Origin of the sequence: Pseudomonas sp. FP453, assembly GCF_030687495.1 — a bacterium.
Classification (GTDB): domain Bacteria; phylum Pseudomonadota; class Gammaproteobacteria; order Pseudomonadales; family Pseudomonadaceae; genus Aquipseudomonas.
This window is the reverse complement of sequence record NZ_CP117435.1, coordinates 1,321,284-1,774,844: the sequence shown is the minus strand read 5'-3', so window position 1 is coordinate 1,774,844 and position 453,561 is coordinate 1,321,284. Positions and strand designations below refer to the sequence as shown.

Here is a 453,561-nt window from a genome sequence, read left to right as displayed (position 1 = left end):
ACTACATAATGAGTCAAAAGCCGCCTTTGTTTGTCTTAGCCACTACATTTCCTACAAACCGTAATAGGCTCAGTCAGCAACTGACAGACGGCGCCTCGCACCGTTACAATTACCGACTTTGTCGCAACGCTTGGAGCTCAACCTTCCGTGCCCGTCCTGCGTCTACCGCTTCTCCCTGCTGCGGCAGGCAAACAGCACTGGGGCAACCTGCCCGGTGCCGCCCTGAGCCTGGCCATTGCCGAGGCTGCCAGCGCAGCCAAGCGCTTTACCCTGCTGCTGACCGCCGACAGCCAAAGCGCCGAACGGTTGGAGCAGGAGCTGAGCTTCTTCGCCCCCGATTTGCCGGTGCTGCATTTCCCCGACTGGGAAACCCTGCCCTACGACCTGTTCTCGCCGCACCAGGACATCATCTCCCAGCGCATCGCCAGCCTCTACCGCCTGCCGGAACTGGCCCACGGCGTGCTGGTGGTGCCGATCACCACGGCCCTGCATCGCCTGGCGCCGACCAAATTCCTGCTGGGCAGCAGCCTGGTGCTGGATATCGGCCAGAAGCTGGATGTCGAGCAGATGCGCACACGCCTGGAAGCCAGCGGCTACCGCTGTGTGGACACGGTGTACGAGCACGGTGAGTTCGCGGTACGCGGTGCGCTGATCGACCTGTTCCCGATGGGCAGCAAACTGCCCTACCGCATTGACCTGTTCGATGACGAAATCGAGACCCTGCGCACCTTCGACCCCGAGAACCAGCGCTCCATCGACAAGGTGGATTCGATCAAGCTGCTGCCCGCACGGGAATTCCCGCTGCAAAAAGACGCGGTCACCCGCTTCAAGGCGCGCTTCCGTGAACGCTTTGACGTGGACTTCCGTCGCTGCCCGATCTTCCAGGACTTGAGCAGCGGGATTACACCCGCCGGTATCGAGTACTACCTGCCGCTGTTCTTCGACGAAACCTCCACCCTGTTCGATTACCTGCCCCAGGACACCCAAGTGTTCTCGCTGCCAGGCATCGAGCAAGCCGCGGAAAACTTCTGGAACGACGTGCGCAACCGCTACGAAGAGCGCCGCGTCGATCCGTCCCGGCCTTTATTGCCGCCCGCCGAGCTGTTCCTGCCGGTGGAAGACTGCTTCGCCCGCCTGAAAAGCTGGCCGCGCGTGGTCGCCAGCCAACAGGACGTGGACGCCGGCAGTGGCCGCGAACGCTTTCCCGCAGGGACGCTGCCGGATCTGGCCATCCAGGCCAAGGCCACGCAACCCCTGGAAGCGCTGTCCAACTTCCTCGGCGACTTCCCCGGCCGCGTGCTGTTTACCGCCGAATCCGCCGGCCGCCGCGAAGTCCTGCTGGAGCTGCTGGAACGCCTGAAACTGCGACCCAAAACCGTCGACAGCTGGCCGGACTTCGTCAAAGGCAAAGACCGCCTGGCGATCACCATCGCGCCGCTGGACGAAGGTTTGCTGCTGGATGACCCGGCGCTGGCACTGATCGCCGAGAGCCCGCTGTTTGGACAACGCGTGATGCAGCGCCGCCGCCGGGAAAAACGCGCCGACGCCAACAACGACGCAGTGATCAAGAACCTCACCGAACTGCGCGAAGGCGCGCCGGTGGTGCATATCGACCATGGCGTCGGCCGTTACCTCGGCCTGCAAACCCTGGAGATCGACAACCAGGCCGCCGAATTCCTCACCATGGAATACGCCGAGGGCGCCAAGCTCTACGTGCCGGTGGCCAGCCTGCACCTGATCGCCCGCTACACCGGCAGCGACGATGCCCTCGCGCCGTTGCACCGCTTGGGCTCCGAGACCTGGCAGAAAGCCAAGCGCAAGGCCGCCGAGCAAGTGCGCGACGTCGCCGCCGAACTGCTCGACATCTATGCACGCCGGGCAGCGCGTGAAGGCTATGCCTTCGCCGACCCGAAAGCCGACTACGCCACCTTTAGCGCCGGCTTCCCCTTCGAAGAAACCCCGGACCAGCAAACCACCATCGAAGCGGTGCGCGCCGACATGCTCGCGCCCAAGCCGATGGACCGCCTGGTGTGTGGCGACGTGGGTTTCGGCAAGACCGAAGTGGCCATGCGCGCCGCCTTCATCGCCGTACACGGCGGCCGCCAGGTAGCGATCCTGGTGCCCACCACCCTGCTCGCCCAGCAGCACTACAACAGCTTCCGCGACCGCTTTGCCGACTGGCCGGTGACCGTGGAAGTGATGAGCCGCTTCAAGTCGGCCAAGGAAGTGAATGCGGCCATCGCCGATTTGGCCGAAGGCAAGATCGACATCGTGATCGGCACCCACAAGCTGCTGTCGGACGATGTGAAGATCAAGAACCTGGGCCTGGTGATCATCGACGAAGAACACCGTTTCGGCGTGCGCCAGAAAGAACAGCTCAAGGCCCTGCGCAGTGAAGTGGACATCCTCACCCTCACCGCCACGCCGATTCCGCGCACGCTGAACATGGCGGTGTCGGGCATGCGCGACCTGTCGATCATCGCCACGCCGCCGGCGCGCCGCCTATCGGTGCGCACCTTCGTGATGGAGCAGAACAAAAGCACGGTCAAGGAAGCGCTGTTGCGTGAGCTGCTGCGCGGCGGGCAGGTGTACTACCTGCACAACGACGTGAAGACCATCGAGAAATGCGCCGCCGACCTCGCCGAGCTGGTGCCGGAGGCGCGTATCGCCATCGGCCACGGGCAGATGCGCGAGCGCGAACTCGAACAGGTGATGAGCGACTTCTACCACAAGCGCTTCAACGTGCTGATCGCCTCGACCATCATCGAGACCGGCATCGACGTGCCGAGCGCCAACACCATCATCATCGAGCGTGCCGACAAGTTCGGCCTGGCGCAGCTGCACCAGCTGCGTGGCCGGGTCGGGCGTAGTCACCACCAGGCGTATGCCTATTTGCTCACGCCGCCGCGCCAACAGATCACGTCCGACGCCGAGAAGCGCCTGGAAGCCATCGCCAACACCCAGGACCTGGGCGCCGGGTTTGTGCTGGCCACCAACGACCTGGAAATCCGTGGCGCCGGCGAACTGCTGGGCGACGGTCAGAGCGGGCAGATCCAGGCGGTGGGTTTCACCCTCTATATGGAGATGCTCGAACGCGCCGTCAAAGCGATCCGCAAGGGCGAGCAACCGAACCTCGATCAACCGCTGGGCGGCGGCCCGGAAATCAACCTGCGCTTGCCGGCGTTGATCCCCGAAGACTACCTGCCCGACGTGCACGCGCGGTTGATCCTGTACAAGCGCATCGCCTCGGCCACCGACGAAGAAGGCCTCAAGGACCTGCAAGTCGAGATGATCGACCGCTTCGGCCTGTTGCCCGAACCGACCAAGAACCTGGTGCGCCTGACCCTGCTGAAATTGCAGGCCGAGCAGTTGGGGATCAAGAAAGTCGACGCCGGGCCACAAGGCGGGCGCATCGAGTTTGAAGCGCAGACGCCGGTGGACCCGCTGGTGCTGATCAAGCTGATCCAGGGCCAGCCCAACCGCTACAAGTTCGAAGGGGCTACGCTGTTCAAGTTCATGGTGCCGATGGAACGCGCCGAAGAACGCTTTAATACATTGGAGGCGTTGTTTGAGCGCCTCATTCCGAAATCCGTATGAAGGACGCCCCAATGCGCCTGTTCCGCATTTTGAGCCTGTTGTTGGTGGTCGTGGCACCTGCGGCATTCGCCGACAGCCCGTACCAGGTGGAAATGATCCTCGTGCGCCAGAACGCCGAGCCGGTGATCAACAGCCGCGCCGCGCCGGAAAACTGGGATGCCGGGGCCGTGCGCCTGGGCTCCGACAAACTGAGCCCGCCACGCCTGAACAATATCGTCGACAAGCTCCGCGCCGATAACAGCTACACCGTGCTGGCGCACAAGGCCTGGGAGCAAAACCTGGGTGAGCAACCGGTGAAAATCGCCATCACCGACGGCGCGGAACAGTTCGGCCAATTCCCTATCGAGGGTGTGCTCAACCTGCAACTGGGCCGTTTCACCGACATCGACGCGAACTTCTGGATCAACACGTTCGACAGCAACGGCAGCGTGATCGCCAGCGAACACCTGAGCCAGACGGACGTGCGCACCAAGAACAACCAACTCAACTACCTGGACGGCGGCCACCTGGCGCTGCTGATCAAGATCACCTCGCTGACCGCCAAGCCGCCCAGTGCACCACCGCCCGACGTTCAGGACTGATCACGCGCCATGCCCCTGACGTCGCAGTTGACCAAACCCCTGGCCCCGTCGTGGGCCAATCGCTTTAAAGAGCAGAGCCTGGAGCGCGGGCGCCGTTATGCCCTGGAGAACCGCGTGCGCATCGTCGAGTGCGGCGACAGCACCATCGTCGCCAGTTGCGAAGGCTCGGGCGGCAACGTCTACCGGCAGACTATCTCGCTGCGCGAGTCGGCCAAGGGCACGCTGATCCTCGTCGACAGCCGCTGCACCTGCCCGGTGCATAGCAACTGCAAACACATCGCCGCGGTGCTGCTCAAGGTCCAGGAAACCCTGGCCTACCCGGCCGCCGCCCAGGATGCCGAGCTGCTGGAAAAGCTCCAGGCCGTGCTGGACAACCGCGTGGTGTTGCCACAAGTGGTGATGGAGGACGTGCCACCGGTGCCACGCCTGTGGCTGGCCAGCGTCGAGTTCAGCGCGTTTGAACCGCGCAACGGCAAGATGCAGCGCTACATCCAGCACCGTGCGGCGCTGTCGTTCAACTACCTGGGCAACTATGTCAGCGGGCAGAAGAACGCCGACATCATCGTCCGCCAGGACACCCAGAGCCTGCGGATCAAGCGCCATCCCGAGCTGGAACAGCCCTATCGCGAGCAACTGCGCTTGCTCGGTTTCAAGATCGCCACGCGTCAGAGCAAAGCCTTGCCGGAGAGCGCCGGCGAACTGTTCGAGATGGTCAATGACAGCGCCTGGCTGAACTTCACCCTGAACGTATCGCCCACCTTGCGCGCCGAGGGCTGGGAGTTGCTGATCGATGATGATTTCGGCTTTGACCTGAGCGCCGTGGATGACTGGTACGCCACCGTCGACGAGGGGCCGGAGCGCGACTGGTTCGACCTGGAACTGGGGATCATCGTCAACGGCGAGCGCCTGAGTCTGCTGCCGATCCTGTTGAACCTGATGCGCTCCCACACCGAGATCCTCAACCCGGAAAAACTCGCACGGCGGCGTGATGACGAGCTGATCCTGGTGAATATCCCCGGCCTGCCCAATGGCCATGGCCCGCTGCAAGTGGCGCTGCCCTACGGCCGCTTGAAGCCGGTGCTGGCGACCCTCGGCGAGTTCTACCTACAGGAAGCCGGTACCACCACCTTGCGCCTGGCCAAGGCCGACGCCATTCGCCTGAACCCGCTGGAAGATTTGCCCCTGCAATGGGAGGGCGGCGAAAAAATCCGCAACTTCGCCCAGCGCCTGCGGGATATCAAGGACTTCACCTGCGTGGCCCCCGAGGGGCTGAACGCGACCTTGCGCCCGTATCAGCTGGAAGGCTTGAGCTGGATGCAGTCACTGCGCCAGTTGGATGTGGGCGGCATTCTTGCGGACGACATGGGCCTGGGCAAAACCCTGCAAACCCTGGCGCACATTCTCACGGAGAAAAACGCCGGGCGCCTGGACCGCCCGTGCATGGTGGTGATGCCCACCAGTCTGATCCCCAACTGGCTCGATGAAGCGGCGCATTTCACCCCGCAACTCAAGGTCGTGGCCCTCTACGGCGCCGGGCGTAAGAAACACTTCCAGAACCTGCAGGACTATGACCTGCTGCTGACCACCTACGCCCTGCTCCCCAAGGACATCGAACTGCTCGCCGCCCAGCCGCTGCATGTGCTGATACTTGACGAAGCCCAGTACATCAAGAACCCCAACAGCAAGGCGGCCCAGGCCGCGCGCGAGCTGAATGCGCGGCAGCGCCTGTGCCTGAGCGGCACGCCGCTGGAAAACCACTTGGGTGAACTGTGGTCGCTGTTCCACTTCCTGCTGCCGGGCTGGCTGGGTGACGTGAAGAGCTTCAACCGCGATTACCGCGTGCCCATCGAAAAGCGCGCCAGCGAAGTGCGATTGCAGCACCTCAACGGTCGGATCAAACCCTTCCTGCTGCGTCGCACCAAAGAACAGGTGGCCACGGAGCTGCCGCCCAAGACCGAGATCATCCACTGGGTCGATCTCAACGAGGCCCAGCGCGACGTATACGAAACCATGCGCCTGGCCATGGACAAGAAGGTGCGCGACGAAATCACCCGCAAGGGCGTGGCGCGCAGCCAGATCATCATTCTTGAAGCACTGCTCAAGCTGCGCCAGGTGTGCTGCGACCTGCGCCTGGTCAACGACGCCGCCCTGCCCGCCCGTGGCAGCAGCTCGGGCAAGCTCGACAGCCTGATGGAAATGCTCGAAGAACTGTTTGCCGAGGGGCGGCGAATCCTGTTGTTTTCACAATTCACCTCGATGCTCAGCCTGATCGAAGCCGAGCTGAAAAAGCGCGGCATTGCCTACGCCCTGTTGACCGGTCAGACCCGCGATCGGCGCACGCCGGTGAAGGACTTCCAGAGCGGCAAGCTGCAGATTTTTCTCATCAGCCTGAAGGCTGGCGGCGTGGGCCTGAACCTGACGGAAGCGGACACGGTGATCCACTATGACCCATGGTGGAACCCGGCCACGGAAAACCAGGCGACTGACCGTGCGTATCGTATCGGCCAGGAGAAGCCGGTGTTCGTCTACAAGATGATTGCGCGGGGCACGGTGGAGGAGAAAATCCAGCATCTGCAGAAGGAAAAGTCCGACTTGGCGGCAGGCGTGCTGGATGGGCGTACGACGGGGGATTGGCAGTTGGGTAACGAGGATATCGAGGCGTTGTTTGCGCCTTTGCCCAATAAGCAAGAGAAGCGCTGACTGTTAGACCGCTATCGAGGGCAAGCCCGCTCCCACATGTTGACCGCCTTTCAAAATATGTACTCGGTCGAATGTGGGAGCTGGCTTGCCTGCGATGGCCGCGACGCGGTCTTCAGTCGATCAACTGCGCATCCCGCAACGCAGTCAGCGCCGCCAACCAGCGCGGGTCCTGCTTGTAATCCGTCGACGCAATCGCCTGCCCGCGCATCCGCGCAATGCGTGCGGAAGGCTTGACCTTCATCCGCTGCGCAGCGGTCAATGCCAACTCCGCCGCCGCACGATCGTTACACACCAGCCCCATGTCGCAACCCGCCGTCAGCGCAGCTTCAATCCGACTGGCCGCATCGCCGACCACATGGGCACCCGCCATGGACAGGTCATCACTGAAAATCACCCCATCAAACTGCAACTCGCCGCGCAGGATGTCCTGCAACCAACGGCGCGAAAAGCCTGCGGGCTGGGAATCAACCTGCGGGTAGATGACGTGGGCCGGCATGACTGCGGCCAACTGTTTACTCAGGCGCGCGAAAGGCACCAGGTCATTTGCGCGGATCTGGTCCAGGCTGCGCTCATCATTGGGAATGGCAACGTGGGAATCGGCTTCAGCCCAGCCGTGTCCCGGAAAATGTTTACCGGTGGCGGCCATGCCAGCGCTGTTCATGCCACGGATAAAAGCACCGGCGAGCACGGCGGCGCGCTCGGGGTCGCCCTCGAAAGAACGGGTGCCGACCACGGCGCTGCGCTGGTAATCCAGGTCCAGCACCGGGGCAAAGCTCAGGTCCAGGCCCACGGCCAGCACTTCAGTGGCCATGATCCAGCCGCACTGTTCGGCCAGGTATTCGGCGTTGGGATTGTCAGCCAGCGCACGCATGGCCGGCAGGCGTACAAAGCCCTGGCGCAGGCGCTGCACACGACCGCCCTCCTGATCGACGGCCAGCAGCAGGTCCGGGCGCACGGCACGAATCGCCGCGCTCAACTCCCGCACCTGGCGCGGGTGTTCGATATTGCGCGCAAAAATGATCAGGCCGCCCACTTCAGGCTGGCGCAACAGGTGGCGGTCCTCGGCCGTCAGCCAGGTGCCGGCCACGTCAACCATCAAAGAACCTTGCAGGGCAGCAGTCATAAACCTTCCTTAAATAACGCACACAACCCGCTGCACTCACCGGATGCGATAAGCAGGGTGAGCACAGCGGGTTGCGAGTAAATAGCTGAATTCGGCATGGGCGGCTAGCTTAGCGGATGCAAGCGGCCGCGCACACCCGGGTGGGTCAAACCTTGGCGACGGCCGGTGCGGATTTGCTGCGTGGGCGCAATTGCGCGGCAGCCATGGCCTGGTCGGTGACCCCGGTTTCGGCGCGCATGCCGGCGGCGAGGAACGGCACCATCAGGCGCATGACTTGCTCGATGGAGGTGTTCACCCCGAAGTCGGTCTCGGCAATGGCACGCAAGGCCTTGATCCCGGACATGCTGAACGCCGCGGCGCCGAGCATGAAGTGCACGCGCCAGAACAACTCGATGGGCGGAATGCGCGGGGCCGCCTCATTGACCAGCAACATATAGCGACGGAAAACCTTGCCGTACATGTCTTCCAGGTAACGGCGCAAGTGACCCTGGCTCTGGCTGAACGCCAAGCCGAGCAAACGCATGAAGATCGACAGGTCGTTGCCGCTGCGCGGTTGCACCACTAGCGCTTGCTCGACGAGGATTTCCAGCAGGTCTTCCAGGCTTGGCTTGTTTTCGGGCTTGGTCTGGCGGCGCTCCAGCTCGCGGTCGAGACTGGCGCAGAACGGCCCCAGGAAGCGCGAGAACACCGCCTGGATCAGGGCCTTTTTCGAGCCGAAATGGTAATTCACCGCGGCGAGGTTGACCCCGGCCTTGCTGGTGATCAGCCGCAATGAAGTTTCAGCAAATCCTTTTTCCGCGAACAACTGCTCGGCAGCATCGAGAATGCGTTCAACGGTTTCCGACTGGGCCATGGCTACTCCGCCTGACAAACACTTGTTTGAAACATACGTTTCAGGTTGTGTCTTGTCAACCCTGAGGGGCCGTTTTCCGGCCGGGCAGTCATCTATTTCATCGCTATTTAATCACATCCTTCCCGGTCTGTAGGCAGCGCTATCTCCGGCTTGTAGGAGGGGTGCCGAATGACCGTCCAGCGGAGTGGTAGAAAAGGATGATTGCCAAGCGCAGTCCACTGTATATAATCCCAGTCACTGTATAAAAAGACAGAGCGATCAACATGCTAAAACTGACGCCACGCCAAGCTGAGATTCTGGCTTTTATCAAGCGCTGCCTCGATGACAACGGCTACCCGCCGACTCGAGCGGAGATTGCGCTGGAACTGGGATTCAAATCCCCCAACGCCGCCGAAGAACACCTCAAGGCCCTCGCTCGCAAAGGCGCGATCGAGATGACCCCAGGTGCCTCACGCGGCATTCGCATCCCTGGCTTCGAAGCCAAGGCCGACGAATCGACCCTGCCGATCATCGGTCGCGTCGCCGCCGGTGCGCCGATCCTGGCGCAGCAGCACGTCGAGGAATCCTGCAACATCAACCCGACCTTCTTCCATCCTCGCGCCGACTACCTGTTGCGCGTCCATGGCATGAGCATGAAGGACGTGGGCATCTTCGATGGCGACCTGCTGGCCGTCCACACCACCCGCGAAGCCCGTAATGGCCAGATCGTCGTCGCCCGTATCGGCGATGAAGTCACCGTCAAACGCTTCAAGCGCGAAGGCAGCAAGGTCTGGCTCCTGGCCGAGAACCCTGAGTTCGCCCCGATTGAAGTGAACCTGAAAGATCAGGACCTGGTGATCGAAGGCTTGAGCGTCGGCGTCATTCGCCGCTAAAGGAGGCATCATGCAGCTCGTGCACACCCCGCAACACACACAACTGTCGCTGTTCGAGGCCTTTATGGCCCAACCCCTTGCGCCTATCCTCAAGGAAACGGTCGAGGCGCCCTGGAGCGCCGAGCCCGAGGCGTTCAGTGAATTGTCGTTGCGCGGTGCGGCCGGGAGCTGCCTGAGCCTGCTGGCGCCAATCCTGCGCGAACTGAGCGAAGAACAGGACGACGCCCGCTGGCTGACGCTGATCGCCCCGCCCGCCAGCCTGACCCAGACCTGGCTACGGGACGCCGGCCTCAACCGTGAACGCATCCTGCTGCTGCAACCGCGCGGCGCGCAAAGTGCCCAGCAGTTGACCTGCGAAGCGTTGCGCCTGGGCCGTAGCCATACGGTGGTGAGTTGGTTGAATCCGTTGAGTGCAAGCGCCAAGCAGCAACTGATCAGTGCTGCACGTACGGGCGATGCTCAAAGTTTGAATATTCGATTGGGATAAGATCGCAGGCCTGGCCTGTGGTGGGCGCGCTTGCCGTGGCGAGCGAGCTTGCTCGCGCTGGGCTGCAAAGCAGCCCCAAAACCAGACACCGTGGAATGCCTGATATACCGCGTCAATCTATTCAGGGCCGCTTCGCAGCCCAGCGCGAGCAAGCTCGCTCGCCACAAAAAGCCCGCTAGGCCCGCATAGCTACCAAAGACCCTTAACCACAGCTCTCAGTGAAGAACCCGCGGCCCATCATCTTTCTCCGGCTCGCCTTCCGCCAGGCGACCTGCCATCTGCACACCCACGCTCAACATGGCTTTTGCCACTTCCACGTGCTGGCCTTGCAGGAACGCCTTTGCGTCCTCGGAAAAATCCAAAGTCACCAGAGAACCCTCGTCCTCAGCCCGGCGCAGCTCGATTCGGCCGTCAGGCAGTTCAACAATTTCCAGAAAGGACGTTGGCATAAAAGTCTGTTCTCCACGAAAGGCCGCGATTATATCAGTCATCCACCCGGCCCCGCTGAGGATCTGAAGAGGTTTCTTTACAGCATGATGAATGGTGCTCTCTGCTGTGTAACTGAACAATGGGGGTGCCTTAGCACTCGTTCAAGCCTTCACGAAAGCGCAACGCCAGCTTTTTCAGCGCCTGGCGCCAGCCTTCCAGCTCTTCCCGACTCAATGGCTTGGGCTCATCTTCTTCCAACGAAACCGCCACGATCAGCGGCTGGGTCACGTCCCCCTTGGGCACATGGGGAACGCGCGGCGGCTGGAACATATCGGCATGGGCCTTGAGCAAGCGCGCCACCCAACTGTCGGGGCTCTGGGCCATTTCCACCAGTTCGGCAAGTTCGGGGATGGCCATGGTCTCCAGGACTTCGTGGGTCATGATCAGTTCTGCACGCGGCGCACCGGCCTGAGGCAAGCGATAGAACCCGGCGATCTCATGGCACAAGCCCAGCAACGCACCGTAGAGATGGAACAACGCCGCTTCACGCCCCGCCTGGACCAACGCGATGGCATTCATCTCCTTCCCTTCCTCGGCGCGGCCAAGGGCCTCCAGGGACAAACCCGCGAAGTAAATTTTCTGATTGGTACGGGTATAGAGTTCGTTGGCCATAACGGCAGTCTCCACAACGAAAAGAGGCGTGATGCTGGCCCAGCAGTGTCACGGATCATCCAAGCGCACTGCAAGCGTAAAAAAAGGCCGCCCTTGCAGGCGGCCTTTGTAGGTGCAGCTTAGTCGATCAAGCGCCCTGGCGCTTGTCCTCGACCTTCCACTTGCCGCCGTCGTAGAACGCCTTCCAGCCCGTAGGCTTGCCGTCCACTTCGGTCTGCACGTACTGCTCCTTGGTCTTGCGGCTGTAGCGGATCACGGCTGGACGACCATCCGGATCCTTCTTCGGCGCTTCACACAGGAAGTGGTACTTCGGATCGATCTCATCCTTGTGCGGCACAATCTCCATGACCAACGGCGCACGGGTCTCGCGGTTTTTCGGGAACTGGCTCGCGGCCAGGAACAGGCCCGAAGCACCGTCACGCAAGATGTAAGTGTCGTTGACCTTCTCGCACTTGAGCTCCGGCATCTTCACCGGGTCCATCTTCGGCGGCGCCGCATCACCGCTTTTCAGCAGCTTGCGGGTGTTCTTGCAGGTCGCATTGGTGCAACCGAAGAACTTGCCGAAGCGGCCGGTCTTGAGTTGCATCTCGCTGCCGCACTTGTCGCATTCCAGGCTCGGACCTTCGTAGCCCTTGATGCGGTAGGTGCCCTCTTCAATCTCGTAGCCGTTGCAATCCGGGTTGTTACCGCAGATGTGCAGCTTGTGCTTCTCGTCCAGCAGGTAGGCGTCCATCGCCGTGCTGCAGATCGGGCAGCGGTGCTTGCCACGCAGTACCAGCGACTCGGATTCACCCTCGTCGTCAGCCGCAATTTCATCGCCCGGCACCAGGTTGACCGTGGCCTTGCAGCGCTCTTTCGGCGGCAGGCTGTAGCCCGAGCAACCGAGGAACACGCCGGTGGATGCAGTACGGATCTGCATCGGACGGCCACACGTCAGGCACGGGATGTCCGTCATCACCGGCTGGTTGGCGCGCATGCCGTGCTCTGGGCTTTCGGCCACTTCGAGCTTCTTCTTGAAGTCGCCGTAGAACTCGTCCAGCACGCTTTTCCAGTCGCGCTCGCCCTGGGCCACGTCATCGAGGTTCTCTTCCATGCCGGCGGTGAAGCCGTAGTCCATCAGGTTGGAGAAGCTCTCGGACAGGCGCTCGGTGACGATGTCGCCCATCTTTTCCGAGTAGAAGCGACGGTTATGCAGCGCGACGTAGCCACGGTCCTGAATGGTCGAGATGATCGCCGCATAGGTCGAAGGACGACCGATACCGCGTTTTTCCATCTCTTTCACCAGGCTGGCTTCCGAGTAACGGGCCGGCGGCTTGGTGAAGTGTTGGGACGGATCAAGCTTGATCAGTTTCAGCGTATCGCCCTGGGCCATGTCCGGCAGCACGTCGTCGTCGCCTGGCTTGGCGATTTGCGGCATCACACGGGTGTAGCCGTCGAACTTGAGGATACGGCCCTTGGCGCGCAGCTCGAAATCGGAAGCGGCCACCGTCACGGTGGTGGACAGGTATTGCGCCGGCAGCATCTGGCAGGCCAGGAATTGGCGCCAGATCAGCTCGTAGAGGCGCTCAGCGTCGCGCTCCATGCCGGTCAGCTTGGCCGGCGTGGTGTTGGCGTCAGAAGGACGAATCGCTTCGTGAGCCTCCTGTGCGCCTTCCTTGCTGCTGTAGACGTTCGGGTTCTCTGGCAGGTACTTCTTGCCGAACTCGCCTTCAATATACGTACGCGCCATCGCCACCGCGTCTTGCGACAGGTTGGTGGAGTCAGTACGCATATAAGTGATGTAGCCGGCTTCGTACAAGCGCTGGGCCATCATCATGGTTTTCTTCACACCGAAGCCCAGGCGGTTGCTCGCCGCCTGTTGCAAGGTGGACGTGATGAACGGCGCCGACGGCTTGCTGCTGGTCGGTTTGTCTTCACGCTTGACGATGCTGTAGCTGGAAGACTTGAGCTTCTCCAGCGCGGCCATGGCCTGGGCTTCGTTCAGCGGCTTGAAGGCCTCGCCTTTCTCGCGGGCCACTTCGAAGCGCACGTTGGCGCCCTTGGCGGTGCCGAGGTCGGCGTGGACTTCCCAATACTCTTCAGGGATGAACGCACGGATCTCGCGCTCACGCTCCACCACCAGCTTCACCGCAACCGATTGCACACGGCCGGCGGACAGGCCACGGGCGATCTTCGCCCACAGCAGCGGCGAGACCATGTAGCCCACGACGCGGTCGAGGAAACGACGGGCCTGCTGGGCGTTGACGCGGTCGATGTCCAGCTCGCCCGGCTTGGAGAAGGCTTCCTGGATGGCTTTCTTGGTGATTTCGTTGAACACCACACGCTTGTAGCGGCTGTCATCACCGCCGATGGCTTCCCGCAGGTGCCAGGCAATGGCTTCCCCTTCGCGGTCCAAGTCCGTTGCGAGATAGATGGTGTCGGCATCTTTGGCGAGCCGGCGCAGCTCTTCGATGACCTTTTCCTTGCCCGGAAGGATTTCGTACTTGGCCTTCCAGCCATGATCCGGGTCTACACCCATGCGCGAGACCAGCTGCTTGCGCGCTTTCTCTTTAGGCGTGAGCACCGGACCTTCGCCCGCAGCGGCCTTGCCGCGCTTGGCGGCAGGCTCCTTGCTGGCGCTAGCCGAACCGCTGGTGGGCAGGTCTCGGATATGGCCGATACTCGACTTCACCACGTACTCGTTACCCAAGTACTTGTTGATGGTCTTGGCCTTAGCCGGGGATTCCACAATGACCAGCGATTTGCCCATGGATCGGAAAATTCCTGAATTCGAGAAGTGAAAGGCAGTTGGCGCCTGTCGCGGCAACGCTATATATAGTGGCAACAAGGTGAGGTCAAGCGCAGCATTCTGCGCGACCTGCCGTTATTGCCCTGAAAAAAGACTGGCTTCGGCCTGCACCAAAGCAAAGCGCGGGACCTGCTCGCCGTCAACTTCGACGGTCTCGACAAACATGCTCAAGGGGCGTACCCAAAAGCCGTAATCGCCATACAGTGCTTGGTAGAACACCACTTCCTCTTCGGTCTCGGAGTGCCGCGCCACACTGAAAACGCGGTACTGCGGACCTTTATAATGCTGGTAGAGCCCTGGTTCGACTTGCATGCTCTGGCCCTCTTGCAAAATTTGTTAAAAAAAAATTACGAAACCACCCAAAAACAAAAACCGGGGCACTGGGCCCCGGCTTCCGTCAACCCAACGCTTAGACGCGTTCGAAGACGGTGGAAATGCCTTGGCCGAGACCAATGCACATGGTGGCAACGCCAAGGTTGCCGCCATTTTGCTTCATCACGTTAAGCAAAGTGCCGGAGATACGTGCACCGGAGCAACCAAATGGGTGACCCAGGGCAATCGCACCGCCGTGCAGGTTAACCTTCTCGTTCATCTTGTCGAGTACTTTCAAATCTTTCAGCACTGGCAAGGCCTGTGCGGCGAAAGCTTCGTTGAGCTCAAAGAAGTCGATATCGGAGATGGTCAGGCCCGCGCGCTTCAAGGCTTTTTGTGTGGCCGGTACTGGACCATAGCCCATGATCGCCGGGTCCACACCCGCCACGGCCATCGAACGGATCACTGCCAGCGGCTGGATACCCAGGTCCTGGGCACGCTGCGCCGACATCACGATCATGCACGAAGCGCCATCCGTGATTTGCGACGAAGTGCCCGCCGTCACGGTGCCGCCCTTTGGATTGAAGGCTGGCTTCAAGGCCGCCAGGCTTTCCAGGGTGGTGTCCGGACGAATGGTTTCGTCGTAGTCGAACAGTTTCAGGAAACCGTTCTCGTCGTAGCCGTTCATCGGGATGATCTCATCCTTGAACTTGCCTTCCACGGTCGCCTTGTGGGCGAGCTGGTGGGAACGCACGCCGAACGCGTCCTGGGCTTCGCGGGTGATGCCGTGCATTTTGCCGAGCATTTCCGCGGTCAGGCCCATCATGCCCGAGGCTTTCGCCGCGTACAGCGACATGTGCGGGTTGGGATCGACGCCGTGCATCATGCTGACGTGGCCCATGTGCTCCACGCCGCCGACCACGAACACATCACCGTTGCCGGTCATGATCGCTTGCGCAGCGGTGTGCAGCGCGCTCATCGACGAGCCACACAGGCGGCTGACGGTCTGGCCGGCAGCGGTGTGCGGGATCTGGGTCATCAGCGACGCCATGCGCGCGATGTTCCAGCCTTGCTCCAGGGTCTGGTTGACGCAGCCCCAGATCACGTCCTCGACTTCGCTCGGATCGACCTTGACGTTACGTTCCAGCAATTTGCTGATCAGGTGCGCCGACATGTCTTCGGCGCGGGTGTTGCGGTGCATGCCGCCCTTGGAGCGGCCCATTGGCGTGCGACCGAAATCGACAATCACCACGTCTCTTGGATTCAAGCTCATAAATATTCTCGCTCTAGTCGTCTGGGCGCTTAACCGAAGAAGCTCTGGCCGTTCTTGGCCATTTCACGCAGCTTCGCGGTCGGGTGGTACAGCGGGCCCAAATCAGCGTACTGATCAGCCAGGGCAACGAACTCGGCCACACCGATCGAGTCGATGTAACGCAGCGCACCACCACGGAATGGAGGGAAACCAATACCGTACACCAGGCCCATATCGGCTTCGGCGGCGGTTTCGACGATGCCATCTTCCAGGCAACGCACGGTTTCCAGGCACAGGGCGATCATCATCCAGTTGATGATGTCTTCGTCCGACACCTCACGCTGCTCGTAGATGACAGGCGCGAGTACTTCGTGAACCGATGGATCGGCCACTTTCTTCTGCTTGCCCTTCTTGTCAGCCTCGTAGGCATAGAAGCCCTTGCCGTTCTTCTGGCCCAGGCGCTTGGCCTCGTACAGCGCGTCGATCGCCGAGCGGCGGTCGTCTTTCATGCGGTCCGGGAAGCCTTCAGCCATCACGTCGCGACCATGGTGGCCGGTGTCGATGCCGACCACGTCCATCAGGTACGCCGGGCCCATCGGCCAGCCGAATTTTTCCATGACTTTGTCGATGCGCACGAAGTCCACGCCAGCGCTGACCAGCTTGGCGAAACCGCCGAAGTACGGGAACAGCACGCGGTTGACCAGGAAGCCCGGGCAGTCATTGACCACGATCGGGTTCTTGCCCATTTTCTTCGCGTAGGCAACGGTGGTGGCAACGGCCAGCTCGCTGGACTTCTCGCCACGGATCACTTCCACCAGCGGCATCATGTGCACCGGGTTGAAGAAGTGCATGCCGACGAAGTTTTCCGGGCGCTTGAGGGCCTTGGCCAGCAGCGAGATGGAAATGGTCGAGGTGTTCGACGCCAGGATGGTGTCTTCCTTCACCTGGCCTTCGACTTCAGCCAGTACGGCCTGCTTGACCTTCGGGTTCTCGACAACCGCTTCGACCACCAGGTCGACGTGGCCGAAATCGCCGTAGGACAGCGTAGGACGAATGCCGTTAAGCACTTCAGCCATCTTCGCGGCGGTCATGCGACCTTTGTCCACACGGCCGACCAGCAGCTTGGCGGCTTCCGCCAGGCCTTGCTCGATGCCGTGCTCGTTGATGTCTTTCATCAGGATCGGCGTGCCTTTGGACGCCGACTGATAGGCGATGCCGCCGCCCATGATACCGGCGCCGAGTACGGCAGCCTGTTTCACGTCGCGCGCGATTTCGTCGTAGGCCTTGGCCTTTTTCTTCAGTTCCTGATCGTTCAGGAACAGGCCGATCAGGCTCTGGGCTGCCGAGGTTTTCGCCAGTTTGACGAAACCTGCCGCTTCCACTTCCAGGGCTTTGTCGCGACCGAAGTTCGCCGCCTTCTGGATGGTCTTGATCGCTTCAACCGGCGCCGGGTAGTTCGGGCCGGCCTGGCCAGCCACGAAACCTTTGGCGGTTTCGAACGACATCATTTGTTCGATGGCATTGAGCTTGAGTTTTTCCAGCTTCGGCTGACGCTTGGCCTTGTAGTCAAATTCGCCGCTGATGGCGCCCTTGATCAGGTTCAGTGCGGCTTCGGCCAGTTTGTCCGGGGCAACCACGGCATCGACGGCGCCGACTTTCAGCGCGTCTTCAGCACGGTTTTCCTTGCCGGCGGCGATCCACTCGATGGCGTTGTCGGCACCGATGATACGCGGCAGACGGACGGTGCCGCCAAAGCCTGGGTAGATGCCCAGCTTGACTTCAGGCAGACCGATCTTGGCCGTGGCCGACATGACGCGGAAGTCCGCCGCCAGGCACATTTCCAGGCCGCCGCCCAATGCGATGCCATTGATCGCGGCAACGGTCGGTACGTTGAGGTCTTCGAAATCGCTGAAAATCTTGTTGGCTTCGAGGTTGCCAGCCACCAGCTCGGCATCGGGCAGCTTGAAGTTGTCGACGAATTCGGTGATGTCCGCGCCGACGATAAACACGTCCTTGCCGCTGGAAACGATCACACCCTTGACCGAAGCATCTGCTTTGATGGTGTCTACGGCCTGACGCAATTCATTCAGGGTTAGACGGTTGAACTTGTTGACGGACTCACCCTTGAGGTCGAACTTCAATTCGACGATGCCGCTTTCAAGAGCCTTAACCGTGATGGCTTTACCTTCGTAAATCATCAACTGATCTCCACGATATGGACGCTGAACAGTACACATTGGACGCTGGCCTATTGGTTGGACATTGAGCTTTTCGTCAACGTTCAGGCCAATCCGCCAGGCACACCCGCCAATGCGATAGTCGGGATTCTGTATGAGCGGTCTGACAGACAAACGCTCAATTCATACGCCCGTTTGATTTGGGTACGCCACCTTCATCCAATTCCGGGCAATTGTCAATCGCTCGAAAGGCTAGGAAAAACGCGACTTTCCAGTCATTTCAGAACCCGAAGCACAGGCACGCGCCTCGTCAATATTCAAATATTCACGAAATCAATAATGGAAAAGTTCTGGGAAAGGGCTGTACAGAACGGGATATGCGGCTAGGCTAGCCGCAACCGTAAAGCGTCTGGATGAACATCCGACGCGTGCAACACGAAATTACCGGCCTGCCTGGCCAACTCCAGCCCGATGATGATGTCGGGCTTTTTATTGCGTGCTGTTTCTCAGGCCAGTGCCTTGAGCAGCCTGTCGATGTCCTGCAACACGCTCGCCTCACCCTTCTCGCCCCAGTACAAGGCGATCATCTGCTTGTCGGCCTCGATCTTGTAGACGTTGTCCGGCAGCCTCGAAAAATACGGCAACAACTTTTCATCGACGCAGACTTCACGCCATTGGTTGACCCACACCCCCGGCTCCAACTGCCAGTAGCTCCACAGCGCCGGCGTGCTGCCACGGCGTGGCCGACAGTACTGCGCACAGGGGCTCGGCGGCTCCTGCTTGAGCCAGTGCGGCCACTCCTGGGGCGACAACTGCATGGCCAGGCCGATGCGGCGCGCCTCCATACGCAGGGCCATGCGCCCGCTCTGATGGCGCGACGGACGCAGCCATGCCAGAGGGCTCAACACCACCACAAGGATTGACACCACTATCCAGACCGTCATATGTGTACTCCCGAATTTCTAGATGAGCGGATTTGATCTGACGCAACCCCATCCGCTTGAAAGCAGCCATACTGAATTTATTGCAGTCCCTTGGAGGAACGCCTCATGCCCTACCAACATATTCTGGTCGCTGTCGATCTGACCGAAGAGTGCGATCCAGTGATCAAGCGCGCACAGGAATCTGCATTGGCCAATGGCGCCATTCTCTCGCTGGTGCATATCGTCGAGCCCATGGCCATGGCCTTTGGCGGCGACGTACCGATGGACCTTTCCCAGTTGCAGCAACAACAGTTTGATCAGGCCAAAGAGCGTCTTGACCGTTTGATTCTCAAATACCCGCACTTGAAAAAGGAAGACTGCCACCTGACCTACGGCCAACCGCGCCAGGAAATTCACCACCTGGCCAAGGAAAAGGCCTGCGACCTGATCGTAGTGGGCAGCCATGGCCGTCATGGTTTGGCGCTGTTGCTGGGTTCCACGGCCAATGACGTACTGCACGGCGCGCCGTGCGACGTACTGGCCGTCAAGCTGGTCAAAGCCCCTTAAGCCCTACCGAGATCAACCTGTGGGAGCAGGCAAGCCAGCTCCCACATTTTTAGATCGCATTTCATATAAAAAGCCCGGCGCTCATAGGAATGAACGCCGGGCTTTTTAGTGCAGCAAGATCACTCAGGCATCCAACTCAGCCCAACGCTCAACCAGCACTTCCAACTCCTGGTTCAACGTCTCCAGGGAAGCAATGACCTTGGCAGTCTCAGCCGCCGGACGCAGGTAGAAGCCCGCATCAGCCATGTCCGCTTCAACCGCAGCAATCTGCTGCTCCTTGGCCTCGATATCACCCGGCAAGGCTTCCAGCTCACGCTGCAGCTTGTAGCTCAACTTCTTCTTGGCAGCCGGTGCCGCTTCGACAGCCGGCTCAGCAGCCGCCACCGGAGTGACCACCGCCGAGTTCAGGTCGGCCTTGCCGGACTTGCTCTCGGTCACGCCCAGCAGGCGCGGCGAGCCGCCCTGGCGCAGCCAGTCCTGGTAACCACCGACGTATTCCCGCACCTTGCCTTCACCTTCAAAGACCAGGGTGCTGGTGACCACGTTGTCGAGGAATGCCCGGTCGTGACTGACCATCAGCACGGTGCCGTTGAAGGTCAGCAGGACCTCTTCCAGCAGTTCGAGGGTTTCCACGTCGAGGTCGTTGGTCGGTTCGTCGAGCACCAGCAGGTTGGCTGGCTTGCTGAACAGCTTGGCCAGCAGCAGGCGCGCACGCTCACCACCGGACAAAGCCTTCACCGGCGTCCGCGCACGCTGCGGGCTGAACAGGAAGTCGCCCAGGTAGCTGAGGACGTGGCGGCTCTGGCCGTCGATGTCGATAAAGTCGCGGCCTTCGGCGACGTTGTCGATCACGGTCTTTTCCAGGTCCAACTGGTGGCGCAACTGGTCGAAGTAGGCCACGTCGATGCGCGTGCCCTCTTCCACGGTGCCGCTGGTCGGTTGCAGACCGTTGAGCATCAGCTTGAGCAAGGTGGTCTTGCCGGTGCCGTTGGCGCCGAGCAGGCCGATACGGTCGCCGCGCTGCAGGACCATCGAGAAGTCCTTGATCAGGAACGGACCGTTCGGGTGATGGAAGCTGACGTTTTCCAGCACCATCACCTGCTTGCCCGACTTGTCGGCGGTATCCAGTTGGATATTGGCCTTGCCGGTACGCTCGCGACGCTCGCTGCGCTCAACACGCAGGGCTTTCAGGGCGCGTACGCGGCCTTCGTTACGGGTGCGACGGGCCTTGATGCCCTGGCGGATCCAGACTTCTTCCTGGGCCAGCTTTTTGTCAAACAGGGCGTTGGCGGTTTCTTCAGCCGCCAGCGTGGCTTCCTTGTGCACCAGGAAGCTGGCGTAGTCGCCGTTCCAGTCGATCAGGCCACCACGGTCCAGTTCGAGGATGCGGGTGGCCAGGTTTTGCAGGAAGGAACGGTCGTGCGTGATGAACAGCACGGCGCCCTGGAATTCCTTGAGGCTTCTTCCAGCCAGGCGATCGCGCCGATGTCCAGGTGGTTGGTCGGTTCGTCGAGCAGCAGCAGATCCGGCTCGGACACCAGGGCCTGGGCCAGCAGCACACGACGACGCCAGCCACCGGACAACTCGGCGAGGGTCTTGTCGGCCGGCAGTTGCAGGCGGCTCAGGGTGCTGTCCACCAGTTGCTGCAAGCGCGCCAGCCGTCACGGGCTTCGAGGTCTTGCTGGACATGCATCAGCTTGTTCAGGTCGTCTTCGGTGACGCAGTTCTGCGCGAGGTGATGGTACTGGGCCAGCAACTCACCGACGCCGTCGAGGCCTTCGGCAACCACGTCGAACACTGTCCGTCCGTCGGCCACCGGCAATTCTTGCGGCAATTCGCCGATCTTGAGGCCTGGGGCACGCCAGACAGAGCCGTCATCGGGCTTCTGGTCGCCTTTAACCAGCTTCATCATGCTGGACTTGCCGGTGCCGTTGCGGCCGATGATGCACACCCGCTCACCACGGGCGATCTGCCAGGACACCTTGTCCAACAACGGCATAGCGCCGAAAGCAAGGGACACATCGCTGAATTTGAGCAGGGTCATACGCTTCTCCAAAAACTGGGCGCGCATTCTACCTGAGTTAGGGGTGGGATGCGGCCGGCATTTTCTTTATAGACAGGTTATGTAAGACATTTCTGATCAACCTGAACGAACCGGCCGGCAAAGCTTTCGCCTGCGTCGGGCAAAAGGCTAAGCTAGGGGCAATCAGTGTCGGCCGCGCCGGCGCTATTCGTGATTTCTCTGCACGGACGTCTCATGCGCAGTCGCCTTTTCAACTTTTTATCTTGTCTGCTTCTTTCCGCCACTGCCGCCCAATCTGCCCAGGCCGTGGACCTCACCACCCAACGCCAGTATTACGATGAAGCCAAGCGCGCCCTGGCCAAGGGCGATTCCGGCCCGTACATGCAATACAGCCAGGCGCTGGCCGACTATCCGCTGACGCCGTACCTGGCCTATGACGAGTTGACCGCGCGCCTGAAAACCGCGAGCAACGAGGAAATCGAACAGTTCCTCGGCAAAAACGGCGACCTGCCCCAGGCCAACTGGATGAAGTTGCGCTGGCTGCGCTGGCTGGCCGACCGTGGCGACTGGCAGACCTTTGAAAAGTACTACGACCCCAAGCTCAATTTCGTCGAGCTCGACTGCCTGCACGGCCAGTTCCAGCTCACCCACAATCTGAAAGCCGAAGGCTACAAGACCACCGAAAAGCTCTGGCTGACCGGTAAGTCCCAGCCTGCCGCCTGTGATGCCACCTTCGCCCAATGGGCCGCCGACGGCCAACTCACCGAGCAGAAGATCTGGGACCGCGCCAAGCTTGCCGCCGAAGCGCGCAACTACGCGCTGGCCAACAGCCTGGTGAAAACCCTGCCCACCCTGGGCGCCCAAGGCCGCCTGATGGTGGACGTAGCGCAAAAGCCCGACATGCTCGGCGACCCATCGCGCTTCCGACCGGTGAACGAGGCCATGTCTGACGCCGTAGGCCTGGGCCTGCGCCGCCTCGCGCGCCAGGACCCGGACAAGGCCATGGCCCTGCTCGACGGCTACGCCAGCAGCATGCACTTCTCCCGTGACGAAAAAGTGTCGATCGCCCGCGAAATCGGCCTGACCCTGGCCCGTCGCTACGACCCGCGCGCCCTCGACGTGATGACCCAGTACGACCCGGAACTGCGCGACAACACCGTGTCCGAATGGCGCCTGCGCCTGCTGTTGCGCCTGGCGCGCTGGGAAGATGCCTACCAGCTCACCCGCAAACTCCCACAAGACCTGGCGACCACCAACCGCTGGCGCTACTGGCAGGCCCGCAGCCTCGAACTGGCCGAGCCGAAAAACCCGCAAGCGCTGGTGCTGTATAAAAACGTGGCCAAGGAACGTGATTTCTACGGCTTCCTCGCCGCCGACCGCTCCAAATCCCCGTACCAGCTGACCAACCGACCGCTGGTGATGAGCCAGGCGCTGGTCAACAAGGTGCGCAACACCCCAGGCGTACGCCGTGCCCTGGAGTTCTACGCCCGTGGCCAGATCGTCGATGGCCGCCGCGAGTGGTACCACGTCAGCCGCCACTTCAACCGCGATGAAATGGTCGCCCAGGCCAAGCTGGCCTATGACATGAAGTGGTACTTCCCGGCGATCCGTACCATCAGCCAGGCGCAGTACTGGGACGACCTGGACATCCGCTTCCCGATGGCCCACCGCGACACCCTGGTGCGCGAAGCCAAGGTGCGTGGCCTGCATTCGAGCTGGGTGTTTGCCATCACCCGCCAGGAAAGCGCCTTCATGGACGACGCGCGCTCCGGCGTCGGCGCCAGCGGCCTGATGCAACTGATGCCCGGCACGGCCAAAGAGACCGCACGCAAGTTCAGCATCCCCCTGGCCTCCCCGGCCCAGGTGCTCGACCCGGACAAAAACATCCAGCTCGGCGCCGCCTACCTGAGCCAGGTGCACAGCCAGTTCAACGGCAACCGCGTGCTCGCCTCCGCCGCCTATAACGCCGGCCCCGGCCGCGTGCGCCAATGGCTGCGTGGCGCCGACCACCTGAGTTTCGACGTGTGGGTGGAAAGCATCCCGTTCGACGAAACCCGCCAGTATGTGCAGAACGTGCTGTCTTATTCGGTGATCTACGGGCAGAAGCTCAATTCGCCGCAGCCGCTGGTGGATTGGCATGAGCGCTACTTCGACGACCAATAACACTGTGGCGAGCGAGCTTGCTCGCGCTGGGCTGCGCAGCAGCCCCAACAAGGGCACCGCATTCATCCAGACAGAATGCGGTGTCAGGTTTCAGGGCTGCTTCGCAGCCCAGCGCGAGCAAGCTCGCTCGCCACAATAAATCGTTCGCCCTTCCTGCTTAAGGGTGAACCGGTTCCTCCCCATCACTGAACTGCAACGCCGCCAACCGCGCATACAGCGGATTGCTCGCAATCAACTGCTGGTGCGTGCCCACCGCCACCAGCTTGCCCTGGTCCATCACCGCAATCCGGTCGGCGTGCTTCACCGTCGCCAGTCGATGGGCGATCACCAGCGTGGTGCGCCCTTGCATCAGCTGCGGCAACGCTTGCTGGATCAAGTGCTCACTCTGCGCATCCAGCGCGCTGGTGGCTTCGTCCAGCAGCAAGATCGGGGCATCCACCAGCAAGGCGCGGGCGATGGCCAGGCGTTGGCGCTGGCCGCCGGACAGGCCCATGCCGCCGTCGCCCAGGTGGGTCTGGTAGCCGTCGGGCATTTGCAGGATGAAATCGTGGGCGTGGGCAATGCGCGCGGCGGCTTCGACCTGTTCCTGGGTAGCGGACGGGTTGCCGTAGCGGATGTTCTCTTCGACGCTGCCGAAAAACAGCGCCGGGCTTTGGGACACCAGGGCGAAGTGACGGCGCAGGTCCATGGGATCCAGTTCGGTCAGCGGCTGGCCTTCGATCAGGATGCGACCGTGCTGGGGGTCATAGAAACGCAGCAACAGATCGAAGATTGTCGACTTGCCCGCGCCGGACGGGCCGACCAGCGCCAGGGTTTCACCGGGGTTGATCGTCAGATTCAAGCCGTCGATGGCGTAGCTGTCGGGCCGCGACGGGTAGGAAAAGCGCAGGTCTTGCAGCTCCATACGCCCGCGCTCACCCGCTCCGGCAACTGAGCCATACCGGTGGCCGGCGCCTGGATCTCGTTGCTCGACTGCAGCAGCTCACCGATGCGCTCGGCCGCACCGGCGGCGCGCTGCAACTCGCCCAGCACTTCACTGAGGGTGCCGACGGCGCTGCCGACGATCAGGCTGTAGAACACAAACGCCGCCAGCTCACCGCCGGAAATCCGCCCGTTGATCACGTCCATGCCGCCGACCCACAGCATCACGCCCACTGCGCCCAGCACCAGCATGATCACCAGGGTAATCAGCCACGCGCGCTGGAGGATACGCTTGCGCGCCGTGGTGAACGCCTCTTCCACGGTCACGGCGAAGCGCTGTTCGTCCTGCACCTGGTGGTTGTAGGCCTGCACGGTCTTGATCTGGCCGAGGGTCTCGGACACGTAGCTGCCCACGTCCGCGATGCGGTCCTGGCTCTGGCGCGACAGACTGCGCACGCGGCGGCCGAAGATCAGGATCGGCGCCAACACCAGCGGCAACGCCACCACGACGATGCTGGTGAGCTTGGGGTTGGTGACAAACAGCAACACGATGCCGCCGATCACCATCAAGGCATTGCGCAGGAACAGCGACAGCGAAGAGCCGATCACCGATTGCAGCAAGGTGGTGTCGGTGGTCAGCCGCGACTGGATTTCCGAGCTGCGATTGTTCTCATAGAAGCCGGGATGCAGGTAGATCAGGTGGTTGAACACCTGGCGCCGGATGTCCGCCACCACCCGCTCGCCGATCCACGACACCAGGTAGAACCGCGCAAACGTGCCCACGGCCAGGCCCAGCACCAGCAGCATGAACAGGCCAATGGACTGGTTGAGCAAGTGCGGCGACTGGGTCATGAAGCCCTGGTCCACCAGCAGGCGAATGCCCTGCCCCATGGACAAGGTGATGCCCGCCGTGACAATCAGCGCCAGCAAGGCACCCAGCGCCTGCCAGCGATAGGGCGCAATAAAGCGGCTGGCCAGGCGGATCGCACGGCGTTGACGGATCGAGAACATGGAGGGCATCACCTGCGCAAGGAGGATAGGTATCTACACAGCAACATTGGGGGAACTTGGGTAAATAACAATGAGTCAGGTTAATTATGCCCGCCGATATGGGCCCCTAGAGGCTATCGGTCTAATGCCCGGCTGGAAATTTGTAGCGGTTTCTGGTGGACTGAGGGTTCGAACCGGTGATCTTGCAAGGAGTTGTAACAGCGCGGTCACGCGGGGGAATTAGAGTAGGTACACAACCTGATGAGGAGACAGGCCATGACCTTGCACACTAGCAGCACTGACAAAGTAGAAGTCGTCCGCACCGCGCATCAGGCCAACCTGGGTTGCTCGATCATCGACGCCCAAGGCCGCGAAGTGCCGATTACCGAAGACATGATCCAGCAAGCGTGCCGCGAGCTGGAACAGCGACTGGTCACGCCTGCCAAGCAAGGCTGAAGCGCCCAAGCTCTTTCCGACCCGGCCCAGGTGGCCGGGTTTTTTATGGGATCAAATCAGCGTCGCGCCCAATGCCGACACGATGCTTGCCAACGCCGCAGACTCCCCATTGATACGCACCTTCAAGCCATCGATCTCACGGCGTGCCGGGTAATGCTTGCGCAGCAGGTCAAAGGCCTTGCGCTGCTCTTGCACGGTGCCTACAAGGCTGCGGCGGAAATCCGCATCATCGCGGCGCGGGTCGTACACACTGCGGCACAAGGTCGCCAGCGCCCAGGCCGGATCAGTGTCCGCATTCAGATGCACCTCGGCCAGCCACAACGGCGGCAACAGGTCACTCAATTGAATGCTCGGTTCCTGGCCCAGGTGTGCACAGAACGCCTGGTAAATCTGCGCCGTACCACGCTGGCGGCCTTCCAGGCTGTAACCGGCGATATGCGGCGTGGCCAGCACGCACAAGTCAGCCAGGTCGACGTCCACTTCTGGCTCGCCTTCCCACACATCGAGCACCGCTTGCAGGTCTTCGCGCTCCAGCAACACCTCGCGCAGGGCCGCGTTGTCCACCACCGCGCCACGGCTGGCGTTGATCAGCCAGGTGCCAGGCTTGAGCTGGTCGAGGCGCTGACGGTCGAACAGGTGCCAGGTGGAGCCCTTGCCGGACTTGGTCAGCGGCGTGTGCAGGCTGATCACATCACATTGCTCGATGACCTGCTCCAGGCTGACGTAATCGCCCCCTTCGGCGCTCTGTCGGGGCGGATCGCAGACCAGCACGTTCCAGCCCAGGCCCTTGAGGACCTTGACCAGCCGCCCGCCGACTTCGCCGGCACCGACAACGCCGTAAGTGCGTTGATTGAGGTCGGCGCCTTCGATCTCGGCCAGGGTCTGCAGGCTGCCCAGCACGTAGTCCACCACGCCCCGTGCGTTGCAGCCGGGGGCGCTGGACCACTGGATGCCGGCCTGCTTGAAGTAGTCCAGGTCGAGGTGATCGGTGCCGATGGTGCAGGTGCCGACAAACTTAACCGGCGTGCCTTCCAGCAGCGCGCGGTTGACGTTGGTCACCGAACGCACCAGCAGCACATCGGCCTGCTCGACCGTGGCGCGGTCCATGGCACGGCCGGGCACACGGCGGATCTCGCCAAACCCTTCAAAGAAGGCGTCGAGCAGCGGAATATTTTCGTCGGCAACAATCAACATGGCAGGCTCCTTTCGCGGACCCGCAGTGTACAGGCTTGCGATCTGTGTTCCAGCGCAGATCCAGTGGATGAATGGGCTGTTGTGGGAGCTGGCTTGCCAGCTCCCACAGGGGATTGGTGGTGTTTGGGAGAGTGCTTACAAATCGCTAACACAGGATTTTTCCTGACCATCACGTCAAGGCGTAGAATCCGCCGTCCTTGCGCCTCCCTTTATTCCTGGACACCCGTACGTGAACACTGCCACCGCCGCCCTCACCCGCCCCGCCCGCATCAGCCGGGAAGTGCGCGACCTGCTGACGCTCGCCCTGCCGATCATGATCGGCCAGTTGGCCACCACCGCGATGAGCTTTGTCGATGCGGTGATGGCCGGGCGTGTCAGCCCCCAGGATCTGGCGGCGGTGGGCCTGGGCAATTCGATCTGGATTCCGGTGTACTTGCTGATGTCCGGCACCCTGCTGGCCACTACGCCCAAAGTCGCCCAGCGTTTCGGCGCCGGTCACTTCAGCGAGATCGGGCCATTGGTACGTCAGTCGCTGTGGCTGGCAGTGGTGGTCGGAATCATGGGCGCGCTGTTGCTGTTGTGCGCCGAGCCGATCCTGCACGCCATGAAGGTCGAAGCGGACCTGATCGCGCCGTCCATGGGCTACCTGCACGGCATCGCCGCTGGCATGCCGGCCATCGCGCTGTATTACGTGCTGCGCTGCTTCAGCGACGGCCTGGGCCGCACGCGGCCGAGCATGGTCATGGGCCTGTTTGGCCTGGCGCTGAATATTCCGCTGAACTACATCTTCATCTACGGTCACCTCGGCCTGCCGGCCATGGGCGGCGTAGGCTGCGGCTGGGCCACGGCCCTTTCGATGTGGGCGATGGCGATTGGCCTGGCCGTGTGGACACGTTTCGGGCCGGCGTACCAGAGCAGCGAGCTGTTCAAGCACTTCGACTGGCCGCAATGGGCGGTGATTAAGCGCATTCTGGGCATCGGCCTGCCAATTGGCGTCGCGATATTTGCCGAATCGAGCATTTTTGCGGTGATTGCGCTGCTACTGGGCAGCCTGGGGGCCACCGTGGTGTCCGGCCATCAAATCGCTCTGAACGTCAGCTCGCTGGTGTTCATGATCCCCTACTCCCTGAGCATGGCCGTCACCGTGCGCGTCGGCCAGGCCCTGGGCCGCGGCGAGCCGCGTGAGGCGCGCTTTGCCGCCGGGGTCGGCATGGGCACGGCGGTGGCCTACGCCTGCCTGTCGTGCAGCCTGATGCTGGTGTTTCGCGAGCAGCTGGCGGCGATCTACACCCCTGACCCGGTGGTGATTCACCTGGCCTCGACGCTGATCGTGTTTTCCGCGCTGTTCCAGTTCTCCGACTCGATCCAGGTCACGGCGGCCGGCGCCCTGCGTGGCTACCAGGACACCCGGGTGACCATGGTGCTGACCTTATTCGCCTATTGGGGCGTGGGGCTGCCGGTCGGCTATGCGCTGGGGCTCACCGACTGGCTAGGCGCGCCGAGCGGCCCGAGCGGTTTGTGGCAGGGCCTGATCGTCGGCCTGAGTTGTGCAGCGGGGATGTTGCTGGTGCGCCTGGCGCGCAGTGCACGCCGGCGCATTCGCGCAGCAAAAGCCTTGGGTTAAGCGGACTTCTTGCGGATCCAGTACAGGTACGTACCGGCCTGTTCCTGTTGATCCACCAGTTCGTGGTCAAGGAACACGCAGAACTTGGGAATATCGCGACGGGTCGACGGATCGGTCGCGATCACCTTGAGCAAGCCGCCGGGCGGCAGGTCGCGGATGTGCTGATGCAGCATCATCACCGGCTCGGGGCAGTTGAGGCCGGTGGCGTCGAGGATGCCGTCGACCGGCAGATCCTGGGATTGGCTCATATCTCACTCCTGAAAACGGCCCGCTCTTGTGTGGCAGCGGGCTTGCCCGCGATAACCGGGGCACATTCAATATAGATGTCGATTGTTATACCGCTATCGCGGGCAAGCCCGCTCCCACAGGGGGTTTGTGGTCACTTCAACTATTCAGCGGTTCTTGGGTTTCTTCGGGGTTTCCAGGCGGCGCAGGTGGCAGGTCACTTCCTCACGGTCGTGATACAGCTGCTTGCAACCAATCTCCACCCGAATGCCACGTGCCTTGAAGCCCTCTTCAATGCGTTCCAGCAAACGTTTCACTTCGGCATAACGCTGCTTCATCGGCAACTTCAGGTTCACCACCGCCTCGCGGCAATGCCCCTCGCCGATCCAGGTTTCCAGCAGCGCCGCGTTGCGCGCCGGTTTCTCGACGATGTCGCACACCATCCAGTCCACCGGCTGCTTGGGCACGAAGGTGAAACCGTCGGCCATCAAGTGTTGCACCAGGCCAGTGTCCATCAGGCTTTCGGCCATGGGGCCGTTGTCGATGGCCGTCACCAGCATGCCCCGGTTGACCAGTTGCCAGGTCCAACCGCCGGGGGCGGCACCGAGGTCGACACCGGTCATGTCGCCGTGCAGGCGCTCGTCCCACTGGTCGCGGGGAATGAAGTGGTGCCAGGCCTCTTCCAGCTTGAGGGTCGAACGGCTTGGCGCGTCACGCGGGAACTTGAGACGCGGGATGCCCATCGGCCACATTGCCGAGTTGTTCGACTCGGCCAGGCCCATGAACACTTCGCGACCGCTCTTGAAGGTCAGCAGCAGGCGCGGCTTGCTCGGGTCGTCCACCAGCTTGCCGGCGTTGAGCAACGCCTTGCGCAGGTGCACTTCGAATTTCTTGCAGAAGTTCGACAGCTCTTTGCCATCGTTGGTGTCGACCATCTCCAGCCACAGGCTGCCGCACACCGGGAATTCGCGCAGGTGGGCGAGGATCACGCTGATGCGGTCGGTTTCCGGCAGGTCGATGAACACCCCGCGCGCCCACTGCCGCGGGAAGATCAGCTCGGCAAAACGCTGGCCGTGCATCAGGCGCTGGGCGCCGTCTTCTTCGGTGCAGACAAATTCGGCGCAGGCGCTGCCGGTCTTGGCCTTGGCGTAGCCGGAAACGTTCAGGCGCGCGGCGTGTTCCGCGATCTCGGAACAGACTTCGCCTTCAAAACCCGGGCGGCAGTGCATAAAAAGGGTGTTCATCAACTCTCCTGGCAACTGGCTTGCTGTAGCGCAAGGCCTGTCATGAAAACGCGCGCATGATAACTGAGTTCGGAACCTTGGACTTCACCATAGAGTCCAGTTATTAGCCTGCTAATGAAAACAGGGCTAGCTTTATAGCTCTGTCCGTCCCGTCAGGTCCGTAGCCGTGCGGATCATAAGGAGTCGCGTCATGTCATCGCTTGATAGCCTGAAAACCCTTAAAACCCTGGAAATAGACGACAAGACCTACCACTACTTCAGCCTGCCCGAAGCGGCCAAAAGCCTGGGCGACCTGGACAAGCTGCCGATGTCGCTCAAGGTGCTGCTGGAAAACCTGCTGCGCTGGGAGGACGACAAGACCGTCACCGGCGCCGACCTCAAGGCCATCGCCGCCTGGCTCAAGGAGCGCCAGTCCGACCGCGAGATCCAGTACCGCCCCGCCCGAGTGCTGATGCAAGACTTTACCGGCGTCCCCGCCGTGGTCGACCTGGCCGCCATGCGCGCTGCGGTGGCCAAGGCCGGTGGCGACCCGCAGCGTATCAACCCGCTGTCGCCGGTGGACCTGGTGATCGACCACTCGGTGATGGTCGACAAATTCGGCAACGCCGACGCCTTCGAACAGAACGTCGATATCGAAATGCAGCGCAACGGCGAACGCTACGCCTTCCTGCGCTGGGGCCAGAGCGCCTTCGACAACTTCAGCGTGGTGCCGCCAGGCACCGGCATCTGCCACCAGGTCAACCTCGAATACCTCGGCCGCACCGTGTGGACCAAGGACGAGGACGGCCGCACCTACGCCTTCCCCGACACCCTGGTCGGTACCGACTCCCACACCACCATGATCAACGGCCTCGGCGTCCTCGGCTGGGGTGTGGGCGGCATCGAAGCGGAAGCGGCGATGCTCGGCCAGCCGGTGTCGATGCTGATTCCGGAAGTGATCGGCTTCAAGCTCACCGGCAAGCTCAAGGAAGGCATCACCGCCACCGACCTGGTGCTGACCGTCACCCAGATGCTGCGCAAGAAAGGCGTGGTAGGCAAATTCGTCGAATTCTATGGCGACGGCCTGGCCGACCTGCCGTTGGCCGACCGCGCCACCATCGCCAACATGGCCCCGGAATATGGCGCCACGTGTGGCTTCTTCCCAGTGGATGAAGTGACGCTGGACTACTTGCGCCTGTCGGGCCGTCCGTCAGCCACCGTCAAGCTGGTCGAGGCCTACACCAAGGCCCAGGGCCTGTGGCGCCACGCCGGCCAGGAACCGGTGTTCACCGACAGCCTGGCCCTGGACATGGGCAGCGTCGAAGCCAGCCTGGCCGGGCCGAAACGCCCGCAGGACCGGGTGTCGCTGCCGAATGTCGGCCAGGCATTCAGCGACTTCCTCGACCTGCAATTCAAACCGGCCAGCAAAGAGGTCGGGCGCCTGGAAAGCGAAGGTGGCGGCGGCGTTGCCGTAGGCAATGCCGACTTGGTGGGTGAAGCCGATTACGACTTCGAAGGCCAGACCTATCGCCTGAAAAACGGCGCCGTGGTTATCGCCGCGATCACGTCGTGCACCAACACCTCCAACCCCAGCGTGATGATGGCCGCCGGTCTGGTGGCGAAAAAGGCCGTGGAAAAGGGCCTCACACGCAAACCCTGGGTCAAGACTTCCCTGGCGCCGGGTTCCAAAGTGGTCACCGACTACTACAAGGCGGCGGGCCTGACCCACTACCTCGACAAGCTCGGCTTTGACCTCGTGGGTTATGGCTGCACCACCTGCATCGGCAACTCCGGCCCGCTGCCCGAGCCGATTGAAAAAGCCATCCAGAAGGCCGACCTGGCCGTGGCCTCGGTGCTGTCCGGCAACCGCAACTTCGAAGGCCGCGTGCACCCGTTGGTGAAAACCAACTGGCTGGCCTCGCCGCCGCTGGTGGTCGCCTATGCATTGGCCGGCACGGTGCGCATCGACATCAGCCGCGAGCCGCTGGGCAACGACAGGGACGGCAAGCCGGTGTACCTCAAGGACATCTGGCCCAGCAGCAAAGAGATTGCCGACGCCGTGGCCCAGGTCAGCACCGGCATGTTCCACAAGGAATACGCCGAGGTGTTTGCCGGTGATGCGCAGTGGCAAGCCATTGAAGTGCCACAGGCCGCGACCTACGTGTGGCAGAAGGACTCGACCTACATCCAGCATCCGCCGTTCTTCGACGATATCGCCGGGCCGCTGCCGGTGATTGAGGACGTCCAGGGTGCCAATATCCTGGCCCTGCTGGGCGACTCGGTGACCACCGACCACATCTCCCCCGCCGGCAACATCAAGGCCGACAGCCCCGCCGGGCGCTACCTGCGCGAGCAAGGCGTGGAGCCGCGTGACTTCAACTCCTACGGCTCACGCCGGGGCAACCATGAAGTGATGATGCGCGGCACTTTTGCCAACATCCGCATCCGCAACGAAATGCTCGGCGGTGAGGAAGGCGGCAACACGCTGTATATCCCCACTGGCGAGAAAATGGCGATCTACGACGCGTCGATGCAGTACCAGGCGGCGGGTACGCCCTTGGTGGTGATTGCGGGACAGGAATACGGCACCGGCTCAAGCCGCGACTGGGCGGCCAAGGGTACGAACCTGCTGGGGGTGAAGGCGGTGATTGCCGAGAGTTTCGAGCGCATCCACCGTTCCAACCTGGTGGGCATGGGCGTGCTGCCGTTGCAGTTCAAGCTGGATCAGAACCGCAAGAGCCTCAAGCTCAGCGGCAAGGAGCAGATCGATATTCTCGGGCTGACGGGCGCAGAGATCGTGCCGCGGATGAACCTGACGCTGGTGATTACGCGGGAGGATGGCAGCAGCGAGAAAGTCGAGGTGTTGTGTCGGATTGATACGCTTAATGAAGTGGAATACTTCAAGGCGGGGGGGATCTTGCACTACGTCCTGCGCCAGCTGATCGCATCTTAAGCAACGCTGCAAAACCAAATGTGGGAGCTGGCTTGCCTGCGATAGCGGTGGGTCAGCTAATCAAATGTTGACTGGCCTGCCGCCATCGCAGGCAAGCCAGCTCCCACAGGTTTGACCGTATTTCAAATCAGCCGAACAACCACTTCCACAGCAGTACCAACACAACGACGGCCAACACCGGCCGCGCAATCCGGTAAGCCTTGGGATGCTTGCGCTTCCACTGCTTGACCACACCACTGAACTTGTCACTGAAGGTCTTGCTCCAGGCATACGCCTGGTTGATCCCGCCGACGCGCTCGTCATCCAGGTTCTGCGGCGCCGTGGCGCGGCCCAGTTGCTTGCTGACCCAACGGTTGACGCGGGTCATGAAGCCATTGCTCAGCGGCCGTTCGATGTCACAGAACAGGATCACGCGGGTGGTTTCTGTCTCGTTCTTCACCCAGTGCACGTAGGTTTCGTCGAACATCACGTCGTCGCCATCACGCCAGGCGTACTCCTGGCCGTCGACAAAGATGCGGCAGGCGTCGGAGTTCGGCGTGGACAGGCCCAGGTGATAACGCAACGAACCGGCAAACGGATCACGGTGCGGGTTGAGGTGGCTGCCGCCCGGCAACAGCGCGAACATCGCGCCCTTGACGTTGGGAATGCTGCTCACCAGCGCCACGGTTTTCGGGCACAGCGCCTCGGCCGAGGGCAGCGGTTTGTCGTACCACTTGAGGTAGAAACGCTTCCAGCCCTTCTTGAAGAACGAACCGAAACCGGCGTCGTTGTTCTTTTCGGCGGCGCGGATGTACCCCTCGTCGAACAGGTGCATGGCCTCTTCGCGGATCACTTCCCAGTTGTCCTTGAGCACGTCCAGTTCGGGGAACTTGCTGCGGTCCAGGTACGGCTTGGACGGCACGGCCGAGAACAGGTACATCAAGGCGTTATACGGCGCGAACAGCGCCGAATGGTTGACGAACTGGCGCAATAGCGGCAAACGCGCCTTGCCGCGCAGGTGCACATACAGCGTGCTGCCGATGAACAACAGCAACACCGACAGTTTGGCGGCCAAAGAAAAGGTCATGCAGCAACTCCTGAAAAAATGCGCCGGGCATCATAAACACTTGGGCCATTATGCAGAAGGGCCAAGGTATCGGCGCTGACACACATCAAGCCTGGTTTTCCTGATCGGTAAACAGATCGCTGAACAACATGCTCGACAGGTAGCGCTCACCGGAGTCCGGCAGGATCACCACGATGGTCTTGCCCTGCATCTCCGGCTTCTGCGCCAGGCGCACGGCCACGGCCATCGCCGCACCGCAGGAGATACCGCACAGAATCCCCTCTTCCTGCATCAGGCGCAGGGCCATGGCCTTGGATTCTTCATCACTGGCCAGTTCGACACGGTCAACCATCGACAGGTCGAGGTTTTTCGGCACAAAACCGGCGCCGATGCCCTGGATCTTGTGCGGGCTCGGCTTGATTTCTTCACCGGCCAGCGCCTGGGTGATGACCGGCGAGACGATCGGCTCTACGGCCACCGAGAGGATCTGCTTGCCCGCGATGTTCTTGATGTAGCGCGACACGCCGGTGATGGTGCCACCGGTGCCCACGCCGGCCACCAGCACATCCACGGCGCCGTCGGTGTCGTTCCAGATTTCCGGGCCGGTGGTTTTTTCATGGATTGCCGGGTTGGCCGGGTTTTCGAACTGGCCCGGCATAAAGTATTGGGCCGGGTCGCTGGCGACGATTTCAGCGGCTTTTTCAATCGCGCCCTTCATGCCCTTGGCCGGCTCGGTCAGCACCAGTTCGGCGCCGAGGGCCTTGAGCACCTTGCGACGCTCGATGCTCATGGACGCCGGCATGGTCAGCAGCAGCTTGTAGCCACGGGCGGCGGCGACAAACGCCAGGCCGATGCCGGTGTTGCCCGACGTCGGCTCGACAATGGTCATGCCCGGCTTGAGCTTGCCGGTGCTTTCCGCGTCCCAGATCATGTTCGCGCCAATGCGGCACTTCACCGAGTAACCGGGGTTACGCCCTTCGATCTTGGCCAGGATGGTCACGCCACGGGGGGCGATACGGTTGATCTGCACCAGGGGCGTGTTACCGATGGAGTGCGCGTTGTCTGCAAAGATGCGGCTCATGGCGGGTCCTATGTGGGCGGTATTCAGGAAGGCCCCAAGGGTATGCCTCGTGTCGCAACGCGTCCAGTCGAGGAACGTTGCGCGCCTCACAGGAGTCCATTTCCTACAGACATGGAGAACGCCCCAATGAAACGTCGCTACAGCTGGCTGCTATGGACCGTCGCCGGACTGGTGGTGCTGCTGGTCGCCCTGGACCTCGCCCTGCCCTACCTGGTGCGCAACTACCTGAACGACAAGCTCGCCGACATGGGCGACTACCGTGGCCAGGTCAGCGACGTGGACGTCGCCCTGTGGCGCGGCGCCTACAAGATCAATGGCCTGGAGATCATCAAGGTAGATGGCAAGGTGCCAGTGCCGCTGCTCAAGGCGCCGTTGATCGACTTGTCCGTCAGCTGGCCAGCGCTGTGGGCCGACCATGCGGTCGTGGCCAAGGTGCGGTTTATCAGGCCTGAGGTGAATTTCGTCGATGGCGGCGCCAACAAACAGGCGTCCCAGACCGGTAAAGGCACCGACTGGCGTGCACAGCTGAGCAAGCTGGCGCCGATCACCCTCGACGAAGTGCGCATCGAAGACGGCAAGATTGCCTTCCACAACTTCAGCTCCAAGCCGCCGGTGAACATCAACGCCACCGAGGTCAACGCCAGCTTCTACAACCTGACCAACATCGTCGACGTAAAAGGCAAGCGCGACGCCCGCTTCGAAGGCAAGGCCCTGCTGCAAGGCCAGGCGCCGCTGGAAGCCAGCGCGACCTTTGATCCGCTGAGCAATTTCGAAAACTTCGAATTCCGTTTCCGCGCCAAGGATTTGCAGCTCAAGCGCATGAACGCCTTCGCCTCCGCCTACGGCAAGTTCGACTTCAAGGCCGGCACCGGCGACGTGGTGATCGAGGCCCAGGCGGAAAAAGGCCAGCTGACCGGCTATATCAAGCCGCTGCTGCGCGACGTCGAAGTGTTCGACTGGCAGCAGGACGTGGAAAACAAGGACAAGAACATCTTCCGTTCGATCTGGGAAGCCGTGGTGGGTGCCAGCGAGACGGTGCTGAAGAACCAGCAGAAAAACCAGTTCGCCACGCGGGTGGAGCTGAGTGGTAGCGTGCATCAGCAGGATGTCAGCGCGTTCGGTGCGTTTTTGGCGATTTTGCGTAATGGTTTCATCCAGGCCTTTAATGCGCGCTACGAACAACCCAAGCCTAGCGCGGACTGACTGTGGGAACTGGTTTGTGTGGGAGCTGGCTTGCCTGCGATAGCGGTCTGTCAGTTACAGGTGTGTTGTCTGATCCGCCGCTATCGCAGGCAAGCCAGCTCCCACCTGGGTACGAGTACACACTTAGGTCGTGACCGCCCATTCAGAGACTGAATAACCCGTCTGCGTTCACAGTCGCCGGGGCTGCGCGGTATAGTCCGGGCATTGATGAATGCGAGGAAACACCCGATGAAGTTCGAAGGCACCCAGGCCTACGTTGCCACCGACGACCTGAAACTGGCCGTCAACGCCGCCATCACCCTGGAACGGCCGCTGCTGGTCAAGGGCGAGCCCGGCACCGGCAAGACCATGCTCGCCGAGCAACTGGCCGAATCCTTCGGCGCCAGGCTGATCACCTGGCACATCAAGTCCACCACCAAGGCCCATCAGGGCCTGTACGAGTACGACGCGGTGAGCCGCCTGCGCGACTCGCAACTGGGCGTGGACAAGGTCCACGACGTGCGCAACTACCTGAAAAAGGGCAAGCTCTGGGAAGCCTTCGAGTCCGAAGAGCGGGTGATCCTGCTGATCGATGAAATCGACAAGGCCGACATCGAGTTTCCCAACGACCTGCTGCAAGAACTCGACAAGATGGAGTTCTACGTCTACGAAATCGACGAGACCATCAAGGCGAAGAAACGCCCGATCATCATCATTACCTCCAACAACGAAAAAGAACTGCCGGACGCGTTCCTGCGCCGCTGCTTCTTCCACTACATCGCCTTCCCCGACCGCACCACCCTGCAAAAGATCGTCGATGTGCACTACCCCGACATCAAGAAGGACCTGGTCAGCGAAGCGCTGGACGTGTTCTTCGACGTGCGCAAGGTGCCAGGCCTGAAGAAGAAGCCGTCCACCTCCGAACTGGTGGACTGGCTCAAGCTGCTGATGGCCGACAATATCGGCGAAGCCGTGTTGCGCGAACGCGACCCGACCAAGGCGATCCCGCCGCTGGCCGGCGCCTTGGTGAAGAACGAGCAAGACGTGCAGTTGCTGGAGCGTCTGGCGTTCATGAGCCGTCGCGGTAACCGCTGATGCTGCTCAACCTGTTCAATGAAATGCGCGCCGCCAAGGTGCCGGTGTCGGTGCGCGAGCTGCTCGACCTGATCAACGCCCTGAAAATGCGCGTGACCTTCGCCGACATGGACGAGTTCTACTACTTGGCCCGGGCGATCCTGGTCAAGGACGAGCGGCACTTCGACAAGTTCGACCGGGCTTTCGGCGCCTATTTCAACGGCCTGGAAAAACTCGACGACCACCTGCAAGCGCTGATCCCCGAAGACTGGCTGCGCAAGGAATTCGAACGTTCGCTGAGCGATGAAGAACGCGCGCAAATCCAATCCCTCGGCGGCCTCGACAAGCTGATCGAAGAGTTCAAGAAACGCCTGGAAGAACAGAAAGAACGCCATGCCGGTGGCAACAAATGGATCGGCACTGGCGGCACCAGCCCGTTCGGTTCCGGCGGCTACAACCCGGAAGGCATTCGCGTCGGCGACGCGGGCAAGCGCCAGGGCAAGGCGGTGAAGGTCTGGGACCAGCGCGAGTACAAGAACCTCGACGACCAGGTAGAACTGGGCACGCGCAACATCAAGATCGCCCTGCGCCGCCTGCGCAAATTCGCGCGCCAGGGTGCGGCGGAAGAGCTGGACATCGACGGCACCATCGACCACACCGCCCGCGACGCCGGTTTGCTGAATATCCAGATGCGCCCGGAGCGGCGCAACACCATCAAGCTGCTGCTGTTGTTCGACATCGGCGGCTCGATGGATGCCCACGTGAAGATCTGCGAAGAGCTGTTCTCGGCGTGCAAGACCGAGTTCAAGCACCTGGAGTACTTCTACTTCCATAACTTCGTGTACGAGTCGGTGTGGAAGAACAATCAGCGCCGCACCTCGGAACGCACCTCCACCCAGGACCTGCTGCACAAGTACGGCGCGGACTACAAAGTGATCTTTATCGGCGATGCGTCGATGGCGCCGTATGAAATCACCCAGGCCGGCGGCAGTGTCGAGCATTGGAATGAAGAGCCGGGGTATGTGTGGATGCAGCGCTTCATGGCCAAGTACAAGAAGCTGATCTGGATTAACCCGTATCCGAAGGACACCTGGGGGTATACGGCGTCGACGGGGATTGTGCGGGAGTTGGTGGAGGATCAGATGTATCCGCTGACCCTTCGAGGGTTGGAAGAAGGGATGCGTTTTCTGTCCAAATAGGCGGTGTATTCGCTGGCGCTATCGCAGGCAAGCCAGCTCCCACAGGGGAATGCATTCCAGCTTTGAAATGCATTCAACTGTGGGAGCTGGCTTGCCTGCGATGCTTTTAGCCATTCAAAAACCGCTGCAAATAGTCGATGTGCTGCCGATGCGCCGTCTCCTGCACCACTGGCGCCAACCTGACCTTCTCCCCCGGCAAACACTGGGCCAGCCGCGCCAGCGCCAACGGCGTCAACGCGCCCAAGCGCGGGTAACCGCCAATCGTCTGCCGATCATTAAGCAACACAATTGGCTGCCCATCCGGCGGCACCTGGATCGCCCCCAACGGAATCCCTTCGGAAATCAGCGACGGCCCCTGGTACTGCAACGGCGTGCCCAGCAGGCGCATGCCCATGCGGTCGGCGCGGCTGTCCAGGGACCACTCGGTGTTGAACGCGTCGAACAGGCTCTGCCCGCTGAACTGGCCGATCTGCGCGCCGACGATCACATCCAACGGTTTATCGAATCGCAGATCCTGCGCACTCAGTTCCTTCATGGCGCCGCCTGTACCGGAATAGGCCAGGCGCCCGCCTTCGACCAATGCCTTGCCAAAACCATCCACACCGCCCAGTTCCTCACGCACAACCGTGGCGCAACTGCCCAGCACATCTGGCGCGTCAAACCCGCCCGGTGCAGCGAGATACGCCCGCGCACCGTTGCACGGCTGGGTAAAGCGCAAACGCTGACCCTTTTGCAGGATAAAACTGCGGCCGGGGCTGATGGCCCGTTCGTCGATGTATGCACCCAAATCCGCACCGGCCAACGCCAGCAAGCAATAGTCCTCGGCCTGCAGGGTGAAGCCGCCCAGGGTGATTTCCACCACCGGCGCGTCCAGCGGGTTGTCCAGCAGCCAGTTGGCCCAGGCCATCGACACCCAATCCAGCGCGCCGCCCTGGGTCACGCCGAGGTGGCGCACGCCAAAGCGTCCGGCGTCCTGCAACAGGCACAGCGGTGTGCTGGCCTCGATGATCAAGCGGCTCATGCCTGGGCCTCCAACGGGGTGTCGTCGCCACCCAGCCTGATGAATTCGGCGTGGTCGACGGGCGCGAAACGCACCGTGTCGCCGGGCTGCATCAGGCTGTAGCCATCGCGATCACGGTCGAACAGCTTGGCCGGGGTGCGGCCGATCAGGTTCCAGCCGCCGGGCGATACCACCGGATAGGCGGCGGTTTGCCGTTCGGCGATACCGACGCTACCCGCCGCCACGCGTTTGCGTGGCGTACTCAGGCGCGGCGTGGCGAGGATTTCGTCCACCAGCCCCATAAAGGCAAAACCGGGGGCGAAGCCAAGGGCAAACACCTGGTATTCGTGGGCACTGTGCTGGCGGATCACGGCATCGACACTCAAGCCGCTGCGCTGGCTGAGCAAGGTCAGCTCAGGGCCGACACTCAGGTCGTACCACACCGGCAGCACATGGCACTGGCCGCTGCCCTGGGCTTGCGGTTGCAGATCCGTCAGGGCTTGATCAATCAATGCCCGCGCCTGGGCCGGGCTCAACGCGGTGAGGTCGTAATGCACCATCAGCGTGGTGTAGGACGGCACCAGGTCCACCAGCGCCGCGCCAAAGCCCTCGCGCAAGCGCTGGGTGGCGGCGAGCATCCACGGCATATTGGCTTCGGCGATGGCGTCAAACAGACGCACCATCAGGCAGTCGATGGCCACTACTTCAATGCGTGGCTTCATGCGTTCTTCAATGCCTCGCGGATACGCTGCACGGCGGCGACCGAACTGGCGTTGTCCCCGTGGACGCACAGGGTATCGGCCTGCAACACCAGCGGGCTGCCGTCGCTGGCGATCAGCGCTTCGCCACGGGAAATGGTCAGGGACTGCTGCACGATGGTTTCGGCATCATGGTGCACGGCACCGGGCAACTGGCGCGAAACCAGATGGCCCTTGTTGTCGTAGGCACGGTCGGCGAACGCTTCGAACCACAAGGTCACGCCGTACTCATCGCCCAGGGCCTGCGCGGCGCTGTTGTCGCGGGTGGCCAGCAGCATCAGCGGCAGGTCGCCGTACGCGGCAACGGCCTGGATCACGGCGCGCAATTGCGTCGGGTTGGCCATCATGTCGTTGTACATCGCGCCGTGGGGTTTGACGTAGCTCACCCGCCCGCCTTGCGCCCGGCAGATGCCGTCGAGGGCGCCGATCTGGTAGTGCAGCAGGTCCTGGATTTCCTGCGGCGTGTAAGCCATGGAGCGGCGGCCGAAGCCTTGCAAATCCTGATAGGCGGGGTGTGCGCCCACTTGCACGCCGTGCTTGAGCGCCAGGCTGACAGTCTTGCGCATGATGCTCGGGTCGCCGGCATGGAAACCGCAGGCCACGTTGGCGCAATCGATGAACGGCATGACCTCGGCGTCCAGACCCAGGGTCCAGTTGCCAAAGCTTTCGCCGATGTCGCAATTCAGTAGCAGGCGGCTCACAGTGGTCGCTCCTGTAGGTTTTATTTTTTTGTAGTGTGGGATTTTTTACACAGAACTCGCAACTTGTCCTGACCCCCCTACGACGCTTATCGTGGAATAGCTCGATTTTTGGCGCTGGCCCGGTGCGGCGTCCAACTAATAAAAACCGATCCATGCATAAGAAAAAGTTGATCCCATGAATTTGAAGTTCCTCGAAACCTTCGTCTGGGTGGCCAAGCTCAAGAGCTTTCGCCTGACCGCCGAGAAGTTGTTCACCACCCAGGCCTCGATCTCCAGCCGCATCGCGGTGCTGGAGAGCGAACTGGGGGTGAAGTTGTTTCTGCGCGATTCACGCGGCGTGAGCCTGACCCCGGAAGGCGTGAAGGTGCTCGATTACGCCGAGCAGATGATGGTGACCATGCAGGGCTTGAAGCAGTCCCTGGAGACCACCAGCAGCAAGGTCGGGCGCATCCGCATCGGCGCGATGGACACGGTGATCCACACCTGGCTCAGCCCGTTGGTTGCGGAACTGATGGACCATTTCCCCCTGGTGGAAATCGAATTGGTCGCCGATACCGCATTGAACCTCAGCGATCAGCTGCAAAAAGGCTTCCTCGACCTGATCCTGCAAACCGACCTGCTACGCCTCGAAACCGTGCGCAGCCTGGAGCTGTGCAGCCACCCCATGGCCTGGATCGTCGCCAGCCAGTCGATCTACCACCGCGACTACGCGTCCCTCGCCGAACTGGCCCAGGAGCGCATCATCACCTACTCGAAAAACTCCCACCCGCACCAGGACGTGCTGCGCCTGATGCAGGCCAACGGCGTGGCCGCGCCACGGATGAACTGCGTGAATTCGGTGTCGGCGATTACCCGCTTGCTGCGCGATGGCTTCGGCATCGGCGCGCTGCCGCCGGTGCTGGTGATGGAAGAGCTGGCGCGGGGGGAATTGGTGATGTTGCCGATGGCGCAGAAACTGCCGAACTTGCAGGTGGTGGTGTCATGGCGCGTGGGGGTGGAGTTGGTGGAGGAGATTGTCGGGCTGTGCCAGAAGGTGGTGGCCCGCTATGCCGAGGAAGTCGGCCCAGAGCGGATGCAACTGGCAAAACCCGATTGAAAACTGTGGGAGCTGGCTTGCCTGCGATAGCGGTGGGTCAGCTTGCTTATCTGCCACTGATACACCGCTATCGCAGGCAAGCCAGCTCCCACATTTGACAGAGTTGAGCTTTAGAGACCTTTCAGGTCACGCTCTTCAATCGGCCGGCTCTGGCGCAAACGCTTGCCGCCCAACACTACCCAATCAATCAGCCGGAACAGGCATTCCAAACCGAAAGACAACAGCATCGCCCCGCCCAGCCCCCAGCCCATGGCCTCTGGCGTCAGCAGGATCTGGTAGCTGTAGCCGTTCCAGGTCTCCAGGCGGATATCCGGGTCAGCCGCCACCGCCACTTGCAGCACGCGGATGTACCACGGCCCTTGCATCGCCTGGAATTGCTTGTCCAACGCCACCTGGCGGTCAAGCATCGCGCCCAGGCTGTTGGCGTCGCTCTGGAACACCGGGTCATCACTGGCGCGGTAATGCGCCACCAGGGCCTGCAAGTCACCCTTGAAGAACTGCTGCGCGGTCGCGTCAAACCCGCGCAAGCCGGTCTGGGCCTCGATCAGGTGAGCTTCGACGCGCTTGGCGTAGTCGTTGATAAACCCCGGCACCTGTACGCCGACCAACAAACCGATGGCAAACAACACCAACCGCAGATAGCTGAGCAACATGGTCGATATCCTTACTCGGTGATGCCCTGGCTGACGCATTCACCGCGTCGCCACAGGCTCCATTGGCCCGGTTCGTAGCGGGTCCAGTTTTCGTTGTCGGTCAATGGCTCGGTGGCGATCACCGTGACCACGTCATTGGGCGTGGTTTCGGCCTGAAAATCGACGATCACGTCGACATCTTTCAAGCGCGCCGGGCCAAACGGCGCGCGACGGGTGATTTGTGCCAGCTTGGTCGAGCAGTAGCAAAACAGCCAGTCGCCGTCGCTGAGCAGGCAATTGAACACGCCTTTGCTGCGGTATTCGGCGCAGGCGGCGATGAGGTCGGGCAGCACCTGCTCGATGTCCACCGGCTCGGGGAAGGCTTCACGCACGCGGTTGAGCAGGTCGCAGAAGGCCGCTTCGCTGTCGGTATCGCCCACCGGCCGATAGAACGTGGCGCGCGGGTTGAAGTCCGCCAGTTGGCCGTTGTGGGCGAAACACCAGTTGCGCCCCCACAGCTCGCGCACGAACGGGTGGGTGTTGGACAGGCACACCTTGCCCACGTTGGCCTGGCGGATATGGCCAATCACCACTTCACTTTTGATCGGATAACGCTGCACCAGCAGCGCGACTTCCGACTCACTGCTCGCCGCCGGGTCCTGGAACAGACGCAGGCCACGGCCTTCATAAAAGGCAATGCCCCAACCGTCACGATGGGGGCCGGTGCGGCCACCACGCTGCATCAGCCCGGTAAAGCTGAACACGATGTCGGTGGGGACGTTGGCACTCATGCCCAATAATTCACACATGCCAGGGCTCTCGCTACAACGTTAAAGGCGCGGTTCGACGCGCATGCCGCTCACAGGGGCCGGGCGGCGGAAAGGTTCGTCATCATCCTCGGCCGGCTCGGCGGCCAGGGCGGCATCGGCGGCGGCGGCGGCCTTGCGCTCGCGGCGGGCCTTGGCGGCGCGCTCGATGGGCCAGCGGATCAGCACGATCACCAGGTACACGGCAAAGGCGATCATCGTGTACATGAACAAGTCGGAAATGGCCCGCCAGGCGTTGTTGCCGACCTTGAGCACCAGGTCCAGCGCGGTGATGGCCACGGCGGGGGCGAACTGGGTCTTGACCGGGTCGACGATGGTCGGGCTGAACAGCAACACCGCCATCAGCAATTGCAGCGGCTCGCGCAGCCAGCGCCAGATCCAGCGGGTCATGCGCCACCACACCAACAGGCAGCCCAAAGCGGCGAAGGCGTAGAGGCCCCAAGCGGTCAGATAGTCGTTCTCGGTCATGGTGTCCATGGCAACGTAGGCAAACAGGCGGCTATGATAACGGCTTTTGCGTGTCGCGGCTGTAAAGCCTGCCACCGTCCGCCAGATAGAGATTAATCCATGCCTACATCGCCCGCTCCGATTGCCCGCAAGGCCCCAGGCCAGGATCCTTACGCCTGGTTGCAGGAACGCGACAGCACTGAAGTCCTCGATTACCTCAAGGCCGAAAACGCCTGGCAGGAAGCCCAGCTCGCCGACCAGCAGGCCCTGCGTGAAACCCTGTTCGACGAGATCAAGGGCCGCATCCTCGAAACCGACCTTTCCCTGCCTTCACCGTGGGGGCCGTACCTGTATTACACGCGCACCACCGCCGGTGACGAATACGCCCGCCACTACCGCTGCCGCCGCCCGGCGGATGACAGCAACCAGGTGGACGACAGCAGCGAAGAGCTGCTGCTGGACCCGAACGTGCTGGCCAACGGCGGCTTTTTCTCCCTGGGTGCGTTCAGCATCAGCCCCGACCACCAGCGCCTGGCCTACAGCCTGGATACCAGTGGTGAAGAGATTTTCACCCTGTACGTGAAGGAATTGGCCACCGGCAAAGTCAGCGAACTGGAGTTCGAAGACTGCGACGGCAGCATGACCTGGGCCAATGACAGCCTGACCCTGTTCTTCGGCGAGCTGGACGATACCCATCGCCCGCACAAGCTGTATCGCTATCGCCTGGACGGCACGGCGGCGCAGGAAGTGTTCCACGAGCCCGACGGACGTTTCTTCCTGCATTGCTACCGTTCCAGCTCCGAACGCCAGTTGCTGCTGGCCCTGGGCAGCAAGACCACCAGCGAAATCTGGGCGCTGGACGCCGAGCAGCCACACCTCGACTTCACCTGCCTGGCACCACGGGTCGAGGACCATGAATACGACGTCGACCACGGCCAACTGAATGGCGCCTGGACCTGGTTTATCCGCAGCAACCGTGACGGCATCAACTACGCCTTGTTCACCGCGACCGACATTGGCGACGTGCCGACCGAGGCCGAGTGGCAGAACCTGATCCCCCACAGCGACGACGTGATGCTCGACGGCGTGAGTCTCAATGCCCACGCCATGACCTTGAGCCTGCGCATCGGTGGCCTGCCGGTGATCGAAGTGCATCCAGAGGGTCTGCCTGCCTATCGCGTGGAATTGCCCGACGCCGCCTACAGCCTCTACGTACAAAACAGCCTGGAATTTCCCAGCGACAAGATCCGCCTGCGCTACGAAGCCCTGAACCGTCCGGCCCAGGTACGCCAGTTGGAACTGGCCAGTGGCACGCAAGTCGTGCTCAAGGAAACCCCGGTACTGGGCGTGTTCAACGCCGACGACTATGTCAGCCAGCGCCTGTGGGCGACGTCCGCCGACGGTACCCAGGTACCCATCAGCCTGGTGGTCAAGCGTGACCAGCTGGGCAAGCCGACGCCGCTGTACCTGTACGGCTACGGCGCCTACGGTTCAAGCCTCGACCCGTGGTTCTCCCACGCGCGCCTGAGCCTGCTGGACCGCGGCGTGGCGTTTGCCATTGCCCACGTGCGCGGCGGCGGCGAGCTGGGTGAGGCCTGGTACCGCAACGGCAAGCAGGAACACAAGCAGAACACCTTCAGCGACTTTATCGCCTGCGCCGAACACCTGATCGCCGAAGGCTTGACCACCTCCAAGCAACTGGCCATCAGCGGCGGCAGCGCCGGCGGCCTGTTGATCGGTGCGGTGCTCAACCAGCGCCCGGAGCTGTTCCAGGCGGCGATTGCCGAAGTGCCGTTCGTCGACGTGCTCAACACCATGCTCGATCCGGACCTGCCGCTGACCATCACCGAGTACGACGAGTGGGGCAACCCGCAAGAGCCTGAAGTGTACGAGCGGATAAAAGCCTACGCGCCGTACGAAAACGTCCGCGCCCAGGCTTATCCGCACCTGCTGGTGATCGCCGGCTACAACGACAGCCGCGTGCAATACTGGGAAGCAGCCAAGTGGGTGGCCAAGCTGCGCGATACCAAGACCGACGACAACCTGCTGCTGCTCAAGACCGAACTCGGCGCCGGCCACGGGGGCATGAGCGGGCGCTACCAGGGATTACGTGACGTAGCACTCGAATATGCATTTGTGTTCAAGGCGCTGGGGCTGATTTAGGAACTATGCGCGGCGGTCCTGTCTGAACACAGGACCGCCCTACACGATTGACGGACCCAGATTGCCGCTATGCCAGAACCGACCTTACTCAATAACGAAATCCGCGACATGCTCATGGACTGCGGCCTGTTCGATGCCCTGCTGCCGGAAGATTTTCACATCGCCGCCGGCTACTTCAATATCAGCAGCATGGCCCGGGACGAAGTGATCTTCCTCGAAGGCGATGCCGGCACCTTTATGTGCATCCTCCACAGCGGCCAGGTGGCGGTGCAGAAAGCCAACCCCAGCGGCCAGCGCCTGACCATCGCCACCCTGCGCAGCGGGCGGGCGTTTGGCGAAATGGCGGTGCTCGATGGCGAGCGGCGCTCCGCCAGTTGCGTGGCCGCGTCGGATTGTGTGCTGTTGAACCTGGGCAAGGATTCCCTGGAAAAAATGCTCAACGACGCGCCCAGGGTCGCCGCGAAGATTATCCGTGCCATCGCCATTGCCCTGTCCAAGCGCCTGCGCATGGCCGACGGGCAATTGCTGTCCCAGCAGTTTTAACCGCCCGGGGTCTTCGGTTTGCTGTCGTTCTGCTGCAAGCCGGGCACGGTCTGGTCTTTCGGCGGCGTCGGCAACACGATCGGTACCAACGCGGGGGAACCGTTAGCCGTGGCCTTGGGCGCGATCGGCGGGGTGACCTGCGGGTACAACGTCGGCGTGGGCGTGCCCGGTGCACCGGGGGTTGGCGCCGGCGCGACCGGCACGGTTTGCAACTCCTGAGCCTGCGCCGCACCCAATGTGAGCGCGCTCAACACAATGACCGTTAGAATGCTGCACTTCATCGATGGCTCCATGGCCTGACCGGAATGTCGTAAGGCTACTCCCAACCGCGCAAGAATGCCCTTCCCAATGAGATTTCCATGAAACGTTTCGTTCTGCTGGACACCACCCCGATCCCCGACAACGGCGGTGCCTTGTGCCTGTTCGAATACGGCGAGGATTTTGTGATCAAGATCCAGGGCGGTGACGGCGGCCAATTGATGAACACGCGCATGCACGGCTCCGAAGACGCGCTGGCGGAGATCCCTTGCCGCAAGGTCGCCGGGCGCGCGGATTCGCGGGTGCTGATCGGCGGCCTGGGCATGGGCTTCACCCTGGCCTCGGCGCTCAAGCATCTGGGCAAGACCGCCGAAGTGGTGGTCGCCGAGTTGGTACCCGGCGTGGTGGAGTGGAACCGTGGCCCGCTGGGGGAAAAATCCGGCCGCCCGCTGCTGGACCCGCGCACGGTGATCCGCATGGAAGACGTGGCCAAGGTGCTGCAAGCCGAACCCCAGGGGTTTGACGCGATCATGCTCGACGTCGACAACGGCCCCGAAGGCCTCACGCAAAAAGCCAACAGCTGGCTGTACTCCGCCGGTGGCCTGGCCGCCTGCGCCAAGGCCCTGCGCCCCAAGGGCGTGCTGGCGGTGTGGTCGGCCAGTGCCGACAAGCTGTTCAGCGACAAACTGCGCAAGGCCGGCTTCAAGGCCGAAGAGGTGCAGGTGTTCGCCCACGGCAACAAAGGCACGCGCCACACCATCTGGATTGCCGAAAAGCTCAAGGGCTAACTGCGCCGAGAACGGCTAGAATCAAGCCTTACCGTGACCACCAAAATATAGGAGCCATGATGAGCTCAACCAACCCGCCCTCCCACACCGCCAAGCTGGACCGCATCCTCGCCGATGCCCAGCGCGACCGGGAAATGGGCTACCGCGACAAAGCGCTGAAGATGTACCCCCACGTGTGCGGCCGCTGCACCCGTGAGTTCTCCGGCAAGCGCCTGAGCGAACTGACCGTGCACCACCGCAACCATAACCATGATGACAATCCCCAGGATGGCTCCAACTGGGAGTTGCTGTGCCTGTATTGCCACGATAACGAGCACTCGCGGTATACCGACCAGCAGTACTTCAGCGAAGGCTCGACCAGCAGCCCGACGATTGCCAAGGCGACGCATAACCCGTTTGCGGCGTTGGCGGGGTTGATGAAGAAGGACGACTGATCGTTCTTTGTTGTCGGTACTGGCCTCATCGCAGGCAAGCCAGCTCCCACAGTTGACTGCATTTCAACGTTGGAATGCAGTCAACTGTGGGAGCTGGCTTGCCTGCGATAGCGATCCCCCAAGCGCCACAACCCTCAGCACCGTATAATCGCGTTTTTTCCGCCAAGGCACCCTTCCCCGTGGGCAATAAACGCTACAGCTGCATCGGTCTGTACAACCCCAAATCCCCCGAAAACGTCGGCTCGGTGATGCGCGCCGCCGGCTGCTACGGCGTGGCCTCGGTGTTCTACACCGGCGTGCGTTACGAGCGTGCGCGGGATTTCATCACCGACACCAAGAAGGTCCACCACGACATTCCGCTGATCGGCATCGATGACTTGAAAAAGATCCTGCCCCTGGGCTGCATCCCGGTCGCCGTGGAGCTGGTGGACGGCGCCCGCCCGCTGCCCGAATACACCCACCCCGACCGCGCGCTGTACATCTTCGGCCCCGAGGACGGCTCCCTCGACAAAGAGATCCGCGACTGGTGTGAAGACGTGGTCTACATCCCGACCACCGGCTGCATGAACCTCGCCGCCACCGTCAACGTGGTGCTCTACGACCGCCTGGCCAAGGGCAACAACACCCGTTCAGGCCCCAAGTACTGAGTTTGCGGGAACATCCGGCGCCTGCGGGCGGTCAGCTACGTATCACTCGCCTTGTTGGAGACAGATCATGAACGACAGCAAAAACGTGCACGGCTTGGAACGCATCGGCTCCGTGGCCGGTGGCGTGATGATGGTGGGCAAAGGCCTGCGCCGTGGTGGGATTTTCGGTTTGATCCAGGTGGCGATTGGCGGCGTGGTGCTGGCCCGCGGGCTCACGGGGCATAGCTCGCTCAAGGACAAGCTGGAACAGGGGCGCCAGGAGATGAACACGGTTCGCACGAAGATCGAGCGCGTGGGGGCTGAGCTGAAAAACCTGAAGACTCCGGCTGAAGTGGCTGCCGAAAAACCGGTTAAATCAATCGGCTAACCCCAATCCCATGTGGGAGCGGGCTTGCCCGCGATGGCAGTGTGTCAGCCTATACATCTGGCACAGGTCGACCGCTATCGCAGGCAAGCCAGCTCCCACATTGATCATTGCCACATTGGGTTTTGCGTCAACGCAGTAATTTGCTGTCCAGCACCACCGACCCTTCGCCGATCACGCTTTCTGCAAGCTGCACAAACTCGGCAGTGGTGATGCTATTGGCCCGCATCACCGCCTGCGCCAAGTCATCCAGCGAGCGCTTGTTGTGGGTCTTCACGCGAATCTCGCGGTCCAGCTCCTGCAACACCACCACCGCTCGCGACACCGTGGCGCCACTGACCTGCTCACCACGCAAGGTGGTCACGTCCTTGCCTTCCTTCACCAGCCGCGCCTGGATCGCCTGATAACGCTCATCGGTAATGCCGCCGGCACGCCGCACCAGCTCGATGGCGTAATACTCGGCCAGGCCTTCGCTGATCCAGTCACTGGTGTCATGGTCGTTGAAACGCCCGATCGCCTGCACCACTTCACGGATCAACGGGCTGCTGCCGTTTTCGCTGATCAGCGGCGTGCGGCTGTTGAGGTAGATCGAGTCGCGGGCCGAAAACGCGCCACGGCGCATCGGGTCGCTGGCGCCGACAATCAGCAACTTGGCCGGATGCCGTGGGAACGCGGCTTCCACCTGGGGCCAGACGAAGGTCAGCAACGTCAACACATCCATGCGGCGCATGGCCTGGCCCTTGGGCGAGGCCACGGTGACTTCGGTTTCGCCCAGGCGCACGCGGCGGCTGCCAAGGGTGCCGGCAAGCATCCAGCCGGTGGGTCGGTCGAACAGGCGCGAGACGTTGTCGATGCGGAACTTGTTCTTGCCGATGCGCGGCCAGGCGGTCTCGATGCTTTTCCAGCCGGCGGGCAACTCGAACACCAGCCGCGAGACCAACTCGACACCGTCCTGCTGGTCGAGCCGTGCGGTGGGCACCAGGTCTTCGCCGCGAAACAGCGCCCAGCTCGGCGTCATGCGTGCCTCATAGAGGCCCGCCTTGCGCGCGTGGGTGAGGCGTACGCGGTAGGTCAGGCTGGCCTTGTCGGCGCCGGGTTGCCACACGCCTCGGCGGTCCTTTACTTGCCACTGGCCGTCGGCCTTGAAGTCGCTGTAGTCGCCGTCATGGCCCAGGTCAAAGTCCAGGCTGCGCACTGCCGAACCCTGGGACAGGCTCACCCGCACTTCGGCCTGATCGCTCTGGGGCAGCAACTTGACGTGATAATCCAGATCGACTTTCTTCGCGCACCACCCCGGCCCGCTCAGCGCCAGCAACACCAGGGTGGTGGCCAGCTTGCCTGCCATCGTCATAGCGACTCCTTATCAGCCTGCGCGGAAGATCAGGTAATCCTCCCAGTCGTCTTCGGGCACGCTGCCTTCGGCGAGCATGCGCCCGGACTGGGAAATACGTTCGTGGTGCACGGCGTCGCGGTCGCCGCAGACCAGGTGGTGCCACAGCGGCAGGTCCTTGCGCTCGCTGACCAGGCGGTAGCCGCAGGTCGGCGGCAGCCATTTGAACTGGTCGGCCTGGCCGGGCGTGAGCTGGATGCAGTCGGGCACCGAGTCGCGGCGGTTGGGGTAGTCGGTGCACTGGCAGGTTTTCAGGTCGAGCAGTTTGCAGGCGATGCGCGTGTAATAGACGCTGTTGTCGTCTTCATCCTCAAGCTTTTGCAGGCAGCACAGGCCACAGCCGTCGCACAACGACTCCCACTCCTCCTGATCGAGGTGTTCAAGGGTTTTGCGTTTCCAGAAAGGTTCGACTATGGCGGCCATGGTTCTACATCAGTATCGGTCGGTGAAAAGGCCGCCAGTCTAGTGCCCAAGGCCCCGGGAACCAAGCGCTTACGACTGGCGGTGTAACAACACTTGTCAGTCTAGCGGGCGCGCAGTAGCTTTGAACGCCGAATTGACCCTCAGGAAGCGCCCATGACACGTGTTGCCGACTACCCGATCCACACCCAGTTCACCGAACGCTGGTCGCCCCGCGCCTTTACCGGCGAGAGCATCCCGCAGGAAACCCTGCTGAGTTTCTTCGAAGCCGCGCGCTGGGCGCCGTCGGCCTACAACTCGCAGCCATGGCGTTTTCTCTACGCGCGCCGCGACACGCCGGACTGGGAGCGTTTCCTCGGCCTGCTCAATGAATTCAACCGTGGCTGGGCGCAACACGCCTCGGCGCTGGTAATCATCGCCTCGAAGACCGACTTCACCGCCCCCGGCGCCAGCGAAGAAACCCCGGCGTTGTGGCACACCTTCGACACCGGTTCAGCCTGGGGCCACCTGGCGTTGCAAGCCAGCCTCAGCGGCTGGCACACCCACGGCATGGCCGGTTTCGATCAGGAACTGACCCGCAAAGAACTGAAAATCCCGGAAGGTTATGCCCTGCATGCCGCCGTTGCGGTGGGCAAGCTGGGGGACAAGTCGACCCTGCCGGAATACCTGCAAGGCCGTGAAGTGCCGAGCCCGCGTCGGCCGCTGAGCGAGCTGGTTTCCGAAGGCGACTTCAGCCTCTAAGCCAGACGCAATACCCAATGTGGGAGCTTCCACACAGGCCAGCTCCCACATTTCTTACTGTGCGGTGTCAGTAGCCGCGGGCGAAATCTACTTCGCCGCGCAGCGCTTGCTTGGCCTTGTATGCCTGCACATTCTGCAAGAACAACTCCACCATCATCGGCGGCGACGTCGGCGCCGAGCTGTGCCCGGTCAACAGCAAGCCCCAGGCGGTCCAGAACGGATGGCGCTGTGGCAGCGGCTCCTGACGGCATACGTCAATCACCGCGCCGGCCAAATGCCCTTCCTTCAAGGCTTCGACCAGATCAGCATCCACCACCGCCACCCCGCGCCCGACATTGATGAACAACCCGGTCGGCTTGAATTGCTTGAACAGCGCCGCGTCGTACAGGTCATGGGTGTTTGGTGTGTTCGGCAGCAGGTTGATCACGTAGTCCACCTCCCCCACCAAGCGGCCCAACTGATCCAGGCCGGCCACTTCGACAAACGGCGCCTGCTCGCGCACCGTGCTGGCGATGCCATACAGCTTGACGCCAAACGGCACCAGGAACTCGGCAACGCTCTGGCCGATATCGCCGCTGCCGACGATCAACACCTTGCGCCCCGCCAGGCTCTGGCCCATGCGGCTGTCCCACTTGCGCTCGACCTGGCTGACCAGCCGCGCCAGCACTTCGCGCTCGTGGCCGAGCATGTAGGTGAGCACAAACTCCGCCATGACCTGGCCGTAGATGCCCACCGCACGGGTCAGGCGATAGTTGCGCGGCAAGCCCTCGGCCAGCAGCGGCGTGATGCCCGCCCAGGTCGATTGCAGCCACTGCGGCTGATGGCCCTGGCGCAACAGGGTGGCCAGCAGGTCGGGCTGGCCCAGCCAGACCGGGCAATCGGCGGCCAGGCGGGACAATTCGGCCGAGTCGCCGCTGGTCAACACCTCAAGGTCCGGTGCCGCTTCGCCGAGCAATTGGGCGTAGAGCGGGTGATCCTGTTCAGCAATCAGAACACGCATGCTTAAAACCTTTCAAAAACAGTGCAGACGGCCGCCCGCATCCTTACGGCCACCGCCCACCAATACGATTGCATTGAAAAATGTGCCCCGGAGGGGGCACTGACCGATCACATCGGGTCGTTGCGGCGCAGCAATTCTTCGGGCAAGTGTTCGATGTACTCGTCCTCGGGCGGCGGCATTTGCAGGTGATAGCCCTGCTTGTCGAGGTTTTCCAGGACTTGCGCGATGTCTTCCTGTTGCAGCTTGCGCTCAGGCGTCAGCACCAGGTTGAACGCGAGCAGCGGTTTGCCGAATACAGCAAGCAGGCCTTCGGGCACCCGTTCCAGTTCGTCGCTTTTCAGCACGTAGAGGTACATGCCGGCGCGTTTGGAGCTGCGGTAGATGGAGCAAATACGTTTCAAGGCTGTTCTCCGGCAGTGGCCAGGCTGTCGAGCAGCGCCTGGCCCATCAACTCGCGGCGCCAGCCACGCAGCGAGTCTGGCAATTGGTAAGGCCCATCGGGGTAGCCACTTTTGACCAGGGCTTCGAGGGTTTTCTTGCGCAGCATCAGTTCCGGGGCCATGTCCAGGCGCTCGGCTTCGGCCTGGCCGAGGGCGCGCAGTTGCTTGATCAGCGTGGCGGCGTCCACCGGCAACGGCTCGGCCACGGCCGGCGGCCATTGGTCGATGGACACACTGCCGGCACGCTTGATCAGGTCCAGCAGGAACTGGCCGTCCTGACGCACGGTGCGCGGGTGCATGTCTTCGATCTTGCCCAGGGCGGCGAGGTTATCCGGCTGGGTCTTGGCCAGGGGCCACAACGAGTGTTCGCGAATGATGCGATTGCGCGGCAGGTCACGGGCACGGGCTTGCTGCTCGCGCCAGGCGCACAGTTCACGCAATACGGCGAGCTGGGCGCGGGACAGTTTCCACGCCAGCTTGGCGTCGCGGTACACCTCGTACGGGTCGGTTTCGCGGCGCAGGTTGGCCACCAGCTCCGCACCGTCTTCCAGCACCCAGGCGTATTTGTCGTCGGACAGCTGCGGGCGCAGGCGCACGTAGACTTCGGCCAGGTGCACCGCGTCTTCGGCGGCGTAGCTGATCTGCGTCTCGGACAATGGCCGCTGCAGCCAGTCCGAGCGGGTCTCGCCCTTGGGCAGCTCGATATCCAGCACCGCTTGCACCAGGCGCGAATAGCCCATGGAGAACCCGAGGTTCAGGTACGCGGCGGCCAATTGGGTATCGAACAGCGGCACCGGCAGGCTGCCGGTCAGGCGCAGCAACACTTCCAGGTCTTCGCTGCAGGCATGCACCACCTTGATCACCGCCGGGTTCTCCAGCAAAGCGGCCAAAGGTTGCCAGTTGTCGATGGTCAGGGGGTCGATCAGGTAAGCGCGCACGCCATCACCAATCTGGATCAGCCCGGCAATGGGATAAAAGGTGTCGACCCGCATGAATTCGGTGTCGAGGGCGACGAATGGCAACTGCTGCCATTCGGCGCAATGCTGGCCGAGGCTATCGTTGTCGCAGATCCAGTGAATATCGATGGCCACACGGCTCTCCCTTGAAGAATGGCGCGCAGTATATATCGCGAAAGGGCCTCGCGAGCACTCGCAATACCCCCGCCATCATGAAAACTCCGACAAGAGACGAAAGAATAGTCCGACAGGCGGCAGTTATCCTCTCTTACGCAGCACGTAGACCCGCCACAGCTTGGAGCCGGGCATGAATTCCTGGTGGTTGAGCACGCTGAAACCGGCCTGACGAAATTCGTCCTCCACGGCCACGGCCACCGCCGAATTGACCGAGACGATCACCGTGTCGCGGCTGACTCGATGAAACTCGCGCAGCAAGGCCAGGCGCCCTTCGCTGCTGGGCACATGGCGAAACAGCTCCAGGCAGAAAATGCAGTCCACGGCATTCGCCGACAGGCCGATGGAAAACGCCGAGCCCTGGAACGTCTTGATCCGCTTGAGCAGCGCCGCCGGGTGGTGGGTGCGGGCGTGGTCGAGCATGGCCTGGGAATTGTCCGAGGCCAGGATCACGCGGTTGACGTGCTCGGCCAACACCGGCCAGAAGCGCCCCGAGCCGCAGGCCAGGTCGAGGATCAACCCCGGCTCGCCCGCCACCTTCAGCGCGTGGCGCACCAACCGTTCATCACGCCACGCCGCCAGGCGCTGCAACAGCCCGGGCGGACGCGTGTCGCCGCAGACCCGTGCGTGCTCACGGTCACAGCGCTCGGCGTATTCGATCTCGATGGAGGATGGAGGTTGTGGCGACATCACGGGCCCATATGAAGGAAACGATAGTGAACGACCTTATGCCGCAGCTTAACCACTGCAACGTGAAAAAAAGGTCGAAGCCTTCACCACCGCAAACCCGATCAGGCTTGATGCAGATACCAACGCCAATCCTGCTCGCCGACCTCGCCCATGAACTGGCGGTATTCGGCGCGTTTGACCGCCAGGTAGACGTTGAGGAACTCGCGGCCAAACGCGTCCCGCGCCCAGCTGGAAGCTTCCAGCGCACGCAAGGTGGTCAGCCAGTCGGTGGGCAACAGCTCCTTGGCCTGGGCGTAGCCGTTGCCTTCCACCGGTGCGCCGGGGTCGCGGTGTTCGCGGATGCCGCGATGGATGCCGGCGAGGATCGCGGCGGCCGCCAGGTAAGGGTTGGCGTCGGCGCCGCAGATGCGGTGTTCGATGTGCCGGGAGTTGGCCGGCCCGCCGGGCACGCGCAGGCTGACGGTGCGGTTGTCCACGCCCCAGGTGGCGGCCAGCGGCGCGTAGCTATTGGTCTGGAAGCGCCGGTAGGAGTTGGCGTTGGGGCAGAACAGCAACAGCGAGTCGAACAAGGTGCTGAGCATGCCGCCCACTGCCTGGCGCAGCAGCGGCGTGCCATCGGCGGCCTCGCTGGCGAACAGGTTGCGGCCCTCGGCGTCCGCCAGGCTCACGTGCATGTGCATGCCGGTGCCGGCCAAGTCGTCGAACGGCTTGGCCATGAAGCAGGCGGTCATCCCGTGTTTGTGCGCCACGCCCTTGACCAGGCGCTTGTAGCGCACGGCTTCGTCCATCGCTTGCAGGGCGTCGGAGCGGTGTTCCAGGGTGATTTCCACCTGGCCCGGGGCGTATTCGGAGATCGCCGTCCGCGCCGGGATGCCTTGCAGTTTGCAGGCACTGTAGAGGTCGGCGAGGAACGGCTCGATCTGCTCCAGCTCACGCAGGCCGTAAACCTGGGTGGAACGCGGGCGCCCGCCGTCCACATCCCGCGCCGGTTGCGGGCGGCCATGGCTGTCGGGCTTCTGGTCCAGCAGGTAGAACTCCAGTTCGGCCGCCATCACCGGGTAATACCCGTCGGCCTTGAGCCCGTCGATCACCCTCGCCAGCAAATGCCGGGGATCGGCCACGGTAGCGGGTAATCCTTCTGTCGGATGCATGCTGACTTGCACCGCCGCCGTCGGAATCAAGCGCCACGGCATGCGCTGCAAACTGCCGCTGATCGGGTAGGCGCGGCAGTCGATGTCGCCCACATCCCAGACCAGCCCGGAGTCTTCCACGTCATCGCCATTGATGGTCAAGCCGAGGATGGTGCTGGGCAACGGCCGGCCGCTTTCGTACACCGCCAACAGCTCATCGCGGTGCAGGAGTTTGCCCCGTGGCACGCCGTTGTTGTCGAGGATAAACAGCTCGAACATCTCGATGTCCGGGTGTTGCGCAAGAAAGGTGTGGGCTTCGTGCAGGCAGGCAAAGTCACTCATGGGAATTCTCATACGTGTGCGTCAGGCAGGCGCGCAAGTGCACGCCCTACGGGGGGCGGATCAACGTAGGAGAATGGCGTCTGGTGGGCGCGCGTGCCGGCAGTGGAACAGTGCCCAGAAAGCCAGCTCGGGAAGCGTGTCGGGGGAACCGTCCATGGGGGATCACAGTGAGGTCGATGCCCGGCAGCGTCACACGCCCGGATAGTTGGTTAAATTCAGGGTTGACGGAGTTTGGTTGCAGCTTGGCTAAACATTCGGCATGGCCTTGATCAGTTCGACAAACGCCGTGCACGCGGCGCTGCGATAGGCGCCCTGGCGACTCAACAGGGCCACCGTGCGCTGCGGCAACGCGGGGGTGATCGTCACCGCGTGCAACCCCGGATGGGCCGAGGCAATCGCGCTGGGCAGGATGGTGGCCAACGCGGTATTACGCACGATTTCAATGATCGCGCTGATGGAATTGGCCTCCATGGCGATGGGCGGTTTCACCCCCTGCTGGCGGCAATAATCATCGATATAGCGGCGGGTCGCGAAGCCAGGGTTCAACAGCACCATGGGCTGTTCCAGCCACGACGGCGCCTGCAACGCCGGGTGGCTGGCGCTGACGACCACGCTGAGCGCCTCGACGAACAGCGCCTCACACGCGATATCCGGCAGGTGTTCGCCGGTAAAGCCGATGCCGATGTCCAGCACGTCCTCGGTCAGCGCGGCTTCCATGCGGTCCTGGGTCAGCTCTTCGACACTGACCGTGATCCCCGGATACAGGGCGTTGAAGCGCGCCAGCAGCGGGCCGATCAGGTAGGCGGTAAAGGTCGGTGTCATCGCCAGGCGCAGGTGGCCGCGGCTCAGGTCCTGCACGTCATGCATGGCGCGGGTGCCGGCCTGCAGGTCCTGCAAGGCCAGGCGCGCAAAACGCACATAGGCCTCACCGGCGTCGGTCAGGCTGATGCTGCGCCCGGAGCGGTCCAGCAGCGGCGCACCCAGGGTTTCTTCGAGCTGCTTGATCTGTTGCGACAAGGTCGGCTGCGACACATGCAGCGCCTCGGCAGCCCGGGTGAAATTGCGATGCTCGGCAACGGCCAGCAGGTAACGGATATGGCGCAACAACATCAACGGCACTCCAACTATAGGCATGACTTATAGAAACTATAATAAGCCGGTCTTGGACGCTATAGCTGAAAACTTCCATCCTTGCCCCATCAGCGACGCAAGGAGAATCACCATGCAGCATCTCATCGACGGCTTCCGCAAATTCCAGAGCGAAGCCTTTGCCCAACGCAGCGACCTGTTCAAACACCTGGCGACCACCCAAAGCCCCGGCACCTTGTTTGTGTCCTGCTCCGACAGCCGTGTCGTCCCGGAGCTGCTGACCCAGCAGGAACCTGGCGATCTATTCGTCATCCGCAACGCCGGCAACATTGTGCCGTCCTACGGACCGGAGCCTGGCGGCGTGTCGGCCACCGTCGAATACGCGGTAGCGGTGCTGGGGGTCAGCGACATTGTGATCTGCGGCCACTCGGACTGCGGCGCGATGACCGCGATCTCCACCTGCAAATGCCTGGATCACCTGCCGGCCGTGGCCAATTGGTTGCGCCACGCCGAGTCGGCCAAGGTGATCAACGCCGCCCGTGACCACCTCTCGGACGCCGCCCGCCTGAACGCCTTGGTGCGCGAAAACGTGGTGGCACAACTGGCCAACCTCAAGACCCACCCCTCCGTCGCCCTGGCGCTGGAACAAGGCCGGCTGACCCTGCACGGCTGGGTGTACGACATCGAAACCGGCGCCATCGACGCCCTCGACCACCGCAGCGGGCGCTTCGTCGCGCTGCTGGATCAACCCCAGGTTCACGCCTGAACCCCCTTTCCAAACCCAGAGGACATCACCATGTTGCAAGCTCAATTCGCGCAAACCCCACGCCTGGCCCTGGCCGATACCGTGATCGACCTCAAGGCGCGCAAGAACCTGTCCTGGCAGGACCTCACCGACGGCACCGGCCTGAGCCTGGCGTTTGTCACCGCCGCCCTGCTCGGCCAGCACCCGTTGCCTAAAGAAGCCGCCGACGTGGTCTGCGACAAGCTCGGCCTCGACCAGGACGCCAGCCGCCTGCTGCAAAGCGTGCCCCTGCGCGGCAGCTTCCCCGCTGGCGTGCCGACCGACCCGACGATGTACCGTTTCTACGAAATGCTGCAGGTCTACGGCTCCACCCTCAAGGCCCTGGTGCACGAGCAATTTGGCGACGGCATCATCAGCGCGATCAACTTCAAGCTGGACATCAAGAAAGTCGCAGACCCGGACGGTGGCTCCCGCGCGGTGATCACCCTGGATGGCAAGTACCTGCCCACCAAACCCTTCTGAATCGGCGCCGACCGTCTACGCTCTTGGCACACAGACAAGAACGAGGGACGGACCATGAAGGCAATGCTGCGCATCACCTGGCTGCTGCTGTTGTGTTGCAGCCAGGTACACGCCGCAACCGTTGAGGAAGCGGACGCGCAAGCCGCCAAGGCTTTGCTGGAAAAAGCCTTGGCGTATTACCAGACCCAGGGCGACAAGGCGTTCGCCGCCTTCAGTCGCCAGGGCGAATTCATCGACCAGGACCGCTATGTATTCGTGGTCGATACCCAGGGCGTGCTGCTGGCCAGCGGCGGGCCCTCTTCCGCCTTGATCGGGCGTGAGGTGAGCGAAGTGCTCGGGCCGGATCTGCGCCAGTCATTCAAGGACGCACTCAAGGTGCCGGAAGGCCAAGGCATCCAGCAGGCCGACTACCGCTGGCAAAACTGGAACGACGGCAAGGTCGAACACAAACACGTGTTCTACCAGCGCGTCGACGAACGCATCCTCGCTGTGGGTTACTACTTGCCCCGGGCCACCCCGGAACAGGCGCGGGCGCTGCGCAACAAGGCGGTGGACGCGCTGGTCAAGGATGAGGCCGGCACGCTCAAGGCGATCAATTCCTTGCAGGGCGGCTTCCTCCAGGATGACCTGTATGTGTTTGTGGTCGATCTCAACACCGGGCGCTACGTGGCCCATGGCACCAACCTGCGGCTGATCAACACCGACTTCAGCAAGATCAAGGACCCCGACGGCAAGCCGGTGGGCGAACCGATCCTCAAGCTGATGGCCGAGCAGGACCAGGGGGAATACAAATACCGCTGGAAGAACCCGGTGACGGGCAAGGTGGAGAACAAGCATGCGTATTTGCGCAAGAGCGGGCATTTCATGGTGGCGGTCGGGTACTACAGCCCTTAAGCAAGATTGAAATGCGGTCAAAAACTGTGGGAGCTGGCTTGTGTGGGAGCTGGCTTGCCTGCGATGCAGACACCTCGGTACATCAGGCAAACCCAGTTGATGCCATCGCAGGCAAGCCAGCTCCCACAGGGGCCATGTTCCTACAGTTGAATCTTCGTTATGCCTATTATTCGATGGCTTCGTAGGGCAGTCCGACGTAGTTCTCGGCAATGGTCCTACGCCCCGCCTCGGAATGAATGAAGTACTCCAGCTCACTCTCGGCAATCCGCTGGCTGAACCCATCCGCCTCGGGAAACTGATGCAACATTGACGTCATCCACCAGGAAAACCGCTCCGCCTTCCACACCCGCCGCAGGCAGATCGCCGAGTATTTCTCCAACAGATCCACACGCCCCTCGCCATACACCTTGAGCAAAATCCGGTACAAGGTACTTACATCACTCGCCGCCAGGTTCAAGCCCTTGGCCCCGGTGGGCGGCACGATGTGCGCCGCATCGCCGAGCAGGAACAGGCGCCCGTGCTGCATCGGTTCCACCACAAAGCTGCGCAAGGGCGCGATGCTTTTCTCGATGGACGGCCCGGTCACCAACTGCTCAGCCAATTCGCCAGGCAGGCGGGTTTTCAGTTCATCCCAAAAGCGTGCGTCCGACCATTCATCCAGCGGTTCCTCCACCGGCACTTGCAGGTAGTAGCGGCTGCGGGTCGGCGAACGCATGCTGCACAGGGCAAAGCCGCGCGGGTGTTTGGCGTAGACCAGTTCAGCGTGCACCGGCGGGGTGTCGGCGAGGATGCCGAGCCAGCCGAAGGGGTACACGCGCTCGAAGATTTTCAGTGATTCCTGCGGAATCGACTGACGGGCAACGCCGTGGAATCCATCACAACCGGCGATGTAATCGCACTCCAGGCGATAGGTTTCGCCCTGGTGTTCGAAGGTGAGCCACGGCCGATCACTTTTCACATCGTGGGGCTGCACGTTGCGTGCTTCGTAGAACGTGCTGGCACCGGCTGCGGCGCGGGCGCTCATCAGGTCGCGGGTGACTTCGGTCTGGCCGTAGATCATCACCGACTGGCCGCCGGTCAAGGCCTTGAGGTCGATATGGGTAAGTTGGCCGTTCAGGGCCAGCTCAAAGCCATCGTGCACCAGCCCCTCGCGGTCCATGCGCTGGCTCACACCTGCCTCGCGCAGCAGATCGACCATGCCTTGTTCCAGCACCCCGGCGCGGATGCGGCCTTGCACGTAATCGGCGCTCTGGCGTTCCAGGATCAGGGTCTGGATACCGGCGTTATGCAGCAGTTGGCCGAGCAACAGCCCGGAGGGGCCGGCGCCGATGATGGCGACTTGGGTTTTCAGGGTTTTCATTATTTTTATCGCCTGTCCATTCAACCCGAACGGATTGAGTGAAAGAGTTGTCATTGGTCTTGTGGCTGACATTTTTCACTTGAGTGGCCGGCATAAGAAGGTGAAAACTGAGCCAAAGCCTGCGCTTTTTGCCAATCGGGGCGATTACCGCACCACTCTCCTGGGTATCGGATTGAAACCATGACCAAAACCGCGATTCCGGTCTTCAAGCTTTACGGGGAGGATCAGCAATGGCCGACCCCCGATTTGTTGCACTGCGAAACCATTTCCCGGCGCAGTCGGGAATACCAGTGGGAAATCCAGCCCCACCGGCACGCGGATCTGTGCCAGTTGTTGTATGTGCACAAAGGCCAGGCTCACCTGGAAATCGAAGGCCAACGCACCACGATCAACGAAGCGACGCTGCAAGTGCTGCCGCCGCTGTGCGTGCATGGGTTTCGGTTTGCCGAAGACGTCGAGGGTTATGTGGTGACACTGGCGGCGCCACTGGTCAGCCACTTGCAGGCGCAACTGGGGGCCACGGTAGACGGCCTGCAGGCACTGGGAAATTATCCGGCGGGCAAGGACAGCGACTACCTCAACCACCAGTTCGCCCGCCTGCAGGACGAATACGCCGATGAACAACCGGCGCGGGACATGATGATGCACGCCCTGGTCAGCGTGCTGCTGGTATGGATCAGCCGCCAGGCGATCCAGCGCCGCCACCCACGGGCACCGCGCGGGCGCGAGTATTTCCGGCGGTTTACCCAACTGGTCGAACAGCATTACCGCGAGCATCCGAAGATCGAGGATCTGGCCCACAAGCTGGGGATCTCGGTCTCACACCTGAACGGCACGTGTCGGGAGTTGGGTGGGCAACCGGCGTTGCAGATCATGCATGACCGCCAGTTGCTGGAAGCCAAGCGCCTGCTGACTTACACCAGCATGAGTATCAATGAGATGTCCGAAGTGCTGGGTTTCTCCGACCCGACCAACTTCTCGCGACTGTTTCGCCGACGGGTGGGGTTTTCGCCGAAGGCGTTTCGTGAGCAATTGAAGGCCGAAGTAACACCGAGCTAAAAGGTGGGCACTGGCTTGTGTGGGAGCGGGCCTGCCCGCGATAGCGGTGGTTCAGTTGAAACAGCTTTTGCTGGCACACCGCAATCGCGGGCAAGCCCGCTCCCACATTTAGATCTTCATCGCCACAATTTCTAGCGCAACGCGCTGAAACTGCCGGTATGCGGTACACACTGGTCCTGATGACAGCTGATCGCAAAGCTCGGCTGCATGCGGGTTTGCTCGACGCGGTAGGCGGCAGTGCCGTACAGCGCACTGGCAACCGCGCAGAGGGAGAAAATCATCAGGTACTTTCTGGTTTTAATGCTCATGGCACAGACCTCTGAGCGGGACTACAGGGTGCTGTTTAAAGCATAGGCCAGCCAGGGCGAGTTGCCATTATTGGCCCCTATTCAATCTGCTTATATTGGCTCAGAGACCGACGTCCCACGCAGGCTCCTGCGGAAACCTCTCCACCAGAAAATCCAACAGGCTGCGCAACGCCGACGGCATGTGCTTGCGCGAGGCGTATACCGCGTAGATGTTCATCTGCCGGGGCTCGGCCGCGGGCAGCAGGCGCACCAGTTCGCCACGGCGGATGTGATCACCCGCCTGATAACTGGGCAGCATGCCGATGCCGGCCCCGGCCAGCGTCACGCGCAACAGGGTGCTGGCCTCGTTGGCGGTGATATTGCCGTGCACCGGCACCGACACGTGCTCACCGCCCTCTTCGAAATGCCACAGGCTTTTGCCGAAATAGGAGTGGGTGAGGCAGTTGTGCCGCGCGAGGTCCTCGACTTTCTGCGGCGCCGGATGCTCCAGCAGATACGCAGGGCTGGCGCACACCACCGAACGACAGACGGTCAGGCGCCGGGCGATCAGGTTGGGGTCCAGGTCTGTGCTGGTGCGGATGGCCAGGTCGATGCGTTCATCCACCAGGTTCACCGTGCGGTCGAGCATTTGCATGTCCACCGTCACCAGCGGGTAGCGCTTGACGTAGTCGGCGATGGCGTCGGCCAACTGCGCCTGGCCGAACGAGGTGCTCACGCTCAGGCGCAACAGGCCACGGGGCGCGTCATCCGGTTCGCTGACGGCGGCCTGCATGTCGCAGCTCAGTTCCAGCAGTTGCCGGCAACGCGGCAGGGTTTCGCTGCCGGCGGCGGTCAGGCTGAGCTTGCGCGTGGTGCGGTGCAGCAGGCGCGCGCCGACCCAGTCTTCCAGCTCCGCCAGGTAGCGCGAGACCACCGGGCGCGACAGGTCCAGATGATCGGCGGCGGCGGACTGGCTGCCCAGGTCCACCACAGTGACAAACACGCGCATTGCTTGAAGACGATCCATGATCTGCCCGATTTCAGAAACAAACTATGTCCCAGCATCGCATTTTTAGTTGCGTTTGGTGCAACTAAGCTCTGTGCATCCTTTGAATCGACTGCTGGAGCTGCCCGATGCTGTCCACCCTCAAACGCTTGACCCTGGCCACCGCCGCCCTGGCGTTCGCCGCCCATGCGGCCGCGGCCGACCTGACCCTCGACGTGTACAACCCCGGCGAAGCCGCGATCTTCCCGGTCAGCTCGGTGCTGGTCAGCGGCGCGAAAGACGCGATCCTGGTGGACGCGCAATTCGGCAAGGCCCAGGCCGAACAGCTGGTGCAGAAGATCCGCGCCAGCGGCAAGCACCTGACCACCATCTACATCAGCCACGGCGACCCGGACTACTACTTCGGCCTCGACACCCTCACCGCCGCGTTCCCCGACGCCAAGGTGCTGGCACCACAACCGGTGGTCGATCACATCAAGGCCACCGTCGCCGGAAAACTGCAATTCTGGGGCCCGAAAATGGGCGCCGACAAGCCGGCCAAAACCATCGTGCCGGACGTGCTGCCCGGCCACAGTCTGAGCCTCGAAGGCCAGCAACTGGAGGTCATCGGCCTCGACGGCGCGCAGCCGGACCGCAGCTTTGTGTGGATTCCGTCGATCAAGGCCGTGATCGGTGGCGTGGTCGTCGCCGAGAACATCCACCTGTGGATGGCCGACACCCAGGGCGCGCAGTCCCATAAAGACTGGCTGGCGACACTGCAACGCATCCAACAGCTGAAACCAAAGACCGTGATCCCGGGCCACTACCTCGGCACCCCGACGCTGCAATCGGTGGCCTTTACCGCCGGCTACATCAAGGCCTTCGACATCGAGACGGCCAAAGCGAAGGATTCCGCGGCCCTGATCGCGGCCATGAAAAAGCGTTACCCGACCCTCGCCGACGAAAGCTCGCTGGAACTCAGCGCCAAAGTCGCCAAGGGCGAAATGAAGTGGTGAATGGTTTTAAACCCTTAACGAACTGGAGAACGTCATGAGCAAGATTGCAATCATTGGTGCCACCGGCCGTGCCGGTAGCCAACTGCTGGAAGAAGCGCTGCGTCGTGGGCATACCGTCACCGCCATCGCCCGCAATACCGACAAGCTCGCCCCACGCCCGGGCGTCACCGTCAAACAGGTCGACGCGCTGGACGCCGAGGCCCTGCAACACGCGGTCAGCGGCAACGATGTGGTGATCAGCGCCGCACACTTCGCCACCCTGCCCGCCAGCGCCGTGATCGGCCCGGTGAAAAAAGCCGGGGTGAAACGCCTGCTGGTGGTGGGCGGCGCGGGTTCGCTGTTGCTGCCAGATGGCAGCCGTGTGATTGACAGCCCGGGCTTTCCGCCGGAGTACAAGGCGGAAGCCAGTGCGGGTGCTGACTTCCTCGCAGCGCTGCGCCAGGAGCAGGAACTGGATTGGACCTTCCTGTCGCCGTCGGCGGAGTTTGTGGAGACCGAGCGCACGGGCACATTCCGCGTGGGCCAGGATGATTTGCTGGTGAGCAGTGAAGGCCGCAGCTGGATCAGCTTTGCGGACTATGCGATTGCGTTGATCGACGAAGTGGAATCGCCGAAGCACTCGCGCCAGCGTTTCACTGTGGGCTACTGACACAACGCGGTAAAAACCTGTGGGAGCTGGTGTGACTGATTTATCGCCATCGCGGGCAAGCCCGCTCCCACAGGGGATTGGGTTTGCACGCCAGATCAGGTTTGCACCGGTCAAACTGTGGGAGCTGGCTTGCCTGCGATGGCGGTGGGTCAGCTGCCTCTGTGTTGACTGACAGGCCGCTATCGCAGGCAAGCCAGCTCCCACACTTGGATGCTCAGTGTTGTGAAGATTGTGCCTCGCTGACCAACCAATCCATTAAAGCCTCAAGCCCCTCCGACGGCGCCGTCCCCGGCGGGTGCACCAGGTAGTACCCCATCCCCGTCGGCACCCGCAGCGCAAACGGCATCACCAACCGCCCCGCCTTCACATCCTCGCCAATCAGCGCACTGTCGCCAATCGCCACGCCCGAGCCCTGGGATGCCACCGTCATCGCCAGATCCAGGGTTTCAAAATGATGCCCCTGGGCCAGGTTGCTCAAGTGCGTGTTCGCGGCTTTCAGCCACAACGCCCAATCGCGCTCGTCGCGCGTGGGGTGCAGCAGCACCTGTTGCTGCAAATCCAGTGGGCGCTGCAACTCGCCGAGCAGCGCGGGGGCGCAGACCGGGGTGAGTTGCTCATCGAACAAATGCCGCGCCTCGGCCGGTTGTTCGGCGATGGGCGCGTAGATCAGTGCCGCGTCGAATTGTTCGCGGCGAAAATCCACGCTGTAGGCCACGGTGGTGGTGAGTTCCACCGGCACGTCCGGGCGTTCCTTTTGCCATTGCATCAGGCGCGGCAGCAGCCAGCGCATCACGCAGGTGGAGGCCTTGAGTTGCAGGGTCTGGCGGCGACGGCCGATCTGTTCCACGGCGTCACCGATCAGGCCGAATACCTGCTGCGCGCGCAGTGACCATTCGCGGCCTTCGTCGGTGAGGCTCAAGCCGCGCGCCTGGCGTTGGAACAGGGCGTAGCCCAAATGGCTTTCCAGCCCGGCGATCTGCCGGCTCACCGCACCTTGGGTGATGTGCAGTTGCTCGGCGGCGCGGGTGAAATTGCAGCACTGCGCGGTAACCCAGAACGTGTGCAGCGCGGGCAGCGGTGGAAGGCGTTTCATCGCGGTTCAGCCATGACGTGGGGACATGGCTAGTATGACTTTTTATCGATTGTTGCCGCTACCGGCCAACCGCTCCAATACCGCCTCGAATCCCTAACAAGAGCGACCTCAATGGCGACCTGCGGCGAAGTATTGGTCAACCTCCTCGAAGGCTACGGCGTGGACCAGGTGTTTGGCATCCCTGGCGTGCACACCGTGGAGTTGTATCGCGGCCTGGCCCGCTCGGGCATCCGTCACGTCACCCCGCGCCACGAACAGGGCGCCGGTTTTATGGCCGACGGCTACGCGCGCACCAGCGGCAAACCCGGCGTGTGTTTCATCATCACCGGCCCGGGCATGACCAATATCACCACGGCCATGGGCCAGGCCTATGCCGACTCGATCCCGATGCTGGTGATTTCCAGCGTGCAATCGCGCAGCCAATTGGGCGGCGGGCGGGGCAAGTTGCATGAGCTGCCGAACCAGGGCGCGATGATGGCCGGGGTGGCGGCGTTCTCCCATACGTTGATGTCGGCAGCGGAGTTGCCCGGTGTGTTGGCGCGGGCGTTTGCGCTGTTCCAGGCTGGGCGACCGCGACCGGTGCACATCGAGATTCCACTGGATGTGCTGGTGGAAAACGCCGATGCGCTGCTGGGCAGTGAGCCGGTCAGCGTGGCGCGCGCAGGGGCCGCGCCGGCGGCGGTGAAGCAGATGAGCCAGTTGCTGGCGGCGGCCAAGCGGCCATTGATTTTGGCCGGTGGCGGCGCCATCGATGCAGCGCCCGCGTTGACCCAGCTTGCAGATGCGCTTGGCGCGCCGGTCGCGCTGACGATCAACGCCAAGGGCATGTTGCCGTCGACCCATCCGTTGCTGATCGGCTCGACCCAAACCCTGGTCGCCACCCGCGCCCTGGTGGCCGAAGCGGACGTGGTGCTGGCCATCGGCACCGAGCTGGCCGAGACCGACTATGACGTCACCTTTGCCGGCGGCTTCAAGATCCCCGGCGCCTTGCTGCGTATCGATATCGACGCCGACCAGACCGTGCGCAACTACCCGCCGCAGGTGGCGTTGGTGGCCGACGCGCAGATCGCCGCCGAGGCGCTGCTACAGGCATTGAGCAGCCAGCCATTGGCACCGCGCGAAACCCACTGGGGCGCGCAGCGTGTCGCGCAATTGTGGACCGAACTGGCGCCCACCTGGGACGCCGCCACCCGCGCGCAAACCCTGTTCCTCGACACCGTCCTGCAAGAGCTGCCCGCCGCCGTCATCGTCGGCGACTCCACCCAACCGGTGTACAGCGCCAACCTCACGCTGAACCTCGACCACCCGCGCCGCTGGTTCAACTCGTCCACCGGCTACGGCACCCTGGGCTACGCATTGCCCGCCGCCATCGGCGCGTGGCTGGGGCGTGGCGACGGGCAACCGGTGGTGTGCCTGATCGGCGACGGCGGCCTGCAATTCACCCTGGCGGAACTGGCCAGCGCCGTGGAAGCGCGCACGCCGATCATCGTGCTGCTGTGGAATAACCAGGGCTACGAAGAGATCAAGAAATACATGGTCAACCGCGCCATCGAACCGGTCGGCGTGGACATCTACACCCCGGACTTTATCGGCGTGGCCAAGGCACTCGGTTGCACCGCCGAACGCATCCAGGGCATTGAGCATTTGCGCAGCGCCTTGCGCGCCGCCACGGATCGCCAGGGGCCGACGCTGATTGAAATCGACCAGACACTTTGGATGCAGGCGGTGGCGCAATGAACGGTGTGTATATCAACGGTGAGTGGCGTGAAGGCAACCAGGTGCTGGAGGTGATCAACCCGGCCACCGAAGCGCTGCTCGCGCACGTCAGCGGGGGCGACGCCGCAGCGGTGACACTGGCGGTGGATGCCGCCAGTGCCGCCTTTGCCGACTGGTCGAAAAGCACCGGGCGTGATCGCGCCGCGCTGTTGCGCAAGATCGCCGAGGGCGTTGGCGCGCAGCGTGAACAACTGATGCACCTGCAATCGAGCAACAACGGCAAGCCGCTGTTCGAAGCGGGTATCGATGTGGATGACGTGATCGCCACCTTCGAGTACTACGCCGCTATCGCCGAAGACATGGATGCCGAGCAAGACCGCCCAGTGGAACTGCCCAGTGCGGATTTCAGCGCACGTCTGCGCCGTGAACCCTGCGGCGTGGTCGGGCTGATCGTGCCGTGGAATTTCCCGATGGTGACCACCGCCTGGAAACTGGCACCGGCCCTCGCCGCCGGTTGCTGCGTGGTGCTCAAGCCGTCGGAAGTCACGCCGCTGGCCGAACTGCAACTGGCGCGGATCATCGCCGACGCGGGCTTGCCGGCGGGCGTGTTCAACCTGGTATGCGGCACTGGCCTGGCGGTGGGCGCACCGCTGGCGGCGGACCCTCGGGTGGCGAAGATTTCCTTCACCGGCAGCAACGCGGTGGGCGTGCAGGTGATGCAACGCGCGGCCGAAACCATCAAGGGCGTGAGCCTGGAATTGGGCGGTAAATCTTCGCTACTGGTATTGGCCGATGCCGACCTCGACCTGGCCGTGGAGCTGGCGTGTGGCGGGGGCTTTTTCAATGCCGGGCAGATGTGTTCGGCGACCAGTCGTGTGTTGGTGGCTGACAATTTGGCGGACGAATTCCTACTGCGCTTGCAGCTTCGGGCTGAAGGCATTCGTGTCGCCGATCCCTTTGCCGACGACGTGGAAATGGGCGCGCTGATCAACCGCGCGCAGTACCAGCGGGTGCTCGGGCATGTCCAGCGCGGCATCAAGGACGGCGCACGGTTGCTGTGTGGCGGGGAGCGTCCGGCGGGGCTGGAGAAAGGCTTTTTCATTCGGCCGACGGTGTTCACCGAGGTGCCGCTGGACAGTGCGTTGTGGAACGAAGAAATCTTTGGCCCGGTGTTGTGTGTCAGACGTTTTGCCACTGAGGACGAGGCTGTTGCCTTGGCCAACGACAGCGATTTCGGCCTGGTGGCCAGCGTGGTCAGTAGCGATGCCGACACCGCCGAGCGCGTGGCCAATGCCTTGCAAGCCGGGCTGGTGTGGATCAACGCGCCGCAGGTGATCTTCCCGCAGACGGCGTGGGGCGGCTACAAGCAGAGCAGCATCGGGAGAGAGCTGGGGCCGTGGGGGTTGGCGGCGTTTCAGGAGGTCAAGCATGTGATCAGATCCATCTGACACCGAAAATCCCCCTGTGAAATGAGGAACAACTGTGGGAGCTGGCTTGCCTGCGATAGCGGTGTATCAGTCGCTGGAGATGTTGACTGATGGACCGCTATCGCAGGCAAGCCAGCTCCCACATAAACTAGTTTCCACATTTAGAGAGGTGGTGTTTCAGAGACCCGCATTTTTTCAATAGTGCCTGCGACTTTCTCATTTGCCCCCCTGCCTCGCCCATGGCCTGATTCGCCCTCGCTCATTCAAGGCAGGCCCATGGAAAACGTTCAGGCAAAACCCACCACCGCCGTTTGGCTGATGATCAGCGTGGTGCTGGTCGCCCTTAACCTGCGTCCGTCGATGGCGGCCGTGGGCCCGTTGCTGTCGTCGATTCGCGGCGACGTGCCGCTGAGTTTCAGCAGCGCCGCGTTGCTGACCATGTTGCCGGTGATGGCCATGGGGCTGGCGATGTTTTTTGGCATGGGCGTGGCCAGGCGCCTCGGTGAGCACCGCAGCATTGTGCTGTCGCTGGTGGTGATTGGCGTGGCGACGCTGTCGCGGCTGTTCCTGGATTCGGCGCTGGAGCTGATCGTCAGCGCGATTGCCGCCGGGGTCGGGATTGCCTTGATCCAGGCGTTGATGCCGGCGCTGATCAAGTCGCGGTTCAGCGCCAACGTTTCGCTGTTCATGGGTTTGTACGTGACCGCCATCATGGGCGGCGCGGCGCTGGCGGCGTCGTTCGCGCCGTTCGTGCAGGTGCAGACCGGCAGTTGGCGGATCGGCCTGGCGGTGTGGGCGGTGCTCGCCGGGTTGGCGCTGGTGTTCTGGTACGCGCAACGCGCGGCATTGCCGCCGTTGCCACAGGCCGGTTCCGCTCAGCAGGAGTCGTTTTTCGGCAACCGGCGCGCCTGGCTGCTGGCGATCTTTTTTGGTCTCGGTACGGCGTCCTACACCTGCGTACTCGCCTGGCTGGCGCCGTACTACGTGGAGCAAGGCTGGAGTGAACAGAACGCCGGTTTGCTGCTGGGCTTTTTGACCGCGATGGAAGTGGTCTCCGGCCTGGTCACCCCGGCCATCGCCAACCGCCGCCAGGATAAACGCGGCGTGGTCGCGGTGCTGCTGGTGTTGATCATCCTCGGCTTCTGCGGCCTGATCCTCAGCCCGCAACACCTCAGCCTGTTGTGGCCTTGCCTGCTGGGCCTGGGCATTGGTGGCCTGTTCCCGATGAGCCTGATCCTGTCCCTCGACCACCTGGACAACCCGCGCCGCGCCGGCGGCCTCACGGCCTTTGTGCAAGGCATCGGCTACCTGATCGCGGGCTTGTCACCGCTGATCGCCGGGATGATCCGTGACCAGTTGGGCAGCTTCGAATGGGCCTGGTGGGCGCTGACGGCGGTGGTGGTGGTGATGCTGCTGATCGTCACACGCTTCAATCCCCAGCATTACGCGCGGCATATCCGCTGAGGTCGTGTTGCTAACAGTATTTGTCCCACGCCAAACATAGAATCGCCCTACAGAGCTTTCTAATGGCACGACCGTTCCGTTAAGCTTTTGCGCTGTCTTGTACTGAGTTCGGTACAACGGGTTTACGGACGAAACCGATGTTAAACAGTAACTTGCTCAGAAAGCTCGATATGCAGGACCTGATGGTGTTTATCGCCGTCTACGACCAGAGCAGCGTTACCGATGTGTCCGAAACGTTGTTCGTCAGCCAGTCCACCGTGAGCTACAGCCTGAAGAAACTGCGCACCAGTTTTGAAGATGAGTTGTTTATCAACACGCGGGCGGGCATGCGTCCGACGTACAAGGCCACCAGCATGTATGGCCATGTGCAGAAGATCCTCGAAAGCATCAACCTGTGCCACGCCGGTGGCCAGGCGTTCGATCCGACGCAAAAGGCGATGACCTTCAATGTGTGCGCGCCGGAATACTTCGAACAGTTGATCCTGCCGCGCCTGCTGAAGACCTTCGACCGTGCCGACCTGCCGGTGATCGTCAATGTGCAGAAGCTGGAAACCGACATCCCCGCCGACGACCTGCGTGAAGGCCGCCTGGACCTGGTGATCTGCTTCGGCCCGCACTTTCATCGCGCCCATAAAGACTTCAAGACGCAGATGCTGCTGGAAGACGACCTGGTATGCGTGTTCGACAAGCGCTCAGCGCCGAGGGAGCCGGCGTTCAGCCTGCAATCCTTTGTCGAACGGCGCCATGTGTTTCCCACGCCGTGGACGTCCGACACCAACATGATCGACGGCTGGCTGGGGCGCCAGGCCCACAAGCGCCAGGTGATCGCCCGCGCCAACAGCTACGGCGCGGCGCTGAAGATGATCACCGGCACTGACTTCATCGTGACCCTGCCGCGCCGCGTGCAAAAACTGCTGGCACCGGCCAGCGTGTTTGGCCATTGCGAAGCGCCCAACGGGTTGCCGGGGTTCACCCTGGACATGCAGTGGAATGAAACCAGTGAACAGGACAGTGCCAATACCTGGTTTCGTGAGCAGGTGGTGAAGGTGTGCGCGGATCAGGGCTTGTTGTAATCCATCAGCCGATGGCGACTTTGCTGTAGGAATCGCGATCCATGTCTACCAGCAGGACACTCAGCTGAACCTGGATACCCTCTGGCCAGTCGCCCAGATCCTGCAAGGCTGCCAGCAGGCTTTCCGACAACTGCTTCTTGACCTGCGGCGAGCGACCGCTGAGCAGTGACAACTTCACCGCGACAAAGCCGCGTGGATCGAGGGACGTGCCCACCTGGAACGTCTCGACCTTGACCGCTCGACTTTTGATATCGAATTCGGACCCGAACTGGCCAGACACCATCAGCACGTTATTGAGCCGCAACAGGGTTTTCTCAACGGCAAGGCCTGTCAGGTTGGCGGTGTATTCCAGGTGCAGGTGTGGCATGGGTGGCTCCGAGACAAACGTGGGAAGATTCCTAGATATATCACGGATAAAACCCTCAGGCTTGGCTTGCCTGCCCCCGGTCACTCATAAACGCTTCCAGCCGTGAGCGCACCCAGCGCTCGGCCGGGTCGGTGTCCACATGGCTGAGCCAGACCATGGACAAATCCAGGGTCGGCGTCTCGAACGGAAACGGCTCACAAAACAAGTGGCCCGACACGGCCATAGCCTCGGCGGTGTAGTCCGGCAGGCTGGCGATCAGGTCGGTGCCGGCCAGCAGCGCCGGCAACGCGCTGTATTGCGGCACCGACAACACCACCTGGCGCTTGCGACCGATTTCCGCCAGCCACTCATCGGCAAAACCCGACACGTTGGCGGTGTGGGACACCAGCACATGGGGGCGTGAGCAATATTCATCGAGGGTCAGCGGTGTGTCGGACGCGTCGGCACGCAGGATGCGCGGGAGGATATGGCGCAGCAGCTTGCGCTTGGCATTCGCCGGCAGGCCACGGGTCTGGGTGATGCCCACGGTGATGTCACCGGACGCGAGCAGATCGGGAATGCGCCAGTAGTCCACATGCTGCACCACGAACACCACATTCGGCGCTTCCTGGCGCAAGCTGCGCAGCAACGGTGGCAACAGGCCAAACTCGACATCATCGGAGAGGCCGATGCGAAAGGTCATGGTGCTGATGGACGGGTCGAAGTCGTGGGTCAGGCTCAAGGCCGACGACAGCGAATCCAGGGCCGGCGACAGGTGCTGGATGATTTCCTCGGCGCGCGCCGTGGGTTCCATGCGGTGGCCGACGCGAATGAACAGCGGGTCGTTGAACAAGGTGCGCAAACGGTTGAGCGCCGAACTGATGGTGGGCTGGCCGAGAAACAGCTTTTCGGCGACCCGCGTGACGTTGCGCTCCAGCATCAGTGCTTCGAAGACCACCATCAGGTTGATGTCGGCCTTGCGTAATTCATTGCGATTCATCGGCGCCTGCCCCTTCCCCAAGACAAGCCGCAGTTTAGAAAGCCCGTGGGGCTGCGTCTATGTGCACACTGTTCATCGGAGGGCTTTGGGACTATAAATCAGCTTTCCCGGGTCACAGGAACACCATCGTGCTGGTCATTATTGCCTTGGCCATTGTCGTGGCCGGGTTCTGCCTGTGGGTTATCCGATTTGTCGCACACCCCACGGTGAGGACATTGCTGCGGGTATTTGTCGGTTTGTGCCTGGCGGCACTGTTAGCTTTCCTGGTGCTGGCCTGGGGGTTTCCCATTGCGCTGTTGGTCTCATAACCCAACTTACTGTCACTCTTTGAGCAAGGAACGCTGAATCATGAAATTTGCCTACACCATCCTCTACGTGCCCGACGTGGCCGCCTCCCTGGAATTTTTCGAAAAGGCCTTCGGTTTCAGTCGCCGTTTCCTGCATGAGTCGGGGACGTACGGTGAGCTGGAAACCGGTGAGACCACCCTTTCGTTTGCCGCGCATGAACTGGGCGAGATGAATTTCAAGGGCGGGCATGTGCAGGCGCATGCGTCCAAACAACCCTTGGGCATGGAGGTGGGGTTTGTGACTGAAGATGTGCTTGTCGCCCATGCCAACGCTCTTGCGCAGGGCGCCACCGAGTTGTCGGCCCCGAGCGCCAAGCCTTGGGGGCAAGTGGTGTCTTATGTGCGTTGCCCGGATGGCACATTGGTGGAGCTGTGTACCCCGATCCAGGGTTGAACATAGAGCCCCTGTGGGAGCTGGCTTGCCTGCGATGGCGGCGGGTCAGCCAATGAATTCACAGCTGACCCTCCGCTATCGCGGGCAAGCCCGCTCCCACATAAGCCAGCTCCCACAGGTTTGACCTTCGCTGTCTGACGGATCAGGGCTTGAGCGGCCGCTCCTGATCCCGTTCGGAAAGTTCTGTACCGTCATCCGGATGCTTCCAGGTCTGTGGCTTTTCTTCCTCTCGTCGCCGAGGCTGCTCAGCCTTTGGCGCTTCCCGTGGTTTCTGTTCGTCAGTCATGTCCATCTCCCGTCCTTAAGAATGGGTCGCACCTTCAAGCATAGAACAGGGCCGGCCTTTTCGACGGGCCTGGCGATTGATAGCCAATGCGCATTAATCCATCCAAATTTGTCACTTATCATTTCTAAATGTGTCAGCCACTATCCTAGGTCTTAGGCGAAACAAGCACTTCAAAAAGAACGCTGGAGACACAAAACCATGACTAGCCCTACCAGGCCCGACGCTGCCCGCTCGAAAGTTGGCGCGGTATTTCGCGTTACTTCGGGCAACTTCCTCGAACAGTTCGACTTCTTCCTGTTCGGTTTCTACGCCACCTACATCGCTGCCGCGTTCTTCCCCGCCGCTAATGAGTTTGCGTCATTAATGATGACCTTCGCCGTGTTCGGCGCGGGCTTCCTGATGCGTCCGCTGGGCGCGATCATTCTGGGTGCCTACATCGATGACGTCGGCCGCCGCAAAGGGTTGATCGTGACCCTGTCGATCATGGCCAGCGGTACGCTGCTGATCGTGCTGGTGCCGGGTTATCACACCATTGGCTTGTGGGCCCCGCTGCTGGTGCTGCTGGGCCGCCTGCTGCAAGGCTTCTCGGCCGGTGCGGAACTCGGCGGTGTGTCGGTGTACCTGGCGGAAATGGCCACCCCGGGCCGCAAAGGCTTCTACACCAGCTGGCAATCGGGCAGCCAACAGATCTCCATCGTGGTCGCCGCCGCACTGGGTTATGGCTTGAACGTGTGGATGGAACCGGCCGTGGTGGCCGATTGGGGCTGGCGCATTCCGTTTGCCGTCGGTTGCGTGATCATTCCGTTTATCTTTGTGCTGCGCCGCAACCTGCAGGAAACCGAAGAGTTCGCCAACCGCAAGCATCGCCCGACCATGCGCGAAGTGCTGGCCACCCTGGTGACGAACTGGACCGTGGTCATCGGCGGCATGCTCATGGTGGCGATGACCACCACCGCGTTCTACCTGATCACCGTGTACGCGCCGACCTTCGGCAAGACCGTGCTGCAACTGAGTACCTCCGATGCGTTGCTGGTGACGTTGTTGGTGGCCGTGTCGAACTTTGTCTGGCTGCCCATCGGCGGCACCCTGAGCGACCGTTTCGGCCGCAAGCCGGTGCTGATCGCCATGACCACGCTGACTGTTCTGACGGCTTATCCAGCGCTGTCCTACGTGGTCAACGCGCCCAGCTTTGCCCATATGCTGGAGACCCTGCTGTGGTTCTCCTTCCTCTATGGCATGTACAACGGCGCGATGATCCCGGCGCTCACCGAGATCATGCCGGTGGAAGTGCGGGTGGCGGGCTTCTCCCTGGCCTATAGCCTGGCGACCGCGATCTTTGGCGGCTTCACCCCGGCGATCTCCACCTGGTTCATCCACATCACCGCAGACAAGGCCTCGCCGGCCTACTGGATGATGTTCGCGGCAGCCTGCGCCCTGTGCTCGACCCTGGCGTTGTATCGCCGCGCCAACACGCGCGGGCAGGTGATGCAGGAGGCTTCGTAATGAAGCTTATGCCCCTGATGGCCCTGGCTTTCGGCGCGCTGGCGCTGACGGCCCAGGCCGAAGAGCTCAAGGTGATGACCTCCGGCGGCTTCACCGCTGCCTATAAACTGCTGGGCCCGCAGTATGCCCAGCAGAGCGGCGACACCCTGGACACCATCCTCGGCCCGTCGATGGGCAAGGCGCCGGAAGCGATTCCCAACCGCCTGGCCCGTGGCGAACATGCGGACGTGGTGATCATGGTCGGCTATGCCCTCGATGAGTTGATCAAACAAGGCAAGGTTGACAAGGCCTCCCGCGTGGAACTGGCGGACTCGCGCATCGGCCTGGTGGTGAAGGCCGGCGCGGCCAAACCGGCGATCGGCACCGATGCCGAACTCAAGGCCGTGCTCAGCCAGGCCAAGTCGGTGGCGTATTCCGACAGCGCCAGCGGCGTGTATGTGCAGAAGGAGTTGTTCCACAAACTCGGCATGCCGGCCAAGGGCAACATGATCGAACGCATCCCGGTGGCCTCCGTGGTGGCCAAGGGGGACTACGACGTCGGTCTGCAACAGGTCGCGGAATTGTTACCGGTGCCGGGGGTGACTTACGTCGGCAAGATCCCGGAAGACGTGCAATCGGTAACGCGTTTTGCGGCGGGCATTCCGGTGAATGCCGAACATCCGGCCGAGGCCAAGGCGCTGCTGCAATTCCTCGCCTCGCCCGCAGCGCAACCGGTGGTGCAGTCCACCGGGCTGGACTCGGTGTCACGCTGACCGGAACGGCATCTCCCGCACCAACCGCTCCAACTCCAGCGCCGCCGGTGGCAATGTCCGCCCGCGGCGTTTGATCAAGCCCACATTGCGCATCACCTGCGGCTCCACCAGCGGCACGCTGACCAGAATCGGATGCTCGTTCGCCGGCATGGCAATCGATGGCACCATCGCCACCCCAAGCCCCGCCTCCACCAGGCCGATCATGGTGGTCACGTGGTGCGTCTCGCAGATGCTCGGCTTTTTCACCCGCACGCCACGCAGCGCCTGATCCAGCAGGAAACGGTTGCCGGAGGTCTTGTCCACGGTGATGTAGTCGTGCTCGTAGGCTTCGGCCCAAGGCACGCTCTCGCGCCCCGCCAGCGGATGATCGCGACGACAGGCCAGCACATAGCGCTCCTGCAACAGCAACTCGAACTCCACTTCGTCGGCCAGGCTGCCGCTGAAACTCACGCCGAAATCCGCCTCGCCACTTTCCACCGCATTGCACACCTCGCCGGCACTGGCATCCAGCACACGCAGGCGAATCTTCGGATACAGCTTGTGGAATTCGGAGATCACGTGGGGCATGAAGTAGTACGCGGTAGACGGCACACAGGCGATGGTGACGTTGCCCATGCGCGTCGAGGCCACGTTGCTGATGCCCATCAGCGCGATGTCGAGGTCGTCGAGCATGCGCTCCACCTGCGGCAGGAACGCGCGCCCGACCATGGTCAGGCTGACTCGCCGCGTGGTGCGTTCGAACAGCTTGACGTCGAGGGCGGACTCCAGTTTTTCGATGCGCCGGCTGAGGGCTGGCTGCGAAATCCGGATGGCCTCGGCGGCGCCGCGAAAACTGCCCTTGTCCACCACGGCGCGAAAGGCTTGGAGATCGTTGAGGTCGAAGTTGATGATCACGAGGAGGGGCCAGTGAGGTCGATTTGCCGGACAGTATCGTACGAATATCCCGACAACAGGCCTACGCGCATTTAAAAAAACCCCTCACCTGCGTAGTCTGCATGCCGAATCCAATTGACTGAGCGATCAATGACCACCGCATCCAATAACAAAAACCCATTGCGTCTCTGGCGACGCGGGGCCTGTCTTGCAGGTGCTCCAGTGATCGCCGCCCTCGGTTTCTTCGCCTGGCAAAGCTTCTACCCCGTGAGTGCGGCGGCCGGTTGGAACGTGCAAGTGGTACATCGCGACGTGGCGAAAGCGGCATCGCTGATGCCGTTGTCGGACGGTTCGCTGGTGGTCAGCCAGGAACTCGACAAGGGCAAGGGCAGCATCGTGCGCATCCACCCCGACGGCTCGCGTGAAGTGGTGGTGGCCAACCTGTCGAAACCCGACGGCATGGTGCCAACCCGTGGCGGTTGGGTGTTCAGCCAGGAGTCCGCCGACTTGCCCGTCAGCTTCTACAAGGACGGCGTGGTCACCGAACTGTTCAAGGGTGACAGCGTGCAAGGCTTGTGGGTTGAGGGCGATGACCTCTATGCCATCGAAGACCGCAAGCCGGCCGGGCGCCTGCTGCGCTACCGCTGGAGCGACCAGTCGCTGACCGTAGTGCGCGACCAGGTGCAGGAAGGCGAAGCCATCGTGCGCTGCACGGACGGGCGCCTGCTCTACAACGAGAAGAGCAAGGGCGTGGTGCGCGAACTGACTGCCGACGGCAGCGACCCGGTGGTGCTGAGCAACTTGAACCAGCCGACCTTCCTGATGTGCGACGAGCGCGGGCTGTGGATCAACGAAGATGCCACGCACCGGGCGCGGTTGCTGCTGATTGATAAGCAGGGGCGCCAGCAGACCATTCTGTCTTTCCTCAAAGCCCCCCAGTCGATTGTGCCGAGCGGGCGCGGGACGTATCTGGTGGCTGAGGGTGGGAGAAGTCGGGTGTTGGAGCTGACGCCTGAGTAGCGTCTGTCTCGACGCAGATCACGGCGGCTGAAATCGTGACGCTGGCCAGGTACCAGGGCTTCGGTGGCGCAAGTGGGAAATGAGTAGTCATAAATATCAATAGGTTATTTGTGCTACTCACGAGCACAACACCAGCGAACGACAATACTGAGAACGTCGAAAACTTCCCCCCCAAGTCGGTTTGAAATGGAAAAAACTCTACTCGCCTTTGTAGTGATCACCTGCCTGGCTGGCTGTGTCGGTGCGCAACTTTCAGTCCCCGATGAAAAAAACGAAGCCGTTCCAGATCACCGGGAATCATCCGCGAAAGAAACCGAGCGCGAATGGTGTGGGATGACGCTTTGGGTTGGGTTGCCACTGCCGCTGAAACTGCCCGTTTGCCAGTCACGACCGCCTCCGTCATACCTGTACGCATGCGGCCCTTTCATGTTCCTGGGGCCGATCATGCATAGCTACGAGGGAAATTTCTTCTGTGGAAAATTTCTTTGATAGCTACAGGCGACAAGAAAAAAATGGTTGTACTAGCCCCCCCGCTTGCACAAGTCCCATCGCGGGACTAGGATCCTCCCATGAGAATTATCGCGATCAGCCAACTCAAGGCGTTTTGGCAGAAGTACCCTGATTCTGAACAGCCACTACTCGCCTGGATAGACGAAGCAAAAAACGCCGACTGGTCCAACCCGACAGACATCAAGGAGCAGTTTCGAAACGTCAGCATTCTCAAGAGCCGAAGGGTCGTCTTCAATATCAAAGGCAACGATTACCGGCTCGTGGTCGCTGTGGCTTACCGCTACGGCGCTCTCTATATCAAGTTTGTCGGCACGCATAAGCAGTACGACACGATAGACGCCGATACCGTTGAAACGGAGTAACCCATGAATATCCGACCTATCCACACTGAGCAGGACTACAAAGACGCGCTCAAGTCTGTTTCCCCGCTATTCGACAATGAGCCCGAACCCGGCACGCCGGAAGGTGATTATTTTGATGTGATGATCACCTTGATCGAGGCCTATGAAGCGAAGCACTTCCCCGTGGACCTGCCTAATCCGGTCGATGCCATTCGTTTCAGAATGGAACAGTCCGGGCTATCGGCAGCCGAATCTAGTGCCTGCGATTGGTCGCCAAAATCGGGTTTATGAGGTGCTGAATGGCAAACGAGCGCTGACATTGCCAATGATCTGGAAGCTGCATGAAATGTTTGGAATTCCTGCCGAAAGTCTGATCAAGCCGGTAAAACACGTCCCAGGTTAGATGTGAAAACGATGCCCCCGGTTTGTATTGGGTCAAGTCCCCTCCCCAATTACCCATCCAACAATTGGCGCACTTTGCAAGTCAACTGGCCCCCTCTTGCTAGTGTAGAAGCCCCCTCCATCGACCATCCTTCGTGCGCTGGCTAACTCAAGCGTCCCCCACGAAGAGGTGTTCACATGTCCAAGATCTGGTTTATCACCGGCAGTTCCCGTGGCCTTGGCCGCGCCATTACCGAGGCGGCGTTGCGCGACGGTGATCGCGTGGTTGCCACTGCGCGCAATCTGCGCCAACTGGATGATTTGGTAGCCGAGTACGGCACGGCGATTTTCCCCGTGCAATTGGACGTGACCGACAACCAACAGGTCTTGCACGCGGTCGACGCTGCGGTGTCACGTTTCGGCCGCCTGGATGTGGTGGTCAACAACGCAGGCTATGGCGATTTAGCGTCGGTTGAAGATGTGACGCTGGATGATTTCAAGGCGCAGATCGATACCAACCTGTATGGCGTGGTACACGTGACCAAGGCCGTGGTGCCAGTATTGCGCGGCCAGGGCAGTGGGCACATCTTTCAGGTATCGTCCGTGGGCGGGCGTATTGGCATGGCGGGGCTCGCGGCTTACCAGAGCGCGAAGTGGGCCGTCAGCGGTTTTTCGACCGTGCTGGCGCAAGAGGTAAGCCCGCTGGGGGTTCAAGTGACGGTGTTGGAGCCGGGCGGCATGCGCACAGACTGGGCAGGTTCGTCCATGACCATCCGACCGATCAGCGAGCCTTACCAGCAAAGCGTCGGCTTCCTGGTTGACCTGCTCAACTCCCCTGGCATTTTACCGACCAGCCCGGCGCGGGTTGCCGAGATCGTGATTGAATTGGCGCTGAGCAAAGACGCCCCGCTACGCCTGCTGATCGGCAGCGACGCCGTGCACTACGCCGCCATAGCGGCGGAAGACTTGGCCGCCTCCGACGAAAAATGGCGTGACCTCAGCGTGTCAGCCTCTGACTGATTTGATTGTTTGCAACAAAAGGTGACCCATGCCTGACGCACGCCAATCGCGCTTCACTATTTCCGATGTCTTTTGGCAGGCCCTGAAAGCCATCGACCTCGAACCAGCGATGGTGTTGCGTCAGGCGCGGCTGCCCGGCACGCTCAACTTGCATGCACACAGGGAACGTCGCCAGGTCAGTACCGAGGAGTTTTTCCGTCTGTGGGAAGCGGTCGCGACGCTCAATGCGAACCCGGCCGCCGCGATCCTGATGGTCACCCAACTGGATAGCGCCACACTGCCACCCTCCAGTTTTGTGGCATTTATCGCCCGCGATTTTCGCGATGGCTTGCACCGCCTCGCACGCTTCAAACAGCTGTGCACACTTGAACGCTTACAGGTCACAGAAACAGGCACCACCTGCACCGTCACTATCGATTGGCTGCGCACCCAAGCCCCGCCTCCTGCGCTATTGATCGACGCGGCATTTGCCACATTCGTCGAGTTGGGCAGACGAGGCTCCAGGGTGCATATCATCCCGCGCCGTGTCGAACTGGCTCGACCGTACAGCGGCGATAACGCGTTGGCCGATTTTTATGGCTGCACCGTACGCTACGGCGCCGAACGCAACGCCCTGATATTTGACGCCGCCGATCTGAACCGCCCCTTCCCCAGTCATAACCCCGAACTGCTCGACATGCTCAATCCGGCCCTGGTCGCCGCGTTGGCCGAAGCCACCGCGCCGTCCACGATCAGCCTTCAAGTGAAAAGCGCCCTCAAGCGCACCCTTGCCAGTGGTCGCCCGGAAATGGCCGAGGTGGCGCGGGAAATCGGCATGAGCGAGCGCACCTTGCAACGGCGTATGACCGAAGAAGGCACGAGCTTCCGCCAACTGATGCTGGAGACACGCCAAGAGATGGTGCGCCACCTGCTCAGTGAACCCTTGGTTGACATCGACGAGATTGCCTGCCTGCTGGGCTACGAAGACACCAACTCGTTTTATCGCGCGTTTCGCGCCTGGGAGGGCACGACTCCGGCGCGCTGGCGGGCGGAACACCTCGCGACGCCCCACTGAATCAGCCCGCGCGAACACAAAAGCGCCTGGCCAGACGCTTCGCATCGATAGCACTGATGATTACTATCGAAACGAGCGCCTGCTCGATATTCGCAACCGATTCATATAATCCTCGCCTGACTCCCTCCCCTCGCCTGGCTTCAGGCGACATGCACCCTGGAACCCCGACACCATGCCAAGCGCCAGCCAGGCCCCTAGCGGCCTTCCCGAACATAATCAACAAAGCGTCAAACAGCAGTGGCTGGCCATTCTCTCGGTGGCCGTGGGCGCCTTCGCCCTGGTCACCAGTGAGTTTCTGCCGGTAGGCGTGCTCAACGACGTCGCCAGCGACCTCGGCATCAGCGCCGGCCACGCCGGCCTGATGGTGACCCTGCCGGGCATCATGGCTGCCCTCGCCGCGCCTTTGCTGTCGGTGTTTATTGGCACCATGGACCGTCGCTACCTGCTGATCGGCCTGACGCTGATCATGATCATTGCCAACTCGGTCGTGGCGTTCGCCAGTGACTTCAACCTGCTGCTGTTCGGACGCGTGCTGCTGGGCATCAGCATCGGCGGCTTCTGGGCCACGGCGATCGCCCTCAGCGGCCGCCTGGCGCCCAAGGGGGTAGGCGTTGCGAAGGCCACCTCGATCATCATGATGGGCGTGACCTTGGCCACCGTGCTGGGCGTACCCGTCGGCACCTGGCTGAGTGGCCTGATGGGCTGGCGCATGACCTTCCTGGTCACCGCATTGGTGGGCGTGCCGGTGCTGCTGGCACAGGTGTTCCTGCTGCCCCGGCTGACCCCGGAAAAGGCCATTCGCGTCAGCGACCTGCCGGCGTTGTTTATCAACCCACAAGCGCGAGTTGGATTGATCGCGGTATTGCTGATCGGCCTGGCGCACTTTGCCGCCTACACCTACGTCGCACCTTTCTTCAAACAGAGCGCCGGGTTCGATGGGCCGACGATTGGTTCGCTGTTGCTGCTCTACGGTGTGGCCGGGGTATTCGGTAATATTTTTGCCGGCTTCGCCGCCAACCGCAGCGTGCGCAACACCTTGCTGCTGGTGGCGCTGATGATTGGCACCAGCACAGCGTTGTTCCCCCACTTCGCCACCGGCATGACCGGCGCCGCAATGCTGATCGCGCTCTGGGGCTTCGCCTTCGGCGCCTTCCCGGCGTGCGCCAGCATCTGGATGTTTGTCGTCGCGCCCAAGGATGTCGAACGCGGCATGCCACTGTTCGTCGCCCTGTTCCAGGTGATTATCGCCTTGGGCTCGTTCTTTGGCGGGCGCATCGTCGACCAGATGGGCAGCGCGGTGCTGCTGAGCCTGGCCACCGCGTTGGTGGGGGCGGGTTTTGTGACCGTGTTGGTGTTGGGGCGCAAGGTGAGTAATAGCTTGGTGGCTCAGCCGGCCTAAGTAGAAAGTTACCCACTAAAAAGCCTGCTGAGCATTGAGCCCAGCAGGCTTTTTCGGTTTTAGGCCGAAGCAGCATTGCGGCAATCGCGGCTTTGGCAAATCTTCGTAATGAGCCCTCACACAATGGAACGTGTAAGCCCAAGCGCCTGAACTAGCCTTGAAAGAGTCGCCGACGTGGCGACAGGCTGATAAGGAGCTTATATGCCAACGAAGTATCGTGATGCGGTCACCGGCGAGTACGTGACAGAGGATGAAGCAAAGAAAAGACCGAGGGAGACGGTAAGGGAGACGGATAAAAAACCTTCACCAAAGCCGAAGGATAAGAAGTAGGTTTGCGCGGGAGGCGTGGACGCCATATGTCGAATCAGACTTGAAACCCTGACACTCTTGATCCAATGTAATGACAAACGTCATTACATGAGGAGTCTTCCATGGCATCCATAAACATTCGAATCGACGACGACCTGAAAGCTCGCGCCTATCTGGAGCTTGAGAGACTCGGCGTCACGCCTTCCGAACTGATGCGCCAGGCCCTGCAATACGTGGCAGATCGCGGTCAATTGCCTTTCAAGCCGGTCCTCATGACTGAAGACGATGAAGCCTTGATGGCCACCGTGCGGGAACGTTTGGCATCCCCCCAACGAGTAAGGGTTTCGATAGATGACCTATAGCCTTGATTTTGATGCGCGCGCATTGAAGGAATGGCAAAAACTCGGCAACACCATCCGTCAGCAGTTGAAGAAGAAGTTAGTGGAGATACTGAACAATCCACGGATTGAAGCCAATCGCCTGCATGGGCTGCCGGACTGCTACAAGATCAAGCTGCGCAGCAGCGGTTACCGGTTGGTCTATCAAGTCATTGATCAGGAAATCACGGTGGTAGTGGTGGCCGTTGATAAGCGCGAGCGTGATCAGGCTTATCAAAAGGCGGCAGATCGTTTGAGCTAGTCATGCAATGGGTGGCCAATTACAAAAATCACCAAAACAAAAAAGCCCCGTAGCTTATTCAGCTACGGGGCTTTTTCTATGTAATGGCGGAGAGATAGGGATTCGAACCCTAGGTACCGGTGAAGGTACAACGGATTTCGAATCCGTCCCATTCGGCCACTCTGGCATCTCTCCAACGGCGCGCATCATAACAGCGTGGTTCAGGAAAGCAAAGCTCGAAAGGAGATTTTTTTCCGTGCTATCAGATGCTTGCGTCGATTAAAGCGGTACGCCGAGACGATTGGCGACTTCTTCGTAAGCTTCGATGACGTCACCGAGGCCCTGACGGAAGCGGTCTTTGTCCATCTTCTTCTTGGTGTCCTTGTCCCACAGGCGGCAGCCGTCCGGGCTGAATTCGTCGCCCAGGACGATGGAGCCGTCGTGGAATACGCCGAATTCGAGTTTGAAGTCCACCAGCAGCAGGCCGGCGTCGTCGAACAGCTTGTTCAGCACGTCGTTGACCTTGAGGGACAATTCCTTCATGCGCGCCAGTTGCTCAGCGGTGCCCCAACCGAACGCCACGACGTGGGATTCGTTGATGAACGGGTCGCCCTTGGCGTCGTCCTTCAGGAACAGTTCGAACGTGTAAGGATTGAGCTTGAGGCCCTCTTCCACGCCCAGGCGCTTGACCAGGCTGCCGGCGGCGTAGTTACGCACGACGCATTCGACCGGGATCATGTCGAGCTTTTTCACCAGGCACTCGTTGTCGCCCAGCAGTTTGTCGAATTGGGTCGGAATACCGGCCTCTTCAAGTTTCTGCATGATGAAGGCGTTGAACTTGTTGTTCACCATGCCCTTGCGATCCAGCTGTTCGATGCGCTTGCCGTCGAACGCCGAGGTGTCGTTGCGAAACAGCAGGATCAGGCGGTTGGCGTCGTCGGTCTTGTACACCGACTTGGCTTTGCCGCGGTAGAGTTCTTCACGTTTTTCCATGATGGGCTCCGCTTTGAGTGAGGTGGGCTAGGCGATGTGTCGCCAGTCGAGCCCTGAATCTTGATCGGCCAGTTGCAGCCAGTCCGGGTCGCACCCGAGGGTGTCGACAAAACATTGCCGGGCAAGCGTCGGCAGGTTGTTCTTGCTGCTCAAGTGGGCCAGGACCAGGTGTTGCAGGTCTTGCCAGCCCAACTCATACACCAGGTATGCCGCCTGGTGGTTGTTCAAATGTCCCAGTTCGCCGCCAACCCGTTGCTTGAGAAAGCGCGGGTAATGACCACGAGCCAGCAGGTCTCGGCAGTGGTTGGACTCGATCATCAACGCATCGAGGTCGCGGTAGCCGTCCAGTACCTTGGCGCAGTAGGAGCCCAGGTCGGTGAGCACGCCGAAACGTCGCTCTCCGCCGCTGAATACATACTGCGTCGGTTCATGGGCGTCATGGGCGACGGCAATCACATCGATGCCCAGGGCGCCAATTTGCAGTTGCTCGCCACCGGCCAGGAAACCTGTGGGTTCAATGGGTTTGCGCATCCCGCGCAAGGTGCCGCGACTGAGGTACACCGGAAGATTGTAGCGCCGAGACAGCAAACCCACGCCATGCACGTGGTCGGCATGTTCGTGGGTTACCAGGATCGCGCTCAGCTGCGCGGGGTGAACCCCCAGGCGCAGCAGGCGTCGCTCGGTCTCTTTCAAGGAGAAACCACAATCCACCAGCACATACGTGTCGTCATGTGCGACCAGCGTGCCGTTCCCTTGGCTACCGCTGCCGAGAACGGCAAAACGCATCGGATCAGCCCAGGTTGTCCTGAATCACGCCCAACACTTTGCGCGCCGTTTCAGCTGGCGCAACGGTGTTGATGTTTTTCTCGACGGTAACTTGCACGCTTTCGCCAACCTTGCTCAAACGAACCTGGTAACGCTCGGCGCGGGTCTCGACTTCTTCCTTGGTCGGCTTGCTGCCGAACAGCTTGCCGAAGAAACCTGGCTCGTCGTCTTTACGCTCGGCCTTTTCAGCCACGTTGATGTAGTAGAGACCCAGGCTGCGGTTGATGTCTTCAACACGCCAAGGGCCCTGCTCCAGGGCGCGACCTACGCTGGCCCAGGCACGGTCGAGGTCTTCGCCGAGGTTCAGCACCACGTTGCCGCTGCCGTCTTCGGTGAGGCTGACACGGCTCGGGGTGTCGTAGTCACGCGCGGCGAGCAGGGAAACCGAACCGCCCTTCTCGGAGATACGGCTCATGCTGGCCAGCATCTCGTCGACCAATGCCGAGTCGACACCGGTGTTGACCGAACGGTTGGTGAAATCAACATTGGCGGTGCTGCCGGCAGGACGCTCGGCGCTGACCACATAGACTTCACTGGTATTACGCTGCACGCCTGGCTCGATGCGCACACGCACACGGGCTTCGCTGTCGGCGGCTACACCACCGGCTTGCAGGCGCTTGGCCATGGTGGCGGACAGTTCGCTGCCCTGCTGCCATGCCGTGGTGAACTCGCCGGTCTGCGGGCGCTGCTGGTCGATGCGGAAACCGTTGTCCTGGAAGAACTGCACGGCCACCGGCCAGACTTCGGCAGGTGGGCGCTGCGCGACGATCCAGCGCGAATCACCGCTCTTTTGCAGGCTGTAGTCGCTGGCATCCGCCACGGCCGAGATCGGCTGTGGACGTGGCACGACGTACTCACCCTTGGTGGTGTCGTCGGCAACGTTGCGCGGGATCGGCAGCAACGGGTCAAGGCGCTTGGCGACGTTGACGTCCGGCGGCAGTTGCATCGGTTTGGTTGCTTGTGCTTCCAGGTAATCGCTGCCGCGGTCACGGAAGTAGCCTTCCGGGCCCCAGATCCAACCGCAGCCACTGGTGCTGGAGATAATCAAGGCAAGTGCGGAAAGTCCGGCCAATCGCTTCATGCGTAGTGCTTCCTCAATTAAACCAGGACGCCGGACTGGCGCAGGGCCTGTCGCAGCGGTTCGTGACAGGCTTCGCTGAGACGGGTGAGCGGCAGACGGATACCGTCCGGCATCAGGCCCATTTCAGTCAGCGCCCATTTCACGGGAATAGGGTTGGATTCGATAAACAGGGTCTTGTTGAGCGGCATCAGCTTCTCGTGGATCGCACGCGCGGTCACGGCGTCGCCGGCGATGGCGGCGGCGCACATTTCGCTCATGGCACGCGGGGCCACGTTGGCGGTCACGGAGATGTTGCCCTTGCCGCCCAGCAGGATCAGCTCGACCGCAGTGGCGTCGTCACCGGAATACAGCAGGAAATCGCTGCTCACGCCGGCCAGGATGTCCTTGGCGCGCTGCAGGTCGCCGGTGGCTTCCTTGATACCGATGATGTTCGGCACGGTGGACAGGCGGATCACGGTCGCAGCCTGCATGTCGCAAGCGGTGCGGCCTGGCACGTTGTAGAGGATCTGCGGGATATCAACGGCTTCGGCAATGGTGCGGAAGTGTTGGTACAGGCCTTCCTGGGTCGGCTTGTTGTAGTACGGGGTCACCAGCAGGCAGGCATCGGCGCCGGCCTTCTTGGCGTTTTTGGTCAGCTCGATCGCTTCACGCGTCGAGTTGGCGCCCGTACCGGCGATCACGGCAATACGGCCCGCAACGCGCTTGACCACGAATTCGATGACCTGGATGTGTTCTTCCACATCGAGGGTGGCCGATTCACCTGTGGTGCCGACGGCCACAATGGCGTTGGTGCCTTCTTGCAGGTGGAAGTCCACCAGTTTGCCCAGGCTGTCCCAGTCGAGATGACCTTGTGCATCCATGGGTGTGACCAGTGCCACCATACTGCCCGCAATCATGCAACCGCTCCTGCCGGAAAAAGAGAGCCGTAATGGTACTGGCGCCAAGATGCTTGCACAAGCGAAGTACCGCCTGAGGATGCGTTCTGGCGCAACTAAACGACGGGCAATGCCATCATTGGGCCAAAGCCTGCCTTTAAGAGAGTCAAAAACCAGCCGTTCACGCAATGAAAACGCCACCTCCTAGCCCTTGGCTGCGCTTTTCGCTACCCTTCAGCCTTTGATCGATACAGCCCACGCGGTATCGACCGCTCATCGCTTTAGGAAGGCTGCATGTCCACCCCCACAGTTCGCGAACAATTCCTTGTTATCAGTGCCCTCGGCGCCAACCCCATGGAGCTGACCAACGTCCTGTGCCGCGCCAGCCATGAGAACCGCTGCGCCGTCGTGACCTCCCGCCTGACCCGCCACGGCGAGTGCAGTGCACTGGTCTTGCAGATCTCCGGTTCCTGGGACGCCCTGGCGCGCCTGGAAACCGGCCTGCCTGGCCTGGCCAAGAAACACGATTTCACCGTCAACGTGGTGCGCAGCGCCGCCCTGGAAAACCGCCCGCAGGCCCTGCCCTATGTGGCCTATGTCAGCTCGGCCTACCGCTCGGACATCGTCAACGAGCTGTGCCAGTTCTTTATCGACCACAACGTCGAGCTGGAGAACCTGACCTGCGACACCTACCAGGCACCACAGACCGGCGGCACCATGCTCAACGCCACGTTCACCGTGACCTTGCCGGCCGGCGTGCAGATCAGCTGGTTGCGCGACCAGTTCCTGGACTTCGCCGATGCGTTGAACCTCGACGCACTGATCGAGCCGTGGCGCCCACAGAACCCAATGTAAGGAACGCTCCATGCCGGTTGTCATCGACACACCCGTAGCCGATTTCGAAGCCCAGGCCACCAGCGGCCAGACCTTCAGCCTCGCCGCCCTCAAGGGCAAGCAAGTGGTGATCTACTTCTACCCGAAGGACAGCACGCCGGGTTGCACCACCGAAGGCCAGGGCTTCCGCGACCAGTACGCGGCATTCAAGGCGGCCAATACCGAAGTGTTTGGCGTATCGCGGGACAGCGTGAAGTCCCACGAGAACTTCAAGGCCAAGCAGGAATTCCCCTTCGAGCTGATCAGCGACAAGGACGAGGCGGTTTGCCAGCTGTTTGATGTGATCAAGCTGAAGAAACTGTATGGCAAGGAATACCTGGGCGTGGACCGCAGCACGTTCCTGATCGACAAGGACGGTGTGCTGCGTCAGGAATGGCGCGGTGTGAAAGTGCCCGGGCATGTGGATGCCGTTTTGGCAGCAGCCCAGGCATTGAACAAGGCATAAATTGTGGCGAGGGAGCTTGCTCCCTCGCCACAATGGTTACAACATTGGCGCTACCACCGGCTCTTGCCGAGGCCACGCATCCAGCACCGCCTTGAACAGCGTCGCCAGGGGAATCGCAAAGAACACCCCCCAGAACCCCCACAACCCGCCAAACAACAACACCGCGCAAATGATCGCTACCGGATGCAGGTTGACCGCCTCCGAGAACAGCAACGGCACGAGCACGTTGCCGTCCAGGGTCTGGATAATCCCGTAGACCGCCATCAGGTAGATGAACTGGTCGCTCCAGCCCCACTGGAACAACGCGATCAACGTCACCGGCACCGTCACCACCACGGCGCCGACATAGGGCACCACCACCGACAACCCCACCAGCAAGGCCAGCAGCGCGGCGTAGTTCAGGTCCAGGGCGATGAAGGCGATGTAGGTCACGCCGCCACAGATAATGATCTCGATGACCTTGCCGCGGATGTAGTTGGCAATCTGCCGATTCATTTCCTCAGCCACACGGGTGATCAACGCCCGTTCGCGCGGCAGGTAGCCACGCACCCAGCGCCCGATCATGGCGCGGTCCTTGAGGAAGAAAAACACCAGGATCGGCACCAGCACCAGGTAGATCATGATGTTCACCAGCAACGGCAGGCTGGACAGGGAAAAGGTCAGCGCCCATTGCCCGAATTTTCCGATCTCGCCGCGTGCCACCTCAATGGCCTGCAACACCTGCTCGTCCGACACCAGGTGCGGGTAACGCTCCGGCAACAGCAGCAGCAACGACTGCCACTTGGCGAGCATGCCGGGCAGTTCGTTGAACAGGGTGATCAACTGGTGCCACAGCAACGGCAGCACCACCACGATAAACAGCACCAGCAGCCCCATGAACAAGGCGAACACCAGCCCCACCGCCGCGCCGCCCGGCAAGCGCAAACGCTCCAGGGTGGTGACCAGGCCCTGCATCAGGTAAGCCAACACCATGCCCGCCAATACCGGCGCCAGCATGCCGCCCAAGGTGAGCACCGCCGTAAAGGCGAGGAACAGCAGGACCGCCAGCACCACCGCTTCTTCATCGGAGAAGTAGCGCTGAATCCAGTCTCGTAACACTTTGAACATCAATCAACCTCGGCGTGGTGGGGCTAGTTTTTCAGGCCTTGCGCAACCAGTAACGGTACACACCGGCGGCTTCTTCTTCGTGCAACAGGGTATGACCGGCCAACCTGGCAAACGTCCGGAAATCACGCTGGGAGCCCGCGTCCGTGGCGATGACCTTGAGCACGGCGCCGCTGGCCAAACGATTGAGTTCCAGCTTGGCCTTGAGCAAGGGCAACGGGCAATTGAGGCCGCTGGCATCGAGTTCGGCATCGAAGGCTACAGCGTCGGTCATGGTTTTACTCCGGGCATCCGTTTGGGCTGCTTAGAATATCTGGTCCGAAGCTCAGTGTCCGGCTACAGTAAGCTCTTTGTCGAAAGGCTCTGTGCATGACTTTTTTGCGCCCCACCCTGCTGACGCTGGCTTGCCTGCTGGCCTCCCCAGGCTTCGCTGACGACCTGCCGTCACTTGGCGACGCCAGTTCTGCCATTGTCTCGCCTCAACAGGAATACCAACTGGGCCGCGCGTGGCTGGCCTACCTGCGTGGCCAGGTCTCACAGCTCAATGATCCGCAGCTCAAGGATTACGTCGAAACCAGCGTCTACAAATTGGTGGAGACCAGCCAGGTCAACGACCGGCGCCTGGAGTTCATCCTGATCAACAGCCCGCAGCTCAACGCCTTTGCCGCGCCCGGCGGCATCGTCGGGGTCAACGGCGGCCTGTTCCTCAACGCGCAGACCGAAGGCGAGTACGCCTCGGTACTGGCCCACGAATTGGCGCACTTGTCGCAACGCCACTTCGCACGTGGCGTTGAAGCCCAGCAGCGCATGCAGATCCCGATGATGGCCGCCCTGCTCGGCGGCATCATCGCCGCTGCCGCCGGTGCAGGCGACGCCGGCATTGCCGCGATTGCCGGCACCCAGGCCGCCGCCATCCAGGAGCAACGCCGCTTTTCGCGCCAGAACGAACAAGAGTCAGACCGCATCGGCATCCTCAACCTGGAAAAAGCCGGCTACGACCCCCGCTCCATGCCGTCCATGTTCGAACGATTGGGACGCCAATACCGCTTTGACGCCAAGCCGCCGGAATTCCTGCTGACGCACCCGGTGACCGAATCGCGGATCGCCGATACCCGCAACCGTGCCGAGCAAGCCAAGCCTGGCGGCAAGGAAGACAGCCTGCGCTATCAACTGATTCGTGCACGGGTGCAACTGCAATACGAAGACACCTCAGGTCTCGCCGCCAAACGGTTCCAGGCGCAATTGGACGAGAACCCGAAAAACGATGTGGCGCGCTACGGCCTGGCCATTGCTCAGATCAAAGGCTCCCAGTTCAAACAAGCGCGGGAGAACCTCACGGCACTGCTTGCCAAGGCGCCGAACGACATTACTTACAACCTGGCGCTGATCCAGTTGGAAATCGACAACAACCATCTGCCCGATGCCCAGCAGCGTACCGATCGAATGCTGACCCAGTATCCCGGCAATTACCCGCTGAATCAGATCCGGGTAGACCTGCTGCTCAAGCAAAACCGCACCGCCGAGGCGGAAAAGGCCTTGGACGGCCTGCTTAAATCCCGCCCTGATGATCCCGACGTCTGGTATCAGGTTGCCGAAACGCGCGGCCTGTCCGGCAATATCATCGGCCTGCATCAGGCTCGCGCCGAGTACTTCGCACTGGTGGGCGACTTCCAGCAAGCCATTCAACAGCTGGACTTCGCCAAGCGCAGGGCGGGCAGCAACTTCCCGCTGTCGTCACGCATCGATGCGCGCCAGCGTGAGCTGATCGAACAGGAACGCCTGGTGAAAGGGATGATGAGCTAAACCCCCGCACGGTGAGTTTGATCGTTCCCATGCTCCACGTGGGAGCGATCTGAGCCAGCAAATTCCGCCCACAAAATAGCCCCGCCTTCGCTGACCGAAGGCGGGGCTTTTTATTGAGCTAGCGGATTACTCGGCCAGCTTGAAGGTAATGAAGCTGGCACGTCCCTGACGCAACACACGCATCGACACCGAGCGATTCTTCGGCAGCGCCTTGGCGATGTCGGTGAACTGCTTGGTGCTGTCGATCGCCTGATTGTTCAGGTGGGTGATGACATCACCTGGCTGCAGGCCGATCAGGGAAGCAGGACCGTCCTGCACTTCCTTGATCACCACGCCACTCTTGAGGTCGAAGCTTTTCTTCTGCTCATCGGTCAGCTCGACCACGGCAATGCCCAAACGATTGCTGCTGCGCTCGACACCCGGCTTGGCGTTGCCCAGGGCATCCAGCGTGGCGCCCTCTTCCGGGATGGCACCGACTGTCAGCTCAACGTTCTGGCGCTTGCCTTCACGGATCACTTCCAGCTTGGCCTTGCTGCCCGCCTTGAGCGCGCCGACCAGATGGGGCAGATCCGCCGACATGACGATCGGCTGGCCGTTCATGGTCAGGATCACGTCACCTACCTGCAAACCACCTTTGGCCGCAGGGCCATCGTCCTGGATCTGTGCAACCAGGGCACCCGCCGGTTTGTCGAGACCAAACGACTCAGCCAGGTCCTTGTTCACTTCCTGGATCACCACGCCCAACCAGCCACGGCTGACCTTGCCACCGCTTTTCAGCTGGTTGGAAACGTCCATGGCCACGTCGATCGGGATGGCGAACGACACGCCCATGAAACCACCGGAACGGGTGTAGATCTGCGAGTTGATACCCACCACTTCGCCGGCCAGGTTGAACAGCGGACCGCCGGAGTTGCCCGGGTTGATCGGCACGTCGGTCTGGATGAACGGCACGTAGTTCTCGTTCGGCAGGCTGCGGCCAATGGCGCTGACGATACCTTGGGTCACGGTGTGGTCAAAACCAAACGGCGAACCGATGGCGACCACCCACTGCCCGGCTTTCAAGTCCTGGGATTTACCCAGCTTCAGCACGGGCAGGTCTTTGCCTTCGATCTTCAGCAAGGCCACGTCGGAGCGCGGGTCAGTGCCCACCAGCTTGGCTTTCAGCTCGCTGCGATCCGCCAGGCGTACGAGGATCTCGTCAGCGTCGGCAATCACGTGGTTGTTGGTGAGGATGTAGCCATCCGGCGAAATGATGAAACCCGACCCCAAGGACTGGGCCTCACGCTGGCCACCGCCACCGCGCGGGGAACGCTGTTGCGGCATGCCGCGCTCGAAGAACTCGCGCAACATCGGCGGCAGGCCTTCCAGGTCTGGCATCTGCTGGTTGGAGACTTTGCGATCCGGCAGTTTCTGCGTGGTACTGATGTTCACCACCGCAGGCGAGGCCTGTTCAACCAATTGGGTGAAGTCAGGCAGCTCGGCCGCTTGCGCAGGCAAGGCCTGGCCCAGCACCAATACCGTGGCGACGATGGATAGGTAAGACTTCAAACGTGGTATCGACATACAGCTCCCGTTACGACGAGCAGGGTTGAGCGACAGGGTTCAAGAAACGCCGGAAACTGCGACCGACATTTTTGTTCCGCGAACAAAACATGGCCAGGGCCGACAAGCCCTGACCTATAAAAAACATGGGGGATTTTTGCAAGTGAAAATGCTGATCCATTCATTTCATGCTCTCGGCAACCGACCCGGCATGGGCTTCACAGTGAAAGCTCAAGATGAACATAGGATTAACAACTCACGGCTGGGCGGTGGTCTTTTTTTCACCGCGCACGGATAGCGCGATGCGTTCGGCGGTGCCGATGGGGATTTCGCCAACAACGGTCACCATCATCTCGCCATCCACCGTATTCAGGCGGCGCGATACGGCAACCGTAGGGCCCAGCTGGGTACGGGTCTCAGTCACGCTTGCGTCGTTGATCGGCTCAAGGAACACCGAGAAACGCGCCAGGCCGTCTTCATACATCAGGCTATCGACGGTGGCTTTTGTCTGGGTGTCTGTGCGGGCACTGCTGTTGGTCAGTTGAAAGCCTGGCGGCAACCATTCCATATGCCAGTGTTCGGTTGGCGCAACTTCTGACGCGTTACCGTTGGCTGCGGCAATGGGCGTGCATTCGCTGCTGGGTTGTAAATCCCGATCCTCAGGCACGGCCGACGTGTTCAAGCGCGTGAACTGGAAACGCTCCAGCAGCTGCCCTTGGTCATTGAGCAACAGGGACTTGAGCGGCAAGGCGGTTTCACGGTCCAGGTGCAGTTCAAAGCCGTACCGATATTGATCACGCGGCGTGATTGAAACGATCACCGCATTACGACCGGCCACACGGGATTTACCGATGACGGCCAGCTCATAGAATTCATTGAGTTTTTGCGGATCAAGCGCACGTGATGGTGCATCACGCGAATTACCAAGGCCTGCGACAAGGGCGCCGCTGACACACTGGGTACGGCCATCCAACCGCACGACTTCCTGGGCCGAACCATCGAGCTGCAAGAGCCGCTCACGGACCTGACCGTCCTGGACGCGATGCCAGATGTCATGGGTAGAAAAACTGCCATTACGCTCGTAGACGAACGTACCTTGAAAGCTTTGCTGCTGCTCTGCACGCCCAAGTCGAGTCAGCCAGTCTTGGGCTTCATCGGCGTGGGCGGGGAGTGCAAACCAACCACTGAGCAAAAGCGTAAGGAGCGGTATGGCGCGCATAGAGCTCCTTACGGATTAGCGGTTTTCCAGGCTTGCTGCGCGAGCATAGGGCAGAGCGGTTTCAGTGCCTTTCAGAGCTGATTCCTGAGCGTGTTGGCGCAGGTAGCCTGGAAGACGCTGGTCCTGCCAGCCGGATTGCCCTTGCAGAACACCATTGGCCATCGGACCGGTGGTGTCAGAGCTTTCCTTGTAGCCGGCCAGTACCGCTGGGCCTTTGACCTGAGGTCCAGCCATCACCGGTTGCTGAGTCTGCTGGGCCAGTTCGGCGCCGGCGATTTCGTCCTGGTTGTACAGGCGAACACCTGCCAATACCGCGACGGTCACCGAGGCAGCAACTGCCAGGCGACCCAGGCTACGCCATGGACCACGAGCAGCTTTTGCCGGAACGGCTTCATCAGCTAGTGCGGCAGAAACGGCCGCAGCAATATCCAGACGAGGGATTAGTAGATCCTTGTGCATCACCGCCCGAGCGACTTGGTAACGAGACCAGGTATCACGGGTTTCGGCATCATCAAATGCGTTGAGCACTCGACGAAGTTCCAGTTCATCCGCTTCGTTATCCATCACTGCGGACAGCGATTCCTGCAGGGCATCACGACTCATGGCGGTTCCTCTCTTGGCTGTCGCCGCTGTCTTTAGTTTTCCTGCAACAACGGTTGCAAGGCTTTATCGATGGCTTCCCGGGCCCGGAAGATCCGTGACCGTACAGTCCCCACCGGACACTGCATGACGCTCGCAATGTCTTCGTAACTCAGACCGTCGAATTCACGTAAAGTTAACGCCGTACGCAAATCTTCTGGCAGTTGCTGAATAGTGCGATGAACGGTGCCTTCGATCTCGTCGCGCAGCAATGCACGCTCCGGCGACTCGAGATCTTTGAGGCCGTGATCACCATCGTAGAATTCAGCATCTTCTGAACTAACATCGCTATCCGGTGGGCGGCGTCCGCGAGACACCAGATAGTTCTTCGCCGTGTTGATGGCGATGCGGTACAGCCACGTGTAAAACGCACTGTCACCGCGGAAATTGCCAAGTGCACGGTAGGCCTTGATAAAGGCTTCCTGTGCAACGTCCTGCGCTTCATGGGTGTCGTGCACAAACCGCACGATCAACCCGAGAATTTTGTGCTGGTATTTCAGCACTAGCAGATCAAATGCGCGCTTGTCGCCGCGTTGAACGCGCTCGACCAGCTGCTGATCCTCTTCCTGGGTTAGCATGAACACTCCTCGTTGTGCTTGAAGGAGGCTTGCATAACTAAACGATCAGGCTTGCAAACATAGACTAGGACTTTTCGCAAAAGTTCTCCCCCTCAAAGCAAGTTTCCGGCATGCACTGATTTGGCACACACGAAAAACGCAGCACGGGCAACGCCGACTGCGCGAATAATCTTGTCGCCGGTTTTCTGACGCGTCCAATGCACCCGACGGGCCAATAAACTCAACGTTTTCCCAGCTTTCGGGCAACCTGCTATTGAGTCGGGGCTTATGCAAAAAGTTCCCACTTCAATAACCGGCCGATTTTACCCACGCCGTGCACCGTAATCTCACATTGCCACGAATGCCCGGCTATTGTGCCGCTCAGCCCCTCTATATACTAGTAGCCCGTGTGACCCTTTGATTCGCCGATCCAGGCGTCCTGTTTGCGCCAGTCCTTTGGATCGCTTTTTGCGGAATCCTTCAAATGAGCCAACAGTTTCAACACGATGTTCTGGTGATCGGTAGCGGCGCGGCCGGCTTGAGCCTGGCGCTGACCCTCCCCAGCCACCTGCGAATTGCCGTACTGAGCAAAGGCAACCTGGCCAACGGCTCGACATTCTGGGCCCAGGGCGGCGTCGCCGCCGTGCTGGACGACACTGACACGGTGCAATCCCACGTCGAAGACACCCTCAACGCCGGCGGCGGCCTGTGCAACGAAGACGCCGTGCGCTTCACCGTCGAGCATAGCCGCGAAGCGATCCAATGGCTGATCGACCAAGGCGTGCCGTTCACCCGCGATGAACACGCGGGCAGCGACGATGGCGGTTTCGAGTTCCACCTGACCCGCGAGGGCGGCCACAGCCACCGGCGCATCATCCACGCCGCCGACGCCACCGGCGCCGCCATCTTCAAGACCCTGCTCGAACAAGCCCGCCAACGCCCCAACATCGAACTGCTGGAGCAACGCGTCGCCGTCGACCTGATCACCGAAAAACGCCTGGGCCTGGACGGCGAGCGCTGCCTCGGCGCCTACGTACTCAACCGCGCCAGCGGCGAAGTCGATACCTACGGCGCACGCTTCACCATCCTCGCCTCAGGCGGCGCCGCCAAGGTCTACCTCTATACCAGCAACCCCGACGGTGCTTGTGGCGACGGCATCGCCATGGCCTGGCGCTCGGGCTGCCGGGTGGCCAACCTGGAGTTCAACCAGTTCCACCCGACCTGCCTGTACCACCCGCAGGCCAAGAGTTTCCTCATCACCGAAGCGCTGCGCGGCGAAGGCGCCCACCTGAAGCTGCCGAACGGCGAGCGTTTCATGCAGCGCTTCGACCCCCGCGCCGAACTGGCGCCACGGGACATCGTCGCCCGCGCCATCGACCATGAAATGAAGCGCCTGGGCATCGACTGCGTGTACCTGGACATCAGCCACAAGCCCGAAGCCTTCATCAAGACGCACTTCCCGACCGTCTACGAGCGCTGCCTGACGTTCAACATCGACATCACCAAAGGCCCGATCCCCGTGGTCCCGGCCGCGCACTACACCTGCGGCGGCGTGATGGTCGACCAACACGGCCGCACCGACGTGCCCGGCCTGTATGCGATTGGCGAAACCAGCTTCACCGGCCTGCACGGCGCCAACCGCATGGCCAGCAATTCGCTGCTCGAATGCTTCGTCTACGCGCGCTCGGCGGCGGCGGACATCCTCGAACAACTGCCGCGCATCGCCGTGCCAGACGCCCTGCCCCGCTGGGACGCGAGCCAGGTCACCGATTCGGACGAAGACGTGATCATCGCCCACAACTGGGACGAGCTGCGGCGGTTCATGTGGGACTACGTGGGGATCGTGCGCACCAACAAGCGCCTGCAACGCGCGCAACATCGCGTGCGGCTGCTGCTGGATGAGATCGACGAGTTCTACAGCAACTATAAAGTCAGCCGCGACCTGATCGAGTTGCGCAACCTGGCCCAAGTGGCGGAACTGATGATTCGCTCCGCCATGGAACGCAAGGAAAGCCGCGGCCTGCATTACACCCTCGACTACCCCGACATGCTGCCCGAGGCCCGCGACACTATCCTGGTGCCAACCACCTACGGCGACTGAACTTCAAACGCACCCGCAGGCGCCGATGCAGATCGGCAGCCTGCGAATCGGCCGGCACACAGATCGAACGCACCCACCACTGCCCCGGCACGCGATAACGCAGCACCACGATCAACGGCAACGCCAGGCTGTCGGGACGCAACTGCACGCCATGCCAGCCACGCGCCGCGCTCCACAACTGCCAGCCGCTTTCATCGCGGCGCAGGCCACGAACAGACGAACGGTGAGTCAGCAGCACATGGCGCGGCAAAACCCAGGCGGCATGCGCCAGGCACACCAGCACGCCGAGGCTTGAATAAGGCAGGTCGAGGGACAACAGCGCACCCAGCGCGAACAGCTGGGCAAGGAGATACGCCGCCAGCAACAGCCGTGAGGCCTGCCAGCGGCATTCAAACGTATTACTTGGGCTGGACACGATCCAGGATCATCCGAACCATGCGCTGCAGCTCAGGGTCTTCCGATTCGGCGCGTTCCATGAACCAGCCGAACATGTCCTGGTCTTCGCACGTCAGCAGCCGGACGTAGAGGTCGCGGTCCACCTTGTCGAGCGTCGCGTAGACCTCCTTGGTGAAAGGCACCAGCAACACATCCAACTCCAGCATGCCGCGACGGCTGTGCCAGTAGAGGCGATTGATTTCTACATCTTCGACCATGGAGCGCTCCTCAAATAGGCGGCAAGTATACAGGCCCGGCCGCACCGGAACAGTCGGCTTTGGTCGCCCCATACGGAAACTATCCATTTGCCGGGCGCCCCTCTATGATGCACCCATGACTTTTTGACCTGCGATGACCCATGGCTGACTCCGCTTTCTTCTGCCCCCTGTCCCACGAAGGCGTTCTCGCCGTCCGCGGCGCCGACGCTGCCAAGTTCCTGCAAGGGCAACTGACCTGCAACCTCAATTACCTGAGCGACACCCAGGCCAGCCTCGGCGCGCGCTGCACGCAAAAAGGGCGCATGCAGTCGAGCTTCCGCATCCTGCTGCAAGGTGACGGCGTGTTACTGGCCATGGCCAGCGAGCTGCTGGAACCGCAACTGGCCGACCTGAAGAAATACGCGGTGTTCTCCAAATCCAAACTCACCGACGAAAGCGCCGCCTGGGTGCGTTTCGGCCTGATGGATGCGGATCAAGCGCTGGCCGGCCTGGGCCTTGAACTGCCCGCCGACACCGACAGCGTTGCCCGCACTGAACACCTGATCGCCATTCGGGTTTCCCCCGGCCGCGCCGAACTCTGGGTGCCCGTCGAACAGGCCGAGGCCGTACGCAGCCAATTGACTGCACAGCTTAAAGAAGCAGGTCTGAACGAATGGCTGCTGGGCCAGATCCGCGCCGGCATCGGCCAGGTCATGGCGCAAACCCGCGAGCTGTTCATCCCGCAAATGCTCAACCTGCAGGCCGTCGGCGGCGTCAGCTTCAAGAAAGGCTGCTACACCGGCCAGGAAATCGTCGCGCGCATGCAGTACCTGGGCAAGCTCAAGCGTCGCCTGTACCGCTTGCGCCTCGATGGCGCTGAAATGCCCGAGCCAGGCACCCCGCTGTTTTCCCCCAGCCATAACAGCTCGATCGGCGAAGTGGTGATTGCAGCAAAAGCTGACCAGGCGGTTGAACTTTTGGCCGTGTTGCAAGCCGAAGCAGCCGACAGTGGCGATGTGCACCTCGGCACCCTGGAAGGCCCCGGTCTGCACCTGCTTGACCTGCCTTACACACTCGACCGTGATCGAGAGATCCAGCGTTAGTCGCCGTACCTTTTTGCAACACCCTAGAGATCATGAATGAACAAGCTGGCGGAAAAAGTCCAACAGGCTTTGATTACGGCCATCGACAACGATGACCTGGTTCTGCCGACATTACCGGAAGTGGCGCTGAAGATTCGTCAGGCCGCTGAAGACCCGGACATCAGCATCAGCCACTTGAGCAAAGTGATCGGGCGCGACACCGCGCTGTCGGCACGCCTGATCAAAGTGGTCAACAGCCCGTTGTTGCGCGCGACCCAGGAAGTCACCGACCTGCACACCGCCATCACCCGGCTGGGCACCAACTACAGCAGCAACCTGGCCATCGGCCTGGTGATGGAACAGATCTTCCACGCCCGTTCCGAAGCGGTCGAACAGAAGATGCGCGATGTCTGGCGCCGTAGCCTGGAAGTGGCGGGCGTCAGCTATGCGTTGTGCCGCAGCCACAGCCAGCTCAAGCCGGACCAGGCTGCCCTGGGCGGCCTGGTGCATCAGATTGGCGTGCTGCCGATCCTGACCTATGCCGAAGACCACTACGAACTGCTGTCGGACCCGGTGGCACTCAACCATGTGATCGACAGCATCCACCCGCTGCTCGGCGACAAACTGCTACGCGGCTGGGATTTCCCGGAGATGCTCGCCAACCTGCCGGGGCAGTACCTGGATATGGAGCGCGACTCCCCTACCCTCGACTACATCGACCTGGTGCAAATCGCCGTGCTGTATTGCTATCGCGGAACCGACCACCCCTTGGCGAATGTCTCGGCCGCCACCCTGCCGGCCCTCAAGAAGCTGCGGGTCGACCCCTACAGCGAAGCCCTGCGCGCCGAGCTGGATGAAGCACGCTCGATGTTCTACTGATCAACCGGCGATAAAGCTCACCCGCACCTTCAGCCCCGCCCGTTCGCCATCGTGCAGGCTGATCTGCGCCAGGTGCGCGCGGCAGATCTCGCCGACAATCGCCAGCCCCAGGCCCGACCCCAGGCCCTGCTGGCTGCGCCGGTAGAAGCGCTCGAACACCCGGTCCCGCTCATCCAGCGGGATGCCCGGTCCATCATCTTCCACTTCCAGCACCGCCGGCGCTGTCACCCGCAAGATCACGTTGCCGCCCGGTGGCGTGTGCGCCAGGGCATTGTCCACCAGGTTGCTCAACAGCTCGTTCAACAACGTCGGTTCGCCGCGCAGCCACACCGGCTCGTCGGCTTCCAACGCCAACGCCACGCCACGCGCATGGGCCAAGGGCGCCATGGCCATGCCCAATTCCCGGGCCAACTGGCTGAGGTCGAGCAACTGCGCGCCGCCCTCGGCAATCGCCCGCGCGCCGTTTTCGATGCGCGCCAGGGACAGCAGTTGATTGGCCAGGTGGGTCAGGCGGTCGGTGCCCTGGGCGGCGCTTTCCAGGGTGCTGCGCCAGGTCGGCGGGTCTTCGGCACGCAGGCCCAGTTCGAGACGGGCCTTCAGCGCGGCCAACGGCGTGCGCAGTTCGTGGGCGGCGTCGGCAATAAACTGCGCCTGGCGCTCGAACTGCCCGCGCAGGCGTTCAGTGAAGTGATTGAGGGAACGCACCAGCGGGCCAAACTCATGCTGCACTTCCACCAGCGGCAACGGCCGCAGGTCGTCGGGCTGGCGCTCTTCCACGGCGGTGCGCAAGCGCTCCAGCGGGCGCAACGCCGCGCTCACGGCGAACCACACCAGCAGCAAGGCGCCCACCGCGAGCATGCCCAGGCGCAGCAAGGTGTCGGCCATCAGGCTGCGGGCCATGCTGACGCGCGCTTCATCGGTTTCGGCCACGCGGATTTCCGCCATGCCGTTCATGTTCGGTTCGGAGACGGCCTTGAGCAGGCTGACCACGCGCACCGGCTGGCCCTGATACACCGCGTCGTAAAAGCGCGCCAACGCTGGATAATCATCGGTGCGCGGCGTACCGGGCGGCGGGCCGGGGAGGTTTTCGTAACCGGAGATCAGCTTCTGATCAATGTCATTGACCTGGTAGTAAATGCGCCCGGCGCTGTCGTAGGCGAAGGTATCCAGCGCCACATACGGCACGTTGGCGCTGAGGGTGCCGTCGACCTGGGTCAACCCGGCGGCGATGGTCCGCGCCGAGGCGAGCAAGGTGCGGTCGTAGGCGGTGTCGGCCGCCTCGCGCCCGTTCCAGTAGGCACTCATGCCGCTGGCGAGCATCAGCAACACCAGCAACAGCGCCAGGTTCCACAACAGGCGCCAGCGCAGACTGCTGGGTTTATGCATCGCGCGCTTCCAGCAGATAACCGAGGCCACGGAAGGTCACGATGGCGATCGGTTGGCCATCGAGTTTCTTGCGCAGGCGGTGCACGTAGATTTCGATCGCATCGGGGCTGGCTTCTTCATCCAGGCCGAAGACCTGGGACGCCAGTTGCTCTTTGCTCATGACCCGCCCCGGCCGCGCAATCAGCGCTTCCAGCACGGCTTGCTCGCGGGACGTCAACGTCATCAGCTCGCCGCCCACGGTGAAACGGCGAGTGTCGAGGTCGTAGACCAGCACCCCGCACGTCTGCTGGCGCTCGCCGCCCAACACGCTGCGCCGCAGCAGGGCCTTGACCCGGGCTTCCAGTTCAGTCAGTTCAAAAGGCTTGGCCAGGTAATCGTCCGCACCGAGGTTCAGCCCGTGCACACGGTCTTTCACGTCGCTGCGCGCGGTCAGCATCAGCACCGGCAGATTTTTCCCACGCGCCCGCAAGCGCGCCAGCACCTCGAAACCGTCCATGCGCGGCAAGCCCACATCCAGGATCGCCGCAGCGTACTCCTCGCTGCTCAGGGCCAGGTCCGCGGCCACCCCATCGTGCAACACATCGACGGTCAAACCCGTGCTCTTGAGCGCCTGGGCGACACTTTCGGCGAGTTGCAGGTGGTCTTCAACCAACAGGACACGCATGGATTTGTACCTCGTTCAGGGGTGGGCGACGCCACGCTGTGGCGGGCAGTTTACAGGCGCAACCTGCCCTGTGAAGCCCGAAAACATTGAAAGGCCATTGAAAGGTTAGTGAAAGCTTCGCCCTTTAGCATCCCGTCACGGTGGTCTCTGCCCACCGCGCTGCCTGAGCCGCAGCACCCGAAAAACGCCTCGAAGCGTTTTCGTCAAATAAGAACAATAACGGAGTACACCACGATGCTGTCGACACAGCCCCAGGCTCTCACGCCTGTGCGTTTTTCCCGCCTGACCCAGACCGCCCTCGCCAGTGCCGCTGCCCTTGCCGGCTTTTCGCCGCTTAGCCAGGCTGCCTTCTTCGAAGACAGTAGCGGTACCCTGGAAACCCGCAACATGTACTTCAACCGCGACTTTCGCGACGGCACCAGCGCGCAGCAATCCAAGCGCGACGAATGGGCCCAGGGCTTCATGCTCAACCTGCAATCGGGCTACACCGACGGCACCGTCGGCTTTGGCGTGGATGCGCTGGGCATGCTCGGGGTCAAGCTCGACTCCAGCCCCGACCGCACCGGCACCGGCCTGCTGCCCACTCACGATGATGGCCGCGCCGCCAATGAGTACTCCAAGCTGGGCCTGACCGGCAAAGTGAAGATCTCCGCCACCGAGCTGAAGATCGGCTCACTGGCCCCCGAACTGCCGATCCTCAAGCCCAACGACGGGCGCATCCTGCCGCAGACCTTCAACGGCGGCCTGATCACCTCCAAGGAATTCAAGAACCTGGTGTTCACCGGTGGCCGCCTGGACAAAGCCAAGGACCGCGACGACACCAATTACGAAGACATCGCCCTCAACAACAAGAACAGCCGCTTCGTCAGCGGCGCCACCGGCAAGCACTTCAACTTCGGTGGCGTGGACTACAAGTTCGCCGACAAGATCACCGGCAGCTACCACTTCGCCCAGCTCGACGACGTGTACCGCCAGCACTTCCTCGGCCTCGTCGCCGCCCGCCCGATGGGCCCCGGCACCTTCGCCACCGACCTGCGCCTGGCCATCAGCGATGACACCGGCTCAGCCCGTGGCGGCAAGATCGACAACACATCCCTAAACGGCCTGTTCAGCTATGCCCTCAATGGCCATAAGCTCAGCGCCGGCTACCAGCACATGTCCGGCGACAATGCGTTTCCGTATGTGGATGGCAGCGACCCGTACCTGGTCAACTTCGTGCAGATCAACGACTTTGCCGGCGCCAAAGAACGCTCCTGGCAGGCGCGCTACGACTTCGATTTCGTCAAACTGGGCATCCCCGGCCTGAGTTTCATGAGCCGTTACATTTCGGGTGACAACATCCAGCTCAAAAACGGCGACACCGGCAAAGAGTGGGAGCGCAACAGCGAGATCAAGTACGTGGTGCAAAGCGGCACGTTCAAGGACGTGGCCGTGCGCCTGCGCAATGCCACCTACCGCTCCAACTACTCAGCCCGTGATGCAGATGAAATGCGCGTGCTGGTCAGCTACAGCGTCGCACTCTGGTAGTAGCAACTCATAACAACAATGAAGGAGAACACCATGACCCTTTCACTGCGTAAATTGGCCCTCGCCGCCGGCTGCGTACTGTTCGCCGGCCAACTGCTGGCCGCCGAAGAACCCAAGCGCCCGGAATGCATCGCCCCGGCCTCCCCCGGCGGCGGGTTTGACCTGACCTGCAAACTGGCGCAAAGCGCGCTGGTCAACGAGAAGCTGCTGAGCAAGCCGATGCGCGTGACCTACATGCCCGGCGGCGTCGGCGCGGTGGCCTACAACGCCGTGGTCGCCCAGCGCCCGGCGGATGCCGGCACCCTGGTGGCGTGGTCCAGCGGTTCGCTGCTGAACCTGGCCCAAGGCAAGTTCGGCCGCTTCGATGAGAGCGCCGTACGTTGGCTGGCAGCGGTCGGCACCAGCTACGGTGCCATCGCAGTGAAAAACGATTCGCCCTACAAGACCCTCGACGATCTCGTCAAAGCCCTGAAGAAAGATCCGGGCAGCGTCGTGATCGGTTCCGGCGGCACAGTCGGCAGCCAGGACTGGATGCAAACCGCACTGATCGCCAAGGCCGCCGGGATCAACCCGCGTGAGCTGCGCTACGTGGCCCTTGAAGGCGGCGGCGAAATCGCCACGGCCCTGCTCGGCGGCCACATCCAGGTGGGCAGTACCGACATCTCCGACTCCATGCCCCACATCCTCAGCGGTGACATGCGCCTGCTGGCGGTGTTCTCCGAAGAGCGCCTGGACGAGCCGGAAATGAAGAATATTCCGACCGCCAAAGAGCAAGGCTACGACATCGTCTGGCCCGTAGTACGTGGCTTCTACCTCGGGCCAAAAGTCAGCGATGCCGACTACGCCTGGTGGAAAGACGCGTTCGACAAACTGCTGGCTTCCGACGAGTTCGCCAAGCTGCGTGACCAGCGCGAGCTGTTCCCGTTCGCCATGACCGGCCCGGAGCTGGACACCTACGTGAAGAAACAAGTGGCTGACTACAAAGTGCTGGCCAAAGAGTTTGGCCTGATCCAGTAATCGCCCCTCTGTCTCAAGGCCATGCCTGTTGACTCAACGGGCGTGGCCCAGGAGTTTCACATGCTCTTACAACGCATTTTCGCCTCTGTGATGTTGCTGGTCTGTGCCGGTCTTGCGCTGATGGCGTGGCCGTACCAGGCCGCGTTTTCCTACGAGCCGGTCGGGCCGCGTGCCTACCCGTTGCTGATGCTCGGGCTGATGAGCCTGGGCCTGATCTACATGATCATCCGCCCACAGCCGACCAAACACACCGAAGAAGAACCGGCGCTGGACCGCGAAACCCTGATCAAGATCGCCATCTGCGTCGGCCTGTTGATCGTGTTCGCCGGCACCTTCGAGCCCCTGGGTTTCATCCTCAGCAGCATGCTGATCGGCATCCCCATGGCGCGCCTGTATGGCGGCCGCTGGTTGCCGAGCGTGGTGATCGTCAGCCTCATGGCCATCGGCCTGTACCTGCTGTTCGACAAAGCCATGGATGTACCGCTGCCCCTGGGCCTGCTCGACGTTCTGGAGAACTGATATGGATACTTTCGGCTATTTGGGCCAGGGCTTCGGCGTTGCACTGTCCCCGTACAACCTGGTGACCGCGTTGTGCGGCACCCTGATCGGCACCGTGGTCGGCCTGTTGCCGGGCCTGGGCCCGATCAACGGCGTGGCGTTGTTGATCCCCATCGCGTTTGCCCTGGGCTTGCCGCCGGAATCGGCGCTGATCCTGCTGGCGGCCGTGTACCTGGGCTGCGAATACGGCGGCCGGATCAGCTCGATCCTGCTCAACATCCCGGGCGAAGCCTCCACCGTGATGACCACCCTCGACGGTTACCCGATGGCCCGCAAAGGCCTGGCCGGTGTGGCGCTGTCGTTGTCGGCATGGAGTTCGTTCATCGGCGCGTTTATCGCCACCTGCGGCATGGTGCTGTTTGCGCCGTTGCTGGCCAAATGGGCAATTGCCTTCGGCCCGGCGGAATATTTCGTACTGATGGTGTTCGCGATTGTCTGTCTGGGCGGCATGGCCGGTGACAAGCCGTTGAAGACCTTTGTCGCGGCGCTGATCGGCCTGTTCCTCTCGGCGGTGGGCATCGACGCCAACAGCGGCGTGTACCGCTTTACCGGCGACAACATCCACCTCACCGACGGCATCCAGTTTGTCGTACTGGTGCTGGGTCTGTTCTCCATCAGCGAGATCCTGTTGCTCCTGGAAAAAACCCACCGTGGCCAGGAAGCGGTGAAAGCCACCGGACGGATGATGTTCAACCTGAAGGAAGCGTCCGCAGTCTTCGTGGTGAATATCCGTTGCGGCCTGCTCGGTTTCATCATGGGCGTATTGCCCGGCGCTGGCGCAACACTGGCCTCGGCCGTTGCCTACATGACCGAGAAACGCCTGGCCGGTGCCAGCGGTAAGTTCGGTCAGGGCGACATGCGCGGCCTCGCCGCCCCGGAAACCGCGATTGGTGCTTCTGCCTGCGGCGCCCTGGTGCCAATGCTGACCCTCGGCGTACCCGGTTCGGGCACCACGGCGGTGATGATCGGCGCGCTGTCGCTGTACAACATCACCCCCGGCCCGCTGCTGTTCCAACAGCAACCCGACATCGTCTGGGGCCTGATCGCGTCGTTGTTTATCGCCAACATCATGCTGGTGATCCTCAACATCCCGATGATCCGCATCTTCACGCGCATCCTTGCCGTGCCGAACTGGGCGCTGGTGCCGGTGATCGCCATCATCACCGCGATTGGTGTGTACGCCGTTCACGCCACCACCTTCGACCTGTTCCTGATGGTCGGCATCGGCATCTTCGGCTACATCCTGCGCAAGCTCGACTTCCCGCTGTCGCCGGTGCTGCTGGGCTTTATCCTCGGCGGCCTGATGGAGCAGAACCTGCGCCGGGCGCTGTCGATTTCCAACGGTGCGCTGGACATCCTCTGGTCGAGCCCGATCACCTTTGGTGTGTGGGTGCTGACCGCGCTGATGCTGGCCTTCCCGCTGGTGCGTATCTACCGCAAACGTGCCCTGCAGCGTCGTGCCGTGGCCGATGTCTGAGGTCACCTTTAAACATTGGTGGGGAACACCGCTGGTCGGCCTGGCCGGCGGTTACCTGGCCAGCCTTGTCGGCTGGCCTTTGCCGTACATGGTCGGCTCGTTGCTGGCGATTATCCTCGTGCGTTGCCTCACGCCGTGGCAGTTGGCGGAGATTCCCGGCGGGCGCAAATGCGGCCAATGGGTGGTCGGGATCGGCATCGGCCTGCACTTTACGCCGGTGGTGATCGAGCAAGTGATGAGCCACTTCGGGCTGATCTTCTTTGGCGCGCTGGTCACCAGTCTTTCCAGTGTCGTCGGCGTGTGGCTGATGCGGCGCAGCGGTGAAGACCGCGCCACCGCGTTTTTCTCCAGCATGCCGGGCGGTTCCGGCGAGATGGTCAACCTCGGCGCACGCAATGGCGCGGTGCTCAGCCGTGTCGCGGCGGGGCAGAGTCTGCGGGTGTTGGTGGTGGTGCTGTGTGTGCCGGCGATCTTCAAGTATGTGCTTGAGGGCGGCGCGCCGCAGTTTCATCCGGCGCCGGTGAGTTGGCCTTGGCTGTTGGCGTTGTTTCCGATGGGGGCGTTGGTGGCCTGGGGCTGGCAGCGCTTGCGTCAGCCGAATCCGTGGTTGTTCGGGCCGTTGCTGGTGAGTGCGACCGCCAGTGTTGTGTGGGATCTGCATATCGGTTTGCCCGACGGCGGCAGCCAGATTGGCCAATGGTTGATCGGCAGCGGTTTGGGTTGCCACTTCAACCGACAGTTCTTTCGCCGAGCGCCGTCGTTCATGGGCCGCACCTTGATCGGTACGGCGCTGACCATGGCGTTGGCGACGTTGGCGGCAGTCGGCCTGAGTGCCCTGACCCACCTGGACTTGCGCTCGCTGACATTGGGCATGATGCCCGGCGGGATTGCCGAGATGAGCCTGACGGCCGAGACCCTGCAATTGTCGGTGCCGTTGGTGACGGCGATGCAGGTGATGCGGTTGTTGTTTGTGTTGTTTTTGGCGGAGCCACTATTCCGACACTGGAACCGCCAGCCGGAAAAAACTTAACGCTTCAGCGCTCCCCAACTGTGGGAGCTGGCTTGCCTGCGATAGCGCAATGCCTGTGACAAAGATGCCAGCTGGCCCACCGCGATCGCGGGCAAGCCCGCTCCCACAATGTTTAGAGTGGCGGCAACCGCCACTCAATTGCCGTCTCGCCATTCTGCTCAAGAAACTTGTTGGTACGGCTGAAATGCCCGCACCCCAAAAACCCGCGATACGCCGACAACGGCGACGGGTGCACTGAGGTCAGCACCAGATGCTTGGTGGCATCGATCAGCTTCTGCTTGCCCTGGGCATGGGCGCCCCACAGCAAGAACACCAGATGCGGCTGGTGCTCACTGACCACCTCGATAATCCGATCCGTAAAGAACTGCCAGCCCTTGCCCGCATGCGCATTGGCGTTGGCGCGTTCCACGGTCATGGTGGTGTTCAACATCAGCACGCCCTGGTCGGCCCAGCTTTGCAGGCAGCCGTGGTTGGGGATGTCGATGTTCAGGTCGCGCTTGAGCTCTTTGTAGATATTGAGCAGCGACGGCGGCGTCGGTATGCCCGGTTGCACCGAGAAGCACAAACCATGGGCCTGGCCGGGGCCGTGGTACGGGTCTTGGCCAAGGATCACCACCTTGACCTTGTCCAGCGGCGTGGAGTTGAGCGCGTTGAAGATCAGCGGGCCGGGTGGATAAATCTCTTTGCCGGCCGCATGTTCCTCACGCAGGAACTCGCGCAACTGGGCCATGTAGGGCTGTTCGAACTCATCGCGCAGGGCGTGCTTCCAGGTGGGTTCGAGTTTGATACGGTCGCCTTCGGTCATGTTGGAATGGTCTTGTCAAAAAGAATGAGGCGAACCCTAGGAAAGCCGACCCCGCTTGTCAATTGATCTGACACACCACCGGCACTTTCCTACGAAGCGATCATACTGATCCTCTACCTTCCCGAATGAGGTCACGATGAACCTGCACTTCGAAGAGCTGACCGGCAGCGACGGTGCCCGCATCGGTATCGCCAGCCTGGACGCGGAAAAATCCCTCAACGCCCTCTCCCTGCCGATGATCCTGGCCCTGGGCGAGCGCCTGGACAGTTGGGCGAAAGACCCGAATATCGTTTGCGTGCTGCTGCGCGGCAATGGGCCCAAAGCCTTTTGCGCCGGCGGCGAAGTGCGCAGCCTCGCGATGGAATGCCGTGAACAGCCCGGCGTTGTTCCGGCGTTGGCCGCACAGTTTTTTGCAGCGGAATATCGCCTCGACTATCGCCTGCATACCTATCCAAAACCGCTGATCTGCTGGGGCCATGGCTACGTACTGGGCGGCGGCATGGGCCTGTTGCAAAGTGCGACAGTGCGCATCGTCACGCCGAGCAGCCGCCTGGCCATGCCCGAGATCAGCATCGGCCTGTACCCGGATGTGGGCGCCAGTTGGTTTTTGCCGCGCCTGCCGGGCAAGCTCGGGTTGTTCCTCGGCCTGACCGGCGCGCATATTAACGGTCGCGATGCGTTGGACCTGGGCCTGGCCGACCGCTTCCTGCGCGATGACCAGCAAGACGAACTGATCGACGGCTTGCTGCAATTGAACTGGCAGGAACAAACACCGATGCAGCTCAACAGCCTGCTCAAGGCCCTGGCCCAGGAAGCGCACAGCCAGCAACCCGAAGCGCAGTGGCTGCCGCGCCGGACGCAGATCGACGAATGGCTGGATGTCGGCGATGTACGCTGCGCCTGGCGCGCCTTGAGCCAGTTGCGCGACCACAGCGACCCGCTATTCAGCCGCGCCGGCAAGACCCTGAGTGAAGGCTGCCCGTTGACCGCGCATCTGGTGTGGGAACAGATCCAGCGCGGCCGTCATTTGTCCCTCGCCCAGGTGTTCCAGATGGAATACACCATGAGCCTTAACTGCTGCCGCCACCCGGAATTTGCCGAAGGGGTACGCGCGCGGCTGATCGACAAGGACCAGCAGCCCCATTGGCATTGGCCGGATGTGCATGCGGTGCCGGAGGCGGTGGTGCAGGCGCATTTCCACAAAGCGTGGGAAGGCCGGCACCCCCTGGCGGATTTGTCTGAGCGTTAACGGTGCCCGCGATGGCCGCCGTCACCCCGTCCGCCTCGGTCGTGACCACCGCGATTGTCCCAGCCCTGGTTCGGATAAGGCCGGTAGCCAGGCCTTGAGTAGTAACGCGGCGCTGGCTGGTAATAACGCGGTGCCGCCTGGTAGTAGCGTGGCGCAGGATAGTAGCGCGGTGCGGGCGCGTAATAGCTGCGCCCGTAGTAGGAAGAACCGCCGCCGTAGTAATACGCCGGTGCCGGGGTGGTGTAGACCTCGGAGCGATAGTAAGTGCCGCCACCGTCGTAATAGGGCACACACGCGGACAAGGTCAGGGCGAGCAAGGCAGTGAGTAGCAGTCGTCGATACATGGCGGCCTCCTGGACCGCGGAAGAGCTCCTCCAGCGACGCTGGGGGGCGGCATTCAGCTTTCACTGAATGACGAAACATCTGACATCAAAAACCGAATCTGGTGCGTTTTTGACACAGCTTGAAACACGTAGATCGGACGACCGGAGCGCCGGCATTTCCCAGTCTGTTTGGCACGGTCTGCGGCGACGCTGTATCGTGCCACCCCACCGAGATCCAGCCTGAACCGAGCCATGACCACGCCAACCCTCTGCCCCGCCTGCGGCGCCCGCAACGACTGCACCCTGGCCGACCCGCGCACGGCCGACCAAGCGTGCTGGTGCTACGGCGTCACCATCGACCCGGCCGTGCTTGAGGCGTTACCCGATGCACTGCGCAACCAGGCCTGCCTGTGCCCACGCTGCGCCCAGGTGGACGCGCAATTGCGCGGCGCTGAACAGCCGTAATGCGTGTAGATCGCTTCCTCAGCAACCTGCCGCGTTTCAATCGCCAGCAAGTACGCATATTGCTGGTCGAACGGCGTGTGACAGTGGATGACGTGGCAGTCAGCGATCCTCATCACGAGGTGCGCGAATTCAGCCGTGTGTGTGTCGACGATGAAGTGTTGCAGGCCGGCAAACCGGCGCGCTATTTCATGCTGCACAAGCCGCAGGGCTGTGTGAGCGCCACGTCGGACCCACAGCACCCAACCGTCCTCGACCTGCTGGATGTGCCCGGACAAAGGTGAGCTGCACATCGCCGGCCGTCTGGATTTCAACACCACCGGCCTGATGCTGATCACCAATGACGGCCAGTGGTCGCGGCGCCTGACGCAGCCGCAAACCAAGCTGCCCAAGGTGTACCTGGTGGAAACCGAGCAAGCGATCGGCCCCGAATACGCCACGACGTTTGCCGCCGGCCTGTACTTCGCCTTTGAAGACCTCACCACCCAACCTGCCACCCTGGAACTGCTGGGGCCGACGACGGCGCGATTGGGCATTGTCGAAGGGCGCTATCACCAGGTGAAACGCATGTTCGGGCATTTCGACAACAAGGTGATCGGCTTGCATCGCGAACGAATGGGCCCCTTTGGTGTTGGATGCGGACCTTGCGCCGGGGGAGTATCGGGCGCTGACCGACGACGAGATCGGACAGGTCTGACGACCGTTCAGCCGGTGATAGCAAAAAACCAGTTGGACGCCTTGCGAGGTGGCGCCTGTGCTGCTTGAATCAAACCGTCAGCCGAAATATGACTGGCGAGTCGCCCATAACCTCCAAGAAACACTTTGCCCCGCCCGCGCTTGATCTACGGGCCTTCCAGGCAAAACCGCCCGCCATAACAACACCCGTCGACCAGCCGTCATCGGATCGACATGGGCCTCCCTTTTCCAGGCGTATGCCTACCTGTCACAAAGCTCGTGCAGAGTGATCTGCGCGCCCTACCCGCTTGCCAGGAGTCTTACGACATGAGGCCAGAAATCGCTGTGTTGGATATACAGGGTCAGTATCGGGTTTACACGGAGTTCTATCGCGCGGACGCTGCTGCAAAGACCATCATCATGGTCAATGGCTCCATGGCCACCACGGCATCCTTCGCCCAAACCGTGAAAAGCCTGCACCCGCAATTCAACGTGGTTTTGTACGACCAGCCCTACGCCGGCCGTTCCAAAATCCATAACCGCCATGAGCAAATGCTGACGAAGGACGTCGAAGGCCAGATCCTCCTGGAACTCATCGACCACTTCGCCGCCGAACACGTGCTGTCGTTCTCCTGGGGCGGCGCCGCCACCCTGGTCGCCCTTGCCCACCGCCCGCGGCGCGTGGAGAAGGCGGTGATCAGCTCGTTCTCACCGGTGATCAACACGCCCATGCGCGACTACCTTGAACGTGGCGTTGACTACCTCGGCAACCTCGACCGCGACCGCGTCGGGCATCTCGTCAACAACACCATCGGCAAACACCTGCCGTCGTTGTTCAAACGCTTCAACTACAAGCATGTGAGCAGCCTGGCCGAGCACGAATATGGGCAGATGCACTTCCATATCAGCCAAGTGCTCAACAGCGACCGCCTGTGCTACCTCAAGGCGGCCAAACAGATCGACATTCCGGTGCTGTTCTTGAACGGCGAATGGGACGAATACACCAGCGCCCAGGACGCCAAGTTGTTCGGCCAGCATGTGGCCCACAGCAGCTTCAGCACCATCCAGGCAACGGGGCACTTCCTCGACATGGAGCACAAGGCCGCGTGCCGGGACAGCCGGGAGGCTGTCGTCGGGTTTCTGAAATCGGAGCGGCCGGTCAGTCGATTGCGTTATCACCAGGGTCAGACTCAACATGCCTTTGCGATTTGAAGCAGAATGCGGTCTATGTGGGAGCTGGCTTGCCTGCGATGGCATCACCTCGGAGTATCAGGCAAACCGAGGCGATGCCATCGCAGGCAAGCCAGCTCCCACATGCACATTTTTGAAGAAAAACTTCAAATCCGGGTGAACATCTGGTACAAAGTCAGCCGCTCTGAGCGGGTATAGTTTAATGGTAGAACAGTAGCTTCCCAAGCTTCCGACGAGGGTTCTTATAGGACATGTCGTTTTGTGAGCAAAGGAACGTGCAAAACGCGGGTATAGTTTAGTGGTAAAACGAAAGCTTCCCAAGCTTTAGTTGAGGGTTCGATTCCCTCTACCCGCTCCATAAAATTGCTCTCCCCCCCAGTAAACACGGGCTCTCCGCCCCCAGCCTCTCCGATCAGCGCTCTCGCTCATCTAGACCCGCCTTCCAATCAAGCAGTTCTTTCTCCGCGTAAATCAGCGACCACCTGCGCTCACATCAGTTTGTGAACAAAGAAAACCGAGCTTCAAAGCCAAACAGTCATCAACTGTTAGACGCGCTCAGAAGGTCTAAGGCAAGCAGGAATGCATTCGGTCGCGACTCACATAGAACGTCCGCTACGACAAACTTAAACAGCCTCTGCTGACGCACCGCGAGCCCCTAAGCCGAACTCAGCTCTCGCACTGCAGCATGTGCGATGGGTGCCTGGCTGGTCGCGCGAAGGAATCGGACAAGAGACTCGAAGAATGGTGCGGACTTGTCGCCGAGCAACCTGAGAGGTCAATAGGCATCCGCCCTGAACGCAGCGGACTAGGGCAAATCACCCACCATATTCCTGAAAAACATCAATGGATGACTTTTAATTTCGAAATGGAATTACACAACGCAAAATCTAAACGTGTAAAATCCGTCACGATTTTGTACACCATTTAGAAAAGAGTGTCAATACATGATTAAAGTTTTAACCAAGAATTGTCAGTCTTCTCTATCCCTAAAGACAGATGTTCGACTGCCAGCTTGGGGCTCCCAGGCCAGAAGGAAAAGCCTGTGAAGCATGTTTATCTCATTCAGATGGATACACCTCGCCTCTTCGAGACCGCCACAGGGCGTCCGATTGACGCCTTCAACAGGTATGCGGGATACAAAACGAAAGAAGTGGGCCATGCGTTTGGTGAGTCAGTGCCCTACCAGTATTGCAGCTCGGTAGCGCATTTCTTCGACTACTGCTACGAAACAGGTGTGATGGGAGGCACACCCATGCCGCCCGAGGTTGCCCAAAAGACCATCAACCTGTACTGGGAGTTTTTGACCAAAGGGATTAACAGCACTGACTTCATCGTACGCCGAGCTGCTAAAGCCCTGGGAAAGACGCCAGTAAAATCTGGGAGTGCCCAGACATATTTGGCCGGGGTCAATGACTTCCTTCGCACGAGCCAAATGAAGCTCAATGACTTGGCATCCCCCATGCGGATCCTGACCAAGAGTGACGCATTCTCCAATGTCATGTCCCTGCCCCAAACGCAGGACAGACGGCGTACCAAAGCTGAAATGGACAACATTCACAACAATACATTGACGTTCGGAAATACCCCCAAGGATGCCCACGCTTACGCCCCAGGTGGCATTCCTGGCGGTAAGGTCAAAGGCTCTCAGGTAAGTCGGAGCTTCCCCACTGAACATGTTCTGACACTACTCAATGACATTGAAGATCCTGAAAGCCGATGCGCCGCTGTCATGATTGCCGGAGGAGGATTGCGCCACTCCGAAGTTTGGGGGATCCGAAGGTCAGACGTCGATATTGATGCGAGGACAATCAAAATTGAAGATCCCAACTACCATCGCAACCCTGCGGCGGAGAAAGCAGCGCGAAAGCTGCCATTCAAAGGCAGGACACTTGCGTCCATTGTCATGTTTGAGCCTTTCAAAAACATGTTTTTTGAAGCCCTGGCCGACTATCTTAATATCCGCCCAACAACAGACAGTGACTATCTATTCGTTTCGAACGAAAAGCATACTTACGGGGAGCCCTTGCTTTTCTTGAGGAATATGAATTCGCTCAACAGAAGTCTGAATAGAGCCTTGAGGAAGGCGCAGGTGGATCTCGGCACTATGTCTCCTGCGACTGGTGCGCCCTATACCTCTCACAGCCTGAGACATTTTTACGGGGTATGGGCAAGAAACTTTGTTTACATCCCCGGTCGTAATCAGATGGGCCTTACTTTATCCGAGATAAAGCTTTTGATGGGCCACAAGGACATCAGGTCAACGGAAAAGTACGCTCGACTCAGCGAAGAGACTGTGATCGCCGAAATCGAGTCAGCAGAACGCATGAAAGCTTTGTGGGGTAGAAATCCTAACATTGACCAGATCAGATCCGCTGTATACGCAGAGCTTGCCTATGATCTTTCGGAGCGAATTGCCGCATGATTAATACCTCCGAAAAAGTAAACTTAGCACCGAATGTAAACATCCAGAAAGAGGTGCGAGAGGCCTTAAAAAAACTTTGCAAACAAATGCGAATGGAGTTTGGCCATAAAGTTGACCAAGCCTTGGACAGCTCTAGTCGCCAGGATCGGAGCAGGTTTTCGCTTTTCATTCTTAGAAGCTTAACTGGCTTCAAAAAAATCAACAGAACTCACCTTGACCTAATGTATGACTTGGCAATACTCAAAACAGAAGACAATGCCCTCGCGAGTTCGCTTTATGAGAAGATAACTGGATGCCTACCAGCCTTCTTAGAAGACGCTATGGGATTACGGGTATCGTTTCGGGCAATGTTTTTCATCTTGTGGTCGAAAGGCCTAGCGACCTTGCCTCACACATTCCAGCTCCAAGGTGTCTGGTCGAAATTCCCTCTGCTTGAATCATTAAGCAAAGGTTTTATCTATGAGCACTCAGAGGGCTTTCCAGAGACCACCAGAGCTTCAAGAGTTTTCCAATACAGAACTAGCTGGCTAAAAGCTGAGGACGTAAGCCTTGAAGAGCTTTGGGAAGCAGCACCAAGTGTTTGCGACAATAGGGTGCACGACCCAAATGTTTTCCGATATCTGCCATGGATCCAAACATTTGCCGCCAGGCACCCTAATATCATATCTCCTGGAGACGCCTATCATTTAGAGAAGTACCACCAGTATCTACAGGCAAAATCCACTTCGTCGTCTACAGCCCACGACTTTAAGATGACAATTGAAGAGTTCAAGGACTATTTCGCAGTTCCGTTCGAGGACGCCTTGGAGATGACTCCAAAGCAGCGCGAGCGCGCCAGACGACACTACCAATCTAATTGGGCGAGAGAAAAGACTGCGCTTAAAAAACGGGTTAGGGATAACGAGATTGCCAAACAGCTCGCCAATAATTCAGAGCTAAGCATTGAACAACGCTCAATACTCGCACCCAAACCTGATCGCGACACAAAAAATTTTTCTTGGCTAAAGAACAATTTTTATCCTGGTAGCGAGCACATAAACATCGAAAACCTCTCGAGGTTTTGGCTAGCAGCGGCAAACTATTACCTTGCATATCTTGAGCGACAAAGTCACTCGACCCGCTACCGCTCCAAAAAAATACAGGCGATCAATTTTCTTTTAGATTATGTATTTTTTTATCTCCCACTGTGGTTTGAAGAGAATCCTCGTTCGATTGTTCGTTTCCCCGAACGACCATCCGAATTTGAAAGAGTGATTTTCTGGAATAACACGATATCCAAAGAGGATCTCGAAGCCAATCTTTTTGGGGTAGGAAAAAAGCTCGATGGGATCACCGTCCCTTGTACACTGAGCCAGTATTATGACGCCGCATATTCCGCCAAAACAAAGGCAGCATTCGTAGCCAATATTCACGAGTTTTTCGAAGTAATTATTGTTGACAAGGCAGTCATAAAGGCCGAAGTAGAGTTTGCCGTTGAGGCAGGATTTGATAATCCAGTTAGCTTGAAGGTTGATCGCTCTGGAAGCGGCGCACGCGGAAGTACCGACAAGGTGGTTCTTCCTCTTGACTCAACCGTAATCGCTAAAGCATACGTCCAAGCCGTTGATAAAATCGGTCTATCTCTTCAACAGCAGATCCTCACGGGCAGACTCAGAGGCAATCAACTGGATGAAGTCCGACGAGCAGAGTGGATCAACCTACATGAACTTGGTTTGAGCCACGACATCCAGATTAGCAATCCTGACGACGAAGATGACGCGCTAGTTATTTCACTCACGCGTATCATTAACGTCTACTCCTGGTATCCGGGCCTGTATGGAGCCGCTACTACCGAAGTTTATATGCCTTGGATCAGCGTTACAAGGATGCTCTCCGTTGCCCTACATGGTGGATTGCGCCTTCAAAACTGCCAGTGGCTCGATATCAATACATTTGACAACTTACTTAGCAAGCCTGAGCATCGAATACTCAACTCCTGCATTCTTTATGTAAATACAGACAAAGACGGCCAAGATCGTCCAGTCGTAATTCCTGATGACGTCATGAACGCCTTAATCGCCGAACGACATTTTCAGCGCGAGGTGTTCCAACGCCCCCTCCCTCCGACATACTATGAAAATGACCCTACAGACCCTAAAGAGTACGGAAAAATCTACTCCCTATTCCGCAGCCCTTGGAATAGTCATGGGCTTCCCTTTTCTGACTCCAATTACTCCGAAAAATGGGCGCTATTACTTTATGGTGTACAGGACGTTTACAACACTCTAGTCCCCTCAGAGCGCCACCACCAATTCGTCACGTATAACAAACATGGGCAAATTAGGTCTGTCCATACTCCACACTCACTTAGAGCTACCTGGCTCACACACGCCCGGATTTATGGCCACCTTGACATTCGAGTTGCTCAGCAGCAAGTCGCCCATAAAAACGCTCACACCACAGATTACTACACCGTCCCGAATATCTCCGAGTCGATTAAGGCGATATCAGAATCTAATAAACTGATAATGCGTAGCGCTTGGGCGCAAATGACTCCTGCCGCAAGCAACGCCTATATGACGTCCAATGCTATTAGTGTCGGCTGGAGTACAAACCGAACCAAACTATCCCAAGATCAAAACTTCATTAGCGTAAGCTCAGCAGTTATCGAGCATGAAAAGACCGGTATGCAGATTATCGCTACCGACAAAAATCCGGATGTAGGCTTTTATACGAACTGTATTTGCCTTAAAAACGGGAATTGCCCTAAAGGCCTTATCGCCTTCACTGGCCGATCACGAGTATGTGGATTGTGCCCGATTGCCGTGTTCGGCATCGATCACTTGCCGGCGATAAACTGTTTGATCAGAAAACTGACCGGTGAATCGGAAAGTCTTGTGAGCAAATTAAAAACCCTAAAGGCAAGCAAAGCCAACAGACATGAAGTCGAGGCTATCCATCACGAACTGACCGTGGCGAAGCTTGAATTGGGGAGTTACCATTTGGTGAGGCAGGCTTTAAAAGATCGTCTCGACAAAGACGCTTCTGAACCGCGATTGATTACCAGAATGCGAGATCTTAAAGACTTCCAGTCTCATGAGATTGATATGAACAATCCTGCACAACGAGTGATAGCTCAGCTGCTTGACAGTCAGGACTACCCTCAATTCGCCTCACATAACTACCCATACATGATTGAAAAAATCGCAAAGAATCCCGACTTACTTAAGATGGCCATTGCTCAAGGCCCTGACCGGGACAAGTATGTTGGGCAAGTCCTTTCGATCATGGGAACTATGAACCTGTCCGTGGCTGACATTGCTGAACGCATCGACTCTAACTCTCTCTCAATCGGTAGCCAGCTTCAATGAAACGGAAACCAAACTGCGCTGCCTACCAGGCAAACCAGCTTGCCAACACCCTCCGAAGTATCGAGAGCTGTTTAATACTCCTTAAGAAGGGGAAGCCGTTCCCCTCGATTAACCGGCTAACGCTAGAGGTTGGCAGGCAGTTGGACATTGATCCGTCTATCTTTCGAAAGCCTACAAGCGAACATCGAAAGCTACTAAACAAATATATTAAAGATTTAGTTTCAAGAGCCACAAAGGAAACCGACGAGCCTTCAGTCGATGCGCTTAAGATTCGGAATATTGAGCTCACACGAAAGGTATCCATTTTAGAAAAAGAGCTGAAAAGCCCGCACAACAAACTAGCATTGGTGGCGCCTAAAATCGTAAAGTCCGATCCACGGTTATTCGACCTAGATAGCCTTTGCATGCTTATTGATGACATCTTGAAATGCCAGAGAAATCTACAATTCAAAGACGGCGCTCTATATAACTTAGAGACATTCTCGGAGGAAGATGAGCTAGTAACACCCAACAATAATTGCAAAGTCTACCTGGAGTGGAAAAATGGACGTTAAAACGCTTATCAAAACCATATTGAAAATGCCAATTGGCAACACAAAGGCTATAAAGCTCCAGAAGGCCGTAGTTGATATTTTACGCAGCGGCCAGAGCCTGACGCTGCATCATGGCGAAGTCAATCTTTCATCCCTAGCCGAGCTGGTGGGTTGTACGCGCCAATGTTTTTATCCAGGTCGAGGACATGATGATATGCGAGCGATTGTTAGTCTTCTAAACACTCATGCTTCGGTGTTGGCAAACTGCGCGTCATCCTCCACACCGCCAAAACTTGGAAAACTCAACGTTCCGCTCCACAAGGTTTTATCAGATAATGAAAAACTCAAGAGGGAACTACTAAAAAGCCAAGCTCGCTGGAAGGATCTTTACAACCAGCGATTGATAGTGGACTAACTAATGCCGACGTATTTGATCGTTAAAGTGATACACCGCCTTGACGGTACTATAGTTGTCAAAGGTGTATTACCTTGGAATCAACGGCGCGTGGTTCTCAGGCTTGAACGCGCTCCAACGACTGCAATCCTGCCAGGCAAAACATACAGCGTGCACCGTTCTCAAGGAAGGATGGATTTTACGCCTACGTCGATCTCAGCCGCTCATTGGCACCTGCTGGTCAAGCAACACTTCTACTTGCCAGAACTGAACTTACCAAGGCGCGAGCAAGTTAGGCTACTGGCTTTGAGTACCCAGGGTATCTCAGCCGCACTATTGGCGTTGGAACAGCAGGATCACAGAGCTCTGTGCATGTACATCTCTGAGCCGTATGCAAGTCAGCTGGCCTATTATTTCCATCGTCAATCTTGCCTCGTCGATGCAGCCAGCTTCATGCTTGAATCCGGTTTTTGTCACTATCAGGCGCTTAATATATGCCACCTCCATGGCCCCGAAGGCGCTCGTGCACTATTTGATACGCCCGCCAAAGCGTTTCCATTCCTGGGTATTAGACATTTTCAGGACAACTCCTCGACCGCCTGCCAGCTCGCGAGCACTCCCAGTTACCAGCTAATCGCCAAGATGCTCACCGAAGCCAAGCGGGGGGCAACGGTTTTGAATGTCTTAGATCTCCCGGCGTCTCTCAGGTCGGCGCTACCTGATTGCCTGGACAAGCATCTGGTTGTTGGACACCATGATGATTTTCAACTCATGGGCCATCACCTGATCCAGAGTTCAATACGCTCGCAACTCCAGAAGCTAACTCATGCCTTTTTTCCTACATACTCCGACCGCGAGATCGAGTATGCCTACGTCCGGTATTCCAGTTTATATGGAGCCCTAAATCACTCTGACCACGGCCAGCTTGTTGGCGACGCGATTAATTCGCGGTTTTCCATATTTACTTACTCATGTAACGAATCGGCTGCGTCGTTCTGTGACGAGTTTTCTTCCATTCTGCAGATTCTAGGAGGCTCTGAACCGGGTATTGTTCATCAGGGTCTAGCTGGGCGGTATGGCTCCGAAGCTCATCTGGTACATTGGGAATCTATACCTGCCGAACGAGGCGAGTACCGAACCTTTATTGTCTGGGACTTTCAATGTTACAGCGCGGTTGAAGTATCCCTGCTTCTAGGCCACTTCACCCCCCGTGACCGGGTCGCCTTTCTGTGCAACCAAAAAACTGCAGTTGAAGGCAGCTTGAATAGCCGCATTGTCAATCAGCTCCAAGGCTACTTCCCCAGTCACCACATTCAGCCGCCTCTTGACGCTATCTCGAGCCCACCTTCGGATCATTCGTCTCTGGATCGAGCAGTGGCTGGACTGAAGGCTGATCCCACCCTTGTCGCCATATGCGACAGCTACCAGCTGTGTGAGGTGATCAACGAGTTAGTGCGCAAGCGTGGTGAGCCTGCGGCCTTGGAAACGCAATGGGACACCTACTCGAAGGGAGATCGACTGCTCCTTAAACAGACGCTCCCCAAACGGGTTACTTACGCCAGGTTGGTCTCGACCGATGACCGTGGCTTGCGTGTCGAGACTCAGGGGAGGCACTGGAGGATCGACACGGAGACGGTGAGGGAATCTGTATGCGCCCTTGGAGCAGCCATGACTATTGATGATGCGCTGCACGCTGGGGTAAGGCGCGCTATGGTGGTTGCCGGCATGGCCAGAATGACGGGACTTGCTCAGGCTGTCGAAGAGTACGGTGTAGACTTGGTGGGGGCTTTCGCTCATAACTTGCCAGAAGCCGGCGCTTTAGTACCGGGCGTCTCAATGCAACGCATCACGCCAACTGTTGAGTAGGATGCGGCCCAACCTTGGGAGACTACCAAAGTAGCGCTCCTAGGGCTTTTCAAAGCGACAATTCGGCAAGCTTGAGCGACTATCTTAACCCTGCGCACGGTTGTTTCTAAAAGTTCAGCAAAGCTACCAAGTCTTGGCATATCCCTCGCACCGATTGCCGAGCACGCATCGTAGGAGCAATAAATTCAGTGAAAGAATTCACCAACCTGGTATCAAATATTGCCGTATTTCACGATGAGGAAAGACATTTCCTGGAGGCCTTGACACGTTGGAATTATTTTCCAAATCAAAAAGACTCCGCAACCGAATTACCCCCATGCTTTTCAACAAGTAGATTCACTCCAGAAATTGCTGAAGAGCTAGCAGCCATTAATTTGAGCCGAGAGAGAAAAACCTACTGGTTCGATCTTGTGGAATACAAGGCCACACGATTTAACAATGTTCCACGGGTGCTCAGCCTTATACATCCCCTCGCCTACGCAAGGATATATTCAAACCTGAAGAAAAACAGACTAGAAATATTCGAATCGATGAAAGATGAAAACAGCGTCATCACTGCCGAACAGCATAATGATGGCCGCATGTTTATCATGAATTATGAAGACCATGAAACAAAAACAAAAAACACTTTGGAAATTAGTTTTGGTGCGAGTTTTCGAGCTCATGCTGACGTAGCCAATTGCTTTGGCTCGATCTACACACATTCTCTAGAATGGGCCATTCAAGGTTATGAAAAGGCCAAAGAGCGGCTACAAGAACGTGGAGGAGAAAAGCACTGGAGCTCGACCCTCGACATATCGCTGCGCAACGCAAAACGCAACGAGACTTCCGGCCTACCTGTTGGCCCTAGCTCCTCAAGCATTGCGGTGGAAATAGTTCTGGCTGCGGTTGATAGAGAGCTCGCGGGAAAGTTTCGCTTTGTACGTTACATTGATGATTATACGGCCTATTGCGAAACACATATTCAGGCTCAGGAATTCATTCGTGCCCTGAGCATCGCTCTGTCTCGATACCGTTTAACGCTAAATCTCAGCAAAACAAAAATAACCGAGCTACCGGAACCGCTTGTGGAATCCTGGGTTACCAAATTAGCTAATGCCACCCCCTGGAGAACCGATTCCAACGGAGTCTTGACCCTCTTCACTCACGAGGCCATAAACTTTCTTGACTATGCCGTACATTTAAACCGGGCAGTGCCTGATGGCAGTGTATTGAAGCTAGCTGCAGGACTAATTTGCCACAGAGCTCAGGGTGATACAGCCGCCACAGTATTTCAATACATTCTCAGCCTAAGTTGGCACTACCCAATACTCCTGCCACTTCTTGAAAAGATCGACGCCACTTCGGACTACTACGACAAAGAGGCCGTCACTGCAAAACTCAATGGAATCCTCGAAACCAATGCGTTACATCGCCGTTCGGACGGCATGTGCTGGTCGCTATATTATTTGAAGCAGCTAAGCTCACACCCAACTACTGAAAACATCGGATTGGTTATTCAGACGGGTGATGCAACAGCGATTGCCCTGCTCAGTATCTTCGAATCCGCGACAGATGCTGTAGTTGCGTATGCTCGCCAGGTGATTGAAAACTGCACCCTGTACGAACTTGATCAAAACTGGATTCTGCTTTATCAGCTTTTCCTCCATGAAAAGATAGAGAATCCCTACGTGGATGAGCCTACCTTCGAAATCCTTAAAAAGCATGACGTCCAGTTCCTCAACCCACCTAAGAAAGCTTCCAAGGCTGAAGACTACTGTTTCTATTACTCGAACCCATTTAGAGAAGAAAATGAATCACCGGTAGGGTTCCAGGATTTCCTAGATGGGAAGTATTGACCGGCGGCTTTTTTCACAACCAAGGCACGCTTGCCGTGCCCCCTCTGCTGTCAGGCTTGAGCCCGAAGAGGCCTTAACACTCAAGGCTCATGCCAATCTGAGAAGCGCCCTCCCCTGTCGCTTCTCGCCCGACGTTGCCGAGCTGTTAGAGAATTCATCCAATATGGCTAATATTCAAGCTGTCACTCCTCCTCCTGATGACTCAAAAAATCAAAGGAGGTAAGCGTGTCACAGTTAAGGCAGTGGTACATGCTCGATGCGTCTTGAACGTGCATGCCGCAAAAGCTTCCGCAGAATGGACAGCACTCGTTCCACTCCAGGTTACCCCAGTTCCAAACGCCAAGGTACTCAGGCACACCATCCCGATCATGGCCGGTGACCTCAAAGGACTCCCCGGTCGTACCGACAAACCCATCGATGCCAAAGTGTTCGAGGATCGGCAAAATGTCCGACGGATCTAGATCGAACCATTCACCATTGCCACGCAGATGAGAGAAATGCTGATGAATCTCTTTTTCTAGCCGCACGTTATCATCTGTACGAATCCACCCCAGAAGTAAAAGCTTCCTGGGGTTGCCGGTTTGAAGCCCTTTCCTACGGCGCTCGATATCCTTGGCCCGACCTATCTTCACCTTTTCATTACTATCTTCGATGAAAAAATAGATCATTTCCGCTCCTTCCTTACGCCTGCGATTCCCTGCCTTTCAGCATCGGCAAAGAGATCGTATGCCCTGGTGATTTATTAGTGCATGCAGCAGGGCCATCGTCATTATTGGTCGCATTCCATTGCTCAGCGTAATGTACCCAAATAGGGCCATTAAGCCTAAAAATGGTGGTTAATGTGCCATATTGGGGACATTAAATATGTATCTCAGAGCAACGTCGCTCGATTCTAGAGGGCAGTTGATTCTCTGATTCGCTGGGCGAATGGCGAGCCCAGCGCAACGTAGCTATCGACATGAATTGCTTAATAGCCAACGCTCCCCGCTCATTTCTGGCTTTGGAGCCTGGCAAGGTCAAAGCTGCCTCAACCCTGGCACGACTTGCTTCGTACATTGCAAATGCGTTGAACTCTGAGTCAAGCAGCACCAAGAGCACACTATCGAAGGGTTGCCGTAGATCAATTGCGCCCATGCGGCCCGTAATCTTTAGCGGGTTCAAGATACAGCGGCCCTTGATCTGGATTCTCGCGATGCCATCTTCCAGCGTCTCTGTAGCGTCGTAACCGGCCTGCCTTGCAGGATGGAGTAGTAGGCCGAGTCTCAAAGCAGCTTCGTACTCTGCCACCTCGCCGGTCACGCCCAGCGGCTTTCCGGTCAGACGATAGAATCTACGCGCGAGCACCTTGGCTTCTTTCAGAATTTCCAGGATTTCATCCTGTATCAATGCAGCCTGGTGAGGTTCTTGGCCATGACCGAGTTCAGTCATCTGCAAACGCCTCGAGCGCAGCGAGCAGCTTGGCTAGCTCAGCAAGGTTGGCAGTGACGATGTCATATTCTCCTCGACTGCTCAGCCGATACACATCGCGCGCTTTTTTAACGCGTTCAAGAAGAGGGACGACGATGCCGGATGCCCGCTCTAGGAAGTCGTTGATGTCCGCACGTGTCTGGGGAATTTTGTAGCCCTTCGCCGCACTTGTGATGATGACGTCCGCATCGCGGAGTTTGGCAATGCCACTGGAGCGGATTCTCTGGCCGTTGACCTCTCCCAGTCCGCTATCTTTTAGATGGGCCATGATCTCCGTAGTCAGCACGTAATCCTTGGTGACGAATTCGCTCTGGAATCTCAAGAACCTCAAGATGCTTAGCTGCAGTCGCTCATCTTCATCGGGGTGCTTACCAACGCGTTCGCTAAAACGGTCGGCCTGGCGGAGAGCTTCTTGGTGTACTTGGTAGTCTGCATACCCAGATTCATCCGTCGGCGGTGGCAGAAGAGACTGGTACTTGGATGGCCACTCAAGCATTCCAAGAGTCAGGCTGCGTAGGATCTTTTTGTAGGCAAGAACTGCTGCTTCCGAAGCTTTCTCTTCGTAGATCTGAGCGACTGAGCCAGCAAAGAAATCTGCAACCTGAACCAACACGTTGTCCTTACTGGCCATCGTCTGGAAGGCATCCTTATCGCCAAATAGGTCGTCCACGAATCGTTCTGCAACGTAGCTTTTGAGGCTCTCCTGAAACTCCTGGCCACCATGCTCGTCTACGATCATCTGGAGGTCAGGGTATGCGCGGAACAAACGTTCGTAGAGCAACCCGTTCACGTATTTTATGAACGAGGTCTTGATACGGAGGCCGCCGTCTTTGTGAATTCGGGACTTATCAACGACGGTGAAATAGAGCTTGAATGGCAGCTCAGCTAGCTCGTTGAGGATTCGGGCACGGCGATCTGAATCCTTGGGCTTCAGATTGCTGGATTTGATCTCACCTGTTTGGAAATGACGCTTTCGGAGTTCTTCAGCTTGGACATAAGCAGCTTCCAGGTCTTTCTCTGCCACCAGAATGGAGCACACGATGAAGAAATCCGAGCTTCCACCTTTTGACGTGTCTAGGTCGGAATTCCCGGACTCATCCACGAAGGCATACGTTCTGTCCATGAGCTTGCTCCATCAACTACTTACTGAACGCGGTGGGTCGGCAAATAGCAAGGTGGCGACATCAGTTCGTCGCAGTGGTCGTACCAGGCGCAGGGCCCTCGCTGAATGTGTAGTTAATGACCACATCATTTCGGATCAAGACGTCGAGAGTTTTCTGAGTGCCCGTAGTCGTCACCTTCATGGTGACCACGTAGCTCTGGGCATGGGCTGAGCCGTTGGTGTAGGTGTAGATCCACTTCTCATCAGTCTCGCTGACGGCGCTCTTGGCGTAGGGCTCGCCAAATAGGGACTTCAGTTCTGAAGTGGTGGTTTTACCCTTGGTGATGCTCGCTACACTTGCCGAAGGAAAGTCTCGGCCTGCGGTGTAATGCGACGTAGCGCAGCCGCCAAGTGCGACACAGATCCCCATTACTGCGATGAGCTTCTTCATATCCTTCCTTGATCGTAGAAAGCTCCAAATCTAGCTGGCATCAAGGCCAAAAGCCATCGCCATCTTGATCATCTGAGCTTGTGCTCGTCGGCAGAGCACTACGCCTAAAGATAATGCTCTTATCCAAGGTGACCGCAGAGAAAGCCCAGACTATTGAGATCTAAAGCGAGCATGCAAACGTACTACCTACGCTCAGGTTCTTTGCAGGTGCGTATTGTCTGTTTTATCGCTACCTTCCATGGAATCACACGATAGGGATTACGCGCATGGATGTTGGAATGGCTCACGCAATCGAGGCCGCAGAAGCCGAGTATTTGTGCTCCCGCGTTGAGAGCTTGTCGCGGATAAGTGGAAACCCTTTCGGTGCTCGCGTGTTTTTAAACGAAGCTTTTCCATGCTTTCAAGTGAAGGCGTCTCCTAGCCCGATGTTCAATCGCATCTACGGCGACACCACTGGCAGCCCCCAGCCACTTTTGAACTTGCTTAAGAGTTCAACAGAATATTCGACCGTGACGCCTCTTATCGGAAAACCTTCGTCCCTGGAGCAGTTCGCTTTTGTGGGCGAGAGGCGACTAGAACGCCTGAGAGGTTGGACGCACCTGTAACTTGCGTGCGCCATCAAGGACGTGGTCTTGAGCCACAATTCGTTTGAGATCGAAGAGGCCACCTCACACACTCTTACTGAGTTCGCAACTGTTCATGCGAGTGGATTCCATACCAAGCCAGAGCATCGTCAGTTGAGCCAAGCCTCTTTTGCAGGGTTACTGTCAAATGATCGTCTGAAAATCTACGTCCTCAAAGCTAATGGACATGTAGTTGCAGGAGCATTGATGTATCTGGCCAATAATGGAGTCGCCTACCTCGGGACGGCTGCCACCCGAAAAGATGCACGAGGCTTGGGCTATCATGGAGCCCTGATATCTCACCGCATAGAGCAAGCAAAGAAATACGGCAGTTTGGTGATTGCCGCAACTGCGCTTCCCAGTTCGCAAAGTCGCCGTAACTTGCAGCGCGCGGGGCTTGCGACATCTCACGTCCAAGCGCTATATCGCTTGGCGGATAGTTGAGATATGTCGGCACAGGAGCCTCGGTTGGAGCCGATTGAGCCGCCGCGATGGAGCTCGTGTAACGGCTATTTTCGGCCTAGGCTCATCCACGCCTCGCTGCAGGATCCACCTGTTCCGGATGGGAACAGGCCATAGAAGGCCGTCATCCCTATCGTCTGGCTCATTGAGGGCTTCATCATTGGAGTGCTTTACCATCGAACCGGACTTGCTATTGATACGCAGCGAATGGGGCGTCTCCAAGCAATAGGTGAGAGTAGAAGCACCGCAATAAGAAACGCCACCTGCGACAGATAGAAGGACTCCAGCCACTGCTGTTTCAGTGCGACGTAATAGGTGTTATGTGCTACGTCAGCCAAAATAATTGCTGCGGTGAGGACTATTCCCATCCGTGGCTTTTTGAAAAGGAGCAGTACCGCCAGCGGGTCAAAAATAGTTAGTGCCGCCCAGAACACGCGGCTAGCCCAGTAGGCGCTGTCACCGTAGCCGTAGTCCCAGAACAACCCGTGCTGAAAGTCAGCTCGGATGTGATTGGCGGTCGCGATCAAAAGGCAAAAGGCAAACAAAGCTCGGATGGCGAATGACAACCTTGGCATAGCTTGGCCCGCTCTGGTGAAGTGATCCTATGATAGCGGGATCAACCGACGTGGACATTAATGCTCAATGGCGAAGGTGCGTTCGCCAGACGCTCGTCAACGTTCTACCTCATAAGCCAGCAGTCCTTTCTACATCGACTTAACCGAGACCACCTCCACATATTTGTACTTCTTCCTTGCAGACTTCACAGCCTCTTGCTCAGCCAGCAACGAGCTCAACGTGTCGGCGTCGTGGATGAGCTCGCGCATCTCCCCCTCGTATTCGTTTCCAACCCGAAGCGTGACCCTCAGCCTAGGCGTGAACGATTTCGCCGCTTTCTTCCTAGGCGAATGAGTTGATACCGACTTGGTAAAAACGACCTCTGGCGCCGGCTGGGGCGTTGGAGGCGTGAGAGCCTCTTCGGGCTCAGTCGCACCAAACAATGCACGACGCATTTCTTCTTCAGTTAAATCAGAGCTCATGGAAGATCTCAAAAGGGGTGCTAATTATCTCGACAAATTCCACTAGGGTTGTTGCCGACAGGTATCGTAGGGGAGCCTGCCTAGACGTCAAATCCCCAGTTCGATTTCAATACAAGAGCCGCGCAAGGCTCGCGAAAGCTGCACCTTTGGCAGGAGGGTAATGAGCCCATCAGCTAAGTTGCTAGCGTGACGAGCATACAGCGTGACTGTGCCCGCATCCGGCGTTCGACCTGGTACGACAGCACCTACCCTCTGCTGGGCAATTTTAAGAATATTCAAGACTTCCTGACTGACCTCATTGGTGGACAGATGCTCAACGAGTGGTCTGGGCGGAGGGGCGGAACGGCTCCACACATCTATAACCGCTTCGAGCAAGCCGTCTGAGCCCAAATGCTCCAGGGCCATCTCCCACAACTTCCCCTCCTGGGCGATATCCAGGCGTGACCTACTCATTGCGAAATCCTAAAAGCATCAAGCTCATTCCTGATTGCAAATTTTACCCAGCTGTCGGCGAAAGCGACGCTCATACAGCTGGGTTAGTCGCAGAGGACGGGGCGCGAATTCTACGTTGAACGGCAGGCTATTAGATATTCAGACTCGCGGAAGGGTGCTGACTCGGGCACGTAACATCAATCGCTCGCCGCCCCGATGGGAAACACGGCGATTGAACGCAGCCTATTTCGTAGGATGAAAGAAGCTACGAGGAGAAATAGAGCCATACCCACCACATCGGCCACGAAATGATCATACGCATTTATGAACGGAATTCCGTTGGTGGCAGGATCAACAAACATTTCATTTCCGATGGAAAAAAACAGCGTGATCGCAACGCCGATCCAAGGAGTCCAAGGGATCCCCTCGTTAACGTCTCTGACAATCGAGCGGCACAAAAGCCTGGCGAATGAAGAAGGCCACAACAGGAGTGGAATTTTCAGCACATTGCGAATGACTTGAGACAACTTGGGTCGCTGCAGCTTGGTGAGGGGGAATCCGAAGTAGCTGAGCGCGAGTGGGAATGCGAACCCGAACAACGCATGGCAGACATTGTAATTCCAGCCTATGACATCGAAAAGGCGGAGCTGGATGATCCAGAACGTTATGGATATCGCGGTGAATATCGCGATAGGAGTAAGGATTTGAAAGCGTTTTAGAAGCATGGATTTTCCATCATGCGGGCAGGATATCCATTCAGGTTACGACGCGGTCGACAGTCTTCTCAACCGAACCCTGCGCATTTACTCAATACGGAGATTAGCAAGGCTGTGTCGGGAATATTCACCTACCTGGAGTCTGCCTTGCGGCGAATCCCCTCCTCGTTCGCGCATGGTGGATTGACGGAGCTTTGCCTCTGGCTGATTGCTGGATTTTCTCGATCTCTGATCACACCAAATCTCGTACAAACTACAAAAAGTAAACTCAAATACTCGGCTTTTGTTAGCAAAACCGAGCCGGGGCCTACGGCCCCAAATTGACGAGTAGGTTACAAGGTGCGGAGGGGCAACCCTAAGCGATGGTATCTGCTTGAGAGTGAGCTTAAAAAAAGCTGTCAGGTCGAAGAAGTCATATCGAAAAAGCACCCGGCAAACCTGCCTAAGTCCTACAAGGAAAAATATGAAGGTGCAGGCACTGCTGCTTTTCTTTTGAGTTCAAAATATACATCTCCGGTTTTGAAAAACCGTTTCAAGGGCGGGCATTTCATGCTGTCGCATAATCGACACAAATGTCGCCCAAGCATAATTTTCTCTATGCCTGCATTGCGCCTATCGGAAATCTAGGCTCGTTGAGCGATGAGCCAGCCCGGTAGTAACGAAGGGCTTACTGGAGGCGATCAGGCGTTGGCAGATACGTGTCTCCCGCGATGCGCATGAACTCACGCAGGCTACGCCGTCCGACATCACGCCTAAACGTCGCAATGACGTACTTCGAGTTGACCGTATTGATCACCCAAAACCTACCTTCCTTCGTAACGGACTGAATGTCGGATGTCCGAATCAGCCGACCATCTGCAAATCGTTGGTACGGCCCAGGGCAAATGTGACTGAACACAACGCCAACGGCACTACATGCATGAATATGGACATTCACCAGGTAGGCCGTGACCAGCCCGTCGTAGTCTTGATTCACTGCTTTGGCGATGCGAAGGAGGTCGAAGTCCGAGTAACGCTTTACGTGTAAATCGACCGCAACGGTATTGATCTCCGCCATGGCTAGAAACCTCTCGATAGCGGAGTTACTGCAGTGTCTGAAGCAGTCCGGCGGTAGAGCTCCTTCAATCCAGTCAGAGACTCAACATCCAAGTATCGCTGATGAGTATTGAGATACACATCACCACTCTCGACCTCCAAGACGCAGATCGGCACCTCGGCCTGGTTGAATCCCATTGAGAGCGAAGTCAGCATCTCCATCCTCCAACTCGTCCCCTTATTCATCCAGCCTGGGGTGACGACTTGAACATCCTGAACAATCACGCTCTCACTTTGAGAGATCAACAACTCAACCAGACGAGGCTCGTCGTTCAACATCTCCTCGTAGGCCACATACCGGCCTTCGTGCCGGCGTTTCAGACTTACGTGATACCAATGGGTAGCTAGGGATCGCGACACTGCGTGGAAGTGAGCTAGGCCATCCCCGAACATTCCTACGGGGCCGGATTGGTCTTGCGTGCTAATACGGAACATCATGCATCTCGTATGAGGCAGGCCCGTTTGGTGGCACCTGCAATTAACATAAACCGAATATTGTCTTCAGCGAGGCTTTCATCTCGCGTCCCTGCCCCACCAAAACGTAGACCGTGTTTCGCGTCTCGAACAAGCAAACGCCATCGAATGACTTGCATAGGGTCGAGCGCACCCAACCTCCTGGCGGAAACCGGCCATGCCCGTCATGGATCACACAATGTGCATACATGAACATCGGCTCCAGGCCCGTAGCTCGTACTTTCGCGAGCGACTCATGTGATTCGTCAACGTGGAAGATCAGCCAATCCGCGACGGTGCAATACGCCTTGCGGGGGAAGCGCTCAGCCACCAAAGCCTCTATCTCTGTGGGAGACAGCGAAGTGCCTGCGGAGGAGATCCGGCCTTCCTGGAGCAACTCATGCTCAGGACAATTACCCATAAATTGATGATCCTCATATGGCGCTAACAAAAATTTCGGGCGCGCCGAACGCATGAATTGCTCGATGATAAAGCCATAAATCCCACGACAATGACTATATACATTTGAATGGGATCGATCAAACCCTGCATACCGTCTTCTTTTTGGAGAGGACTGCCTGGATGTCTTTGCGCAAGGCATACGCAGCAACATTGCAGTGGCTGAGGATGAGGCGGGGCTTATCGCAAGCAGAGCTCCAAACCCAAACCGACCAAGCTCACATCAGCAGATTGGAAGCATCGAGTAGATCTGCCAGCGTCGACCTCAGTGCCGACCTCGCTCAGGCTCTGGGCGTAACGCCACTGTCCTTTTTCACGTTGGTGGCTGCAGCCCATGAGGGAAAAACTGCGCGCGTAGCATTGAATGATGCGCTCGCCGAATTGGAGCGACTGGGAGTTTTGGACGATGAGCTCCCCGGCGAACCTCAACAGCTCATTCCGCCGAGAAAGCTTGCAGCGGATGAAAAGCTCAAGGCGATACGCAAACTGAGAGAAAAGGGGCTTACTCAAAAGGAAGTTTCCCGACAGTTGAAATTGCCGACAAGCACTGTTGGGCGACTTTGGCACCTTGAAGATTGATCAGAACGTATGCGGACTCTCTATGACATGGGCCGTACAAACTTCGCGGTCTATACCATTCGACGCATCACCCGCTGCAGCGGAAAGGACAGTCTTCGCGCTACCTCTACCGTGACTCGCGGTACGCCCTTGGTCAGGTCGTGTTTACGCCAAAACCGACCATCCTGCCGCAGCGAATCTTCTGTTTCGACGGGGCGCTGACCGTTCCCGCGTGGTGAGCATAGTAATGCTGCCGAAGGCAGCAGACGAAATCATCGGGAGCGGTCAGTGTGGACGTGATTTTTGAGTCAACCAAACGAGTTCCATATCAAATCTGCCTTCCCCCTATGAGTGGTAGGCACGCTTGCCTTCGCCCTGATCTTCGGCGCGGCCTTTTCAGGCTATCGAAAATCATAAGTGACCCAATCTGAAGCGACTAAGGGAAAGCAAAAGCCTTGATAGCCTACCAACTGGATGGTAGCCTTAATTTAATCGCCCGCACCTTCCGAGCTAACCTCGCTCAAGGCTAGGGGCCGCTAAAAAAGGTAGGAAGATTTCGCATGAACAAACAGAAGATCACGTTCCAAAATCCACAAGGGATCAGTCTATCTGGCCTCCTTGAAGCTCCCGAGGCTCCTAGCGCATACGCACTGTTCGCGCATTGCTTTACATGTGGAAAGGATATCAAGGCTGCTGCGCGAATTTCGAAAGCGTTGGTAGACAATAATGTAGCGGTGCTTCGTTTTGACTTCACAGGGCTGGGTAGTAGTGAAGGCGACTTCTCGAATAGCAACTTTTCATCTAACGTCGCCGACCTGGTAGCAGCTGCAGAATTTCTGCGTAATACATACCAAGCCCCCTCGATTTTGATTGGTCATAGCTTGGGCGGAGCCGCAGTGATAGCGGCAGCGAAGCACATCCCAGAAGCGAAGGGCGTCGTAACAATCGGCGCGCCCGCTGAAGCTGCCCACGTAATGAAACAGTTCAGAAGAGACGTTGACTCGATAAGAGATTTTGGCGAATTCAAGGTCATGCTTGCAGGCCGAGAATTCACGATAAAAAAGCAATTCCTCGATGACATCGAAGCTCAGCGGCAGGATGAAAACATCGCCAATCTGCAACGCGCATTGCTTATTTTTCACTCTCCTGTGGATAGCGTCGTGTCGATTGAACAAGCACAGAAAATTTATCTCCAGGCCAAGCATCCGAAAAGCTTCATCTCCTTGGACTCTGCAGACCATCTCCTGACCAACAACAAAGACGCAAGCTATGTCGCTTCATGCATTACAGCTTGGAGTTCCAGATACTTATAAGAAGTTTTAAGTAACCCTAAAGCTCACTATAGGCTCAAATCATATGCGGTACTGCTCGATATTGGCTCTCAAGGCCGCCAGAGAAAGGGAAAAGGATAAGCCGTTTTTTTGCGATAGTGAATTAGCGCGCCGACAGAAAAATGGGAACGGTACGAGTAAAACTCTTCCGATTGTTTTCTTGGTGATGATGGTAGCTTTCTTAGTGTCAGCATTATCAGGAACGCCATAGCATTAATTTAATAGCCCATGATTTTTCTAGCTTTAATAAAGTAAACCAGTACGTACGTTCAACCATGTACCGGTTCCAGCTCATCCGGAGATTAAAATGCCGTACGACTTTGACCTTTATGTAATTGGTGCAGGCTCCGGAGGTGTTCGGGCTGCCCGCTTTTCCGCAGGTTTTGGCGCTAAAGTGGCTGTGGCTGAAAGCCGCTACCTGGGAGGAACGTGTGTAAACGTAGGATGCGTGCCGAAAAAACTCCTGGTTTATGGAGCACACTTCGCCGACGACTTTGAGAATTCACGAGGTTTTGGTTGGACTCCGGGTGAGGCGAAGTTTGATTGGGCGACGCTGATTGCCAACAAGGATCGCGAGATCAATCGCCTGAATGACATCTACCGCAATTTGTTGGTCAACAGCGGTGTGACCCTCCATGAAGGTCACGCCAAGATCATTGATCCTCATACCGTGGAGGTCAACGGAGAGCGTCACACAGCTCAGAACATTCTGATCGCTACCGGCGGCTGGCCGCAGATTCCCGAGATACCGGGGCACGAACATGCGATCAGCTCCAACCAGGCATTCTTCCTCAAAGAGCTGCCCAAACGCGTTCTCGTGGTCGGCGGTGGTTACATTGCGGTGGAGTTCGCCGGCATCTTCCATGGCTTAGGTGCCAAGACCACACTACTGTATCGCGGTGATCTATTCCTGCGTGGTTTCGACGGTGCGGTACGTGAGCATTTGCAGGTAGAGCTGACTAGACGTGGCCTGGATCTGCAGTTCAATGCCGACATCGAGCGTATAGACAAACTAGCTGATGGCAGCCTGAAAGCTACTCTCAAGGATGGTCGTCAGCTTGACGCGGACTGCGTGTTCTACGCTACCGGTCGACGTCCGATGCTCGACAATCTCGGCTTGGAAAACACTGGCGTTAAGCTCAACAAAAAAGGCTTTATCGAAGTAGATGAGCTGTATCAAACGGCTGAGCCATCAGTTCTGGCCTTGGGGGACGTAATTGGCCGCGTACAGCTAACGCCTGTCGCACTGGCTGAAGGGATGGCAATTGCTCGTCGCTTGTTCAAGCCTGAGCAATATCGTCCGGTGGATTACAGAATGATCCCGACGGCAGTGTTCAGCCAACCTAACATCGGTACTGTCGGATTGACCGAAGAGGATGCGCGAGAATCCGGGCATGAGGTAGTGATCTTTGAAACCCGCTTCCGGCCCATGAAACTCTCCCTGACCGAATGCCAGGAGCGCACTTTGATGAAACTTGTGGTGGATGCCAAGACCGATAAGGTGTTGGGCTGCCACATGGTCGGCCCGGATGCAGGCGAGATCGTGCAAGGGCTGGCGATTGCGCTGAAGTCGGGTGCGACCAAGCGCGATTTCGACGAAACCATCGCCGTGCACCCGACGTCCGCTGAAGAGTTTGTAACCATGCGCACGCCCGTCGGGAGCTAATCGATCTTTTGGCACTGGGCGCCCGGCTCTGTCGTAACGGCAGACGCTGGGCGCTAGCGCAATTGCCAGCTTACCCACTTAAAGCAATTTACCCGTGCAGCGCTCTGCTCAGGCCAATTCAAGACCTGCAGCGCTGCATGACAAGGATTGACTCAGTCTGAGTCTAAACCAGACTTCGCAAATACTCCGCGCTGCATTCGAGTCTTGCCATTAGATTGCCTGATAATAATTCTCCTTGTGAAAGCCTACCTCTAGATAGGCAAGCAGCCATAGCTCAGCACCCGCGACCAAATTTTAATTAATGATGGCACATCAAAATTGTCATGCTCTCCATGCCGTAATGACATGAATTAGGCATGACCCCATTGCAAGCCTACCAACTAGATGGTAGTTTATATCTAGATTCAAAAAATCAACCCACACCTACGGGGCGTTAACGCCCATGTGAGAATCCCATGCAAGATTGGAAGCAAGCCCGTAAAGACATCAGCGCTCGTTTGGTAGAGCTCAATGGCCTCTCCCCGGAGACCATGAAAGGCATGGCTGCACTCGGTGCCGCCGGTAGCAAGACCAATCACTTGGATGCAAAGACTCGCGAGCTGATCTCCCTGGCGGTTGCTGTAACAACTCGCTGCGATGGCTGTATCGCCTTCCACGCAGCTGAAGCAAAGAAGCTCGGCGTCACCAGCGAAGAAGTGGCCGAGGCACTGGGTGTAGCCATCAACATGAACGCCGGTGCCGCACTGGTGTACAGCACCCATGTACTCGACGCGTTCGATAAGTCCTGAGCCAAAACTACGACTTTTCTCCTTAAACGATGTCGGGAGCAATCATGAATAAGCTTTTTACACCTTTCGATTTGGCCGGTACTTCGCTAAAGAAGAATCGCGTTGTCATGGCCCCTATGACGCGCACCCGAACCTTGAACAACATCCCAAATGAAGCCAACGCGCTGTACTACGCGCAACGTGCTTCTGCTGGTTTGCTGATCACCGAAGGTCTGCCTATTTCCGACGAGTCACGGGGCTATCTGTATACCCCTGGTATTTACGAAGATGTACATCTGCCCGGCTGGCGCAATGTCACTGACGCCGTACACGCCAAAGGCGGGAAGATCTTTGCGCAACTCTGGCACGTAGGCCGCATGTCTCATGTCTCAGTGCATGGCATCGTGCCGGTCTCCTCGGGCACAGTACCTGCGGTAGATACGACCGTGTATGCCTGGATCGAACCTGGCAAAGAAGGCCCTGTTCAACCTAGTGTTCCACGGGCTCTGGAAACTGAAGAAGTCAAACGAGTCATCGCAGATTTCGTTAAGTCTGCTCGAATGGCGATGGACGCTGGCTTTGATGGTATCGAAATCATGGCGGCCAACGGCTTCCTGTTCGACCAATTCCTGAGCAGCGCCCTGAACACTCGTACTGATCAGTATGGTGGCTCCATTGCCAACCGTCAGCGCTTCCTGCTGGAAACCATCGACGCGATTGCTGCTGAAATCGGCGGATCGAAGATTGGTGTGCGCTTCTCTCCGTTCGGTCGACTGTATGACTTCGGTGTGTACGAAGGCGAAGAAGAAACCTGGATGAGCATGGCTGCTGCCCTCAACGAACGAGAGCTGGCATTTGTTCACCTGAACTACCAGCCGACCATCCTGGCCGCGCAAACACCACCAGGTTTCGGCGCCGCGTTCCGTGAGGCGTACAAAGGCACCCTGATGGCTGCAGGCGGCTTCACCAAAGAGATCGCAGAGTCTGAACTGGCTAAGGGTGAGCTAGACCTAATTGCCTTCGGCACCGCCTACATTGCGAATCCAGATTTGGTCGAGCGTATGCAAAACAATTGGCCTCTGGCCGAGAGTGATCGCACTACCTATTACGGCGTGAGCGGTTCGATTGAGAAGGGTTACACCGACTACCCGGAATACGCAGCGGCTAAAGCCTAATTTCTTCTCACACATTCCGGAGAGCACCATGCCACTTGTAACTATTAAAGGCATCGAAGGCGTTTTTTCCGACGAACAAAAAGCTGAAGTCATACGTAAGGTGACCGACGCGATGGTATCGGTGGAAGGTGAAAACATGCGGGCCCTCACATGGGTCATCTTCGAAGAGGTCAAGAGCGGGGACTGGGGCATTGCCGGCAATCCTGTGACTGCGCAAGATGTGTTGAAGCTACAAAGCGGTCAATAAGGCTTCAACGTTCAGTTTTTAGCTCCCTGATGGTTGAGTGCATTTTTATGCTCAACGATCAGGGGGCTTTTTTCCGTTTTTAGTGAACGCCAGATCTGTGGGGTCTACTCCGTGATTCTGATCATTTATGCCCATCCCTACCCTGAGAAATCGAGGGTCAATAAACTGATGCTCAGGGTGGCCGCCAATTATCCCGAAGTCGTTATTCATTCCTTGTACGACCTATACCCAGATTTCAATATCAACGTTGAAGCCGAGCAGATGGCGGTGGAGAAAGCAGATCTGCTGGTTCTGCAGCACCCTCTGTACTGGTACAACTACCCGCCCCTTATGAAATTGTGGATCGATAAGGTTTTCACTCGTGGTTGGGCATACGGCATCGGTGCGACCGCCCTCAAAAATAAGCATCTACTATGGGTTGTAACCATGGGTGAAGAGCATGATCAATTTGAAGGCGGTGAGTACCCAGGCTTTCCGGTTCTTGCGCAACCTCTACAAGCAACGGCGCATTACTGCGGCATGCATTGGTTAAGTCCAGTCGCAGTTCACGGTGCATACCTAGCTAATCAATCGTCACTTATTAAGCAAATTCGCCGTTACGGCGAGCGCCTAGCCTGCTGGAGGGAAGTTTGAATGGATACTCACAGCCTGATTGAAATGCTCATCTACCTGGGCTCGGCTGCCTTGATAGTCCCAATCGCCGTTCGTTTAGGGCTCGGCCCGGTTCTGGGCTATCTGTTGGCAGGCTGCCTGATCGGCCCGTGGGGCCTGAAGCTGATAACGAATGTGGAGTCCATCCTGCATTTTGCTGAAATCGGCGTAGTTTTGATGTTGTTTATCATTGGGCTAGAACTTGATCCCAAACGCCTCTGGGCAATGCGTCGAATGGTATTCGGTGGCGGCGCATTACAGATGGTTGCGTGCGGAGCAGCCATCGCCGTGTTCTGCGCAGCACTTGGCTTGAACTGGACAGCCGCGCTGTTGGTTGGCTTGACGCTGAGCCTATCCTCGACAGCGATTGCTATGCAGGCAATGAACGAGCGAAACATGACGTCAACCGCCGTGGGTCGTAGTAGCTTTGCCGTGTTGTTATTTCAAGACATCGCAGCCATTCCGCTTGTGGCGATGATTCCACTGCTGGCCGCAAATGGTGGTACGCCTTCCGGTGCTGAGCTGGCACTGTCGATTGCGAAAATCGTTGGAGCCGTCGTCGCGGTGGTGCTTTTAGGTCGGTACGTTTCTCGGCCCGTCCTGCGCTTCGTCGCGCGATCCGGCCTACGCGAAATTTTCAGTGCCGTCGCACTCTTCCTAGTATTCGGGTTCGGCCTCTTACTCGAAGAGGCTGGCTTGTCCATGGCCATGGGCGCTTTTCTAGCAGGCGTTCTGTTGGCCAGCTCGGAATATCGGCATGCCCTAGAGAGCGATATCGAACCGTTCAAGGGGCTGTTGCTCGGCCTGTTCTTCATCGGCGTGGGTATGTCCATCGACTTCGGCACACTGATTGATGATCCACTGAGGGTGCTCACCCTGACCTTGGGTTTTATTGTGATCAAGCTGCTCATAATTAAGCTCCTAGGCCGCGTCCTGAACGTCCCAAGTGACCAGCGTTCATGGCAGGCAGTATTCCTCGGCCAGGGCAGCGAATTTGCTTTCGTGGTTTTTGGTGCTGCGACAATCGCTGGCATCTTGATCGAGCCTTGGGGTAAAAGCCTGACTCTGGCAGTGGCGCTTTCGATGTGTGTGACACCGCTGCTGATTCTGCTGCTCAATTATCTAGAGTCGTCGAAAAAACAGGACAGCAAGGAAGCGGACACCATCGATCAAAGCAATCCTCGAGTGGTCATTGCTGGCTTCGGAGATTTGGTCAGATCGCTGGGCGTCTACTGATGTCTTGTGGTTTTGAAGTCGTGGTATTGGATCACGACCCTGACCACATCGAGACACTGCGCAAATTCGGCGTGAAGGTGTTTTACGGTGATGCAACGCGCCTCGATTTGCTCCACGCTGCGGGTGCTGCACAAGCCGTGGTGCTGATCAACGCTATCGACAATCAGGACGACAACCTACTGCTGACCAAGCTGGCCCAGGAGCATTTTCCGTCTCTGAAGCTCGTGGTGCGCGCTCGTGATATGGGACACATCATTACCTTGCGTCAGATGGGCATTGAGGCCGTAGAAAGGGAAACCTTTTGAAAGCGCTTTATCTCTTGGGCGTCGTGCCTTGGAACATCTAGGCGTTGGGCGCTACGAGGCTCGTGAGCGTGCCGACACATTCCGTAGGCTGAACTTGGAGATGCTGGAGGAGATGGCCGCACAGCCGGTGGAAGATAAGGAATTCAGATATGACGCGTACAAACGGGCTAACGCCTTATTAACGGAACTCTTTAATGAAGATCGCGCCCATCCTATCGATGGTGAAGCCAAGAAAAATGATCCTACAACTCTGCGAAATCGATAGCTGATTTGGCAAGGTCGCGGCGGAGGATACCTGCTTAGCTGGCATCCTCCAGCTCAGTGATGATCGCCTTTTTCAAAGCAGAAACTGATTTAGACCCAGCGAAAATCTTCAACAATCGACCCTCGTGGAATACTGCCAAAGATGGCACCGAGCGAATGCCATACATCTGAGCAATTGTCGGCGATACAGCGATATCAATCTTTCCAAATTCTGCCAAAGCATGGAGCTTCTCCTCCAGCGCCTGGAAGATCGGTCTCATCTCTTTACAGGGTTTGCACCAGGATGCTGAAAACATCACGACACTGCTGCCCTTGGCAACAAAGCGGGCAAATTGGGGAGCGTTTAATTCAACGATACGGCTCATCATGATCTCACGTTTTGAATTAAAGGAAGGCGTCACCTTGTGAGTGCCGCCTATCCATTACCAATCAAATTTTGCAACCATCGATGCCGCAGACTTGCCCCACAAATTCCTCTTCCTTGACCTGTACCTTCGCTTGCATCTTATTCAGCGCTTCGAGAAAAACGGCCTCGGGCTGAGCACCTGACAACGAGAACTCGTTGTTGAACACGAACATCGGCACACCCGACCCCAACTGCGCAGCGAAATGCTCGTCCTCTTGCATCTCAACGCGAAGTTCTACAGATGACCATGCGAGTTGAATTGATTCTTCCGACACGCCTGCTTCCCGCGCGATAGCCTCCAGGCTGGAGCGATCAAACAGTGACCTGCCATGGGTAGTGCTTTGTTCATACAACGCCTCCATGAGACGTTTTTTCACTGCCGGCTCTTCAACCGCCTTGACCAGCACATGAGCGTCAGTGGTATCGCCGAACTGCATGGTGGCGAAACGGTAATCCAGTCCGTCTGCCTTACCGTATTTGAGTACGGTGCTCATCATCGCCTCAGCGGTGTCTGCGTTACCGAGCTTGCGCTTAAGAGCAGCAATCATAGGCTCAGGCGTATGATTCGCCGCCAGACGATAGGCACGCACGTTTATTTGCACTGAGTCCTTTTCGTCAAAGCGATCCAAGGCTTTTTCAAAACGGCGCTTGGCGACCCAGCACCAAGGGCACACAAAATCAGACCAGATATCGACGACATATTTTTTTGAAGGGGTTTGCATAAATTATCCTGCGCAGAGAAATTAAGACCGCATGGCAGCCATTTCAAGCAAATGGTTAAAACCGGCCAAAGGGTCTGTTGTTCGACCTAGCGTCCAATCGATTAGGCTTGCGCCCTCCAAGGAGCTGAGCAGCATGAAGGCGAAGTTTTCAATGGGTGTTTCCAGCGACCAGTTGTGCTGCCGAACTGCCTGACTGAGGGTGCTCTGTAGCCAGTCGAGTTGAGCGTTGAAGAAGTCCCGCGTGAGCCCTTGAAGCGACAAAGGCAGTGCAGCCATTTCGGCAGCCAAGGCACCACATAACGGCAGTAGCCCTTCGTTCGCACTCATTACAAAAAGTTGGGAAAATGCTCGCAGACGCTTTAGCGGGTCGGGATGCATAGATTCGATTGACGCCAAAGTCTCGTTGAAACGATTGATGTAATCGTTGATCAGCTCTGCGCCCAGGCACTCCTTGGTAGGGAAGTGATGGTGAATGCTGGCTTTCCTGATGCCGACTTTCGCTGCGAGATCCGCATAACTGAACGCTGAGTAACCCTTTGAACGCATCTGGGTTTCCGCGTAGCTCAGCAGCGCGGCTTTTGTCGTGACAGACATTTGAAACTCCTACAGCCAGCACCCTTGTCACCGGAGCAGCGTGCTGGAAAGCGCCCCACTGAGAGGCGCTACGCGCAGCGCTTGCGTCGGTGTTTAGGCACGTACCGCCATCACCCCTGCATCAACGTCCCAGATAGCACCAGTCACCCAGGAAGTTTTATCGGAGAGTAAGAACAGGATGGTGTTAGCGACGTCTTCAGGAACACCTACTCGACCCAGTGGATGGAAATCGTTCAGCGACTTCATCGCATCCGGGATCGCTTCCTTGTCCATAAAGCCTTCATAGATCGAGGTGTGAACGATGCCAGGCGAGACGGCATTGACTCGGATACCTGAATGAGCCAATTCAATTGCCAGGTTTCGGGTGACTGCGTGCAGGCCCGCCTTAGCCATCGAATAAGCGGTTGCCGGAGAGCCGGCCAGCGCGGCCTGCGCGCCAATCGACCCTACGTTGACAATGGAACCTTCGCGCTTGGCAGCAAGCATATTTTTGACCACCGCCTGCGTGATAAAGAATGTGGCTCGGTTCAGATCCAGGTACATGTCATAGTCAGCCTCATCGTGTTCGATGAAAGGCTTCGGAATGAATATGCCTGCAGAGTTCACCATGAAGCCGATGTCACTGTGGTTGGCATTGATTTCGTTGCGTACATGATTCATCCCTTCCTCGGTCATGAGGTTGGCAACGATCACTGATACGTTCCCCAGCGGACTCAGCTCGGCGCGCACAGCATCGGCTTTATCCTGTTTGCTGCCGGTGAGAACCACGCTGCCACCCGCCTTTAAAAACTGGCGCGCTGTTTCCAGGCCCATGCCGCTAGTGCCGCCTACGACCAGGAGTTTCTTGCCTTTGAAAAAATCTTTCATTACAGACTCCGATATTCAGATTTCTGAAGGGCGGCACCAGCAGACTTGCTGCCGATGCACGCAGGGCATGGATGTGTAATAGAAGGGAATCAGCCCTCGCGAACTTCGAGAGTTGGCACCATACGAATGGCTCTCGAGAAGTTGGCGTAGTTGACCGAGGTCTTGAGCACCACGTTGTGCAGTTCTTCCACACGCTCACGAGAAGCATCGGTATGCAGGCGGATTACGACACTCACCTCGTCGTAGCCTGGGTTAACGCTTTCTTCGATGCCCAAGAAGCCACGCAGATCTAGAGTGCCGTCGGTCTCAATTTCCAGACTGTGGATCTTGATGCCCATCATCGCGGCATTTGCGGCATAGCCGACCGACATGCATGCGTTGAGAGCAGCCATCAGCAGTTCCTGAGGGTTGGGCGCGGAGTTTTCGCCCAGCAATTCATTCGGCTCATCGGCGATGATTTCGAAATCACGCGAATAGGTCTCCCCAGCCAGGCTGTAACGGCTGACCTTGGCTACAGAGCGAGTCTGGCCTTTCCACTCGGTCTTAACGTTGAAGCTTGCGTGACGCTTGTTGGCATCCTCGGCAACGCCTTGAGCAAATTGTTGCAGGGCAGCTACGTCAATACCGTTCAGGTTAGTGGTCATCTGTTGATTCCTCTGTGCATAACGTTTTGCAGGTGGGTTGTGTTTCTACACGACCACTCTACCAACTGGTTGGTAGGCTTGCAAGGGCATTTTATTGAGACCTTGAGCGAACGGTCAAAAAAGACCCGCCGCCATCAAGCCCGATGTGCTTGGTGCCGGTCAAATCAAGTGATGCCGGCGAACCGAGTGCTAATGGTTGAACGTCAGAATTTACCCGATTATTACTTATGAATTTGAGACAAAAGGAGTTACAGCTGACTACTTAATCAATATTGAAATAAGAATCAGAATGACAATCCCCCAATTTTATAGATGAGAGGCCGCTATAAAAAGGCCTCCCACCTGCATCACCTAGGCTCCGACGTGGCTAGGAGTGCCCTCAATTTCTTCCGAGTTTTTGGCTCTGGATCGAACGGCCTTCGACCAACCAAGCATCAACGCTCCTGCGACTAACGGTATAGAAAGAACAGTGTAAGTTCCGTTGGGGTAATCGAACGCCAAGAGAACCAAAACCACCAGCAAGAAAACAAGAGTTAACCAAGAGGTGAACGGAGCCCCAGGCATTCTAAATGAGACCATTTCGACCTCACCTCTTTTTACAGCATGACGGTATTTTATTTGCGATAAAACAATGAATGCCCAAGTAGAAAGAATCCCAAGTGATACGAGATTCAGCAAGAGCTCAAATAGTTGCGATGGAATCAGGAAGTTAAGCAAAACACCGAATACGTTGATCCCCATGGTGACCAAGATGCCCATGTACGGAACCCCCTGTGTACTCATGCGCTTGAACATTTTTGGTGCCGACCCACCCATGGCAAGTGATCTCAATACGCGACCAGTTGCGTACAAACCAGAATTAAGACTTGAGAGCGCCGCAGTCATAACAACGATATTCATAACCGAGCCAATACCAGGAATACCCAGAGCCTCGAAAAACGTTACGAAAGGACTGACATTAGCGCTATATGCTGTCCAAGGCAGAACAGTCACCAGCAAAAAAACTGATCCTACATAAAACAGACCTATTCGCCAGATCACACCATTGATTGCTTTGGGAATAACATTTTTAGCATCCGCCGTTTCGCCAGCGGCAGTCCCTACCAGTTCTATGCTCGCATAAGCAAAGATAACGCCTTGTACAATGATGATCGCAGGCAGAAGCCCATGCGGGAATATTCCCCCGTTATCGGTAATCAAGTGTAAGCCTGGGATATGCCCAGCAACCTCATGGCCTGTGGCGAAAAAATACGATCCAATCGCCAAGAACACGCTGATAGCAGCGACCTTGATTACGGCAAACCAGAATTCCATTTCACCAAACCACTTAACACCAACCATGTTCATCAATGTGACAACGCCCAAAGCGCTTAATGCGAAAACCCACTGAGGAACATCTGAAAAGACACTCCAATACTTCATATAAATAGCAATCGCCGTTATATCAACAACGCCTGTTAACGCCCAAACCAGAAAGTACATCCAACCAGCAACGAATGAAGCACGTTCCCCCATAAACTCTCTGGTATAGGACACGAAACTACCACTACTTGGACGGTGCATTACGAGCTCACCAAGCGCTCTCAGGATGAAAAAAGCGAAGATTCCGCAGACTAAATAAACCACTGCAAGTGCTGGCCCTGCGATATGTAGTCTAGCTCCCGCGCCCAAAAACAACCCGGTTCCGATTGCTCCACCTAAAGCCATCATCTGCACGTGACGTTTCTTTAATTGTTTTGAGTATCCGCTTTCATGAGAGTCAAGCCAGTTCGATCTATCTTTAAGTTCTTTATTGAATTGAACTTCTAAGGGAGATTTATTTTTTTGTGTTTTCATGTGGCACCCGAACGATTAATTTGCAGTTTTTTTCTTGTCTTTTGCAAACTTAACTTCTTTCTCCCATCCCATGGGACGTGCGGGAAACGCCTTGGACTCCTATGCCGTCAACGACATTAAAGCCCTCCCACCCAATGCCGTAGCATGCTCAGATCATCACCTTTAGGTCGACCAGGTTGCTAAATCCCGAGGCACAAAAAACCTACCATTCACATGGTAGCCGTGCAAACGCTATTTTTTAGTTATTTTCAACCCGTTGTTTTTAGGCGCATTTCTGTAAAAGCCAACCTAGTAGTAGACATTTAGAGATAATGGTATTTAAATCTTGAATCTTAAACGGCTACGCAACCCACCCATCCTCACCATGGTAAGAATTGGATCCGGTATGAAAAAATACAAAACCATACAGACCTTACTCGCCCACGCGTCTATCGAGCCTGATCAACATCACGGATTCGTCAATACGCCCGTTTACCGAGGCTCCACCGTAGCGTTTCCCACCTGCGAGTCGATGCGCGAAGGACGCCAAAAATATGCCTACGGACGTTGGAATAATCCTTCAACGGAGGCACTCACTCAGGCCCTTCAGCACTTGGAAGGATCGGAAGGGACGGTTCTATGCCCTTCAGGGTTATCAGCGTGTACGACTGCGATCCTTTCCGTAGTGGGGACGGGTGATCACATTTTGATTGCCGACAATGTCTATGCACCAGTGAGGGTCTTCTGCGAAGAGGTGGGAAAGCGCTTAGGGATCGGCGTGTCGTTTTACGACCCTACGATAGGTTCCGGCATTGTTGATTTGATCCGACCTAACACTAAAGCCATTTACCTAGAGTCCCCTGGCTCCCTGACGTTAGAGATACAGGACATCCCGGCCATAGCGAATGTTGCCCATGACCATGACATTCTGGTCATCGCAGACAATACGTGGGGCACACCGCTTTATTGCCCGTCGATGGAGCTTGGGGTCGATCTTTCTATCATGGCAGCAACAAAATATATCGTCGGCCACTCGGATGCCGTCCTTGGCACCGTATCAGCCTCCAAGCGTGCATGGGAAAGCCTCAAGCGATTCCATTTCAACATGGGCTTATTCGCTAGCCCGGACGATGTGACGCTGGCCCTGCGAGGGATGAGAACGCTGGACGTGCGCCTGGAGCGTCACTACAAAAATGCGACGATAGTTGCGAAGTGGCTGGAAAGCCGAGAGGAAGTTATCGCAGTTCATTACCCGGCATTAGAATCCCACCCACAACACGACTTATGGAAACGGGATTTCAAAGGCGCATCTGGCTTGCTTTCGTTTACGACAAAGTCTTCCTCGCAGCCAGCAGCAGATGCTCTCTTGGATAATCTATCGCTGTTTGCAATCGGTTACTCATGGGGCGGTTTCGAAAGTTTGGCAATGCTGGCGAATCCTAAACCAGTAAGAAGTGCGACCCAATGGGACACTGACGGTCATTTGGTGCGACTGCACATCGGTCTTGAAGACCCGTATGACTTAATCGCCGACCTGGAAGTTGGCTTCGCACATTTTAATAGATTACGCCGCTAGTTAGACCTGTTAGGCACAGCTCTTGATGGGCTGTGCTATCGGAGAGCAAACCATATCTGTTCAAAAAGGAGCAATGGTGTCACAGCGCATAACTGACATGTTTTCATTCAAAGGGGTGAGACAGGTAGTCGTCCTAACCACGCTAGCAATGTTGGCCTTTGCAGCCAACTCGGTTCTATGCCGCTTGGCGCTTCGTCATACCGAAATTGATCCTACGTCCTTTACACTTATTCGATTGTTGAGCGGAGCCGTTATGCTCTGGGTAATCCTAACAATCAGAGGCAACTCTTCCCGCTCCGCTGGGAGCTGGTTAGGTGCATTCACCCTGTTCGCTTACGCCTTTGCTTTTTCATATGCGTATTTGAACCTGGACACAGGAACAGGCGCGCTCATTTTGTTCGGTGCCGTCCAGCTCTCCATGCTTGGATACGGTTTTTACAAAGGCGAAAGGATGCATGCTGTAGCCATTACAGGCCTCATCCTTGCTATTGGAGGATTGATTGCTCTACTACTACCAGGTGCCACGTCGCCTCCGCTGGCTAGCGCGGGGATTATGTTGTTATCTGGCATCGCGTGGGCCGTTTACTCGTTAATTGGCAAACAATCGAATGATCCACTCGCATCTACTACATGGAATTTCCTGCGAGCCGTCCCAATGATTTTTTTTGCATCGATTCCTTTCGCAAATCAGCTTTCAATAGACATTTCAGGCGTCCTTTGCGCGATTGCGTCGGGGACGATTGCTTCAGGAGTTGGTTATGCTATCTGGTACGCAGCGCTGCGTTCGCTTTCGTCGTTTCAGGCGGCAACCATACAGCTAAGCGTTCCTGTTTTGGCATCGCTCGCAGGTGTGCTCATTTTGAATGAAAGCCTGACTATTCGATTAGCGCTTACATCGCTGGCTGTACTTGGAGGAATTGGGCTGATACTTAGCGATAAGCGCGTAGCAACTCAAGTAAAGTGAAAGGTTGTCCGCGTGTCGTTTTAAATACGGTATCAATAATGGAGCGAATGAGGCGACGAGACACCGTCGCCCCTTCAATGAAGTCAAATTAATTCTTAGCGTCAGAACGCAGAAGTCCGGCCAGAATCAAATCAATTCCAGAGGATTTCTCGTAGTCATCGCTCATCGCCCAAGATACAAAGCTTGCACCTTCCAGGGCATTCAATATGAACCTTGAAACTTTTACCGGATCCAGTTCGGGCTTGAGCACACCCTGATCTTGGCCCTGCTTAATATTATCTTGCAGCCAAGTTAAATGGATCTCGAAGAAATCCTTTGTCATTGCTTTAAGGCTTTCAGGCAACGCCAAAAGCTCAGCGGCCAAAGCCCCGCAGAGCGGAAGCATTCCGTTTTCACTGCTGTGCGCGAACATCAACGCAAACGCCTTCAACCGGTCAACGATGCCAACGTTCTCATCATTGATAGCTTCCAACTGCTTCCTGAATCGGAACAGATAGCTCTCGACGATGGCAATTGCCATGCCTTCCTTGGTGGGAAAGTGATGGTGAATACTGGCCTTCTTGATGCCGATGTCGTCCGCAAGGTCGGCATAACTGAAGGCCGCGTAGCCTTTCGTTCGCAGCAGAATCTCAGCCTGGTCAAAAGGTCTGAACGTGTACTCATGATGCTGCATCCAAATTTATCATTCTGGCATCATAAATTAGTCACACCTCATAAGACAGCGTTCACCGAACGCTGCGCTGAGCTACCTTCCTTCATACCGACTTCGAGTGCACGCCCTAAGCCGCATGAACTTCCTCAAATAGCCAATCTCGAAACGCTTTCAACCTCGGCAGGCTCGCACATTCAGGACGATATACAACGTAGTAGGCCAACGGCGAGGCAACCTGAACATTTGGAAACAAGCGAATTAGCCGGCCTGCAGCCAAATCATCTCTGGCCATAACGCTGCGCGCGAGCGCGATACCTTGACCGTCTATCGCAGCTTGAAGCACAGCTGCACTGTTGTTGATTTTCATACCCCCGGCGCGTCGGTACATTTTTCGCCGCAGCCAAGCTCAGCCAGGTTTCCCAGGTAGTGAATCCGGCGCTTTCGTCCATCGATAGGTCGTGGATCAGCGTTTGATTGGCCAATTCGGCCAGAGTGCTCAAACAATCCGGAGTGTTTTTCAGCTTAGGGGAGCAAACAGGGAAGATGTCCTCGTCCATCAGCTTTTCTGCGGTAAGGCTTGGCCACTCGCCGGCACCATATCGGACGCCGATATCTATTCGTTGAGCCAGGAAATCCACCGCTTTGAGTTGCGTATCAAGTCGAACGTCGGTATCTGGCCAAGCCATATGGAAACGCTCTATTCGCGGCAACAACCATTTGGCAGCGAAGGCAGGACTGACCGTGACGGTTAGAACCCCATTAGGTGAATGCTCCCTCATCCGTTCTACCCCTAACGTAAGCCGCTCGAATCCGGCCTGAATGTCGGGAAGTGCTCGCTCAGCGGATTCCGTAGCCACCAACCGTGCCTTGCCGCTGGTGCCTCGATGAAACAGAGGCGTACCTAACCATTGCTCAAGGGTGCGTACTAGCTGCCCCACGGCTGCGGGGGTGACATTTAATTCCTCCGCTGCAGCAGAAAAGCTTTGATGCCGAGCGCTGGCTTCAAAGGCCCTCAATGCGTTGAGATGAACGGGGGCAACCATAGCGGTAAACCTTTTCTTTATCGTTCTGACACTTTATCTCGTTTGTTCAATTCCCGGTAGATGCCAATAATTCACCCGTACCTCAGCAGCAAATCGGTGGCTAGCCCCTTAGGCGTGAGCCTCTAGGCTGGCAAAAGGCTCTCGGTTTCCTGCATGGCCTCAATCACCCTTTTTGGAGCATTCAAATGAACAAACAATTTATCGGAAAGAAATTGTTAGTCGTGGGCGGCACCAGTGGCATGGGGTTTGAAACCGCTCGCCTCGTCTTACAGCAAGGCGGCAACGTCGTAATTGTGGGCAGCCGCGCAGAAAAAACCGATCAAGCTCGCCAAGAGCTAGCCGCAATAGGGACTGTAAGCGCACTCACAGCAGACCTGACCAATCCAGAAAGCCTCGCGACGTTGCTGCAGGAAATTGATCAGCGCCACACGGACGTCGATCTGCTAGTGAACGCGGCGGGCGTATTCTTCCCCAAGCCTTTCCTGGAGCACCAGGACGCTGATTACGATCAGTACATGCAACTGAACAAAGCCTCTTTCTTCATCACACAAAAAGTCGCTGCCAACCTCGTCGTAAAGGGGAATTCCGGCGCTATCGTTAACATCGGCTCCATGTGGGGCAAACAGGCAATCGCTGCCACTCCGTCCTCTGCCTATTCGATGGCGAAAGCTGGTCTGCACTCGCTGACTCAGCACTTGGCAATGGAACTTGCGCCCAAGCATATCCGCGTCAATGCCGTATCCCCTGCGGTGGTACAGACCCCGATCTACGAAGGTTTCATTCCTAAAGCTGAAGTTCATGCAGCGCTGCAGGGCTTCAATAGCTTCCATCCAATCGGACGAGTAGGTACTCCTGAAGATGTCGCCGAAGTGGTTGTCTTCCTGCTCTCTGACAAGGCCAGTTGGGTCACCGGTGCTATCTGGGACGTAGACGGCGGCGTCATGGCCGGTCGCAACTGATATGAGTTGTGTAAAGCGCGCCACGAACGTTGTCGCCAACTTCCGTATGTCCTTGGGCTTCCACCTGGAGGGTTAGCTCCATGAGCGCAGCTTCGAGAGCGAGCTGATTCTGGTACATCCTTTCCAGAACGTCTGACAGCGAGTATTCACCGGGCATCTACTTGGACTCCTTGATCACGACCCAGCATAGCTCAGAGATGAGTCAGCAAGTGTCTTACGGGTAGCTCCCGGTGCTCAGCAACTTTGAACTAATCATGACGACCATGCCCCTAATCCTGTGCAGATAGCCGCTAGCTCAGGTCAAACCTGAGCGTCCTATTTACACACGAAGGTTTGGTGAATCATGAAGAGCGAACAGGTAGAAGGTGTTGTAGAGAAGGTTGCCGGCAAAGCGCAGAGCGCAGTCGGGAAGCTGTTTGGTGATTCGAAGCTGGAAGCCGAAGGTGCCGGACGCCAGGCTGCCGGTCAGCTGACACAAACCTATGGCGATGCACTGGATAGCGTATCTACGTTCGTAAAAGAAAAACCAGTTGCTGCAATCGCGATTGGTGCAGTAGCGCTGCTGGTGCTAGACCGCCTGCTGCGCCGCTGAGTCAGTAAAGGGGGCTACACAGCTGCCTTTACGCCGCTCTTACGCTCCCCGAGATTGTCTATCAGGAGAGTGATAGGGCAGTAAGCACGCCGTCCTTGGCTAGCAGGCGGAAGTAACACCGACCGCTTACGGAAGCAGGTCGGTGCTGCGTCACGATTAGCTAAATTGGAGATGTCTCCTCGCCTAGCAACAGCCCGATGTCTGCGACTTTGCCATTGAGCGCTAGTTTGATATCGGCTCGCAGTTTTTCATCGGCTTCTTGGCGGAGACGGATCTTTCCAATCGCAAGGGCGGTGATAAACTCCATAGCTGCTTCACCGCGCTCAAACCCATAACCTTGAACAACCCGCAGAATGATATCTGCCATTGATGCACTGTGGGTTTCGTGAGCGCTGTAATCGAGCTCAGTCGGTAGGGCTGCGCGAATGCTCCTTGGATGATGCCGTCGTCGTATCGGGAGAACACTTCTGGTGTAAGCAGCACCTGCTGCAACTCACCAGACTCTAGCCGTTTGGCATCCTTAATCTTGGCGTTCTGCCGCGCGTTTTGGAGAATCCACAAAATGGTGAGAAAGATGTCTGGGCATGTAGCTACGGTTACATCCTCATTGCCGCTCACGAAGGCAAATCCCTTGGTCAGCCTCAGTTGTCCGTTGTGATCGCTGCTCTGCCAGAACGCGTGCTCAGCCAAAACCTCCAGTCTGTGCAGTGTCAAATGCTTCGACACGGGCTTTAACCATCGACGACACGTCATTCCCATCAAAGGTGATTAGGCTACTCAACAATTTGTGTTCTTGGTGCCAATGGTTGTTGCAAGCCAAACTGGCTGCAGGGATCTCCAGGAAAGGCTTGAATACGTATTTTCGACTGCCCTTCGGCGGCTGAGTGAGATTGGCTGATAACTCTTTCATCAGCTCATATGAGCGACCGAGTAGTGCTCCAACCAAGTAGACCCTGGTGCCCGACTCCTGCGCGGATCGGAGGCGACGGCTTATGCTAAGCAGCAACGTACCTCGTTCAGCTGCAGCAGCAACGATGATTACTGAGCCCTTAAACTTTTTCTGCGCGTCGAATTTAGATGCGCTTACCACACTGCATGAAAGTCCTTTCTCATTGAGAAAAGATAGCGCGTTGTTCGCCATACTTTCGCTTGCTGCATCATCGTCGTGAATAATTAGCGAAGTAGAGGCGGGAGACTCTTCTATTAGGGCTTTTGCGAACCATGTTTTGAAGGCCTCGGCAGCAACCAACTTTTCCTTATCAACTTGAACGGTTCGCTGCCTTTCACGGTTTGGAATCTGGCTAAAGCACGTAAATAAACCTTTGCCCATGAAAGAATAGAACTTGGTCTGCAAGCCGTCCGGTAGGTGATCCATGCTGATATTCAACAGCCGTGTCTCGGTGTGTTGGGCGACGAAGCGTTCCCCGTGGATACGGATCATCTGCCTGGCTTCGTTAGCCTCTCCTTCGGCGGGTGATTCAAAGTCTTCCGGTTTCTCGATGGTGTGTAAAACAATGCACGATTCAGATTCAGCCAGGAATGACAAGAAGGTAGCGACCCGGCTTGCAGGTGCTCCAGTGGCCCTTATCCATTCCTTTGCAAGGCCACAATTGGTTGAGGCAGAAATCAAGCAGAGTGCCGAGGCTCCGTCTGGAAGTTGTCCATCCTTCAAACCATCATGAGAATGGAATGACTGGACGCTTCGGATCGTCTGCGCTCCTAACTTCGCCTGGAAGAGCTGAATCGAAAGTGCGATTGGCAGGAACGCCATCGTGTCGAGATAGATGGTGTCGGGCTCACGCATACCGTCACTAGACGCTCCTTTGAGCACACTCAAGCATGAGAATGCCAAGAAGTGAGAATGGAGCGTTTCTGAAAGAAGGTTTTCGGCACGGATGAAGTAATTGGATGCCCTAGAGGAAGGTTTCGAAAAAAGAAATCCCGCAGGGGCTTTAGTCAGTACGGAAGTGCATTTCACCAGTTTTCTCATCCCGGCCTGGATGATTGATCCCACACCACGGGTAATGAGACGACCGATTACTTTCGAGGTGCCTGCAACGATGACATGCTTCGTTATATCGCCGTATTCGTTGAAGAATGAGAATCCATAGGTCGGAGCCGATCCAGTGCCACGACGCTGAAGCGCAATGGCGATAGGTGTGGCTTTGTCAGCACACTGTTCCTTAATCCATTCCCGATAGCACTCCGGTACTAGAAAGGTTACGTGGTCGGGGAGGATGTAGTCTGTAAGCCGCTTCTGAAGCGCTTCAGTAATTTGAGCGTCATCAATCCTTTCTGGGCCCGTGAAAAAAATAACAACCTGAGCGGGTTCTGCATCAGGAGATGGGGTGAGCGAAACTTCGAAATCAAAGAGGTCTGGCATGTCAGTTCACCGGAATGCAGATAGTGAATACAGTGCCTTCAGCTGTCGCTAACTCACGGTCGCCGCTCCAATTTTTGGGGTTGAAGTCAACAACCTGATCATGCCCCTGGAATGCTTGGTAAAGACATAGCCTTCCAGTACGCAGCCGTACATAGGACTTGAGCTTATTCAGGGCTTGTACTGCGTTGTGCAGCCCCATGCCGGATGTCACAGACTCCTTGGTTGTAACGTGTTTTTTAAAACACTCAAGTGTGCTCTTAAGCTCCTCTTCCAGTGGGAGTTCGCGCAGATCGTCTACCGGTACGCCTTTTCTCGCAGAGAGCCAACGCCGTGCTAAACCTGGCCCGCTGTCGATTACTGATATTTCGAGGAAGTCGAGGTAATCTTGATTTTTGACCATGTTCTTCATCACAAATAAAGCGAACTGCGGCTCTTTACTCGAATGAAGATGAATGTCTTGTTTCTTTATCCGACTGGCCTTAACTGAAGCGCCGCGCAAGCCTTTTTTGTACTTAATCCCATGCACGTCGGTAACGGAATGCTGGTCGGCATTTGCAATCAGTTCGGCTAGGACGCTTCCCAATGCTGACAGTCCACCCCTGTGCAATGCGTTTTTGTCATGTCTGGTATGCATCAGTGCAGACGACATTTCGAGCAGGTTCGCGAACGTAGTATGGGAATGGATCTGAGGTGCGCTTTCGCCGTAGTAGAAGGGCTTGATGAACTCCATCTTGGCAAAGTTAATACTGAAGAGATTTATAGCTTTTGGGCGAGCGCCTCTTTCATTTGACGTGTTGCGTAGATCCCCTTCGTACATCGCTTGAATGAGCGGCCTGATGACCGTGAGCGCTATCCGTTTTTCAATGGTTTCATGGGATTCCGTCTCAATCCTAGAGGACATGATCAGAGCCGCCAGTCCTGCGGCGGTTCTACCCAACTGCAAAATTTGGTCTGATGCGTTTTCGGCGTCAGCGAACAAATGAAGTACGCCCTGTTCCTGAGCCCGTGCCCAGGTAATTACCAACTGAGCTAATGCTGCATCTACCCCAAGCAAACCACCGTGGCTCATGCTTACGGGCAGTCGGAGTGACACATCTGTCTGACTGGAGGGGTAAAGGTCTTCGATCTCATAGGTGTTCAGGTTTTTAGTAATCTTCATCAGCGCCTCTCACATTCCATCGTTCCGAGTGCTGAGCCAGGTCGCTGGACACACCCACTCCCCATCATATCGTTCGGCTTGAAAAAGGCGATAGCGCTGCTAGGGCAGAGCTTTTTCACCGTTATAGAATTAGGGGCAGATAGCCGCGCATACACCGTAGCCAAAAAAGAACGAACCTGGTGATCGAGCTTGTCTGCACATGGGACGATTAAAGCCTGCATGCGCAGGGAGAGCTTAAACACTCATCAGTGCTGCAGGTTCCTTGGTAGATCGTGAAGGGGTAGAGATCCATCAGCTCGCTGGGCAGGATTGTAAGTAAATACTTCAAGCTCTTGAATCCATGGCGTCGCGCCTCTATTACCTATAGCGGCATTCTGCCACTCAGGAGGTTTAATGAAGGTTTACACACTGCTAAAAAATGGTGACTCGGAGGAATTCCATTTGTTTTATGGAGAGCTCAACGAAACCGTGAAGCCTCGAACCTGCAGCGTTTCACTCAAGTCCATTTGCAAGAAAATGGACAAGGGCGAGCGTAGCAAGGGGATAGATGGAAAAGTTTCAGCGCCTCCTTTTGCATGCCAAGACGAAGCCGCAGCGCGAATGGAATGCGCACGAAAAGGACGTTCGGTTTGCGGCGTTTGCGTCAGTAGTCTGTACCGCACTCCAGACTGATGAAAGACGGCGACCAATGGTCGCCACGTATCCCGCTCAACTCGCTCCCCCCTTCTAATATTCATTCATTTTAGTTGGACGATACCGTAGAGCGCTCGAATCATTGAGGCAAGCGGAGCGCGCAGGCGTGAGGGATGTGAGCCCGCAGGGTCGAGACACGCCTTGGCGGCGCTCGATTCACGGCAGCCTGATGCCGCAGGCGGCACGCCATCAGCGCCAGCAAGAGGTAACTCAAATGCCCGACGATGAACTCCGCGAACTAGAAGCCAAGAGACGAAAGGCTTTGTGGATGCTTGCAAACATATCTCCAGGCGATTTGAAGGCGTTCGATGCCTTATCCATCCTTGATGACCTTGACCTTCAAGAAGGGAAATACTCCCCCAATGCTGACAAGGCACTTGAGCTCAGCCAGCTTCGGGATTGTGTCACGGTGCAGCATCACTACTCCGGAATCGACATCATCCTGGAGCAGACTATTCCGCAACCCTGGAGGGAGCGGTTCCATCAGGCAAGCATCGGGTCGACCAGAGTTCCTGATGGGCCCTACGCCACAGACTGGGATAAATTTTTGGTTGAATGGGAGCGTGAGATGCAGCATCTGCAAGACCACCGAGTTGCACGGGCTGCTATCAACTAGAACGGCTGGTTCGAGCGATGGCGGCGTGAGCATACAAGCAGTCGGTGTTGCCGCTGAAAATCGCAACCTCAAACAGGAGCAGCAAGGTGGAAGGGCCCTCTTTTTTTATTGATTTTGAAGCCTCTGGAATCGCTCCTGAGAGCTATCCCATTGAGGTCGCCGTCGTGTCGAGTGAGACCTCCTTCAGTTCGTTGATAAAGCCGGCCCGTTACTGGACGCACTGGTCGTTCGATGCGCAAGACATGCACGGTCTCACTCAAGATCAGTTACATCAGGAAGGTGAGACCCCGGTCGCTGTGGCGAGAAATATGAATCAGCTGTTTTCAGGCCAGGTGCTTTGCAGTGATTCACCTCAGGACGGTTTTTGGCTCGATGTGCTCTACGAGGCAGCAGATCTGATACCTACTTTCGAGTTGAAGCCTTTGGAGGTGTTTGTGGGCCGGGAGGCTGCCAGTGAAATATACCGGCGACTGCCGACAACCAGGCGCCACCGAGCTTTGAATGACGCAACTGCTTTGATGAACGCCTGTCGTGCTTTTTCCGAAGCTTGAACTTTCGTAGGGGGGAACCCATGAGCTTTGGATCTAGGTCACCCTGAGTGTCCGCTCGAACCGAATGCAGGTGATCACGCGCTTGGTAGACTTGGCAAGCGGAGCGCGCAGGCGTGTGGGATGGAAGCCCGAAGGGCCGAGATGCCGGCGCTTGCGCCAAGGCTCGGTACACGACAGCCGCTCCCCGCAGGGGCACGCCCCAACTGAAAGCGCAGGGTCATCAAAGCTCCGCATCCCAAGTATCCATAGCCTCGCTCATAGTCGCGTACCACTGGTGGTCACCGAGCTGCAGTGCATTTGCAATTTGCCTGTTGGTATTGCCGTCGACCCAAGTCGGGAGACTCTCTATGGCCTCTGTGAACAGACTGGCTGTAGCGACAACGAATCGCCCCGTACTCGTAGACTGGAGGCACACGTAGCGCACTGAAGCGCCAGTCCGCAACCGACGCCAAGCCACCACCTCAATACAGTCCATGGTGCTCACAGAAGCCTCTATGGTTGCACTCGCTTCCTGTTCCACCCGAATGTCTGCCGCAGCTTCGAATGAGCCGCTAGCCGCTCCTGGTTTGTGGACGAGATGCTTCAACTGCTCACGTGAAGCGACGATCTGTTCGCGAAGCTCTTCAGGATCGATGGACATCCCGCCCCCCGGTGTCACCTTGAGGGTCTTCAAGGAGTTCGCCGCCAGAATGAACTCGCGTTCACGCGCTTTCTCACGCTCGAGGCGATGGTCGGGGCTTATGACGCGCCACAGCGTTGTGAGCAACTTCAATGACATTTTCCTACCTTGAGGCATTGGGCACAGATCCCGCGATCATACGACAACATTGGATCAAGACGGATGATCTGCCAGGCCCATTGAGGTCACTATTCCAACGGCTCCCATTTGGCTATACCGAGCATGGTGGCGAAGTGGTATGTTCACCTCCATAAGCAGAAATTAGGCACACGGAATGTGGAAAGATCTAAAACAGGTAGGTTGCGCACACAGCCAATCGTTGTCATCAGACGCAGGCAGATCGCCACGAAAAGGCATCTCATTGCATAGCCGCTCATTTAAAGGCCACGCCTGCTCACCGCCCTACGCGGCACGCACGCCCTCACTCCAAACGCTCAGATATGAGCCAAGTAGAACTCTACATGGCAATGAGTGGCACGCAGATAATTTAAGTTTGAAAGGTTGAATATGGCGAATGCACGGGTAAAGTTTCACCCCGAAGAGCATAGTATGCTGTACGGAGAGACAGGAGGGGCGTGCCCTCTTTGTACTCAACCAATCATTTTCAGAAAAGCAGGTTCAAAGAATCCATCTAAAGGGTATGAAGTCGCCCATATTTATCCTTTAAACCCTACTGCGCCTCAAGCGCTGGCTTTAACTGGATATATAATTCCCGCAGAGATCAATGGACTAGACAACGTTATATGCCTTTGCCCTACTTGCCATAGAAGGTTCGACAAAGACTTCAAGATCGAAGAGTACACTCGGATACGTGCCATCAAGGATGGTTACATCAGGGACGCAAATGCGCGTAAGGCAATCTCGGAGCATACCCTTAGGGAAGAGGTTAAGGAAATACTTGAACTCATCACCAGCATGCAAACTAATGGGGCGCAGACATTTGACCTTGAACTTGATGCGAAGACCCTTAATGACAAGTTAAGAACAGGAGCAAGCAACTTCCTTAAGCGAAATATTCGCAACGACGTTGTTGACTACTTTGTATCCATACGAGAAGAGATGCGTCTTTTAGAACAGCGCGACCAAGCGTCTGTGAAAATGCTACAAAATCAAGTCAATACATATTTCTGGGAAATGCATAGGCAAAACCCAGAAAACAAAGACGTCGTATTCCAATACATCGCACAATGGATTAGCACCAGAACAGGCAAGTCAATCGACTCTTCAAGAATTTTGACGTCTTTCTTCGTGCAGAATTGCGAGGTGTTTGATGTTAGTCCCTAGTAAATTCACAAAGCTTGAAGAGTCAACAATCTTCAAAATGCTTGTTATTCTTGCCGGCAAACGGCATGGCGAAACCGTAGCTCAAGCTTTGTCTAGGACAAAAGACCACTTTATAGATGCATCAGAATTTCTATCGGCCTTGGATGTATTGTTTTTCCTAGGTTACTTGGATGTAAAGGAAGACTCCGGAGTGATTGAATATGCTTAAGCAAATAAAGTGCGATTTATTCACTCATCAACAAATTGACTTCCAGACTGGCCTCAACGTGATATTAGGCGATGACGAGGCCAAGAACTCCATCGGAAAGTCCTCAGCACTTCTCGCTATCGATTTCGCCATGGGCGGAAGCAGCTTGTTAGTAGACAAAGCCGGCGTTATAAAAAAACTCGGACATCACATCTATAGAGTTACTTTCGAGTTCGCAGGAAAACCTCTGTATGCAAGCCGATCAACAGACGAGCCCGAAATTGTCAAAATATGCAATTCAAACCACGTAGCGCTCAATGAAATTTCAGTAGAGGATTACAAGGCAATTCTTAAAAAGCATTACGGCCTAGAAATGCTAGAGAGCCACTTCCGGTCTATCGTTAGCCCATTTTCCAGAATTTGGAATAAAGGCGAATATGATCCAGATTTTCCGCTAGCAAATGCGCAAAAGGAAAAGCTTAGTGCAGCGATAGTCCGGCTCATTGAACTCTTCGAGCGTACAGGAGATGTTTCCGCTGAGCGTGAGGTGCTTCACTCCTTTAAGGAAAAGAAGGATCTGATGCGCAAATCAATGGCCGCAAAAATAATTCCTGGCGTCACAAAAACACAGTACAACTCCAACCTCAAAGTAATAACAAACAACTCGCAAGCCATTGACGAACTCAAAGAAAACTTCGCAGGCGCACTTAGCGCGTATGAGGCTCTGTTCGACGAGCAGCTAAGATCCATCCAGCAGCAAAAAAATGATCTTATTCAAAAGAAAAATCATGTCTCAGCCAGAAGAGAAAAGCTTCAACGTGATATCACTGGCGTTTCTCCAAGACTGACAGCAAATATTGCCTTGGTGGCAGAGTTCTTCCCTTCAGCTGATCTTGAACGCCTGCAGCAAGTGGAAGCTTTCCACGAAAAAATTGGGAAGCTGGTATCCAAAGAGCTTAAGAGCGAACTGCATAATCTGGTCACCACAGAGGCCGCGCTTAATAGCGAAATCAACGCACTCGACCAACAGATAAAGCTGGCACTGTCAGCGAAGGGAACACCAACTGATCTTTTCGCCAAGGTTTTTGAGATCAAAGAGGTCACTGATAAAGCCAGGGAAGAAAATCGTTTTTACGATCAAAAAGCATCGATTGAAGAAAGCGAAGCGGCTTCCAAAGCCCGACTAGACGTCATTTATAATGAGATTTTTTTAGATTTAGAATCTTCCATCAATCATAAACTAAAAAATTTCAATAGTGTAGTTTACGGGCCAGATCGTGGCCCATCACAACTTCGAATAAAAAGTGCTAGCTCGTACAGCTTCACTTGCCCGATGGATACCGGGACGGGTAAGTCCTACGCCGGACTTGTAGGTTTCGACTTGGCGATGCTATCACTTACACGACTGCCATTCGTAATTCACGACTCCATCATCTACAAAAACATTGAATTGGCCGCCACAGAAAATATTATCCGCATCCTAAACTCAGTAAGAAGAAAGCAGATATTTCTCGCATTTGATGAAGCAAAGAAGTTTAACAAGGAAACACAGCAGACTCTTCAAAGCAATAAGGTTTTACAGCTTCACCGCGACCAGCTTCTCTACAAAGCCGACTGGAGGGAAAAAAAGTGATCCCTCTGCTCCCGAAGGTGAGTGGGATATAAGGACGGTGTCTGTCGTGTTCGTGTCGTGTTCGTGTCGTGTTGCGGCGACCTGAGCGCTTCCATACTTGACCCATCAGATGAGCCAATGGGGCAGGAGAAACGATATGAGCAGCTTCGATAAAATTGAGACACGCTTACTGAGCAAGGGCGAACTGGGTCAGGTGGTCAGATACCTGCGTGAGATTCGCCAATGGTCACAAGAGACGCTTGCGGAGCTTGCCAGGACAACCCCGAGAACTATCCAGCGCGTTGAGGCGGGCTCAGGAGGGAACCCCCACACTTTGAGATCATTGGCCAGCGCCTTCGAGTTTCAAGACATCGACGCATTCACGAAACCGATGGCGATTCCCACCGAGGAGCAACTGCGCGCTGCTCGTGAGCATTTCGATCAGAAATATGTCATGACGAAAGCTTTGAAGCCCGAATCAGGCAGGGGCTTGGCCAAGCTTGCAGCTGAAAGCATCGGCGATTACATCGAGCCCGCCTTCGAGACGTCCAAAGACCAGGCGTTGGCATTCGCGGAGCTGACTGATTACCTAAGGGACTATCGCGACTGCGCCGAGCTTTATTCAAGCACGGCGCGCTTAGAGGTGTTTGAAGAACTCCAAGCCATGATCGAACACCTTGAAGAACTGGGCGTTACTCTGCGCTATGCAACCTGCTCGGTGATCCAGAACACGACCTCGGATTCGCGGGAGGAAGCGCTCCCAGTTGGAGATGTGCTTTATCTGGTTGGATTCAAAGAAGGTGAAGCGCCAGAGGAATTGGCCCTGCCCCGGAAAATGGGTATTTAGTGAGAGGAGGAGTGTCCTATGGAGCTCGAAGAATGGTGGAGGTCGGACACAGCCAAGGGTTGCTGGACTCGAGGTTTTGAGAATGCGGCAACGCCAAGTGAAGAACTCTTTGTTTGCAAATTTCTCAAGTGCTCTCGACAACATCGAAAAAGCCTTTGGGCTGAGTATCGCGAACCCTACGAGGGTATCCGGCTCATAGCGTTCGAACTCGATCCTACGGTCGCTTCCCCTCACGTGGAGTGCAGGGTGTGGATTTATGAAGGGCAGGATGATTTGTGGGCAAAGTTTTCCCGGAGTGGAGCGCTTGCCCTGATCGGCAGCGACTCGGTTCGTTGGATGGGTGTGCCGCCAAGTAGCACCTGGAAAAGAAAGCTTCAAGAGTCAAATACGGTGGTCAAAGGCATACAGCACTACGCCAAACATCCGATCTTTTCCAAGATGCCAACCCCGGGTGAACCGCTTGTCGTCGAGTCACAGCTGGAAGAGACAATGGAACTTCTTGCTGAGCAGTTTCTGGCATGGGTAGACAAGGTTTACCGGGGTGGCGTTGCCAACGACACACCCCCCCCTGGGACGAATGAAGTAACTGAACTCGTCGAGGATACATCGCAGACGCCGGCTCCAAGCGGAAACGAAGAAGGCGAATGGCAGCAGGTTACCGTCACCCAGTATGAAAGAAGCCACTCAAACCGAAAGGCTTGTCTCGATCATTACGGCCTATCATGCCAGGCCTGCGGAATGAGCTTTGGGGATGTGTATGGTGAGCTCGGTACTGACTTTATACATGTACATCATGAAGTCCCTTTGCATACATTGGGCGGCCCCCAGAATGTTGATCCGGTCAACGACATGAAGCCGCTTTGCCCAAATTGTCATGCCATGGTGCATCGTGCCGACCCACCTATCCCGGTCATGGAACTACGTGAGCAGCTAGTTCGTAATGGTTAGCCGCCTAGTCTAAGAACCATGCTGCAAAGTAAGCGGAGCGCGCCGGCCCAAAGGGCCAGAGACGTGAGGATGGAGGCCCGAAGGGCCAAGACTCCTCTGACGGCTTGGTTCACGACAGCCGACCGGCAGGCCACGTTCCAAAAGCTGTGCTCTTGCAGCCGCCTCCGCCACCAAAGAGTCTTCAGGCCAAAAATGCTTCGGTATCTACCAATGAGATTCTTCTTCACCTCTACACAGGTACTACACCACAAATTAGCTAGATCATGGGTGACGGAGCTGTCGGTCGGTGACAGGAGATGCAGCATCGGCGGCTGGTTGGTGTAGTGGCTAATGTGAGAGATTTTTCCAAGCCAAAAGCTTCTGTATCAGGCCTAGAGGATCAGGAGGGGCGATGGCAGGTTTCCTCTTCAAGAGTCACATTGTGAGTCAAAGACCGAGTGGAATAGTCACAACTTTATAACCAACGATTCCAAGGGCGAAAGCCGCTCGCGCACCTACACACCTACACAACATTCGTGCCTCCGTGTCCATTAAAGGTTCGATTCCCTCTACCCGCTCCACTTAATTGTTGGTCCAACGTCTGGATGATTTTGACGGGGGATGCATGAAAAAACCGGCCCTGGTGCCGGTTTTTTTATGCCTGGGATTTGGTGGTTCGACACGCGTGGCAACTTCGCACAGACAAAACCCAGGCGATTCGGATGGCCGCGTAGGCGGTTTCGCTTAATTCAAAACTACGCCTACGAGCCCATTTTCCTAGCAAATTCTGGCAACAGAAAACGTCTTTGAAACCGAAGTGACCCCGCCCCATCCTCCGCAACCTTTCGATCAGTCATTCCTATTGCCAGACAGTATCCACATGGATACAGTTACGGCATGCGAGGTCCTGTGCATTATTCAATCCAGCAAACCCAAGTCTTCGCTGCCTGGCATTCAAGCGTTCGCGACCTGAGAGCAAAGATTGCGATTGGCCGGCGTATTGAGAGAGCAAGCATGGGTAACCTGGGCGATATCAAGACGCTGGGAAACGGCATCTCAGAAATGCGAGTCGATGTAGGTGTCGGTTATCGAGTGTATTTCACCCTACGAGGCAGAGCGCTCGTCATCTTGCTGGTGGGCGGTGACAAGTCATCGCAAGAAGCCGATATCCGACGGGCAAAAAAATTGGCAAAGGAGGTTTGAAAATGGCGCAAACACTGACGACATTCGATATGGCCGAGCTGCTCGACAGTGACGAGGCCATCAGTGAGTACCTCTCTCAGGTGCTGGCCGACGGCGATAACGAAGAGTTTCTGCGTGCAATCGGCTACGTGGCCAAAGCCCGAGGAATGACAAAGATCGCCACTGATACGGGTATGGGTCGCGAGAGTCTTTACAAGGCGTTCTCCCCCGGCGCAAAACCGCGCTTTGAAACAGTCCTCAAAGTACTCCACTCGCTGGGCATTGATTTGTTCGCACGGCCTGGACATGTCACCAATCAGTCAATTATTTGAGCAAGCGGCCCGGCCGGTACAGCGACGACGCCCGTCAAGGCATTGGTACCAGCGCAGGTTTAACAAGCTTCCAACCGACCAAGGCGATAAGCAACGTCATCAACTGGAAAGCGACAATCAGCACCACACACCCCGCCCAGCCCCACCTCTCCCAGATCAATGCCGGGACGATAGCCCCGCAGCTACCGCCCAGGTAGTAGCAGGTGAGATAAATACCCACGGCACCCGCCTTGTTGTCGCCGGCGTTGGCCGTGGTGAACGCATTGGCGGCGGCCTGGGCGAGGAATACGCCGGTGGAGCTGAGGGCCAGCCCCAACACGATGCACCACAGCGTTGGCACCAGGGTCAGCAGCGTGCCCGTGATGCCCAGCACAACGGCAACCGTGAGCAACTCACTATGGGGCCGGGCTTTGCTGAGGCGACCCGCGATGGGGATCACGATCAATGCCAGCAGGAACACCATGTAAAGCATGCCCAAAGCCGCAGGACCGAGATTGAATGGCGGCAGGCCAAGGTACAAACCCACGTAGGTAAACGCCGCAACCTGGGAAAACAGCACGCAAAAACCTACGGCATAAGCCGCCAGCAATGGCTGACGAAGAGCCCCCGATGAAACGGTTGCCTGCGGCACCGTTCGCGCCCGGCTAACCGGCAACAGGAACTGAATGAACCCGCCCACCATCAGGCTCAGCGCCGCGAGCAACTCGAAGGCTTCGCGCCAGCCCACATACTCCGTCATTACCCCGGTGGCGAAGCGCCCGGCAAACCCGCCCAGCACGGTGCCCGCTACGTACAGGCTGGTGACTTCGGTGACCGTGCCACCGCTCCACCGGTCGCCGATATAGGCCACGCTGGTGGCAAACACCACCGGAATCAACATGCCCTCGACAAACCGCCACACCAGCACTTCGGTAAAACTGTCGGCATAAGCCGTCATCAGTGTGGGTACGGCCAACAGCAGCGCCGCCACGCAAATCACCGTGCGCTGCTCGAAACGGCCTGTCAGGCGGCTGACAAATGGGGCCGTGATTGCGACAGCCAAGGTCGTCACGGTAATGCTCCACCCCGCGGCCTTGGCGCTGATCTGAAACTGCACGGCAAAGGTCTGGAGAATGCTCTGGGTCGCATACAGGTTGAGAAAAGCCGCGCAGCCACACAGGAACAGGGCAAGACGGGCACAATGCAGGCGCGGTTTCATGAAACCTCTCGTTTTATTTTGAGCGGTCTTTATAGAATGCCCGGCACGTCTTGAACCAATACCGAATCAGGACCGATCAATACCCGAGGGCCAGGATGCTCGACCTACGCAAGCTGCGATATTTTCTGATGGTCGCCGAAGAATTGCACTTCGGCCGCGCCGCCCTTCGCCTGCACCTGGCTCAGCCGCCGTTGACCCGACAGATCTCGGCGCTGGAAGCCGAGCTGGGTTTCAAGCTGTTCGATCGCACCAGCCGCACGGTGACACTGACGGCACAAGGCCGGTCGTTCTTGCCCTATGCACGTGGTGTGCTGGAGCAGGTGGAGCTGGCGCAGGTCATCGCCGGCAAACTCGCGGCAGGCACCGCCGGGCAACTGACGCTGGGGTATGTCAGTTCGATTGCCTTGTCAGACCTGTTCAGCCAGGCGATCCAGGCGTTTGCCCAACGCTTTCCCGATGTGCAACTGACCCTGGTGGAATGTGCCTCCGGCAATCTCGGTGCGCAGGTGGCCGACGGGCGGCTGGACGTCGGGCTGAGTCGTTTGTTGCCACAGAGCAAAGAGGTGCAAGCGCTGTCGCTGGGCGAGGAGCGGCTGGTGGCGGCGTTATCCACCGACAGCCCGCTGGCGAGCCTGGCGCAGGTCAGCCTGGCGCAGCTCAGTGCTTATCCGCTGATCCTGTTCCCGGCGGATTACGGATCGGGGCTGAACCAGTCCATCGAGCAGCTCTACCGCCGCCACGGCCAGCCGCTGCGACCAGGGCCGACCGGGCGGCAGATCACCTCGATCATCGCCCTGGTCGCGGCCGGCCAAGGCGTAGCGCTGGTGCCGCAATGCACGCAAAGCCTGATGAACAAAGGCGTGACCTACCGACCATTGGTGGAAGTGGATGCGTGTGCGCAGTTGCTGGTGCTGACGCCAACTGAAACAAAAAGCTTCTTGGTTGATGCGTTTCTCAGCGTGGTTTCACAGGCCCTACACACCCGCTAATACCTGCGCAAAACCTCGCAATACCTCTCTCTGGCGCCATGGCTGCGCGTTCATACACTTCAGACACTGCCTGACGAAATACCGGTCATCGACCGTCGGTAGGTAGAGTGTTGATAATTTATTTTTTGTAGTTATAGTCACCACCAACACACACCACAAGGAGGTGTTGTGGATAGCCGATATTTGATAGGTCACATCGTTGCAGACGGTTGGTACCTGGTGCGTACCCGAGGCAGCCATCACCACTTCAAGCACCCGACCAAGCCGGGGCTGGTGACGATCCCTCATCCAAAAAAGGACCTGTTGGACAAGACCGCCAAGAGCATCCTGAAACAAGCTCTGCTGAGCTGACCGTCCCAGGAGGACAACAGACATGCTTTACCCCATCGCAATTTCAACCGGTGACGAAAACCACGCCTGGGGTGTGGAAGTACCGGATATTCCCGGCTGCTACTCCGCTGGCGACGACCTGGACGACGCCATGGCCATGGCCCGTGAAGCCATCGAAGGGCACTTCGAGATCCTCGCGGAAGACGGTGCGCCGATTCCCAATGCGCAGAAAGTCACCCTGCATGCCGCCAACCCGCAATACGCGGGTTGCACCTGGGCAGTGGTGGACATTGATGTCACCAGGTATTTGGGCAAGGCGCAGAAACTCAACATCACCCTGCCGGGCTACCTGCTTAACCGTATCGATGAATATGTGCTGAATCATCCCGAAGAAAAAAGCCGCTCGGGTTTCCTCGCGTCGGCAGCGCTCAAGGTATTGCAACAGGACCACTAGGCGCCCTCAGCAAAATCTGACTGTGGCCGGGCGCTGACACCTTGATCATGTCAGCGCTTGCAGCCCGAGATCGAGACAATGCCCGAATCCAAGCAACACACGCCCAAACCCTTACTGCGTCAAGTGGTGGGCTGGGTGCTGGTCTTGCCACTGCTGCTGTCGTTCGTGAAGCTGCCTTTTCTCCTCGGACCGGTCATGGCGGCGGGATCGGTCGCAGGTTCGGTTTACGGCGTGCTGCTGGCCAGACGCCACGCCAGCCGCCGCGTGGTCATGTTCGCGTTGATCATCACCCTGTTCAATATCCTTTCGTTCGTCGTCCTTCGTACAGGTTCGTTGCTCGTGGCGGGCTATTACACCTTCAGACTGTTTGCCTACCCCCATCTCTACAGCTGGGTCTACTGGAATTTCTGAACGCTGGGCGAATTCAACCGCAAGAAACGCAGTTTGTACGCGGGCGGATGAAACTACCCTGTCGTGGTACCGTTCACGCACTCTCAAGGAGCCCTCCCATGGCCTACGAATACATGCTCATGCCTTCCCCGGTCGGCCAACTCACGCTCGTGGCACGTGACGGCAAACTCAGCGCGATCCTGTGGGAAACAGAACGCGCCAACCGTGTACGCCTGGGTGAACTGCACGAAGCCAACGACAGCCCGGTGCTGCTGGAGGCGCAGCGCCAGTTGCAGGAATACTTCGCCGGCACCCGTCATCAATTCACACTGGACCTGGACTTCACCGGCACCGTTTTCCAGAAGCAAGTGTGGCAGGCGCTGTTGACCATTCCCTTCGGCGAAACCCGCAGCTACAGCCAGATCGCCCAGCAGATCGGCAACCCCAAGGCAGTGCGCGCCGTCGGTGCAGCCAATGGGCGTAATCCGATCTCGATCATCGCGCCCTGCCACCGGGTGATTGGCGCCTCGGGTGAGCTGACCGGGTTTGCCGGTGGCCTGCAAGCCAAGCAATATCTGCTCGCCCTGGAAGGTACCGGCCAGGCGCAGTTAGCGCTCTGATAGCAGCAACAAAAACGGCGACTGGAAACTCTCCAACCGCCGTTTTTCATTTCAGGCAACCGCCTCAGCCGTCACCCTGATGGCCTTTGCCGTAGGTCGATGCCAACGCACGAGCCTTCTGCAAACGCTCCTCCAGCTTGGGCAGCGTTTCATCCACCAACGCTTTTATTTCCGGCACATCCGACGCCGCGCCTTCCTGTTTGAACAGGGCAATGGCGTCTTCGTTTTCCTTGACCTGTTGCGCGGTGTAGGCCGCGTCAAAGGAGTCGCCGTCCTTGAGCTGCGGCATCAGGGTCTCGGCTTTGTCGACGATCTTTTCCCGCGGCGCCACCGGCAGTTCAAGCTTCTTGGCGATGGCCGCCAGATGCTGGTTGGCCAGGGTTCGCTCGTTGATCACCTCAATGGTGTAATCCTTGATTTCCTGGGACGATGTTTTGGCGTGGGCCATGCGACTGGTTTCGATATCGGCCATGCCTTTGGCCGACGCCTGCTCGATGAATTCAGCAGGCGACTGGGCGAAAGCATTGCTGGCGCCGAGGCCCAGCAGCATCGCGAAACTGGCGGTGCGTAACCGGATAGCCATGCGGCTCATGATGGGTTCCTCCAGGGCAAAAATAAGTGCGGGGGAACACTCCCCGCCCTGAATTCGAATTTTCACGGCGGCAAAGGTTTAGAAAATACTTGCCAGTGCGACGAACGGTCGTCCCAGCATCTCTGCATGGGAGCCCAATGCTGAGCACACCACACTTGATCTCTGTTGTTCTCCAGATTCCGCAACTCAAGCTGGCAAATTTAGCCCCTGTAACTGCCCCATCAACCACTGCAACCCCGAATCCCCACCCCGCCGCACATGCCACGCCAACTCCACCGCAAACGAGGGGATATGAAACGGTGGCGGCACCGCCACCAGGTGTGGGTGATCAATGTTGAGCAAACCCCGCGACGACACCGTCAAGATCAGATCCGTGCCCTGGATCAACTGCGGTGCCACGCCCCAATGCGGCAGGCTGATCGCCACATGGCGTCGCTCACGAATCGCCGTCAGCGCCCGCTCGATTTCCGGCGTGCCACTGCCGCGCATTTCCAGCAACACATGGGGACGCGACAGGTAAGTGGGCAGGTCCAGCGTGCCATCGTCCGGCAAGCTGTCACGGTCTACCAGGCAGGTGTAGTGCTCTTCAAACAGCGGCGTAGTACGCAATTCCGCCGGCATGTCAGGAAAAACCCCAGCAGCCAGGTCAAGATCGCCATTGAGCACGCCATCCACCATGCCTTCGCGGCTGGCCTGGATGATTTGCAGGTCGATACCGGGCGCTTCACGGCGCAGCAGGCGCACCAAGTCAGGTAGGAAAATCGCCGCACTGTAGTCCGACATCGCCACGCGAAAGCGGCGCTTGGCCGAGGCCGGATCAAACCGGTTGGGCGCCAGCAGCGCTTGTACCTGGGCCAGCGCCTCGGCGAGCGGTGCCGCCAGTTCCAACGCGCGAGCGGTGGGCACCAACGTGCCGCCCTGGCGCACCAGCAACGGGTCGCCAAGCAAGTCCCGCAAGCGCGCCAGCGCGTGACTGACCGCCGGCTGGCTCAGGTGCACGCGTTCAGCGGCGCGGGTGACGTGTTGCTCGGCGAGCAGGGCGTCGAGGATCACCAGCAGGTTGAGGTCGATGCGGCGCAGATCATTCATTAGCTGCATGCCCGGCATAAGAAATTGGAATTTAAATTTGCACGACGAATACCCTAGAGTCCAGCAAAACCTCTGGGAGATTCGCAATGACGACCTTGCACTGGCTGGGTTTATTGGCGCTGGCAGTGATTGCCGGTGCGGTAGTGCCGTTTCAAAGTGCGATCAACGCCAACCTCGGGCGTGGGCTCGGGCACCCGTTGTGGGCCACCCTGGCGTCGCTGCTGGTCAGCATCATCGTGTTGCTGCCGGTGATTGTGGCGCTGCGCTTGCCGTTACCAAGCCTGGGCTTTATCAGCAAAGCACCTTTATGGATGTGGGCCGGTGGCGCGTTCGGTGTATGTTTTATTTCCCTGGCGTTGATGCTGCTGCCCAAGTTGGGCGCGTCTGGGTTTATTGCGCTGGCCATGGCCGGGCAGATTCTGGCGTCACTGCTGCTCGACCACTTTGGCCTGTTCGGCCTGGCGGAGCGCGAGCTGACAACGCCCCGGGTGCTGGGGGCGTTGTTGTTGATCGGCGGCGTGGTGTTGATTCAGTTCAGCGCAACGCCCTCGGCGATCAGCGCGGCGACATAATCCGGCGCGGCATGCAGGTCGCAATTGCGCCCCGCCTTGGCCACCTGGCCGGGTAACTCATGGCCCAGCAGCGCCGGCAGGCGCCGGGACATCTGCAACAGATGCGGCAGGTCGATACCGGTAGGAATCCCCACCTCCGCGCACAGGTTCACCAGATCCTCCGTGCAGATATTGCCCGACGCCCCCGGCGCAAACGGGCAGCCGCCGAGACCACCGAGGGCCGCATCGAAACGTCGGGCACCGGCTTCGTAGGCGGCCAGCACATTGCACAACCCCAGGCCACGGGTGTTGTGGAAATGCAGGGTCAGGTCGCCAGCAGGCACGTGTTGCAACACGCGCTTGACCAGGCGTTCTACCTGGCGCGGGTTGGCCATGCCGGTGGTGTCGGCCAGCGTGATGCCCTGGATGCCCAGTTCACGATACGCATCGACAATCCGCAGCACGCGGTCCTCATCGACCGCCCCTTCGAACGGGCAACCAAATGTCGTCGCGATGCTGCCGTTGAGGCGCACCGGGTGGTCGGCGGCAAAGCTGACGATCTCGCCGAAGGCCGCCAAGGACGCCTCGCAGCGCATGCGCAGGTTGGCCAGGTTGTGGCTCTGGCTGGCGGACATCACCAGGTTCAACTCATCGGCGCGGGAGCCGATCGCACGCTGGGCGCCCTTGAGATTGGGGATCAGCGCCACGTAGATGACCCCCGGCTTGCGCGCGATGCCCTGGAACACCTGCTCGCCATCGCGCAACGCCGGAATGGCCTTGGGCGAGACAAACGAACCCGCTTCGATCCGCGAGAAACCGGCGCGGGAAAGCTGGTCGATCAAGGCGATCTTGTCGGCCGTCTCCACCCAGGTCGGTTCGATTTGCAAGCCATCACGCGGGGACACTTCCTGCACGATCAGCGCGTCTGAATAATCCTGAATCACCGTCAGCTCCTTCAACGACGCTCGTCAGCCAAGCGACTGATCCCAGCCTGCTCCACCACCGGTTGCGGCGCGCCATGACTGGCCGCCTGCAACATCGCCCGGCCAACCGTCTCGGTGCTCACCACCCAACCCGGTTTGACCCGGCGCAGCAACGTCAGCAGCGGCCCCAGCACGGAATAGAACGCCTGGTACAACGGCGTCTTCGAGCGCACGCCGTGCAAGGGTTGGATCACCCCCGGCCGGAACAGGTACACCGCCTTGAACGGCAAGCGCAGCAAGGCATTTTCGGTCTTGCCCTTGACCCGCGCCCACATCGACTTGCCCGCCTCGGAACTGTCGGTACCGGCGCCAGACACGTAGATAAAGGTCATCTGCGGATTGAGCCGCGCCAGGGTGCTGGCCGCAACCAGAGTGAGGTCATAGGTGAGGTGGGTGTAGTTGATTTCGTTCATGCCAGCCGACGACACACCGAGGCAGAAGAAGCACGCATCAAAGCCTTGCAGCAGGTTTTCCAGGGGTTGGAAATCGAGCATGTCGCTGTGCAATACCTGATGCAGCTTGCCGTGTTCCTGGGTCAACGGCGTACGGCCGACGGCGACGACTTCCTGCACATCGGCGGCCAACAGGCATTCACGCAGAACACCCTGGCCGACCATGCCGGTGGCGCCGAATAACAGAACTCTCATAGGGGGACCTCAGCGGCAAGCCGCAAGCTTCAAGCGACAAGTTGAATGCAGTTCAGCTTGTAGCTTAACGCTTGCGGCGTGTCAGTGCCCCGTCAGAAAGCGCTGCGAAAGATCTCTTCTATTTGCCTTTGATCCGCGCGCCGTGGATTGGTCAGCCCGCAGGCGTCCTTCAGCGCATTGCTGGCGAGCAATGGAATGTCCTGCAACTTGGCGCCAAGTTCACGCAGGCCGGCGGGAATATCCACGTCCTGGGACAAACTGCGGATCGCCGCAATCGCTGCCTGGGCACCCTCTTCCACGGTGACGCCTTTGATATCGGCACCCAACGCGCGGCCCACGTCACTCAAGCGTTTGGCGCTGACGCTGGCGTTGAAGCTCTGCACATGGGGCAACAACACCGCGTTGCACACGCCGTGGGGCAAGTCATACAGGCCGCCCAACTGGTGCGCCATGGCATGGACAAAACCCAGGGACGCGTTGTTGAACGCCATGCCGGCGAGGAATTGCGCGTAGGCCATGTTTTCCCGCGCGGCCTTGTCGCTGCCATCGCGCACGGCCAGGCGCAGGTTGGCGCTGATCAGTTCGATGGCCTTGATCGCACAGGCGTCGGTGATCGGCGTGGCGGCGGTGGACACGTAGGCTTCGATCGCGTGAGTCAGGGCGTCCATGCCAGTGGCGGCAGTGAGGCCCTTGGGCATGCCGACCATCAGTGCCGGGTCGTTGACTGACAGCAGCGGCGTGACGTTGCGGTCGACGATGGCCATTTTCACGTGGCGGGTTTCGTCGGTGATGATGCAGAACCGGGTCATCTCGCTGGCGGTGCCGGCGGTGGTGTTGATGGCCACCAGCGGCAGTTGTGGCTTGCTCGACTGGTCCACGCCTTCGTAGTCGCCAATATGCCCGCCATTGGTGGCACACAGCGCGATGCCCTTGGCGCAGTCATGGGGCGAACCGCCGCCCAGGGACACCACGAAATCGCAGGCACTTTCCTGCAACAGCGCCAGGCCTTTCTCGACGTTTTCCACATTGGGGTTGGGCTTGGCGCCGTCGTAGATCACCGAGTCGATGTCCTGCATCGCCAGTTTCTCGGCGATCATGCTCGCCACGCCGGCTTTGGCCAGGCCCGCGTCGGTGACGATCAGCGCCTTGTGAAAGCCGTAATTACGGATGGCGGTCATGGCTTCGTCGAGGCAGTCGGTGCCCATGATGTTGACGGCGGGAATAAAGAAGGTGCTGCTCATGGCTAATCCTCGTAGGCTTTATGCCTACAGAATCAACCGCTGACGGCCACAGCATCTTGATCAGGATCAACGCCCGCTCGTGATAAAGTCACCGCCCAGCCGAATTCGAGTAGACCCGCCGCAATGAAGGATTTCCAGGATATTGACGCCCACCTTGAAGACTGGAGCGCCCTGCGCGGCGCCATCGACTTCAGCGGGATTCTGATCGGCAACGGCGCCAGTCGTACGATTTGGGAAGACTTTGCCTACGACTCGCTGTTCGAAAACGCGCGCACCGTCGAAGAAAAACCCCTGAGCCCATCCGAACTCAGCGTGTTCGACGCCCTGCAAACCCGTAGTTTCGAGCAGGCCCTGGGCGCCCTGAAAACCACCAGCCGGGTCAACAAGGCCCTGGCGGTCAGCTCGGCGGCGCCGCGCAATCGCTACTACGCGATCAAGGAAGCGTTGATCAACACCATCCACGCCGTGCATATCCCGTGGCGCCTGGTGCAGCCGTCGACACTGGAGACGATCAACCGCGAACTGGCGAGCTACGCCACGGTATTCACGAGCAACTACGACTTGCTCAACTACTGGGCGATCCTGCACACACCGGGCATCGACGACCTGTTCCGCAGTGCCGACGCCAGTTTCGACCTGCGCAACACCCACACCAGCGCCACACGCATCCTCTACTTGCACGGCGGCCTGCACCTGGTGCGCAACCTCGACGGCACCGCGCGCAAACTGCCGACCACCGACAGCACCTTGCTCAGCAGTTTTGCGATCAACAACACGATCAAGACCCTGGACGATGTGCCGCTGTTTGTCAGCGAAGGCAAGGTGGAGGAGAAACTGAAGAGCATCCGCAGCTCGGATTACCTGTCGTTCTGTTATGAACAGTTGCTCGGCCATCAGGGCGCGCTGTGCATCTTTGGCCACGATTTGGGCGCACAGGATAAACACTTGGTGGATGCGATTCGCCAGGCCAAGTTGAGCACCCTGGCGATTTCGGTGTCGGGGCGCAGTGATGGGTTTATTCGGCAGCAGAAGCGGCGGTATTCGGAGATGTTCGAGGGGACGGGCGTGGAGCTGAAGTTCTTCGCTGCGCGCACTCACCCACTGGGCAATCCCGCACTGTCCGTCCCTGTCGAACACTGATCTCCCATACAAAGGAGATCGACTGTGGGAGCTGGCTTGCCTGCGATGCAGACACCTCGGTGTATCAGGCAGACCAGGGTGATGCTATCGCAGGCAAGCCAGCTCCCACAGTGGACTGCATTTCAAGGCGCAATCAGCATCACTCTTCCTTGCTGTGCACCACCACCAGCAACTGCGCCTGCACCGGCCCCACCGACCTCAGCCGATGGGGTTTCTGCGCATTGAAATGCAGCGCATCGCCGCGCTCCAGAATCACCCGTTCATTCATGAAATCCACTTCCACCTGGCCTTCATGCACAAACAGAAACTCCTCCCCCAGGTGCTCCTTGAAGGTCTTGTCGGTGAACTCCGCCGGTGGGTAGATGATGAACGGCAGCAGGCTGCGCTCACTGACCTGATGGGCCAGCACCGCATAACCCGGCGCGGTGTCGGGCCGTTCATGGCTGCGCACCAGGCTGTAGCTGTCGAGGCTGACGCTGTCTTCGCTGAACAGCTCTTCGACCTTCACGTTCAACGCCTTGGCCAGTTTCAGCGCGGCCGCAATCGACGGCGTATTGAGTCCGCGTTCAACCTTGGACAGATAACTCTTGGTCATGCCGGACTTTTCGGCCAGCACATCCAAGGTCACGCCAAGTTTTTTTCTCAATAATTTCAAACGGATAGACATGTGCTGCGGTTAATCCATGCAGGAAACGATAAGCTGCGCTTGCCAATGACACTTTGTGTCATATAGCATCTTTAGTGTCATTTGCGTTCACCCAACGACCTTGCGAGCAGCGGGAGACCAGCAAAACAGACGTCCATTGAACTACCCAAAGGACACCGATATGGCCAAGACATTAGCACTCCCCAAAGACCAACTGGTCAAGCAAGCGCTGGTCCAGATGCAAAACACCCTGGCGGATAATACGTGGACCGACCGGCAAAAGCTGGCGCTCACGTGCCGCATCCTGTTCGAGAACGGCCACGACTCCGGCCTGGCCGGGCAGATCACCGCCCGTGGGCCAACGCCTGGCACCTATTACACTCAGCAACTGGGCCTGGGTTTTGACGAAATCACCGCCAGCAACCTGCTGCTGGTCAACGAGGACCTTGAAGTATTGGAAGGCCACGGCATTCCCAACCCGGCCAACCGTTTCCACAGTTGGGTGTACCGTGGGCGGCCGGATGTGAATTGCATCATCCATACGCACCCCACGCACATCGCGGCGTTGTCGATGCTGGAAGTGCCGTTGCAGGTGTCCCATATGGACCTCTGCCCGCTGTACGAAGACTGTGCATTCCTGGAAGCCTGGCCGGGGGTGCCGGTGGGTAATGAAGAAGGCGAAATCATCACCGCGGCCCTGGGCGACAAGCGCGCGATCCTGCTGTCGCACCACGGCCAACTGTCCACCGGGGCGAGCATCGAGGAAGCCTGTGTGATCGCGCAGTTGATCGAACGTGCGGCCAAGTTGCAGTTGCTGGCGATGGCGGCGGGCACCATCAAACCGATCCTGCCGGAACTGGGGCGTGAAGCCCACGACTGGATCTCCCGGCCCAAGCGCCACGGCGCCGCGTTCAATTACTACGCCCGGCAGAACCTGCGCCAACACGCCGATTGCCTGAACTGATTACCCTTTTTCGAGCGGAGACCTCTCATGTCCAGCCCAACCATCCACGGCATCATCGGCTACACCATCACCCCGTTCAGCGCCGACGGTTCACGCATTGACCTCGACGCCCTCGGCCGCTCCATCGACCGCTTGATCGCCAGCGGCGTGCATGCCATCGCGCCCTTGGGCAGCACCGGCGAAGGCGCCTACCTGAGCGACGCCGAATGGGATGAAGTGAGCGCCTATAGCCTGGCAAAAATCGCCCGGCGCGTACCCACCATCGTCAGCGTGTCCGACCTGACCACCGCCAAGGCCGTGCGCCGCGCCCGCTACGCCGAAGCCAATGGCGCCGACGTGGTGATGGTGCTGCCCGCCTCGTACTGGAAGCTTAGCGAGGCGGAAATCCTCGCCCACTACGCCGCGATTGGCGACAGCATCGGCGTGCCGATCATGCTCTACAACAACCCGGCCACCAGCGGCACCGACATGTCGGTGGCGCTGATCCTGCGCATCATCCAGCAGGTCGCCAACGTGACGATGGTCAAGGAAAGCACTGGCGATATCCAACGCATGCACCAGTTGCATCGCCAGAGTGACGTGCCGTTCTACAACGGCTGCAACCCGCTGGCGCTGGAAGCGTTCGCGGCCGGTGCCAAGGGTTGGTGCACGGCGGCGCCGAACCTGATCCCACAGCTCAACCTGGATTTGTATGACGCCGTACTGGCCAATGACCTGACAACGGCACGCGCGCTGTTCTATCGCCAGTTGCCGTTGCTGGAGTTCATTCTCAAAGGTGGTTTGCCCGCGACGATCAAGGCCGGGTTGCGCTTGACCGGGCTGGAGGCAGGCGATCCGCGACTTCCGGTATTCCCGCTGGGTGAAGCGGCGATCGAACAGCTGAAAACATTCCTGCGCTAACACCGCAGCCCTTGTGGGAGCAGGCTTGTGTGGGAGCTGGCTTGCCTGCGATGCAGACACCGCGGTTCATCCGTGAAACCGAGGTGATGCAATCGCGGGCAAGCCCGGCTCCCACATTGCCCTTCTCCCACATTTTTAATCGCGTACATCCGTTATATAGAGACAAATAGCAATGGTTCTCGATACCATTCGCGACTTTCCTCCGTCGTGCTTCGTCAAGAAGGATATCCATGTCTCGTCCCAAGCCCGACCCGTTGGCGGCCGATGCCTTTCGCGGTTTCTATACAGATATCCTGTATTTCCTGCGCAAACGCACGGACAACGCCAGCGACGCGGCGGACATGACCCAGGATGTCTTCACCCAATGGCTGGACTACCGCGACCGCGCCAAGGTCGAGCAGCCACGGGCGTTTCTGTTCCAGATGGCGCGCAACCTGCTGCGCGATCACTGGCGTAAACAGAAGGTACGGCAGACCGTCCACCAGGATCAGGCCGAAAGGGACGCGGAGCCTGTCACCGACGAGCAAAACGAGCCCATGGCCGCCGCGCAACGCTTGCAACGCCTGGAACAGTTGAAAGAAGTCCTCGCCGAACTCTCGCCCCGCCGCCGAGAAGCCCTTATGCTGCACCGCTTCGAAGGCCTGAGCCAGGCGCAGATCGCCGAACGCATGGGCATTTCCACCAGCATGGTGGAAAAGCACATCGCCTTGGCCCTGCTGCATTGCAAGCGACGCCTTCAACACGAACCCGGCACGGAGCAGCCAGAATGAACCGCCTGAGCGACATCGACATCGAGGACAGCGACTCCATCGACGCCCAAGCCGCCAGCTGGTTTGCACGCAACCACGCCGACACTGATCGCGCCGACCGCAAGGCCTTTGCCGCCTGGCAGACCGAGCCGGCCCATGCCCGCGCCTATGCCGAATTCGAGCAGCTGTGGGCGGACCTCGCCCAGTTGCAGCAACTGAACAAACCCGTGGCGCTGCCCCAACGCAAACCGTCGGTGTGGCGCCCGGCCCTGGCAGTGGCGGCGGCATTGATCTGCGCGGTGCTGGCCACGCACATTGGCGCACCCCGCGCGCTTTATCACAGCCAGGTCGCCGCCCACGCCAAAGGCATGCGCACCCTCAACCTGCCCGATGGCAGCACCCTGTACGTGAATGCCAACACCCAGCTGCGCGTGGACTTCACCGCCCACCAGCGCATCGTGCACCTGGACAAAGGCCAGCTGTACATCGAGGTGGCGCCCGACAAGGAACGGCCACTGTTCGTACAAGCCGGTGAGGCGAATGTGCGGGTGGTCGGCACTGGTTTTGACGTGCGCCGCAGCCAGCAGCAACTGGTGGTCAGCGTTGCCCACGGCCAGGTGGCGTTCGCGCCGGACGCGAAAAACCCGGTCACCTTGCTCGGCGCCCAGCAACGCGCCACCTACAGCTACGCCAAGGGCACGCTGCAACAGCAAACCCTCAACGGCCAAGAGGTGGCCGACTGGCGCAGCGGGCACTTGTCGTTTCGCAATCGCGAACTGGCCAGCCTGATCGACGAGTTGAGCCTGTACCGCCCGCAGGCACCGCTGCAAGTCAGCCAGGCCGTGGCGCAGTTGAAGGTGTCGGGCAATCTTGACGTGAATGACCCCGACGCCCTGCTCAACGCCCTGCCCGCCCTGCTGCCAGTGAAAACCGTGGCGTTGGCTGATGGCGTGGTCAGGATTGAATCGAGCCAGTAAGGCTTATTTGAGAATATTTTGCATTCGCAGGTGTGGATTTGTTGACCAGCCCCGTCTTCCCCCGGTCTGTGTTTGATACGCACACCTTTTTGGCTATTTAGCCGCACCGGGGGATTCCATGTTTCGCGCGCCTTGCCACGCTTCGCACCTGTTTCTTCGACCGACACTCATCGCTAGCTGCCTGGTATTGAGCCCCAGTGCCCAGGCCGAATCGCTCACGCTGCAACTGCCTGCGCAGTCGCTGGCCACGTCCCTGAGCCAGGTGGCGCAGCAAGCGAAAATCCAGCTGCTGTTCGATGAAGAACTGCTCAAGAACGTGCAGGCGCCAGCACTCAACGGCGACTTCACGCCGGAAGTGGCGATTCGTACCCTGCTGAAAAACGGCGAGTTCACCCTGATCAAGGTCGGCAGCACCTACGTCGTGCGCCCCGATGAGGGCAAGACCACCAACAGTGGCGTTGTTCAACTGGATGCCCTGAGCGTGATCGGCACCGGTAGCCAGGTCGACTCCAGCACCGTGGGCCGCTCCACGCTGAGCCAGGCGGATATCGACCGCTACCAGCCCGATAACATTCCTTCACTGTTGCAGACCCTGCCCGGCGTATCCATGGGCGGCTCGCCCAAGCCGGGCGGCCAGACCATGAACATCCGCGGCATGGGCGATGCCGAGGATGTACCGATGACCGTGGATGGCGCAGCCAAAAGCGGTTTCGAGCGTTATCAACAAGGCACGATCTTCATTGAACCCGAGCTGATCAAAAGCATTGAGGTGGAAAAAGGCCCTTACTCGCCATTTACCGGTAACGGCGGTTTTGGCGGCACGGTCAACATGATCACCAAGGACGCACCCGACCTGCTCAAGGACGGGCAAAATGCCGGGGCGATGGTCAAATACGGCTACGCCAGCAACAACCACGAGCAGGTCTACACCGGCGCCGTGTATGGCCGCACCGACGACGGCCGCATGGACGGCCTGGCCTACCTGACCAAGCGCGACGGTGACGACCTCAAGCTCGCCGGCACGCCGCCCGATCCGCGCAATGAATACCCGATCAACCCCAAGCGCTTGCCCAACAGCGCGCAGGATGTCGAAGGCCAGCTGTTCAAGTTCAACGCGTATTTCACCGATGAACACAGCATGGGCCTGTCTTACTCTCGCGCCCAAAGCCAACGTATGACGCCGTTCTCGGCCAAGTCCTACCCATCACCCCCGAAACAACCTGCCATCGACCGTTATGGCTACGCCACGGCGGTGTCTCGTTTCCTGGCCGACCGCGACACAGTGGACACCACCTGGTCGAGCAAGTACGAGTACCACCCACTGAACAACCCGCTGATCGACCTGAAGCTGAGCTACTCGGAGTCCAATACCGACCAGACCGATGAGCGCGCCGAGAATGCCGTCATTAGCCTGGCTACCGGTGGACGCAAGATGGATACGTCCTACAAAGACCGCATCCTCGAACTGCGCAATACCAGCCTGCTGACCACAGGTCCGCTGGAGCACGCGGTGACCACGGGCGTGCAGATCCGCAAGCACAAGCGCGAAACCGAGAGCTGGATGCCGGGCGCCACCTACAACACCGCCAAATACAACTATGGGCATTTCCAGCCGTACTTCATGCCCCACGGCAAGGTCGATAGCAACGCGTTCTACATCCAGGACGCGATTACCCTGGGCGACGTGACCCTCACGCCATCCCTGCGTTACGACCACGTGCGCAACCGCGGCGAAGCCAACGATGCGCCGTACTACAGCAGCCCTGACCCGAAAGTGGGCCACGACTACAGCGACCGCACCTACACCGGTTGGTCACCACGCCTCGCCGCGTTCTGGAACGTGACCCCGGATGTGGCCTTCTTCGCCAGTTGGAACCGTACGTGGCGAGCGCCGGTAATCGATGAACAGTACGAAGTCCAAGGCGCTATCAGCACCCGTAGCGCCACCAGCCTGAACCTCGACCCGGAGCGCATTACGGCGATTACCGCGGGCAACGTCACCAACTTCTCGGGGCTATTCACCCGCGAGGACAACCTGCAACTGCGCACCACGCTGTTCCACAACCGTATTGAAGACGAAATCATGAAAGCCACCGGCGTCGGCTGCGAACGACAGTTGACCGTGTCGGGCAGTATCGATTCGGTATGCAGTGACGCGGCAGCCAGGACCAACTATCGCAATGTGGGTGGCATGACCATCAAGGGCGTCGAGCTGGAAAGCTACTACGACTCGACCTACCTGTTCGGTTCCCTGACGTATTCCTGGGCCACAGGCAAGCGCGACAACCCCTACACCAACCCCTGGGCGACAGACCTGCACGTATGGGCGCGGGATATCCCACCGGCCAAATGGGTGGTGGTGCTGGGTACCAAGATCCCGAGCTGGGACGCGCAGGTGGGCTGGCAGGGCCAGTTCGTACGCAAGACCGATCGCGTGCCCACCGATGTCTACGCGGGCGGTTTGAACTCCACCATCGGCGACTTCATCTACGACCAGACAGAGAACGCCAGCTACGACACACAAGGCTTGTTCGCCAATTGGAAACCACAGCAGGCCGGTCTCAAGGGCACCGAGATCAACTTCACCGTCGACAACCTGTTCAACCGCTTCTACCAACCGGCACTCAGCGGTGAAGGTGTCTACAGCCAAGGCCGCAACGCCAAGATCAGCATCACGCGCTTCTTCTGAAAAAACTGTACGGATAAATCCGCACCCAGCTGTAGGCCCTTGATTGGCGGGGGGTGTGGCTAGATGGGCTTCCCTTGAAGCCCTCTAGATTCTGGTTGCCTTCCATGAGCTCGCGCGAAAACACCGGCATGGCCCTCGGCCTGCTGGGCGTCATCATCTTCAGCCTGACCCTGCCCTTCACCCGCATCGTGGTGCAGGAAATCCACCCGCTGCTCAACGGCCTCGGCCGCGCGCTGTTCGCGGCGGTCCCGGCGGCGGCGCTGTTGCTGTGGCGCCGCGAGCAATGGCCGACCTGGCGCCAGGTGCGCGGCCTGTGCCTGGTGATTGCCGGGGTGATCCTCGGCTTCCCGGTGCTGTCGGCGTGGGCCATGCAAACCCTGCCGGCGTCCCATGGTGCACTGGTCAACGGCCTGCAACCGCTGTGCGTGGCGTTGTATGCGGCGTGGCTGTCCCACGAGCGGCCGTCCAAGGCCTTCTGGGCCTGCGCGGCGCTGGGCAGTGGCTTGGTGTTGAGTTATGCGTTGATCACCGGTGCGGGCAGTATTCAGGCGGGCGATTTACTGATGCTCGGCGCCATCGCGGTGGGCGGCCTGGGTTATGCCGAAGGTGGCCGACTGGCCAAGGAGATGGGCGGCTGGCAGGTGATCTGCTGGGCGCTGGTGCTGTCGACGCCGGTGTTGATCGGCCCGGTGTGGTACCTGGCGGCGCAGCATCAAGGGGCGATTTCCATGGGCACCTGGTGGGCGTTTGGCTATGTGTCGCTGTTCTCGCAGTTCCTGGGGTTCTTTGCCTGGTATGCCGGGTTGGCCATGGGCGGGATCGCGCGGGTGAGCCAGATCCAGTTGTTGCAGATCTTCTTTACCATCGCGTTTTCGGCGTTGTTCTTTGGTGAACAGATCGAGCCGATTACCTGGGTGTTTGCGTGTGGGGTGATTGTGACGGTGATGCTGGGGCGCAAGACCTCGGTGCAGCCTGCGCCCAAGCCTAGCGCGGTCTGACAGTGGAAGGAGATTAGTGTGGGAGCGGGCTTGCCCGCGATAGCAGTCTGTCAGTTGATGAATCAGGTGCTGATCCACTGCAATCGCGGGCAAGCCCGCTCCCACAAGGTTTTGTGTCAGTTCAGGTAGCCATCCGCCCGCAGCAGAGTTTCCAGGCAGTGTTCGGTGATGTGGTAGAACGCCTTCAGTTCCTGGATTTTCTCCAGCAACTGCGCATTATCCACCGGCTCCGCACGCTTCACCGCGAGGATCATCTTGTTCTTGTTGGTGTGGTCCAACGAGATGAACTCGAACACCTTGGTCTCATAACCACAGGCTTCCAGAAACAGCGCACGCAAACAGTCGGTGACCATCTCGGCCTGCTGGCCCAGGTGCAAACCGTATTGCAGCATCGGCTTCAACAGCGCCGGGCTCTGGATCTGCAGGCGGATCTGCTTGTGGCAGCACGGCGAGCACATGATGATCGACGCGCCGGAGCGGATGCCGGTGTGGATCGCATAGTCGGTGGCAATGTCGCAGGCATGCAGGGCGATCATCACGTCCAGTTCGCTGGGCGCCACGCTGCGCACGTCGCCGCACTTGAACACCAGCCCCGGATGCTCCAGGCGCGCGGCGGCGGTGTTGCACAGGGTCACCATGTCTTCACGCAGCTCGACGCCGGTCACTTCGCCCTCGGCCTTGAGGGTGTTGCGCAGGTAATCGTGGATGGCGAACGTCAGGTAACCCTTGCCCGAACCGAAATCCGCCACGCGCACCGGCTGGTCCAGCTTGAGCGGTGAGGTGGTCAGCGCATGGCTGAACACTTCGATGAACTTGTTGATCTGCTTCCACTTGCGCGACATCGACGGGATCAGCGCCTGCTTGGCGTCGGTCACACCGAGGTCGGCGAGGAATGGCCGGCTGAGGTCGAGGAAGCGATTTTTCTCACGGTTGTGCTCGGCGCTCGGCGCCTCGCGCAGTTGCTGCGGCTTGCTCTTGAACAGCGAGCTTTTGTTCTTCTTGCTGTATTCCAGCTGGGCTTCGTCAGTCAGCGCCAGCAGGTGCGCGTTCTTGAACTGCGCCGGCAGCAGCGCGGCAATCGACGCCACGCCCTCGGCGACGGGGAAGTTCTTGGTGATGTCGCGGGTTTTATAGCGATAGACGAAGGACAGGCATGGCTGTTCCTTGACCGTCACCGCCTTGATGATCAGCCGTTGCAACTCGGCTTCGTCACCGACGTATTTGGCCAGCACCAGCTTGATAAAGGCGTTCTGCGCGAGGCTGGTGCCCAGCAGTTCGATGAACTGGGCGTGGTGGTCGCTGACGGGTTGAGCGGTGACGGACATGAACAAAAACGCCTCGGGCAGGGAATGCCGGGCATTTTAGGGGGGATGGGGCTGGAGGGCACGGGCTTATTTGACTAACGGTCGATGAAGCGCCACAAACCAAATGTGAAAACAGGCTGGTGTGGGAGCTGGCTTGCCTGCGATGCAGACGCCTCGGTGAGTCAGATGTACCGAGGTGATGCTATCGCAGGCAAGCCAGCTCCCACACAAGCCAGCTCCCACATGAAACCGTGCCCACATGGAGAACCGTGTCGCCTGGATTATTTGAGGACGACCAGGCGATTCGGCAGCTCGTTACGCGTCTGCGTCACCGGCACATGCACCTTCAACAACTCGCCACAGGCCTCGATGCAGTCGATAAACCCCGCCAGCGTCTGCCCCTGCTTCACCTGCTGGGTAAACGCCTGCACGATGGCATCCCAACTGCCGTCATCCAGGCGCTTGGAAATCCCGTCATCCACCAGGATCTCCACATAGCGCTCCGCCTCGCTGACAAAGATCAGCACCCCGGTACTGCCCAGCGTGTGATGCAGGTTCTGCTCCAGGAACTGCCGCCGCGCCAGGTTGGACGCACGCCAGTGGCGCACCGAACGCGGGATCAAACGGGTAGTGACCTTGGGCAGACGAAACACCAGGCACAACACGATGAACGTCGCCCATTGCGCCAGCAGCAAGGTGTACATGGTCAGGTAGCCCGACAGGTAATGCACCACACCTGGCACTACCAACGCGATGAGGCTGGCCCACAGCAAAGGAATGTAGGCGTAGTCATCGGCGCGGGCGGCCAGCACAGTCACCAGTTCGGCGTCGGTGGTTTTCTCGACGCGGGCAATCGCTTCGGCCACTTGGCGCTGCTCGTGTTCAGTCAGTAATGCCATGGTTGTAGATGCTCTTTTCTAGTTATTGTCATTACCAGCCACCCGATGCCCCGCCGCCGCCGAAGCCGCCACCGCCGCCGCGGAAACCACCGCCGCCGCCACCACCGCCACCGCGACCACTGCTGCTGAGGATCGCCAGAAGGATCGCGCCCACCGGCAGGCCCAGGCGATTGCACAGCCACAACACGCCGATCAGCAGGATAAACAGGCCAATGGAAAACCCCGGATTATCCTTGGCAAAGTTGGCATCCGCCACATGCGCCGGCACCGCCAGCGGTTCACCGCCCACCACCTGCACCATCGCCGCCACGCCATCGCTGATGCCCTGGCTGTAGTTGCCGGCCTTGAACTTGGGCGCGATCACCTGGTTGATGATCACCCACGACTGCGCATCGGTGAGCACGCCTTCCAGGCCATAGCCGACTTCGATGCGCAATTTGCGCTCATCACGGGCGACGATCAACAGCGCGCCATTGTCCTTGCCCTTCTGACCGATGCCCCAGTGGCGGCCCAATTGGTAACCGAAGTCTTCAATCGGCACGCCCTGCAGGTCGGGCACGGTGACCACCACGATCTGGTCGCCCGAGGTCTGCTCCAGCGCCTGCAATTGCTGGGTCAGTTGCTCGCGCGTCGCCGGGTCGATCATCTGGGCGGTGTCCACCACCCGCCCGCTCAGCGCCGGGAACGTCAGCGCCGCCTGGGCCACGCCCACGCAGGCCAACAGCCACAGCGCCAGGCCTATCCTTAATAAACGCATCGACACCTCAATGCAGCGTTATTTGAACTTCACTTGCGGTGCTTTATCGGCATCGGCGCTGGTGGCTTCAAACGTGGCGCGGATCGGCAAGTCGCTGTACATCACGCTGTGCCACAGGCGGCCAGGGAAGGTACGGATCTCGGTGTTGTAGGCCTGCACCGCCTGGATAAAGTCGCGGCGCGCCACGGCGATGCGGTTTTCGGTGCCTTCAAGTTGGGATTGCAGGGCCAGGAAGTTCTGGTTGGCCTTGAGGTCCGGGTAGCGTTCGGACACCACCATCAAACGGCTGAGGGCACCGCTCAAGCCGTCCTGGGCTTGCTGGAACTGCTTGAGTTTTTCCGGGTTGTCGAGGGTGCTGGCATCCACCTGGATCGAGGTGGCCTTGGCCCGCGCTTCGATCACGGCGGTGAGGGTGTCTTGCTCATGGGCGGCGTAACCCTTGACCACTTCCACCAGGTTGGGGATCAGGTCGGCGCGGCGCTGGTACTGGTTCTGCACCTGGCCCCAGGCAGCTTTGGCCTGTTCGTCGAGGGTCGGGATGTTGTTGATGCCGCAACCGCTCAGCACGCTGCTGATCAGTAGCAAAGCCGCGGCTTTCAAGCCCCAGCGGTAACCTTGTGCTGCTTGCATGGTGTTTCTCCTGGCGAACCTTGATGGAATTGGGCAGCCGTGAGGCATAATCCGCTACCACGACTGGATTGCATCGAATCAATCAGCTAAAAAGATGCCCACCGCTAATAAGAGTTCCGAAGTGTGCGGCATTTGTCGGTATAACACTCGAACAACAACATACGTCCCCCACATTTTGGCAGAACAGCGCGTTTTCGCTGGGCAGTGTGCCGAAAAAGGATATTCATGAAAAAGCTGTGTTTGCTCGGCCTTGTTGCCACTCTGGCCAGTCACCCCGTATGGGCAGAAACAAAGCCTGCTGCGCTTAAAGACAAGGACGCGTTTGTCAGCGACCTGCTCAAGCAGATGACCCTCGATGAAAAGATCGGCCAATTGCGCCTGATCAGCATCGGCCCCGAAATGCCCCGCGAGCTGATCCGCCAGGAAATCGCCGCCGGCCGTATCGGTGGCACGTTCAACTCGATCACCCGCCCGGAAAACCGCCCGATGCAGGACGCGGCCATGCGCAGCCGCTTGAAGATCCCGATGTTCTTCGCCTACGACGTGATCCACGGCCACCGCACGATTTTCCCGATCAGCCTGGCCCTGGCCTCCAGCTGGGACATGGACGCGATCCACCGCTCCGGGCGCATCGCCGCCCAGGAAGCTGCGGCCGACAGCCTCGACATCACCTTTGCACCGATGGTGGATATCTCCCGCGATGCTCGCTGGGGTCGCACCTCCGAAGGCTTCGGCGAAGACACCTACCTGGTCTCGCGCATTGCCGAAGTGATGGTCAAGGCGTTCCAGGGCACGAGCCCGGCAAATGCCGACAGCCTCATGGCCAGCGTCAAGCACTTCGCCCTGTATGGCGCGGTGGAAGGCGGTCGCGACTACAACGTGGTCGACATGAGCCCGGTGAAGATGTACCAGGACTACCTGCCGCCGTACCACGCGGCGATCAAGGCCGGCTCCGGCGGCGTGATGGTGGCGCTGAACTCGATCAACGGCGTGCCCGCCACCGCCAACACCTGGCTGATGAACGACCTGCTGCGTCGCGACTGGGGCTTCAAGGGCCTGACCGTCAGCGACCACGGCGCGATTTTCGAGCTGATCAAGCACGGCGTGGCCAAGGACGGACGTGAAGCCGCGAAACTGGCAATCAAGGCCGGCATCGACATGAGCATGAACGACTCGCTGTACGGCAAGGAATTGCCGGGGCTGCTCAAGTCGGGCGAGATCGAACAGAGCGACATCGACAACGCCGTGCGCGAAGTGCTCGGCGCCAAGTACGACATGGGCCTGTTCAAGGACCCGTACCTGCGCATCGGCAAGGCCGAGGATGACCCGGCCGACACCTACGCCGACAGCCGCCTGCACCGCGCCGAAGCCCGCGACGTCGCACGCCGCAGCCTGGTGTTGCTGAAAAACAGGAACGAAACGCTGCCGCTGAAAAAGTCCGCGACCATCGCCCTGGTCGGCCCGCTGGCCAAGGCCCCGATCGACATGATGGGCAGCTGGGCCGCCGCCGGTCGCCCTGCGCAATCGGTCACCCTGCTGGACGGCTTGAACGCGGTGATCGGTGAAAAAGGCAAAGTGATCTACGCCCGTGGTGCCAACATCACCAACGACAAGGCCGTGGTCGACTACCTCAACTTCCTCAACTTCGATGCCCCGGAAGTGGTGGATGACAAACGCGCGCCGCAGGTGTTGATCGACGAAGCGGTGAAAGCCGCCAAGAGTGCCGACGTGATCGTCGCGGCGGTGGGCGAGTCCCGTGGCATGTCCCACGAATCTTCCAGCCGCACCGACCTGAACATCCCGCAGAGCCAACGCGACCTGATCAAGGCCCTGAAAGCCACCGGCAAGCCGTTGGTGCTGGTGTTGATGAACGGCCGCCCGCTGTCGATCCTCGAAGAGAACCAACAGGCCGACGCGATCCTGGAAACCTGGTTCGCCGGCACCGAAGGCGGCAACGCCATCGCCGACGTACTGTTTGGCGACTACAACCCGTCGGGCAAGCTGCCGATCACCTTCCCACGTTCGGTGGGGCAGATTCCGACCTACTACAACCACCTGACCATTGGCCGCCCGTTCACCCCGGGCAAGCCGGGCAACTACACCTCGCAGTACTTCGATGACACCACAGGGCCCTTGTTCCCGTTTGGTTATGGCCTGAGCTACACCACGTTCAGCCTGTCGGACATGGCGTTGTCGTCCACCACCTTGAACAAGACCGGCAAGCTCGACGCCAGCGTTACCCTGAAAAACACCGGCAAGGTCGATGGCGAAACCGTGGTGCAGTTGTATATCCAGGACGTGGCCGGCTCGATGATCCGCCCGATCAAGGAGCTGAAGAACTTCCAGAAGGTCATGCTCAAGGCGGGCGAAGAGCGCACGTTGCACTTCACCATCACCGAGGAAGACTTGAAGTTCTACAACACCCAGCTCAAGTTCGCGGCGGAACCGGGTGAGTTCAATGTGCAGATTGGGTTGGATTCCCAGGATGTGCAGCAGCAGACCTTTGAGCTGCTCTGATTTAAAGCTGTAAATGCAGTCAGTGTGGGAGCTGGCTTGCCTGCGATGGCATCACCTCGGTATGACTGAAACACCTAGGTGCCTGCATCGCGGGCAAGCCCGGCTCCCACACAAGCCAGCTCCCACATTTTGATCTCAGCGGTCTGGTTAGCCGCGTCTATCCAGCAAGTTCACCACCAACCGATCAATCCACCCCCACACCCGCTGCTTCACCCGCCGCCACAACGGCCGCGACTGCCACGCCTCCAGGCTCACCGCCAGGCTCTGGGCAAAATCCCGCTCGAAACTGCCCGCCACTGCCCGCGTCAAGTCAGGGTCCAACGCTTCCAGGTTGGCGTCCAGGTTGAAGCGCAAATTCCAGTGATCGAAGTTGCACGACCCCACACTGACCCAATCGTCCACCAGCACCATTTTCAGGTGCAGAAAGCACGGCTGGTATTCAAAGATCTGCACCCCCGAACGCAGCAGGCGCGGGTAGTACCGGTGCCCGGCATAGCGCACGGATGGGTGATCGGTACGCGGCCCGGTGAGCAGCAAACGCACATCCACCCCACGCCCGGCGGCACGGCGCAAGGCGCGGCGTACGCCCCAGGTCGGCAAAAAATAGGGCGTAGCCAGCCAGATACGCTGCTTGCCACTGTTCAAGGCGCGGATCAACGATTGCAAAATGTCGCGATGCTGACGGGCATCGGCATAGGCGACACGGCCCAGGCCCGGCCCCGTGGCGGGCATCTTGGGCAAGCGTGGCAAACCGAAACGGGTCGCCGGCTTCCACTCCCGGCGCGCTGCGTTGGCGTGCCATTGGCGGTCGAACAATGCCTGCCAATCCTGCACCAACGGGCCGTCCATCTGCACCATCACTTCGTGCCAGTCCGCCGTGTCATTGCCCGGGGTCCAGAACTCATCGGTTACGCCCGTGCCACCGACAAAAGCGCTGCCTTGGTCGATCAGCAACAGCTTGCGGTGGTCGCGGTACAGGTTGCGCATCCAGCGCCGCCAGCTGAGGCGATTGTAGAAACGCAGCTCCACCCCGGCGTCGGTCAGGCGCTTGCGCAGGCCGAGGGTAAACGCCAGGCTGCCGTAGTCATCAAACAGGCAGCGCACCTGCACGCCACGTTCGGCGGCCAGCACCAGCGCTTGCACCAAGGCGTCGGCACAGGCCCCGGCTTCCACCAGGTACAACTCCAGATCCACCTGGCGCTCGGCGCGGGCAATACCCACCAGCATCTGCGGGAAGAAATTCGGCCCGTCGATCAACAACTCAAAGCGGTTGGCGCTGCGCCACGGGAACACTGCGCCGCTCACGGTCAGCGCGCCGTGAAGATCAGCACCGCACCCACCGGCACCGACAAACTGATCGACGCCAGACCGGCCGCCTTGCGCAATGCGGCGACACCCGGCATCAGCTCAAAATCCTCGGCATGCAATACCACAGGCTCCAGGGTCACTACCTGGAAGCGCCGGTCATCCAGGCGCGTGGCCAGCAGCTCGGCGCTGTAGGTCTGGGTCTTGCCGTGCAGGGTCACGCTCAAGGGCAGGCGCAGTTCCAACTGCGCGCCAGGGGCCAGGTCGTTGATCGGTTGCAGGTTGATCTGCGCGCGGATCAGCGCGTCGGGGAAGGTCTTGATCTGGAACAGGTCATTGCGCATACGCTCGTCGCGCAGCGGGATACCACTGTTGACCGACTCCAGCTCCACTTCCACTTGCGCGGCGCCAGCGCCGTCAACCTTGCCGTGCAACACCAAAAAGCGCTGCACCTCGGCGATGTCGGTGTTCTTGGTGGTGACGAAGGACAGGCGTGACGATTCGTTATCCAGGTACCAGTCGGCATGGGCAGGCACGGCAACGGCGGCCAGCAGGGCGAAGGCCAGGGGTTTGATCAGCATTGAGAACTCGCGGGGGAAAAACCTGCACGAACCTTAAGCGCAATGTCACAAGCGGCGCAAATCCGATGTGAATGCAGACTCGTGTGGGAGCGGGCTTGCCCGCGATTGCAGTGTGTCAGCCACTGGAGATGTTGACTGATGTACCGCTATCGCGGGCAAGCCCGCTCCCACAGGGGGTATGAGGTGTGTCAGGGGTTCAGGCGACAGCCCTGACGGTCGCCGAGCCAGCGTGCCGTGTGCGTACGCCCCATGCCGCTGGCAGTCACTTCACTGCGCTCGGGGTTATCGCTGAACGCGCTGGTGGGCACGTATTGCTTCACATAACGCCGGCAATACTCGGCCGGGTTGTTCGCCACATACCGGCACGAGCAATACTCCTTGGCGGTGTACGCTGCAATGATGTCGGGGAAGGCTTGCAGGTTGACGCGTTCGTGCCACGCCCAACCCACCAGCGCGAGCAACAACACCAGCAGCAGACTGGTAAACGGCCGGCGACGGATCATGGCTGCACCGCCGCGAGCACGCGCTTGAGCAATTCGTTGTGGCGATAACTGCCGTCGCGATCATCGCCATAGCGCACGATCACCAGATGTTCATCAGGCATCACGTACAGCGCCTGGCCCCAGTGGCCGAGGGCGGCGAAGGTGTCGACGGGTGCATCGGGCCATGCCCGTGGGGAGCCTTGATTGAGCCACCAATGGCCGCCCGGTACCGCTTCGTCCTGGCCAGCTTTATAGCGGGCGAAGGGTTGGCGATTGAACGCAACCCAGTCTTGGGGCAACAACTGCTGCGAGCCCCAACGACCGTCGCGCGCCATCAACAGGCCGACACGCGCCAGATCCCGAGCGGTGAGGTAGGCGTAGGACGAAGCGACGAAGGTTTCATCCGCATCGGTTTCCCAGGTCGCGTTTCGAATGCCCAGCGGCTTGAACAGCGCATCCCACGGATAACTCATGTAGGCCTTGTGCCCGAGCATGCCTTTAAGGGCAGCGGACAGGATATTGCTGTCGCCACTGGAGTAACGGAACACCTGGCCGGGGGCGCTGGCGGCCTCGGTGTCGGCAGCGAACTCGGCCATATCACACCCCGCCCCCGTGTGTAGAGCATCGCCACCACCGAGGACTTCAGCGGGGCGTATTCGTAGTCTTCCTGCCAATCCAGCCCCGATGCCCAATGCAGCAGGTCGCCCATGGTGACCGTGGGATGCTGCTTCATCGGCGGATAGAAACGTGCGGCGGGATCGGTCAGCTTGAAGCGGTTTTCGCCGTAGGCCACGCCCAACACCGTCGCCAGCAAGCTTTTACTGACCGACCACGTGAGGTGCGGGGTGCTGGCCGAGGTTGGCGCGGCATAACGCTCATAGATGATTTCGCCATCGCGGATCACCAACAGCGCATCGGTACGAATGCCTTGGCGGGTGCTGTCGTCACGCGCGGGAAACGCGTAGGTGTTCAAGGCATCGACAGCGGGGCCTGCGATCGGTGTGCCCTTGGCCCACTCCTTGTCAGGCCAGGTTTCGGCGTGGGCGGCCGCGGTGACAGACAACAGCACAACACACAACAAGCCTCTGACCATGGACGCGGACTCAACGGGGGCATTCAAGCCCGCGAGCCTAGCCGAGGGTGATGACAGATTTGCGACAGGCCGGGCTGTCATTCAAGCGTCACCATAAGTTCATGGAGATGACACCGGGCCTCCATAGCCTGAGTTTGGACAACAAAGTCGACCGGCCGAAATCGTGGCCGGCACTCGGAGACTCGCCATGACTCAGATCGCCCGCATCAGCGACACCGGCAATGAACGCCGTCTGCAAGCCGAACGCCTGGTTGGCGCACAGGCGTTGCAGGAAGCCCAGGCCTTGCGGTTCAACGTGTTCAGCGGCGAGTTCAACGCCAAGCTGAAAGGCGCGGAACTGGGTCTGGACATGGATGACTATGATGTTCACTGCAGCCACATCGGCGTGCGGGACTTGAACAGCGGTCGCTTGGTGGCCACCACCCGTTTGCTCGACCACGCGGCCGCCAGCACCCTGGGCCGGTTCTACAGTGAAGAAGAATTCAGCCTGCATGGCTTGCTGCACCTGCAAGGGCCGATCCTGGAAATCGGCCGCACCTGCGTCGACCCGGCCTACCGCAACGGTGGCACCATCGCCGTGTTGTGGGGCGAATTGGCCGAGGTCCTCAACCAGGGCGGCTACAGCTACCTGATGGGTTGCGCGAGCATCCCGATGCACGACGGCGGCATCCAGGCCCACGCGATCATGCAGCGCCTGCGCGAACGTTACCTGTGCAACGAACACCTGCGCGCCGAACCGAAGAAACCCCTGCCGGCCCTGGATTTGCCGTCCAACGTCATCGCGGAAATGCCGCCGTTGCTCAAGGCCTACATGCGCCTGGGCGCGAAGATCTGCGGCGAGCCGTGCTGGGACGAAGATTTCCAGGTGGCCGACGTGTTCATCCTGCTCAAGCGCGATGAGCTTTGCCCGCGTTACGCCCGCCACTTCAAGGCGGCCATGTAATGAGCCGTCTGCGGGTGTACGGGCGCATTGCTCGCGTGCTGGTGGTGGTGGGGCTGGGCTTGAGCATGGCCAGTGTGTTTGGCCTGTTCGAGCGCCTGGGCATTGCCAACTCGATGGTGCGGCGCCAGCGTTGGTCGCGGTTTTTCATGGCACGGCTGACCAACGCCCTGCCCTTTCGCGTGACCGTGCACGGTGAGTTGCCGCAACAGCCAATGCTGTGGGTGAGCAATCACGTGTCGTGGACCGATATCCCGTTGCTGGGCGCGGTGGCGCCCATGTCGTTTCTGTCCAAGGCCGAAGTGCGCACCTGGCCGGTGGCCGGCTGGCTGGCGGCGAAGGCCGGTAGCTTGTTCATTCGTCGCGGCTCGGGCGACAGCCAGCTGATCCGCAAGCAGATGACCCGCCATCTGGAGCAACAGCACCCGCTGCTGATGTTTCCCGAAGGCACCACCACCGATGGGCGCAGCCTGCGCACCTTCCACGGGCGCTTGCTGGCCAGTGCGATTGATGCGGATGTGTCACTGCAACCCGTGGCGATCCGCTATCTGCGCGACGGCCAGGTCGACCCGATGGCGCCGTTTATTGGTGATGATGATTTGCTCTCGCACCTGATGCGCCTGTTTGCCAATGACCAGGGCGATGTGGAAATTCATCTGCTCAAGCCGATTGCCTGTGCCGGGCAGGAACGTGCGGCGTTGGCGTATCAGGCGCAGCAAGCGGTGCAGAAGGTGTTGTTTGGGCCGGTGCCGGAGGCTGAAGAGGTAGAGGCTCGACCTGCATTTGCAGCCTGATCTCAAAGTGAACACAGTTCAAAATGTGGGAGCTGGCTTGTCGGGTCGCCGCATCGCTGCGATAGCGGTGGGTCAGCAAACATGTTGTGACTGATCTACCGCTATCGCGGGCAAGCCCGCTCCCACACAAGCCAGCTCCCACATTTAGATCTCAGTAATCAGTTGGGTTTGTGCAAACACCTGCAACTCGGGGTAGAAGACTCGGAAGTCTTCACTCAACGGCTCATACAACTCGCGCAATTCCTGCATCGCAAACCCCAACTCCTGCGGCTGCGACAACCGCCGCGAAATCCCGCGCAACACCTGTTCCATCACCGCGAACTCGCGATAAGACCCCAGCCAATCATCCGCCGCCATCCACGGCGCTATCTGCGCCAGCCGCCCCGGCAATTGCGGCTCGGCCGCCAGCACGCGGTACACCTGCGCGGTGAAGCGCTCCAGCGGCTGGTCGGCGTACAGCGCCCAGTCCCGCGCCAGGCAGTGATCGAAAAACACATCGAGGACGATGCCGGCATACCGCCTGCGGGTCAGGCTGAAGCGCGACAACGCCTCCCCCACCAACGGGTGGCTGTCGGTAAACCGGTCGATCGAACGGTGCAGCTGGATCGCTGCTTCGATTTGCGGGTTGAACTGGCCTTGCAGGCGGCCTTTGACGAAATCGCCATAGAGGCTGCCCAGCAGTTGTGCAGGAAGTTGGCCGCCGAGGTGCAGATGTGCGAGATAATTCATGCCGCGCAGTTTAGCACTGCCGTCAACGTATCGTTATAACCCGATATACCGATTTGAACGGCTTTAAGACCCAATTCATATTGGCATATCGGGATATAACGATTTAAGGTTCGCCTCATCGCGATATAACGTTTCAAGACACCGAGCACCTGCCATGTCCATCGACCTCGACGAAATAATAAAAGCCCTGGCGCACCCAGTACGGCGAGACATCCTCAACTGGCTGAAAGACCCAAAAGTGCAATTCCCCGAGCAACTGCACAACCACGAATACGGCATCTGTGCCGGGCAGATCGACCAGCGCTGCGGCTTGTCCCAGTCCACCGTGTCGGCGCACCTGGCGACGTTGCAACGCGCGGGGTTGATCAGCAGCCAGAAGGCCGGGCAGTGGCACTTTTTCAAACGCAACGAGGAAACCATCCAAGCCTTCCTCGATGCGCTCATCACCGAACTCAGCGCACCGCTGTAACAAGGAAACGATAATGCCCCTCTCGCTACTCATCCTGGCCCTGAGCGCCTTCGCCATCGGCACCACCGAGTTCGTCATCATGGGCTTGCTGCCCGATGTGGCGGCAGACCTCGGCGTGTCGATCCCCGGCGCCGGCTGGCTGGTCACCGGCTACGCCCTCGGCGTGGCCATTGGTGCGCCGTTCATGGCACTGGCCACCGCCAAGCTGCCGCGCAAGGCCGCACTGGTAGCGTTGATGGGCATCTTTATCGTCGGCAACCTGCTCTGCGCCCTGGCCAGTGACTACAACGTGCTGATGTTTGCCCGTGTGGTCACTGCGTTGTGCCACGGTGCGTTCTTCGGCATCGGTTCGGTGGTCGCGGCCAACCTGGTGCCGGCCAACAAGCGCGCGTCGGCCGTGGCCTTGATGTTCACCGGCTTGACCCTGGCCAACGTCCTCGGCGTGCCGCTGGGCACTGCACTGGGCCAGGCGGCGGGCTGGCGCTCGACGTTCTGGGCGGTCACCGTGATTGGTGTGGTGGCGCTGATCGGCTTGATCCGCTTCCTGCCGGCCAAGCGTGACGAAGAAAAACTCGACATGCGCGCCGAACTGGCGGCCCTCAAGGGCGCCGGCATCTGGTTGTCGCTGACCATGACCGCGCTGTTCTCCGCGTCGATGTTCACCCTCTTCACCTACGTCGCGCCGCTGCTGGGCGATGTCACCGGCATCTCGCCCAAAGGCGTGACCTGGACCCTGTTGCTGATCGGCCTGGGCCTGACCTTGGGCAATATCATCGGCGGCAAGCTGGCGGACAAGCGCCTGGCAGCCACCTTGATCGGCGTGTTTATCAGCATGGCGGTGATCTCCACCGCGCTGACCTGGACCAGCGTCGCCGTGATCCCGACGGAAATCACCCTGTTCCTGTGGGCCACCGCCGCATTTGCCGCTGTGCCGGCGCTGCAAATCAACGTGGTGACCTTTGGCAAGGCCGCACCGAACCTGGTGTCCACCCTGAACATCGGCGCCTTCAACATCGGCAACGCCCTCGGCGCCTGGGTCGGCGGCAGTGTGATTGCCCACGGTTTCGGCCTGACCAGCGTGCCATTGGCCGCCGGTGCGCTGGCGATCCTCGCGCTGCTGGTGACCTTGATTACTTTCCGTCAGAACGGCGATGCCGACCTGGCCCCTGCGACCCACTGATCAACTTCAAAGAGAAAGGTGTTATCCCATGACGACTATTTTCGACCCGATCACACTGGGCGACCTGGAACTGTCCAACCGCATCATCATGGCGCCGCTGACCCGCTGCCGTGCCGACGCGGGTCGTGTGCCCAACGCGCTGATGGCCGAGTATTACGTGCAACGCGCTTCCGCCGGACTGATCCTCAGCGAAGCCACCTCGGTGACCCCGCTGGGCGTGGGCTACCCGGACACGCCAGGCATCTGGTCCAACGACCAGGTGCGTGGCTGGGCCAACGTGACCAAGGCGATCCACGGCGCGGGCGGCAAGATTTTCCTGCAACTGTGGCATGTGGGCCGTATCTCCCATGAGTCGTACCTGAACGGCGAAACCCCGGTGGCGCCGAGCGCGATCCAGCCCAAGGGCCACGTCAGCCTGGTGCGCCCACTGGCCGACTACCCGACGCCACGCGCCCTGGAAACCGCGGAAATCGCCGACATCGTCGACGCCTACCGCACCGGTGCCGAGAACGCCAAGGCCGCCGGCTTCGACGGCGTGGAAATCCATGGCGCCAACGGCTACCTGCTGGACCAGTTCCTGCAAAGCAGCACGAACAAACGTACCGACCAGTACGGCGGCTCCCTGGAAAACCGTGCACGCCTGCTGCTGGAAGTGACCGACGCCGCCATTGAAGTCTGGGGCGCCGGCCGCGTGGGTGTGCATTTGGCACCGCGTGCCGACTCCCACGACATGGGCGATGACAACCTGGCAGAAACCTTTACCTACGTGGCCAGCGAACTGGGCAAGCGTGGCATCGCGTTCATCTGCTCGCGCGAGAAAGAAGCCGGCGACAGCCTCGGCCCGCAATTGAAGAAGGCGTTTGGCGGCGTGTACATCGCCAACGAGCGCTTCACCAAGGACAGCGCCAACGCCTGGCTGGCCGAAGGTAAAGCGGATGCCGTGGCCTGGGGCGTACCGTTCATTGCCAACCCGGACTTGCCGGCCCGCTTGAAAGCCGATGCGCCACTCAACGATGCGCGCCCGGATACCTTCTACAGCAAGGGCCCGGTGGGTTACATCGACTACCCGACGCTGGCGATCTGATCGCCTGAAACGCAAAAAGCCCCGACTCGCAAGAACCGGGGCTTTTTTATGCCGCTCTAAAGCACACCACCTACCCCCTGTGGGAGCGGGCTTGCCCGCGATAGCGGTGTGTCAGTTACAGATACTTTCACTGATCCACCGCAATCGCGGGCAAGCCCGCTCCCACACAAGCCCGCCACTTTTTCGACTTGCGTGGCCCGAGGGAAACATTCCTTCACACCCCTGCAACAAAATCCCTACAAAATACTTAGCCGGCTACCTATCAACCCCGGGCCAGCGCGTATATAAAGTCACCCCACAAATAAGGCAGAAGGACGATTGACCCTCCTTAAGCTTTACTGTTGACACAACCTGATGCAATTACGCATTTTGTCTCAATTGCGCAGGCTAGGGCTCAGGCGCAGCATGTCGAGCCCGGTATCAACCCAGCGCTCGGCGTCCTGATGCAATTGGAAACTGTCAGGGACCAGCAGCCACTGGCCAATCAGCCCGTTGATATAGGCATGAATGCACACGGCACCACGGGTGGTGTCGAGGTTTTCCGGTAGCTGGCCACGATGCACGGCATTGCGCAGGGTCAAGCCGATACGCAGATTGCACTCTAGGCTGTGGGTCTGGCGCTGCCGGCGCATGTCGCACATTTCATCGGTGAATTCGCACTTATGAAACAAAATCTCATTGATGCGCCGGGTCTTCGGGTCCAGGGCCACTTGATGAAACAGATGGATCAACAGCTTGCGCATGCAGCCGAGCGGGTCGAGTTCGTCCTCGCTCTCGCTGGCGCGGGCCAGTTCGTCCAGCGGCTCGTGCAGGGTGTCGAGCAACGCCTGGAGCAAGTCGGACTTGTTGCTGAAGTGCCAATAGATGGCGCCCCGGGTCACGCCCGCCAACGCAGCGATGTCCGCCAGGGTGGTGCGCGCCACACCGCGCTCATAGAAGGCCTGCTCGGCGGCTTGGAGAATCTGGCTGCGCGTTTCCTGAGCTTCCTCTTTGGTGCGACGAACCATGGCAGTAAAACCTCTATCAGGACACTTGGGACGATTGTTAACGCACAATTAATAGCCGCTAACGATCATCTGAATATTTGTGGGACGACACCATCGTGGGTGCCGAACGTAATGAAATCGAGGCTTTGGGCGTTGCTTTGTCAACATTCCGCGAAGCCTGTCAAGAGTTTACAAACAACCGTGAACGTAAGTATATTGCGTAGCAAGCTACTTATCTACTCACAGCTTGTTTTTTACCCTTCCACATTTCTTGTGCGCACCCTGCGCGCCTGACCCGAGGATCTTCATGCAACTTAAGCCAGCTGTTACCGCTCTGGTCACTGCCGTCGCCCTGGCATCGCTGCTCAGCGGATGTAAAAAGGAAGAAGCGGCTCCGCCCGCTCAAACCCCTCAGGTCGGCGTGGTCACCATTCAACCGCAAGCCTTTACCCTGACGTCCGAGCTGCCAGGCCGCACCACCGCCTACCGCATTGCGGAAGTTCGCCCACAGGTCAACGGCATCATTCTCAAGCGCCTGTTCAAGGAAGGCGGCGACGTGAAGGAAGGGCAACAGCTCTACCAGATCGACCCGTCGGTGTATGACGCCACCCTGAAAAGCGCACAAGCCAGCCTCACGCAGACCAAGTCCATCTCCGACCGCTACAAGCAGTTGGTCGATGAGCAAGCCGTCAGCCGCCAGGAATACGACACCGCCGTCGCCAACCGCATGACCGCCGAAGCCAACGTGCAAACCGCCCAGATCAACGTGCGCTACACCAAGGTGTTCGCGCCGATCTCCGGGCGTATCGGCCGTTCTTCGGTGACCGAAGGCGCGCTGGTCAGCAATGGCCAGACCGATGCCATGGCCGTGATCCAGCAACTGGACCCGATCTACGTCGACGTCACCCAGTCTTCGGCAGAAATGCTGAAACTGCGCCGCGACCTGGAAAGCGGCCAGCTGGAAAAAGCCGGCGCCAATGCCGCCAAGGTCAAGCTGACCCTGGAAGACGGTACCGACTACAACCAGGACGGCAAACTGGAATTCTCCGAAGTGTCGGTGGACCAGACCACCGGTTCCGTGACCCTGCGCGCCGTGTTCCCCAACCCTGACCACACCCTGCTGCCGGGCATGTTCGTGCACGCCCAGTTGCAAGCCGGTGTGAACAGCAAGGCCATCCTCGCCCCGCAGCAAGGCGTGACCCGCGACATCAAGGGCATCCCGACCGCGCTGGTGGTGAACAAGGACAACAAGGTCGAGCAACGCACCCTGGTTGCCAACCGCACCAGCGGCGCCTACTGGCTGGTGGAAAAAGGCCTCGACGCCGGTGACCGCGTGATCACCGAAGGCCTGCAATTCATCAAGCCGGGCATCGAAGTCAAGGTCAAGGACGCCGATAACGCCAAGCCTGCTGGAACGGTTGCTGCGCCTGCTGCCACTACGGGCAAAGGGGAGTAATCCATGTCGAAATTTTTTATCGACCGTCCCATTTTCGCCTGGGTAATTGCCCTGGTGATCATGCTGGTCGGGGCACTGTCGATCCTGAAGTTGCCCATCAACCAATACCCGGCCATTGCGCCGACAGCCATCGACATCCAGGTGACCTACCCAGGCGCGTCCGCACAAACCGTGCAGGACACCGTGGTGCAGGTCATCGAGCAACAGCTCAACGGTATCGACAACCTGCGTTATGTCGCCTCGGACAGTAACTCCGACGGCAGCATGACCATCACCGCGACGTTCAACCAGGGTACCAACCCGGACATCGCTCAGGTTCAGGTGCAGAACAAGCTGAACCTGGCGACCCCACTGCTGCCGCAAGAAGTGCAGCAGCAGGGTATCCGCGTGACCAAGTCGGTGAAGAACTTCCTGATGGTGATCGGTCTGGTGTCGGAAGACGGCAGCATGACCAAGGACGACCTGTCCAACTACATCGTGTCCAACATCCAGGACCCGATTTCCCGGACGGCAGGTGTAGGTGACTTCCAGGTCTTCGGTTCGCAGTACGCCATGCGTATCTGGCTCGACCCGGCCAAGCTGAACAACTACCAGTTGACCCCGGTCGACGTCAGCAGCGCCATCGCTGCGCAGAACGTGCAGGTGGCCACCGGCCAGCTGGGCGGCCTGCCTGCCCTGCCCGGCACCCAGCTGAACGCGACCATCATCGGCAAGACCCGTCTGCAAACCGCAGAAGAGTTCGGCAAGATCCTGATGAAGGTCAACGCCGACGGCTCGCAAGTTCGCCTGCGTGACGTTGCGCGCATCGAACTGGGCGGCCAGAACTACAGCATCAGTGCCCAGTTCAACGGCAAGCCGGCTTCCGGCATGGCGATCAAACTGGCATCGGGCGCCAACGCCCTGGACACCGCCAAGGCCATCCGTGCCACCGTGGCGTCCCTGGAACCGTTCTTCCCGCCAGGCATGAAGGCGGTGGTGCCGTATGACACCACCCCGGTGGTGACCGAATCGATCTCCGGTGTAGTCCACACCCTGGTCGAAGCGATCGTCCTGGTGTTCCTGGTGATGTTCCTGTTCCTGCAGAACTTCCGCGCCACCATCATCACCACCATGACCGTACCGGTGGTATTGCTGGGCACGTTCGGCATCCTCGCGGCGTTTGGTTTCACCATCAATACCCTGACCATGTTCGGCATGATCCTCGCCATCGGCTTGCTGGTGGATGACGCCATCGTCGTGGTGGAAAACGTCGAGCGGGTAATGGCCGAGGAACACTTGTCGCCCAAGGAGGCGACGGTCAAGTCCATGGGCCAGATCCAGGGCGCCCTGGTGGGTATCGCGCTGGTGCTGTCGGCGGTATTGCTGCCAATGGCCTTCTTCGGCGGCTCCACCGGTGTGATCTACAAACAGTTCTCCATCACCATTGTTTCGGCGATGGCGCTGTCGGTACTGGTTGCCCTGATCTTCACCCCGGCCTTGTGCGCCACCATGCTCAAGCCGATCGACCCGGAAAAGCACGGCCAACCCAAGCGTGGTTTCTTCGGCTGGTTCAACCGCACCTTCGACCGTGGCGTACTGAGCTACGAGCGCGGTGTGGGCAACATGATCAAGCACAAATTCCCGGCGTTTTTTGTGTACCTGGTCATCGTGCTCGGCATGGTCTGGTTGTTCACCCGCATTCCAAGCGCGTTCCTCCCGGAAGAAGACCAGGGCGTGATCTTCGCCCAGGTGCAAACCCCGGTTGGCTCGTCGGCTGAACGTACGCAGAAAGTCATCGACGACATGCGCGCCTTCCTGCTGCACGACAAGGAAGGCGAGCCAGGCGAAGGCAAGGCTGTGAAGTCGGTGTTTACCGTCAACGGCTTCAACTTCGCCGGCCGTGGCCAGAGCTCGGGCCTGGCGTTCGTGATGCTCAAGCCATGGGATGAGCGTGACGCGTCCATGTCCGTGTTCGAAGTGGCCAAGCGTGCCCAGGGTTACTTCTTCGGTGCCTTCAAGGACGCCATGGTGTTCGCCATCGTGCCGCCGTCGGTACTGGAATTGGGTAACGCCACTGGCTTCGACGTGTTCCTGCAAGACCAGGGCGGCGTCGGCCACGAAAAACTGATGGAAGCGCGTAACCAGTTCCTCGGCATGGCCGCACAAAGCAAGATCCTGGCAGGCGTGCGTCCGAACGGCGTGAACGATGAGCCGCAGTACGAGCTGACCGTTGACGACGAGAAGGCCAGTGCCCAAGGCATCACCCTGTCTAGCATCAACCAGACCCTGGCGATTGCCCTGGGTGGCAGCTACGTCAACGACTTCATCGACCGTGGTCGGGTGAAGAAGGTGTACGTGCAGGGCGAGGCCGCTGGCCGCATGTCGCCGGAAGACCTCGACAAATGGTTCGTGCGCAGCGACTCCGGGAAGATGGTGCCGATGTCGGCCATTTCCTCGGGCAAGTGGATCTTCGGTTCGCCGAAACTCTCGCGCTACAACGGTGTAGCGGCGATGGAAATCCTCGGCACCCCGGCACCGGGCTACAGCACCGGTGACGCCATGGCCGAAGTCGAGCGCATCGCCAAGCAATTGCCGGCGGGTGTCGGCTATGCGTGGACCGGTCTGTCGTACGAAGAACGCCTGTCCGGCTCCCAGGCGCCGGCGCTGTACGCACTGTCGCTGCTGGTGGTGTTCCTGTGCCTCGCGGCGCTGTACGAAAGCTGGTCGATCCCGATTGCGGTAGTGCTGGTAGTGCCGCTGGGTGTGGTCGGGGCGTTGATCGCCACGAGCATGCGCGGGTTGTCCAACGACGTGTTCTTCCAGGTGGGCTTGCTGGTGACGGTGGGCCTGGCGGCGAAAAACGCCATCCTGATCGTCGAGTTCGCCAAGGAGTTGCACGAGCAAGGCAAAGGCATTGTCGAGGCGGCCATCGAGGCGTCCCGTATGCGTCTGCGGCCGATCATCATGACGTCCATGGCGTTCATCCTCGGCGTATTGCCGCTGGCGATTTCCTCGGGCGCCGGCTCGGGCAGCCAGCACGCGATTGGTACCGGCGTTATCGGCGGTATGATCACGGCCACTGTCCTGGCGATCTTCTGGGTGCCACTGTTCTTTGCAACCGTGTCCGCCGCAGGCGAGCGTAAAAAGACTGAACCTACTGAAACCCATAAAGAGGCTGGCCTATGAGCAAGTCGCTCCTTTCCTTAGCCGTCACCGCATTCGTGCTCAGTGGCTGCTCGCTGATACCTGACTATCAGCGCCCTGAAGCGCCGGTGGCCGCTCAGTTCCCGCAGGGCCCGGCGTATTCGTCGGCCCAGGCGCCGAACCAGGCCGCTGCCGAGCAGGGCTGGAAGCAGTTTTTCCATGACCCTGCCCTGCAACAGCTGATCCAGGTGGCCCTGGAGAACAACCGCGACCTGCGTGTCGCGGCCCTGAACATCGACGCCTATGCCGCGCAGTACCGCATCCAGCGCGCCGACCTGTTCCCGGCCGTCTCGGCCAATGGCAGCGGCAGCCGCCAGCGCGTACCGGCGCGTGCTTCGCAGACCGGCGAGTCGAGCATCACCAGCTCGTATTCGGCCACCCTCGGGATCAGCGCGTATGAGCTGGACTTGTTCGGCCGTGTGCGCAGCCTGAGCGAAGAAGCCCTGCAAAAGTACTTCGCCACCGAAGAAGCCCGGCGCAGCACGCAGATCAGCCTGGTCGCCAACGTGGCCACGGCCTACGTGACCTGGCAGGCCGATAAAGAGCTGCTCAAGCTGACCCAGGACACCCTCGGTGCCTATGAGCAGAGCTTCAAGCTGACCTCGCGCAGCAACGAAGTCGGCGTGGCTTCGGCCCTCGACCTCAGCCAGGCGCGCACCTCGGTGGAAAACGCCCGGGTTGCCCTGGCGCGTTACACCCGCCAGGTGGCCCAGGACGAAAACAGCCTGACCCTGCTGCTGGGTACCGGCCTGCCGGCGAATATCGCCAGCCAGCCACTGTCGGACAACCTGCTCAGCGAAGTGCCTGCCGGCTTGCCCTCGGACCTGCTGCAACGTCGTCCCGACATCCTGCAAGCCGAGTACAACCTCAAGGCCGCCAACGCCAACATCGGCGCCGCCCGCGCAGCGTTCTTCCCGAGCATCAGTTTGACGGCCAACGCCGGCACCCTGAGCCCGGACCTGAGCGGCCTGTTCAAAGGCGGCTCGGGCACCTGGTCGTTCGCCCCGCAGATCAACATCCCGATCTTCAACGCCGGCAGCCTGCGCGCCAGCCTGGACTACGCGAAGATCCAGAAAGAGATCAACGTGGCGACCTACGAGAAGGCCATCCAGACCGGTTTCCAGGAAGTCTCCGACGGCCTCGCCGCGCGTGAGACCTACAAGGAACAGCTGGAAGCCCAGCGTGGTTTCGTCGCCGCCAACCAGGATTACTACCGCCTGGCCGAGCGTCGCTACCGCATTGGCGTGGACAGCAACCTGACGTTCCTCGACGCCCAGCGCCAACTGTTCAGTGCCCAGCAATCGCTGATCACCGACCGCCTGGCGCAGCTCACCAGCGAGGTCAACCTGTACAAGGCCCTCGGCGGTGGCTGGAATGCGCAGACCGCGAAGAACGAGCCGTTGAAAGAAGACGCACCGGCGCTGAAGTTGTTCTGATCGCGCTGCTGTAGCTAGACAAAAACCGCTTCCCTCACCGGAAGCGGTTTTTTTATGCCCTGAATGTGGCGCATGTAGGCACTGGCTTGTGGGACCTGGCTTTTGTGGGAGCTGGCTTGCCTGCGATAGCGGTGGGTCAGCTGAATCATTGCTGGCTGATACACCGCTATCGCAGGCAAGCCAGCTCCCACATGAGTTCAGCGGCGCTCGGCCCAATCCCACCAGGCAACCTCCCCCTAAACCCAACACCTTGCATTTCGTTTAACCTTTCAGGATAAAATTGGTCACAGATTCTTACAGACCACAGAGGGAGCTTGTCGTAATGATCGTAGGAATCGACCTGGGGACCACCAACAGCCTCGCCGCCGTCTGGCGCGGTGACGCCGCCGAGATGGTGCCCAATGCCCTGGGTGAATTGCTCACCCCCAGCGTGGTGGGCCTGGATGACCAAGGCCGCATCCTGGTAGGCCAGGCCGCCAAGGAACGCCTGCACACCCACCCGCACCTGACCACTTCGCTGTTCAAGCGCTACATGGGCAGCGCCACCGAAGTGCGCCTGGGCGACCGTTCATTCCGCCCCGAAGAACTCTCGGCCCTGGTGCTCAAAAGCCTCAAGGAAGACATCGAACGCACCTACGGCCACACCGTCACCGACGCCGTGATCAGCGTGCCCGCCTACTTCAGCGACGGCCAGCGCAAAGCCACGCGCATCGCCGGCGAACTGGCCGGGCTCAACGTCGACAAGCTGATCAACGAACCCACCGCTGCCGCCCTCGCCTACGGCCTGCATCAGCGCGACAAGGAAACTTCGTTCCTGGTGTTCGACCTGGGCGGCGGCACCTTTGACGTGTCGATCATCGAGCTGTTCGACGGCGTGATGGAAGTGCGCGCCAGCGCCGGCGACAACTTCCTCGGCGGCGAAGACTTCGACACCCTGCTGCTCGAACACTTCGTCGACAGCCAGCGCGACGCCGCCGGGTTCCCGCCCACCAGCAGCGTCTTGCACGCCCTGCGCCGCGAAGCCGAGCGCGTGCGCAAGGCACTGGGCCAGGACGACAGCGCCGAGTTCGCCCTGCGCGTCGACGGCCAGCAGTGGGTCAAAACCATCACCCAGCAGGAACTCACCAAACTCTACACGCCGCTGCTGGAGCGCCTGCGCGCCCCGATCGAGCGGGCCCTGCGCGATGCGCGGATTCGCGTCGGCGATCTGGATGAAATCCTCCTGGTGGGCGGCACCACACGCATGCCGCTGGTGCGCAAGCTCGCCGCCGGTCTGTTCGGGCGCTTCCCGTCCATCAGCCTCGACCCCGACCAGGTAGTCGCCCACGGCGCTGCGATCCAGGCCGCGCTCAAGGCGCGCTCGGCAGCGCTGGAAGAAGTGGTGTTAACCGACGTCTGCCCCTACACCCTGGGCATCGAAACCTCGCACCAATACGGCGGCCATATCGAAAGCGGCCACTACCTGCCGCTGATCGAACGCAACAGCAGCGTGCCAGTGAGCCGGGTCAAGAGCGTGGTCACCCTGCACGACAACCAGAGCCAAGTGCTGCTGAAGATCTACCAGGGCGAAAGTCGCCTGGTCAAAGACAACATCGAGCTGGGCCAACTGGACATTGCCGTGCCCAAGCGCAAGGCCGGTGAAGTCTCGCTGGAGGTGCGCTTCACCTACGACAACAACGGTCTGCTGGAAGCCCAGGTAAAGATCCCGCTGACCGGCGAGCAGCACTCCCTGGTGATCGAGAACAACCCCGGCGTACTGAGCCCGGACGAAATCCAGCAACGCCTGCAAGCCCTGGCGCAGTTGAAGGTCCACCCGCGCGACCAGCAGGTCAACACCGTGCTCACCGCCCGCCTCGAACGGCTCTACCAGGAAAACCTCGGCGAGCTGCGCGAACAATTCGGCCACTGGGCCGCACAGTTCCAACAGGTGCTCGACACCCAGGACGAGCGACGCATCCGCGAGGCCCGCACCGAACTGACCCGCCAACTCGAACAGCTCGACAACGGGTTCTGGCGCTGAGGAAACACCCCATGGATTGTTGGACCGTACTGCAACTGCCGGAAGACACCGACGAACGCACCATCAAGCGCACCTACGCGCGCCTGCTCAAAAACTGCCGCCCGGACGACGACGCCGAAGGTTTCCAGCGCCTGCGCGAAGCCTACGAAGAAGCGCTGGCCTACGCCCGCTGGCGGGCTGACTGGGAAGAAGACGACGCCCGTGTAGAAGAGCCCGTGGCGGAACAGGCCTACGGCAACCTCAACGACCTCGCGGAGCTGATGGACGTCAGCGCCCTGCACCCTGCCCCGCTTGAACCACCCAAACCCGATTCGGCCCAGGCGCTGCTAAGCGGCCTCAACCTGCATAACCTCGACGAGCGCTGGGCCCTGGCGCAGCAGCAAGGCTGTAGCGAAGCGTTCCAGGCCGGCCTGTTGCGCCATTGCTTCGACAGCCCAGGCGAGCGCGGTGCGATTGTCAGCTGGGCGGTGCACCACCTGGAATGGCTGACACCCTGGCAACAGGTGGCCATGACCCCATGGCAGCACGACGCGCTGAGCGGCGAGCTGCTCCAGGAATACCGTCGCACCTTGCAGGAACTGCTGGAGCAAAAGGCCGAACGCGAGTTCATCACCCAGCTCACGCAGTACAACAGCCAAGCCTGGCTGCGCGTATTCGACCTGCAACAACAGTGGCAACGCATCGTCCTGCACCTGCTCCACGACACCACCTGGAGCGTGCCGCTGTTCGAGCGCGTGTGCCAGGCGTTCGGCTGGGACGACCAGCAAGGCGTGTACCCGGAACCTGCCTGGATGTGGCGCGAACTGGTCGCGCGTTGCGAGCAGGAAAGTTTCTACGAACACTTGCAAGCCAAGGCGCAGGACCCCACCTGGAAATCCGCCGACGCGATGGCCGCGCGCCTGCTGCTGACGCCCCTGTCCGACACCCAACAAAGCTGGATGACGGCGCAGTTCAGTGACAACGACTGGCAGGCCTGCCAACAACTGGCCGAAACCCTCAACTGGCGTTATCCGCAACTGCTGGAACGCCTGCCCCAGGCCGACGTGTTTTTCTGGCGCAAATTCCTCCCGCGCCCGGTGTCCCATCGCAGCTGGATACGGCTGTGGGGCGCGCTCGCCTTGGCCACGGGGCTGGCCATCGTCCCCGAGACCAAAACACTGTCCACCGAGGCGATCCTGGTGGTGCTGCTGACCGTCATTCCGGCCTTCCTCGCGATCCGTGGCACACAACTGTGGGCCGCCGTGACCTCACGTTTGATACTCCCCGACCTGTGGCTGACCCAGCGCCTGCTGCCCGAACGCTTCAACCCGCATCAGCAGTGGCTGGTGCTGCGCCACGGTGTCCCACAACTGTGCCTGCTGGTGTTCTTCGGCATGCTGCTGGGGGTGATGGGCATGCTGGGGTACGCCGGGATGATCCTGATCCATGTGCTGCACGCCAAGCGCATCGGTCAGGTCAGCGAGCACGTCGAGCACTATTACCCGTGGTTCAGCGGTTTGCACTGGGCGCACTGGAGCCCGTTGCAAGTGGCGTTCCTCGCGGTGATGGTACCTGCCACCCTGCTGTGCCAGCGCTACTTGCCCGAGATCCCCTGGACCAGCCTGACGCACGTTCTCTAGGCACAAACACGCCGGGCCGCAGTGCCCGGCAACTTGCGTGCGATCATCGCCCACAACCCGCCCTCCCCCGATTGAACCGCTTGCACCCCGCCCCGCACCATGGCCCGCACCTGCACAACCTCCAATAACAATAGGTTCAACGCCATGAGCACGTTCCGCCCTCGCCAGCTGTTGCTGGCTGCCGCCGTCACCAGCCTTGCCTTGCCCGTCGTCGCCGAAGAACACGGCTTCCTCGAAGACGCCAGCGCCAACCTCAACCTGCGCAATTTCTTCTTCAATCGCAATTACACCAACCCGACCAAGACCCAGGGCGGCGCACAGGAGTGGACGCAGAGTTTCATCCTTGACGCCAAGTCCGGCTTCACCCAGGGCACGGTGGGTTTCGGCGTGGATGTGCTGGGCATGTACTCGTTGAAGCTCGATGGCGGACGTGGCACCGGCGGCACCCAGTTGCTGCCACTGGACCACGACGGCCGCCCGGCGGACGAGTTCGGGCGCCTGGGCGTGGCGTTCAAGGCGAAGATTTCGAAGACCGAATTGAAGGTCGGCGAATGGATGCCGGTGCTGCCGATCCTGCGCGCGGACGATGGCCGCTCCCTGCCGCAAACCCTGCGCGGCGGGCAGATCACCTCCAAAGAGATCGACGGCCTGACCCTCTACGGCGGCCAGTTCCGCGCCAACAGCCCGCGCGACGACAGCAGCATGAACGACATGTCGATGGTCGGCAAAACCGCCTTCACCTCCGACCGTTTCAACTTCCAGGGCGCTGAATATGCGTTCAACGACAAGCGCACCCAGGTCGGCCTGTGGAACGCCCAGCTCAAGGACATCTACCGCCAGCAGTTCGTCAACCTGATCCACAGCCAGCCCCTGGGCGCCTGGACCCTGGGCGCCAACCTCGGTTTCTTCTACGGCAAGGACGACGGCAGCGCCCGCGCCGGCAGCCTCGACAACAAGACCTGGTCCGGCCTGTTCTCGGCCAAGTACGGCGGCAACACCTTCTACGTCGGCCTGCAAAAACTCACCGGCAACAACGCCTGGATGCGCGTCAACGGCACCAGCGGCGGCACCCTGGCCAACGACAGCTACAACTCCAGCTACGACAACGCCGAGGAAAAATCCTGGCAACTGCGCCACGACTACAACTTCGCCGCCCTCGGCGTGCCCGGCCTGACCCTGATGAACCGCTACATCAGCGGCAGCAACGTGCACACCGGCACCATCACCGACGGCAAGGAATGGGGCCGCGAAAGCGAAGTGGGCTACACCGTGCAGAGCGGCGTGGCGAAAAACCTCACAGTGCGCCTGCGCAATTCCAGCATGCGCCGCGACTACAGCAACAATGAGTTTGATGAAAACCGGTTGATCGTCAGTTACCCGATCAGTCTGCTGTAAACCGTCATCGACCTTGCTGTATGGTGCGCGCCTGCCGCTGCTGAGCTGAATCAGCAGCGGCTTTTTATTTGAGCCCCTGCACACCATGAAATCCTTCGCTTTAGCGTGCGCCCTGCTTGCCCTGGCCTTGAGCCTCAGCGGCTGCATCGGTGCCCCCATCGCCCTCACGCCGCAGACCGAACAACGCCTGCAAGCCCAGGCGCCGATCCGTTTCCTGCTGACTTTCGATGACGGCCCCAGCGCCTCCGGCTACAACAACCCGAGCCGCTCGGTGGTCGCTGACCTGGCGCGCAACCCGACTCTGCCAGGTATCAAGGCGGTGTTCTTCCTGCAGACCGAATCCTCACGCTCCGGTGGCAGCTCACGTGGGCGCAAGACCATGGAGCGCGAGTACGCCGGCGGGCACATCCTGGCCTTCCACACGGCCACGACGTTTCATACCAACCATCGCTGGCTGAACGACGCCGAGCTGGAAAGCACCCTCAGCCAAGGCGCGGCCGACATCGCCTCGATCACCGGCCGCCCGCCCCTGCTGGTGCGCCCGCCGTTCTGGAACTACGACCGCCGCACCTTCGCCGCCTACCAGCGGCATGGCATGCACGTGCTGCTGACCGACTTGAGTGCCAATGACGGCAAGATCTGGGGCTTCAACGGCAGCCCGCGCCGTCGGGCCAACCTGTACCGGCAACTGTCGGTGGTGCGCGAGCGCATTGCGTTGGAGGAATTGCCGACGGTGGACGGGGTGATTCCGGTGGTGGTGACGTTTCACGACATCAACCGCTACACGGCGCGGCACATTCAGGAGTACTTGCAGATCCTGCTGGACAGCGCACGGATCAACGGCATGAAGACGGCGGCCGAGCCGTTCTACACCGACACGGCCCAACTCGAACGCGCCGCACTGGCCCGCACGGTGAAGGATGTGAGTGAACCGGTGCACCTGCCGGGCGTGTGGAACTGGGTGTGGGATGCCGATTCCCACTGACACCCTGCAGTTAATGTGGGAGCTGGCTTGCCTGCGAAAGCGGTGGGTCAGCTAAACAGTTGCTGGCTGATGCACCGCCATCGCAGGCAAGCCAGCTCCCACAGTTGATCGCATTTCAGGTTCAGGAGGGTTGGTGTAAGTGGCATTCGCCGCTGCTGCCCCGCACTGGTTGTAGGACACCAATCCCCACTGACACCCTGCAATTAATGTGGGAGCTGGCTTGCCTGCGAAAGCGGTGGGTCAGCTAAACAGTTGCTGGCTGATGCACCGCCATCGCAGGCAAGCCAGCTCCCACAGTTGATCGCATTTCAGGTTCAGGAGGGTTGGCGGGACTCCACGCCCAATTCATCCCATACCGATTCGGCCAGGTGGAACGTCGCATTCGCCGCCGGTATCCCGCAGTAGATCGCGCTCTGCATCAGCACTTCCTTGATCTCGGCACGGGTCACGCCATTGCTGGCGGCGGCGCGCAGGTGCAGCTTCAGCTCGTCATTGCGGTTCATGCCGATCAGCATCGCGATGGTGATCAGGCTGCGGGTGTGCCGAGGCAAACCCGGGCGGGTCCAGATGTCACCCCAGGCGTGGCGGGTGATCATGTCCTGGAACTCGCTGTTGAACTCGGTCAAGGCATTGAGGCTGCGGTCGACATGAGCATCGCCCAGCACTTCGCGGCGCACTTGCAGGCCGTCGGCGTAACGTTGTTTCTCGTCCACAAAAAACTCCTCAGTGGGCCAGCAGAAATTCAATAACCCGGTCGCTGAACGCAGCGCCGGCCTGGACATTGGACAGGTGCGCCGCATAGAACTCGGCGTATTCGGCACCCTGCACATGGTTCTGGATAAAGTGGCTGCCCTCCGGTGGCGTGACGGCGTCGTCAGTGCCGGCGATCACCAGGGTCGGGGCCTTGATCAATGCCAGTTGCTCGCGGAAATCCGCATCGCGCACGGCGGCGCAGTTGGCGGCGTAACCTGCGGGGGATGTGGCGGCCAGCATATCGGTAATCTGCTTGGCCTGGTGCGGGTTGGCCGCCGCAAAATCAGCGGTAAACCAGCGCGCAATCGACGCATCACGCAGGGCCACCATCGCCGCCGCGCCGTCGCGCAGGACCATCTCGATGCGCGGGTTCCAGATCTCAGGCGTGCCGATCTTGGCAGCGGTGTTGCACACCACCAAACGGTGCAGACGCTCGCCCGCATTGATGCCCAGCCACTGGCCGATCAAGCCGCCCATGGACAAGCCACAGAAATGCGCGCGCGGGATATCCAGCGCGTCCAGCAGCGCGATCACGTCGCGGCCCAATTGCTCGATGCTGTAGGGCCCTGGGGTGACCAGGGATTTGCCATGGCCACGGGTATCAAAGCGCAGCACGCGAAAGTGCTCGGTGAATGCCGGGATCTGGATGTCCCACATGTGCAGGTCGGTGCCCAGGGAGTTGGACAGCACCAGGACCGGCGCGCCCACGGGGCCGTCCAGTTGGTAATGCAGTTCGCCGTCGGCGAGTTGTACAAAGGCCACGGTGGTCTCCTCAAGAGAAGTGTTCGGTGATGGCGCGGCTGACCCAGGTACGGGCCAACCCCAGGTAATGGGCGGGGTCGAGCAGGCGGTCGAGTTCGGTCGCTGACAATTCAGCGGTGACCTGGGGTTCGTCCGCCAGCACCGCCCGCAAGTGCCGCCCTTCGGCGACGGCGCGTTTGCAGCAGTGTTCCAGCAGATGGTGCGCGGTCTCACGGCCCAGGCGCTGGGCGAGCACGATACTCACGGCTTCGGCCAACACCAGGCCTTGGGTCAGGTCGAGGTTTTGCGTCATGCGCTCAGGATCGACCTCCAGACCTTCGCTCACCAGCAGCGCCTGTTGCAGCGCGCCGGACACCAGCCGGCAGATCTCCGGCAGGGTCTCCCATTCGGCATGCCACAGGCCCAGGCTGCGCTCGTGTTCCTGAGGCATGGCGCTGAACATTGTCGCCACCAGCCCGGGCACGCGGGTGGCGGCGCTGATCAGCACGGCGGCGCCCACCGGGTTGCGTTTGTGCGGCATGGTGGACGAGCCACCTTTGCCCGGCGCGGAGGGTTCGAATACCTCGGCCGCTTCGGTCTGCATCAACAGGCTGATGTCGCGCCCCAATTTGCCCAGGCTGCCGGCGATCAGGCCGAGCACGCTGGCGAACTCCACCAGACGATCGCGCTGGGTGTGCCAGGGTTGTTCCGGCAGGCTCAGTTGCAGCTCATCGGCCAGCGCTTGCGCCACCGGCAGTGCCTGTTCGCCGAGCGCAGCCAGCGTGCCGGATGCGCCGCCGAATTGCAGCACCAGCAAGCGCGGTTTCAGCTCGGCCAGGCGTTGACGGTTGCGGGTCACCGCCCCCAGCCAACCGGCGATTTTCATCCCCAGCGTGACCGGCGTCGCATGCTGCAACCAGGTGCGTCCGGCCAGCGGCACGTCGGCATAACGTTGGGCCTGTGCGGCCAGGATATCGCCCAGTCGTGCCAGGTCCGTTTCGATCAGCACCAGCGCCTGACGCAATTGCAGCACCAGCCCGGTGTCCATCACATCCTGGCTGGTGGCGCCCAGGTGCACATAACGTTCGGCGCCAGCGTCTTCACTGGCGATCAACTTGCCCAGCGCCTTCACCAGCGGGATCGCCGAATTGCCCGCCGTGGCAATCGCCACGCCGAGGGCATCGACGTCGTACAGCGAGGCCAGGCACGCCTGGGCAATCGGCGCGACGGCTGTTTGCGGGATCAACCCGACCTTCGCCTCGGCCCGGGCCAACGCGGCCTCGAAATCCAGCATGCCCTGCAAGCGTCCCTGATCGCAGAACACCTCGGCCATGCTGCCCGCCGTGAAGTAAGCGTCGAACAGTTGATTGCTCGTGCGCAGTGTCATAACGCGTCCCTTACAGATCGTGGTGCAAATACGCCGCCTGTTTCGGCAAGCGCAAGCTGAACAGGAAAGCGATGGCCATCATCGCCGTGACGTACCAATAAAAGCTGTTTTCCATGCCGATGGACTTGAGGCTCAGCGCGACGAATTCCGCCGAGCCGCCAAAGATCGCATTGGCCACCGCATACGCCAGGCCCACACCCAGGGCGCGCACCTGGGGCGGGAACATTTCCGCTTTGACCAGGCCGCTGATGGAGGTGTAGAAGCTGACAATCGCCAGGGCCAGGGTGATCAACACAAAGGCCAGGAACGGGCTGCTGACGGTTTTCAAGGTGAGCAGGATCGGCACGGTGAACAAGGTGCCAAGGCCGGCAAACCAGAGCATCGAGTTACGGCGGCCGATCTTGTCCGCGAGCATGCCGAACAGCGGCTGCATGCACATATACAGGAACAGCGCGCCGGTCATGATGTAGCTCGACGTCTTGGCGTGCATGCCGACCGTGTTCACCAGGTACTTCTGCATGTAAGTGGTGAAGGTGTAGAAAATCAGCGAGCCGCCCGCGGTGTAGCCCAGCACCGTGATAAACGCCGCCTTGTGGTCGCGAAACAGCGCGGCAATGCTGCCGGCGTCCTTGTCTTCGCGCATTTCCTTGCTGGTGGTTTCTTTCAGGGTGCGGCGCAGCAACAGGGAGATCACCGCCGCGATGGCACCGATCACAAACGGAATCCGCCAGCCCCAGGCGCGCAGCTCTTCTTCAGTGAGGATCTGTTGCAGGATCACCACCACCAGCACCGCCAGCAATTGGCCGCCGATCAGGGTCACGTATTGGAAAGAGGCGAAGAACCCACGCTGGCCCTTGAGCGCCACCTCACTCATGTAGGTCGCGGTGGTGCCGTATTCGCCGCCCACGGACAGGCCCTGGAACAGGCGCGCGATCAGCAGCAGGATCGGTGCCCAGACGCCGATGTCGTTATAGGTCGGCAAAAAAGCGATGACCAGGGAGCCGGCGCACATCATCAGCACCGAGATCATCATCGAGTTCTTGCGGCCGTGCTTGTCGGCCACGCGCCCGAACAGCCAGCCGCCGATGGGCCGCATCAGGAAACCGGCGGCGAATACACCGGCCGTATTCACCAGCTGCACGGTGGGGTTGTCCGACGGGAAGAAGGCGGGGGCGAAGTAGATGGCGCAGAAGGCGTAGACGTAGAAGTCGAACCATTCGACGAGGTTGCCGGAAGAGGCCCCGACAATCGCAAATATCCGTTTGCGGCGTTCTTCTCCGGTGTAGTGACTGGTGGTTGTTGTCATGATTTTTCACTCAGTGGGAACGGTTATAGCCTAGACATACTTTGCAACAAGCTCGTTCCGCAACAAGACCTTTGGAGGTGGGGGGACTGGGAGGGCCCTATCGCAGGCAAGCCAGCTCCCACCTTTGACGGCGTTCACACATCAAACTGTGGGAGCTGGCTTGCCTGCGATGAGGCCCTCAAGGCCCACTTAATAATCGAAGAACACCGTCTCCTTATCGGTCCCCTGCAAAATCACATTCCACTGATGCACACCCGCTGCATCCTGCTTGGCAATCAAGGTCTCACGCCGCGCAGCCGGCACACACGCCAGCAACGGGTCATCCCCGTTCATCGGCTCGCCGTCAAAATAAATCCGCGTCAGCAAGTGCTTCACCAAGCCACGGGCAAACACCAGCACCACCAGGTGCGGCGCCTGGGTCGTGCCCTTCAGCCCCGGCACGGCGCCCGGCTTGATGGTGGTAAAGCGAAACCGCCCTTCGGCATCCACCGGCACCCGGCCAAAGCCTTCGAAGTTCGGGTCGAGCGCTTTGTCCTGCTCATCTTCCGGATGGTCATATTTGCCGGCGGCGTTGGCCTGCCAGACTTCCAGCATGGCGTCGTTGACGACTTCACCGTTGCCGTCCAGCACTTGCCCGCTGATCGCCACGCGTTCACCCAGGGTGGCGGCAGTGGTCAGGTCTTCGCGGTTCAGCCAGGTCAGGCCGATGTGGTAATACGGCCCGACGGTGTGGGACGTGGTCGCGTTGAGTGTCATCTCATTTCTCCATCGGCGTGGCGTCGCGGCCGCGCAGGACGATGTCCCAGCGGTAGCCGAGGGCATAGGAAGGAATGGTTTTTTCCAGGTCGAAACGGGCGATCAAGCGCTCCTTGGCGCGGGTGTCCGGGACGCAGTTGTAGATCGGGTCGTATTCCAGCAGCGGGTCGCCGGGGAAGTACATCTGCGTGACCAGGCGCGTCAGCACGCTGGGGCCGAACAGCGAAAAGTGGATATGCGCCGGGCGCCACGCGTTGTGGTGGTTGCCCCACGGGTAGGCGCCGGGCTTGATGGTCTGGAACTGGTACCAGCCGTCGGCGTCGGTGACGGTGCGGCCGGTGCCGGTGAAGTTCGGGTCCAGCGGTGCGTCGTGCAGGTCACGCTTGTGGTTGTAGCGACCGGCGGCGTTGGCCTGCCAGATCTCCACCAGGATGCCCGGCACCGGCAGGCCGTTTTCATCGAGCACACGCCCGTGAATGATGATGCGTTCGCCCTGGGGCTCGCCGTCATGCTGGGCGGTCAGGTCGTTGTCCTTCGCGTTGATCCGTTCGGCGCCGATGGTCGGGCCGGTGATTTCCGACAAGGAATGGGGCAGAAACACCAACGGCTGTGACGGCGAACGCACGTTCGTCGACTGGTAGGCCGGGTGCAGGTAATCAGGTTGGGTGCCCGCTTGCGGGCGCCGGTAACCGGGCTTGTCACTCATGGAGCAATCCTCTCTTATTAGATGCGTTCAATCGCCAGGGCCAGACCTTGGCCGACGCCCACACACATGGTCGCCAGGCCTTTGCGGCCAGCGGTTTTTTCCAATTGGTGCAGGGCGGTCAATACCAGCCGTGCACCGCTCATGCCCAGCGGGTGGCCGAGGGCGATGGCGCCGCCGTTCGGGTTGACCTGCGGCGCGTCGTCGGCGATGCCCAGTTCACGCAGCACCGCCAAGCCTTGGCTGGCGAAGGCTTCGTTGAGTTCGATGACGTCAAAGTCGGTGACCGCCAGACCGAGGCGTTCCACCAGCTTGCGCACGGCTGGCACCGGGCCGATGCCCATCACTCGCGGCGCAACGCCGGCACTGGCCATGCCCAAGACACGGGCGCGGGCGGTCAGGCCGTGTTTTTTCACCGCTTCGGCGGACGCGAGGATCAAGGCTGCCGCGCCGTCGTTAACGCCGGAAGCATTGCCGGCCGTCACGGTCTTGTCCGGGCCGTTCACCGGTTTGAGCTTGGCCAGGGCTTCCAGGGTGGTGTCCCGTGGATGCTCATCGTGCTCCACCAGGGTCTCGCCTTTTTTATGGGCGACCCGCACCGGCACGATTTCCTCGGCGAAGAACCCAGCGGCTTGTGCGGCAGCAGTACGTTGCTGGCTGCGCAGGGCAAAGGCGTCCTGGTCGGCGCGGGATACGTTGTAGTCATCGGCAACGTTATCGGCGGTCTGCGGCATCGCGTCCACGCCGTACTGGGCCTTCATCAACGGGTTGATAAAACGCCAGCCGATGGTGGTGTCTTCCAGCGTCATGTCGCGGGAAAACGCCGCGCCGGCCTTGCCCATCACGAACGGCGCGCGGGACATCGACTCCACGCCGCCGGCAATCGCCAGTTCCATTTCGCCACTGGCAATGGCGCGAAAGGCCGTGCCGATGGCGTCCATGCCCGAGGCACAGAGGCGGTTGAGGGTGACGCCCGGAACGCTCTCCGGCAGCCCCGCCAGCAACAGCGCCATGCGCGCGACGTTGCGGTTGTCTTCGCCCGCCTGGTTGGCGCAACCGAGGAACACCTCGTCCACCGCGTTCCAATCCACCGACGGGTTGCGCTCGATCAGCGCCTTGATCGGCAACGCCGCCAGGTCATCGGCACGCACCGTGGCCAGGCCACCGCCGAAACGGCCGATGGGGGTGCGGATGGCGTCACAGATAAATACATCGCGCATCAGGCTTCTCCAGGCGCTTGGCCGTGGGCCGCCGCAGTACGCGCTTCAAGGTCACGCAAAGCAGTCAGTTCCAGGTCTGTCGGTTCGGCGGTGGTGCTGACCTGCTCGGCAAAACGAATCGCCCAGCCAGTGGCGGCCACCACCTGCTCGCGGGTCACCCCTGGGTGCAACGCGGTGACGACAAATTCATGGGTGCCCTCTTCCGGTTCCATGATGCACAGGTCGGTAATGATCCCTACCGGCCCGGCGCCCGGCAGGCCCAGACGCTTGCGTGAATCGCCGCCTTCGCCGTGCCCTACCGAGGTGATGAAATCCAGCTTGTCGACAAACGAGCGCGCCGACTGCTTGAGGATGATCAGCACGCTCTTCGCGGAGCCGGCGATCTCCGGCGCACCACCGGCACCCGGCAGGCGCACTTTGGGCTGGTGGTAATCACCGACCACGGTGGTGTTGATATTGCCGAAGCGATCGACCTGGGCCGCGCCAAGGAAACCGACGTCGATGCGCCCGCCTTGCAGCCAGTAGCGAAAGATCTCACCGGTAGGGACGACGGTGTCGGCGGTTTCCGCCAGCTCGCCGTCACCGATGGACAGTGGCAACACGCTCGGCTTGGCGCCGATCGGGCCGGATTCGTAGATCAGCACCACGTCCGGCGACGAGGTCAGGCGCGCGAGGTTGGCGGCCTTGGAGGGCAAGCCGATGCCGACAAAACACACGGAGCCATTCTTGAGGCGACGCGCGGCGGCGACGGTCATCATTTCATTGGTGGAGTAAGCCATTACTTGGCCCCCTGTGCAGTGGCCAGCTTGGCCTGGAATTCACTGAAGTCGGCGGTGCCATGGATGTATTCGTCGATCCAGGCAGTAAAGGTCTCACGGTCGCGGGCGATTGGGTCCCACGCCTGATAGAAGCGGTTGTCGCGCTCGTTGTAGCTGTGGGCGTAGGACGGATGCGCACCACCGGGTACATGGCACACCGCAGTCAGGGCCCAGGTCGGCAACACGCAGCTGTTCATTGGCGCATTCAAGTCATCGACGATTTCTTCGACGGTGACGATGCAACGCTTGGCCGCCAGGGCCGCTTCCTTCTGCACACCGAGAATGCCCCAGAGCAGCACGTTGCCCTTGCGGTCGGCCTTTTGCGCGTGGATCACCGTCACATCCGGACGCACCGACGGCACGGCCGCCAGTACTTCACCGGTGAACGGGCACGTCACGGTCTTGATCAGCGGGTTGACCTTGGGCAGGTCGGAACCGGCGTAGGCACGCAGCACCGCGAACGGCAGGCCGGAAGCGCCGGCGACGTAGGCGTTGGCCAGGTCGGCGTGGCTGTGCTCTTCGATCTCCAGCGGTTGCGGCCATTGCTTCTCGACCGCGTCGCGCAGGCGATGCAGGGAACCCACGCCCGGGTTGCCGCCCCAGGAGAAAATCAGCTTGCGAGCGCAGCCGGCACCGATCAATTGGTCATAGACCAAGTCAGGCGTCATACGCACCAGCGTCAGGTCTTTCTTGCCCTGACGAATGATTTCATGACCCGCCGCCGTGGGGATCAGGTGGGTGAAGCCTTCGAGCGCAACGGTATCGCCGTCGTTCACGAAACGCTTTACCGCGTCGGTCAGGGTGAGCATTTCAGCCATGGGGTCGGGCTCCCGGTGTGGATCGAAAAAGGCGCAGAGGTGGCGCCGAAGTGCATTGAAGATTAAGTCGGGGAAATGGCTGTAACAATCCGATAATCGACTAAGTGTTCGATAATCGAACTGATTGTTGCCTGGCTAACTTTCCTCAATGCACAGCCCCCCACTGTGGGAGCGCGCTTGCCCGCGATAGCGGTGGATCAGCACCTGATTCATCAACTGACAGACCGCTATCGCAGGCAAGCCAGCTCCCACACAAGCCCTGCCGCCATAAGATCAGCGCTAAGCCTCAAGTCGCATCCGCATGGCTGACCATGCCCTTGATCACCACCGCCGCCGTGGCCAACGCCGCCGGAATCACCAGTGCCGTCAGCACCTGCTCGAAATTCCAACCCAACCCCAACAACGTTGCGCCCATCCACGCCCCGAGAATCGCGCCGAACCGCCCAATCCCGAGCATCCACGACACCCCGGTGGCACGCCCCTGGGTCGGGTAAAACCGCGCCGCCAGCGAGGGCATCGCCGATTGCGCGCCGTTGACACACATCCCGGCGATCAATACCAGGGTCGCCAGTAGCGTGATATTGCCCAGGCTCTGCCCGACCGCGTAGGCAAAGACCCCAGCCAGCAGGTAGAACGTGCCGATGACCTTGTGCGGATTGAAGCGGTCCATCGCCCAGCCCACGCCCACGGCGCTCAGCACCCCGCCAAACTGGAACAACGCGCCGATAAACGCGGCCTGCTCCATGCTGGCGCCGCTGTCGCGCATCAGGGTCGGCAGCCAGCTGGTCAGCAGGTAGACGATCACCAGGCCCATGAAGTAGGTGAGCCACAGCAGCAAGGTGCCGGCGCTGTAGGTGCCGGAGAAGATCACCGCGAACACGTTGCGCGCCTTCACGGTTTTTTGCTCGGGCACGCTGAAGTCGCTGGCTTGGGCGACGATGTTCGGCTCGATGGGTGCCAGGGTCTTGCGCACTTTGTCGGTGCCGCGATTGCGCACCACCAGGTAACGCGCCGACTCCGGCAGCCACACCAGCAATACCACCGCGAGGATCAATGGCAGGATGCCGCCGATCAGCAGCAGGCTGTGCCAGCCAAATGCCGGGATCAGCTTGGCCGAGATAAACCCGCCGCCGGCCATGCCCAGGTTGAAGCCGCAGAACATGCTGGTCACCAGCAGGGATTTGTGGCGCTCGGGGGTGTATTCGGAGAGCAGCGTGGTGGCGTTCGGCATGCCGGCCCCGAGGCCAAGCCCGGTGAGAAAGCGCAGTACCAGCAACTGGTCGACGTTGGCGGCGTAGGCCGAGGCCAGGCTGAACGCACCAAACACCAGCACCGCGCCCACCAACACCATTTTGCGCCCGAACCGGTCGGCCAACGGGCCGGAGCCGAGGGCGCCGAACACCATGCCGATCAGCGCGGCGCTCATCACCGGGCCGAGGCTGGCACGGTCGATGCCCCAATCCTGGGACAGTGCAGGCGCAATAAAGCCCATGGCCGCCGTGTCGAGGCCATCGAGGAAGACGATCAGGAAACACAGGATCACCACGCGCCATTGGTAGCGCGACAGTGGCTGGGCGTTGATGAAGGACTGGACGTCCAGGGTCGTACCAACAGACGATTGATTCATTATTGTTATTTCCACACCGATGGGCGGGCTGACGACCTGGGGCCGTCGTTATTATTGAGTGAGGCGGCGCCCTAGAGCGCTGCCGCACAGTAATAAGCCCGGGGAAACATCGTCAATTGATCAAACCGGGATCTGTGCGATCAGCGAACAGCTTAGGTAAACAACTGCGCGCTCAGCTCGCGGCTGGCGCTGAGCATGCTCGGCAGGAAACGCTGCTCCAGCTCGCTGCGGCTGACGCGGCCGGCGTGGGTGCTGACGTTGAGCGCGGCCAGCACCTGACCGGAGGCGTCATACACCGGCACCGCGATGGAGCGCAGGCCCTGCTCCAGTTCCTGATCGACAATGCACCAGCCCTGCTGCCGCACTTGTTGCAGGCATTCGAGCAAGGCGGCCGGGGTGGTCAGGGTACGGCTGGTCTTGGTTTGCAGGTCGGCGTGGTCGAGGTAGTCCTGCAGGGACGCGTCATCCAGTGCGGCGAGCAGGATGCGGCCCATGGACGTGCAGTACGCCGGCAGGCGCCCGCCCACCGACAGGTCCACCGAGATCAGGCGCTGGGTCGTGGCGGAACGGGCGATGTAAAGGATGTCATCGCCTTCGAGGGTGGCCATGTTGCAGGCTTCGTGGAGTTGCTCGCTCATGCGGTCCAGGTAAGGCTGCGCCGACACCGCCAACGGCGTGGACGACAGGTACGCATGGCCCAGGGTCAACACCTTGGGCAGCAGCGAATACGTGCGCCCATCGGTGGTGGCGTAGCCGAGCTTGATCAGGGTGTAGAGGCAACGGCGCACGGCGGCGCGGGGGATTTCCGTGCGATGGCTGATCTGGGCGATGGTCAGGTGACGCTTGCGTTCCTGGAACGCCTGCACCACGGCCAGGCCGCGGGCCAGGGAGGTCATGAAATCGGGATCGCCGGTAAACGCCTGGATGCGCTTGGCCGGTGACGCCACGATCGGTGGCGCCACTGATGCGAAGGAGTTGCGCAATTGATCGTTCATTTCATGAGTCCTTTTTCTTGTTTTCAACCGTCATCGCGTTTGGCCGCTATTACAAGCCGCACAGGGCGCACTGCACAACGCCAGGCCAGTGACACTGGGCGATTATCGGACACTCTTCCGATTATCGCAATTTACAGCGCCAGGCTCTTGTTCGAGGATGAAAACTTTCTGACGCCAGATTTTCCGCAATCGACTGACGCGCTTAAGTAACAAAACGCTCACACGAAGTTGGCAATTTTTAACTTTATGGTGATAGTGTTCTTAAAATGCGCCGCTATACTGCAACCTGTGCAGAGGTCAACCCGGTTTCATTATCGGGGCCAGAGCTCGCCAGGCGATGCATTCAGTGTGCATCGTCGGTCACAAGTAACCGCTTAAAGTATCGACCTCAGGCCACTCACTCGGACTTGAACGTTAAACCGTTCAACTTCGAACAACCTGTCAGCGACTTTCCGGTACGCCACTGCACAATAATCAAACTCAACTCATATTAGGTAATACAGTGACGAAAGATGAACTGCGCGCGGAACTTGAGCGCCAGGAACAACGTTACAAGGACGTTTACGGCGGGGAAGTCACCACCTACGCCGCGCAGCCTGAACCCGAGCGTAAACCTTGGCGTAAACGCGCCAGCTTGCTCGATCAGGCGTTTGCCCAGGAAATCCAAAAGATTGAACAGGAACTCAAGGCCGAAGAGCCATAAGCCCTTCGACCTGAGCTGCGGCACTTGCCACCTCAGCTGGCGCATTGCCAGCCGAGGGCCGCGATAGATTCGGCACGCGTCCTATCGTCGCAAACGAAATTTCATACAAATGTTTCAGACATGCCGATTCAGTGGCATTCCCCCCCAGAAACGCGCCCTCACTTTATAAATCAAAGACTTGCCAAAGCCCCGAAAACCCTGGGATGAACGCCTCCCGCCCCTGGCATTTCAATGAAGATTGCTACCGATGAGCAGCTAATGCATCGATTACCGAGGTTTTCTGGCATAATCGCGCCCCCTTACGACCGGGTCAGAAAACCTTCATGATCGATTTATTCAGCGGACTGGATGCTTGGGTTCTAGTGAGCCTGCTGCTCGCCCTGGCCTTTGTCCTCGCCTTCGAGTTCATCAATGGCTTTCATGACACCGCTAACGCGGTGGCCACAGTCATCTATACCAAAGCCATGCCGCCGCACCTGGCCGTGTTCTTCTCCGGGGTGTTCAACTTCCTCGGCGTGTTGCTCGGTGGTGTCGGTGTCGCCTACGCCATCGTGCACTTGCTGCCGGTGGAGTTGCTGATCAATGTGAACACGGGCCACGGCCTGGCCATGGTCTTCTCGCTATTGGCGGCGGCGATCACCTGGAACCTGGGCACCTGGTACTTCGGTATCCCGGCCTCCAGCTCCCACACCCTGATCGGCTCGATCCTCGGTGTCGGCCTGGCCAACGCCCTGATCAACGATATCCCCCTGGCTGACGGTGTGAACTGGCAGAAAGCGATCGATATCGGTGCGTCCCTGGTGTTCTCGCCAATGGCCGGCTTCCTGGTCGCAGCCCTGGTGCTGATCGGCCTGAAATGGTGGCGCCCACTGTCGAAGATGCACAAGACGCCGGACCAGCGCCGCAAGCTTGACGACAAGAAGCACCCGCCCTTCTGGAACCGCCTGGTCCTGGTGATTTCGGCCATGGCCGTGAGCTTCGTGCACGGTTCCAACGATGGCCAGAAAGGCATCGGCCTGATCATGCTGGTGCTCATCGGTATCGTGCCAGCGCAGTTCGTCCTCGACCTGGGCAGCACCACCTACCAGATCGAGCGTACCCGCGACGCCACCCTGCACCTCAACCAGTTCTACCAGCGCAACCACGAGACCCTCGGTGAGTTCCTGGCCCTGGGCAAAAGCGTGAAGGACGACCTGCCGGGCAAGTTCCGTTGCAACCCGCAACAGACCGAGCCGACCATCAACGCCCTGCTGGATACGTTGAAAGGTGTGTCCGACTACCACTCGCTGACCGCCGATCGCCGCATCGAAGTACGTCGCTACCTGCTCTGCCTGGACGACACCGCGAAGAAAGTCGGCAAGCTGCCGGGCCTGGAAGCACGTGAGAAGTCCGACCTGGACAAGCTGCGCAAAGACCTGACCGCCACCACCGAGTACGCACCGTTCTGGGTGATCCTCGCCGTCGCACTGGCCTTGGGCCTGGGCACCATGGTGGGCTGGAAGCGTGTGGTACTGACCATTGGCGAGAAGATCGGCAAGCAGGGCATGACCTATGCCCAGGGCATGTCGGCGCAGATCACCACGGCCACCATGATTGGCTTTGCCAACATCTTTGCACTGCCGGTGTCCACTACTCACGTACTGTCGTCGGGTGTGGCCGGTACCATGGTGGCGAACAAAAGCGGCCTGCAAGGCGGGACGGTCAAGACCATCCTGATGGCCTGGGTGCTGACCCTGCCAGCGACCGTTGGCCTGTCGGCCGGGTTGTTCTGGCTGGCGTCCAAGGCGCTGGGCAGCTGATAAGCCGCCTGTATTAAAAAAGGTGCGATCCGCGAGGGTCGCACCTTTTTTTATACCTGTACCTCCCACACAAGCCCACTCCTATTGGAGAGCGGCGTTGTTAGTTAAATAGCGGGCAAAAAAAAGGGCGACCGAAGTCGCCCAAAATGCCTTGCGTGCTCATGTAATCCAGAAAGACTTATTTTTTCCGCTTATTCGCGTCTTTCCAGATAAAAAAACCAAACCCTACAAAAAACAGCACCATGAGGCTGACAGTCAGCACTCCGGCAAAAACCACATTATCGAAAAACATGACCGGCCTCCTGCACTTGCCCTGTTGCGATAGGGCTAAGTTAATCGAGAAGGCGGATTGGAAAATTGACGGGGATCAATGTCGCCCACAACGGGGCGTAAAGAAGGGGAATAACTGACCTGCATCAACAGATGCAGGCTGTTTCAACGCTTTTTCGGTTTGTTCTTTGGTTTCTTCTTGGCCTTGCCCAACGGCATGGCCTGCTCGAAGGCCTGGCGCACTTCGTTCAGGCGCTTGTCGTTAAGGTCGTGCACGCGCTTGGCACGTTCGGCGTTCAGGTCGATCAGCTTGTCGTCATCGCTCATGGCTTGGCTTACGTTGTGGCGGGAATGCCTCAATAATGCGGCCTGCCCCGCCCGACGGCAAATCAGCGGGCGACAAAATGCAGGCCATCGCCCAAAATCGGCCCTTCCCTCAGGCAACGGAGCGCACTCAAGTGGCACTGCACAAGGACCTTCCGCCCTTGCTGGCCCTGCGCGCCTTTGAGGCCGTGGCGCGGCACTTGAGTTTTAGCAAGGCGGCGCATGAGCTGTCGGTGACCCAGAGCGCACTGAGCCATCAAGTGCAAAAACTTGAGCAGCACCTGGGCAAACCGCTGTTTATCCGACGCACCCGGGCGATTGACCTGACGGGCGACGGCCAACGCTACTACGCCGAAATCCGCCCTGCCCTCGACGCCATCGCGGCCGCCACCCGTACCCAGCGCGCCGCGCCCAGCACCACGGTGCTGCGCATCGGCCTGCTCGCCTCTTTCGCCACCTTGTGGCTGGCGCCGCGCCTGGCCGACTTTCTGCATCGCTACCCGCATATCCAGGTGGAGTTGTTACCGGCAATTCAACTGGCTGATGTCGCCGCCGCCGAGGTGGACCTGGCGATACGTTACGGCAAGGGCGATTGGCCCGATGTGCAGGCCACGCGCCTGATGGCGGAAGTGATCTCGCCGGTGTGCAGCCCGGCGTTCAAGACCCGGCATGACAGCCCGTTGCTGATGGCCACCTCCCACCGGCCGTTCGAGTGGACCGATTGGTCCGAGCACCACCACGTCGATCTCGCCAGCCATCCCCGCGTGATGCTGCATGACTACAACATCGTGGTCGAAGCCGCCGTGGCCGGCCAGGGCATCGCCATGGGCCGCCACCGCTTGATCGAGCGTCGGCTCAAGGACGGCAGCCTGGTGGAAGCGTTCGAGTGGCCGCCGTATCACAGTGACATCGGCTACTGGCTGATCGCCCCCCAAGGCCCCGCCAGCGCGGCGGCCGAATGTTTCAGCCAATGGCTGCAGGACGCCTGCCGCGATGCGTGAGTTTTTTCGATGCGTCAGGTGAGATCTATCCGTTTGTCGCCGGCGAACCCGGCCGACATGCTCAAGCCTCTTTTACCTTTGAGGATTGATCATGAGCGACTCCCTGCGCCAACGCGTGCAAGCCCTCGGCCTCACGCTGCCGACACCCAGCCAGCCAGCGGCCAACTACATTAACTACGTGATCAGCGCGAACCAGCTGTTCGTCTCCGGGCAGATTCCGCTGGTGGATGGCCAACCGGCCTACGTCGGGCGACTGGGCGAAGCCCTCAGCGATAGCGAAGGCACCCAGGCCGCCGAACTGGCAGCGCTGGGCCTGCTGGGGCAATTGAGCCATGCCCTGGGGGATGACCTGTCGCGCCTGGTGCGCACGGTACGCCTGGGGGTATTTATCGCCAGCAGCGGCGAATTCACACACCAGAGCGCAGTCGCCAACGGTGCGTCGAACCTGTTGGTGAATGCCCTCGGCGACAAAGGCCGGCATGTGCGCACCGCCGTCGGGGTAGCCAGCCTGCCCGCCGGTGTCGCGGTGGAGGTGGACGGGATTTTCGAGCTGCAACCATGAGCCTGCTCGACACCCAGGCGCTGCGCGACGCCACACCCGGCTGCCAATCCGGCATCGTGCATTTCAATCATGCCGGCGCCTCGCTGCCGAGCCAGGCCACCCTCGATGCAATCATCGCGCACCTGCACCGCGAAGCCCGCGACGGCCCGATGGAAGCCGGCGAACATGGCGCCCTGCTGCTGGAAAACGCCCGCCGCGCCGCCGCGCAATTGCTCAATGCGCCGGCCTCGTCCATTGCCTTCGCCAGCAGCGGCTCGGCCGCCTGGAACATGGCGTTCCAGGCACTGGCGCCGTGGCAGCCGGGCGACCGCATCCTGGTGGGCCGCCATGAATGGGGCGGCAACCTGGCGAGCATGCAGCTCGCGGTGCAAGCCGGCGCCCGCGTGGAGGTCATCCCCTGCGATGCAACCGGCGCGGTGTGCCCGCTGGCGCTGGAGGCGATGATCGACGCCAGCGTGAAGCTGATCGACCTCACGTGGTTGCCAGCCAACGGCGGCCTGATCAACCCGGCCCAAGCCATCGGCGAGATCGCCAAAAAACACGGTATCCCTTATTTCATCGACGCCGGCCAAGCCGTCGGCCAAATGCCGGTGGACGTGCAGGCATTGCACTGCGATGTGCTCAAGTCGGCCGGCCGCAAGCATCTGCGTGGGCCGCGCGGTACCGCGTTGCTGTATGTGCGGCCGGCGTTCCTCGCGCAGTTGAACCCGGCCCAGCGCGACGTGTTTTCCGCACCGTGGACGGCCGACGGCTTCGACCTGCGCAACGACGCCCGCCGTTTTGAAACCAGCGAAGTGTCCTACGCCTTATTGGCGGGATTGGGCAATGCGTTGCAGGAGATAAACCGACTGGGTATCGAGCAGGTGTGGCAAACCATCAGGCAGACCCGTCAGCAGATTCGCGAAGCGCTGGGTCAGATCCCCGGCATTACCGTGCATGATCTGGGCGCCAGCCAATCGGGCCTGATCGCCTTCAACCTGGCTGGTTGGGACGCCTTTGAACTGAAACGGCGGCTGGGCTTGCAGCGCATCAACATCGGCGCCAACGGCGTGGCCTACACCCCGCTGGACATGCAGGCGCGCGGCCTGGCCAGCGTGGCGCGGATTTCCGTCAGCCCGCTCAATAACGCGCAGGATGTCGAGCGGCTGCTGGCCGCCCTGCGGGCATTGCGCGGCTAGACTTCGACGTCCACCCACAAGCCCTGGCGCGGCGCATCTTCAATCAGCGGTATCACCGGCACGGTGTTGTCGGCGTTGAGCACATCCCCCGGAATCGCCAAGTGCTGTTCCGGGTCTTCATCGGCTTCACGCCGGCGTCTTTGCTGCTCTTGCTGGCGGCGCTGTTCTTCGCGCAGCAGCAGGGTCGATTGCTCGGCGTCGCGGTTTTTCAGGTCGATCGTGCTTTCATTGGAGCCCGGTTGTACTGGCACCACGGGCGGGATATCCGGCTTCTGGCGCACCGGATCGAGTTGTGACGTGACCGGCACAACGCTCACGGGCAGCATGGGTGGCAGCATAGGTTTACTCTCCTGATCAACAGGCTGTCGGCGCGCCACAGGGCGACTTGAGCGCGCACTCGCCAAGCTGTGACCCAGTCGACACTCCCAAGTGCCCGCCACCCGTCGATCCGACTCTCGCGCAGCCACGCAAACGGAGTAGTTTTTGTCAGGAGTCCTTTGGCTGAGGGCCGTGTTCCGTTAAGATAGTCGGCTTTTTCACGGCGGGAGTCAGGCAGCATGGCGCAGCAGTATCAACCGGGGCAACGCTGGATTAGTGACAGCGAAGCAGAGCTGGGGTTAGGCACCGTTCTGGCACAGGACGGGCGCTTGTTGACCGTGCTCTATCCGGCCACTGGCGACACCCGCCAGTATGCGCTACGGAATGCGCCCCTCACCCGCGTGCGGTTCTCGCCGGGTGACAGCATCACCCATTTCGAAGGCTGGAAAATGACCGTACAGGAAGTCGACGACGTCGACGGCCTGCTGGTCTACCACGGCCTCAATGGGCAGAACGAGCAGGTCACCCTGCCGGAAACCCAACTGTCCAATTTCATCCAGTTCCGCCTGGCCAGCGACCGTCTGTTCGCCGGGCAGATCGACCCCCTGGCCTGGTTCTCGCTGCGCTACCACACCCTGGAACACACCAGCCGCCAGTTGCAATCCGCCCTGTGGGGCCTGGGTGGCGTGCGTGCGCAACCGATTGCCCACCAATTGCACATTGCCCGTGAAGTCGCTGACCGTATCGCACCGCGGGTATTGCTGGCCGACGAAGTCGGCCTGGGCAAGACCATCGAAGCCGGCCTGGTGATCCATCGCCAGCTGCTGTCGGGCCGCGCCAACCGCGTGCTGATCCTGGTCCCGGAAAACCTGCAGCACCAGTGGCTGGTGGAAATGCGCCGCCGCTTCAACCTGCAGGTTGCGCTGTTTGACGAAGAACGCTTTATCGAAAGCGATGCCGCCAACCCGTTCGAAGACACCCAGCTGGCCCTGGTGGCGCTGGAATGGCTGGTGGACGACGAGAAGGCCCAGGACGCGCTGTTCGCTGCCGGTTGGGACTTGCTGGTGGTCGATGAAGCCCACCACCTGGTCTGGCACGAAGAGAAAGCCAGCCCGGAATACGCATTGGTCGAACAACTGGCCGAAGTGATCCCTGGCGTACTGCTGCTCACCGCCACCCCGGAACAACTGGGCCAGGACAGCCACTTCGCGCGCCTGCGCCTGCTGGACCCGAACCGCTTCCACGATCTGAAAGCCTTCCGCGCCGAGAGCGAGAACTATCGCCCGGTGGCCGAGGCCGTGCAGGAGCTGATGGACAAGGGTCGCCTGTCGCCCAAGGCGCATAAAACCATTCAGGGTTTCCTCGGCGATGAAGGCGAAGCGCTGCTCACCGCCGTCAACGATGGCGACACCGAAGCCAGCGCACGCCTGGTGCGTGAGCTGCTCGACCGCCACGGCACCGGCCGCGTGCTGTTCCGCAACACCCGCGCCGCCGTGCAGGGTTTCCCGGAGCGCAAGCTGCACGCCTACCCGCTGGCCAACCCGGACGAATACCTCGAACTGCCGCTGGGCGAACACGCCGAGCTGTACCCGGAAGTCAGCTTCCAGGCACAACCGGACATCGACGAAGAACACCGCTGGTGGCGCTTCGACCCGCGTGTCGAATGGCTGATCGACCAGCTGAAAATGCTCAAGCGCACCAAGGTCCTGGTGATCTGCGCTCACGCCGAAACCGCCATGGACCTGGAAGACGCCCTGCGCGTGCGTTCCGGTATTCCGGCCACGGTGTTCCACGAGGGCATGAACATCCTCGAGCGTGACCGCGCCGCCGCCTACTTCGCCGATGAAGAGTTCGGCGCCCAGGTGCTGATCTGCTCCGAGATCGGCAGCGAAGGCCGCAACTTCCAGTTCTCCCACCACCTGGTGCTGTTCGACCTGCCGTCCCACCCCGATCTGCTGGAACAGCGCATCGGGCGTCTGGACCGGATCGGCCAGAAACATGTGATCGAACTGCACGTGCCGTACCTCGAGACCAGCCCGCAAGAGCGCCTGTTCCAGTGGTACAACGAAGCGCTGAATGCCTTCCTCAACACCTGCCCGACCGGCAACGCCTTGCAGCACCAGTTCGGCCCACGCCTGCTGCCGCTGCTGGAAGCCGCCGACGATGGCGAGTGGCAAGCCCTGATCGACGAAGCCCGCACCGAGCGCGAGCGCCTGGAGCAAGAGCTGCACACCGGCCGCGACCGCCTGCTGGAACTCAACTCCGGCGGCGCCGGTGAAGGCGATGCGCTGGTCGAGGACATCCTTGAGCAAGACGATCAGTTCGCCCTGCCGATCTACATGGAAACCCTGTTCGACGCGTTTGGCATCGACAGCGAAGACCATTCGGAAAACGCCCTGATCTTGAAGCCGAGCGAAAAAATGCTCGACGCCAGCTTCCCCCTGGGCGACGACGAAGGTGTGACCATCACCTACGACCGCAACCAGGCACTGTCGCGCGAAGACATGCAGTTCATCACCTGGGAACACCCGATGGTGCAGGGCGGCATGGACCTGGTGCTGTCCGGTTCGATGGGCAACACCGCCGTGGCGCTGATCAAGAACAAGGCGCTCAAGCCGGGCACCGTGTTGCTGGAACTGCTCTACGTCAGCGAAGTGGTGGCACCGCGCGCCCTGCAACTGGGGCGTTACCTGCCGCCGGCGGCCCTGCGCTGCCTGCTGGATGCCAATGGCAATGACCTGTCGGGCCGTGTGTCGTTCGTGACCCTCAATGACCAACTGGAAAGCGTGCCACGGGCCAGCGCCAACAAGTTCATCCAGGCCCAGCGCGACCAGCTGACGCCACGGATCAACGCCGGCGAAGAGAAAATCACCCCGCAACATGCCGAGCGCGTGGCCGAGGCCAAGCGTCGCCTGGCGGCGGACACCGACGAAGAACTGGCGCGCTTGACCGCGTTGCAGGCGGTCAACCCGACGGTGCGTGACAGTGAGTTGGTGGCGTTGCGCAACCAGCGTGAGCAAGGGTTGGCGATGCTGGACAAGGCCGCTTTGCGTTTGGAAGCGATTCGCGTCCTGGTCGCCGGCTAAAAAAGAAGGCCCGCGCAATGCGGGCCTTTTTTTTAGGCCTTTCGCGCCTCATCGCAGGCAAGCCAGCTCCCACAGTTGACCGAGTTCCAACGTTGGAATGCAGTCAACTGTGGGAGCTGGCTTGCCTGCGATGAGGTCACCTCGGTCTCAAGCTGTAACCGCCGAACCCGGCACCTCCACCGCACTCAACCCCTCCTTCATCTTCTTGGCATCCCGCACAAAACACCGCGACGCCTGGAACAGAAACAGCATGGTCAAGAACAGCGCCACCGGAATCAGGTACATGGCGTCATGCAACCCCACCGCCTTATAAGCCTCGGTCATCTGCTCCGCCCCGGCCGCATACATCGCCGAATGGGCAAAGTGATCGGACAAGCCCCCCACCACAATTGGCCCCATGCCACCACCCAGCAAGTACAACCCGGCAAAAAACAGCGCCATCGCCGTGGCCCGCAGGCGCGGCTCGACCACGTCCTGGATCGCCGTGTACACGCAGGTGTAGAAGTTATAGGCAAACAGCCAGCCCACGCTGAATACCGCGACGAACACGCCGATCTCAATGCGCCCGGCATGCAAGGCCCAGGCGGTGCACACCGTCGAGATAATCAGGCTGAACGCCGCAAACAACAGCCGGCCATTGGCGATGCGCTGATGGATCTTGTCGGCCACCCAGCCGCCCAGGGTCAGGCCCACTAGCCCCGTCAGGCCGACGATGACCCCGGTGGCCACCGCCGCGTCCTGCAACGGCATCAGGAAGTAGCGCTGCAGCATCGGCACCAGGAACGAGTTGCAGGCATAGGTGGCAAAGTTAAAGCACAGGCCAGCCAGCACCAGCCAGAGGAAGGTCGGCACCGCCAGGACGCGGCGGATCGGGCGGTCCACGCGTTCCTGGGACACTTGCACGGTCTCCGCCGCGCCGCGCTTGGGCTCCTTGATATAGAACATGAACACCGCGAGGATCATCCCCGGCACGGCGGCAATAAAGAACGGTGCGCGCCAGCTGTCGAACGCCTTGACCATCCAGCCGATGGTGAAAAATGCCAGCAACAGGCCCAGGGGCAAGCCAAGCATAAAGATGCCCATGGCCCGGGCACGGCGGTGGGCGGGAAACAGGTCGCCGATCAGCGAGTTGGCCGCCGGTGCGTAGCTGGCCTCGCCGATGCCGATGCCCATGCGCACCAGCAGGAAGGTCCAGAAACTGCCGACCAGGCCATTGACCGCCGTCAGCCCGCTCCAGGCGAACAGGCCCCAGCCCATCAGCTTGCTGCGCGAACCGGTGTCGGCCATGCGCCCGAGGGGCAGGCCGGCAATGGCGTAGACGATGGTGAAGGCGGTACCGATAATGCCGAGCTGGAAGTCGCTCAGGTGCCATTCCATGCGGATCGGCTCGATGATGATCGCGGGAATGGTGCGGTCGAAGAAGTTGAACAGGTTGGCCAGGAACAGCAGGAACAGAATGCGCCAGGCATTCGCCGCTTGGGTCGAGTTCTGCATGGGTCCGTCTCTTTTATTGTTATGAGAGCTGCGATGCCCGATGCATCCTGCCCGGTATCAGCAACATAGTCAGGCTGGCGGCGCTTGTCTGTAATGATTCGTAAAGCTGATAGGGCATGATTTCCCCCAGATTCATGGGACTTCCCCTACGAAAATATATATCTGCGCCCCTCTTCCCAACGGCCATGGCGCAGATAGAATGGCGAGCCTTCCCGTAGTACCCCCTCTTACATTTCTTATCGATGACGTCCATGTCCGAAGCCAGTCCGTGCCTGAATTGTGGTGCCTGCTGTTCACACTTCCGTGTGTCTTTTTTCTGGGGTGAGTGCGCCTCCTCCGGCGGGACGGTACCGGACGATCTGGTGGTGCAGATCAATCCGACGCGCGTGGCCATGATCGGCACCGACCAGAAACCCGTGCGTTGCTGCAGCCTTGAAGGCGAAGTGGGCAAAGGCACCAGTTGCTCGATCTACGAGCAACGGTCGAGCACCTGCCGTGAGTTTGAAGCGTCCTGGCACGAGGGCGTACAGAACGTCGATTGCGATGCCGCCCGCGCGGCCTTTGGCCTGGCGCCGCTGGAGATGCCCTTCGAGCTGGACCTGCCCATCAGCGCTTAGCATCAAACGCTATGGCCGGCATGCCAAAATCGTAGAGATCAAAGTGCCATTATCCATGGCGAATTTCGCAGGCCTTCTATACTCGAGGTCGTAGGCCATCGCTGTAGGCAATGGCGCAACGACTTTTACGGGACATGCTATGGAATGGCTTGGTCTGCATTTTTTTACCGAGCTTCCAGAGAACGGGCACTTATTACTCAATTGCAGTCATAACCCCTTCCTGGTTCTGCTGGCCTACCTGGTCGCGTGTGCGGCGGGTTTTGGCACCCTTGATATGGCCGAGCGGGTCGGCCACGTCGAAGACCCTACCGCTCGTCGCCGCTGGCGCTGGCTCGGTGCCGGTTGCCTGGCGGGTGGCATCTGGTCCACCCACTTCATCAGCATGCTGGCTTTCCAGGCGCCCATCGCCATTCATTACGAATTGATCATGACGTTCGCCTCGCTGCTGATCGCCATGATCGCCGCGCTGTTCGCCATGAAAACCCTCAGCCACACCCATCTGCGGTTCCATCAGTACCTGCTGGCGTCGGTATGGATGGGCCTGGGCATCGCCCTGATGCACTACGTGGGCATGTCGGCTATGCGCTCCCAGGCCGCGGTGTATTTCGAATCCGGGTTGTTCATGGCCTCGGTGGGCATTGCCATCGGCGCCAGCCTGGCGGCGCTTGCTGTCGAGCTACCTGCGCAACGGTGCCGGGGTGTTCCACCAACTCTGCTCAAGTACGCCGCCAGCCTGGTACTGGGCGCCGGCATTCTGAGCATGCATTTCACCGGCATGGCGGCCATGCGCATGCTGGTGCCCACTGGCGCCGATCTATCGCTGCCATTGGACAACAACCCCATTCAACTCGGCCTGTCCGTCGCCGTGATCACGCTGCTGGTGATTGGCAGCAGCGTCAGCGCCGCCCTCGCGGACAAGAAGCTTCAGCATAAGGAACGCGACCTGCGCCGGGTCAACGCCCTGCTCAGCGAACTGGACCAGGCCCGCGCCTCCCTGCAACAGGTGGCGCACTTTGACGCGTTGACCAGCCTGCTCAATCGGCGCGGTTTCAACCAGATCTTTGCCGAGAAGCTCGACGAGAAAACCAGGACTCACGGCATGATGGCCGTGGTTTTCCTCGATATCGATCATTTCAAACGCATCAACGACAGCCTCGGGCATGACGCAGGCGACCAGTTGCTCACCGTGCTCGCCGCGCATATCAAAGGCTCGGTGCGCAGTCATGAAGATGTGGTGGCTCGGTTCGGTGGCGATGAGTTCTGCATTCTGATCAGCGTCCATCACCGTGACGAAGCGCGCCACCTGGCCCAACGCATCATGCAAAAAATGAAAGAACCGATCGAACTGGCCGGGCGGCGCATGGTGATGACCACCAGCATTGGTATCAGCCTGTTTCCCGATGATGGCCTCACCTGTGAAGAGCTGCTGAAAACTGCCGACCTGGCGCTGTACCAATCCAAGGACACCGGGCGCAACAGCCTGACCTTCTTCAGCTCCAACCTGAAAACCCGCGCCTTCCTCGAACTGCAACTGGAAGAAGAACTGCGCGGCGCCCTGCGTGCGCGCAACCAACTGGTGCTGTTCTACCAACCGATCTTCGACATGAAGCTGGGCAAGGTCACGCGCCTGGAGGCCCTGGTGCGCTGGCAGCACCCGGTGCATGGCCTGCTCGCCCCGGACCGCTTTATCGGCATCGCCGAAAACAATGGGCTGATTGCCGACCTGGACCACTGGGTATTGCGCCAGGCCTGTCATGACCTGAGCCTGTTGTCTGACCGGGGCTACACCGAACTGACCATGGCGGTGAACTGCTCGGCCCTCAACCTGGCCCGCGACGAACTGGCCGACGAGATCGAAGACGCCCTGCGCTTCAGCGGCATCGCGGCCCACCGCCTGGAACTGGAAGTCACCGAAAACGCCCTGATGGGCAATATCAGCAGCACCCTCGCCCTGTTGCGGCAGATCCGTGCGCTGGGCGTGTCGCTGGCCATCGACGACTTCGGCACCGGGTATTCGTCCCTCGCCTATCTCAAGCGCCTGCCGCTGAACACCTTGAAGATTGATCGATCGTTTATCCAGGACATCCCCAAGTCCACCGCCGACATCGAGATCGTCCAGGCGATTATCGGCATGGCCCACACCCTGCACCTGCAAGTGGTGACCGAAGGCGTGGAAACCCAGGCGCAATTCGAGCTGCTGCTCAAGCATGGCTGCGATTACGTCCAGGGTTACCTGTTGAGCCCGGCGGTGTGTGCCGCCGACGTGATCGGTGTCATCCAGGGCATTCAGATGCGTAATCCGTTGTACCCATTCAGCGTGGCGGGCACCAAGGACCCGCTGGCCCCCAGAAGTCCCTCCCCGGTCCGTATCGGCCCCACTTCGGTGATTCGGCCAATTCGCTGACGCCGAAACTTTGGCATTTCGCCATCATTTGCTTAAAGAAACCCGACAGACGGCCGATTCATCAGAGTCCGGCCACGATTTCCCTTGAAAAAGCAGGGTTAAACCCACGCGTCCCGGACGAAAACGCGCTGCAAAGTCGCGAACTCCCATTCAGTGATGGCTCCTTGAATTCTTCCAGCCATCCGTCCAAGTACATGGCGCCCAATGACTTCCAAAAATAACTCTGCCACCGTGGTTCCCGACGAGTTGCCGACAGCACCTGCGGAAAAATCCCCAGGTTCAAAGTCATTGAGCAGCGCCCGCCCGCTGGCGACCCAGCAGTACTTGTACTTCACCGAAACCAATACCGACCGCATCCTCGACAACCTCGACGGCCTGCGTGACATGGTGTTCCCGCGCCTGCCCCAACAGGAAGGCGACGGCGACCCGCGCAACGAGCAGGAATTTCCCTCGGTATGCCTGATCGGCCTGGGCCGCTGCGGTTCGAACATCGCGCTGGACGTGGCGGAACTGGTGTACAACGCGCGCAAGTTCTACCTGAACGAATTCAGTAACGAAGACAAGTCGGTGGACAAGGGCTACAGCCCGGCCCAGTGGATTCGCAACAACCTGCGCCTGGGCGGCGGCAAGGCCAGCAAGCCGGTATTCCTGGTGGAACCGCTGGTGATGCTGGGCGACTTGGACAAGGACATCGCCGGGCGCATCCGCTTCTCGCGCAAGGGCGAAAAAAGCGGCTTCTTGCGCGACTACAGCAAGATGAAAATCATGGACCTCTCGGAAGTCCATGCCGGTGGCGCCGGTAACGCGCCGATCCTCGGCCAGTACCTGGCCAAGATCATCCTCAACAAGGACACCCAGCGTTTCTCCAGCCCCGACTGGAAAATGATCCACTCGTACCTGATCGACTCCTGCGGCATCAAGGCCAACCAGTCGCGCCTGTACTTCTCGATCTTCAGCGCCGGCGGTGGTACCGGCTCGGGCATGGCCTCGGAATTCGGCCTGGCCCAGCAGCACTCCTATATGAACAAGACGTTCGACACCAAGCCCGCCGACGAGCACGACAGCAAGAGCGGCCACGCGTTTGTGTTCGAGCCGATCTTCACCAGCGGCATCTGCGTGCTGCCGAATATCTCCGATCACCGCAGCGAAATGTCCGAGGCGCTGCACATCAACGCCGGGCGTTTGCTCTGCAAGTATCTGTCGGAAGAATGGGATTTCTCGTACAACTTCGCCAACGAAGACAGCAGCGAAGCCAGCGTGAAGGGGCGTATCCGGCCGTGGAACGCGATGATGCTGATCTCCAACGACATCATGCGTTACGCCGAAGAAAGCGATGACGGCAATATCCAGAACATTGACGTCAATGCCATGGAAAAACACGCCAACCAGTACATCTCCCAGCAGATCTTCAACATCCTCACCGCCCAGGCGGTGACCACCGACTACGACCAGAACTACTTCCGTCGCGCCGGTATCGACATTGGCGAGACCATCCGCCTGGATGCCAACGACCTGTTCATGAGCCTGGCCGGCCCGGTGGCGATTGCCTACGCCGAATCCGTGGTCCCGGAAACCCCGGCGCCGTCCAATGACAAGTTCAAGGTGTTCGATAAAGAACCGCAGCGCCTGAACATCGACGACCTGTTCTTCCGCTCCATCGACCTGCCGCACTTCAACAAGGTCACCCAGGCCATCGAAGGCATCAGCCTGTTGCCGATCGAGTCCAAGCGCTACAAGGCGTCCCTGGAGCAGTACAAGAATTCCGGCTACGACGCGGCGGCGCTGCATGACCTGCACTTCTTCAAGAACTGCTCGTCGGTGGTGTCCATCGTTTCGTTGCCCAAGGACTACAAGCTGTCCTACATGGACCTGAACCGGCTCAAGACCCACCTCAACAGCCTGTTCCCCAACACCACGCTCAAGCGGTATGCCTTGGTGATCGGCGCTTCGGCCAACCTGTCGCTGACCACCCTGATCGCCAAGAGCCCGTGCCTGTCGGATGATTTCCTCACGCTGATCGTGGCGTTTATCAAGCGCTGTTTTGCGCGCAACCCGTACCGTTTCGATGAGACGCTGGACAACTCGATCCTGGACTTCATCATCCACGAGGACTTCGACGAAGACCGCATCGACGAGTTGCTCAACGAGTTTGAAAACCCGGCGAAGATCCTCGATACCAACTGGTACGCGATCAAGCCGATGTATGAGAAGAAGTACCGCGAGCTGATCAACGACAAAGAGAAGTTTGTCTCGATCAATGACATTCGCCTGTCACGGGATTGCGTGAAGAAGGCGATCAAGTACCTGCGCGAGATCTATCGTCATCGCATCGGCAAGACCAAGGTCATTTCCTTGAACAACTACACCGGCAAGACGTTCTAGGCCGCGGAGGCGGCGCCACTCGGCGCCGCCGCCCTGTTATTGGGCCAGGCGCTGGCGCAGGAAGGCCAGGATGGTTTGCTCGTCCGCCGCCTTGGCGGGCCGGGGCATGTGCTGCGGCCATCCGGCGTCCTTCGCCTGCAGCAGCTTCTTCTGCTCAGCCTCGTCCCAGCGTCGTATTTCCTTGCAGGCGGATTCCCACCAGCCGTGTCGGCACACGTCGTAGTACGGGTGCTCGGGCGCGGAGCTGCCGTAGAGCAAGTCACGGCCGACCTTCTTCAGATGCTTGCGCAGGTTGCGCAACTGCCACTTGATCCACACGCGCTGCAGTGGCGATGGCATCGGCTTGAAGCGCGGCACATCCAGGCAACGTGCGACCAGTTCCGGGCTGAACGCCTCACCGTGCAGGCTGAAAAAGTGCGCCTGCATGGCATGGAAGAAGCGCTTGTCGGCGTAAAAGTGGTGCACGAACTTGCGCGCCTCGCGCACCGGCTTGCCGCGCATCGCGAAGGAAATCGCCACCTGCTCGATGGTGTGGATGTCGAACGACTCGCGGGTCCACTCGTCGATAAAGCCGATCGCCGTTTCGAGCAGCGGTGCGTCACTCGCCCGCACACCGCACAGGCCGCTGTTGTATAGCTTGAAACCATTGCTGGCACTGATGCCATGGGCCTGTAGGTCGCGACCCAATTTGAGGTAGTCCGGACGCTTGCAGACGTAGCTCCAGTCGTATTCGAACTCGTCCATCACATACTGGCCGGGCTCGATCAGCTCGAGTACGCGGTGGGGCGATTTGAGAAACAGCGTGTCGGTATCGACGAACAGGGTCTTGTCCGCCAGCGTCAGCCCATGGGCGATGGCGCAGGCCTTGCGGCGGTGGGTGTAGCCGTTGTCGCCCTGCCACCGGGTCAAGGTCTGCTCATCCAGTGCGAGGGTTTCGACTGGCCAGCCGGTGTAGTCCTGCGGACGATCCGTCATGACCCGAATGCACAACGACTCGCCCTGCTTGAGCTGCGACAGGGCGGTGAGGATGCTGAACTTGGCCTCGCGTCGATAAACATCCTGTTCACCGTAGACAAGGTAGAGCAGCTGGTGCGGGGTTTTTAGTAAGGGCGGCAGCGTGGACGGCATGACGGGCTCCATGGAACAAGCCGCGAACTTTACCGGAATCCACTGACAAATCCGCGCAACCCGCAGATTTATCTTACAAATGACCCTTGTTTATTCACACCAGGAAACAATTCTCCCACCGGTTAGCCGGGCTCAAAACTGTTCCCATGACGCGCACGTCACCCTGCGCTGTGACCTTTCTCTACGGCAACTTGCCATCACGGCGCCAGCGGTTACTCCGCTACACACTTCTGCCAGGGAAAAACATGCACCTTTTTTGTGCGAGGTTTTCTTACGCTGCCCTTTCCTGGATCAGAATCCACGGCGAAACCACCACGGCCCACAGGCTCGGATCACGCTCAACCAGGTCCAATGCCCGCGTCGCAGACACTTCGCCAAGGCTGCCCGAGGCCAGCCAGGCAGCCACTTTGTCACGGTTGTCCTCGGCCATTCCTTCGGCGGCCTCGATCAAATCCAGGCCGGCATCGACCCACAATAGGGCACCCTTGGCAAAGAACGGTTCAAGCTCCTTCCAGGAAATTTCGGCGGTTTCACCGAGCAGCTTGGCATAGAGGGTGCTAGGTTCTTGCGTCATGGGAGTTCACCTTGGGGAAAAAACGGCGCAATCATAACGTCACGCCCTTGGTAGAAAAACCCAGTTGCAAATGAGGCATCGATAGAAAGTGTCAGAAAAGCCAAGGATTGCCTGAAACTCTGGCATAAGCCCGCCGCAATTCTGTCTTTTTCTTTCATTTAAGCGACACACCCGGGTTTTGCCCCCAGCAGCCAGCTTTTCAAGCGATCAACCGGCGCTCTACACTGTACCGGTACAGTTGCCAGGTCGCTGCCGGGGGGATATCCGAGATATCCGATCCGGTTCTGCAGCTCACAAGGCCGCTAGAACTATAAAAAATACAACAGTAAGAGTGGAGCACTATGAATAAGGCTACTAAGCAGATTTCCAAACTGTTTGCCGCTATGGTCCTGGCTGGGGTTGCCGGCCATTCGTTCGCAGCTGATACCATCAAGATCGGTATCGCCGGGCCCAAGACCGGTCCAGTGACGCAATACGGTGACATGCAGTTCACCGGCGCCAAGCAAGCCATCAAAGACATCAACGCCAAGGGCGGCGTAGACGGCAAGATGCTTGAAGCCAAGGAATACGATGACGCTTGCGATCCTAAACAAGCGGTTGCCGTAGCCAACAAAGTGGTCAACGACGGCGTCAAGTTTGTCATCGGTCACCTCTGCTCCAGCTCCACTCAGCCAGCGTCCGACATCTATGAAGATGAAGGCGTGATCATGATCACCCCAGCCGCCACCAGCCCGGACATCACTTCCCGTGGCTACAAGCTGGTCTTCCGCACCATCGGCCTGGACAGCGCCCAGGGCCCGGCAGCCGGCAACTACATCGCCGACCACGTGAAGCCGAAAGTCGTTGCCGTCCTGCACGACAAGCAGCAATACGGTGAAGGCATCGCCACTGCCGTCAAACAGACCCTGGAGAAGAAAGGCACCAAGGTTGCCGTCTTCGAAGGCCTGAACGCCGGCGACAAAGACTTCTCCTCGATCATTCAGAAGCTCAAGCAAGCCAACGTCGACTTCGTCTACTACGGCGGCTACCACCCAGAGCTGGGCCTGATCCTGCGCCAGTCCCAGGAAAAAGGCCTGAAAGCCAAGTTCATGGGCCCGGAAGGCGTCGGCAACGACTCCATCTCGCAAATCGCCCAGGGTGCTTCCGAAGGCCTGCTGGTGACCCTGCCGAAGTCGTTCGACTCCGAGCCTGAAAACAAGGCCATCGTTGACGCCATCAAGGCTGACGGCAAGGACCCAAGCGGCCCGTTCGTGTTCCCGGCCTACTCCGCTGTTGAGCTGATCGCAGGCGGTATCAAGGCTGCGAAGAGCGAAGACACCGCCAAAGTGGCCGAAGCCATCCACGCGGGCACCTTCAAGACCCCAACCGGCGACCTGAGCTTCGACGCCAAGGGCGACCTGAAGGACTTCAAGTTCGTGGTCTACGAATGGCACTTCGGTAAACCAAAAACCGAAGTTTCCCCTCAGTAAGCCAGGCATTACTGGTCCAACAAGCCCACTGTGAGAGCAGTGGGCTTTGTTTTACGAGGTTTATGGGCCTGTCACCCGCGATCCGGGCGCTGGCTCACCTGAAAATCTTAAAACCGTCACCAGCGGTTCGCTGGCAAACGCTTTGTGCAAATGTGCTCATAGAACACAGCGCAGGGCCGGAACATGACTCCACCAGTGAAATGCGTATCGGGTTTTTAGGAGCGCTGTAATGCCTGAGATCTATCATTTTTTCCAACAGCTGGTTAATGGCCTGACCATTGGCAGCACCTATGCCTTGATAGCCATTGGCTACACAATGGTTTACGGCATCATTGGAATGATCAACTTCGCCCATGGCGAGGTGTACATGATTGGTTCCTACGTGGCCTTTATCGCCCTTGCCGGGCTGGCCATGATGGGTATCCACTCCCTGCCGCTGTTGATGACCGCCGCGTTTATCGCGTCAATCGTTGTAACCAGTGCCTATGGCTACAGTATCGAGCGTGTTGCCTACCGTCCCTTGCGTGGCAGCAACCGTTTGATCCCACTGATTTCCGCCATCGGTATGTCGATTTTCCTACAGAACACCGTATTGCTGTCCCAGGACTCCAAGGATAAATCCATCCCCAACCTGATCCCTGGGAGCATCTCCTTCGGCCCGGGCGGCGCGGAGGAAGTGCTGATTTCCTACATGCAAATCCTGGTCTTCGTCGTCACCCTGGTGGCGATGCTGGGCCTGACCCTGTTCATCTCCCGCTCCCGTCTGGGGCGCGCCTGCCGGGCGTGTGCCGAAGACATCAAGATGGCCAACCTGCTGGGCATCAACACCAACAACATCATCGCCCTGACCTTCGTGATCGGTGCCGCACTGGCTGCCGTCGCGGCGGTGCTGCTGAGCATGCAGTACGGCGTGATCAACCCCAACGCCGGTTTCCTGGTGGGCCTCAAGGCCTTTACCGCAGCGGTCCTGGGCGGCATCGGCAGTATCCCGGGCGCGATGCTCGGTGGCCTGGTGCTGGGTGTGGCCGAAGCGTTCGGTGCCGATATCTTCGGCGACCAATACAAGGACGTCGTGGCGTTCGGCCTGTTGGTTCTGGTGCTGTTGTTCCGTCCGACCGGCATTTTGGGCCGCCCGGAGGTTGAGAAAGTATGAGCAGATATCTCAAATCGGCGTTTTTCAGCGCCTTGCTGGTCTGGGCCGTGGCCTTTCCGGTACTCGGCCTCAAGCTGAGCATTGTCGGGATCAACCTGGAAGTGCATGGCACCGGTCCCGTGACCCTGACCATCATCGCCCTGTGCTCGGTGCTGATGTTCCTGCGCGTGCTGTTCACCCAGCAGGTCGGCGCCTTGTTCAAGGGCAACCGTGGTCCGTTGGTATCGCCCAAGGTCAGCCAGTTCCTGACCCTGCCGCGCACCCAGCGCTACATCATCATCGGCCTGATCGTGGCCGCGCTGATCTGGCCGTTCTTCGGCTCGCGCGGCGCAGTCGATATCGCCACCCTGATCCTGATCTACGTGTTGCTGGGCCTGGGCCTGAACATCGTCGTGGGCCTCGCCGGCCTGCTCGACCTCGGTTATGTGGGCTTCTATGCCGTGGGTGCCTACACCTACGCGCTGCTCTCGCACTACCTGGGCTGGAGCTTCTGGATCTGCCTGCCACTGGCGGGCATGGCGGCAGCCACGTTCGGCTTCCTGCTGGGCTTCCCGGTGCTGCGCTTGCGCGGTGACTACCTGGCCATCGTGACCCTGGGCTTCGGTGAAATCATCCGGCTGTTCCTGCGTAACCTCACGGACATCACCGGTGGCCCCAACGGCATCAGCAGCATTCCCAAGCCCACCTTCTTCGGCCTGTCGTTCGACCGCAGCGCCGCCGAAGGCATGCAGACCTTCCACGAATACTTCGGGATCGACTACAACCCGGTGAGCAAAGTGGTGTTCCTGTACCTGGTGGCGCTGTTGCTGGCACTGGCCGCCCTGTTCGTGATCAACCGCCTGCTGCGCATGCCCATCGGCCGTGCGTGGGAAGCGTTGCGCGAAGATGAGATCGCCTGCCGGGCCCTGGGCCTGAACCCGACCATCATCAAGCTCTCCGCCTTCACCCTGGGTGCTGCGTTCGCCGGTTTTGCCGGCAGCTTCTTCGCCGCGCGCCAAGGCTTGGTGACCCCGGAGTCGTTCACCTTTATCGAGTCGGCGATCATCCTCGCCATCGTGGTACTGGGTGGCATGGGCTCGCAGCTGGGCGTGATCCTGGCGGCGATCGTGATGATCCTGCTGCCGGAAATGATGCGTGAGTTCAGTGAATACCGCATGTTGATGTTCGGCGCCATGATGGTGCTGATGATGATCTGGCGCCCTCAAGGCCTGCTGCCCATGCAACGTCCACACATGGAGCTGCGCAAATGAGCCGCGAGATCCTGAAAGTCGAAAATCTGAGCATGCGCTTCGGCGGTTTGCTGGCGGTCAACGGCGTGGCCCTGACCGTCAAAGAAAAACAGGTGGTTGCCTTGATCGGCCCCAACGGCGCCGGCAAGACCACGGTGTTCAACTGCCTCACCGGTTTCTACAAGCCGAGCGGTGGCAGCATCCTGCTGGACGGCCAGCCGATCCAGGGCCTGGCCGGCCACGAGATCGCCCGCAAGGGCGTGGTGCGCACCTTCCAGAACGTGCGGCTGTTCAAGGACATGACGGCGGTCGAAAACCTGCTGATCGCCCAGCACCGCCACTTGAACACCAACTTCCTGGCGGGCCTGTTCAAGACCCCGGCGTTCCGCAAGAGCGAGCGCGAGGCCATGGAATTTGCCGCGTACTGGCTGGACAAGGTCAACCTCACCGAGTTTGCCAACCGCCCTGCCGGCACCCTGGCCTACGGCCAGCAACGTCGCCTGGAAATCGCCCGCTGCATGATGACCCGCCCGCGGATCCTCATGCTCGACGAACCGGCCGCCGGCCTGAACCCCAAGGAGACCGAAGACCTCAAGGCGCTGATCAGCGTGCTGCGTGAGGAACACAACGTCACCGTGCTGTTGATCGAACACGACATGAAACTGGTCATGAGCATTTCCGACCACATCGTGGTGATCAACCAGGGCACGCCGCTGGCCGACGGGACGCCGGAGCAGATCCGCGACAATCCTGAAGTGATCAAAGCCTATTTGGGGGAAGCGTAAAATGCTGCAATTCGAAAACGTTTCCACTTTCTACGGCAAGATCCAGGCCCTGCACAGCGTCAACGTGGAAGTGCGCCAAGGCGAGATCGTCACGCTGATCGGCGCCAACGGCGCGGGCAAGTCCACCTTGCTGATGACCTTGTGCGGTTCGCCCCAGGCCCACAGCGGCAGCATCCGCTACATGGGTGAAGAGCTGGTGGGCCTGCAATCGTCGCAGATCATGCGCAAGAGCATCGCCGTGGTGCCGGAAGGCCGTCGGGTATTTTCCCGCCTGACCGTGGAAGAGAACCTCGCCATGGGCGGTTTCTTTACCGACAAGGGCGACTTCCAGGAGCAGATGGACAAGGTGCTGCACCTGTTCCCACGGCTCAAGGAGCGCTTTAGCCAGCGCGGCGGCACCATGTCTGGCGGCGAGCAGCAAATGCTCGCCATCGGCCGCGCGCTGATGAGCAAACCCAAGCTGCTGCTGCTGGACGAACCATCGCTGGGCCTGGCACCGATCATCATCCAGCAGATCTTCGACATCATCGAACAGCTGCGCAAGGACGGTGTAACGGTGTTCCTCGTGGAGCAGAACGCCAACCAGGCCCTGAAAATCGCCGACCGCGCCTATGTCCTGGAAAACGGCCGGGTGGTGATGGAAGGCTCGGGTGAGCAACTGCTGACGGATCCGAAGGTGCGTGAGGCCTACCTCGGCGGCTAGGCAACACTCAATATCTGTGCTGGCTTATGTGGGAGCTGGCTTGCCTGCGATGGCATCGCCTCGGTGTATCAGTCACACCGAGGTGATGCCATCGCAGGCAAGCCAGCTCCCACATTTGTTTTTGGGTGATCCCGGACTTTTGCAATGTTTGAAATTTTTTCGACCGACCTGTAACGAACCTCCCGCTCCCGTCTCTAGTGGTACAAGCAGGCACCCAAGCCCGCCCACTCAACCCACTGCTGGAGATCCACCATGACCACCAAACTGTCCGCCGCCACCCTCGTCCTGGCCCTCGGTTCCGCCCTGAGCCTGTCCGCCCTGACCTCCACCGCCCACGCAGCCGACGACATGCAGAAATGCTTCGGTGTCGCTGAAGCCGGCAAGAACGATTGCGCCGCCGGGGCTGGCACCTCCTGCGCCGGCACGTCGAAAACCAAGGACCAGGCCAACGCCTGGAAACTGGTCCCGGCCGGCACCTGCACCCAAACCCCAAGCTCCACCTCGCCGACCGGTTTCGGCCAGGAAGCCGCCTTCACCGCCAAGTCCTGAAACCTGCACAGCCTGAGTACTGATGATGACCCTTTCATCCTTGCCAGCCATCTCCCAGGCTCAGGCGCCCGGCCTCCCGCGCCGGGCCGGGCTGGGGCTCAAGTACGAGCACTTCAGCGAAGTGCTTGAGACCGCCCCCGACATCGGTTTTTTTGAAGTGCACGCCGAAAACTACATGGTCGCCGGCGGGCCGTTTCACCACTACCTGGGATTGATCCGCGAGCAGTACCCGCTGTCCTTGCACGGCGTGGGCCTGTCCATCGGCGGCGAAGGCCCGCTGGACCGTGCGCACCTGGCACGGCTGGCTGCGCTGATCGAGCGCTATCAACCCAAGTCCTTTTCCGAGCACCTGGCCTGGTCAAGCCACGGCCCGGTGTTTCTCAACGACCTGCTGCCCCTCGCCTACGATGCCGCGACCCTCAAGCGCGTCTGCGCACACGTGGATCAGGTGCAAAGCACGCTCAAGCGCCCCATGCTGCTGGAAAACCCATCCACCTACCTGCAATTCCAGCGCTCGACCCTGGACGAGACGGACTTCATCAGCGAAGTCATCCGCCGCACCGGTTGTGGCTTGCTGCTGGACGTCAACAACGTCTACGTGTCGTGTATCAATCATCAACGCGACCCGCTGGCCTACATCGATGCACTGCCGTTGCACGCTGTCGGTGAGATTCATCTGGCCGGGTTTGCCGAAGACACTGACAGCCTCGGCGACCGCTTGCTGATCGACGATCACGGTGCGCCCATCGATAACGCCGTGTGGCGCCTGTACGAAACCCTACTGGCACGCACGGGCCCGGTGGCCACGCTGATCGAACGGGATAACCAGGTGCCGGCCTTCAGTGTCCTTCACGCTGAGGCGCAACAGGCCGACTGGCACTTGTCGCAGGTGCTCCCATGAGCCTCTACGACACATTTGCCCGCGCCCTGCTGGCGCCTGACCTGCCCTGCCCCGATGGGCTGTTCAGCAGCAACGGTGCCGACCCGGCCAGCCGCTTTGCGGTGTACCGCAACAACGTCCACAGCGCGTTGATCAATGCGTTGGCGGCAGCACACCCGGTGACCTTGCAACTGGTGGGCGACGACTTCTTTCGGGCCATGGCCGGCCTCTATGTACAGGCCAGCCCGCCGAGCAGCCCGCTGATCAGCGAATACGGCGACACTTTTGCCGCATTCATCCGCGCGTTCGAACCCGCCGCCAGCGTGCCCTACCTGGCAGATGTCGCCCAGCTTGAACGCCTGCGCGTGCGGGCTTATCACGCGGCGGATACGCCGGGCCTGAATCGGCACGCCGTCCTCCACCACCTGCAAAACGGGGCGGACCTGGGGACGTTGCGCCTGCAACTGCACCCGTCCCTCGCGACGCTGAACAGCGCGTATGCCGTGGTTGCCGTGTGGGCCGCGCATCAGATCGAAGGCGCCTTGGCCACCTTGAACCCCTGGCACCCACAGAGTGCGCTGGTATTGCGCCACGGCCTGGGGGTCAAGGTGTTCGCCATCGACGGCGGCGCCGTAGCGTTTATCAACAGCCTGAACCACGGCTCAACGCTGCAACAAGCAGTCGCTCACGCCCTTGAGGCGTCGACCGAGTTCGACTTGCACAAATGCCTGTCACTGCTGGTCAGTCACGAGGCCATCACCCATCTGCACCTGGAACCAAAGGTATCGCCATGAACACTGCCCCCACCGGCCTGATAAATCGGGCAATCGCGCTTTTAGAGAAAATCCCCTACAGCCTGATCGCCTTTCTCGCACGCTTCTCCATCGCGGCGGTGTTCTGGAAGTCGGGGCAAACCAAGGTCGAAGGTTTTGCCGTTGACCTGATCAGCGGCACCTTCCAACTGGGCGAACCACGCCTTGCCGCCTCGACATTGCCGTTGTTTCGCAGTGAATACCACGTGCCAGTGCTATCGCCGGAAGTGGCTGCACACATGGCGGCGTTTGCCGAGCACTTCTTCCCGGTGTTGATCCTGGTGGGCTTTGCCACGCGCTTTTCGGCCCTGGCGCTGATCGGCATGACCCTGGTCATTCAGGTGTTCGTCTACCCGGATGCCTACCCGACCCACGGCACCTGGCTGGCCATACTGTTGTGGCTGGTGGCCAGAGGCCCGGGGCGCCTGTCTATCGACCACCTGATCGCCCGGCGCTACGGCTAAAGACGGTCCAGCGCTTCGCCGCTGCGCTTGAACCAGTCCACCAGGTAATCGGCCAGTACCTGGGTGCGCCGTGGCAGGCCGCCTTGATAGGGGTGGACCAGGTACATCGGCATGCTCCGCGTCTGATAATCGCGCAGGAGCCAACGCAAGCGCCCGTCAGCCAATTCCGCCGGCAGGACGTAGGAAGGCAGACGGGCAATACCGGCCCCCACCAAGGCGGCCTTCTTCAACAGGTTGTAGTGGTTGGAGGCAAAGGTGCCGCTGACCCGCACCCGCAACAACTCATGTTGCTGGTGGTACAGCCACTCTTCGCGGCCGCTGTAGTGGCTGTTGAGCAGACAGGTGTGGGCAGCCAGGTCCGCCGGCGTCTGCGGCTCGCCGTGCTGTTCCAGGTAGGCCGGGCTGGCGCAGGTCATTTCATGCCAGGCCAGCAGCGGCTTGGCCACCAGGCGCTCGTTTTCAATCGCACCCGAGCGCACCCCCAGGTCAAAGCCATCCCGTGCCAGGTCGCGGTAGCTGTTGTTCAACTCCAACTCGATCTGCACCTGCGGGTATTGCTTGGAGAACTCCAGCAACAAGCCATCAAAGAAGGTTTCGCCCAGCGACACCGGACCCGTCATACGCACCGGCCCGGCCAAATCGTCCTTCAGCCGAGCCAATGCCTGACGAGCGCGATCCACCTGCACCACCAGCGCCTGGGCCTGGGGCAACAACGCCGCACCGGCTGCCGTGAGGCTCAGCTTGCGCGTGGTGCGATGCAGCAAGACCACGGAAAACTGCGCTTCCAACTGGCTGATGCGCTTGGACAATTGCCCCTTGCTGCAGCCCAATTGCTCGGCCGCCACGGTGAAACTGCCGGCTTCGATCAGCACGGCAAAGGCCGCCAGGTCATCCATTTCGCTCATGGATTGTTTCCAATAGAAAACCAAAGGTTGCCTATTAGCACGTTTATCCATTGAAAAAGCCACTCTAGACTGAACCTTCACTTACCCCCGGAGGAACAGCCCCATGAAAATCCTATTGATTGGTGCCAGCGGCACCGTCGGCTCGGCAGTCAAGGCAGAACTGGCACAGCGTCACGAGGTCATCAGCATCGGCCGCAGCAGCGGCGACTTGCAGGTCGATATCAGCGACAGCACCTCGATCCGCAAACTGTTTGAACAGACCGGCAAGTTCGACGCCCTAGTGTGCGCGGCGGGTAGCGTGAACTTCGTACCCCTGGGTGACATGAGCGAAACCGACTTCGAGCTGGGCCTGCGCGACAAGTTGATGGGCCAGGTCAACCTGCTGCTGATCGGCCGCGAGTACGCCAACGACGGCGCCTCGTTCACCTTCACCAGCGGCATTCTCAACCGTGACCCGATCCGCACCGGTGCTTCGGCGGCGCTGGTCAACGGCGCACTCGACGCCTTTGTAAAGGCGGCGGCGATTGAATTGCCAAGGGGCCTGCGCGTCAACTCCGTCAGTCCTACGGTGCTGGTGGAAGCCATGGGCAGCTATGCGCCGTATTTCCGCGGCTTCAAACCCGCACCGGGGGCCGATGTTGCATTGGCCTACGCGAAAAGCGTCGAGGGCTTGCAGACCGGCCAGACCTTTATCGTCGGCTGACCTTCACGTCTGACAGAATCGCCTGAAGCTGGCAGGCGGGCTTGTGATGCAGCGTCAGCCTGCGTAACGTGGCGGCACTTGTCTGGAGACCCTCTATGCGTGCCGCTCGTACCCTTGCCCTGTTTGCCCTGCTCCCCCTTTTCGCCGCCTGCCAGATGTTCGAAAGCGAGCCGGCCAAGCCGTCAACTGCCGGCCTGACCCGCATGCAGGGCGAACTCACGGCGGTCAGTGGCAAGCTGCTGTTCCAGCCGTGCAACGACCAACGCAACTACGTGGTCAACGACACCGGCGGCACCAGCATCCTGCAGGAAGCCGCTTCCCTGGCCGGCCAGCAAGGCGCGCTGTTCGCCGACCTGCGCGGCAAGTTCTCCGGTGTGGCCAGCGGCACCCAGGGCAGCGTGGACCTGCAGCAACTCTATCGTGTGGAGCGCTCGACCTCGGCGTGCAACGACCCGGACTTCAAGCGCATGATCCTGCGCGCCAACGGGCACAAGCCGGCCTGGGCGATGAACGTCACGGCCAAGGGCATGGTCCTGGAACGTGAAGGCCAGCCGCCACTGGCGGTGCCGTATGTGGAAGAGCAAATCGGCGACGGCCGCTTCAACCTGATGACCGAGGCCAACAACCAGAAGGTCGAACTGTGGGTCGCGCCGCAGCGTTGCATCGACAGCGTCAGCGGCAGCCTGCAACACATGACCGCCGAATTGCGGATCAACGGTCAAGTCCAGCGTGGCTGCGCGGCTTTCGGCGGTTCGCGGGACGATTGATTACCCCCTGCGCTGTTTTAGCATGACGGGAAACCACGGTTGGGGCTTATAATCGCCGGTTTGCAAAACCGCCGGCCTTACGAACGCCGCACACCGGATCCTGTCATGCTACGAATCACCGAACTCAAGCTGCCCATCGACCATCCCGAAGAAGACCTGCGGCCTGCCATCGTGCAGCGCCTGGGCGTCGCCAGTGATGACCTGCTCGATTTCACCCTGTTCAAGCGCAGCTACGACGCCCGCAAGAAATCGTCGGAGCTGTGCTTCATCTACACCATCGACTTGAACGTGAAAGGCGAAGCCGCCCTGTTGCTCAAGTTCGCCGATGACCGCAACGTCAACCCCGCGCCGGATGTCAGCTACAAGGTGGTTGGCCAGGCGCCACAAGACCTGACCGAACGTCCGATCGTCGTGGGCTTTGGCCCGTGCGGGATCTTCGCCGGGCTGTTGCTGGCACAGATGGGCTTCAAGCCGATCATCCTTGAACGCGGCAAGGAAGTGCGCCAGCGCACCAAGGACACCTGGGGCCTGTGGCGCAAAAGCGTGCTCAACCCAGAGTCCAACGTGCAGTTCGGTGAAGGCGGCGCCGGGACGTTTTCCGACGGCAAGCTGTACAGCCAGATCAAGGACCCGAAATTCCACGGGCGCAAAGTCCTGCATGAGTTCGTCAAGGCCGGCGCGCCGGAAGAGATCCTGTACGTCAGCAAGCCGCACATCGGTACCTTCCGCCTGACCGGCGTGGTGGAAAACATGCGCGAGCAGATCATCGCCCTCGGCGGTGAAGTGCGTTTCGAGCAACGCGTCACTGACGTGCTGATTGAAGACGGCCAGTTGCATGGCGTAGTGGTCGACGGCGGCGAGCAGATCCTCTCCAAGCACGTGATCCTGGCCCTCGGCCACAGCGCCCGCGATACTTTCCGCATGCTCCACGGCCGTGGTGTGTATATGGAAGCCAAGCCGTTCTCGGTGGGTTTCCGTATCGAACACCCGCAGTCGCTGATCGACGCGGCGCGCCTGGGTAAATACGCCGGCCATCCAAAACTCGGCGCGGCGGACTACAAACTGGTGCACCACGCCAAGAACGGCCGCTCGGTCTACAGCTTCTGCATGTGCCCAGGCGGCACGGTGGTCGCTGCGACCTCCGAACCGGGTCGCGTCGTGACCAACGGCATGAGCCAATACTCGCGTAACGAGCGCAATGCCAACTCCGGCATCGTGGTCGGCATCACGCCAGAGGTGGACTATCCGGGTGGCCCGCTGGCGGGTATCGAGTTGCAGGAACGCCTGGAATCCCACGCCTACATCCTCGGCGGCAGCAACTACGAGGCTCCGGCGCAGTTGGTCGGCGATTTCATCGCTGGCAAGCCGTCCACCGCCACTGGCAGTGTGGAACCTTCCTACAAGCCGGGTGTGTCCTGGGGCGATCTGGCCCTCGCGCTGCCGGACTTCGCCATTGAGGCGATCCGCGAAGCGCTGCCGGCGTTCGAGAAGCAGATCAAGGGCTACTCGCTGCACGATGCCGTGTTGACCGGTATCGAGACACGCACCTCGTCGCCACTGCGGATCACCCGCAATGAATCGATGCAGAGCTTGAACGTGAAAGGCCTGTTCCCGGCCGGTGAAGGCGCGGGTTATGCCGGTGGGATTCTGTCGGCGGGTGTGGACGGGATTCGGATTGCCGAGGCGTTGGCGCGGGATATGTTGGGCATCGAGGCCTGACATTCACCCTCCAGCTTCCACACACACACTGTGGGAGCTGGCTTTTGTGGGAGCTGGCTTGCCTGCGATAGCGGTCTTTCAGTTACAAGGCTGTTGTCTGATCCGCCGCTATCGCGGGCAAGCCCGCTCCCACACTGTCCACTTCTAACACGGGTTTTTGCGCCGTATCAGATATTCGCGCGCAAGACGCTGGCCGGCAGCGGCTCCCCCCGCTCAACACTCGCCGCGACAACCGCAATCAAGCCAGCCAGTTCAAAGCCCTGCGCCTCAAGCCACGCCGGATCATAGTAGGTGGTGGCATACCGCTCGCCCCCATCACACAAGATCGCCACGATCGACCCCGACTCCCCCGCCGCCTTCATCTGCTGCGCAGCCATCAACGCGCCAATCAAGTTGGTCCCACTCGACCCGCCGACCCGCCGCCCCAACCGCTCAGCCAGGTAATGCATGGCCGCCAACGACAACGCATCCGGCACTTTGACCATCGCATCAATCACCTTGGGCAGAAACGACGCTTCTACCCGAGGCCGGCCAATGCCTTCGATCCGTGAACCGCAGTCCAGGCGCAAGCTGGCATCGCCACTCAAGTAATAATCAAAAAACACCGAACGCTCGGCATCGGCGCACAGCACGCGGGTGCAATGCTGGCGATAACCCACATAACGCCCCAGGGTCGCGGTGGTGCCACCGGTGCCTGGGCTGGAAATCAGCCAGCTCGGCTCGGGAAAATGCTCAAAGCGCATCTGCTGGAAGATCGACTCAGCGATGTTGTTGTTCGCCCGCCAGTCGGTGGCGCGTTCGGCGTAAGTGAATTGGTCCATGAAGTGACCACCACTTTCCTGCGCCAAACGTTCGGATTCGGCGTAGATCTGCGTCGGATCGTTTACCAAGTGGCTCTTGCCGCCGTAAAAGGCGATCTGCGCGATCTTTTCCTGGGAGGTGGTCGCCGGCATCACCGCGATAAACGGCAAGCCAAGCAGGCGAGCGAAGTAGGCTTCGGAAATCGCCGTCGAACCACTGGAGGCTTCGATCACCGGCGCACCCGGCTTCAGCCAGCCATTGCACAGCGCATACAGGAACAACGAGCGGGCCAGCCGATGTTTCAGGCTGCCGGTGGGATGGCTGGACTCATCCTTGAAGTACAACTCGATACCCGGCAAACCCGGTAACGGCAGCGGGATCAGGTGCGTGTCAGCGCTGCGCTGGAAGTCCGCTTCGATGATGCGAATGGCTTCGCGAGCCCAGGGACGATGGTCGCTCATGAGGAGTTTCTCTAAGGATTTCACCCCCAATCTTAGGAGGTTTCCTACACTCCACACAGATACAGTACCGACTCAATTGGACACACAATTGCTAGGCTTTGGCGCACCGTCACCCCGGGCCATCGCTTATAACAAATAAGAATATAACTTTTGTTTTAACAACTAACGGTACGGGTTAGGGTAACCCCCTATTGAACCTGGATTGGAGAGCATCCCTTGCCTCTGCGTAGCACTTTCACCCGTTTCTTCCAGCTGGAAGCCGCCAGCGGCCTGTTGCTGATCGCCGCTGCCGCGTTGGCGCTGATCATCAACAATTCGCCGTTGTCGCACCTCTACAGCGCCTTTCTCGACGTGCCGGTGGTGGCACAGATCGGCGCCCTGAAAATCGCCAAGCCCGCGCTGCTGTGGATCAACGACGGCCTGATGGCACTGTTCTTCCTGCTGATCGGCCTGGAGGTCAAGCGCGAGCTGATCGATGGGCACCTGTCCAAGCCCTCGCAAGTGGTGCTGCCCGGTGCCGCAGCGATTGGCGGCATGGTCGTTCCCGCGCTGATTTACTGGGCAATCAACAAGGACTACCCCGCCGCACTCTCCGGCTGGGCGATCCCCATGGCCACCGACATTGCCTTCGCCCTTGGCGTGCTGGCCCTGCTGGGCAAGCGCGTGCCGGTGTCGTTGAAGCTGTTCCTGATGACTCTGGCGATCATTGACGACCTCGGCGCAATCATCGTGATTGCCGTGTTCTATTCCGCCGACCTCTCGGGCGCCGCACTGGCGGGTGCGGGCGCATGCCTGATCGCCTTGATCGCGATGAATCGCCTGGGGGTGATCAAGCTCGGGCCATACCTGATCATCGGGCTGATCCTGTGGGTCTGCGTGCTGAAAAGCGGCGTGCATGCCACCCTGGCCGGCGTGACATTGGCGTTCTGCATCCCGATGCGCACCAAGAACGCCGAGCCTTCACCACTGATGACCCTGGAGCACGCGCTGCACCCGTGGGTGGCCTATGGCATCCTGCCGCTGTTTGCGTTCGCCAACGCTGGCGTATCCCTGACCGGCGTCAGCCTGGAAAGCTTCACCCACCACGTGCCGATGGGCATTGCCGCCGGCCTGCTGATAGGCAAGACCGTCGGTGTGTTCGGCCTCACCTGGCTGGCCATCAAGACCGGCCTGGCCGCACTGCCCGAAGGCGCCAACTGGGGCCAGGTGTTTGGCGTGGCGATCCTGTGCGGCATCGGCTTTACCATGAGCCTGTTTGTCGGTTCGCTGGCGTTTGTGCCGGGCGCCAGTGAGTTTGCCGGGGAGGATCGGATGGGGATTCTGACCGGGTCGATTCTGGCGGCGTGTATTGGGTATGCGGTGACGGCGATGGCGAGTCGCAAGAAAGCCTGAACTGACTACCCCAAAAACCAAAAAGCCGCCTCGGTCTAAACCGAGACGGCCCCACTTCTCAGACCTTAGCGGTCATCGAAGCTGTCCCGCAGGAACTTCCATACGTGATATGCACGCAGGCAGTTCACTACGAGGTTCCACGTACGTCGTGCAAACTTAGACATACTCGGCCCTCCGTGAGTTGGGCCTTACCTCCAGCGCACTTACCGGAACATGTGGGCCTTTGGATGCAGGTCGATGCATCTTTGAAGCCGCAAGCCCAGCCACTAACTGGGCTTGCAACAAAAAACCCCAACCGGTCACCCGGTTGGGGTTTTTATTTGCCGACTGTCTAGCGCTTAGCGAGTAACCCGGCTAGTCCCATCAACGGTCATGATGCGCACACGGTCACCAATGCGGAAGATTTCATTCTCCTGCACGGCCTGCACGTAGGCACGCATGCTGCCGTCGTCTTCGCGCACGGTGATTTCCACGCCTTGGGTGCGGGTCAGGCCTTCTTCGGTGGCCGAGCCCAGCAGGCCACCGGCGACGGCGCCGATCACTGCGGTCACGATGCTGCCACGGCCGCCGCCGATGGCGCTGCCGCCAACGCCGCCGATGACTGCGCCAGCAGCGCCGCCGATTGGGGTCTTGGTGCCTTCGATTTTCACCGGGCGCAGGGATTCGATGGTGCCCATGCGCACGCTCTGTACACGACGCGCTTCGTCACGGGAGTACGAGTCGCCGGTCAGACTCGAAGCACAGCCACCCAGCAGAAGTGACAGAGTGGTGAAGCAGGCAACTAGTAAAACGGACTTACGCATAGCATCAACTCCAAAGGACAGGTGATCATTAGACGCTGCGGCTTGGCGCCTGTCACGGCAAGCACCGCAGAAAATAGCTTTCATTCAGCCTGAGTACAGACTGCTAGCACCACAAAACTCGACCAACGGTAGCCCAGCTCTTGTGCCAAGTGATGTCACGACTGTTTCATCATTGTAGTCGCGCAGCCGCACGCGGCCGACGTCTCTACCATAGAGACGTCGGCGCAGCGGAAAACATTCAGGCGGGATGACGAAAGGTGGCGCTCAGGGCGCCAGGCGCTCGCGGGTCCAGTCGGCCCCTTGCAGGCGGTAGTTCAGGCGATCATGCAGGCGGCTGGCGCGGCCTTGCCAGAACTCGATGCGCTCGGGCAGTAAGCGATAACCACCCCAGTGCTCGGGGCAGTCGGGTTGGGTATCGCTGAAACGCTGCTCGGTGGCCTTGAGCAAGTCGTGCAGTTCTTCACGGTCACGAATGACCTTGCTCTGCGGCGAAGCCCAAGCCCCCAAGCGGCTCCCCAACGGACGGACCTGGTAATAAGCATCCGACTCCTCAGGCGACACCTTGACCACCCGCCCCTCGATCCGCACCTGGCGCTCCAGGGTCGGCCAGAAGAACGTCATGGCCGCAAACGGCCGCACGGCAAGCTGTTCGCCCTTGGCGCTCTGATAGTTGGTGAAGAAGGTAAAGCCCTGCGCATCCAGGCCCTTGAGCAGCAGGATGCGACAGTGTGGGCGCCCCTCCTGGTCAACCGTGGCCAGGGTCATGGCATTGGCTTCCACCGGTGGCTGCTCGGTTTTCACCGCATCGGCAAACCACTGGTGGAACAACGCAAACGGCTCGGCCGGGGCCTGGGCCTCGCTCAAACCGTCCCGGGTGTAGTCACGGCGCATATCGGCCAGTGCCTGGGTCATGCGGCTTTATCCTTCTACTTCAACAGGTCAGTTTTTTGCCTGGTCGTTAGCCGGTGCAGCAGCCTTGGCCTTGGCCGGAGCCGCTTTTTTCGCAGCCGGCTTGGCCGGGGCTTTCTTGGCAGCTGGCTTGGCAGCGGCTTTTTTGGCGGCAGGCGCTTTTTTCGCCGGGGCTTTTACAGCCGGTGCGGGTGCAGGAACGTCCTGCACGGCGACCATTTCAGCCACAGGCGGGGTCTTGCCCGAGTTGTACTTGCTCAGCAAGGCCAACATAGTTGTACGCTGAGTGAACATAATTTCCATGCGACGGTTCAGCGCACGGCCCTGGGTGCTGTCGTTGGCGGCACGTGGCATAAGGTCGCCCATGCCACGCAGCATCAGGCGATCCTGCTTCAAGCCGCTGAGGCTGAAGATCGAGGCGATCGACTGTGCACGCTCCTTGCTCAACACCTGGCTCGCCGGTGCGGTACCGGTGGCATCGACGTGGCCCAGGACCAGCACGGCGGTCTTCGGGTCGGCTTCAACGGCCTTGGCCACGCGAGTGAACGGGCCCAGGGTGACCGGCAGCAGCATCGCCGGGCGTTTCGGGTTGTAGGAGCCGTCTACCGGGGCGATCACGACCAGTACGTTGTCACGGCGTTCCAGTTGCAGGTTGCTGTCCTTGATGGCAGCGCGCAGGCGCGGCTCATAGTCGTCCAGCCAGGCTTGGGTTATTTTTGGGTCTGGCATAGGGATGTTGGTGACATCGACCTTGGCCAATGGCTTTGGTTTGCTTTCGAACGGCCACCACCAGTGGGTTTCGCTGTCGGTCTTGGCGACAGCCGGCGCGGCGGCAGGTGCAGGGGTAGCAGCCTTGAGATCGGCTTTCAGGTCGGCAGCCTTGGCATCGGCGGCGACTTTGGCATCCGGCTTGGCGGCAACCTGAGTCGCGGCATCCTTGGCGGCGGTTTTATCAGACCCAAATGACCCAAATGACCACCAATGTCCGCCATCGGCATCATTTTGTGGGGTTTGTGCGCAGCCAGTAATAGTGAGGCAAAGCGCCAGTGCCAAGGACTTGTTCGATAACATGAGATATCCACAAAATGAGAAAAATGCCAGGGGTCTGGATGACCCGTTAAACAGACGCCAGGATAAGAATAAAGTTACAACTTTTCCTTCAGCCTCTTCTTATAGTTGCCTTTGTAACAAAAAAACGTGAAACAGCAAGGGGTTTACAGACAACCGGCCAATATTCTGACCAACTTCTGTGCACGCGGGTCCATAAGTACATAAGGCCCCAATGTATTAGTCACGAAACCAAACGCTACATCATGCTCAGGGTCGGCAAACCCCACCGAACCGCCCGCCCCCGGATGCCCGAAAGCACGCGGGCCAAGGCCGAAGGTGGCATTGGGCAGGTGTGGTTGATCCAACATGCAACCCAGGCCGAAACGGGTTTGTGTCAGTAATGTTTTATCCGCCCCGATACTGTGTTCGCGGGTCAACTCTTCCAGCATGTCGCTTTCCAGCAAACTACCGTCCAGCAAACCACTATAAAAACCCGCCAGGCTGCGTGCATTACCGTGGCCATTGGCGGCGGGTTGCTGCATGCGTCGCCATTCGGGTTTATTAGTGCTGGTCAGAATAGACGGTGGATTGGCAAATGCCCGCGTCGTCATCGCATTCGGCTCGCGCATCATTACTTGCAGTAAGCGTTGCGCGGCTTCATCGCCCATATTGCCTTTGCTGCGCGCTATATGGGCAACACGATAAAACTCGGCATCCGCCAGGCCGACATGGAAGTCCAACCCTAACGGGCGTGCCACCCGCGCCACGATGGACTCCCCAGGGCCGCGCCCGTCGGCACGGCGCAGCAATTCACCGACCAGCCAGCCGTAGGTGATCGCCTCGTAGCCATGGCCCTGGCCCGGCGTCCACCACGGGGCCTCGGCCGCCAGGGTGTCGACCATCAATTGCCAGTCATACAGGGCTTCGGTGGGCAGCATCTGGCGGATTGCCGGCAAGCCCGCCTGATGGCAGAGCAACTGGCGCAGGGTGATGGCTTCTTTGCCTGCCGCCGCAAATTCCGGCCAGTAATCGGCCACGGGGGCGTCCAGCTTCAGCTTGCCCTCGGCGACCAGTTGCAGGGCCGTGACGGCGGTGAAGGTCTTGGTGCAGGAGAACAGGTTGACGATAGTGTCGCTGTGCCAGGCCTCGGCACCGTCCTTGTCGGCGGTGCCGGCCCACAGGTCAACCACGGTTTCACCGCCGACCTGGATACACAGCCCGGCGCCACGCTCCTGAGGGTCATCGAACAAGGCGGCGAAAGCTTCACGTACCGCTTCGAACTGGAGCTCGTAATGACCCTGAATCTGCACCTAAGCCCCCTCGGAAAACGCCGTAAAAAGTGGCCGACATTGTTCCAGTCATTGCAGGCTTTGTGAACCCGTCAACGCGCAATCAGTGACCATTTCCCGCGTGCCCGCCCGCATGCCCGGCGGCTTTGCCAGCGCTTGCGCCATTACCACTTTGATGTTCACGGACCGCGCTGGCCGCCTTGGCTTTTTCCGCCTCCTTGCCCAACTGATCGACGGCCGCCAGGTTGCTCTTGCGCACAGTCTCGACAAAGCCCTGGAACGGCACATCGGTGATGCCGACCAAGCCGAAATGGCCGTTCTCGGCGTCCAACAGGCGGCCGGTCACCGGCTGGTCCAGGTACTGGAACCAATGCACGCCGACAATCGACGGCTCGGCCATGGCCTGTTTGAGGAAGTTGGCGTACGCCGTGCCGCGCTCCTCTTCCCTGGCCACTGGCGTCACACCACCCCAGAACGGGCCACGATCCGTGGAGCCAAAGTTGAATTCGGTGATCAGCACCGGCTTGTCCAGCGCGTGCAAGGCCGCGAAGTCATAACCGTCCTGGGGCTTGAGCGTGTACATGTTGAAACTCAGCACATCGCAATACTGCGCGCAGGCCGCCACCGCTTCCGGGGTGCTCACCGCGTAACGGCCGCCCAGCAGCAACTGGTTGGGCGCGTGCCATTTCAGCGAGTCGGAGATGGTCTTGAAGTAGGCGTCAGCAAAGGTCTTCTGGAAATACTTGAAGTCGGCCTCGATTTCCGGGTGCTCGGCACTTGGCATCGGCGGCTCGAAACCCGGGTCTTCCATCAGCTCCCAGCCCGCCAAATGGATGCCCCAGGCTTTCGACAGGCCTTCCTCGTTGCGGTACTTGTCGCGCAATTGCTTGAGGAACGCGCGCTTGGCCGGCACGTCGGTGGTCATGCGCAAGGTGCCGTAGGCCAGGGCGTAACGGGACTTCGCATCATCGCCGGGGCCGGCCCAGGCCAGTTCGTTGTCGGCAAAGAAGCCGATCAACCACGGGTCATCCCGGTGATCACGGGCGGCGATGGCCACGGCACGTTCGGTGGCCATGGCGAAGCGCGGGTCAAACGGATCGGGCATGCCGCCCCACCAGTCGGTGCCGGTGCTGATGCTGGCGTAGTCGCCGACAATCGACAGCGGCAAGGTGTAGGGCACGCGGTCGGCGCGGGCCAGGTCTTCGTCGCTCCAGTTGCCCAAAGTGTTGAAACCCCAGGCCTGCAGGCGGTCGAGGGTGTGGGTGGCCCAACGTTTCTGGTCAAAGCCCTCGCCACCGTAGGTGCGTTGCAGGTTGGCGCCGTAGAAGTCGTACCAACGCCCGGCGCCAAAGCTGCGCCCTTCGCCGGCGCCGTTGCCGGTGCGGTTATCGCCGCTGCCGTAGTACCGGTCGAAGGGTTCACCGGCCTTGGGCAGCGCCGCGAACATCCATTCACGGCCGGAGACGTAGGTCTGGCTGTTATCCGGGGCGACGGTGTTGACGCCCAGGGAGTAAAACGGATGGCCTTCTGGTGTCACCAGGTACCAACGGCCGTCACGTTTCTCGGTGCGAAAAAAACCGCTGGCGTCGAACGCTGGGCCCTTGTTCCAGCCACCAAACTTGTCCAGGGCGGATTTATCCCGCGTGGCCAGCCAACCTTGCAGCTGTTGCTGTTCCTTGGCGGCCGCGGCCTTGAGTTGTTCGTCGCTACTGACCTTTTCCGGCCAACGCGCGCGGGTGGATTGGCCGTAGGCATCCACCAGCTCGCTGTACGCGGCCTTGATCACCGGCTCGCTGTCCTGCACGCCAAAGCGTTCCAGCAGGATGCTTTGCGCAGCATTGGGCTTTTGCATCGACAAGGTCACCGACACCACCTGGCTACGGTCGATCTCGCCAAAGCTGCCGGCCAGCAACACGCGCTGGCCGTCCACGGTGATCGGCATCGGCGGGCCGGCCTTCATGCCCTGGCTCAGCGGCGAGTTGGCTTGCAGCGGCACCAGCAAGGTCTGGGCCGGGCCGGCCGGCAGGTCGATGCGGCTGCGCAAGGTCTTGCCGTCGGCGCTCTGCACCGTGACGTAGAGGGTCAGCGCCCAGTCCATGGCACTCTGGATGCGCAGGCTCATGGCGCTGGACTGCGACCAGTCCCAGGCACCGGTCTGCGGGCTGAGCACCAGGCTCGGCTCAGCGGCCGGGTTGAAGGTGATGCGGCGCAGCACTTCGCCTTCCGGGGTTTGTTCGGCGTTGTATTGCGGCAGGCTGGCGTCCTGGGTCGCCACCTTGACCACATCGGCCGGCCGGACGAAGTTGAACAGGGTCTGTTGCCCGGCAGGCGCGGCCAGCAAGGGCGCGGCGAACAGTAGGGCAAATAGAGCGGGCAGCGTGCGAATCATACAGACAAGGTTCTCCCAGACGGCCGATGAATGGCCTGATGAAATACAGTGAGATAGACCACGAAGTGGGCGAAACCGCCCACGGTGGCTTAAGAAATTTCGCGCCGGAACGGTGGCAGAGCATTAAGAATAGCTTTGCCATAGCGCTGGGTGACCAGACGGCGGTCAAGCAAGGTGATGGTGCCCCGGTCTTCTTCGGTGCGCAGCAAGCGGCCACAGGCCTGGACCAGCTTCAAGGAAGCGTCCGGCACCGAGATTTCCATGAACGGGTTGCCGCCGCGCGCTTCGATCCACTCGGCCAGTGCCGCCTCGACCGGATCGTCCGGCACCGAGAACGGGATCTTCGCGATCACCACGTGTTCGCAGTAGGCGCCGGGCAAGTCCACGCCTTCGGCAAAACTCGCGAGGCCGAACAGCACGCTGGAATCACCGCCATCCACCCGCGCCTTGTGCTTGTTCAGGGTTTCCTGCTTGGACAGGTTGCCCTGGATAAACACCTGCTTGCGCCAGTCGCGGTCGAGGCCGTCGAACACGTCCTGCATCTGTTTGCGGGACGAGAACAGCACCAGGGTGCCACGCGAGCCTTCGACCAGTTCCGGCAGGTCACGGATGATCGCGGCGGTGTGCGCGGCTGCGTCCCGGGGGTCGGCCTTGAGGTCCGGCACCCGCAGCACGCCGGCGTCGGCGTGATGGAACGGGCTTGGCACCACGGCGGTGACGGCCTTTTTCGGCAGGCCGGCGCGCATGCGGAAACGGTCGAAGGTACCCAGGGCGGTCAGCGTGGCGGAGGTCACCAGGCAGCCGTAGGCCACGTTCCACAGGTTGCGCCGCAGCATTTCGGCGGCAAGGATGGGGCTGGCGTTGACCTCGATATCAAACAACGCACCGCTTTCCGACAGGGTCAGCCAGCGCGCCATCGGCGGGTTGTCTTCCGGGTCTTCGACGGTGAAGGCGGTCCACAACTCCCAGTTGCCCTGGGCGCGGGACAGCAGGCTGCCGAACAGCGGGTACCATTCTTCGGCCTGGTTGCTGGCTATGCCAATGTTGACCTCGCCGTCCATGCCTTCCTTGAGCAGGTCGGTGAGACGTGTAAACAGGTCGGTCAGGCGGGAAAAGCCCTTCTTCAACTCGATGCCCATTTCGCGCATGTGCTCGGGGATCATCCCACCAACAAAGCGGTGACGCGGCCGCTCGCGGCCTTCCACGTCTTCGCCCGGTTTGAAGTCGGCGACCTGTTCGCAGGCGCTGAACATGAACTGCTGCTGGGTCTTGATCTCCCGCGCCAGCTCCGGCACTTGCTCGATCAACTTGCCGAGGTCGCCGGGCAGCGGGTGCTGGGCCAGCAACTTGGTGAGGTTCTTCGCGGTGGTTTCCAGCCAGTCGGCGGTGGAACGCAGGCGCGTGTAGTGGGCGAAGTGGCCGATGGCCTTGTCCGGCAGGTGGTGGCCTTCGTCGAACACATACAGGGTGTCACGCGGGTCCGGCAGCACGGCGCCGCCGCCCAGGGCGAGGTCGGCCAGCACCATGTCGTGGTTGGTGACAATCACATCGACCTTGCCCATGCCTTCGCGGGCCTTGTAGAAGGCGCACTGGCCGAAGTTGGGGCAGTGACGGTTGGTGCATTGGCTGTGATCGGTGGTCAGGCGCGCCCAGTCGGCGTCTTCCAGGGCATTGGGCCAGCTGTCGCGGTCGCCGTCCCATTTATTGCCGGCCAGCTTCTCGATCATGCTGGTGAACAGCTTCTGGCTGACTTCATCCACCTCGATCTTGAAGCCTTCTTCTTCGAACAGCGAGGCTGTGGCGGTTTGCGCGTGGCCTTCCTGCAACAATACATCGAGCTTGGACAGGCACAGGTAGCGGCCACGGCCCTTGGCCAGGGCGAAGGTGAAGTTCAGGCCGCTGTTGCGCATCAGGTCGGGCAGGTCTTTGTAGACGATCTGCTCTTGCAGGGCGACGGTCGCGGTGGCGATCACCAGGCGTTTGCCGGCAGCCTTGGCGGTGGGAATCGCCGCCAGGCTGTAGGCCACGGTCTTACCCGTACCGGTGCCGGCTTCGACGGCCACGACCGCAGGGTCGCCACTGCGCCGACCTTCGTCGTCGGTGTCGATATCGCCGAGGACCTTCGCCACTTCGGCGATCATCAGGCGTTGGCCGTAGCGCGGTTTCAAGCTCTTGGCTTCGAGAAAACGCGAATAGGCGCCCTGGATCGTGGTTTTGAGTTCAGTGCTGATCATGGATAGTCGGGCGCAAAAAACGCTGGATAAATTTTCAGTGGTTCGGATCGGCCGCTATCATACCCCGCTAATTAATCCCGCGCAGAACGGAGTACTTCAATGACCGCCTTTAGCCTCGCTTACACCCTGCATGTATTGGCCGCCCTGATCTGGGTCGGCGGCATGTTTTTCGCCTGGATGATCCTGCGCCCCGCCGCTGTGGCGGCACTTGACGGCCCTGCCCGGCTGACGTTGTGGGCGAATGTGTTTCAACGTTTTTTCGTGTGGGTGTGGGTCGCCGTGGCGATTTTGCCGATCAGCGGTGTTGGCCTGCTGCAACTGCGCTTCAGCGGGTTTGAGACCGCGCCGCGTTATGTGCAGGTGATGATGGGGTTGTATCTGGTGATGACGGCGTTGTTTATCCGTATCCAGGCGTTGAAGTTCCCGGAGTTGCGCGCGGCGGTGGCGGCGCAGGATTGGCCGACGGGTGCGGCGGTGTTGGGGCAGATTCGGCGGTTGGTGGGGATTAATCTGGTTGTGGGGTTGGTGGTGGTGGCAATTGCCTCGGCTCGGCCGATGTTCTGAGGCGACGGTTAAACCGCTATCGCGGGCAAGCCCGCTCCCACAGTTTGACCGCATTCCAAAGGTGGAAATCGGTCGAAGGTGGGAGCGGGCTTGCCCGCGATAGCGTCAGCCCAAACGACTCACAGCCGCTGGATAGTCACTGAACCCGCAGGCCCCACCGGCCCCGGCTGCCCTTCCAGCCCCGGACGGCCCTTCTCGCCGCCATCGGCCTGATACACCAGACACCCCTTGGACTGCCCACCCTTGCCCGGCTTGCCCGCGGTACCCGCCAGGCCACCCGCACCACCTTCCACCCAGACCTTGATCTGCTCCGCCGGGAAGTCCTTCGGCAACTCGACCCGCACCAGCGCACCCGCGCCGCCGGGCAAGCCGTCGCCACCATTATCGCCATTGGCGCCGCGCCCCGCCGAACCCCAGGTGCAACCCGGGTCTACGCCATTGGCGCCGTCCAGGCCGGCATAACCTTTGGCGCCGGCGCCGCCACGGGCGTCCACCGACAGCTCGTCGGCCACCAGCGAATTGATACGCAAGGTCAGGTCTCGCCCAGCCTTGGCCGGTTTTTCATGGGTGCCGGGCGCGCCCCGCGAGGTGATCTGGCTGCCGTGGTCCAGTTGCGCATGGCGCACCTGCAGTTGCAGCGCGGTATTGCCGGGGACGATGGTGATGCGTGCTTCACGGCCCAGGTGCAGTTCATCCACCGTGACCTGGCTGATGCTGGCCGGAATCAGCAGGGTGCCGTAGTCCGCCACCTCCAGGCGCTCCAGTTGCAACACGCTGGTGCTGCTGGGCAGGCGCATCAGCGAGTTGGTTTCAACACTGACGCTCTGGGCCAGGGCAATGGGGCTGACCAGCAGGGCCAACAGTAAAACCTTACGCATCTTGGAGCTCCCCTTGAGAGTGTTTCAAAGCTGTTTCTAGTTTTTCTTTGGACGCACAGTAACGACTTCTACCGGCGATTTGCCAGTGAAGGTTCAAAAAAATTGGGAAGTGGATGGTTTCGGTAAAGATCGCCAGCAATGCCCCTGTGGATCCCACAGGGGCAAGGGCTGTCAGCGGTTGATCTGGATTTCCACGCGGCGGTTCAAGGCACGGCCTTCAGCGGTTTTGTTGTCGGCGACCGGATGGCTTTCGCCAGCGCCCGTGACCGAGACAAAACTGCTGCGCGGGATACCGGAACCGATGAGGTATTCGGTGACCGAGTGCGCACGTTTTTCCGAGAGTTTCTGGTTGTAGGCGTCTTTGCCGACGCTGTCGGTGTGGCCGCTGACCCGCAGCTGGGCGGTTGGCGCTTCTTGTTTCAGGCGGGTGGCGATGGTGTCGAGCTTGGTTTTATCCGCCGCCGTCAACTTGGCCGAGTCGAACTGGAAGTGCACATCACGAATCACGATGGTTTCTTCCTTGACCACCACCACTTCCTCGACCACTGCGACCGGCACCGGTGGGCAACCGTTGGCATCGACCGGCACGCCTTTCGGTGTGCCTGGGCACTTGTCGCGGCTGTCCGGCACGCCATCGCCGTCTTCATCGCCATCACCGTGCACCCAGCAATAGGCGCCGGCCATGCCGCCGATCAGCAGCGCACCGGCGCCTGCATAGGCCGAGCTTTCGGTGGCGCCGATCGCCGCACCGGTCACACCGCCAAGGGCGGCGCAGGTGGGCCAATCGGTTTTTTGCAAACCTGCGCAACCTGTCAGTACTCCGGTTAGCAGAATCAAGGGTAGAGCTGTCCGCATGATGCTCATCTGATTTCTCCTGAGGGGATCGGCGGGGGCCGATGGGTGGAGTAAAGACCGCTCTTTTCATCTGCGCCAGTTGGCCACACCCCCGGATTCATTGAGGATCGCCACGCAGGGCTGGCTTTTCGCAATCGCCCGCTCTAGGCCCGCACGCTCAGCCGCGCTAGTCTCTACGGTCCTGATGTGAGGATCTCTGATGACCGCCGGTATTTCTGCCCGTACACCCCAGCAAGCCCTGGCCGCCTTGCTCGACCTGCACCAGCCCAAACGCTTGCTGCTGTTGGGGGCCAGCCAGTTCCCGGCGCTGGAGGCGTTTGCGGCCGAACACCCGGACACCCAAGTGTCCATCGCCCCGCCCGGCCCCTTGCCGGCCGAGCTTGCTGCGCAGCGTTTTGACCTGGCGCTGGTGGTCGATTGCCTGGAACACCTGTCAAAAGCGCAAGGCCTGACCTTGCTCGGAGGCGTCCGCAACCTCAATGCCAGCCGCATTGCGGTGCTGGTGGACCTGGGCGCATGCGAATGGAAGGACACCGACTTCTTCTCCCTGGCCTTGCAGGCCGGCGAGCGGTTCCAGCGCGAGGAGCAGGTTCTGACGCTGTTTACCTACGATCTGCTTGACTATAAACAGGTGCCCGACTGGCTCAACGCGCGGTTCTGGGCCAACCCGCAAAATTTTGGAAAGTATTGGTGGTAAGCCGATAAGAACCTAGGCTGTTCGGACTTCGTCAAGCAACTCAGGGTGGCGGTCGAGCACCCTGAGAAGCTTTATGAGCGCCAAGGGCGGTTTCGTCTTGCCGTTCTCATAGCGAGAAAAAGCGTTGACCCCTCCGCCGAATATCTCGGCCGCCTCCCGCTGGTCCAACGATAGTTTCTTACGCACTGCGGCGATAAAACCGGGATCTACGAGGTCTGCGTTGACTCGCTTGGAGAATGCCCTCATTTCTTTCATGACGCGATCCGATTCAGCCAAACCCAAAATCGACTCGGAGCAAGAGGGGCAGAACTCACCCATGACATTCTCAATCACCGTCGTTTCGCCTTTGTACGAATAGGGTACGTCGCGGGTGTCGTGGACCAAGCCCGCCGCACCACAAACAGGGCATTTCATATTCATAGCTCCTTGAAGGACACGATCAGTACGTCTTCGATAACCGTGAGTTTCAGGTAGACCGTCCCTGCCTTCGTGCGTGGCCGGTACACGTCTTGCCATATCGTGTGGTCGGCATAAGTAGTCATGCTCTTGTAAAAATCCATGGGCTCGAGGGCCAGTATCACGGCCAACATCCCGGCAAGGTCAAGGTTGAGCTCCTCGGCGCCGAGACGTGCAGAGTGAGTCGTGCGAACCTTCCCAGTTTCAACCAAAGCCTTGACGGTATTCAGCTTGCAGTGAGGCGTCCATTTCTCCATGTTCGAAACTAACCTAATTGGTTTTATTTTGGCAAGTAGGTTAATTACCTGCACAGCGTCGCTTGAGAGGTACCAAGCGGGCCCAATGGAACCTCAGCGAGGTTCGGCGAACCAGCGACGAAATGTCTCAAGACATGAACTGGCCAGTTGCTTCCCTGCGCTAGTGGCCGTCGAGTTCCCTGAGGATCCTCTGTAGTATCCGGTCATAGGCCGTCATTGAGCTTTTCTGCGGTAATGCCAAGGCTTGGCTAACGTTATCTCTCACAGAATTCTAAAAGTATTGGTGGTAACCCAATGAGTACATCCATTTGCCCCTGCGGCAGTGGCAACCTGCTGGATGCCTGCTGCGGTCATTATCACGCCGGCCACCCGGCACCGTGCGCCAGCGCGTTGATGCGCTCGCGCTACAGCGCCTACGTGCTGGGCCTGGTGGACTATCTGGTTGCCACCACCTTGCCCGCGCAACAGGCCGACCTGGACCGCGACGCCATCGGCGCCTGGAGCGCCCAAAGCACCTGGCTGGGCCTGGACGTGGAAAGCTCCGAGGTGTTCGGCGGCCAGCCGGAACACGCCTTTGTGACCTTTACCGCACGCTGGCATGACAGCACTGGCGAACATAGCCACCGCGAACAGTCTTCTTTCGTACAGAATGACGGGCGCTGGTACTTCATCGACCCCACCGTGGAGGTGAAGGCCGGACGCAACGATGCCTGCCTGTGTGGCAGTGGGCAAAAATTCAAGAAGTGTTGTTCCAGCTACCTCTAACCCACACAGGACAAACGCCATGCTTCGGATCTACAGCTTGATGCTGGCGTTGACCCTCGGTTTGACCGGCTGCGCGTCGTGGTTCGAAGACGACTCGCCGCCGCCCCACGTGTCCCTGGTCAAAGTCGAAGTGGTGCGGGCCAAGCTGCTGGAGCAGAAATTCAAGCTGTACTTTCGCGTCGACAACCGCGACGACGCCGACCTGACCGTGCGCGGCCTGGTCTACAAGGTGACGCTGGATGACTTTGTGCTGACCGAGGGCGAGTCCAACGAGTGGCTCACCGTGCCACCGCGCAGCCATAAGTTTTTCCGTGTGTCGGTGCGTACCAACCTCTGGCCGCAGATCCGCGATGTGGTGCAAATGCTGAAAAACCCGGACAAGCCGGTGCCCTATCGCCTCGACGGCGAGCTGAAAACCGGATTATTCATCGGTTATGACGTGCAGGTGGCCCACAATGGCGAGATAATCCCCGGCGATTTTATTCCGGAGCGACATCGATGACTCAGCAACCCCATGTCCATGGTCCTGACTGCAACCACGATCACGATCACCATGATCACGACCACGGCCATGTCCACGGCCCGAACTGCGGCCACGCTCACCAGGAGCCGGTGCGCAATGCCTTGAAGGACGTGGGTCGCAACGATCCTTGCCCGTGCGGCAGTGCGAAGAAGTTCAAGAAGTGCCACGGGGCGTAAGCCACGCTGAAAAGCCGACTGAATGAGTGGGCTTCTTCTGTGGGAGCTGGCTTGCCTGCGATAGGATCACCTCGGTACTACTGAAGGACCGAGTCGCCTGAATCGCAGGCAAGCCAGCTCCCACATTGGACTGCATTTCACTTCAGGCTTTGCGTTGAAATAACAACTCGACCTCAAGCCCGCCACCCTCCCGATTCCTCAAACTCAACCGCCCGTCATGCGCCCTGGCAATGGTGTGAGCAATGCTCAGCCCCAACCCATACCCACCCGTTTCAGCATTGCGCGACCCCTCCACCCGATAAAACGGCTCCATCACCTGCTCCAGCTGTGCCTGGGGAATCCCCGGCCCGCGGTCACTGATGACGATTTTCAAGCTACCGGCCTGGTCTTCGACTCGCACCACCACGTCACGGCCATAACGCACCGCGTTTTCCAGCAGGTTCTGCACGCACCGCTTGAGGCTGCGCGCATACCCTGGCAGCGGCTGCTTCGCCCGGCCTTCGATGCGCACGCTGTGCCCCACGTCTTCCAGATCCGCCTGCAAGCTTTGCAGCAATGCATTGATGTCGATGTTTTGCCGCGCCTCGTTGATTTCGCCGCTGCTGACAAAATCCAGGGTGCTGGCCACCATGTGCTCCATTTCTTCCAGGTCGCTGCGAAAACGTTCCTTGGTGCGATTGTCGTCGAGCATCTCGGTGCGCAGGCGCAAGCGTGTGATCGGTGAACGCAGGTCGTGGGAAATCGCCGCAAGAAACCGCGTGCGCTCGGCAATGTTGGCGATCAGCCGTTGCTGCATCGCATTAAACGCCTGGGCCGCGCGGCGCACTTCGGTGGGGCCACTCTCCGACAGTGGCGGGCGCTGGATGTCGCGGCCGAGGGCTTCGGCCGCCTTGGCCAAGGCGTTGAGCGGGCGGATGGCCAGCCGCACGGCCACCAGCGCGATCACCACCAGCACCAGCACGCGCAGCAGGTAGATGCGCATCACGTAATCGAACAGCAGGTCCAGCGGCGAGGTGCTGGTCCAGCCCTGCTCCTCGCGGGCGTCCACCTGCAACCAGCGCCCGTCGGGCAGGCGCAGGTCGATGAGGAACTGCCCCACCACCGGCTTGGACTCCAGCAAGGTCCACAGCCCGGCGTTTTGCCCCGCACCGTCCACCAGCGACAGGTGCAGCAGGATCAGGGTTTGCGCATAGCCGGTTTTTTCCGAGAGAACTTTCTTGATCAGCCGCTCGGTCGGCCGGTCGCTGTCGGTAAGGCTGCTCGGCGTGTTGCTGGCCTGGTCGCTCAGTGTCAGGCGAAAATTCGGCGCATCCAGCAGCTTGATCAGCAGGTCAGCCTGTTGCGGATCGCTGTGTACCAGGCGCACCACATCGGCCAGCCGGGTGGCGATCAACCGCGCCGGGATCTCCAACACCTGGCCATGGCGCCGGTCATACCAGATGCTGCTGGTCAGCGCCTGGGCCGCGAGCATGCCGCTGACCAGAATCAGCACCAACCGCCCAAACAGCGAACGCGGCAGCAGTCTCACGACGCCAGCACCACGTCATCGGCGGTGAGCATGTAACCCTCGTTGCGCACGGTCTTGATCAGCCCGGCCGGCAGTTGCGAGCGCAGGCGGCTGACGCACACGTCGATGGAACGGTCGAACGGCGTGCTGTCCTTGTCGAACACATGGTTGAGCAGAAAATCGCGGCTCAGCGGGCGGTTCGGGTGCTGCAAGAGCAGGCGCAGCACGCGGTAATCCGAATTGCCCAGGCTGACCACCACACCGTCCGGCGAAAGCAATTGGCGCGCCCGGGTGTCGAGTTGCCAGCCGGCGAAACGGATGCTCGGCGCTTCATCCAGCCGCGCCCGGTCGGGAAAACTCTGCACCCGGCGCAACACCACCTTGATCCGCACCAGCAGTTCCCGCGGGTCGAACGGCTTGGGCAGGTAGTCATCGGCGCCGATTTCCAGGCCGACGATGCGGTCGATCAACGACCCCTTGGCGGTGAGCATCACCACCGGCGTGTTGGAGTTCACCCGCAATTCGCGACACAGGCTCAGGCCGTCTTCGCCGGGCAGCATCAGGTCGAGGACGATCAGGTCGATGACGTTCAATTCCAGGCGCCGGCGCATCTCCTTGCCGTCGGCGGCGGTGGACACCTGAAAGCCCGCATCGCTCAGGTAGTCGCAGAGCAACTGGCGGATTTGCGGGTCGTCATCAACGATCAGGAGGTGGTCTTGCTTGGCCATGGGCAGTCGATCCGAAAAACTATAAAACGCAGCAAATAGCCGAAAGTTCAGGCAACGGCGTACGCAAATGTAATGGAATGTTGTAGGAAACGATAATCAAGCATCAGCGATACAAACCAGGGGCAGTGCAGGGGAAATCGCTGTTTAGACTACCGAACCTAAATGAGAGTAATTGTAATTTAGACTCGGAAGTAGCCCATGTCATTGCCCACACCGCTCCGCAACCCGCTGCACACCACCCTGGCACCGATGTTCGGTTTTCTCGCCGCCGGCAGCGTGGCCCCGACGGCCTGGGCGGATGCGCCCGCCGCCAGCCCCCAGGATTCAGTGCTGAGCCTGCCGGAAATCCAGGTCGATGGCGAAGCCACGTCCACCTTCAAGGTCGACCGGGTGACCTCGGCGAAAATCAGCCAGCCCCTGCTGGACGCACCGCAAAGCGTGACCATCGTGCCGCAGCAGGTGCTCAAGGAACAGAACGCACAGACCTTGCAGGAAGTGTTGCGCAACGTACCGGGCATCACCTTTATGTCTGGCGAAGGCAACCTGGGCTGGGGCGATCTGTTTTCGATCCGTGGCTTTTCCTCCGAACAAAGCCTGACCGTGGACGGCGTGCGCGACGCCGGCATGTCCACGCGCACCGACACCTTCAACCTGCAACAGGCCGAAGTGTTCAAGGGCACCGGCTCCATCGAATCCGGCGTGTCCGCCGTGGGCGGCAGCGTCAACCTGGTGAGCAAGGAAGCGCACCTGGGCGACGCCAACCGCGTGTCCGCCGGGATCGGCACCGATGCCTACCGTCGTCTGACTGCCGACCTGAACAAACAGCTGAACGACACCACCGCCGTACGCGTCAACCTGATGAAGCACTACAACCAAGTGTCCGAACGCGACGACGTGGACTACGACCGCTGGGGCATCGCCACCTCGTTCGGCTTCGGCCTGGGCACCGACACGCGCTTTTTCATCGACACCTTCTACCAGAAAGACACCAATACCCCAGACGGCGGCGTGCCGATCCAGCGCGGCACCCATGGCGACCGCATGCCCGGGGTAAAACGCTCCAACTGGTACGGCGATTCCAGCCTCTACACCCAAGAAAACAAGACCACCTCGCTGACCGCCCGCTTCGAACACGACTTCGCCTGGAACGACGCCAACCTGCGCAACCAGACGCGCTGGGAGCGCAGCGACAACTTCGCGGTGCTGTCCCCGGCGCGCTTCTTCGCCGCCAGCGCCTCCGGCGGAAAAACCTGCACCGGCACGCGCTGTGCGACCTTGGGCTACACCGGTGTAGGCCCGATCAGCCAAGTGCCGGGCAGCACGGTGAATGCCTACACCGACTACGTGAACAACAGCAACACGTCCTACGGCATCCTGCGCGGCAGCGACTTCGGTTTGTCCAAGCGCTACACCATCCTCGATAACCAGACCGACTTCAGCTTCACGTTCAACACCGGCAGCCTGCAACACGCGGTGGTCTCGGGCCTGGAGTTCTACCACGAGACCTACGGCGGCCTGAAACGCAACGCCGAAGTGCCCGATGGCAACATGCTTTTCGATATGGCCGACCCCAGCCATAGCTTCGCCAGCACCTACGTAACCAAAGGCGTCGGCGAGCCACGCTCGGTGATCGACAACGCCGGTATCTACCTGGGCGACACCGTCACCCTCAACGAGCAATGGCAAGTGCTGGGCTCGCTGCGCTACGACAACTGGCGCGCCGAAACCCGTCAGCGCGGCCAAGCCACCACGAGTAGCAGCGACGGTGCGGTCAGCGGCCGTGTCGGCGCCGTGTTCAAGCCGTTGCCCAACGGCAGCATCTACCTTTCCTACAGCGAAGCGGCACAACCGTCGGCACTCGGCGCGTCCACCAACAACCAGATCTACGGCGCGGCCAGCACCAGCAACTACAGCCCGGCCAAATCCAAGACCTACGAGCTGGGCACCAAGTGGGACATTGCCCACGACAGGCTCAACGTCACGGCGGCGATCTTCCGCACCGAGCTGGAAAACGCCTGGGAATACCAGGACGGCGAATCCGCCCCGGTGCGCGCCCTGCCCGCCAAACGTGTCGACGGCATCGAGCTCGGCCTGCAAGGCAATATCACCCCGCGCTGGACCGCCTACAGCGGTTTCTCGGCGCTCAAAAGCGTGCAGACCAAAGGCGCCAACAAAGGCGCCGAAGCCAAGAACGTGCCCGACCTGACCGCCAACCTGTGGACCACCTACGCCGTCACCGACGCGCTGAGCCTGAGCTACGGCGAGCAATACGTGGGCCGGCGCCGCTACACCGACAACAAATACGTCGGCGGTTTGAACAACAACAGCAGCTATGCCAGCGGCGCCTCCGGGGTGTACGCGATCTATACGCGCGACCACGAAAAAGCCCCCGGCTACTGGCTGAGCAACCTGGCGGCGCAATACAAGGTGAACAAGGACACCACGGTCAACCTCAACCTCAACAACCTGTTCAACACGTTTTATTACAGCCAGGTCGGCGCGTCCCTCGATGGCTTCCAGCTCTACGGCATCCCGGGCGCCGGGCGCACCCTCACCGCCAGTGTTGATTATGAGTTCTAAATCCCCTTTTCCAGGAGCCCTTGCCATGCGCAAACCCCGTCAACTGCTCAAGCTCGGCGTACTGTGCGCCGCGCTGGTCCTCGGCCACGCCGAAACCGCCGCCGCCCAGCAAGTCACCGATGTGCTGGGGCGCACGGTCGAGGTCAGCGATCACGTCAAGCGCGTGGTGCTGGGTGAAGGCCGGCTGATTTCTGCATTTGCACTGCTGGACAAGGATGCGCCGTTCCAGCGCATCGTCGGCTGGCAGAACGATTTGAAGCTGCTGGACCAGCACACTTACAACGCCTACGTGGCGAAATTTCCGACGGTGAAAGACATCCCGCTGATCGGCCAGGCGTCGGAACAAAGCGTCAGCGCTGAAGAAATCCTCTCGCTCAAACCGGATCTGGCGGTGTTCAGCATTTCCGGCCACGGCCCGACCGAACACAGCGCGGTGGCTGACGTGCTGGCCAAGGCCGGCATCCCGGTGGTGTTTGTCGATTTTCGCGTCAACCCGGTGCAAGGCACCCACACCAGCATGACCGCGCTGGGCCAGGCGTTGGGCCGTGAAGCCCAGGCCAAGGCGTTCCTCGACTTCTACGACGCGCACATCAAAGTCATCACCGACGCCGTCGCCACCCTGCCCGCCGGGCCACGCCCCAGCGTGTTCCTCGAACTGCTGGCCGGCGCCTGGCAAGCGCCGGGACACACCACCGGCAAGAGCGGCATGGGTGAAGTGATCAAGTTGGTGGGCGGGCGCAACATCGCCGCCGATGTGGTGCCGGGGGCATTGGGCGACATCAGCGTCGAGTACGCATTGAAGGCCGACCCGGATGTTTACGTCGCCACCGGTAATCACAAACCGGGGCTGATCCTCGGCGCAGGCGTGAGCACCGACGAAGCGCGCGAGGCGTTTGATCGCGTGCTGGCGCGGCCAGAGTTCGCCAACCTTCGTGCGATCCGCGCGGGCAATTCCCACGGCCTGTGGCATGACTTCTACAACTCGCCGTACAACCTGCTGGCGATTGAGGCGTTGGCCAAGTGGGTGCATCCGGAGTTGTTCGCCAAGTTGGATCCGCAGGTGACGATGGAGCAGATCAACCAACAGTTCCTCGGCATGCCGTTGCAGGGCGCCTACTGGATCGACACCAAAGCCACTGCCAAAACGCAGTAAAAACTGTGGGAGCTGGCTTGCCTGCGATGGCGGTGTGTCAGTCACCTCATTAAGTGACTGATACACCGCCATCGCAGGCAAGCCAGCTCCCACATTTAGATCTTCATTGTTTTTTGAAATTGTGTGAGCCCCCATGACCACTCAAACCCTCGACCTCGCCAGCGCCACCCACGGCTACCGCCGCCTGCTCGCACGGCGCGCGTGGCTGCTGGCCGCGCTGGGCACCGCGCTGGTCGGCGCCATCCTGGTGGACCTGGCCAGCGGCCCGTCCGGCATGGGCCTGCTGGCCTTGCTCGACGGGATCCTGCACCCCGCCCATCTCAGCGCCACCGACCAGGTGATCATCTGGAACGTCCGCCTGCCCTACGCCCTGATGGCGGTGCTGGTGGGCTGCGCGCTGTCGCTGGCCGGGGCCGAGATGCAGGCGATCCTCAACAATCCGCTGGCCAGCCCGTTCACCTTGGGCGTGTCGTCGGCGGCGGCGTTGGGCGCGTCCCTGGTGATTGTGTTTCCGGTGACGACGCTGTGGGTGTCGGCCAACACCGCGATTTCCCTCTCCGCATTTATCTTCGCCGCCGCCTCGGTGTTTTTGCTGCAAGCCATGTCGCGGCTGCGCGGCGCGGGGGTGGAAAGCCTGGTGTTGTTTGGCATTGCGCTGGTGTTCAGTTGCAACGCGGTGGTGGCCTTGCTGCAACTGGTCGCCACCGAAGATGTGCTGCAACAACTGGTGTTCTGGACCCTGGGCAGCGTGACCCGCGCCAACTGGGACAAGCTCGGCATCCTGGCCCTGGTGGTCGCGGTGGTGTTGCCGTTTTCCTTTGCCGCCGCGCCGCGCCTGACCTTGCTACGCATGGGTGAAGACCGCGCACAGAGCTTCGGCGTGGACGTGAAGCGCCTGCGGTTTTTCTCGTTGCTGCGCATCAGCCTGTTGTCGGCCACCGCCGTGGCCTTTGTCGGCACCATCGGATTTATCGGCCTGGTGGGTCCGCATATCGCGCGGATTCTGGTGGGCGAAGACCAGCGTTTCCTGCTGCCCGCCAGCGCCCTGACCGGCGCGTTGCTGCTGGCGCTGTCGTCGATTGCCAGCAAGCTGATCATGCCCGGCGTGATCGTGCCGGTGGGCATCGTCACCGCGTTGGTAGGCGTGCCGATCTTCGTGCTGTTGGTGTTCAAGCGTGGGAGGCAGTTATGAGTGAAGGGTTGCGCATCGAGCACGCGAATGTCAGCTACGGCCGTCGGCAGATTGTGCACGACCTGAGCCTGCCCACCCTGCCCCACGGCAGCCTGACCGCGCTGATCGGCCCCAATGGCGCGGGAAAGTCCACGTTATTGCGTGCCGTGGCCGGGCTGGAAAAGATGCAAGGCGTTGTGCGACTGGGTGACCTGGACCTGTCCGCCATGTCCGTGGCCGAACGTGCGCGGCGCGTCACCTATATGCCGCAGAACCTGCCACCGGGGCTGAGCCTCAGCGTGATGGAAAGTGTGATCGCCGCCTTGCGCGTGGCCAATGTGGACGGCATTCCATTGTCCAGCGAGGCCTGCCTGCGTGAAGCCTTCGCGGCGCTGCACCGCATCGGCATCGCGCACCTGGCCGATCAACTGTTAAGCACGTTGTCGGGCGGCCAACGCCAACTGGTCAGCCTCGCCCAACTCATTGCCCGGCGCCCCCAGGTGATGCTGCTGGACGAACCCACCAGCGCCCTCGACCTCAATTACCAGTTGAAAGTCATGGACTGCGTGCGCGGCCTGGTGCGCGAACACCAGCTGATCGCCGTGGTGGTGCTGCACGACATCAACCTCGCGGCACGCTTCGCCGACCATATCGCCGTACTGCGCCAGGGCCGTTTGTACGCCTGTGGCGCGGCGGATGAAGTGCTCGACCCGGCGCTGTTCGCCGAGGTGTATGGCGTGCGGGTGCGCATCGAGCGGTGTTCGCAGCAGTCGTTGCAGGTGTTGGTGGATGGCGTGGTGGCTTAACGCAGCACGTCGCGGGAGTGGATCACCGTGGCGTACTCGCCGTGCAGGTTGCCCAGCGACATGGCGTGTACCAACTCGGCCGGGTGCAGCTCACCGAAGAAGTCCGGTTTATCGAAGGTGTAGCACGCATCCTCGATCACCCAGGTATCAAACCCAAGGTTACCGCCGGTGCGGGCGGTGGCTTCCACCGAGTTGTGGGTGGCCACGCCCACCAGCACCAGCTGCGCAATGCCGGCCGCGCGCAACTGCGCTTCCAGCGGCGTGCCGCTGAACGCATCCGGCACGCGCTTTTGAATCAGTTGCTCACCGGGCGCCGGCACGCAGGCGTCCTGGAACTCGACACCGGGCTGCCCTGGCCAGAACACCGAATCCGGCGAATGGGACAAATGCTGCACATGGATCACCGGTCGGCCCGTGTGGCGCCAATGCGTTAGCAGCGCCTGAATACGCTCCTCGGCCTGTAGGTTATTGCGCCGCCCGAGCTTGGGGTGATGAATGCCTTTCTGCTGATCGATCACGATCAGTGCCGCGTCCTGCCGAAATTCCATATCGATAGACCTAAATGTTTCATTGAATTTTCGCACTCCGAACATCACCTCTACCTACAGGCATTCGCGCCTTTGGAGAGCTTCATGATCGATTTGTACTACTGGACGACCCCCAACGGTCACAAAGTATCACTGTTCCTGGAAGAAGCCGGCCTGCCCTACGCGGTGCATCCGATCAATATTGGCCAGGGCGATCAGTTCAAGCCCGATTTCCTGAAGATCGCGCCCAACAACCGTATTCCGGCCATCGTCGATCACAACCCTGGCGACGGTGGCGCACCAATTTCGCTGTTTGAATCCGGCGCAATCCTGCTGTACCTCGCGGAAAAAACCGGCCAGTTCATTGCCCAGGACCTGCGTGGCCGCCAGGAAACCCTGCAATGGCTGTTCTGGCAAATGGGCGGGTTGGGGCCGATGGCCGGGCAGAATCATCACTTCAGCCAATTCGCACCGGAGAAAATCCCCTATGCGATCAAGCGCTATGTAGACGAAACCGCGCGCCTGTATGGCGTACTGGACCGGCGCCTGGCGGATCGTGCGTTTGTTGCCGGCGAGGACTACAGCATTGCCGATATGGCCATCTACCCGTGGATCGTTTCCCACAAGTGGCAGAGTCAGCGGCTGGAAGATTTCCCACATGTGCAGCGTTGGTTCAACAGCATCAAGGAGCGGCCGGCGACGGTGCGGGCGTATGAACTGGTGCAGAAGGTGAATCCGCCCAAGGCCTGATCTCAAGACGATAGAACACAAAATGTGGGAGCTCTGGCTTATGTGGGAGCGGGCTTGCCCGCGATAGCAGTGGTTCAGCCAACCTATCAGTGACTGACACACCGTAATCGCGGGCAAGCCCGCTCCCACACTTAATTTCTCCCACCTGAGTCCTCACCTGACTCAAGATCTAATGTTTTCCCCAAACTCCCGCTTGCGTCGTTTCACCGCGCTCACTAACGTAGCGCCTTTACTGACGCTACCCCCCGCAGGAGCTTTGCCATGGCCTCGCCAGCCCTCTCACATTTTCTTCCCCGGTTCGGCGTTGCCGCGGCAGTGGCCAGTGCGTTAAGCCTGGCCGGTTGCCAGCTCCAGAGCACCCAGGACACCCTGCCACCGGTCGCCGGTGTGCAACCGATCAAAGGCCTGGCACAGAATGTGTCGGTGCGTCGCAATGCCCAGGGCATGCCGTTGATCGAAAGCAACACCTTCCACGACGCGCTGTTCAGCCTCGGCTATGTCCACGCCAGCGACCGCATCACTCAGATGGTCACCCTGCGCCTGCTGGCCCAGGGCCGTCTGGCGGAAATGTCCGGCCCTGATGTACTGGATGCCGACCGGTTCATGCGCGCGGTCAACCTGAAGAAAAGCGCCGGCGAGCTGTATAACGCCTCGTCGCCGCGCCTCAAGCGTTTCTTCGAGGTGTACGCGCGGGGCGTCAACGCCTACCTGTTCCGCTACCGCGACAAGCTGCCGCCGGACCTCGCCCAGACTGGTTACAAACCGGAGTACTGGAAGCCTGAGGATTCGGCGCTGTTGTTCTGCCTGCTGAATTTCAGCGAGTCGGCCAACCTGCAAGAAGAAATCGCCTCCCTGGTGCTGGCGCAAAAGGTCGGCGTCGACAAACTCGCCTGGCTCACCCCGAGCGCGCCGGACGAAGCGATCCCGCTGGCCGAAGCGGAAAAACTCAAAGGCGTGAACCTGAGCCAGATCAGCGGCCTCGCCGGGCTGGACAGCGTCAGCCAGCAACTGAGTCGCCTCAATTCACTGGCCGTGACCACCTCGAGCAACTGGGCCATTGGCCCGCAACGCAGCCGCAGCGGCAAAAGCCTGCTGGCCAACGACCTGGCCGCCCAGCCGCAAGCGCCGTCGCCGTGGAGCTACGTGCAGATCCGTGCGCCGAAATACCAGGCCGTCGGCGCCTCGATTGCCGGTTTGCCGACCCTGTTGTCGGGTTTCAACGGCAAAGTCGCGTGGAGCATGAGCACGGTCAAGGGCGATACCCAGGACCTGTTCCTGGAGAAGGTCAAACGCCAAGGCAGCGCGTTGTACTACGAGAACAACGGCAAATGGCTACCGGCGGGTGTGCGCAACGAAACCTTCTTCGTCAAAGGCCAACGCTCGATTCGCGAAGTGGTGTACGAAACCCGCCACGGCGCCCTGCTGAATAGCAGCCAGGCCCTCACCAGCGGTTTTGGCCTGGCCCTGCAAACCGCCGACTTCAAGGACGACAAGAGCCTCGACGCCTTCTTCGACCTGTCCCGCGCGCAAAACGCTGGCAAGGCTTCGGACGCGACCCGCGAAATCCGCGCCATCGCCTTGAACATGGTGTTCGCCGACGCCAGCAACATTGGCTGGCAAGTCACCGGGCGTTTCCCCAACCGCCGCGAAGGTGAAGGCCTGCTGCCCTCGCCGGGCTGGGACACGCGCTTTGACTGGGACGGTTACGCCGACGCGATGCTGCACCCCTATGACCAGGACCCGGCCCAAGGCTGGATCGGCACCGCCAACCAGCGCACCGCGCCCCGCGGTTACGGCATGCAACTGTCCAACTCCTGGGATGCACCGGAACGCAGCGAGCGCCTGGCGCAACTGGCCAACGCGGGCAAGCATGACACCCGCAGCATGATCGCCATGCAGTACGACCAGACCACCACCTTCGCCGCCAAGCTCAAGACCCTGTTCCAGGCGCCGGGCATGGCCCAGCCGCTGAAACAGGCGATCGATGCCTTGCCAGCGGCCGAACAGGCCAAGGCGCGTGAGGCGTTGGGTCGCCTGATGGCGTTCGACGGGCGCCTCGTATCCACCTCCGCCGATGCGGCGATCTACGAGCTGTTCCTGCAGGAAAGCGCCAAGCAGATCTTCCTCGACAAGCTCGGCCCGGAAACCAGCGCCAGCTGGAAGGCGTTTGTCAGCACAGCCAGCCTGTCCTACGCCGCCACCGCCGACCACCTGTTGGGCCGCGAAGACAGCCCGTTCTGGGATGACACGCGCACCCCGCAGAAAGAAGACAAACCGGCGATCCTGGCGCGTACCCTCGCCGCCGCGATCAGCGCCGGCGACAGCCAACTGGGCGCCGATCACAAGGCCTGGCAGTGGGGCAAGTTGCACAGCACCACCTGGAAAAACAGCCAGGGCCAGGTGATTCGCGGGCCGCTGGCGTCCGGTGGCGACCACAACACCTTGAACCCGGCGCCGTACAGCTGGGGGCAGGACTTCAACACCACGCAGGTGCCGGCGTTGCGCATGATCGTCGACTTCGGCCAGGTGGAGCCGATGACCGGCCAGGGTGGCATCGGCCAATCCGGCAACCCGGCCAGCCCGAACTATGCCAACGGCATCGACCCGTCGCTCAAGGCGCAATACCTGAGCTTCCCGATGCAGCCGCAGAACTTCGAGAAGGTGTATGGGAAAGCCAGGTTGACCCTCACACCCGGCAAGTAGCTGAAGAAACCGGCTCCACCTGTGGGAGCTGGCTTGCCTGCGATGGCATCACCTTGGTCTGACTGAAAGACCGAGGTGTCTGCATCGCAGGCAAGCCAGCTCCCACACAAGCCAGCTCCCACATTTGTTCTGCCTGCATTCAGATAGAACTTCTCAAGTCTTACTTCCCTCCTAACTGATAAGCCCATCGCCCCAGGCACGCCCATGGACCTTGTCACCGCCCGCCCCGAAGGCCTCTACTGCCCCGCCGGCGATTTCTACATCGACCCCTGGCGCCCGGTGGAACGTGCGGTCATCACCCACGCCCATGGCGATCACGCCCGCACCGGCAATACGCACTACCTGGCCGCCGCCCCCGGCGAAGGTATCCTGCGCTCGCGCCTGGGACAGGACATCAACCTGCAAACCCTGGCCTACGGCGAACCGCTGAACCATCACGGCGTGACCTTGAGTTTTCACCCCGCCGGGCATGTGCTCGGCTCGGCCCAGGTGCGCCTGGCATACAAGGGCGAGGTCTGGGTGGCCTCCGGCGACTACAAAGTCGAACCCGACGGCACCTGTGCGCCGTTCGAGCCGGTGCGCTGCCACACCTTTATCACCGAATCCACCTTCGGCCTGCCGATCTACCGCTGGCAGCCACAGGCGCAGATCTTCGCCGGGATCAACGATTGGTGGCAGGCCAATATCGCCGCCGGCAAGGCCAGCGTGTTGTTCTGTTATTCCTTCGGCAAGGCCCAGCGCATCCTCCACGGTATCGACGCCAGCATCGGCCCGATTCTCAGCCACGGCGCAGTCGAGCCCTTGAACCGGGTGTACCGCGAGGCTGGCATTTATATCCCCGAAACCCTCTACGCCGGGGACTTTCAAAAGACCGATCCACTGCTGCGCCAAGCCCTGGTCATTGCCCCGCCCTCCGCTGGCGGCAGCAGTTGGATCAAGCGTTTCGGCGACTACAGCGACGCCTTCGCCAGTGGCTGGATGCGCCTGCGCGGCACCCGGCGGCGGCGCGGGGTCGACCGCGGCTTTGTGCTGTCGGACCACGCAGATTGGCCCGGCCTGTTGTGGGCCATTGAGCAAACCGGCGCCGAGCGGGTCATGGTCACCCACGGTTCTGTGGGCGTCTTGGTCCGTCACCTGCGGGAAAAAGGCCTCGACGCCCAAGGGTTCACTACCGAGTACGGCGATGACGAAGAAGAGGCTGGCGTATGAAAGCGTTCGCCGAGCTGTACGCCAACCTCGACGCCACCACCTCCAGCAATGCCAAGCTCGCCGCCTTGCAGGCCTATTTCCGCCAGGCGCCGCCGGCAGATGCGGCATGGGCCGTGTATTTCCTCTCCGGCGGGCGGCCTCGACAACTGGTGCCGACGCGCCTGCTCAGGGACATGGCCACCGAGGCGTCGGGTATCGAGCCGTGGTTGTTCGAAGAAAGCTACCAATCGGTCGGCGACCTGGCGGAGACCATTTCCCTGCTCCTGCCGGAATCGCCCTACACCTCAGAGGACGGCCTGGCCACGTGGCTGGAAGAAAAACTGCTGCCCCTGCGCGGCCTGCCCCCCCTGGAATTGGCCGAGCGCCTGCCTGCGCTATGGGCACAGCTGGATCAACCGAGCCTGATGGTGTGCATCAAGTTGATCACCGGCAGCTTTCGCGTGGGCGTGTCCAAACTGCTGGTGACCCGCGCCCTTGCCGCCCTGGCCGACCTCGACAGTAAACGCGTGGCGCAGCGACTGGTGGGCTACACGGATTTGGCCAACCGCCCTACGCCTGAGGGCTACCTCAAGCTGATCGCCGCCGAATCGTCCGACGAGCATGCGCAACGTGGCGGGCAGCCTTATCCGTTTTTTCTCGCTCACGGGCTGGCCCAACCTGTGGAGCAGTTCGACACCGTGCTCGGTGCACCCGGTGACTGGCAGGTGGAATGGAAGTGGGATGGCATCCGTGCGCAGTTGGTCAAGCGCGAGGGCCGCCTGTGGATATGGTCCCGCGGCGAAGAACTGGTCACCGAACGCTTCCCCGAACTGCACAGCCTGGTCAGCGGCTTGCCCGATGGGACGGTGATCGACGGTGAAATCGTGGTGTGGAAAGACGCGGTGCAACCCTTTGCCCTGCTGCAACAGCGCATCGGACGCAAGACGTTGAGCAAGAAAGTCCTGGAAGACGCCCCGGTGATCGTCCTGGCCTATGACCTGTTGGAGCATGGAGGCGACGACTGGCGCAGCCATCCCCAGGCCGAACGCCGAACCCAACTTGAGCAGGTGATTGCCCAGTGCAACCAACCCGTGCTGCAACCCTCGCCGCTGTTGAGCGGCGCCACCTGGGACGACCTCGCCGAACAACGCAAAGCCTCCCGTAGCCTCGGCGTGGAAGGCATGATGCTCAAGGATCGCCAAGGCCTGTATGGGGTGGGCCGCACCAAGGACATGGGGCTGTGGTGGAAGTGGAAGGTCGACCCGTTCAGCGTCGATGCGGTGTTGATCTACGCTCAGCGCGGCCATGGCCGACGCGCCAGCCTCTACAGCGACTACACCTTTGCCGTGTGGGACGGCCCCCCTGGCAGCGAGCGAGCGTTGGTGCCATTCGCCAAGGCCTACTCCGGCCTCACCGATGAAGAAATGCGCAAGGTCGACGCCATTGTGCGCAAGACCACCGTGGAAAAATTCGGCCCGGTCAGCAGCGTGACGCCGAGCATGGTGTTTGAACTGGGGTTTGAAGGGATTGCCTTGTCCAAGCGGCATAAGAGCGGGATTGCGGTGCGGTTTCCGCGGATGTTGCGGTGGCGGCAGGATAAGGCGGTGGATGAGGCGGATAGCCTGGCCACATTGCAGGATTTGCTGGCCTGAGCCTTCCCCCGAAAACACCACGAGTTCTGTGGGAGCTGGCTTGCCTGCGATAGCGGTCGCTCAGTGACACATGGGCTGACTGACCCACCGCTATCGCAGGCAAGCCAGCTCCCACAGTTGATCTTCGTATGATCTGAAATGGTGCGCTGAATTTTCAGTGCCCGCTTTCGGGCATCTCCTAAACTCAGATCTCTAGATTCCTACCTATTAAAACGAACATTCGGAACTATGGTTCAGAAATTGCTACCGATGTTGCGTCTGACACCGTTCAGTAACAGTCCTAATCGCGCCACAAGCGCTTATCTTGGTTTCAAGGGATTACATAATGAAAAAAGCATTGCTGACCCTTTCTGCACTGGCTCTGTGCATGGCCGCAGGTTCCGCGTTGGCCAAGGAATACAAGGAACTGCGTTTTGGTGTCGATCCGTCCTACGCGCCATTCGAATCCAAAGCCGCCGACGGCAGCCTGGTGGGCTTCGACATCGACCTGGGCAATGCGATCTGCGCCGAGCTGAAAGTGAAGTGCAAGTGGGTCGAAAGTGATTTTGACGGCATGATTCCAGGCCTCAACGCCAACAAGTTCGACGGCGTGATTTCGTCGATGACCGTGACCACAGCCCGTGAAAAGGCTATCGACTTCTCCTCCGAGCTGTTCTCCGGCCCGACGTCCCTGGTGTTCAAGAAAGGTGCAGGTTTCTCCACGCCGGAGTCCCTCAAGGGCAAATCCGTGGGCTACGAGCAAGGCACCATCCAGGAAGCCTACGCCAAGGCCGTGCTGGACAAGGCCGGCGTGACCACCAAGGCCTACGCCAACCAGGACCAGGTCTACGCCGACCTGACCTCCGGGCGCCTGGACGCTTCGGTGCAGGACATGCTGCAAGCCGAACTAGGCTTTTTGAAGTCGCCCGCCGGTGCCGGCTATGAAGTCAGCGCGGCGATCGATGACCCATTGCTGCCGTCGAAAACGGCGATCGGTATCAAAAAAGGTAACAAAGACCTCAAGGCGTTGCTGGATAAAGGTATCAAAGCGTTACACGATGATGGCACCTACGCCAGCATCCAGAAGAAACACTTCGGCGACCTGAACCTGTACAGCGGTAAATAACACCCTCGCGCCCACCGGCTCCGGTGGGCGCTTTTTTATCGCCATAGGTCCTGAATTCATGTTTGAAGATCTTTTGCAAACCCTGGGGCTGGGTGCCTTCAGCTTGAAGGGGTTCGGCCCGTTGTTGCTGCAAGGGACGTGGATGACCATAAAGCTGTCGGTCGCCTCCCTGGCGGTCAGCGTCGTGCTCGGCCTGCTCGGCGCCAGCGCCAAACTGTCCAGCCTGCGCCTGCTGCGCATCCCCGCCCAGCTCTACACCACCTTGATTCGCGGCGTGCCCGACCTGGTGCTGATGCTGCTGATTTTCTACAGCCTGCAAATCTGGCTGACCGGCTTTACCGACTTTATGGAATGGGACTACATCGAGATCGACCCATTCAGCGCCGGGGTTATCACCCTGGGCTTTATCTACGGTGCCTACTTCACCGAGACCTTTCGCGGCGCGATCCTGGCCGTGCCCCGCGGCCAATTGGAAGCAGCGACCGCCTACGGCCTCAAGCGCGGGCAGCGGTTTCGCTACGTGACCTTCCCGCAGATGATGCGCTTTGCCTTGCCGGGCATCGGCAACAACTGGATGGTGATGCTCAAGGCCACGGCGCTGGTGTCGATCATCGGCCTGGCCGATCTGGTCAAAGCCGCCCAGGACGCCGGCAAGAGTACCTATCAACTGTTCTATTTCCTGGTGGTCGCCGCGTTGATCTACCTGTTGATTACCAGCGCCTCCAACTTTGTGTTGCGCAGGCTTGAGCGACGCTACTCCGCCGGGTCCCGGGAGGCGGTGCGATGATCGAGCTCTTGCAGCAATACTGGCGCCCGTTCCTGTACAGCGACGGCCAGCACATCACCGGGCTGGCCATGACCATGTGGCTGCTCAGCGCCTCGCTGGTGATTGGCTTCCTGGTGTCGATCCCGTTGTCCATCGCCCGTGTGTCACGCAAGCGTTGGGTGCGCTGGCCGGTGCAGTTCTATACCTACCTGTTTCGCGGCACGCCGCTCTATATCCAGTTGCTGATCTGCTACACCGGCATCTACAGCATCGCCGCCGTGCGCGAGCAGCCGTTGCTGGATGCGTTCTTTCGCGACGCGATGAACTGCACCATCCTCGCCTTCGCCCTCAACACCTGCGCCTACACCACCGAGATCTTTGCCGGGGCGATCCGCAGCATGGCCCATGGCGAAGTCGAGGCGGCCAAGGCCTATGGTCTGAGCGGCTGGAAGCTGTATGCCTACGTGATCATGCCTTCGGCCCTACGCCGCTCGTTGCCCTACTACAGCAACGAAGTGATCCTGATGCTGCACTCGACCACGGTGGCGTTTACCGCGACCGTGCCGGATATTCTCAAGGTGGCCCGGGACGCCAACTCCGCCACCTACATGACCTTTCAATCATTCGGCATCGCTGCGCTGATCTACCTGACCGTGACCTTTGCCCTGGTCGGTCTGTTTCGTCTGGCGGAGCGCCGCTGGCTGGCCTTTCTCGGGCCGAGCCACTAAGGAGTTCGCATGCGTCATCAGGTCCATGAACTGATTGCGCCGGTGCCAGGTACGGCGCGGCAGGTTCACAGTTTCCACTTCGGCCCCGAACGGGCCGGGGGCAAGATCTATATCCAGTCGTCGCTGCATGCCGATGAGCTGCCGGGCATGCTGGTGGCCTGGCACTTGAAGGTGCGCCTGGCCGAACTGGCCGCCGCCGGGCGCCTGCGCAGTGAAATCGTGCTGGTGCCGGTGGCCAACCCGCTGGGCCTGGAACAGGTGCTGATGGACATCCCACTGGGCCGCTACGAGCTAGAGAGCGGGCAGAATTTCAATCGCCTGTTTATCGACCTCAGTGAAGCGGTGGGTAACCAGGTCGAGGCATTGCTCGGCGATGACCCACAGCACAATGCGCGATTGATCCGCGCGGCACTGTCCGCTGCCCTCGCGGAGCACACCGCGCAGACGCAATTGCAGTCCCTGCGCCTGGTGCTGCAACGCCTGGCGTGCGATGCCGATATGGTGCTGGACCTGCATTGCGACTTCGAAGCCGTGGCGCACCTGTACACCACGCCCGAGGCCTGGCCGCAGGTGGAACCGCTGGCGCGCTACATAGGCTCGGAAGCCAACTTGCTCGCCACCGATTCGGGCGGGCAATCCTTCGATGAATGTTTCACCCTGGTCTGGTGGCAGTTGCAGCAACGCTTCGGCGAGCGCTTCCCGATTCCCCTGGGCAGCTTTTCGGTGACCGTCGAACTGCGCGGCCAGGGTGATGTGAACCACGGCCTGGCGAGCCTCGATTGCCAGGCGATCATCGACTATCTGATCCACTTCGGCGCCATCGCCGGCGACGTCGCGCCGCTACCCGACCTGCCCTACCCGGCCACCCCGCTGGCCGGCGTCGAGCCGGTCGCCACGCCCGTCGGCGGCCTGCTGGTGTTCCGCGCCCTGCCCGGCGAATACCTGGAAGCCGGGCAACTGATCGCCGACATCATCGACCCCATTACCGACCGCGTAACGCCCGTGCACTGCCAGAAGGCCGGCCTGCTTTACGCCCGTTCGCTACGCCGCATGGCCACTGCCGGGATGGTCATTGGCCATGTCGCAGGTTTAGAGGCCTACCGTAGCGGCTATCTACTTTCGCCTTGAGGATGCACGCCCCATGTACAAATTGACCGTTGAAGGCCTGCATAAACGCTATGGCGACAATGAGGTGCTCAAAGGTGTCTCGCTCAAGGCCAAGACCGGTGACGTGATCAGCCTGATCGGCGCCAGCGGCTCGGGCAAGAGCACCTTTTTACGCTGCATCAACTTCCTGGAAACCCCCAACGACGGCGCCATGACCCTCGATGGCCAGCCGATCCGCATGGTCAGCGACCGCGACGGCATGCGCGTGGCCGACGATGCCGAGCTGCAGCGCCTGCGCACGCGGCTGGCCATGGTGTTCCAGCACTTCAACCTGTGGAGCCACATGAGCGTGCTGGAAAACATCACCATGGCCCCGCGCCGGGTGCTGGGGTGCAGCAAGAAGGACGCCGAGGACCGTGCCCGGCATTATCTGGAAAAAGTCGGCCTGCCCGCGCGCGTGGCCGATCAGTACCCGGCGTTTCTCTCCGGCGGCCAGCAGCAACGGGTGGCCATCGCCCGCGCCCTGGCAATGGAGCCCGAGGTGATGCTGTTCGACGAACCGACCTCGGCCCTCGACCCGGAGCTGGTGGGCGAAGTGTTGAAAGTGATCCAGGGCCTGGCCGAGGAAGGTCGCACCATGATCATGGTCACCCATGAGATGAGCTTTGCACGCAAGGTGTCGAGCCAGGTGTTGTTCCTGCACCAGGGCCTGGTGGAAGAGCAAGGCACGCCGGAGGATGTGCTCGGCCATCCGAAGAGCGAGCGTTTGCAGCAGTTCCTCAGCGGCAATCTCAAGTGAAACGGATGCACGCCCGGAACGTATGACGCGTGCGCCGTGTGTCGAGCTGCCAGCCAGTATGGGCGCAGGCGCGGGCAACGATCTCCAGGCCGAACCCGTAGCCCTGTGACAGGCACTGCTCGTCATGGTTATTGAGGATGACCAAACGCTGCTCGGTGAGGATGACCCGGACTTTCCCGGCGCCATGCTGAGCCGCGTTGCCGAGCAGGTTCTCCACCACACTGCGGGCAATTGCCTCGTGGGCCGCCAGGGTGGCGGCGCCGGTAAATGTCAGGGCGCCTGCGGCAAACGGATAGAGCCATTGATACTTTTCGATCTGCTCGACGACGACCGCACCCAGGTCGATCGCTTCAGGCGCCCTTTGACGTGGCGCCCGGGCCAGGCTCAGAAACAGCTCAATCGTCATTTTCATCCCGGCCAGCGCTCCTTCCATACGCTGCAGGCTGCGCGCCATTTTGTCCGCCCCGCACCCCGGCAGGCGCAGGATTGCCAGGCTGTTGTTGAGGATACTCAGGGGGGTGCGCAGCTCATGGCTGACGTGCCGGGTAAACGCTTGCTCGCGCAGCAGCGCCGCGTTTTGCTGGGTCACCAGTGACGACAGCGTGCGGCTCAATGTGCCGATTTCGTCCTGGCGCTCAACCCCGCTGAAACAGGGCGGTCCGTGGGGTGCTCCAGCCACCTGCGCCGCCAATTGGCTGACCGGCCGGGCAATGGCCCGGGCAATCGCGATGGCGAGGATCGCGCCCAGGATCAGGATCAAGCCGGCCACCGCGCACAACAGCCCGAAGACCTGCCCACGATAGCCTTCGGTTTGGCTGAGGCTGGATTCATCCATGACCAGCACCAGCAACGCCGCTTCGCCGGCCACCTCACTGACCAGCACATGGATGTCCTCCTTCTCGATCTCATGGTGGCCAACGGGCAGGTGTCCGACCGTAGCGGGCAGGTTGGCATCCGTCGACCAGTAGCCTTGGAGGTAGATCGCATTGGGCATCGCGGCGGCGCGGCCCGATTGGGCGTATTTGCCCTGGAACGCCTGCGCCTCCAGGTTCAGGTAGCTGGAGACAATGTAGTCCTCGGTGAGGATCACCGCAGCCCAGATCAGCAGGCTGTAAAACAACGTGATCAACGCCATGAACGGCAGCAGCGCATAGAGGATGCGCGCAAAAAACGAGTCAGTAGGGAATAGCAAGGCGATACCCTTTGCCGTGGACGGTGCGGATCAGATCGTTGCCATGGGGTTTGCCCAGGGCTTGCCGGAGTCGGTAGATGTAGGTGCGCAGTGCGTCGCTCTCGGGCGGATCGCCTTCGGGCCACAGCGCTGCCTCGAGTTTGCGCCGGCTGACGGGCTGCGGTGCCGCATCGGCGAGCAGGCTCAGCAGGCTGAACTGGAGCGCTGGCAGCACGGTGACGATGCCGTGGTGACTCAAGGATTGCACAGTCGAATCAAGCACCAGGTCACCCAGCTGCCTTGGGCTGCGCGACTGACGCGGGGCACCCCGGCGCATCAGCGCACGAATGCGCCATAACAACTCCTGGGGCTCGAACGGTTTTACCAGGTAGTCGTCGCCGCCGACGGCATAGCCCTCTTCCTTGTCGGGCAGCGCGTCACGTGCAGTCAAAAAGATGACCGGGGTCTGAACCTGCTCGTTGCGTAATTGGCGGCAGGTATCAAACCCGCTCAGCCGAGGCATGGCGACGTCCATCACAATCAGGTCGTATTCATGCTTGCGAACACGTTCCAGGCAACTTCGACCGTCGCGAGCGAAGTCTACGTCGTAACCAAATTCGGCCAGATAATCCCCCAGCGAACCTGCCAATACGTGATCATCTTCCACCAGCAATATATCCATTAGAGCCAACTCCAAATTCATACACGCAGCAAAGATCATTCCTTCAGCAACTAACTAAATTCCTACAACAATCGCTCGCCATATTTACGTAACGTGACATTTGATTCACATTCGACCTTATACATTCCCGGCATGCCAAACACACTCGAATTATTAACTCGCTACTTGGGGTCCGGTTGCATCGCCACGTTAGTCCACCTGGTGATATTTACCTGTTTGCTGAAGGGGTGCGGCCCGGTCATTTCAACACTCTGCGCAGGCATCAGCGGGGCCGTGACCGCCTATTGCCTCAACAGGCACTGGGTATTCGCCGGGCGCCAGTGCATTGGCGTGCGGTTTGCCGTCACAGCGGCCAGCCAAGTGGTCGCGAACACGCTCATCGTCGGGTTACTGACCTTCTGGGGCGTGCATCCACATCTCGCACAACTAACGGCAATCGCAGCCGTGACCGTGCAGGGTTTTACGATCAATCATTTCTGGGTATTCAAACATGACATCAAGCGCGCACACCCCCAGTGATCCTCCACCGCCGATAGAACTTACCCTGCTGATTCCCTGCTTTAACGAACAGTGCGTACTGGCGCAATTTCACGCGCGACTCATGGCCATCGTTGAACAATTAAAAATAACTACCGAAGTGCTCTACATCAATGACGGAAGCCAAGATGAAACAGCCGCAATAATCGACCGTTATTCCCTGGATGCCCGAACCAGAAGCCTGCATTTGAACCGTAACTTCGGCAAAGAGGCCGCCATGCGCGCAGGTATCAACGAAGCGCGGGGCCGTGCAGTGATCATCCTCGATTGCGACCTGCAGGACCCACCCGAGTTGATCCCGTTAATGGTGCAGGAGTGGCGCAAGGGCTTTGAAATCGTCAACATGCAGCGCCGCTCGCGGCATTGCGACTCCTGGCTCAAACGCACGACGGCCAGGCTCTACTACGCCGTCATGGACCAGTTGATCGATGACTTCGATGTGCCCAGGGAAGTCAGCGATTTCCGCCTGATCGGACCCAATGCGCTGGCCGCCATTCGCGCCATGGACGACAACGCCGGCGTCCTGAAAATACTGGTGAGTTGGCTCGGCTACCCCACCACCGAAGTGAATTACGACCGCAAGCCGCGCCAGGCGGGCACGTCCAAATGGTCGTCGCTGTCGTTACTGAACCTGGGAGCGGACTCGATTCTGGCGTTCTCTACCCGCCCCTTGCGGATGTACAGCTATTTGAGCGGAATCAGCTTTCTGCTCGGCTCGTTGTGGATCGCCGGCGTGGCGACGTTTGGCGAACTGACCCCTCAGCATCTGCTGCTGCAGGCAATCCTGCTGCTGTGCCTGGGCACCGCCGTGGTGGGCGAGTACGTCGGCCGGGTCCTGATGGTGGTCAGCCCCAGGCCAAAATCCCTGTGCAAACGCGATCAACCTTGAACTCATTTATCCACTTGTGAGGCTAACGGTATGAACCCTTCCGTTTCCATTCGCTTGCTCTGGGCAATCCTGCTTGGCGTACTGCTGGTGCGCCTGGGGACGCTCGGGCTGTATCCACTCATGGACACATCGGAAGCGCGCTACGCGGAAATTGCCCGCAAGATGCTCGCCTCCAACGACTGGATCACGCCAATGTTCGATCACGGCGTACCGTTCTGGGGCAAACCACCACTGTCGTTCTGGGTGCAGGCGCTGAGCATGAAAGTGCTCGGAATCGGGGAATTCGCCAGCCGCTTTTCCAGCTGGTTGCTGCACGCCGCCAGCTGCCTGTTGATCGTGCGCTTCGCCAGCCAGGAGCGAAGCCTGCAGGTCGGATTGACGGCCGCGATCATCTATTCGACGTGCAGCCTCGGGTTCCTCTCCAGCGGCGCCGTGTTGACCGACGGAGCCTTGGCGTTCGCCCTGCTGCTCGCACATATGGGCCTGTGGCGCGGGTTGATGCACGGTGAGCGCGGGTGGGCCCTGGCCGGCTTTTTCGGGCTAGGCCTGGGCCTGCTCGCCAAAGGCCCGCTGGCCCTGGTCCTGATAACGCTGCCGGCCGCCATATGGCTGGCGGTCACCGCCCACTGGCGCCGCCTGCTGGGTCTGCCCTGGCTGTCCGGCAGCGTATTGACGCTTGCCGTGGCCCTGCCCTGGTATTGGCTGGCAGAACAGAAAACCCCCGGGTTCCTGGAATACTTCATCGTCGGCGAGCATTTCAGCCGCTATGTCATCAGCCAATGGCAGGGCGATCTATATGGCAGCGCCCATGCCCAGCCGCTGGGAATGATCTGGCTGCACCTGTTGGCCGGCCTCATGCCCTGGACGCTTTTTTTGCCGCTGCTAGTGAAGCTGCGCGGGCACCTTGGCAGGCAACCCGAATACTTCATCTTTGTGCTGGCTTGGGCGGCTTCGGCGCCGTTGTTTTTCACCATGTCCACCAACATTCTCTGGACCTATGTACTGCCCGCACTGCCGGCCTGGGCGGTATTGCTCGCCGACGTGATCTGCCGGCACATGCGCGCGGCCGTGATCGCTGCCGTAGCGTTGGCGTTGCCGGTGACAGGCTGCGCCTTGATCATCAGCGGCAAGGCAGCCGACCGCCCCCAGAACCAGGTAGCCATCGTGGCGCTCTGGAAAGAGCAACAGGCCGCAGCCCCTGGTGACTTGATCTACCTGGGCTCGCGCTCATACTCGGCCGAGTTTTACAGCGCTGGCTGGGCGCGTCACCGCAAGAACCTGCAACAACTGCCGACGACAGCAAACTTCTATCTGGTGCAACGCCTGGACAAGCCGCAACCCTTGCCGCCGGCCTGCCGCACCATCGGCCAGGCAAACGGCTCGCAACTGCACTACTGCGCCGTGGCGCTTTAGTTAAACCTTTGGTGCAGCGGGAGGGTCTGTGGAATAAGCCCCTTAGAGCGTCAGCCGTCGCATGGCCCCTCACTTCGACTTCGCCAGGCAATGGTTTGCCGCCAGAGGCTGGAAGCCGTTCGCCTTCCAGAAAGACGTGTGGCGTGCAGTCAAGCAAGGCCGCTCGGGCCTGCTGCATGCCAGCACCGGGGCCGGTAAAACCTACGCCCTGTGGTTTGCCGCGCTTAACCGCTTCGCCATCACCCGCCCACCCGTGACGGGCAAACGCAAACCGCCTGCCGAACCACTGACCGTACTCTGGATCACCCCCATGCGCGCCTTGGCTGCCGACACCGCGCGGGCGCTTGAGGCGCCGCTGGCAGCCTTGCAGATTCCCTGGAGCGTTGGCCTGCGCACCGGCGATACCGGCAGCAGCGAACGCGCCCGGCAAACCCGACGTCAGCCCACCGCGCTGGTGACCACCCCGGAAAGCCTGACGCTGATGCTGGCGCGGGCCGACAGCGAGACAAGCCTGGGGCACCTGCGCATGGTCATCGTGGATGAATGGCACGAACTGATCGGCAATAAACGTGGCGTGCAGCTGCAACTGGCGCTGGCAAGGTTGCGCCGCTGGCATCCCGAGTTGGTGGTGTGGGGGATTTCGGCGACGTTGGGTAATCAGGCTCACGCCCTGGAGGTATTGGTCCCACACGGCGAAGGAATCAACGTGCAGGGGCAAACCGCCAAACAGCTGATTGTCGACACCTTGCTGCCCGCCGTGACCGAGCGTTTTCCATGGGCCGGACATCTGGGTTTGAAAATGCTGCCGCAGGTCGTGGCGGAGGTGGCGTCCAGCCGCAGTTGCCTGGTATTTACCAATACCCGGGCGCAGGCGGAAATCTGGTACCAGGCCTTGCTCGAAGCGCGCCCTGATTGGGCCGGGTTGATTGCCCTGCATCACGGCTCGCTCGCCAGGGAAACCCGTGACTGGGTGGAACGGGCACTGAAAGACGGCCAGCTCAAGGCCGTGGTGTGTACGTCGAGCCTGGACCTGGGTGTGGACTTCCTGCCGGTGGAACGGGTGCTGCAGATCGGCTCGGCCAAAGGCGTAGCCCGCCTGATGCAACGCGCCGGGCGCTCCGGCCATGCACCGGGGCGGCCATCGCGGGTAACACTGGTGCCGACCCATAGCCTGGAGCTGATGGAAGCGGCCGCTGCCCAGGACGCGATCGCCCAGCGCCGTATCGAAGCCCGCGAATCGCCCCACAAGCCTTTGGATGTGCTCGTACAGCATTTGGTGAGCATGGCATTGGGCGGCGGGTTTACCCCCGATGCGCTGCTCGCTGAAGTGCGCAGCGTGTGGGCCTATCGCGAACTCACCGAGGCTGAATGGGCCTGGGCGTTGGGGTTTGTGCGCCATGGCGGCCTGTCGCTGACGGCCTACCCGGACTACCGTCGCGTCGAACCTGACGAGCACGGCATTTGGCGCGTCCCGGATGCGCGTCTGGCACGTCGGCATCGCATGAGCGTGGGCACTATCGTCAGCGATGCCAGTATCCAGCTGAAATTCTGGAGCAAGGGCGGCGGCGGCAAAAACCTGGGCAGTGTCGAGGAAGGCTTTATTGCCCGGCTCAAGCCGGGGGATGGCTTTCTGTTTGCGGGGCGCTTGTTGGAGTTGGTACGTGTTGAAAACATGACTGCCTATGTGCGCCGCAGCACCGCGAAAAAAGCCGCCGTGCCGCGCTGGAATGGCGGGCGCATGCCACTCTCCAACGAGCTGGCCCAAGCCCTGGTCGAGCGTTTTGACGCCGCCGCGCACGGGCATTTTGACGGCCCGGAGATGGTGGCGGTACAACCATTGCTGCGCACCCAGTTACGCTGGTCCGGTTTGCCGACCCGCAAGCACTTGCTGGCCGAGACGCTGAAGTCGCGGGAAGGCTGGCACCTGTTTCTCTACCCGTTCGCCGGGCGCCAGGTACACCAGGGGTTGGCGAGCCTGCTGGCGTGGCGGGTCAGCCAGTTGCAGCCTGTGACCTTCTCGATTGCCGTCAACGACTACGGGCTGGAGCTGTTGAGCGCCACGCCGGTGGATTGGCCGGGTGTATTGAATGACGCACTGTTGAGCCCGGAGCAGTTGTTGACGGATGTTGCCGCCAGCCTCAACGCCGGCGAGCTGGCCCTGCGGCGCTTTCGTGAAATCGCCCGCATTGCCGGGCTGGTGTTCGCCGGCTATCCGGGCGCACCCAAAAGCACGCGGCAGGTGCAAGCCTCCAGCGGTTTATTCTTCGAGGTGTTCAAGCAGTATGACCCGCAAAACCTCCTGCTGGCCCAGGCCGGGGAAGAAGTCCTGCGCAATGAGTTGGATATTCGTCGCCTGGAAGAGACGTTGCGCCACCTTTCGGCCCTGGAACTGGAGCTGCATGTCATCGAACGACCAACGCCCCTGGCCTTCCCCCTGCTGGTAGAGCGTATGCGCGAAAGCCTCAGCTCGGAAAAACTGTCGGAGCGCATTGCAAGGATGGTCAAGGATCTGGAGCACGTCGCGGATCATGGGAAGCGCTGATGCATTATTCACTGACGCTGGAAGGCGAGGAATTATGGCTGCTGGCGGACAAAGCGGTGTATTGGCCCGCGCGCCAGTGCTTGTTGATTGCCGATGCGCATTTTGGCAAAGCGTCGGCGTATCGCAGCCTGGGGCAGCCGGTGCCGCAGGGCACCACCACCGACAACCTGCTGCGGCTGGATCGGTTGCTGTCAGCGTACCCCTGCACGCACATGATCTTCCTCGGCGACTTCCTGCACGGACCCGGCTCTCACGCCAGCGGTACGCTGCACGCGCTTGAGGCCTGGCGTACACGCAACAGGGCGCTGCACATCACCTTGATTCGCGGCAATCACGACAAACGTGCAGGCGACCCGCCCTTGGGCCTGAGGATCGACGTGGTAACAGAGCCGCTGCTGATAGGCCCCTTTGCGCTACAGCACGAACCGCACGCGCATGCCGATTACCACGTACTGGCGGGGCATGTGCATCCGGTCTATCGCCTGCGCGGCAAGGCTCGGCAAAGCTTGCGCCTGCCATGCTTCCAGATCGGCAGGCGAATCAGCCTGCTGCCGGCGTTTGGCGCGTTCACCGGCGGGCATGACGTGGCACAGGGCAGTGGCTGCCAACTCTTTGTGATCGGCGATCATCAGGTTTGGCCAGTCGATTGACTGGCCCACTGGGGGTCAGGCAACTGGTGCGGGAGGCGGTTCATCGGGAACCGTAGGCGAGCCGGGCTCTTCAATGGGCTGTGGAGAGTCTGGATCAGGTTGGCCTGGGATGCCGCCCGCGTAAGCGGGATTGGCCATCAGTGACCAGGCCAGAACACCAATCTGGTTGGGTTCAAGCCGGGCAAGTTCGGCACTGATTCGCGGGTCGATCTTCATAGGGAACTCCTCAAGCGTGGCTCGGCGCGTTGTGCACGCACCGAGGCAGTACACCCAATAGAGTGCCTTCCCGCTGACAAATTCCCTTTACGTGTAAGACCTTTCGATCAAGCGCGCGGGAGGGTGACGCCGCGCTGGCCCTGGTACTTGCCTGCACGGTCTTTATAGGACACTTCACAGGCCTCGTCGGACTGCAGGAACAGCATTTGCGCCACACCTTCGTTGGCATAGATCTTTGCCGGCAAGGTGGTGGTGTTGGAGAACTCCAGGGTCACGTGACCTTCCCACTCGGGCTCAAGCGGCGTCACGTTGACGATAATGCCGCAGCGCGCGTAGGTGCTCTTGCCCAGGCAGATGGTCAGCACATCGCGGGGGATGCGGAAGAACTCCACGGTGCGCGCCAGGGCAAAGGAGTTTGGCGGAATGATGCATACGTCGCTCTTGACGTCGACGAAGCTCTTTTCGTCAAAGTTCTTCGGATCGACGATCGCCGAGTTGATGTTGGTGAACACCTTGAACTCATCGGCGCAACGCACATCGTAGCCGTAGCTGGAAACACCGTACGAAATCACAGGGCTGTCGCCTTCGCCACGGATCTGGCGCTCAACGAAGGGTTCGATCATGCCGTGCTCTTGCGCCATGCGGCGAATCCACTTGTCCGATTTGATGCTCATGGCGGTGTCCTGAATAGCGAGGTGGAAAAATTCTGTTGGGCATCTTACCGGGGCCGGCGTTGGGGTTCAAAGGGCGTCGGGCTTTTCTTCACGACAGGCCTGCCTGCCATAAGCCGCAGCCAGCGGGGCCGGGACCCTGCTTGTGGCGACCAGTGGCGATAAATACCACCGCCAGTCACGAAAATAGAGAAACCTTCGGAAATACCATTGGCACGTTCCGGAAAAAGGGTTAAGGTGGCGCCACTGTGCTGCTTGTGTCACTGAGAATCTCTACACGATATGTTGAATTTCGATCCAACCATCTCCAAGAATTTTTCCTGCTCTTTGCACTCAGTCTCGGCCAGGGCTTTTCCTGAGTCGCAGTTAACTTTGTCCAAGGAGATACACCATGTCTAATCGCCAAACTGGTACCGTTAAGTGGTTCAACGATGAAAAAGGCTTCGGCTTCATCACTCCACAATCCGGTGACGACCTGTTCGTTCACTTCAAAGCTATCCAATCCGACGGCTTCAAAAGCCTGAAAGAAGGCCAACAGGTTTCTTTCATCGCTACCCGCGGTCAGAAAGGCATGCAAGCTGAAGAAGTTCAAGTTATCTAACTTGTACTGACTTAGTCGAAAAAACCCCGCCCTTAAAAGCGGGGTTTTTTTATGCCTGGGATTTGGTTATTCCGGGCATAAAAAATGTGGGAGCCAAACCTATGTGGGAGCTGGCTTGCCTGCGATAGCATCACCTCGATGCAACTGATAAACCGAGGTGATGCTATCGCAGGCCAGCCAGCTCCCACACAAGCCCAGCTCCCACACTTTCAGCGTGCGCCGTTATTGAAACAACGACTCACTCGACAAGCCATTTTTCTCCAGGATCTCACGCAAGCGCTTGAGCCCTTCCACCTGGATCTGCCGCACCCGCTCACGGGTCAGGCCAATCTCCAGGCCGACATCCTCCAGGGTACTGCTCTCATGGCCGCGCAGGCCGAAGCGGCGAATCACCACCTCACGCTGCTTGTCCGTAAGCTCAGATAGCCACTGGTCAATGCTTTGGGAAAGATCATCGTCTTGCAACAGCTCGCAAGGATCTGTAGGCCGATCATCTGTCAGGGTGTCCAGCAGGGTTTTATCCGAATCCGGACCCAGCGAGACATCGACCGAAGACACGCGCTCGTTCAAGCCGAGCATGCGCTTGACCTCCCCTACCGGTTTCTCCAGCAGGTTGGCGATTTCTTCGGGCGAAGGTTCATGATCGAGTTTCTGGGTAAGCTCACGCGCCGCCCGCAGGTAGACGTTGAGCTCCTTGACCACATGGATCGGCAACCGGATCGTGCGGGTCTGATTCATGATCGCCCGTTCGATGGTCTGGCGAATCCACCACGTGGCGTAGGTCGAAAAGCGGAAGCCCCGCTCCGGGTCGAACTTCTCCACCGCCCGGATCAAGCCGAGGTTGCCTTCCTCGATCAGGTCCAACAGGGACAGCCCACGATTGACATACCGCCGGGCGATTTTCACCACCAGGCGCAGGTTGCTTTCAATCATGCGCTTGCGCCCGGCCGGATCGCCCTTTTGCGACAAGCGCGCAAAATGGACTTCTTCTTCGGGAGTCAGCAGAGGGGAAAAACCGATTTCATTGAGGTACAGCTGGGTCGCATCGAGCGCCCGCGTGTAATCAATGTATTTGTGTTGCTTTAACGCGGTGGAGTTCTTGGATTTGGTGCGAACTGAAGGTACAGCAGGTCCCTCATTCGACATCGATTCCGTATCGGTGTGCTCTCCCATAAGGAGAAGCTCATCGTCGATGTCAAACTCCGGCGCTTCTTTACTGAGAGCCATTGTTATAGTCCTTTGGTGAGTTCGACCTCAAGCTCAAGCGTCGCCTTTATCCTTGGCAACACTGGAGCCTGTTCCTTCTACGTGAGGGAACAGGCTGACAACAAATCAACGACGGGGTAGGAATTGCAGCGGATCTACAGGTTTCCCTTGGCGGCGAATCTCAAAGTGCAGTTTCACCCGGTCTGTACCAGTTGACCCCATTTCGGCAATTGTCTGTCCGACTTTGACCTGCTGCCCCTCCCGAACCAACAGCCTGCGGTTATGTCCGTAGGCACTGACGTAGGTATCGCTGTGTTTGATGATGACCAGCTCGCCGTAGCCCCGTAAACCACTCCCGGCGTACACCACTGTCCCATCAGACGCAGCTAAAACAGGCTGTCCCAAATCCCCGGCGATATCAATGCCTTTATTCAAACTACCGTTTGAAGAGAATTTTCCAATCAGCACCCCGTTTGAGGGCCATCCCCAACCCGTCGGTGCCGGTCCGGCAGGCGGCAGTGGCGCAGGTGCAGGCTTGCTCGCAACCGCAGGTGCGGCGGTGCCTGCAGGCCGGGTGATGATGGTGGTTTTGCTCGACGACGACGGCGAAGACGTGCTGTTTGTGACCACGGTCGCAGGCGTTGAACCGGTGCGTCCGTCAAAGCGAATCGTCTGACCCGGATGTATCGTGTATGGCACAGGAATATTGTTACGGGCTGCGAGTGCCTTGTAATCCCAGCCATAACGGAAGGCGATCGAGAACATCGTGTCGCCCTTGCGCACCACATATTGCCCGGTGGTCACCGTCGGCTTTTGCGGTGCTGCGCTGTTGCGGTCAACCACCCGCGCGCCGCTGCTTGGCGAGCTGGAACACCCTGCCAACAAGGAACTCAAGACAAGGCCAAGCACCAGTCGCTGAAAGCTTGTTTTACTCATACGCTGCGCAAGACCTGTGAGACTCACCCGCCGCTCCCTTTATGGTGGCTGAACATGAATGCCTGTATCAGGCTTGAAATATGACGCAAGTATAACTGGGCATTGGGTTTTTACCGGCACACGACTGAAACGAAAAATTCATCATGTTTAATCCCGGCGACCCATCATGTTGACTCTACAGACCCCGGCGTAAGACACATCCTCGCCAGCAGAATTCACTGCCGGCGCATAAATGATCAGGCCAGCGGGCCATTGAGCAACGGGACGAAGCGCACAGCGCCCAGTACATGCCGTGAAAAACCTTCGTCTTCACGGATGATGAGCATCAATTGTTGCACTTCGCCGGAGCCCACCGGGATCACCAACCGCCCGCCCGGGGCCAATTGATCGAGCAACGCCTGGGGCACATCAGTGGCCACCGCGGTGACGATAATGCCGTTGTAAGGCGCCAGTGCCGGCCACCCTTCCCAACCATCGCCCCAGCGAAACACCACGTTGCGCAGGTTCAACTCGGCCAGGCGCTCCTTGGCGCGGTCCTGCAGGACCTTGATGCGCTCCACTGAAAACACCCGCTCCACCAACTGCGACAGCACCGCCGTCTGGTAGCCCGAGCCCGTGCCGATCTCCAGCACCTTGTCCAGCGGCCCCGCCGCCAGCAGCAACTCGCTCATGCGCGCGACCATGTACGGCTGGGAAATGGTCTGGTTGTGGCCGATGGGCAGCGCGGTGTCTTCATAGGCGCGGTGCGCCAAGGCCTCGTCGACAAACAAGTGCCGAGGCGTACGCCGGATCACTTCCAGCACCTGGGCGTTGGACAGGCCCTCTTCATAAAGGCGCTGGATCAAACGCTCACGGGTACGCTGGGAAGTCATCCCGATGCCCCGGCGCAGCAGGTCGTCTTGTTCGCGGCCCATCAGTTCAGCGCCTCCAGCCAGCCATCGAGGCTACTGAAGGCATCACTGAAGGTGCGATCAAGTTGCAACGGCGTAATCGACACATAACCTTGCATCACCGCATGAAAGTCAGTGCCCGGGCCGCCGTCTTCGGCATCGCCGGCGGCGGCGATCCAATACCCTTCCTTGCCACGCGGGTCGACCACCTTCAACGGCGCTGCCGCACGGGCACGATGGCCCAGGCGCGTCAGCTGGATGCCACGGATGCGGTCGAGGGGCAGATTGGGGATATTGACGTTGAGCACCGTACGCGGCGGCAGGTCCAGGGAACCATGGGCCTCCACCAGCTTGCGCGCGAAATAGGCGGCGGTTGGCAGGTTGTCCAATTGGCGCGAAGCCAACGAGAAGGCGAACGAAGTACGACCGAGGAAACGCCCTTCAAGAGCCGCCGCCACGGTACCGGAATACAGCACGTCGTCACCGAGGTTGGCGCCGAGGTTGATACCCGACACCACCAGGTCCGGCTCGCGGTCCAACAGGCTGTTGATCGCCAGATGGACGCAGTCGGTGGGGGTGCCGTTCACGCTGATAAAGCCGTTGGCCAGAACCTGCGGGTGCAGCGGACGGTCGAGCGTCAGCGAACTGCTGGCGCCGCTCTTGTCCTGGTCGGGGGCAACCACCACGCACTCGGCGTAGTCTTCCAGCGCAGCATAGAGCGCGGCAAGACCGGGTGCGGTGGCACCGTCATCGTTTGATATCAGAATACGCATGGGCTGTCCGTCTGCCCCACCGGCACCAGATCAACAAGCTCGCGCACCAAGACAGTGGCGAAGCATCCGGCCGGCAGGACGAATTCCAATTGCAGAATGTCAGGCCCGGGATAATGCCACGTCAACCCGCCAATGGGCAGTCGCAGAATGCGCCGCTCCTGGCTCATGCCCGCATTCACCAGCCAATCGCGCAGCTCGGCTTCGCTGGCGGCGACGGCCTGTTCCAGCGCATGGGTCGCACCGCTGGCGGGCGAATCGCCCTCCCCCCACTGCGGCCCGGTCGGGTGCAGGTCAAGGATCGCCAGGCGCGGGTCGCTGCATTCAGCCTCGCCGGCCGGGAAAAAGCTGCGGCTGTCGGTAAATGCCAGCAGGTCACCGACTTGGGCGCGCTGCCAGGAACCGTCGGCAACACGTGCCGCCAATACCTTGTTGAAGAGGAAACTGCGCGCCGTGGACAACAACCGCGAACGCACATTGCGCTGCTCCGGCAAGGCTTTGCGCGCCGCCCACTCACGGGCGTCAACCACGTTGCCGCCGTTGTGGCCAAAACGCTGGGCGCCGAAGTAGTTGGGAATGCCGTGTTGGGCAATCAGTTGCAAGCGCGCGTCGATGGCCGCGGTATCACCGGCCAACTGGGTCAGGCGCAAGGTGAAGCCGTTCGCCGAATGCGCACCGCGTTGCAACTTGCGTTTGTGGCGGGCGATCTTGAGGATCTTGAGCGTGTCGTTTTCCGCACCGCTCATGTCTGGATCCGCCTTGCCCGGCAACTGCACGCTGAACCACTGGCGCGTCAGCGCCTGGCGATCCTTGAGCCCGGCATAACTGACGGTACGCAACGGCACGCCAGCGGCCCTGGCGATGCGCCGCGCGGCTTCTTCGGTATTGAGGCCACGCTTCTCGACCCACAACCACAGGTGCTCGCCATCGCCGGTCAACGGGATGTCCAGCACTTCATCGACCTGGAAATCTTCAGCCGTAGCCTTCAGCACGGCACTGCCCAACGCCTCGCCATAGGCCCGTGGGCCTAACAGTTGCAGGTCGTTCATGCGCGCAGCAACAAGGCGACGGAGTGCACCGCAATGCCCTCTTCACGACCGGTAAACCCGAGCTTTTCGGTGGTGGTGGCTTTCACGTTCACTTGATCCAATTCAATTTGCAGATCCGCGGCAATCAGCGCGCGCATCGATTCGATATGGGGGGCCATTTTCGGCGCCTGGGCCACGATGGTGTTATCGACGTTGCCGACCTTCCAGCCCTTGGCGTGGATCAGGCCCACGACGTGGCGCAGCAGGACGCGACTGTCCGCACCCTTGAAGGTGGGATCGGTGTCTGGAAAATGTTTGCCGATATCCCCCAACGCCGCCGCGCCGAGCAAGGCATCGCTCAAGGCATGCAACACAACGTCGCCGTCGGAATGAGCCAGCAACCCATGATGGTGTGCAATGCGCACGCCCCCCAAGGTGATGAAATCGCCCTCAGCGAAACGGTGCACATCGTAGCCGTGGCCAATACGCATAAAAAAACGCCCCGATTTAATTCAGGGCGTGATTCTACCTACTTTTGCCACACATTAACCGAGCAAAGCACGGCCATGATGTCGCAAATGCTCTTCGATGAAGCTGGCGATAAAGAAGTAGCTGTGGTCGTAGCCGGGTTGCAGACGCAGTTCCAGCGGATGGCCGGCCGCCTTCGCCGCTTGTTGCAAGGCTTCGGGCTTGAGCTGCACGGCGAGGAAGTCGTCGCGATCGCCCTGGTCCACCAGCAATGGCAGCTTTTCCGCGGCTTCGCTGATCAGCACGCAAGCGTCCCACTCACGCCACTTCGAACGCTCCTCCCCCAGGTAACGGGAGAAAGCTTTCTGGCCCCACGGGCAATCCATCGGGTTGTTGATCGGCGAAAACGCCGACACCGACAGGTAACGCCCGGGATTGCGCAGCGCACAGACCAGCGCACCGTGGCCGCCCATGGAGTGACCGCTGATACCGCGCTTATCCGAAGCAGGGAAATGCGCTTCGACCAACGCCGGCAATTCCTGCACCACGTAGTCATGCATCCGATAGTGCTTGGCCCAGGGTTCCTGGGTAGCGTTCAGATAAAAGCCCGCGCCAAGACCGAAGTCCCATGCGTTGTCCGGATCACCCGGCACGCCGGGACCGCGCGGACTGGTGTCCGGCGCAACGATGATCAGCCCCAGCTCGGCAGCCATGCGCTGGGCGCCGGCCTTCTGCATGAAGTTCTCATCGGTGCAGGTCAGGCCCGACAGCCAGTAGAGCACCGGCAACTTGCCGCCCTGCTCCGCTTGCGGCGGCAGGTAGACGGCAAAGGTCATGTCGCAACCGAGTACGTGGGAGCTGTGTTTGTAACGTTTGTGCCAACCGCCAAAACTTTTCTGGCAGGAGATATTTTCCAAGGGCATGGGGAGACTCCTAGCTGCAAGTTGCAAGCTTCAAGCGACAAGCAAGGCGTACCCCCACTTGCCGCTTGCAGCTTATAGCTGGCCGCTGCTTCAGAAATGAATGACGGTACGGATGCTCTTGCCTTCGTGCATCAGGTCAAACGCCTTGTTGATGTCTTCCAGGCCCATGGTGTGGGTAATGAAGGTGTCCAGCGGGATCTCGCCGGTCTGGGCCATTTCCACGTAGCTTGGCAATTCGGTACGCCCGCGCACGCCGCCGAAGGCCGAACCGCGCCAGACGCGACCGGTCACCAGCTGGAATGGACGGGTGGAGATTTCCTGGCCAGCACCGGCAACACCGATGATCACCGACTCGCCCCAGCCTTTGTGGCAGCACTCAAGGGCGGCGCGCATCAGTTGCACATTGCCGATGCATTCGAAAGAAAAGTCCACGCCGCCGTCAGTCAAATCGACAATCACATCCTGAATTGGGCGATCGTAGTCTTTCGGGTTGATGCAGTCGGTGGCGCCCAGTTGCTTGGCGATTTCGAACTTGGCCGGATTGATATCGATGGCGATGATGCGCCCCGCCTTGGCCTTGACCGCACCGATCACCGCCGACAGGCCGATACCGCCAAGGCCGAAGATGGCCACGGTGTCGCCCGGCTTGACCTTGGCCGTGTTGAGCACGGCACCGATACCGGTGGTGACGCCACACCCCAGCAGGCAGACTTTTTCCAGCGGGGCTTCTTTAGGAATCTTGGCCACGGAAATTTCCGGCAGCACGGTGTACTCGGAGAAAGTCGAGGTACCCATGTAGTGGAAAATCGGCTGGCCCTTGTAGGAGAAACGCGTGGTGCCATCCGGCATCAGGCCTTTGCCCTGGGTGGAACGAATGGCCTGGCACAGGTTGGTCTTGCCCGACAGGCAGAATTTGCACTTTCCGCATTCCGGGGTGTACAGCGGGATCACGTGGTCGCCGACCGCTACCGAGGTCACGCCTTCGCCGATGGCTTCAACCACCGCACCGCCTTCATGGCCGAGGATCGACGGGAAGATGCCTTCCGGGTCCGCGCCCGACAGCGTGTAGGCGTCGGTGTGGCACACGCCGGACGCGACCACGCGCAACAGCACTTCGCCAGCCTTGGGCATGGCGACATCCACTTCAACGATCTCAAGGGGCTTCTTGGCTTCGAAGGCTACGGCGGCGCGGGACTTGATCATCCGGGTTTCTCCAGGGAGTTAAAAACTGAGGCGCAGAGTGTAAAACATGGTCGAGTGATGAATAATCCAGGCAAAAGCAAAACATTATTGCCACACAGGGATAATCGCGATGTTGGAAAACCGCTGGGAAGGTATCGACGAATTCGTCGCGGTCGCCGAATGCAGCCAGTTCACGGCGGCAGCGGAGCGGTTGGGCGTGTCGTCGTCCCACATCAGCCGGCAAGTGGCACGCCTGGAAGAGCGGCTGCAAACGCGCTTGCTGTATCGCAGTACCCGCAAGGTCACGCTGACCGAGGCCGGCCAGACCTTTCTGCAGCATTGCCAACGCTTGCAGGACGGCCGCGAAGAGGCCCTGCGCGCGGTCGGCGACCTTACCAGTGAGCCCAAGGGCATGTTGCGCATGACCTGCGCCGTGGCCTACGGCGAGCGCTTTATCGTGCCGTTGGTGACGCGGTTCATGGCGTTGTATCCGCAATTGCGTGTGGATATAGAGCTGAGCAATCGCCAACTGGACCTGGTGCACGAAGGCCTCGACCTGGCGATCCGCCTCGGGCGCCTGCAGGATTCGCGCATGGTCGCCAGCCGCCTGGCACCGCGGCGCATGTACCTGTGTGCGTCACCGTCCTACCTGGCACGGTATGGCAGGCCACATAGCTTGTCGGAATTGACTCGGCATAACTGCCTGATCGGCAGTTCGGACATCTGGCAACTGGCCCAAGACGGGCGGGAATTTTCCCAGCGGGTGCAGGGAAACTGGCGCTGCAACAGTGGGCAGGCGGTGCTGGATGCAGCACTGCAAGGCGTGGGGTTGTGCCAGTTGCCGGATTATTACGTGCTGGAGCATCTGCACAGTGGGGCGCTGGTGTCGTTGCTGGAGGCGCATCAGCCGCCGAACACAGCGGTGTGGGCGCTGTATCCGCAGCAGCGGCATTTGTCGCCGAAGGTCAGGAAGCTGGTGGATTTCTTGAAGGCGGGGTTGGCTGAAAGGCCGGAGTACAGCAGTTGAATATTGGGTGCCTGGGCGGGCCTCATCGCGGGCAAGCCCGCTCCCACAGTTGACCGAGTTGTATCAGGAGAAAGTGATCCCATGTGGGAGCTGGCTTGCCTGCGATGAAGTCAACTCGGTGCAACTGACTACCGCCGGTTAGCCCACCGCAACCGCAACCACTCGAGATCTTCGGGCCGGGTCACCTTGATATTGTCCGAGCGCCCCTCAATCAAGCGCGGCGCCTGGCCGGACCATTCCATGGCCGAAGCCTCATCGGTAATCACTGCATCCGCCACCAAACTGTCAGCCAACGCACGGTGCAAGGCACCGAGGCGAAACATCTGTGGCGTGTAGGCTTGCCAGATCAAGCTGCGATCCACGGTTTCCACCACCCGCCCGTGCTTGTCGACGCGCTTGAGCGTATCGCGGGCCGGCACGGCCAACAGGCCGCCGACGGGGTCATCCGCCAGTTCCATCAGCAACTTGTCGAGATCATCGCGACTCAGGTTAGGTCGCGCCGCATCGTGCACCAGCACCCAATCATCATCACTGGCGCCCAAGGCATTCAATTGCAGCAACGCATTGAGCACCGAACCCGAGCGCTCCGTACCACCGTCGGCACGCTGGATGCGCGGGTCGGCAGCACAGGCCAGGTTGGGCCAGTAGGGATCATCAGCAGCAAGACTGACCACCAGGCCCTTGAGCGCTGGGTGGTCGAGAAAACAGCCAAGGCTGTGTTCGAGAATGGTGCGCCCGCCCAGTTGCAGATATTGCTTGGGACGGTCCGCGGCCATACGGGCACCGACGCCCGCGGCAGGTATCACGGCCCAGAAGGCCGGCAAACCAGTACTCATTGGGCCAACTGGTAGAGGGTCTCGCCCTCCTTGACCATGCCCAACTCATGACGAGCCCGCTCTTCAACGGTCTCCGTGCCTTTTTTCAGCTCAAGCACTTCGGCATCGAGGACGCGGTTGCGCTCCAGCAGGCGTTCGTTTTCGGCGTGCTGGTCGGCAATTTGCTGGGTCAGGTCTTTTACCTGCGCAAAGCTGCCATTACCCACCCATAGGCGGTACTGCAGGCCAGCCAGCAACAAGAGCAAGACGAGGAACAACCAATTGGGACTGCGCATCGAAATCCGGGTATCCAGTGAAAAAAGACAGCCATGCAAAACTTTTGCAGCAACTGATAGCACGAAGCCTGGAAGAACCAGGCTTGTGCTAGATAGCCATGAGATTAGCGTCGAAATCTACACTGTCGTGTTTTTTCCGACGCAATCCGCCGACTTTTTACCATTTACAGCTCAGCCGCGAAACTCGTCGCGACCGTTGTACTTGGCTTTGCCAGCCAGTTGCTCTTCGATACGCAGCAATTGGTTGTACTTGGACACGCGATCGGAACGGCACAGGGAACCGGTCTTGATCTGGCCCGCCGAAGTGCCCACAGCCAGGTCGGCAATGGTCGAATCTTCGGTTTCGCCGGAGCGGTGGGAGATCACGGCGGTGTAGCCCGCAGCCTTGGCCATCTGGATGGCTTCCAGGGTTTCGGTCAGGGTGCCGATCTGGTTGAACTTGATCAGGATCGAGTTGGCGATCTTCTTGTCGATGCCTTCTTTCAGGATCTTGGTGTTGGTCACGAACAAGTCGTCGCCCACCAGCTGGATTTTCTCGCCGATCTTGTCGGTAAGGATTTTCCAGCCATCCCAGTCGGACTCGTCCAGGCCGTCTTCGATCGAAATGATCGGGTAGCGCTGGGTCAGGCCCTTCAGGTATTCGGCGAAACCTTCGGAGTTGAACACCTGGCCTTCGCCGGACAGGTTGTACTTGCCGTCTTCGTAGAACTCGCTGGCCGCGCAGTCCAGGGCCAGGGTCACGTCGGTGCCCAGCTTGTAGCCAGCGTTGGCCACGGCTTCGGAGATCACTTTCAGTGCATCTTCGTTGGACGCCAGGTTCGGTGCGAAACCACCTTCGTCACCTACGGCAGTGCTCAGGCCACGGGCCTTCAGGACAGCCTTGAGGTGATGGAAAATCTCGGTGCCCATGCGCAGGCCTTCGGAGAAGGACTTGGCGCCAACCGGCTGCACCATGAATTCCTGGATGTCGACGTTGTTATCGGCGTGCTCGCCACCGTTGATGATGTTCATCATCGGCACCGGCATCGAGTAGACACCCGGGGTGCCGTTCAGGTTGGCGATGTGGGCGTACAGCGGCAGGTCCTGGTCCTGGGCAGCAGCCTTGGCCGCAGCCAGGGATACGGCGAGGATGGCGTTGGCGCCCAGGCTGCCTTTGTTTTCGGTGCCGTCGAGCTTGATCATCGCCAGATCGAGGGCTTTCTGGTCAACCGGGTCTTTACCCAGCAGCAGGTCGCGGATCGGGCCGTTGATGTTGGCGACAGCCTTGAGTACACCTTTGCCCAGGTAACGGCTCTTGTCGCCATCACGCAGTTCCAGCGCTTCGCGCGAACCGGTAGACGCACCGGACGGCGCGCAGGCGCTGCCAGTGATGCCATTATCGAGAAGCACGTCGGCTTCGACGGTGGGGTTGCCACGGGAGTCGAGAACTTCACGACCTTTGATGTCGACGATTTTTGCCATTGTTGTAAACACTCCAAAGTTGACGAAAACGACGCAGCTGAAGGAAAACTTTTGACCGACCGCAAGGGTGGAACAACGGGGCAGGCTTGCAGGCGACAAGGCTCAGGCCCGGGGGCCTGAGCATTTAGCGTGGGATACTTTACCGGAGAAACGCGGCTTACGCGGTCTCTACCGTCGGAAAACTCTTGACCAGTTCGTCCAACTGCTTGAGCTGGGCCAGGAACGGCTCCAGCTTGTCCAGGCGCAGGGCACAGGGGCCGTCGCACTTGGCGTTGTCCGGGTCCGGGTGGGCTTCAAGGAACAGGCCCGCCAGGGACTGGCTGATGCCGGCCTTGGCCAGGTCCAGCACCTGGGCACGGCGCCCGCCAGCGGAATCGGCGCGACCACCGGGCATTTGCAGCGCGTGGGTCACGTCGAAGAACACCGGGTATTCGAACTGTTTCATGATGCCGAAACCGAGCATGTCCACCACGAGGTTGTTGTAGCCGAAGCTCGAACCACGCTCGCAGAGGATCAACTGGTCGTTACCCGCTTCCACGCACTTGTTCAGGATGTGCTTCATCTCCTGGGGTGCGAGGAACTGGGCTTTCTTGATATTGATCACAGCGCCGGTCTTGGCCATCGCGACGACCAGGTCAGTCTGGCGCGACAGGAAGGCCGGCAACTGAATGATGTCGCACACCTCGGCGACCACGGCAGCCTGTTCAGGCTCGTGGACGTCGGTGATGATCGGCACGCCGAAGGCTTGCTTGATGTCCTGGAAGATCCGCATGCCTTCTTCAAGGCCCGGGCCGCGATAGGAGGTCACGGACGAACGGTTGGCCTTGTCGAAGCTGGCCTTGAACACGTAAGGGATACCGAGTTTCTCGGTGACCTTGACGTACTCTTCACAGACCTGCATCGCCATGTCGCGGCTTTCCAGCACGTTCATGCCGCCGAACAGCACCATGGGCTTGTCGTTGGCAATCTCGATGTCGCCGACGCGAATGATCTTCTGGGCCATCAGGGTTACGCCTTCTTCTGGTGTTGCGTCAGTGCGGCCTTGACGAAACCGCTGAACAACGGGTGACCGTCGCGCGGCGTCGAGGTGAACTCCGGGTGGAACTGGCAAGCGACGAACCATGGATGATCCGGTGCTTCAACCACTTCAACCAAGGCGCCATCACCGGAGCGACCGGAGATTTTCAGGCCAGCCTCTTTGATTTGCGGCAGCAGGTTGTTGTTCACTTCGTAGCGGTGACGGTGACGCTCGACGATCACGTCCTTGCCGTAGCAATCGTGAACCAGCGAGCCCGGCTCCAGCAGGCAGTCTTGCGCGCCAAGGCGCATGGTGCCGCCCAGGTCGGAGGCTTCGGTACGGGTCTCGACCGCGCCGGTGGCATCTTCCCACTCGGTGATCAGGCCCACGACCGGGTGGCCGCTCTTGCTGTCGAACTCGGTCGAGTTGGCGTCTTTCCAGCCCAGCACGTTACGGGCGAACTCGATAACGGCCACTTGCATGCCCAGGCAGATACCCAGGTACGGCACCTTGTTTTCACGAGCGTACTGCACCGCAGTGATCTTGCCTTCCACGCCACGCAGGCCGAAACCGCCTGGAACGAGGATCGCGTCCACACCTTCGAGCAAGGCAGTGCCCTGGTTCTCGATGTCTTCGGAGTCGATGTAGCGCAGGTTGACCTTGGTACGGTTGCTGATACCGGCGTGGCTCATCGCTTCGATCAGCGACTTGTACGCGTCCAGCAGCTCCATGTACTTGCCGACCATGGCGATGGTGACTTCGTGCTCAGGGTTGAGCTTGGCGTCCACCACGGCTTCCCACTCGGACAGGTCCGCGCCGTTGCATTGCAGGCCGAAACGCTCGACCACAAAATCGTCCAGGCCTTGCGAATGCAGGATGCCCGGGATCTTGTAGATGGTGTCGGCGTCTTCCAGCGCGATCACCGCACGTTCTTCAACGTTGGTGAATTGCGCGATCTTGCGACGCGAGGAAATGTCGATCGGGTGATCGGAGCGGCACACCAGCACGTCCGGCTGCAGGCCGATGGAACGCAGTTCCTTGACCGAGTGCTGGGTAGGCTTGGTTTTGGTTTCGCCGGCAGTAGCGATGTACGGGACCAGGGTCAGGTGCATCAGCATCGCGCGCTTGGCGCCGACTTCGAAACGCAACTGGCGGATGGCTTCGAGGAACGGTTGGGATTCGATGTCACCCACGGTGCCACCGATCTCGACCATCGCCACGTCGGCATCGCCTGCACCCTTGATGATGCGGCGCTTGATTTCGTCGGTGATGTGCGGGATCACCTGGATGGTTGCACCCAGGTAGTCACCACGGCGCTCCTTGCGCAGCACGTGCTCGTAGACACGGCCGGTGGTGAAGTTGTTGTTCTGGGTCATGGTCGTGCGGATGAACCGCTCGTAGTGGCCCAGGTCCAGGTCGGTCTCGGCGCCGTCGTGGGTGACGAACACTTCACCGTGCTGGAACGGGCTCATGGTGCCCGGGTCAACGTTGATGTACGGGTCCAGCTTGAGCATGGTGACCTTAAGTCCCCGCGCCTCCAGGATGGCCGCCAATGAAGCCGATGCGATGCCTTTCCCCAATGAAGAAACAACACCGCCCGTGACGAATATGTAGCGCGTCATGAAAAACCCTAGAAGTCTGCGTTAAAGCGGTCCGAGCCGCCGGGGAAAGCGAAGAGAGGCCGAAGCCCCCGATCACCTGCATTAATCACAGTGCACCTTTCAAAAAAACCGCCGCGTGGTGACAGACCAGCAATGAAACACCGGTACGTTGATCGCTACACATTTTTTGGAATCGCCCAGCAAAGACTGCTTGGTAATCGGCAACTGCTGCGATTCAGGCGAATCCACAGAAGTTGTATCAAGAAGGGAGCGTAGTCTACCGGAAAGGCTCTATCAGCTCAAACCTTGATCGCACGTCTGTGGCATCCAATGTAATTGCCAGTCGCCCGTCGCGTCGGGCCATAGCCCAGCGAGGGTTGGGACCGCCAGCAATTGCGCGCCCTGATACAGCAGCGGCAATCTGCCACGCATGAAGCGCGGCAAGCCACCTTCATTCAGCAGGCGCTTCAAGTCACGCCGGCCTCGGCCGGGGACTTCGACGATTTCGCCGCCTTGACGATAGCGGATCTGCAACGGGCCTTCGGGTGGCTTGCCGACAAATTCCAATCGGCCATTGCCGGGTAACTCTAGTGGGTTTTGCGGCTGGGGCCAGCTCACCGATGCGTCGGAAAAATCCGACCAAGCGGCAGGCACCCACCACAGGCGCTCGGCGCAACGGTGCAGTTCGCCGTCGGCAAGGCGCCACAGCGGCTGCGCGTCAGGCTTGGCATCACGCAGGGAATACCAGCTGGCCCAGTGGTCGCTGTCGGGAAGACGGGTCAGCGGGGTCAGCCAGTGACGCAGGGCGTTGCGCTGGCGGGCGTCGGAAAGCTCGCGCAGTGGTGCAAGCGCCAACGACGGCAGTGGAAGCCAAGGAAACGACGACGGCTGATCGGCGGCATGCAGGTCCATCTGCGCCAGCTCATCGAGCAGACCTTGGGCTTCACTCAGCTGCTCGGCGGTGCGTGCGAAGCTGCTGACAGCTTGCGGCCAGCGCTCCGTCAGCAGCGGGAATACCCGGTGGCGCAGGTAGTTGCGTGCAAACCGAGGGTCGGCGTTGGACGGATCTTCAATCCACGCGAGTTGATGTTCGTGGGCATAGGCTTGCAGCTCAGCACGCGAGACATCCAGCAGCGGTCGCACCAGATACCCCCCTGCCAAGTCGCGATGCAAAGGCATCGCCGCCAACCCTCGCACCCCTGCCCCACGCAGCAGGCGAAACAGCAAGGTCTCGGCCTGGTCGTCGCGATGCTGGCCGGTCAGCAACACCTCACCGGCCCCAAGCACCTCGGCAAACGCCTGGTAGCGCGCCTCACGGGCGGCACGTTCAAGGCTGGCGCCGGGCTGGACCTGTACGCGCATGACGCGCAGGGGCACGCCCAGGCGGTCGCAGATCGATTGGCAATGGCTGGGCCAGGCATCGGCGGCGGCTTGCAGGCCGTGGTGGACATGGATGGCGTTGAGACGCGGCAGCTGTTCGGTGCTGGCCAGGAGGTGCAGCAGCACAGTGGAATCAAGACCGCCGGAGAAAGCGATGTGCCAGGCCGGGGCGTTGCGCCAGGGGGCCAGGGTTTGCAGGAGTTTGGCGTGCAAAGTTGTTTTCATCACACATCATCGCCGCAAAGCTGGAATACATTGGCCAAGCATACACAAAACAAATGTGGGAGCTGGCTTGTGTGGGAGCTGGCTTGCCTGCGATAGGATCAACTCGGTTCGACAGAACACCGAGTTGTCTGCATCGCGGGCAAGCCCGGCTCCCACACAGGCCAGCTCCCACATTGAGTGTTGCAGTGGTCTTAGAGACCGTAGCTCATCAGACGCTCGTAACGGCGCTTGAGCAGCGCTTCGTTATCCAGCTTCTTGAGCATCGCCAGTTGCGAGCCCAGTTCTGCACGGATGGTCGCAGCAGCAGCCGCCGGGTCGCGGTGAGCGCCGCCCAGTGGCTCGGCGATGACTTTGTCGACGATACCCAGGCCTTTGAGGCGATCGGCGGTGATGCCCATGGCTTCGGCAGCGTCCGGCGCCTTTTCGGCGGTTTTCCACAGGATCGAGGCGCAACCTTCCGGCGAGATCACCGCGTAGGTCGAGTATTGCAGCATGTTCAACTGGTCGCACACGCCAATGGCCAGTGCGCCGCCGGAACCACCTTCGCCAATCACGGTGGCGATGATCGGGGTTTTCAGGCGGGACATGACGCGCAGGTTCCAGGCGATGGCTTCGCTCTGGTTGCGCTCTTCTGCGTCGATACCCGGGTAAGCACCCGGGGTGTCGATGAAGGTCAGGATCGGCATCTTGAAGCGTTCAGCCATTTCCATCAGGCGGCAGGCCTTGCGGTAGCCTTCCGGGCGCGGCATGCCGAAGTTGCGGCGGACTTTCTCGCGCACTTCACGGCCTTTCTGGTGACCGATGACCATTACCGGCTGGTCGTCCAGGCGAGCGATACCGCCCACGATGGCCGCGTCGTCAGAGAAGTGGCGGTCGCCATGCAGCTCGTCGAACTCGGTGAAGATGTGCTGAATGTAGTCCAGGGTGTACGGGCGGCGCGGGTGGCGAGCCAGGCGCGCGATCTGCCAGCTGGTCAGCTTGCCGAAGATGTCTTCGGTCAGGGTGCTGCTCTTGTCCTGCAGGCGAGCGATCTCATCGCCGATATTCAGCGAATTGTCATTGCCGACCAGGCGCAGTTCTTCAATCTTGGCTTGCAGGTCAGCGATCGGCTGTTCGAAATCAAGAAAATTCGGGTTCATAAGCGTCCGTCTTGGGTCGACGGCCAAGGAGTGCCTGGCCAGCCGGTGGTCTATTCGCGCCCTACCTTAAGGGAGAGGCGCGTTTAGGTCGAGATTAAATGTTCAGTCGAGATCAGGCTAATTACTGCCACCTGGCCATCAACGGTATTGGAGGAAGACGTTGTCTCGCCCGAACTGGTCACGCAAAGCTTGAATCAAGCCATCTGCGGGATCAATTCGCCAGGTCTCGCCGAACTGCAGCATCGCCTTGGCGTCGCTGCCGGTGTACTCCATGGTCACCGGGCACGCGCCACGGTGGCGTTTGAGCAAGTCGCCCAACCAGCGTAGCTGATCGCCCTTGAGCGCCTCGGTCTTCACCTTCAGGCGCAGGCTTTCGGCCAGGTTGGTGCGCGCGTCTTCCATGCTCATCACTCGCTTGATCCGCAGGCGCAGGCCGCCGGAGAAGTCGTCGTTGCTGACCTCCCCTTCCACCACCACCATGGCATCGGTCTGCAACAACGACTGCGCCGAATGGAACGCGTCGGCAAACAGCGACGCTTCGATACGGCCCGAGCGGTCGTCGAGGGTGATGAAACCCATCTTGTCGCCCTTTTTGTTTTTCATCACCCGCAGGGCGATGATCATGCCGGCAACGGTCTGGGTGTCGCGGGCCGGCTTCAGGTCGATGATGCGCTGGCGGGCAAAACGGCGGATTTCGCCTTCGTATTCGTCAATCGGGTGACCGGTCAGGTACAGGCCCAAGGTGTCTTTCTCACCCTTGAGACGTTCCTTGAGGGTCAGCTCCTTGGCCTTGCGATGGTTGCCGTAGACGTCCGCGTCTTCTTCGACAAACAAGCCGCCAAACAGGTCGGCGTGGCCGCTGTCGTGGGTGCGCGCAGTCTGTTCGGCGGCCTTGATCGCCTCTTCCATCGCGGTCAGCAGCACCGCGCGGTTACGGTCGATATTCGCCTGGTATGCCTTGGGCTCATCGTGGAAATACGGGCCGAGACGGTCGAGTGCGCCGCTGCGGATCAAGCCATCGAGGGTCCGTTTATTGATGCGTTTGAGGTCGACCCTCGCGCAGAAGTCGAATAGGTCCGCGAACGGCCCGCTCTGACGCGCTTCGACAATGGCCTCCACCGGGCTTTCGCCCACGCCTTTGATCGCGCCCAGGCCATAAATGATGCGGCCTTCGTCGTTCACCGTGAACTTGAACTCCGAGGCGTTCACGTCCGGCGCGTCGAGGCGCAGCTTCATGGTGCGCACTTCCTCGATCAAGGTCACGACCTTGTCGGTGTTGTGCATATCCGCCGAGAGTACCGCGGCCATGAACGGCGCCGGGTAGTGGGCTTTCAGCCAGGCGGTCTGGTACGACACCAGGCCGTACGCAGCGGAGTGGGATTTGTTGAAGCCGTAACCGGCGAATTTTTCCACCAGGTCGAAGATGTTACCGGCGAGGTCGGCGTCGATATTGTTGGTCGCACAACCTTCAATGAAACCGCCGCGCTGCTTGGCCATTTCCTCGGGTTTTTTCTTACCCATGGCCCGGCGCAGCATGTCCGCACCGCCAAGGGTGTAACCGGCCATGACCTGGGCGATCTGCATCACCTGTTCCTGATACAGGATGATGCCGTAGGTCGGCGCCAGGACGGGCTTGAGGCCTTCGTACTGGTAGTCGGAGTGCGGGTAAGCCAGCTCGGCGCGACCGTGCTTACGGTTGATGAAGTCGTCCACCATGCCCGATTGCAGCGGGCCCGGACGGAACAGGGCCACCAGTGCGATCAAGTCTTCCAGGCAGTCGGGCTTGAGCTTTTTGATCAGCTCTTTCATGCCCCGCGACTCAAGCTGGAACACCGCCGTGGTTTCGGCTTTTTGCAGCAACTGGTAGGTCGGTTTGTCGTCCAGCGGGATAAACGCGATATCCAGCGGCGCTTCGTCCACCTTGGCGCGCTCGCGGTTGATGGTCTTGAGCGCCCAGTCGATGATGGTCAGGGTACGCAGGCCGAGGAAGTCGAACTTCACCAGGCCAGCCGCCTCCACGTCATCCTTGTCGAACTGGGTTACCAGGCCGTCGCCGGCTTCGTCGCAATAGATCGGCGAAAAGTCGGTGAGCTTGGTAGGAGCAATTACCACACCACCGGCGTGTTTACCGACGTTACGCACCACGCCTTCAAGCTTGCGGGCCATGTCCCAGATTTCGGCGGCTTCTTCATCGATCTTGATAAAGTCGCGCAGGATCTCTTCCTGCTCGTAGGCCTTTTCCAGGGTCATGCCGACTTCGAACGGGATCATCTTCGACAGGCGATCCGCCAGGCCGTAGGACTTGCCCTGCACCCGCGCCACGTCACGGATTACAGCCTTGGCCGCCATGGAACCGAAGGTGATGATCTGGCTTACGGCGTTGCGGCCGTATTTCTCGGCCACGTACTCGATCACGCGGTCACGGCCGTCCATGCAGAAGTCGACGTCGAAGTCGGGCATGGAGACCCGTTCCGGGTTCAGGAACCGTTCGAACAGCAGGTCATATTCCAGCGGGTCGAGGTCGGTAATCTTCTGCACATAGGCCACCAGCGAGCCGGCACCCGAACCCCGGCCCGGCCCCACCGGTACGCCGTTGCTTTTGGCCCACTGGATAAAGTCCATTACGATCAGGAAGTAACCGGGGAACCCCATCTGGATGATGATATCCAGCTCGAAATTCAGCCGATCGACGTAGACCTGGCGCTTGGCCTCGTAGTCTTCGGTGGTGTCCTTGGGCAGCAGAACGGTCAACCGTTCTTCCAGGCCGTCGAACGACACCTTGCGGAAATATTCATCGATGGTCATGCCATCGGGAATCGGGAAGTTGGGCAGGAAGTGCTTGCCCAGCTTCACTTCGATATTGCAGCGCTTGGCAATTTCGACGGAGTTTTCCAGAGCCTCGGGCAGGTCGCTGAACAGCTCGGCCATCTCGTCGGCGCTTTTGAGGTACTGCTCTTCACTGTAGTTCTTCGAACGGCGCGGGTCATCCAGGGCCCGGCCTTCGCCGATGCACACGCGGGTTTCGTGGGCCTCGAAATCTTCTTTCTTGATGAAACGTACATCGTTGGTTGCCACCAGCGGCGCGCCCAGCGTGTCAGCCAGGGCCACGGCGGCGTGCAGGTGTTCTTCGTCGTTGGGGCGGTTGGTGCGCTGCACTTCCAGGTAGAAACGGTCCGGGAACACCTGCATCCACTCGCGGGCGAGCACTTCGGCTTCCTGTGGGTTGCCACCCAGCAGCGCGAGACCGATCTCGCCCTCTTTGGCAGCCGACAGCATGATCAGGCCTTCGCTGGCCTCGGCCACCCATTCGCGCTCGATGATGATCGAACCATTGCGCTGGCCGTCGATGAAACCACGGGAAATCAGCTCGGTGAGGTTGCGGTAACCAACACCGTTCATCGCCAGCAGGCTGATGCGGCTCAGGGCGTTGTCCGGGTCTTTGTTGGACAGCCACAGGTCGGCGCCGCAGATCGGCTTGATACCGGCGCCCATGGCGTTTTTGTAGAACTTGACCAGGGAACACATGTTGTTCTGGTCGGTAACCGCTACCGCAGGCATGTTCATGCCCACCAGGGTTTTGACCAGCGGTTTGATCCGTACCAGGCCGTCGACCAGGGAGTATTCAGTGTGCAGGCGCAGGTGAACGAATGAAGCCGGCATAGTGATCCTGTCTAGAAACTTAGAAACAACAAGGCCCGGGATTGTACCGGGCCTTGAGCAAAACATCAGCCTCGCGACTACAGCTCGCCGAGCGCTTCCCGCGCCTCGTAAGCCAGGCGAACCGGGGCGAACGAACGGCGGTGGATAGGCGTTGGGCCGAGGCGGGCCAGGGCTTCCAGATGAACGGGCGTCGGGTAGCCCTTATGGCCACCAATGCCGTAGCCGGGATAGATCAATTCGAAGGCGGCCATTTCACGGTCGCGGCTGACTTTGGCCAGGATCGACGCCGCGGCAATCGCCGACACCTTGCTATCACCCTTGACCACCGCTTCAGACGGCATCGCCAGTTTGGGGCAGCGGTTGCCGTCGATCATCGCCATTTTCGGGGTGATGTGCAGGCCTTCGACCGCACGCTGCATGGCGAGCATGGTGGCGTGAAGAATGTTCAATTCGTCGATTTCTTCGACTTCGGCCCGGGCGATGTGCCAGCTCAGGGCCTTTTCACAGATCTCATCGAAGAGTTTTTCGCGGCGGGCTTCGGTGAGTTTTTTCGAGTCATTGAGGCCAAGGATCGGGCGGTTCGGATCAAGGATCACCGCCGCCGTGACCACTGCACCGCACAGCGGGCCGCGACCCACTTCGTCCACACCGGCCACCAGTTCGTGGGCTTCGGCAACCAGGCTGAAGTCCAGGCCCATTTGCGTCGTCATACTGTTTCCTGTTTTTGCCCGATCAAGGTCAGCACGGCATCCGCCGCCTGGTTCGATGCATCACGGCGCAAGACGCGATGAATGGCATCAAAACCACGGGTCTGCTCTTCGCCGCCGTCGATCAGGGGTAATACGGTTTGCGCCAGGGCTTCGGGCGTTGCAGCGTCCTGCAACAACTCCGGCACCAACAGGCGCTGGGCCAGCAGGTTGGGCAAGGAGATGTAGGGACTTTTGACCATGCGCTTGAGAATCCAGAACGTCAGCGGCGCCAGGCGATAGGCCACGACCATCGGACGCTTGTACAGCAGCGCTTCCAGGGTCGCGGTGCCCGAGGCGATCAACACGGCATCACAGGCCGCCAGGGCCAGGTGTGATTGGCCGTCGAGCAGGGTCAACGGCAAAGTGCGACCTTCAAGCAAGGTTTCGATTTGCGCGCGACGTTGCGGGCTGGCGCACGGCAGTACGAAACGGACGCCCGGCTTCAAGGCCATCAGCCGTTCGGCGGCATCGAAAAACAATGCGCCCAAACGGCCGACTTCGCCACCGCGACTGCCCGGCATCAGCGCCACCAGCGGACCGTCGGGCAAGCCCAATTCAGCACGGGCCGCCGCGCGATCGGCTTGCAACGGAATGGCATCGGCCAGGGTGTGGCCGACAAAGCGCACCGGCACACCCTTCTCTTCGTAAAACTTCGCCTCGAACGGCAGCAGGGTCAGCATCAGGTCGCAGCCTTCGCGGATCTTCAGCACACGCTTCTGCCGCCACGCCCACACGGACGGGCTGACGTAGTGCACGGTCTTGATCCCGGCCTGACGCAACTTGAGTTCGATATTGAGGGTGAAGTCCGGCGCGTCGATACCGATAAAGACGTCGGGCTTTTCTTCGATGAGGGTCTGGATCAGCAGCTTGCGCCGAGCCAGCAGCTCGCGCAGACGGCCCAGTACCTCCACCAGGCCCATGACCGACAAGCGTTCCATGGGAAAGTAGGACGTGAGGCCTTCGGCCTGCATCAGCGGGCCACCCACGCCGATAAACTCAACCGCAGGATGCTGGGCCTTGAGGGCCCGCATCAGGCCTGCGCCCAGAATGTCGCCGGAAGCTTCACCGGCCACCAGCGCAATACGCAGATTGGCCATGATCAGCGGGTGATGCCGCGGGTCGATGCCTGGATCGAGTCACGGAATATCGCGACTTCCGGGAACAACGCGGACGGCTCGGCCAGTTCGGCCAGCGCCTGGTCAACCGTCAAGCCCTGGCGGTAAACCACCTTGTAGGCACGGCGCAGGGCATGGATGGCTTCTTCGCTGAAACCACGACGGCGCATGCCTTCGAAGTTCATGCTGCGGGCTTCGGCCGGGTTGCCGAACACGGTGACGAACGCCGGGACATCCTTGCCGATGGCGGTGCCCATGCCGGAAAAGCTGTGGGCGCCGATATGGCAGTACTGATGCACCAGGGTGAAACCGGACAAAATCGCCCAATCGTCAACGTGCACATGACCAGCCAACGCCGTGTTGTTGACCAGGATGCAGTGGTTGCCGATCACGCTGTCGTGGCCGATGTGGGCATAGGCCATGACCAGGTTGTGATCACCCAGCGTAGTCTCGGCACGATCCTGCACGGTGCCACGATGAATGGTCACGCCTTCTCGGATGATGTTGTGATCACCGATTACCAGGCGTGTTTCTTCACCCTTGTACTTCATGTCCGGGGTGTCTTCACCTACCGAGGAAAACTGGTAGATGCGATTGTGTTTGCCAATACGGGTCGGACCTTTGAGGATCACGTGTGGCCCGATGACAGTCCCCTCGCCGATTTCAACACCTGCGCCGATGATCGACCAAGGGCCGACCTCAACGTCGGCGGCCAGCACGGCCGACGGATCGATGATTGCGCGAGGGTCAATCAAACTCATAGTTTGCGTTCCGCACAGATGATCTCGGCAGAGCACACCGGCTTGCCATCCACCGAGGCCTGGCACTCGAACTTCCAGATCTGGCGCTTGCAGCTGATGAACCTGGCTTCCAGGATCAACTGGTCACCCGGGGTGACCGGATTGCGGAAACGCAACTTGTCGGAACCCACGAAATAGTAAAGCGTGCCGTCGGCAGGCTTGAGGTCGAGCATTTTGAAACCAAGGATACCGGCAGCCTGGGCCATCGCTTCAATGATCAACACACCCGGCATGATTGGATGCGCGGGAAAGTGACCGTTGAAGAACGGTTCGTTGATGCTGACATTCTTGTAGGCACGAATGCGCTTTTCCTCGACATTGAGGTCCACTACACGGTCCACCAGCAGGAACGGGTAACGGTGAGGCAGGTATTCGCGAATCTCGTTGATGTCCATCATTTCGGGGGGAAGCCTGTAATAAAGATTGGGGGCGGACTAAAAGCACGCCCCGCTAGCAAATCAAGGAGGCAAGTCTAGCGGCTGTGCACACTTGATATGGAAATGGTATCAGCCTTCTGATGAAGCATTACCGCCAGGGGTCACTTCACCAACACGCTTTTCCAGCTGTTTGAGACGTCGAGCCATGTCATCCAGATGCCTCAAGCGTGCTGCACTCTTGCGCCATTCAGCTGCGGGCTGCATGGCCGTACCGGAAGAATAGGCGCCTGGCTCGGTAATCGAGTGGGTCACCATGGTCATGCCGGTGATGAAGACGTTGTCGCAAATCTCGATATGGCCCACCAGCCCAACGCCACCGGCGAGCATGCAATGCTTGCCGATCTTGGTGCTGCCGGAGATACCGACACAGGCGGCCATGGCGGTGTGATCGCCAATCTGTACGTTGTGGGCGATCTGGATCTGGTTGTCGAGCTTCACGCCATTGCCGATCACGGTATCGGCCAAGGCCCCGCGATCGACAGCAGTGTTCACGCCAATTTCCACATCGTCGCCGATCAACACACCGCCGACCTGGGCGATCTTGTTCCAGATGCCTTTCGAGTTGGCAAAGCCAAAGCCTTCCCCACCGATCACAGCACCCGATTGAATCACCACACGTTCGCCAATACGCACATCGTGGTAGAGGGTCACACGAGGAGCCAGCCAACCACCGGCGCCGATTTCGCAGCGTGCACCGATAAAGCAATGGGCACCGACCGTGACTCCAGCCGCAATGCGCGCACCGCTCTCGATCACCGCAAAGGCGCCAATGCTGGCCGCAGGATCAACCTGGGCATCATCGGCGATGACTGCAGACGGATGGATACCGGCAACAGCCTTGGGTTTCGGGTCAAACAGGTGCGACGCACGCGCGTAAGCCAGGTACGGGTCAGCCACCACCAGCGCATCCCCGGCAAACCCTTCGGCGTCAGCGGCTTTCAGCAACACGGCTGCGGCTTGGCTGTCGACGAGGTATTTACGGTACTGAGGATTTGCGAGGAAGCTCAACTGAGCTGGGCCAGCCTCCTGCAAGGTGGCTAGCCCAGTGATTTCCTTCTCCGGGGAGCCGCGCAAGTCGGCCCCCAGGAACTCGGCCAACTCGCCGAGTTTGATAGTCGCGGTCATGGCTTACTTCAGCTGGTTCATGCGCTCGATCACCTGACGGGTGATGTCGTATTGAGGCTTGACGTCGATCACGGCGCCGCGCTCGAACACCAGGTCAAAGGCACCTTTCTTGATGACTTCTTCCACAGCGCTGTCGAGTTTCGGCTTCAGCTGCTTGAGCATTTCGCGGTCAGCAACAGCCTTGGCTTCGTTCAGCTCCTTGGATTGGAACTGGTAGTCACGGGCCTTTTGCTTGAATTCAAGCTCCAGACGCTCGCGCTCGCCTTGCTGCATCTTGTCGCCACCGGCAACCAGACGATCCTGGATGCCCTTGGCGCTGCTTTCCAGGGTCTTGAGTTTGGTCAGTTGCGGACCGAATTTTTTCTCGGCATCCACGGCGTACTTCTTGGCCGCATCGGATTCCAGCAGAGCCATCTGATAGTTCAGGACGGCGATTTTCATTTCGGCGAAGGCCGGGGTGGTTACCAGCACGGTGGCCAGCAGAACCAATTGAGTCAACTTACGCACGATGTACTCCTACAGAATCCGTTGTCGTTATCTTGGGTCAGACGCTTAGAACGTCTGGCCGAGGGAGAATTGGAAAATCTGGGTTTCAGCGTTATCCGGTTTCTTGATCGGCATGGCCAGAGCAAAGCTCAACGGGCCAAGCGCGGTCACCCAGGTCACACCTACACCGACGGAGCTCGCCAGGTTGCTCAGGCTCACATCGTTGCACTGGGTATTGGATTTCACGCCGCTTGGGTTGGTGATCTGCTCGCACTTGGAGTCGAACACGTTACCCACATCCCAGAATACCGAAGTACGCAGGGAGCGCTGATCCTTGACAAATGGCAGCGGGAACAGAATCTCCGCACCACCCTGGATCAACACGTTACCACCGAACGGCAGCGGGTCGTTGTCAGAGTCAGCCACGGTGCCCTGGTTACCGGTGAATGCTGCACCACGGCTAGGGGTACCGCGCGGGCCCAAGGTGCTGTCCTTGAAACCACGTACGGAGTTGAAGCCACCCGCATAGTAGTTCTCGTAGAACGGCAGGCCATTGGTCGAGCCGTAACCATCGCCATAACCCAACTCTGTGTGCAGGCGCATGGTGTAGTTGTCGCTCAACGGCTGGAACAGCTGGCCGCGGTAGTCAAGCTTGAAGAATGAAAGGTCGCTGCCCGGCGTAGTGGTTTCCAGAGTCAGGCTCTGGGAATGGCCACGGGTCGCCAGTACGCCTTTGTTCAGGGTCGACTCGGACCAACCGGCAGACGCCTTGAAGTTCAGGAACTTGTCGCCTTCACGACGGGTGAAGTCGAAGATTTCGTCCACGGTGTACACACCGGTCTTGATCTCATCCTGTTGCGCGGTCAGGCCGAAGGTCAGACGCGAGGTCTCACTGATCGGGTAACCAATGTTCACGCCAGCACCCAGGCTGTCGATCGCATAGCTTGCAACGTCAACGTCGAGGTCTTTGTAGTCGGTGGTGCGATAGAAGGCGTTGTAGCCCAGGCTCACGCCATCAGCAGTCCAGTAGGGGTCGACATAACCGAAGTTATAGCGGCTCTGGTATTCGCTGCGGGTCAGGCCGATGGAAACCTTGTTACCGGTACCGAGGAAGTTGTTCTGGGTAATCGAGCCACCGAGGATCAGGCCGGCACTCTGTGCGAAGCCGACGCTGGCGGTGATCGAACCCGACGCTTGTTCTTCTACGGCGTAGTTCACGTCAACCTGGTCATCCACACCCGGTACGGCCGGGGTTTCGACGTTCACTTCCTTGAAGAAGCCCAGGCGCTCAAGACGGGTCTTGGACTGGTCGATCAGGTAGGTCGAAGCCCAGCCACCTTCCATCTGGCGCATTTCACGACGCAGCACTTCGTCCGCAGACTTGGTGTTGCCACGGAAGTTGATGCGGTTTACATAGGCACGCTTGCCTGGGTCGACGACAAAGGTGATGTCCACGGTGTGGTCATCATCGTGCGGCGTCGGCACGCCGTTGACGTTGGCGAAGGTATAGCCTTCGTTACCCAGGCGACGGGTGATCAGCTCGGAGGTGGTGGTCATCAGCTTGCGCGAGAACACCTGGTCCTTCTGCACCAGCAGCAGGGCCTTGACCTGGTCTTCAGGAACCTTGAGGTCACCGCTGAGCTTCACGTCACGAACCTTGTACTTCTCGCCTTCGTTGACGTTGACGGTGATGTAGACGTGTTTCTTGTCCGGGGTGATGGACACCTGGGTGGAGGCAATATCCATGTTGATATAGCCACGGTCCAGGTAGTAGGAACGCAGGCGCTCCAGGTCACCGGAGAGTTTTTCACGGGCGTACTTGTCGTCGTTCTTGAAGAACGACAACCAGTTGGTGGTCTTCAGCTCGAACAGATCGATCAGGTCGTCATCAGCGAACTTGGTGTTGCCCACCACGTTGATGTGCTGAATGGCCGCCACGGTGCCTTCGTTGATGTTGACCTTGAGGCCGACACGGTTACGAGGCTGTGGGATCACTTCGGTTTCCACGGACGCCGAGTAGCGGCCCTGGGCAACGTACTGGCGTTGCAGTTCGTTACGCACACCTTCAAGGGTGGCGCGCTGGAAGATCTCGCCCTCGGCCAGGCCGGATTGCTTGAGACCCTTCATCAGGTCTTCAGTAGAGATCGCCTTGTTGCCTTCGATCTCGATACTGGCGACGGAAGGTCGCTCAACCACGGTGATGACCAGGACGTTGCCTTCGCGACCCAGTTGGATATCTTGAAAGAAACCGGTTTTGAACAGCGCACGAGTGGATTCCACCAGGCGACGATCATCAGCCTGTTCCCCGACGTTCAACGGCAGCGCACCAAAGACGCTACCCGCGGAAACCCGCTGGAGGCCGTTGACGCGAATATCGGAGATGGTGAAGGACTCGGCGTGAACTTCGGCGATCATCAATACGGTGAGAACCGCAGTTAGCAGCAGACGTTTCATGAAGTCCTTTCTTATTCCAACTGGCAATAAACAAACTGCCGCAAAATGCGGCAGATTCGCAATTCAGCGAAGCGTTACAGACGTCCCAGATCGTTGACCAGAGCTAACAACATCACTCCGACCACCAAACTGATACCGATCTGTATCCCCCAACCCTGCACCCGATCCGACAAGGGGCGACCACGCACCCACTCGACCAGATAAAACAACAGATGCCCCCCATCCAATACTGGAATGGGCAGCAAATTCAGAACACCCAGGCTAATACTCAGATAAGCCAGGAAATTCAGGAAATCTGCGACACCCGACTGGGCAGAAGCGCCCGCCACTTTAGCAATGGTTATCGGTCCACTCAAGTTTTTTACCGAGAGCTCGCCGAACAACATTTTCTTCAGGGATTCGAGGGTCAGTACACTCATGGTCCAGGTACGTTTCGCACCCTCGCCAATCGCCTCCAAAGGCCCGAAACTGACCTCGCGCAGCATGGAGGGTGGCCACTCCGGACTCTTCACCCCGGCACCGAGGTAGCCCCCGGCTGCCTTGGCCTCCCCACGCAACGACAGGGTCACGGGGACGTCGATTTGAGCACCTTCGCGTTCGACTTTCAGCACAATTTTGGTATCAGGACGTACACGCACCAGGTCGACCACTTGCTGCCAGTCGCCCAGCGCCTGGCCGTCCAGGGCCAACAGCCGATCACCGGTCTTCAGGCCGGCAGCCTGGGCCGGACCTTTCGGATCCAGCTCGGCAAGCACTGGCGGCAGGCTCGGACGCCAGATACGAATGCCCAGCGACTTGATCGGATCAGGCTCATCGGCGCCCTGCAACCAGCGATCCAGCACCAGTTCACGCGGGGTCTCGGCACTCGAGTCCTGCTCACGCACCACTACCTTGACGGTACCGCTCTCGCCCAGGCGTCGCACCAACTGCAGGTTGACCGCGCCCCAACCGGTGGTTGGCTCGCCATCAATTGCAACAATTTCTTGCCCAGCGGCCAACCCGGCCTTGGCGGCAATGCTATCGGCTTCGACCGCGCCGATGACCGGGCGCACTTGCTCGCTGCCGAGCATGGCCAAGACCCAGAAAAAAAACATCGCCAACAGGAAGTTGGCGATCGGCCCGGCAGCAACGATGGCGATTCGCTGACGAACGGTCTTGCGATTGAAGGATTGGTCCAACTGATCGGTGGGCACTTCGCCTTCGCGCTCATCGAGCATCTTGACGTAGCCGCCCAACGGGATCGCCGCGATCACGAATTCGGTACCCTGGCGGTCGTGCCAGCGCAGCAACGGCATGCCGAAACCGACGGAAAAGCGCAGTACCTTGACGCCGCAACGACGCGCGACCCAGAAATGGCCGAATTCGTGGAAGGTAACCAGCACACCCAGAGCAACCAGGGTGCCGACAATCATGTAGAGCGCACTCATCTAATTTCTCCGCATTCCAATCCAGTGCCTGAAGGCTCAAGCGAGCCCACAGGCTAACGCGCGTTGCGGTTCAACCATTGCTCGGCCAGGGCCCGGGCCTTTGCATCCGCCTCGAACACTGCCGCCAAATCATTTACCGCGACCACAGGCTCAAGGCCCAGGACGTCCTCGATGATACTCGCGATCTGCGGAAAGCGGATGCGCCCGTCGAGAAACGCCGCCACCGCCACTTCATTTGCCGCATTGAGCATCGCCGGCGCACTGTTGCCTGCTTCTGCCGCTTGCCGCGCAAGGCGCAGGCAGGGAAACCGCTGCTCGTCCGGTGCCTCGAAGTCCAGGCGGGCAATGGCAAACAGGTCCAACGGCGCCACGCCAGAATCGATCCGCTCAGGCCAGGCCAGGGCGTTGGCGATCGGCGTGCGCATATCGGGGTTGCCCAACTGCGCCAAGACCGATCCATCCACATAGTCGACAAGGGAATGAATCACACTTTGGGGGTGAATCACCACCTCGACTTGATCGGGCCGTGCATCGAACAGCCAGCACGCCTCGATCAGCACCAGGCCTTTATTCATCATGCTCGCCGAATCCACGGAGATCTTGCGCCCCATGGACCAGTTTGGATGGGCACACGCCTGGTCAGGCGATACGTGCTCCAGCTCGGCCAATGGAGTCTGCCGAAACGGACCACCGGACGCCGTCAGAAGAATCCGGCGTACACCCACCTGGCTCAAGCCTCGGGCAAAATCACCCGGCATGCACTGGAAGATCGCATTGTGCTCGCTGTCGAGCGGCAACAACACGGCGCCGCTCTTGCGCACCGCCTGCATAAAGAGGGTGCCGGACATCACCAGCGCCTCTTTATTGGCCAGCAGAATCTTCTTGCCCGCATCGACAGCCGCCAGGGTCGGGCGCAGGCCCGCAGCACCGACAATGGCCGCCACGACGGTATCCACCTCGGCATCCGCCGAGACCTGGCACAAGCCCTCCTCGCCCACCAGCACCTGGGTCGCCAGGCCCGCAGCCCGCAGGTCATCCTGCAAGCCTCGGGCAACACCGGCTTCAGGCACCACGGCAAAGCGTGGCGAATGGCGCACACACAGGGCCAGCAACTCACTCAGGCGCGAGTAGCCGGTCAAGGCAAACACTTGATAGCGCTCAGGATGACGGGCGATCACATCCAGGGTGCTCAGGCCGACCGAGCCGGTAGCGCCCAGCACGGTCACTTGCTGCAGGCGGCTCACGAGGCGATCATCCACAACAGCACGGCAAAGATCGGAATCGCAGCCGTGAGGCTGTCGATGCGGTCCAGCACGCCGCCGTGACCCGGCAGCAGGTTGCTGCTGTCCTTGATCCCGGCCTGGCGCTTGAACATGCTTTCGGTGAGGTCACCCACCACCGAGATAAATACGACAATGGCCGTACCCAGCAGGCCGAGGAAGATCTCCTTCACTGACCAGTCGCGCACAACACCGACAGCCAGCGTGATCACCAACGTCAACGCCAGGCCGCCATACACACCTTCCCAGCTCTTGCCCGGGCTGACAGCCGGCGCCAGCTTGCGCTTGCCGAACGCCCGACCGGAGAAGTAGGCGCCGATATCAGCCCCCCACACCAGCACCATCCCGGCCAGGATCAACTCGTTACCGATGGGATAACGCTTGATCTCCACCAGCCCTTGCCAAGCCGGCAACAGGATCAACAAGCCAATCACCAGCTTGCAGGCAACGCTGGACCACTGGCTGCTGGTACGCGGAAAGGTCAGCACCAGGAAGGTTGCCAACGCCCACCACAACACCGCCGCACCCAGTACCCAGGGCGCGATATCCGGCAGGATGTACATCAGGAACAACAACAGCGCCACGACAGCGGCGTACGCCACGCGCGGCAACTGGCTGGTGAAGCCCGCCAGGCGCGCCCACTCCCACGCCCCGAGGGTCACGACCAGGCCGATAAACAGCGCAAAGCTGGAACCGTCGAGCAGGAAAAACCCACACAGGGCAATCGGCAGCAGGATCAGTGCCGTGATGATTCGTTGTTTAAGCATTTAAACCCGGGCTCCAGCTTCGATCTGCTCACTTGTTTTACCAAAGCGACGCTGACGGGAAGCGAAATCAGCCAGCGCATTGCGCATGGCATCGTGTTTGAAGTCCGGCCAGAACAGGTCGGAGAAGTACAGCTCGGTGTAAGCCAGCTGCCACAACAGGAAATTACTGATGCGGTGCTCGCCACCGGTGCGGATGCACAGGTCCGGCAACGGCAGATCACCGGTCACCAGGCAGGTTTGCAACAATTCGGGCGTGATGTCGTCCGGTCGCAGATGACCGGCCTGCACTTCGCGGGCAAGCCGCTGTGCCGCCTGGGCAATGTCCCACTGGCCGCCGTAATTGGCCGCGATCTGCAACACAAAACGGTTGGCACCTGCGGTAATGGCCTCAGCCTCGCGCATGGCCGCCTGCAACTCTGGATGGAACCGTGAACGGTCACCGATGATACGCAGGCTGATATTGTTGTCGTTGAGGCGCTTGGCCTCACGACGCAAGGCCTTGAAGAACAGATCCATCAAGGCGCTGACTTCTTCGGCAGGGCGCTGCCAGTTTTCACTGGAGAAGGCAAAGAGGGTCAGCACCTCGACCTTGGCCTCGGCGCACACCTCGATCACAGCCCGCACCGCATCGACACCCGCTTTATGCCCGGCAACACCCGGCATAAAGCGTTTCTTCGCCCAGCGATTATTCCCATCCATGATGATCGCGACATGGCGCGGCACCACAGAGGGTACAGTCTGCTTGGTCTTTTCCATGAAGGCGTCCTGACCCCTTATACGGCCATCAGGTCCTTTTCTTTTTCTTCGGTGGCCTTGGTAATCTGGGCCTCGGCATCTTTGGTCAGCTTGTCGATATCAGCAACGGCACGGCGCTCTTCGTCTTCGCTGATTTCCTTGTCCTTGACCAGCTTCTTCAGGTCACCCAGCGCATCGCGACGGATGTTGCGAACAGCAACACGTGCGTCTTCAGCGGCACTGCGCGCCTGCTTGGTGAAGCCCTTGCGGGTTTCTTCGGTCAGGGCCGGCATGGAGATCAGCAGCAACTCGCCCAGGTTGGTCGGGTTGAGGTTCAGGCCGGCACTCTGGATGGCCTTGTCGACCGCGGCGAGCATGTTGCGCTCGAAGGCTACGACTTGCAGGGTGCGCGAATCTTTTACGGTGATGTTGGCGACCTGGGTGATGGAGGTATCTGTACCGTAGTACGGCACCATCACGCTGCCCAGGATGCTTGGGTGGGCCTTGCCTGTACGGATCTGACCAAATGCATGGTTCAGGGAGTCCAGGGATTTCTGCATACGCTCTTGAGCGTCTTTCTTGATTTCGTTGATCATTGTTGGCCTTCCTCGATCAGAGTCCCTTCAGCGCCGCCGTGTACGATATTCAGCAGGGCGCCGGGCTTGTTCATGTTAAATACGCGCAGCGGCATCTTGTGGTCGCGGCACAGGCAGATTGCCGTCAGGTCCATCACACCCAGCTTGCGATCCAGCACTTCATCGTAGGTCAGATGATCGAACTTCTCGGCATGCGGGTCTTTGAATGGGTCTGCAGTGTATACGCCGTCGACCTTGGTCGCCTTGAGCACGACGTCCGCATCGATTTCGATCGCGCGCAGGCACGCAGCCGAATCGGTGGTGAAGAACGGGTTACCCGTGCCGGCAGCGAAGATCACCACTTCTTTCGAATTCAGGTGGCGCATGGCTTTGCGACGATCATAGTGATCGGTCACGCCGACCATGGAAATAGCCGACATCACGATAGCCGAGATATTGGCACGCTCCAGGGCGTCACGCATGGCCAGGGCGTTCATCACAGTGGCCAGCATGCCCATATGGTCGCCAGTGACCCGATCCATGCCGGCCGCACTCAGTGCCGCGCCGCGGAACAGGTTACCGCCGCCAATCACCAGGCCGACCTGCACGCCGATGCCAACCAGTTGGCCGACTTCCAGCGCCATGCGGTCGAGCACCTTGGGATCGATCCCGAACTCTTCCGAGCCCATCAGGGCCTCGCCGCTAAGCTTGAGTAGAATGCGTTTATAGCGAGCCTGATAACCACTGCCCTGCTGAGCCATTGCGAATCTCTCCTGCGGCGTATTTTAAAAATTCTTGGCGAGCCGTTTACGGCTTGCGTTCACTCTAGCTGGACGCTCTCACAGCGCCATCGGAACACGGCTTTGTAAGCCAGTTCCGAAGGGAAACCAAATAAAATTGGCCTTCCCATTTGAAAAGAGGCTGCGCGCGTGAGCGGGCAGCCTCTTTCGGGCGACAGTTGAAACTGTCTTATTGCTTGGCGGCAGCCAGCTGGGCAGCAACTTCTTCAGCGAAGTTGTCGACCGGCTTCTCGATGCCTTCGCCTACTTTGAAGTAAGTGAAGGAAACGATTTCAGCACCGGCTTTCTTGGCCAGTTCGCCAACCTTGATTTCAGGGTTCTTGACGAACGCCTGCTCAACCAGGCTTGCTTCAGCCAGGAACTTGCTGATACGGCCTTTGACCATGTTCTCAACAATGTTTTCTGGCTTGCCTTTGATTTTTTCTTCGTTCAGCTGCAGGAACACAGCTTTTTCACGCTCGATCGCTTCGGCAGAAACTTCCGAAGGCAGCAGGAACTCAGGGTTGCTGGCCGCTACGTGCATAGCGATGTCTTTGGCCAGTTCAACGTTGCCGCCCTTCAGGACAACTGCAACACCGATCTTGTTGCCGTGCAGGTAACCACCAACCACATCACCTTCAACGCGAACCAGGCGACGGATGTTGACGTTTTCGCCAACCTTGCCGACCAGTACCAGGCGAGCAGCTTCTTGAGCTTCGATCAGAGGCTCAACGGTAGTCAGCTTGTCAGCGAATGCTTTTTCAACGCTGGCAGCCACGAACGCCTTGAAGTCGTCCTGCAGAGCCAGGAAGTCGGTCTGCGAGTTCACTTCCAGCAGAACAGCGGATTTGCCGTCTTCTTTCAGAGCGATCGCGCCTTCAGCAGCTACGTTGCCTGCTTTCTTGGCAGCCTTGATGGCGCCGGAAGCACGCATGTCATCAATGGCTTTTTCGATGTCGCCGTCAGCCTTTTCCAGGGCTTTCTTGCAATCCATCATGCCTTCGCCGGTACGCTCACGCAGTTCTTTAACCAACGCTGCAGTAATTGCTGCCATTTTCAAATTCCTCTTGGATAGGTTTTCAACCATTCCACCCGATCGAACGGGGGATCAATTCTTCCCGAATCACCCTTGTAGGCCGCTGCACGTTACAGGTGTTGTAGCTGCGCTGCCGACAAATGGTTTTCGAGGTGGCAAAAAGGGGGCCAAGCCCCCTTTTTGCTTACTGAGTCAACGCCAGGGCGCTATTACTCAGCGGCAGCTACCGGAGCTTCTTCAACGAACTGCTCGGTACCGCCAGCAACGTGGTTGCGACCACGGATTACAGCGTCAGCCATCGAACCCATGTACAGCTGGATAGCGCGGATTGCGTCATCGTTGCCTGGGATGATGTAGTCAACGCCTTCCGGGCTGCTGTTGGTATCGACTACGCCGATAACAGGGATGCCCAGCTTGTTGGCTTCGGTGATCGCGATGCGCTCGTGATCAACGTCGATAACGAACAGTGCGTCAGGCAGACCGCCCATGTCCTTGATACCACCCAGGGAACGATCGAGCTTTTCCAGGTCACGGGAGCGCATCAGCGCTTCTTTCTTGGTCAGCTTGGCGAAAGTACCGTCTTCGGCTTGTACTTCAAGGTCACGCAGACGCTTGATGGAAGCACGGATGGTTTTGAAGTTGGTCAGCATGCCGCCCAACCAGCGGTGATCGACGTACGGCGAACCGCAACGTGCTGCTTCTTCAGCAACGATCTTGCCAGCGGAACGCTTGGTGCCGACGAACAGAATCTTGTTTTTGCCCTGGGCCAGGCGTTCTACGAAAGTCAGAGCTTCGTTGAACATTGGCAGGGTTTTTTCAAGGTTGATGATGTGGATCTTGTTACGTGCGCCGAAAATGTATTTACCCATTTTCGGGTTCCAGTAACGGGTCTGGTGACCGAAGTGCACACCGGCCTTCAGCATATCGCGCATGTTGACTTGGGACATGATAGTTCCTTAATAAGTCGGGTTTGGCCTCCACGTATCCCAATGACCAACCAGCGGCATCAAGGCCTCCGGCACCCAGGTCATCGTGTCGACACGTGTGTGGATTTAAGCTTCACGGGGTATCCCCGGAAAGCGGCGCATTTTATACCACAGCATCCGCAAAAACGAAACCCGCAATCGCATTTGCCGCCCACCGCATTCACGCAACCCCTTGAATAGAGCCAACATCACCCTACCTTATAGAGAGAAGCGATCGTCAGGGGCTCATGATTTGCCGCCCACGTCTGCTAGAATCGCGTTTTTTGGGGCTTGTGCGAATTCTGTAACCTTTTGTCGCACGCCCGTGAACCGTATTGATTTCAGCGCGTCGCGCTAGAGAGAGCCTGTATGACCGTTAGTTTGAAAACCGCCGAAGACATTGCTGGCATGCGCATCGCCGGCAAACTGGCTGCCGACGTGCTGGAAATGATTGCCGAGCACGTCAAGCCCGGCGTCACCACCGAAACCCTCAACCAGATCTGCCACGACTATATAGTCAACGTGCAGGGCGCCATTCCTGCGCCGCTGAACTACAAGGGCTTCCCCAAGTCGATCTGCACCTCGGTCAACCACGTGGTCTGCCACGGGATTCCGGGCGACAAGCCGTTGAAGGACGGCGACACCCTGAACATCGACGTCACCGTGATCAAGGACCGCTACTTCGGCGACACCAGCCGCATGTTCCACGTCGGCACCGTGCCGGTCTGGGCCGAGCGCCTGTCCCAGGTGACCCAGGAGTGCATGTACAAGGCCATCGAGATCGTCAAGCCTGGCTGCCGCCTCGGCGACATCGGTGAAGTGATCCAGAAGCACGCGGAAAAGAACGGCTTCTCGGTAGTGCGCGAATTCTGCGGCCACGGTATCGGTACCGTGTTCCACGAAGAACCACAGATCCTGCACTACGGCCGCGCCGGCACCGGCATGGAACTGAAAGCGGGCATGACCTTCACCATCGAGCCGATGATCAACCAGGGCAAGGCCGACACCAAGGTGCTGGGCGACGGTTGGACCGCCATCACCAAGGACCGCAAGCTGTCGGCACAGTGGGAACACACCCTGCTGGTCACCGAAACCGGCTACGAGATCTTCACCCTGCGCGCCGACGACACGATTCCACGCGTTTCGGCCTAAAGGTTGCTTCAGGTTTTCCCACGCTGTGTAGTGACTGACTGAATAGATAGAAAGGAAAACCGATCGATGCCCCAGGTGGATCCCGAACTCTTCGACCGTGGCCAGTTCCAGGCCGAACTGGCCCTGAAGGCGAGCCCCATCGCCGCCTTCAAGAAGGCGATCCGCCAGGCCCGCGAGGTGCTCGATGAGCGCTTTCGCAGCGGCCGGGACATCCGCCGGCTGATCGAGGACCGCGCCTGGTTCGTCGACAACATCCTGCAAAAGGCCTGGGAACAGTTCAACTGGAGTGAAGACGCCGATATCGCCCTGGTGGCCGTCGGCGGCTACGGCCGTGGTGAACTGCACCCCTACTCCGACATCGACCTGCTGATCCTGCTGGACAGCGCCGATCATGAGATCTTTCGCGATTCCATCGAGCGTTTTCTCACCTTGTTGTGGGACATCGGCCTGGAAGTCGGCCAGAGCGTACGCTCCGTGGCCGAATGCGCCGAAGAAGCCCGCGCCGACCTCACCGTCATCACCAACCTGATGGAAAGCCGCACCATCGCCGGCCCCGAGCGCCTGCGCCAGCGCATGCTCGACGTCACCAGCACTGCGCACATGTGGCCGAGCAAGGACTTCTTCCTGGCCAAGCGTGCCGAGCAGAAAGCCCGCCATCACAAGTACAACGACACCGAATACAACCTGGAACCCAACGTCAAAGGCTCGCCGGGCGGGCTGCGGGATATCCAGACGATCTTGTGGGTCGCCCGTCGCCAGTACGGCACCCTGAACCTGCGCGCCCTGGCCGGCGAAGGCTTCCTGGTGGAGAGCGAAAACGCCCTGCTGGCCTCCTCCCAGGAGTTCATCTGGAAAGTGCGCTACGCCCTGCACATGCTCGCCGGGCGCTCCGAAGACCGCCTGCTGTTCGACCATCAACGCTCCATCGCCACCCTGCTGGGCTTTGAAGGCGAAGACGCGAAGACCAGCATCGAAAGCTTCATGCAGCAGTACTACCGGGTGGTCATGAGCATTGCCCAGCTCAGCGACCTGATCATCCAGCACTTCGAAGAAGTGATCCTGGCCCCCGAAGACGAAGCGCCGCCGCAACCGATCAACGCGCGTTTCCAGCTGCACGACGGCTACATCGAGGCGCGCAACGACAACGTGTTCCGCCGCACGCCGTTCGCCATGCTGGAAATCTTCGTGCTGATGGCCCAACAGCCGGAAATCAAAGGCGTGCGCGCCGACACCATCCGCCTGCTGCGCGAGCATCGTCACCTGATCGACGACGAATTCCGCAACGACATCCGCAACACCAGCCTGTTTATCGAGCTGTTCAAGTGCAAGATCGGCATCCACCGCAACCTGCGGCGGATGAACCGTTACGGCATCCTCGGGCGCTACCTGCCGGAATTCGGTTTTATCGTCGGGCAGATGCAGCACGACCTGTTCCACATCTACACCGTGGACGCCCACACCCTGAACCTGATCAAGCACCTGCGTAAGCTGCAGTACACCCAGGTGTCAGAGAAATTTCCGCTGGCCAGCAAGCTCATGGCCAAGCTGCCCAAGCCCGAACTGATCTACCTGGCCGGCCTGTACCACGACATCGGCAAGGGCCGGCATGGCGATCACTCGGAAGTCGGCGCCGTCGATGCCGAGGCGTTCTGCCAGCGCCACCAGTTGCCGTTGTGGGACAGCCGCCTGATCGTCTGGCTGGTGCAGAACCACCTGGTGATGTCCACCACCGCCCAGCGCAAGGACTTGTCCGACCCGCAGGTGATCCACGATTTTGCAGGCATCGTCGGCGACGAAACCCGCCTCGATTACCTGTACGTGCTGACCGTCTCCGACATCAACGCCACCAACCCGACGCTGTGGAACTCGTGGCGCGCCAGCCTGTTGCGCCAGCTCTACACCGAGACCAAGCGCGCCCTGCGTCGTGGCCTGGAAAACCCGGTGGACCGCGAAGAGCAGATCCGCCGCACCCAAAGCGCCGCCCTGGATATCCTCGTGCGCGGTGGCAACGACCCGGACGACGTCGAGCAACTGTGGTCGCAACTGGGTGACGATTATTTCCTGCGCCACACCGCCGGCGATGTCGCCTGGCACAGCGACGCGATCCTGCAACAGCCGGCCGATGGCGGCCCGCTGGTACTGATCAAGGAAACCACCCAGCGCGAATTCGAAGGCGGCACGCAGATCTTCATCTATGCGCCCGACCAGCACGACTTCTTCGCCGTGACCGTGGCGGCCATGGACCAGCTCAACCTGAACATCCATGACGCGCGAGTGATCACCTCCAGCAGCCAATTCACCCTCGACACCTATATCGTCCTCGACACCGAAGGCGAGTCGATTGGCGACAACCCGGCGCGCGTGAAGAAGATCCGCGAGGGCCTGACCGAGGCCCTGCGCAACCCTGACGACTACCCGACCATCATCCAGCGCCGGGTACCGCGCCAGCTCAAGCATTTTGCGTTTGCGCCGCAGGTGACCATCTCCAACGACGCCCAGCGCCCGGTCACCGTGCTGGAACTCAGCGCGCCGGATCGCCCCGGCCTGCTGGCGCGCATCGGCGGGATCTTCCTGGAATTCGACCTGTCGTTGCAGAACGCCAAGATTGCGACCCTCGGCGAGCGCGTGGAAGACGTGTTCTTCATCACCGACGCCGATAACCAGCCGCTGTCCGACCCCGAGCTGTGCCTGCGCTTGCAGGAAGCCATCGTCCAGCAGCTGAGCGTGACCCAGGAACCCGGCGTCGAACTGACACGCCTGACCATTTGAATTGTTAACTTTGTGAACACGGCCCCTGTGGGAGCTGGCTTGCCTGCGATGGCATCGCCGCGGAGTAGCGGGTAGACCGCGTTGCCTGCATCGCAGGCAAGCCAGCTCCCACAAGGTCCGCGCACACCGTGATAGAGGCTTACATGAACAACGCCCTGAACCAGCTGCAGCCCTACCCGTTCGAAAAACTGCGCGCCCTGCTCGGCAGCGTTACGCCAAACCCGGCCAAACGCCCGATCGCGCTGTCCATCGGCGAACCCAAGCATAAATCCCCGGAGTTCGTCGCCAAGGCCCTGGCCGACAACCTCGACCAGATGGCCGTCTACCCCACCACCCTGGGCATCCCGGCGCTGCGCGAGGCCATCGGCGCCTGGTGCGAACGCCGTTTCAGCGTGCCCAAGGGCTGGCTCGACCCGGCGCGCAATATCCTGCCGGTCAACGGTACGCGTGAAGCGCTGTTCGCCTTCACCCAGACCGTGGTCAACCGTGGCGACGACGCGCTGGTGGTGAGCCCGAACCCGTTCTACCAGATCTACGAAGGCGCCGCGTTCCTCGCCGGGGCCAAGCCGCACTACCTGCCGTGCCTGGACACCAATGGCTTCAACCCGGACTTCGATGCGGTGACGCCGGACACCTGGAAACGCTGCCAGATCCTGTTCCTGTGCTCCCCCGGCAACCCGACCGGCGCGCTGATCCCGGTCGAGACCCTGAAAAAACTCATCGCCCTGGCCGACGAATACGACTTCGTCATCGCCGCCGACGAGTGCTACAGCGAGCTGTACTTCGACGAACAAACCCCGCCGCCGGGCCTGCTGAGCGCCTGCGTCGAACTGGGTCGCGCGGACTTCAAGCGTTGCGTGGTGTTCCACAGCCTGTCCAAGCGTTCCAACCTGCCGGGCCTGCGCTCCGGTTTTGTGGCTGGCGACGCCGACATCCTCAAGGCCTTCCTGCTGTACCGCACCTACCACGGCTGCGCGATGCCGGTGCAAACCCAGCTGGCCAGCATTGCGGCCTGGCAGGACGAAGCCCACGTATTGGCCAACCGCGACCTGTACCGCGAGAAGTTCGACGCCGTGCTGGCCATCCTCAAGCCAGTGCTGGACGTGCAAAGCCCGGACGGTGGTTTCTACCTGTGGCCGAATGTGAAGGGCGACGATGCGGCGTTCTGCCGTGACCTGTTCGTGGAAGAACACGTGACCGTGGTGCCGGGTTCTTACCTGTCGCGGGAAGTGGACGGTTTCAACCCGGGTGCCGGACGTGTGCGCCTGGCGCTGGTTGCGCCGCTGGCGGAGTGTGTGGAAGCGGCGGAGCGGATTCGCGCGTTTATTCAACGTCGGCAGTAATGAAACACGCCCGCACTGTGCAATGCAGTGCGGGTGCTGGGCATTTCCTACAGCGCCACAGATATTCAGCCACTCCTCGTTGGAACGTTTCCCTCAATCAGCGCCACTACAGGGTCTCCAAACTCCTTTCGCCAGCGAGGCCATGCATTTTGAGCATCAACCCTACTGCCTACACAACACCCGCCATCCCTGAGCATGCCTACGACAACCAGACGCCGAAGACATCCACACCCAGCAGGAAAAAACGTGGCGTGGCATTTCCCGCGGACCTTTGGCCGCAACACTCGACACTCAAGATCTCGTTGACTGGCATGACGCCGGAGCAGGAGCAATTCACCAAAAACAACATCAATAAGTGGGCGCCTCATGTCAATCTGACGTTTGAGTTCACCCAATCACCCGACGCCGATATCAGGATTGCAGCGGACAATAATTCCTATGGAGGCTCATCGACAGTCGGCGTAAATGCGAAGAAGGTTCCCGCCCACAAGCCCACGATGTTTATCGGTTTTGCACACGGCTTGGGTACAAAAACCAGCCAGACGGTGGCCCATGAGTTCGGCCATGCCCTGGGCTTGAAGCATGAGCACCAACATCCCTACCGGACGCTGGAGTTCAATGCAGAAAACGTCTATGAAGATCACGATCGCTACAACCAACCCAGGCAACAGGCTGACGAGCAAATACTGAAAAAATTTGATCCTCGGCAGGTTTATTTTTCTCAGTATGACCCGCGCTCGATCATGCACTACGGCATGCCGGGGACCTACTTCACTAACAACACGCCCACATCCGACAACTATGAACTGTCCGAAACCGACAAACAGTTCATCAGTGACCTCTATCCTAAAAACCGATAGCGCCGCGCTGACGCCCTATTTCAACGTACCCAGATTCGCCTCACTCATATCCAGCTCCGCCAACACCTCCCGCAGCACGTCATCCCCAATCTGGTGATGACGGCTCAAGCTATACAACTCCAACCGCTGCGCCCGCAGGGCCTTGAGGCGTAACTTGCGTTCAAGCAGGTCCATCTGCTGCGCCAGTGCCTGGGCTTCGGCCGAATCGTTGAACACTTCCAACTGATGACGGTATTCCGACATCAAGCGTGCCTTCAACTCGGCCGCCAATGCTGCCTGGGCGGCGTCCTGGGTTTCGGTTTCAGCGAGTTCCTCGGTTTCCAGGGCAAGAATCGCCGCCACCGCGGTTTTCTTCCAGGCCTCGCGAACCTCGTTGTGGCGCTTCTCATCGGGGCTCTTTTCGACACCGCGTAATAACAGCGGCAAGGCGATGCACGCGGCGATCAGCGATAACAGAATCACCCCGGCGGCGATAAAGATCAGCAGGTCACGCTCGGGAAAGTCCTGCCCCGGCGCCAGCAACAGCGGCACCGACATCACACCGGCCAACGTCACCGCACCGCGCACGCCGCCGACGGTGAGCAACCAGCATGAGCGCGCCGTTGGCACCAGCGTCAGCTCGCCTTTGCCACGCAGCCTGCGCAGCAAACCCGACAGCCGCCAAATGCTCTGCACCCAGACAAAGCGCAGCACCAGCAACACCAGGAAGATCGCCACCACGTCCAGGCAGCGGTACAACAACGTCGGCCACAGCGTCGGCTCATGGCTGACCACCGCCTTGATGATGTCCGGCAGCTGCAGGCCCAGCAGCAGGAAGATCAAGCCGTTGAAGGCAAACTCCAGCAGCGACCAGACACTACGGTTAAGCAAACGCGTGCTGGTCTGGCGCGGCAACAGGTCGAGCCAGCTTTGCATCATGCCCGCCGCCACCGCCGACAAAATCCCCGAGGCGCCCAGGCGCTCGGCCAGCACATACGCGGCAAATGGCAGCAACAACATGAACACCACATGGGTTGCCGGGTCGTCCCAACCACGGGCGATCATCCAGGTGCGCAAGCGGCCCACCAGCCAGCTCAGCGCCACGCCAACGGCCAGGCCACCGACCGCCACCAGCACAAAGGTGAGGCTGGCGTCCGCCAGGGAGAACACACCGGTCAACGCCGCCGCCAGGGCGAACTTGAAGGTCACCAGGCCCGAAGCATCGTTCATCAGGGCCTCGCCCTGCAGCATATGCATCAGCGGCGTGGGCAAACGGTTCTGGGAAATGGCCGACACCGCCACGGCATCCGTCGGCGACAACACCGCCGCGAGGGCGAAGGCTACGGGAAGCGGGATCGTCGGCAAGATCCAATGAATGAAGTACCCGGCGCCGACCACGGTGAACAGCACCAACCCCACCGCCAACGTCAGGATCGGCCCGCGCAGCCGCCACAATTCACGCTTGGGCATGCGCCAGCCATCGGAAAACAACAGCGGCGGCAGGAACAGAAACAGGAACAACTCCGGGTCCAGCGCCACATGCAGCCCCAGCGTCGGCCAGGCCAGCAAGGCACCTGCGCCGATCTGCACCAGGGGCAACGGCAACGGTATGACACGCCCGACCAGACGCGACACGCTGACCAGCATCAGCAGGATAAGAACGGTGTAGGCGGTTTGCATAACGCGGGGTTCCCGGACAATCGACTTGCTATGACACACTTGAGGCAACGCAACGCCTTTGAAGTGCCATATAAGCCGGCTATGTTACCCGCCTATGCCGCCGTCGGGCATTTGCACATAAGTCGCACGCCAGCATGACGAGCGGCACCACAGGCCGCCGGTCGTGGCATAATCCGTGACCTTTCGTTTCCGTTGGTCCAAAGGGGGGCAATTCCTTGACCGTTTCAAGCAAAACCTTGCACCTTTTCGGCATCAAAGCCTGCGACACCATGAAAAAGGCGCGCACCTGGCTCGATGAGCACGGTCTGAACTACGAGTTCCACGACTACAAAACGGCAGGTATCGACCGCGAACACTTGACCCAATGGTGCAACGAGCACGGTTGGCAGGTGGTTTTGAACCGTGCGGGCACCACCTTTCGCAAACTCGAAGACGAACGCAAAGCCGATCTCGATCAGTCGAAAGCCATTGAATTGATGCTCGCACAACCCTCGATGATCAAGCGCCCGGTGCTCGATCTCGGTGACAGAACGCTGATTGGCTTCAAGCCAGATAGTTATTCGGCGGCCCTCAAGTAGGCCAGCCCTTTCCATTTTTGTAGAGGTAACAGCATGTCCAATTCCCTGTTCAGCCTGGGCTTCGGCGTCGGCACTCAGAACCGCCAAGGTGCTTGGCTGGAAGTGTTTTACGCACAACCGCTGCTCAATCCTTCGGCGGAAATCGTTGCAGCCATCGCGCCGATCCTCGGCTACACCGAAGGCAACCAGGCAATCACCTTCACCGTCACCCAGGCCCTGCAACTGGCCGACGCACTGAAAGGCGTCGATGCCACCCAAGCCGCCCTGCTCAGCCGCCTGGCTGAAAGCCACACCCCGCTGGTTGCCACGCTGCTGGCCGAAGACGCCGCGCTGACCTCCACGCCTGAGGCCTACCTCAAGCTGCACCTGCTGTCCCACCGCCTGGTCAAGCCCCACGGCCTGAGCCTGGCCGGTGTGTTCCCGCAGCTGCCAAACGTCGCGTGGACCAGCCAGGGCGCCATCGACATCAGCGAACTGGCCGAACGCCAGCTGGAAGCACGCCTGCGTGGCGAGCTACTGGAAGTGTTCTCGGTGGACAAGTTCCCGAAAATGACCGACTACGTGGTCCCGGCCGGCGTGCGTATCGCTGACGCCGCGCGTCTGCGCCTGGGCGCCTACGTGGGCGAAGGCACCACCGTGATGCACGAAGGTTTCATCAACTTCAACGCCGGCACCGAAGGCCCGGGCATGATCGAAGGCCGCGTGTCGGCTGGCGTGTTCGTCGGCAAGGGTTCGGACCTGGGCGGCGGTTGCTCCACCATGGGCACCCTGTCGGGCGGCGGCAACATCGTGATCAAGGTCGGCGAAGGCTGCCTGATCGGCGCCAACGCCGGTATCGGTATCCCGCTGGGCGACCGCAACACCGTGGAGTCGGGCCTGTACGTCACCGCCGGGACCAAGGTCGCGCTGCTGGACGAGCAGAACCAACTGGTCAAGGTGGTCAAGGCACGCGACCTGGCCGGCCAGCCGGACCTGCTGTTCCGCCGCAACTCCGAGACCGGTGCAGTGGAGTGCAAAACCCACAAATCGGCCATCGAACTGAACGAAGCGCTGCACGCTCACAACTAAGCAGCCACTCGATGCCCCTAGCGGGCCCCGATCCTGGGGCTCGCTTATACGAGTCTTGAACACCATGCTAGTGCCCTCTCCCTGGCGCGCCGATTTCCCGGCCATCGCCACCCTGCAACGGCAAGACCAGACCTACCTGGACAACGCCGCCACCACGCAAAAACCCCAGGCCCTGTTGGATGCCATCAGCCATTACTACGCCAATGGCGCAGCCAATGTGCACCGTGCCCAGCATTTGCCGGGTGCCCATGCGACCCAGGCGTTCGAAGACAGCCGCAGCAAGGTCGCCCAGTGGTTGAACGCAGGTGACAGCGGGCAGGTCGTGTTCACCCACGGTGCAACCTCTGCGCTGAACCTCCTGGCCTACGGCCTGGAGCATCTATTCAATGCGGGCGATGAGATTGTCATCAGCGCCCTGGAACACCACGCCAACCTGCTGCCCTGGCAGCAACTGGCCAAACGCCGCGCCTTGGAACTGGTGGTATTGCCCCTTGGCGATGACGGCGTGATTGACCTCGCCGCCGCCGCCAAGCTGATCGGCCCGCGCACACGCCTGCTGGCGGTGAGCCAGTTGTCCAACGTGCTCGGAGCGTGGCAACCGCTGGAGGCCCTGTTCGCACTGGCCCAGCCCCACGGCGCCCTGACGGTCATCGACGGCGCCCAAGGCATCGTCCATGGTCGTCAGGACGTACAGGCCCTGGGCTGCGACTTCTACGTGTTTTCCAGCCACAAGCTCTACGGCCCGGACGGCGTCGGTGTGTTGTTCGGTCGCAATGAGGCCCTGCATCACCTGCGCCACTGGCAGTTTGGCGGTGAGATGGTGCAACAGGCCGATTACCACAGCGCCAGCTTCCGCCCGGCGCCGCTGGGGTTCGAGGCCGGCACGCCGCCGATTGCCAGCGTGATCGGGCTGGGCGCCAGCCTGGATTACCTGAGCTCGCTGGATCAGCAAGCGGTGATCGCCCATGAAGCGGCGCTGCATGACTACCTGCTGCGCGGGCTCAACGCGCGCAATGGCGTGCGGGTGCTGGGCGCGCCTCAAGTAGCGTTGGTCAGTTTTGTCGTCGAGGGCGTGCACAACGCCGACCTTGCGCACCTGCTCACCGAGCAAGGCATTGCCGTACGCGCCGGTCATCATTGTGCGATGCCGCTGCTCAAGGCGATGCATTTGTCGGGGGCGATCCGCGTTTCGCTGGCGCTGTATAACGATTCCGACGACCTGGAGCGCTTTTTTGAGGCGCTGGATCAGGCCCTGGATATGTTGCGATGAGTTTGCCGGTCGATGCAGTGACAGCGCTTGAAGCGTTCCAGGCTGTCGGCAGTTGGGAACAGCGCGCGCGGATGCTGATGCAATGGGGTGAGCGCATGCCTGCCCTGCCCGCCGAAGACAAGGTCGACGCCAACCTGGTGCAGGGCTGCGAAAGCCTGGTGTGGTTGGTGGGGCGATTGCAGGAGGGGCATTGGCAGTTTGCTGCTGCCAGTGATGCGCGGTTGATTCGCGGGTTGGTGGCGTTGTTGCTGGTGCGGGTGAATGGGTTGTCGACTGCCGAGTTGCAGGCCGTGGACTTGCCCGACTGGTTCAATCAGCTGGGCCTTTCCCGCCAGTTGTCACCCTCGCGCAGCAACGGCTTGAATGCAGTATTACAGCGCATGCGAACTTTGAGCCTTACACAAAACTAAATGTGGGAGCTGGCTTGCCTGCGATGCAGGCACCTCGGTGTATCAGTCATACCGAGGTGATGCTATCGCAGGCAAGCCAGCTCCCACACAAGCCAGCTCCCACATTTTGAATGGTGCAAGTTTCCAGAATTAAGCAGGCTTGACCCGCTCCGAAGGCCGGCGCACCCCAGCCACAATCTTGTCCACCGCCTTGGTCGCCGCCACCATGCCAAAGCTGGCCGTGACCATCATCACCGCACCAAACCCACCAGCACAGTCCAGCTTCACCCCATCGCCGACAAAACTCTTCTGCAAGCAAATGCTGCCATCCGGCTTCGGATAACGCAGTTGCTCGGTGGAAAACACGCACGGCACGCTGTAGTGACGGGTCACGGTGCGCGAGAAACCATAGTCGCGGCGCAGGGTGGAGCGCACTTTCGACGCCAGCGGATCGTTGAACGTCCGGTTCAGGTCGCACACCTGGATCAACGTCGGGTCGATCTGCCCACCGGCGCCGCCCGTGGTGATGATCTGGATCTTGCGGCGCTTGCACCAGGCGATCAGCGCGGCCTTGGCGTTGACGGCGTCGATGCAGTCGATCACGCAATCAATATCGGGCGTGATGTACTCGGCCATGGTGTCGCGGGTGACGAAGTCCGCCACCGCATGCACCGTGCAATCCGGGTTGATGCCGCGCAGGCGCTCGGCCATCACTTCGACCTTGGGTTTGCCCACGGTGCTGTCCAGCGCATGCAACTGGCGGTTGCTGTTGCTGACGCACACGTCATCCAGGTCAAACAGCGAAATCTCGCCCACACCGCAACGTGCGATGGCTTCCGCCGCCCAGGAGCCCACGCCGCCGACGCCGACGATCGCCACATGGGCCGCTTTCAAGCGTTCCAGGCCTTCAATGCCATACAAGCGGGCGACGCCTGCAAACCGTGGATCTTCTGTACTCATGACCATTACCCCAAAAACCGGCGCGCATTATGGGCTACGCAGCGGCAAGTTTTAAGCTACAAGTTACAAGTTAAGAACTTAGATGGGCTTTCGCTGACTAACGTCCGGCTTTTCTCTGCTTGCTGTACGCTCAGGGAAGCGCCGGTGTAGGATGCGCGCCGTTCGGCGCAGGCCGACACCTCTTTTCGTTCCACACCCTTTGGAACCCGAAATAGCCATGGCATCGCGTAAATTTGGACTCAACCTGGTGATCGTGCTGGCAATCGCCGCACTGTTCACCGGCTTCTGGGCGCTGATCAACCGCCCGGTCACCACCCCCAACTGGCCTGAACAGATCTCCGGTTTCTCCTACTCGCCGTTCCAGCAAGGCCAGTACCCGCAGAAGAACCAGTTCCCGACCGACGACCAGATGCGCCAGGACCTGGCGATCATGAGCAAGCTGACGGACAACATCCGTACCTACTCGGTCGACGGCACCCTGGGCGACATCCCCAAGCTGGCCGAAGAGTTCGGCCTGCGCGTGACCCTGGGGATCTGGATCAGCCCGGACCTGGAACGCAACGAGCGAGAAATCCAGCGCGCCATCGAAATCGCCAACAACTCGCGCAGTGTGGTGCGGGTTGTGGTGGGTAACGAAGCGGTATTCCGCAAGGACATCACCCCGGAAGCGCTGATTGTGCTGCTGGATCGGGTGCGCGCCGCCGTCAAAGTGCCGGTCACGACCTCCGAGCAATGGGACATCTGGGAAAAGAACCCGCAACTGGCCAAGCACGTCGACCTGATCGCCGCGCACATCCTGCCGTTCTGGGAATACATTCCGATGGACAAGGCCGGCCAGTACGTACTCGACCGCGCCAAGGACCTGAAGAAACTGTTCCCGAAAAAGCCGCTGCTGCTGTCGGAGGTTGGCTGGCCGAGCAACGGGCGCATGCGCGGTGGCAATGAAACGTCCCCGGCCGACCAGGCGATTTACCTACGAACACTGGTGAATAAACTCAATCGCCAGGGCTACAACTACTTCGTGATCGAAGCCTTCGACCAGCCGTGGAAAGTCAGCGATGAAGGCTCGGCCGGCGCTTACTGGGGCGTGTTCAACGCCGCACGCCAGCAGAAATTCAACTTTGAAGGGCCCGTGGTCGCCATCCCGCAATGGCGCGTACTCGCCATCGGCTCGGTGGTGCTCGCCCTGCTGTCGCTGACCCTGCTGATGATCGACGGCTCGGCCCTGCGCCAGCGTGGCCGCACCTTCCTGACCTTTATCGCGTTCCTCTGCGGTTCGGTGCTGGTGTGGATCGGCTACGACTACAGCCAGCAATACAGCACCTGGTTCAGCGTCACCGTGGGCATCCTCCTGGCCCTCGGCGCCCTCGGCGTGTTTATCGTGTTGCTGACCGAAGCCCATGAGTTGGCGGAAGCGGTGTGGACCCACAAGCGTCGGCGTGAATTCCTGCCGGTCGAAGGGGACTCGGACTACCGCCCGAAAGTGTCGATCCACGTGCCGTGCTACAACGAGCCGCCGGAGATGGTCAAACAGACCCTCGACGCCCTCGCCGCCCTCGATTACCCGGACTACGAAGTCCTGATCATCGACAACAACACCAAAGACCCAGCCGTCTGGGAACCGGTGCGCGACTACTGCGAAACCCTCGGCCCGCGCTTCAAGTTCTTCCACGTCGCGCCCCTGGCCGGTTTCAAGGGTGGCGCGTTGAACTACCTGCTGCCGCACACCGCCAAGGATGCCGAAGTGATCGCGGTGATCGATTCGGACTACTGCGTGTCGCCCAACTGGCTCAAGCACATGGTGCCGCACTTCGCCGACCCGAAAATCGCCGTGGTGCAATCGCCGCAGGACTACCGCGACCAGAACGAAAGCACCTTCAAGAAGCTCTGCTACGCGGAATACAAGGGCTTCTTCCATATCGGCATGGTCACCCGCAACGACCGTGACGCGATCATCCAGCACGGCACCATGACCATGACCCGGCGCTCGGTGCTCGAAGAACTCGGCTGGGCCGACTGGTGCATCTGTGAAGACGCCGAACTGGGACTACGGGTATTCGAGAAAGGCCTGTCGGCGGCGTATTACCACGACAGCTACGGCAAAGGCCTGATGCCGGACACCTTTATCGACTTCAAGAAACAGCGTTTCCGCTGGGCCTACGGTGCGATCCAGATCATCAAGCGTCACACCGCCAGCCTGTTGCGCGGCAAGGACACCGAGCTGACCCGTGGCCAGCGCTACCACTTCCTCGCGGGCTGGTTGCCGTGGGTGGCGGACGGCATGAACATCTTCTTCACCGTGGGCGCACTGTTGTGGTCGGCGGCGATGATCATCGTGCCGACGCGGGTCGACCCGCCGTTGCTGATCTTCGCGATCCCGCCGTTGGCGTTGTTCGTGTTCAAGGTGGGCAAGATCGTGTTCCTGTACCGTCGCGCCGTGGGCGTGAACCTCAAGGACGCGTTCTGCGCGGCCCTGGCCGGCCTGGCGTTGTCCCACACCATCGCCAAGGCGGTGCTGTATGGCTTCTTCACCAGCAGTATTCCGTTCTTTCGCACACCGAAAAACGCGGATAACCACGGCTTCTGGGTAGCGATTTCCGAAGCTCGCGAAGAAATGTTCATCATGCTGCTGTTGTGGGGCGCCGCGCTGGGTATCTACCTGGTGCAGGGCCTGCCGAGCAATGACATTCGCTTCTGGGTGGTGATGCTGCTGGTGCAGTCGCTGCCGTATGTGGCGGCGTTGATCATGGCGTTCCTGTCTTCGCTGCCGAAACCTTCGGTGGCGGCGGAGCCCGCACCTGCTGCGTAAAAACTTGCGCAATGCACTAAACGGCGGCCTCTGGCCGCCGTTTTGCTATAAGATAACGGCCGTTTTATGAGTCTTGGCCCTGCCTTTGCTCTCTGTGGGAGCTGGCTTGCCTGCGATGCAGACGCCGCGGTCTGGCTGGCACACCGCGGCGATGCTATCGCAGGCAAGCCAGCTCCCACATTGGCTCTACATCGCCCCGAGCTCTGTATTCCACATTCGTCCTGCGCCCACACCACGCTTCCCGGAGTTTTCCCATGACGGCCCATGCCGACCTTTCGCCGACCCTTCAACTTGCCATCGACCTGATCCGTCGCCCCTCGGTAACGCCGATCGACGCCGATTGCCAGAAGCTGATGATGCAGCGCCTGGGCGACGCCGGTTTTGCGCTGGAGCCGATGCGCATCGAGGACGTGGACAATTTCTGGGCCACCCACGGCAAGCACGAAGGCCCGGTGCTGTGCTTCGCCGGTCACACCGACGTGGTCCCGACAGGCCCGGTGCAGGCCTGGCAGAACGACCCGTTCGACGCATTGATCGATGACAACGGCATGCTCTGCGGCCGTGGCGCGGCAGACATGAAAGGCAGCCTGGCGGCGATGCTGGTGGCTTCCGAGCGCTTCGTGCACGACTACCCGGACCACAAGGGCTCGGTCGCCTTCCTCATCACCAGCGATGAAGAAGGCCCGGCGCACCACGGCACCAAGGCTGTGATCGAACGCCTGGCCGCGCGCAAGGAGCGCCTGGACTGGTGCATCGTCGGCGAACCGTCGAGCACCACGCTGGTGGGCGATGTGGTCAAGAACGGCCGTCGCGGCTCCCTCGGGGCCACCCTGACCGTGCGCGGCGTGCAAGGCCACGTGGCCTACCCGCACCTGGCGAAGAACCCGATCCACCTGGCCGCACCGGCCCTGGCCGAACTGGCCGCCGAGCATTGGGACGACGGCAACACCTTCTTCCCGCCGACCAGCTTCCAGATCTCCAACCTGAACTCCGGCACCGGCGCCACCAACGTGATTCCCGGTGACCTGACGGCGGTGTTCAACTTCCGCTTCTCCACCGAGTCCACCGTCGAAGGCCTGCAACAGCGCGTCGCCGCGATCCTCGACAAGCACGGCCTGGATTGGCATGTGGAATGGGCGCTGTCGGGGCTGCCGTTCCTCACCGAACCGGGCGCGTTGCTGGATGCGGTCTCGGCCAGCATCAAGGCAATCACGGGGCGTGACACCAAGGCGTCCACCAGCGGCGGTACCTCGGATGGGCGCTTCATCGCCACCCTCGGCACCCAGGTGGTTGAACTGGGTCCGGTCAACGCAACGATCCACCAGGTCAACGAACGCATTCTGGCCAGCGACCTCGACGTGCTGACCGAAATCTACTACCAGACCCTGATCAAGTTGCTCGCCTGATGCTCGCCTGCCCCCTCTGCAGCGCCCCGCTGAACGCGGTGGACAATGGCGTTGCGTGCCCCGCCGGGCACCGTTTCGACCGCGCGCGCCAGGGTTACCTGAACCTGTTGCCGGTGCAGCACAAGAACAGCCGCGACCCGGGCGACAACCTCGCCATGGTCGAGGCGCGCCGTGACTTCCTCAACGCCGGGCACTACGCCCCGGTGGCCAAGCGCCTGGCCGAACTGGCGGCAGAACGTGCCCCGGCGCGCTGGGTGGACATTGGCTGTGGCGAGGGTTACTACACCGCGCAAATCGCCGACGCCCTGCCCCAGGCGGACGGCTACGCACTGGACATCTCCAAGGAAGCCGTCAAGCGGGCGTGCAAACGCAACCCGGCGCTGACCTGGTTGATCGCCAGCATGGCCCGCGTGCCGTTGGCGTCAGGCAGCTGCCAGTTTCTTGCCAGCGTGTTCAGCCCGTTGGACTGGGAAGAGGCCAAGCGCCTGCTCAGTCCTGGCGGCGGCCTGATGAAGGTCGGCCCGACCAGCGGCCACCTGATGGAACTGCGCGAGCGCCTGTACGACGAAGTGCGCGAGTACACCGACGACAAGCACCTGGCCCTGGTGCCGGACGGCATGAGCCTGGCCCATAGCGAAACCCTGGAGTTCACCCTGAGCCTGGCCGAGCCTCAAGACCGCGCCAACCTGCTGGCCATGACACCCCACGGCTGGCGCGCCAGCGCCGAAAAACGTGCCGAAGTGATCGAGGCGGCCGAGCCCCTGTCTGTCACTGTGTCGATGCGTTACGACTATTTCGTGCTTCAATAACCGACTTTTCCGCGAATGGATTTTTAAAATCCCGCAACGAGGAACATCCATGCGCCAACCCGATATCGAGATTTACCTGAAGGACGCCGACGTCGACTACAAAGCCGTCGCCGCCTGGCTGGGCGCCGCCCTGGGCCCATGTACCGATTGGGTGCAGAAAGGCCAGACCTACAAGTGCAAGGCCGGCAACGTACCCGTCACCTGGCTGCCCAAGGCCGTAGGCAAATGGAACAGCCTGTACCTGGAAAGCGACCAGACCCCGTGGGACGACGACATCGCCTGCGCCCGCGCTGCGTTTGCTGCGCTGAACGTCGAAGTGCGTTGTGCGCCGGGGACGTGGGTTGAGGAAGAAGGTGAGGAAAGCGCTGATACCTGGATTCGGATCAGCGAAGACGGTGAAGAACAGATCACCTGGAAAACCGCCTGATTTAAAGCTGCAAACACAATCAATGTGGGAGCTGGCTTGCCTGCGATGCAGACACCTCGGTCTATCAGTAAGACCACAGTGATGCTATCGCAGGCAAGCCAGCTCCCACACTTGATTGGGTTACCAAATCAAGATGGGGCCGGCCTCAAAGCCCCACCACATCCTCCGCCTGCAACCCCTTCTCGCCGGTCACCACGGCGTATTCCACTTGCTGGCCCTCGGCCAACGAGCGGTGGCCGTCACCGCGAATGGCGCGGTAGTGCACAAACACATCCTTGCCATCATCACGCTGAATAAAGCCGTAACCCTTTGCATCGTTGAACCACTTCACATTGCCGGTTTCGCGCGTTGCCATCTGTTTAACTCCCACATGCTTTTTATTGTTGAGTCGCTCGCATTGAACTGCCGAGTATAAGACAGGCTCCAAAACGATCAACTCAAGTTTACATCGCTGCTTTTTTGCCGATTTTCGGCGAATACGGCACACTACCCGCCCGAGCGCCTGCTCGGTTTTTCCCACTTGAAGCAGCACGCCTATGACCCGCTCCCCGTTCCGCCGTCTGGTGTTTGGCACCTTGCGCCGACTGTTGTACCTCTGGGTTCGCTCAGAGACGATCAACCAGTCGTCCCTTACCCTCAACCTGGACCGCAGCCGGCCGGTGTTCTACGTCCTGCAATCGCCCTCCCTCACCGAATTGGCCGTGGTCGATGCCGAGTGCACCAAGGCCGGCCTGCCGCGCCCGGTGCTGCCGGTCGCAGTGGGGCCGCTGATGGAACCGGCGGCGTTCTTCTACCTCACGCCCGAGCCGGACTGGCTCGGCCGCCAGGACAAGCGCGGCGCGCCGCCGACCCTGACCCGCCTGGTCAACACCCTCACCGAGCATGCCGAAGAGAATGCACAAATCATTCCGGTCAGCGTGTTCTGGGGGGCAGTCGCCCGAGAGTGAGTCCAGCCCGTGGAAGCTGCTGTTTGCCGACAGTTGGGCGGTCACCGGGCGCCTGCGGCGCTTTCTGAGCATCCTGATCCTGGGGCGCAAGACTCGCGTGCAATTCTCCGCGCCTATCAACCTGCGTGAATTGATCGAGCACAATAAAGGCCACGAACGCACGGTGCGCATGGCCCAACGGATCCTGCGGGTGCACTTTCGCAACCTGAAGACCGCCGTGATCGGCCCCGACCTGTCCCACCGGCGCAACCTGGTCAAAGGCCTGGTCAACATGCCGCTGGTGCGCCAGGCCATCCTGGACGAGGCCGAACGGGAAAAAATCAGCCCGGAAAAAGCCAAGGCCCAGGCCCTGCGCTATGGCAACGAGATCGCCTCGGACTACACCTACACCGCGATCCGCTTCCTCGAAGTGGTGCTGAGCTGGTTCTGGAACAAGATCTACGACGGCATCAAGGTCAACAACATCGAAGGTGTGCAAAAGGTTGCCCAGGGCTACGAGGTGATCTACGTGCCTTGCCACCGCAGCCATATCGACTACCTGCTGCTCTCCTACCTGCTGTTCAAGAACGGCCTGACCCCGCCGCACATCGCGGCGGGCATCAACCTGAACATGCCGGTGATCGGCAGCCTGCTGCGCCGAGGCGGTGCGTTTTTCATGCGCCGCACCTTCAAGGGCAACCCGCTGTACACCTCGGTGTTCAACGAATACCTGCACACCCTGTTCACCAAAGGCTTCCCGGTGGAGTACTTCGTCGAGGGCGGCCGCTCGCGCACCGGGCGCATGCTGCAACCGAAGACCGGCATGCTGGCGATCACCCTGCGCAGTTTCCTGCGCTCCTCGCGCATGCCCATCGTGTTCGTGCCGGTGTATATCGGCTATGAGCGTGTGCTCGAAGGCCGCACCTACCTGGGCGAACTGCGTGGCGCGACGAAAAAGAAAGAATCGATCTTCGATATTTTCAAAGTGGTCGGCGCGCTCAAGCAGCGCTTCGGCCAAGTCGCGGTCAACTTCGGCGAGCCGATCAAGCTGGCCGAGTTCCTCGATACTGAACAACCGGACTGGCGCAGCCAGGAGCTGGGCCCGAACTACAAGCCGGCCTGGCTCAACGAAACCACCAACCGCCTTGGCGAACAGGTAGCCCGCCACTTGAACGAAGCCGCCGCGGTAAACCCGGTGAACCTGGTGGCCCTGGCGCTGCTCTCCACCACCCGCCTGGCCCTGGATGAACAGGCCATGGCGCGCCAGCTTGACCTGTACCTGGCGCTGCTGCGCCGCGTGCCCTACTCGCCCCACACCACCTTGCCCGAAGGGGATGGCCTGGCGCTGATCAAGCACGTGTTGGACATGGACCTGCTGTCGGAACAGAGCGACGCCCTCGGCAAGATCCTGTACCTGGACGAGCAGAACGCCGTCCTGATGACCTACTACCGCAACAACGTGCTGCACATCTTCGCGTTGCCGGCGCTGCTCGCGAGTTTCTTCCAGAGCAGCTCGCGGATGAGCCGCGAACAGATCCTGCGCTACACCCACGCGCTGTACCCGTACCTGCAATCGGAGCTGTTTATCCGTTGGTCGCTGGAAGAGTTGGACACGGTGGTCGATCAATGGCTGGACGCTTTTGTCGAACAGGGCCTGCTGCGCTTCGAGAACAACGTGTTCCTGCGCCCGGCGCCCAGCTCGCGGCATTTTGTGTTGCTGACGCTGCTGTCCAAGAGCATCGCCCAGACCCTGCAACGCTTCTACATGGCGATCTCGCTGCTGCTCAACAGCGGCCAGAACAGCATCAGCGCCGAAGAGCTGGAAGACCTGTGTACGGTGATGGCTCAGCGCCTGTCGATCCTGCATGGCCTCAACGCCCCGGAGTTCTTCGACAAAAGCCTTTTCCGACATTTCATCCAGTCGTTGCTGGAGCAAGATGTGCTGCGCCGCGATGAAGCGGGCAAGTTGAGTTACCACGACCTGCTCGGCGAACTGGCCGAAGGCGCGGCCAAGCGCGTGCTGCCGGCGGAGATCCGCCTGTCGATCCGCCAGGTGGCGCTGCACCGCGTGGATGACACGCCGGTCGAATCCGAACCTCTCAAACCCGAAGAAAGCCGCTAGATTGAATAAGGCGCCGGGCTGTTTCCGGCGCCGCTGACAAGGAGCTGCACCATGAAAAAGATTATCCTCCTCGGCCTCACCGCCCTGCTCGGAGCCTGCCAATCCATGACGCCCGCACCAGAGGCCAGCCTCGATGGCGAAGTGTTCTACCTGCAACGCATCGCCCTGCCGCCAACCGCCACCTTGAGCGTCAGCCTGCAAGACGTGTCCCTGGCCGACGCACCGGCGGTGACCCTCGCCGAACAGAAAGGCCCGGTCAAAGGCCAGGTGCCGCTGCCGTTTCACCTGAGCTACGACCCGGCCCAGGTCAAGCCCGGCCACAGCTACTCGGTCAGCGCTCGCATCGAAGTGGACGGCAAGCTAATGTTTATCACCACCGAACGGCACTCTGTGCAGCTCAACGGCCAGGATCCACAACCGCTGCGCCTGCGCGTAGACGCCGTGGCCCACTGAACTCGATCAAAAGGAAGCGCCCATGCTCCGTAACTCCCTTCGCTTTACTGCCCTGTGCGCCGGCCTGCTGCTGGGGGCCAACGCCATGGCGCTGGACCTCTCCAGCCTGTCCCAGGGCGACGCTTCCGGCGGCCTCAAGGACGCACTGACCCAAGGCGCGCAAATCGCCGTGAAACAGCTTGGGGTGCCGGGTGGTTTCAGCAACAACCCGGAAGTGAAGATCGGTTTGCCAGGCAAGTTGGGCAAAGTGGCCGACAAGCTGAAAATGTTCGGCATGGGCGACCAGGTCACCCAACTGGAAACCAGCATGAACAAGGCCGCTGAGTCCGCCGTGACCCAGGCCCAGCCGATCCTGGTGAATGCCGTGAAAAACATGAGCGTGACCGACGCCAAGGGCATCCTCAGCGGTGGCCAGGATTCGGCCACCCAGTACCTGAACAAAAGCAGCCGTGAACAGATCCGCGCCAAGTTCCTGCCGATCGTGAAAGCGGCCACCGACAAGGTCGGCGTCGCCCAGCAATACAACGCCCTGGCGGGCAAGGCGGCGGCGTTTGGTGCGGTGGACGCCAAGAGCGCCAACGTCGAGAACTACGTGACCGAGCAGGCGCTGGACGGCCTGTTCAAGATGATTGCGCAGCAGGAAGAGACCATTCGCAAGAATCCGGCGGCTGCGGCCACCAGTCTGGCGAAAAAAGTGTTTGGCGCGCTGTAACAGCACACTGCACGTCACCGAGCAGGGAAAATCCTTGCCGGCGAAAACGCCCTGATCAACTCAGGGCGTTTTGGTTTTAACTACCAGGTAATGGAAGGGCTGCGTGCGGATGCCGACGAGGCCGCATTACTGATACTGGTATTGTTGTTTTGATTGTTGCTCTCGTTGTGAATATGGATATTCACATCAGGTTGACGATTGCCGTTGAACTGGCCGAAGCCATTCCCCATCCCCATCCCCATCGCCGCGCCCACTATTTGCAGCGGAAGAAATAATATTGGTAGCAACATACGTACTCCTTAAGCATCACCGTAGAAACAGTCCTGCGCGCTTGACCGCCAGAAGAGTTACCTGCTCAACAGGTAACTCTATGTGGCACTTGCGGCGCAACAGTTCCCCGGTCAGCCCAAACAAAGGTTCCACCGCCCCGAAGTCCGTTTGCATGGAAATGTAAACCAGCGTCAATGGATGAGTGAGTCAGCCAGGCGCCCCATCATGATCGTGGCAAAACAGCAGATGGCTACGGACGTTGCGCGATTGATTCTCAGCGGTGTCAGCCAGGCTTTCTGAATCCCTTCGAAATGACTGCCCAACACAGTCCAGGCCGCCCCCACCGGAACCACCACCAACGCCAGCGTGCTCATGAATCCGGCATAACCGGGCAACGTGGCAAACGCGCTGGCCGGGGCGATGAACGACGCGATCAACAAGCCCTTGGGGTTCATGACCGTCAGCCAGAAGAAATACAGCCCGGAGAAACGGTCGCGGGTCGCGTCGATGGTGCTGCTCTTGCGCTGCCAGAGCTTGTACGAGACATACAGCAGGTAACAGGCCGCCGCCAGTTGCGTGGCCTTCAAGGCCCATGGCGAGTAGGCCGCCAGATACAGCAGCGCCATACCCCACACAGAAACTTGCAGCAGGTAGGCCAGGCACTCGATGAACGCGAGCTTCCAGGAGGCCCGGTAGCCGAACAACACACCTGCGCGAAACAGCAGGGTGTTGGTCGGGCCAGGGGCAAGCAATAGCAACATCAGGGCTGAAACGGTGGCCAACATGATTACGCGACGTCCTTCCTCACTCGGAACCACGCAGCATACAGGGCCGGTAGGAACAATAGGGTCAACGCCGTCGCCACAATCAACCCGCCCATGATCGCCACCGCCATCGGCCCGAAGAACACACTGCGTGACAGTGGGATCATCGCCAGCACCGCCGCGAGGGCTGTCAGCACAATCGGACGGAAGCGTCGGACGGTAGCTTCGATAATGGCTTGCCATGGCGCGAGGCCGGCCTTGATGTCCTGTTCGATCTGGTCCACCAGGATCACCGAGTTCCGCATGATCATCCCCGACAAGGCGATGGTGCCGAGCATGGCCACAAAGCCAAAGGGCTGGCGGAATACCAGCAGGAACAGCGTCACACCGATCAAACCCAACGGCGCCGTCAGAAACACCATCGCCGTGCGTGAGAAACTGCGCAGTTGCAGCATCAGCAATGTCAGCACCACCACGATGAACAACGGCACGCCGGCTTTCACCGAGTTCTGCCCACGGGCGGAGTCTTCCACCGTGCCGCCGACGTCCAGCAGGTAGCCATCCGGCAGTTCGGCGCGCACGCCTGCCAGGGTCGGCAGGATTTGCTGGACCAGGGTCGCCGGTTGTTCCTTGCCGTAGATATCGGCGCGCACGGTCACCGTTGGCAGGCGGTTGCGGTGCCAGATGATGCCTTCTTCGAAGCCGTACTCCAGGGTGGCGATCTGCGACAGCGCCACGCTTTTGCCGTTGTCGGTCGGCACCGCCAGGCTTGGCAGCAACGACAGCTCAGTGCGTTCATGCACGGTGCCGCGCAGGAGGATCTCGATCAACTCGTTGTCCTCCCGGTATTGGCTGACGCTGGAACCGGTGAGCGAGCTTTGCAGGAACTTCGACAGGTTGGCGGTGCTCACGCCAAGGGCGCGGGCGCGGTCCTGGTCGATATTGAGGTAGACGATCTTGCTCGGCTCTTCCCAGTCCAGGTGCACGTTGACCACGTGGGTATTTTCGCGAACCTTGGCCGCCACTTTCCGCGCCAGGGCGCGGACTTGTTCGATGTGCTCGCCCGTTACACGGAACTGCACCGGGTAACCCACGGGCGGGCCGTTCTCCAGGCGCGTGACCCGCGAGCGCAGCGCCGGGAACTGTTCGTTGAGGGTTTCGATCAGCCAGGTGCGCAGGCTTTCGCGCTCTTCGATGGTTTTGGCCAACACCACGAACTGCGCAAAACTCGCAGCGGGTAATTGCTGGTCCAGCGGCAGGTAGAAGCGCGGCGAGCCAGTGCCGACATAGGCCACGTAGTTGTCGATGCCGGCATGCTCCTTGAGCAGCGCTTCCAGGCGTTTGACCTGATCGGCGGTGTTGCTCAGGGACGTACCTTCGGCCAGTTTCAGGTCGACCATCAGCTCCAGGCGACCAGAAGCCGGGAAGAACTGCTGCGGCACAAAACGAAACAGCGCCACCGAGCCGATAAACAGCAGCAAGGTCAGGACGATCACGGTTTTGCGCCGACGCACGCACCACTCCACCAAACGTCTTACACGCTGATAGAAGGGTGTGCCGTAGGGATCTGGCCCGTCAGTACCGTGCTTGGCCGCGTGAATCTTCGCCAGGTCCGGCAGGAGTTTTTCCCCCAGGTACGGCACGAACACTACAGCGGCGACCCACGAGGCCAGCAGGGCGATAGTCACCACCTGGAAGATCGAGCGGGTGTATTCGCCGGTACTCGATTGCGCGGTGGCAATCGGCAAGAAACCGGCGGCGGTGATCAGCGTGCCGGTGAGCATCGGGAACGCGGTGCTGGTCCAGGCGAAACTCGCGGCCTTGAGCCGGTCGTAGCCCTGTTCCATTTTGATCGCCATCATTTCCACGGCGATGATTGCGTCGTCCACCAGCAGGCCCAGGGCCAGTACCAGTGCACCGAGGGAGATCTTGTGCAAGCCGATGCCGAGGTAATACATGCTGGCAAAGGTCATTGCCAACACCAGCGGAATCGCCAGGGCCACCACCATGCCGGTGCGCACGCCGAGGGAGAAAAAGCTCACCAGCAACACGATGGCCAAGGCCTCGGCCAGGACCTGGACGAATTCGCCGACACTGGTTTTCACCGCGGCCGGTTGGTCCGACACCTTGCGCAGCTCCATACCTGCCGGAAGATTCTTCTGCAGGCGTGCGAACTCGCCTTCCAGGGCCTTGCCCAGCACCAGGATGTCGCCGCCGTCGCGCATGGCCACCGCCAGGCCGATGGCGTCCGCGCCCATGTAGCGCATACGCGGGGCCGGTGGGTCGTTGAAGCCCCGGTGGATGTCCGCCACGTCGCCGATGCGGAAGGTGCGGTCACCGACGCGGATCGGGAAGTTGCGGATCTCCTCCACCGTCTTGAAGTTGCCCGACACCCGCAGCTGCACGCGTTCGGTCGGGGTTTCGAAGAAACCGGCGGTGGAGACTGCGTTCTGCTCCTGCAAGGCCTGCTGTACGGCCGCCAACGGCAAGCCAAGAGTGGCCAGCTTGAGGTTGGACAGTTCGATCCAGATCTTCTCGTCCTGTAGGCCAAGCAACTCAACCTTGCCCACATCCGGCACCCGTTGCAGTTGAATCTGGATGCGGTCGGCGTAGTCCTTGAGCACGGCGTAGTCAAAACCGTCGCCGGTCAGGGCGTAGATATTGCCAAAGGTGGTGCCGAATTCATCGTTGAAAAACGGCCCCTGGATATCCGGTGGCAGGGTCTGGCGGATATCGCTGATCTTCTTGCGCACCTGGTACCACAGCTCGGGGATCTGCGCCGAGTGCATGGAGTCGCGGGCCATGAAGGTGACCTGGGATTCGCCGGGGCGCGAGAACGACACGATGCGCTCGTACTCACCGGTCTCCATCAGCTTTTTCTCGATGCGCTCGGTGACCTGGCGCGAGACTTCCTGGGCCGTGGCGCCTGGCCAGTTGGTCTTGATCACCATGGCCTTGAAGGTGAACGGCGGGTCTTCGCTTTGTCCCAGCTTGGTGTAGGACAAGGTGCCGACCACCGCCAGCAGGATCATCAGGAACAGTACGATCTGGCGATTACGCAACGCCCATTCGGAAAGATTGAAACCCATCGGGGACTACTCCTTGGCCGCCAGATTCACCACCCGGTTGGAACGATCCACCGGGCGCACTTGCTGGCCCTCATGGAGCACATGCACACCCGCGGCGATCACCCAGTCCGTGGGGCTCAGGCCTTCCAGCACCGGCACGCTTTTCTCGCCGAAGGCGCCGATGCGTACCGGCGTGCGCTTAAGGGTGTTGTCCGCCTGTACACGCCAGACGTAGGAATCGCCATTTTCTGCACTGAGGGCAGACAGCGGCACCGACAGGGGAATCACGCCGTCGGCCTGTATGAAAACACGAGCGCTTTGCCCCAGTTCAGCGGGGACCTTGCCACCGGTGAACGCCACGCGTGCGGCAAAGGTGCGGGATTTTGGATCAGCGGCCGGCGACAGTTCACGAATACGCCCGGCAAAACGCTGGTCAGGCTGGCTCCACAACTCGACGGACACCGGCTGGCCGATCTTGAACCGACCGAAGCCTTGCTCCGGCAGGCTGATCAACACTTCGCGCTCGCCATCGGTGGCCAGGGTGAATACGGTCTGGCCGGCAGACACCACTTGGCCCACTTCCACCGCACGCTTGGCGACGACGCCGTCCTGCGGTGCGCGCAACGTGGCATACCCGGCCTGGTTGCTCGACACGTCGAACTCGGCCTTGATCTGCTTGAGGCGTGCTTCGCCGGATCGGTAGAGGTTTTCCGAATTGTCGTACTGCGAACGGCTGACCATCTGACGGTCCATCAGGGTCTTGTAGCGGTCGCGCTCGGCGCGCACCAGGCTCAGGTTGGCCTCGGCGGCGGCCACTTGGGCGCGGGTGGCCTCCAGTTGCAGGCGCACGTCTTGCGGGTCCAGCTCGGCCAAAGGCTGGTTGGCCTTGACCCGCTCGCCCTCCTCCACCAGGCGCTTGCTGACTTTGCCGCCAATGCGAAAGGCCAGGTCCGGCTCATAGCGCGCACGTACTTCGCCGGGGTAGCTGTCAGTCGCCTGCGCCGAAGGCTGCGGTTGCACCACCATGGCCGGGCGGATAACGGTCTGGGGGGCTTCCTCGTGACCGCAGGCGGCCAGCAGGAAAGCCAAGCTGACAGGCAACGCAAGGGGCAGGAAAGTACTGCGCATGCTGAAGGACCTTTCGCAAATGGAGCTAGGAATAATTATACTGGCCGGTATGTTATTAATACCAAACTCACCAGTCCAGTATTAAAGGTGAAAATGTCCGACAATCCTCTCAACACCAATAGCCCCGGGCGTCCCAAGGACATGGCAAAACGCCAGGCTATCCTCGAAGCCGCGAAAATCCTGTTTTTGAGCAATGGCTACGCCAGTACCAGCATGGACGCGGTAGCACTGGAAGCCGGCGTGTCGAAGCTGACCGTCTACAGCCACTTCACCGACAAAGAGACCTTGTTCACCGCCGCCGTGGTGGCGACGTGCGAGGAACAACTGCCGGTGATGTACTTCGAGCTGCCCGCCGACATGCCCGTGGAGACGGTGTTGCTGAATATTGCGCGGGGGTTCCATCGGCTGATCAACAGCGAGGAATCGGTGAACCTGCATCGCCTGATGATGACCACCGGCAATCAGGACGTGAAACTCTCGCAGATCTTTTTCGAGGCGGGGCCGATGCGCATGCTGCAAGGCATGGAGCGCCTGTTGAGCAAGATCGACCAGAGCGGTGCGCTGAGCATCGACAAACCGTTTACGGCGGCCGAGCACTTCTTTTGCCTGCTCAAGGGCACGGCGAATTTCTGCTTGCTGTATGGCTGTGGCGGGCCGTTGAGTGAAGAAGCCGCCGAGGCGCATGTGCAGGATGTGGTGGGGTTGTTTATGCGCGCTTATCGGACCTGAGGCCTTGTGTTGCCGGGGCTGGCGCTATCGCAGGCAAGCCAGCTCCCACATGTTGATTTGTGAATACTTTCAAATGTGGGAGCTGGCTTGCCTGCGATGAGGCCCTGAAGGCCACTGAAAAACTCAGCCCTTGAGCGCCTTCTTCGGATAAATATCATACCGGCTGGACTTGCCATCCAACGCATGGCTCGGCTTGGGCCCCTCGATGCACGGCGCCTTGCGCGGCCGTTTCACCACCACCCGGTGGCTGGCCAGGGCCAGCGCCGCAGCGAGCAAGGCCGGGGCATCCGGGTCATCGCCGACCAACGGCCGGAACAGGCGCATTTCCTTCTTCACCAGGGCCGTTTTCTCACGGTGCGGGAACATCGGGTCGAGGTAGATCACCTGCGGCGGCTCGCCCTCCCAGTTGCGCATTACGTCGATGGAATTGCCCTTGAGCAGTTTCATGCGCGCCACGATCGGCGCCACTTCAAAATCATCCGCACCGCGTGCCAGGCCGTCTTCGAGCAAGGCGCCGATCAGCGGCTGGCGCTCGATCAGGCTCATGTCGCAGCCCAGGCTGGCCAGCACGAACGCGTCCTTGCCCAGCCCAGCCGTCGCGTCCAGCACCCGTGGTCGCACGCCTTGGGCGATGCCCACGGCCTTGGCAATCATCTGCCCGCTGCCGCCGCCGTATAAACGCCGGTGTGCCGCGCCGCCTTCGACGAAATCCACGCGCACCGCCCCTGGCGCGTCAGGCCCGAGCTGTTGCAGCTGTAGGCCTTGCTCGCCGACCTGCAGGGAAAAATCCGCATCCGCCAGTTGCAAAGGCAGGTCAAGCCGGGCCGCCCATTGTTCGGCCAGGGCCTGGAAACCCTCGGCCAAGGCCTCGACCCGGATGCGGCTGGCCGCTGGTTGTTCGCTCATCAATCGCTACGCTCAAAAATATTAAGGATCGGCAAACAACGGCCGATAAAACCAACAGTCAGGTATTTTGCCAGAGCTGAGCGTCGACCGAGAAAAATGTCAGACATTCTTCCCCAAACCATCGGTGTACTGCCGACCCACAACCACTACGGCCTGCGCAATACCCAAGCGCTGGCCGGGGTGAGTCATGTGTGGCAGGACTTCTTCGCCCGGGCGTTGGCCGAGCAGCTCGGCGGCACGCCGGACGCGCTCGCCGCCCAGGCGCCGGAACCGCTGGACCCGGAAGTTGAACCCCGCGCTGGCGCCGACTTGCTGTCACAGATCCTCACCCAGCGTGAGTGCGACGTGAAAGACACCGAGATCGCCCCGCCTGAGCCGCTGTTCCTGCCGATCGCCGAGTTCGAGACCGAATTGCTGCCACCGGCGGCCACACCGTTCCCGGACGACGAAATCGTCGCCCAACAGCGCCGGCAGAATTTCGACAGTGGCTGGGTCCGTCCGATCGTACTGACTGCTGGCCAACCGTTGCCGGAACCAGGCCCTGCGCCCGAACCGCGCCCCCTGCACCTGCCCATCGCCGAGTTCGAACTGGACCTGCTGCCACCCGCCGCCACGCCGTACCCGGACGAAGAACTGGTGGAGCAACAGAAGGCCCTGGACTTCGACTACTATTGGGCGCGCCCGCTGGTCACGCAGAACCTGCGCCTGGCCGCCTGACTCAGTCCTTGAAAAAGGCGTTGGCCTGGCTGAACGGCATCTTGCGTTCGGTGAAGGTAAACGTCCCCAACTCCACCACTTCCTGCGCCGCCCGATAGAACTCGCCATACGCCGCCAAGGCCAGGGCCGAGCCGACGCTGATGCGCCGCACGCCCATCTCGCTCAACTGCGCGACGCTCAGGTTCAAACCGCCGGACATCAACACATTCACCGGCTTGGGCGCGACGGCCTTGACCACCGCCAGCACTTCCTCGGCACTGCGCAAGGCCGGCGCGTAGAGCACGTCGGCGCCGGCTTCGGCGTAGGCTTGCAGGCGGCGGATGGTGTCAGGCAAATCCAGGCGGCCATGCAGGAGGTTTTCTGCGCGGGCGGTCAGGGTAAAGGGAAATGGCAGGCTGCGGGCGGCGGCAACGGCGGCTTCCACGCGTTCTACTGACAAGTCGAAGGGATAGATCGGGTCAACCGCAATGCCGGTGGCATCTTCGATGGAGCCACCGACGATACCGCTGGCCGCCGCGCGCAGGAGGGTCTGGGCGCAGCCTTCGGGGGTGTCGCTAAAGCCGTTTTCCAGGTCCGCCGCCACCGGTAACGCGGTCGCCTGCACGATGGCGCTGGCATTGCTCAAGGTGTCTTCCAGGGACAACGCGCCTTCCGCATCCGGCCGACCAAGGCTGAATGCATAGCCGGCACTGGTGGTGGCCAGGGCTTCAAAGCCGAGGCTGGCGAGCATGATCGCGGAGCCGGCATCCCACGGATTGGGCATCACGAAGGCACGATCACGCTCATGCAGGGCCTTGAAGGTTTCGGCGCGAAGGGTTTGGGCATCCATGTCTGGCTCCTGGCGAAAAAAGGAGCCTTAGAGTAACCCCCAGTTGTTCCACAGCGGGCGCTCGATTCAGGGTCGGCAGCGGCGGTAATCCGGGCAGGCGTGCCATCAGTTGATCATGGAAGCGCAGGGCCAGTTGCGCTGCCAGGCGGTTGTCCGAGGTATGCAGGAACACGTAGGGCGTGCGGCCCTCTTCGATCCAGTCGGCGACTTTGGCGACCCACGGGACCAGGAACGGATCGTTGGCTTCCAGCTCGGGATGGCCGATAAATCGCACCTGGGGAAACAGCGTCAGCGCGGCCGGACGTGGCGGCACCTTGGGTTTTTTCGCCTGGGCATGCAGCACTGCTGCCGAGGTCGACGTGCAACTGAACAGCGCCCGCGGGTCCAGGCAGATGCGCTCAACGCCCCGGTCACGCAATAGCCCGGTTGAGCATGCGCTCGGCGTCGCCCTTGGCGAAGAACTCGGGATGGCGCACTTCCACCGCCAGCGGGCGCTCCAGGCCGTCGATAAACCCCGCCAACTCGGCGAGCCGCTGCGGTGAGAACGTCGCCGACAATTGCAGCCACATCGGCGACACACGCTCACCCAGCGGGCTCATCAAGCCGACAAAGCTCTCCGCGGCCGGCAATTGCTCACGCAAGTCGCCGCCATGGCTGATATCACCCGGGAATTTCGCCGTGAAGCGAAAATCCTTGGGCATGACCTCGGCCCAGCGCTGCACCGTGGCGGCTGAGGGGCGCGCATAAAACGTGGTGTTGCCTTCAACGGCGTTGAAGACCTGGGAATAGAGGGAGAGGTAATCGCTGGAACGCGCATCGGCCGGGTACAGGTACTCGCGCCAGGCGTTTTCACTCCAGGACGGGCAACCGATGAAATAAGGCAGGCGCATCAGATGTGGATGTCGAGACCCAGCACTTCCATATCCCATTCGACAAAGCCGGCGGTGGTCAGGTAGCTGGCCAGGGCGGTGGCAACGCTTTTGCTCATGGAGCGGGGGAAGACCATGTCTTGCTGACGGGCGGGAAGACCGCTGATACGGGCTTGGGCGTTGGCCTGCGCATCGGCCTGGACTTCGATGAAGTCCGGCGAATCCTCGACAGCGTCGTCCACCGTCGCATTGGCCTTACGCGGCTTGCGCTTGATTGGGTAGGACTGTGAGGAAAAGCCATCAATACGCATGGGCGCGAACTCGCTATCAGTAATGGCATTTTAGTGGCGCAATCCGTAGCGCGCAAATGCTCTGGTGATAACTAGAACACATAATTTGAAAAAGGTTTAAAAGCCGGGGCAAATTCTGACGATTGGCGATTTTCGCCGGAAAATGCCCACACTTTTGACGTCAAATAATCCCGCGTTCGGCCTTGGTCTGCGCAACCTTATCGCGCAGGTAAACCGGCGCCGCCTGGTCGGCGGGAATCCCTTCGCCACGCTCGAAAGCAAAGCGTGCCAAGGTCAGCAGGTCTTCGGCGTGAGGCAACATGGCCCGATCCTGGCCCACCAACTGCACACCGATGCGCTCGCCATAACCCCAGCCGGTGCCCGCACCGAACCAGTCACCGCTGGCATCCTGCGGTAATACCGACGCCTCTGGTGGCTGCACGGCTTCAACGCCCACCAGGCGCATCTCCCCCGCTGTCTCGCGGTAGCAGCCCCAATAGACTTCGTCCATGCGCGCATCGATGGCCGCGGCCACCTGCCGGGCGCCATGCTCGCGCAAGGCGCGCTGGGCCAGCACGGCGAGGTTGGACACCGGCAACACCGGGCGCTCCAGGGCAAACGCCAGGCCCTGCACCACGCCAATGGCAATGCGCACACCGGTAAACGCGCCGGGGCCACGGCCGAAGGCGATGGCATCGACCGCCGCCAGGGTGGTGCCGGCGTCTTCCAGCAGTTGCTTGATCATTGGCAACAGCTTCTGCGCATGCAGGCGCGGGATCACCTCGTAGTGGCTCGTAACCTTGCCATCGTGCAGCAGGGCAACGGAGCAAGCTTCAGTCGCGGTGTCCAGGGCCAGCAGGGTGCTCATCGGTGTGGGTGTCCAAGTCGAAAAAAAGTGCGCCAGTATAAACAACAACGGCCCGCAAGCGGGCCGTTATAGGTGAAGCAAATCGAGGGATCAGCTCAGTGCTTGCAGCACTTTGGCCGTGATCGCCTCGACCGAGCCAACACCTGGGATGTGGCTGTACTTCGGCTTGCCTTGGGCAGCCGACAGCTTCTGGTAGAAATCCACCAGCGGCTTGGTCTGGGAGTGGTAGACCGACAGGCGATGACGCACGGTTTCTTCGGTGTCGTCTTTGCGCTGCACCAGCTCTTCGCCGGTCACATCGTCCTTGCCTTCAACCTTTGGCGGGTTGTAGATCGTGTGGTACACGCGGCCCGAGGCTTCGTGAACGCGACGGCCGGCAATACGCTGGACGATTTCTTCGTCTTCAACCGCGATTTCAACCACTGCGTCCAGCTCGACGCCCGCCTTCACCAGGGCTTCAGCCTGGGGAATGGTGCGTGGGAAGCCGTCGAACAGGAAGCCGTTCTTGCAGTCTTCCTGGCTGATGCGTTCCTTGACCAGGTTGATGATCAAGTCATCGGACACCAGACCACCGCTGTCCATCACGCTCTTGGCGATCAGGCCCAGCTCGGTGCCGGCCTTGACCGCTGCACGCAGCATGTCGCCGGTGGAGATTTGTGGAATGCCGAATTTTTCAGTGATGAACTTTGCCTGAGTACCTTTACCGGCCCCGGGAGCTCCCAGCAGAATGACGCGCATTGATGTGCTCCTCAATTTTTTATAGAGATGATGCTCGGATTCGCCGCGTGGGGCCAATCGCGTAAAAATAGGATTCGGGCCGCCCAAACGGCCAAAGGCTGATCAAGATACACAGCGGGCCGTCACCATACAAGCCGCCAAAAGTCGCAGGAACCCGCGCAGGGCATGCGTCATAGGTAGGGTGTGCCCGGGTGCAACCCGCCGCCACAAACGCCGACCGCCCATTTGCGGGCGGCCGCCGTGGTTTATCTGCAAGCCGTTGAGAACACTTGGAAAACCTTAGCCGGTGTTGCGCAAACCGGCGGCAATACCGGCCACGGACACCAGCAGCGCCTGTTCCAGAGGGCTGTCCTGCGCCGCCTCTTGTTGGCGCGAACGTGCCAGCAACTCGGCCTGCAACAGGTGCAAGGGGTCGAGGTAGGTGTTGCGCAGGCGGATAAACTCCAGGGTGTCAGGGCTATGGGCCAGCAGTTGCGACTGGCCAGTCAGGCCAAGCACCACGCTGCATGCCTGCGACAATAGGTCGCGTAAGTGCGCACCCAATGGCAACAGGTCTGGCTGCACCAGGCGCTCGTCATACAGCCGGGCGATGTCCGCATCGGCCTTGGCCAGGACCATTTCCAGCATGTCGATGCGGGTGCGGAAGAACGGCCACTGCTCGCGCATCTGCCCCAGCAGCTCCCCTTCGCCACGCTCCAGCGCCTTGCTCAGCGCGGCTTCCCAGCCAAGCCAGGCGGGCAGCATCAGGCGGGTTTGGGTCCAACCAAAGATCCATGGGATCGCGCGCAGGCTTTCAATGCCCCCCGCACGGCGCTTGGCCGGGCGACTGCCCAGGGGCAAGCGGCCCAGCTCCTGCTCCGGGGTGGACTGGCGGAAGTACTCGACGAACTGCGGATTTTCCCGCACCACGGCGCGGTAGGCGCTGACACCGTCTGCCGCCAATTCGTCCATCAAATGGCGCCAGGCCGGCTCCGGTGGCGGCGGTGGCAGCAAGGTCGCTTCCAGCACCGCTGCCAGATAGAGATTGAGGTTTTGCTCGGCGATGTCCGGCAGGCCGAATTTGAAGCGGATCATTTCGCCTTGTTCGGTGGTGCGGAAGCGCCCTGCCACCGAGCCTGGCGGCTGCGACAGGATCGCCGCGTGGGCCGGGCCGCCGCCACGCCCCACGGTGCCACCGCGACCGTGGAACAACAGCAGTTCCACCTGCTGCTCGCGGCAGATGTCCACCAAGCGCTCCTGTGCGCGGTATTGCGCCCAGGCGGCGGCGGTGGTGCCGGCGTCCTTGGCCGAGTCGGAGTAGCCGATCATCACTTCCTGCGGGCCTTGCAGCCGCGCGCGATAGCCTGGCAGCAGTAACAGGCGCTCGATCACCGGGCCGGCGTTATCCAGGTCGGCCAGGGTTTCGAACAGCGGCACCACACGCATCGGCCGCTGCACGCCCGACTCCTTGAGCAGCAGTTGCACGGCGAGCACGTCCGACGCAGCGCCGGCCATGGAGATGACATAGGAGCCCAACGAAGCAGCAGGCGCGGCGGCAATTTCCTTACAGGTATTCAAGACTTCGGCGGTGTCCGCCGACGGTTTGAAATAGCCCGGCAGCAACGGTCGACGGTTACTCAGCTCCTCTGTCAGGAAGCTGATGCGCGCGTCTTCGTCCCAGTCCTCATAACGGCCCAGGCCAAGGTAATCGGTGATTTCGGTCATGGCCGCCGAATGGCGACTGGAGTCCTGGCGCACATCCAGGCGCACCAGGAACAAGCCAAAGGTCACGGCGCGGCGCAGGCAATCGAGCAGCGGGCCGTCGGCAATCACACCCATGCCGCATTCGTGCAGCGACTGATAGCACAGCTCCAGCGGGTCGAGCAGGTCACGGTTGTTCTGCAGGACCTCGACGGGCGCCGGGGTGGCGGCGGTCAATGACGCGTGGGCCCATTGCCGCGTTGCACGCAGGCGTTCGCGCAACTGTTTAAGCAACGCGCGATACGGCTCGACGCTGTCGCCAACCTTGGCCTGCAACGCCGGGCTGGCCTGCTGCATCGACAGCTCCGAGGCCAGGTGGTCTATGTCGCGCAGGTACAGGTCCGCCGCCATCCAGCGTGCCAACAACAGCACTTCGCGGGTCACCGGCGCGGTGACGTTCGGGTTGCCGTCGCGGTCGCCGCCCATCCAGGAAGCAAAGCGAATCGGCGCGGCTTCGAGGGGCAGGCGCAGGCCGGTAGCGGCATGCAGGGCCTGGTCGGCCTTGCGCAGGTAATTGGGGATGGCGTGCCACAGCGAATGTTCAATCACCGCGAAGCCCCACTTGGCTTCGTCGACAGGTGTGGGGCGCACGCGGCGGATTTCTTCGGTGTGCCAGGCCTCGGCGATCAGCCGTTGCAGGCGCTCGCGGATCTGCTGGCGCTCGGCCGTGGTGAGGTCGCGGTGATCCTGCAACGCCAATTGTGCGGCAATCGCATCGTATTTCTGGATCAGCGTACGGCGCGCCACCTCGGTAGGGTGGGCGGTAAGGACCAGCTCGATCTCCAGCCGCGCCAGTTGGCGGGCCAGGGATTCATTGCTGTGGCCTTCGCTTTGCAGGCGCGCCAGCAACTCGGGCAGCACGCGGGCTTCGAACGGCGCCGGCTGCGACTCATCGCGCCGGTGAATCAGTTGGTACTGCTCGGCGATATTGGCCAGGTTGAGGAACTGGTTGAAGGCCCGGGCCACCGGCAGCAACTCGTCTTCCTGCAACTGGTTGAGGCTCGCGCTCAATTCATCGCCAGCGCCACGCCGGTCGGCCTTGGCGCCTTTGCGGATCTGCTCGATCTTGTCGAGAAAACCGTCGCCGTACTGCTCTCGAATGGTATTGCCCAACAGTTCACCCAGCAGGTGAACGTCCTCACGCAAGCGTGCATCGATATCACTCATCAGCCAATCTCCAGCAGGAATCCGGGACGCGCAGGTCTGCCAGAGTGCCGTCAGCATCCATTTCTGACAAGACTTTAAACCTTGTGGGATGCAGCTAGTCTCAACACTGAGCCGGCGCGTTTATCCACGCGCGCGGCTGGTCACTCATCACCGCCTGCTATCGCGGGCTTTATTGAGGTTGCCATGAAAATTCGAGAACTGGCCCAGCATTGGGAAGAGAACGCCAAGGGTCGCTTGACCAAGACCGAGTACGCGATCCATCTGGATATGGAGTCCGCCGCACGGCTGGCGGCCATCACCGAGATGTACCCCAAGCGCCACCCTGAAGAATTGCTGGGCGAACTGATCGGCGCCGCCCTTGAAGAGCTGGAAGCGAGCTTTCCCTACATCAAGGGCCAGCAGGTGATTGCCACCGATGAAGAGGGCGACCCGTTGTACGAAGACGTCGGCCCTACTCCGCGCTTCCTCACGCTGTCGCGCCGCTATCTGCATGATTTGTCAGCGGGTGCCGACGAACAGAAACACTGACACCTTGCGGTAAACCCCTTGTATTCCGGGCCTCTCGCAGGCCCGGCGTACCCCTGCGCAACGCAGAAGTTCCAAGTTTTTTCGCTGACCGATCAGTCAGATATTTTTTTAGGCAAATCGCCATCTTCTCTGAACTATTCAAAAACGCCTCCGGTCACAGCCAGTAAGCCATCACTTGGAACGGCCGTTTGAATAGGCGTCACGTGCCTTACCCGCCGGGCCCGCAACCGACCTCCCAGGATGGATTTTAAGTTTTTCAGGAGTTATCCAATGGAGTTGAAGACGATGAAGACCAGCACTGCCAAATCCTCGTTTAACCACCTGCGCGGGCTTAAATTGGCCGCGCTGGCAATCGGTACCAGCTTCGTTCTCGCGGGCTGCGCCGGCAACCCGCCGACCGAGCAATATGCGGTGACCCAGTCTGCCGTGAACAGCGCGGTCAGCGCTGGCGGTACCGAGTACGCCGCCGTGGAAATGAAGTCGGCCCAGGACAAGCTCAAGCAAGCCGAAATTGCCATGCACGACAAGAACTACGATGAAGCCCGTCGCCTGGCCGAACAAGCTGAATGGGACGCTCGCGTGGCCGAGCGCAAAGCCCAGGCCGCCAAGGCTGAACAGGCTGTGAAGGACTCCCAGAAAGCTGTTCAGGAGCTGCGTCAGGAAGGCATGCGCCCGGCTGTGATCAAACAGCCATAAGCCGCCGCCACCCGATTGCATTGCACCCGATATCGAATTGAAAGGACGACACGACTATGCGTAAACAATTGATGATCCCTGCCCTGCTGGCGATGAGCGTTGCCCTGGCGGCCTGCTCCACCCCGCCGAACGCGAACCTGGAAAACGCACGGACCAACTTCTCGGCCCTGCAAACCAACCCGCAAGCCACCAAGCTCGCGGCGCTGGAAACCAAGGACGCCAGCGAATGGCTGGACAAGGCCGACAAGGCCTACCGCGACAAGGAAGACCAGAAGAAGGTCGACCAGTTGGCCTACCTGACCAACCAGCGCGTTGAAGTGGCCAAGGACACCATCGTCCTGCGCGAATCCGAAGCCAAGCTGAAAAACGCCGGCGACGACCGTGCCCGCGCCCTGCTGGAAGCCCGTGACGCACAGATCAAGCAACTGCAAGACAGCCTGAACGCCAAGCAAACCGATCGCGGTACGCTGGTGACCTTTGGTGACGTGCTGTTCGCCACCAACAAGTCCGACCTGAAATCCAGCGGCCTGGTGAATATCACCAAGCTGGCGCAGTTCCTGCGCGACAACCCGGACCGTAAAGTGATCGTCGAAGGCTACACCGACAGCACCGGTTCGGATGCGTACAACCAAGAGCCTGTCCGAGCGCCGCGCGGCTTCGGTACAACGTGCACTGGCACAACAGGGCGTGGATATTTCGCGCATCGTGACCCAGGGTTACGGCAAGGAATACCCGGTGGCCGACAATGGCAGCGTGTCGGGCCGTGCCATGAATCGCCGGGTTGAAGTGACCATTTCCAACGACAACCAGCCGGTCAAGCCACGGTCCGCCGTCGCTAACTGATCGAGCGCTGTAAAAAAACCCGCCTGATCCGGCGGGTTTTTTCTATTTAGCCAAAGTTGACAGCGCCCTGGTTTGGTTCAGGCATCTGGATTTGCGGGCCTTGTGCCTGGGCTTGAGGGTCGCCCCCAGAAGTACCACCACCCGCACCACCGGCACCGCTACCACGTTGAGCGCCGCCTACGCTGGCCATCAACTCCTCCAGCAGTTTTTTCAACATCTCCTTGTCCACTTGCCCTTGCTGGCCACCTATCTGGTCCATGCTGCCGACCATATTGCCGCCCATGCCGTTGATACCTGAAAGCATATTCACACTCCATACGTTCACAATTGGGTAAGTTGTGTCTCAACTTTGCCGACACACCCATCAGTGGTCTCGTACAGAATATGGTTCCTTCCGGTCGGGTTACTGCTGCAATTGCGGCGTTTCCTGACCCATGCAGCGCACTGCCTGCTTCTTGTTGTTCACCAGCACGCCACTGAGACCTTTCTGCTCGGTATCGAACATCACCAGCACGCCATCCACGCACTGCGCCACTTGTGCGGCCGGCGTCAGGGAAATCTTGTAATCCTCCCCCGGCACGGTCTTGAGCATGGTGAAGTCGCTGAGCAGCAGCGCATCTTCGGGCTTGGCGAAGTGCAGGTAACCGTAGAACCACAGGCAGCCGACGGTGCCGATAATGGTGCCGATGCCGGTGAGGATCAGCGGGATCATGTTGCGTTCTTCGCTCATTGCGGGCTCTCTGATGAATCAACTTTGGGAAGGGGATAATTCGGGATTTCGCCCAGGCGACGCAGGCCGTTGAAGTGCTGGGGGTCGTCCAGATAGCGCAGCATCACGGTTTGCCAGGTCTTGTCGGCAAAGGTCTGCACGTGGCCGCCACGGGTCAGTTGCAACACCCTCGGCGGTGGCGCCGCTTGATACAGGCGCAAAACGTTGGCCACCGGCACAATCGGGTCATCCAGGCTGTGGAACAGCAGTTTCGGCACGCCGGTCAGCTTCGGCATGGCCTGGATTGCACTGTCGGCGTCCGGCACCAGCCACGACAAAGGCACCTGCAACGGCCATGTTAACCAGGAGGTGCTCAGGGCGAATTGTCCTACGTCACGATAACTGGCGGGCACGCCATCCAGGACCAGCGCCTTGAGTTGCGGCTGACGCTCCGGGTGGGCCGCCAGGTAATGCACCGCCAGCGCACCGCCGAGGCTTTGGCCGAGGACGATCAAGGGTTGGTGTTGGGTTTCGGGCGCCTTGTCGAGCCAGCTGAAGGCGGCGTCGATGTCTTGGTAAACCGCCGGCAGCGACGGCTTGCCTTCGGACAGGCCATAACCGCGATAGTCCAGCAGCAACACCTGATAACCCTGCTCTGGCAACCACCAGCTACCGCCCAGGTGCCAGGCCAGGTTGCCGCCGTTGCCATGCAGATGCAGCACGGTGCCCTTGACCGGCACGCCGGGTTTGGCGGGCAGCCACCAGGCGTGGAGTTTTACCCCGTCGGCGGTGGTGAGGGTGATGTCACGGTAAGCCAGGCGGGCTTTTTCCGGCGTGAACGGCAGGCCGGGCTCGGGGTAGAACAGCAGGGAGCTGCAGCCGTTCAAGGTCAGTAGCAGGCACAGAATGCCGAGGATTCTCATCCGTTGAAGCCTCCAGGTGGCGCAGAGCGCCAAGGGCTGCATTCCCACGCAGAGCGTGGGAACGATCGATCTCTCAAGAACAAATGAGATCAACTGTGGGAGCTGGCTTGCCTGCGATAGCAATCTTTCAGTTGAAACAGCTGTGACTGATACACCGCTATCGCAGGCAAGCCAGCTCCCACATTTTTTGATCCGGTTTCTTCAGGAACATCCGTCAGAGGATATTCGAGTAATCCGCCTCGATCCGATCCAGGCTCAAGTGGTTGAGGAAGTTGGAGAAGCACATCCACGCCGCCAGCGCGTTCATGTCGCGGAACTGCTCCGGCAAATACTTCGGCGGCACCACCAAACCTTCGTCCACCAATTGGCGCAGGGTGCGCATGTCTTCCAGGGTGGTCTTGCCGCAGAACAGCAGCGGCACTTGTTCCAGCTTGCCTTTGCGCACGGCCAGCTGGATATAGTTGTAGACCATGATAAAGCCCTTGAGGTAGGACAGATCCTTGGTAAACGGCAGACCCGTCGGCACCGAGCCACGGAATACGCGACTGGCGTTGCCGTAGCTTTCGGCCATTTCAAAGCCTTGCTCACGGAAGAACTCGAACACCTGCAGGAAGTCGGCGCCCTCCTCCACCATATGGATGGCACGGGTGCGGTTGGTCAACTTGCGCAAGCGGCTGGGGTAGGAGGCGAAGGTGATGATCTCCATCAGGATCGCCAGGCCTTCCTGGGTCACGGTGGACGACGGCGGGCCCTTGGACAGGAAGGTGCAGATCGGCTGGTTCTGGCCGTTGAGGGTGGTGCCGACGTGCACCAGGCCTTCATGGACTTCCAGGGCGCGCACGTCGCGGTCGTTGAACATCGCGTCGGCGCGGATCTTGATGTAGTCGGCACCCGCCGCCGCGTCGGCGACGATACCGTCGGACTCGAACACGCGGATGGTTTCCTCGGCCTCGCCAAACACCTTGTTCAGGCGGGTTTGCAGCAGGGCGACGGCGTCCTTGGCGGTGAGGGTCTTGGCCTCGTCCTTCAGGTCGCCACGGCCGTCGATATTGTTCAGGTAGTCGGAGAGCATCAGGCCGAGGTCGGCGAGGGTCGGGTCGCCGGCGTGGAACGCATCGGAGGCGGCGCCGTAGAGTTCCTGGGAGATCAGGCCGAAGTCTTCGGTGCCCCGCGCTTCGAGCATGCGTACCACCATGCGGTATTCGCGGCACATGCGACGCATGATCTGCCCCACCGGGCTGAACTGGCCGAGGCGCCGGGTGATGTCGCGCTCGATGTTCTGGAACTCCAGCTTGACCGCGCTGGAATCGAACGACAGCGGTCGGTTGAGGTAATAGTCACGGCTGACGGCCGGCATTTCCTTGCCCTTGGCCTTGAGGAAACCCTGGCGAATGCTGTCGTCCCACTTCACGGCGTCGAGGACGCGAATCGGTGTTTGCGCCAGCACAATGCGATCAGACAAGGTGCGTATCGTCTGCTGGTAATCGTCCACCTGGAACTTCCTCTTTAAACGTTATGTGCCCCAGCAGCCTACGTCAGACCGACGCCAACACCAAATGCATGTAGCGCTTGAGGATTTCAAGCATCTCTTCACCGGTCAGGCTGTCTGCGCTGCCGAGCAGGCCCTGATACTCCATCCGACCGATGATGGCCGTCAACACCTTGGCGTCCTGCTGCGGCTCGCGCGAACCCAGCACCTGGAAAAACTGCCCGGTGCCCTGCAACAGGATCTGCTGGTGGGAGCGCACCAGTTCGGCCAGGCGCGGGTTCAACAAGGCTTCCTGGCGAAACGCCTGCTCGGCCATCAGGTGTTCACGGCGGTTGGTCAGTTGGCGCATCACGTAGTCGGCCGTCAGCCGGGCGATGTCATCGGCCAGTTGCGAGCGCGACTGCGGGCTGCCATCGCCATAAGCGACCATCTCCCGCAGCAAGCCTTCGTTGCGCACCCACAGCTTGCCCATGAACGCCGCACTGCGTTCGACGTATTGGGCGAAGGTATCGGTGAGCAGGTCATCGATATCCTTGAAATAGTAGGTGGTGGCCGACAGCGGCACGCCCGCCTCCGCCGCCACCGCGCGATGGCGTACGCCACGTACGCCGTCCCGCACGACGATGCGCATGGCCGCATCGAGAATATCTTGCCGGCGCTGCTCGCTGCCCCGGCGACTGGCCTTGCGGCCCTGGTACTGGACACTTTCCGCCACGGCAGCAGCAATGCCGGCGGCGCCTTCTTGAGCCATAACGCGGTTCACCACATACATCCTTGAATAGATCAAAACCTGGCGCTATTTGCTTGACGCTTAAATACGCCACATAAAAAAGCCGCCTTATAAAAGGCGGCTTCGGATTTCGCTTCGCTTACGCTTGTGGCCGCATGTGCGGGAACAAGATCACATCGCGGATCGACGGCGAGTTGGTCAACAACATCACCAGGCGGTCGATGCCGATACCTTCACCAGCGGTCGGCGGCATGCCGTACTCCAGGGCGCGAACGAAGTCTGCATCGTAGTGCATGGCTTCGTCGTCGCCGGCGTCCTTGTCAGCCACCTGGGCCATGAAGCGCTCGGCCTGGTCTTCCGCGTCATTCAACTCGGAGTAGGCGTTGGCGATTTCACGGCCGCCGATGAACAGCTCGAAACGGTCAGTGACGTTCGGGTTGTCATCGTTGCGACGGGCCAGCGGCGACACTTCGAACGGGTACTGGGTAATGAAGTGCGGCTGTTCCAGCTTGTGCTCCACCAGTTCTTCGAAAATCATCACCTGCAGCTTGCCCAGGCCTTCGAAGCCGAGCACCTTGGCCCCGGCTTTCTTGGCGATGGCGCGGGCCTTGTCGATGTCGGTCAGGTCGTCAGCGGTCAGCTCAGGGTTGTACTTGAGGATCGAATCGAACACCGACAGGCGCACGAACGGCTCGCCGAAGTGGAACACCTTGTCGCCGTACGGCACGTCGGTGCTGCCCAGGACCAGCTGCGCCAGCTCGCGGAACAGTTCTTCGGTGAGGTCCATGTTGTCTTCGTAGTCGGCGTAGGCCTGGTAGAACTCCAACATGGTGAATTCTGGGTTGTGACGGGTCGAAACGCCTTCGTTACGGAAGTTGCGGTTGATCTCGAACACTTTCTCGAAGCCGCCGACAACGAGGCGCTTGAGGTACAGCTCCGGCGCGATACGCAGGAACATTTCCATGTCCAGCGCGTTGTGGTGGGTTTCGAACGGCTTGGCCGCGGCACCACCGGGGATGGTTTGCAGCATCGGCGTTTCGACTTCGAGGAAGTCACGCGCCATCAGGAAGCTGCGGATGTGCGCGATCACTTGCGAACGCACACGGAAGGTGTGGCGCACGTCTTCGTTGACGATCAGGTCAACGTAGCGCTGGCGGTAGCGTTGTTCGGTGTCAGTCAGGCCGTGGTGCTTGTCGGGCAGTGGGCGCAGGGATTTGGTCAGCAGGCGCACGTTGGTCATTTCAACGTACAGGTCGCCCTTGCCCGAACGGGCCAGGGTGCCCTCGGCAGCAATGATGTCGCCCATGTCCCAGGTTTTCACCGCGGCCAGGGTTTCTTCCGACAGGGTTTTACGGTTGACGTAGACCTGGATGCGCCCGGTCATGTCCTGGATCACCATGAACGAACCACGGTTGAGCATGATGCGACCTGCCACCTTGACCGGGATCGCAGCCTCTGCCAGCTCTTCCTTGGTCTTGTCGGCGTATTGCTTCTGCAACGCATCGCAGTAGTTTTCGCGACGGAAGTCGTTGGGGAAGGCATTGCCCTTGGCGCGCTCGGCAGCAAGCTTTTCCTTGCGCAGGGCGATCAGGGAGTTTTCTTCCTGTTGCAGGGCTTGCGGGTCGAGTTGTTGGTCGCTCATGTCTTTAAATCATCCATCACAGAATTAGGGTGTTACAGGCCTGATTTCAGGCTCGCTTCCAGATACTCGTCGATGTCGCCATCGAGCACCTTGTCGCAGTCGCTGCGTTCGATGTTGGTGCGCAGATCCTTGATCCGCGACGCATCGAGCACATAGGAACGGATCTGGTGACCCCAGCCGATGTCCGACTTGGTGTCTTCCAGCGCCTGGGAAGCGGCGTTGCGCTTCTGCATTTCCTGCTCGTACAACTTGGCCCGCAGCATTTTCATGGCGGTGTCTTTGTTGGCGTGCTGGGAACGTTCGTTCTGGCAGCTGACCACAGTGTTGGTCGGTACGTGGGTGATACGTACGGCCGAGTCGGTGGTGTTTACGTGCTGGCCACCGGCACCGGAGGAGCGGTAGGTGTCGATGCGCAGGTCGGCCGGGTTGATCTCGATCTCGACCTTGTCGTCGATCTCTGGCGAGACGAACACCGCGCTGAACGAGGTGTGGCGACGGTTGCCGGAGTCGAACGGGCTCTTGCGCACCAGGCGGTGCACGCCGATCTCGGTCCGCAACCAGCCAAAGGCGTATTCACCCTTGATATGCACGGTCGCGCCCTTGATACCGGCGACTTCACCGGCGGACAGTTCCATGATGGTCGCTTCGAAACCGCGCTTGTCGGCCCAGCGCAGGTACATGCGCAGCAGGATGTTGGCCCAGTCCTGGGCCTCGGTGCCACCGGAACCGGCCTGGATATCCAGGTAGGCGTTGTTCGGGTCCATCTCGTGGCTGAACATGCGGCGGAATTCGAGTTTGGCGAGGTTTTCCTCGAGACGGGCCAGCTCGGCGACGACATCGCCCACTGCGCCTTCGTCGTTTTCTTCGACGGCCATGTCCAGCAGGTCACGGCAATCGGCCAGACCGGTGTTCAGTTCGTCGAGGGTATCGACGATCTGCGCCAGCGCAGCGCGCTCGCGGCCCAGTTCCTGGGCGTATTCAGGTTTGTTCCAGACAGCAGGATCTTCAAGCTCGCGATTGACTTCGGTCAGACGCTCATGCTTTTGATCGTAGTCAAAGATACCCCCGAATAGTTTCGGAGCGCTCGGACAGGTCCTTGATGGTGTTAAGGATCGGGTTGATTTCCATGGCGGGCAGCACTCGTTGGCGAACTTTTGAAAGCCGGCGAGTATAACGGCAAACGGGGGGGAGCAGCAGTCCGCTGGGCGAAAAGGCTCGGAGTTGGTGGTGTGTATATCCGTTATTTAGGTAACGGCTACTGATGGTTCCGCCCTTACGGCGGCTCACTTTGGAAAAGCCCCAAAGTAAGCAAAGGGCTCTTGCCCCAACACTCGGTGCCTCGCCTAGGCTCGGCATGCCCGTAATCCGACATGGATTTGGGGGGCCGCCGCCACGCGCCATCCATGGCGCGGGGCGGCTAAACCGGCATCCCTGCCGGTTTACCCCCCAAATCCATGCCGAATTCCGGCCAGCGTGTTTAACGGGGCGCCTAAGATCAAAATCAAAAACAAAGCACGGCGGCCTAGTAGCCGACCGAGTCTCTGAAGCTGGCGCGTTCCCCTGTGGGAGCTGGCTTGCCTGCGATGGCTTCAACTGGGTTTGCCTGATGTACCGAGGTGTCTGCATCGCAGGCAAGCCAGCTCCCACAGTTGAGCGGTGAACGGCACAAAGAATCGGTCGGCTCTAAGGCCGCCGCGCTCTGGCTTTTGATCTGGGGTCGCCCCGTCAAACACGCTGGCCGAACGCAGGCTTGAATCCGTGGGCAACCCGGCAGGACGCCGGGTTAGCCGCCCCGCGCCATGGATGGCGCGTGGCGGCGGCCCACGGATTCAAGCCGGAGTGAGGGCACACCGAGCCTAGGCGAGGTGCCGAGTGTTGGGGCGAAGGCCTTTTGCTTACTTTTGGGCCTTTCCAAAAGTGAGCCGCTGTAAGAGCGGAACCATAAGTAGCCGTTACCTAAATAACGGATATGTACCCAACCCTACTCAATCCCAACTTGATTCCGCCCATTATGCTTGGCGGTGTAAAGCCCCTTATCCGCCGCCAATATCAGCTGCCGACAATCCGTCCCCTGCTGCGGCGTCACCGTAGACAAACCGATACTGATCGTCAGGCTAGCCCCCTCAGCCGGCGCAATATGCGGAATCTTCAACGCCGCCACCGCCATACGCAGCTTCTCCGCCACCAACCGCGCCCCACCCGGCGAAGTATTCGGCAGCACCAGCGCAAACTCCTCACCGCCATAACGCGCCGGCAAATCCGAAGGCCGGCTGCTGGCATCACGGATAGTCGCCGCCACTTTGCGCAGAGCTTCATCCCCTTCAACATGACCAAAGCTATCGTTGTAGGTCTTGAAGAAATCCACATCGATCATCAGCAACGACAACTGCGTCTGATCACGCATAGCCCGGCGCCATTCCAGCTCCAGGTATTCGTCGAAGTGCCGTCGATTGGACAGCCCGGTCAGCCCATCGGAGTTCATCAAGCGTTGCAGCACCAGGTTGGTATCAAGCAACTGTTGCTGGCTGACCCGCAGCGCGCGATACGCCGCATCCCGCTGCAACAGGGTCATATAGGAGCGCGAGTGATAGCGGATACGCGCCACCAGCTCGATATTGTCCGGCAGCTTGACCAGGTAATCGTTGGCCCCCGCAGAGAACGCCGCGCTCTTGATCAGCGGGTCCTCCTTGGTGGAAAGCACGATGATCGGGATATTCGCCGTAGCCGGGTGGTTGCGGTACTCACGCACCAGGGTCAGGCCGTCAAGGCCAGGCATCACCAGGTCTTGCAGGATCACCGTCGGCTTGATACGGATCGCCTGGGCAATCGCCTGGTGCGGGTCGGCGCAGAAATGGAAGTCGATGTTTTCTTCATGGGACAAGCCACGCCGTACGGCTTCACCGATCATGGCCTGGTCATCGACCAGCAACACCATGGCGGCGTTTTCGTCGGTCTTGATGTCGTCGATCTGTAAATCATTCATGTGCAGTCACCTGAATTACTACCTGCAAGCCAGCACCGCCGGGGGTCTTGATCATTTTGCAAAGACCTCCAGCAATCGGGGCGCAATTCTATCCAATGGGCGAATTTCAACAGCGGCATCTATCGCCGCCGCCGCTTTGGGCATGCCATACACCGCGCAGCTCTGCTGATCCTGGGCGATGGTCAAATATCCTTGTTCACGCATGAGCTTGAGCCCCTGGGCGCCGTCGCGCCCCATGCCGGTCAGCAATACGCCGACCGCGTCGCCGTTCCAGTGGCTGGCGACGCTCTCGAAAAACACGTCGATGGACGGCCGGTAAATCTCGTTCACCGGCTCGGCGGTGTAGGCCAGGGTGCCATTTTTCAGGAGCCGGATATGGTGGTTGGTGCCGGCCAGCAACACCACGCCACTTTGCGGCGGCTCGCCTTCGCGGGCCAGGCGTACCGGCAGGCCGGAGGCGCTGCTCAGCCATTCGGCCATGCCGGCGGCAAACACCTGATCCACATGCTGCACCAGTACGATGGCCGCGGAAAAGTCCCGGGGCAAGCCCTTGAGCAGGATTTCCAGGGCGGCCGGGCCGCCCGCCGACGAACCGATCGCCACCAGGCTCTCGCGTTTGCCGGTCGCCCGTTGCGGCGTTGTTTCCGCCCGCACGCGGCTGCCGCGCTGGCCGATCAGCCAGCCAATATTGAGGATCTTGCGCAGCAACGGCGCCGCCGCGTCCTTCGGGTTGCCCACGCCAAGCGCCGGCGTGTCCACCACATCCAGGGCGCCGTGGCCCATGGCTTCGAAGACACGGCTGACGTTAGCCTGACGGTCGACCGTGACAATCACGATAGCGCATGGCGTCTCGGCCATGATCTGGCGAGTCGCCTCCACGCCGTCCATCACCGGCATGATCAGGTCCATCAGGATCAGGTCCGGGGTCACTTCAGCGCAACGCTGCACCGCTTCCAAGCCATTGCTCGCCACCCACACAACCTGATGGGCCGGCTCGAAACTCAGGGCACGGCGCAAGGCCTCCACGGCCAGGGGCATGTCATTGACGATCGCAATCCTCATCCCCGTGCCCCTCCGATCAGCTCCATCACCGCGTCGAGCAAGGCGTCGTCGTGGAAACTGGCCTTGGCTAAATAATAGTCGGCGCCAGCGTCGAGGCCACGACGGCGGTCTTCTTCGCGATCCTTGTACGACACCACCATCACCGGCAGCGATTGCAGGCGACTATCACGACGCAACAGTGTGACCAATTCAATACCGTCCATGCGAGGCATATCAATATCAGTGATCAACAGGTCGAAATCCTCGGAGCGCAAGGCATTCCAACCATCCATGCCATCCACCGCCACCGCGACTTCATAGCCACGATTGAGCAGCAATTTGCGTTGCAGTTCCCGCACCGTGAGCGAGTCATCCACCACCAGCACGCGTTTGCGCGGCGCTTCGGTGGCCTGCTGGCTGCGCCGGGCGATCCGCTCCAGGCGGCCGGTGTTGAGCAGTTTGTCCACCGAGCGCAGCATGTCTTCGACATCGACGATCAACACCACCGAGCCGTCGTCCAGCAAGGCGCCGGCAGAGATATCCTGGACCTTGCCCAGGCGATCATCCAGTGGCAACACCACCAAGGTGCGCTCGCCGATAAAACGTTCCACGGCAATCCCGTACACCGCATCGCGCTCGCGGATCACCACCACCTTCAACGTGTCCGACGGGCTCTGGCCGGCCGGGCGCTGCAACAACTGGCTGGCGGCGACCAGGCCGACATGCCGGCCCTCGTGCCAGAAATGCTGGCGGCCTTCCAGTTGCACGATGTCGTCGGGCGCCAGGTCGCACATGCGTTCGATATGCGCCAGCGGGAACGCGTAGGCTTCTTCGCCAACTTCCACCACCAGGCTGCGCACTACCGACAAGGTCAGCGGCACCTCCAGATGGAAACGGCTGCCCTGCCCCGCCGTCTGCTCCAGCACCACCGCGCCGCGCAGTTGGCGCACCATATGTTGCACCGCATCCAGGCCGACGCCGCGCCCGGACACCTCGGTCACCTTGTCGCGCAGGCTGAAACCCGGCAGGAACAGGAAGGTCAGCAGCTCCTCTTCGCTCAGGCGCAGCGCCGTTTCCAGCGGCGACAAGTGCCGATCGACGATGGTGCCGCGCAGGCGCTCCAGGTCCACGCCATTGCCGTCGTCGCTCAATTCCAGCACCAGCAGACCGGCCTGGTGGGACGCGCGCAGACGAATCAGACCTTCCGCCGGCTTGCCCGCCAGCAGGCGCTGCTCGGGCATTTCAATGCCGTGATCGACGGCATTGCGCAATAAATGGGTGAGCGGCGCTTCGAGCTTTTCCAGCACGTCGCGGTCGACCTGGGTCTTTTCGCCCTCGATTTCCAGGCGCACCTGCTTGCCCAGGCTGCGGCCAAGGTCGCGGACCATGCGCACTTGCCCGGCCAATACGTCGGCAAACGGGCGCATACGGCAGGCCAGCGCCGTGTCGTAGAGCACTTGGGCGCGCTGCCCGGCCTGCCAGCCGAACTCGTCCAACTCGGCGGTCTTTTCCGCCAGCAGGGCCTGGGCTTCACTCAACAAGCGGCGGGTATCGGCCAGGGCTTCCTGGGCTTCGAGGTTCAGGTCCAGGGTCTTCAGTTGCCCGTCCAGGGTGTCCAGGGCGCGGGCGCTCTGGCTTTGGATGCGCTTGAGGCGTTGCATGCTGGACAGGTAAGGCTTGAGCCGCTGGGTTTCCACCAGGGATTTGCTGGACAGGTCCAACAGGCTGTTCAGCCGCTCGGCGGTCACGCGCAATACGCGCTCGCCGCCTTCGGTCATGCGTCGATTCAAGCGTGGCGGCTCAGCGGTGACCGGCGGCGCGGGTTCGGGCTCGGATGGCAGCTCTTCAACGATGGGTGCGGGTTCGGGTTCGGGCACAGGCGGCACTGGCGGCGACACGGCTTTGACCGGCGCCTGGGACGGATCGAGCAAGCGCTCCATCAACGCCACATAGGCTTCGATATCCGCCGGGCCGACGGTGTTGCCCGGCGTGGCGATGCGCATCAGCAGGTCGGTGCCTTGCAGCAACGCGTCGATATGTTCGGGTTGCAGGTACAGCCGGCTTTCCTGGGCGCTGACCAGGCAATCCTCCATCACGTGGGACACGCTGACCCCGGCATCCACCCCGACAATCCGCGCCGCGCCCTTGAGCGAGTGGGCCGCGCGCATGCAGGCTTCAAGCTGGTCGGCCTGGGTCGGGTTGCGCTCCAGGGCCAGCAGGCCGGCGCTGAGCACCTGGGTCTGGGCGTCGGCTTCCAGGCTGAACAGTTCCAGCAGCGAGGCGTCGCGCATCTGGTCGGGGGTCATGTGAGGCTCCGGGTCACGGCAGACAACAATTGCGCCTCGTCCAGCCAACGCAGGCTGCGGCCTTTCCACTGCAACACACCTTGGGTAAAGCGCGCGCTGGCCTGGGTGCCCGAGGCCGACGCCGCCTTCAAGGTGCGTTCGTCGATGGCGTGGATGCCGTCCACTTCATCCACCGGCACCACCACCGGGCCGTCCTGCGCGGCGATAATCAACATGCGCGGCATGATCCGCCCACCACTGGCGCCATTGGTCGTGGCGTCCAGACCCAGCAACTCCACCAGCGACAGGCACGCCACCAGCGCGCCGCGCACATTCGCCACGCCAAGCAAGGCGCGGGAGCGCTGGTGCGGCAGGGAATGAATCGGTTGCAGCGGCGCCACTTCCACCAGGCAACGGGTGGCGATGCCCAGCCATTCCTCGCCGAGACGGAACATCAGCAGGGAACGCGTGACCACGTCTTCGCCGATTTCCACGGCGGCGTGCGGGCGATGGTCGTCCTGCTGCAACGCGTAGCGGTCCAGCAGCCGCGTGGCAGCGGCGGAGTACACCGCGCAGTTGCGGCAGTGGATATGGTCCGCCAGCAAGGGGCAGGATTTGTCGCCATGGATGCCGATGCGGTTCCAGCAGTCGTCGATGGCTTGGGTGTCGGCCAGGGTCAGGTCCAGGCCAGCGGTGTCGAGCGCGTGTGGGCTACTCATCGTTTGGACTCACTGTCAGCTCGCTCGCTACGCGCGGCACGCGCCTGCAAACGGCGCGCCCCCGCACTGTCGCCCTGGGATTCAAGCAACGCGGCCAGGTGCATCAGGGCCTGCGGGTGCTGGGGTTCCAGGTACAAGGCTTTGCGGTAAAACCCCTGGGCTTCCAGGGCACTGCCGGCCACGTCGCTGAGCAGCCCCAGCCAGTAAAACACCTGGGCGGCCGGCGGATGGTTGCTCAAATAGCGTTCACACGCGGCGCGGGCCTCGGCGCTTTTGCCTTCGTTGGCCAGGGTAGCGATCTGGCTGAGCAGATCCGCCGCGTCGGACGGCGGCGCCTTGATCGGCACCACCTGGGCACTGAACGTGCTGAACGGGCGCGGCTTGACCGGCAACGCCGCCGCACTGCGCAGCGGCGGCGGCGCGGGGATCGGCGCAAACACCGGCTCCGGCTTGACCGGCTCGACATGCCGGCTGAACGCAAACGACTGCGGCACGCCAATCGACTTCATGCCATGGCGCCCCAGCAGGCTGCCCTCGGCCGGGCCGATAAACAGCACGCCGTCCTCGTGGGTCAGGCCCTTGAGCACATCGAACACTTGCTTCTGGGTCGGCTGGTCGAAGTAGATCAGCAGGTTGCGACAGAACACAAAGTCGTAGCTCGCCTCGTTCGCCAGCAGCGTCGGGTCAAGCAGGTTGCCGACTTGCAGGCGCACTTGCTCACGCACGCGCTCGCTGATGTGGAAGCCGTCGGCGGACTCATTGAAATGGCGGTCGCGAAACTCGATGTCGGCACCGCGAAACGAGTTCTTGCCATACACCCCGCGCCGCGCACGCTCCACCGACAACGGGCTGACATCCAGGCCCAGCACCTTGAACTGGTGCGGCGCCAGGCCGGCATCGAGCAAGGCCATGGCAATCGAATAGGGTTCTTCGCCGGTGGAACACGGCAGGCTGAGGATGCGCAGCGCACGCATCTGCTTGATCTCGGCCAGGCGCGCCTTGGCCAGGCGGGCCAGCGTCGCAAAGGATTCGGGATAACGGAAAAACCAGGTCTCGGGGACGATCACCGCCTCGATCAGCGCCTGTTGCTCGTCATGGGAGCGTTGCAGTTGCTGCCAGTATTCATCGGCCGTCTGCGCCTGCACGGCCTGGCTGCGCTGGCGCACGGCGCGCTCGATGATCGCCTCGCCGACGGAGGCGACGTCGAGGCCGATGCGTTCCTTGAGGAAGTTGAAGACGCGCGGGTCGCTGCTCATACGCTCAACTCGGCAGAGAACAGCAAGGCGCGCACATCGTCGGTGAGCAAGTCGCTGACGCCAATCCATTGCATCAGGCCCAGTGCATCTTCACGCACCGGCCCCAGGTACGGCGCCTGGCGGTTGTCCAGGCCATAGGGCTGGAACTCCGCGGGGTCGCAGCGCAGGGTGTCGGTGGCCTGTTCGAGGATCAGCCCCAGCCAGCGCGGTTCAACCTCGTCGTTCGGCTGGTAATTGACCAGCACCAGCCGCGTGCTGGTGCGCGCCTGGGCCGGGGCGCCAAAGGTCAGCGCGCTGAGGTCGATCACCGGCACCAGCGCGCCGCGATGGGCAAAGATCCCGGCGACCCACGCCGGCGCATGGGCGATGGGCTTGAGTGGCAGGCGCGGCAACACCTCGGCCACTTCCGTGGCCTTGAGGGCGTAGCGTTCGCTGCCGATATGGAACACCAGGAACAACGCCTTTTTCGCTGCCGGGACGGCGCCGCGTTTAGCCGCGAGGTCGCTCATCAGACTTTGAAACGCGACACGCCGCTGCGCAGACCGACCGCAACCTGGCTCAGTTCATCGATCGCAAAGCTGGCCTGGCGCAGGGACTCGACGGTCTGGCTGCTGGCATCGCCCAACTGCACCAACGCATGGTTGATCTGCTCGGCGCCGGTGGCCTGGGCCTGCATGCCTTCGTTGACCATCAGCACCCGCGGCGCCAGGGCCTGTACCTGATGGATGATCTGCGACAGCTGCTCGCCGACCTGCTGCACTTCAAACATGCCGCGGCGTACTTCTTCGGAGAATTTGTCCATGCCCATCACGCCGGCGGACACCGCCGACTGGATCTCGCGCACCATCTGCTCGATGTCGTAAGTAGCCACGGCGGTCTGGTCGGCCAGGCGGCGCACCTCGGTGGCGACCACGGCGAAACCGCGCCCGTATTCACCGGCCTTCTCGGCCTCGATGGCGGCGTTGAGGGACAGCAGGTTGGTCTGGTCGGCGACCTTGACGATGGTCACCACCACCTGGTTGATGTTGCCGGCCTTCTCATTGAGGATCGCCAGCTTGGCGTTGACCAGGTCGGCGGCGCCCATCACCGAGTGCATGGTTTCTTCCATGCGCGCCAGCCCTTGCTGGCCGGAGCCCGCAGCCACCGACGCCTGGTCGGCAGCGGTGGAAACTTCGGTCATGGTGCGGACCAGATCCTTGGAAGTGGCGGCGATCTCACGCGATGTTGCGCCGATCTCGGTGGTGGTGGCCGCTGTTTCAGTGGCGGTGGCCTGTTGCTGCTTGGAGGTGGCGGCAATCTCGGTGACCGAGGTGGTCACCTGCACCGACGAGCGCTGGGCCTGGGACACCAGGGCCGTCAGCTCGGTCATCATGTCGTTGAAGCCGGTCTCGACCGCGTTGAATTCGTCCTTGCGCTCCAGGTTCAAGCGCTTGCTCAGGTCGCCGTCGCGCATGGTGCCGAGGATTTCGACGATGCGCTGCATCGGCGCCATGATCGCGCGCATCAGCAGCAGGCCGCACAGGCCAGCCGCCAGGATCGCCACCGCGAGGGACAGGAACATGCTCAGTTTGGCGGCAGAGACCGCATCGTCGATGGCGTTGGTCGCACGATCGGCGACGTTCTTGTTTTCGGTAATGATGTCATTGAGCTTCATGCGGCCTGCGGTCCAGGTCGGCGTGAGCTGGCTGTCGAACTCCTTGCGCGCGGCCACCAGGTCGCCGCGTTGCAGGCTGTCGAGCACCGTGGACAGGCTCTTGTTGTAGGCCTGGTGCAGGCCTTCGAAGCGGTCGAACTCGGAACGGTCCTCGCTGCCGGCGATGGTTTGGGCGTAGTTGCTCATCTGCTGCTGGATGCGCGCCTCGAAGGACTTGAACTCGGCCTTGTCGGCGTCGCTGAGCTTCTTGTCTTCGCGCAGGCCCAGCAATTCGAGGGTTTGCAGGTAGCTGTCGACCCAGGCGCTGCGGATCATCGAACTGAGGTAAACCCCCGGCACCGCGTCGTCGCGCACGGCGACTTCACTGTCTTCGATCTTCAACAACCGTGAATAAGAGACCACAACCATTAACAGCATGATGGCGATAATGACCGCAAAACTTGCCAAGATCCGTTGGCGCAGGGTCCAGTTCTTCACAGTAATTCCTCGGAGGGCCATTCAAATGGAGGGGAGTATAGCTGAGCAGAAGCCCTCATTAATCAACGGGTTTTGATGGAATGCTCACATAATCCAAAAACAACCCGGGTAGCTGCCCTCCTACGGAACAAAGCCTGACTCGGTAAAAAACTGTGGGAGCGGGCTTGCTCGCGAGGGCGGTGGGTCAGCCAGCACATTCAGTGACTGAAACACCGCATTCGCGGGCAAGCCCGCTCCCACATTTTGATTCCTGTTGTGTCAGTGATTACGAGTTCAGGCGCACCTGTTTTTCCAGTTCGGCCTTCAGGCCCGGCTCTAGCTTGAGCTGGCGCGCCAACTCATCGAGGTAGGCCTTTTCCATAAAGTTTTCCTCGTCCACCAGCATCACGCTGGCGATGTACATCTCGGCGGCCATTTCCGGAGTGCCTGCCGCGCGGGCCACGTCGGCCGGGTCCAGGGGTTTGTTGAGTTCGGCATGGAGCCAGCTTTGCAGCTCGCGGTCGTTGTCCAGCTTGGTAAATTCGCCTTCGATCAACGTACGCTCGCGCTCGTCGACATGGCCGTCAGCCTTGGCGGCGGCGACCAGGGCCTTGAGGATGGCCTGGCTGTGTTGCTCGACCTGGGCTGGCGGCAAGCGGTCGATAGTTTGCGGCTCGCCCTTGGGCGCAGTGGCCTGTTGCGCCTGCCAGTTGCCGTAGGCCTTGTAGGCAATCACGCCCAACGCGGCCAGGCCGCCGTAGGTCAGGGCCTTGCCGCCGAACTTGCGCGCCTTTTTATTGCCCAGCAGCAGGCCCATGGCCCCCGCCGCCAGGGCGCCACCGCCCGCGCCGCCGAGCAGGCTGCCCAGGCCACCACCACCAAGCAAGCCGCCCAAGGCGCCTTTATCGTCCTGTTTACGCTGGCCGCCAGCCTTGTTTTGCAACATGTCCTGGCCAGATTTGAGCAGCTGATCGAGCAATCCACGGGTATTCATTCGTAGCCTCCAGACACTTGGGTTCATAGGACCAATAGGCCCCCAGCGTAAAACTAAGTGCCAAAAAGCCCCGATCTAGAGTGCTTCCAGATGTAACGCGACGACCCTTCGCTAAAACCGATATACACTCGAACAAATCTATAAAAACACCCCACTGGTAATTCCAGCATGATGACCTTGCGTCAAATCCGGCACTTTATCGCCGTGGCCGAGACCGGATCGATCTCGGCCGCTGCGCAGACCGCCTTTATTTCCCAGTCCACACTGACCCTGGCGATCCAGCAACTGGAGCAGGAAATCGGCGTCAACCTGTTCAACCGCCACGCCAAGGGCATGACCCTGACCCACCAGGGTCATCAATTCCTGCGCCAGGCCCACCTGATTCTCGCCACCGTCGATAACGCCAAGCGCAGCCTGCAACAGAGCACCGACCAAGTGGCCGGGCAGTTGATCATCGGCGTGACCAGCCTGGTGGCCGGTTATTACCTGGCGGATCTGCTCACCCGCTTCCAGCGCGCCTACCCCAATGTGGAAATCCGTGTGATGGAGGACGAGCGCCCGTACATCGAACATTTGCTGGTCAGCGGCGAAATCGACGTCGGCGTGCTGATCCTTTCCAACCTCGAAGACCGCCACGCCCTGCAAACCGAAGTGCTCACCCACTCGCCGCACCGCCTGTGGCTACCGGCGCAACACCCGCTGCTGGAGCACGACAGCATCAACCTCGCCGATGTGGCGCGCGAGCCGCTGATCCAGTTGAACGTCGATGAAATGGGCCACAACGCCCAGCGCCTGTGGGCCGGCGCCGGCCTACAGCCACGCGTCACTTTGCGCACAGCTTCCACCGAAGCCGTCCGAAGCCTGGTGGCAGCGGGCCTGGGCGTGTCGATCCAGCCCGACATGACCTACCGCCCCTGGTCACTGGAGGGCGACATTATTGAAGCGCGGCCGATTGCCGACCTCAGCCAGACCCTCGACGTCGGCCTGGCCTGGCGCCGTGGCACCGCGCGGCCGGCCTTGGTCGACCCGTTCCTGACGGTCGCGCGCGAACAGCCGCACCCACGCAAGCCATCTATTTAATCGAATGCTGCATTCAGTATTTAGTATTTGTTGACCTCGCGCCTGACCTCTAGTCTCTGTGCATCCATAAGAGAAAGGTCAGGCCCTCGTAAGAGAACGCCCATGGCCACACAAGAAAAGAGATCGCGAAAAATGTCCGGCGCGCCCACCCCGCTGCTCACTGCGTTGCTGATCGACGGCGAACTGGTCCAGGGCCAGGGGTTTGCCGAGCCGATCCTCAACCCGGCCACCGGTGAAGTCCTCACCCAGATTGCCGAAGCCAGCACCGAGCAAGTCGAAAGCGCGATCCTCGCCGCCCACCGCGCCTTTGCCGGTTGGTCGCGGACCACGCCGCAACAACGCTCGAACATCTTGCTCGGCATCGCCGATGCCATCGAAAAACAAGCCGATTACCTCGCCCGCCTGGAAGCCCTGAACTGCGGCAAGCCGTTGCACCTGGCGCGCCAGGATGACCTGAGCGCCACCGTCGATGTGTTCCGCTTCTTCGCCGGTGCGGTGCGTTGCCAGACCGGCCAGCTCAGCGGCGAATACCTGCCGGGCTACACCAGCATGGTGCGCCGCGATCCGATTGGTGTGGTCGCCTCGATTGCGCCGTGGAACTACCCGCTGATGATGGCCGCGTGGAAAATCGCGCCCGCCCTGGCGGCCGGCAATACCCTGGTGTTCAAACCTTCCGAGCACACGCCGCTGTCGATCCTCGCCCTGGCACCGGCCCTCAGCCAACTGCTGCCGCGCGGGGTGATCAACATTCTGTGTGGCGGCGGCGAAGGCGTCGGCAGCCATTTGGTCAGCCACGGGAAAGTGCGCATGGTCTCGCTGACCGGCGATATCGTCACCGGGCAGAAAATCCTGCAAGCCGCGTCGAAAACCCTGAAACGCACGCACCTGGAACTCGGCGGCAAAGCGCCGGTGATCGTGTGCAACGACGCCGACCTGCAAGCCGTGGTCGAGGGCGTGCGCGCCTATGGCTACTACAACGCCGGCCAGGATTGCACCGCTGCCTGCCGCATCTACGCCCAGGCCGGGATTCACGACAAGTTGGTCGCCGAGCTGGGCGCAGCGGTCAGTAGCCTGCGCTTTGCCGGCAAACGCGATGCCGACAACGAGCTCGGCCCGCTGATCAGCACGCGCCAGCGCGACCGCGTGGCCAGCTTTGTCGAACGCGCCCTCGGCCAGCCGCATATCGAACGCGTGACCGGCGCCGCCGTGCATTCCGGCGCCGGCTTCTATTACCAGCCGACGCTGCTGGCCGGCTGTAAACAGAATGATGAAATCGTCCAGCGCGAGGTGTTCGGCCCGGTGGTCACCGTGACCCGCTTCGACGAACTGGAGCAGGCGGTGGACTGGGCCAACGACTCCGAATACGGCCTGGCGTCCTCCGTGTGGACCCAGAACCTGGACAAGGCCATGCAGGTCGCAGCCCGCCTGCAATACGGCTGCACCTGGATCAATAGCCACTTCATGCTGGTCAGCGAAATGCCCCACGGCGGTTTGAAGCGCTCGGGGTATGGCAAAGATCTGTCCAGCGATTCGCTACAGGACTACAGCGTGGTGCGCCACATCATGGCGCGCCACGGCCAGCATCTCTAAAACAACAACTAAGCTCATGCGTCACCGGTTTGCGAAAAACTGCCCCGACCATAATTAAAGAAGAGGGAACCCCCATGTCCGCGCACAAGACCGCACTGCTCAGTGCCCTGGCCACCGCGCTGCTGGCCAGCGCCAGCCTGCAGGCCGCCGAACCGCTCAAGGCTGTAGGCGCTGGCGAAGGCCAGCTGGATATCGTCGCCTGGCCCGGTTATATCGAACGTGGCGAAAGCGACAAGGCCTACGATTGGGTCACCGGTTTCGAGAAGGAAACCGGCTGCAAGGTCAATGTGAAAACCGCCGCCACCTCTGACGAAATGGTCAGCCTGATGGCCAAGGGCGGCTATGACCTGGTCACCGCCTCGGGCGATGCTTCGCTGCGTTTGATCGTGGGCAAGCGCGTACAGCCGATCAACACCGCGTTGATCCCCAACTGGAAGAACATCGACCCGCGCCTCAAGGATGCGCCGTGGTACGTGGTTGGCCAGCAAACCTACGGCACCCCGTACCAGTGGGGCCCGAACGTGTTGATGTACAACACCAATGTGTTCAAGACCGCGCCCACCAGCTGGAACGTGCTGTTCGACCCGCAAAACCTGCCGGACGGCAAGCCGAACAAGGGCCGCGTGCAGGCGTATGACGGCCCGATCTACATCGCCGACGCCGCGCTGTACCTCAAGTCGACCAAGCCGGAACTGGGTATCCAGAACCCGTATGAACTGACCGAAACCCAATACAAGGCCGTGCTCGACCTGTTGCGCGCCCAGCAACCGTTGATCCACCGCTACTGGCACGACACCACCGTGCAAATGAGCGACTTCAAGAACGAAGGCGTGGTGGCGTCCAGCGCGTGGCCATATCAGGTCAACGGCCTGGTCAACGAGAAGCAGCCGATTGCGTCGACCATCCCCAAGGAAGGCGCCACCGGCTGGGCCGACACCACCATGTTGCACAGCGAGGCCAAGCACCCGAACTGTGCCTACAAGTGGATGGACTGGTCGCTGCAACCGAAGGTGCAGGGCGACGTGGCGGCCTGGTTCGGCTCGCTGCCGGCGGTGCCTGCGGCGTGCAAGGAAAGCGAACTGCTCGGCGCCGAGGGTTGCAAGACCAATGGTTTCGACCAGTTCGACAAGATCGCCTTCTGGAAAACCCCGCAGGCTGAGGGCGGCAAGTTTGTGCCGTATAGCCGCTGGACCCAGGACTACATTGCGATCATGGGCGGCCGCTAGTTCCTGAACACAAGGAGCTAGCTTGTTGGGAGCTGGCTTCTGTGGGAGCCGGCGGTTCGACGCCTCGACTTGCCCGCGATGCAGGCGCCTCGGTGTGTCTGTTACACCGAGGTGATGCCATCGCAGGCAAGCCAGCTCCCACAGAAGCCAGCGCCCACATTGCTGACCGCCTTCACCGATATCCGTTTTTTCAGAAGTCCAGGCCGGGCCGCTGCGACGACCCGTGCCTTTTCGGAGCACCGCACCATGACGCTTGCAGTCCAATTCACCCACGTTTCCCGTCAGTTCGGCGAAGTGAAAGCCGTTGACCGGGTTTCCATCGATATCCAGGACGGCGAGTTCTTTTCCATGCTCGGCCCTTCCGGCTCGGGCAAGACCACGTGCCTGCGCCTGATCGCCGGGTTCGAGCAACCGAGCGCAGGCTCGATCCGTATTCATGGCGAGGAAGCCGCAGGCTTGCCGCCGTATCAGCGCGACGTAAACACCGTGTTTCAGGATTACGCGCTGTTCCCCCATATGAATGTGCGCGACAACGTGGCCTATGGCCTCAAGGTCAAGGGCGTCGGCAAGACCGAGCGCCTCAACCGTGCCGAGGAAGCCCTGGGGATGGTCGCCCTCGGCGGCTACGGCGAGCGCAAGCCGGTGCAACTGTCCGGCGGCCAGCGCCAGCGTGTGGCCCTGGCCCGCGCCCTGGTCAATCGCCCACGGGTATTGCTGCTGGATGAGCCGCTGGGTGCCCTCGACCTCAAGCTGCGCGAGCAGATGCAAAGCGAGCTGAAAAAGCTGCAACGCCAGCTCGGCATCACCTTTATCTTCGTGACCCACGACCAGACCGAAGCGCTGTCGATGTCTGACCGGGTGGCGGTGTTCAACAAGGGCCGCATCGAACAGGTCGATACCCCACGCAACCTGTACATGAAGCCCGCTACCACCTTTGTCGCCGAGTTTGTCGGCACCTCCAACGTGATTCGCGGCGAGCTGGCCCAGCGCCTCAGCGGCAGCGCCCAGCCGTTTTCGATCCGCCCGGAACACGTGCGTTTTGCCGAAGGCCCGCTGGCGGCTGGCGAAGTGGAAGTCAGCGGCCTGCTGCACGATATCCAATACCAGGGCAGCGCCACGCGTTATGAGCTGAAACTGGAAAACGGCCAGGCGTTGAACATCAGCCAGGCCAACAACCAGTGGCTGGACATCAGCAGCGGCCATCAGGTCGGCCAGTCGATCACCGCGCGCTGGGCCCGTGAAGCCATGACGCCACTGACCGATATCGCAGGCGAGGTGTGACATGAACCTGGCCCTTTCCCAACCGCCGATGCGCAGGTTTTCCAACCTGCTGTACCGCAAGCCCAACCTGTACCTGGCGATGTTGTTGATCCCGCCGTTGATCTGGTTTGGCGCGATCTACCTCGGCTCGCTGCTGACCTTGCTCTGGCAAGGGTTCTACACCTTTGACGACTTCACCATGGCGGTCACGCCGGACCTGACCCTGGCCAACTTCGCCGCGCTGTTCCAGCCGTCGAACTTCGACATCATCCTGCGCACTCTGAGCATGGCGATTGTGGTGTCCATCGCCAGCGCCGTGGTGGCCTTCCCCATCGCCTACTACATGGCGCGCTACACCACGGGCAAGACCAAGGCGTTTTTCTACATCGCGGTGATGATGCCGATGTGGGCCAGCTACATCGTCAAGGCCTATGCCTGGACCTTGCTGCTGGCCAAGGGCGGCGTGGCGCAATGGTTCGTGCAACACCTGGGGTTGGAACCAGTGTTGCAGTTCGTGCTGGGCATTCCCGGCGTGGGCGGCAGCACCTTGAGCACCTCGCACCTGGGGCGGTTCATGGTGTTTGTCTACATCTGGCTGCCGTTCATGATCCTGCCGATCCAGGCCTCGCTGGAGCGTTTGCCGCCGTCATTGCTGCAAGCCTCGGCCGACCTGGGCGCCAAGCCGCGCCAGACGTTTATGCAGGTGATTCTGCCGCTGTCGATCCCGGGGGATTGCCGCCGGTTCGATCTTCACCTTCTCGCTGACCTTGGGCGACTTCATCGTGCCGCAACTTGTCGGGCCGCCGGGTTACTTCGTCGGCGGCATGGTCTACGCCCAGCAAGGCGCCATCGGCAATATGCCCATGGCGGCGGCGTTCACCCTGGTGCCGATCGTGCTGATCGCGGTTTACCTGTCCATCGTCAAACGCCTGGGGGCCTTCGATGCACTCTGAAAAATCCTCATTAGGCTTGAAGATCGCAGCCTGGGGCGGCCTGGTGTTTTTGCACTTCCCGATCCTGATCATCTTCCTCTACGCCTTCAACACCGAAGAAGCCGCGTTCAGCTTTCCACCCCAGGGTTTTACCTTGAAGTGGTTCAGCGTGGCCTTCGCCCGGCCGGACGTGCTGGAAGCGATCAAGCTGTCGTTGCAGATCGCGGCCATCGCCACGCTGATTGCCATGGTGCTCGGCACGCTGGCCTCGGCGGCCTTGTATCGCCGCGAGTTCTTCGGCAAGCAGGGTGTGTCGCTGATGTTTGATCCTGCCGATTGCGCTGCCGGGGATCATCACCGGTATCGCCTTGCTGGCGACGTTCAAGACCCTGGGCATCGAGCCGGGGATGTTCACCATCATCGTCGGCCACGCGACCTTCTGCGTGGTGATCGTCTACAACAACGTGATCGCCCGTTTGCGCCGCACTTCCCACAGTCTGATCGAAGCCTCGATGGACCTCGGCGCCGACGGCTGGCAGACCTTCCGCTACATCATCATGCCCAACCTCGGCTCGGCGCTGCTGGCCGGCGGCATGCTCGCGTTTGCGCTGTCGTTCGACGAAATCATCGTCACCACGTTTACCGCTGGCCACGAGCGCACCTTGCCGTTGTGGCTGCTCAACCAGTTGAGCCGCCCACGGGATGTGCCGGTGACCAACGTGGTGGCGATGCTGGTGATGCTGGTGACGATGTTCCCGATTCTCGGTGCCTATTACCTGACGCGCGGCGGTGAAAGCGTGGCGGGGAGTGGCGGTAAATAAATTGCCACTGTTGAAACACGATCAATGTGGGAGCTGGCTTGCCTGCGATAGCGGTGGTGCAGTCGATACCGCTATCGCAGGCAAGCCAGCTCCCACAGTTGAATCGGGTTTCTTCAGGGAGATAACAATAGTTTGTGGAGAGCTGAACCATGCAAACCAAATTACTGATCAACGGCCACCTGGTCGCCGGCGAAGGCCCGGCCCAAGCCATCTTCAACCCGGCACTCGGCCGTGTGCTGGTGGAAATCAACGAAGCCAGCGAAGCCCAGGTCGACGCCGCCGTGCGTGCTGCTGATGCCGCGTTCGAAAGCTGGTCGCAAACCCCGCCGAAAGACCGTTCCCTGCTGCTGCTGAAACTGGCGGACGCCATCGAAGCCCACGGCGAAGAACTGGCCAAGCTGGAATCGGACAACTGCGGCAAACCCTACAGCGCGGCGCTGAACGACGAGATCCCGGCGATTGCCGACGTGTTCCGCTTCTTTGCCGGCGCCAGCCGGTGCATGAGCGGTTCGGCTGGCGGTGAGTACTTGCCGGGCCACACCTCGATGATCCGTCGCGATCCGGTGGGCGTGATCGCCTCCATCGCACCGTGGAACTACCCGCTGATGATGGTCGCGTGGAAAATCGCCCCCGCCCTTGCTGCCGGTAATACCGTGGTGCTCAAGCCGTCGGAACAAACCCCGCTGACCGCGCTGCGCATGGTCGAACTGGCGGCGGACATTTTCCCGGCGGGCGTGCTCAATCTGGTATTCGGCCGTGGGCCAACGGTGGGCAGCCCGCTGGTGAACCACCCGAAAGTGCGCATGGTGTCGCTGACCGGCTCCATCGCCACCGGCGCGAACATCATCGCCAGCACCGCCGACAGCGTGAAGCGCATGCACATGGAGCTGGGCGGCAAGGCGCCGGTGATCATCTTCAACGACGCGGATATCGACGCCGCCGTGGAAGGCATCCGTACCTTCGGTTTCTACAACGCCGGCCAGGATTGCACCGCGGCGTGCCGGATCTACGCCCAGGCGGAGATCTACGACGCGTTTGTCGAGAAGCTCGGCGCGGCAGTCGCCAGTATCAAGCACGGCTTGCAGGATGATCCGACCACCGAGCTGGGGCCGCTGATCACCGCGCAACACCGTGACCGCGTGGCCGGGTTTGTCGAACGTGCCGTGGCGCAGCCGCATATCCGCCTGATCACCGGCGGCAAGGCCGTGGAAGGCAATGGTTTCTTCTTCGAACCGACCGTGCTGGCCGACGCACAACAGGACGATGAAATCGTGCGCCGCGAGGTGTTCGGCCCGGTGGTGTCGGTGACCAAGTTCAGCGATGAAGCCCAGGTGCTGGGCTGGGCCAACGATTCGGACTACGGCCTGGCGTCATCCGTGTGGACCGCCGATGTAGGACGCGCCCACCGTTTGGCCGCGCGCTTGCAGTACGGCTGCACCTGGGTGAATACCCACTTCATGTTGGTCAGCGAAATGCCCCATGGCGGTCAGAAACTGTCGGGGTATGGCAAGGACATGTCCATGTACGGGCTGGAGGACTACACCACTGTTCGGCATGTGATGTTCAAGCACTGACGCGTAATCCTTGTGCATGCAGGCTTGTGTGGGAGCGGGCTTGCCCGCGATGACGGCGTGTCAGTCGCAGAGGCTATGACTGATCCACCGCTATCGCGGGCAAGCCCGCTCCCACATAAAGCGGCTCCCACATGGGCCTCCCCATAACAATAAATAATCGTAGGTTTCCCCCATGGACATCACCCGCCGCGACTTCCTCAACGGCGTCGCCATCACCGTTGCCGCCGGCATGACGCCGCTGCAAATCCTGCAAGCCGCCCCCGACGGTCGCTACTACCCGCCCGCCCTCACCGGCCTGCGCGGTAGCCATGTCGGCTCGTTCGAAGTGGCGCACCAGATGGGCTGGGAAAAGAAAGTGTTCGACACCGAAAAGCTGCCGATCAACGAGACCTATGACCTGGTGGTGGTCGGCGGCGGCTTGAGCGGTTTGTCGGCGGCGTGGTTCTACCGCGAGAAGCATCCCAAGGCGAAGATCCTGATCCTGGAAAACCACGACGACTTCGGCGGCCACGCCAAGCGCAACGAGTTCCAGGCCGGTGGCCGCATGATCATCGGCTACGGCGGCAGCGAGGCGTTCCAGTCGCCCAACCACCTCTATAGCAACGAGGTAAACGGGCTGTTGAAGAAACTCGGGGTGAACATCAAGCGCTTCGAAACCGCCTTCGACCGCCAGTTCTACCCAGGCCTGGGCCTGTCGCGCGGGGTATTTTTCGACAAGGAAAACTTCGGCGAAGACAAACTGGTGACCGGCGACCCGACGCCCATGGTGGCGGACGATATTGCGCCGGACCAACTGAATGCGCGGTCCATCAGCGACTTCATCCACGACTTCCCGCTGCCCGAGGCGGATCGTCTGGCCTTGATCGACTTGCACACCGCCCCCAAGGATTACCTGCCAGGCAAGACCGCCGAAGAAAAGGCCGACTACCTGGCGGCCACCAGCTACCGCGATTTCCTCCTGAAGAGCGTAGGTTTATCGCAAGGTGCGGTGAAGTACTTCCAAAGCCGCACCAATGACTTCATGGCGTTGAGCATTGATGCCGTGGCTGCTGCCGACGCCTACAGCGTGGGTTTCCCAGGCTTTGCCGGAATGAACCTGGCGCCGATCAGCGAAGAAGCCGCCGCCGAAATGGAAGAGCCTTACATCTACCACTTCCCCGATGGCAATGCGTCGGTGGCGCGCCTGCTGGTGCGCAGCCTGATCCCGGGCGTGGCGCCGGGGCACACCATGGACGATATCGTGCTGGCGCCGTTTGACTACGCCCGGCTCGACCAGCCGACGTCCGCCGTGCGGCTGCGCCTGAACAGCACGGCGGTCAGCGTGCGTAATGTCGGCGACAGCGTGCATATCGGCTACAGCCGTGGCGGACAACTCGCACAGGTACGTGGCAAGCGCTGCATCCTGGCCTGCTACAACATGATGATTCCGTACCTGCTGAAAGACCTGCCGGCAACCCAAGCCCACGCCTTGAGCCAGAACGTGAAATACCCGCTGGTGTACACCAAGGTGGTGATCCGCAATTGGCAGTCGTTCCAGAAGCTGGGGGTGCATGAGATCTATGCGGCGACCCAGCCTTATAGCCGGATCAAGCTGGACTACCCGGTGAGCATGGGCGGCTACGACCACCCGCGCGACCCGACGCAGCCGATTGGCTTGCACATGGTCTACGTGCCCACCAGCCCAAACAGCGGCATGAACGCCCGCGACCAGGCGCGCGCCGGGCGCGGCCGGTTGTATGGGCAGACGTTCGAGCAACTGGAGGCGCAGTTGCGTGACCAGCTGCAACGCATGCTCGGGCCGGGTGGTTTCAAGCATGAAACGGATATCCTGGCGATCACTGTCAACCGCTGGTCACATGGGTATGCGAGCTTCTCCAACAGTCTGTTTGACGACGCCGATGAGAGCGAAGCGTGGATGAACCTGGCGCGCAAGCCGGTGGGGCATGTGAGCATCGCCAATTCGGATGCGGCGTGGAGTGCGTATGCTCATGCGGCGATTGACGAGGCTTACAGGGCCGTCGGTGAAGTGGGCTGAAATACATTCTAAATGGGGGAGCTGGCTTGTGTGGGAGCTGGCTTTCACATTGGATCTTCATCTTTCTTGAGTAATGTGTCCGGCCATAGTCCCGGAAATGTCTTGTCGCACTTGCAATGCCATCACCCCGCTATCAATCATTTTTCCTACACCACCGAACCGCTTAAGCTATCCGGCGTCTGTTTATTGTCCGTTGCGTTTGGCCGAAGGCATGTCCGAACCGTAATTTCTGATCCGCTACGTGCCAGGAACGGCGCGGGATTTGCTCACGACAGGTTGTCTCTATGCACCGCAGGAATTTGCTCAAAGCGTCCATGGCCATTGCGGCCTACACCGGCTTGTCGGCCAGCGGCCTGCTCGCCGCGCAGGCCTGGGCCGGGAACCGTGCCGCCGACGGCAAGGCTGTGACATTCGATTTTGAAACACTCAAGGACCAGGCCAAGCAACTCGCTGGCACTGCGTATAAAGACACCAGGCAGGTGCTGCCGCCGACCCTGGCGACCATGACCCCGCAGAATTTCAACGCCATCGGCTACGACGGCAACCATTCGCTGTGGAAGGACTTGAACGGCCAACTGGACGTGCAGTTCTTCCACGTCGGCATGGGCTTCAAGACGCCCGTGCGCATGCACAGTGTCGATCCCAAGACCCGTGAGGCCCGCGAGGTGCATTTCCGCCCTTCGCTGTTCAACTACGAAAAAACCACCGTCGATACAAAGCAACTGAAAGGCGACCTGGGCTTCTCCGGCTTCAAGCTGTTCAAGGCACCGGAACTGGATCGCCATGACGTGCTGTCGTTCCTTGGCGCCAGCTACTTCCGTGCGGTGGACAACACCGGCCAATACGGACTTTCCGCACGCGGCCTGGCGATTGATACCTACGCGAAAAAGCGCGAAGAATTCCCGGATTTCACGCAGTTCTGGTTCGAAACCCCAGACAAGGACGCCACGCGTTTTGTGGTCTACGCCTTGCTCGACTCGCCGAGCGCCACCGGTGCCTATCGCTTTGACATCGACTGCCAGGCCACCCAGGTGGTGATGGCCATCGACGCCCACATCAATGCGCGCACCGCCATCGACCAACTGGGCATTGCGCCGATGACCAGCATGTTCAGCTGCGGCACCCATGAACGCCGCATGTGCGACACCATCCACCCGCAGATCCACGATTCGGACCGCCTGGCGATGTGGCGCGGCAACGGCGAGTGGATCTGCCGCCCGCTGAACAACCCGGCCAAGCTGCAGTTCAATGCGTTCGCCGACAAAGACCCGAAAGGGTTCGGCCTGGTACAGACCGACCATGAATTCGCCAGCTACCAGGACACCGTGGACTGGTACAGCAAGCGCCCAAGCCTGTGGGTCGAACCCACCACGGCGTGGGGCGAAGGCTCCATCGACCTGCTGGAAATCCCTACCACCGGCGAGACCATGGACAACATCGTGGCCTTCTGGACGCCGAAAAAACCCGTCGCTGCCGGCGACTCCCTCAACTACGGCTACAAGCTGTACTGGAGCGCCTTGCCGCCGGTGAGCACGCCGTTGGCACAAGTCGACGCCACCCGCTCCGGCATGGGCGGTTTCACCGAAGGCTGGGCACCGGGCGAACACTACCCACCCGTGTGGGCCCGTCGTTTTGCCGTGGACTTCAAGGGCGGCGGCCTGGACCGCCTGCCGGCCGGCACCGGGATCGAACCGGTGGTGACCTGCTCCCATGGCGAGGTGAAGGATTTCAGCATCCTGGTGCTCGACAACATCAAGGGCTACCGCATCCTGTTCGACTGGTACCCCACCAGCGCCAGCGTGGAGCCGGTGGAGCTGCGCCTGTTTATCCGTACCCAGGACCGCACCTTGAGCGAAACCTGGCTGTACCAGTACTTCCCGCCGGCGCCGGACCAGCGCAAGTACACCTGATACCAACTGTGGGAGCTGGCTTGTATGGGAGCCAGCTCCCACTGGGTTCAGCTGTGTATTCAGAACCGCGACACACTCTTCATCGCCCCAATCAGATACCGCATCGCCACCTGATCGTTCTCGGTCAGGGCGCGGTACTGCGCCAGCAATTCGGCCTCATCCGAACTCAATCTTCGACCCCACAAAGACATTCTGCGGGTCAGAAAAAACGCCACTGCACCCACAACACCATAGGACTTGGCCATGGACTACTACTCCTGATTTCAATCAACTGTTCCTTATGCCCATCAACCGCCTCCCGTGAAGCGCAATGCCTCAGCGGACAAACAGACTGACTCCCCGGGCCAGAAATCAGACTTCCCCTAAGCGTAGAAACGATCTTGCCAACCGTGCGATTTTTTTAGAGTAATCACTTAAATAATTGCCATTGAGCAAAAGCCTTGCAGAAGTTTCTTACCTGGCCTTTAATTGAGTGACCACTCAATTAATGAATGAGACGACGATGCGCACCGTTGATCCGCAGCAACGTGAAAGCAAACGCATGGCCCTGCTCGACGCCGCTGCCCGGTGTTTTGCCGAAGCGGGGTTCGTCGCCACCCGCACGGCCGACATCTGCACAGCCGCCGGGATGAGCGCCGGCAACCTGTTCCACTACTTCGCCAGCAAACATGAAGTACTACTGGCGCTGGTGGCCCGCGAAGGTGAACAGATCCAACAAGCCATGGCGCCATTGGCCGCAGCCGAAGACCCGATGGCCGCGCTGCTGACGTTCGTGGACCACACCTGTGAATTGGCGTGTGACCGCCACTACGCGGGCCTGGCATTGGAAATTTCCGCATTGGGCCACCGTGATGAAGCCGTCGCGTACCTGATGAAAGCCAACGACCGCTACTTGCGCGAAGGCCTGGAGGCGCTGATCGAGGCGGCCGGCAAGGCCGGGCAATTGCACACGACCTTGACCGTGCCCGAAGCGGCCAATTGGCTGGCCACCCTGATCGACGGCATGTTCGCCCGAGTGGCGGCCGATGCGGACTTCCACCCGAACCAGCAGATTGATGTGCTGCGCGGTCTGGTGACCCACCTGCTGCAAGGTCACTGAACATGACGCCGACACGCCTGGTACACGTGGACGCGCTACGCGGCTTTGCCCTGCTGGGCATTCTGGTGGTGAACATTTGCGCATTTGCCGACCCCTACTACGCGTCCGCCCTCAGCAACCCCGACTACGCCAGCACCGGCGATCACCTGATGCGCCTGCTGATTTCGCTGCTGTTCGAAACCAAGTTCTACCTGCTGTTTTCCTTTTTGTTCGGCTACAGCTTTACCTTGCAGATGGCCGCCGCCGAACGCGCCGACGCGCCGTTTGCACCACGTATGGTACGTAGGCAATTGGCCTTGCTGATCGTGGGACTGGTCCACGGTGCCGTGCTGTACTACGGCGAAATCCTCTCCACTTACGCCTTGCTTGGCCTGGTGCTGCTGGCTGCGCGCAGCCTGTCGCCAGCCAAGGCGTGTCGCTGGGGAGTCGGCCTCGTCGTCGTTGCCTGCTCGGGGTGGATGGTGCTCGGCGTGCTGCAAATACTGGAGGGCGATACCAGCGGCGGCGCCAGCAGCGAACCCGCGACCAAACTCGCGGCCTTCAGCGGCAGTGCCCTGGACACCTTGCGCTTTCACAGCGGCCACCTGTGGAACACCGTGCAGGCACTTTGGCTGCTGCAAGGGCCGAGCGCCCTGGCGATGTTCTTCTTCGGCTATGCCGCCGGGCGGCGCCAATGGCTGGTGGCGCCGTATCCCTGGCAACCCCACTTGCGTCGCCTGCTGTGCCTCACCCTTCCCGTGGGCCTGCTGGGCGCGCTGATCTATGCGTTGAGCGCTGCCTATGCGCCGGGCGGCGGCCTGGAAACCTTCGCCTTTGGCGTCGGGCAACTCACGGCGCCGTTGTTGAGCGCGGCGTATGCCCTGTTGATGTTGGCACTGTTCGGCTCTGCCGTCGGGTTTTGGCTGTGTCAGTGGCTAGCGCCCGTGGGCAAGATGGCCCTGAGTAACTACCTGTTGCAATCGGCCCTGTTGGGGCTGCTGTTCAGCGGCTACGGCGCAGGCTTGACCAACCAACTGCAACCCTGGCTGATGTTGCCGGTGGTACTTGGGATCTTTGCCTTGCAACTGTGGCTGAGCGCTCGCTGGCTGCGCACTCATCCCTATGGGCCGATGGAGTGGCTGCTGCGGGCAGCCACGTTATGGGCGTGGCCAAGCTGGCGGCGCAGCCCATAAAAAACCCACCGTCATCGGTGGGTTCTGCCAAGGCGCGCAGGTCAGTCGCGCAGATCGGACTCGTGGATCGGCTGGTCCCGATGGGTCGCCCGCTGGTACTGCGCCGGCCAGATGGCCTTGCGTCCGCCCAGATCATCGTCGGCATGCAACGGCCAGTAGGGATCGCGCAGCAGTTCGCGGGCGAGAAAGATGATATCGGCCTGGCACGTACGCAGGATGTGCTCGGCCTGGGCCGGCTCGGTGATCATGCCGACGGTGCCAGTGGCGATGCCCGCTTCCTTGCGTACCCGTTCGGCGAAGCGCGTCTGGTAACCGGGGCCGATGGGGATCTCGGCGTTGGCGGCGGTGCCACCGGAGGACACGTCGATCAGGTCCACGCCGAGGGCTTTGAGGCGGCGCGCCAGTTCCACGGTTTCATCGGGGTTCCAGCCGTCTTCGACCCAGTCAGTGGCCGATACCCGCACAAACAGCGGCAATTCTTGAGGCCAGACCTCGCGCACCGCTGTTGTCACCTGCAACACCAGGCGAATGCGGTTTTCAAATGATCCGCCGTACTGGTCCTGGCGCTGATTGCTGATCGGCGAGAGAAACTGATGCAACAGGTAACCGTGGGCGGCGTGAATTTCCACCACCTCAAACCCCGCAGTCAGTGCGCGCTTGGCGGCAGCGACAAAGTCGGCGATCACTTGCTGGATCTGCCCTTCGTCCAGCTGTCTGGGCTGGGTGTGCTGCGGATCGAAGGCAATCGGCGATGGGCCTACCGGCACCCAGCCGCCGTCGTCCGGCTTGACGCTGCCGTGCTTGCCGATCCATGGCCGATGGGTGCTGGCCTTGCGCCCGGCGTGGGCCAATTGAATCCCGGCCACCGCGCCTTGGGCGGCAATAAACCGGGTGATGCGTTGCAGCGGTTCGATCTGTGCGTCGTGCCACAGGCCCAGGTCCTGGGCGGTGATGCGACCGTCGGCGGTCACCGCAGTGGCTTCGGTGAAAATCAGCCCGGCGCCTCCCACGGCGCGGCTGCCGAGGTGCACGAGGTGCCAGTCATTGGCCAGCCCTTCTTCAGCGGAGTATTGGCACATCGGCGACACCGCGATGCGGTTGAGCAGGGTCAATTGACGCAGGGTATAGGGTTCGAGCAGCTGGCTCATGGCGCACCTCTTCTGGGTTCTATGGGCACTGTTCAACAGTGCTTAGAGCCTAGTCGACAACGGTGGATTGCACAGGGTTCAGAAAGGAAAGCAGGGGCCGATTGCCGGCCCCTGTGTTGCAAAAAACTACATTTCGACCTGGGTGCCCAGTTCGATCACCCGGTTTACCGGGAGCTTGAAGAAGCGCAGGTTGCCGTTGGCGTTCTTCAACATGAAGGCGAACAGGCTTTCGCGCCAGCGCGCCATGCCTTCGATCTTCGACGCGATCACCGTCTCACGGCTGAGGAAGTAGGTGGTGCGCATCGGGCTGAAATCCAGGTTATCCAGATGGCACAGCTTCAGCGCCTCGGGCACATCCGGTTCATCGGTAAAGCCGAAGTGCAGGATCACGCGGAAGAAGCCGTCGCCAAACGCGTCCACCTCGAAGCGCCGCTCTACCGGCACCCGTGGAATGTCTTCGTAGACCACGGTCAGCAACACCACTTGCTCATGCAACACCTGGTTATGCAGCAGGTTGTGCAACAGCGCGTGGGGCACCGCGTCTGGCCGCGCGGTGAGGAACACCGCCGTGCCCTGCACGCGATGGGGCGGCTGCACGCGGATGCTGCTGATGAAGATCGGCAGCGGCAGGCCGCCTTCGTCGAGGCGTTCCACCAGCAATTGCTTGCCGCGCTTCCAGGTGGTCATCAGCACGAACAGCACAATCCCCGCCAGCACCGGGAAGGCACCGCCCTGGATGATCTTCGGCACGTTGGCGGCAAAGTACAGCCCATCCACCAACAGGCAGCAAACCAACACCGGCACCGCCAGGATCGGTGGCCATTTCCACAGCAGCAACATCACCGCCGACACCAGGATGGTGGTCATCAGCATGGTCCCGGTCACCGCCACGCCGTAGGCCGAGGCCAGGGCGTTGGAGGACTCGAAGCCCAGCACCAGCAGGATCACGCCGACCATCAGCGACCAGTTCACCGCGCCGATGTAGATCTGGCCCTGTTCGGCACTGGAGGTGTGCTGGATGTGCATGCGCGGGATGTAACCCAACTGGATCGCCTGACGGGTCAGGGAGAACGCGCCGGAGATCACCGCCTGGGACGCGATCACCGTGGCCAGGGTGGACAACACCACCAGCGGGATCAGCGCCCAGCTCGGCGCCAGCAAGTAAAACGGGTTGCGCGCGGCTTCCGGGTCGCCCAGCAGCATCGCGCCCTGGCCGAAATAGTTGAGCACCAGCGCCGGCAACACCAGGATGAACCAGGCGCGGGCGATGGGCTTGCGGCCAAAGTGGCCCATGTCGGCGTACAGCGCTTCAGCGCCGGTCAGTGCCAGCACCACCGCGCCGAGAATCGCCACGCCGATGCCCGGGTGCGCCTCGAAGAAGCGCACGGCCCACATCGGGTTCATCGCGCTGAGCACTTCCGGGTGCAGGGTGATGCCATACACACCAAGGCCGCCCAGCACCAGGAACCAGGTCACCATCACCGGGCCGAACAACTTGCCGATGTGGTCGGTGCCGTGCTTCTGGATCAGGAACAGCGCCACCAGCACCACCAGGGCGATGGGCACGACCCATTTCTCCAGGCCGTCGAACGCCAGTTCCAGGCCTTCCACGGCCGACAACACGGAAATCGCCGGGGTGATCATGCTGTCGCCATAGAACAGTGCCGCGCCGCACAGGCCACACACCACGAGGAAACTGCGCAGTTTCTTGCGCTCCCCCGCCGCCCGCCGCGCCAGCGCAGTCAGGGCCATGATGCCGCCCTCGCCCTGGTTATCGGCGCGCAGCACAAACAGCATGTACTTGATCGACACCACCCAGATCAGTGACCAGAAGATCAGCGCCAGGATCCCCAGCACGCCGTCATGGTTGACCTGCACCCCATAACCGCCGTTGAACACCTCTTTAAGGGTGTAGAGCGGGCTGGTCCCGATATCGCCGTAAACCACCCCGACCGCTGCCACCAGCATGCCAATCGGCTTCGTGGTGGAATGCGCGGCGCCTGCCGCCGGACTACTTGCCTGACCCATCAACCACTCCTGCCCTTTGACCTGAGGTCTTTTATAAACAGCGCGTCTCAGCTGACCGTAGCATGCGCTGTTTTACTTCTCGTAACAGACGTTTTATTGACCTTGGCGTTTTACCTGTGGGCAACGGCGCGAAGCATAGCGCAGCGGTTGGGGGATTTCGCGGTTCGCGTGTGTTGGACTAAAGACATGGAGGCCATTTGAGCGCTATTTGCCTGCATTGAACTCTCTTATCGACAAGGCTACTTTGGCCTCCCTCTACGGTTTCCGACGCACGGATTGCTGGACCTCGTGTTCAACACAAAAAGCGTTTGATCAAGTCTGTTGGGTGACCCCATACTGAAAACGTAGCCACGATGTAGCTACATTTTTTGTAGAGGAGTCCTGATATGTCCGTATTACTGAAAACCACTGACGTGCGTTGCCGCATAGACGAGGATTTGAAAGAGCGTGCCACTGCTGTGCTCAGCGCGTGCGGGCTTAGCCTCAGTGAAGCCTTGCGCCTCTTCCTCCATCAGGTCGTGACAACGCAGGGGCTGCCCTTTGAGGTGCGCGTCCCTTCGGAGAAAACCGCTCGTGCCATGGCACAAGCGCGTGAGATTCGTCGCCAGTTCGACTCAATCGACGAAATGCTAGGGGACGCTGATGGCGAAACCGCAAAAGAAGCAAAAACGCGCCGACCTGCCAAAACAATGCGCGCAGACACCTGAATTCAAAAAGTCCTGGGAACGCTACAAGCGGGCTGGGCGCCGAGATATGAATGAAGTACGGACAGTGATGGTGCTGCTGTTCCTGGGCGAGCAGCTTCCCGCCGAATACCGCGACCATGCACTTACCGGCAATTGGGGCGGCTTCAGGGAGTGCCATATCGGTGGCGACTTTCTGATGATCTACGAAAACTCGCGGGCTGACCTGATCACCTTTGTGGACTTGGGGAGCCATGCCGAATTGTTCGCGTAGTCGTTGGCGAATCCTATAGCGCCGCACTCGTCGCATTTCCCCGCATAAAGCTGGTCAAGCGCGTTGCCCATCGATAGAATTGCGCACTTTTTGATCAGAGGCACACCAAGTGCCCGTCCGCTGCCTGCCCTTCACGGCGGCGGCGTCATTCAATACCGAGGTTAGACATGTCCACCACCATCGCAAAAGCCAACCCCAAGGTTGGCTTTGTTTCCCTGGGTTGCCCAAACGCTAGCCAAAATATACAGATTGTTGTTCCGTTAAAGGGAACGTTTTGGTTGACATAGGGCGAGAATATGACTACTTTTCTCTCAAGTCGGCAGCCCTGCCTTAGCGGTGCGTGAAGGAGCTCCTTCGCTGGCTTACCTAATTCGTAAACCTATGCCTACATGCATAGGTCATCAGACAAAAGTCGAGCAGATGCTCGACTTTTTTTTTGGCTCTTTTTGGATGAGGATGACTGGATGCACCTTCTATATGTTGACGAATCAGGCACGCCAAGCGACCCGAGCCAGAGCTTTTTCATCCTCGCGGGCGTGTCCATCTTTGAACGTCAAACTCACTGGGTTGAAACCCAGATGAACGAGATCGCCGCAAGGTTCTCCCCTGAAGACCCCTACGCGATTGAGCTCCACGGTTCGCCAATGAGATCTGGCAAGAGCGAATGGCGGCCTTTTCCGATGGCCGACCGGATTCAAGCTATCAAAGACTGCCTCAGCATCATCGCCAACTCTAGAGGCAAATATCGCCTGTTCGCTTCGGTAGTAGAACGTGGAGCGCATGGGGCAGACGATCCGATCAAATCTTGTTTTGAACAGGTCGCATCGAGGTTTGACAAATACCTCCAACGATTCAATACGCAGGGCAAACCGGAGAGAGGGATCGCAATTTTTGACACCTCCCACACAGAAAAAAGCATCCAGAACCTTGCGAGAACATTCAAGAACGATGGGCACTCATTCGGTAAGCTCAGAAACTTTGCTGAGGTACCACTGTTTCTGGACTCCAAAGCGTCAAGGATGATCCAGTTGGTCGACCTGGTTGCATTTGCGATTTTTCGACATTATCAAGCTGACGATTCGCAATACTTCGACATCATCAAAAATAGCTTCGACAGCGTGGGCGGCACCATACATGGCCTTCATGTCCGTAGAGCGTCCCAAAATGTAGGTGTCGCGGTACAGATCGCGACCACGACGATCGTGACACCCGAGGCAGTGCTGGCGGTCGAAGAAATAGCAATCAACAACGGTTGACCCCGCACGGTAGGGTAAGAATGTGCAAAATTAAACGAGCGCTGGAAGACTCGCAAAACGCGCCGCCACTTGGCGTCCAGCATTCGAATCGAAATTACCCATCGCGACCTAGTGAGCATTACGAGGAGCGCTGCAGATTTTGAAAATCGCTCGCTTCGGAAGTTTTCCAACCGCTCACCCAAGCGGGCTGGGGGTCTGCAGAGCTGCCCCCCTGCCCCGCTGTGCTGCCACGAGGTGTAAAGGCATTGCATTCCTCTTCCAGACTTTGCAGTCAGTGCAATGACCATTCTCCCGCTAAAGCCCACAGCTGGCCTGGGCTGAGCCCCCCATTGCACTACATTCCACCTTTGCACTTTTTTGCGACGAGAAGCCCGTCGGCGGGAGGGGGATAAGTGCTTTTCATGACTATTTTTTTTCAATGAACCGCTTCTGTGTTGTTAAATGTCCTGATGTACCGTCTCGCCGTTGCCGGTTTAACGACTGCAAGGCAGACTCCAAATCCACATGCAAACAAGTGAGCCACTAACATATCTATTGCTTTTCGTACCACTTTTGCATGCGACGATTTATGCATACAGATCAATCATCACTGTAAAAAATTAATCCCACAGCCTTAAATCTAGGAAGACGAATGAGAATTTCGCTGATTGAAAATGGACTTGACTCCTTAAAAAAAGGCTACAGCCACTTGGAAACATACGAGCGCCTACTTGGAGAGCGCGCGGAAGACCCCTTGCGTTTCTCAGCACTAAAAGACTCTGTACTTTCCATCCAGCATGGAATAGAAATACTTTTCAAGCTTGCATTGAAAGAAAATAACGAACTCCTATTATTTGGTGACATCACAAGGCTTAAACAAGCATTTATAAGCCGTAGGGAAGGAACGATAAACGAGCTATACGAAGCCGACGGCGTACACACCATAACATTCAAAGAGTCAATTGACCGACTCAAAGATATATGCGGCTTTGCCATGACGGACAAATTCAAAAAAACCCTATTAAAAGTTGAAGGCTGGAGAAATAGCATCACACATAGCGCAGTACTATTACGGGAGAACGAAGTTTCAAGAGTACTAATCAACCTCCTATCAGATCTTGATAACTTCTTCGGCCCAGTGATTGGCGCACCATATTTAGAGGGCCAAGGCAGAACAGACTTAGACCGGGCATATCGCCTTACCAAAGCGGTATATGGAGAGCTAGACAACAAAATAAAGGCTATTACTGTTGAGCGCCTGATTCATGCATTGCAAGTAAACAATATAAAAAACGTAACTGCGCCAGATGTTTTTTTGATAAGCGAACCAAAGAAAGCGCACTCCATTCTACAGCTTATACAGGGAGACGAAATAACCTATGGTTGCGACTTCATAAACGGCCACTGCTCTGGTCTAGCTAGCATCGTAGACTTCTCGAAAGATGGCATCCTAACTATGGACACCATCGACAACCATACCAAATACCAGTTCAAATTGGCCGCAATAGTAGTATACATTCCAAAAATACAAGACGACCAATCACCTCTAATTTTTATATACGGGCAAAACACAGACACTCAAGGCGACCAACCATACTTACGAAAACATAGCACCTGCACACTCCAGCATGGCATAACATTAGATAAAGACAACACCGAACTATGGGAAGCCGAAAACTTCGAGCAATCTAACAAAGATTTCAGCTCTGACGCCCCCTGTACTTCCGCCACATCAAGAAACAATTCGATTCCTATCAGAGGGTCCAATTTGTTTCATGAACGTTCAACAACTTGATTTCGGCTCTGCTCAATACCTTTTAAGTAAAGAACACTTCCCTCATCCAGATGATTTATACAACGCTTTTAAAAAAGATCTAAAAACACCATAACACTGCAGCAAAACTTATAGAAAGCAGGAGCCAAGGATGGACTCCTACGAACTTCATTGCAGCACCAGACAACTAATACTCATGCTACACCTTCTTTTCTTCCACCATTATATCCGCAGGCTTTAAGTCCTCACTACCCTCGACCAAAAAGGAGTCATATCCAACGCTCAAACCAATTAATCTATAGAACAAATCTAGACAACTTTCTATGTCTAAAAAAAATTGATTGGTAGTCACCGGGTCCGACTCTGAGTTTCCGGCATGGGCGAGTGAGTGGCGTAGATCATTCCAGCTTTTCACATGAGTAGTTTCTATAACACCTTCTTTCTCCAATACTCTTAATATATTAGGAGCGCTAAGCTTTTTCATAGCCCCCAATACATTTTTAATGCGAGAATTAGTACTACCTGGAAGCCTCAAAGACTTTATTAGTTTCTTGCTATGACGTACCTCCCCCAAAACACGTTCTGAAGGCACCCTACCCTCAGAAAAGTAATTGTTCACAAGCCCTTCAATATTCACAGTCAAAACTAAAGCAGCCACATCTCCAATCCTACTAGAAACATGATACAGGCGGCGCCAGTAATATACTAAATGACGATGCTCCTCCTGACGATTATTGACATAGCAATTCACGAAAGATACTAACTTAGCGGTCTTATATGGAAATACATCCACAAGAGGCTTTATCATACCAAGCCCCTTTACATCCGGCCTTCCGCTAATGAACGACCTAGTAACACCGTTATTATACAACCTATAATACGCAGGCCACGCATCCCGTCCAATTGCAATACTGATCGACTCAGAAATAGTCATGAGTAGCTCATGATCTATTTCCCTAATGCTGCTCTCAACTTCAAGCTCCAAATGTTTAGCCTTCTGCGAAAGCTTTAATTTTGCTCCATCAATTTCAAAATCAAGTGCAGATACTGAACTGGAACCGTCAGATTGGTCTTGCCACTTATTAAACGGCATGCGAAATTTTCCAGCAATAACAGCACTGGCAATGCTAATCCCGTCTAAATCTGAACGAGGGTGACTACGCTCAGTACGAATATCGGGAATTTGAAACTCGACTATGGTTCCATGAGAAGTCATCCTTAACCCGTCATATATATAGAGACGCGGAGCCACCCAAATATTTCCTGAAGAGTCTATGGCACGCAGTGAAAAATAATCTGATTCAGGCACAATTCCAGTTTGACTATACAACCCATACCGTATCATCTGGCTCATAGAGCTTTTCTTTGTAGTGTCGTACATCTTTAACGAAAGCTGCCCATCTGATTGAGTTTCAATGCTTCCAGGACCACAGAATATAAATGGAGACTCATCAGCATTCTGCGTTAGAGTAATTTCAAAGCACTCAATAACCAGGCTTCTACTCACCAGACTTTCAATATCAGCACTATTAAACCGCATACAACCACCCAATCCCTATAGTGGCAAAAGCATCCACTGCTTCACCTCAGAGGGTTATATGCTTAAGTCCTATGGAAAGCAAAGTCGCATCAGCGGACATCTTCTGGAAGCTACTAGCGTCCAATGGGCTTGGACTTGACCCAGGAGCGTGCGTGTGTACCGACAATAGGCGATTCATCTCAGATACCAAGTCAATCAACTCGCATAAGACTCTCAACGAGTTTACCTCTACAGAACCAACCCAGCTTTTTGGCGAGACCATGCTCTGACTAATCCCGGAAACGCTCTCGCGCAGCCCCTGAATCCGTTCCTCCATATCACCACCCACCGTGGCGTTATGCTTCTGCCCCACCACCAGGTTCAAATCCCGTCCGGTCGCCTGGTGTAAATCATCCACCGCCGCCAAGCTCGCAGATCCACCCGACAACAGCTTGAGCGCGCCCAGCGCCTCGATCTTCTTGATCCCACCCACTGACTCGGTTGAATGGTCATCCACCGTCCTGGTGTGGCTCTGGAAGCTCTCGGTGTTCTCCATCGCCTCCACTTCCCGCTGGACCGCCTTGTCCTGGATCTTGCCGTCCGTTTGGCGTAGCCAGTTGCCGTCCGCGTCGACGCGCTGCTGGCAGGCTTCGCTGTGCTGCCATACCTGGTCCCCTTTCGGCACGCTTGGCAGAGTCAGACCGTGGGGCAGCACCGTCTGGATATAGGGCTTGTGCGGCAACCCGTACGCAAAGCACACCACAACTGTGGTGCCCTCCTCCGGGAAGGCATAGAAGCCCATTTCATCGCCACCGACCGGTACCGGTAACGGCACACCCGACAGCACTGGCAAGCTTGCGTCCACCTCCCCGTCCGGGCCAAGCACCTGCAGGTCAACACCAAAGCGCGGCCGGAAATCATCACAGACACCAGCGCCCGCAGGTGCATCAGGCACAGCGATCACCTTGGCGAACCGTGGCAGGTGATAGCCACCGGTCAGTTCGGGAAACTGGCGTTCTACCGCTCGTTTTATTGCGTCTTCCATTTCAATGCCATCTGAGTGCCGGCCAGCGTCACCGAAGTGACCCGCTCGCCTTGGTTGATTGTCGCGCCTGGGCGCATGCCTGGGAGCGCCGCGATCATGGCGCTCTGGTTGTCCTGGTAGCCGTCGAACAGCTCGGTGGGCAGGTGCAGGGGCGCCCGGGCGCCAAAAAAGCTATCGGCCCATTTGCCCACGAATACTTCGCCGTTGCCCTGTTGCTGCCAGATCAGGTCGTCGATAGAGAAAACCCGGGCCAGGCTGTCCATCGCCTGGTAACCGGTGGCCAGGCTGTAGAAGAACGGCGCCTTGACCCGCGTATATGAGCTGTCCGGCACGCGGAATTTCAACCCCGTGTGCTTGCTGATCTCCTCGAGCACAGCGCGCAGATCAACGTGACGCAAGTTCAGCGGCAGTGGCTTGGCCAGGATCGCGGCCAGCTCACGGCAAAACAGCACCTGCTGCTGGGAGTTGGCCGCCGTGCAGCGCTCCACGTAGCCGATAAAGTGGCGCTGCAGCGTGCTGTCGTTGTAGCCGATGTCCAGCGTTACCAGGCCCTTGAGCGGCGCCGATGCCTGGACTGTGAAAGATGCCCGGCCGGGGCTTCGCAGCTCCAAGCGGACATCCTCTTTAACCAGGGCAACGGGTTCGCCGTTTATGGTCAGCACCTTGTGCAGTTTCAGGCTCATTGGCCACTCCCCAGCCAGTCGTCTACGCGCTTCAACGTGGACTCGAAGCCAGACAGCTCGGCCGTGCTCCCGGGTTCGCCGGCAGCGCTGGTGCCGCCTCCTACCGCTTGACCTGGTGCGCCCTGTGCCGTGGCCGCATTGGCCGGACGGCGCTTCTCGACCCGCTCGGGGTTCGACAGTTTTTCAGACAGCGTGAACTGGACCCGCCAGCAAAACAGGCTGTCGTCCTCCCGGGCGCTTACGCCGTCGCTGAACTGCACCTGGCGCACACCAAAACCGTCGGCGGTGTCGTTGACGATGCGATAAGTCTTGCGCTGGCCACCGCCTTCGGTGGCCTCGGCCTGGCGCATCAGATCGCGCAGGAACGACCGGTCGGAGTGGATAAGCAGGTCGCCCATGTTCACGTCGAAGTTCATACCGCCAATGCGGGCCATAAGGGTTACTCCGAGTCGTCAGTGGAAAGATCCAGGGCGATGGGCGGTGGAGCTGTTTATCTGGCGGTGGATACGAAGAATCAGACTCTCGTACGAGGTGTACAACTGGCAGACGACACCGGGTGAGGTATGACTCGGCATGGGGGCTCCTTGCATATACTGTATAAACAACCAGTATAACCGATCTGTTACACATGTAACATTTGAGCTACCCCCAGTCCTCGCTCGCGACCCAATCACCTTTCTTGCGATCTACCCGCAGCAGCCGGTGCTGCCCAGTACGAGAGAAAAGCTGCACATCTACGAACTTGCCATCGCCATCATTGGTGTCCATGCCGCGCATGTAGATAACGATCCGGTTAAACGTGTCCATGACCAACTGCCGGACCTTCTCTCGGGCGCTGTAGTCCCCTTGCGCGACCTGCGCCGCCAGTTCGGCCCATCGTTCAGCTTGTGCTGGCCGCACTACCCCAGATGTAGCAAGAGCCTCATGTTCCAACTGAGCAACCTTCTTCTCAGCGATCACCTGCTGTTCCTCCAACTCCCGGGCTTTGCGTATAAATGCCAATGGCGCTGCACCGCTCTCGTCGGCCAGGAGCGCGTCCGTTACTTTGGAAAGTTGGGTAACGATTTTGGCAGCAGCAGCTCGGGCAGCGACCAGTTGCTTTTGAACTGTCTGGCCAGCATCCCCGGCCTGCATCAACCTGGTTAGATTGATCTGGTCGGAGCAGAAGCTGAGTAAGGCGCGCTCAACCGGTGCAACACTGCAACTGGCGCCGTTCGAACATCCACCGTTTTTACTGTAAGCCGTACAGTGCAAACGGCGATGGCCATCCGAGATACTGCCGTCAGCTCGGCGCCGATTCATGATGTTTTGCGCCACGATTGCAGTACCACAGTAGCCACATTGAGACAGTCCGATACCGGTGATGATGCCCGGGATCTCGCCAGCACCGCGGCGGCGGAAACGTTGGCTTGCCAGGTGCTGCAGTTCGGCCCATTCAGTATCGGACAGAATCGCCGGGTAGTAGCCCTCCAGTTCGTAGTCTTCACCATCAACAGTCAGGCGCTTCACGCCCCGCAACGCTGGCTGTTTGATCATCCGGTAGATCTGCAGGCCGGAGATTCCCCAGGTGGTCAGCCTGAATCCCTCTTCATGCATGATGTTTGCAGCGCGGCCCGCGCCGAGACCTTGGCTGTATAGCTCAAGTGCTCGCTTCACAGCAGCAACACGCTCGGGGATTAGTTCCCACCCTTCACTGGTCAGCTCTAACCACTGCGGGTCTTTACCGTTGCGTACGAGTCCGCGATAAGTTCCAGCGATCCAGCCTTCACACTGACGGCGGATGGCGGCTTTAACGCGCTTGCTCTTTGTGTCGGACTCTTCATGGGCACGAATCATCACTAGGAGCGAGTAGACCAGGTCCATGGGCTGGGCTTTCAAGCCCGCTCTGTTGTACTCGCGACCATCGCTGGCGGTAACCACCGTAATGCCAGCATTAATTATTTGGGCGAGTTGGGCCTGCGCTTGGATTGGCTCCGCTCGACTAAGTCGATCAAGTCCCTCAACGACCAAAACAGAGCCATCGGCAATTCTCCCATCTTCGACTGCTCGCAGAAAAACGCCGAGTGCACCTTGTTTGACGTGGTGCTGATGATAGGCGGACAAACCTTCATCTCTTAGAGACAGTGTTTCGTCCAAAACCAAGCCCTTCTCGGCAGCCCAGCGCTGAGCATAATGAAGCTGACGGTCCGCACTACTACCAACCGCTTGTTTAGGATCAGAAAAGCGCAAGTAGCTGTATACTTTGGGGCGGTGCAACTGCCCAACGTTTTCCATTCAAGCACCGCCCGCTTCGTTTCTCGCAGATACTTTTTTCATCCTCTCAAGCACTCCGGCCAAGGAGTCAAACATTTGAACCATGTGATTCATATCAGCTGATTTTGTATTTAATGCCTCAGGCCATTTGATCTCTTCAGATAACACTTTCAAGATCTGCGCCTTTGTCTCAACCAGATCTTCGGAGCCTTCACCAGTAAATTCCTTAACTGCATAATATGATAATAAATAGCGATCAAAAACAGATTTAACTTTCATAAACTGAACAGATGAGTCTATAAAACTACGATACTGTTTAAGAAACCACGCCGCCAAAAACTCAACTACTAAAAATGTCAACGAGCATGACACAACGCCGAAAATCAGCTGTTTATCAACACCCCACACATGAGCAATTAACTGCCAAACAAATATTGAAGCGACATAAAAGTAGATACCCCGACGTAGATACATTGTCCCAGTATCGAGTAATTTAGAAGCCTTTTTTTCCGAAAGTTCTATATGCCTATCAAGAGATTTCGTAATTGCATGAATGTAACTTTCAACAGACGTTCCCCCCCGAAGTTCTTGCTGTGAATCGACAACATCAATCTCAGGGCTTTGGTCCGCCAAATCGAATCCTTTCGAGTGTGCCGTATGGAGACGGTGCTTTAACTCAAGAATTTGTGATTCAAACTTTCTGTTACTCGCTCTTTCATCTAAATCTACAAAGCTCAATGACGGCTTCCGCTTCGGGCTTGCGTTTTCACGATATTGTACATAACAAAGAAACACTCCTATCGCCAGCCCCAGCACAGCGATGACGACCTTATAGTCTATAGACTTCAAGGACTCTTTCGACAACTCAACGGTAAAATCCGTCGGCATAATTAAGAAAAATATTGAAAGACACGCAGCCACCACCGAAGCAAAAAAAAGCTCCAGCTTCGAATAATCATTCTTTTTCTTAATTAGAACATTAGGTTCCCATGTATAAACGACATCACGTGCGCCTTTCTCAAAATTGCCAGCCGCCTCCGTTATACGGCCCAATTCATCTATATAAATTCCATTAGGCTCACTGTTCCGATAATCCATTCAGTAACCTCTCCCACCACAAAAATACGAATGATTATTAAAAGCAACTATTTTTTTGCGCATTTTTTGCACAGCAACTACAATCGCGCGCCACGAATTTTGACCAGGGTAGACCCTGCAGGCTGTGAGTATATGAGCAATAATCCACGTGTAGGGTTTATATCGCTAGGGTGCCCGAAGGCGCTTGTCGATTCCGAGCGCATCCTTACGCAACTGCGTATGGAAGGCTATGACGTCGTGTCCACCTACCAGGACGCCGATGTGGTGGTGGTCAACACCTGCGGTTTCATCGATTCGGCCAAGGCTGAGTCCCTGGAAGTGATCGGCGAAGCGATCAAGGAAAACGGCAAGGTCATCGTGACCGGCTGCATGGGCGTGGAAGAAGGCAATATCCGCAACGTGCACCCGAGCGTGTTGGCGGTGACCGGCCCGCAGCAGTACGAGCAGGTGGTCAACGCCGTGCACGAAGTCGTGCCGCCGCGCCAGGATCACAACCCGCTGATCGACCTGGTGCCGCCGCAAGGCATCAAGCTGACCCCGCGTCACTACGCGTACCTGAAGATTTCCGAAGGCTGCAACCACAGTTGCAGTTTCTGCATCATCCCGTCGATGCGCGGCAAGTTGGTCAGCCGTCCGGTCGGTGATGTGCTGGACGAAGCCCAGCGCCTGGTCAAATCCGGCGTGAAAGAGCTGTTGGTGATCTCCCAGGACACCAGCGCCTACGGCGTCGATGTGAAATACCGCACCGGTTTCTGGAACGGCGCGCCGGTGAAAACCCGCATGACCGAACTCTGCGAAGCCTTGAGCAGCCTGGGTGTGTGGGTGCGCCTGCACTACGTTTACCCGTACCCGCACGTTGACGAGCTGATCCCGCTGATGGCCGCCGGCAAGATCCTGCCGTACCTGGACATCCCGTTCCAGCACGCCAGCCCGAAAGTCCTGAAAGCCATGAAACGCCCGGCCTTCGAAGACAAGACCCTGGCGCGTATCAAGAACTGGCGCGAGATCTGCCCGGAGCTGATCATCCGTTCGACCTTCATCGTCGGCTTCCCCGGCGAAACCGAAGAAGACTTCCAGTACCTGCTGGACTGGCTGACCGAAGCGCAGCTGGACCGCGTGGGTTGCTTCCAGTACTCGCCGGTGGAAGGCGCACCGGCCAACCTGCTGGACCTGGCCGTGGTGCCGGACGACGTCAAGCAAGACCGTTGGGAGCGTTTCATGGCGCACCAGCAGGCCATCAGCTCGGCGCGCCTGCAACTGCGCATCGGCAAGGAAATCGAAGTGTTGATCGACGAAGTCGATGAGCAAGGCGCCGTAGGCCGCTGCTTCTTCGACGCGCCGGAGATCGACGGTAACGTGTTTATCGACGACGCCAGCGGGTTGAAGCCGGGCGACAAGGTCTGGTGCACCGTGACCGACGCCGACGAATACGACCTGTGGGCCGAAAAGCGCGACTAATGCTGTAAAGATTTGAAAAAGCCCCGCCTCTGGACAAGATGCGGGGCTTTTTTACGTCTATCGTTTTGCCCATCGGCGCCAATCATCTCTGGCAAGGGGCAGCGGGCATGCGGCAGCATTCGGTTATCCATACACCTAAAACCAGCGACTACGTGGAGTTGGCGCGGATTTGGGAGGCGTCGGTGCGGGCCACCCATGACTTTTTGCCGGACAGTTACATCGTGTTGCTCAAGGATCTGGTGCTGAGCCGCTACCTGGACTCCGTGATGCTGATCTGCACCAAGGACCTGCGCCAACGCATCACCGGGTTTGCCGGGGTGGCGGCGGGCAAGGTGGAGATGCTGTTTATCGACCCGCAGCATCGGGGCCAAGGGCTTGGCCGGCAGTTGCTGCGTTATGCCATTGAGCACATGAATGCCGATGAGCTGGACGTCAACGAACAGAATCCGCAGGCGATAGGCTTTTACCTGAAACTTGGATTCGAGGTGATCGGACGGACGGCGCATGATGGCCTCGGGCAGCCGTACCCTTTGCTGCACCTGCGCTTGCGCTCTTCTGTGGGAGCTGGCTTGCCTGCGATTGCATCCACTCGGTCTGCCTGTTGAACCGAGTTGCCTGCATCGCAGGCAAGCCAGCTCCCACACAAGCCAGGTCCCAGCAAAGCCAGAGCTCCCACAAAAAACACCGACACTGAAATGGGGCCGGGATTAACCGGCGCCAGGCAGGTACAATAGCCGCCCCCTTTTGTTACGGCCCTTGTCATGACTGACCCCATACGCCTCTCCAAACGCCTTATCGAACTGGTCGGTTGCTCCCGTCGGGAGGCTGAGCTGTTTATCGAAGGCGGCTGGGTCTCGGTGGACGGTGAAGTGATCGACGAGCCGCAGTTCAAAGTCACCACCCAGAAGGTCGAGCTCGACCCGGACGCCAAGGCCACCGTGCCAGAGCCGGTGACCATCCTGCTGCACGCGCCGGTTGGCGTGGATGCAGAAACGGCGATGGCCTCGATCAGCGCCGACACCCTGTCCGAAGAACACCGCTTCAGCAAGCGCCCGCTCAAGGGCCATTTCCTGCGCCTGACGGCCAGCGCCGACCTGCAAGCCAAGGCCAGCGGCCTGCTGGTGTTTACCCAGGACTGGAAGATTCTGCGCAAGTTGACCGCCGATGCCGCCAAGATCGAGCAGGAATACGTGGTCGAAGTCGAAGGCGACATGGTTGCCCACGGCCTCAACCGCCTGAACCACGGCCTGACCTACAAAGGCAAGGAGCTGCCGGCGGTCAAAGCCAGCTGGCAGAACGAAAACCGCCTGCGTTTTGCGATGAAAAACCCGCAGCCGGGCGTGATCGCGCTGTTTTGCGAAGCGGTGGGCCTCAAGGTCATCGCCATCCGTCGCATCCGCATCGGCGGCGTGTCCATCGGCAAGGTGCCGGTCGGCCAGTGGCGCTACCTGTCGGCCAAAGAGAAGTTCTAAGCCGCTGCCCTTTTTCTCGACACCGCCGGATTTGCGCGGTGTCCTCAGTTGAATACCAGGATTACCCACCATGATTCACAACGACGTACTGCGTAGCGTGCGCTACATGCTCGACATCAGTGACAACAAGATGGTCGAGATCATCAAGCTCGGCGGCATGGACGTGACCAAGGACGACCTGCTGACTTACCTCAAGAAAGACGAGGAAGAAGGCTTCGTGTTCTGCCCGGACGACGTCATGGCGCACTTCCTCGATGGCCTGGTGATCTTCAAGCGTGGCAAGGACGAAAGCCGTCCGCCGCAGCCGATCGAGACCCCGGTGACCAACAACATCATCCTCAAGAAGCTGCGCGTGGCCTTCGAACTGAAGGAAGACGACATGCACGCCATCCTCAAGGCCGCCGAGTTCCCGGTATCCAAGCCTGAGTTGAGCGCGCTGTTCCGCAAATTCGGCCACACCAACTACCGCACCTGCGGCGACCAGTTGCTGCGCAACTTCCTCAAGGGCCTGACGCTGCGCGTCAGAGCTTAAAGCAGCCACAAGCTTCAAGCCCCAAGTGAAAAGCTTGTGACTTGCAGCTTGCAACTTGAGGCCCCAAAAATGCCCTACAACGTCTCGCCCGTTGGCTTCGTGCGCTCCTGTTTCAAGGAGAAGTTCGCCATCCCGCGCCAACCCCAACTGGCGCCTGCCGCCCGTGGCGTGCTGGAGCTGGTGGCGCCGTTCGACGGCGGCGAGGCGGTGCAGGGGCTGGAACAGGTGAGCCATGTGTGGCTGCTGTTTCTGTTCCACCAGGCCCTGGAAGACAAGCCACGCCTGAAAGTGCGCCCGCCCCGTCTGGGCGGCAACACCTCCATGGGCGTGTTTGCCACCCGCGCGACGCACCGGCCCAATGGCATCGGCCAGTCGGTGGTAAAGCTGGACAAGGTAGAGCCGGGACGGCTGTGGATTTCCGGGATCGACCTGCTGGACGGCACGCCGGTGCTGGATATCAAGCCGTACGTGCCCTATGCGGACATCATCGACACAGCCACCAATGACATGGCCAGCGGTGCGCCCACGTTGATTCCCGTGCAATGGCTGAAGACCGCGCTGCACCAGGCACAAAACCACGCCCAGCGGCTAGATGAGCCGTTGGTGGCGCTGATTGAGCAGTGTTTGGCGCAAGATCCGCGGCCGGCGTATCAGACGCCTGGGCCTGAGCGCGAGTACGGTGCGCAGCTCTGGGATGTGGATGTGCGGTGGCACTATCCCGAGGCTGGGACGATATGTGTGCTGGAAGTACTCCCAGCCAGTTGAAGAAACCGGAAACAAAATGTGGGAGCCGCTTATGTGGGAGCTGGCTTGCCTGCGATAGCATCACCTCGATTCAACTGAATGACCGAGGTGTCCGCATCGCAGGCAAGCCAGCTCCCACACAAGCCGGCTCCCACATTTTTTTGAGCGGTGCTTACTTCTCGACGAACGCTCGCTCGATCAAGTAATCACCCGGCTCACGCATGCGTGGCGAAACTTTCAGGCCGAAGCTGTTCAACACTTCGCTGGTCTCGTCCAACATGCTTGGGCTGCCGCACAGCATGGCGCGGTCGTCCTCGGGGTTGATCGGCGGCAGGCCGATGTCGCTGAACAGCTTGCCGCTGCGCATCAGGTCGGTCAGGCGGCCTTCGTTTTCGAACGGCTCGCGGGTCACGGTTGGGTAGTAGATCAACTTCTCACGCAGGGCCTCGCCGAAGAATTCGTTCTGCGGCAGGTGCTCGGTGATGAACTCGCGGTAGGCGACTTCGTTGACGTAACGTACGCCGTGGCACAGGATCACTTTTTCAAAGCGCTCGTAGGTTTCCGGGTCCTGGATCACGCTCATGAATGGAGCCAGGCCAGTGCCGGTGCTGAGCAGGTACAGGTGTTTGCCCGGCTTCAAATCGTCAAGCACCAGGGTGCCTGTCGGTTTTTTGCTGATGATGATCTCGTCGCCTTCCTTCAAGTGCTGCAATTGGGAAGTCAGCGGGCCATCCGGCACCTTGATGCTGAAGAACTCCAGATGCTCTTCCCAGTTCGGGCTGGCAATGGAGTAAGCGCGCATGAGCGGGCGGCCGTTGGGTTGTTGCAGGCCGATCATCACGAACTGACCGTTCTCGAAGCGCAGGCCCGGGTCGCGGGTGCACTTGAAGCTGAACAGCGTGTCGTTCCAGTGATGAACACTGAGGACACGTTCGTGGTTCATGTTGCTCATGTACGGGGAACTCCTGGAAATGGGTCTGCGCCAAAGAGATAGATGCGCAATTGCACAGCATTCTAATGGCGGCGACAATATCTGTTAACTGGATTATTAAGATAAGGGTTATCGGTTATATCGATATGCGATTTACTCTCCGTCAACTGCAAGTCTTCGTCGCCGTCGCCCAGCAGGAAAGCGTCTCCCGCGCTGCTGGCCTTCTGGCCTTATCTCAATCCGCCGCCAGCACCTCGATCACCGAGCTGGAGCGCCAATCCAGCTGCCAATTATTCGACCGCGCGGGCAAGCGGCTGAGCTTGAACGCCCTCGGTCATCAGCTATTGCCCCAGGCCGTGGCCCTGCTGGACCAGGCCAAGGAGATCGAGGACCTGCTCAACGGCAAGTCCGGCTTCGGTTCCCTGGCGGTCGGCGCCACGCTGACCATCGGCAATTACCTGGCCACCCTGCTGATCGGCAGCTTCATGCAGCAACACCCCGAGAGCCAGGTGAAGCTGCATGTGCAGAACACTGCGCATATCGTGCACCAGGTTGCGCACTACGAAATTGACCTGGGTCTAATCGAAGGCGACTGCAGCCACCCGGATATCGAGGTGCAAACCTGGGTCGAGGATGAACTGGTGGTGTTCTGCGCGCCGCAACATCACCTGGCCAAGCGTGGCGTGGCGAGCATGGATGAACTGACTCGTGAGGCGTGGATTCTGCGGGAACAAGGTTCGGGCACGCGCCTGACGTTTGACCAAGCCATGCGCCATCACCGCAGCGCACTGAACATCCGCCTGGAGCTGGAGCACACCGAGGCGATCAAGCGCGCCGTGGAGTCAGGGTTGGGCATTGGCTGTATTTCGCGGCTGGCGCTACGTGATGCATTCCGCCGTGGCAGCCTGGTGCCGGTAGAAACCCCGGACCTGGACCTGGCCCGGCAGTTCTACTTCATCTGGCATAAACAGAAGTACCAGACCTCGGCGATGCGCGAATTTCTGGAACTGTGCCGCGCCTTCACCGCCGGGGTTCAGCGCAGCGACGAGATCGTGCTGCCGAGCATTGCCTGACGGTTAGATCAGGATCACGGCCCACACCAGGGTGATCATGGTCAGCGCGACGAATTGCGCGGCGCTGCCCATGTCCTTGGCGTTTTTCGACAAGGGGTGGCGGTCCAGGGAGATCCGGTCGATCGCCGCTTCCACCGCCGAGTTGAGCAACTCGACGATCAAGGCCAGCAGGCACACGGCGATGAGCAAGGCGCGCTCGACCCGGCTGACCTGCAGGAAGAAGCTCAATGGGATCAGGATCACGTTGAGCAACACCAGTTGGCGGAAAGCCGCCTCGCCGGTGAAAGCCGCACGCAGGCCATCCAGGGAATAGCCCCCTGCATTGAAGATACGTTTGATACCGGTTTGACCCTTGAAAGGCGACATAGACGTAGGCAACTGAACCAAAGAAGTGGGGAAACTAGATCACGCCAAGTCAAAAAAGCGTGAATCGGTAACAACTTAATGCTGCGAAATTGACTCAAGTTGTTGCAAGAGCAACGCCGCCTGGGTCCGCGTGCGCACCCCCAGTTTGCGGAAAATCGCCGTGACATGGGCCTTGATGGTCGCTTCCGACACGCTCAGTTCGTAGGCAATCTGCTTGTTGAGCAAGCCTTCGCAGACCATGGTCAGCACGCGGAACTGCTGGGGTGTCAGGCTGGCCAGGCCATCACGGGCGGCCTTGGCTTCGTCGGACACATTGATTTCTTCAAACGCCTGCGGCGGCCAGGACACGTCGCCATCCAGCACGGTACGAACGGCGTTCTGAATATCTTCCATGGCGCTGGACTTTGGAATGAAGCCACTGGCGCCGAACTCCTTAGAGCGCACCACGACATCGGCTTCTTCCTGGGCCGAGACCATCACCACGGGGATCTGCGGGTATTGCCCACGCAACAGCACCAACCCCGAGAACCCGTAGGCGCCGGGCATGTTCAGGTCGAGCAGCACCAGGTCCCAGTCGGATTTTTCGGTGAGGCGGGCTTCCAGCTCGGCAATGCTGGCCACTTCAACCAAACGCACGTCCGGGCCAAGGCCAAGGGTCACTGCTTGGTGCAGGGCGCTGCGAAACAGCGGATGGTCATCGGCTATCAGGATTTCGTATGTGGCCATTGATTAAATGATCCTGTTCTTTATGGGAGCCCTGATGGGTTCAGGGTTCGCCAATACACAAGGCGACGGCCAGGCAGCCATCGCCACAGGGCAAGTTCGACGTCAAAAGCACGTGCAACGACGTCGAAAATTCACGGTTGCGCCCCAATCGGCGCTCAGCATGCCCAGCGTAGCCTGGGGGGTCAAGCACTACGCCCTTGGGCATTTTAGCGGCGCCGGGTTTACGGTGCCATCATGCAAACGTCGTCTGGCTATACCGCTGGGATATAGGGTGCAAGACGAGTATGGACGATGTCGGTGGGGTCCAGGGGTAACTGGAATTTTGCCGCCAGGTAATGGGTGCTGAAGACGTCGAGATAGGCGTCCAGCACTTCACTGGCGGCGCCGTCGTCGGCCAGTTCCAGGCACAGCGCCGCGACCTCGGCCGTGCAGAAATGATCATCGCGCTTGGAACGGCGCAGCTTGTAGCGCGACAGTTGCTCAGGTGCCAGGCTCAGTACCGGCAAATGCTCCAGGTACGGGCTTTTGCGGAACATCTTGCGCGCTTCGCTCCAGGTGCCGTCCAGCAGGATGAACAGCGGGCGCTTGCCCTCTTCGACCTGCACCTGGCTGACCACCCGCTCGGGCACCACGAATTCACCGGGAAAGACGATATAGGGCTGCCATTGCGGGTCGCCCAGCAAGGTCAGCAAGTCGGGGTCAACTTCGGTGCGCGACCAGGCAAACGCGGTGGTGTCGTCGATCACATCGGCGATCAGCCAGCCGGTGTTGCTGGGCTTCATCGGCTCAACGTCATGCATCAGCAGGCACATCGCAGACCTGGCCGCCACTTTAGGCCGCCAGGCGCACAGGCAGTACTCAGGGATGACCCGACAGCCGGGGCAGCGCTCGGCGCGGGAACCGCGATTGAGGAACGGCCTCACGGCACGGGCCAGACGCTGGGTGCGCAGGCGGGAGACGGCGTGGCTCATCGGATGCGCCGTTGGGACGGGTAGATCGACACGGTGAAAACTCGTGGAAGGCTTGAAGTGGCGGCAGTTTACCAGCGATACGCCTGGCTGTAGTGGCAACGGCTCACCTATAATTGCGCGCCACTGAACGCACAGCGCAGTGGCTGGTCTATGCACCAGTACCCGAATCAGGAGAGTTTCATGTTGCGTTCCATGCTGCGCCTTGCCGCCCCGTCCATCGCTCTCGCGCTGGTATTGCCTGTGGGCGCCCAGGCGGCCTCGCTGCTGGAGGCCCAAATGAACCGCAAGCTGCAAAGCGTCGCAGCTGAAAGCAACAAGGACCTGCCCCGGGAAATCGACGAAAAGACCCTGGAAGTGGCCTACACCGTTGAAGGCATGCAACTGATCGATCACCTCAGCGTGCTGCCCGACCGTGCCGAACAGATGCGCGCCAACCCCAAGGCGGTGTATTTCCAGCTCGGCCAGAGCGTGTGCCTGAACAAGGGCTACCGCGAGTTGATGGCCAAGGGCGCCGTGATGCGTTATGAGATTACCGAGAACAAGACCAACCGTCCTGTCGCGTCGGTGAAGTTCGTCGAAGCCGATTGCCCGGCCCCGGTGGCGAAGAAGAAAAAGTAACGGCATGACCTTCGCGCACCGCCGTCCGGTGGTGCGCACTCCCCCGCTTCAAGTCCTTTCGGGCAGCTAGACTCTCTCTCGCGCAACCAATAAGTGGTTGCCAGCCAAGGGTTTTCCGGCTCATGATCAAGCCATCCCTACCCTTCAATCACAGCATTTCCCCTGCTGTTCTGTAACATTTTCAGGGCAAAAGAAGGTTGCCCCCAGCGGCAAGCAGCGACACATGCAGTGTCGTCGCCTCCGGCGAATGGCTCGTCGGCCACCCGGGCCCTGCAAGAAGGAGAAGTTGAATGCCTTACGAACCGAATGACCGCCTGCTCCGCCATTTTGAAGAGAACGGAGCCGACCTCACGCAGCAGGTCGAAGCGCAACTCCAGCTGATTGCGCCCAACAGCCCGAATATTCCCCTTTATCGCGACATGATCCTCACCGTACTGCGCATGGCCCAGGACAACGGCGACCGCTGGAACGCGAAAATCACCTTGCAAGCCATCCGCGAACTGGACAACGCCTTCCGCGTGCTGGAACAGTTCAAGGGGCGGCGCAAAGTCACGGTGTTTGGCTCGGCACGCACGCCCGTCGAAAGCCCTTTGTATGCCTTGGCCCGTGAAGTCGGGGCAATGCTCGCGAAATCGGACCTGATGGTGATCACCGGTGGCGGCGGTGGCATCATGGCTGCTGCCCATGAAGGCGCGGGCCTGGAGCATAGCCTGGGCTTCAACATCACCCTGCCGTTTGAACAGCATGCCAACCCGACTATCGACGGCACCGACAACCTGCTGTCGTTTCACTTCTTCTTCACCCGCAAGCTGTTCTTCGTCAAGGAAGCCGACGCCCTGGTGTTGTGCCCGGGCGGTTTCGGCACCCTGGATGAAGCCTTGGAAGTGCTGACACTGATCCAGACCGGCAAAAGCCCGTTGGTGCCCGTCGTGTTGCTGGACGCTCCCGGTGGCAGCTTCTGGCAAGGCGCGCTGGACTTTATCCGCAGCCAGCTGGAAGCCAACCGCTATATCCTGCCCACTGACCTCAAGCTGGTACGCCTGGTGTACAGCGCAGAGGAAGCGGTGGCGGAGATCAATCAGTTCTATGCCAACTTCCACTCCACGCGCTGGTTGAAACGCGAATTCGTGATGCGCATGCATCATCCTCTGAGCGATCGAGCACTGGCCCATTTGCAGAGCGAATTTGCCAGCTTGCGGTTGAGCGGGGAGTTCCAGCAACTCGCTTACACGGGCGAGGAACATGATGAGCCGAGGTTCAGCCATCTGACGCGGTTGGTGTTCAACTTTAATGGTCGCGACCAGGGTCGCTTGCGGGAGCTGGTGGATTTCATCAACTTGCCGGAGAACTGGGCGCAGGCTCAGGGCAAGGTGCAGCAGCGAGTGGCGCCGGAGCCGGCGTGATTTTTTGAGCAAAAAAAAAGGCCCACTATTTTCATAGTGGGCCTTTTTTATGGGCGATTTGTGGGGAGGGTTTGGGGCTGCTGCGCAGCCCAGCGGGAGCAAGCTCCCTCGCCACAGCAAGCGCCCTCGCCACAGCGAGCATCTTCAAAGTAGCAGTTCAGTCGTCCATGTCTCGACCGCTGAGCAGGCGGCTGATCATTTCCATCGAGAACCCGCGATAACTCAGGAAGCGGCCTTGTTTCGCACGTTCCCTGGCATCGATAGGCAGATGACCAGAAAACTTGCGCCGCCAGGTCTCTTCCAACTGCGACTGCCAGCTGATTCCGCACTCACGCAGGGCAAGGTCGATATCAGCACGTTGCAGGCCCCGCTGGCTCAACTCTTCACGAATCCGCGCCGGGCCGTAGCCAGAGCGGGCTCGATAAGACACAAAACTTTCGAGGTAACGGGCTTCCGACAGCAGCCCTTCTTCCGTCAAACGGTCGAGAGCGGTGTCGATCATCTCGGGCTCCGCGCCGCGCTGACGCAGTTTACGCGTCAGCTCGACTCGACCATGCTCGCGGCGAGCGAGCAGGTCCATTGCAGTGCGCCGAACGGCGACGAGTGTATCCAGTACAACTGTCATCGTTTGCTTCAGATATCAGTGTCGGCTTCTTCGACTTCTGCAACCGGTTCGCGGTTGGCGGCAGCCTTCACATCTGGCGCTGCAGTCAGCAGTTTGTCGCGGATCTGCTTCTCAAGCGTGGCGGCGATGTCCGGGTTTTCCGCAAGGAACTTGGCCGAGTTGGCCTTGCCCTGGCCGATCTTGCTGCCGTTGTAGGCATACCAGGCGCCGGACTTCTCAACAAAACCGTGCAGTACGCCCAGGTCGATCATCTCGCCGTTCAGGTAGATACCCTTGCCGTAGAGAATCTGGAACTCAGCCTGACGGAAAGGCGGGGCCACTTTGTTCTTCACGACTTTGACGCGGGTTTCGCTACCGACAACCTCGTCACCTTCTTTCACCGCGCCAGTACGGCGGATGTCCAGACGGACCGAAGCGTAGAACTTCAGTGCATTACCACCGGTGGTGGTTTCCGGGCTGCCGAACATCACGCCGATCTTCATACGGATCTGGTTGATAAAGATCACCAGGCAGTTGGCGTTCTTGATGTTACCGGTGATTTTACGCAGCGCCTGGGACATCAGACGGGCTTGCAGGCCCACGTGCATGTCACCCATCTCGCCTTCGATTTCAGCCTTGGGTACCAAAGCGGCCACGGAGTCGACCACGATCACGTCGATGGCGTTGGAACGCACCAGCATGTCGGTGATTTCCAGGGCTTGCTCACCGGTATCCGGTTGGGAAACCAGCAGGTCGTCAACGTTGACACCCAGCTTGCCGGCGTATTCAGGGTCGAGGGCGTGCTCGGCATCGACGAACGCGCAGGTGGCGCCCATTTTCTGTGCCTGGGCAATCACCGACAGGGTCAGGGTGGTTTTACCGGAAGATTCAGGACCGTAGATTTCAACGATACGGCCTTTTGGCAACCCGCCAATGCCGAGCGCGATGTCCAGACCCAGAGAGCCAGTGGAAATAGCCGGGATCGCCTGACGGTCGTGATCGCCCATACGCATTACGGCACCCTTGCCGAATTGACGTTCGATCTGACCCAGGGCCGCAGCCAAGGCTTTCTTCTTGTTGTCGTCCATTAAAGTCCTCACGTAATCAATAAGGCCGGAACGGCCAACACCTGTATAAGTAGACAGTATTGTTCCACAAAGATCGGGGATCGCCTACCCCTGATTTTCTATTTCTGCTGCAGCTCGTCGCAACAAGCCCTCTAGCGCGGCCTTTACCGTTTGTCGGCGGACCTCATCGCGGTTGCCGGTGAAGTGCTCAAGCTCGGCGGTGACGTCATCGCCGACACCAAAGGCGAGCCACACCGTGCCCACCGGCTTGTCCGGCGAACCGCCATCCGGCCCCGCGACACCGCTGACCGCCACGCCAAAGCGCGCCAGGCTTTTTTCCTGGGCGCCGCGGACCATCGCTTCCACCACTTCCTGGCTGACGGCGCCCACTTTGGGAAACAACGTTTCCGGCACATTCAGTTGCCGGGTCTTCTGCCGATTGGAATAAGTGACATAGCCCGCCTCGAACCAAGCCGAACTCCCCGGAATCCGCGTGATCGCTTCGGCAATACCGCCGCCGGTGCAGGATTCGGCGGTGGTGACGTGGGCATTGAGCACCTGTAAACGGCGACCCAGTTCAGCAGCCAGTTGAGTGATTTCCTTCACGGTCGTCTCCAGTCTTGGGCGGGGGTTCGCCTACCCTACAGGAGCCAATCGCGCGTGCAAGTGACGGACTGTCTCAAGAGACCACGCGCCTAAGAAACCCACAGCACCGTCTTCGCCCGCGTCCACAGCCGCAAGCGATCCTCCAGCCCGTTGAGCCCGCCATTGATACGCCGCGTAATCGTGGTGAACTGATCCTTGTCGGCCAGCTCATTCAGGCCATTGCTCTGCCAGAACCAGGCAGCCGAGGCGACGGCCCATTGCGGCTGCTCCAGCAACATCGGCTCCCGCAACAGGCGATCATCACCAAACAACGCCTCGCTACAGGCCAGATAATTGCGCCGGCCAGTGATCTGGATCAGGCCCCGGCCCCGATAATACTGGCCATCACCGTCCGGTTCTGGCGTATTGCCCAGGCGCGCGGCCAATAGCCCCGTGTCGTACTTGCTCAAATACTGCTCGCTCCCGAGCTCACGTACGTAACGCAACTCGCCAGACTCATGGCCGATTTGCGCGATAAACGCAGCGACGCGTCGGGCACTGTCGATGCCATACACGGCAAACGCGGCATTGAACCCAGGCAAAAAAACGCCCGCTCCAAGGCGGGCTCCCGGCAGGATTTGAATCAGTTGAGCCAGTGTGATCTGCATCAATCGCTCCCTGAAAAGTGCCTATTCCGACAAACCGCCGGCGGTGATCGAACTGCGATACCCCGCCACCGGGTCGCTCGAATTCACCACCTGGGTAATCGACCACCGCCCCTGCATGTAACCCGGCCAGCTCTCATCGAGCCGCAACAGCCCTTCGGCGGCCAGTAACGGATTGCCCGGGCAATCAATCACCAACTCCAACCCCTCGCGCCCGGCCCGGCGCAGCTCGGCTTCAGCGACGGCACGGGCTTCCGCCGCGTTTTGACAGCGCTGGCGCACGGCCTTGAACGGCGCAATGCCCACTTCAACCACATGCTGCTTGCCCCCCGCCGCATCCCACCAGGTGACACGGCTGCCCTGGTATTTCGCGCGCGTCTTGTCGTTGAGCGTGGCGATAATAAAGGCGCGATCACCGGGGCGATTGTCCTGGGTCACAGACAATTTCACCTCCGGCAATTGTTGCAGGGTCAATGTCCGGGTTTTCCCGGCTTCGGCGAGTACATACAGTTCGTTGAACGGTTTGGTGATCGCGCAATAACGCTTGGCCAGCCGGGTAATGAATGCCATGTCGCTTTCATTGGACTGATCGATATGCGGCACCGGAACGCTTTCCAGCGACGGCGCCACACGCGGCGAAAACCCATGCCGGCTGACCAGCTGGCGAAACAGCGCGCCCAGCGTGATGGGCCCGTAGCTGGCCGATCGACGCTGGCGATAGCCGCTCGCGTCCTTTTCGCTGAAAGGCGCCGCTGTCGCGACAATCAGCAAGCGCATGGGAAACAGTACGGGGGTGCGTTGGCTGATCAGAAACTCGCCTTTTTCCACCAGCCCCGTCTCTTTGTAACCCACGCGCAAGCCAATCTTGCCGCCCACGCTCGGCAGGCCTTCCAACCCCTCGATATTGAGGGTCAATTCCAGCCGGTCGGACTGGATGCCAGCCCCATCGGTATGGCTCCAGCGCATGACGCGCTGATTGAGCAACGCCGCATTGGCGCCGTAAAACTCCACGATAGGTGTAAATCCCTGTGTCATGCCGCCTCCTTAATCCCACGCCAGAACGGGGCGCAGCGCAGCCGGCCGCGCTTGTATTTCCGGCACGATCACCCACACACCCGCCGGCAGCACCGGGCCGTATTCGGCGAGCGTGGGGTTCAGGCGCCACAGGGTTTCTTCGGCCGCATCATCGCAACGCCCCAGCTCGCGGTAGAGCAGCAGGTTGACCGAGTCACCGGCGATACTTCGCACTCTACGCATTGACGAATTCCTCCAGTTCGAGGGTCCAGGTCATCAGCATCGCCGTACCGTCATCGATCACGTTGCTCTGGGTCTCCTTAACCGAATTGATACGCCACAGGCCCCAGTTGCGGCCGATGCCATCCACCAGCGGCAACGGTGTGCGCAAGCCTTGCAAGGCACGCAGCTCATCCAGGCGCTGCATACCAATGCCGTACATGGCCTTGCCATTGAACGTGAGTTTTTCCAGCTTCTGGCCGCTCTGCCGCGACTGCGGCTTGCTGGCAATAATCGCCAGGTCGCTCCAGCCACCGTCGCTGTTGCGGATCAGCGAGGCATAGGCAAAACCCCGGGACAAACCAAAAATGAAATCGCCCAAAACCATCTGTTGTCGCATCAATCACCTCCTGGGTCGGCGAGAGCCGCATTGCGGCGAACCCCCAGCACGTCCGTGACCATCGGCATGCATTGAAATTGCAGGGCATGGATCACCTGGCTGACCACCTGCTGGGCATCGGCAGGGTTCACACCGGTGATCTGGATACTTGGCGCGATGGACACCTGCACGTTATCCGCGCGAGTACTGTTGAGCTCTTTGCTCACGGCATCGGGCGCCGGCAGGCGATCACTGGGGCCGAACAGTTTCTCGCCCAGCCAGCCGCCCGCTTCGCTGCCCAGCAAACCACCGATGGCGCCGCCGACAGCCGTACCGATTCCGGGAAACACCAGGGTACCGATGGCGGCTCCCGCAGAGGCGCCAGCCCACGCGCCGCCCGCCGTGCTCAGGCCGGAGCCGATGGCGTTGGCGTCGCCGTTGCGTACGCCCTGGATCACATCCACGGCAGCTGCGGCGGCTCTCAATGGCCCGAGCCGGCGAATGCCGACGGATTGCAGTGTGCCGACAGCATCGGCCAAGGCGCCTGCGCTTAGGTTGGGTGCGCTAGCTGCAACGCTGGCCCCGGCAAAGGACTGAAAACGTTGCGAGTTCGGCCCCGGCTGAAAGCTGTTTGACAAGCCCCCCACGGCCTGGCGATTTCGCTTGGACGGACTGCGCCTCCCTGCGCTGCGCCCAGCGTTTTTTTTGCGCTCTTTGAATTGATTGACGGCCGCGTCCATGACCAGATCAACCGCTTTTTCTATGAACTTGTCTTTGATCGTGTCCAACAAGCCTGCACCGGCAGCCTCAGGCTGGTCCTTCGGCGCGCTCGCGGCCACATCAGCAGCCTTGGGCAGCAGCGCATCGCCGTTGATGAACAGCGTGCTGTTGAGCGTCTCCAACGTCTCGCGCAGCCGCACGTTTTCCTGGGCCAAGGCGTTGATGTCCACACTGAGCGTGACCAGCGCAGAGCGCAGTTCCAACTGCGGCTGCGCGACCCCATCCAGGCTTACGGGGGCCGCCGCACTGGCGGAAAACGGCGCCAGCACATTGCCAAGGTCGGCGTCGCCGATCATCCAGCGCAAGTCCTCCTGGGCGAGCCTCATCCCATATTTCGTGTCTTGCATCCCGCTCTACTCCTGTTTGACGCCAAGGCGAGTGATCGCGATGTCGTAGCGGCGCATGGCTTTGGCGGCGTCCCATTCCAGGATCTCCGCTTCATTGACCGAGTAAACCAGCGGCACCACATCGAGGATTACGTCAATGTCCCGTTGCGAAAGAAGGCCGCCGGTTGATTTAAAAAATCGTCAATGCGCTCCTGCAACCCCGTCCAGTCGGGCACGGTCAGGCCGGCAAGATCGGGGATCATCAGCCCGGTGCAATGGGCGGTAATGAATTCGGCGCGGTCCTTGGCGGTGGCGAGTTTTTTCATCACCTTGGTCGCGCGCAGGGCGGGCATTTCCAGGTCGAGTGCGGTGTGGGTGCGACCGGCGGCATCCACCGGCAGCAGCAGTTGGACCGGTTGTTCGTGGCTCGATGGCGCCGGCTCGCCGAGGAAGAACGACGCAGGACGGGTCGACATCTCATGTACGAACTGGGCGATGGTCACGTAGTCCGGGCGCTTGAGTTGGTCGAGCTCTTTTTCCGACAGGCCGGTGGCGAGTTTCGCCAGTTCGAAGAACTGATCGTCCTCATCATCACCGGCCCGGGCCAGCGCGTCTTTTTGCGCGGCGTAGTACAGCGGTTTGAGTTGAACCTGCTCGATCGTCGCGCCAGTGTCGGCGGTGATCGGCGAGAGCAGGCGGTGCAGCGGTGGCATCCAGGCCATGGGGCAATTCCTTGGGTAACGTTGTAAAAAAGGGCGAGCGCCGGTCCCTGTGGGAGCTGGCTTGCCTGCGATGCAGGCGACTCGGTCATTCAGCTAGACCGAGGTGATGCTATCGCGGGCAAGCCCGGCTCCCACAGGGAACTCGATCGGCCTTAAGGCATCAGCACGGCGCGGCGTGCATCGCCGAGGATATCGACGCCGTTGAGCACGAACTTCTGGGTGCGTACGTCGATGTCGATCACCGGGATGCCGTTTTCCAGGCGGTTGTAGGTGCGGCAGGACAACTCCAGGGTGGTGGTGGCCTTGTCGCCCATTTTCAGCTTGGCTTCCGCCAGGGATTTGAGCTTGCCGCCGACCGTGTGGTAGGTGAAATAGGTCTTGCCGTCCTGGTCCTGGCCGGCTTCGCGCACGTTCAGCAGGATGTCGTCACCCAGGCGCACACCCAGGGCCAGCATGATTTCCGGGCCGGCGCCTTGCAGCATCAATGTGGCATTGAGCACCTTGCCGCTCTTGGCCATTTCCTCGGCGATAAAACGCCCGCCGGACATGGGCTCCATCTCGAACTCGATCGTCGGCGGGGTGAATTCCTCCACCGTCGCGGACAACGGCAGGCCTTGAAGGGTGGCCGCAATGGCCTGTCTGACTCGGTTGGTAAACATTAGAGAACGTCCTCCAGGAACTGCTCGATGATTTCATCGCGGGCGTTGAGTTGATAAATCATGTGTTCGTTCGGCGCGTAGCGGCCGTAGTCGATGACGATGAACCAGGTGCCGTTCTTGTACTTCTCGACACTGTTCAATTCCGGGTGCAGGTACACGCTGCCGCCGGGGATGGTTTCGTCGGCGACCAGGGTTTGCAGCCAGTCGTTGATGCGCTTGACCTCCTGGTCCATGAAGGACTTGGTGAGGTTCTTCGCCATGGCTTTCTGGCCGGCCTTGACCAGCTTGCGGCTGATGGCATCTTCCAGGCCGACATAGCTGATGAACTTGCCGGTGATGGAACGGTTACCCAGCAGCGAGAAACCGCCGAGGATGGTGCGGGCGTAGTAGCTGACGCCGTAGCGGTTGAGCAGGTCGCCTTCGGTGGAGGTGTCGAGGATGTTGTACTCGACGACGCGGGAAACATCCTCGGCGAACGTCACCTGATTGCCCGGGCTTTCCCACTGCTTGACCTTGGCCAATGCGGCGATCGCCAGGGACGACGGCGCCAGGAACACATTCTTCTTCGCCGCCTTGGAGTACACCGACGGCATGTTGTGCACCAGCAGGCAACGGTCGAAGCCAAGGTCGGCGCCTCCCAGTTCGCCGCTGTAGGTCACTTGGCCGGCGACCGCCACGTCCTTGCCATCCAGCACCACACGGGCCTTGATGCGCTTGCCGAAGGCCGCGAACTCACCGGCCACCGCCTTGACGCCGGTGAAGCCCGGGGCGCCGATGATGGTCAGGTCTTCCGGCACGCTGGCCAGTGCCGCCAGGCCCAGCTTGCGACCGGTGACCGGCTCGTCGCCACCGATCACGTTGTTCTGGGTATCGGCCGCGGTTGCGCCCTCCTCCACGATCACCACGTAGACCGGCACCTTCACCACCTTGAGGATCTGGTACACCGCATGAAACAGCGTGCCCGACTCGGCGCCGGTAGGGTCCAGCAACGCCTGGGCGGTGAAACTGTTGATACGGAACGGCGAATTTTTCGGGATCGACGCGTGGGCTTTCGGCGCGGTACCGACCAGGCCGATCACGTTATCGCCCAGGCCACCCATGGCCTCGGGGGATTCGGTCGCGTTGACGGTGATGCCGTTGTGCTCGAAGTTCAAAACCTCAGCCATGATTAGTCAGCCTTCTCGGTGGTGGCCTTTGGGGCCGGGGTGGCGTTGAGGACGCTGGTCAGTTCCAGACGGCCAGCGGTGCGCAAGGCGGTTGCTTCGACGTCCAGCAGGTCGAGTTCCTCGCCGACGACAGACCAGTGGCCGGCGTGGGTGGGGAATGGGATGAGGACGGTGTAGGTTTGGCGGGTGGGCATATGCACTCCATGCACAAAAAAGCCGCTCGAGGCGGCGGGGTTTGAATCAGGAAAGAAAACGCCCCGTCAGGGCGGGGCGTTTATTCGGTTTGGTTGGCGATCCAGGCTGGCGCTACTGGCCGCTGCTGGTTATTGGGGAAGTTCGGCGATTGCGGCCAGTCGCGCAGTGATTGCACGTACAGCAGCAGCTCCGAAAACTGCTCAGTCGTCAGCGTTGTGTTAACACCGATCTCAAGTTCATCGCGATGACGCTCACGCAGCCATTTAGCGCTTTCAATTTCAGCGTCTCGCCACAGGCGCTCTACGACCGCAAGGTCAATCTCAATGACTGGCGCGCTGATCAGGTAGGGCTGACCGTTATCATCGTGCGCGCGGATCTTGCCTCGCTCCGGGTTCGCAATAACCTGTAGAAAAACCTCATCCGAGATCTCTACTGCATCACTCGGAATATTCTCGCCATGTATCGCAGGCAGATACGTGCAGCCTGTCGATGGACTGTAAAAACGCATAAATTCTCCTTATCTGCCGAACGCAAACCAGCGCGCAACAACGGTTGCCACAGAGGTGACTTGTTTATCGCACGTCAAGGTCATGCCTTTTTTCGTGACCTGGTAAACGTAAGATCCGATCACTGAGCTCAAAATATCGCTATCAACAGTCCAGTCGGCATAGAGCACAGAGTAGGGAAACTCAACGGGAAACGAGACGGGTAGCAAGCTATCGCCGCTTGTCTGGTAGTCAACGACGCCCCATTGAATAACCAAGCCGCCAAGCCAACTTGGGAAAACGAAATAGCCCGTTGGGGTAAAGCTTGAGGCAAAGCCGAGGCGCAGCTTCTTCGGTGTGACCATGACCAAATCATTGGTGCTATCGAGCATTTGCACAGCCGTGGCGACCTTGGTTGTGCCTTGTTTGAGCTCGGTTGCCTGCGAGGCCAGTGCTGCCAGTGCCGAAATGTCGATGACGCCCTGGTTGACTGGGGCGTTCCACGCTTTGATGCACCAGATGACCGCCAGGTTTCGCGGGCGAGTACCGCCTAAGCCGACGTTCTGGGTCGTCTGGGTCCCGGTCGCATAAATGGAATAGCTGACGGGATAATCACTTTGCACAATAGGATCCAGGCCATGTGTACTCAAGGCCTCAGCGTCCGGCCCCGTGTGCCACAACCCCCCAACAGATGGGCTTACGGTGCTGTAGTCAAACACCTGCAACGTACTTTTTTGCCAGCTGCCAACTTCTCGGCCTGCGTCTATACCACGGCCATGATCCCAGCCGCGCAAGAATTCTCCGCGAGACTCAGGCAGCCGGAAGTTTCCGACACCTTCATCCCCCTTGTTGAACGCGCCCCCCAGAAATACGGACAGGTCGGGATAAGCTGCGGCGCTCTTGATACTCCCATCGATCTCAAGAAAGCCTGGCGGAACTTTATTCACGGGAAAGGCGATGACCGAGCCGACCGGCAACGCCGAGGCTTTGGCAATCATCGTATCGACCTCAGCCTTCGAATAAGTCCTCTTCTCCACGTAGTCCATCACCCACGCCCGAGTCGCCTTCACCACCGTGTCATCAATCAACAACGTCACATTGGCGGCATTGGTCGTCTCGAAAATCGAGCGAATGTAAAACTCTTTGCCCGCCCCCGACGTCGTCAACACCGGCTTGTACGACTCCGGGTATTTGACGATGGCGTACAAGATCCCGCTGTCCGTCCACAGCCCGGCCTCCCGTACATACCAGCCGCCGACATTTGACGGGATGGTGACCTCAGCCATCAGCCAGTTGGCGTTTTTTTCATCTTGAAACAGCGCGTTCAGCGGCCCACGCCAGACTTCGCGTTTCAGCGCTTTTGCGCTGGCATCAGGGTTATAGACAGCGCCGTTGCCGTCGCCGACGGAGATCTGCGCCAGTTTGATCGGCACGCCGGCAGCCTTGCAGGCGGTTTCGTAGGCGATCCCCGCGTTGGTGAGCAGGGTGTAATAGTCAGCCATTTAGTGCTCCTGTGGATAAAGGGTGGTGGTTTCGACGGTGTAGAGCCCGGCCGCCAAACAGGCGCGGCCCGTGGCCTCAACGCCGGCCAGCACGTTTGGGTAGATCGTGGTGAGTTCGCCGCACAGCGTGGCAGCGCCGATGGTGTGGCGGCCCGACGCGCTCAGGCCGATGGAGACCGAGAAGATGTCGCGCTCGCTTTTGGCATCAGCCAGACGTCGATCGAGTCGCAGGTCAGTGGCTTCGCTGTAGGGCAATTCGGTCCAGACTCGGACGGCAAAAGCTGTAGGGCACACCTCGCGGTTTCTGCTCGTACCAGGCACGCACTTCGGGGCGTAGTCGCAGGCCTTTGACGGCGTTTTCCAGGGCTTGGCGAGTGCCGGCCTGGCGGGCGGTGGGCCAGGCGAGTTTGACCGTCAGGCGCTTCTCGGCCTCGGGCGCGGTGGTACTCCATTCGTTCACCGCGCGGTCCGCTGCCAGGTAGGGCAAAAACGCTGCGGGCGTACGATCCGGGTCCATCAGTTGGGGAAATGGCGGTGTGACCCGTTCCAGCAAGTAGCCGAAGCCCAGGTCCAGGGCCTTTTCCAGGGGTGAACTGTTGGCGGGCAACAGGCTTGTCTTGGGCTCACTCATAGCGTGCGCACCTCCACCTCGACACCCGTGCAGTACGGCGCCTGGAACGCCGAACTGATGATCGGCGCCAGCGGTTCGAGGATTTGCAGCTGCGCAGCGCCGGCGCTGTGGATGGCGTAGTCGATCCAGCTCGGATCGACCCGACCTTCCAGGCGATGACAGGACTCCGCATAGGTTTGCAGCAACTGTTGCGCGGCAACCTGGGTCAACCCCGAATCGGGGCCCGCGTTGATCTTGGCGACCACGCGGATCTTGTAGCGTTGGATCTGCGCGCCCTGGACCGTGACCAGATCGGTCTCCGGCCGTACATCGGGCCGTGCGAAATGTCGCCGCACGCCGTCAAGCAAATCGGCAGAGGCGCTGCCATCGCCATCCCGAGAGAGCACGGTGACCATCACCTCGCCAGGCGCGGTACGCCGACCATTGCCATCCTTGATCCGCGCGGCGTAGCCGTCCGGGTTGAAGGTGTAGCTGACCGTCACCACGCCCGGCGCGGCGCTTTGCACTTTGACCGCTGGCCGTTCGCCCAACGTGAACACTTCGCGGCGATATTGCATGCGCGAGCCCGCCGCAGGGGCGTGGGGTGCCAGGTAATAGCGCAGGCGAGCGTCATCGTCGCTTTCCAGCGTCGGCGGCACAGGCGGGAATGCCGCCGGGTCGCCAGGGTCGAGCACCTGGCGCTCCAGGCCCATGTCTGCGAGGCGCGCATCCAGATTGCTGCCGGTGGCCCACCACGCCAGCATCTGCTTGATGCGCGCATTGTATTGGCGTTCGTGGGTTTGCAGGCGTACGCAAAACGCTTCCAGGGCCAGGGTCAGCAGCTCGCTTTCATTGTCGAGGCTGAGTTGGAGCTTGGCCGCGCTCTGCGGCGCGCGGGTGGCCACATAGTCGACGACGAACGCCTTGAATTCAGCCAGCAACGGCTCGAACGCATCGACCGCGATAATCGCCGGTTCCGCCAGTTGGTTCTGGCCAGGGATCAGCATGCTCATGTGACGACCTCGAAGGATTGTTGGCGGTTTTTCCAGGTGCCGGCAAAACGCAGTAACAAGCCGGCGCCCTGGCGGGTCGCGACGATGACCTGGGGTTGAAAGTCGGTGATGCCGTTCTGCGCGTTGTAGAACGCGTCGGCGGCGTGGCTCTGGGCGAGGATCAACAGGTCGTCACCGAGGTTCTGGCCGAGCAGCTGCGGGATCTTCGAGCCATATAACGGGCGCTTCTGGCGAGTGCCCACGGGGGTGGTCAGCGCTCGGGTGGCGCGCTGGACGAATTGCAGCCAGTCGTCGACCGCTGCCCCGCTGTTCCTATCGATTCCGATCATGGAAAATCCTTATGCGCTGCTGATCACGCGGCCGTGGTGGTCCACCACCGGGCCGCTCAAATGCACGCCGGCGGCATCCAGCAACAAGCCGCTGGCGCCGAGTTGCAGGGTGATGCTGTCTTGGGTCAGCGTCAGCGTGGCGGCGCCGACAGTCACGTTCAGCTGTTCACGGGAACCGCTGACGGTGGTCGGCCCGTTGCTCCAATTGAACGTATGGCTGGCATCGTCGTAGTCGCTTTGGGTGCCGTCCTGATACCGACGCCGGGTCAGCGAGGCCACGCCGGACACTGGCGGAAACAGGCTACTGTTGAGGCCGAACAAGGCCACGGATTGTGCTCCGCCTTCACCACCGCCGTAGTTGAGCAACAGGCACTGCTCACCCACCGAGGGAATGCGGGTTTCAGTCTGCGAACCGGCGCTGGGGTTGAAAAAACGGATGGCCGGGCTGAGCAAATCGCCATGACTGACCTTGCAGGTGTTGCTGGCGGCGTCGACCTCCTGGCACACGCCAATCCGGCAGAAGCTTTCCGCACGTCGGTAGAGGTCTTCGAGCTGGGCTTCCATGTCCACCAGGCGCTCGACAATCGGCCCGAGTTGCATGCGCAGCAATGCGTCGAACATGGACTACTCCTGAAGTGGACGATATTGATCCGGGTCGTTGATGTCGGAGACTTCCCAGGTGCGGGCAAATAACGGTTTGCCGGTGGGATCTTCGAGGAGGCGCGGGCCGAGGTAGAGGGTTTGGCTGAAGGACACGGTCCAGGTGTCGTAGTCCGTTTCCGTGCCGGTTGGCACGGAAGGGGCCGCGACGATAGCGACCGGTAAATCGCACTGATCCGGCGGCAGGCCCCAGCGGTTGTCGAGGGCCAGGTCCATCAGTTGGCTGGCCAGGTCGCAGGCATCAAACGCTGCGGCCCCGCTGGCGACAGTGACCTTGAGTGAAACCGCCAGCACATGCGCCTTGCGCCCCTCAAGGGAGCGCACGCCAGGGCCATTGCGCTCCATGCTGATCAGCACGCCGGTCATGTCGCCGGCGGCGCTGAAGTCCTGGTGATTACCTACACGCAATTGTGGGAAAGCGCTCTTCAGCGCGTCCTCAATCGCCATGGGCAGTTGGGGAGGTTTTTTCGATAGAGGTCATCTTGTTGCGTCCTTGCAGCGGTTACTGCTGATCCGGGCGGTTGACGCCGATACGCTTGGCCGCCCAACGTTCATAAAGGCCGATGGCAACGTCTGCGCCGGCCATGGCGGTCAGGCACCCCAGTGCCGCGGCGGTCCAGACCGACAGGCCGGCCGCATACAACAGCATCACGGCCGAGACCCCGCAGACCATGCACGCCCCAGACCGCAAGGCCAGGCGGCGCACCAGCGACCAGCCCCGGGCGCCCTCCTTGTCGGCGCGCCACACATTTCACCGCTGACCCCGCCGATCAGGGCCAGCACGATCACTAGCCAGATCGGCATTTCCGCTAACGCTTGCTGCTCGTTTGTCATGTCACGCCTCCTGGCTGAGCAATGCCGGCACAGTGCCGGGGTTTGAATACTTCCGTGTGTCGGTTGGCATTCCAAAAAGCCCGGCTGCCCAGGCTTTTCAGTAATGCGTCCCGCGAACTGTCGGCGCTACTGGCGCGGTACGGTTCTTACCTCGATGTTTTTCCGACCACGATCCCTGTCCGCCGGATAACTGCTTCTGGTGCTTTACGCTGCACACCCGGGTCAGTTGCCAACCCTCTGAACCGTTGAGGCCGGTTCATCGCTGCCTGTTCTTGTCATGCGGTGTAACTAAAGAGCGTCGGCATCCTTGCCGGTGTTGCCTGGCGTCCTTGCCATCGCTGTGATGGCTTCCATGCCGATGTTGCGTGCCTTCCTTGTCTTCCTTGGCAGCATCCTTGCTGCCTCCACCAGGCCTTCTTGGCTGGCTTGAGATGGAGAATATGCATGTATGGATATACAGTCAATGCATTAGCGCATTTATTTGTAGAGATTAATGCCCTATCGCATAAGAGCCCTTGCGGGCACTGGGCCTGCCTGCTTTTTGCCAGGCGAAAAAAAACCCGCGCATTGGCGGGTTTTGTCTTACCTAAGGTGGTTAGCGGGCGTACATGCCCCACCAGAACACATGGCCGAGGATGCTGATCTGCTCATCCTGGATGTCCTGGAAACTGTAGTCCTCGTCCGGGTGCTCATCACGATTGAAACTGCGCAGGCGAATCCCGGAAGGCAGGCGATAGAGCTGTTTCACCCGCAGTTGGCCGTTGTGATTGATCGCGTACAAATCACCATCGACGATATCGCCAATCCCGCTCTTGCCCGCATTGACCCCAACCGTCGCCCCATCACGCAGCACGGGCAGCATGCTGTTGCCACGCACGGTCACGCACTTGGCCTGGTCAAACTGCACACCGTTGTGCCGCAGGCTGCGCTTGCCAAAGCGCAGGCTGGCCTTTTCACTTTCCTCGATGACGAATCTTCCTGATCCAGCAGCCAATTCAACCTCGCGCAGAAAAGGGATCGACACCTCGTCATCATTCACGGGGGTGTCATCGTCCCACAGGCTGATGTCCTTGAGCTCCGAATGGGTTGGGTCACGCAGGTCTTCGCGCAAGGCGCCGATGGCTACGCGTCCGCGCAGTTGGTCGGTGCTGACGCGAAAGTACTCGGCGATGCGTGAGATGTGCTTGTCCGAGGGGTCGACAATCTTGCCGTTGAGGATCCGGGACAGCGTGGATTGAGGCACGCCGGTGCGCCGGTGAAGCTCCATGGGGGAGATCCGGTCGCGGTCCAGCAGTTCTCGTAAGACGATAGAAACATTGCGTTTTTGCATAGCGCGGATAGTGACGGGAGTTTTTTGGGTTGGCAAATGCTAATCCGCATATTTTTTTGCATTCTTAGCACCTGTATACCTATCCGCTTGCGACCTGCGAAGCCCCGACCTCGCGTGTTAACCTTGCCGCCATCGCAAAATCAGCAGGGCCAAGCGCCCCCTTTGCCCCACTCCTTTTAACGAATCTGCCTATTACCCAATGAGTAAAAACACTTCCGACTTGTCCTCCCACACCCCGATGATGCAGCAGTACTGGCGCCTCAAGAACCAGCACCCTGATCAGTTGATGTTCTATCGCATGGGCGACTTCTACGAGATCTTCTACGAAGACGCGAAGAAGGCCGCCAAGCTGCTGGACATCACTCTGACCGCCCGTGGGCAATCGGCCGGGCAGTCGATTCCGATGTGTGGGATCCCTTACCACTCGTTGGAAGGTTATCTGGTCAAGCTGGTGAAGCTGGGCGAGTCGGTGGTGATCTGTGAGCAGATCGGCGACCCGGCCACCAGCAAGGGGCCGGTAGAACGCCAGGTGGTGCGCATCATTACGCCCCGGGGACGGTGAGTGATGAGGCGTTGCTGGATGAGCGTCGCGACAACCTGATTGCCGCAGTGCTGGGCGATGAGCGTTTGTTCGGCCTGTCGGTGCTGGACATCACCAGCGGCAATTTCACTGTGCTGGAGATCAAGGGTTGGGAAAACCTGCTGGCCGAGCTGGAACGTATCAACCCGGTGGAGTTGTTGATTCCGGACGATTGGCCAAAGGACCTGCCTGCGGAAAAACGTCGTGGGGCCAAGCGCCGTGCGCCGTGGGATTTTGAGCGTGACTCGGCGCTGAAAAGCCTGTGCCAACAGTTCTCCGTGCAGGACTTGAAGGGCTTTGGTTGCGAAACCCTGACCCTGGCCATCGGCGCCGCCGGCTGCCTGCTCGGTTATGCCAAGGAAACCCAACGCACCGCCCTGCCGCATTTGCGCGCCCTGCGCCATGAGCGCCTGGACGATACCGTGGTGCTGGATGGCGCCAGCCGGCGCAACCTGGAGCTGGACACCAACCTGTCCGGCGGGCGCGACAACACCCTGCAATCGGTCGTCGACCGTTGCCAGACCGCCATGGGCAGCCGCTTGCTGACCCGTTGGCTGAACCGTCCGCTACGGGACTTGAGCGTGCTGCAAGCGCGCCAGTCTTCTATTACCTGCCTGCTGGACGGCTACCGCTTCGAGAAGCTGCAACCGCAGTTGAAGGAAATCGGCGATATCGAGCGCATCCTCGCGCGGATTGGCCTGCGCAATGCGCGGCCCCGCGACCTGGCGCGGCTGCGCGATGCCCTCGGCGCCCTGCCGCAACTGCAAGCGGCGATGACCGAACTGGACACGCCGCACCTGCAACAGTTGGCCGTGACCACCAGCACCTACCCGGAACTGGCGGCACTCCTGGAAAAAGCCATCATCGACAACCCGCCGGCGATTATCCGTGACGGCGGCGTGTTGAAGACCGGTTACGACAGCGAGCTGGACGAACTGCAATCCCTCAGCGAAAACGCCGGGCAGTTCCTGATTGACCTGGAAGCCCGCGAAAAAGCCCGTACCGGCCTGGCCAACTTGAAAGTCGGCTACAACCGCGTACACGGCTACTTCATCGAATTGCCGAGCAAGCAGGCTGAGTCGGCGCCTATCGACTATCAACGCCGCCAGACCCTCAAAGGTGCCGAGCGCTTTATCACGCCGGAGCTCAAGGAGTTCGAAGACAAGGCGCTGTCGGCCAAGAGCCGTGCGCTGGCGCGGGAAAAGATGCTGTATGAAGCCCTGCTCGAGGACCTCATCGGCCAACTGGCGCCGTTGCAAGACACCGCCGCCGCCCTGGCCGAGCTGGATGTACTGAGCAACCTCGCCGAGCGTGCGTTGAACCTTGACCTGAACTGCCCGCGTTTTGTCAGCGAGCCGTGCATGCGCATTGTGCAGGGCCGTCACCCGGTGGTGGAGCAAGTGCTGACGACGCCGTTCGTCGCCAACGACCTGTCGCTGGACGATGACACCCGCATGCTGGTGATCACCGGTCCAAACATGGGCGGTAAATCCACCTACATGCGTCAGACCGCGTTGATCGTGCTGCTGGCGCATATCGGCAGCTTTGTGCCGGCGGCCAGTTGCGAGCTGTCCCTGGTGGACCGGATTTTCACGCGGATCGGTTCCAGCGACGACCTGGCCGGCGGCCGTTCGACCTTTATGGTGGAAATGAGCGAAACCGCCAACATCCTGCACAACGCCACCGAGCGCAGCCTGGTGCTGATGGACGAAGTCGGTCGCGGCACGAGCACTTTCGACGGCCTGTCCCTGGCCTGGGCGGCGGCCGAGCGTTTGGCGCACCTGCGTGCCTATACGCTGTTCGCTACCCACTATTTCGAACTGACCGTGTTGCCGGAAAGCGAACCGCTGGTAGCCAACGTGCATCTCAATGCCACCGAGCACAACGAGCGCATCGTGTTCCTGCACCATGTGCTGCCAGGGCCGGCCAGCCAGAGTTACGGCTTGGCGGTGGCGCAGTTGGCCGGCGTGCCGAACATCGTGATCAGCCGCGCCCGCGAGCACCTCAGCCGCCTGGAAACCACGGCATTGCCCCATGAAACCGTGGTCGCCAGCCCAGCCAAGGCCGCGAGCAAAAGTGCAGCACCTCACCAGAGCGATATGTTCGCCACCCTGCCCCATCCGGTGCTGGAAGAGTTGGCAAAACTTGACCTGGATGACTTGACGCCGCGTAAAGCGCTCGAAATGTTATATGCACTGAAGGTTCGGATATAACGCTGACGCTTGCAAGCTGGTAGACTCTCGCGCGGTTTGGGATGCTGCGGGCTTTTTAGCCTGGCCTGCAGACTATCGCTCCCGAACCTCGCGAGCCCTGCCACAAAGGGTTTCGCTGCCGCCGCCTGAGGAGAGAATTAGAAATGACCTTCGTCGTCACCGACAACTGCATCAAGTGCAAGTACACCGACTGCGTGGAAGTATGTCCGGTGGACTGCTTCTACGAAGGCCCGAACTTCCTGGTCATCCACCCGGATGAGTGCATCGACTGCGCCCTGTGTGAACCAGAATGCCCGGCCGTCGCGATTTTCTCAGAGGACGAAGTCCCGGCAGAGATGCAGGAATTTATTCAGTTGAACGTCGAGCTGGCGGAAATCTGGCCAAACATCACTGAGAAGAAAGACTCGCTGCCGGATGCAGCAGAGTGGGATGGCGTCAAAGGCAAGATCAAAGACCTCGAGCGCTAACAGCGCCGCCGCCAAACAAAAAAAGGCCCTTAGGGGCCTTTTTTGCGTCCGGGGACTTTTTTGCAGGCAAAAAAAGGGGCGGTATGACCCGCCCACATTTTTTCCCTAGTCCCTGTATTCCTTTTCATCATCCTGATGAATCGCATCCTGCGACGTTCCTTCAAACCATCGTTCCTTGATGGCTGTGTCAATCCGTGGACACAGGGCTGATCTTAGAGACTTCCAAGGGAAGTTCAACGGGATCCAACCCATGGACTGACACACAAAGGCCCTCAACAAGATTTAATTAATTGTTATTTTTCAACGCGTTATAAAAAACCTTCAGCGTTTCGGGACGTACATGTCCGGTAAAAAAACCAAACACTTACGAAAAAGTAAGCAAATGCTTACACGAGCAATTGCGCAAAAGCGTAACGGCCACGTCCTGGGCATCTTGCGGGCATGAAAAAGCCCCGACACTGTCGAGGCTTTTTCCCTTCACATCCCTTAGTCGTCGCTGACAGTAATCGTCGGCATTGCCGGCGCCGCGGCTTCCTGCAAGACAATGCGTGCGCCCACGTGACGGGCGAGTTCCTGATAGATCATGGCGATCTGGCTGTCAGGCTCGGCCACAACAGTGGGCTTGCCGCCGTCAGCCTGCTCGCGAATCAGCATCGACAGCGGCAGCGAGGCCAGCAGTTCAACACCGTATTGAGTGGCCAGTTTCTCACCGCCACCTTCACCGAACAGATGCTCGGCGTGGCCGCAGTTGGAGCAGATGTGCACCGCCATGTTCTCGACAACACCCAGCACCGGGATATTGACCTTGCGGAACATCTCCACGCCTTTCTTGGCATCGAGCAGGGCCAGGTCCTGCGGCGTCGTGACGATCACCGAACCGGCCACCGGGACTTTCTGTGCCAGGGTCAGCTGGATATCACCGGTGCCTGGCGGCATGTCGATCACCAGATAGTCCAAGTCGCCCCAGGCCGTCTGGGTGACCAGTTGCAGCAGGGCCCCGGAGACCATCGGCCCGCGCCAGACCATCGGCGTGTTGTCGTCGGTGAGGAAGGCCATGGACATGACTTCCACCCCGTGGGACTCGATCGGCACGAACCACTTCTGATCCTTGACCTTGGGCCGCGTGCCTTCGGCGATGCCGAACATCACACCCTGGCTCGGGCCGTAGATGTCGGCGTCGAGAATGCCCACGCGGGCACCTTCACGGGCCAGCGCCAGGGCCAGGTTGGCCGCAGTGGTGGATTTGCCCACGCCGCCCTTGCCGGAAGCGACGGCGACGACGTTCTTGACGTTGGCCAGCCCCGGGATCTGCGCCTGGGCCTTGTGCGGCGCAATCACGCACTGGATCTCGACCTTGGCCGAACGCACGCCGTCGAGGCCTTCGATGGCCATTTGCAGCATCTGCGCCCAGCCGTTCTTGAACAGGCCTGCGGCATAGCCCAGCTCCAGCTGGACCGACACGTGGTCGCCCTGTACCTCGATGGCACGTACACAGCCGGCACTGACCGGGTCCTGGTTCAAATAAGGGTCGGTGTACTGGCGAAGAACGGCTTCCACCGCTGCGCGATTGACGGCGCTCATGGGCTACTCCCGAAAAAAGACTGACTGAAACAGGCGGCTATCCTAACCGTTCCCGCCGGTCAGCGGCATGCTTTCGCAGGCCGGGAAGATGCTGAAACAGCTCCACGGGGTGAAATATATTTCCCGGCGCTTTATAGTGGCCGACCTCCGTTTCATCAAGTAGCCGAGCCCCATGTCCGAGCCACGCAAGATCCTCGTCACCAGCGCCCTGCCCTATGCCAATGGTTCCATCCATCTTGGCCATATGCTTGAGTACATCCAGACCGATATGTGGGTGCGCTTCCAGAAGCATCGCGGCAACCAATGCATCTATGTCTGCGCGGACGACGCCCACGGTTCGGCCATCATGTTGCGCGCCGAAAAGGAAGGCATCACCCCGGAACAACTGATCGCCAACGTGCAGGCTGAACACAGCGCCGACTTTGCCGAGTTCCTGGTGGACTTCGACAACTTCCACTCGACCCACTCCGAAGAAAACCGCGAGCTGTCGAGCCAGATCTACCTGCGGTTGAAGGACGCCGGGCATATCGACCAGCGGTCGGTCACCCAGTATTTCGACCCGGAAAAGAAAATGTTCCTGGCCGACCGCTTCATCAAGGGCACCTGCCCGAAATGCGGCACCGAAGACCAGTACGGCGACAACTGCGAAAAATGCGGTGCAACCTATGCGCCGACTGAATTGAAGGATCCGAAGTCGGCTATCTCCGGTGCCACTCCGGTACTCCGGGATTCCCAGCACTTCTTCTTCAAGCTCCCGGATTTCCAGCAGATGCTGCAAACCTGGACCCGCAGCGGCACCCTGCAGGATGCCGTGGCCAACAAACTCGCCGAATGGCTCGACAGCGGCCTGCAACAGTGGGATATCTCCCGCGATGCGCCGTACTTCGGTTTCGAGATCCCGGGCGAGCCGGGCAAATACTTCTATGTGTGGCTGGATGCGCCGATCGGCTACATGGCCAGCTTCAAGAACCTGTGCGATCGCACGCCGGAGCTGGACTTCGACGCGTTCTGGAACAAGGATTCCACGGCCGAGCTGTACCACTTCATCGGCAAGGACATCGTCAACTTCCACGCCCTGTTCTGGCCAGCGATGCTGGAAGGCTCGGGCTACCGCAAGCCGACCGGCATCGCGGTGCACGGCTACCTGACAGTCAACGGCCAGAAGATGTCCAAGTCCCGTGGCACCTTTATCAAGGCGCGCACCTACCTGGACCACCTGTCGCCGGAATACCTGCGCTACTACTACGCCTCCAAGCTGGGCCGTGGCGTCGATGACCTGGACCTGAACCTGGAAGACTTCGTACAGAAGGTCAACTCGGACCTCGTGGGCAAAGTCGTCAACATCGCCAGCCGTTGCGCCGGGTTCATCCACAAGGGCAACGCCGGTGTGCTGGTGGCCGAGAACGCTGCGCCAGAGCTGACCGACGCGTTCCTGGCCGCCGCGCCAAGCATCGCCGACGCCTACGAGGCCCGTGACTTTGCCCGCGCCATGCGCGAAATCATGGGCCTGGCCGACCGCGCCAACGCCTGGATCGCCGACAAGGCACCGTGGTCGTTGAACAAACAGGAAGGCAAGCAGGCTGAAGTCCAGGCGATCTGCGCCACGGGCGTCAACCTGTTCCGCCAGCTGGTGATCTTCCTCAAGCCGGTGCTGCCATTGCTGGCCGCCGACGCCGAAGCGTTCCTCAACGTCGCGCCGCTGACCTGGAACGACCACGCCAGCCTGCTCAGCAACCACCAGCTGAACGAGTTCAAGCCGCTGATGACCCGGATCGACCCGGTCAAAGTCCAGGCCATGACCGACGCTTCGAAAGAAGACCTGGTCGCCAGCCAGACCGACACCGGTTCGGCTGCACCCGCTGGCAATGGTGAACTGGCCAAAGACCCGCTTTCCCCGGAAATCGACTTTGACGCTTTCGCCGCCGTGGATCTGCGTGTCGCGCTGATCATCAAGGCCGAAGCCGTGGAAGGTGCCGACAAGCTGCTGCGCCTGACACTGGATATCGGTGACGAGCAACGCAACGTGTTCTCCGGGATCAAGAGCGCCTATCCGGACCCGTCCAAGCTGGATGGTCGCCTGACCATGATGATTGCCAACCTCAAGCCACGGAAAATGAAATTCGGTATTTCCGAAGGCATGGTGATGGCGGCAGGCCCTGGCGGTGAAGAAATCTACCTGCTGAGCCCTGACAGCGGCGCCAAGCCAGGCCAACGCATCAAGTAAGCCTGCACAACAGCCCTGTCGCTTCGGCGACGGGGCTTTTCAGCTAGTCCCCTCTTCTCGCTTGTCGGATAATCAAGTTCTGTTTGTCTAGCCGCCATGCCAATGATCCCAGCATGAACCTCATTCAACGTATCGACGCGCTGCTGCCGCAGACCCAATGCGGCAAATGCGGGCACCCGGGCTGCAGGCCATACGCCGAAGGCATCGCTAAAGGCGAGGACATCAACAAGTGCCCGCCGGGTGGTCAGGAGACGATCGTCGGCCTGGCCCACCTGCTGAGCGTCCCCGTGCTGACGCTGGACGCCAGCCGTGGTGAAGCGCCAGCCCAGGTTGCCTACATCCGCGAAGCGGAGTGCATCGGCTGCACCAAATGCATCCAGGCGTGCCCGGTGGATGCGATCGTCGGTGCTGCCAAGCTCATGCACACGGTGATCAGCGACGAGTGCACGGGCTGTGACCTGTGCGTGGCGCCTTGCCCGGTCGACTGCATCGATATGCGGCCGCTGGTCGACCTGGTGCCAATGGTGGGCGGATTGGCGGCCAGCGAACACGAGCACCACGAACGCAGCCTCAAGCGTGACCGGGCGCGGCGGCGTTATGAACAGCGCAACGCGCGTTTGCAGCGGGAGGAACAGCGCCAGCTGGCAGAACGCCTGGCACGGGCCAAGCGCGTGGTGCCGACGCAAGCTGCACCCGCAGATGCAGGGCAAGCCGCCTCGGATGCAGCGATCAAGAAAGCCAAGATCGGCGTCGCCATGAGCCGTGCGCAGCTGCACAAATCCCTGAAAGCTTTCGGCCATCCGCCAACGTTTGAGCAACAATCGCAACTGATCATCCTGCAACACCAGTTCGAAGCCGCGGAGCAAGCACTCACAGCGCTGGAAGCCAGCAGTCCGCCGCCGCTCCCTGCCAACAAAGACCCTGAGCTCAAGCGCGCGAAAATCCAGCTGGCCATGCGGCGCGCCGAGTTGAAGAAGGCTCAAGAGCAGTGCGCCGACGCGCAACAGCTGGCAACGCTCAGCGCGGCATTGACCGCTGCCGAGCAAGCCCTGCATGACGTCGAGGCGACCTCCGAGCAACCCCGCCCCGACTTGCAGCGCGTGGAAAAACGCCCCATAGACGCCCGACTGCGCCAGCTGAAAACCGCCCTGGCCTACGCCCACGCGGAGGTCAGCAAGCTACAGCGCCAACCGGGCGTCGACGCAGTAGTGCTGGCCGCGGCGAAACACAAACTGGAAGAGGTGCAGCGCCAGGTCGATACCCATGTCAGCGCCTGACCTCTCTATCCTATTGAGGTTGTTGCCTATAGGGCTCCGCGCCTGGGAGCACTTTTCACCATTACGCCGACCGTCTGCAAGGAATTGCCTGCCCCATGAACGCCGTAAAACGCCTGGAAATTTTCCGCAGGTTTCACGAGGACAATCCAGAACCGAAAACCGAACTGGCCTACTCGTCACCGTTCGAGTTGCTGATTGCGGTGATCCTGTCGGCGCAATCCACTGACGTTGGCGTCAACAAGGCCACGGCCAAGCTGTACCCGGTGGCCAATACACCGGAAGCGATCCACGCCCTGGGCGTCGATGGGTTGTCCGAATACATCAAGACGATTGGCCTGTACAACAGCAAGGCCAAAAATGTCATTGAAACCTGCCGAATGCTGGTGGAGTTGCACGGCAGCGAAGTGCCGCAAACGCGCGAAGCCCTGGAAGCCCTTCCCGGTGTCGGCCGAAAAACCGCCAATGTCGTGCTCAACACGGCATTTCGGCAGTTGACCATGGCGGTGGACACGCACATTTTCCGGGTCAGCAACCGAACCGGCATCGCCCGCGGCAAGAATGTGGTGGAAGTGGAGGCTCAATTAATGAAGTTCGTGCCCAAGCCATATCTACTCGATTCCCATCACTGGTTGATTCTGCACGGGCGTTACGTTTGCCAGGCGCGCAAGCCACGCTGCGGCAGCTGTCGCATCGAAGACCTGTGTGAGTACAAGGACAAGACGTCCGACGATTGAGCATCATTGTTTTTTTCGATCAATCGATTGAAAAAATCTTTTTTACCCATTCATGGATTATCGTTATAAGGAGCGCCAACGGCAGTCTTAGCCCGGAGTGAACCTTATGAGCACTGGCAAAGAACAATTGGATGTAGAAGACGACCTCGTTGCAGAGTCGGAAGACGATGGCGAAGCCCCCGTTGCGGAGGTAGCCAAGACCAATCTGAGCAAACGCCGCACTATCGACAATCTGCTGGAAGAGCGACGCTTGCAAAAACAACTGGCCGATTACGACTTCGACCTCTGACCTGCCCGTTGGCGAGCAGAAGCCTCCCTGACGGAGGCTTTTTTCTACCTGTCTCCCTGGCTGGCTATCAAGCGAATTGACGGCGCACTCCTCTATACCAGCCCATTGCGCTGGGCCAACTCAATCAGGTCTACCAGCGAACGTGCATTGAGCTTGAGCAACAAGCGGGTCTTGTAGGTGCTCACCGTTTTATTGCTGAGGAACATGCCATCGGCGATCTCCTTGTTGGTTTTGCCCCGGGCCAGCTGCTGCAGCACCATCATCTCCCGGCCCGAAAGGCGCTCGACCATGTCGGCCTCGGTAGCGTTGCCCATGGTTGAGCGCACTGAGTTGAGTGCCTGGTTCGGGAAATAGCTGTAGCCGGAAAGCACCGCCTTGATAGCACTCAGCAACTCGGTCAGGTCCTGCTGCTTGCAGACATACCCCGCTGCGCCAGCCTGCATGCAACGCATGGAGAAATGCCCCGGTGCCTGGGACGTCAGCACCAGCACCTTGAACGGGGCTGGCTGCTTGAGAGAGGACAGCCGGCAAATAACTTCCAGCCCATCGAGCTTCGGAATCCCAATATCCAGTATGACGATGTCCGGCATATGCTCCCGTGCAAGTTGCAACGCATCGACACCGTTATCAGTCTCGGCAACGACCTCATAACCATGACGCTCCATTAGCATACGCACAGCAAGACGAATGACGGGATGATCATCCACGATCAGCACTTTATTCATAAGAAAGTCCAATTTCGCTGTTCGAATTATTCAGAGCAAACACAATAGCCTAGTCGTTTCCTAGTTGGCATAGCGCTCCCCCCCAAGTAACAGCAAGCAGAGACCCAACCCACAACGATATAGGAATCGGCCTACAAAAAAACACCAACTTGGGTGTATCGAGTTTTATGGAAGCTTTCAGACTTTTCTGGATTCCCACATGTTTTGAAAAAATTATCCAGTGGATAAGGGGTGAGCGGTAAAGGTAGCGCACACAGTTTTCAGCAAATGTCCCTTGCTTGTTGCCTTCACGCGGGTAAGCCGGCAAAAAAAAACCAGTCATTCCAGTTCCCTTCAAAATATCTAGTTACACCAATATTTCCTACAGATCTTTCAATCAGAAACATCCATACCACGCCCGTATGAGTGAATTTTCTGTAAGACATAGTTCCTTACCAGGTGTAAATAATTCATTTCCCCACCATACATACACCAACAAATACTTTTTTCCGCACGGCAAACTTTTCGAGCGACTAACTTTCAACACATGTTAAACATTCACCACCGCGAGCCGGAACTGACTATCGCTGCGCTTTTTCACAGACAAAAAAAAGGCCCCTTGAACAAGGGGCCTCTCTTGGAGCGGGTGGCGTACTCAGAACAACTTGCGACCTTTGTTGGCCGCAATGCGCATGCGCAATGCGTTCAACTTGATAAAGCCCGCTGCGTCCGCCTGGTTGTAGGCGCCGCCGTCTTCTTCGAAGGTAGCGATGTTGGCGTCGAACAGCGACTCATCGGACTTGCGACCGGTGACGATCACGTTGCCCTTGTACAGTTTCAGGCGCACAACGCCGTTCACGTGGGCCTGGGAGGCGTCGATCATCTGTTGCAGCATCAGACGCTCAGGGCTCCACCAGTAGCCGGTGTAGATCAGGCTGGCGTACTTGGGCATCAACTCGTCTTTGAGGTGAGCCACTTCGCGGTCCAGGGTGATGGACTCGATAGCACGGTGGGCACGCAGCATGATGGTGCCGCCCGGAGTTTCGTAGCAGCCACGGGACTTCATGCCCACGTAACGGTTCTCGACGATGTCGAGGCGGCCGATGCCGTGTTCGCCACCGATGCAGTTCAGGGTCGCCAGCACGGTGGCCGGGGTCATCTCGACGCCGTCCAGTGCGACGATGTCGCCGTTGCGGTAGGTCAGTTCCAGGTACTGCGGCTTGTCTGGCGCGTTCTCCGGGGAGACGGTCCATTTCCACATGTCTTCTTCGTGCTCGGTCCAGGTGTCTTCCAGCACGCCGCCTTCATAGGAGATGTGCAGCAAGTTGGCGTCCATCGAGTACGGGGACTTCTTCTTGCCGTGACGCTCGATCGGGATTGCGTGCTTTTCAGCATAATCCATCAGCTTTTCACGGGACAGCAGGTCCCATTCACGCCAAGGCGCAATCACTTTCACGCCTGGCTTGAGGGCGTAGGCGCCCAGTTCGAAACGTACCTGGTCGTTGCCCTTGCCGGTGGCGCCATGGGAAATGGCGTCGGCGCCGGTTTCGTTGGCGATTTCGATCAGGCGCTTGGCGATCAGCGGACGTGCGATGGAAGTACCCAGCAGGTACTCGCCTTCGTAGACGGTGTTGGCGCGAAACATCGGGAAAACGAAATCGCGGACGAATTCTTCGCGCAGGTCGTCAATGTAGATCTCTTTCACGCCCATGGCTTGCGCCTTGGCACGTGCAGGTTCGACCTCTTCGCCCTGACCCAGGTCAGCGGTGAAGGTCACCACTTCACAGTTATAAGTATCCTGCAGCCACTTGAGGATCACCGAAGTGTCCAGGCCGCCGGAATACGCGAGAACGACCTTGTTTACGTCGGCCATGCCATCACTCCACGGGGTTGTACGGAAAGGCGACGATTCTACCGATCAAAACCGTGAAATTACAGGGGCGCGACAGCAAATGAAGATAAAGCGACAGATTATGTCGAACGAGCGACCGATGGTCGCACGTCAGGAGGTGGCGGCCGGATTGCTTGGCGCAGTGGCCGTGGGCGCCGGTTTCTCGGGGGCTGCCACCCGTTCCAGCTGAATATTGACGCGGCGGTTGCGCGCCCGGTTGGCGGCATTGGTGTTGGGCGCCAACGGGTAGCTTTCGCCGTGGAAACGCAGGGTGACCTGGGACTCCTGGATGCCGTTGGCCTTGAAGTACTCCATGACCGCCAAGGCCCGCCGGCGCGAGACATCGCGATTGGTCAAACGATTGCCGCTATTGTCCGAGTGGCCATTGAGCTCGATGTGGTTGACGGTGGGGTCAGCCTTCATGAACTCCACAATCACTGCCAGCTTCTGCTTGGCGGCAGCGTCCAGCTCGATGCCACCACCGGGGAAACCGACTTCCGTCTGCTTGACCTGGTCGTAGTTCATCGGCAGCAACTTGGCGGTACACAGTTGGTAGTCGCTGTAGGCCTTGTTGAAGCGCACCGGCAACAAGCGGATTTCCGAGTAGCCGCCTTCACGCCCGTAATGCCGGACCGTCGGCGAGCGCCCCTCCAGCAAGCCATTGAACAGCCTTCCAGCCTGGGCCTGGGAACTGTTGAACAACACATCGCCACTGCCCGCACGCACCGCACCCAGGTTGATATCACCCCGGCCAGGCTGCCAGGGTGCAGCGGCAGCCAATAAGGTCGCAGAACCCGCCCCCAGCGATCCGCCATAGGCTTTCAGACGAAACGTCGCCTGCTCGCCCGCCCGGCGCACGAACTCACCCGAACCGAAGTCGGTGATCGGCTGGGTCAGACGGCACTCGAACTTGTCGCCCTCCACCTTCCACTCAATATTCTCCAGACGTGTCTGGAACGTGAGGGCCATCGCAGGCAGGCTGGCGAACACACTGAGCAGGGCTAGATATTGCTGGCGCACGGGAGGCTCCACTGGTTTCTACAACACTTCAAAGCGTCATACATCGATAAGGCATACCAAAGGCTATCGGATGCATCCTGCAAAACTTGATAGCGAGTGCCTGCAAGAGTCTTTTCCGGTAGCATTCCCACCAGATTGACCCGCCTGGAATCCCCAATGTCCGACCGCCTGACCCTGCTGCGTCCCGACGACTGGCATATTCATCTTCGCGATGGTGCTGCGTTGCCCCAAACCGTGGCCGATGTTGCGCGCACGTTTGGCCGCGCCATCATCATGCCTAACCTGGTACCTCCGGTGCGTAATGCCGCTGAAGCCGACGCCTATCGCCAGCGTATCCTCGCTGCGCGGCCGGCCGGCAGCCGCTTCGAACCGCTGATGGTGCTCTACCTCACCGACCGTACCCAGCCCGAAGAGATTCGTGAAGCCAAGGCCAGCGGCTACGTGCACGCCGCCAAGCTGTACCCGGCTGGCGCGACCACCAACTCCGATTCCGGCGTGACCAGTATCGACAAGATCCTGCCGGCCATCGAAGCCATGGCCGAAGTCGGCATGCCGCTGCTGATCCACGGTGAAGTCACCCGTGGCGACGTGGACGTGTTCGACCGCGAGAAGATCTTCATCGACGAGCATATGCGCCGCGTGGTCGAGCTGTTCCCGACCCTCAAGGTGGTGTTCGAGCACATCACCACCGCCGATGCCGTGCAGTTCGTCACCGAGGCTTCGGCCAACGTCGGCGCGACCATTACCGCCCATCACCTGTTGTACAACCGCAACCACATGCTGGTGGGCGGGATTCGGCCGCACTTCTATTGCCTGCCGATCCTCAAGCGCAACACCCACCAGGTGGCGTTGCTGGACGCGGCGACCAGCGGTAATCCGAAGTTCTTCCTCGGCACCGACTCGGCGCCCCACGCCCAACACGCCAAGGAAGCCGCGTGCGGCTGTGCCGGTTGCTACACCGCTTATGCAGCCATCGAGCTGTACGCCGAAGCGTTCGAAACACGCAATGCCCTGGACAAGCTCGAAGGTTTTGCCAGCCTCAACGGCCCGCGTTTCTACGGCCTGCCGGCGAATACCGACCGCATCACCCTAGTCCGTGAAGACTGGACCGCCCCTGCCAGCCTGCCGTTTGGCGAGCTGACCGTTATCCCGCTGCGCGCCGGTGAAACACTGCGCTGGCGCCTGCTGGAGGAAAGCAAGTGAGTGAAGACCATTACGACGACGAACACGAGCACAGCGGTGGCGGCTCCCGCCATCCGATGGCCGAGCGGTTTCGCGGCTATCTGCCGGTTGTCATCGACGTAGAAACCGGTGGTTTCAATTGCGCCACCGACGCGTTGCTGGAAATTGCCGCGACCACCATCGGCATGGATGAACAGGGTTTTGTGTTCCCGGAACACACCCACTTCTTCCGCGTCGAGCCGTTTGAAGGCGCGAATATCGAAGCAGCCGCCTTGGAATTCACCGGTATCAAGCTCGATCACCCACTGCGCATGGCCGTGAGTGAAGAAGCAGCGCTGACCGATATCTTCCGTGGCGTGCGCAAGGCATTGAAAGCCAATGGCTGCAAACGCGCGATCCTGGTCGGGCAC

Annotated in this window: 421 protein-coding genes, 2 tRNA genes and 18 pseudogenes (1 of these 441 cut by a window edge); 210 read left to right on the top strand and 231 right to left on the bottom strand. The window is 60.1% G+C overall.

The window, feature by feature from the left end:
* The first annotated feature begins 147 nt into the window (after window positions 1–147).
* The 3 genes from mfd to PSH87_RS08075 are packed head-to-tail and all read left to right on the top strand — an operon-like array spanning window position 148 to window position 6,878.
* Window positions 148–3,597 carry a transcription-repair coupling factor gene (gene mfd / locus PSH87_RS08085; RefSeq protein ID WP_017737343.1) on the top strand — a complete coding sequence of 1,150 codons (3,450 nt, stop codon included), beginning with the start codon at window positions 148–150 and terminating at the stop codon, window positions 3,595–3,597.
* Window positions 3,598–3,608: 11 nt separating this feature from the next.
* Entirely contained in the window at window positions 3,609–4,178 is a 570-nt protein-coding gene (locus PSH87_RS08080) for a CsiV family protein (RefSeq protein WP_305433066.1), read from the top strand.
* Between the two features lie 9 nt (window positions 4,179–4,187).
* On the top strand, window positions 4,188–6,878 hold the full coding sequence (locus PSH87_RS08075; RefSeq protein ID WP_305433065.1) for a DEAD/DEAH box helicase: 2,691 nt from the start codon (window positions 4,188–4,190) through the stop codon (window positions 6,876–6,878).
* 112 nt (window positions 6,879–6,990) lie between these two features.
* On the opposite strand, the gene nagZ is transcribed toward PSH87_RS08075, so the two are convergent.
* Both nagZ and PSH87_RS08065 read right to left on the bottom strand, forming a co-directional pair.
* Window positions 6,991–8,001 (bottom strand): beta-N-acetylhexosaminidase, encoded by a 1,011-nt coding sequence (nagZ, locus tag PSH87_RS08070; RefSeq protein ID WP_305433064.1) that lies wholly within the window; start codon window positions 7,999–8,001, stop codon window positions 6,991–6,993.
* Between the two features lie 145 nt (window positions 8,002–8,146).
* Complete coding sequence (locus PSH87_RS08065) at window positions 8,147–8,854, bottom strand: TetR/AcrR family transcriptional regulator (protein ID WP_017737339.1); 708 nt, start codon at window positions 8,852–8,854, stop codon at window positions 8,147–8,149.
* Window positions 8,855–9,117: 263 nt separating this feature from the next.
* Here PSH87_RS08065 and lexA point away from each other — a divergent pair, with 263 nt between their 5' ends.
* Entirely contained in the window at window positions 9,118–9,726 is a 609-nt protein-coding gene (gene lexA / locus PSH87_RS08060) for a transcriptional repressor LexA (protein ID WP_003172575.1), read from the top strand.
* A gap of 10 nt (window positions 9,727–9,736) precedes the next feature.
* Entirely contained in the window at window positions 9,737–10,213 is a 477-nt protein-coding gene (gene sulA / locus PSH87_RS08055; RefSeq protein ID WP_305433063.1) for an SOS-induced cell division inhibitor SulA, read from the top strand.
* A 215-nt stretch (window positions 10,214–10,428) separates the two neighbouring features.
* Here the strand turns inward: sulA and PSH87_RS08050 are convergent, their stop codons facing one another.
* The 7 genes from PSH87_RS08050 to PSH87_RS08020 all read right to left on the bottom strand — a co-directional run bounded on the left by PSH87_RS08050 (window position 10,429) and on the right by PSH87_RS08020 (window position 18,787).
* On the bottom strand, window positions 10,429–10,662 hold the full coding sequence (locus PSH87_RS08050; RefSeq protein WP_026136850.1) for a hypothetical protein: 234 nt from the start codon (window positions 10,660–10,662) through the stop codon (window positions 10,429–10,431).
* Window positions 10,663–10,792: 130 nt separating this feature from the next.
* Complete coding sequence (locus PSH87_RS08045) at window positions 10,793–11,314, bottom strand: DUF6586 family protein (RefSeq protein ID WP_017737336.1); 522 nt, start codon at window positions 11,312–11,314, stop codon at window positions 10,793–10,795.
* 127 nt (window positions 11,315–11,441) lie between these two features.
* Entirely contained in the window at window positions 11,442–14,063 is a 2,622-nt protein-coding gene (topA, locus tag PSH87_RS08040; RefSeq protein WP_017737335.1) for a type I DNA topoisomerase, read from the bottom strand.
* Between the two features lie 114 nt (window positions 14,064–14,177).
* Window positions 14,178–14,414: a DUF1653 domain-containing protein gene (locus PSH87_RS08035; protein WP_017737334.1), complete on the bottom strand. Its 237-nt coding sequence runs from the start codon at window positions 14,412–14,414 to the stop codon at window positions 14,178–14,180.
* A gap of 97 nt (window positions 14,415–14,511) precedes the next feature.
* The gene (gene fadA / locus PSH87_RS08030; protein ID WP_305433062.1) at window positions 14,512–15,687 is read right to left on the bottom strand and encodes an acetyl-CoA C-acyltransferase FadA; all 1,176 of its coding nucleotides are present in this window, start codon (window positions 15,685–15,687) and stop codon (window positions 14,512–14,514) included.
* A 29-nt stretch (window positions 15,688–15,716) separates the two neighbouring features.
* Complete coding sequence (fadB, locus tag PSH87_RS08025; protein ID WP_305433061.1) at window positions 15,717–17,864, bottom strand: fatty acid oxidation complex subunit alpha FadB; 2,148 nt, start codon at window positions 17,862–17,864, stop codon at window positions 15,717–15,719.
* Window positions 17,865–18,349: 485 nt separating this feature from the next.
* Window positions 18,350–18,787 (bottom strand): hypothetical protein, encoded by a 438-nt coding sequence (locus tag PSH87_RS08020; protein WP_017737331.1) that lies wholly within the window; start codon window positions 18,785–18,787, stop codon window positions 18,350–18,352.
* 105 nt (window positions 18,788–18,892) lie between these two features.
* Between PSH87_RS08020 and PSH87_RS08015 the strand changes: the two genes are divergently transcribed.
* The gene (locus PSH87_RS08015) at window positions 18,893–19,333 is read left to right on the top strand and encodes a universal stress protein (protein ID WP_124528029.1); all 441 of its coding nucleotides are present in this window, start codon (window positions 18,893–18,895) and stop codon (window positions 19,331–19,333) included.
* A gap of 123 nt (window positions 19,334–19,456) precedes the next feature.
* Here PSH87_RS08015 and PSH87_RS08010 read toward each other — a convergent pair.
* Window positions 19,457–21,377, bottom strand: a pseudogene (locus PSH87_RS08010) (ATP-binding cassette domain-containing protein).
* A 213-nt stretch (window positions 21,378–21,590) separates the two neighbouring features.
* Here PSH87_RS08010 and PSH87_RS08005 point away from each other — a divergent pair.
* A complete protein-coding gene (locus PSH87_RS08005) occupies window positions 21,591–23,519 on the top strand; it encodes a transglycosylase SLT domain-containing protein (RefSeq protein WP_026136848.1) in 1,929 nt (642 codons plus the stop codon).
* A gap of 157 nt (window positions 23,520–23,676) precedes the next feature.
* Here PSH87_RS08005 and PSH87_RS08000 read toward each other — a convergent pair.
* Window positions 23,677–25,460: pseudogene (locus PSH87_RS08000) on the bottom strand (ABC transporter transmembrane domain-containing protein).
* A 246-nt stretch (window positions 25,461–25,706) separates the two neighbouring features.
* Here PSH87_RS08000 and PSH87_RS07995 point away from each other — a divergent pair.
* A complete protein-coding gene (locus tag PSH87_RS07995; protein WP_017737326.1) occupies window positions 25,707–25,886 on the top strand; it encodes a PA1571 family protein in 180 nt (59 codons plus the stop codon).
* Window positions 25,887–25,937: 51 nt separating this feature from the next.
* Here PSH87_RS07995 and pdxB read toward each other — a convergent pair whose 3' ends face one another.
* Window positions 25,938–27,080, bottom strand: coding sequence for a 4-phosphoerythronate dehydrogenase PdxB (gene pdxB / locus PSH87_RS07990; protein WP_305433060.1), 1,143 nt, complete (start codon window positions 27,078–27,080; stop codon window positions 25,938–25,940).
* Between the two features lie 229 nt (window positions 27,081–27,309).
* On the opposite strand from pdxB, the gene PSH87_RS07985 reads away from it, so the two are divergent.
* Window positions 27,310–28,704, top strand: a complete 1,395-nt coding sequence (locus tag PSH87_RS07985) for an MATE family efflux transporter (protein ID WP_305433059.1) — start codon at window positions 27,310–27,312, stop codon at window positions 28,702–28,704.
* On the opposite strand, the gene tusA is transcribed toward PSH87_RS07985, so the two are convergent.
* Both tusA and rlmM read right to left on the bottom strand, forming a co-directional pair.
* A complete protein-coding gene (gene tusA, locus PSH87_RS07980) occupies window positions 28,701–28,952 on the bottom strand; it encodes a sulfurtransferase TusA (protein ID WP_017737323.1) in 252 nt (83 codons plus the stop codon). The two genes, PSH87_RS07985 and tusA, sit on opposite strands and share 4 nt — an antisense overlap.
* Window positions 28,953–29,096: 144 nt before the next feature.
* On the bottom strand, window positions 29,097–30,173 hold the full coding sequence (rlmM, locus tag PSH87_RS07975; RefSeq protein ID WP_017737322.1) for a 23S rRNA (cytidine(2498)-2'-O)-methyltransferase RlmM: 1,077 nt from the start codon (window positions 30,171–30,173) through the stop codon (window positions 29,097–29,099).
* A 190-nt stretch (window positions 30,174–30,363) separates the two neighbouring features.
* On the opposite strand from rlmM, the gene acnA reads away from it, so the two are divergent.
* Window positions 30,364–33,105 (top strand): aconitate hydratase AcnA, encoded by a 2,742-nt coding sequence (gene acnA, locus PSH87_RS07970; protein WP_305433058.1) that lies wholly within the window; start codon window positions 30,364–30,366, stop codon window positions 33,103–33,105.
* A gap of 127 nt (window positions 33,106–33,232) precedes the next feature.
* Here acnA and PSH87_RS07965 read toward each other — a convergent pair whose 3' ends face one another.
* On the bottom strand, window positions 33,233–34,171 hold the full coding sequence (locus PSH87_RS07965) for an aspartyl/asparaginyl beta-hydroxylase domain-containing protein (protein ID WP_305433057.1): 939 nt from the start codon (window positions 34,169–34,171) through the stop codon (window positions 33,233–33,235).
* 85 nt (window positions 34,172–34,256) lie between these two features.
* A complete protein-coding gene (gene cysK / locus PSH87_RS07960; RefSeq protein ID WP_124528022.1) occupies window positions 34,257–35,231 on the bottom strand; it encodes a cysteine synthase A in 975 nt (324 codons plus the stop codon).
* 126 nt (window positions 35,232–35,357) lie between these two features.
* On the opposite strand from cysK, the gene PSH87_RS07955 reads away from it, so the two are divergent.
* The 3 genes from PSH87_RS07955 to PSH87_RS07945 all read left to right on the top strand — a co-directional run bounded on the left by PSH87_RS07955 (window position 35,358) and on the right by PSH87_RS07945 (window position 38,686).
* The gene (locus tag PSH87_RS07955; protein ID WP_305433056.1) at window positions 35,358–36,434 is read left to right on the top strand and encodes a DUF748 domain-containing protein; all 1,077 of its coding nucleotides are present in this window, start codon (window positions 35,358–35,360) and stop codon (window positions 36,432–36,434) included.
* 228 nt (window positions 36,435–36,662) lie between these two features.
* The gene (locus PSH87_RS07950) at window positions 36,663–37,508 is read left to right on the top strand and encodes a MoxR family ATPase (RefSeq protein ID WP_003189627.1); all 846 of its coding nucleotides are present in this window, start codon (window positions 36,663–36,665) and stop codon (window positions 37,506–37,508) included.
* The gene (locus PSH87_RS07945) at window positions 37,508–38,686 is read left to right on the top strand and encodes a VWA domain-containing protein (RefSeq protein WP_017736274.1); all 1,179 of its coding nucleotides are present in this window, start codon (window positions 37,508–37,510) and stop codon (window positions 38,684–38,686) included. Before PSH87_RS07950 ends, PSH87_RS07945 begins: the two co-directional genes overlap by 1 nt.
* A gap of 106 nt (window positions 38,687–38,792) precedes the next feature.
* On the opposite strand, the gene PSH87_RS07940 is transcribed toward PSH87_RS07945, so the two are convergent.
* From PSH87_RS07940 to PSH87_RS07930, 3 genes are read right to left on the bottom strand one after another with little or no spacing between them, the layout of a single operon-like run.
* Window positions 38,793–39,707, bottom strand: coding sequence for a biotin-dependent carboxyltransferase family protein (locus PSH87_RS07940; protein WP_305433055.1), 915 nt, complete (start codon window positions 39,705–39,707; stop codon window positions 38,793–38,795).
* Window positions 39,704–40,408 (bottom strand): 5-oxoprolinase subunit PxpB, encoded by a 705-nt coding sequence (gene pxpB, locus PSH87_RS07935; RefSeq protein WP_305433054.1) that lies wholly within the window; start codon window positions 40,406–40,408, stop codon window positions 39,704–39,706. The genes PSH87_RS07940 and pxpB overlap by 4 nt, the downstream gene beginning before the upstream one ends.
* Complete coding sequence (locus PSH87_RS07930; protein ID WP_305433053.1) at window positions 40,405–41,145, bottom strand: 5-oxoprolinase subunit PxpA; 741 nt, start codon at window positions 41,143–41,145, stop codon at window positions 40,405–40,407. Before PSH87_RS07930 ends, pxpB begins: the two co-directional genes overlap by 4 nt.
* 175 nt (window positions 41,146–41,320) lie before the next feature.
* Here PSH87_RS07930 and PSH87_RS07925 point away from each other — a divergent pair, with 175 nt between their 5' ends.
* A complete protein-coding gene (locus tag PSH87_RS07925) occupies window positions 41,321–42,241 on the top strand; it encodes a LysR family transcriptional regulator (protein WP_017736278.1) in 921 nt (306 codons plus the stop codon).
* A 110-nt stretch (window positions 42,242–42,351) separates the two neighbouring features.
* Here the strand turns inward: PSH87_RS07925 and PSH87_RS07920 are convergent, their stop codons facing one another.
* From PSH87_RS07920 to PSH87_RS07910, 3 genes are read right to left on the bottom strand one after another with little or no spacing between them, the layout of a single operon-like run.
* Window positions 42,352–42,894, bottom strand: coding sequence for a DUF2937 family protein (locus PSH87_RS07920; protein WP_017736279.1), 543 nt, complete (start codon window positions 42,892–42,894; stop codon window positions 42,352–42,354).
* Window positions 42,895–42,905: 11 nt separating this feature from the next.
* Window positions 42,906–43,682, bottom strand: coding sequence for a class II glutamine amidotransferase (locus PSH87_RS07915; RefSeq protein WP_026136743.1), 777 nt, complete (start codon window positions 43,680–43,682; stop codon window positions 42,906–42,908).
* Window positions 43,683–43,703: 21 nt separating this feature from the next.
* Window positions 43,704–44,243, bottom strand: a complete 540-nt coding sequence (locus PSH87_RS07910) for an MFS transporter (protein ID WP_305433052.1) — start codon at window positions 44,241–44,243, stop codon at window positions 43,704–43,706.
* Window positions 44,244–44,267: 24 nt separating this feature from the next.
* Between PSH87_RS07910 and PSH87_RS07905 the strand changes: the two genes are divergently transcribed.
* Together PSH87_RS07905 and PSH87_RS07900 are read left to right on the top strand one after the other, a co-directional pair.
* A complete protein-coding gene (locus PSH87_RS07905; RefSeq protein WP_017736282.1) occupies window positions 44,268–46,310 on the top strand; it encodes a S9 family peptidase in 2,043 nt (680 codons plus the stop codon).
* Between the two features lie 69 nt (window positions 46,311–46,379).
* Window positions 46,380–46,853, top strand: coding sequence for a cyclic nucleotide-binding domain-containing protein (locus PSH87_RS07900; protein ID WP_305433051.1), 474 nt, complete (start codon window positions 46,380–46,382; stop codon window positions 46,851–46,853).
* Here the strand turns inward: PSH87_RS07900 and PSH87_RS07895 are convergent.
* On the bottom strand, window positions 46,850–47,134 hold the full coding sequence (locus tag PSH87_RS07895; RefSeq protein WP_124528012.1) for a hypothetical protein: 285 nt from the start codon (window positions 47,132–47,134) through the stop codon (window positions 46,850–46,852). The two genes, PSH87_RS07900 and PSH87_RS07895, sit on opposite strands and share 4 nt — an antisense overlap.
* A 78-nt stretch (window positions 47,135–47,212) precedes the next feature.
* Here PSH87_RS07895 and PSH87_RS07890 point away from each other — a divergent pair, with 78 nt between their 5' ends.
* The 4 genes from PSH87_RS07890 (at window position 47,213) to PSH87_RS07875 (ending at window position 49,347) form a co-directional block, all read left to right on the top strand.
* Entirely contained in the window at window positions 47,213–47,899 is a 687-nt protein-coding gene (locus PSH87_RS07890; RefSeq protein ID WP_207045443.1) for a spermidine synthase, read from the top strand.
* A gap of 59 nt (window positions 47,900–47,958) precedes the next feature.
* Window positions 47,959–48,333 carry a YajD family HNH nuclease gene (locus PSH87_RS07885; RefSeq protein WP_017736286.1) on the top strand — a complete coding sequence of 125 codons (375 nt, stop codon included), beginning with the start codon at window positions 47,959–47,961 and terminating at the stop codon, window positions 48,331–48,333.
* A 179-nt stretch (window positions 48,334–48,512) separates the two neighbouring features.
* Window positions 48,513–48,980 carry an RNA methyltransferase gene (locus PSH87_RS07880; protein WP_014717486.1) on the top strand — a complete coding sequence of 156 codons (468 nt, stop codon included), beginning with the start codon at window positions 48,513–48,515 and terminating at the stop codon, window positions 48,978–48,980.
* Between the two features lie 67 nt (window positions 48,981–49,047).
* Window positions 49,048–49,347 carry a DUF2892 domain-containing protein gene (locus PSH87_RS07875; RefSeq protein WP_305433050.1) on the top strand — a complete coding sequence of 100 codons (300 nt, stop codon included), beginning with the start codon at window positions 49,048–49,050 and terminating at the stop codon, window positions 49,345–49,347.
* Window positions 49,348–49,474: 127 nt separating this feature from the next.
* Here PSH87_RS07875 and PSH87_RS07870 read toward each other — a convergent pair whose 3' ends face one another.
* Window positions 49,475–50,695 carry a hypothetical protein gene (locus tag PSH87_RS07870; RefSeq protein WP_305433049.1) on the bottom strand — a complete coding sequence of 407 codons (1,221 nt, stop codon included), beginning with the start codon at window positions 50,693–50,695 and terminating at the stop codon, window positions 49,475–49,477.
* 12 nt (window positions 50,696–50,707) lie between these two features.
* Complete coding sequence (locus tag PSH87_RS07865) at window positions 50,708–51,157, bottom strand: YcgN family cysteine cluster protein (RefSeq protein WP_017736289.1); 450 nt, start codon at window positions 51,155–51,157, stop codon at window positions 50,708–50,710.
* 153 nt (window positions 51,158–51,310) lie between these two features.
* Between PSH87_RS07865 and PSH87_RS07860 the strand changes: the two genes are divergently transcribed.
* The gene (locus PSH87_RS07860) at window positions 51,311–51,895 is read left to right on the top strand and encodes a nitroreductase family protein (protein ID WP_305433048.1); all 585 of its coding nucleotides are present in this window, start codon (window positions 51,311–51,313) and stop codon (window positions 51,893–51,895) included.
* A gap of 67 nt (window positions 51,896–51,962) precedes the next feature.
* Here PSH87_RS07860 and PSH87_RS07855 read toward each other — a convergent pair whose 3' ends face one another.
* The 6 genes from PSH87_RS07855 to cynR all read right to left on the bottom strand — a co-directional run bounded on the left by PSH87_RS07855 (window position 51,963) and on the right by cynR (window position 57,737).
* Window positions 51,963–52,895 (bottom strand): D-2-hydroxyacid dehydrogenase, encoded by a 933-nt coding sequence (locus PSH87_RS07855; protein WP_305433047.1) that lies wholly within the window; start codon window positions 52,893–52,895, stop codon window positions 51,963–51,965.
* 107 nt (window positions 52,896–53,002) lie between these two features.
* Window positions 53,003–53,296, bottom strand: coding sequence for a YcgL domain-containing protein (locus PSH87_RS07850; protein ID WP_017736294.1), 294 nt, complete (start codon window positions 53,294–53,296; stop codon window positions 53,003–53,005).
* Window positions 53,293–54,426: a ribonuclease D gene (rnd, locus tag PSH87_RS07845; protein WP_305433046.1), complete on the bottom strand. Its 1,134-nt coding sequence runs from the start codon at window positions 54,424–54,426 to the stop codon at window positions 53,293–53,295. The genes PSH87_RS07850 and rnd overlap by 4 nt, the downstream gene beginning before the upstream one ends.
* Before the next feature lie 123 nt (window positions 54,427–54,549).
* Window positions 54,550–55,155 carry a class I SAM-dependent methyltransferase gene (locus tag PSH87_RS07840; RefSeq protein ID WP_017736296.1) on the bottom strand — a complete coding sequence of 202 codons (606 nt, stop codon included), beginning with the start codon at window positions 55,153–55,155 and terminating at the stop codon, window positions 54,550–54,552.
* Between the two features lie 101 nt (window positions 55,156–55,256).
* Complete coding sequence (locus tag PSH87_RS07835; RefSeq protein ID WP_305433045.1) at window positions 55,257–56,627, bottom strand: glutamine synthetase family protein; 1,371 nt, start codon at window positions 56,625–56,627, stop codon at window positions 55,257–55,259.
* 246 nt (window positions 56,628–56,873) lie between these two features.
* Window positions 56,874–57,737 (bottom strand): transcriptional regulator CynR, encoded by an 864-nt coding sequence (gene cynR, locus PSH87_RS07830; protein ID WP_305433044.1) that lies wholly within the window; start codon window positions 57,735–57,737, stop codon window positions 56,874–56,876.
* 112 nt (window positions 57,738–57,849) lie between these two features.
* Between cynR and PSH87_RS07825 the strand changes: the two genes are divergently transcribed.
* The 3 genes from PSH87_RS07825 to PSH87_RS07815 are packed head-to-tail and all read left to right on the top strand — an operon-like array spanning window position 57,850 to window position 59,877.
* A complete protein-coding gene (locus PSH87_RS07825; protein ID WP_017736299.1) occupies window positions 57,850–58,482 on the top strand; it encodes a carbonic anhydrase in 633 nt (210 codons plus the stop codon).
* A gap of 30 nt (window positions 58,483–58,512) precedes the next feature.
* Complete coding sequence (gene cynS / locus PSH87_RS07820) at window positions 58,513–58,983, top strand: cyanase (RefSeq protein WP_305433043.1); 471 nt, start codon at window positions 58,513–58,515, stop codon at window positions 58,981–58,983.
* A gap of 54 nt (window positions 58,984–59,037) precedes the next feature.
* Complete coding sequence (locus tag PSH87_RS07815; RefSeq protein ID WP_305433042.1) at window positions 59,038–59,877, top strand: cache domain-containing protein; 840 nt, start codon at window positions 59,038–59,040, stop codon at window positions 59,875–59,877.
* A gap of 166 nt (window positions 59,878–60,043) precedes the next feature.
* Here the strand turns inward: PSH87_RS07815 and pobA are convergent, their stop codons facing one another.
* Entirely contained in the window at window positions 60,044–61,228 is a 1,185-nt protein-coding gene (gene pobA, locus PSH87_RS07810; protein WP_305434275.1) for a 4-hydroxybenzoate 3-monooxygenase, read from the bottom strand.
* Between the two features lie 189 nt (window positions 61,229–61,417).
* Between pobA and PSH87_RS07805 the strand changes: the two genes are divergently transcribed.
* Window positions 61,418–62,296: a helix-turn-helix domain-containing protein gene (locus PSH87_RS07805; protein WP_017736303.1), complete on the top strand. Its 879-nt coding sequence runs from the start codon at window positions 61,418–61,420 to the stop codon at window positions 62,294–62,296.
* Between the two features lie 131 nt (window positions 62,297–62,427).
* Here the strand turns inward: PSH87_RS07805 and PSH87_RS07800 are convergent, their stop codons facing one another.
* Window positions 62,428–62,604 carry a hypothetical protein gene (locus PSH87_RS07800; protein WP_177325328.1) on the bottom strand — a complete coding sequence of 59 codons (177 nt, stop codon included), beginning with the start codon at window positions 62,602–62,604 and terminating at the stop codon, window positions 62,428–62,430.
* Between the two features lie 100 nt (window positions 62,605–62,704).
* Complete coding sequence (locus PSH87_RS07795) at window positions 62,705–63,610, bottom strand: LysR family transcriptional regulator (RefSeq protein ID WP_305433041.1); 906 nt, start codon at window positions 63,608–63,610, stop codon at window positions 62,705–62,707.
* A 107-nt stretch (window positions 63,611–63,717) separates the two neighbouring features.
* On the opposite strand from PSH87_RS07795, the gene PSH87_RS07790 reads away from it, so the two are divergent.
* Together PSH87_RS07790 and PSH87_RS07785 are read left to right on the top strand one after the other, a co-directional pair.
* Window positions 63,718–64,584 carry an MBL fold metallo-hydrolase gene (locus PSH87_RS07790; RefSeq protein ID WP_305433040.1) on the top strand — a complete coding sequence of 289 codons (867 nt, stop codon included), beginning with the start codon at window positions 63,718–63,720 and terminating at the stop codon, window positions 64,582–64,584.
* A gap of 34 nt (window positions 64,585–64,618) precedes the next feature.
* Window positions 64,619–65,233, top strand: coding sequence for an NAD(P)-dependent oxidoreductase (locus PSH87_RS07785; protein ID WP_305433039.1), 615 nt, complete (start codon window positions 64,619–64,621; stop codon window positions 65,231–65,233).
* Between the two features lie 214 nt (window positions 65,234–65,447).
* Here the strand turns inward: PSH87_RS07785 and PSH87_RS07780 are convergent, their stop codons facing one another.
* On the bottom strand, window positions 65,448–66,326 hold the full coding sequence (locus tag PSH87_RS07780; protein ID WP_305433038.1) for a LysR substrate-binding domain-containing protein: 879 nt from the start codon (window positions 66,324–66,326) through the stop codon (window positions 65,448–65,450).
* Window positions 66,327–66,437: 111 nt separating this feature from the next.
* Here PSH87_RS07780 and PSH87_RS07775 point away from each other — a divergent pair, with 111 nt between their 5' ends.
* The 4 genes from PSH87_RS07775 (at window position 66,438) to PSH87_RS07760 (ending at window position 72,006) form a co-directional block, all read left to right on the top strand.
* Complete coding sequence (locus tag PSH87_RS07775) at window positions 66,438–68,063, top strand: 5-guanidino-2-oxopentanoate decarboxylase (RefSeq protein WP_305433037.1); 1,626 nt, start codon at window positions 66,438–66,440, stop codon at window positions 68,061–68,063.
* Window positions 68,060–69,490, top strand: a complete 1,431-nt coding sequence (locus tag PSH87_RS07770) for an aldehyde dehydrogenase family protein (RefSeq protein WP_305433036.1) — start codon at window positions 68,060–68,062, stop codon at window positions 69,488–69,490. The genes PSH87_RS07775 and PSH87_RS07770 overlap by 4 nt, the downstream gene beginning before the upstream one ends.
* Window positions 69,491–69,745: 255 nt before the next feature.
* Window positions 69,746–70,933 carry a cyanate transporter gene (locus PSH87_RS07765; RefSeq protein WP_017736311.1) on the top strand — a complete coding sequence of 396 codons (1,188 nt, stop codon included), beginning with the start codon at window positions 69,746–69,748 and terminating at the stop codon, window positions 70,931–70,933.
* 137 nt (window positions 70,934–71,070) lie between these two features.
* Window positions 71,071–72,006 carry a LysR family transcriptional regulator gene (locus PSH87_RS07760; protein ID WP_305433035.1) on the top strand — a complete coding sequence of 312 codons (936 nt, stop codon included), beginning with the start codon at window positions 71,071–71,073 and terminating at the stop codon, window positions 72,004–72,006.
* Window positions 72,007–72,010: 4 nt separating this feature from the next.
* Here the strand turns inward: PSH87_RS07760 and PSH87_RS07755 are convergent, their stop codons facing one another.
* Together PSH87_RS07755 and PSH87_RS07750 are read right to left on the bottom strand one after the other, a co-directional pair.
* Window positions 72,011–72,373 (bottom strand): 5-carboxymethyl-2-hydroxymuconate Delta-isomerase, encoded by a 363-nt coding sequence (locus PSH87_RS07755; RefSeq protein ID WP_017736313.1) that lies wholly within the window; start codon window positions 72,371–72,373, stop codon window positions 72,011–72,013.
* Between the two features lie 55 nt (window positions 72,374–72,428).
* Entirely contained in the window at window positions 72,429–73,352 is a 924-nt protein-coding gene (locus PSH87_RS07750; RefSeq protein WP_017736314.1) for a LysR substrate-binding domain-containing protein, read from the bottom strand.
* Window positions 73,353–73,411: 59 nt separating this feature from the next.
* Between PSH87_RS07750 and PSH87_RS07745 the strand changes: the two genes are divergently transcribed.
* Window positions 73,412–73,660 (top strand): hypothetical protein, encoded by a 249-nt coding sequence (locus tag PSH87_RS07745; RefSeq protein WP_305433034.1) that lies wholly within the window; start codon window positions 73,412–73,414, stop codon window positions 73,658–73,660.
* 40 nt (window positions 73,661–73,700) lie between these two features.
* Window positions 73,701–74,093, top strand: coding sequence for a VOC family protein (locus tag PSH87_RS07740; RefSeq protein ID WP_017736316.1), 393 nt, complete (start codon window positions 73,701–73,703; stop codon window positions 74,091–74,093).
* Window positions 74,094–74,235: 142 nt separating this feature from the next.
* Here PSH87_RS07740 and PSH87_RS07735 read toward each other — a convergent pair whose 3' ends face one another.
* Window positions 74,236–74,379, bottom strand: coding sequence for a hypothetical protein (locus PSH87_RS07735; protein WP_177325329.1), 144 nt, complete (start codon window positions 74,377–74,379; stop codon window positions 74,236–74,238).
* A gap of 198 nt (window positions 74,380–74,577) precedes the next feature.
* Here PSH87_RS07735 and PSH87_RS07730 point away from each other — a divergent pair, with 198 nt between their 5' ends.
* Both PSH87_RS07730 and PSH87_RS07725 read left to right on the top strand, forming a co-directional pair.
* Window positions 74,578–75,882 carry an MFS transporter gene (locus tag PSH87_RS07730; protein ID WP_017736317.1) on the top strand — a complete coding sequence of 435 codons (1,305 nt, stop codon included), beginning with the start codon at window positions 74,578–74,580 and terminating at the stop codon, window positions 75,880–75,882.
* Window positions 75,882–76,634 (top strand): substrate-binding domain-containing protein, encoded by a 753-nt coding sequence (locus PSH87_RS07725; protein ID WP_305433033.1) that lies wholly within the window; start codon window positions 75,882–75,884, stop codon window positions 76,632–76,634. Before PSH87_RS07730 ends, PSH87_RS07725 begins: the two co-directional genes overlap by 1 nt.
* On the opposite strand, the gene PSH87_RS07720 is transcribed toward PSH87_RS07725, so the two are convergent.
* Window positions 76,626–77,528, bottom strand: a complete 903-nt coding sequence (locus tag PSH87_RS07720) for a LysR family transcriptional regulator (RefSeq protein ID WP_017736319.1) — start codon at window positions 77,526–77,528, stop codon at window positions 76,626–76,628. The two genes, PSH87_RS07725 and PSH87_RS07720, sit on opposite strands and share 9 nt — an antisense overlap.
* A 201-nt stretch (window positions 77,529–77,729) precedes the next feature.
* On the opposite strand from PSH87_RS07720, the gene PSH87_RS07715 reads away from it, so the two are divergent.
* The 8 genes and pseudogenes from PSH87_RS07715 (at window position 77,730) to PSH87_RS07680 (ending at window position 84,180) form a co-directional block, all read left to right on the top strand.
* A complete protein-coding gene (locus PSH87_RS07715; RefSeq protein WP_305433032.1) occupies window positions 77,730–78,527 on the top strand; it encodes a hypothetical protein in 798 nt (265 codons plus the stop codon).
* Between the two features lie 569 nt (window positions 78,528–79,096).
* Complete coding sequence (locus tag PSH87_RS07710; RefSeq protein ID WP_305433031.1) at window positions 79,097–79,399, top strand: type II toxin-antitoxin system HigB family toxin; 303 nt, start codon at window positions 79,097–79,099, stop codon at window positions 79,397–79,399.
* Window positions 79,400–79,402: 3 nt separating this feature from the next.
* Window positions 79,403–79,781 (top strand): annotated as a pseudogene (locus tag PSH87_RS07705) (type II toxin-antitoxin system HigA family antitoxin).
* A 176-nt stretch (window positions 79,782–79,957) separates the two neighbouring features.
* Window positions 79,958–80,779, top strand: coding sequence for an SDR family NAD(P)-dependent oxidoreductase (locus tag PSH87_RS07700; RefSeq protein WP_305433030.1), 822 nt, complete (start codon window positions 79,958–79,960; stop codon window positions 80,777–80,779).
* A gap of 28 nt (window positions 80,780–80,807) precedes the next feature.
* Window positions 80,808–81,833, top strand: coding sequence for an AraC family transcriptional regulator (locus PSH87_RS07695; protein ID WP_305433029.1), 1,026 nt, complete (start codon window positions 80,808–80,810; stop codon window positions 81,831–81,833).
* A 172-nt stretch (window positions 81,834–82,005) separates the two neighbouring features.
* The gene (locus PSH87_RS07690; protein ID WP_305433028.1) at window positions 82,006–83,232 is read left to right on the top strand and encodes an MFS transporter; all 1,227 of its coding nucleotides are present in this window, start codon (window positions 82,006–82,008) and stop codon (window positions 83,230–83,232) included.
* A gap of 431 nt (window positions 83,233–83,663) precedes the next feature.
* Window positions 83,664–83,903, top strand: a complete 240-nt coding sequence (locus PSH87_RS07685; protein ID WP_124525834.1) for a type II toxin-antitoxin system RelB/DinJ family antitoxin — start codon at window positions 83,664–83,666, stop codon at window positions 83,901–83,903.
* Window positions 83,893–84,180 carry a type II toxin-antitoxin system RelE/ParE family toxin gene (locus tag PSH87_RS07680; RefSeq protein WP_305433027.1) on the top strand — a complete coding sequence of 96 codons (288 nt, stop codon included), beginning with the start codon at window positions 83,893–83,895 and terminating at the stop codon, window positions 84,178–84,180. Before PSH87_RS07685 ends, PSH87_RS07680 begins: the two co-directional genes overlap by 11 nt.
* An 84-nt stretch (window positions 84,181–84,264) precedes the next feature.
* Here the strand turns inward: PSH87_RS07680 and PSH87_RS07675 are convergent.
* The 5 genes from PSH87_RS07675 to dapA all read right to left on the bottom strand — a co-directional run bounded on the left by PSH87_RS07675 (window position 84,265) and on the right by dapA (window position 87,954).
* Window positions 84,265–84,354, bottom strand: a tRNA-Ser gene (locus tag PSH87_RS07675).
* Window positions 84,355–84,438: 84 nt separating this feature from the next.
* Window positions 84,439–85,152, bottom strand: coding sequence for a phosphoribosylaminoimidazolesuccinocarboxamide synthase (purC, locus tag PSH87_RS07670; protein WP_017736329.1), 714 nt, complete (start codon window positions 85,150–85,152; stop codon window positions 84,439–84,441).
* A 27-nt stretch (window positions 85,153–85,179) separates the two neighbouring features.
* Window positions 85,180–85,938, bottom strand: coding sequence for an MBL fold metallo-hydrolase (locus tag PSH87_RS07665; protein WP_017736330.1), 759 nt, complete (start codon window positions 85,936–85,938; stop codon window positions 85,180–85,182).
* Window positions 85,939–85,942: 4 nt separating this feature from the next.
* Window positions 85,943–87,058: an outer membrane protein assembly factor BamC gene (gene bamC / locus PSH87_RS07660; RefSeq protein ID WP_017736331.1), complete on the bottom strand. Its 1,116-nt coding sequence runs from the start codon at window positions 87,056–87,058 to the stop codon at window positions 85,943–85,945.
* A 17-nt stretch (window positions 87,059–87,075) separates the two neighbouring features.
* On the bottom strand, window positions 87,076–87,954 hold the full coding sequence (dapA, locus tag PSH87_RS07655; RefSeq protein ID WP_017736332.1) for a 4-hydroxy-tetrahydrodipicolinate synthase: 879 nt from the start codon (window positions 87,952–87,954) through the stop codon (window positions 87,076–87,078).
* A 273-nt stretch (window positions 87,955–88,227) separates the two neighbouring features.
* On the opposite strand from dapA, the gene PSH87_RS07650 reads away from it, so the two are divergent.
* Both PSH87_RS07650 and PSH87_RS07645 read left to right on the top strand, forming a co-directional pair.
* Complete coding sequence (locus PSH87_RS07650) at window positions 88,228–88,788, top strand: glycine cleavage system protein R (RefSeq protein ID WP_003189463.1); 561 nt, start codon at window positions 88,228–88,230, stop codon at window positions 88,786–88,788.
* A gap of 10 nt (window positions 88,789–88,798) precedes the next feature.
* Window positions 88,799–89,272 carry a peroxiredoxin gene (locus PSH87_RS07645; protein ID WP_124525839.1) on the top strand — a complete coding sequence of 158 codons (474 nt, stop codon included), beginning with the start codon at window positions 88,799–88,801 and terminating at the stop codon, window positions 89,270–89,272.
* Window positions 89,273–89,308: 36 nt separating this feature from the next.
* Here PSH87_RS07645 and PSH87_RS07640 read toward each other — a convergent pair whose 3' ends face one another.
* Window positions 89,309–90,379 (bottom strand): AI-2E family transporter, encoded by a 1,071-nt coding sequence (locus PSH87_RS07640; RefSeq protein ID WP_017736334.1) that lies wholly within the window; start codon window positions 90,377–90,379, stop codon window positions 89,309–89,311.
* Window positions 90,380–90,410: 31 nt separating this feature from the next.
* Window positions 90,411–90,650, bottom strand: coding sequence for a sulfurtransferase TusA family protein (locus PSH87_RS07635; protein WP_305433026.1), 240 nt, complete (start codon window positions 90,648–90,650; stop codon window positions 90,411–90,413).
* Between the two features lie 95 nt (window positions 90,651–90,745).
* Between PSH87_RS07635 and PSH87_RS07630 the strand changes: the two genes are divergently transcribed.
* Window positions 90,746–92,179, top strand: a complete 1,434-nt coding sequence (locus PSH87_RS07630) for a M48 family metalloprotease (protein WP_305433025.1) — start codon at window positions 90,746–90,748, stop codon at window positions 92,177–92,179.
* A gap of 126 nt (window positions 92,180–92,305) precedes the next feature.
* On the opposite strand, the gene PSH87_RS07625 is transcribed toward PSH87_RS07630, so the two are convergent.
* The 4 genes from PSH87_RS07625 to rpoE all read right to left on the bottom strand — a co-directional run bounded on the left by PSH87_RS07625 (window position 92,306) and on the right by rpoE (window position 96,157).
* Window positions 92,306–93,742 carry a DegQ family serine endoprotease gene (locus PSH87_RS07625; protein ID WP_305433024.1) on the bottom strand — a complete coding sequence of 479 codons (1,437 nt, stop codon included), beginning with the start codon at window positions 93,740–93,742 and terminating at the stop codon, window positions 92,306–92,308.
* Window positions 93,743–93,977: 235 nt separating this feature from the next.
* Window positions 93,978–94,940, bottom strand: coding sequence for a MucB/RseB C-terminal domain-containing protein (locus PSH87_RS07620; RefSeq protein ID WP_026136747.1), 963 nt, complete (start codon window positions 94,938–94,940; stop codon window positions 93,978–93,980).
* 15 nt (window positions 94,941–94,955) lie between these two features.
* Window positions 94,956–95,543 (bottom strand): sigma-E factor negative regulatory protein, encoded by a 588-nt coding sequence (locus PSH87_RS07615; RefSeq protein WP_016975168.1) that lies wholly within the window; start codon window positions 95,541–95,543, stop codon window positions 94,956–94,958.
* 32 nt (window positions 95,544–95,575) lie between these two features.
* Window positions 95,576–96,157, bottom strand: coding sequence for an RNA polymerase sigma factor RpoE (gene rpoE / locus PSH87_RS07610; protein ID WP_003172477.1), 582 nt, complete (start codon window positions 96,155–96,157; stop codon window positions 95,576–95,578).
* A 463-nt stretch (window positions 96,158–96,620) separates the two neighbouring features.
* Here rpoE and nadB point away from each other — a divergent pair, with 463 nt between their 5' ends.
* Window positions 96,621–98,237, top strand: coding sequence for an L-aspartate oxidase (gene nadB, locus PSH87_RS07605; RefSeq protein WP_305433023.1), 1,617 nt, complete (start codon window positions 96,621–96,623; stop codon window positions 98,235–98,237).
* Here the strand turns inward: nadB and PSH87_RS07600 are convergent.
* Window positions 98,206–98,652, bottom strand: coding sequence for a hypothetical protein (locus PSH87_RS07600; RefSeq protein ID WP_026136750.1), 447 nt, complete (start codon window positions 98,650–98,652; stop codon window positions 98,206–98,208). The two genes, nadB and PSH87_RS07600, sit on opposite strands and share 32 nt — an antisense overlap.
* Window positions 98,636–98,890: a succinate dehydrogenase assembly factor 2 gene (locus PSH87_RS07595; protein WP_017736358.1), complete on the bottom strand. Its 255-nt coding sequence runs from the start codon at window positions 98,888–98,890 to the stop codon at window positions 98,636–98,638. Before PSH87_RS07595 ends, PSH87_RS07600 begins: the two co-directional genes overlap by 17 nt.
* A 140-nt stretch (window positions 98,891–99,030) precedes the next feature.
* Between PSH87_RS07595 and PSH87_RS07590 the strand changes: the two genes are divergently transcribed.
* A complete protein-coding gene (locus PSH87_RS07590) occupies window positions 99,031–99,972 on the top strand; it encodes a folate-binding protein YgfZ (RefSeq protein WP_026136751.1) in 942 nt (313 codons plus the stop codon).
* Between the two features lie 36 nt (window positions 99,973–100,008).
* Entirely contained in the window at window positions 100,009–100,830 is an 822-nt protein-coding gene (locus PSH87_RS07585; RefSeq protein ID WP_017736359.1) for an HDOD domain-containing protein, read from the top strand.
* Here PSH87_RS07585 and PSH87_RS07580 read toward each other — a convergent pair whose 3' ends face one another.
* Both PSH87_RS07580 and PSH87_RS07575 read right to left on the bottom strand, forming a co-directional pair.
* Window positions 100,831–102,216 (bottom strand): sensor histidine kinase, encoded by a 1,386-nt coding sequence (locus PSH87_RS07580; RefSeq protein WP_017736360.1) that lies wholly within the window; start codon window positions 102,214–102,216, stop codon window positions 100,831–100,833.
* On the bottom strand, window positions 102,209–102,880 hold the full coding sequence (locus PSH87_RS07575) for a response regulator (RefSeq protein WP_017736361.1): 672 nt from the start codon (window positions 102,878–102,880) through the stop codon (window positions 102,209–102,211). Before PSH87_RS07575 ends, PSH87_RS07580 begins: the two co-directional genes overlap by 8 nt.
* A 234-nt stretch (window positions 102,881–103,114) precedes the next feature.
* Here PSH87_RS07575 and PSH87_RS07570 point away from each other — a divergent pair, with 234 nt between their 5' ends.
* The 5 genes from PSH87_RS07570 to PSH87_RS07550 are packed head-to-tail and all read left to right on the top strand — an operon-like array spanning window position 103,115 to window position 108,489.
* Entirely contained in the window at window positions 103,115–104,407 is a 1,293-nt protein-coding gene (locus tag PSH87_RS07570) for an OprD family porin (RefSeq protein ID WP_305433022.1), read from the top strand.
* 33 nt (window positions 104,408–104,440) lie between these two features.
* On the top strand, window positions 104,441–105,424 hold the full coding sequence (locus PSH87_RS07565) for a tripartite tricarboxylate transporter substrate binding protein (protein ID WP_017736363.1): 984 nt from the start codon (window positions 104,441–104,443) through the stop codon (window positions 105,422–105,424).
* 60 nt (window positions 105,425–105,484) lie between these two features.
* Complete coding sequence (locus tag PSH87_RS07560; protein WP_017736364.1) at window positions 105,485–105,943, top strand: tripartite tricarboxylate transporter TctB family protein; 459 nt, start codon at window positions 105,485–105,487, stop codon at window positions 105,941–105,943.
* Window position 105,944: 1 nt separating this feature from the next.
* A complete protein-coding gene (locus tag PSH87_RS07555; protein ID WP_065899413.1) occupies window positions 105,945–107,459 on the top strand; it encodes a tripartite tricarboxylate transporter permease in 1,515 nt (504 codons plus the stop codon).
* On the top strand, window positions 107,452–108,489 hold the full coding sequence (locus PSH87_RS07550) for an AbrB family transcriptional regulator (RefSeq protein WP_305433021.1): 1,038 nt from the start codon (window positions 107,452–107,454) through the stop codon (window positions 108,487–108,489). Before PSH87_RS07555 ends, PSH87_RS07550 begins: the two co-directional genes overlap by 8 nt.
* Window positions 108,490–108,601: 112 nt before the next feature.
* Here PSH87_RS07550 and ung read toward each other — a convergent pair whose 3' ends face one another.
* Window positions 108,602–109,294, bottom strand: a complete 693-nt coding sequence (gene ung / locus PSH87_RS07545; RefSeq protein ID WP_017736367.1) for a uracil-DNA glycosylase — start codon at window positions 109,292–109,294, stop codon at window positions 108,602–108,604.
* Between the two features lie 136 nt (window positions 109,295–109,430).
* Between ung and PSH87_RS07540 the strand changes: the two genes are divergently transcribed.
* Complete coding sequence (locus PSH87_RS07540) at window positions 109,431–110,543, top strand: enoyl-CoA hydratase/isomerase family protein (protein ID WP_305433020.1); 1,113 nt, start codon at window positions 109,431–109,433, stop codon at window positions 110,541–110,543.
* Here the strand turns inward: PSH87_RS07540 and PSH87_RS07535 are convergent.
* Window positions 110,540–110,887 (bottom strand): hypothetical protein, encoded by a 348-nt coding sequence (locus tag PSH87_RS07535; RefSeq protein WP_305433019.1) that lies wholly within the window; start codon window positions 110,885–110,887, stop codon window positions 110,540–110,542. The genes PSH87_RS07540 and PSH87_RS07535 overlap by 4 nt on opposite strands.
* 231 nt (window positions 110,888–111,118) lie before the next feature.
* Here PSH87_RS07535 and PSH87_RS07530 point away from each other — a divergent pair, with 231 nt between their 5' ends.
* From PSH87_RS07530 to drt4, 9 genes and pseudogenes are all read left to right on the top strand, one after another.
* A complete protein-coding gene (locus tag PSH87_RS07530) occupies window positions 111,119–111,331 on the top strand; it encodes a cysteine-rich CWC family protein (protein WP_017736370.1) in 213 nt (70 codons plus the stop codon).
* Window positions 111,331–112,025, top strand: a pseudogene (locus tag PSH87_RS07525) (16S rRNA pseudouridine(516) synthase). The gene PSH87_RS07530 and the pseudogene PSH87_RS07525 overlap by 1 nt, the downstream one beginning before the upstream one ends.
* A 305-nt stretch (window positions 112,026–112,330) precedes the next feature.
* The gene (locus PSH87_RS07520) at window positions 112,331–113,215 is read left to right on the top strand and encodes an alpha/beta fold hydrolase (protein WP_257780262.1); all 885 of its coding nucleotides are present in this window, start codon (window positions 112,331–112,333) and stop codon (window positions 113,213–113,215) included.
* 263 nt (window positions 113,216–113,478) lie between these two features.
* Window positions 113,479–113,552: transfer RNA gene (locus PSH87_RS07515), tRNA-Gly, on the top strand.
* Window positions 113,553–114,236: 684 nt separating this feature from the next.
* Window positions 114,237–115,616 carry a site-specific integrase gene (locus PSH87_RS07510; protein WP_305433018.1) on the top strand — a complete coding sequence of 460 codons (1,380 nt, stop codon included), beginning with the start codon at window positions 114,237–114,239 and terminating at the stop codon, window positions 115,614–115,616.
* A complete protein-coding gene (locus tag PSH87_RS07505; RefSeq protein ID WP_305433017.1) occupies window positions 115,613–118,966 on the top strand; it encodes a hypothetical protein in 3,354 nt (1,117 codons plus the stop codon). Before PSH87_RS07510 ends, PSH87_RS07505 begins: the two co-directional genes overlap by 4 nt.
* A 543-nt stretch (window positions 118,967–119,509) precedes the next feature.
* Window positions 119,510–119,914, top strand: a complete 405-nt coding sequence (locus PSH87_RS07500) for a hypothetical protein (protein ID WP_305433016.1) — start codon at window positions 119,510–119,512, stop codon at window positions 119,912–119,914.
* 3 nt (window positions 119,915–119,917) lie between these two features.
* The gene (locus PSH87_RS07495; RefSeq protein ID WP_305433015.1) at window positions 119,918–121,759 is read left to right on the top strand and encodes a hypothetical protein; all 1,842 of its coding nucleotides are present in this window, start codon (window positions 119,918–119,920) and stop codon (window positions 121,757–121,759) included.
* A gap of 188 nt (window positions 121,760–121,947) precedes the next feature.
* Window positions 121,948–123,597 (top strand): antiviral reverse transcriptase Drt4, encoded by a 1,650-nt coding sequence (gene drt4, locus PSH87_RS07490; protein WP_305433014.1) that lies wholly within the window; start codon window positions 121,948–121,950, stop codon window positions 123,595–123,597.
* A 182-nt stretch (window positions 123,598–123,779) separates the two neighbouring features.
* Here the strand turns inward: drt4 and PSH87_RS07485 are convergent, their stop codons facing one another.
* The 4 genes from PSH87_RS07485 to PSH87_RS07470 form a co-directional block, all read right to left on the bottom strand.
* Window positions 123,780–124,265, bottom strand: a complete 486-nt coding sequence (locus tag PSH87_RS07485) for a GIY-YIG nuclease family protein (protein ID WP_177061510.1) — start codon at window positions 124,263–124,265, stop codon at window positions 123,780–123,782.
* Between the two features lie 190 nt (window positions 124,266–124,455).
* Window positions 124,456–125,025, bottom strand: a complete 570-nt coding sequence (locus PSH87_RS07480; protein WP_305433013.1) for a hypothetical protein — start codon at window positions 125,023–125,025, stop codon at window positions 124,456–124,458.
* On the bottom strand, window positions 125,018–126,187 hold the full coding sequence (locus PSH87_RS07475) for a DUF3800 domain-containing protein (RefSeq protein ID WP_305433012.1): 1,170 nt from the start codon (window positions 126,185–126,187) through the stop codon (window positions 125,018–125,020). The genes PSH87_RS07480 and PSH87_RS07475 overlap by 8 nt, the downstream gene beginning before the upstream one ends.
* Window positions 126,188–126,248: 61 nt before the next feature.
* On the bottom strand, window positions 126,249–126,617 hold the full coding sequence (locus tag PSH87_RS07470) for a hypothetical protein (protein WP_086792951.1): 369 nt from the start codon (window positions 126,615–126,617) through the stop codon (window positions 126,249–126,251).
* Window positions 126,618–126,883: 266 nt separating this feature from the next.
* Here PSH87_RS07470 and PSH87_RS07465 point away from each other — a divergent pair.
* Window positions 126,884–127,684 (top strand): annotated as a pseudogene (locus tag PSH87_RS07465) (GNAT family N-acetyltransferase).
* Between the two features lie 188 nt (window positions 127,685–127,872).
* Here PSH87_RS07465 and PSH87_RS07460 read toward each other — a convergent pair.
* From PSH87_RS07460 to PSH87_RS07430, 7 genes are all read right to left on the bottom strand, one after another.
* Entirely contained in the window at window positions 127,873–128,277 is a 405-nt protein-coding gene (locus PSH87_RS07460) for a hypothetical protein (RefSeq protein WP_086792955.1), read from the bottom strand.
* A 129-nt stretch (window positions 128,278–128,406) separates the two neighbouring features.
* Complete coding sequence (locus PSH87_RS07455; protein WP_305433011.1) at window positions 128,407–128,739, bottom strand: hypothetical protein; 333 nt, start codon at window positions 128,737–128,739, stop codon at window positions 128,407–128,409.
* Window positions 128,740–128,826: 87 nt separating this feature from the next.
* Entirely contained in the window at window positions 128,827–129,192 is a 366-nt protein-coding gene (locus tag PSH87_RS07450; RefSeq protein WP_305433010.1) for a hypothetical protein, read from the bottom strand.
* A 176-nt stretch (window positions 129,193–129,368) separates the two neighbouring features.
* Window positions 129,369–129,896, bottom strand: a complete 528-nt coding sequence (locus tag PSH87_RS07445) for a hypothetical protein (RefSeq protein WP_086792962.1) — start codon at window positions 129,894–129,896, stop codon at window positions 129,369–129,371.
* A 658-nt stretch (window positions 129,897–130,554) separates the two neighbouring features.
* A complete protein-coding gene (locus PSH87_RS07440) occupies window positions 130,555–130,944 on the bottom strand; it encodes a hypothetical protein (protein WP_305433009.1) in 390 nt (129 codons plus the stop codon).
* A 2-nt stretch (window positions 130,945–130,946) separates the two neighbouring features.
* Complete coding sequence (locus tag PSH87_RS07435; protein ID WP_305434273.1) at window positions 130,947–131,417, bottom strand: hypothetical protein; 471 nt, start codon at window positions 131,415–131,417, stop codon at window positions 130,947–130,949.
* Between the two features lie 43 nt (window positions 131,418–131,460).
* Entirely contained in the window at window positions 131,461–131,856 is a 396-nt protein-coding gene (locus PSH87_RS07430) for a hypothetical protein (protein ID WP_305434272.1), read from the bottom strand.
* Window positions 131,857–132,017: 161 nt separating this feature from the next.
* Here PSH87_RS07430 and PSH87_RS07425 point away from each other — a divergent pair, with 161 nt between their 5' ends.
* From PSH87_RS07425 to kefC, 8 genes and pseudogenes are all read left to right on the top strand, one after another.
* Window positions 132,018–132,473, top strand: coding sequence for a helix-turn-helix domain-containing protein (locus PSH87_RS07425; RefSeq protein WP_305433008.1), 456 nt, complete (start codon window positions 132,018–132,020; stop codon window positions 132,471–132,473).
* Between the two features lie 539 nt (window positions 132,474–133,012).
* Window positions 133,013–133,765, top strand: a complete 753-nt coding sequence (locus tag PSH87_RS07420; RefSeq protein WP_086792972.1) for a S9 family peptidase — start codon at window positions 133,013–133,015, stop codon at window positions 133,763–133,765.
* A 325-nt stretch (window positions 133,766–134,090) separates the two neighbouring features.
* On the top strand, window positions 134,091–135,449 hold the full coding sequence (gene gorA, locus PSH87_RS07415; protein ID WP_305433007.1) for a glutathione-disulfide reductase: 1,359 nt from the start codon (window positions 134,091–134,093) through the stop codon (window positions 135,447–135,449).
* A 455-nt stretch (window positions 135,450–135,904) separates the two neighbouring features.
* On the top strand, window positions 135,905–136,237 hold the full coding sequence (locus PSH87_RS07410) for a carboxymuconolactone decarboxylase family protein (RefSeq protein WP_086792976.1): 333 nt from the start codon (window positions 135,905–135,907) through the stop codon (window positions 136,235–136,237).
* A gap of 44 nt (window positions 136,238–136,281) precedes the next feature.
* Window positions 136,282–137,391, top strand: coding sequence for an alkene reductase (locus PSH87_RS07405; protein WP_305433006.1), 1,110 nt, complete (start codon window positions 136,282–136,284; stop codon window positions 137,389–137,391).
* Window positions 137,392–137,419: 28 nt separating this feature from the next.
* Window positions 137,420–137,638, top strand: coding sequence for a 4-oxalocrotonate tautomerase family protein (locus PSH87_RS07400; RefSeq protein WP_305433005.1), 219 nt, complete (start codon window positions 137,420–137,422; stop codon window positions 137,636–137,638).
* A 111-nt stretch (window positions 137,639–137,749) separates the two neighbouring features.
* Window positions 137,750–138,271: a glutathione-regulated potassium-efflux system oxidoreductase KefF gene (gene kefF, locus PSH87_RS07395; RefSeq protein WP_305433004.1), complete on the top strand. Its 522-nt coding sequence runs from the start codon at window positions 137,750–137,752 to the stop codon at window positions 138,269–138,271.
* Window positions 138,272–140,095 (top strand): annotated as a pseudogene (kefC, locus tag PSH87_RS07390) (glutathione-regulated potassium-efflux system protein KefC).
* Between the two features lie 34 nt (window positions 140,096–140,129).
* On the opposite strand, the gene PSH87_RS07385 reads toward kefC, so the two are convergent.
* The 6 genes from PSH87_RS07385 to PSH87_RS07360 form a co-directional block, all read right to left on the bottom strand.
* Complete coding sequence (locus PSH87_RS07385) at window positions 140,130–140,459, bottom strand: co-chaperone YbbN (RefSeq protein ID WP_086792986.1); 330 nt, start codon at window positions 140,457–140,459, stop codon at window positions 140,130–140,132.
* Between the two features lie 64 nt (window positions 140,460–140,523).
* Entirely contained in the window at window positions 140,524–141,222 is a 699-nt protein-coding gene (locus tag PSH87_RS07380) for a DsbA family oxidoreductase (protein WP_305433003.1), read from the bottom strand.
* A 21-nt stretch (window positions 141,223–141,243) separates the two neighbouring features.
* The gene (locus tag PSH87_RS07375; RefSeq protein WP_305433002.1) at window positions 141,244–141,816 is read right to left on the bottom strand and encodes a TetR/AcrR family transcriptional regulator; all 573 of its coding nucleotides are present in this window, start codon (window positions 141,814–141,816) and stop codon (window positions 141,244–141,246) included.
* Window positions 141,817–141,909: 93 nt separating this feature from the next.
* Entirely contained in the window at window positions 141,910–142,683 is a 774-nt protein-coding gene (locus PSH87_RS07370) for an SDR family NAD(P)-dependent oxidoreductase (protein ID WP_011104931.1), read from the bottom strand.
* Between the two features lie 89 nt (window positions 142,684–142,772).
* A complete protein-coding gene (locus PSH87_RS07365; RefSeq protein ID WP_053486337.1) occupies window positions 142,773–143,327 on the bottom strand; it encodes an OsmC family protein in 555 nt (184 codons plus the stop codon).
* Window positions 143,328–143,678: 351 nt separating this feature from the next.
* Window positions 143,679–145,163, bottom strand: a complete 1,485-nt coding sequence (locus PSH87_RS07360; protein ID WP_305433001.1) for an amino acid permease — start codon at window positions 145,161–145,163, stop codon at window positions 143,679–143,681.
* A 385-nt stretch (window positions 145,164–145,548) separates the two neighbouring features.
* Between PSH87_RS07360 and metC the strand changes: the two genes are divergently transcribed.
* Both metC and PSH87_RS07350 read left to right on the top strand, forming a co-directional pair.
* Window positions 145,549–146,718 (top strand): cystathionine beta-lyase, encoded by a 1,170-nt coding sequence (metC, locus tag PSH87_RS07355; protein ID WP_305433000.1) that lies wholly within the window; start codon window positions 145,549–145,551, stop codon window positions 146,716–146,718.
* 253 nt (window positions 146,719–146,971) lie between these two features.
* Window positions 146,972–147,682 carry a DMT family transporter gene (locus PSH87_RS07350; RefSeq protein WP_305432999.1) on the top strand — a complete coding sequence of 237 codons (711 nt, stop codon included), beginning with the start codon at window positions 146,972–146,974 and terminating at the stop codon, window positions 147,680–147,682.
* 88 nt (window positions 147,683–147,770) lie between these two features.
* Here the strand turns inward: PSH87_RS07350 and PSH87_RS07345 are convergent.
* Both PSH87_RS07345 and gcvA read right to left on the bottom strand, forming a co-directional pair.
* Window positions 147,771–148,345: pseudogene (locus PSH87_RS07345) on the bottom strand (TetR/AcrR family transcriptional regulator).
* A 116-nt stretch (window positions 148,346–148,461) separates the two neighbouring features.
* Window positions 148,462–149,377 (bottom strand): annotated as a pseudogene (gcvA, locus tag PSH87_RS07340) (transcriptional regulator GcvA).
* 185 nt (window positions 149,378–149,562) lie between these two features.
* Between gcvA and PSH87_RS07335 the strand changes: the two are divergent.
* Entirely contained in the window at window positions 149,563–150,336 is a 774-nt protein-coding gene (locus PSH87_RS07335; protein ID WP_305432998.1) for an SDR family NAD(P)-dependent oxidoreductase, read from the top strand.
* A gap of 343 nt (window positions 150,337–150,679) precedes the next feature.
* A complete protein-coding gene (locus PSH87_RS07330) occupies window positions 150,680–150,928 on the top strand; it encodes a CsbD family protein (RefSeq protein WP_305432997.1) in 249 nt (82 codons plus the stop codon).
* A gap of 222 nt (window positions 150,929–151,150) precedes the next feature.
* On the opposite strand, the gene PSH87_RS07325 is transcribed toward PSH87_RS07330, so the two are convergent.
* From PSH87_RS07325 to PSH87_RS07315, 3 genes are read right to left on the bottom strand one after another with little or no spacing between them, the layout of a single operon-like run.
* Window positions 151,151–151,654: a hypothetical protein gene (locus PSH87_RS07325; RefSeq protein WP_305432996.1), complete on the bottom strand. Its 504-nt coding sequence runs from the start codon at window positions 151,652–151,654 to the stop codon at window positions 151,151–151,153.
* Complete coding sequence (locus PSH87_RS07320; RefSeq protein WP_305432995.1) at window positions 151,611–153,311, bottom strand: hypothetical protein; 1,701 nt, start codon at window positions 153,309–153,311, stop codon at window positions 151,611–151,613. Before PSH87_RS07320 ends, PSH87_RS07325 begins: the two co-directional genes overlap by 44 nt.
* Before the next feature lies 1 nt (window position 153,312).
* Window positions 153,313–154,470, bottom strand: coding sequence for an ATP-binding protein (locus PSH87_RS07315; protein WP_122674114.1), 1,158 nt, complete (start codon window positions 154,468–154,470; stop codon window positions 153,313–153,315).
* A gap of 808 nt (window positions 154,471–155,278) precedes the next feature.
* Here PSH87_RS07315 and PSH87_RS07310 point away from each other — a divergent pair.
* The gene (locus PSH87_RS07310) at window positions 155,279–155,779 is read left to right on the top strand and encodes a hypothetical protein (RefSeq protein ID WP_370695296.1); all 501 of its coding nucleotides are present in this window, start codon (window positions 155,279–155,281) and stop codon (window positions 155,777–155,779) included.
* Between the two features lie 47 nt (window positions 155,780–155,826).
* Window positions 155,827–156,330: a hypothetical protein gene (locus PSH87_RS07305; protein ID WP_305432994.1), complete on the top strand. Its 504-nt coding sequence runs from the start codon at window positions 155,827–155,829 to the stop codon at window positions 156,328–156,330.
* A 220-nt stretch (window positions 156,331–156,550) separates the two neighbouring features.
* Here the strand turns inward: PSH87_RS07305 and PSH87_RS07300 are convergent, their stop codons facing one another.
* Window positions 156,551–157,108, bottom strand: coding sequence for a hypothetical protein (locus PSH87_RS07300; RefSeq protein WP_305432993.1), 558 nt, complete (start codon window positions 157,106–157,108; stop codon window positions 156,551–156,553).
* Window positions 157,109–157,558: 450 nt separating this feature from the next.
* Between PSH87_RS07300 and PSH87_RS07295 the strand changes: the two genes are divergently transcribed.
* From PSH87_RS07295 to PSH87_RS07280, 5 genes are all read left to right on the top strand, one after another.
* Window positions 157,559–158,293 (top strand): ABC-three component system protein, encoded by a 735-nt coding sequence (locus tag PSH87_RS07295; protein WP_305432992.1) that lies wholly within the window; start codon window positions 157,559–157,561, stop codon window positions 158,291–158,293.
* Window positions 158,280–158,501, top strand: coding sequence for an ABC-three component system middle component 7 (locus PSH87_RS28780; RefSeq protein ID WP_370695295.1), 222 nt, complete (start codon window positions 158,280–158,282; stop codon window positions 158,499–158,501). The genes PSH87_RS07295 and PSH87_RS28780 overlap by 14 nt, the downstream gene beginning before the upstream one ends.
* Window positions 158,494–160,113 carry a DUF2326 domain-containing protein gene (locus PSH87_RS07290; protein ID WP_305432991.1) on the top strand — a complete coding sequence of 540 codons (1,620 nt, stop codon included), beginning with the start codon at window positions 158,494–158,496 and terminating at the stop codon, window positions 160,111–160,113. Before PSH87_RS28780 ends, PSH87_RS07290 begins: the two co-directional genes overlap by 8 nt.
* 136 nt (window positions 160,114–160,249) lie before the next feature.
* Window positions 160,250–160,939, top strand: coding sequence for a helix-turn-helix domain-containing protein (locus tag PSH87_RS07285; protein ID WP_305432990.1), 690 nt, complete (start codon window positions 160,250–160,252; stop codon window positions 160,937–160,939).
* A gap of 18 nt (window positions 160,940–160,957) precedes the next feature.
* A complete protein-coding gene (locus PSH87_RS07280) occupies window positions 160,958–161,887 on the top strand; it encodes an HNH endonuclease (RefSeq protein WP_305432989.1) in 930 nt (309 codons plus the stop codon).
* On the opposite strand, the gene PSH87_RS28775 is transcribed toward PSH87_RS07280, so the two are convergent.
* The gene (locus PSH87_RS28775; protein WP_370695294.1) at window positions 161,884–162,192 is read right to left on the bottom strand and encodes a hypothetical protein; all 309 of its coding nucleotides are present in this window, start codon (window positions 162,190–162,192) and stop codon (window positions 161,884–161,886) included. The genes PSH87_RS07280 and PSH87_RS28775 overlap by 4 nt on opposite strands.
* A gap of 583 nt (window positions 162,193–162,775) precedes the next feature.
* Here PSH87_RS28775 and PSH87_RS07270 point away from each other — a divergent pair.
* Together PSH87_RS07270 and PSH87_RS07265 are read left to right on the top strand one after the other, a co-directional pair.
* Window positions 162,776–163,069: a type II toxin-antitoxin system RelE/ParE family toxin gene (locus tag PSH87_RS07270; RefSeq protein WP_305432988.1), complete on the top strand. Its 294-nt coding sequence runs from the start codon at window positions 162,776–162,778 to the stop codon at window positions 163,067–163,069.
* Window positions 163,070–163,071: 2 nt separating this feature from the next.
* Window positions 163,072–163,380, top strand: a complete 309-nt coding sequence (locus tag PSH87_RS07265) for an addiction module antidote protein (RefSeq protein ID WP_017736374.1) — start codon at window positions 163,072–163,074, stop codon at window positions 163,378–163,380.
* 34 nt (window positions 163,381–163,414) lie between these two features.
* On the opposite strand, the gene PSH87_RS07260 is transcribed toward PSH87_RS07265, so the two are convergent.
* Window positions 163,415–164,578 carry an MFS transporter gene (locus PSH87_RS07260; RefSeq protein WP_305432987.1) on the bottom strand — a complete coding sequence of 388 codons (1,164 nt, stop codon included), beginning with the start codon at window positions 164,576–164,578 and terminating at the stop codon, window positions 163,415–163,417.
* Between the two features lie 95 nt (window positions 164,579–164,673).
* Between PSH87_RS07260 and PSH87_RS07255 the strand changes: the two genes are divergently transcribed.
* The 5 genes from PSH87_RS07255 (at window position 164,674) to PSH87_RS07235 (ending at window position 167,361) form a co-directional block, all read left to right on the top strand.
* Window positions 164,674–165,567: a LysR family transcriptional regulator gene (locus tag PSH87_RS07255; protein WP_305432986.1), complete on the top strand. Its 894-nt coding sequence runs from the start codon at window positions 164,674–164,676 to the stop codon at window positions 165,565–165,567.
* 168 nt (window positions 165,568–165,735) lie between these two features.
* Complete coding sequence (locus PSH87_RS07250) at window positions 165,736–165,918, top strand: type II toxin-antitoxin system HicA family toxin (protein ID WP_017736377.1); 183 nt, start codon at window positions 165,736–165,738, stop codon at window positions 165,916–165,918.
* 22 nt (window positions 165,919–165,940) lie between these two features.
* On the top strand, window positions 165,941–166,351 hold the full coding sequence (locus PSH87_RS07245; RefSeq protein ID WP_017736378.1) for a type II toxin-antitoxin system HicB family antitoxin: 411 nt from the start codon (window positions 165,941–165,943) through the stop codon (window positions 166,349–166,351).
* 78 nt (window positions 166,352–166,429) lie between these two features.
* Window positions 166,430–166,762, top strand: a complete 333-nt coding sequence (locus PSH87_RS07240; RefSeq protein ID WP_305432985.1) for a hypothetical protein — start codon at window positions 166,430–166,432, stop codon at window positions 166,760–166,762.
* 98 nt (window positions 166,763–166,860) lie between these two features.
* The gene (locus PSH87_RS07235) at window positions 166,861–167,361 is read left to right on the top strand and encodes a methylated-DNA--[protein]-cysteine S-methyltransferase (RefSeq protein ID WP_017736380.1); all 501 of its coding nucleotides are present in this window, start codon (window positions 166,861–166,863) and stop codon (window positions 167,359–167,361) included.
* A gap of 64 nt (window positions 167,362–167,425) precedes the next feature.
* On the opposite strand, the gene PSH87_RS07230 is transcribed toward PSH87_RS07235, so the two are convergent.
* Together PSH87_RS07230 and PSH87_RS07225 are read right to left on the bottom strand one after the other, a co-directional pair.
* Window positions 167,426–167,953 carry a DUF4142 domain-containing protein gene (locus PSH87_RS07230; RefSeq protein WP_017736381.1) on the bottom strand — a complete coding sequence of 176 codons (528 nt, stop codon included), beginning with the start codon at window positions 167,951–167,953 and terminating at the stop codon, window positions 167,426–167,428.
* Between the two features lie 186 nt (window positions 167,954–168,139).
* Window positions 168,140–169,060, bottom strand: a complete 921-nt coding sequence (locus PSH87_RS07225) for a LysR family transcriptional regulator (RefSeq protein WP_305432984.1) — start codon at window positions 169,058–169,060, stop codon at window positions 168,140–168,142.
* 68 nt (window positions 169,061–169,128) lie between these two features.
* On the opposite strand from PSH87_RS07225, the gene PSH87_RS07220 reads away from it, so the two are divergent.
* A complete protein-coding gene (locus PSH87_RS07220; RefSeq protein ID WP_017737545.1) occupies window positions 169,129–169,614 on the top strand; it encodes a DMT family transporter in 486 nt (161 codons plus the stop codon).
* Here the strand turns inward: PSH87_RS07220 and PSH87_RS07215 are convergent.
* The 3 genes from PSH87_RS07215 to yiaY all read right to left on the bottom strand — a co-directional run bounded on the left by PSH87_RS07215 (window position 169,572) and on the right by yiaY (window position 172,464).
* Window positions 169,572–170,537, bottom strand: a complete 966-nt coding sequence (locus PSH87_RS07215) for a hydroxymethylglutaryl-CoA lyase (protein ID WP_305432983.1) — start codon at window positions 170,535–170,537, stop codon at window positions 169,572–169,574. The two genes, PSH87_RS07220 and PSH87_RS07215, sit on opposite strands and share 43 nt — an antisense overlap.
* An 11-nt stretch (window positions 170,538–170,548) precedes the next feature.
* Window positions 170,549–171,223, bottom strand: a complete 675-nt coding sequence (locus PSH87_RS07210; protein ID WP_305432982.1) for an NAD(P)H-binding protein — start codon at window positions 171,221–171,223, stop codon at window positions 170,549–170,551.
* Window positions 171,224–171,315: 92 nt separating this feature from the next.
* On the bottom strand, window positions 171,316–172,464 hold the full coding sequence (gene yiaY / locus PSH87_RS07205; RefSeq protein WP_305432981.1) for an L-threonine dehydrogenase: 1,149 nt from the start codon (window positions 172,462–172,464) through the stop codon (window positions 171,316–171,318).
* A gap of 123 nt (window positions 172,465–172,587) precedes the next feature.
* Here yiaY and PSH87_RS07200 point away from each other — a divergent pair, with 123 nt between their 5' ends.
* A complete protein-coding gene (locus PSH87_RS07200) occupies window positions 172,588–173,604 on the top strand; it encodes a DUF4917 family protein (protein WP_305432980.1) in 1,017 nt (338 codons plus the stop codon).
* A 139-nt stretch (window positions 173,605–173,743) separates the two neighbouring features.
* Here PSH87_RS07200 and PSH87_RS07195 read toward each other — a convergent pair whose 3' ends face one another.
* Window positions 173,744–174,271: a helix-turn-helix domain-containing protein gene (locus tag PSH87_RS07195; RefSeq protein ID WP_017737100.1), complete on the bottom strand. Its 528-nt coding sequence runs from the start codon at window positions 174,269–174,271 to the stop codon at window positions 173,744–173,746.
* A 160-nt stretch (window positions 174,272–174,431) separates the two neighbouring features.
* On the opposite strand from PSH87_RS07195, the gene PSH87_RS07190 reads away from it, so the two are divergent.
* From PSH87_RS07190 to PSH87_RS07165, 6 genes are all read left to right on the top strand, one after another.
* Entirely contained in the window at window positions 174,432–175,214 is a 783-nt protein-coding gene (locus PSH87_RS07190; protein WP_017737101.1) for an aldolase, read from the top strand.
* Window positions 175,215–175,241: 27 nt separating this feature from the next.
* Window positions 175,242–176,114 carry a dihydrodipicolinate synthase family protein gene (locus PSH87_RS07185; RefSeq protein ID WP_305432979.1) on the top strand — a complete coding sequence of 291 codons (873 nt, stop codon included), beginning with the start codon at window positions 175,242–175,244 and terminating at the stop codon, window positions 176,112–176,114.
* Between the two features lie 230 nt (window positions 176,115–176,344).
* The gene (locus PSH87_RS07180; RefSeq protein WP_257782482.1) at window positions 176,345–176,884 is read left to right on the top strand and encodes an RNA polymerase sigma factor; all 540 of its coding nucleotides are present in this window, start codon (window positions 176,345–176,347) and stop codon (window positions 176,882–176,884) included.
* The gene (locus PSH87_RS07175) at window positions 176,881–177,840 is read left to right on the top strand and encodes a FecR domain-containing protein (RefSeq protein WP_305432978.1); all 960 of its coding nucleotides are present in this window, start codon (window positions 176,881–176,883) and stop codon (window positions 177,838–177,840) included. The genes PSH87_RS07180 and PSH87_RS07175 overlap by 4 nt, the downstream gene beginning before the upstream one ends.
* 118 nt (window positions 177,841–177,958) lie before the next feature.
* Window positions 177,959–180,529, top strand: a complete 2,571-nt coding sequence (locus tag PSH87_RS07170) for a TonB-dependent receptor (RefSeq protein WP_305432977.1) — start codon at window positions 177,959–177,961, stop codon at window positions 180,527–180,529.
* Between the two features lie 104 nt (window positions 180,530–180,633).
* A complete protein-coding gene (locus tag PSH87_RS07165; protein ID WP_124525928.1) occupies window positions 180,634–181,527 on the top strand; it encodes a DMT family transporter in 894 nt (297 codons plus the stop codon).
* Between the two features lie 116 nt (window positions 181,528–181,643).
* On the opposite strand, the gene PSH87_RS07160 is transcribed toward PSH87_RS07165, so the two are convergent.
* The 4 genes from PSH87_RS07160 to PSH87_RS07145 form a co-directional block, all read right to left on the bottom strand.
* A complete protein-coding gene (locus PSH87_RS07160) occupies window positions 181,644–182,852 on the bottom strand; it encodes an SAM-dependent methyltransferase (RefSeq protein WP_305432976.1) in 1,209 nt (402 codons plus the stop codon).
* 260 nt (window positions 182,853–183,112) lie between these two features.
* Window positions 183,113–183,730 carry a TPM domain-containing protein gene (locus tag PSH87_RS07155; protein ID WP_017737108.1) on the bottom strand — a complete coding sequence of 206 codons (618 nt, stop codon included), beginning with the start codon at window positions 183,728–183,730 and terminating at the stop codon, window positions 183,113–183,115.
* A 31-nt stretch (window positions 183,731–183,761) separates the two neighbouring features.
* Window positions 183,762–184,487 (bottom strand): YgcG family protein, encoded by a 726-nt coding sequence (locus PSH87_RS07150; protein ID WP_017737109.1) that lies wholly within the window; start codon window positions 184,485–184,487, stop codon window positions 183,762–183,764.
* Between the two features lie 18 nt (window positions 184,488–184,505).
* Window positions 184,506–185,117 carry a LemA family protein gene (locus PSH87_RS07145; protein ID WP_017737110.1) on the bottom strand — a complete coding sequence of 204 codons (612 nt, stop codon included), beginning with the start codon at window positions 185,115–185,117 and terminating at the stop codon, window positions 184,506–184,508.
* Between the two features lie 225 nt (window positions 185,118–185,342).
* Between PSH87_RS07145 and bglX the strand changes: the two genes are divergently transcribed.
* Window positions 185,343–187,634, top strand: coding sequence for a beta-glucosidase BglX (gene bglX, locus PSH87_RS07140; RefSeq protein ID WP_305432975.1), 2,292 nt, complete (start codon window positions 185,343–185,345; stop codon window positions 187,632–187,634).
* Between the two features lie 147 nt (window positions 187,635–187,781).
* Here the strand turns inward: bglX and PSH87_RS07135 are convergent, their stop codons facing one another.
* From PSH87_RS07135 to PSH87_RS07120, 4 genes and pseudogenes are all read right to left on the bottom strand, one after another.
* Complete coding sequence (locus PSH87_RS07135; protein WP_305432974.1) at window positions 187,782–188,939, bottom strand: phosphatidylserine/phosphatidylglycerophosphate/cardiolipin synthase family protein; 1,158 nt, start codon at window positions 188,937–188,939, stop codon at window positions 187,782–187,784.
* Between the two features lie 2 nt (window positions 188,940–188,941).
* A complete protein-coding gene (locus PSH87_RS07130) occupies window positions 188,942–189,520 on the bottom strand; it encodes a YceI family protein (RefSeq protein ID WP_017736902.1) in 579 nt (192 codons plus the stop codon).
* A 188-nt stretch (window positions 189,521–189,708) separates the two neighbouring features.
* The gene (locus PSH87_RS07125; RefSeq protein WP_305432973.1) at window positions 189,709–190,023 is read right to left on the bottom strand and encodes an amidase; all 315 of its coding nucleotides are present in this window, start codon (window positions 190,021–190,023) and stop codon (window positions 189,709–189,711) included.
* Window positions 190,020–191,095: pseudogene (locus PSH87_RS07120) on the bottom strand (serine hydrolase domain-containing protein). Before PSH87_RS07120 ends, PSH87_RS07125 begins: the two are co-directional and overlap by 4 nt.
* Window positions 191,096–191,282: 187 nt before the next feature.
* On the opposite strand from PSH87_RS07120, the gene olsB reads away from it, so the two are divergent.
* Entirely contained in the window at window positions 191,283–192,038 is a 756-nt protein-coding gene (gene olsB, locus PSH87_RS07115; protein ID WP_017736899.1) for an L-ornithine N(alpha)-acyltransferase, read from the top strand.
* Entirely contained in the window at window positions 192,038–192,829 is a 792-nt protein-coding gene (locus tag PSH87_RS07110; protein WP_305432972.1) for a 1-acyl-sn-glycerol-3-phosphate acyltransferase, read from the top strand. Before olsB ends, PSH87_RS07110 begins: the two co-directional genes overlap by 1 nt.
* A gap of 144 nt (window positions 192,830–192,973) precedes the next feature.
* Here PSH87_RS07110 and PSH87_RS07105 read toward each other — a convergent pair whose 3' ends face one another.
* Window positions 192,974–193,558: an ACP phosphodiesterase gene (locus PSH87_RS07105; protein WP_017736897.1), complete on the bottom strand. Its 585-nt coding sequence runs from the start codon at window positions 193,556–193,558 to the stop codon at window positions 192,974–192,976.
* A 154-nt stretch (window positions 193,559–193,712) separates the two neighbouring features.
* Here PSH87_RS07105 and PSH87_RS07100 point away from each other — a divergent pair, with 154 nt between their 5' ends.
* From PSH87_RS07100 to PSH87_RS07090, 3 genes are read left to right on the top strand one after another with little or no spacing between them, the layout of a single operon-like run.
* The gene (locus tag PSH87_RS07100; RefSeq protein ID WP_017736896.1) at window positions 193,713–194,027 is read left to right on the top strand and encodes a helix-turn-helix transcriptional regulator; all 315 of its coding nucleotides are present in this window, start codon (window positions 193,713–193,715) and stop codon (window positions 194,025–194,027) included.
* Window positions 194,028–194,040: 13 nt separating this feature from the next.
* Complete coding sequence (locus PSH87_RS07095; RefSeq protein WP_305432971.1) at window positions 194,041–195,207, top strand: MFS transporter; 1,167 nt, start codon at window positions 194,041–194,043, stop codon at window positions 195,205–195,207.
* Between the two features lie 28 nt (window positions 195,208–195,235).
* Entirely contained in the window at window positions 195,236–196,291 is a 1,056-nt protein-coding gene (locus PSH87_RS07090) for an alkene reductase (protein ID WP_017736894.1), read from the top strand.
* A 374-nt stretch (window positions 196,292–196,665) separates the two neighbouring features.
* Here the strand turns inward: PSH87_RS07090 and PSH87_RS07085 are convergent, their stop codons facing one another.
* Window positions 196,666–197,298, bottom strand: a complete 633-nt coding sequence (locus tag PSH87_RS07085; RefSeq protein ID WP_305432970.1) for a TetR family transcriptional regulator — start codon at window positions 197,296–197,298, stop codon at window positions 196,666–196,668.
* Between the two features lie 286 nt (window positions 197,299–197,584).
* On the opposite strand from PSH87_RS07085, the gene PSH87_RS07080 reads away from it, so the two are divergent.
* The 7 genes from PSH87_RS07080 (at window position 197,585) to PSH87_RS07050 (ending at window position 209,371) form a co-directional block, all read left to right on the top strand.
* Window positions 197,585–198,733, top strand: a complete 1,149-nt coding sequence (locus PSH87_RS07080; RefSeq protein ID WP_026136800.1) for an efflux RND transporter periplasmic adaptor subunit — start codon at window positions 197,585–197,587, stop codon at window positions 198,731–198,733.
* Between the two features lie 3 nt (window positions 198,734–198,736).
* Window positions 198,737–201,898, top strand: coding sequence for an efflux RND transporter permease subunit (locus PSH87_RS07075; RefSeq protein WP_257782325.1), 3,162 nt, complete (start codon window positions 198,737–198,739; stop codon window positions 201,896–201,898).
* Window positions 201,895–203,352, top strand: a complete 1,458-nt coding sequence (gene adeC, locus PSH87_RS07070; protein WP_305432969.1) for an AdeC/AdeK/OprM family multidrug efflux complex outer membrane factor — start codon at window positions 201,895–201,897, stop codon at window positions 203,350–203,352. Before PSH87_RS07075 ends, adeC begins: the two co-directional genes overlap by 4 nt.
* 322 nt (window positions 203,353–203,674) lie before the next feature.
* Window positions 203,675–205,372 carry a molecular chaperone HscC gene (locus PSH87_RS07065; protein WP_305432968.1) on the top strand — a complete coding sequence of 566 codons (1,698 nt, stop codon included), beginning with the start codon at window positions 203,675–203,677 and terminating at the stop codon, window positions 205,370–205,372.
* An 11-nt stretch (window positions 205,373–205,383) separates the two neighbouring features.
* Window positions 205,384–206,991, top strand: coding sequence for a J domain-containing protein (locus tag PSH87_RS07060; protein WP_305432967.1), 1,608 nt, complete (start codon window positions 205,384–205,386; stop codon window positions 206,989–206,991).
* A gap of 144 nt (window positions 206,992–207,135) precedes the next feature.
* Window positions 207,136–208,386: an OprD family porin gene (locus tag PSH87_RS07055; protein WP_017735904.1), complete on the top strand. Its 1,251-nt coding sequence runs from the start codon at window positions 207,136–207,138 to the stop codon at window positions 208,384–208,386.
* An 85-nt stretch (window positions 208,387–208,471) separates the two neighbouring features.
* A complete protein-coding gene (locus PSH87_RS07050) occupies window positions 208,472–209,371 on the top strand; it encodes a polysaccharide deacetylase family protein (RefSeq protein WP_305432966.1) in 900 nt (299 codons plus the stop codon).
* 314 nt (window positions 209,372–209,685) lie between these two features.
* Here PSH87_RS07050 and pcaC read toward each other — a convergent pair whose 3' ends face one another.
* The 11 genes from pcaC to pcaR all read right to left on the bottom strand — a co-directional run bounded on the left by pcaC (window position 209,686) and on the right by pcaR (window position 220,495).
* Complete coding sequence (gene pcaC, locus PSH87_RS07045; RefSeq protein ID WP_017735906.1) at window positions 209,686–210,084, bottom strand: 4-carboxymuconolactone decarboxylase; 399 nt, start codon at window positions 210,082–210,084, stop codon at window positions 209,686–209,688.
* A 10-nt stretch (window positions 210,085–210,094) separates the two neighbouring features.
* Complete coding sequence (pcaD, locus tag PSH87_RS07040; RefSeq protein WP_017735907.1) at window positions 210,095–210,886, bottom strand: 3-oxoadipate enol-lactonase; 792 nt, start codon at window positions 210,884–210,886, stop codon at window positions 210,095–210,097.
* A 10-nt stretch (window positions 210,887–210,896) separates the two neighbouring features.
* The gene (locus tag PSH87_RS07035) at window positions 210,897–212,252 is read right to left on the bottom strand and encodes a 3-carboxy-cis,cis-muconate cycloisomerase (protein ID WP_305432965.1); all 1,356 of its coding nucleotides are present in this window, start codon (window positions 212,250–212,252) and stop codon (window positions 210,897–210,899) included.
* A gap of 10 nt (window positions 212,253–212,262) precedes the next feature.
* A complete protein-coding gene (locus PSH87_RS07030) occupies window positions 212,263–213,558 on the bottom strand; it encodes an MFS family transporter (RefSeq protein ID WP_017735909.1) in 1,296 nt (431 codons plus the stop codon).
* A gap of 189 nt (window positions 213,559–213,747) precedes the next feature.
* Window positions 213,748–214,314, bottom strand: coding sequence for a protocatechuate 3,4-dioxygenase subunit alpha (gene pcaG / locus PSH87_RS07025; protein ID WP_305432964.1), 567 nt, complete (start codon window positions 214,312–214,314; stop codon window positions 213,748–213,750).
* A 1-nt stretch (window position 214,315) separates the two neighbouring features.
* Window positions 214,316–215,020 (bottom strand): protocatechuate 3,4-dioxygenase subunit beta, encoded by a 705-nt coding sequence (gene pcaH / locus PSH87_RS07020; protein WP_192299283.1) that lies wholly within the window; start codon window positions 215,018–215,020, stop codon window positions 214,316–214,318.
* Between the two features lie 17 nt (window positions 215,021–215,037).
* Window positions 215,038–216,240, bottom strand: coding sequence for a 3-oxoadipyl-CoA thiolase (pcaF, locus tag PSH87_RS07015; RefSeq protein WP_305434268.1), 1,203 nt, complete (start codon window positions 216,238–216,240; stop codon window positions 215,038–215,040).
* Window positions 216,237–217,016 carry a CoA-transferase subunit beta gene (locus PSH87_RS07010; RefSeq protein WP_017735913.1) on the bottom strand — a complete coding sequence of 260 codons (780 nt, stop codon included), beginning with the start codon at window positions 217,014–217,016 and terminating at the stop codon, window positions 216,237–216,239. The genes pcaF and PSH87_RS07010 overlap by 4 nt, the downstream gene beginning before the upstream one ends.
* On the bottom strand, window positions 217,016–217,873 hold the full coding sequence (locus PSH87_RS07005) for a CoA transferase subunit A (RefSeq protein ID WP_305432963.1): 858 nt from the start codon (window positions 217,871–217,873) through the stop codon (window positions 217,016–217,018). The genes PSH87_RS07010 and PSH87_RS07005 overlap by 1 nt, the downstream gene beginning before the upstream one ends.
* Window positions 217,874–218,159: 286 nt before the next feature.
* Window positions 218,160–219,500: an MFS transporter gene (locus tag PSH87_RS07000; RefSeq protein ID WP_017735915.1), complete on the bottom strand. Its 1,341-nt coding sequence runs from the start codon at window positions 219,498–219,500 to the stop codon at window positions 218,160–218,162.
* 152 nt (window positions 219,501–219,652) lie between these two features.
* A complete protein-coding gene (pcaR, locus tag PSH87_RS06995) occupies window positions 219,653–220,495 on the bottom strand; it encodes a pca regulon transcriptional regulator PcaR (protein ID WP_017735916.1) in 843 nt (280 codons plus the stop codon).
* A gap of 502 nt (window positions 220,496–220,997) precedes the next feature.
* On the opposite strand from pcaR, the gene PSH87_RS06990 reads away from it, so the two are divergent.
* Together PSH87_RS06990 and PSH87_RS06985 are read left to right on the top strand one after the other, a co-directional pair.
* Window positions 220,998–221,198 (top strand): hypothetical protein, encoded by a 201-nt coding sequence (locus PSH87_RS06990; RefSeq protein WP_003172389.1) that lies wholly within the window; start codon window positions 220,998–221,000, stop codon window positions 221,196–221,198.
* Window positions 221,199–221,521: 323 nt separating this feature from the next.
* Window positions 221,522–222,997, top strand: coding sequence for an inorganic phosphate transporter (locus PSH87_RS06985; RefSeq protein ID WP_026136690.1), 1,476 nt, complete (start codon window positions 221,522–221,524; stop codon window positions 222,995–222,997).
* 178 nt (window positions 222,998–223,175) lie between these two features.
* Here the strand turns inward: PSH87_RS06985 and ccoM are convergent, their stop codons facing one another.
* Both ccoM and PSH87_RS06975 read right to left on the bottom strand, forming a co-directional pair.
* Window positions 223,176–223,289, bottom strand: a complete 114-nt coding sequence (ccoM, locus tag PSH87_RS06980) for a cytochrome c oxidase subunit CcoM (RefSeq protein ID WP_017735918.1) — start codon at window positions 223,287–223,289, stop codon at window positions 223,176–223,178.
* Window positions 223,290–223,432: 143 nt separating this feature from the next.
* Window positions 223,433–223,594 carry a hypothetical protein gene (locus PSH87_RS06975; RefSeq protein WP_003172386.1) on the bottom strand — a complete coding sequence of 54 codons (162 nt, stop codon included), beginning with the start codon at window positions 223,592–223,594 and terminating at the stop codon, window positions 223,433–223,435.
* 131 nt (window positions 223,595–223,725) lie between these two features.
* On the opposite strand from PSH87_RS06975, the gene PSH87_RS06970 reads away from it, so the two are divergent.
* The 3 genes from PSH87_RS06970 to PSH87_RS06960 all read left to right on the top strand — a co-directional run bounded on the left by PSH87_RS06970 (window position 223,726) and on the right by PSH87_RS06960 (window position 226,332).
* Complete coding sequence (locus PSH87_RS06970) at window positions 223,726–224,592, top strand: LysR substrate-binding domain-containing protein (protein ID WP_305432962.1); 867 nt, start codon at window positions 223,726–223,728, stop codon at window positions 224,590–224,592.
* A 91-nt stretch (window positions 224,593–224,683) separates the two neighbouring features.
* A complete protein-coding gene (locus PSH87_RS06965; RefSeq protein WP_305432961.1) occupies window positions 224,684–225,154 on the top strand; it encodes a RidA family protein in 471 nt (156 codons plus the stop codon).
* Entirely contained in the window at window positions 225,151–226,332 is a 1,182-nt protein-coding gene (locus PSH87_RS06960) for an aminotransferase class V-fold PLP-dependent enzyme (protein WP_305432960.1), read from the top strand. Before PSH87_RS06965 ends, PSH87_RS06960 begins: the two co-directional genes overlap by 4 nt.
* Here PSH87_RS06960 and PSH87_RS06955 read toward each other — a convergent pair.
* A complete protein-coding gene (locus tag PSH87_RS06955) occupies window positions 226,329–226,670 on the bottom strand; it encodes an aspartate-semialdehyde dehydrogenase (protein ID WP_305432959.1) in 342 nt (113 codons plus the stop codon). The two genes, PSH87_RS06960 and PSH87_RS06955, sit on opposite strands and share 4 nt — an antisense overlap.
* A gap of 219 nt (window positions 226,671–226,889) precedes the next feature.
* On the opposite strand from PSH87_RS06955, the gene rapA reads away from it, so the two are divergent.
* Window positions 226,890–229,736 carry an RNA polymerase-associated protein RapA gene (gene rapA / locus PSH87_RS06950; RefSeq protein WP_017735923.1) on the top strand — a complete coding sequence of 949 codons (2,847 nt, stop codon included), beginning with the start codon at window positions 226,890–226,892 and terminating at the stop codon, window positions 229,734–229,736.
* Between the two features lie 147 nt (window positions 229,737–229,883).
* Here the strand turns inward: rapA and PSH87_RS06945 are convergent, their stop codons facing one another.
* On the bottom strand, window positions 229,884–231,230 hold the full coding sequence (locus PSH87_RS06945; protein ID WP_017735924.1) for an MFS transporter: 1,347 nt from the start codon (window positions 231,228–231,230) through the stop codon (window positions 229,884–229,886).
* A gap of 251 nt (window positions 231,231–231,481) precedes the next feature.
* Between PSH87_RS06945 and PSH87_RS06940 the strand changes: the two genes are divergently transcribed.
* The 3 genes and pseudogenes from PSH87_RS06940 (at window position 231,482) to PSH87_RS06930 (ending at window position 236,633) form a co-directional block, all read left to right on the top strand.
* Window positions 231,482–231,847 carry a YkgJ family cysteine cluster protein gene (locus tag PSH87_RS06940; protein WP_257782932.1) on the top strand — a complete coding sequence of 122 codons (366 nt, stop codon included), beginning with the start codon at window positions 231,482–231,484 and terminating at the stop codon, window positions 231,845–231,847.
* Between the two features lie 139 nt (window positions 231,848–231,986).
* Window positions 231,987–234,251: pseudogene (locus tag PSH87_RS06935) on the top strand (putative bifunctional diguanylate cyclase/phosphodiesterase).
* Window positions 234,252–234,455: 204 nt separating this feature from the next.
* A complete protein-coding gene (locus tag PSH87_RS06930; protein WP_026136694.1) occupies window positions 234,456–236,633 on the top strand; it encodes a hypothetical protein in 2,178 nt (725 codons plus the stop codon).
* A gap of 36 nt (window positions 236,634–236,669) precedes the next feature.
* Here the strand turns inward: PSH87_RS06930 and PSH87_RS06925 are convergent, their stop codons facing one another.
* Window positions 236,670–237,761: a hypothetical protein gene (locus PSH87_RS06925; RefSeq protein WP_305432957.1), complete on the bottom strand. Its 1,092-nt coding sequence runs from the start codon at window positions 237,759–237,761 to the stop codon at window positions 236,670–236,672.
* A 271-nt stretch (window positions 237,762–238,032) separates the two neighbouring features.
* Window positions 238,033–238,335: a DUF2288 domain-containing protein gene (locus PSH87_RS06920; protein WP_017735930.1), complete on the bottom strand. Its 303-nt coding sequence runs from the start codon at window positions 238,333–238,335 to the stop codon at window positions 238,033–238,035.
* 341 nt (window positions 238,336–238,676) lie between these two features.
* Between PSH87_RS06920 and PSH87_RS06915 the strand changes: the two genes are divergently transcribed.
* The 9 genes from PSH87_RS06915 to PSH87_RS06875 all read left to right on the top strand — a co-directional run bounded on the left by PSH87_RS06915 (window position 238,677) and on the right by PSH87_RS06875 (window position 246,379).
* Complete coding sequence (locus PSH87_RS06915; protein ID WP_017735931.1) at window positions 238,677–239,804, top strand: branched-chain amino acid ABC transporter substrate-binding protein; 1,128 nt, start codon at window positions 238,677–238,679, stop codon at window positions 239,802–239,804.
* Window positions 239,805–240,033: 229 nt separating this feature from the next.
* Complete coding sequence (livH, locus tag PSH87_RS06910) at window positions 240,034–240,957, top strand: high-affinity branched-chain amino acid ABC transporter permease LivH (RefSeq protein WP_017735932.1); 924 nt, start codon at window positions 240,034–240,036, stop codon at window positions 240,955–240,957.
* Window positions 240,954–242,207, top strand: a complete 1,254-nt coding sequence (locus PSH87_RS06905; protein WP_017735933.1) for a high-affinity branched-chain amino acid ABC transporter permease LivM — start codon at window positions 240,954–240,956, stop codon at window positions 242,205–242,207. The genes livH and PSH87_RS06905 overlap by 4 nt, the downstream gene beginning before the upstream one ends.
* Window positions 242,204–242,971, top strand: a complete 768-nt coding sequence (gene livG / locus PSH87_RS06900; RefSeq protein WP_017735934.1) for a high-affinity branched-chain amino acid ABC transporter ATP-binding protein LivG — start codon at window positions 242,204–242,206, stop codon at window positions 242,969–242,971. Before PSH87_RS06905 ends, livG begins: the two co-directional genes overlap by 4 nt.
* Window position 242,972: 1 nt before the next feature.
* Complete coding sequence (locus PSH87_RS06895) at window positions 242,973–243,674, top strand: ABC transporter ATP-binding protein (protein WP_017735935.1); 702 nt, start codon at window positions 242,973–242,975, stop codon at window positions 243,672–243,674.
* 252 nt (window positions 243,675–243,926) lie between these two features.
* Window positions 243,927–244,223, top strand: coding sequence for a DUF2282 domain-containing protein (locus PSH87_RS06890; RefSeq protein ID WP_017735936.1), 297 nt, complete (start codon window positions 243,927–243,929; stop codon window positions 244,221–244,223).
* Window positions 244,224–244,245: 22 nt separating this feature from the next.
* On the top strand, window positions 244,246–245,124 hold the full coding sequence (locus PSH87_RS06885; RefSeq protein WP_305432956.1) for a DUF692 domain-containing protein: 879 nt from the start codon (window positions 244,246–244,248) through the stop codon (window positions 245,122–245,124).
* The gene (locus tag PSH87_RS06880) at window positions 245,121–245,897 is read left to right on the top strand and encodes a DNA-binding domain-containing protein (protein ID WP_305432955.1); all 777 of its coding nucleotides are present in this window, start codon (window positions 245,121–245,123) and stop codon (window positions 245,895–245,897) included. Before PSH87_RS06885 ends, PSH87_RS06880 begins: the two co-directional genes overlap by 4 nt.
* Window positions 245,894–246,379, top strand: a complete 486-nt coding sequence (locus tag PSH87_RS06875) for a DoxX family protein (RefSeq protein WP_305432954.1) — start codon at window positions 245,894–245,896, stop codon at window positions 246,377–246,379. The genes PSH87_RS06880 and PSH87_RS06875 overlap by 4 nt, the downstream gene beginning before the upstream one ends.
* Here PSH87_RS06875 and PSH87_RS06870 read toward each other — a convergent pair.
* Complete coding sequence (locus PSH87_RS06870; RefSeq protein ID WP_305432953.1) at window positions 246,376–247,284, bottom strand: LysR family transcriptional regulator; 909 nt, start codon at window positions 247,282–247,284, stop codon at window positions 246,376–246,378. The genes PSH87_RS06875 and PSH87_RS06870 overlap by 4 nt on opposite strands.
* 103 nt (window positions 247,285–247,387) lie before the next feature.
* Between PSH87_RS06870 and PSH87_RS06865 the strand changes: the two genes are divergently transcribed.
* The 3 genes from PSH87_RS06865 to PSH87_RS06855 all read left to right on the top strand — a co-directional run bounded on the left by PSH87_RS06865 (window position 247,388) and on the right by PSH87_RS06855 (window position 250,473).
* A complete protein-coding gene (locus PSH87_RS06865; protein WP_017735941.1) occupies window positions 247,388–247,987 on the top strand; it encodes a short chain dehydrogenase in 600 nt (199 codons plus the stop codon).
* A gap of 95 nt (window positions 247,988–248,082) precedes the next feature.
* Complete coding sequence (locus PSH87_RS06860; protein ID WP_305432952.1) at window positions 248,083–248,754, top strand: COG3650 family protein; 672 nt, start codon at window positions 248,083–248,085, stop codon at window positions 248,752–248,754.
* Between the two features lie 105 nt (window positions 248,755–248,859).
* Window positions 248,860–250,473, top strand: coding sequence for an NAD(P)/FAD-dependent oxidoreductase (locus tag PSH87_RS06855; RefSeq protein ID WP_305432951.1), 1,614 nt, complete (start codon window positions 248,860–248,862; stop codon window positions 250,471–250,473).
* A 167-nt stretch (window positions 250,474–250,640) separates the two neighbouring features.
* Here the strand turns inward: PSH87_RS06855 and PSH87_RS06850 are convergent, their stop codons facing one another.
* Entirely contained in the window at window positions 250,641–251,735 is a 1,095-nt protein-coding gene (locus PSH87_RS06850; protein ID WP_305432950.1) for a PLP-dependent cysteine synthase family protein, read from the bottom strand.
* 216 nt (window positions 251,736–251,951) lie between these two features.
* Between PSH87_RS06850 and nhaA the strand changes: the two genes are divergently transcribed.
* On the top strand, window positions 251,952–253,127 hold the full coding sequence (nhaA, locus tag PSH87_RS06845; protein WP_305432949.1) for a Na+/H+ antiporter NhaA: 1,176 nt from the start codon (window positions 251,952–251,954) through the stop codon (window positions 253,125–253,127).
* 338 nt (window positions 253,128–253,465) lie between these two features.
* On the opposite strand, the gene PSH87_RS06840 is transcribed toward nhaA, so the two are convergent.
* The 6 genes from PSH87_RS06840 to dinG form a co-directional block, all read right to left on the bottom strand.
* Window positions 253,466–253,930, bottom strand: a complete 465-nt coding sequence (locus PSH87_RS06840; protein ID WP_026136695.1) for a glycine zipper 2TM domain-containing protein — start codon at window positions 253,928–253,930, stop codon at window positions 253,466–253,468.
* A 264-nt stretch (window positions 253,931–254,194) separates the two neighbouring features.
* Complete coding sequence (pdxH, locus tag PSH87_RS06835; RefSeq protein ID WP_305432948.1) at window positions 254,195–254,842, bottom strand: pyridoxamine 5'-phosphate oxidase; 648 nt, start codon at window positions 254,840–254,842, stop codon at window positions 254,195–254,197.
* Between the two features lie 27 nt (window positions 254,843–254,869).
* Window positions 254,870–255,910: an OmpA family protein gene (locus PSH87_RS06830; RefSeq protein ID WP_305432947.1), complete on the bottom strand. Its 1,041-nt coding sequence runs from the start codon at window positions 255,908–255,910 to the stop codon at window positions 254,870–254,872.
* A gap of 143 nt (window positions 255,911–256,053) precedes the next feature.
* On the bottom strand, window positions 256,054–257,199 hold the full coding sequence (locus tag PSH87_RS06825; protein WP_017735949.1) for an EstA family serine hydrolase: 1,146 nt from the start codon (window positions 257,197–257,199) through the stop codon (window positions 256,054–256,056).
* An 82-nt stretch (window positions 257,200–257,281) separates the two neighbouring features.
* Window positions 257,282–259,567, bottom strand: a complete 2,286-nt coding sequence (locus tag PSH87_RS06820; protein ID WP_305432946.1) for a beta-galactosidase — start codon at window positions 259,565–259,567, stop codon at window positions 257,282–257,284.
* Window positions 259,568–259,656: 89 nt separating this feature from the next.
* Entirely contained in the window at window positions 259,657–261,801 is a 2,145-nt protein-coding gene (dinG, locus tag PSH87_RS06815; protein ID WP_207039766.1) for an ATP-dependent DNA helicase DinG, read from the bottom strand.
* Between the two features lie 99 nt (window positions 261,802–261,900).
* Here dinG and PSH87_RS06810 point away from each other — a divergent pair, with 99 nt between their 5' ends.
* On the top strand, window positions 261,901–262,365 hold the full coding sequence (locus tag PSH87_RS06810) for a CopD family protein (protein ID WP_017735952.1): 465 nt from the start codon (window positions 261,901–261,903) through the stop codon (window positions 262,363–262,365).
* A 119-nt stretch (window positions 262,366–262,484) separates the two neighbouring features.
* Here PSH87_RS06810 and PSH87_RS06805 read toward each other — a convergent pair whose 3' ends face one another.
* Window positions 262,485–263,243, bottom strand: coding sequence for a collagen-like protein (locus PSH87_RS06805; protein WP_305432945.1), 759 nt, complete (start codon window positions 263,241–263,243; stop codon window positions 262,485–262,487).
* A gap of 171 nt (window positions 263,244–263,414) precedes the next feature.
* Entirely contained in the window at window positions 263,415–264,107 is a 693-nt protein-coding gene (locus tag PSH87_RS06800; protein ID WP_026136697.1) for an OmpA family protein, read from the bottom strand.
* A 190-nt stretch (window positions 264,108–264,297) separates the two neighbouring features.
* Between PSH87_RS06800 and PSH87_RS06795 the strand changes: the two genes are divergently transcribed.
* Window positions 264,298–264,795 carry a DUF6231 family protein gene (locus tag PSH87_RS06795; RefSeq protein ID WP_017735955.1) on the top strand — a complete coding sequence of 166 codons (498 nt, stop codon included), beginning with the start codon at window positions 264,298–264,300 and terminating at the stop codon, window positions 264,793–264,795.
* Between the two features lie 12 nt (window positions 264,796–264,807).
* Here the strand turns inward: PSH87_RS06795 and PSH87_RS06790 are convergent, their stop codons facing one another.
* On the bottom strand, window positions 264,808–265,209 hold the full coding sequence (locus PSH87_RS06790) for a type II toxin-antitoxin system MqsA family antitoxin (protein WP_305432944.1): 402 nt from the start codon (window positions 265,207–265,209) through the stop codon (window positions 264,808–264,810).
* A gap of 2 nt (window positions 265,210–265,211) precedes the next feature.
* The gene (locus tag PSH87_RS06785) at window positions 265,212–265,508 is read right to left on the bottom strand and encodes a type II toxin-antitoxin system MqsR family toxin (RefSeq protein ID WP_017735957.1); all 297 of its coding nucleotides are present in this window, start codon (window positions 265,506–265,508) and stop codon (window positions 265,212–265,214) included.
* Window positions 265,509–265,802: 294 nt separating this feature from the next.
* Here PSH87_RS06785 and PSH87_RS06780 point away from each other — a divergent pair, with 294 nt between their 5' ends.
* The 3 genes from PSH87_RS06780 to PSH87_RS06770 are packed head-to-tail and all read left to right on the top strand — an operon-like array spanning window position 265,803 to window position 266,972.
* A complete protein-coding gene (locus PSH87_RS06780; protein WP_305432943.1) occupies window positions 265,803–266,273 on the top strand; it encodes a YchJ family protein in 471 nt (156 codons plus the stop codon).
* Between the two features lie 19 nt (window positions 266,274–266,292).
* A complete protein-coding gene (locus PSH87_RS06775) occupies window positions 266,293–266,775 on the top strand; it encodes an LEA type 2 family protein (RefSeq protein ID WP_017735959.1) in 483 nt (160 codons plus the stop codon).
* On the top strand, window positions 266,772–266,972 hold the full coding sequence (locus tag PSH87_RS06770) for an SEC-C metal-binding domain-containing protein (protein WP_026136698.1): 201 nt from the start codon (window positions 266,772–266,774) through the stop codon (window positions 266,970–266,972). Before PSH87_RS06775 ends, PSH87_RS06770 begins: the two co-directional genes overlap by 4 nt.
* A gap of 142 nt (window positions 266,973–267,114) precedes the next feature.
* On the opposite strand, the gene PSH87_RS06765 is transcribed toward PSH87_RS06770, so the two are convergent.
* Together PSH87_RS06765 and PSH87_RS06760 are read right to left on the bottom strand one after the other, a co-directional pair.
* Window positions 267,115–268,500 (bottom strand): ATP-binding protein, encoded by a 1,386-nt coding sequence (locus tag PSH87_RS06765; RefSeq protein WP_305432942.1) that lies wholly within the window; start codon window positions 268,498–268,500, stop codon window positions 267,115–267,117.
* On the bottom strand, window positions 268,497–269,207 hold the full coding sequence (locus PSH87_RS06760) for a response regulator (RefSeq protein WP_017735961.1): 711 nt from the start codon (window positions 269,205–269,207) through the stop codon (window positions 268,497–268,499). Before PSH87_RS06760 ends, PSH87_RS06765 begins: the two co-directional genes overlap by 4 nt.
* A gap of 198 nt (window positions 269,208–269,405) precedes the next feature.
* Between PSH87_RS06760 and PSH87_RS06755 the strand changes: the two genes are divergently transcribed.
* From PSH87_RS06755 to PSH87_RS06740, 4 genes are all read left to right on the top strand, one after another.
* Complete coding sequence (locus tag PSH87_RS06755; protein WP_305432941.1) at window positions 269,406–271,787, top strand: TonB-dependent siderophore receptor; 2,382 nt, start codon at window positions 269,406–269,408, stop codon at window positions 271,785–271,787.
* A gap of 25 nt (window positions 271,788–271,812) precedes the next feature.
* Complete coding sequence (locus tag PSH87_RS06750; RefSeq protein ID WP_017735963.1) at window positions 271,813–272,940, top strand: ABC transporter substrate-binding protein; 1,128 nt, start codon at window positions 271,813–271,815, stop codon at window positions 272,938–272,940.
* Window positions 272,941–273,073: 133 nt separating this feature from the next.
* Entirely contained in the window at window positions 273,074–274,132 is a 1,059-nt protein-coding gene (locus PSH87_RS06745; protein ID WP_305432940.1) for an iron ABC transporter permease, read from the top strand.
* Window positions 274,129–274,917 carry an ABC transporter ATP-binding protein gene (locus tag PSH87_RS06740; RefSeq protein ID WP_305432939.1) on the top strand — a complete coding sequence of 263 codons (789 nt, stop codon included), beginning with the start codon at window positions 274,129–274,131 and terminating at the stop codon, window positions 274,915–274,917. Before PSH87_RS06745 ends, PSH87_RS06740 begins: the two co-directional genes overlap by 4 nt.
* On the opposite strand, the gene PSH87_RS06735 is transcribed toward PSH87_RS06740, so the two are convergent.
* A complete protein-coding gene (locus tag PSH87_RS06735) occupies window positions 274,914–275,465 on the bottom strand; it encodes a cysteine hydrolase family protein (RefSeq protein WP_305432938.1) in 552 nt (183 codons plus the stop codon). The genes PSH87_RS06740 and PSH87_RS06735 overlap by 4 nt on opposite strands.
* Before the next feature lie 84 nt (window positions 275,466–275,549).
* On the opposite strand from PSH87_RS06735, the gene PSH87_RS06730 reads away from it, so the two are divergent.
* The 9 genes from PSH87_RS06730 to PSH87_RS06690 all read left to right on the top strand — a co-directional run bounded on the left by PSH87_RS06730 (window position 275,550) and on the right by PSH87_RS06690 (window position 286,242).
* Complete coding sequence (locus PSH87_RS06730; RefSeq protein ID WP_017735967.1) at window positions 275,550–276,194, top strand: glutathione S-transferase N-terminal domain-containing protein; 645 nt, start codon at window positions 275,550–275,552, stop codon at window positions 276,192–276,194.
* Between the two features lie 261 nt (window positions 276,195–276,455).
* Window positions 276,456–278,897 carry a penicillin acylase family protein gene (locus tag PSH87_RS06725; protein ID WP_305432937.1) on the top strand — a complete coding sequence of 814 codons (2,442 nt, stop codon included), beginning with the start codon at window positions 276,456–276,458 and terminating at the stop codon, window positions 278,895–278,897.
* Window positions 278,898–279,101: 204 nt separating this feature from the next.
* The gene (locus tag PSH87_RS06720; RefSeq protein WP_305432936.1) at window positions 279,102–280,106 is read left to right on the top strand and encodes a ligase-associated DNA damage response exonuclease; all 1,005 of its coding nucleotides are present in this window, start codon (window positions 279,102–279,104) and stop codon (window positions 280,104–280,106) included.
* The gene (locus PSH87_RS06715) at window positions 280,103–281,737 is read left to right on the top strand and encodes an ATP-dependent DNA ligase (RefSeq protein WP_305432935.1); all 1,635 of its coding nucleotides are present in this window, start codon (window positions 280,103–280,105) and stop codon (window positions 281,735–281,737) included. Before PSH87_RS06720 ends, PSH87_RS06715 begins: the two co-directional genes overlap by 4 nt.
* A gap of 325 nt (window positions 281,738–282,062) precedes the next feature.
* The gene (locus PSH87_RS06710; protein WP_305432934.1) at window positions 282,063–282,842 is read left to right on the top strand and encodes a transporter substrate-binding domain-containing protein; all 780 of its coding nucleotides are present in this window, start codon (window positions 282,063–282,065) and stop codon (window positions 282,840–282,842) included.
* Between the two features lie 58 nt (window positions 282,843–282,900).
* The gene (locus PSH87_RS06705; RefSeq protein WP_017739083.1) at window positions 282,901–283,629 is read left to right on the top strand and encodes an ABC transporter permease; all 729 of its coding nucleotides are present in this window, start codon (window positions 282,901–282,903) and stop codon (window positions 283,627–283,629) included.
* Window positions 283,626–284,336 (top strand): ABC transporter permease, encoded by a 711-nt coding sequence (locus PSH87_RS06700; RefSeq protein ID WP_017739084.1) that lies wholly within the window; start codon window positions 283,626–283,628, stop codon window positions 284,334–284,336. Before PSH87_RS06705 ends, PSH87_RS06700 begins: the two co-directional genes overlap by 4 nt.
* A gap of 9 nt (window positions 284,337–284,345) precedes the next feature.
* Window positions 284,346–285,464, top strand: a complete 1,119-nt coding sequence (locus PSH87_RS06695) for a succinylglutamate desuccinylase/aspartoacylase family protein (RefSeq protein ID WP_305432933.1) — start codon at window positions 284,346–284,348, stop codon at window positions 285,462–285,464.
* Window positions 285,465–285,477: 13 nt separating this feature from the next.
* Window positions 285,478–286,242, top strand: coding sequence for an ABC transporter ATP-binding protein (locus tag PSH87_RS06690; RefSeq protein ID WP_017739086.1), 765 nt, complete (start codon window positions 285,478–285,480; stop codon window positions 286,240–286,242).
* On the opposite strand, the gene PSH87_RS06685 is transcribed toward PSH87_RS06690, so the two are convergent.
* Both PSH87_RS06685 and PSH87_RS06680 read right to left on the bottom strand, forming a co-directional pair.
* Window positions 286,235–287,434, bottom strand: coding sequence for a HAMP domain-containing sensor histidine kinase (locus PSH87_RS06685; protein ID WP_305432932.1), 1,200 nt, complete (start codon window positions 287,432–287,434; stop codon window positions 286,235–286,237). The genes PSH87_RS06690 and PSH87_RS06685 overlap by 8 nt on opposite strands.
* Complete coding sequence (locus PSH87_RS06680) at window positions 287,418–288,095, bottom strand: response regulator transcription factor (protein ID WP_017739088.1); 678 nt, start codon at window positions 288,093–288,095, stop codon at window positions 287,418–287,420. Before PSH87_RS06680 ends, PSH87_RS06685 begins: the two co-directional genes overlap by 17 nt.
* Before the next feature lie 132 nt (window positions 288,096–288,227).
* Between PSH87_RS06680 and PSH87_RS06675 the strand changes: the two genes are divergently transcribed.
* From PSH87_RS06675 to pdeM, 5 genes are all read left to right on the top strand, one after another.
* The gene (locus PSH87_RS06675) at window positions 288,228–288,614 is read left to right on the top strand and encodes a GtrA family protein (protein WP_305434267.1); all 387 of its coding nucleotides are present in this window, start codon (window positions 288,228–288,230) and stop codon (window positions 288,612–288,614) included.
* Window positions 288,586–289,521, top strand: a complete 936-nt coding sequence (locus tag PSH87_RS06670) for a glycosyltransferase family 2 protein (protein WP_081609294.1) — start codon at window positions 288,586–288,588, stop codon at window positions 289,519–289,521. Before PSH87_RS06675 ends, PSH87_RS06670 begins: the two co-directional genes overlap by 29 nt.
* Window positions 289,522–289,551: 30 nt before the next feature.
* Entirely contained in the window at window positions 289,552–290,934 is a 1,383-nt protein-coding gene (locus tag PSH87_RS06665) for a glycosyltransferase family 39 protein (RefSeq protein WP_305432931.1), read from the top strand.
* Between the two features lie 61 nt (window positions 290,935–290,995).
* Window positions 290,996–293,476 carry a ligase-associated DNA damage response DEXH box helicase gene (locus PSH87_RS06660; RefSeq protein WP_305432930.1) on the top strand — a complete coding sequence of 827 codons (2,481 nt, stop codon included), beginning with the start codon at window positions 290,996–290,998 and terminating at the stop codon, window positions 293,474–293,476.
* Complete coding sequence (gene pdeM, locus PSH87_RS06655) at window positions 293,476–294,126, top strand: ligase-associated DNA damage response endonuclease PdeM (RefSeq protein ID WP_305432929.1); 651 nt, start codon at window positions 293,476–293,478, stop codon at window positions 294,124–294,126. The genes PSH87_RS06660 and pdeM overlap by 1 nt, the downstream gene beginning before the upstream one ends.
* A 15-nt stretch (window positions 294,127–294,141) precedes the next feature.
* On the opposite strand, the gene PSH87_RS06650 is transcribed toward pdeM, so the two are convergent.
* Together PSH87_RS06650 and dcd are read right to left on the bottom strand one after the other, a co-directional pair.
* Complete coding sequence (locus PSH87_RS06650) at window positions 294,142–294,342, bottom strand: hypothetical protein (RefSeq protein WP_017739094.1); 201 nt, start codon at window positions 294,340–294,342, stop codon at window positions 294,142–294,144.
* 107 nt (window positions 294,343–294,449) lie between these two features.
* Window positions 294,450–295,016, bottom strand: a complete 567-nt coding sequence (dcd, locus tag PSH87_RS06645) for a dCTP deaminase (RefSeq protein ID WP_017739095.1) — start codon at window positions 295,014–295,016, stop codon at window positions 294,450–294,452.
* A 388-nt stretch (window positions 295,017–295,404) separates the two neighbouring features.
* Between dcd and PSH87_RS06640 the strand changes: the two genes are divergently transcribed.
* Complete coding sequence (locus PSH87_RS06640) at window positions 295,405–295,614, top strand: cold-shock protein (protein WP_002554837.1); 210 nt, start codon at window positions 295,405–295,407, stop codon at window positions 295,612–295,614.
* A gap of 222 nt (window positions 295,615–295,836) precedes the next feature.
* Here PSH87_RS06640 and rpoS read toward each other — a convergent pair whose 3' ends face one another.
* The 8 genes from rpoS to PSH87_RS06600 all read right to left on the bottom strand — a co-directional run bounded on the left by rpoS (window position 295,837) and on the right by PSH87_RS06600 (window position 303,038).
* The gene (rpoS, locus tag PSH87_RS06635; RefSeq protein ID WP_017739096.1) at window positions 295,837–296,841 is read right to left on the bottom strand and encodes an RNA polymerase sigma factor RpoS; all 1,005 of its coding nucleotides are present in this window, start codon (window positions 296,839–296,841) and stop codon (window positions 295,837–295,839) included.
* A gap of 105 nt (window positions 296,842–296,946) precedes the next feature.
* The gene (locus tag PSH87_RS06630) at window positions 296,947–297,783 is read right to left on the bottom strand and encodes a peptidoglycan DD-metalloendopeptidase family protein (protein ID WP_305432928.1); all 837 of its coding nucleotides are present in this window, start codon (window positions 297,781–297,783) and stop codon (window positions 296,947–296,949) included.
* A gap of 209 nt (window positions 297,784–297,992) precedes the next feature.
* Window positions 297,993–298,628, bottom strand: coding sequence for a protein-L-isoaspartate(D-aspartate) O-methyltransferase (locus tag PSH87_RS06625; protein ID WP_177325361.1), 636 nt, complete (start codon window positions 298,626–298,628; stop codon window positions 297,993–297,995).
* A gap of 41 nt (window positions 298,629–298,669) precedes the next feature.
* Entirely contained in the window at window positions 298,670–299,419 is a 750-nt protein-coding gene (surE, locus tag PSH87_RS06620) for a 5'/3'-nucleotidase SurE (protein WP_017739099.1), read from the bottom strand.
* Window positions 299,407–300,465, bottom strand: a complete 1,059-nt coding sequence (truD, locus tag PSH87_RS06615) for a tRNA pseudouridine(13) synthase TruD (protein ID WP_305432927.1) — start codon at window positions 300,463–300,465, stop codon at window positions 299,407–299,409. Before truD ends, surE begins: the two co-directional genes overlap by 13 nt.
* Window positions 300,462–300,935 carry a 2-C-methyl-D-erythritol 2,4-cyclodiphosphate synthase gene (ispF, locus tag PSH87_RS06610; protein WP_012722614.1) on the bottom strand — a complete coding sequence of 158 codons (474 nt, stop codon included), beginning with the start codon at window positions 300,933–300,935 and terminating at the stop codon, window positions 300,462–300,464. Before ispF ends, truD begins: the two co-directional genes overlap by 4 nt.
* Window positions 300,936–300,989: 54 nt before the next feature.
* Window positions 300,990–301,835, bottom strand: a complete 846-nt coding sequence (gene fghA / locus PSH87_RS06605; protein ID WP_305432926.1) for an S-formylglutathione hydrolase — start codon at window positions 301,833–301,835, stop codon at window positions 300,990–300,992.
* Between the two features lie 90 nt (window positions 301,836–301,925).
* Window positions 301,926–303,038: an S-(hydroxymethyl)glutathione dehydrogenase/class III alcohol dehydrogenase gene (locus PSH87_RS06600; protein WP_065926449.1), complete on the bottom strand. Its 1,113-nt coding sequence runs from the start codon at window positions 303,036–303,038 to the stop codon at window positions 301,926–301,928.
* A gap of 109 nt (window positions 303,039–303,147) precedes the next feature.
* Between PSH87_RS06600 and PSH87_RS06595 the strand changes: the two genes are divergently transcribed.
* Window positions 303,148–304,044: a LysR substrate-binding domain-containing protein gene (locus PSH87_RS06595; protein ID WP_226455863.1), complete on the top strand. Its 897-nt coding sequence runs from the start codon at window positions 303,148–303,150 to the stop codon at window positions 304,042–304,044.
* 128 nt (window positions 304,045–304,172) lie between these two features.
* Here PSH87_RS06595 and ispD read toward each other — a convergent pair whose 3' ends face one another.
* The 23 genes from ispD to rpsB all read right to left on the bottom strand — a co-directional run bounded on the left by ispD (window position 304,173) and on the right by rpsB (window position 330,351).
* Window positions 304,173–304,880, bottom strand: coding sequence for a 2-C-methyl-D-erythritol 4-phosphate cytidylyltransferase (gene ispD / locus PSH87_RS06590; protein ID WP_305432925.1), 708 nt, complete (start codon window positions 304,878–304,880; stop codon window positions 304,173–304,175).
* On the bottom strand, window positions 304,877–305,155 hold the full coding sequence (gene ftsB, locus PSH87_RS06585) for a cell division protein FtsB (protein ID WP_003172294.1): 279 nt from the start codon (window positions 305,153–305,155) through the stop codon (window positions 304,877–304,879). Before ftsB ends, ispD begins: the two co-directional genes overlap by 4 nt.
* Before the next feature lie 171 nt (window positions 305,156–305,326).
* Complete coding sequence (gene eno, locus PSH87_RS06580) at window positions 305,327–306,616, bottom strand: phosphopyruvate hydratase (RefSeq protein WP_017739105.1); 1,290 nt, start codon at window positions 306,614–306,616, stop codon at window positions 305,327–305,329.
* Window positions 306,617–306,773: 157 nt separating this feature from the next.
* The gene (gene kdsA / locus PSH87_RS06575; RefSeq protein ID WP_010212442.1) at window positions 306,774–307,619 is read right to left on the bottom strand and encodes a 3-deoxy-8-phosphooctulonate synthase; all 846 of its coding nucleotides are present in this window, start codon (window positions 307,617–307,619) and stop codon (window positions 306,774–306,776) included.
* Between the two features lie 5 nt (window positions 307,620–307,624).
* The gene (locus tag PSH87_RS06570; RefSeq protein ID WP_010212443.1) at window positions 307,625–309,256 is read right to left on the bottom strand and encodes a CTP synthase; all 1,632 of its coding nucleotides are present in this window, start codon (window positions 309,254–309,256) and stop codon (window positions 307,625–307,627) included.
* Window positions 309,257–309,529: 273 nt separating this feature from the next.
* Window positions 309,530–310,840 (bottom strand): tRNA lysidine(34) synthetase TilS, encoded by a 1,311-nt coding sequence (gene tilS, locus PSH87_RS06565; RefSeq protein ID WP_305432924.1) that lies wholly within the window; start codon window positions 310,838–310,840, stop codon window positions 309,530–309,532.
* A 191-nt stretch (window positions 310,841–311,031) separates the two neighbouring features.
* A complete protein-coding gene (locus tag PSH87_RS06560; RefSeq protein WP_017137153.1) occupies window positions 311,032–311,979 on the bottom strand; it encodes an acetyl-CoA carboxylase carboxyltransferase subunit alpha in 948 nt (315 codons plus the stop codon).
* A gap of 138 nt (window positions 311,980–312,117) precedes the next feature.
* Window positions 312,118–315,639, bottom strand: a complete 3,522-nt coding sequence (gene dnaE, locus PSH87_RS06555) for a DNA polymerase III subunit alpha (RefSeq protein ID WP_017739108.1) — start codon at window positions 315,637–315,639, stop codon at window positions 312,118–312,120.
* Window positions 315,640–315,716: 77 nt separating this feature from the next.
* Complete coding sequence (gene rnhB / locus PSH87_RS06550) at window positions 315,717–316,349, bottom strand: ribonuclease HII (protein ID WP_305432923.1); 633 nt, start codon at window positions 316,347–316,349, stop codon at window positions 315,717–315,719.
* A complete protein-coding gene (gene lpxB / locus PSH87_RS06545; protein ID WP_017739110.1) occupies window positions 316,346–317,485 on the bottom strand; it encodes a lipid-A-disaccharide synthase in 1,140 nt (379 codons plus the stop codon). The genes rnhB and lpxB overlap by 4 nt, the downstream gene beginning before the upstream one ends.
* A gap of 2 nt (window positions 317,486–317,487) precedes the next feature.
* Window positions 317,488–318,264: an acyl-ACP--UDP-N-acetylglucosamine O-acyltransferase gene (gene lpxA, locus PSH87_RS06540; RefSeq protein ID WP_017739111.1), complete on the bottom strand. Its 777-nt coding sequence runs from the start codon at window positions 318,262–318,264 to the stop codon at window positions 317,488–317,490.
* The gene (fabZ, locus tag PSH87_RS06535) at window positions 318,261–318,701 is read right to left on the bottom strand and encodes a 3-hydroxyacyl-ACP dehydratase FabZ (RefSeq protein WP_005785726.1); all 441 of its coding nucleotides are present in this window, start codon (window positions 318,699–318,701) and stop codon (window positions 318,261–318,263) included. Before fabZ ends, lpxA begins: the two co-directional genes overlap by 4 nt.
* Before the next feature lie 108 nt (window positions 318,702–318,809).
* Complete coding sequence (gene lpxD / locus PSH87_RS06530; RefSeq protein ID WP_017739112.1) at window positions 318,810–319,865, bottom strand: UDP-3-O-(3-hydroxymyristoyl)glucosamine N-acyltransferase; 1,056 nt, start codon at window positions 319,863–319,865, stop codon at window positions 318,810–318,812.
* Window positions 319,866–319,868: 3 nt separating this feature from the next.
* Window positions 319,869–320,372, bottom strand: coding sequence for an OmpH family outer membrane protein (locus tag PSH87_RS06525; RefSeq protein ID WP_003172279.1), 504 nt, complete (start codon window positions 320,370–320,372; stop codon window positions 319,869–319,871).
* Between the two features lie 45 nt (window positions 320,373–320,417).
* Window positions 320,418–322,805, bottom strand: a complete 2,388-nt coding sequence (gene bamA, locus PSH87_RS06520; protein ID WP_305432922.1) for an outer membrane protein assembly factor BamA — start codon at window positions 322,803–322,805, stop codon at window positions 320,418–320,420.
* A 74-nt stretch (window positions 322,806–322,879) separates the two neighbouring features.
* Window positions 322,880–324,232 carry a sigma E protease regulator RseP gene (gene rseP, locus PSH87_RS06515; RefSeq protein ID WP_305432921.1) on the bottom strand — a complete coding sequence of 451 codons (1,353 nt, stop codon included), beginning with the start codon at window positions 324,230–324,232 and terminating at the stop codon, window positions 322,880–322,882.
* A gap of 53 nt (window positions 324,233–324,285) precedes the next feature.
* Window positions 324,286–325,476: a 1-deoxy-D-xylulose-5-phosphate reductoisomerase gene (gene ispC / locus PSH87_RS06510; protein WP_305432920.1), complete on the bottom strand. Its 1,191-nt coding sequence runs from the start codon at window positions 325,474–325,476 to the stop codon at window positions 324,286–324,288.
* Window positions 325,473–326,279: a phosphatidate cytidylyltransferase gene (locus PSH87_RS06505; protein ID WP_305432919.1), complete on the bottom strand. Its 807-nt coding sequence runs from the start codon at window positions 326,277–326,279 to the stop codon at window positions 325,473–325,475. The genes ispC and PSH87_RS06505 overlap by 4 nt, the downstream gene beginning before the upstream one ends.
* On the bottom strand, window positions 326,280–327,035 hold the full coding sequence (gene uppS / locus PSH87_RS06500; RefSeq protein WP_016974405.1) for a polyprenyl diphosphate synthase: 756 nt from the start codon (window positions 327,033–327,035) through the stop codon (window positions 326,280–326,282).
* A gap of 17 nt (window positions 327,036–327,052) precedes the next feature.
* Window positions 327,053–327,610: a ribosome recycling factor gene (gene frr / locus PSH87_RS06495; RefSeq protein ID WP_017739117.1), complete on the bottom strand. Its 558-nt coding sequence runs from the start codon at window positions 327,608–327,610 to the stop codon at window positions 327,053–327,055.
* Window positions 327,607–328,350, bottom strand: a complete 744-nt coding sequence (gene pyrH / locus PSH87_RS06490; RefSeq protein ID WP_003189161.1) for a UMP kinase — start codon at window positions 328,348–328,350, stop codon at window positions 327,607–327,609. Before pyrH ends, frr begins: the two co-directional genes overlap by 4 nt.
* Window positions 328,351–328,558: 208 nt before the next feature.
* Complete coding sequence (gene tsf / locus PSH87_RS06485) at window positions 328,559–329,422, bottom strand: translation elongation factor Ts (protein ID WP_017739118.1); 864 nt, start codon at window positions 329,420–329,422, stop codon at window positions 328,559–328,561.
* Between the two features lie 191 nt (window positions 329,423–329,613).
* Window positions 329,614–330,351 (bottom strand): 30S ribosomal protein S2, encoded by a 738-nt coding sequence (rpsB, locus tag PSH87_RS06480; RefSeq protein WP_003189158.1) that lies wholly within the window; start codon window positions 330,349–330,351, stop codon window positions 329,614–329,616.
* A gap of 387 nt (window positions 330,352–330,738) precedes the next feature.
* Between rpsB and map the strand changes: the two genes are divergently transcribed.
* From map to PSH87_RS06460, 4 genes are all read left to right on the top strand, one after another.
* Window positions 330,739–331,521: a type I methionyl aminopeptidase gene (map, locus tag PSH87_RS06475; protein ID WP_012722594.1), complete on the top strand. Its 783-nt coding sequence runs from the start codon at window positions 330,739–330,741 to the stop codon at window positions 331,519–331,521.
* A gap of 66 nt (window positions 331,522–331,587) precedes the next feature.
* Entirely contained in the window at window positions 331,588–334,290 is a 2,703-nt protein-coding gene (locus PSH87_RS06470; RefSeq protein WP_017739119.1) for a [protein-PII] uridylyltransferase, read from the top strand.
* Window positions 334,291–334,433: 143 nt separating this feature from the next.
* Entirely contained in the window at window positions 334,434–335,633 is a 1,200-nt protein-coding gene (gene dapC / locus PSH87_RS06465; RefSeq protein WP_305432918.1) for a succinyldiaminopimelate transaminase, read from the top strand.
* A 149-nt stretch (window positions 335,634–335,782) separates the two neighbouring features.
* Entirely contained in the window at window positions 335,783–336,493 is a 711-nt protein-coding gene (locus tag PSH87_RS06460; protein WP_305432917.1) for a M12 family metallopeptidase, read from the top strand.
* 15 nt (window positions 336,494–336,508) lie between these two features.
* On the opposite strand, the gene PSH87_RS06455 is transcribed toward PSH87_RS06460, so the two are convergent.
* Window positions 336,509–338,152, bottom strand: coding sequence for a Na+/H+ antiporter (locus PSH87_RS06455; protein ID WP_305432916.1), 1,644 nt, complete (start codon window positions 338,150–338,152; stop codon window positions 336,509–336,511).
* Window positions 338,153–338,421: 269 nt separating this feature from the next.
* Between PSH87_RS06455 and PSH87_RS06450 the strand changes: the two genes are divergently transcribed.
* The 4 genes from PSH87_RS06450 (at window position 338,422) to PSH87_RS06435 (ending at window position 341,478) form a co-directional block, all read left to right on the top strand.
* Window positions 338,422–338,730 carry an arsenate reductase gene (locus PSH87_RS06450; RefSeq protein WP_305434265.1) on the top strand — a complete coding sequence of 103 codons (309 nt, stop codon included), beginning with the start codon at window positions 338,422–338,424 and terminating at the stop codon, window positions 338,728–338,730.
* 33 nt (window positions 338,731–338,763) lie between these two features.
* Window positions 338,764–339,798, top strand: coding sequence for a 2,3,4,5-tetrahydropyridine-2,6-dicarboxylate N-succinyltransferase (dapD, locus tag PSH87_RS06445; protein WP_017739124.1), 1,035 nt, complete (start codon window positions 338,764–338,766; stop codon window positions 339,796–339,798).
* A gap of 64 nt (window positions 339,799–339,862) precedes the next feature.
* The gene (locus PSH87_RS06440) at window positions 339,863–341,068 is read left to right on the top strand and encodes an aminotransferase class V-fold PLP-dependent enzyme (protein WP_305432915.1); all 1,206 of its coding nucleotides are present in this window, start codon (window positions 339,863–339,865) and stop codon (window positions 341,066–341,068) included.
* Complete coding sequence (locus PSH87_RS06435) at window positions 341,065–341,478, top strand: SufE family protein (RefSeq protein ID WP_305432914.1); 414 nt, start codon at window positions 341,065–341,067, stop codon at window positions 341,476–341,478. The genes PSH87_RS06440 and PSH87_RS06435 overlap by 4 nt, the downstream gene beginning before the upstream one ends.
* A gap of 129 nt (window positions 341,479–341,607) precedes the next feature.
* Here PSH87_RS06435 and tcdA read toward each other — a convergent pair whose 3' ends face one another.
* The gene (gene tcdA / locus PSH87_RS06430; protein WP_026136540.1) at window positions 341,608–342,417 is read right to left on the bottom strand and encodes a tRNA cyclic N6-threonylcarbamoyladenosine(37) synthase TcdA; all 810 of its coding nucleotides are present in this window, start codon (window positions 342,415–342,417) and stop codon (window positions 341,608–341,610) included.
* A gap of 217 nt (window positions 342,418–342,634) precedes the next feature.
* On the opposite strand from tcdA, the gene PSH87_RS06425 reads away from it, so the two are divergent.
* The 4 genes from PSH87_RS06425 (at window position 342,635) to PSH87_RS06410 (ending at window position 347,868) form a co-directional block, all read left to right on the top strand.
* Window positions 342,635–345,226 carry a glycosyltransferase gene (locus PSH87_RS06425; protein ID WP_017734878.1) on the top strand — a complete coding sequence of 864 codons (2,592 nt, stop codon included), beginning with the start codon at window positions 342,635–342,637 and terminating at the stop codon, window positions 345,224–345,226.
* Window positions 345,227–345,480: 254 nt separating this feature from the next.
* The gene (gene dapE, locus PSH87_RS06420; protein WP_305432913.1) at window positions 345,481–346,632 is read left to right on the top strand and encodes a succinyl-diaminopimelate desuccinylase; all 1,152 of its coding nucleotides are present in this window, start codon (window positions 345,481–345,483) and stop codon (window positions 346,630–346,632) included.
* Window positions 346,632–347,441 (top strand): putative RNA methyltransferase, encoded by an 810-nt coding sequence (locus PSH87_RS06415; RefSeq protein WP_017734666.1) that lies wholly within the window; start codon window positions 346,632–346,634, stop codon window positions 347,439–347,441. Before dapE ends, PSH87_RS06415 begins: the two co-directional genes overlap by 1 nt.
* 49 nt (window positions 347,442–347,490) lie before the next feature.
* On the top strand, window positions 347,491–347,868 hold the full coding sequence (locus tag PSH87_RS06410; RefSeq protein ID WP_017734665.1) for a hypothetical protein: 378 nt from the start codon (window positions 347,491–347,493) through the stop codon (window positions 347,866–347,868).
* Between the two features lie 145 nt (window positions 347,869–348,013).
* Here PSH87_RS06410 and PSH87_RS06405 read toward each other — a convergent pair whose 3' ends face one another.
* Window positions 348,014–348,223, bottom strand: coding sequence for a cold-shock protein (locus PSH87_RS06405; protein WP_017738302.1), 210 nt, complete (start codon window positions 348,221–348,223; stop codon window positions 348,014–348,016).
* Between the two features lie 181 nt (window positions 348,224–348,404).
* Here PSH87_RS06405 and plsB point away from each other — a divergent pair.
* From plsB to PSH87_RS06390, 3 genes and pseudogenes are all read left to right on the top strand, one after another.
* Window positions 348,405–350,916: pseudogene (gene plsB, locus PSH87_RS06400) on the top strand (glycerol-3-phosphate 1-O-acyltransferase PlsB).
* Window positions 350,917–350,967: 51 nt separating this feature from the next.
* Window positions 350,968–351,369 carry a YbaY family lipoprotein gene (locus PSH87_RS06395; protein WP_017738304.1) on the top strand — a complete coding sequence of 134 codons (402 nt, stop codon included), beginning with the start codon at window positions 350,968–350,970 and terminating at the stop codon, window positions 351,367–351,369.
* Window positions 351,370–351,391: 22 nt separating this feature from the next.
* Window positions 351,392–352,081, top strand: a complete 690-nt coding sequence (locus PSH87_RS06390; protein ID WP_017738305.1) for a DUF4197 domain-containing protein — start codon at window positions 351,392–351,394, stop codon at window positions 352,079–352,081.
* An 80-nt stretch (window positions 352,082–352,161) separates the two neighbouring features.
* Here PSH87_RS06390 and PSH87_RS06385 read toward each other — a convergent pair whose 3' ends face one another.
* The 4 genes from PSH87_RS06385 to PSH87_RS06370 all read right to left on the bottom strand — a co-directional run bounded on the left by PSH87_RS06385 (window position 352,162) and on the right by PSH87_RS06370 (window position 357,311).
* Entirely contained in the window at window positions 352,162–352,371 is a 210-nt protein-coding gene (locus PSH87_RS06385) for a hypothetical protein (RefSeq protein ID WP_305432912.1), read from the bottom strand.
* Between the two features lie 171 nt (window positions 352,372–352,542).
* Window positions 352,543–353,136, bottom strand: coding sequence for a LysE family translocator (locus tag PSH87_RS06380; protein WP_017738308.1), 594 nt, complete (start codon window positions 353,134–353,136; stop codon window positions 352,543–352,545).
* Window positions 353,137–353,138: 2 nt separating this feature from the next.
* The gene (locus PSH87_RS06375) at window positions 353,139–356,204 is read right to left on the bottom strand and encodes an efflux RND transporter permease subunit (RefSeq protein ID WP_305432911.1); all 3,066 of its coding nucleotides are present in this window, start codon (window positions 356,202–356,204) and stop codon (window positions 353,139–353,141) included.
* 6 nt (window positions 356,205–356,210) lie between these two features.
* Window positions 356,211–357,311, bottom strand: a complete 1,101-nt coding sequence (locus tag PSH87_RS06370) for an efflux RND transporter periplasmic adaptor subunit (RefSeq protein WP_305432910.1) — start codon at window positions 357,309–357,311, stop codon at window positions 356,211–356,213.
* Window positions 357,312–357,404: 93 nt separating this feature from the next.
* On the opposite strand from PSH87_RS06370, the gene PSH87_RS06365 reads away from it, so the two are divergent.
* On the top strand, window positions 357,405–358,040 hold the full coding sequence (locus PSH87_RS06365; protein WP_305432909.1) for a TetR/AcrR family transcriptional regulator: 636 nt from the start codon (window positions 357,405–357,407) through the stop codon (window positions 358,038–358,040).
* Between the two features lie 123 nt (window positions 358,041–358,163).
* Here the strand turns inward: PSH87_RS06365 and PSH87_RS06360 are convergent, their stop codons facing one another.
* The gene (locus PSH87_RS06360; protein WP_305432908.1) at window positions 358,164–358,946 is read right to left on the bottom strand and encodes a class I SAM-dependent methyltransferase; all 783 of its coding nucleotides are present in this window, start codon (window positions 358,944–358,946) and stop codon (window positions 358,164–358,166) included.
* 96 nt (window positions 358,947–359,042) lie between these two features.
* Here PSH87_RS06360 and PSH87_RS06355 point away from each other — a divergent pair, with 96 nt between their 5' ends.
* Window positions 359,043–359,663 (top strand): energy transducer TonB, encoded by a 621-nt coding sequence (locus tag PSH87_RS06355; protein WP_305432907.1) that lies wholly within the window; start codon window positions 359,043–359,045, stop codon window positions 359,661–359,663.
* A 1-nt stretch (window position 359,664) separates the two neighbouring features.
* Here the strand turns inward: PSH87_RS06355 and PSH87_RS06350 are convergent, their stop codons facing one another.
* The 6 genes and pseudogenes from PSH87_RS06350 to ppc form a co-directional block, all read right to left on the bottom strand.
* The gene (locus tag PSH87_RS06350; protein WP_305432906.1) at window positions 359,665–360,492 is read right to left on the bottom strand and encodes an oxaloacetate decarboxylase; all 828 of its coding nucleotides are present in this window, start codon (window positions 360,490–360,492) and stop codon (window positions 359,665–359,667) included.
* A 34-nt stretch (window positions 360,493–360,526) separates the two neighbouring features.
* Window positions 360,527–361,382 (bottom strand): annotated as a pseudogene (locus PSH87_RS06345) (DUF72 domain-containing protein); the annotation flags it as partial.
* On the bottom strand, window positions 361,382–361,672 hold the full coding sequence (locus PSH87_RS06340; RefSeq protein ID WP_017738316.1) for a hypothetical protein: 291 nt from the start codon (window positions 361,670–361,672) through the stop codon (window positions 361,382–361,384). The pseudogene PSH87_RS06345 and the gene PSH87_RS06340, both read right to left, overlap by 1 nt.
* Before the next feature lie 160 nt (window positions 361,673–361,832).
* A complete protein-coding gene (gene tsaB / locus PSH87_RS06335) occupies window positions 361,833–362,519 on the bottom strand; it encodes a tRNA (adenosine(37)-N6)-threonylcarbamoyltransferase complex dimerization subunit type 1 TsaB (RefSeq protein ID WP_305432905.1) in 687 nt (228 codons plus the stop codon).
* A 90-nt stretch (window positions 362,520–362,609) separates the two neighbouring features.
* Window positions 362,610–363,257 (bottom strand): adenylate kinase, encoded by a 648-nt coding sequence (gene adk, locus PSH87_RS06330; protein WP_017738318.1) that lies wholly within the window; start codon window positions 363,255–363,257, stop codon window positions 362,610–362,612.
* Between the two features lie 279 nt (window positions 363,258–363,536).
* On the bottom strand, window positions 363,537–366,164 hold the full coding sequence (gene ppc, locus PSH87_RS06325) for a phosphoenolpyruvate carboxylase (protein WP_305432904.1): 2,628 nt from the start codon (window positions 366,162–366,164) through the stop codon (window positions 363,537–363,539).
* Window positions 366,165–366,347: 183 nt separating this feature from the next.
* Between ppc and PSH87_RS06320 the strand changes: the two genes are divergently transcribed.
* The 3 genes and pseudogenes from PSH87_RS06320 to PSH87_RS06310 all read left to right on the top strand — a co-directional run bounded on the left by PSH87_RS06320 (window position 366,348) and on the right by PSH87_RS06310 (window position 368,231).
* Window positions 366,348–366,692: a pilin assembly protein gene (locus tag PSH87_RS06320; protein ID WP_305432903.1), complete on the top strand. Its 345-nt coding sequence runs from the start codon at window positions 366,348–366,350 to the stop codon at window positions 366,690–366,692.
* A 270-nt stretch (window positions 366,693–366,962) separates the two neighbouring features.
* Window positions 366,963–367,388 carry a DUF4398 domain-containing protein gene (locus PSH87_RS06315; protein ID WP_017738321.1) on the top strand — a complete coding sequence of 142 codons (426 nt, stop codon included), beginning with the start codon at window positions 366,963–366,965 and terminating at the stop codon, window positions 367,386–367,388.
* A 56-nt stretch (window positions 367,389–367,444) separates the two neighbouring features.
* Window positions 367,445–368,231: pseudogene (locus PSH87_RS06310) on the top strand (OmpA family protein).
* Window positions 368,232–368,277: 46 nt separating this feature from the next.
* Here PSH87_RS06310 and PSH87_RS06305 read toward each other — a convergent pair.
* The 15 genes from PSH87_RS06305 to PSH87_RS06235 form a co-directional block, all read right to left on the bottom strand.
* The gene (locus tag PSH87_RS06305; RefSeq protein WP_305432902.1) at window positions 368,278–368,535 is read right to left on the bottom strand and encodes a hypothetical protein; all 258 of its coding nucleotides are present in this window, start codon (window positions 368,533–368,535) and stop codon (window positions 368,278–368,280) included.
* Between the two features lie 99 nt (window positions 368,536–368,634).
* On the bottom strand, window positions 368,635–368,961 hold the full coding sequence (locus tag PSH87_RS06300; protein ID WP_017738324.1) for a hypothetical protein: 327 nt from the start codon (window positions 368,959–368,961) through the stop codon (window positions 368,635–368,637).
* The gene (locus PSH87_RS06295) at window positions 368,958–369,863 is read right to left on the bottom strand and encodes an alpha/beta hydrolase (protein ID WP_305432901.1); all 906 of its coding nucleotides are present in this window, start codon (window positions 369,861–369,863) and stop codon (window positions 368,958–368,960) included. The genes PSH87_RS06300 and PSH87_RS06295 overlap by 4 nt, the downstream gene beginning before the upstream one ends.
* A 214-nt stretch (window positions 369,864–370,077) precedes the next feature.
* Window positions 370,078–371,355, bottom strand: coding sequence for a flavohemoglobin expression-modulating QEGLA motif protein (locus PSH87_RS06290; RefSeq protein WP_017738326.1), 1,278 nt, complete (start codon window positions 371,353–371,355; stop codon window positions 370,078–370,080).
* Between the two features lie 43 nt (window positions 371,356–371,398).
* A complete protein-coding gene (locus PSH87_RS06285; protein WP_026136994.1) occupies window positions 371,399–372,115 on the bottom strand; it encodes a TetR/AcrR family transcriptional regulator in 717 nt (238 codons plus the stop codon).
* Window positions 372,116–372,221: 106 nt separating this feature from the next.
* Complete coding sequence (lysS, locus tag PSH87_RS06280) at window positions 372,222–373,724, bottom strand: lysine--tRNA ligase (RefSeq protein WP_017738328.1); 1,503 nt, start codon at window positions 373,722–373,724, stop codon at window positions 372,222–372,224.
* A gap of 32 nt (window positions 373,725–373,756) precedes the next feature.
* Window positions 373,757–374,852 (bottom strand): peptide chain release factor 2 gene (prfB, locus tag PSH87_RS06275; RefSeq protein ID WP_100215725.1). Its coding sequence is split into 2 segments (ribosomal slippage): window positions 373,757–374,779 and window positions 374,781–374,852, totalling 1,095 coding nucleotides; the frame shifts between segments, so codons are not numbered across the junction.
* A gap of 853 nt (window positions 374,853–375,705) precedes the next feature.
* On the bottom strand, window positions 375,706–376,707 hold the full coding sequence (locus PSH87_RS06270) for a diguanylate cyclase (protein ID WP_017738220.1): 1,002 nt from the start codon (window positions 376,705–376,707) through the stop codon (window positions 375,706–375,708).
* Between the two features lie 51 nt (window positions 376,708–376,758).
* Complete coding sequence (locus PSH87_RS06265; protein WP_017738221.1) at window positions 376,759–377,769, bottom strand: chemotaxis response regulator protein-glutamate methylesterase; 1,011 nt, start codon at window positions 377,767–377,769, stop codon at window positions 376,759–376,761.
* The gene (locus tag PSH87_RS06260) at window positions 377,766–380,054 is read right to left on the bottom strand and encodes a hybrid sensor histidine kinase/response regulator (RefSeq protein ID WP_017738222.1); all 2,289 of its coding nucleotides are present in this window, start codon (window positions 380,052–380,054) and stop codon (window positions 377,766–377,768) included. Before PSH87_RS06260 ends, PSH87_RS06265 begins: the two co-directional genes overlap by 4 nt.
* A complete protein-coding gene (locus PSH87_RS06255) occupies window positions 380,051–380,752 on the bottom strand; it encodes a chemotaxis protein CheW (RefSeq protein WP_305432900.1) in 702 nt (233 codons plus the stop codon). The genes PSH87_RS06260 and PSH87_RS06255 overlap by 4 nt, the downstream gene beginning before the upstream one ends.
* Complete coding sequence (locus tag PSH87_RS06250; protein WP_305432899.1) at window positions 380,749–382,008, bottom strand: protein-glutamate O-methyltransferase CheR; 1,260 nt, start codon at window positions 382,006–382,008, stop codon at window positions 380,749–380,751. The genes PSH87_RS06255 and PSH87_RS06250 overlap by 4 nt, the downstream gene beginning before the upstream one ends.
* A complete protein-coding gene (locus PSH87_RS06245) occupies window positions 382,005–382,517 on the bottom strand; it encodes a chemotaxis protein CheW (protein WP_207039845.1) in 513 nt (170 codons plus the stop codon). The genes PSH87_RS06250 and PSH87_RS06245 overlap by 4 nt, the downstream gene beginning before the upstream one ends.
* Window positions 382,517–384,139 (bottom strand): methyl-accepting chemotaxis protein, encoded by a 1,623-nt coding sequence (locus PSH87_RS06240; protein ID WP_305432898.1) that lies wholly within the window; start codon window positions 384,137–384,139, stop codon window positions 382,517–382,519. Before PSH87_RS06240 ends, PSH87_RS06245 begins: the two co-directional genes overlap by 1 nt.
* A 265-nt stretch (window positions 384,140–384,404) precedes the next feature.
* Complete coding sequence (locus PSH87_RS06235; protein WP_017738227.1) at window positions 384,405–385,112, bottom strand: tellurite resistance TerB family protein; 708 nt, start codon at window positions 385,110–385,112, stop codon at window positions 384,405–384,407.
* Window positions 385,113–385,280: 168 nt separating this feature from the next.
* On the opposite strand from PSH87_RS06235, the gene PSH87_RS06230 reads away from it, so the two are divergent.
* From PSH87_RS06230 to PSH87_RS06190, 9 genes and pseudogenes are all read left to right on the top strand, one after another.
* Window positions 385,281–386,192, top strand: a complete 912-nt coding sequence (locus tag PSH87_RS06230; protein ID WP_012722545.1) for a LysR family transcriptional regulator — start codon at window positions 385,281–385,283, stop codon at window positions 386,190–386,192.
* Window positions 386,193–386,324: 132 nt separating this feature from the next.
* A complete protein-coding gene (locus PSH87_RS06225; protein ID WP_017738228.1) occupies window positions 386,325–387,782 on the top strand; it encodes a gamma-aminobutyraldehyde dehydrogenase in 1,458 nt (485 codons plus the stop codon).
* 74 nt (window positions 387,783–387,856) lie between these two features.
* Window positions 387,857–389,008, top strand: coding sequence for a putative ABC transporter substrate-binding protein YdcS (gene ydcS, locus PSH87_RS06220; RefSeq protein ID WP_305432897.1), 1,152 nt, complete (start codon window positions 387,857–387,859; stop codon window positions 389,006–389,008).
* Window positions 389,009–389,254: 246 nt separating this feature from the next.
* Window positions 389,255–390,289 carry an ABC transporter ATP-binding protein gene (locus tag PSH87_RS06215; protein ID WP_305432896.1) on the top strand — a complete coding sequence of 345 codons (1,035 nt, stop codon included), beginning with the start codon at window positions 389,255–389,257 and terminating at the stop codon, window positions 390,287–390,289.
* 1 nt (window position 390,290) lies between these two features.
* Window positions 390,291–391,221 (top strand): annotated as a pseudogene (locus tag PSH87_RS06210) (ABC transporter permease).
* A pseudogene (locus tag PSH87_RS06205) lies at window positions 391,211–392,021 on the top strand (ABC transporter permease). The pseudogenes PSH87_RS06210 and PSH87_RS06205 overlap by 11 nt, the downstream one beginning before the upstream one ends.
* A 149-nt stretch (window positions 392,022–392,170) precedes the next feature.
* Complete coding sequence (locus PSH87_RS06200) at window positions 392,171–393,595, top strand: gamma-aminobutyraldehyde dehydrogenase (RefSeq protein WP_305432895.1); 1,425 nt, start codon at window positions 392,171–392,173, stop codon at window positions 393,593–393,595.
* A gap of 172 nt (window positions 393,596–393,767) precedes the next feature.
* The gene (locus PSH87_RS06195) at window positions 393,768–395,630 is read left to right on the top strand and encodes an FAD/NAD(P)-binding protein (RefSeq protein ID WP_305432894.1); all 1,863 of its coding nucleotides are present in this window, start codon (window positions 393,768–393,770) and stop codon (window positions 395,628–395,630) included.
* Between the two features lie 284 nt (window positions 395,631–395,914).
* The gene (locus PSH87_RS06190) at window positions 395,915–397,540 is read left to right on the top strand and encodes a glucan biosynthesis protein D (protein WP_305432893.1); all 1,626 of its coding nucleotides are present in this window, start codon (window positions 395,915–395,917) and stop codon (window positions 397,538–397,540) included.
* 59 nt (window positions 397,541–397,599) lie between these two features.
* Here the strand turns inward: PSH87_RS06190 and PSH87_RS06185 are convergent, their stop codons facing one another.
* On the bottom strand, window positions 397,600–397,785 hold the full coding sequence (locus PSH87_RS06185) for a hypothetical protein (RefSeq protein ID WP_017738236.1): 186 nt from the start codon (window positions 397,783–397,785) through the stop codon (window positions 397,600–397,602).
* Between the two features lie 257 nt (window positions 397,786–398,042).
* On the opposite strand from PSH87_RS06185, the gene PSH87_RS06180 reads away from it, so the two are divergent.
* Window positions 398,043–398,639, top strand: coding sequence for a TetR/AcrR family transcriptional regulator (locus tag PSH87_RS06180; RefSeq protein WP_305432892.1), 597 nt, complete (start codon window positions 398,043–398,045; stop codon window positions 398,637–398,639).
* Window positions 398,640–398,641: 2 nt separating this feature from the next.
* The gene (locus PSH87_RS06175) at window positions 398,642–399,811 is read left to right on the top strand and encodes a DUF418 domain-containing protein (protein WP_257782867.1); all 1,170 of its coding nucleotides are present in this window, start codon (window positions 398,642–398,644) and stop codon (window positions 399,809–399,811) included.
* Window positions 399,812–399,852: 41 nt separating this feature from the next.
* On the opposite strand, the gene PSH87_RS06170 is transcribed toward PSH87_RS06175, so the two are convergent.
* A complete protein-coding gene (locus PSH87_RS06170; RefSeq protein ID WP_305432891.1) occupies window positions 399,853–400,959 on the bottom strand; it encodes an NADH:flavin oxidoreductase/NADH oxidase in 1,107 nt (368 codons plus the stop codon).
* A gap of 126 nt (window positions 400,960–401,085) precedes the next feature.
* Window positions 401,086–402,987, bottom strand: coding sequence for a potassium transporter Kup (locus PSH87_RS06165; protein ID WP_017738240.1), 1,902 nt, complete (start codon window positions 402,985–402,987; stop codon window positions 401,086–401,088).
* Between the two features lie 386 nt (window positions 402,988–403,373).
* On the opposite strand from PSH87_RS06165, the gene PSH87_RS06160 reads away from it, so the two are divergent.
* The 4 genes from PSH87_RS06160 to PSH87_RS06145 all read left to right on the top strand — a co-directional run bounded on the left by PSH87_RS06160 (window position 403,374) and on the right by PSH87_RS06145 (window position 406,974).
* A complete protein-coding gene (locus PSH87_RS06160; protein WP_305432890.1) occupies window positions 403,374–403,694 on the top strand; it encodes a type II toxin-antitoxin system RelB/DinJ family antitoxin in 321 nt (106 codons plus the stop codon).
* Window positions 403,630–403,944 (top strand): type II toxin-antitoxin system YafQ family toxin, encoded by a 315-nt coding sequence (locus PSH87_RS06155; RefSeq protein ID WP_032865070.1) that lies wholly within the window; start codon window positions 403,630–403,632, stop codon window positions 403,942–403,944. The genes PSH87_RS06160 and PSH87_RS06155 overlap by 65 nt, the downstream gene beginning before the upstream one ends.
* A 464-nt stretch (window positions 403,945–404,408) precedes the next feature.
* Window positions 404,409–405,200, top strand: coding sequence for a DUF3800 domain-containing protein (locus PSH87_RS06150; RefSeq protein ID WP_305432889.1), 792 nt, complete (start codon window positions 404,409–404,411; stop codon window positions 405,198–405,200).
* A gap of 631 nt (window positions 405,201–405,831) precedes the next feature.
* Window positions 405,832–406,974 carry a hypothetical protein gene (locus PSH87_RS06145; protein WP_305432888.1) on the top strand — a complete coding sequence of 381 codons (1,143 nt, stop codon included), beginning with the start codon at window positions 405,832–405,834 and terminating at the stop codon, window positions 406,972–406,974.
* A gap of 178 nt (window positions 406,975–407,152) precedes the next feature.
* Here the strand turns inward: PSH87_RS06145 and PSH87_RS06140 are convergent, their stop codons facing one another.
* The 6 genes from PSH87_RS06140 to PSH87_RS06115 all read right to left on the bottom strand — a co-directional run bounded on the left by PSH87_RS06140 (window position 407,153) and on the right by PSH87_RS06115 (window position 413,551).
* Window positions 407,153–408,493, bottom strand: a complete 1,341-nt coding sequence (locus tag PSH87_RS06140; RefSeq protein WP_305432887.1) for a hypothetical protein — start codon at window positions 408,491–408,493, stop codon at window positions 407,153–407,155.
* Between the two features lie 46 nt (window positions 408,494–408,539).
* Window positions 408,540–409,517, bottom strand: coding sequence for a phage baseplate assembly protein V (locus PSH87_RS06135; protein ID WP_305392163.1), 978 nt, complete (start codon window positions 409,515–409,517; stop codon window positions 408,540–408,542).
* Window positions 409,502–410,200, bottom strand: a complete 699-nt coding sequence (locus tag PSH87_RS06130; protein ID WP_226454867.1) for a hypothetical protein — start codon at window positions 410,198–410,200, stop codon at window positions 409,502–409,504. The genes PSH87_RS06135 and PSH87_RS06130 overlap by 16 nt, the downstream gene beginning before the upstream one ends.
* A complete protein-coding gene (locus PSH87_RS06125; protein WP_305434263.1) occupies window positions 410,197–410,616 on the bottom strand; it encodes a DNA-binding protein in 420 nt (139 codons plus the stop codon). The genes PSH87_RS06130 and PSH87_RS06125 overlap by 4 nt, the downstream gene beginning before the upstream one ends.
* A gap of 226 nt (window positions 410,617–410,842) precedes the next feature.
* Window positions 410,843–412,474 carry a recombinase family protein gene (locus PSH87_RS06120; RefSeq protein ID WP_305432886.1) on the bottom strand — a complete coding sequence of 544 codons (1,632 nt, stop codon included), beginning with the start codon at window positions 412,472–412,474 and terminating at the stop codon, window positions 410,843–410,845.
* The gene (locus tag PSH87_RS06115) at window positions 412,475–413,551 is read right to left on the bottom strand and encodes a hypothetical protein (RefSeq protein ID WP_305432885.1); all 1,077 of its coding nucleotides are present in this window, start codon (window positions 413,549–413,551) and stop codon (window positions 412,475–412,477) included.
* 132 nt (window positions 413,552–413,683) lie between these two features.
* On the opposite strand from PSH87_RS06115, the gene rimO reads away from it, so the two are divergent.
* The 5 genes from rimO (at window position 413,684) to tsaA (ending at window position 417,778) form a co-directional block, all read left to right on the top strand.
* On the top strand, window positions 413,684–415,009 hold the full coding sequence (gene rimO, locus PSH87_RS06110) for a 30S ribosomal protein S12 methylthiotransferase RimO (RefSeq protein WP_038449095.1): 1,326 nt from the start codon (window positions 413,684–413,686) through the stop codon (window positions 415,007–415,009).
* A 107-nt stretch (window positions 415,010–415,116) separates the two neighbouring features.
* Complete coding sequence (locus PSH87_RS06105; protein WP_305432884.1) at window positions 415,117–415,614, top strand: GNAT family N-acetyltransferase; 498 nt, start codon at window positions 415,117–415,119, stop codon at window positions 415,612–415,614.
* A gap of 156 nt (window positions 415,615–415,770) precedes the next feature.
* Window positions 415,771–416,481 carry an rRNA pseudouridine synthase gene (locus tag PSH87_RS06100; RefSeq protein ID WP_017738244.1) on the top strand — a complete coding sequence of 237 codons (711 nt, stop codon included), beginning with the start codon at window positions 415,771–415,773 and terminating at the stop codon, window positions 416,479–416,481.
* Between the two features lie 70 nt (window positions 416,482–416,551).
* Entirely contained in the window at window positions 416,552–417,013 is a 462-nt protein-coding gene (locus PSH87_RS06095; protein WP_017529765.1) for a DUF1456 family protein, read from the top strand.
* Window positions 417,014–417,082: 69 nt separating this feature from the next.
* Window positions 417,083–417,778 (top strand): tRNA (N6-threonylcarbamoyladenosine(37)-N6)-methyltransferase TrmO, encoded by a 696-nt coding sequence (gene tsaA / locus PSH87_RS06090; RefSeq protein ID WP_305432883.1) that lies wholly within the window; start codon window positions 417,083–417,085, stop codon window positions 417,776–417,778.
* Between the two features lie 151 nt (window positions 417,779–417,929).
* On the opposite strand, the gene fpr is transcribed toward tsaA, so the two are convergent.
* Window positions 417,930–418,709: a ferredoxin-NADP reductase gene (gene fpr, locus PSH87_RS06085; RefSeq protein WP_003172178.1), complete on the bottom strand. Its 780-nt coding sequence runs from the start codon at window positions 418,707–418,709 to the stop codon at window positions 417,930–417,932.
* A 125-nt stretch (window positions 418,710–418,834) separates the two neighbouring features.
* On the opposite strand from fpr, the gene PSH87_RS06080 reads away from it, so the two are divergent.
* A complete protein-coding gene (locus PSH87_RS06080) occupies window positions 418,835–419,761 on the top strand; it encodes a LysR family transcriptional regulator (protein WP_017738246.1) in 927 nt (308 codons plus the stop codon).
* Window positions 419,762–419,764: 3 nt separating this feature from the next.
* Here PSH87_RS06080 and PSH87_RS06075 read toward each other — a convergent pair whose 3' ends face one another.
* From PSH87_RS06075 to PSH87_RS06065, 3 genes are all read right to left on the bottom strand, one after another.
* The gene (locus PSH87_RS06075) at window positions 419,765–420,127 is read right to left on the bottom strand and encodes a diacylglycerol kinase (RefSeq protein ID WP_003189051.1); all 363 of its coding nucleotides are present in this window, start codon (window positions 420,125–420,127) and stop codon (window positions 419,765–419,767) included.
* Between the two features lie 75 nt (window positions 420,128–420,202).
* Entirely contained in the window at window positions 420,203–420,853 is a 651-nt protein-coding gene (gene erdR / locus PSH87_RS06070; RefSeq protein ID WP_194936857.1) for a response regulator transcription factor ErdR, read from the bottom strand.
* Between the two features lie 251 nt (window positions 420,854–421,104).
* The gene (locus PSH87_RS06065) at window positions 421,105–421,824 is read right to left on the bottom strand and encodes a tRNA-uridine aminocarboxypropyltransferase (RefSeq protein WP_026136986.1); all 720 of its coding nucleotides are present in this window, start codon (window positions 421,822–421,824) and stop codon (window positions 421,105–421,107) included.
* A 180-nt stretch (window positions 421,825–422,004) separates the two neighbouring features.
* On the opposite strand from PSH87_RS06065, the gene PSH87_RS06060 reads away from it, so the two are divergent.
* Together PSH87_RS06060 and PSH87_RS06055 are read left to right on the top strand one after the other, a co-directional pair.
* Window positions 422,005–422,442 carry a PA3611 family quorum-sensing-regulated virulence factor gene (locus PSH87_RS06060; RefSeq protein WP_017738249.1) on the top strand — a complete coding sequence of 146 codons (438 nt, stop codon included), beginning with the start codon at window positions 422,005–422,007 and terminating at the stop codon, window positions 422,440–422,442.
* A gap of 290 nt (window positions 422,443–422,732) precedes the next feature.
* Window positions 422,733–423,845, top strand: a complete 1,113-nt coding sequence (locus PSH87_RS06055) for a TIGR00730 family Rossman fold protein (protein WP_017738250.1) — start codon at window positions 422,733–422,735, stop codon at window positions 423,843–423,845.
* 157 nt (window positions 423,846–424,002) lie between these two features.
* Here the strand turns inward: PSH87_RS06055 and recX are convergent, their stop codons facing one another.
* The 21 genes and pseudogenes from recX to PSH87_RS05950 all read right to left on the bottom strand — a co-directional run bounded on the left by recX (window position 424,003) and on the right by PSH87_RS05950 (window position 438,989).
* Window positions 424,003–424,470, bottom strand: coding sequence for a recombination regulator RecX (recX, locus tag PSH87_RS06050; protein WP_026136987.1), 468 nt, complete (start codon window positions 424,468–424,470; stop codon window positions 424,003–424,005).
* Between the two features lie 8 nt (window positions 424,471–424,478).
* Window positions 424,479–425,537: a recombinase RecA gene (gene recA / locus PSH87_RS06045; RefSeq protein WP_017738252.1), complete on the bottom strand. Its 1,059-nt coding sequence runs from the start codon at window positions 425,535–425,537 to the stop codon at window positions 424,479–424,481.
* An 84-nt stretch (window positions 425,538–425,621) separates the two neighbouring features.
* The gene (locus tag PSH87_RS06040) at window positions 425,622–426,122 is read right to left on the bottom strand and encodes a CinA family protein (RefSeq protein WP_017738253.1); all 501 of its coding nucleotides are present in this window, start codon (window positions 426,120–426,122) and stop codon (window positions 425,622–425,624) included.
* A gap of 89 nt (window positions 426,123–426,211) precedes the next feature.
* The gene (locus PSH87_RS06035) at window positions 426,212–426,769 is read right to left on the bottom strand and encodes a glycoside hydrolase family 19 protein (RefSeq protein WP_305432882.1); all 558 of its coding nucleotides are present in this window, start codon (window positions 426,767–426,769) and stop codon (window positions 426,212–426,214) included.
* Window positions 426,770–426,790: 21 nt separating this feature from the next.
* Window positions 426,791–427,801 carry a contractile injection system protein, VgrG/Pvc8 family gene (locus tag PSH87_RS06030; RefSeq protein ID WP_305432881.1) on the bottom strand — a complete coding sequence of 337 codons (1,011 nt, stop codon included), beginning with the start codon at window positions 427,799–427,801 and terminating at the stop codon, window positions 426,791–426,793.
* Window positions 427,802–427,810: 9 nt separating this feature from the next.
* Window positions 427,811–428,023 (bottom strand): tail protein X, encoded by a 213-nt coding sequence (locus PSH87_RS06025; RefSeq protein WP_017738256.1) that lies wholly within the window; start codon window positions 428,021–428,023, stop codon window positions 427,811–427,813.
* The gene (locus PSH87_RS06020) at window positions 428,016–428,399 is read right to left on the bottom strand and encodes a phage tail protein (protein ID WP_017738257.1); all 384 of its coding nucleotides are present in this window, start codon (window positions 428,397–428,399) and stop codon (window positions 428,016–428,018) included. Before PSH87_RS06020 ends, PSH87_RS06025 begins: the two co-directional genes overlap by 8 nt.
* A complete protein-coding gene (locus tag PSH87_RS06015) occupies window positions 428,399–429,505 on the bottom strand; it encodes a hypothetical protein (protein ID WP_305432880.1) in 1,107 nt (368 codons plus the stop codon). The genes PSH87_RS06020 and PSH87_RS06015 overlap by 1 nt, the downstream gene beginning before the upstream one ends.
* 128 nt (window positions 429,506–429,633) lie before the next feature.
* Window positions 429,634–430,206 carry a phage tail assembly protein gene (locus PSH87_RS06010; RefSeq protein WP_017738260.1) on the bottom strand — a complete coding sequence of 191 codons (573 nt, stop codon included), beginning with the start codon at window positions 430,204–430,206 and terminating at the stop codon, window positions 429,634–429,636.
* 152 nt (window positions 430,207–430,358) lie between these two features.
* Window positions 430,359–430,865, bottom strand: coding sequence for a phage major tail tube protein (locus tag PSH87_RS06005; RefSeq protein ID WP_017738261.1), 507 nt, complete (start codon window positions 430,863–430,865; stop codon window positions 430,359–430,361).
* Window positions 430,865–432,031 carry a phage tail protein gene (locus PSH87_RS06000; RefSeq protein WP_305432879.1) on the bottom strand — a complete coding sequence of 389 codons (1,167 nt, stop codon included), beginning with the start codon at window positions 432,029–432,031 and terminating at the stop codon, window positions 430,865–430,867. Before PSH87_RS06000 ends, PSH87_RS06005 begins: the two co-directional genes overlap by 1 nt.
* 2 nt (window positions 432,032–432,033) lie before the next feature.
* Window positions 432,034–432,225 carry a hypothetical protein gene (locus PSH87_RS05995; protein WP_017738263.1) on the bottom strand — a complete coding sequence of 64 codons (192 nt, stop codon included), beginning with the start codon at window positions 432,223–432,225 and terminating at the stop codon, window positions 432,034–432,036.
* 80 nt (window positions 432,226–432,305) lie between these two features.
* On the bottom strand, window positions 432,306–432,734 hold the full coding sequence (locus PSH87_RS05990; protein WP_305432878.1) for a phage tail assembly chaperone: 429 nt from the start codon (window positions 432,732–432,734) through the stop codon (window positions 432,306–432,308).
* 9 nt (window positions 432,735–432,743) lie between these two features.
* Window positions 432,744–434,213 (bottom strand): phage tail protein, encoded by a 1,470-nt coding sequence (locus tag PSH87_RS05985; protein ID WP_305432877.1) that lies wholly within the window; start codon window positions 434,211–434,213, stop codon window positions 432,744–432,746.
* Window positions 434,214–434,844, bottom strand: a pseudogene (locus tag PSH87_RS05980) (phage tail protein I).
* Complete coding sequence (locus tag PSH87_RS05975; protein ID WP_305432876.1) at window positions 434,841–435,836, bottom strand: baseplate J/gp47 family protein; 996 nt, start codon at window positions 435,834–435,836, stop codon at window positions 434,841–434,843. Before PSH87_RS05975 ends, PSH87_RS05980 begins: the two are co-directional and overlap by 4 nt.
* Window positions 435,833–436,165: a phage baseplate protein gene (locus tag PSH87_RS05970; protein WP_017738269.1), complete on the bottom strand. Its 333-nt coding sequence runs from the start codon at window positions 436,163–436,165 to the stop codon at window positions 435,833–435,835. Before PSH87_RS05970 ends, PSH87_RS05975 begins: the two co-directional genes overlap by 4 nt.
* A 9-nt stretch (window positions 436,166–436,174) precedes the next feature.
* A complete protein-coding gene (locus PSH87_RS05965; RefSeq protein ID WP_305432875.1) occupies window positions 436,175–436,786 on the bottom strand; it encodes a phage baseplate assembly protein V in 612 nt (203 codons plus the stop codon).
* Between the two features lie 3 nt (window positions 436,787–436,789).
* The gene (locus PSH87_RS05960) at window positions 436,790–437,272 is read right to left on the bottom strand and encodes a hypothetical protein (protein ID WP_305432874.1); all 483 of its coding nucleotides are present in this window, start codon (window positions 437,270–437,272) and stop codon (window positions 436,790–436,792) included.
* Between the two features lie 55 nt (window positions 437,273–437,327).
* A pseudogene (locus tag PSH87_RS05955) lies at window positions 437,328–437,659 on the bottom strand (phage holin family protein).
* A gap of 595 nt (window positions 437,660–438,254) precedes the next feature.
* Window positions 438,255–438,989, bottom strand: a complete 735-nt coding sequence (locus tag PSH87_RS05950) for an XRE family transcriptional regulator (protein ID WP_026136989.1) — start codon at window positions 438,987–438,989, stop codon at window positions 438,255–438,257.
* 199 nt (window positions 438,990–439,188) lie between these two features.
* Here PSH87_RS05950 and mutS point away from each other — a divergent pair.
* Both mutS and fdxA read left to right on the top strand, forming a co-directional pair.
* Window positions 439,189–441,782, top strand: a pseudogene (mutS, locus tag PSH87_RS05945) (DNA mismatch repair protein MutS).
* 143 nt (window positions 441,783–441,925) lie between these two features.
* Window positions 441,926–442,249, top strand: a complete 324-nt coding sequence (gene fdxA / locus PSH87_RS05940) for a ferredoxin FdxA (RefSeq protein ID WP_017738276.1) — start codon at window positions 441,926–441,928, stop codon at window positions 442,247–442,249.
* A 486-nt stretch (window positions 442,250–442,735) separates the two neighbouring features.
* Here the strand turns inward: fdxA and apbC are convergent, their stop codons facing one another.
* Complete coding sequence (gene apbC / locus PSH87_RS05935) at window positions 442,736–443,830, bottom strand: iron-sulfur cluster carrier protein ApbC (RefSeq protein WP_017738277.1); 1,095 nt, start codon at window positions 443,828–443,830, stop codon at window positions 442,736–442,738.
* Window positions 443,831–444,002: 172 nt separating this feature from the next.
* Between apbC and metG the strand changes: the two genes are divergently transcribed.
* The 4 genes from metG to PSH87_RS05915 all read left to right on the top strand — a co-directional run bounded on the left by metG (window position 444,003) and on the right by PSH87_RS05915 (window position 448,354).
* Window positions 444,003–446,054: a methionine--tRNA ligase gene (gene metG, locus PSH87_RS05930; protein ID WP_305432873.1), complete on the top strand. Its 2,052-nt coding sequence runs from the start codon at window positions 444,003–444,005 to the stop codon at window positions 446,052–446,054.
* 113 nt (window positions 446,055–446,167) lie between these two features.
* A complete protein-coding gene (rsxB, locus tag PSH87_RS05925; RefSeq protein ID WP_305432872.1) occupies window positions 446,168–447,331 on the top strand; it encodes an electron transport complex subunit RsxB in 1,164 nt (387 codons plus the stop codon).
* A gap of 95 nt (window positions 447,332–447,426) precedes the next feature.
* On the top strand, window positions 447,427–448,065 hold the full coding sequence (gene nth, locus PSH87_RS05920) for an endonuclease III (protein WP_017738281.1): 639 nt from the start codon (window positions 447,427–447,429) through the stop codon (window positions 448,063–448,065).
* A 106-nt stretch (window positions 448,066–448,171) separates the two neighbouring features.
* Window positions 448,172–448,354, top strand: a complete 183-nt coding sequence (locus PSH87_RS05915) for a PA3496 family putative envelope integrity protein (RefSeq protein ID WP_017738282.1) — start codon at window positions 448,172–448,174, stop codon at window positions 448,352–448,354.
* 92 nt (window positions 448,355–448,446) lie between these two features.
* On the opposite strand, the gene PSH87_RS05910 is transcribed toward PSH87_RS05915, so the two are convergent.
* The 3 genes from PSH87_RS05910 to PSH87_RS05900 form a co-directional block, all read right to left on the bottom strand.
* Window positions 448,447–449,079, bottom strand: a complete 633-nt coding sequence (locus tag PSH87_RS05910; RefSeq protein ID WP_017738283.1) for a response regulator transcription factor — start codon at window positions 449,077–449,079, stop codon at window positions 448,447–448,449.
* Between the two features lie 634 nt (window positions 449,080–449,713).
* Window positions 449,714–450,931: an argininosuccinate synthase gene (locus tag PSH87_RS05905; RefSeq protein ID WP_305432871.1), complete on the bottom strand. Its 1,218-nt coding sequence runs from the start codon at window positions 450,929–450,931 to the stop codon at window positions 449,714–449,716.
* A 129-nt stretch (window positions 450,932–451,060) separates the two neighbouring features.
* On the bottom strand, window positions 451,061–451,969 hold the full coding sequence (locus PSH87_RS05900; RefSeq protein ID WP_305432870.1) for an OmpA family protein: 909 nt from the start codon (window positions 451,967–451,969) through the stop codon (window positions 451,061–451,063).
* A 156-nt stretch (window positions 451,970–452,125) separates the two neighbouring features.
* Between PSH87_RS05900 and pyrC the strand changes: the two genes are divergently transcribed.
* Both pyrC and rnt read left to right on the top strand, forming a co-directional pair.
* Complete coding sequence (gene pyrC / locus PSH87_RS05895; RefSeq protein ID WP_017738286.1) at window positions 452,126–453,172, top strand: dihydroorotase; 1,047 nt, start codon at window positions 452,126–452,128, stop codon at window positions 453,170–453,172.
* Window positions 453,169–453,561, top strand: partial view of a ribonuclease T gene (rnt, locus tag PSH87_RS05890; RefSeq protein ID WP_017738287.1) — the 5' portion only. It continues 279 nt past the right edge of the window; the window shows 393 of its 672 coding nt (coding positions 1–393); it begins with the start codon at window positions 453,169–453,171; its stop codon lies off the right edge, out of view. Before pyrC ends, rnt begins: the two co-directional genes overlap by 4 nt.

What these genes read in the sequence shown, in the direction of transcription:
- PSH87_RS08080 (WP_305433066.1), top strand. Translation starts at nt 3,609, where the DNA reads ATGCGCCTGTTCCGCATTTTGAGCCTGTTGTTGGTGGTCGTGGCACCT.
- PSH87_RS08075 (WP_305433065.1), top strand. Translation starts at nt 4,188, where the DNA reads ATGCCCCTGACGTCGCAGTTGACCAAACCCCTGGCCCCGTCGTGGGCC.
- nagZ (WP_305433064.1), bottom strand. Translation starts at nt 8,001, where the DNA reads ATGACTGCTGCCCTGCAAGGTTCTTTGATGGTTGACGTGGCCGGCACC.
- PSH87_RS08065 (WP_017737339.1), bottom strand. Translation starts at nt 8,854, where the DNA reads ATGGCCCAGTCGGAAACCGTTGAACGCATTCTCGATGCTGCCGAGCAG.
- lexA (WP_003172575.1), top strand. Translation starts at nt 9,118, where the DNA reads ATGCTAAAACTGACGCCACGCCAAGCTGAGATTCTGGCTTTTATCAAG.
- sulA (WP_305433063.1), top strand. Translation starts at nt 9,737, where the DNA reads ATGCAGCTCGTGCACACCCCGCAACACACACAACTGTCGCTGTTCGAG.
- PSH87_RS08050 (WP_026136850.1), bottom strand. Translation starts at nt 10,662, where the DNA reads ATGCCAACGTCCTTTCTGGAAATTGTTGAACTGCCTGACGGCCGAATC.
- PSH87_RS08045 (WP_017737336.1), bottom strand. Translation starts at nt 11,314, where the DNA reads ATGGCCAACGAACTCTATACCCGTACCAATCAGAAAATTTACTTCGCG.
- topA (WP_017737335.1), bottom strand. Translation starts at nt 14,063, where the DNA reads ATGGGCAAATCGCTGGTCATTGTGGAATCCCCGGCTAAGGCCAAGACC.
- PSH87_RS08035 (WP_017737334.1), bottom strand. Translation starts at nt 14,414, where the DNA reads ATGCAAGTCGAACCAGGGCTCTACCAGCATTATAAAGGTCCGCAGTAC.
- fadA (WP_305433062.1), bottom strand. Translation starts at nt 15,687, where the DNA reads ATGAGCTTGAATCCAAGAGACGTGGTGATTGTCGATTTCGGTCGCACG.
- fadB (WP_305433061.1), bottom strand. Translation starts at nt 17,864, where the DNA reads ATGATTTACGAAGGTAAAGCCATCACGGTTAAGGCTCTTGAAAGCGGC.
- PSH87_RS08020 (WP_017737331.1), bottom strand. Translation starts at nt 18,787, where the DNA reads ATGACGGTCTGGATAGTGGTGTCAATCCTTGTGGTGGTGTTGAGCCCT.
- PSH87_RS08015 (WP_124528029.1), top strand. Translation starts at nt 18,893, where the DNA reads ATGCCCTACCAACATATTCTGGTCGCTGTCGATCTGACCGAAGAGTGC.
- PSH87_RS08005 (WP_026136848.1), top strand. Translation starts at nt 21,591, where the DNA reads ATGCGCAGTCGCCTTTTCAACTTTTTATCTTGTCTGCTTCTTTCCGCC.
- PSH87_RS07995 (WP_017737326.1), top strand. Translation starts at nt 25,707, where the DNA reads ATGACCTTGCACACTAGCAGCACTGACAAAGTAGAAGTCGTCCGCACC.
- pdxB (WP_305433060.1), bottom strand. Translation starts at nt 27,080, where the DNA reads ATGTTGATTGTTGCCGACGAAAATATTCCGCTGCTCGACGCCTTCTTT.
- tusA (WP_017737323.1), bottom strand. Translation starts at nt 28,952, where the DNA reads ATGAGCCAATCCCAGGATCTGCCGGTCGACGGCATCCTCGACGCCACC.
- rlmM (WP_017737322.1), bottom strand. Translation starts at nt 30,173, where the DNA reads ATGAACACCCTTTTTATGCACTGCCGCCCGGGTTTTGAAGGCGAAGTC.
- acnA (WP_305433058.1), top strand. Translation starts at nt 30,364, where the DNA reads ATGTCATCGCTTGATAGCCTGAAAACCCTTAAAACCCTGGAAATAGAC.
- PSH87_RS07965 (WP_305433057.1), bottom strand. Translation starts at nt 34,171, where the DNA reads ATGACCTTTTCTTTGGCCGCCAAACTGTCGGTGTTGCTGTTGTTCATC.
- cysK (WP_124528022.1), bottom strand. Translation starts at nt 35,231, where the DNA reads ATGAGCCGCATCTTTGCAGACAACGCGCACTCCATCGGTAACACGCCC.
- PSH87_RS07955 (WP_305433056.1), top strand. Translation starts at nt 35,358, where the DNA reads ATGAAACGTCGCTACAGCTGGCTGCTATGGACCGTCGCCGGACTGGTG.
- PSH87_RS07950 (WP_003189627.1), top strand. Translation starts at nt 36,663, where the DNA reads ATGAAGTTCGAAGGCACCCAGGCCTACGTTGCCACCGACGACCTGAAA.
- PSH87_RS07945 (WP_017736274.1), top strand. Translation starts at nt 37,508, where the DNA reads ATGCTGCTCAACCTGTTCAATGAAATGCGCGCCGCCAAGGTGCCGGTG.
- PSH87_RS07940 (WP_305433055.1), bottom strand. Translation starts at nt 39,707, where the DNA reads ATGAGCCGCTTGATCATCGAGGCCAGCACACCGCTGTGCCTGTTGCAG.
- pxpB (WP_305433054.1), bottom strand. Translation starts at nt 40,408, where the DNA reads ATGAAGCCACGCATTGAAGTAGTGGCCATCGACTGCCTGATGGTGCGT.
- PSH87_RS07925 (WP_017736278.1), top strand. Translation starts at nt 41,321, where the DNA reads ATGAATTTGAAGTTCCTCGAAACCTTCGTCTGGGTGGCCAAGCTCAAG.
- PSH87_RS07920 (WP_017736279.1), bottom strand. Translation starts at nt 42,894, where the DNA reads ATGTTGCTCAGCTATCTGCGGTTGGTGTTGTTTGCCATCGGTTTGTTG.
- PSH87_RS07915 (WP_026136743.1), bottom strand. Translation starts at nt 43,682, where the DNA reads ATGTGTGAATTATTGGGCATGAGTGCCAACGTCCCCACCGACATCGTG.
- PSH87_RS07905 (WP_017736282.1), top strand. Translation starts at nt 44,268, where the DNA reads ATGCCTACATCGCCCGCTCCGATTGCCCGCAAGGCCCCAGGCCAGGAT.
- PSH87_RS07900 (WP_305433051.1), top strand. Translation starts at nt 46,380, where the DNA reads ATGCCAGAACCGACCTTACTCAATAACGAAATCCGCGACATGCTCATG.
- PSH87_RS07895 (WP_124528012.1), bottom strand. Translation starts at nt 47,134, where the DNA reads ATGAAGTGCAGCATTCTAACGGTCATTGTGTTGAGCGCGCTCACATTG.
- PSH87_RS07890 (WP_207045443.1), top strand. Translation starts at nt 47,213, where the DNA reads ATGAAACGTTTCGTTCTGCTGGACACCACCCCGATCCCCGACAACGGC.
- PSH87_RS07885 (WP_017736286.1), top strand. Translation starts at nt 47,959, where the DNA reads ATGAGCTCAACCAACCCGCCCTCCCACACCGCCAAGCTGGACCGCATC.
- PSH87_RS07875 (WP_305433050.1), top strand. Translation starts at nt 49,048, where the DNA reads ATGAACGACAGCAAAAACGTGCACGGCTTGGAACGCATCGGCTCCGTG.
- PSH87_RS07870 (WP_305433049.1), bottom strand. Translation starts at nt 50,695, where the DNA reads ATGACGATGGCAGGCAAGCTGGCCACCACCCTGGTGTTGCTGGCGCTG.
- PSH87_RS07865 (WP_017736289.1), bottom strand. Translation starts at nt 51,157, where the DNA reads ATGGCCGCCATAGTCGAACCTTTCTGGAAACGCAAAACCCTTGAACAC.
- PSH87_RS07860 (WP_305433048.1), top strand. Translation starts at nt 51,311, where the DNA reads ATGACACGTGTTGCCGACTACCCGATCCACACCCAGTTCACCGAACGC.
- PSH87_RS07855 (WP_305433047.1), bottom strand. Translation starts at nt 52,895, where the DNA reads ATGCGTGTTCTGATTGCTGAACAGGATCACCCGCTCTACGCCCAATTG.
- PSH87_RS07840 (WP_017736296.1), bottom strand. Translation starts at nt 55,155, where the DNA reads ATGTCGCCACAACCTCCATCCTCCATCGAGATCGAATACGCCGAGCGC.
- PSH87_RS07835 (WP_305433045.1), bottom strand. Translation starts at nt 56,627, where the DNA reads ATGAGTGACTTTGCCTGCCTGCACGAAGCCCACACCTTTCTTGCGCAA.
- cynR (WP_305433044.1), bottom strand. Translation starts at nt 57,737, where the DNA reads ATGTTGTTGCGCCATATCCGTTACCTGCTGGCCGTTGCCGAGCATCGC.
- PSH87_RS07825 (WP_017736299.1), top strand. Translation starts at nt 57,850, where the DNA reads ATGCAGCATCTCATCGACGGCTTCCGCAAATTCCAGAGCGAAGCCTTT.
- cynS (WP_305433043.1), top strand. Translation starts at nt 58,513, where the DNA reads ATGTTGCAAGCTCAATTCGCGCAAACCCCACGCCTGGCCCTGGCCGAT.
- PSH87_RS07815 (WP_305433042.1), top strand. Translation starts at nt 59,038, where the DNA reads ATGAAGGCAATGCTGCGCATCACCTGGCTGCTGCTGTTGTGTTGCAGC.
- PSH87_RS07805 (WP_017736303.1), top strand. Translation starts at nt 61,418, where the DNA reads ATGACCAAAACCGCGATTCCGGTCTTCAAGCTTTACGGGGAGGATCAG.
- PSH87_RS07800 (WP_177325328.1), bottom strand. Translation starts at nt 62,604, where the DNA reads ATGAGCATTAAAACCAGAAAGTACCTGATGATTTTCTCCCTCTGCGCG.
- PSH87_RS07795 (WP_305433041.1), bottom strand. Translation starts at nt 63,610, where the DNA reads ATGGATCGTCTTCAAGCAATGCGCGTGTTTGTCACTGTGGTGGACCTG.
- PSH87_RS07790 (WP_305433040.1), top strand. Translation starts at nt 63,718, where the DNA reads ATGCTGTCCACCCTCAAACGCTTGACCCTGGCCACCGCCGCCCTGGCG.
- PSH87_RS07785 (WP_305433039.1), top strand. Translation starts at nt 64,619, where the DNA reads ATGAGCAAGATTGCAATCATTGGTGCCACCGGCCGTGCCGGTAGCCAA.
- PSH87_RS07780 (WP_305433038.1), bottom strand. Translation starts at nt 66,326, where the DNA reads ATGAAACGCCTTCCACCGCTGCCCGCGCTGCACACGTTCTGGGTTACC.
- PSH87_RS07775 (WP_305433037.1), top strand. Translation starts at nt 66,438, where the DNA reads ATGGCGACCTGCGGCGAAGTATTGGTCAACCTCCTCGAAGGCTACGGC.
- PSH87_RS07770 (WP_305433036.1), top strand. Translation starts at nt 68,060, where the DNA reads ATGAACGGTGTGTATATCAACGGTGAGTGGCGTGAAGGCAACCAGGTG.
- PSH87_RS07765 (WP_017736311.1), top strand. Translation starts at nt 69,746, where the DNA reads ATGGAAAACGTTCAGGCAAAACCCACCACCGCCGTTTGGCTGATGATC.
- PSH87_RS07760 (WP_305433035.1), top strand. Translation starts at nt 71,071, where the DNA reads ATGTTAAACAGTAACTTGCTCAGAAAGCTCGATATGCAGGACCTGATG.
- PSH87_RS07755 (WP_017736313.1), bottom strand. Translation starts at nt 72,373, where the DNA reads ATGCCACACCTGCACCTGGAATACACCGCCAACCTGACAGGCCTTGCC.
- PSH87_RS07750 (WP_017736314.1), bottom strand. Translation starts at nt 73,352, where the DNA reads ATGAATCGCAATGAATTACGCAAGGCCGACATCAACCTGATGGTGGTC.
- PSH87_RS07745 (WP_305433034.1), top strand. Translation starts at nt 73,412, where the DNA reads ATGTGCACACTGTTCATCGGAGGGCTTTGGGACTATAAATCAGCTTTC.
- PSH87_RS07740 (WP_017736316.1), top strand. Translation starts at nt 73,701, where the DNA reads ATGAAATTTGCCTACACCATCCTCTACGTGCCCGACGTGGCCGCCTCC.
- PSH87_RS07735 (WP_177325329.1), bottom strand. Translation starts at nt 74,379, where the DNA reads ATGACTGACGAACAGAAACCACGGGAAGCGCCAAAGGCTGAGCAGCCT.
- PSH87_RS07730 (WP_017736317.1), top strand. Translation starts at nt 74,578, where the DNA reads ATGACTAGCCCTACCAGGCCCGACGCTGCCCGCTCGAAAGTTGGCGCG.
- PSH87_RS07725 (WP_305433033.1), top strand. Translation starts at nt 75,882, where the DNA reads ATGAAGCTTATGCCCCTGATGGCCCTGGCTTTCGGCGCGCTGGCGCTG.
- PSH87_RS07710 (WP_305433031.1), top strand. Translation starts at nt 79,097, where the DNA reads ATGAGAATTATCGCGATCAGCCAACTCAAGGCGTTTTGGCAGAAGTAC.
- PSH87_RS07700 (WP_305433030.1), top strand. Translation starts at nt 79,958, where the DNA reads ATGTCCAAGATCTGGTTTATCACCGGCAGTTCCCGTGGCCTTGGCCGC.
- PSH87_RS07695 (WP_305433029.1), top strand. Translation starts at nt 80,808, where the DNA reads ATGCCTGACGCACGCCAATCGCGCTTCACTATTTCCGATGTCTTTTGG.
- PSH87_RS07690 (WP_305433028.1), top strand. Translation starts at nt 82,006, where the DNA reads ATGCCAAGCGCCAGCCAGGCCCCTAGCGGCCTTCCCGAACATAATCAA.
- PSH87_RS07685 (WP_124525834.1), top strand. Translation starts at nt 83,664, where the DNA reads ATGGCATCCATAAACATTCGAATCGACGACGACCTGAAAGCTCGCGCC.
- PSH87_RS07680 (WP_305433027.1), top strand. Translation starts at nt 83,893, where the DNA reads ATGACCTATAGCCTTGATTTTGATGCGCGCGCATTGAAGGAATGGCAA.
- purC (WP_017736329.1), bottom strand. Translation starts at nt 85,152, where the DNA reads ATGGAAAAACGTGAAGAACTCTACCGCGGCAAAGCCAAGTCGGTGTAC.
- PSH87_RS07665 (WP_017736330.1), bottom strand. Translation starts at nt 85,938, where the DNA reads ATGCGTTTTGCCGTTCTCGGCAGCGGTAGCCAAGGGAACGGCACGCTG.
- bamC (WP_017736331.1), bottom strand. Translation starts at nt 87,058, where the DNA reads ATGAAGCGATTGGCCGGACTTTCCGCACTTGCCTTGATTATCTCCAGC.
- dapA (WP_017736332.1), bottom strand. Translation starts at nt 87,954, where the DNA reads ATGATTGCGGGCAGTATGGTGGCACTGGTCACACCCATGGATGCACAA.
- PSH87_RS07650 (WP_003189463.1), top strand. Translation starts at nt 88,228, where the DNA reads ATGTCCACCCCCACAGTTCGCGAACAATTCCTTGTTATCAGTGCCCTC.
- PSH87_RS07645 (WP_124525839.1), top strand. Translation starts at nt 88,799, where the DNA reads ATGCCGGTTGTCATCGACACACCCGTAGCCGATTTCGAAGCCCAGGCC.
- PSH87_RS07640 (WP_017736334.1), bottom strand. Translation starts at nt 90,379, where the DNA reads ATGTTCAAAGTGTTACGAGACTGGATTCAGCGCTACTTCTCCGATGAA.
- PSH87_RS07635 (WP_305433026.1), bottom strand. Translation starts at nt 90,650, where the DNA reads ATGACCGACGCTGTAGCCTTCGATGCCGAACTCGATGCCAGCGGCCTC.
- PSH87_RS07630 (WP_305433025.1), top strand. Translation starts at nt 90,746, where the DNA reads ATGACTTTTTTGCGCCCCACCCTGCTGACGCTGGCTTGCCTGCTGGCC.
- PSH87_RS07625 (WP_305433024.1), bottom strand. Translation starts at nt 93,742, where the DNA reads ATGTCGATACCACGTTTGAAGTCTTACCTATCCATCGTCGCCACGGTA.
- PSH87_RS07620 (WP_026136747.1), bottom strand. Translation starts at nt 94,940, where the DNA reads ATGCGCGCCATACCGCTCCTTACGCTTTTGCTCAGTGGTTGGTTTGCA.
- PSH87_RS07615 (WP_016975168.1), bottom strand. Translation starts at nt 95,543, where the DNA reads ATGAGTCGTGATGCCCTGCAGGAATCGCTGTCCGCAGTGATGGATAAC.
- rpoE (WP_003172477.1), bottom strand. Translation starts at nt 96,157, where the DNA reads ATGCTAACCCAGGAAGAGGATCAGCAGCTGGTCGAGCGCGTTCAACGC.
- nadB (WP_305433023.1), top strand. Translation starts at nt 96,621, where the DNA reads ATGAGCCAACAGTTTCAACACGATGTTCTGGTGATCGGTAGCGGCGCG.
- PSH87_RS07595 (WP_017736358.1), bottom strand. Translation starts at nt 98,890, where the DNA reads ATGGTCGAAGATGTAGAAATCAATCGCCTCTACTGGCACAGCCGTCGC.
- PSH87_RS07590 (WP_026136751.1), top strand. Translation starts at nt 99,031, where the DNA reads ATGGCTGACTCCGCTTTCTTCTGCCCCCTGTCCCACGAAGGCGTTCTC.
- PSH87_RS07585 (WP_017736359.1), top strand. Translation starts at nt 100,009, where the DNA reads ATGAACAAGCTGGCGGAAAAAGTCCAACAGGCTTTGATTACGGCCATC.
- PSH87_RS07580 (WP_017736360.1), bottom strand. Translation starts at nt 102,216, where the DNA reads ATGCATAAACCCAGCAGTCTGCGCTGGCGCCTGTTGTGGAACCTGGCG.
- PSH87_RS07575 (WP_017736361.1), bottom strand. Translation starts at nt 102,880, where the DNA reads ATGCGTGTCCTGTTGGTTGAAGACCACCTGCAACTCGCCGAAAGTGTC.
- PSH87_RS07570 (WP_305433022.1), top strand. Translation starts at nt 103,115, where the DNA reads ATGCTGTCGACACAGCCCCAGGCTCTCACGCCTGTGCGTTTTTCCCGC.
- PSH87_RS07565 (WP_017736363.1), top strand. Translation starts at nt 104,441, where the DNA reads ATGACCCTTTCACTGCGTAAATTGGCCCTCGCCGCCGGCTGCGTACTG.
- PSH87_RS07560 (WP_017736364.1), top strand. Translation starts at nt 105,485, where the DNA reads ATGCTCTTACAACGCATTTTCGCCTCTGTGATGTTGCTGGTCTGTGCC.
- PSH87_RS07555 (WP_065899413.1), top strand. Translation starts at nt 105,945, where the DNA reads ATGGATACTTTCGGCTATTTGGGCCAGGGCTTCGGCGTTGCACTGTCC.
- PSH87_RS07550 (WP_305433021.1), top strand. Translation starts at nt 107,452, where the DNA reads ATGTCTGAGGTCACCTTTAAACATTGGTGGGGAACACCGCTGGTCGGC.
- ung (WP_017736367.1), bottom strand. Translation starts at nt 109,294, where the DNA reads ATGACCGAAGGCGACCGTATCAAACTCGAACCCACCTGGAAGCACGCC.
- PSH87_RS07540 (WP_305433020.1), top strand. Translation starts at nt 109,431, where the DNA reads ATGAACCTGCACTTCGAAGAGCTGACCGGCAGCGACGGTGCCCGCATC.
- PSH87_RS07535 (WP_305433019.1), bottom strand. Translation starts at nt 110,887, where the DNA reads ATGTATCGACGACTGCTACTCACTGCCTTGCTCGCCCTGACCTTGTCC.
- PSH87_RS07530 (WP_017736370.1), top strand. Translation starts at nt 111,119, where the DNA reads ATGACCACGCCAACCCTCTGCCCCGCCTGCGGCGCCCGCAACGACTGC.
- PSH87_RS07520 (WP_257780262.1), top strand. Translation starts at nt 112,331, where the DNA reads ATGAGGCCAGAAATCGCTGTGTTGGATATACAGGGTCAGTATCGGGTT.
- PSH87_RS07505 (WP_305433017.1), top strand. Translation starts at nt 115,613, where the DNA reads ATGATTAATACCTCCGAAAAAGTAAACTTAGCACCGAATGTAAACATC.
- PSH87_RS07500 (WP_305433016.1), top strand. Translation starts at nt 119,510, where the DNA reads ATGGACGTTAAAACGCTTATCAAAACCATATTGAAAATGCCAATTGGC.
- PSH87_RS07495 (WP_305433015.1), top strand. Translation starts at nt 119,918, where the DNA reads ATGCCGACGTATTTGATCGTTAAAGTGATACACCGCCTTGACGGTACT.
- PSH87_RS07485 (WP_177061510.1), bottom strand. Translation starts at nt 124,265, where the DNA reads ATGATCTATTTTTTCATCGAAGATAGTAATGAAAAGGTGAAGATAGGT.
- PSH87_RS07480 (WP_305433013.1), bottom strand. Translation starts at nt 125,025, where the DNA reads ATGACTGAACTCGGTCATGGCCAAGAACCTCACCAGGCTGCATTGATA.
- PSH87_RS07475 (WP_305433012.1), bottom strand. Translation starts at nt 126,187, where the DNA reads ATGGACAGAACGTATGCCTTCGTGGATGAGTCCGGGAATTCCGACCTA.
- PSH87_RS07470 (WP_086792951.1), bottom strand. Translation starts at nt 126,617, where the DNA reads ATGAAGAAGCTCATCGCAGTAATGGGGATCTGTGTCGCACTTGGCGGC.
- PSH87_RS07460 (WP_086792955.1), bottom strand. Translation starts at nt 128,277, where the DNA reads ATGCCAAGGTTGTCATTCGCCATCCGAGCTTTGTTTGCCTTTTGCCTT.
- PSH87_RS07455 (WP_305433011.1), bottom strand. Translation starts at nt 128,739, where the DNA reads ATGAGCTCTGATTTAACTGAAGAAGAAATGCGTCGTGCATTGTTTGGT.
- PSH87_RS07450 (WP_305433010.1), bottom strand. Translation starts at nt 129,192, where the DNA reads ATGAGTAGGTCACGCCTGGATATCGCCCAGGAGGGGAAGTTGTGGGAG.
- PSH87_RS07445 (WP_086792962.1), bottom strand. Translation starts at nt 129,896, where the DNA reads ATGCTTCTAAAACGCTTTCAAATCCTTACTCCTATCGCGATATTCACC.
- PSH87_RS07440 (WP_305433009.1), bottom strand. Translation starts at nt 130,944, where the DNA reads ATGGCGGAGATCAATACCGTTGCGGTCGATTTACACGTAAAGCGTTAC.
- PSH87_RS07435 (WP_305434273.1), bottom strand. Translation starts at nt 131,417, where the DNA reads ATGTTCCGTATTAGCACGCAAGACCAATCCGGCCCCGTAGGAATGTTC.
- PSH87_RS07430 (WP_305434272.1), bottom strand. Translation starts at nt 131,856, where the DNA reads ATGGGTAATTGTCCTGAGCATGAGTTGCTCCAGGAAGGCCGGATCTCC.
- PSH87_RS07425 (WP_305433008.1), top strand. Translation starts at nt 132,018, where the DNA reads ATGTCTTTGCGCAAGGCATACGCAGCAACATTGCAGTGGCTGAGGATG.
- PSH87_RS07420 (WP_086792972.1), top strand. Translation starts at nt 133,013, where the DNA reads ATGAACAAACAGAAGATCACGTTCCAAAATCCACAAGGGATCAGTCTA.
- gorA (WP_305433007.1), top strand. Translation starts at nt 134,091, where the DNA reads ATGCCGTACGACTTTGACCTTTATGTAATTGGTGCAGGCTCCGGAGGT.
- PSH87_RS07410 (WP_086792976.1), top strand. Translation starts at nt 135,905, where the DNA reads ATGCAAGATTGGAAGCAAGCCCGTAAAGACATCAGCGCTCGTTTGGTA.
- PSH87_RS07405 (WP_305433006.1), top strand. Translation starts at nt 136,282, where the DNA reads ATGAATAAGCTTTTTACACCTTTCGATTTGGCCGGTACTTCGCTAAAG.
- PSH87_RS07400 (WP_305433005.1), top strand. Translation starts at nt 137,420, where the DNA reads ATGCCACTTGTAACTATTAAAGGCATCGAAGGCGTTTTTTCCGACGAA.
- PSH87_RS07385 (WP_086792986.1), bottom strand. Translation starts at nt 140,459, where the DNA reads ATGAGCCGTATCGTTGAATTAAACGCTCCCCAATTTGCCCGCTTTGTT.
- PSH87_RS07380 (WP_305433003.1), bottom strand. Translation starts at nt 141,222, where the DNA reads ATGCAAACCCCTTCAAAAAAATATGTCGTCGATATCTGGTCTGATTTT.
- PSH87_RS07375 (WP_305433002.1), bottom strand. Translation starts at nt 141,816, where the DNA reads ATGTCTGTCACGACAAAAGCCGCGCTGCTGAGCTACGCGGAAACCCAG.
- PSH87_RS07370 (WP_011104931.1), bottom strand. Translation starts at nt 142,683, where the DNA reads ATGAAAGATTTTTTCAAAGGCAAGAAACTCCTGGTCGTAGGCGGCACT.
- PSH87_RS07365 (WP_053486337.1), bottom strand. Translation starts at nt 143,327, where the DNA reads ATGACCACTAACCTGAACGGTATTGACGTAGCTGCCCTGCAACAATTT.
- PSH87_RS07360 (WP_305433001.1), bottom strand. Translation starts at nt 145,163, where the DNA reads ATGAAAACACAAAAAAATAAATCTCCCTTAGAAGTTCAATTCAATAAA.
- metC (WP_305433000.1), top strand. Translation starts at nt 145,549, where the DNA reads ATGAAAAAATACAAAACCATACAGACCTTACTCGCCCACGCGTCTATC.
- PSH87_RS07350 (WP_305432999.1), top strand. Translation starts at nt 146,972, where the DNA reads ATGCTCTGGGTAATCCTAACAATCAGAGGCAACTCTTCCCGCTCCGCT.
- PSH87_RS07335 (WP_305432998.1), top strand. Translation starts at nt 149,563, where the DNA reads ATGAACAAACAATTTATCGGAAAGAAATTGTTAGTCGTGGGCGGCACC.
- PSH87_RS07330 (WP_305432997.1), top strand. Translation starts at nt 150,680, where the DNA reads ATGAAGAGCGAACAGGTAGAAGGTGTTGTAGAGAAGGTTGCCGGCAAA.
- PSH87_RS07320 (WP_305432995.1), bottom strand. Translation starts at nt 153,311, where the DNA reads ATGCCAGACCTCTTTGATTTCGAAGTTTCGCTCACCCCATCTCCTGAT.
- PSH87_RS07315 (WP_122674114.1), bottom strand. Translation starts at nt 154,470, where the DNA reads ATGAAGATTACTAAAAACCTGAACACCTATGAGATCGAAGACCTTTAC.
- PSH87_RS07300 (WP_305432993.1), bottom strand. Translation starts at nt 157,108, where the DNA reads ATGTCATTGAAGTTGCTCACAACGCTGTGGCGCGTCATAAGCCCCGAC.
- PSH87_RS07295 (WP_305432992.1), top strand. Translation starts at nt 157,559, where the DNA reads ATGCTGTACGGAGAGACAGGAGGGGCGTGCCCTCTTTGTACTCAACCA.
- PSH87_RS28780 (WP_370695295.1), top strand. Translation starts at nt 158,280, where the DNA reads ATGTTAGTCCCTAGTAAATTCACAAAGCTTGAAGAGTCAACAATCTTC.
- PSH87_RS07290 (WP_305432991.1), top strand. Translation starts at nt 158,494, where the DNA reads ATGCTTAAGCAAATAAAGTGCGATTTATTCACTCATCAACAAATTGAC.
- PSH87_RS07285 (WP_305432990.1), top strand. Translation starts at nt 160,250, where the DNA reads ATGAGCAGCTTCGATAAAATTGAGACACGCTTACTGAGCAAGGGCGAA.
- PSH87_RS07280 (WP_305432989.1), top strand. Translation starts at nt 160,958, where the DNA reads ATGGAGCTCGAAGAATGGTGGAGGTCGGACACAGCCAAGGGTTGCTGG.
- PSH87_RS28775 (WP_370695294.1), bottom strand. Translation starts at nt 162,192, where the DNA reads ATGCTGCATCTCCTGTCACCGACCGACAGCTCCGTCACCCATGATCTA.
- PSH87_RS07265 (WP_017736374.1), top strand. Translation starts at nt 163,072, where the DNA reads ATGGCGCAAACACTGACGACATTCGATATGGCCGAGCTGCTCGACAGT.
- PSH87_RS07260 (WP_305432987.1), bottom strand. Translation starts at nt 164,578, where the DNA reads ATGAAACCGCGCCTGCATTGTGCCCGTCTTGCCCTGTTCCTGTGTGGC.
- PSH87_RS07255 (WP_305432986.1), top strand. Translation starts at nt 164,674, where the DNA reads ATGCTCGACCTACGCAAGCTGCGATATTTTCTGATGGTCGCCGAAGAA.
- PSH87_RS07245 (WP_017736378.1), top strand. Translation starts at nt 165,941, where the DNA reads ATGCTTTACCCCATCGCAATTTCAACCGGTGACGAAAACCACGCCTGG.
- PSH87_RS07240 (WP_305432985.1), top strand. Translation starts at nt 166,430, where the DNA reads ATGCCCGAATCCAAGCAACACACGCCCAAACCCTTACTGCGTCAAGTG.
- PSH87_RS07235 (WP_017736380.1), top strand. Translation starts at nt 166,861, where the DNA reads ATGGCCTACGAATACATGCTCATGCCTTCCCCGGTCGGCCAACTCACG.
- PSH87_RS07230 (WP_017736381.1), bottom strand. Translation starts at nt 167,953, where the DNA reads ATGAGCCGCATGGCTATCCGGTTACGCACCGCCAGTTTCGCGATGCTG.
- PSH87_RS07225 (WP_305432984.1), bottom strand. Translation starts at nt 169,060, where the DNA reads ATGCCGGGCATGCAGCTAATGAATGATCTGCGCCGCATCGACCTCAAC.
- PSH87_RS07220 (WP_017737545.1), top strand. Translation starts at nt 169,129, where the DNA reads ATGACGACCTTGCACTGGCTGGGTTTATTGGCGCTGGCAGTGATTGCC.
- PSH87_RS07210 (WP_305432982.1), bottom strand. Translation starts at nt 171,223, where the DNA reads ATGAGAGTTCTGTTATTCGGCGCCACCGGCATGGTCGGCCAGGGTGTT.
- yiaY (WP_305432981.1), bottom strand. Translation starts at nt 172,464, where the DNA reads ATGAGCAGCACCTTCTTTATTCCCGCCGTCAACATCATGGGCACCGAC.
- PSH87_RS07200 (WP_305432980.1), top strand. Translation starts at nt 172,588, where the DNA reads ATGAAGGATTTCCAGGATATTGACGCCCACCTTGAAGACTGGAGCGCC.
- PSH87_RS07195 (WP_017737100.1), bottom strand. Translation starts at nt 174,271, where the DNA reads ATGTCTATCCGTTTGAAATTATTGAGAAAAAAACTTGGCGTGACCTTG.
- PSH87_RS07190 (WP_017737101.1), top strand. Translation starts at nt 174,432, where the DNA reads ATGGCCAAGACATTAGCACTCCCCAAAGACCAACTGGTCAAGCAAGCG.
- PSH87_RS07185 (WP_305432979.1), top strand. Translation starts at nt 175,242, where the DNA reads ATGTCCAGCCCAACCATCCACGGCATCATCGGCTACACCATCACCCCG.
- PSH87_RS07180 (WP_257782482.1), top strand. Translation starts at nt 176,345, where the DNA reads ATGTCTCGTCCCAAGCCCGACCCGTTGGCGGCCGATGCCTTTCGCGGT.
- PSH87_RS07175 (WP_305432978.1), top strand. Translation starts at nt 176,881, where the DNA reads ATGAACCGCCTGAGCGACATCGACATCGAGGACAGCGACTCCATCGAC.
- PSH87_RS07170 (WP_305432977.1), top strand. Translation starts at nt 177,959, where the DNA reads ATGTTTCGCGCGCCTTGCCACGCTTCGCACCTGTTTCTTCGACCGACA.
- PSH87_RS07165 (WP_124525928.1), top strand. Translation starts at nt 180,634, where the DNA reads ATGAGCTCGCGCGAAAACACCGGCATGGCCCTCGGCCTGCTGGGCGTC.
- PSH87_RS07160 (WP_305432976.1), bottom strand. Translation starts at nt 182,852, where the DNA reads ATGTCCGTCACCGCTCAACCCGTCAGCGACCACCACGCCCAGTTCATC.
- PSH87_RS07155 (WP_017737108.1), bottom strand. Translation starts at nt 183,730, where the DNA reads ATGGCATTACTGACTGAACACGAGCAGCGCCAAGTGGCCGAAGCGATT.
- PSH87_RS07150 (WP_017737109.1), bottom strand. Translation starts at nt 184,487, where the DNA reads ATGCGTTTATTAAGGATAGGCCTGGCGCTGTGGCTGTTGGCCTGCGTG.
- PSH87_RS07145 (WP_017737110.1), bottom strand. Translation starts at nt 185,117, where the DNA reads ATGCAAGCAGCACAAGGTTACCGCTGGGGCTTGAAAGCCGCGGCTTTG.
- bglX (WP_305432975.1), top strand. Translation starts at nt 185,343, where the DNA reads ATGAAAAAGCTGTGTTTGCTCGGCCTTGTTGCCACTCTGGCCAGTCAC.
- PSH87_RS07130 (WP_017736902.1), bottom strand. Translation starts at nt 189,520, where the DNA reads ATGCTGATCAAACCCCTGGCCTTCGCCCTGCTGGCCGCCGTTGCCGTG.
- PSH87_RS07125 (WP_305432973.1), bottom strand. Translation starts at nt 190,023, where the DNA reads ATGATCCGTCGCCGGCCGTTTACCAGTCTGCTGCTGGTGTTGTTGCTC.
- olsB (WP_017736899.1), top strand. Translation starts at nt 191,283, where the DNA reads ATGACTCAGATCGCCCGCATCAGCGACACCGGCAATGAACGCCGTCTG.
- PSH87_RS07110 (WP_305432972.1), top strand. Translation starts at nt 192,038, where the DNA reads ATGAGCCGTCTGCGGGTGTACGGGCGCATTGCTCGCGTGCTGGTGGTG.
- PSH87_RS07105 (WP_017736897.1), bottom strand. Translation starts at nt 193,558, where the DNA reads ATGAATTATCTCGCACATCTGCACCTCGGCGGCCAACTTCCTGCACAA.
- PSH87_RS07100 (WP_017736896.1), top strand. Translation starts at nt 193,713, where the DNA reads ATGTCCATCGACCTCGACGAAATAATAAAAGCCCTGGCGCACCCAGTA.
- PSH87_RS07095 (WP_305432971.1), top strand. Translation starts at nt 194,041, where the DNA reads ATGCCCCTCTCGCTACTCATCCTGGCCCTGAGCGCCTTCGCCATCGGC.
- PSH87_RS07090 (WP_017736894.1), top strand. Translation starts at nt 195,236, where the DNA reads ATGACGACTATTTTCGACCCGATCACACTGGGCGACCTGGAACTGTCC.
- PSH87_RS07085 (WP_305432970.1), bottom strand. Translation starts at nt 197,298, where the DNA reads ATGGTTCGTCGCACCAAAGAGGAAGCTCAGGAAACGCGCAGCCAGATT.
- PSH87_RS07080 (WP_026136800.1), top strand. Translation starts at nt 197,585, where the DNA reads ATGCAACTTAAGCCAGCTGTTACCGCTCTGGTCACTGCCGTCGCCCTG.
- PSH87_RS07075 (WP_257782325.1), top strand. Translation starts at nt 198,737, where the DNA reads ATGTCGAAATTTTTTATCGACCGTCCCATTTTCGCCTGGGTAATTGCC.
- adeC (WP_305432969.1), top strand. Translation starts at nt 201,895, where the DNA reads ATGAGCAAGTCGCTCCTTTCCTTAGCCGTCACCGCATTCGTGCTCAGT.
- PSH87_RS07065 (WP_305432968.1), top strand. Translation starts at nt 203,675, where the DNA reads ATGATCGTAGGAATCGACCTGGGGACCACCAACAGCCTCGCCGCCGTC.
- PSH87_RS07060 (WP_305432967.1), top strand. Translation starts at nt 205,384, where the DNA reads ATGGATTGTTGGACCGTACTGCAACTGCCGGAAGACACCGACGAACGC.
- PSH87_RS07055 (WP_017735904.1), top strand. Translation starts at nt 207,136, where the DNA reads ATGAGCACGTTCCGCCCTCGCCAGCTGTTGCTGGCTGCCGCCGTCACC.
- PSH87_RS07050 (WP_305432966.1), top strand. Translation starts at nt 208,472, where the DNA reads ATGAAATCCTTCGCTTTAGCGTGCGCCCTGCTTGCCCTGGCCTTGAGC.
- PSH87_RS07035 (WP_305432965.1), bottom strand. Translation starts at nt 212,252, where the DNA reads ATGACACTGCGCACGAGCAATCAACTGTTCGACGCTTACTTCACGGCG.
- PSH87_RS07030 (WP_017735909.1), bottom strand. Translation starts at nt 213,558, where the DNA reads ATGACAACAACCACCAGTCACTACACCGGAGAAGAACGCCGCAAACGG.
- pcaG (WP_305432964.1), bottom strand. Translation starts at nt 214,314, where the DNA reads ATGACACTCAACGCGACCACGTCCCACACCGTCGGGCCGTATTACCAC.
- pcaH (WP_192299283.1), bottom strand. Translation starts at nt 215,020, where the DNA reads ATGAGTGACAAGCCCGGTTACCGGCGCCCGCAAGCGGGCACCCAACCT.
- PSH87_RS07010 (WP_017735913.1), bottom strand. Translation starts at nt 217,016, where the DNA reads ATGGCTTACTCCACCAATGAAATGATGACCGTCGCCGCCGCGCGTCGC.
- PSH87_RS07005 (WP_305432963.1), bottom strand. Translation starts at nt 217,873, where the DNA reads ATGGCTGAAATGCTCACCCTGACCGACGCGGTAAAGCGTTTCGTGAAC.
- PSH87_RS07000 (WP_017735915.1), bottom strand. Translation starts at nt 219,500, where the DNA reads ATGAATCAATCGTCTGTTGGTACGACCCTGGACGTCCAGTCCTTCATC.
- pcaR (WP_017735916.1), bottom strand. Translation starts at nt 220,495, where the DNA reads ATGAACGATCAATTGCGCAACTCCTTCGCATCAGTGGCGCCACCGATC.
- PSH87_RS06985 (WP_026136690.1), top strand. Translation starts at nt 221,522, where the DNA reads ATGATCGATTTATTCAGCGGACTGGATGCTTGGGTTCTAGTGAGCCTG.
- ccoM (WP_017735918.1), bottom strand. Translation starts at nt 223,289, where the DNA reads ATGTTTTTCGATAATGTGGTTTTTGCCGGAGTGCTGACTGTCAGCCTC.
- PSH87_RS06975 (WP_003172386.1), bottom strand. Translation starts at nt 223,594, where the DNA reads ATGAGCGATGACGACAAGCTGATCGACCTGAACGCCGAACGTGCCAAG.
- PSH87_RS06965 (WP_305432961.1), top strand. Translation starts at nt 224,684, where the DNA reads ATGAGCGACTCCCTGCGCCAACGCGTGCAAGCCCTCGGCCTCACGCTG.
- PSH87_RS06960 (WP_305432960.1), top strand. Translation starts at nt 225,151, where the DNA reads ATGAGCCTGCTCGACACCCAGGCGCTGCGCGACGCCACACCCGGCTGC.
- PSH87_RS06955 (WP_305432959.1), bottom strand. Translation starts at nt 226,670, where the DNA reads ATGCTGCCACCCATGCTGCCCGTGAGCGTTGTGCCGGTCACGTCACAA.
- rapA (WP_017735923.1), top strand. Translation starts at nt 226,890, where the DNA reads ATGGCGCAGCAGTATCAACCGGGGCAACGCTGGATTAGTGACAGCGAA.
- PSH87_RS06945 (WP_017735924.1), bottom strand. Translation starts at nt 231,230, where the DNA reads ATGCAGAACTCGACCCAAGCGGCGAATGCCTGGCGCATTCTGTTCCTG.
- PSH87_RS06940 (WP_257782932.1), top strand. Translation starts at nt 231,482, where the DNA reads ATGTCCGAAGCCAGTCCGTGCCTGAATTGTGGTGCCTGCTGTTCACAC.
- PSH87_RS06930 (WP_026136694.1), top strand. Translation starts at nt 234,456, where the DNA reads ATGACTTCCAAAAATAACTCTGCCACCGTGGTTCCCGACGAGTTGCCG.
- PSH87_RS06925 (WP_305432957.1), bottom strand. Translation starts at nt 237,761, where the DNA reads ATGCCGTCCACGCTGCCGCCCTTACTAAAAACCCCGCACCAGCTGCTC.
- PSH87_RS06920 (WP_017735930.1), bottom strand. Translation starts at nt 238,335, where the DNA reads ATGACGCAAGAACCTAGCACCCTCTATGCCAAGCTGCTCGGTGAAACC.
- PSH87_RS06915 (WP_017735931.1), top strand. Translation starts at nt 238,677, where the DNA reads ATGAATAAGGCTACTAAGCAGATTTCCAAACTGTTTGCCGCTATGGTC.
- livH (WP_017735932.1), top strand. Translation starts at nt 240,034, where the DNA reads ATGCCTGAGATCTATCATTTTTTCCAACAGCTGGTTAATGGCCTGACC.
- PSH87_RS06905 (WP_017735933.1), top strand. Translation starts at nt 240,954, where the DNA reads ATGAGCAGATATCTCAAATCGGCGTTTTTCAGCGCCTTGCTGGTCTGG.
- livG (WP_017735934.1), top strand. Translation starts at nt 242,204, where the DNA reads ATGAGCCGCGAGATCCTGAAAGTCGAAAATCTGAGCATGCGCTTCGGC.
- PSH87_RS06895 (WP_017735935.1), top strand. Translation starts at nt 242,973, where the DNA reads ATGCTGCAATTCGAAAACGTTTCCACTTTCTACGGCAAGATCCAGGCC.
- PSH87_RS06890 (WP_017735936.1), top strand. Translation starts at nt 243,927, where the DNA reads ATGACCACCAAACTGTCCGCCGCCACCCTCGTCCTGGCCCTCGGTTCC.
- PSH87_RS06885 (WP_305432956.1), top strand. Translation starts at nt 244,246, where the DNA reads ATGATGACCCTTTCATCCTTGCCAGCCATCTCCCAGGCTCAGGCGCCC.
- PSH87_RS06880 (WP_305432955.1), top strand. Translation starts at nt 245,121, where the DNA reads ATGAGCCTCTACGACACATTTGCCCGCGCCCTGCTGGCGCCTGACCTG.
- PSH87_RS06875 (WP_305432954.1), top strand. Translation starts at nt 245,894, where the DNA reads ATGAACACTGCCCCCACCGGCCTGATAAATCGGGCAATCGCGCTTTTA.
- PSH87_RS06870 (WP_305432953.1), bottom strand. Translation starts at nt 247,284, where the DNA reads ATGAGCGAAATGGATGACCTGGCGGCCTTTGCCGTGCTGATCGAAGCC.
- PSH87_RS06865 (WP_017735941.1), top strand. Translation starts at nt 247,388, where the DNA reads ATGAAAATCCTATTGATTGGTGCCAGCGGCACCGTCGGCTCGGCAGTC.
- PSH87_RS06860 (WP_305432952.1), top strand. Translation starts at nt 248,083, where the DNA reads ATGCGTGCCGCTCGTACCCTTGCCCTGTTTGCCCTGCTCCCCCTTTTC.
- PSH87_RS06855 (WP_305432951.1), top strand. Translation starts at nt 248,860, where the DNA reads ATGCTACGAATCACCGAACTCAAGCTGCCCATCGACCATCCCGAAGAA.
- PSH87_RS06850 (WP_305432950.1), bottom strand. Translation starts at nt 251,735, where the DNA reads ATGAGCGACCATCGTCCCTGGGCTCGCGAAGCCATTCGCATCATCGAA.
- PSH87_RS06840 (WP_026136695.1), bottom strand. Translation starts at nt 253,930, where the DNA reads ATGCGTAAGTCCGTTTTACTAGTTGCCTGCTTCACCACTCTGTCACTT.
- pdxH (WP_305432948.1), bottom strand. Translation starts at nt 254,842, where the DNA reads ATGACCCAGGCACTGGCCGATATGCGCCGTGACTACACCCGGGACGGT.
- PSH87_RS06830 (WP_305432947.1), bottom strand. Translation starts at nt 255,910, where the DNA reads ATGTTATCGAACAAGTCCTTGGCACTGGCGCTTTGCCTCACTATTACT.
- PSH87_RS06820 (WP_305432946.1), bottom strand. Translation starts at nt 259,567, where the DNA reads ATGATTCGCACGCTGCCCGCTCTATTTGCCCTACTGTTCGCCGCGCCC.
- dinG (WP_207039766.1), bottom strand. Translation starts at nt 261,801, where the DNA reads ATGATCAGCACTGAACTCAAAACCACGATCCAGGGCGCCTATTCGCGT.
- PSH87_RS06810 (WP_017735952.1), top strand. Translation starts at nt 261,901, where the DNA reads ATGACCGCCTTTAGCCTCGCTTACACCCTGCATGTATTGGCCGCCCTG.
- PSH87_RS06805 (WP_305432945.1), bottom strand. Translation starts at nt 263,243, where the DNA reads ATGCGTAAGGTTTTACTGTTGGCCCTGCTGGTCAGCCCCATTGCCCTG.
- PSH87_RS06800 (WP_026136697.1), bottom strand. Translation starts at nt 264,107, where the DNA reads ATGAGCATCATGCGGACAGCTCTACCCTTGATTCTGCTAACCGGAGTA.
- PSH87_RS06795 (WP_017735955.1), top strand. Translation starts at nt 264,298, where the DNA reads ATGACCGCCGGTATTTCTGCCCGTACACCCCAGCAAGCCCTGGCCGCC.
- PSH87_RS06790 (WP_305432944.1), bottom strand. Translation starts at nt 265,209, where the DNA reads ATGAAATGCCCTGTTTGTGGTGCGGCGGGCTTGGTCCACGACACCCGC.
- PSH87_RS06785 (WP_017735957.1), bottom strand. Translation starts at nt 265,508, where the DNA reads ATGGAGAAATGGACGCCTCACTGCAAGCTGAATACCGTCAAGGCTTTG.
- PSH87_RS06780 (WP_305432943.1), top strand. Translation starts at nt 265,803, where the DNA reads ATGAGTACATCCATTTGCCCCTGCGGCAGTGGCAACCTGCTGGATGCC.
- PSH87_RS06775 (WP_017735959.1), top strand. Translation starts at nt 266,293, where the DNA reads ATGCTTCGGATCTACAGCTTGATGCTGGCGTTGACCCTCGGTTTGACC.
- PSH87_RS06770 (WP_026136698.1), top strand. Translation starts at nt 266,772, where the DNA reads ATGACTCAGCAACCCCATGTCCATGGTCCTGACTGCAACCACGATCAC.
- PSH87_RS06760 (WP_017735961.1), bottom strand. Translation starts at nt 269,207, where the DNA reads ATGGCCAAGCAAGACCACCTCCTGATCGTTGATGACGACCCGCAAATC.
- PSH87_RS06755 (WP_305432941.1), top strand. Translation starts at nt 269,406, where the DNA reads ATGTCATTGCCCACACCGCTCCGCAACCCGCTGCACACCACCCTGGCA.
- PSH87_RS06750 (WP_017735963.1), top strand. Translation starts at nt 271,813, where the DNA reads ATGCGCAAACCCCGTCAACTGCTCAAGCTCGGCGTACTGTGCGCCGCG.
- PSH87_RS06745 (WP_305432940.1), top strand. Translation starts at nt 273,074, where the DNA reads ATGACCACTCAAACCCTCGACCTCGCCAGCGCCACCCACGGCTACCGC.
- PSH87_RS06740 (WP_305432939.1), top strand. Translation starts at nt 274,129, where the DNA reads ATGAGTGAAGGGTTGCGCATCGAGCACGCGAATGTCAGCTACGGCCGT.
- PSH87_RS06735 (WP_305432938.1), bottom strand. Translation starts at nt 275,465, where the DNA reads ATGGAATTTCGGCAGGACGCGGCACTGATCGTGATCGATCAGCAGAAA.
- PSH87_RS06730 (WP_017735967.1), top strand. Translation starts at nt 275,550, where the DNA reads ATGATCGATTTGTACTACTGGACGACCCCCAACGGTCACAAAGTATCA.
- PSH87_RS06725 (WP_305432937.1), top strand. Translation starts at nt 276,456, where the DNA reads ATGGCCTCGCCAGCCCTCTCACATTTTCTTCCCCGGTTCGGCGTTGCC.
- PSH87_RS06720 (WP_305432936.1), top strand. Translation starts at nt 279,102, where the DNA reads ATGGACCTTGTCACCGCCCGCCCCGAAGGCCTCTACTGCCCCGCCGGC.
- PSH87_RS06715 (WP_305432935.1), top strand. Translation starts at nt 280,103, where the DNA reads ATGAAAGCGTTCGCCGAGCTGTACGCCAACCTCGACGCCACCACCTCC.
- PSH87_RS06710 (WP_305432934.1), top strand. Translation starts at nt 282,063, where the DNA reads ATGAAAAAAGCATTGCTGACCCTTTCTGCACTGGCTCTGTGCATGGCC.
- PSH87_RS06705 (WP_017739083.1), top strand. Translation starts at nt 282,901, where the DNA reads ATGTTTGAAGATCTTTTGCAAACCCTGGGGCTGGGTGCCTTCAGCTTG.
- PSH87_RS06700 (WP_017739084.1), top strand. Translation starts at nt 283,626, where the DNA reads ATGATCGAGCTCTTGCAGCAATACTGGCGCCCGTTCCTGTACAGCGAC.
- PSH87_RS06695 (WP_305432933.1), top strand. Translation starts at nt 284,346, where the DNA reads ATGCGTCATCAGGTCCATGAACTGATTGCGCCGGTGCCAGGTACGGCG.
- PSH87_RS06690 (WP_017739086.1), top strand. Translation starts at nt 285,478, where the DNA reads ATGTACAAATTGACCGTTGAAGGCCTGCATAAACGCTATGGCGACAAT.
- PSH87_RS06680 (WP_017739088.1), bottom strand. Translation starts at nt 288,095, where the DNA reads ATGGATATATTGCTGGTGGAAGATGATCACGTATTGGCAGGTTCGCTG.
- PSH87_RS06675 (WP_305434267.1), top strand. Translation starts at nt 288,228, where the DNA reads ATGCCAAACACACTCGAATTATTAACTCGCTACTTGGGGTCCGGTTGC.
- PSH87_RS06670 (WP_081609294.1), top strand. Translation starts at nt 288,586, where the DNA reads ATGACATCAAGCGCGCACACCCCCAGTGATCCTCCACCGCCGATAGAA.
- PSH87_RS06665 (WP_305432931.1), top strand. Translation starts at nt 289,552, where the DNA reads ATGAACCCTTCCGTTTCCATTCGCTTGCTCTGGGCAATCCTGCTTGGC.
- PSH87_RS06660 (WP_305432930.1), top strand. Translation starts at nt 290,996, where the DNA reads ATGGCCCCTCACTTCGACTTCGCCAGGCAATGGTTTGCCGCCAGAGGC.
- pdeM (WP_305432929.1), top strand. Translation starts at nt 293,476, where the DNA reads ATGCATTATTCACTGACGCTGGAAGGCGAGGAATTATGGCTGCTGGCG.
- PSH87_RS06650 (WP_017739094.1), bottom strand. Translation starts at nt 294,342, where the DNA reads ATGAAGATCGACCCGCGAATCAGTGCCGAACTTGCCCGGCTTGAACCC.
- dcd (WP_017739095.1), bottom strand. Translation starts at nt 295,016, where the DNA reads ATGAGCATCAAATCGGACAAGTGGATTCGCCGCATGGCGCAAGAGCAC.
- PSH87_RS06640 (WP_002554837.1), top strand. Translation starts at nt 295,405, where the DNA reads ATGTCTAATCGCCAAACTGGTACCGTTAAGTGGTTCAACGATGAAAAA.
- rpoS (WP_017739096.1), bottom strand. Translation starts at nt 296,841, where the DNA reads ATGGCTCTCAGTAAAGAAGCGCCGGAGTTTGACATCGACGATGAGCTT.
- PSH87_RS06625 (WP_177325361.1), bottom strand. Translation starts at nt 298,628, where the DNA reads ATGACTTCCCAGCGTACCCGTGAGCGTTTGATCCAGCGCCTTTATGAA.
- surE (WP_017739099.1), bottom strand. Translation starts at nt 299,419, where the DNA reads ATGCGTATTCTGATATCAAACGATGACGGTGCCACCGCACCCGGTCTT.
- truD (WP_305432927.1), bottom strand. Translation starts at nt 300,465, where the DNA reads ATGAACGACCTGCAACTGTTAGGCCCACGGGCCTATGGCGAGGCGTTG.
- ispF (WP_012722614.1), bottom strand. Translation starts at nt 300,935, where the DNA reads ATGCGTATTGGCCACGGCTACGATGTGCACCGTTTCGCTGAGGGCGAT.
- fghA (WP_305432926.1), bottom strand. Translation starts at nt 301,835, where the DNA reads ATGCCCTTGGAAAATATCTCCTGCCAGAAAAGTTTTGGCGGTTGGCAC.
- PSH87_RS06600 (WP_065926449.1), bottom strand. Translation starts at nt 303,038, where the DNA reads ATGATCAAGTCCCGCGCCGCCGTAGCCTTCGAAGCCAAGAAGCCCCTT.
- PSH87_RS06595 (WP_226455863.1), top strand. Translation starts at nt 303,148, where the DNA reads ATGTTGGAAAACCGCTGGGAAGGTATCGACGAATTCGTCGCGGTCGCC.
- ispD (WP_305432925.1), bottom strand. Translation starts at nt 304,880, where the DNA reads ATGAGTACTGGTTTGCCGGCCTTCTGGGCCGTGATACCTGCCGCGGGC.
- ftsB (WP_003172294.1), bottom strand. Translation starts at nt 305,155, where the DNA reads ATGCGCAGTCCCAATTGGTTGTTCCTCGTCTTGCTCTTGTTGCTGGCT.
- eno (WP_017739105.1), bottom strand. Translation starts at nt 306,616, where the DNA reads ATGGCAAAAATCGTCGACATCAAAGGTCGTGAAGTTCTCGACTCCCGT.
- kdsA (WP_010212442.1), bottom strand. Translation starts at nt 307,619, where the DNA reads ATGGCCCAGAAGATCATTCGCGTCGGCGACATCGAGATTGCCAACGAC.
- PSH87_RS06570 (WP_010212443.1), bottom strand. Translation starts at nt 309,256, where the DNA reads ATGACGCGCTACATATTCGTCACGGGCGGTGTTGTTTCTTCATTGGGG.
- tilS (WP_305432924.1), bottom strand. Translation starts at nt 310,840, where the DNA reads ATGAAAACAACTTTGCACGCCAAACTCCTGCAAACCCTGGCCCCCTGG.
- PSH87_RS06560 (WP_017137153.1), bottom strand. Translation starts at nt 311,979, where the DNA reads ATGAACCCGAATTTTCTTGATTTCGAACAGCCGATCGCTGACCTGCAA.
- dnaE (WP_017739108.1), bottom strand. Translation starts at nt 315,639, where the DNA reads ATGCCGGCTTCATTCGTTCACCTGCGCCTGCACACTGAATACTCCCTG.
- rnhB (WP_305432923.1), bottom strand. Translation starts at nt 316,349, where the DNA reads ATGACGACGCAAATGGGCCTGGACTTCAGCCTGGTTGCCGAAGCCCAC.
- lpxB (WP_017739110.1), bottom strand. Translation starts at nt 317,485, where the DNA reads ATGGCCAATCTGCGTATTGCGCTGGTGGCCGGTGAAGCTTCCGGCGAC.
- lpxA (WP_017739111.1), bottom strand. Translation starts at nt 318,264, where the DNA reads ATGAGTTTGATTGACCCTCGCGCAATCATCGATCCGTCGGCCGTGCTG.
- fabZ (WP_005785726.1), bottom strand. Translation starts at nt 318,701, where the DNA reads ATGATGGACATCAACGAGATTCGCGAATACCTGCCTCACCGTTACCCG.
- lpxD (WP_017739112.1), bottom strand. Translation starts at nt 319,865, where the DNA reads ATGACCGCGACTATCAAACTCGGCGAGTTGGCCGAGTTCCTGGGGGCC.
- bamA (WP_305432922.1), bottom strand. Translation starts at nt 322,805, where the DNA reads ATGAAACGTCTGCTGCTAACTGCGGTTCTCACCGTATTGATGATCGCC.
- rseP (WP_305432921.1), bottom strand. Translation starts at nt 324,232, where the DNA reads ATGAGTGCGCTCTACATGATTGTCGGCACCCTGGTTGCTCTGGGTGTG.
- PSH87_RS06505 (WP_305432919.1), bottom strand. Translation starts at nt 326,279, where the DNA reads ATGCTTAAACAACGAATCATCACGGCACTGATCCTGCTGCCGATTGCC.
- uppS (WP_016974405.1), bottom strand. Translation starts at nt 327,035, where the DNA reads ATGGAAAAGACCAAGCAGACTGTACCCTCTGTGGTGCCGCGCCATGTC.
- frr (WP_017739117.1), bottom strand. Translation starts at nt 327,610, where the DNA reads ATGATCAACGAAATCAAGAAAGACGCTCAAGAGCGTATGCAGAAATCC.
- pyrH (WP_003189161.1), bottom strand. Translation starts at nt 328,350, where the DNA reads ATGGCTCAGCAGGGCAGTGGTTATCAGGCTCGCTATAAACGCATTCTA.
- tsf (WP_017739118.1), bottom strand. Translation starts at nt 329,422, where the DNA reads ATGGCAGCAATTACTGCAGCGTTGGTTAAAGAACTGCGTGAGCGTACC.
- rpsB (WP_003189158.1), bottom strand. Translation starts at nt 330,351, where the DNA reads ATGTCCCAAGTCAACATGCGCGATATGCTGAAGGCCGGTGTGCACTTC.
- map (WP_012722594.1), top strand. Translation starts at nt 330,739, where the DNA reads ATGACCGTTAGTTTGAAAACCGCCGAAGACATTGCTGGCATGCGCATC.
- PSH87_RS06470 (WP_017739119.1), top strand. Translation starts at nt 331,588, where the DNA reads ATGCCCCAGGTGGATCCCGAACTCTTCGACCGTGGCCAGTTCCAGGCC.
- dapC (WP_305432918.1), top strand. Translation starts at nt 334,434, where the DNA reads ATGAACAACGCCCTGAACCAGCTGCAGCCCTACCCGTTCGAAAAACTG.
- PSH87_RS06455 (WP_305432916.1), bottom strand. Translation starts at nt 338,152, where the DNA reads ATGCAAACCGCCTACACCGTTCTTATCCTGCTGATGCTGGTCAGCGTG.
- PSH87_RS06450 (WP_305434265.1), top strand. Translation starts at nt 338,422, where the DNA reads ATGAAAAAGGCGCGCACCTGGCTCGATGAGCACGGTCTGAACTACGAG.
- dapD (WP_017739124.1), top strand. Translation starts at nt 338,764, where the DNA reads ATGTCCAATTCCCTGTTCAGCCTGGGCTTCGGCGTCGGCACTCAGAAC.
- PSH87_RS06440 (WP_305432915.1), top strand. Translation starts at nt 339,863, where the DNA reads ATGCTAGTGCCCTCTCCCTGGCGCGCCGATTTCCCGGCCATCGCCACC.
- PSH87_RS06435 (WP_305432914.1), top strand. Translation starts at nt 341,065, where the DNA reads ATGAGTTTGCCGGTCGATGCAGTGACAGCGCTTGAAGCGTTCCAGGCT.
- tcdA (WP_026136540.1), bottom strand. Translation starts at nt 342,417, where the DNA reads ATGAGTACAGAAGATCCACGGTTTGCAGGCGTCGCCCGCTTGTATGGC.
- PSH87_RS06425 (WP_017734878.1), top strand. Translation starts at nt 342,635, where the DNA reads ATGGCATCGCGTAAATTTGGACTCAACCTGGTGATCGTGCTGGCAATC.
- dapE (WP_305432913.1), top strand. Translation starts at nt 345,481, where the DNA reads ATGACGGCCCATGCCGACCTTTCGCCGACCCTTCAACTTGCCATCGAC.
- PSH87_RS06415 (WP_017734666.1), top strand. Translation starts at nt 346,632, where the DNA reads ATGCTCGCCTGCCCCCTCTGCAGCGCCCCGCTGAACGCGGTGGACAAT.
- PSH87_RS06410 (WP_017734665.1), top strand. Translation starts at nt 347,491, where the DNA reads ATGCGCCAACCCGATATCGAGATTTACCTGAAGGACGCCGACGTCGAC.
- PSH87_RS06405 (WP_017738302.1), bottom strand. Translation starts at nt 348,223, where the DNA reads ATGGCAACGCGCGAAACCGGCAATGTGAAGTGGTTCAACGATGCAAAG.
- PSH87_RS06395 (WP_017738304.1), top strand. Translation starts at nt 350,968, where the DNA reads ATGAAAAAGATTATCCTCCTCGGCCTCACCGCCCTGCTCGGAGCCTGC.
- PSH87_RS06390 (WP_017738305.1), top strand. Translation starts at nt 351,392, where the DNA reads ATGCTCCGTAACTCCCTTCGCTTTACTGCCCTGTGCGCCGGCCTGCTG.
- PSH87_RS06385 (WP_305432912.1), bottom strand. Translation starts at nt 352,371, where the DNA reads ATGTTGCTACCAATATTATTTCTTCCGCTGCAAATAGTGGGCGCGGCG.
- PSH87_RS06380 (WP_017738308.1), bottom strand. Translation starts at nt 353,136, where the DNA reads ATGTTGGCCACCGTTTCAGCCCTGATGTTGCTATTGCTTGCCCCTGGC.
- PSH87_RS06375 (WP_305432911.1), bottom strand. Translation starts at nt 356,204, where the DNA reads ATGGGTTTCAATCTTTCCGAATGGGCGTTGCGTAATCGCCAGATCGTA.
- PSH87_RS06370 (WP_305432910.1), bottom strand. Translation starts at nt 357,311, where the DNA reads ATGCGCAGTACTTTCCTGCCCCTTGCGTTGCCTGTCAGCTTGGCTTTC.
- PSH87_RS06365 (WP_305432909.1), top strand. Translation starts at nt 357,405, where the DNA reads ATGTCCGACAATCCTCTCAACACCAATAGCCCCGGGCGTCCCAAGGAC.
- PSH87_RS06360 (WP_305432908.1), bottom strand. Translation starts at nt 358,946, where the DNA reads ATGAGCGAACAACCAGCGGCCAGCCGCATCCGGGTCGAGGCCTTGGCC.
- PSH87_RS06355 (WP_305432907.1), top strand. Translation starts at nt 359,043, where the DNA reads ATGTCAGACATTCTTCCCCAAACCATCGGTGTACTGCCGACCCACAAC.
- PSH87_RS06350 (WP_305432906.1), bottom strand. Translation starts at nt 360,492, where the DNA reads ATGGATGCCCAAACCCTTCGCGCCGAAACCTTCAAGGCCCTGCATGAG.
- PSH87_RS06340 (WP_017738316.1), bottom strand. Translation starts at nt 361,672, where the DNA reads ATGCGTATTGATGGCTTTTCCTCACAGTCCTACCCAATCAAGCGCAAG.
- tsaB (WP_305432905.1), bottom strand. Translation starts at nt 362,519, where the DNA reads ATGAGCACCCTGCTGGCCCTGGACACCGCGACTGAAGCTTGCTCCGTT.
- adk (WP_017738318.1), bottom strand. Translation starts at nt 363,257, where the DNA reads ATGCGCGTCATTCTGCTGGGAGCTCCCGGGGCCGGTAAAGGTACTCAG.
- ppc (WP_305432904.1), bottom strand. Translation starts at nt 366,164, where the DNA reads ATGAGTGATATCGATGCACGCTTGCGTGAGGACGTTCACCTGCTGGGT.
- PSH87_RS06320 (WP_305432903.1), top strand. Translation starts at nt 366,348, where the DNA reads ATGAAAATTCGAGAACTGGCCCAGCATTGGGAAGAGAACGCCAAGGGT.
- PSH87_RS06315 (WP_017738321.1), top strand. Translation starts at nt 366,963, where the DNA reads ATGGAGTTGAAGACGATGAAGACCAGCACTGCCAAATCCTCGTTTAAC.
- PSH87_RS06305 (WP_305432902.1), bottom strand. Translation starts at nt 368,535, where the DNA reads ATGCTTTCAGGTATCAACGGCATGGGCGGCAATATGGTCGGCAGCATG.
- PSH87_RS06300 (WP_017738324.1), bottom strand. Translation starts at nt 368,961, where the DNA reads ATGAGCGAAGAACGCAACATGATCCCGCTGATCCTCACCGGCATCGGC.
- PSH87_RS06295 (WP_305432901.1), bottom strand. Translation starts at nt 369,863, where the DNA reads ATGAGAATCCTCGGCATTCTGTGCCTGCTACTGACCTTGAACGGCTGC.
- lysS (WP_017738328.1), bottom strand. Translation starts at nt 373,724, where the DNA reads ATGAGCGACCAACAACTCGACCCGCAAGCCCTGCAACAGGAAGAAAAC.
- PSH87_RS06270 (WP_017738220.1), bottom strand. Translation starts at nt 376,707, where the DNA reads ATGAATGATTTACAGATCGACGACATCAAGACCGACGAAAACGCCGCC.
- PSH87_RS06265 (WP_017738221.1), bottom strand. Translation starts at nt 377,769, where the DNA reads ATGAGGATTGCGATCGTCAATGACATGCCCCTGGCCGTGGAGGCCTTG.
- PSH87_RS06260 (WP_017738222.1), bottom strand. Translation starts at nt 380,054, where the DNA reads ATGACCCCCGACCAGATGCGCGACGCCTCGCTGCTGGAACTGTTCAGC.
- PSH87_RS06255 (WP_305432900.1), bottom strand. Translation starts at nt 380,752, where the DNA reads ATGAGTAGCCCACACGCGCTCGACACCGCTGGCCTGGACCTGACCCTG.
- PSH87_RS06250 (WP_305432899.1), bottom strand. Translation starts at nt 382,008, where the DNA reads ATGAGCAGCGACCCGCGCGTCTTCAACTTCCTCAAGGAACGCATCGGC.
- PSH87_RS06245 (WP_207039845.1), bottom strand. Translation starts at nt 382,517, where the DNA reads ATGAGCGACCTCGCGGCTAAACGCGGCGCCGTCCCGGCAGCGAAAAAG.
- PSH87_RS06235 (WP_017738227.1), bottom strand. Translation starts at nt 385,112, where the DNA reads ATGAATACCCGTGGATTGCTCGATCAGCTGCTCAAATCTGGCCAGGAC.
- PSH87_RS06230 (WP_012722545.1), top strand. Translation starts at nt 385,281, where the DNA reads ATGATGACCTTGCGTCAAATCCGGCACTTTATCGCCGTGGCCGAGACC.
- PSH87_RS06225 (WP_017738228.1), top strand. Translation starts at nt 386,325, where the DNA reads ATGTCCGGCGCGCCCACCCCGCTGCTCACTGCGTTGCTGATCGACGGC.
- ydcS (WP_305432897.1), top strand. Translation starts at nt 387,857, where the DNA reads ATGTCCGCGCACAAGACCGCACTGCTCAGTGCCCTGGCCACCGCGCTG.
- PSH87_RS06215 (WP_305432896.1), top strand. Translation starts at nt 389,255, where the DNA reads ATGACGCTTGCAGTCCAATTCACCCACGTTTCCCGTCAGTTCGGCGAA.
- PSH87_RS06200 (WP_305432895.1), top strand. Translation starts at nt 392,171, where the DNA reads ATGCAAACCAAATTACTGATCAACGGCCACCTGGTCGCCGGCGAAGGC.
- PSH87_RS06195 (WP_305432894.1), top strand. Translation starts at nt 393,768, where the DNA reads ATGGACATCACCCGCCGCGACTTCCTCAACGGCGTCGCCATCACCGTT.
- PSH87_RS06190 (WP_305432893.1), top strand. Translation starts at nt 395,915, where the DNA reads ATGCACCGCAGGAATTTGCTCAAAGCGTCCATGGCCATTGCGGCCTAC.
- PSH87_RS06185 (WP_017738236.1), bottom strand. Translation starts at nt 397,785, where the DNA reads ATGGCCAAGTCCTATGGTGTTGTGGGTGCAGTGGCGTTTTTTCTGACC.
- PSH87_RS06180 (WP_305432892.1), top strand. Translation starts at nt 398,043, where the DNA reads ATGCGCACCGTTGATCCGCAGCAACGTGAAAGCAAACGCATGGCCCTG.
- PSH87_RS06175 (WP_257782867.1), top strand. Translation starts at nt 398,642, where the DNA reads ATGACGCCGACACGCCTGGTACACGTGGACGCGCTACGCGGCTTTGCC.
- PSH87_RS06170 (WP_305432891.1), bottom strand. Translation starts at nt 400,959, where the DNA reads ATGAGCCAGCTGCTCGAACCCTATACCCTGCGTCAATTGACCCTGCTC.
- PSH87_RS06165 (WP_017738240.1), bottom strand. Translation starts at nt 402,987, where the DNA reads ATGGGTCAGGCAAGTAGTCCGGCGGCAGGCGCCGCGCATTCCACCACG.
- PSH87_RS06160 (WP_305432890.1), top strand. Translation starts at nt 403,374, where the DNA reads ATGTCCGTATTACTGAAAACCACTGACGTGCGTTGCCGCATAGACGAG.
- PSH87_RS06155 (WP_032865070.1), top strand. Translation starts at nt 403,630, where the DNA reads ATGGCGAAACCGCAAAAGAAGCAAAAACGCGCCGACCTGCCAAAACAA.
- PSH87_RS06150 (WP_305432889.1), top strand. Translation starts at nt 404,409, where the DNA reads ATGCACCTTCTATATGTTGACGAATCAGGCACGCCAAGCGACCCGAGC.
- PSH87_RS06145 (WP_305432888.1), top strand. Translation starts at nt 405,832, where the DNA reads ATGAGAATTTCGCTGATTGAAAATGGACTTGACTCCTTAAAAAAAGGC.
- PSH87_RS06140 (WP_305432887.1), bottom strand. Translation starts at nt 408,493, where the DNA reads ATGCGGTTTAATAGTGCTGATATTGAAAGTCTGGTGAGTAGAAGCCTG.
- PSH87_RS06135 (WP_305392163.1), bottom strand. Translation starts at nt 409,517, where the DNA reads ATGGAAGACGCAATAAAACGAGCGGTAGAACGCCAGTTTCCCGAACTG.
- PSH87_RS06130 (WP_226454867.1), bottom strand. Translation starts at nt 410,200, where the DNA reads ATGAGCCTGAAACTGCACAAGGTGCTGACCATAAACGGCGAACCCGTT.
- PSH87_RS06125 (WP_305434263.1), bottom strand. Translation starts at nt 410,616, where the DNA reads ATGAACTTCGACGTGAACATGGGCGACCTGCTTATCCACTCCGACCGG.
- PSH87_RS06120 (WP_305432886.1), bottom strand. Translation starts at nt 412,474, where the DNA reads ATGGAAAACGTTGGGCAGTTGCACCGCCCCAAAGTATACAGCTACTTG.
- PSH87_RS06115 (WP_305432885.1), bottom strand. Translation starts at nt 413,551, where the DNA reads ATGGATTATCGGAACAGTGAGCCTAATGGAATTTATATAGATGAATTG.
- rimO (WP_038449095.1), top strand. Translation starts at nt 413,684, where the DNA reads ATGAGCAATAATCCACGTGTAGGGTTTATATCGCTAGGGTGCCCGAAG.
- PSH87_RS06105 (WP_305432884.1), top strand. Translation starts at nt 415,117, where the DNA reads ATGCGGCAGCATTCGGTTATCCATACACCTAAAACCAGCGACTACGTG.
- PSH87_RS06100 (WP_017738244.1), top strand. Translation starts at nt 415,771, where the DNA reads ATGACTGACCCCATACGCCTCTCCAAACGCCTTATCGAACTGGTCGGT.
- PSH87_RS06095 (WP_017529765.1), top strand. Translation starts at nt 416,552, where the DNA reads ATGATTCACAACGACGTACTGCGTAGCGTGCGCTACATGCTCGACATC.
- tsaA (WP_305432883.1), top strand. Translation starts at nt 417,083, where the DNA reads ATGCCCTACAACGTCTCGCCCGTTGGCTTCGTGCGCTCCTGTTTCAAG.
- fpr (WP_003172178.1), bottom strand. Translation starts at nt 418,709, where the DNA reads ATGAGCAACATGAACCACGAACGTGTCCTCAGTGTTCATCACTGGAAC.
- PSH87_RS06080 (WP_017738246.1), top strand. Translation starts at nt 418,835, where the DNA reads ATGCGATTTACTCTCCGTCAACTGCAAGTCTTCGTCGCCGTCGCCCAG.
- PSH87_RS06075 (WP_003189051.1), bottom strand. Translation starts at nt 420,127, where the DNA reads ATGTCGCCTTTCAAGGGTCAAACCGGTATCAAACGTATCTTCAATGCA.
- erdR (WP_194936857.1), bottom strand. Translation starts at nt 420,853, where the DNA reads ATGGCCACATACGAAATCCTGATAGCCGATGACCATCCGCTGTTTCGC.
- PSH87_RS06065 (WP_026136986.1), bottom strand. Translation starts at nt 421,824, where the DNA reads ATGAGCCACGCCGTCTCCCGCCTGCGCACCCAGCGTCTGGCCCGTGCC.
- PSH87_RS06060 (WP_017738249.1), top strand. Translation starts at nt 422,005, where the DNA reads ATGTTGCGTTCCATGCTGCGCCTTGCCGCCCCGTCCATCGCTCTCGCG.
- PSH87_RS06055 (WP_017738250.1), top strand. Translation starts at nt 422,733, where the DNA reads ATGCCTTACGAACCGAATGACCGCCTGCTCCGCCATTTTGAAGAGAAC.
- recX (WP_026136987.1), bottom strand. Translation starts at nt 424,470, where the DNA reads ATGACAGTTGTACTGGATACACTCGTCGCCGTTCGGCGCACTGCAATG.
- recA (WP_017738252.1), bottom strand. Translation starts at nt 425,537, where the DNA reads ATGGACGACAACAAGAAGAAAGCCTTGGCTGCGGCCCTGGGTCAGATC.
- PSH87_RS06035 (WP_305432882.1), bottom strand. Translation starts at nt 426,769, where the DNA reads ATGCAGATCACACTGGCTCAACTGATTCAAATCCTGCCGGGAGCCCGC.
- PSH87_RS06030 (WP_305432881.1), bottom strand. Translation starts at nt 427,801, where the DNA reads ATGACACAGGGATTTACACCTATCGTGGAGTTTTACGGCGCCAATGCG.
- PSH87_RS06025 (WP_017738256.1), bottom strand. Translation starts at nt 428,023, where the DNA reads ATGCGTAGAGTGCGAAGTATCGCCGGTGACTCGGTCAACCTGCTGCTC.
- PSH87_RS06020 (WP_017738257.1), bottom strand. Translation starts at nt 428,399, where the DNA reads ATGCGACAACAGATGGTTTTGGGCGATTTCATTTTTGGTTTGTCCCGG.
- PSH87_RS06015 (WP_305432880.1), bottom strand. Translation starts at nt 429,505, where the DNA reads ATGCAAGACACGAAATATGGGATGAGGCTCGCCCAGGAGGACTTGCGC.
- PSH87_RS06010 (WP_017738260.1), bottom strand. Translation starts at nt 430,206, where the DNA reads ATGGCCTGGATGCCACCGCTGCACCGCCTGCTCTCGCCGATCACCGCC.
- PSH87_RS06005 (WP_017738261.1), bottom strand. Translation starts at nt 430,865, where the DNA reads ATGTTTACCAACCGAGTCAGACAGGCCATTGCGGCCACCCTTCAAGGC.
- PSH87_RS06000 (WP_305432879.1), bottom strand. Translation starts at nt 432,031, where the DNA reads ATGGCTGAGGTTTTGAACTTCGAGCACAACGGCATCACCGTCAACGCG.
- PSH87_RS05995 (WP_017738263.1), bottom strand. Translation starts at nt 432,225, where the DNA reads ATGCCCACCCGCCAAACCTACACCGTCCTCATCCCATTCCCCACCCAC.
- PSH87_RS05990 (WP_305432878.1), bottom strand. Translation starts at nt 432,734, where the DNA reads ATGCGTTTTTACAGTCCATCGACAGGCTGCACGTATCTGCCTGCGATA.
- PSH87_RS05985 (WP_305432877.1), bottom strand. Translation starts at nt 434,213, where the DNA reads ATGGCTGACTATTACACCCTGCTCACCAACGCGGGGATCGCCTACGAA.
- PSH87_RS05975 (WP_305432876.1), bottom strand. Translation starts at nt 435,836, where the DNA reads ATGAGCATGCTGATCCCTGGCCAGAACCAACTGGCGGAACCGGCGATT.
- PSH87_RS05970 (WP_017738269.1), bottom strand. Translation starts at nt 436,165, where the DNA reads ATGATCGGAATCGATAGGAACAGCGGGGCAGCGGTCGACGACTGGCTG.
- PSH87_RS05965 (WP_305432875.1), bottom strand. Translation starts at nt 436,786, where the DNA reads ATGTTCGACGCATTGCTGCGCATGCAACTCGGGCCGATTGTCGAGCGC.
- PSH87_RS05960 (WP_305432874.1), bottom strand. Translation starts at nt 437,272, where the DNA reads ATGGCGATTGAGGACGCGCTGAAGAGCGCTTTCCCACAATTGCGTGTA.
- PSH87_RS05950 (WP_026136989.1), bottom strand. Translation starts at nt 438,989, where the DNA reads ATGCAAAAACGCAATGTTTCTATCGTCTTACGAGAACTGCTGGACCGC.
- fdxA (WP_017738276.1), top strand. Translation starts at nt 441,926, where the DNA reads ATGACCTTCGTCGTCACCGACAACTGCATCAAGTGCAAGTACACCGAC.
- apbC (WP_017738277.1), bottom strand. Translation starts at nt 443,830, where the DNA reads ATGAGCGCCGTCAATCGCGCAGCGGTGGAAGCCGTTCTTCGCCAGTAC.
- metG (WP_305432873.1), top strand. Translation starts at nt 444,003, where the DNA reads ATGTCCGAGCCACGCAAGATCCTCGTCACCAGCGCCCTGCCCTATGCC.
- rsxB (WP_305432872.1), top strand. Translation starts at nt 446,168, where the DNA reads ATGAACCTCATTCAACGTATCGACGCGCTGCTGCCGCAGACCCAATGC.
- nth (WP_017738281.1), top strand. Translation starts at nt 447,427, where the DNA reads ATGAACGCCGTAAAACGCCTGGAAATTTTCCGCAGGTTTCACGAGGAC.
- PSH87_RS05915 (WP_017738282.1), top strand. Translation starts at nt 448,172, where the DNA reads ATGAGCACTGGCAAAGAACAATTGGATGTAGAAGACGACCTCGTTGCA.
- PSH87_RS05910 (WP_017738283.1), bottom strand. Translation starts at nt 449,079, where the DNA reads ATGAATAAAGTGCTGATCGTGGATGATCATCCCGTCATTCGTCTTGCT.
- PSH87_RS05905 (WP_305432871.1), bottom strand. Translation starts at nt 450,931, where the DNA reads ATGGCCGACGTAAACAAGGTCGTTCTCGCGTATTCCGGCGGCCTGGAC.
- pyrC (WP_017738286.1), top strand. Translation starts at nt 452,126, where the DNA reads ATGTCCGACCGCCTGACCCTGCTGCGTCCCGACGACTGGCATATTCAT.